General features: G+C 59.1%; 380 protein-coding genes, 6 tRNA genes and 2 pseudogenes (2 of these 388 running past the window's edge). 197 read left to right on the forward strand and 191 right to left on the reverse strand.

Annotated elements, in window-relative coordinates; translation table 11 throughout:
* Window positions 1–91: the 3' end of a dicarboxylate/amino acid:cation symporter gene (locus E4021_RS01250; protein WP_136456079.1), read on the forward strand. The gene continues 1,214 nt to the left of window position 1, outside the view; only the last 91 of its 1,305 coding nucleotides appear in the window; the start codon falls outside the window, past its left edge; the stop codon is at window positions 89–91.
* 5 nt (window positions 92–96) lie between these two features.
* Here the strand turns inward: E4021_RS01250 and E4021_RS01255 are convergent, their stop codons facing one another.
* Window positions 97–627 carry a hypothetical protein gene (locus E4021_RS01255; RefSeq protein ID WP_136456080.1) on the reverse strand — a complete coding sequence of 177 codons (531 nt, stop codon included), beginning with the start codon at window positions 625–627 and terminating at the stop codon, window positions 97–99.
* A 221-nt stretch (window positions 628–848) separates the two neighbouring features.
* Between E4021_RS01255 and E4021_RS01260 the strand changes: the two genes are divergently transcribed.
* Window positions 849–2,597 (forward strand): LysM peptidoglycan-binding domain-containing protein, encoded by a 1,749-nt coding sequence (locus E4021_RS01260; protein ID WP_136456081.1) that lies wholly within the window; start codon window positions 849–851, stop codon window positions 2,595–2,597.
* Window positions 2,598–2,643: 46 nt separating this feature from the next.
* Complete coding sequence (locus E4021_RS01265) at window positions 2,644–3,801, forward strand: CNNM domain-containing protein (RefSeq protein ID WP_136456082.1); 1,158 nt, start codon at window positions 2,644–2,646, stop codon at window positions 3,799–3,801.
* On the opposite strand, the gene E4021_RS01270 is transcribed toward E4021_RS01265, so the two are convergent.
* The 5 genes from E4021_RS01270 to fsa all read right to left on the reverse strand — a co-directional run bounded on the left by E4021_RS01270 (window position 3,749) and on the right by fsa (window position 7,471).
* The gene (locus E4021_RS01270) at window positions 3,749–4,276 is read right to left on the reverse strand and encodes a metallophosphoesterase family protein (RefSeq protein WP_136456083.1); all 528 of its coding nucleotides are present in this window, start codon (window positions 4,274–4,276) and stop codon (window positions 3,749–3,751) included. The two genes, E4021_RS01265 and E4021_RS01270, sit on opposite strands and share 53 nt — an antisense overlap.
* A complete protein-coding gene (locus E4021_RS01275; RefSeq protein ID WP_136456084.1) occupies window positions 4,273–5,835 on the reverse strand; it encodes a glycosyltransferase family 39 protein in 1,563 nt (520 codons plus the stop codon). Before E4021_RS01275 ends, E4021_RS01270 begins: the two co-directional genes overlap by 4 nt.
* Before the next feature lie 15 nt (window positions 5,836–5,850).
* A complete protein-coding gene (locus E4021_RS01280; RefSeq protein WP_168797412.1) occupies window positions 5,851–6,360 on the reverse strand; it encodes an NADPH-dependent FMN reductase in 510 nt (169 codons plus the stop codon).
* A 1-nt stretch (window position 6,361) separates the two neighbouring features.
* Window positions 6,362–6,718, reverse strand: a complete 357-nt coding sequence (locus tag E4021_RS01285; protein WP_136456086.1) for a hypothetical protein — start codon at window positions 6,716–6,718, stop codon at window positions 6,362–6,364.
* An 84-nt stretch (window positions 6,719–6,802) separates the two neighbouring features.
* Entirely contained in the window at window positions 6,803–7,471 is a 669-nt protein-coding gene (gene fsa, locus E4021_RS01290) for a fructose-6-phosphate aldolase (RefSeq protein ID WP_136456087.1), read from the reverse strand.
* A gap of 366 nt (window positions 7,472–7,837) precedes the next feature.
* On the opposite strand from fsa, the gene rpsP reads away from it, so the two are divergent.
* Window positions 7,838–8,485, forward strand: coding sequence for a 30S ribosomal protein S16 (gene rpsP, locus E4021_RS18525; RefSeq protein WP_136456088.1), 648 nt, complete (start codon window positions 7,838–7,840; stop codon window positions 8,483–8,485).
* A 59-nt stretch (window positions 8,486–8,544) separates the two neighbouring features.
* Here rpsP and E4021_RS01300 read toward each other — a convergent pair whose 3' ends face one another.
* Genes E4021_RS01300 through E4021_RS01310 form a run of 3 tightly spaced genes read right to left on the reverse strand, consistent with a single transcriptional unit; the run spans window position 8,545 to window position 10,416 of the window.
* Window positions 8,545–9,366: an aminotransferase class IV gene (locus E4021_RS01300; RefSeq protein ID WP_136456089.1), complete on the reverse strand. Its 822-nt coding sequence runs from the start codon at window positions 9,364–9,366 to the stop codon at window positions 8,545–8,547.
* 1 nt (window position 9,367) lies between these two features.
* Window positions 9,368–10,162, reverse strand: a complete 795-nt coding sequence (dapF, locus tag E4021_RS01305; RefSeq protein WP_136456090.1) for a diaminopimelate epimerase — start codon at window positions 10,160–10,162, stop codon at window positions 9,368–9,370.
* On the reverse strand, window positions 10,162–10,416 hold the full coding sequence (locus E4021_RS01310; protein WP_136456091.1) for a hypothetical protein: 255 nt from the start codon (window positions 10,414–10,416) through the stop codon (window positions 10,162–10,164). The genes dapF and E4021_RS01310 overlap by 1 nt, the downstream gene beginning before the upstream one ends.
* Window positions 10,417–10,479: 63 nt before the next feature.
* On the opposite strand from E4021_RS01310, the gene E4021_RS01315 reads away from it, so the two are divergent.
* A complete protein-coding gene (locus E4021_RS01315; RefSeq protein WP_136456092.1) occupies window positions 10,480–11,877 on the forward strand; it encodes a trypsin-like peptidase domain-containing protein in 1,398 nt (465 codons plus the stop codon).
* Between the two features lie 56 nt (window positions 11,878–11,933).
* Complete coding sequence (locus tag E4021_RS01320) at window positions 11,934–13,175, forward strand: pyridoxal phosphate-dependent aminotransferase (protein WP_136456093.1); 1,242 nt, start codon at window positions 11,934–11,936, stop codon at window positions 13,173–13,175.
* Here E4021_RS01320 and E4021_RS01325 read toward each other — a convergent pair.
* A complete protein-coding gene (locus tag E4021_RS01325) occupies window positions 13,172–13,897 on the reverse strand; it encodes an SGNH/GDSL hydrolase family protein (protein WP_136456094.1) in 726 nt (241 codons plus the stop codon). The two genes, E4021_RS01320 and E4021_RS01325, sit on opposite strands and share 4 nt — an antisense overlap.
* A gap of 34 nt (window positions 13,898–13,931) precedes the next feature.
* Window positions 13,932–14,960: a uroporphyrinogen decarboxylase gene (gene hemE, locus E4021_RS01330; RefSeq protein WP_136456095.1), complete on the reverse strand. Its 1,029-nt coding sequence runs from the start codon at window positions 14,958–14,960 to the stop codon at window positions 13,932–13,934.
* Between the two features lie 104 nt (window positions 14,961–15,064).
* On the opposite strand from hemE, the gene E4021_RS01335 reads away from it, so the two are divergent.
* Window positions 15,065–16,060 (forward strand): GRP family sugar transporter, encoded by a 996-nt coding sequence (locus E4021_RS01335; RefSeq protein WP_136456096.1) that lies wholly within the window; start codon window positions 15,065–15,067, stop codon window positions 16,058–16,060.
* 47 nt (window positions 16,061–16,107) lie between these two features.
* Window positions 16,108–16,998: a ribokinase gene (gene rbsK / locus E4021_RS01340; RefSeq protein ID WP_136456097.1), complete on the forward strand. Its 891-nt coding sequence runs from the start codon at window positions 16,108–16,110 to the stop codon at window positions 16,996–16,998.
* On the opposite strand, the gene E4021_RS01345 is transcribed toward rbsK, so the two are convergent.
* Window positions 16,995–18,623 carry an acyl-CoA carboxylase subunit beta gene (locus E4021_RS01345; protein WP_136456098.1) on the reverse strand — a complete coding sequence of 543 codons (1,629 nt, stop codon included), beginning with the start codon at window positions 18,621–18,623 and terminating at the stop codon, window positions 16,995–16,997. The two genes, rbsK and E4021_RS01345, sit on opposite strands and share 4 nt — an antisense overlap.
* A gap of 53 nt (window positions 18,624–18,676) precedes the next feature.
* On the opposite strand from E4021_RS01345, the gene E4021_RS01350 reads away from it, so the two are divergent.
* Window positions 18,677–18,913, forward strand: a complete 237-nt coding sequence (locus tag E4021_RS01350; protein ID WP_136456099.1) for a hypothetical protein — start codon at window positions 18,677–18,679, stop codon at window positions 18,911–18,913.
* A 41-nt stretch (window positions 18,914–18,954) separates the two neighbouring features.
* Here the strand turns inward: E4021_RS01350 and E4021_RS01355 are convergent.
* Window positions 18,955–19,040, reverse strand: a tRNA-Leu gene (locus E4021_RS01355).
* 128 nt (window positions 19,041–19,168) lie between these two features.
* Window positions 19,169–19,981: an META domain-containing protein gene (locus tag E4021_RS01360; RefSeq protein ID WP_136456100.1), complete on the reverse strand. Its 813-nt coding sequence runs from the start codon at window positions 19,979–19,981 to the stop codon at window positions 19,169–19,171.
* Between the two features lie 251 nt (window positions 19,982–20,232).
* Between E4021_RS01360 and E4021_RS01365 the strand changes: the two genes are divergently transcribed.
* Window positions 20,233–21,978, forward strand: coding sequence for a DEAD/DEAH box helicase (locus tag E4021_RS01365; RefSeq protein ID WP_136456101.1), 1,746 nt, complete (start codon window positions 20,233–20,235; stop codon window positions 21,976–21,978).
* A gap of 15 nt (window positions 21,979–21,993) precedes the next feature.
* Here the strand turns inward: E4021_RS01365 and E4021_RS01370 are convergent, their stop codons facing one another.
* From E4021_RS01370 to E4021_RS01380, 3 genes are read right to left on the reverse strand one after another with little or no spacing between them, the layout of a single operon-like run.
* A complete protein-coding gene (locus E4021_RS01370; protein ID WP_136456102.1) occupies window positions 21,994–22,698 on the reverse strand; it encodes a 3'-5' exonuclease in 705 nt (234 codons plus the stop codon).
* Window positions 22,698–24,635, reverse strand: coding sequence for a DUF294 nucleotidyltransferase-like domain-containing protein (locus E4021_RS01375; protein WP_136456103.1), 1,938 nt, complete (start codon window positions 24,633–24,635; stop codon window positions 22,698–22,700). The genes E4021_RS01370 and E4021_RS01375 overlap by 1 nt, the downstream gene beginning before the upstream one ends.
* A 19-nt stretch (window positions 24,636–24,654) precedes the next feature.
* A complete protein-coding gene (locus E4021_RS01380) occupies window positions 24,655–25,890 on the reverse strand; it encodes an ABC transporter permease (RefSeq protein WP_136456104.1) in 1,236 nt (411 codons plus the stop codon).
* Window positions 25,891–25,974: 84 nt separating this feature from the next.
* Between E4021_RS01380 and lipA the strand changes: the two genes are divergently transcribed.
* Window positions 25,975–26,847 (forward strand): lipoyl synthase, encoded by an 873-nt coding sequence (lipA, locus tag E4021_RS01385; RefSeq protein WP_136456105.1) that lies wholly within the window; start codon window positions 25,975–25,977, stop codon window positions 26,845–26,847.
* A 53-nt stretch (window positions 26,848–26,900) separates the two neighbouring features.
* On the forward strand, window positions 26,901–28,247 hold the full coding sequence (locus E4021_RS01390) for an HTTM domain-containing protein (protein ID WP_246050191.1): 1,347 nt from the start codon (window positions 26,901–26,903) through the stop codon (window positions 28,245–28,247).
* On the opposite strand, the gene cysM is transcribed toward E4021_RS01390, so the two are convergent.
* Genes cysM through E4021_RS01405 form a run of 3 tightly spaced genes read right to left on the reverse strand, consistent with a single transcriptional unit; the run spans window position 28,237 to window position 30,734 of the window.
* A complete protein-coding gene (gene cysM / locus E4021_RS01395; RefSeq protein WP_136456106.1) occupies window positions 28,237–29,109 on the reverse strand; it encodes a cysteine synthase CysM in 873 nt (290 codons plus the stop codon). The two genes, E4021_RS01390 and cysM, sit on opposite strands and share 11 nt — an antisense overlap.
* Window positions 29,106–30,212, reverse strand: coding sequence for a helix-hairpin-helix domain-containing protein (locus tag E4021_RS01400; RefSeq protein WP_136456107.1), 1,107 nt, complete (start codon window positions 30,210–30,212; stop codon window positions 29,106–29,108). Before E4021_RS01400 ends, cysM begins: the two co-directional genes overlap by 4 nt.
* Before the next feature lie 12 nt (window positions 30,213–30,224).
* Window positions 30,225–30,734, reverse strand: coding sequence for a DUF1761 domain-containing protein (locus E4021_RS01405; protein ID WP_136456108.1), 510 nt, complete (start codon window positions 30,732–30,734; stop codon window positions 30,225–30,227).
* A gap of 150 nt (window positions 30,735–30,884) precedes the next feature.
* Between E4021_RS01405 and recN the strand changes: the two genes are divergently transcribed.
* A complete protein-coding gene (gene recN, locus E4021_RS01410) occupies window positions 30,885–32,549 on the forward strand; it encodes a DNA repair protein RecN (protein WP_136456109.1) in 1,665 nt (554 codons plus the stop codon).
* A 15-nt stretch (window positions 32,550–32,564) separates the two neighbouring features.
* Here recN and E4021_RS01415 read toward each other — a convergent pair whose 3' ends face one another.
* Together E4021_RS01415 and E4021_RS01420 are read right to left on the reverse strand one after the other, a co-directional pair.
* The gene (locus tag E4021_RS01415; protein ID WP_136456110.1) at window positions 32,565–33,413 is read right to left on the reverse strand and encodes a methyltransferase domain-containing protein; all 849 of its coding nucleotides are present in this window, start codon (window positions 33,411–33,413) and stop codon (window positions 32,565–32,567) included.
* 5 nt (window positions 33,414–33,418) lie between these two features.
* On the reverse strand, window positions 33,419–34,351 hold the full coding sequence (locus E4021_RS01420) for a methyltransferase domain-containing protein (protein ID WP_168797413.1): 933 nt from the start codon (window positions 34,349–34,351) through the stop codon (window positions 33,419–33,421).
* A 129-nt stretch (window positions 34,352–34,480) separates the two neighbouring features.
* Between E4021_RS01420 and ppk1 the strand changes: the two genes are divergently transcribed.
* The 7 genes from ppk1 (at window position 34,481) to E4021_RS18530 (ending at window position 41,256) form a co-directional block, all read left to right on the forward strand.
* A complete protein-coding gene (gene ppk1, locus E4021_RS01425; RefSeq protein WP_136456112.1) occupies window positions 34,481–36,559 on the forward strand; it encodes a polyphosphate kinase 1 in 2,079 nt (692 codons plus the stop codon).
* Window positions 36,556–37,134, forward strand: a complete 579-nt coding sequence (locus E4021_RS01430) for an acyl carrier protein phosphodiesterase (RefSeq protein ID WP_136456113.1) — start codon at window positions 36,556–36,558, stop codon at window positions 37,132–37,134. The genes ppk1 and E4021_RS01430 overlap by 4 nt, the downstream gene beginning before the upstream one ends.
* On the forward strand, window positions 37,127–37,606 hold the full coding sequence (locus E4021_RS01435) for a type I restriction enzyme HsdR N-terminal domain-containing protein (protein WP_246050192.1): 480 nt from the start codon (window positions 37,127–37,129) through the stop codon (window positions 37,604–37,606). Before E4021_RS01430 ends, E4021_RS01435 begins: the two co-directional genes overlap by 8 nt.
* A gap of 9 nt (window positions 37,607–37,615) precedes the next feature.
* Window positions 37,616–39,133, forward strand: a complete 1,518-nt coding sequence (locus tag E4021_RS01440; RefSeq protein WP_136456114.1) for an ABC transporter ATP-binding protein — start codon at window positions 37,616–37,618, stop codon at window positions 39,131–39,133.
* Between the two features lie 43 nt (window positions 39,134–39,176).
* A complete protein-coding gene (locus E4021_RS01445; protein ID WP_136456115.1) occupies window positions 39,177–39,779 on the forward strand; it encodes a hypothetical protein in 603 nt (200 codons plus the stop codon).
* Between the two features lie 68 nt (window positions 39,780–39,847).
* Window positions 39,848–41,023, forward strand: coding sequence for a geranylgeranyl reductase family protein (locus E4021_RS01450; RefSeq protein ID WP_168797414.1), 1,176 nt, complete (start codon window positions 39,848–39,850; stop codon window positions 41,021–41,023).
* Window positions 41,020–41,256 (forward strand): 4Fe-4S binding protein, encoded by a 237-nt coding sequence (locus E4021_RS18530; RefSeq protein ID WP_136456117.1) that lies wholly within the window; start codon window positions 41,020–41,022, stop codon window positions 41,254–41,256. Before E4021_RS01450 ends, E4021_RS18530 begins: the two co-directional genes overlap by 4 nt.
* Here E4021_RS18530 and E4021_RS01460 read toward each other — a convergent pair.
* From E4021_RS01460 to E4021_RS01480, 5 genes are read right to left on the reverse strand one after another with little or no spacing between them, the layout of a single operon-like run.
* Complete coding sequence (locus E4021_RS01460) at window positions 41,201–42,247, reverse strand: threonine aldolase family protein (RefSeq protein ID WP_136456118.1); 1,047 nt, start codon at window positions 42,245–42,247, stop codon at window positions 41,201–41,203. The genes E4021_RS18530 and E4021_RS01460 overlap by 56 nt on opposite strands.
* 10 nt (window positions 42,248–42,257) lie before the next feature.
* The gene (locus E4021_RS01465) at window positions 42,258–43,484 is read right to left on the reverse strand and encodes an NAD(P)-dependent oxidoreductase (protein ID WP_136456119.1); all 1,227 of its coding nucleotides are present in this window, start codon (window positions 43,482–43,484) and stop codon (window positions 42,258–42,260) included.
* A 1-nt stretch (window position 43,485) separates the two neighbouring features.
* Window positions 43,486–44,235, reverse strand: coding sequence for a phosphatase PAP2 family protein (locus tag E4021_RS01470; RefSeq protein WP_136456120.1), 750 nt, complete (start codon window positions 44,233–44,235; stop codon window positions 43,486–43,488).
* An 18-nt stretch (window positions 44,236–44,253) separates the two neighbouring features.
* Window positions 44,254–45,957 (reverse strand): LptF/LptG family permease, encoded by a 1,704-nt coding sequence (locus E4021_RS01475; RefSeq protein ID WP_136456121.1) that lies wholly within the window; start codon window positions 45,955–45,957, stop codon window positions 44,254–44,256.
* Between the two features lie 35 nt (window positions 45,958–45,992).
* Window positions 45,993–46,319 (reverse strand): hypothetical protein, encoded by a 327-nt coding sequence (locus tag E4021_RS01480; RefSeq protein WP_136456122.1) that lies wholly within the window; start codon window positions 46,317–46,319, stop codon window positions 45,993–45,995.
* Window positions 46,320–46,407: 88 nt separating this feature from the next.
* Here E4021_RS01480 and lysA point away from each other — a divergent pair, with 88 nt between their 5' ends.
* Window positions 46,408–47,661, forward strand: a complete 1,254-nt coding sequence (gene lysA, locus E4021_RS01485) for a diaminopimelate decarboxylase (RefSeq protein ID WP_136456123.1) — start codon at window positions 46,408–46,410, stop codon at window positions 47,659–47,661.
* On the forward strand, window positions 47,661–48,476 hold the full coding sequence (locus E4021_RS01490) for an MOSC domain-containing protein (protein WP_136456124.1): 816 nt from the start codon (window positions 47,661–47,663) through the stop codon (window positions 48,474–48,476). Before lysA ends, E4021_RS01490 begins: the two co-directional genes overlap by 1 nt.
* 9 nt (window positions 48,477–48,485) lie before the next feature.
* On the opposite strand, the gene E4021_RS01495 is transcribed toward E4021_RS01490, so the two are convergent.
* The 6 genes from E4021_RS01495 to E4021_RS01520 all read right to left on the reverse strand — a co-directional run bounded on the left by E4021_RS01495 (window position 48,486) and on the right by E4021_RS01520 (window position 56,674).
* Window positions 48,486–49,739, reverse strand: coding sequence for a tetratricopeptide repeat protein (locus tag E4021_RS01495; RefSeq protein ID WP_246050193.1), 1,254 nt, complete (start codon window positions 49,737–49,739; stop codon window positions 48,486–48,488).
* A 90-nt stretch (window positions 49,740–49,829) separates the two neighbouring features.
* On the reverse strand, window positions 49,830–51,902 hold the full coding sequence (locus tag E4021_RS01500) for a T9SS type A sorting domain-containing protein (RefSeq protein WP_136456125.1): 2,073 nt from the start codon (window positions 51,900–51,902) through the stop codon (window positions 49,830–49,832).
* A 67-nt stretch (window positions 51,903–51,969) separates the two neighbouring features.
* The gene (locus E4021_RS01505) at window positions 51,970–53,724 is read right to left on the reverse strand and encodes a DUF4331 domain-containing protein (RefSeq protein ID WP_136456126.1); all 1,755 of its coding nucleotides are present in this window, start codon (window positions 53,722–53,724) and stop codon (window positions 51,970–51,972) included.
* 213 nt (window positions 53,725–53,937) lie between these two features.
* Complete coding sequence (locus E4021_RS01510; protein ID WP_136456127.1) at window positions 53,938–54,675, reverse strand: copper homeostasis protein CutC; 738 nt, start codon at window positions 54,673–54,675, stop codon at window positions 53,938–53,940.
* Window positions 54,668–55,672, reverse strand: a complete 1,005-nt coding sequence (locus tag E4021_RS01515) for a N(4)-(beta-N-acetylglucosaminyl)-L-asparaginase (RefSeq protein ID WP_136456128.1) — start codon at window positions 55,670–55,672, stop codon at window positions 54,668–54,670. The genes E4021_RS01510 and E4021_RS01515 overlap by 8 nt, the downstream gene beginning before the upstream one ends.
* Before the next feature lie 3 nt (window positions 55,673–55,675).
* Window positions 55,676–56,674 carry an agmatine deiminase family protein gene (locus tag E4021_RS01520; protein WP_168797415.1) on the reverse strand — a complete coding sequence of 333 codons (999 nt, stop codon included), beginning with the start codon at window positions 56,672–56,674 and terminating at the stop codon, window positions 55,676–55,678.
* 37 nt (window positions 56,675–56,711) lie between these two features.
* Here E4021_RS01520 and E4021_RS01525 point away from each other — a divergent pair, with 37 nt between their 5' ends.
* Window positions 56,712–57,497: an SUMF1/EgtB/PvdO family nonheme iron enzyme gene (locus E4021_RS01525; RefSeq protein ID WP_136456130.1), complete on the forward strand. Its 786-nt coding sequence runs from the start codon at window positions 56,712–56,714 to the stop codon at window positions 57,495–57,497.
* 504 nt (window positions 57,498–58,001) lie between these two features.
* Window positions 58,002–59,261 carry a putative DNA modification/repair radical SAM protein gene (locus tag E4021_RS01530; protein WP_136456131.1) on the forward strand — a complete coding sequence of 420 codons (1,260 nt, stop codon included), beginning with the start codon at window positions 58,002–58,004 and terminating at the stop codon, window positions 59,259–59,261.
* A gap of 108 nt (window positions 59,262–59,369) precedes the next feature.
* Here E4021_RS01530 and E4021_RS01535 read toward each other — a convergent pair whose 3' ends face one another.
* Together E4021_RS01535 and gyrA are read right to left on the reverse strand one after the other, a co-directional pair.
* On the reverse strand, window positions 59,370–60,692 hold the full coding sequence (locus E4021_RS01535; protein ID WP_136456132.1) for a tetratricopeptide repeat protein: 1,323 nt from the start codon (window positions 60,690–60,692) through the stop codon (window positions 59,370–59,372).
* Window positions 60,693–60,919: 227 nt separating this feature from the next.
* Window positions 60,920–63,487, reverse strand: coding sequence for a DNA gyrase subunit A (gene gyrA, locus E4021_RS01540; protein ID WP_136456133.1), 2,568 nt, complete (start codon window positions 63,485–63,487; stop codon window positions 60,920–60,922).
* Window positions 63,488–63,694: 207 nt separating this feature from the next.
* Between gyrA and ubiE the strand changes: the two genes are divergently transcribed.
* Entirely contained in the window at window positions 63,695–64,432 is a 738-nt protein-coding gene (ubiE, locus tag E4021_RS01545; RefSeq protein ID WP_136456134.1) for a bifunctional demethylmenaquinone methyltransferase/2-methoxy-6-polyprenyl-1,4-benzoquinol methylase UbiE, read from the forward strand.
* Window positions 64,381–65,127, forward strand: a complete 747-nt coding sequence (porT, locus tag E4021_RS01550; protein WP_136456135.1) for a type IX secretion/gliding motility protein PorT/SprT — start codon at window positions 64,381–64,383, stop codon at window positions 65,125–65,127. Before ubiE ends, porT begins: the two co-directional genes overlap by 52 nt.
* A 6-nt stretch (window positions 65,128–65,133) precedes the next feature.
* Here the strand turns inward: porT and tpiA are convergent, their stop codons facing one another.
* The 6 genes from tpiA to gldG all read right to left on the reverse strand — a co-directional run bounded on the left by tpiA (window position 65,134) and on the right by gldG (window position 72,429).
* The gene (tpiA, locus tag E4021_RS01555) at window positions 65,134–65,895 is read right to left on the reverse strand and encodes a triose-phosphate isomerase (protein ID WP_168797416.1); all 762 of its coding nucleotides are present in this window, start codon (window positions 65,893–65,895) and stop codon (window positions 65,134–65,136) included.
* Between the two features lie 30 nt (window positions 65,896–65,925).
* Complete coding sequence (gene bioB / locus E4021_RS01560; RefSeq protein WP_406603356.1) at window positions 65,926–66,933, reverse strand: biotin synthase BioB; 1,008 nt, start codon at window positions 66,931–66,933, stop codon at window positions 65,926–65,928.
* A 129-nt stretch (window positions 66,934–67,062) separates the two neighbouring features.
* Window positions 67,063–68,535 (reverse strand): glycosyltransferase family protein, encoded by a 1,473-nt coding sequence (locus tag E4021_RS01565; protein WP_136456137.1) that lies wholly within the window; start codon window positions 68,533–68,535, stop codon window positions 67,063–67,065.
* Window positions 68,528–69,736 (reverse strand): zinc dependent phospholipase C family protein, encoded by a 1,209-nt coding sequence (locus E4021_RS01570; RefSeq protein WP_136456138.1) that lies wholly within the window; start codon window positions 69,734–69,736, stop codon window positions 68,528–68,530. The genes E4021_RS01565 and E4021_RS01570 overlap by 8 nt, the downstream gene beginning before the upstream one ends.
* Window positions 69,723–70,700, reverse strand: coding sequence for a hypothetical protein (locus tag E4021_RS01575; protein ID WP_136456139.1), 978 nt, complete (start codon window positions 70,698–70,700; stop codon window positions 69,723–69,725). Before E4021_RS01575 ends, E4021_RS01570 begins: the two co-directional genes overlap by 14 nt.
* A gap of 4 nt (window positions 70,701–70,704) precedes the next feature.
* The gene (gene gldG, locus E4021_RS01580; protein WP_168797417.1) at window positions 70,705–72,429 is read right to left on the reverse strand and encodes a gliding motility-associated ABC transporter substrate-binding protein GldG; all 1,725 of its coding nucleotides are present in this window, start codon (window positions 72,427–72,429) and stop codon (window positions 70,705–70,707) included.
* Between the two features lie 101 nt (window positions 72,430–72,530).
* On the opposite strand from gldG, the gene E4021_RS01585 reads away from it, so the two are divergent.
* From E4021_RS01585 to E4021_RS01600, 4 genes are all read left to right on the forward strand, one after another.
* On the forward strand, window positions 72,531–73,466 hold the full coding sequence (locus E4021_RS01585) for an alpha/beta hydrolase (RefSeq protein WP_136456141.1): 936 nt from the start codon (window positions 72,531–72,533) through the stop codon (window positions 73,464–73,466).
* Between the two features lie 130 nt (window positions 73,467–73,596).
* Entirely contained in the window at window positions 73,597–74,958 is a 1,362-nt protein-coding gene (locus E4021_RS01590) for a vanadium-dependent haloperoxidase (protein ID WP_136456142.1), read from the forward strand.
* Window positions 74,955–75,215, forward strand: a complete 261-nt coding sequence (locus E4021_RS01595; protein WP_136456143.1) for a hypothetical protein — start codon at window positions 74,955–74,957, stop codon at window positions 75,213–75,215. The genes E4021_RS01590 and E4021_RS01595 overlap by 4 nt, the downstream gene beginning before the upstream one ends.
* A gap of 41 nt (window positions 75,216–75,256) precedes the next feature.
* Window positions 75,257–75,628 carry a diacylglycerol kinase family protein gene (locus E4021_RS01600; protein WP_136456144.1) on the forward strand — a complete coding sequence of 124 codons (372 nt, stop codon included), beginning with the start codon at window positions 75,257–75,259 and terminating at the stop codon, window positions 75,626–75,628.
* A gap of 13 nt (window positions 75,629–75,641) precedes the next feature.
* On the opposite strand, the gene E4021_RS01605 is transcribed toward E4021_RS01600, so the two are convergent.
* Together E4021_RS01605 and E4021_RS01610 are read right to left on the reverse strand one after the other, a co-directional pair.
* Window positions 75,642–76,493, reverse strand: a complete 852-nt coding sequence (locus E4021_RS01605) for a ChaN family lipoprotein (protein ID WP_136456145.1) — start codon at window positions 76,491–76,493, stop codon at window positions 75,642–75,644.
* 33 nt (window positions 76,494–76,526) lie between these two features.
* Window positions 76,527–77,438 carry an SDR family oxidoreductase gene (locus E4021_RS01610; RefSeq protein ID WP_136456146.1) on the reverse strand — a complete coding sequence of 304 codons (912 nt, stop codon included), beginning with the start codon at window positions 77,436–77,438 and terminating at the stop codon, window positions 76,527–76,529.
* 64 nt (window positions 77,439–77,502) lie between these two features.
* Between E4021_RS01610 and E4021_RS01615 the strand changes: the two genes are divergently transcribed.
* From E4021_RS01615 to E4021_RS01650, 8 genes are all read left to right on the forward strand, one after another.
* The gene (locus E4021_RS01615) at window positions 77,503–78,081 is read left to right on the forward strand and encodes a WbqC family protein (protein WP_168797418.1); all 579 of its coding nucleotides are present in this window, start codon (window positions 77,503–77,505) and stop codon (window positions 78,079–78,081) included.
* Window positions 78,082–78,084: 3 nt separating this feature from the next.
* Complete coding sequence (locus tag E4021_RS01620; RefSeq protein ID WP_136456148.1) at window positions 78,085–79,806, forward strand: dynamin family protein; 1,722 nt, start codon at window positions 78,085–78,087, stop codon at window positions 79,804–79,806.
* Between the two features lie 20 nt (window positions 79,807–79,826).
* Window positions 79,827–80,396 carry a pseudouridine synthase gene (locus tag E4021_RS01625; protein WP_246050194.1) on the forward strand — a complete coding sequence of 190 codons (570 nt, stop codon included), beginning with the start codon at window positions 79,827–79,829 and terminating at the stop codon, window positions 80,394–80,396.
* A 69-nt stretch (window positions 80,397–80,465) separates the two neighbouring features.
* Window positions 80,466–80,681 (forward strand): PspC domain-containing protein, encoded by a 216-nt coding sequence (locus E4021_RS01630; RefSeq protein ID WP_136456150.1) that lies wholly within the window; start codon window positions 80,466–80,468, stop codon window positions 80,679–80,681.
* Window positions 80,682–80,782: 101 nt separating this feature from the next.
* Window positions 80,783–82,027 carry an inositol-3-phosphate synthase gene (locus E4021_RS01635; protein ID WP_211096942.1) on the forward strand — a complete coding sequence of 415 codons (1,245 nt, stop codon included), beginning with the start codon at window positions 80,783–80,785 and terminating at the stop codon, window positions 82,025–82,027.
* A gap of 27 nt (window positions 82,028–82,054) precedes the next feature.
* Window positions 82,055–82,906, forward strand: coding sequence for a sugar phosphate isomerase/epimerase family protein (locus E4021_RS01640; protein WP_136456152.1), 852 nt, complete (start codon window positions 82,055–82,057; stop codon window positions 82,904–82,906).
* Between the two features lie 32 nt (window positions 82,907–82,938).
* Window positions 82,939–83,928: an aminodeoxychorismate synthase component I gene (locus tag E4021_RS01645; protein WP_136456153.1), complete on the forward strand. Its 990-nt coding sequence runs from the start codon at window positions 82,939–82,941 to the stop codon at window positions 83,926–83,928.
* A gap of 88 nt (window positions 83,929–84,016) precedes the next feature.
* On the forward strand, window positions 84,017–84,568 hold the full coding sequence (locus E4021_RS01650) for an aminotransferase class IV (RefSeq protein WP_211096943.1): 552 nt from the start codon (window positions 84,017–84,019) through the stop codon (window positions 84,566–84,568).
* Here E4021_RS01650 and E4021_RS01655 read toward each other — a convergent pair.
* Window positions 84,565–85,173, reverse strand: a complete 609-nt coding sequence (locus tag E4021_RS01655) for an SRPBCC family protein (RefSeq protein WP_136456155.1) — start codon at window positions 85,171–85,173, stop codon at window positions 84,565–84,567. The genes E4021_RS01650 and E4021_RS01655 overlap by 4 nt on opposite strands.
* A gap of 157 nt (window positions 85,174–85,330) precedes the next feature.
* On the opposite strand from E4021_RS01655, the gene E4021_RS01660 reads away from it, so the two are divergent.
* The 8 genes from E4021_RS01660 to E4021_RS01695 all read left to right on the forward strand — a co-directional run bounded on the left by E4021_RS01660 (window position 85,331) and on the right by E4021_RS01695 (window position 97,121).
* Window positions 85,331–86,692 carry a 3-keto-disaccharide hydrolase gene (locus E4021_RS01660; protein ID WP_136456156.1) on the forward strand — a complete coding sequence of 454 codons (1,362 nt, stop codon included), beginning with the start codon at window positions 85,331–85,333 and terminating at the stop codon, window positions 86,690–86,692.
* Window positions 86,693–86,703: 11 nt separating this feature from the next.
* Window positions 86,704–88,017 carry a Gfo/Idh/MocA family oxidoreductase gene (locus E4021_RS01665; RefSeq protein ID WP_136456157.1) on the forward strand — a complete coding sequence of 438 codons (1,314 nt, stop codon included), beginning with the start codon at window positions 86,704–86,706 and terminating at the stop codon, window positions 88,015–88,017.
* A gap of 109 nt (window positions 88,018–88,126) precedes the next feature.
* Complete coding sequence (locus tag E4021_RS01670; RefSeq protein ID WP_136456158.1) at window positions 88,127–90,163, forward strand: bifunctional riboflavin kinase/FAD synthetase; 2,037 nt, start codon at window positions 88,127–88,129, stop codon at window positions 90,161–90,163.
* 80 nt (window positions 90,164–90,243) lie between these two features.
* Window positions 90,244–91,293, forward strand: coding sequence for a ketol-acid reductoisomerase (ilvC, locus tag E4021_RS01675; protein ID WP_136456159.1), 1,050 nt, complete (start codon window positions 90,244–90,246; stop codon window positions 91,291–91,293).
* An 82-nt stretch (window positions 91,294–91,375) separates the two neighbouring features.
* On the forward strand, window positions 91,376–93,049 hold the full coding sequence (locus tag E4021_RS01680) for a glycerol-3-phosphate dehydrogenase/oxidase (RefSeq protein WP_136456160.1): 1,674 nt from the start codon (window positions 91,376–91,378) through the stop codon (window positions 93,047–93,049).
* A 46-nt stretch (window positions 93,050–93,095) separates the two neighbouring features.
* The gene (locus E4021_RS01685; protein WP_136456161.1) at window positions 93,096–93,560 is read left to right on the forward strand and encodes a hypothetical protein; all 465 of its coding nucleotides are present in this window, start codon (window positions 93,096–93,098) and stop codon (window positions 93,558–93,560) included.
* A gap of 52 nt (window positions 93,561–93,612) precedes the next feature.
* The gene (locus E4021_RS01690) at window positions 93,613–96,000 is read left to right on the forward strand and encodes an endonuclease MutS2 (RefSeq protein ID WP_136456162.1); all 2,388 of its coding nucleotides are present in this window, start codon (window positions 93,613–93,615) and stop codon (window positions 95,998–96,000) included.
* 5 nt (window positions 96,001–96,005) lie between these two features.
* The gene (locus tag E4021_RS01695; RefSeq protein ID WP_136456163.1) at window positions 96,006–97,121 is read left to right on the forward strand and encodes an Mrp/NBP35 family ATP-binding protein; all 1,116 of its coding nucleotides are present in this window, start codon (window positions 96,006–96,008) and stop codon (window positions 97,119–97,121) included.
* Window positions 97,122–97,131: 10 nt separating this feature from the next.
* On the opposite strand, the gene E4021_RS01700 is transcribed toward E4021_RS01695, so the two are convergent.
* The 3 genes from E4021_RS01700 to ilvA are packed head-to-tail and all read right to left on the reverse strand — an operon-like array spanning window position 97,132 to window position 102,349.
* Window positions 97,132–97,818 carry a phosphorylase family protein gene (locus tag E4021_RS01700; RefSeq protein ID WP_136456164.1) on the reverse strand — a complete coding sequence of 229 codons (687 nt, stop codon included), beginning with the start codon at window positions 97,816–97,818 and terminating at the stop codon, window positions 97,132–97,134.
* On the reverse strand, window positions 97,815–101,045 hold the full coding sequence (locus tag E4021_RS01705) for a UvrD-helicase domain-containing protein (RefSeq protein WP_136456165.1): 3,231 nt from the start codon (window positions 101,043–101,045) through the stop codon (window positions 97,815–97,817). Before E4021_RS01705 ends, E4021_RS01700 begins: the two co-directional genes overlap by 4 nt.
* 47 nt (window positions 101,046–101,092) lie before the next feature.
* Window positions 101,093–102,349, reverse strand: coding sequence for a threonine ammonia-lyase (ilvA, locus tag E4021_RS01710; protein WP_136456166.1), 1,257 nt, complete (start codon window positions 102,347–102,349; stop codon window positions 101,093–101,095).
* A 191-nt stretch (window positions 102,350–102,540) separates the two neighbouring features.
* Between ilvA and rimM the strand changes: the two genes are divergently transcribed.
* Window positions 102,541–103,041 carry a ribosome maturation factor RimM gene (rimM, locus tag E4021_RS01715; protein WP_136456167.1) on the forward strand — a complete coding sequence of 167 codons (501 nt, stop codon included), beginning with the start codon at window positions 102,541–102,543 and terminating at the stop codon, window positions 103,039–103,041.
* Between the two features lie 2 nt (window positions 103,042–103,043).
* Here the strand turns inward: rimM and E4021_RS01720 are convergent, their stop codons facing one another.
* From E4021_RS01720 to E4021_RS01735, 4 genes are all read right to left on the reverse strand, one after another.
* Window positions 103,044–104,045, reverse strand: a complete 1,002-nt coding sequence (locus E4021_RS01720; protein WP_168797419.1) for a T9SS type A sorting domain-containing protein — start codon at window positions 104,043–104,045, stop codon at window positions 103,044–103,046.
* 87 nt (window positions 104,046–104,132) lie between these two features.
* Entirely contained in the window at window positions 104,133–104,738 is a 606-nt protein-coding gene (locus E4021_RS01725; RefSeq protein WP_136456169.1) for a riboflavin synthase, read from the reverse strand.
* A 19-nt stretch (window positions 104,739–104,757) separates the two neighbouring features.
* Window positions 104,758–107,286 (reverse strand): glycoside hydrolase family 31 protein, encoded by a 2,529-nt coding sequence (locus E4021_RS01730; RefSeq protein WP_136456170.1) that lies wholly within the window; start codon window positions 107,284–107,286, stop codon window positions 104,758–104,760.
* Between the two features lie 19 nt (window positions 107,287–107,305).
* Window positions 107,306–108,250, reverse strand: a complete 945-nt coding sequence (locus tag E4021_RS01735) for a DUF547 domain-containing protein (protein WP_136456171.1) — start codon at window positions 108,248–108,250, stop codon at window positions 107,306–107,308.
* 1,119 nt (window positions 108,251–109,369) lie between these two features.
* Between E4021_RS01735 and E4021_RS01740 the strand changes: the two genes are divergently transcribed.
* Entirely contained in the window at window positions 109,370–109,882 is a 513-nt protein-coding gene (locus E4021_RS01740; RefSeq protein ID WP_136456172.1) for an O-acetyl-ADP-ribose deacetylase, read from the forward strand.
* A gap of 19 nt (window positions 109,883–109,901) precedes the next feature.
* Here the strand turns inward: E4021_RS01740 and E4021_RS01745 are convergent, their stop codons facing one another.
* Window positions 109,902–110,408 carry a thioredoxin family protein gene (locus tag E4021_RS01745; RefSeq protein WP_136456173.1) on the reverse strand — a complete coding sequence of 169 codons (507 nt, stop codon included), beginning with the start codon at window positions 110,406–110,408 and terminating at the stop codon, window positions 109,902–109,904.
* 55 nt (window positions 110,409–110,463) lie between these two features.
* A complete protein-coding gene (locus E4021_RS01750; protein WP_136456174.1) occupies window positions 110,464–111,531 on the reverse strand; it encodes a PorP/SprF family type IX secretion system membrane protein in 1,068 nt (355 codons plus the stop codon).
* Between the two features lie 59 nt (window positions 111,532–111,590).
* On the opposite strand from E4021_RS01750, the gene E4021_RS01755 reads away from it, so the two are divergent.
* The 3 genes from E4021_RS01755 to E4021_RS01765 all read left to right on the forward strand — a co-directional run bounded on the left by E4021_RS01755 (window position 111,591) and on the right by E4021_RS01765 (window position 115,517).
* Window positions 111,591–112,454 (forward strand): C40 family peptidase, encoded by an 864-nt coding sequence (locus tag E4021_RS01755; protein WP_136456175.1) that lies wholly within the window; start codon window positions 111,591–111,593, stop codon window positions 112,452–112,454.
* Between the two features lie 97 nt (window positions 112,455–112,551).
* Window positions 112,552–114,750 carry a bifunctional alpha,alpha-trehalose-phosphate synthase (UDP-forming)/trehalose-phosphatase gene (locus tag E4021_RS01760; protein ID WP_136456176.1) on the forward strand — a complete coding sequence of 733 codons (2,199 nt, stop codon included), beginning with the start codon at window positions 112,552–112,554 and terminating at the stop codon, window positions 114,748–114,750.
* Entirely contained in the window at window positions 114,747–115,517 is a 771-nt protein-coding gene (locus E4021_RS01765; protein ID WP_168797420.1) for an SDR family NAD(P)-dependent oxidoreductase, read from the forward strand. The genes E4021_RS01760 and E4021_RS01765 overlap by 4 nt, the downstream gene beginning before the upstream one ends.
* A gap of 12 nt (window positions 115,518–115,529) precedes the next feature.
* On the opposite strand, the gene E4021_RS01770 is transcribed toward E4021_RS01765, so the two are convergent.
* A complete protein-coding gene (locus E4021_RS01770) occupies window positions 115,530–116,927 on the reverse strand; it encodes a type III PLP-dependent enzyme domain-containing protein (RefSeq protein ID WP_136457223.1) in 1,398 nt (465 codons plus the stop codon).
* 74 nt (window positions 116,928–117,001) lie between these two features.
* Here E4021_RS01770 and E4021_RS01775 point away from each other — a divergent pair, with 74 nt between their 5' ends.
* The 4 genes from E4021_RS01775 (at window position 117,002) to E4021_RS01790 (ending at window position 122,359) form a co-directional block, all read left to right on the forward strand.
* Complete coding sequence (locus tag E4021_RS01775; RefSeq protein WP_136456178.1) at window positions 117,002–118,780, forward strand: acyl-CoA dehydrogenase; 1,779 nt, start codon at window positions 117,002–117,004, stop codon at window positions 118,778–118,780.
* 377 nt (window positions 118,781–119,157) lie between these two features.
* The gene (locus tag E4021_RS01780; RefSeq protein WP_136456179.1) at window positions 119,158–119,652 is read left to right on the forward strand and encodes a VOC family protein; all 495 of its coding nucleotides are present in this window, start codon (window positions 119,158–119,160) and stop codon (window positions 119,650–119,652) included.
* Window positions 119,652–120,089: an OsmC family protein gene (locus tag E4021_RS01785; RefSeq protein ID WP_136456180.1), complete on the forward strand. Its 438-nt coding sequence runs from the start codon at window positions 119,652–119,654 to the stop codon at window positions 120,087–120,089. The genes E4021_RS01780 and E4021_RS01785 overlap by 1 nt, the downstream gene beginning before the upstream one ends.
* A gap of 215 nt (window positions 120,090–120,304) precedes the next feature.
* Entirely contained in the window at window positions 120,305–122,359 is a 2,055-nt protein-coding gene (locus E4021_RS01790) for a T9SS type A sorting domain-containing protein (protein ID WP_136456181.1), read from the forward strand.
* A 55-nt stretch (window positions 122,360–122,414) separates the two neighbouring features.
* On the opposite strand, the gene E4021_RS01795 is transcribed toward E4021_RS01790, so the two are convergent.
* Window positions 122,415–123,257: a S24 family peptidase gene (locus E4021_RS01795; RefSeq protein WP_168797421.1), complete on the reverse strand. Its 843-nt coding sequence runs from the start codon at window positions 123,255–123,257 to the stop codon at window positions 122,415–122,417.
* 94 nt (window positions 123,258–123,351) lie between these two features.
* On the reverse strand, window positions 123,352–124,446 hold the full coding sequence (locus E4021_RS01800; protein ID WP_136456182.1) for an endonuclease/exonuclease/phosphatase family protein: 1,095 nt from the start codon (window positions 124,444–124,446) through the stop codon (window positions 123,352–123,354).
* Between the two features lie 137 nt (window positions 124,447–124,583).
* Between E4021_RS01800 and E4021_RS01805 the strand changes: the two genes are divergently transcribed.
* Entirely contained in the window at window positions 124,584–127,547 is a 2,964-nt protein-coding gene (locus E4021_RS01805) for a PEP/pyruvate-binding domain-containing protein (RefSeq protein ID WP_136456183.1), read from the forward strand.
* A gap of 18 nt (window positions 127,548–127,565) precedes the next feature.
* Here the strand turns inward: E4021_RS01805 and E4021_RS01810 are convergent, their stop codons facing one another.
* Together E4021_RS01810 and E4021_RS01815 are read right to left on the reverse strand one after the other, a co-directional pair.
* Complete coding sequence (locus E4021_RS01810; RefSeq protein ID WP_136456184.1) at window positions 127,566–128,207, reverse strand: deoxynucleoside kinase; 642 nt, start codon at window positions 128,205–128,207, stop codon at window positions 127,566–127,568.
* A 40-nt stretch (window positions 128,208–128,247) separates the two neighbouring features.
* Complete coding sequence (locus tag E4021_RS01815; protein ID WP_136456185.1) at window positions 128,248–128,919, reverse strand: hypothetical protein; 672 nt, start codon at window positions 128,917–128,919, stop codon at window positions 128,248–128,250.
* A 185-nt stretch (window positions 128,920–129,104) separates the two neighbouring features.
* Between E4021_RS01815 and E4021_RS01820 the strand changes: the two genes are divergently transcribed.
* Window positions 129,105–130,448, forward strand: a complete 1,344-nt coding sequence (locus tag E4021_RS01820; RefSeq protein ID WP_136456186.1) for a dihydroorotase — start codon at window positions 129,105–129,107, stop codon at window positions 130,446–130,448.
* A gap of 192 nt (window positions 130,449–130,640) precedes the next feature.
* Here E4021_RS01820 and E4021_RS01825 read toward each other — a convergent pair whose 3' ends face one another.
* Both E4021_RS01825 and E4021_RS01830 read right to left on the reverse strand, forming a co-directional pair.
* Window positions 130,641–132,044: a S8 family serine peptidase gene (locus tag E4021_RS01825; RefSeq protein ID WP_136456187.1), complete on the reverse strand. Its 1,404-nt coding sequence runs from the start codon at window positions 132,042–132,044 to the stop codon at window positions 130,641–130,643.
* 5 nt (window positions 132,045–132,049) lie between these two features.
* Window positions 132,050–132,565: a shikimate kinase gene (locus tag E4021_RS01830; RefSeq protein WP_136456188.1), complete on the reverse strand. Its 516-nt coding sequence runs from the start codon at window positions 132,563–132,565 to the stop codon at window positions 132,050–132,052.
* A 119-nt stretch (window positions 132,566–132,684) separates the two neighbouring features.
* Between E4021_RS01830 and E4021_RS01835 the strand changes: the two genes are divergently transcribed.
* The 3 genes from E4021_RS01835 to E4021_RS01845 are packed head-to-tail and all read left to right on the forward strand — an operon-like array spanning window position 132,685 to window position 134,432.
* Window positions 132,685–133,161, forward strand: coding sequence for a DUF1573 domain-containing protein (locus E4021_RS01835; RefSeq protein WP_211096944.1), 477 nt, complete (start codon window positions 132,685–132,687; stop codon window positions 133,159–133,161).
* A 13-nt stretch (window positions 133,162–133,174) separates the two neighbouring features.
* Window positions 133,175–133,486 carry a preprotein translocase subunit YajC gene (yajC, locus tag E4021_RS01840; RefSeq protein WP_136456189.1) on the forward strand — a complete coding sequence of 104 codons (312 nt, stop codon included), beginning with the start codon at window positions 133,175–133,177 and terminating at the stop codon, window positions 133,484–133,486.
* Between the two features lie 16 nt (window positions 133,487–133,502).
* The gene (locus tag E4021_RS01845; RefSeq protein WP_168797422.1) at window positions 133,503–134,432 is read left to right on the forward strand and encodes a CdaR family protein; all 930 of its coding nucleotides are present in this window, start codon (window positions 133,503–133,505) and stop codon (window positions 134,430–134,432) included.
* 85 nt (window positions 134,433–134,517) lie between these two features.
* Here the strand turns inward: E4021_RS01845 and E4021_RS01850 are convergent, their stop codons facing one another.
* Entirely contained in the window at window positions 134,518–136,158 is a 1,641-nt protein-coding gene (locus tag E4021_RS01850; protein WP_136456191.1) for a caspase family protein, read from the reverse strand.
* A 382-nt stretch (window positions 136,159–136,540) separates the two neighbouring features.
* Between E4021_RS01850 and E4021_RS01855 the strand changes: the two genes are divergently transcribed.
* Window positions 136,541–139,171, forward strand: coding sequence for a M14 family metallopeptidase (locus tag E4021_RS01855; RefSeq protein WP_136456192.1), 2,631 nt, complete (start codon window positions 136,541–136,543; stop codon window positions 139,169–139,171).
* Window positions 139,172–139,500: 329 nt separating this feature from the next.
* On the opposite strand, the gene E4021_RS01860 is transcribed toward E4021_RS01855, so the two are convergent.
* A complete protein-coding gene (locus E4021_RS01860) occupies window positions 139,501–140,208 on the reverse strand; it encodes a DUF2490 domain-containing protein (RefSeq protein WP_136456193.1) in 708 nt (235 codons plus the stop codon).
* 92 nt (window positions 140,209–140,300) lie between these two features.
* Between E4021_RS01860 and E4021_RS01865 the strand changes: the two genes are divergently transcribed.
* Complete coding sequence (locus tag E4021_RS01865; protein ID WP_136456194.1) at window positions 140,301–141,101, forward strand: MBL fold metallo-hydrolase; 801 nt, start codon at window positions 140,301–140,303, stop codon at window positions 141,099–141,101.
* Here the strand turns inward: E4021_RS01865 and E4021_RS01870 are convergent, their stop codons facing one another.
* Both E4021_RS01870 and E4021_RS01875 read right to left on the reverse strand, forming a co-directional pair.
* On the reverse strand, window positions 141,102–141,719 hold the full coding sequence (locus E4021_RS01870) for a hypothetical protein (RefSeq protein ID WP_136456195.1): 618 nt from the start codon (window positions 141,717–141,719) through the stop codon (window positions 141,102–141,104).
* 40 nt (window positions 141,720–141,759) lie between these two features.
* Complete coding sequence (locus tag E4021_RS01875; protein WP_136456196.1) at window positions 141,760–142,686, reverse strand: hydroxypyruvate isomerase family protein; 927 nt, start codon at window positions 142,684–142,686, stop codon at window positions 141,760–141,762.
* Between the two features lie 108 nt (window positions 142,687–142,794).
* On the opposite strand from E4021_RS01875, the gene E4021_RS01880 reads away from it, so the two are divergent.
* Both E4021_RS01880 and E4021_RS01885 read left to right on the forward strand, forming a co-directional pair.
* Window positions 142,795–144,513: a PA14 domain-containing protein gene (locus tag E4021_RS01880; RefSeq protein WP_136456197.1), complete on the forward strand. Its 1,719-nt coding sequence runs from the start codon at window positions 142,795–142,797 to the stop codon at window positions 144,511–144,513.
* A 46-nt stretch (window positions 144,514–144,559) separates the two neighbouring features.
* A complete protein-coding gene (locus E4021_RS01885) occupies window positions 144,560–146,482 on the forward strand; it encodes a plastocyanin/azurin family copper-binding protein (protein ID WP_136456198.1) in 1,923 nt (640 codons plus the stop codon).
* Window positions 146,483–146,491: 9 nt separating this feature from the next.
* Here the strand turns inward: E4021_RS01885 and E4021_RS01890 are convergent, their stop codons facing one another.
* From E4021_RS01890 to E4021_RS01905, 4 genes are read right to left on the reverse strand one after another with little or no spacing between them, the layout of a single operon-like run.
* A complete protein-coding gene (locus E4021_RS01890; RefSeq protein ID WP_136456199.1) occupies window positions 146,492–147,625 on the reverse strand; it encodes a beta-ketoacyl synthase N-terminal-like domain-containing protein in 1,134 nt (377 codons plus the stop codon).
* Window positions 147,622–148,749: an aminotransferase class I/II-fold pyridoxal phosphate-dependent enzyme gene (locus tag E4021_RS01895; protein ID WP_168797423.1), complete on the reverse strand. Its 1,128-nt coding sequence runs from the start codon at window positions 148,747–148,749 to the stop codon at window positions 147,622–147,624. The genes E4021_RS01890 and E4021_RS01895 overlap by 4 nt, the downstream gene beginning before the upstream one ends.
* Window positions 148,750–148,751: 2 nt before the next feature.
* The gene (locus tag E4021_RS01900) at window positions 148,752–150,356 is read right to left on the reverse strand and encodes a S26 family signal peptidase (RefSeq protein ID WP_136456201.1); all 1,605 of its coding nucleotides are present in this window, start codon (window positions 150,354–150,356) and stop codon (window positions 148,752–148,754) included.
* Window positions 150,357–150,401: 45 nt separating this feature from the next.
* Window positions 150,402–150,761, reverse strand: a complete 360-nt coding sequence (locus E4021_RS01905) for a DUF1573 domain-containing protein (RefSeq protein ID WP_136456202.1) — start codon at window positions 150,759–150,761, stop codon at window positions 150,402–150,404.
* A gap of 113 nt (window positions 150,762–150,874) precedes the next feature.
* Here E4021_RS01905 and E4021_RS01910 point away from each other — a divergent pair, with 113 nt between their 5' ends.
* On the forward strand, window positions 150,875–151,258 hold the full coding sequence (locus tag E4021_RS01910; RefSeq protein ID WP_136456203.1) for a hypothetical protein: 384 nt from the start codon (window positions 150,875–150,877) through the stop codon (window positions 151,256–151,258).
* An 8-nt stretch (window positions 151,259–151,266) separates the two neighbouring features.
* Here E4021_RS01910 and E4021_RS01915 read toward each other — a convergent pair whose 3' ends face one another.
* The gene (locus tag E4021_RS01915) at window positions 151,267–153,198 is read right to left on the reverse strand and encodes an alpha-1,4-glucan--maltose-1-phosphate maltosyltransferase (RefSeq protein ID WP_136456204.1); all 1,932 of its coding nucleotides are present in this window, start codon (window positions 153,196–153,198) and stop codon (window positions 151,267–151,269) included.
* A gap of 234 nt (window positions 153,199–153,432) precedes the next feature.
* Here E4021_RS01915 and lpdA point away from each other — a divergent pair, with 234 nt between their 5' ends.
* On the forward strand, window positions 153,433–154,830 hold the full coding sequence (gene lpdA / locus E4021_RS01920; RefSeq protein ID WP_136456205.1) for a dihydrolipoyl dehydrogenase: 1,398 nt from the start codon (window positions 153,433–153,435) through the stop codon (window positions 154,828–154,830).
* 79 nt (window positions 154,831–154,909) lie between these two features.
* Here lpdA and E4021_RS01925 read toward each other — a convergent pair whose 3' ends face one another.
* Window positions 154,910–155,221: a type B 50S ribosomal protein L31 gene (locus E4021_RS01925; protein ID WP_136456206.1), complete on the reverse strand. Its 312-nt coding sequence runs from the start codon at window positions 155,219–155,221 to the stop codon at window positions 154,910–154,912.
* A gap of 139 nt (window positions 155,222–155,360) precedes the next feature.
* Between E4021_RS01925 and E4021_RS01930 the strand changes: the two genes are divergently transcribed.
* From E4021_RS01930 to radA, 5 genes are read left to right on the forward strand one after another with little or no spacing between them, the layout of a single operon-like run.
* Window positions 155,361–157,019 (forward strand): lamin tail domain-containing protein, encoded by a 1,659-nt coding sequence (locus tag E4021_RS01930; protein ID WP_136456207.1) that lies wholly within the window; start codon window positions 155,361–155,363, stop codon window positions 157,017–157,019.
* The gene (locus tag E4021_RS01935) at window positions 157,016–157,570 is read left to right on the forward strand and encodes a phosphatase PAP2 family protein (RefSeq protein WP_136456208.1); all 555 of its coding nucleotides are present in this window, start codon (window positions 157,016–157,018) and stop codon (window positions 157,568–157,570) included. The genes E4021_RS01930 and E4021_RS01935 overlap by 4 nt, the downstream gene beginning before the upstream one ends.
* Window positions 157,571–157,616: 46 nt before the next feature.
* On the forward strand, window positions 157,617–158,348 hold the full coding sequence (locus E4021_RS01940; protein WP_136456209.1) for a ZIP family metal transporter: 732 nt from the start codon (window positions 157,617–157,619) through the stop codon (window positions 158,346–158,348).
* A gap of 37 nt (window positions 158,349–158,385) precedes the next feature.
* Entirely contained in the window at window positions 158,386–159,291 is a 906-nt protein-coding gene (locus E4021_RS01945) for a DMT family transporter (RefSeq protein ID WP_136456210.1), read from the forward strand.
* A gap of 51 nt (window positions 159,292–159,342) precedes the next feature.
* On the forward strand, window positions 159,343–160,752 hold the full coding sequence (gene radA, locus E4021_RS01950) for a DNA repair protein RadA (protein WP_136456211.1): 1,410 nt from the start codon (window positions 159,343–159,345) through the stop codon (window positions 160,750–160,752).
* Here the strand turns inward: radA and E4021_RS01955 are convergent.
* Complete coding sequence (locus tag E4021_RS01955) at window positions 160,749–162,008, reverse strand: HlyD family efflux transporter periplasmic adaptor subunit (protein ID WP_136456212.1); 1,260 nt, start codon at window positions 162,006–162,008, stop codon at window positions 160,749–160,751. The two genes, radA and E4021_RS01955, sit on opposite strands and share 4 nt — an antisense overlap.
* Window positions 162,009–162,011: 3 nt before the next feature.
* Window positions 162,012–164,210 (reverse strand): peptidase domain-containing ABC transporter, encoded by a 2,199-nt coding sequence (locus E4021_RS01960; RefSeq protein WP_136456213.1) that lies wholly within the window; start codon window positions 164,208–164,210, stop codon window positions 162,012–162,014.
* Between the two features lie 95 nt (window positions 164,211–164,305).
* On the opposite strand from E4021_RS01960, the gene mnmA reads away from it, so the two are divergent.
* Entirely contained in the window at window positions 164,306–165,409 is a 1,104-nt protein-coding gene (mnmA, locus tag E4021_RS01965; RefSeq protein ID WP_136456214.1) for a tRNA 2-thiouridine(34) synthase MnmA, read from the forward strand.
* Between the two features lie 2 nt (window positions 165,410–165,411).
* Here mnmA and E4021_RS01970 read toward each other — a convergent pair whose 3' ends face one another.
* From E4021_RS01970 to E4021_RS01980, 3 genes are all read right to left on the reverse strand, one after another.
* Window positions 165,412–166,848 carry an amidohydrolase gene (locus E4021_RS01970; protein WP_136456215.1) on the reverse strand — a complete coding sequence of 479 codons (1,437 nt, stop codon included), beginning with the start codon at window positions 166,846–166,848 and terminating at the stop codon, window positions 165,412–165,414.
* A gap of 84 nt (window positions 166,849–166,932) precedes the next feature.
* Window positions 166,933–168,084 (reverse strand): THUMP domain-containing class I SAM-dependent RNA methyltransferase, encoded by a 1,152-nt coding sequence (locus E4021_RS01975; protein ID WP_136456216.1) that lies wholly within the window; start codon window positions 168,082–168,084, stop codon window positions 166,933–166,935.
* 42 nt (window positions 168,085–168,126) lie between these two features.
* On the reverse strand, window positions 168,127–168,714 hold the full coding sequence (locus tag E4021_RS01980; protein ID WP_136456217.1) for a UbiX family flavin prenyltransferase: 588 nt from the start codon (window positions 168,712–168,714) through the stop codon (window positions 168,127–168,129).
* 128 nt (window positions 168,715–168,842) lie between these two features.
* Between E4021_RS01980 and E4021_RS01985 the strand changes: the two genes are divergently transcribed.
* On the forward strand, window positions 168,843–169,613 hold the full coding sequence (locus tag E4021_RS01985) for a hypothetical protein (protein ID WP_136456218.1): 771 nt from the start codon (window positions 168,843–168,845) through the stop codon (window positions 169,611–169,613).
* A gap of 5 nt (window positions 169,614–169,618) precedes the next feature.
* On the opposite strand, the gene E4021_RS01990 is transcribed toward E4021_RS01985, so the two are convergent.
* From E4021_RS01990 to E4021_RS02000, 3 genes are all read right to left on the reverse strand, one after another.
* The gene (locus tag E4021_RS01990) at window positions 169,619–170,119 is read right to left on the reverse strand and encodes a GbsR/MarR family transcriptional regulator (protein WP_136456219.1); all 501 of its coding nucleotides are present in this window, start codon (window positions 170,117–170,119) and stop codon (window positions 169,619–169,621) included.
* Between the two features lie 104 nt (window positions 170,120–170,223).
* Window positions 170,224–171,870 carry a chaperonin GroEL gene (gene groL / locus E4021_RS01995; RefSeq protein ID WP_136456220.1) on the reverse strand — a complete coding sequence of 549 codons (1,647 nt, stop codon included), beginning with the start codon at window positions 171,868–171,870 and terminating at the stop codon, window positions 170,224–170,226.
* Between the two features lie 50 nt (window positions 171,871–171,920).
* On the reverse strand, window positions 171,921–172,184 hold the full coding sequence (locus E4021_RS02000) for a co-chaperone GroES (protein ID WP_136456221.1): 264 nt from the start codon (window positions 172,182–172,184) through the stop codon (window positions 171,921–171,923).
* A gap of 216 nt (window positions 172,185–172,400) precedes the next feature.
* Here E4021_RS02000 and purL point away from each other — a divergent pair, with 216 nt between their 5' ends.
* Entirely contained in the window at window positions 172,401–174,641 is a 2,241-nt protein-coding gene (gene purL / locus E4021_RS02005) for a phosphoribosylformylglycinamidine synthase subunit PurL (RefSeq protein ID WP_211096945.1), read from the forward strand.
* Between the two features lie 46 nt (window positions 174,642–174,687).
* A complete protein-coding gene (locus E4021_RS02010; protein WP_246050196.1) occupies window positions 174,688–175,797 on the forward strand; it encodes a TlpA family protein disulfide reductase in 1,110 nt (369 codons plus the stop codon).
* On the opposite strand, the gene galK is transcribed toward E4021_RS02010, so the two are convergent.
* From galK to E4021_RS02040, 6 genes are all read right to left on the reverse strand, one after another.
* A complete protein-coding gene (galK, locus tag E4021_RS02015) occupies window positions 175,794–176,966 on the reverse strand; it encodes a galactokinase (protein ID WP_136456223.1) in 1,173 nt (390 codons plus the stop codon). The genes E4021_RS02010 and galK overlap by 4 nt on opposite strands.
* Complete coding sequence (locus tag E4021_RS02020; RefSeq protein WP_136456224.1) at window positions 176,963–177,688, reverse strand: YebC/PmpR family DNA-binding transcriptional regulator; 726 nt, start codon at window positions 177,686–177,688, stop codon at window positions 176,963–176,965. Before E4021_RS02020 ends, galK begins: the two co-directional genes overlap by 4 nt.
* Before the next feature lie 89 nt (window positions 177,689–177,777).
* On the reverse strand, window positions 177,778–178,953 hold the full coding sequence (ribB, locus tag E4021_RS02025; protein ID WP_136456225.1) for a 3,4-dihydroxy-2-butanone-4-phosphate synthase: 1,176 nt from the start codon (window positions 178,951–178,953) through the stop codon (window positions 177,778–177,780).
* The gene (locus E4021_RS02030; RefSeq protein WP_136456226.1) at window positions 178,907–180,073 is read right to left on the reverse strand and encodes a glycosyltransferase; all 1,167 of its coding nucleotides are present in this window, start codon (window positions 180,071–180,073) and stop codon (window positions 178,907–178,909) included. The genes ribB and E4021_RS02030 overlap by 47 nt, the downstream gene beginning before the upstream one ends.
* 180 nt (window positions 180,074–180,253) lie before the next feature.
* Complete coding sequence (gene fbaA, locus E4021_RS02035; RefSeq protein ID WP_136456227.1) at window positions 180,254–181,330, reverse strand: class II fructose-bisphosphate aldolase; 1,077 nt, start codon at window positions 181,328–181,330, stop codon at window positions 180,254–180,256.
* Between the two features lie 44 nt (window positions 181,331–181,374).
* Window positions 181,375–182,217 carry a menaquinone biosynthesis family protein gene (locus E4021_RS02040; protein WP_136456228.1) on the reverse strand — a complete coding sequence of 281 codons (843 nt, stop codon included), beginning with the start codon at window positions 182,215–182,217 and terminating at the stop codon, window positions 181,375–181,377.
* A gap of 82 nt (window positions 182,218–182,299) precedes the next feature.
* Here E4021_RS02040 and E4021_RS02045 point away from each other — a divergent pair, with 82 nt between their 5' ends.
* The gene (locus E4021_RS02045) at window positions 182,300–182,998 is read left to right on the forward strand and encodes an RluA family pseudouridine synthase (protein ID WP_136456229.1); all 699 of its coding nucleotides are present in this window, start codon (window positions 182,300–182,302) and stop codon (window positions 182,996–182,998) included.
* A 3-nt stretch (window positions 182,999–183,001) separates the two neighbouring features.
* Here the strand turns inward: E4021_RS02045 and E4021_RS02050 are convergent, their stop codons facing one another.
* Window positions 183,002–184,645, reverse strand: a complete 1,644-nt coding sequence (locus E4021_RS02050; RefSeq protein ID WP_136456230.1) for a S41 family peptidase — start codon at window positions 184,643–184,645, stop codon at window positions 183,002–183,004.
* 128 nt (window positions 184,646–184,773) lie between these two features.
* Here E4021_RS02050 and E4021_RS02055 point away from each other — a divergent pair, with 128 nt between their 5' ends.
* From E4021_RS02055 to E4021_RS02065, 3 genes are read left to right on the forward strand one after another with little or no spacing between them, the layout of a single operon-like run.
* Window positions 184,774–187,095 (forward strand): SDR family NAD(P)-dependent oxidoreductase, encoded by a 2,322-nt coding sequence (locus E4021_RS02055; protein WP_136456231.1) that lies wholly within the window; start codon window positions 184,774–184,776, stop codon window positions 187,093–187,095.
* A gap of 1 nt (window position 187,096) precedes the next feature.
* Window positions 187,097–187,717 (forward strand): dTMP kinase, encoded by a 621-nt coding sequence (gene tmk / locus E4021_RS02060; protein ID WP_136456232.1) that lies wholly within the window; start codon window positions 187,097–187,099, stop codon window positions 187,715–187,717.
* A gap of 24 nt (window positions 187,718–187,741) precedes the next feature.
* Complete coding sequence (locus tag E4021_RS02065) at window positions 187,742–188,644, forward strand: MBL fold metallo-hydrolase (protein WP_136456233.1); 903 nt, start codon at window positions 187,742–187,744, stop codon at window positions 188,642–188,644.
* Here E4021_RS02065 and miaE read toward each other — a convergent pair.
* The 3 genes from miaE to E4021_RS02080 all read right to left on the reverse strand — a co-directional run bounded on the left by miaE (window position 188,641) and on the right by E4021_RS02080 (window position 192,928).
* Window positions 188,641–189,243 (reverse strand): tRNA-(ms[2]io[6]A)-hydroxylase, encoded by a 603-nt coding sequence (miaE, locus tag E4021_RS02070; RefSeq protein ID WP_136456234.1) that lies wholly within the window; start codon window positions 189,241–189,243, stop codon window positions 188,641–188,643. The two genes, E4021_RS02065 and miaE, sit on opposite strands and share 4 nt — an antisense overlap.
* Window positions 189,243–191,801, reverse strand: a complete 2,559-nt coding sequence (gene glgP, locus E4021_RS02075; RefSeq protein ID WP_136456235.1) for an alpha-glucan family phosphorylase — start codon at window positions 191,799–191,801, stop codon at window positions 189,243–189,245. Before glgP ends, miaE begins: the two co-directional genes overlap by 1 nt.
* A 251-nt stretch (window positions 191,802–192,052) precedes the next feature.
* Window positions 192,053–192,928: a M57 family metalloprotease gene (locus tag E4021_RS02080; RefSeq protein ID WP_136456236.1), complete on the reverse strand. Its 876-nt coding sequence runs from the start codon at window positions 192,926–192,928 to the stop codon at window positions 192,053–192,055.
* 386 nt (window positions 192,929–193,314) lie between these two features.
* Between E4021_RS02080 and E4021_RS02085 the strand changes: the two genes are divergently transcribed.
* Together E4021_RS02085 and E4021_RS02090 are read left to right on the forward strand one after the other, a co-directional pair.
* The gene (locus tag E4021_RS02085; protein WP_136456237.1) at window positions 193,315–194,592 is read left to right on the forward strand and encodes a PQQ-dependent sugar dehydrogenase; all 1,278 of its coding nucleotides are present in this window, start codon (window positions 193,315–193,317) and stop codon (window positions 194,590–194,592) included.
* A gap of 45 nt (window positions 194,593–194,637) precedes the next feature.
* Complete coding sequence (locus tag E4021_RS02090) at window positions 194,638–194,889, forward strand: hypothetical protein (protein WP_136456238.1); 252 nt, start codon at window positions 194,638–194,640, stop codon at window positions 194,887–194,889.
* Window positions 194,890–194,939: 50 nt separating this feature from the next.
* Here E4021_RS02090 and E4021_RS02095 read toward each other — a convergent pair whose 3' ends face one another.
* Genes E4021_RS02095 through E4021_RS02110 form a run of 4 tightly spaced genes read right to left on the reverse strand, consistent with a single transcriptional unit; the run spans window position 194,940 to window position 199,258 of the window.
* Window positions 194,940–196,478 (reverse strand): acyl-CoA carboxylase subunit beta, encoded by a 1,539-nt coding sequence (locus E4021_RS02095; RefSeq protein ID WP_136456239.1) that lies wholly within the window; start codon window positions 196,476–196,478, stop codon window positions 194,940–194,942.
* Between the two features lie 18 nt (window positions 196,479–196,496).
* Window positions 196,497–197,963, reverse strand: coding sequence for an acetyl-CoA carboxylase biotin carboxylase subunit (locus E4021_RS02100; protein WP_136456240.1), 1,467 nt, complete (start codon window positions 197,961–197,963; stop codon window positions 196,497–196,499).
* Window positions 197,960–198,439: an acetyl-CoA carboxylase biotin carboxyl carrier protein subunit gene (locus E4021_RS02105; protein WP_136456241.1), complete on the reverse strand. Its 480-nt coding sequence runs from the start codon at window positions 198,437–198,439 to the stop codon at window positions 197,960–197,962. The genes E4021_RS02100 and E4021_RS02105 overlap by 4 nt, the downstream gene beginning before the upstream one ends.
* Window positions 198,440–198,487: 48 nt before the next feature.
* Entirely contained in the window at window positions 198,488–199,258 is a 771-nt protein-coding gene (locus E4021_RS02110) for an SDR family NAD(P)-dependent oxidoreductase (RefSeq protein WP_136456242.1), read from the reverse strand.
* Window positions 199,259–199,437: 179 nt separating this feature from the next.
* Between E4021_RS02110 and E4021_RS02115 the strand changes: the two genes are divergently transcribed.
* A complete protein-coding gene (locus tag E4021_RS02115; RefSeq protein WP_136456243.1) occupies window positions 199,438–200,148 on the forward strand; it encodes a ferritin-like domain-containing protein in 711 nt (236 codons plus the stop codon).
* Window positions 200,149–200,168: 20 nt separating this feature from the next.
* The gene (locus E4021_RS02120) at window positions 200,169–200,972 is read left to right on the forward strand and encodes a ferritin-like domain-containing protein (RefSeq protein WP_136456244.1); all 804 of its coding nucleotides are present in this window, start codon (window positions 200,169–200,171) and stop codon (window positions 200,970–200,972) included.
* A gap of 107 nt (window positions 200,973–201,079) precedes the next feature.
* Here E4021_RS02120 and E4021_RS02125 read toward each other — a convergent pair whose 3' ends face one another.
* Window positions 201,080–201,904 (reverse strand): ZIP family metal transporter, encoded by an 825-nt coding sequence (locus tag E4021_RS02125; protein ID WP_136456245.1) that lies wholly within the window; start codon window positions 201,902–201,904, stop codon window positions 201,080–201,082.
* Between the two features lie 132 nt (window positions 201,905–202,036).
* Between E4021_RS02125 and E4021_RS02130 the strand changes: the two genes are divergently transcribed.
* Window positions 202,037–202,840, forward strand: a complete 804-nt coding sequence (locus E4021_RS02130) for a hypothetical protein (RefSeq protein WP_136456246.1) — start codon at window positions 202,037–202,039, stop codon at window positions 202,838–202,840.
* 52 nt (window positions 202,841–202,892) lie between these two features.
* Here the strand turns inward: E4021_RS02130 and E4021_RS02135 are convergent, their stop codons facing one another.
* Both E4021_RS02135 and E4021_RS02140 read right to left on the reverse strand, forming a co-directional pair.
* Window positions 202,893–203,507, reverse strand: coding sequence for an MCP four helix bundle domain-containing protein (locus E4021_RS02135; RefSeq protein WP_136456247.1), 615 nt, complete (start codon window positions 203,505–203,507; stop codon window positions 202,893–202,895).
* 1,208 nt (window positions 203,508–204,715) lie between these two features.
* Window positions 204,716–205,051, reverse strand: coding sequence for a hypothetical protein (locus tag E4021_RS02140; protein WP_136456248.1), 336 nt, complete (start codon window positions 205,049–205,051; stop codon window positions 204,716–204,718).
* Between the two features lie 275 nt (window positions 205,052–205,326).
* Here E4021_RS02140 and E4021_RS02145 point away from each other — a divergent pair, with 275 nt between their 5' ends.
* Window positions 205,327–205,869, forward strand: a complete 543-nt coding sequence (locus E4021_RS02145) for a CIA30 family protein (RefSeq protein WP_136456249.1) — start codon at window positions 205,327–205,329, stop codon at window positions 205,867–205,869.
* Between the two features lie 27 nt (window positions 205,870–205,896).
* Here E4021_RS02145 and E4021_RS02150 read toward each other — a convergent pair whose 3' ends face one another.
* Together E4021_RS02150 and E4021_RS02155 are read right to left on the reverse strand one after the other, a co-directional pair.
* Window positions 205,897–206,769: a lipid A deacylase LpxR family protein gene (locus tag E4021_RS02150; protein ID WP_136456250.1), complete on the reverse strand. Its 873-nt coding sequence runs from the start codon at window positions 206,767–206,769 to the stop codon at window positions 205,897–205,899.
* A gap of 161 nt (window positions 206,770–206,930) precedes the next feature.
* Window positions 206,931–209,666, reverse strand: a complete 2,736-nt coding sequence (locus E4021_RS02155; RefSeq protein WP_136456251.1) for a TonB-dependent receptor — start codon at window positions 209,664–209,666, stop codon at window positions 206,931–206,933.
* A gap of 477 nt (window positions 209,667–210,143) precedes the next feature.
* On the opposite strand from E4021_RS02155, the gene E4021_RS02160 reads away from it, so the two are divergent.
* The 9 genes from E4021_RS02160 (at window position 210,144) to E4021_RS02200 (ending at window position 226,870) form a co-directional block, all read left to right on the forward strand.
* Window positions 210,144–211,007, forward strand: coding sequence for a 3-keto-disaccharide hydrolase (locus E4021_RS02160; protein WP_136456252.1), 864 nt, complete (start codon window positions 210,144–210,146; stop codon window positions 211,005–211,007).
* 7 nt (window positions 211,008–211,014) lie between these two features.
* Complete coding sequence (locus E4021_RS02165; protein ID WP_136456253.1) at window positions 211,015–212,493, forward strand: M14 family zinc carboxypeptidase; 1,479 nt, start codon at window positions 211,015–211,017, stop codon at window positions 212,491–212,493.
* A 318-nt stretch (window positions 212,494–212,811) separates the two neighbouring features.
* Window positions 212,812–215,997, forward strand: coding sequence for a SusC/RagA family TonB-linked outer membrane protein (locus E4021_RS02170; RefSeq protein WP_136456254.1), 3,186 nt, complete (start codon window positions 212,812–212,814; stop codon window positions 215,995–215,997).
* A gap of 20 nt (window positions 215,998–216,017) precedes the next feature.
* Window positions 216,018–217,910: a RagB/SusD family nutrient uptake outer membrane protein gene (locus E4021_RS02175; RefSeq protein WP_136456255.1), complete on the forward strand. Its 1,893-nt coding sequence runs from the start codon at window positions 216,018–216,020 to the stop codon at window positions 217,908–217,910.
* A 90-nt stretch (window positions 217,911–218,000) separates the two neighbouring features.
* Window positions 218,001–221,321, forward strand: coding sequence for a VCBS repeat-containing protein (locus E4021_RS02180; RefSeq protein ID WP_136456256.1), 3,321 nt, complete (start codon window positions 218,001–218,003; stop codon window positions 221,319–221,321).
* 2 nt (window positions 221,322–221,323) lie between these two features.
* Complete coding sequence (locus E4021_RS02185) at window positions 221,324–222,664, forward strand: vanadium-dependent haloperoxidase (protein WP_168797424.1); 1,341 nt, start codon at window positions 221,324–221,326, stop codon at window positions 222,662–222,664.
* Window positions 222,646–224,340: a CRTAC1 family protein gene (locus E4021_RS02190; protein WP_246050197.1), complete on the forward strand. Its 1,695-nt coding sequence runs from the start codon at window positions 222,646–222,648 to the stop codon at window positions 224,338–224,340. Before E4021_RS02185 ends, E4021_RS02190 begins: the two co-directional genes overlap by 19 nt.
* A 30-nt stretch (window positions 224,341–224,370) precedes the next feature.
* Window positions 224,371–226,065 carry an RluA family pseudouridine synthase gene (locus E4021_RS02195; protein ID WP_136456257.1) on the forward strand — a complete coding sequence of 565 codons (1,695 nt, stop codon included), beginning with the start codon at window positions 224,371–224,373 and terminating at the stop codon, window positions 226,063–226,065.
* Between the two features lie 253 nt (window positions 226,066–226,318).
* Entirely contained in the window at window positions 226,319–226,870 is a 552-nt protein-coding gene (locus E4021_RS02200; protein WP_136456258.1) for a hypothetical protein, read from the forward strand.
* A gap of 173 nt (window positions 226,871–227,043) precedes the next feature.
* Here E4021_RS02200 and E4021_RS02205 read toward each other — a convergent pair whose 3' ends face one another.
* Genes E4021_RS02205 through E4021_RS02215 form a run of 3 tightly spaced genes read right to left on the reverse strand, consistent with a single transcriptional unit; the run spans window position 227,044 to window position 230,220 of the window.
* Window positions 227,044–228,090, reverse strand: coding sequence for a mandelate racemase/muconate lactonizing enzyme family protein (locus E4021_RS02205; protein WP_136456259.1), 1,047 nt, complete (start codon window positions 228,088–228,090; stop codon window positions 227,044–227,046).
* On the reverse strand, window positions 228,071–229,159 hold the full coding sequence (locus tag E4021_RS02210; protein WP_136456261.1) for a DUF1611 domain-containing protein: 1,089 nt from the start codon (window positions 229,157–229,159) through the stop codon (window positions 228,071–228,073). Before E4021_RS02210 ends, E4021_RS02205 begins: the two co-directional genes overlap by 20 nt.
* Before the next feature lie 8 nt (window positions 229,160–229,167).
* The gene (locus tag E4021_RS02215; protein ID WP_136456262.1) at window positions 229,168–230,220 is read right to left on the reverse strand and encodes a pyridoxal-phosphate dependent enzyme; all 1,053 of its coding nucleotides are present in this window, start codon (window positions 230,218–230,220) and stop codon (window positions 229,168–229,170) included.
* Window positions 230,221–230,548: 328 nt separating this feature from the next.
* Here E4021_RS02215 and E4021_RS02220 point away from each other — a divergent pair, with 328 nt between their 5' ends.
* Entirely contained in the window at window positions 230,549–231,439 is an 891-nt protein-coding gene (locus E4021_RS02220) for a dienelactone hydrolase family protein (RefSeq protein ID WP_136456264.1), read from the forward strand.
* 49 nt (window positions 231,440–231,488) lie between these two features.
* Here the strand turns inward: E4021_RS02220 and E4021_RS02225 are convergent, their stop codons facing one another.
* Window positions 231,489–231,953: a sporulation protein gene (locus E4021_RS02225; protein ID WP_136456265.1), complete on the reverse strand. Its 465-nt coding sequence runs from the start codon at window positions 231,951–231,953 to the stop codon at window positions 231,489–231,491.
* A 75-nt stretch (window positions 231,954–232,028) separates the two neighbouring features.
* Between E4021_RS02225 and E4021_RS02230 the strand changes: the two genes are divergently transcribed.
* A complete protein-coding gene (locus E4021_RS02230; protein ID WP_136456266.1) occupies window positions 232,029–232,955 on the forward strand; it encodes a DUF58 domain-containing protein in 927 nt (308 codons plus the stop codon).
* Here E4021_RS02230 and E4021_RS02235 read toward each other — a convergent pair.
* Both E4021_RS02235 and prmA read right to left on the reverse strand, forming a co-directional pair.
* On the reverse strand, window positions 232,952–237,646 hold the full coding sequence (locus E4021_RS02235) for a hypothetical protein (RefSeq protein ID WP_136456268.1): 4,695 nt from the start codon (window positions 237,644–237,646) through the stop codon (window positions 232,952–232,954). The genes E4021_RS02230 and E4021_RS02235 overlap by 4 nt on opposite strands.
* An 11-nt stretch (window positions 237,647–237,657) precedes the next feature.
* Window positions 237,658–238,488: a 50S ribosomal protein L11 methyltransferase gene (gene prmA, locus E4021_RS02240; RefSeq protein WP_136456269.1), complete on the reverse strand. Its 831-nt coding sequence runs from the start codon at window positions 238,486–238,488 to the stop codon at window positions 237,658–237,660.
* Window positions 238,489–238,619: 131 nt separating this feature from the next.
* Between prmA and E4021_RS02245 the strand changes: the two genes are divergently transcribed.
* Window positions 238,620–239,093, forward strand: coding sequence for a 23S rRNA (pseudouridine(1915)-N(3))-methyltransferase RlmH (locus E4021_RS02245; protein ID WP_136456271.1), 474 nt, complete (start codon window positions 238,620–238,622; stop codon window positions 239,091–239,093).
* The gene (tilS, locus tag E4021_RS02250; RefSeq protein WP_136456272.1) at window positions 239,090–240,424 is read left to right on the forward strand and encodes a tRNA lysidine(34) synthetase TilS; all 1,335 of its coding nucleotides are present in this window, start codon (window positions 239,090–239,092) and stop codon (window positions 240,422–240,424) included. The genes E4021_RS02245 and tilS overlap by 4 nt, the downstream gene beginning before the upstream one ends.
* A 33-nt stretch (window positions 240,425–240,457) precedes the next feature.
* On the opposite strand, the gene E4021_RS02255 is transcribed toward tilS, so the two are convergent.
* The 3 genes from E4021_RS02255 to E4021_RS02265 form a co-directional block, all read right to left on the reverse strand.
* On the reverse strand, window positions 240,458–241,354 hold the full coding sequence (locus tag E4021_RS02255) for an OmpA/MotB family protein (RefSeq protein ID WP_136456273.1): 897 nt from the start codon (window positions 241,352–241,354) through the stop codon (window positions 240,458–240,460).
* Window positions 241,355–241,493: 139 nt separating this feature from the next.
* Window positions 241,494–242,891 (reverse strand): S8 family peptidase, encoded by a 1,398-nt coding sequence (locus tag E4021_RS02260; protein ID WP_168797425.1) that lies wholly within the window; start codon window positions 242,889–242,891, stop codon window positions 241,494–241,496.
* 179 nt (window positions 242,892–243,070) lie between these two features.
* Window positions 243,071–244,222: a cytochrome c biogenesis protein gene (locus tag E4021_RS02265; RefSeq protein WP_168797426.1), complete on the reverse strand. Its 1,152-nt coding sequence runs from the start codon at window positions 244,220–244,222 to the stop codon at window positions 243,071–243,073.
* A 150-nt stretch (window positions 244,223–244,372) separates the two neighbouring features.
* On the opposite strand from E4021_RS02265, the gene E4021_RS02270 reads away from it, so the two are divergent.
* Complete coding sequence (locus tag E4021_RS02270; RefSeq protein WP_136456276.1) at window positions 244,373–244,945, forward strand: YqgE/AlgH family protein; 573 nt, start codon at window positions 244,373–244,375, stop codon at window positions 244,943–244,945.
* 53 nt (window positions 244,946–244,998) lie between these two features.
* Window positions 244,999–246,021: a hypothetical protein gene (locus E4021_RS02275; protein WP_136456277.1), complete on the forward strand. Its 1,023-nt coding sequence runs from the start codon at window positions 244,999–245,001 to the stop codon at window positions 246,019–246,021.
* 52 nt (window positions 246,022–246,073) lie between these two features.
* Here the strand turns inward: E4021_RS02275 and E4021_RS02280 are convergent.
* From E4021_RS02280 to rimO, 3 genes are all read right to left on the reverse strand, one after another.
* Window positions 246,074–246,160 (reverse strand) — tRNA-Leu (locus tag E4021_RS02280).
* Between the two features lie 79 nt (window positions 246,161–246,239).
* Window positions 246,240–246,321 (reverse strand) — tRNA-Leu (locus E4021_RS02285).
* Between the two features lie 43 nt (window positions 246,322–246,364).
* Complete coding sequence (rimO, locus tag E4021_RS02290; protein WP_136456278.1) at window positions 246,365–247,678, reverse strand: 30S ribosomal protein S12 methylthiotransferase RimO; 1,314 nt, start codon at window positions 247,676–247,678, stop codon at window positions 246,365–246,367.
* Window positions 247,679–248,154: 476 nt separating this feature from the next.
* Here rimO and E4021_RS02295 point away from each other — a divergent pair, with 476 nt between their 5' ends.
* Window positions 248,155–251,274 (forward strand): SusC/RagA family TonB-linked outer membrane protein, encoded by a 3,120-nt coding sequence (locus tag E4021_RS02295; protein ID WP_136456279.1) that lies wholly within the window; start codon window positions 248,155–248,157, stop codon window positions 251,272–251,274.
* 12 nt (window positions 251,275–251,286) lie between these two features.
* Window positions 251,287–252,951 (forward strand): RagB/SusD family nutrient uptake outer membrane protein, encoded by a 1,665-nt coding sequence (locus tag E4021_RS02300; protein WP_136456280.1) that lies wholly within the window; start codon window positions 251,287–251,289, stop codon window positions 252,949–252,951.
* Window positions 252,952–253,190: 239 nt separating this feature from the next.
* On the opposite strand, the gene E4021_RS02305 is transcribed toward E4021_RS02300, so the two are convergent.
* On the reverse strand, window positions 253,191–254,384 hold the full coding sequence (locus E4021_RS02305) for a redoxin domain-containing protein (RefSeq protein ID WP_136456282.1): 1,194 nt from the start codon (window positions 254,382–254,384) through the stop codon (window positions 253,191–253,193).
* Between the two features lie 63 nt (window positions 254,385–254,447).
* Window positions 254,448–255,083 (reverse strand): bifunctional nicotinamidase/pyrazinamidase, encoded by a 636-nt coding sequence (gene pncA, locus E4021_RS02310; RefSeq protein WP_136456284.1) that lies wholly within the window; start codon window positions 255,081–255,083, stop codon window positions 254,448–254,450.
* A gap of 126 nt (window positions 255,084–255,209) precedes the next feature.
* On the opposite strand from pncA, the gene E4021_RS02315 reads away from it, so the two are divergent.
* Entirely contained in the window at window positions 255,210–256,439 is a 1,230-nt protein-coding gene (locus E4021_RS02315; RefSeq protein WP_136456285.1) for a DEAD/DEAH box helicase, read from the forward strand.
* A gap of 3 nt (window positions 256,440–256,442) precedes the next feature.
* Here the strand turns inward: E4021_RS02315 and E4021_RS02320 are convergent, their stop codons facing one another.
* The gene (locus tag E4021_RS02320; RefSeq protein WP_136456287.1) at window positions 256,443–257,354 is read right to left on the reverse strand and encodes a hypothetical protein; all 912 of its coding nucleotides are present in this window, start codon (window positions 257,352–257,354) and stop codon (window positions 256,443–256,445) included.
* Between the two features lie 271 nt (window positions 257,355–257,625).
* Here E4021_RS02320 and E4021_RS02325 point away from each other — a divergent pair, with 271 nt between their 5' ends.
* Window positions 257,626–257,841, forward strand: a complete 216-nt coding sequence (locus E4021_RS02325) for a hypothetical protein (protein WP_136456288.1) — start codon at window positions 257,626–257,628, stop codon at window positions 257,839–257,841.
* Window positions 257,842–257,854: 13 nt separating this feature from the next.
* Here the strand turns inward: E4021_RS02325 and E4021_RS02330 are convergent, their stop codons facing one another.
* From E4021_RS02330 to gltB, 3 genes are all read right to left on the reverse strand, one after another.
* Window positions 257,855–258,841 (reverse strand): aldo/keto reductase, encoded by a 987-nt coding sequence (locus E4021_RS02330; RefSeq protein ID WP_136456290.1) that lies wholly within the window; start codon window positions 258,839–258,841, stop codon window positions 257,855–257,857.
* A gap of 151 nt (window positions 258,842–258,992) precedes the next feature.
* Window positions 258,993–260,474, reverse strand: a complete 1,482-nt coding sequence (locus E4021_RS02335; protein ID WP_136456292.1) for a glutamate synthase subunit beta — start codon at window positions 260,472–260,474, stop codon at window positions 258,993–258,995.
* A 21-nt stretch (window positions 260,475–260,495) separates the two neighbouring features.
* Window positions 260,496–265,049 (reverse strand): glutamate synthase large subunit, encoded by a 4,554-nt coding sequence (gene gltB, locus E4021_RS02340; RefSeq protein ID WP_136456293.1) that lies wholly within the window; start codon window positions 265,047–265,049, stop codon window positions 260,496–260,498.
* 411 nt (window positions 265,050–265,460) lie between these two features.
* Here gltB and E4021_RS02345 point away from each other — a divergent pair, with 411 nt between their 5' ends.
* Window positions 265,461–265,925, forward strand: a complete 465-nt coding sequence (locus E4021_RS02345; RefSeq protein ID WP_136456295.1) for a pyrophosphohydrolase domain-containing protein — start codon at window positions 265,461–265,463, stop codon at window positions 265,923–265,925.
* Between the two features lies 1 nt (window position 265,926).
* Entirely contained in the window at window positions 265,927–266,577 is a 651-nt protein-coding gene (locus E4021_RS02350) for a protein-L-isoaspartate(D-aspartate) O-methyltransferase (protein WP_136456297.1), read from the forward strand.
* Here the strand turns inward: E4021_RS02350 and E4021_RS02355 are convergent.
* On the reverse strand, window positions 266,574–268,511 hold the full coding sequence (locus tag E4021_RS02355; protein WP_168797427.1) for a serine hydrolase domain-containing protein: 1,938 nt from the start codon (window positions 268,509–268,511) through the stop codon (window positions 266,574–266,576). The genes E4021_RS02350 and E4021_RS02355 overlap by 4 nt on opposite strands.
* Before the next feature lie 70 nt (window positions 268,512–268,581).
* On the opposite strand from E4021_RS02355, the gene E4021_RS02360 reads away from it, so the two are divergent.
* The 4 genes from E4021_RS02360 to kdsB all read left to right on the forward strand — a co-directional run bounded on the left by E4021_RS02360 (window position 268,582) and on the right by kdsB (window position 272,104).
* The gene (locus E4021_RS02360; RefSeq protein ID WP_168797428.1) at window positions 268,582–269,919 is read left to right on the forward strand and encodes a DNA recombination protein RmuC; all 1,338 of its coding nucleotides are present in this window, start codon (window positions 268,582–268,584) and stop codon (window positions 269,917–269,919) included.
* Between the two features lie 92 nt (window positions 269,920–270,011).
* Entirely contained in the window at window positions 270,012–270,701 is a 690-nt protein-coding gene (locus E4021_RS02365; RefSeq protein ID WP_211096947.1) for a CoA transferase subunit A, read from the forward strand.
* A 3-nt stretch (window positions 270,702–270,704) separates the two neighbouring features.
* Window positions 270,705–271,364: a 3-oxoacid CoA-transferase subunit B gene (locus tag E4021_RS02370; protein WP_136456302.1), complete on the forward strand. Its 660-nt coding sequence runs from the start codon at window positions 270,705–270,707 to the stop codon at window positions 271,362–271,364.
* Window positions 271,365–271,366: 2 nt separating this feature from the next.
* Entirely contained in the window at window positions 271,367–272,104 is a 738-nt protein-coding gene (kdsB, locus tag E4021_RS02375) for a 3-deoxy-manno-octulosonate cytidylyltransferase (RefSeq protein ID WP_136456304.1), read from the forward strand.
* A 203-nt stretch (window positions 272,105–272,307) separates the two neighbouring features.
* Here the strand turns inward: kdsB and E4021_RS18535 are convergent.
* The 3 genes and pseudogenes from E4021_RS18535 to E4021_RS02390 form a co-directional block, all read right to left on the reverse strand.
* A pseudogene (locus E4021_RS18535) lies at window positions 272,308–272,859 on the reverse strand (NUDIX hydrolase).
* Between the two features lie 93 nt (window positions 272,860–272,952).
* Window positions 272,953–274,527 carry a RagB/SusD family nutrient uptake outer membrane protein gene (locus tag E4021_RS02385; RefSeq protein ID WP_136456306.1) on the reverse strand — a complete coding sequence of 525 codons (1,575 nt, stop codon included), beginning with the start codon at window positions 274,525–274,527 and terminating at the stop codon, window positions 272,953–272,955.
* Between the two features lie 103 nt (window positions 274,528–274,630).
* Complete coding sequence (locus E4021_RS02390) at window positions 274,631–277,711, reverse strand: SusC/RagA family TonB-linked outer membrane protein (protein WP_136456308.1); 3,081 nt, start codon at window positions 277,709–277,711, stop codon at window positions 274,631–274,633.
* A 441-nt stretch (window positions 277,712–278,152) separates the two neighbouring features.
* Here E4021_RS02390 and E4021_RS02395 point away from each other — a divergent pair, with 441 nt between their 5' ends.
* From E4021_RS02395 to E4021_RS02405, 3 genes are read left to right on the forward strand one after another with little or no spacing between them, the layout of a single operon-like run.
* On the forward strand, window positions 278,153–279,334 hold the full coding sequence (locus E4021_RS02395; protein ID WP_136456310.1) for a PDZ domain-containing protein: 1,182 nt from the start codon (window positions 278,153–278,155) through the stop codon (window positions 279,332–279,334).
* 31 nt (window positions 279,335–279,365) lie between these two features.
* A complete protein-coding gene (locus E4021_RS18005) occupies window positions 279,366–280,229 on the forward strand; it encodes a septal ring lytic transglycosylase RlpA family protein (RefSeq protein ID WP_168797429.1) in 864 nt (287 codons plus the stop codon).
* Between the two features lie 15 nt (window positions 280,230–280,244).
* The gene (locus E4021_RS02405; RefSeq protein ID WP_168797430.1) at window positions 280,245–281,216 is read left to right on the forward strand and encodes a hypothetical protein; all 972 of its coding nucleotides are present in this window, start codon (window positions 280,245–280,247) and stop codon (window positions 281,214–281,216) included.
* Here E4021_RS02405 and E4021_RS02410 read toward each other — a convergent pair.
* The gene (locus E4021_RS02410) at window positions 281,200–282,273 is read right to left on the reverse strand and encodes a DUF3810 domain-containing protein (RefSeq protein WP_168797431.1); all 1,074 of its coding nucleotides are present in this window, start codon (window positions 282,271–282,273) and stop codon (window positions 281,200–281,202) included. The two genes, E4021_RS02405 and E4021_RS02410, sit on opposite strands and share 17 nt — an antisense overlap.
* A gap of 144 nt (window positions 282,274–282,417) precedes the next feature.
* Between E4021_RS02410 and trxA the strand changes: the two genes are divergently transcribed.
* The 4 genes from trxA (at window position 282,418) to E4021_RS02430 (ending at window position 286,490) form a co-directional block, all read left to right on the forward strand.
* Complete coding sequence (gene trxA / locus E4021_RS02415; protein WP_136456313.1) at window positions 282,418–282,744, forward strand: thioredoxin; 327 nt, start codon at window positions 282,418–282,420, stop codon at window positions 282,742–282,744.
* 212 nt (window positions 282,745–282,956) lie between these two features.
* A complete protein-coding gene (locus tag E4021_RS02420) occupies window positions 282,957–283,700 on the forward strand; it encodes a succinate dehydrogenase cytochrome b subunit (protein WP_136456314.1) in 744 nt (247 codons plus the stop codon).
* Window positions 283,701–283,721: 21 nt separating this feature from the next.
* On the forward strand, window positions 283,722–285,716 hold the full coding sequence (locus E4021_RS02425; protein WP_136456315.1) for a fumarate reductase/succinate dehydrogenase flavoprotein subunit: 1,995 nt from the start codon (window positions 283,722–283,724) through the stop codon (window positions 285,714–285,716).
* Window positions 285,717–285,731: 15 nt separating this feature from the next.
* Window positions 285,732–286,490 (forward strand): succinate dehydrogenase/fumarate reductase iron-sulfur subunit, encoded by a 759-nt coding sequence (locus E4021_RS02430; protein WP_136456316.1) that lies wholly within the window; start codon window positions 285,732–285,734, stop codon window positions 286,488–286,490.
* Between the two features lie 14 nt (window positions 286,491–286,504).
* Here E4021_RS02430 and E4021_RS02435 read toward each other — a convergent pair whose 3' ends face one another.
* From E4021_RS02435 to E4021_RS02460, 6 genes are all read right to left on the reverse strand, one after another.
* Window positions 286,505–287,071 (reverse strand): hypothetical protein, encoded by a 567-nt coding sequence (locus E4021_RS02435; protein WP_136456317.1) that lies wholly within the window; start codon window positions 287,069–287,071, stop codon window positions 286,505–286,507.
* A 261-nt stretch (window positions 287,072–287,332) separates the two neighbouring features.
* Window positions 287,333–288,304 (reverse strand): energy transducer TonB, encoded by a 972-nt coding sequence (locus E4021_RS02440; RefSeq protein WP_136456318.1) that lies wholly within the window; start codon window positions 288,302–288,304, stop codon window positions 287,333–287,335.
* A gap of 139 nt (window positions 288,305–288,443) precedes the next feature.
* The gene (locus E4021_RS02445; RefSeq protein ID WP_136456319.1) at window positions 288,444–288,794 is read right to left on the reverse strand and encodes a DoxX family protein; all 351 of its coding nucleotides are present in this window, start codon (window positions 288,792–288,794) and stop codon (window positions 288,444–288,446) included.
* A 6-nt stretch (window positions 288,795–288,800) separates the two neighbouring features.
* Window positions 288,801–289,733, reverse strand: coding sequence for a DUF4421 family protein (locus E4021_RS02450; RefSeq protein WP_168797432.1), 933 nt, complete (start codon window positions 289,731–289,733; stop codon window positions 288,801–288,803).
* Window positions 289,734–289,743: 10 nt separating this feature from the next.
* Entirely contained in the window at window positions 289,744–291,042 is a 1,299-nt protein-coding gene (locus tag E4021_RS02455) for an amidohydrolase (RefSeq protein WP_136456321.1), read from the reverse strand.
* Between the two features lie 46 nt (window positions 291,043–291,088).
* Window positions 291,089–291,559 carry a ribonuclease H-like YkuK family protein gene (locus tag E4021_RS02460; RefSeq protein ID WP_136457237.1) on the reverse strand — a complete coding sequence of 157 codons (471 nt, stop codon included), beginning with the start codon at window positions 291,557–291,559 and terminating at the stop codon, window positions 291,089–291,091.
* 162 nt (window positions 291,560–291,721) lie between these two features.
* Here E4021_RS02460 and E4021_RS02465 point away from each other — a divergent pair, with 162 nt between their 5' ends.
* Window positions 291,722–294,385, forward strand: a complete 2,664-nt coding sequence (locus E4021_RS02465) for an AAA family ATPase (RefSeq protein WP_136456322.1) — start codon at window positions 291,722–291,724, stop codon at window positions 294,383–294,385.
* Here E4021_RS02465 and E4021_RS02470 read toward each other — a convergent pair.
* Complete coding sequence (locus E4021_RS02470) at window positions 294,382–295,176, reverse strand: hypothetical protein (RefSeq protein ID WP_136456323.1); 795 nt, start codon at window positions 295,174–295,176, stop codon at window positions 294,382–294,384. The genes E4021_RS02465 and E4021_RS02470 overlap by 4 nt on opposite strands.
* A gap of 18 nt (window positions 295,177–295,194) precedes the next feature.
* A complete protein-coding gene (locus tag E4021_RS02475) occupies window positions 295,195–296,289 on the reverse strand; it encodes an endonuclease/exonuclease/phosphatase family protein (protein ID WP_136456324.1) in 1,095 nt (364 codons plus the stop codon).
* A gap of 70 nt (window positions 296,290–296,359) precedes the next feature.
* On the opposite strand from E4021_RS02475, the gene bshC reads away from it, so the two are divergent.
* On the forward strand, window positions 296,360–297,949 hold the full coding sequence (gene bshC, locus E4021_RS02480; RefSeq protein WP_136456325.1) for a bacillithiol biosynthesis cysteine-adding enzyme BshC: 1,590 nt from the start codon (window positions 296,360–296,362) through the stop codon (window positions 297,947–297,949).
* Here the strand turns inward: bshC and E4021_RS02485 are convergent.
* Window positions 297,946–301,047 (reverse strand): S41 family peptidase, encoded by a 3,102-nt coding sequence (locus E4021_RS02485; RefSeq protein ID WP_136456326.1) that lies wholly within the window; start codon window positions 301,045–301,047, stop codon window positions 297,946–297,948. The two genes, bshC and E4021_RS02485, sit on opposite strands and share 4 nt — an antisense overlap.
* Before the next feature lie 49 nt (window positions 301,048–301,096).
* Window positions 301,097–302,041, reverse strand: a complete 945-nt coding sequence (fmt, locus tag E4021_RS02490; RefSeq protein ID WP_246050201.1) for a methionyl-tRNA formyltransferase — start codon at window positions 302,039–302,041, stop codon at window positions 301,097–301,099.
* A gap of 124 nt (window positions 302,042–302,165) precedes the next feature.
* Between fmt and E4021_RS02495 the strand changes: the two genes are divergently transcribed.
* Entirely contained in the window at window positions 302,166–302,987 is an 822-nt protein-coding gene (locus tag E4021_RS02495; protein ID WP_136456327.1) for an alpha/beta hydrolase, read from the forward strand.
* A 369-nt stretch (window positions 302,988–303,356) separates the two neighbouring features.
* Window positions 303,357–304,880, forward strand: a complete 1,524-nt coding sequence (locus E4021_RS02500) for a hypothetical protein (protein WP_136456328.1) — start codon at window positions 303,357–303,359, stop codon at window positions 304,878–304,880.
* A gap of 121 nt (window positions 304,881–305,001) precedes the next feature.
* Here the strand turns inward: E4021_RS02500 and E4021_RS02505 are convergent.
* A tRNA-Ser gene (locus E4021_RS02505) sits at window positions 305,002–305,086 on the reverse strand.
* 234 nt (window positions 305,087–305,320) lie between these two features.
* Here E4021_RS02505 and carB point away from each other — a divergent pair.
* Window positions 305,321–308,155, forward strand: coding sequence for a carbamoyl-phosphate synthase large subunit (gene carB, locus E4021_RS02510; protein ID WP_136456329.1), 2,835 nt, complete (start codon window positions 305,321–305,323; stop codon window positions 308,153–308,155).
* Window positions 308,156–308,173: 18 nt separating this feature from the next.
* Here carB and ggt (E4021_RS02515) read toward each other — a convergent pair whose 3' ends face one another.
* The gene (gene ggt, locus E4021_RS02515) at window positions 308,174–309,868 is read right to left on the reverse strand and encodes a gamma-glutamyltransferase (RefSeq protein WP_136456330.1); all 1,695 of its coding nucleotides are present in this window, start codon (window positions 309,866–309,868) and stop codon (window positions 308,174–308,176) included.
* 126 nt (window positions 309,869–309,994) lie between these two features.
* Here ggt (E4021_RS02515) and E4021_RS02520 point away from each other — a divergent pair, with 126 nt between their 5' ends.
* A complete protein-coding gene (locus E4021_RS02520; protein ID WP_136456331.1) occupies window positions 309,995–311,569 on the forward strand; it encodes a carboxylesterase/lipase family protein in 1,575 nt (524 codons plus the stop codon).
* Between the two features lie 3 nt (window positions 311,570–311,572).
* Here E4021_RS02520 and E4021_RS02525 read toward each other — a convergent pair whose 3' ends face one another.
* Window positions 311,573–312,268: an L-type lectin-domain containing protein gene (locus tag E4021_RS02525; protein WP_136456332.1), complete on the reverse strand. Its 696-nt coding sequence runs from the start codon at window positions 312,266–312,268 to the stop codon at window positions 311,573–311,575.
* A gap of 213 nt (window positions 312,269–312,481) precedes the next feature.
* Between E4021_RS02525 and E4021_RS02530 the strand changes: the two genes are divergently transcribed.
* Together E4021_RS02530 and ccsA are read left to right on the forward strand one after the other, a co-directional pair.
* Window positions 312,482–312,880 (forward strand): cytochrome c maturation protein CcmE domain-containing protein, encoded by a 399-nt coding sequence (locus tag E4021_RS02530; protein ID WP_136456333.1) that lies wholly within the window; start codon window positions 312,482–312,484, stop codon window positions 312,878–312,880.
* A 25-nt stretch (window positions 312,881–312,905) separates the two neighbouring features.
* Window positions 312,906–315,755 (forward strand): cytochrome c biogenesis protein CcsA, encoded by a 2,850-nt coding sequence (gene ccsA / locus E4021_RS02535; RefSeq protein WP_246050202.1) that lies wholly within the window; start codon window positions 312,906–312,908, stop codon window positions 315,753–315,755.
* Here the strand turns inward: ccsA and E4021_RS02540 are convergent.
* The 3 genes from E4021_RS02540 to E4021_RS02550 all read right to left on the reverse strand — a co-directional run bounded on the left by E4021_RS02540 (window position 315,712) and on the right by E4021_RS02550 (window position 317,333).
* A complete protein-coding gene (locus E4021_RS02540; protein ID WP_136456335.1) occupies window positions 315,712–316,065 on the reverse strand; it encodes a single-stranded DNA-binding protein in 354 nt (117 codons plus the stop codon). The two genes, ccsA and E4021_RS02540, sit on opposite strands and share 44 nt — an antisense overlap.
* Before the next feature lie 12 nt (window positions 316,066–316,077).
* Window positions 316,078–316,434 carry a single-stranded DNA-binding protein gene (locus E4021_RS02545; RefSeq protein WP_136456336.1) on the reverse strand — a complete coding sequence of 119 codons (357 nt, stop codon included), beginning with the start codon at window positions 316,432–316,434 and terminating at the stop codon, window positions 316,078–316,080.
* Between the two features lie 413 nt (window positions 316,435–316,847).
* Window positions 316,848–317,333, reverse strand: a complete 486-nt coding sequence (locus E4021_RS02550; RefSeq protein ID WP_136456337.1) for a hypothetical protein — start codon at window positions 317,331–317,333, stop codon at window positions 316,848–316,850.
* Window positions 317,334–317,428: 95 nt separating this feature from the next.
* Between E4021_RS02550 and E4021_RS02555 the strand changes: the two genes are divergently transcribed.
* Window positions 317,429–318,112 carry a pseudouridine synthase gene (locus E4021_RS02555; RefSeq protein WP_136456338.1) on the forward strand — a complete coding sequence of 228 codons (684 nt, stop codon included), beginning with the start codon at window positions 317,429–317,431 and terminating at the stop codon, window positions 318,110–318,112.
* A gap of 122 nt (window positions 318,113–318,234) precedes the next feature.
* Entirely contained in the window at window positions 318,235–319,173 is a 939-nt protein-coding gene (trxB, locus tag E4021_RS02560; protein WP_136456339.1) for a thioredoxin-disulfide reductase, read from the forward strand.
* Here trxB and folD read toward each other — a convergent pair.
* Window positions 319,166–320,038 (reverse strand): bifunctional methylenetetrahydrofolate dehydrogenase/methenyltetrahydrofolate cyclohydrolase FolD, encoded by an 873-nt coding sequence (gene folD, locus E4021_RS02565; RefSeq protein WP_136456340.1) that lies wholly within the window; start codon window positions 320,036–320,038, stop codon window positions 319,166–319,168. The genes trxB and folD overlap by 8 nt on opposite strands.
* A 447-nt stretch (window positions 320,039–320,485) precedes the next feature.
* Between folD and E4021_RS02570 the strand changes: the two genes are divergently transcribed.
* The 3 genes from E4021_RS02570 to E4021_RS02580 all read left to right on the forward strand — a co-directional run bounded on the left by E4021_RS02570 (window position 320,486) and on the right by E4021_RS02580 (window position 321,703).
* Window positions 320,486–320,743: a KTSC domain-containing protein gene (locus E4021_RS02570; protein ID WP_136456341.1), complete on the forward strand. Its 258-nt coding sequence runs from the start codon at window positions 320,486–320,488 to the stop codon at window positions 320,741–320,743.
* Between the two features lie 34 nt (window positions 320,744–320,777).
* Window positions 320,778–321,578 carry an orotidine-5'-phosphate decarboxylase gene (gene pyrF / locus E4021_RS02575; RefSeq protein ID WP_136456342.1) on the forward strand — a complete coding sequence of 267 codons (801 nt, stop codon included), beginning with the start codon at window positions 320,778–320,780 and terminating at the stop codon, window positions 321,576–321,578.
* Between the two features lie 49 nt (window positions 321,579–321,627).
* A tRNA-His gene (locus E4021_RS02580) sits at window positions 321,628–321,703 on the forward strand.
* A 158-nt stretch (window positions 321,704–321,861) separates the two neighbouring features.
* Here the strand turns inward: E4021_RS02580 and E4021_RS02585 are convergent.
* Window positions 321,862–322,962, reverse strand: a complete 1,101-nt coding sequence (locus E4021_RS02585; RefSeq protein WP_136456343.1) for a putative type IX sorting system protein PorV2 — start codon at window positions 322,960–322,962, stop codon at window positions 321,862–321,864.
* A 188-nt stretch (window positions 322,963–323,150) separates the two neighbouring features.
* Between E4021_RS02585 and E4021_RS02590 the strand changes: the two genes are divergently transcribed.
* Window positions 323,151–324,218 (forward strand): AI-2E family transporter, encoded by a 1,068-nt coding sequence (locus tag E4021_RS02590; RefSeq protein ID WP_136456344.1) that lies wholly within the window; start codon window positions 323,151–323,153, stop codon window positions 324,216–324,218.
* A 7-nt stretch (window positions 324,219–324,225) separates the two neighbouring features.
* Here E4021_RS02590 and E4021_RS02595 read toward each other — a convergent pair whose 3' ends face one another.
* Together E4021_RS02595 and E4021_RS02600 are read right to left on the reverse strand one after the other, a co-directional pair.
* On the reverse strand, window positions 324,226–325,479 hold the full coding sequence (locus E4021_RS02595) for a proline dehydrogenase family protein (protein WP_136456345.1): 1,254 nt from the start codon (window positions 325,477–325,479) through the stop codon (window positions 324,226–324,228).
* A 53-nt stretch (window positions 325,480–325,532) separates the two neighbouring features.
* Complete coding sequence (locus tag E4021_RS02600; RefSeq protein ID WP_136456346.1) at window positions 325,533–326,342, reverse strand: hypothetical protein; 810 nt, start codon at window positions 326,340–326,342, stop codon at window positions 325,533–325,535.
* Between the two features lie 89 nt (window positions 326,343–326,431).
* Between E4021_RS02600 and mazG the strand changes: the two genes are divergently transcribed.
* Both mazG and E4021_RS02610 read left to right on the forward strand, forming a co-directional pair.
* Window positions 326,432–327,202, forward strand: coding sequence for a nucleoside triphosphate pyrophosphohydrolase (gene mazG, locus E4021_RS02605; protein ID WP_136456347.1), 771 nt, complete (start codon window positions 326,432–326,434; stop codon window positions 327,200–327,202).
* A 136-nt stretch (window positions 327,203–327,338) separates the two neighbouring features.
* Window positions 327,339–327,935: a bifunctional nuclease family protein gene (locus E4021_RS02610; RefSeq protein WP_136456348.1), complete on the forward strand. Its 597-nt coding sequence runs from the start codon at window positions 327,339–327,341 to the stop codon at window positions 327,933–327,935.
* Here the strand turns inward: E4021_RS02610 and fabD are convergent.
* The gene (gene fabD, locus E4021_RS02615; protein ID WP_136456349.1) at window positions 327,932–328,813 is read right to left on the reverse strand and encodes an ACP S-malonyltransferase; all 882 of its coding nucleotides are present in this window, start codon (window positions 328,811–328,813) and stop codon (window positions 327,932–327,934) included. The genes E4021_RS02610 and fabD overlap by 4 nt on opposite strands.
* Before the next feature lie 120 nt (window positions 328,814–328,933).
* On the opposite strand from fabD, the gene E4021_RS02620 reads away from it, so the two are divergent.
* The 12 genes from E4021_RS02620 (at window position 328,934) to E4021_RS02675 (ending at window position 341,510) form a co-directional block, all read left to right on the forward strand.
* Complete coding sequence (locus E4021_RS02620) at window positions 328,934–329,338, forward strand: DUF423 domain-containing protein (protein WP_136456350.1); 405 nt, start codon at window positions 328,934–328,936, stop codon at window positions 329,336–329,338.
* Window positions 329,331–330,095 (forward strand): 5'-nucleotidase C-terminal domain-containing protein, encoded by a 765-nt coding sequence (locus E4021_RS02625; RefSeq protein WP_136456351.1) that lies wholly within the window; start codon window positions 329,331–329,333, stop codon window positions 330,093–330,095. Before E4021_RS02620 ends, E4021_RS02625 begins: the two co-directional genes overlap by 8 nt.
* A complete protein-coding gene (locus E4021_RS02630) occupies window positions 330,092–331,003 on the forward strand; it encodes a bifunctional metallophosphatase/5'-nucleotidase (protein ID WP_136456352.1) in 912 nt (303 codons plus the stop codon). Before E4021_RS02625 ends, E4021_RS02630 begins: the two co-directional genes overlap by 4 nt.
* Before the next feature lie 336 nt (window positions 331,004–331,339).
* Entirely contained in the window at window positions 331,340–332,746 is a 1,407-nt protein-coding gene (gene dnaA / locus E4021_RS02635; protein ID WP_136456353.1) for a chromosomal replication initiator protein DnaA, read from the forward strand.
* Between the two features lie 28 nt (window positions 332,747–332,774).
* The gene (locus tag E4021_RS02640) at window positions 332,775–333,176 is read left to right on the forward strand and encodes a c-type cytochrome (protein ID WP_136456354.1); all 402 of its coding nucleotides are present in this window, start codon (window positions 332,775–332,777) and stop codon (window positions 333,174–333,176) included.
* A 90-nt stretch (window positions 333,177–333,266) separates the two neighbouring features.
* The gene (locus E4021_RS02645; RefSeq protein ID WP_168797433.1) at window positions 333,267–335,633 is read left to right on the forward strand and encodes a T9SS type B sorting domain-containing protein; all 2,367 of its coding nucleotides are present in this window, start codon (window positions 333,267–333,269) and stop codon (window positions 335,631–335,633) included.
* A gap of 5 nt (window positions 335,634–335,638) precedes the next feature.
* Entirely contained in the window at window positions 335,639–336,967 is a 1,329-nt protein-coding gene (locus E4021_RS02650) for a hypothetical protein (RefSeq protein WP_136456356.1), read from the forward strand.
* 107 nt (window positions 336,968–337,074) lie between these two features.
* Complete coding sequence (locus E4021_RS02655; RefSeq protein ID WP_168797434.1) at window positions 337,075–337,635, forward strand: YceD family protein; 561 nt, start codon at window positions 337,075–337,077, stop codon at window positions 337,633–337,635.
* A 20-nt stretch (window positions 337,636–337,655) separates the two neighbouring features.
* On the forward strand, window positions 337,656–337,886 hold the full coding sequence (rpmF, locus tag E4021_RS02660; protein ID WP_136456358.1) for a 50S ribosomal protein L32: 231 nt from the start codon (window positions 337,656–337,658) through the stop codon (window positions 337,884–337,886).
* Window positions 337,887–337,989: 103 nt separating this feature from the next.
* Window positions 337,990–338,376: a Rid family detoxifying hydrolase gene (locus tag E4021_RS02665; protein WP_136456359.1), complete on the forward strand. Its 387-nt coding sequence runs from the start codon at window positions 337,990–337,992 to the stop codon at window positions 338,374–338,376.
* Between the two features lie 10 nt (window positions 338,377–338,386).
* Window positions 338,387–339,247: a homogentisate phytyltransferase gene (locus E4021_RS02670; RefSeq protein WP_136456360.1), complete on the forward strand. Its 861-nt coding sequence runs from the start codon at window positions 338,387–338,389 to the stop codon at window positions 339,245–339,247.
* Window positions 339,248–339,479: 232 nt separating this feature from the next.
* On the forward strand, window positions 339,480–341,510 hold the full coding sequence (locus tag E4021_RS02675; protein WP_136456361.1) for a S9 family peptidase: 2,031 nt from the start codon (window positions 339,480–339,482) through the stop codon (window positions 341,508–341,510).
* A gap of 80 nt (window positions 341,511–341,590) precedes the next feature.
* Here the strand turns inward: E4021_RS02675 and E4021_RS02680 are convergent, their stop codons facing one another.
* A complete protein-coding gene (locus E4021_RS02680; RefSeq protein ID WP_246050203.1) occupies window positions 341,591–342,787 on the reverse strand; it encodes a hypothetical protein in 1,197 nt (398 codons plus the stop codon).
* Between the two features lie 68 nt (window positions 342,788–342,855).
* Entirely contained in the window at window positions 342,856–343,779 is a 924-nt protein-coding gene (ctlX, locus tag E4021_RS02685; protein WP_136456362.1) for a citrulline utilization hydrolase CtlX, read from the reverse strand.
* A gap of 95 nt (window positions 343,780–343,874) precedes the next feature.
* Here ctlX and ggt (E4021_RS02690) point away from each other — a divergent pair, with 95 nt between their 5' ends.
* Window positions 343,875–345,560: a gamma-glutamyltransferase gene (gene ggt, locus E4021_RS02690; RefSeq protein WP_136456363.1), complete on the forward strand. Its 1,686-nt coding sequence runs from the start codon at window positions 343,875–343,877 to the stop codon at window positions 345,558–345,560.
* On the opposite strand, the gene E4021_RS02695 is transcribed toward ggt (E4021_RS02690), so the two are convergent.
* Window positions 345,557–346,768: a pyridoxal phosphate-dependent aminotransferase gene (locus E4021_RS02695; RefSeq protein ID WP_136456364.1), complete on the reverse strand. Its 1,212-nt coding sequence runs from the start codon at window positions 346,766–346,768 to the stop codon at window positions 345,557–345,559. The two genes, ggt (E4021_RS02690) and E4021_RS02695, sit on opposite strands and share 4 nt — an antisense overlap.
* A 179-nt stretch (window positions 346,769–346,947) precedes the next feature.
* Between E4021_RS02695 and E4021_RS02700 the strand changes: the two genes are divergently transcribed.
* The gene (locus tag E4021_RS02700) at window positions 346,948–348,315 is read left to right on the forward strand and encodes an MFS transporter (protein WP_168797435.1); all 1,368 of its coding nucleotides are present in this window, start codon (window positions 346,948–346,950) and stop codon (window positions 348,313–348,315) included.
* A 4-nt stretch (window positions 348,316–348,319) separates the two neighbouring features.
* Here E4021_RS02700 and E4021_RS02705 read toward each other — a convergent pair whose 3' ends face one another.
* Genes E4021_RS02705 through mnmH form a run of 3 tightly spaced genes read right to left on the reverse strand, consistent with a single transcriptional unit; the run spans window position 348,320 to window position 351,131 of the window.
* Window positions 348,320–349,615 carry a TRAP transporter large permease gene (locus tag E4021_RS02705; protein ID WP_136456365.1) on the reverse strand — a complete coding sequence of 432 codons (1,296 nt, stop codon included), beginning with the start codon at window positions 349,613–349,615 and terminating at the stop codon, window positions 348,320–348,322.
* Window positions 349,612–350,118 (reverse strand): TRAP transporter small permease subunit, encoded by a 507-nt coding sequence (locus E4021_RS02710; protein ID WP_246050204.1) that lies wholly within the window; start codon window positions 350,116–350,118, stop codon window positions 349,612–349,614. Before E4021_RS02710 ends, E4021_RS02705 begins: the two co-directional genes overlap by 4 nt.
* Window positions 350,115–351,131 (reverse strand): tRNA 2-selenouridine(34) synthase MnmH, encoded by a 1,017-nt coding sequence (gene mnmH / locus E4021_RS02715; RefSeq protein ID WP_136456366.1) that lies wholly within the window; start codon window positions 351,129–351,131, stop codon window positions 350,115–350,117. The genes E4021_RS02710 and mnmH overlap by 4 nt, the downstream gene beginning before the upstream one ends.
* 357 nt (window positions 351,132–351,488) lie before the next feature.
* On the opposite strand from mnmH, the gene E4021_RS02720 reads away from it, so the two are divergent.
* The 5 genes from E4021_RS02720 to gldF all read left to right on the forward strand — a co-directional run bounded on the left by E4021_RS02720 (window position 351,489) and on the right by gldF (window position 355,949).
* Window positions 351,489–352,355 carry an ATP-grasp domain-containing protein gene (locus E4021_RS02720; RefSeq protein WP_168797436.1) on the forward strand — a complete coding sequence of 289 codons (867 nt, stop codon included), beginning with the start codon at window positions 351,489–351,491 and terminating at the stop codon, window positions 352,353–352,355.
* Window positions 352,352–353,314 (forward strand): succinylglutamate desuccinylase/aspartoacylase family protein, encoded by a 963-nt coding sequence (locus E4021_RS02725; RefSeq protein ID WP_136456368.1) that lies wholly within the window; start codon window positions 352,352–352,354, stop codon window positions 353,312–353,314. Before E4021_RS02720 ends, E4021_RS02725 begins: the two co-directional genes overlap by 4 nt.
* 319 nt (window positions 353,315–353,633) lie before the next feature.
* Window positions 353,634–354,548: a gliding motility-associated ABC transporter ATP-binding subunit GldA gene (gene gldA / locus E4021_RS02730; RefSeq protein WP_136456369.1), complete on the forward strand. Its 915-nt coding sequence runs from the start codon at window positions 353,634–353,636 to the stop codon at window positions 354,546–354,548.
* A 17-nt stretch (window positions 354,549–354,565) separates the two neighbouring features.
* A complete protein-coding gene (locus tag E4021_RS02735) occupies window positions 354,566–355,216 on the forward strand; it encodes a hypothetical protein (protein ID WP_136456370.1) in 651 nt (216 codons plus the stop codon).
* Between the two features lies 1 nt (window position 355,217).
* Complete coding sequence (gene gldF, locus E4021_RS02740; protein ID WP_136456371.1) at window positions 355,218–355,949, forward strand: gliding motility-associated ABC transporter permease subunit GldF; 732 nt, start codon at window positions 355,218–355,220, stop codon at window positions 355,947–355,949.
* A gap of 43 nt (window positions 355,950–355,992) precedes the next feature.
* On the opposite strand, the gene E4021_RS02745 is transcribed toward gldF, so the two are convergent.
* Window positions 355,993–357,420 carry a glycoside hydrolase family 30 protein gene (locus E4021_RS02745; RefSeq protein WP_136456372.1) on the reverse strand — a complete coding sequence of 476 codons (1,428 nt, stop codon included), beginning with the start codon at window positions 357,418–357,420 and terminating at the stop codon, window positions 355,993–355,995.
* Window positions 357,421–357,515: 95 nt separating this feature from the next.
* Here E4021_RS02745 and E4021_RS02750 point away from each other — a divergent pair, with 95 nt between their 5' ends.
* Both E4021_RS02750 and E4021_RS02755 read left to right on the forward strand, forming a co-directional pair.
* A complete protein-coding gene (locus E4021_RS02750; RefSeq protein WP_136456373.1) occupies window positions 357,516–359,414 on the forward strand; it encodes a RecQ family ATP-dependent DNA helicase in 1,899 nt (632 codons plus the stop codon).
* Window positions 359,411–360,502, forward strand: coding sequence for a glycosyltransferase family 4 protein (locus E4021_RS02755; protein WP_136456374.1), 1,092 nt, complete (start codon window positions 359,411–359,413; stop codon window positions 360,500–360,502). Before E4021_RS02750 ends, E4021_RS02755 begins: the two co-directional genes overlap by 4 nt.
* On the opposite strand, the gene E4021_RS02760 is transcribed toward E4021_RS02755, so the two are convergent.
* Entirely contained in the window at window positions 360,499–361,674 is a 1,176-nt protein-coding gene (locus E4021_RS02760; RefSeq protein WP_136456375.1) for a ribonuclease D, read from the reverse strand. The two genes, E4021_RS02755 and E4021_RS02760, sit on opposite strands and share 4 nt — an antisense overlap.
* 111 nt (window positions 361,675–361,785) lie before the next feature.
* Between E4021_RS02760 and E4021_RS02765 the strand changes: the two genes are divergently transcribed.
* Window positions 361,786–364,929: an AsmA-like C-terminal region-containing protein gene (locus E4021_RS02765; protein ID WP_136456376.1), complete on the forward strand. Its 3,144-nt coding sequence runs from the start codon at window positions 361,786–361,788 to the stop codon at window positions 364,927–364,929.
* Between the two features lie 149 nt (window positions 364,930–365,078).
* Here E4021_RS02765 and E4021_RS02770 read toward each other — a convergent pair.
* A tRNA-Met gene (locus tag E4021_RS02770) sits at window positions 365,079–365,151 on the reverse strand.
* Window positions 365,152–365,239: 88 nt separating this feature from the next.
* Window positions 365,240–365,575, reverse strand: coding sequence for a 2Fe-2S iron-sulfur cluster-binding protein (locus E4021_RS02775; protein ID WP_136456377.1), 336 nt, complete (start codon window positions 365,573–365,575; stop codon window positions 365,240–365,242).
* Between the two features lie 199 nt (window positions 365,576–365,774).
* Between E4021_RS02775 and E4021_RS02780 the strand changes: the two genes are divergently transcribed.
* The 4 genes from E4021_RS02780 to E4021_RS02795 are packed head-to-tail and all read left to right on the forward strand — an operon-like array spanning window position 365,775 to window position 370,968.
* Window positions 365,775–367,310, forward strand: a complete 1,536-nt coding sequence (locus E4021_RS02780; protein WP_136456378.1) for a SulP family inorganic anion transporter — start codon at window positions 365,775–365,777, stop codon at window positions 367,308–367,310.
* A 27-nt stretch (window positions 367,311–367,337) separates the two neighbouring features.
* Window positions 367,338–367,922, forward strand: a complete 585-nt coding sequence (gene coaE, locus E4021_RS02785; protein WP_136456379.1) for a dephospho-CoA kinase — start codon at window positions 367,338–367,340, stop codon at window positions 367,920–367,922.
* Window positions 367,923–367,973: 51 nt separating this feature from the next.
* Complete coding sequence (locus tag E4021_RS02790; RefSeq protein WP_136456380.1) at window positions 367,974–368,528, forward strand: hypothetical protein; 555 nt, start codon at window positions 367,974–367,976, stop codon at window positions 368,526–368,528.
* A 55-nt stretch (window positions 368,529–368,583) separates the two neighbouring features.
* Window positions 368,584–370,968 carry a choice-of-anchor B family protein gene (locus E4021_RS02795; protein WP_136456381.1) on the forward strand — a complete coding sequence of 795 codons (2,385 nt, stop codon included), beginning with the start codon at window positions 368,584–368,586 and terminating at the stop codon, window positions 370,966–370,968.
* A 9-nt stretch (window positions 370,969–370,977) separates the two neighbouring features.
* On the opposite strand, the gene E4021_RS02800 is transcribed toward E4021_RS02795, so the two are convergent.
* A complete protein-coding gene (locus E4021_RS02800; RefSeq protein ID WP_136456382.1) occupies window positions 370,978–373,674 on the reverse strand; it encodes a S9 family peptidase in 2,697 nt (898 codons plus the stop codon).
* Window positions 373,675–373,990: 316 nt separating this feature from the next.
* Entirely contained in the window at window positions 373,991–375,325 is a 1,335-nt protein-coding gene (locus tag E4021_RS02805) for a M24 family metallopeptidase (protein WP_136456383.1), read from the reverse strand.
* Window positions 375,326–375,389: 64 nt separating this feature from the next.
* Here E4021_RS02805 and E4021_RS02810 point away from each other — a divergent pair, with 64 nt between their 5' ends.
* Window positions 375,390–377,216 (forward strand): hypothetical protein, encoded by a 1,827-nt coding sequence (locus E4021_RS02810; RefSeq protein ID WP_136456384.1) that lies wholly within the window; start codon window positions 375,390–375,392, stop codon window positions 377,214–377,216.
* Here the strand turns inward: E4021_RS02810 and E4021_RS02815 are convergent.
* Window positions 377,203–378,180, reverse strand: a complete 978-nt coding sequence (locus E4021_RS02815) for a glycoside hydrolase family 113 (protein WP_406603357.1) — start codon at window positions 378,178–378,180, stop codon at window positions 377,203–377,205. The two genes, E4021_RS02810 and E4021_RS02815, sit on opposite strands and share 14 nt — an antisense overlap.
* Before the next feature lie 119 nt (window positions 378,181–378,299).
* Window positions 378,300–379,202 carry a glycerophosphodiester phosphodiesterase family protein gene (locus tag E4021_RS02820; RefSeq protein WP_168797437.1) on the reverse strand — a complete coding sequence of 301 codons (903 nt, stop codon included), beginning with the start codon at window positions 379,200–379,202 and terminating at the stop codon, window positions 378,300–378,302.
* Between the two features lie 234 nt (window positions 379,203–379,436).
* Here E4021_RS02820 and E4021_RS02825 point away from each other — a divergent pair, with 234 nt between their 5' ends.
* The gene (locus E4021_RS02825; RefSeq protein WP_168797438.1) at window positions 379,437–380,234 is read left to right on the forward strand and encodes a sterol desaturase family protein; all 798 of its coding nucleotides are present in this window, start codon (window positions 379,437–379,439) and stop codon (window positions 380,232–380,234) included.
* Here E4021_RS02825 and E4021_RS02830 read toward each other — a convergent pair.
* Window positions 380,183–380,854, reverse strand: a complete 672-nt coding sequence (locus tag E4021_RS02830) for a class I SAM-dependent methyltransferase (RefSeq protein ID WP_136456388.1) — start codon at window positions 380,852–380,854, stop codon at window positions 380,183–380,185. The two genes, E4021_RS02825 and E4021_RS02830, sit on opposite strands and share 52 nt — an antisense overlap.
* Before the next feature lie 134 nt (window positions 380,855–380,988).
* On the opposite strand from E4021_RS02830, the gene E4021_RS02835 reads away from it, so the two are divergent.
* Window positions 380,989–382,011, forward strand: coding sequence for a Smr/MutS family protein (locus E4021_RS02835; RefSeq protein ID WP_136456389.1), 1,023 nt, complete (start codon window positions 380,989–380,991; stop codon window positions 382,009–382,011).
* 59 nt (window positions 382,012–382,070) lie between these two features.
* Window positions 382,071–382,850, forward strand: a complete 780-nt coding sequence (locus tag E4021_RS02840) for an OmpA/MotB family protein (RefSeq protein WP_211096948.1) — start codon at window positions 382,071–382,073, stop codon at window positions 382,848–382,850.
* On the opposite strand, the gene E4021_RS02845 is transcribed toward E4021_RS02840, so the two are convergent.
* The 3 genes and pseudogenes from E4021_RS02845 to E4021_RS02855 all read right to left on the reverse strand — a co-directional run bounded on the left by E4021_RS02845 (window position 382,816) and on the right by E4021_RS02855 (window position 387,784).
* The gene (locus tag E4021_RS02845; RefSeq protein ID WP_136456391.1) at window positions 382,816–384,540 is read right to left on the reverse strand and encodes a hypothetical protein; all 1,725 of its coding nucleotides are present in this window, start codon (window positions 384,538–384,540) and stop codon (window positions 382,816–382,818) included. The two genes, E4021_RS02840 and E4021_RS02845, sit on opposite strands and share 35 nt — an antisense overlap.
* A 66-nt stretch (window positions 384,541–384,606) precedes the next feature.
* Window positions 384,607–385,620: pseudogene (locus tag E4021_RS02850) on the reverse strand (PA0069 family radical SAM protein); the annotation flags it as partial.
* 46 nt (window positions 385,621–385,666) lie between these two features.
* The gene (locus E4021_RS02855; RefSeq protein ID WP_136456393.1) at window positions 385,667–387,784 is read right to left on the reverse strand and encodes a heavy metal translocating P-type ATPase; all 2,118 of its coding nucleotides are present in this window, start codon (window positions 387,782–387,784) and stop codon (window positions 385,667–385,669) included.
* Between the two features lie 72 nt (window positions 387,785–387,856).
* Here E4021_RS02855 and E4021_RS02860 point away from each other — a divergent pair, with 72 nt between their 5' ends.
* Complete coding sequence (locus tag E4021_RS02860; RefSeq protein WP_136456394.1) at window positions 387,857–388,678, forward strand: phosphopeptide-binding protein; 822 nt, start codon at window positions 387,857–387,859, stop codon at window positions 388,676–388,678.
* Window positions 388,679–388,767: 89 nt separating this feature from the next.
* Here E4021_RS02860 and E4021_RS02865 read toward each other — a convergent pair whose 3' ends face one another.
* Window positions 388,768–390,348, reverse strand: coding sequence for an alanine/glycine:cation symporter family protein (locus E4021_RS02865; RefSeq protein ID WP_136456395.1), 1,581 nt, complete (start codon window positions 390,346–390,348; stop codon window positions 388,768–388,770).
* Between the two features lie 123 nt (window positions 390,349–390,471).
* Between E4021_RS02865 and E4021_RS02870 the strand changes: the two genes are divergently transcribed.
* The 4 genes from E4021_RS02870 to E4021_RS02885 all read left to right on the forward strand — a co-directional run bounded on the left by E4021_RS02870 (window position 390,472) and on the right by E4021_RS02885 (window position 395,697).
* Complete coding sequence (locus E4021_RS02870) at window positions 390,472–391,059, forward strand: RNA polymerase sigma-70 factor (protein WP_136456396.1); 588 nt, start codon at window positions 390,472–390,474, stop codon at window positions 391,057–391,059.
* Between the two features lie 112 nt (window positions 391,060–391,171).
* Complete coding sequence (locus E4021_RS02875) at window positions 391,172–392,032, forward strand: FecR family protein (RefSeq protein ID WP_136456397.1); 861 nt, start codon at window positions 391,172–391,174, stop codon at window positions 392,030–392,032.
* A 12-nt stretch (window positions 392,033–392,044) separates the two neighbouring features.
* Window positions 392,045–394,735, forward strand: a complete 2,691-nt coding sequence (locus E4021_RS02880) for a TonB-dependent receptor (RefSeq protein WP_136456398.1) — start codon at window positions 392,045–392,047, stop codon at window positions 394,733–394,735.
* 26 nt (window positions 394,736–394,761) lie between these two features.
* Window positions 394,762–395,697 carry a DUF4249 domain-containing protein gene (locus tag E4021_RS02885; protein ID WP_168797439.1) on the forward strand — a complete coding sequence of 312 codons (936 nt, stop codon included), beginning with the start codon at window positions 394,762–394,764 and terminating at the stop codon, window positions 395,695–395,697.
* 11 nt (window positions 395,698–395,708) lie between these two features.
* On the opposite strand, the gene E4021_RS02890 is transcribed toward E4021_RS02885, so the two are convergent.
* From E4021_RS02890 to E4021_RS02905, 4 genes are all read right to left on the reverse strand, one after another.
* Window positions 395,709–396,284, reverse strand: a complete 576-nt coding sequence (locus E4021_RS02890) for an RDD family protein (protein WP_136456400.1) — start codon at window positions 396,282–396,284, stop codon at window positions 395,709–395,711.
* A gap of 18 nt (window positions 396,285–396,302) precedes the next feature.
* Window positions 396,303–398,360 (reverse strand): DNA primase, encoded by a 2,058-nt coding sequence (dnaG, locus tag E4021_RS02895; protein ID WP_136456401.1) that lies wholly within the window; start codon window positions 398,358–398,360, stop codon window positions 396,303–396,305.
* 253 nt (window positions 398,361–398,613) lie between these two features.
* Window positions 398,614–399,420: an anti-sigma factor gene (locus E4021_RS02900; RefSeq protein ID WP_136456402.1), complete on the reverse strand. Its 807-nt coding sequence runs from the start codon at window positions 399,418–399,420 to the stop codon at window positions 398,614–398,616.
* A gap of 18 nt (window positions 399,421–399,438) precedes the next feature.
* Entirely contained in the window at window positions 399,439–400,026 is a 588-nt protein-coding gene (locus E4021_RS02905; RefSeq protein WP_168797440.1) for an RNA polymerase sigma factor, read from the reverse strand.
* A 178-nt stretch (window positions 400,027–400,204) separates the two neighbouring features.
* Here E4021_RS02905 and E4021_RS02910 point away from each other — a divergent pair, with 178 nt between their 5' ends.
* Genes E4021_RS02910 through E4021_RS02925 form a run of 4 tightly spaced genes read left to right on the forward strand, consistent with a single transcriptional unit; the run spans window position 400,205 to window position 407,381 of the window.
* Window positions 400,205–401,140, forward strand: a complete 936-nt coding sequence (locus E4021_RS02910) for a lytic transglycosylase domain-containing protein (protein WP_136456404.1) — start codon at window positions 400,205–400,207, stop codon at window positions 401,138–401,140.
* Between the two features lie 10 nt (window positions 401,141–401,150).
* Window positions 401,151–402,647, forward strand: a complete 1,497-nt coding sequence (locus E4021_RS02915) for a GH3 auxin-responsive promoter family protein (RefSeq protein ID WP_136456405.1) — start codon at window positions 401,151–401,153, stop codon at window positions 402,645–402,647.
* A 39-nt stretch (window positions 402,648–402,686) separates the two neighbouring features.
* The gene (locus E4021_RS02920; RefSeq protein WP_168797441.1) at window positions 402,687–404,927 is read left to right on the forward strand and encodes a glycoside hydrolase family 3 N-terminal domain-containing protein; all 2,241 of its coding nucleotides are present in this window, start codon (window positions 402,687–402,689) and stop codon (window positions 404,925–404,927) included.
* Window positions 404,928–404,936: 9 nt separating this feature from the next.
* Window positions 404,937–407,381 (forward strand): zinc-dependent metalloprotease, encoded by a 2,445-nt coding sequence (locus E4021_RS02925; protein ID WP_136456407.1) that lies wholly within the window; start codon window positions 404,937–404,939, stop codon window positions 407,379–407,381.
* 8 nt (window positions 407,382–407,389) lie between these two features.
* On the opposite strand, the gene E4021_RS02930 is transcribed toward E4021_RS02925, so the two are convergent.
* Window positions 407,390–408,940: an amidohydrolase family protein gene (locus tag E4021_RS02930; RefSeq protein WP_136456408.1), complete on the reverse strand. Its 1,551-nt coding sequence runs from the start codon at window positions 408,938–408,940 to the stop codon at window positions 407,390–407,392.
* A 144-nt stretch (window positions 408,941–409,084) separates the two neighbouring features.
* On the opposite strand from E4021_RS02930, the gene E4021_RS02935 reads away from it, so the two are divergent.
* From E4021_RS02935 to truB, 3 genes are read left to right on the forward strand one after another with little or no spacing between them, the layout of a single operon-like run.
* On the forward strand, window positions 409,085–409,423 hold the full coding sequence (locus tag E4021_RS02935; RefSeq protein WP_136456409.1) for a DUF3098 domain-containing protein: 339 nt from the start codon (window positions 409,085–409,087) through the stop codon (window positions 409,421–409,423).
* 3 nt (window positions 409,424–409,426) lie between these two features.
* Window positions 409,427–410,221: an undecaprenyl-diphosphate phosphatase gene (locus E4021_RS02940; RefSeq protein ID WP_136456410.1), complete on the forward strand. Its 795-nt coding sequence runs from the start codon at window positions 409,427–409,429 to the stop codon at window positions 410,219–410,221.
* A 9-nt stretch (window positions 410,222–410,230) separates the two neighbouring features.
* Window positions 410,231–410,944 (forward strand): tRNA pseudouridine(55) synthase TruB, encoded by a 714-nt coding sequence (truB, locus tag E4021_RS02945; RefSeq protein ID WP_136456411.1) that lies wholly within the window; start codon window positions 410,231–410,233, stop codon window positions 410,942–410,944.
* A gap of 6 nt (window positions 410,945–410,950) precedes the next feature.
* On the opposite strand, the gene glpK is transcribed toward truB, so the two are convergent.
* The 3 genes from glpK to E4021_RS02960 form a co-directional block, all read right to left on the reverse strand.
* Complete coding sequence (glpK, locus tag E4021_RS02950) at window positions 410,951–412,438, reverse strand: glycerol kinase GlpK (RefSeq protein WP_136457247.1); 1,488 nt, start codon at window positions 412,436–412,438, stop codon at window positions 410,951–410,953.
* A 54-nt stretch (window positions 412,439–412,492) separates the two neighbouring features.
* Entirely contained in the window at window positions 412,493–413,713 is a 1,221-nt protein-coding gene (locus E4021_RS02955; RefSeq protein WP_136456412.1) for a glycosyltransferase family 4 protein, read from the reverse strand.
* 130 nt (window positions 413,714–413,843) lie between these two features.
* Complete coding sequence (locus tag E4021_RS02960; RefSeq protein WP_136456413.1) at window positions 413,844–415,664, reverse strand: M1 family metallopeptidase; 1,821 nt, start codon at window positions 415,662–415,664, stop codon at window positions 413,844–413,846.
* Between the two features lie 196 nt (window positions 415,665–415,860).
* On the opposite strand from E4021_RS02960, the gene E4021_RS02965 reads away from it, so the two are divergent.
* On the forward strand, window positions 415,861–416,766 hold the full coding sequence (locus tag E4021_RS02965) for an NmrA family NAD(P)-binding protein (RefSeq protein WP_136456414.1): 906 nt from the start codon (window positions 415,861–415,863) through the stop codon (window positions 416,764–416,766).
* A 460-nt stretch (window positions 416,767–417,226) separates the two neighbouring features.
* Here the strand turns inward: E4021_RS02965 and E4021_RS02970 are convergent, their stop codons facing one another.
* Together E4021_RS02970 and E4021_RS02975 are read right to left on the reverse strand one after the other, a co-directional pair.
* Window positions 417,227–417,547 (reverse strand): winged helix-turn-helix domain-containing protein, encoded by a 321-nt coding sequence (locus E4021_RS02970; protein ID WP_136456415.1) that lies wholly within the window; start codon window positions 417,545–417,547, stop codon window positions 417,227–417,229.
* A complete protein-coding gene (locus E4021_RS02975) occupies window positions 417,540–418,193 on the reverse strand; it encodes a hypothetical protein (RefSeq protein ID WP_136456416.1) in 654 nt (217 codons plus the stop codon). The genes E4021_RS02970 and E4021_RS02975 overlap by 8 nt, the downstream gene beginning before the upstream one ends.
* A 131-nt stretch (window positions 418,194–418,324) precedes the next feature.
* Here E4021_RS02975 and E4021_RS02980 point away from each other — a divergent pair, with 131 nt between their 5' ends.
* The 4 genes from E4021_RS02980 (at window position 418,325) to E4021_RS02995 (ending at window position 423,595) form a co-directional block, all read left to right on the forward strand.
* On the forward strand, window positions 418,325–419,530 hold the full coding sequence (locus tag E4021_RS02980; protein ID WP_136456417.1) for an AAA family ATPase: 1,206 nt from the start codon (window positions 418,325–418,327) through the stop codon (window positions 419,528–419,530).
* On the forward strand, window positions 419,517–420,749 hold the full coding sequence (locus tag E4021_RS02985) for a vWA domain-containing protein (RefSeq protein ID WP_136456418.1): 1,233 nt from the start codon (window positions 419,517–419,519) through the stop codon (window positions 420,747–420,749). Before E4021_RS02980 ends, E4021_RS02985 begins: the two co-directional genes overlap by 14 nt.
* Window positions 420,750–420,774: 25 nt before the next feature.
* Window positions 420,775–422,301 (forward strand): hypothetical protein, encoded by a 1,527-nt coding sequence (locus tag E4021_RS02990; RefSeq protein ID WP_136456419.1) that lies wholly within the window; start codon window positions 420,775–420,777, stop codon window positions 422,299–422,301.
* A gap of 100 nt (window positions 422,302–422,401) precedes the next feature.
* On the forward strand, window positions 422,402–423,595 hold the full coding sequence (locus E4021_RS02995; protein ID WP_136456420.1) for an APC family permease: 1,194 nt from the start codon (window positions 422,402–422,404) through the stop codon (window positions 423,593–423,595).
* 9 nt (window positions 423,596–423,604) lie between these two features.
* Here the strand turns inward: E4021_RS02995 and smc are convergent, their stop codons facing one another.
* Together smc and E4021_RS03005 are read right to left on the reverse strand one after the other, a co-directional pair.
* A complete protein-coding gene (smc, locus tag E4021_RS03000) occupies window positions 423,605–427,156 on the reverse strand; it encodes a chromosome segregation protein SMC (protein ID WP_136456421.1) in 3,552 nt (1,183 codons plus the stop codon).
* Between the two features lie 54 nt (window positions 427,157–427,210).
* Window positions 427,211–428,074 (reverse strand): lytic transglycosylase, encoded by an 864-nt coding sequence (locus tag E4021_RS03005; RefSeq protein ID WP_136456422.1) that lies wholly within the window; start codon window positions 428,072–428,074, stop codon window positions 427,211–427,213.
* 389 nt (window positions 428,075–428,463) lie between these two features.
* On the opposite strand from E4021_RS03005, the gene E4021_RS03010 reads away from it, so the two are divergent.
* The 4 genes from E4021_RS03010 (at window position 428,464) to E4021_RS03025 (ending at window position 434,351) form a co-directional block, all read left to right on the forward strand.
* On the forward strand, window positions 428,464–431,028 hold the full coding sequence (locus E4021_RS03010; protein ID WP_136456423.1) for an ATP-dependent Clp protease ATP-binding subunit: 2,565 nt from the start codon (window positions 428,464–428,466) through the stop codon (window positions 431,026–431,028).
* Window positions 431,029–431,283: 255 nt separating this feature from the next.
* Window positions 431,284–431,853 carry a translation initiation factor IF-3 gene (gene infC, locus E4021_RS03015; RefSeq protein WP_246050206.1) on the forward strand — a complete coding sequence of 190 codons (570 nt, stop codon included), beginning with the start codon at window positions 431,284–431,286 and terminating at the stop codon, window positions 431,851–431,853.
* Between the two features lie 83 nt (window positions 431,854–431,936).
* Window positions 431,937–432,566, forward strand: a complete 630-nt coding sequence (gene yihA, locus E4021_RS03020) for a ribosome biogenesis GTP-binding protein YihA/YsxC (protein WP_136456425.1) — start codon at window positions 431,937–431,939, stop codon at window positions 432,564–432,566.
* Window positions 432,567–432,590: 24 nt separating this feature from the next.
* A complete protein-coding gene (locus E4021_RS03025) occupies window positions 432,591–434,351 on the forward strand; it encodes a 1-acyl-sn-glycerol-3-phosphate acyltransferase (RefSeq protein ID WP_136456426.1) in 1,761 nt (586 codons plus the stop codon).
* Here E4021_RS03025 and E4021_RS03030 read toward each other — a convergent pair.
* The gene (locus E4021_RS03030) at window positions 434,318–434,983 is read right to left on the reverse strand and encodes a deoxynucleoside kinase (protein ID WP_136456427.1); all 666 of its coding nucleotides are present in this window, start codon (window positions 434,981–434,983) and stop codon (window positions 434,318–434,320) included. The genes E4021_RS03025 and E4021_RS03030 overlap by 34 nt on opposite strands.
* 14 nt (window positions 434,984–434,997) lie before the next feature.
* Between E4021_RS03030 and folK the strand changes: the two genes are divergently transcribed.
* A complete protein-coding gene (gene folK / locus E4021_RS03035) occupies window positions 434,998–435,444 on the forward strand; it encodes a 2-amino-4-hydroxy-6-hydroxymethyldihydropteridine diphosphokinase (RefSeq protein WP_136456428.1) in 447 nt (148 codons plus the stop codon).
* Here folK and E4021_RS03040 read toward each other — a convergent pair.
* Window positions 435,392–436,222: a DUF6503 family protein gene (locus E4021_RS03040; protein WP_136456429.1), complete on the reverse strand. Its 831-nt coding sequence runs from the start codon at window positions 436,220–436,222 to the stop codon at window positions 435,392–435,394. The two genes, folK and E4021_RS03040, sit on opposite strands and share 53 nt — an antisense overlap.
* Before the next feature lie 34 nt (window positions 436,223–436,256).
* Here E4021_RS03040 and E4021_RS03045 point away from each other — a divergent pair, with 34 nt between their 5' ends.
* Window positions 436,257–436,676 carry a nuclear transport factor 2 family protein gene (locus E4021_RS03045; RefSeq protein ID WP_168797442.1) on the forward strand — a complete coding sequence of 140 codons (420 nt, stop codon included), beginning with the start codon at window positions 436,257–436,259 and terminating at the stop codon, window positions 436,674–436,676.
* 3 nt (window positions 436,677–436,679) lie between these two features.
* Window positions 436,680–437,159: a GNAT family N-acetyltransferase gene (locus E4021_RS03050; protein WP_136456431.1), complete on the forward strand. Its 480-nt coding sequence runs from the start codon at window positions 436,680–436,682 to the stop codon at window positions 437,157–437,159.
* Here E4021_RS03050 and E4021_RS03055 read toward each other — a convergent pair.
* On the reverse strand, window positions 437,148–439,487 hold the full coding sequence (locus E4021_RS03055) for a PKD domain-containing protein (protein ID WP_136456432.1): 2,340 nt from the start codon (window positions 439,485–439,487) through the stop codon (window positions 437,148–437,150). The two genes, E4021_RS03050 and E4021_RS03055, sit on opposite strands and share 12 nt — an antisense overlap.
* Before the next feature lie 227 nt (window positions 439,488–439,714).
* On the opposite strand from E4021_RS03055, the gene E4021_RS03060 reads away from it, so the two are divergent.
* The 4 genes from E4021_RS03060 to E4021_RS03075 are packed head-to-tail and all read left to right on the forward strand — an operon-like array spanning window position 439,715 to window position 443,100.
* Window positions 439,715–440,314: an L-threonylcarbamoyladenylate synthase gene (locus E4021_RS03060; protein WP_136456433.1), complete on the forward strand. Its 600-nt coding sequence runs from the start codon at window positions 439,715–439,717 to the stop codon at window positions 440,312–440,314.
* A 43-nt stretch (window positions 440,315–440,357) separates the two neighbouring features.
* Window positions 440,358–441,422: a peptide chain release factor 1 gene (gene prfA / locus E4021_RS03065; protein WP_136456434.1), complete on the forward strand. Its 1,065-nt coding sequence runs from the start codon at window positions 440,358–440,360 to the stop codon at window positions 441,420–441,422.
* A complete protein-coding gene (locus E4021_RS03070; RefSeq protein ID WP_136456435.1) occupies window positions 441,422–441,952 on the forward strand; it encodes a SixA phosphatase family protein in 531 nt (176 codons plus the stop codon). Before prfA ends, E4021_RS03070 begins: the two co-directional genes overlap by 1 nt.
* Entirely contained in the window at window positions 441,949–443,100 is a 1,152-nt protein-coding gene (locus E4021_RS03075; RefSeq protein ID WP_168797443.1) for a DUF819 family protein, read from the forward strand. Before E4021_RS03070 ends, E4021_RS03075 begins: the two co-directional genes overlap by 4 nt.
* Here E4021_RS03075 and E4021_RS03080 read toward each other — a convergent pair.
* From E4021_RS03080 to E4021_RS03115, 8 genes are all read right to left on the reverse strand, one after another.
* Entirely contained in the window at window positions 443,014–444,267 is a 1,254-nt protein-coding gene (locus E4021_RS03080; RefSeq protein ID WP_136456437.1) for an AI-2E family transporter, read from the reverse strand. The genes E4021_RS03075 and E4021_RS03080 overlap by 87 nt on opposite strands.
* Window positions 444,267–444,773 (reverse strand): hypothetical protein, encoded by a 507-nt coding sequence (locus E4021_RS03085; protein ID WP_136456438.1) that lies wholly within the window; start codon window positions 444,771–444,773, stop codon window positions 444,267–444,269. The genes E4021_RS03080 and E4021_RS03085 overlap by 1 nt, the downstream gene beginning before the upstream one ends.
* Window positions 444,774–444,854: 81 nt before the next feature.
* Window positions 444,855–445,361, reverse strand: a complete 507-nt coding sequence (locus tag E4021_RS03090) for a hypothetical protein (protein ID WP_136456439.1) — start codon at window positions 445,359–445,361, stop codon at window positions 444,855–444,857.
* A gap of 23 nt (window positions 445,362–445,384) precedes the next feature.
* Window positions 445,385–445,594 carry a hypervirulence associated TUDOR domain-containing protein gene (locus E4021_RS03095; protein WP_136456440.1) on the reverse strand — a complete coding sequence of 70 codons (210 nt, stop codon included), beginning with the start codon at window positions 445,592–445,594 and terminating at the stop codon, window positions 445,385–445,387.
* A gap of 95 nt (window positions 445,595–445,689) precedes the next feature.
* The gene (locus E4021_RS03100) at window positions 445,690–446,154 is read right to left on the reverse strand and encodes a hypothetical protein (protein WP_136456441.1); all 465 of its coding nucleotides are present in this window, start codon (window positions 446,152–446,154) and stop codon (window positions 445,690–445,692) included.
* Window positions 446,155–446,240: 86 nt separating this feature from the next.
* Window positions 446,241–447,197: a mechanosensitive ion channel family protein gene (locus E4021_RS03105; protein WP_136456442.1), complete on the reverse strand. Its 957-nt coding sequence runs from the start codon at window positions 447,195–447,197 to the stop codon at window positions 446,241–446,243.
* Window positions 447,198–447,255: 58 nt separating this feature from the next.
* The gene (locus E4021_RS03110; protein WP_136456443.1) at window positions 447,256–448,221 is read right to left on the reverse strand and encodes a bifunctional heptose 7-phosphate kinase/heptose 1-phosphate adenyltransferase; all 966 of its coding nucleotides are present in this window, start codon (window positions 448,219–448,221) and stop codon (window positions 447,256–447,258) included.
* A 14-nt stretch (window positions 448,222–448,235) separates the two neighbouring features.
* Window positions 448,236–448,658 carry a nucleoside-diphosphate kinase gene (locus E4021_RS03115; protein WP_136456444.1) on the reverse strand — a complete coding sequence of 141 codons (423 nt, stop codon included), beginning with the start codon at window positions 448,656–448,658 and terminating at the stop codon, window positions 448,236–448,238.
* Between the two features lie 91 nt (window positions 448,659–448,749).
* Here E4021_RS03115 and E4021_RS03120 point away from each other — a divergent pair, with 91 nt between their 5' ends.
* Window positions 448,750–449,781, forward strand: coding sequence for a DHH family phosphoesterase (locus E4021_RS03120; protein WP_136456445.1), 1,032 nt, complete (start codon window positions 448,750–448,752; stop codon window positions 449,779–449,781).
* A gap of 4 nt (window positions 449,782–449,785) precedes the next feature.
* A complete protein-coding gene (locus E4021_RS03125; protein WP_168797444.1) occupies window positions 449,786–450,703 on the forward strand; it encodes an FKBP-type peptidyl-prolyl cis-trans isomerase in 918 nt (305 codons plus the stop codon).
* Window positions 450,704–450,765: 62 nt separating this feature from the next.
* On the opposite strand, the gene E4021_RS03130 is transcribed toward E4021_RS03125, so the two are convergent.
* The 5 genes from E4021_RS03130 to E4021_RS03150 all read right to left on the reverse strand — a co-directional run bounded on the left by E4021_RS03130 (window position 450,766) and on the right by E4021_RS03150 (window position 456,387).
* Window positions 450,766–451,548, reverse strand: coding sequence for an enoyl-CoA hydratase/isomerase family protein (locus E4021_RS03130; protein ID WP_136456447.1), 783 nt, complete (start codon window positions 451,546–451,548; stop codon window positions 450,766–450,768).
* A 22-nt stretch (window positions 451,549–451,570) separates the two neighbouring features.
* A complete protein-coding gene (ilvN, locus tag E4021_RS03135; protein WP_246050207.1) occupies window positions 451,571–452,131 on the reverse strand; it encodes an acetolactate synthase small subunit in 561 nt (186 codons plus the stop codon).
* Window positions 452,131–453,900: a biosynthetic-type acetolactate synthase large subunit gene (gene ilvB / locus E4021_RS03140; RefSeq protein WP_136456448.1), complete on the reverse strand. Its 1,770-nt coding sequence runs from the start codon at window positions 453,898–453,900 to the stop codon at window positions 452,131–452,133. The genes ilvN and ilvB overlap by 1 nt, the downstream gene beginning before the upstream one ends.
* 19 nt (window positions 453,901–453,919) lie before the next feature.
* Window positions 453,920–455,602: a dihydroxy-acid dehydratase gene (ilvD, locus tag E4021_RS03145; protein WP_136456449.1), complete on the reverse strand. Its 1,683-nt coding sequence runs from the start codon at window positions 455,600–455,602 to the stop codon at window positions 453,920–453,922.
* 122 nt (window positions 455,603–455,724) lie between these two features.
* Window positions 455,725–456,387: an autotransporter domain-containing protein gene (locus E4021_RS03150; protein ID WP_136456450.1), complete on the reverse strand. Its 663-nt coding sequence runs from the start codon at window positions 456,385–456,387 to the stop codon at window positions 455,725–455,727.
* Window positions 456,388–456,541: 154 nt separating this feature from the next.
* Between E4021_RS03150 and E4021_RS03155 the strand changes: the two genes are divergently transcribed.
* A complete protein-coding gene (locus E4021_RS03155) occupies window positions 456,542–457,618 on the forward strand; it encodes a metallophosphoesterase (RefSeq protein ID WP_168797445.1) in 1,077 nt (358 codons plus the stop codon).
* Window position 457,619: 1 nt separating this feature from the next.
* Window positions 457,620–458,585, forward strand: coding sequence for a hypothetical protein (locus E4021_RS03160; protein WP_136456452.1), 966 nt, complete (start codon window positions 457,620–457,622; stop codon window positions 458,583–458,585).
* An 8-nt stretch (window positions 458,586–458,593) separates the two neighbouring features.
* Here the strand turns inward: E4021_RS03160 and E4021_RS03165 are convergent, their stop codons facing one another.
* From E4021_RS03165 to E4021_RS03175, 3 genes are read right to left on the reverse strand one after another with little or no spacing between them, the layout of a single operon-like run.
* Window positions 458,594–459,256 carry a DUF4159 domain-containing protein gene (locus E4021_RS03165; protein ID WP_136456453.1) on the reverse strand — a complete coding sequence of 221 codons (663 nt, stop codon included), beginning with the start codon at window positions 459,254–459,256 and terminating at the stop codon, window positions 458,594–458,596.
* A gap of 14 nt (window positions 459,257–459,270) precedes the next feature.
* A complete protein-coding gene (locus E4021_RS03170; protein WP_136456454.1) occupies window positions 459,271–459,996 on the reverse strand; it encodes an RsmE family RNA methyltransferase in 726 nt (241 codons plus the stop codon).
* 8 nt (window positions 459,997–460,004) lie between these two features.
* The gene (locus E4021_RS03175) at window positions 460,005–460,253 is read right to left on the reverse strand and encodes a NifU family protein (RefSeq protein ID WP_136456455.1); all 249 of its coding nucleotides are present in this window, start codon (window positions 460,251–460,253) and stop codon (window positions 460,005–460,007) included.
* Between the two features lie 308 nt (window positions 460,254–460,561).
* Between E4021_RS03175 and E4021_RS03180 the strand changes: the two genes are divergently transcribed.
* Together E4021_RS03180 and E4021_RS03185 are read left to right on the forward strand one after the other, a co-directional pair.
* Window positions 460,562–461,308, forward strand: a complete 747-nt coding sequence (locus E4021_RS03180; protein ID WP_136456456.1) for a GLPGLI family protein — start codon at window positions 460,562–460,564, stop codon at window positions 461,306–461,308.
* Window positions 461,309–461,338: 30 nt separating this feature from the next.
* Window positions 461,339–461,373, forward strand: partial view of an outer membrane beta-barrel protein gene (locus tag E4021_RS03185; RefSeq protein ID WP_136456457.1) — the start only. 2,668 nt of this gene lie beyond the right edge of the window; the window shows 35 of its 2,703 coding nt (coding positions 1–35); its start codon is at window positions 461,339–461,341; its stop codon lies beyond the right edge, outside the window.

A 461,373-nucleotide genomic window follows, 5' to 3' on the forward strand; every position in this document is an offset into this window, starting at 1 on the left:
CGCTACCGTGGCCATGCTGGTCGCCAAATCCGTAGACAAACTGGGTGATCCCAAAGAGCGGAAGTTGGACGACTACTACGTCGAAGCCTAGAACGGTTAGTTCTGCTGCTGCACCTCGATCTGGGCCAGGCGGTAGAAACCGTCGCCCATTTCCAGTTGCGACTGGTACCCCAGGGGTACCTCCTCGAAATCCCGGTTGGCGTTGCGAAGCCGTACCCCGAAGACATAATTGCCGGCGGGGAATTCCGACGGCACGTCAAAGTTGTAGCTCAGCCAGTTGGCCAGGTGCAGTTCACCGACCGTATTGGCCCCGGAGGGGATCGACCACACCTTGCGTTCCGGGCCTTCCAGTACCACGTCCATGGTGTAGCGCGCGTTGGGGTCCACGCTGCCGACCGTCCGCCATTCCATCTGTGCTTCGAAGGACTCGCCGGCACTAACCGTATGGGGCAGGTTGATGGCGTAGACGTAGTGGCCCACACCGTCGACCGGTTGCTCTACTACGGAGTCGCTCAGATCGATATCCTGACGATTCCCGCTGTCGCAGCCGAACAGGTACAAAGCCAGGGCGAGGGAGCAGCAAATGCCCCGAAAGGTGATGAAAAAGCGGGTAGGGGAGAGGGGCATGGGCTGGGTTTGTGATAAAATCCCTTTTTGCGGGGGAATGGTTCACCAGCGTTAGGAGGTAATGTGCTTTTGTCCCTACCTTGGCTGACAGATCCGGACCCGGGGCTAGCTTTTGTACGGGACGGTCAGTATTAGGAGTAGTGCTCGGACAAGTTTGTCGACTCACCGTCGTTCTTAACCCACATCGTCTGTTCCACTTACGACGCCAAACCACTTAGTTGATGAGATCACTTTTCGTATTGCTCTTGCTCTTTCTGTGGGGGCAGAGTTACGCCGAACAGATATTTCTGCTCTATGATGGGGCGTGCGGTGCCCAACTGCGCTACCAACGCACCGTGGCGGATAGTCCGCGGATGGACTACTATTCCTACAGCCTGCCCGCCGGCTTCGGCATGCGGATAATGCTGGAAACCGACGGCGAAGGAGCCGCCGTACAGCAACAACTCCCCGAAGGCTATTTGCAGTGCAGTGATGCACGATTGACGACCGAGCTGGCCGACCGGATCAACGAAGCCCAGGACCATTTCTTTATCGTACAGCCCCTGGCCGAGGGAGGCTACCGGATTGAACCGGTGGTCATGGCTGCGGTAATGGAAGAAATGGGCACCAGCATCCGCTACCGGTCTCCCTTTGCCGTTTTTGCGTTCGACACCGAGAACAGCGTGATCGGCATTAACCTGGACAACGGAAACGAAGGCGCTACCGTCACCTTTGAAGGAATGGAAGGTCAGGGCTGCCAGGCCAGCTACCTGCTGCGGCAGTACAACCCCGGTGCGGCCTACCCCTACATCGTTTACCGCCTCGTACCGGGTCTTGGCATCGTGGAACGGCAACTCACCGGCGACGGCAGGTCAAATCAGGATGAAACGATCGCCGCCAGCCAGGTGGACGATTTGCCCTTGGCCGACTACCTGGAGGCACAGTGCGCCAACAGACAACGGGAGGTATCTTTCGTACCCCTCTACATTGACGCCCAGGCGGAATCGGGCCAATCCGTCACCGAATCTTCAAAGCCGGTCATCAGCAGCCCGGCCGCCAAGGTGGTTCCGGTATCTACATCGACCGTCGAGACCGTCGATCTTTCCGAAACTCAATTGCCCGTAACTGAACACGAGGTAGCCCGGGGCGAAACCCTTTACGCCATTGCCCGCCGTTACGGCGTCAGCGTGGAAGACATCAAGCGTAACAATGGACTGCGCGACAACACCATCTTCGTCGGGCAGCGCTTGCGCATAGATTCCGATGCCGCGGTTGCCGAGCCGGTGGTTGCCGATCCGATCGTGGAGGAGCGCCCCCTGTACTCGCCCCCCGTGCGGGTTCCGGCAAACGAGCCGACGCCCGATCCCATCGTCGCGGTTCCGGGAATCAGTGCCTCTTCGGCGGACTATGCCGGTTCAGATTACCATATCGTACAACCGGGGGAAACCTTCGCCAGTCTGGCGCTGCGGTACGGCTATACGACCCAGCGGTTCAAGGCTTTTAACAATCTGAGCGATGCTCAGGTGGCCCGTGTCGGGCAGCGGCTGAAAACCACGGATTGTACCTGCCCCACTGTTTCTGAGGACCCAGTCCAGCCCGGCGGGGGCAATCCTATGCCGGAACCTCCGCGACCGAGCGATTACGTAACTGGTACGCCAACGCCGCCGGCCCCGGTCCGCAATGAAGCTGCCTACCCGTCTTACTATCCGCCCCCTCCGGTAGTAGCCCCTGCCCCCAACGTGATTGCCCCGGCTGCGACTCCGGTGGAGCATCGTCCGCAGGCCGGCACCTCCCCGGCCTACGCTTCGCCGCCCCCACCCGCTTACGGTGCGCCCGTGCAGCAAAACCGGGCCATTCATATCGTGCAGGAAGGGGATAGTCTGTATGGGATCGCTCGCCAGTACCGGCTTACGGTAGAGGAGCTTCGTACGCTGAATGCGCTGGAATCCGCCGACGTAATCGTACCCTACCAGAAGCTGTATGTAAACTAATCGGGTCCCGCCTACCTTCTAGGGTGAACTACCTTTCTCCCCCTCCATGGTTGCACTATTATTATTTGCCCTTATTTCGATCGCTTTCAGTTTCCTCTGTTCGATTTTTGAGGCCGTACTGCTTTCGATCACCCCCAGCTACGTTCAGCTCAAGGTCCAGGAAGGGGGGCGTACCGGGGAATTACTCCAGCAATTCAAGAGGGAGATCAACGAGCCGCTTACGGCCATCCTTTCCCTCAATACAGTTGCCCATACCGTAGGTGCCATTTTGGTAGGTGCCAGTACGGGAGCGGCCTTTGGCGAGGGTGGATTCGTTCTCCCCGTCATTGGATACGCTATATCGTACGAAGTGATCGTGAGTATCGTGATGACCCTGGCCATCCTGATCTTCTCGGAGATCATCCCCAAAAACCTTGGCGCAACGTACTGGAAACAGCTGGCCCCCTTTACCGTGAAATCACTGGATATCCTGGTGAAGATATTCAAGGCCCTCGGCATTGTCTGGGTTTCCAACAAGATCAACCAAAGCCTCGGCGGCCGCGATGCTCACACGACCGCCCTCACCCGAGTGGAGTTCGCCATGATGGCCGAAGCCCAGACCGAACAGGGAGAACTGAAGGAGGAAGAAGGCCGCATTCTGCGTAACCTGCTGAATTTCGAATCCCTGACCGTACACGACGTGATGACCCCCCGAACGGTGGTCGTCGGCGCATGGTCCACCCTGACCATTCGGGAGTTCTACGATAAGTTCGACAACAGCCCCTTTAGTCGCTACCCCATATTCGGCGAGACCCGTGATCAGGTATTGGGCTACGTCCTGAAAGATATGGTCTACAAGGCCATCATCGAGAAGCGGGACAACGAACCGGTCCTTTCACTCGTACGCGATTTGCTGACCGTTCCCCAAGACACCTCCCTGCATCACCTCATCGATCGGATGCTGGAGCGACGTGAGCCCGTTGCCCTGGTGGTGGATGAGTTTGGTGGCATGGAAGGATTGGTCACCATGGAAGATGCCATGGAGACCCTGCTAGGACTGGAAATAATGGACGAGATGGACAGCACTCAGGATATGCAGCGGCTCGCGCGGGAGCGATGGCGCGCCAGGGCCCGTGCCATGGGAATGGACATCCCCGAGTCGAACCCCGAAGTTAATCCGGAAGGAACTCCGGGGGAACAGCCCCGCGCAACCCCAGCTCAATAGCCTCGAGCTCCGATACGCGCCCTGCGCCGACGGTAAAGCGCAGCAGGGTCCGCATACGGTGAAATCCATGGCGACCGCAGGCCCCGGGGTTCATGTGAAGCAGGTTCCGTTTTTTATCCGGCATTACCTTTAAGATGTGACTGTGTCCGCAGATGTACAGGCCGGGCCGTTCGGTATCCAGCAACGTCCTCACCCGGGGCGTATAGCGACCGGGGTATCCGCCTATGTGGGTCATCATCACCCTAAGGCCCTCCACGGTAAAGATCAGATCAAGGGGCAGCCGTCGGCGCAGGGTACTGTCGTCGATATTGCCGTAGACCGCCCGCACCGGCCGGAAGGCCTCCAATTCATCGAGGATGGCTACATCACCCACGTCCCCGGCGTGCCATACTTCATCGCAGTCGGCAAAGTGGGTAAAGACCGCGGGGTCGAGATAGGAGTGGGTATCCGATAGCAGTCCGATGCGTACGCTCATTCTTTGAGTTTGTAGATTCCGACGATGAGGTTTCCACAGGGTCTCACCTCAACCATCGGTCGTGCAAAATGGCCGGTCCGCTGGCTTACTTCCCCGCGTTCTTCCGGGTACAGGAAATTGGTGGCAACATAATCGGCCCGCGTCCAGTCCGACTCGTTGATGATCTTGCCTTTGACCCCGGGCGGCAGGGCGCGGATATTGTCGATGCAGGGCCAGTTCTGGCACTTTATACGCCGGGATTCCCCTTCGGGAATCTCTTTCGCCAGTTCAAGGAACGCCTGCCGGTAGCCGGCACCCCAGTAGTCCATGTCGAACCGCTGCAATAGGTAATCCCCGCGGATCACGGCGTTAAAGTACACCTGCTGCTGAGGGTGCATGCGGACCATAGCGACGCTCGTAGCCAGCAGTCCGCCGCCCAGTACCACCGCCGACAGGATAGGCGCGGCGCGGCGGAGGCGCTCGTAGCCGAGCAGCATCAAATAGACCAGGCCCGGATACACAAAGTGCAGGTGCCGCCATCCGTTGTACAGGGTTGAGCCCAAGATGATGACGACCAGGATCGGTCCGATCGACAGTCCCAGGTGAACGAAGTCGACCTGCTGCGCGAAGTCATCCCAAAGCGACCAACGACGTAGTCCACCGAGCATCTGGCGAAGGGCCTGATATAGCCCAGTGAAAAGGAAGAGGAGATAGACGACCGGGGTGGTGATGACGATCCAGGCCGGAATGTAGTAGGCCGGTAAGTCGATGGCCGGCAGGTATTCCGCGAAGAGCAGATTCACGCTGTCCCAGGTGTAGGCGCTCATATGACTGATGGCCCCGGTCAGACGGGATCCGGTGTCGACCCATAAGTAGGGGAAGAACGGTAGCATAAGCAGGAAGGTCCCCGGCAGGTAGAGTGCGGTCTGCCACAGCCGCCGGAAGTCGCGCGGTCGCTGCGTAAGCTGTTCCCACACCAGCAAAGCTACCGTAGCCGCCACCAGGATGAGGGCCGGAAAACGGGTGTTCAGGGCCAGGGCGGAGGCCGCGACGTGCCACAGCAGGGCGGACCAACTCCGCACCTTCAGGAATCGTACGAGGGTGAAAGTGGCGATCAGGTAAAAGACCAACAGGATGTGGTCCTTCGGATTGAAAAAGGCGTGGGCAAAGATGCGGGGGGAAAGAACGAGGATGGCGGTACCCAACAGTGGGTACCAGCGCTGAATCGGCCACCGTAATCGGAGCGTTCGGTAAAAGAAGGCCAGGGCAATACCGAACAGCAGGAATCCCAGCACGTGACGCAATCGGTAATATGCATACGGATCGTCAATCACCCCCAAATGGATCTCGGCCACGGTGCCCACGATCTGAAAAATCATGCCGTATTCGCTGAAGGACTTTCCTTCGGTGGCAAGCGGCGGATGGTCAACGCCCAGGCGATCGGCGATGTACTCTACGGTCACGTGCCCGTGCCTGCGTTGCACTGCCTCGTCGTAGGTTATCCCGTAGTCGTCGACGATATAGAATCCCGTTGCCAGGAACGCCAGAAAAAAGAGTCCGACAAAGATCCGGTGATTCACGTAGGGATACTTCCGTTAAGGCAGGAGACGCAGGGCTTCCGTTAGTATCTCTCTTTCGGGGCCGGCTTCAATATCGCCATTCTTGTCGAAGCTCACCTCGTTCTGGTAACAGGGGAGCTGGGCGACGACCCGCGTTCCCAGTGCCTGCAGCGACCACAGAAGGGATTCCATGGCGTGGGCCCCGCGGGGCGCATGCGGACAAAAGGTGAGTGCCAGCACGGGTTTATCCTGGGCTACCCCCGGAGTGGTGAGCCAGTCGAGGGCATTCTTGAGTACGCCGGGCAGGTTGTCCAGGTAGGCCGGCGTGGAGATCACTACCGCCCGTGCCAGTTCCCAGTCCCGCCGCCATTCGATCACGGAGGGGGAAAGGGGTGACTGATCCAGCGAGGGCTGGAACAGGGGTAGGTGATCGACCGGAAAGGATGATTTGGTAGCGACGGGGGAGAGGGCGGCCAGGGCGGCCAGGAGTCGGGAGTTGGCACTGTCCGGATGGGGGGAACCCGAAACGGTCAGATAATACTCCACCTTAATCCTCTTCCTCGGTGTCTACGTCTTCGTCGCTGAGTTCGTCGAGGTCGATGTCGGCCTCTTCAATATCGTCGTCGTACTTGTCTCCGTATTCTTCGCGGGCCTCATCGGTCAGGATGCCGTCGTCATCGTAGTCGTCATCGTCTTCGATGATGAGCTGGGCTTCGGACTTGGTCATCCGGATGAGGTAGTATTTCTCGGTGGTTTCGAAAGGGAGCGCACTGGCGATCTTTCCGTTCACGTCGGTGAAGCGGATAAGGTGACGTTCGAAGCCGTTGGGGTAGTTGAGCTTGATCTGCTCGAGCAACTCATCGTCGAGCTTATCGTAGTTCTTTATTACACGTGGCTTGCTCATATATGGATTTAACGACGGGGTAAGGTATTCGATAAGGGAGAAGAAGGCCCGGAGCGGTAAAGTGCTCCGGGCCGTCAAAAAGTCTTAGGAGGCGGCTACGCTCTGTGCCTTCTTGTGGTCGGCGAGGAATTTCTCCAGGCCAATGTCGGTAAGCGGGTGCTTGAACAGGCTGTCGTAGCTGCTGAGCGGGCAGGTGACCACGTCGGCACCGGCCTTGGCGGCTTCCACAATGTGCTTTCCGCTGCGGATCGAAGCGGCCAGAATCTGGGTCTCGAAACCTTGAATGGCGTAGATCTCAGCAATGTCGGCGATCAGGGTCATGCCCTCCCAGCCGATGTCGTCGATGCGGCCGATGAAGGGGCTGACGTAGGTGGCGCCGGCCTTGGCGGCCAGGATGGCCTGCCCGGGGCTGAACACCAGCGTGCAGTTGGTACGGATGCCGTTCTCGGTGCACCAGGCCAGGGCCTTTACACCTTCCCGGATCATGGGGATCTTTACCACGATGTTGTCGGCGATCTTAACCAGCTCGCTGGCCTCACGCTTCATACCCTCAAGGTCGGTGCTGATGACCTCGGCGCTGACGTCGCCGTCGGTGATTTGACAGATTTTTGCGTAGTGGTCCCGCACGTTTTCCTCGCCGCTGATGTTCTCTTTGGCCATCAGGCTCGGATTGGTAGTTACGCCGTCCAGGATGCCAAGGCTTTCGGCTTCGCGGATGTCGTCAAGGTTAGCGGTGTCGATAAAGAATTTCATGCGCGGGTAATTTGTAGCTTTACTGCCGCTAACATACCACCGCCCCGGATGTTTCCAAGCATTCCCGGTATTATATGTGCGTGGGTGGCTGCGCGGTCGCGTTCGTCGCGACCTGTCCGCAGCCTGGCGATTGCGCCGTTGCTTGATCCGCTGGCGGAGGTAGATTGGTACGGCCTATATAATACAAGGTAGGCACCTGAGCTTACTTCACCAACTCGATTAGGCCTTCTCTTTCGCAACCCTGTCACAAAAGATCGGTTAAGTTTTTGCATTAGGAGGTTTCGGCTTACCTTTGCGCCCCGGCAAAACCGGCTGCCCCCTGGAGGGAGTAGGTCGGTCCTATCTAACAAACGACAAGTTGTCACCATGCCAGTTAAAATTCGCCTTCAGCGTAAGGGTCGCCGCAAGCGCCCGTTCTACCACATCGTCATCGCGGACGCCCGTGCTCCCCGCGACGGTAAGTTTATCGAGAAGATCGGTACCTACAACCCGATGACGGTCCCCGCTACTATTGACCTAGACCGTACCGCCGCTTACGAGTGGCTCGTCAAGGGTGCCCAGCCCACGGACACCGTACGTGCCATCCTCCGCTTCAAGGGCGTGCTCTACCGCAAGCACCTCATGCGGGGTGTCGCCAAAGGTGCCCTGAGCCAGGAAGAGGCAGACAAGAAATACCAGGAGTGGATCGATGCCAAGGAAGGCACCGCCGCCGAGCGCCGCGCCGCCCAGGAGCAGAAGGAAGCCGAGTTCCGGGCCGCCGTATCCGGTACCCCGCCGCCCGCTCCCGAGCCCGAGCCCGAAGCTGCTCCGGAAGTTGAAGCCACCGAAGAAAGCGCCGCTGAGGATGCTACCGCTGATGCCGGTTCAACCGAGGAAAGCCGCGAGGAAGCCGCCGACGTACTGGGCGAAGCCAAGGCTGAAGCCGACGCTGCCGAGGCCGCCGGAGAAGCCCTGGCCGAGGCCAACGAAGGCGAAAACGACGCCGCTACCGGTAACATCGACAAGGAAGTCTAAACCAGACGTCCATTTAATTTTAATGAAAAGCCCCGTCAGCCCCCGCTGTCGGGGCTTTCTCATGCATACTCCACCCAGGCCCGCATCAACCGACGGGTTATCGGACCTGCGCCTCCGCCGCCCACGGTACGACCGTCAACGCGCGAAATGGGCATGGCACCCTTGATGGAACTGCAAATGATTGCCTCATCGGCCGACAGCAATTCGTCCGCGCTTACGCATCGCTCCTCCACGGGAATGCCCAGTTGCGCCGCCACCACGAGAAGGTGCTTCCGCGTGATACCCAACAGCACGTCCTCCACTGGCGTGATCAGCCGCCCCTCGCGCACGATCATGAAATTCGAGCGGTCGCTTTCTCGCACGTTGCGGTCGCGATCCACGAAGAGGGGGTAATCCGCGCCCTGTTCCCGGAGCAAGGGCTGGATGCGAATGCCCTCCAAGTAATCGATTGATTTCACCCGGGGAAGCTGGCGCTCGTAGAGGTGCAACATGGCCGAGCAACCCTCTGTATAGCGCTGCGCCGGTGGGGGCGTGAAGGCGTAGGGAAGGATGAGCAGGTTGGGATCGATGGGCGTGTAACCGTCTTCGGCGTACCCCCCGGTCAGAACAGCGCGGATGCCTCCCTCGCCTCCGCCGTTGCGGTCGATCATGTCCAGAATGACCGCCGCAAGTTCCGAACGGCCAAAGGGTAATTCCATCCCCAGCCCCAGCGCACTCAGGCGGAAGCGGTCGAGGTGGTCGTCCAGGAAGCGCGGCTCGCCATCTACGTAACGGAAATAATCGAAGACTCCATAGCCCCGCAAAATGCTCAGATCGGAAACGTGCAGGCGGGCTTCCGCTGCGGGCAAAATCTCTCCGTTGAGGTAAACCTGGTCAAGCATATCAGCAGTTTATCGTGCCGGAAAAGACAAAGGTCGCGGGCCCGATCAGCTGCAGATCCGTGAACCGGTCGCCGCGCCGTTCACCGGTCACGGAGAGTGCCCCGCCCCTGGCCCGTACCGGTATGTGGAAGGGGCCATCCCCGGCTTGCGCATCGCGCAGGAGCGAACCGATGGCGGCGGCCGTGACACCCGTCCCGCAGGCCAGCGTTTCGTCTTCTACTCCGCGCTCGTAGGTGGCGATCTCCAATCCGTCGGCCGTCTGCCGCACGAAATTTACGTTGATGCCCCGTTCCCGGTAGGGGGCCGAGCGGCGCAGGGCGCGACCCTGGCCGACCACGTCCACCGCGTCGAGGGAGTCGACGAAGCGCAGGTAGTGGGGCGAACCGGTATTAAGCTCGTAATCGTCGCCGACGCGGTGCACCTGGTCCACATCCTGCATTCCGAGCGCAATATCGCCGGCGGGCGTGACGACGGCTTCGTGTGGCCCGTCGGACGCCAGGAAACGGTAGACCCGACGCTCGATCCCGAGGTCGGCGGCAAAGCGGACGATGCACCTTCCTCCGTTCCCGCACAGGGTACTGCCACTGCCGTCGGCATTGTAGTAGACCATTTCAAAATCGTATCCTTCCGGCGCCGAGCGCAGGAGCATGAGTCCGTCGGCGCCGATGCCGAAATGGCGGTGGCACAGGCCGGCCACGATGGTTGGCGTGAGGAAATCTAGCAGCTGCCCTTCCCGATCATCGAGAAGGATGAAGTCGTTGCCCGCGCCGTGGTACTTGTGGAAGTCAAGTTTCATCAGTCGTTGCGTTGCTGGCGGCGGAGTGAATCCAGCTCGGCGGCTTCCCGTTCGGCCTTCTCGCGGTAGTAGTTTTTCGACTCGGGTTGCTTGAGGGGGTCCTCAAAGCCAATGGGCACGTCGAGCACGTAGGTGCGGTAGGCAGCCACAGCCGAGAGAATAACGATAACGGCCAGGCCGATCAGGGATACGCGCCAGCCGAAGATGTTGCTGGAGGGCGGATTGTCGGGGTCGTAGTTGGGTTTGCGGATCACGGCGTAAAGGTAGGGTGTGCAAGGAGAGTAACAATCTCGGGTGCCCGGACGTTGATTGACACAATGAGCCTACGCACGCTGCTTGTTTTCGCCGTAGCCTGCTTCGCGTCCGCCATCCTGGGCGTAGCGGCGGGTCGCTATTTCGTTCCGGTGACGAGCGCGGCCCCGCCCGTGGTCAATCCCAGTCGCGAAGACCTGCGACTCCGGACCTTCGCCAGTACTACCCCCACTAATTTCATTACCGCCGCCGAGCGGGTTATTCCCGCCGTGGTTTCCGTCCGCTCCTACATGCGCGATGCGCTGGTGTCCGGTGCCGGCGGCAGCAGCGTTACAACGGGCTCGGCGGTGATTATTTCTTCCGACGGACTGGTGGCCACCAATAACCACGTTATCGAAGGGGCCCGCCGCGTGAGGGTTACCCTGCAGGACCGCCGGGAGTTCAACGCCCGTGTTATCGGGGTGGACGAAAGTACCGACCTGGCCCTGCTAAAAATCAACGCCACCGACCTACCGGCCGTCTTCTTCGGTAACAGCGACAGCCTGCGAGTGGGGGAGTGGGTGCTGGCCGTAGGCAATCCCTACAGCCTGAACAGCACCGTAACGACGGGAATCGTCTCCGCCAAGGGCCGAAGCATCGACGTGCTGCGCCCCGACGACCGCATCGAAAGCTTTATCCAGACCGACGCCGCCGTGAATCCGGGCAACAGCGGAGGGGCCCTCGTGAATACGGCCGGCGAACTCATCGGCATCAATACCGCCATCATCACCAATAGCGGCCGGCACGAAGGCTATGCCTTCGCCATTCCTGGCAACCTGGCCCGCCGCGTACTGAACGACCTGCGCGACTATGGGGAGGTACAACGGGCGGTACTGGGCGTGTGGATCCAGGGGATCAACGATGCTCAGGCCAAGCGCCTGCAACTGCCCACGGCCAGCGGGGCGCTGATCACCGACCTTACGCCGGACGGGCCGGCGGCGCGAGCCGGACTGCAAATGGGCGACGTGATGACCGCCATTAACGGGGTGGCCATCAACTCCAGTCCGGAAATGCAGGAGCAACTTAGTCGGTACCGGCCGGGCCAGCGCGTACGGGTGACCTTCATCCGGCAAGGACGCAGCCGCAGTAAAACGGTGCTGCTCCGGGACAAAAGTAACCGGCCGGGTCAACTCGTCAGCGAACGTTCCGACGACCGCCTCCACCTACTCGGTTTCGAACTGCGCGACCTCAACGTGGGTGAGTGGAACACCTTCCCACACGGCGGCGTGCGGGTGGTATCGATCTTCCGCGACAGCCCGATCGCCGCTACCCAGATGAACGCGGGCTTCGTAATCACCTCCCTGAACGGGCAGCCGGTGGTCGGACTGGACGATCTGGTGCGCCGGATCAAGCAAGTGGAACGGCCGCTGTTCGGCGGCATTTACGAAGGCTACGAGGGCGAGTATTACTACCGACCGGAGTAGACCGGATCGGTTTACCCGGGGGTGGGGTTATCTTCGCACTACTTAAACCGGCCCCTATGCCAGCTGTCTCGCGCCGCTCCCAGTCCGTTCCCCTTTCCCCCTTTCGGAAACTGATCCCCCTGGCCGACCGGGCCAAAGCGGCGGGCAAGCACATTTACCACCTGAACATCGGTCAGCCCGATATCCTGACCCACCCCCTTGCCGTGGAGAAGTTCAGGAAACTGCCGTGGCAGATACTCGACTACAGTCCGAGCAATGGCATCGCGAGCTACCGCGAGGCGCTGTGCGGCTATTACGCCCGCTTCGGGGTGTCGGTCTCCGCGGACGAGATAATGGTCACCACCGGTGGCTCCGAAGCCATCCTTTTCTTCATGCTGGCGTGCCTGGACCCGGGCGATGAGATCATTATCCCCGAACCTTTCTACGCGAATTACAACGGCTACGCCCACATGGCCGGGGTCGACGTGGTGCCGATCACCTGCGACATCGCCGACGGGTTCAGCATTCCGAGCGTGGAAGCCTTTGCCGAAAAGATTACTCCCCGCACCCGCGCCATCGTCATCACCAACCCCAATAATCCGACGGGGGCCTGTTACTCCCAAGATGAGTTGGAGCGCCTGTCGGGTATCGTGCGCGAGCATGATCTTTTCCTCTGTGTTGACGAGGTGTACCGCGAATTCAGTTACGACTCGCCCCTGCAATCCATTCTGCAACTGCCGGGACTGGACGCCCACGCCGTAGTTATTGACTCCGTTTCCAAGCGTTACAGCGCCACCGGAGCCCGCGTCGGTGCGCTGGTGTGCCGTAACCTCGCGGTGCGGGAATCGGTAGACCGCTACGCCAAACTGCGTCTGAGCCCCCCGGGACTCGGTCAGCGGTTGAGCGAAGTGATGCTGGAGGACGACGGACAGTACCTGCAGGGCGTCAAGGAAGACTACCGCCGCCGGCGCGACATCGTCTACGAACGCCTGCAACAGATGCCCGGCGTATTCTCTTACGAACCCGGCGGAGCCTTTTATTGCTTCGCGCGCTTTCCCATCGCGGACAGTGAGGACTTCTGCCGCTGGCTGCTGGAAGACTTCTCCCACGAAGGCGCTACCGTGATGCTGAGTCCGGGACCCGGTTTCTACGCCACTCCCGGATTAGGACTGGACGAATGCCGGATCGCCTATGTACTGAACACCGACGACCTTGGAAAGGCAATGGATTGTCTGGAGGCCGCCCTCGCCGTTTACCCCGGCAGTACGCTCAGCGGAGCGGATGCCGGTAGCGACGTGGCGTCGTCGGCGCGGCGCTAGTTGCCCCCCGCCCGGATAAGATCCGCCACCTGTTTCAGTAGCACCTCCTCCACCCAAAGGCCGTACTGTTTGCCGCTGGGGTGAAGATCGTCGCCCGCTACCAGATCGGGTTGCTGCAGGCCGCGGCGTGAGATGGGCGTGATGTTATAGAAGGGTATATCGTACCGGGTCGTCACCTGCCGGGCAGCCGCATTAAACTGATCGATTTCCCGGCTGATGAATTCCCGTCCCCCGCCAAAGGGCGTGTAGGCATAATCCGGAATGGTTACAACGAAAACGCGCGAGGTATCCCCACCCGCGTACCCGATGGCCGCCTGCAGCAATTGCTCGAAGCGCCGCTGGTAGCCGTCGACGGCAAAACCCTGAAACTGGTCGTTGACGCCGATCAGCAGGCTCACCAGGTCAAAATCATCGCCGGGGTCAGCGGCCGCCAGCGCGTTGGCCAGGTTATCGGTGCGCCAGCCATTGCGGGCCACGATTTCCAGGGGTTCAACCGCGATGCGTTCCCGCTCGAGCAATTGGCGGGCGAGTTGCTCCGGCCAGCGCTGCTCGGCCGGCACGCTGGTACCAATGGTGTAACTGTCGCCCAGCGCAAGGTAGGAGATGGTGGTGTCGGGTTCTGCGGTCGGGGGCGGTGATCCGGATGGGCCCATAATGGTAGCGTCTTCCTTGGAGCAGGTGAGGAATAGAAAGAGAAAGAGGGTCAGGAAGATATGCCGCATACTGAACGTACGCAGTACATCCAGCCACGGTTCTCTACGCCCCGTAGCGATAGGCCTTAACGGTATTGACGAAGGCTTTCACGCCGTCGAGTGGGGTGTCCGGATAGACCCCGTGCCCGAGGTTGGCGATATGGCCCCGCCCAAAACGGTCCAGCATCGCCCGGGTAGCCTTGGCGACCTGTTCGGTGTCCGCGTAGAGTTGTGCCGGATCCATATTGCCCTGCAGTACCTTGCCCTGCACCTGCGCCCGCGCCTTATCGACGTCGGCGATCCAGTCGAGCTGCACCACTTGGCAGCTCAGCTGCCCGATCCCGGAAAGGGCATGACGGGCGTCCTTGGCAAATACGGTGACGGGGGTACCCGTGAGTTCGCGGCAGATGAGGTCGATGTACCGCAACGAGAACTCGCGGTAGTGATCCGGCGGCAGTACCCCGGCCCAGCTGTCAAAGAGCTGGATGAGGTCGGCGCCGTGGCGCACTTTCTTCTTGAGGTAGACTGCGGTGGCCAGGGCGATGCGCTCTAGGAGCTGATGACTGAGCTGAGGGTCCTGGTAGAGCATCCGGCGGGCCTTGCTGAAGGTCTTGCTGCCGCCACCCTCCACCATGTAGGCGAAGATCGTCCAGGGTGCACCGGCGAAGCCGATCAGAGGGACGCGGTCGGCCAGGCGCTGCTTCGTGGCGTCCAGCGCGTCGTATACATACCCCAGGTGCCCGGGGGCATCGGCGGCGGGTCGAAGCGCGTCAACGTCGGCCTTGGACCGGATAACCTTCGGGAAGCGAGGGCCCACCTTTTCCACCATGGTGTAGTCGAGGCCGAGCGCCTCCGGAATTACCAGGATGTCGCTGAAAATGATGGCGGCGTCAACGCCGAGTTCGTCCACGGGCTGTACCGTTACTTCGGCGGCGAGGTCGGGGGTGGAGACGAGCTCCTTGAAGCCACTCAGACTGGCGCGCAGGGCCCGGTACTGGGGAAGGATGCGGCCCGCCTGTCGCATAAGCCACACCGGCGGGCGTTCTACGCGTTCACCGCGGGCGGCGCGCAGGAAAAGATCGTTGGTGTACATGGCGGCAAAAGTAGCAAGGTCGGCGGCGGTAGTCGTGCTCCGTGGCGGCAACGGATGTAATTTGACTTGATAATTACTACATTCATTGCCTACACCCACTCTCCATGTTCATCATCGGAAGTTATTCCCTGGCCGTGCTGTGTTGCTTCATCACCATGCTGTGCTGGGGCAGCTGGGCCAATACCCAGAAACTGGCTTCCGAGCGCTGGCGGTTTGAGCTCTTTTACTGGGACTACGTATTCGGTATCGTGCTTTTTGCGCTGCTTTTCGGTTTTACGGCGGGATCCGCGGGTGCCGTGGGCCGGGCAATGCCGGCGGATCTGGCACAGGCCGATGCGGTCAATCTGGCCTCAGCCCTGCTCGGCGGCGTATTGTTCAACGCGGCCAATATCCTGCTGGTGGCCAGCATCGCGATCGCGGGAATGAGCGTAGCCTTTCCAACGGGGATCGGACTGGCGCTCGTCATCGGGGTGGTGGTCAACTACCTGGACCGGCCGGAGGGGAATGCCACCTTGCTTTTCGGAGGCACCCTGCTGGTGGCGGTGGCCATCCTGCTGAATGCCTGGGCCTACCGAAGGGCGGCGGTAAATCGACGCAAGACGCCCACCAAAGGCTTGGTACTCGCCATCGTCGCCGGTGGTTTGATGGGGCTCTTCTACAAGTACGTGGCCAATTCCATGTTCCCCGACTTTGAAGTGCCCCTGCCGGGGAAGCTGAGCCCCTATTCTGCCGTGCTGGTATTTTCCCTGGGTATCCTCGCAAGTAACTGCCTGTTCAATACCCTTCTGATGCGCTTTCCCTTTGAGGGCCAACGGGTGCGGTACAGGGACTACCTGCGGGGCGGTTCCCGCGATCACCTGATGGGAATACTCGGAGGGGCGATCTGGTGCCTGGGCATGTCGTTCAGCATCCTGGCCAGCGACGAGGCGGGACCGGCCATCAGCTACGGACTCGGGCAGGGAGCCACCATCGTGGCGGCCGTCTGGGGCATTTACGTTTGGCGGGAGTTTGCCGGCGCGCCCGGAGGCACCCGGGCAATCCTCAACGTGATGCTGGTGTGCTATCTCATCGGACTCGGCCTTATCGTAGCGGCGGGGTAGGGGGCGCAGGCTCTTCGACCGACGCCAACAAGTGAAACAACAACAGCATGAATAGAATTACCGTCGTCGGCAGCACCAACACCGATATGGTCGTAATGGCCGAGCGCTTCCCCGCACCGGGTGAGACTATACTCGGCGGACAATTCTTTCTCTTCGCCGGAGGCAAAGGGGCCAATCAGGCGGTGGCGGCGGCGCGACTGGGCGGCCAGGTCCGCTTCGTGACCCGGGTGGGGGAGGACTCTTTCGGCCGGCAGGCCGTCGAAGGGTTTTTGCGGGAGGGCATCGACTGCTCGGCCGTATCAATTGACGACCGGCGCGCCTCGGGCACCGCCCTCATAACCGTTAACGCTGCCGGTGAAAACACCATAGTAGTGGCACCCGGGGCCAATGAGGCACTCACGCCGGAACGGCTCCAGTATCTCGACTTGGCACCGGATGAATTTGTCCTGACCCAGTTGGAGACCCCGTTGGAGACGGTACAGGCACTCGCTCGACGGACCGACCACCTTATCCTGAACCCGGCACCCGCCCGAGATTTACCTGACAGTTTACTCCGTCGACTTTTCCTGATTACGCCAAATGAAACGGAGCTTCACCTCCTTACCGGATTGCCAGTTACCGAGGAAGGGAATAGCGTTGTTGCGGCGGCGCAGGCGTTACTGGCAAAGGGGGTCCAGCAGGTGATCGTAACGCTGGGTCGCGCGGGGGCTTGTTACGTGGGGCATGATCAGACATTCTTCGTCCCGGCTCCATCGGTAAGGGCCGTAGACACTACCGCCGCCGGTGATGTATTTAACGGAGGTCTGGTGGTGGCGCTGGCGGAGGGGCAGTCCATACGTGACGCGGTCGCGTTTGCGGTCCGGGCAGCCTCAATTTCGGTCACGCGCATGGGGGCGCAGGCGTCGGCCCCGCTGCGGAGTGAACTCAATTCCGCCTAGGTCTGTACCGCTCCGATGTTGAAGCGCTCCACGGGTGCATGGGTAGCCGCCTCGATGCCCGCCGAAATGTAGGCACGGGTATCGCGGGGGTCGATAAGTTCGTCGACCCACAAGCGGGCCGCGGCGTAGTAGGGGCTGGTCTGGTGGTCGTACCGTTCGGTAATGCGCTTGAGAAGTTCCTGTTCCTCCTGTTCGGTTACCTCCTGACCGCGCGACTTCTGGCTGCTGACCTGAATTTGCAGCAGCACCTTAGCCGCCTGTTCGCCACCCATAACGGCGATACGGGCAGTGGGCCACGCCAGCATGAGGCGGGGATCGTAGGCCCGGCCGCACATGGCGTAGTTACCGGCACCGTAGCTGTTACCAACCACGATAGAGAATTTGGGCACCGTGCTGTTGCTCACGGCACTTACCATTTTGGCGCCGTCTTTGATGATGCCGCCCTGTTCGCTGCGGCTGCCAACCATGAAGCCCGACACGTCATGGAGAAAGACCAAAGGGATGTTTTTCTGGTTACAGACCATGATGAAGCGCGCGGCCTTGTCGGCTGAATCGCTGTAAATGACGCCACCAAACTGCATTTCCCCCTTACCGCTGCGGACTACCAGCCGGTTATTCGCCACGATGCCAACCGACCATCCGTCGATCCGGGCGTAGCCGCACAGTACCGTCTGACCGTATTCCTCCTTGTACTCGGTGAACTTGCCATCGTCAACCAGGGCACGAATCAGTTCGCGGCCGTCGTAGGGCTTTGACCGTTCCTCGGGTAACACACCCAGGACAGCGGCTGTATCCGCCTTGCCTGGCTCACTGCGGTCGAAGGGCGTGAGTACCTTTTCCGGCACCCGACTCATCAGGTCCCGAATGGTCTCGAGGCATTCGTGGTCATCGGTACACTTGTAGTCGATGACCCCACTCACGGCGGCGTGCATGTCCGCCCCTCCGAGGTCTTCCTTGTCTACTTTTTCCCCGATGGCGGCGCGCACGAGATAGGGCCCCGCCAGGAAGATGCTGCCGGTGTCTTGCACGATGAGGCTCTCGTCGGACATGATGGGCAGGTACGCTCCGCCGGCCACGCAACTGCCCATTACGGCGGCGATCTGGGTGATGCCCAGGGCACTCATGCGGGCGTTATTGCGGAAGATACGGCCGAAGTGTCGTTCGTCGGGAAAGATCTCATTCTGCAAGGGCAGGAAGACGCCCGCACTGTCGACCAGATAGATGATGGGTACCCGGTTTTCCATGGCAATCTCCTGGGCCCGGAGGTTCTTTTTGCCGGTGATCGGAAACCAGGCGCCTGCCTTGACCGTGGCGTCGTTGGCTACGATCACGCACAGGCGACCGGCTACGCGACCGTAGCCGGCGATCACGCCGCCGGCGGGGCATCCGCCGTATTCCTCGTACATCTCGTATCCGGCGAAGGCACCGAACTCCAGAAACTTCGATCCGGGATCAATCAACTTAGTTATGCGTTCTCGGGCGGTCAGTTTTCCCTGTTGGTGTTGCTTGGCAACCCGTTTGGCGCCGCCGCCTTCCAGTATCTTCTCTCGGCGGTGGTTCAGGCGGGAAACTTGCAGCAACATGCCGTCCTCATTCTCGGCGGCGGTTAGTTCTTGTTTGGTCATGATCGGTGGTTAGGCGGCCGAAAAGTACGATATTCGCCCCAACCACCCCCGCCATGACCATAAGCCTCGTCGGACTCCTTATCGAACTCCTGCTCCTGGCCGTCGGAGTGTATCTCTACCTGTTTGCCCGCGGATTGATCAGTTTCGGCAGTCCGGAATCCCGCGCCCGCGCCGAGGCCTTCCGTGCCGACAACGCCACCTGGATGCGCCTCCTGGGGCTGGCCCTGGCCGCGCTCATGCTCGTCAATGTGGTCCTGCACGTGCGCGATCTCGTGCAGGGAATAGGGTAAATACAAAGCGGCGAACGACCCCGAAGGCCATCCGCCGCTTGTACCCGGAACGGGAATCGAACCCGTACTCTCAGTACTGAGAACTGGATTTTAAGTCCAGCGCGTCTACCAATTCCGCCATCCGGGCGGGTGGCCGCAAAGATAGTAAAAAGGGCGGGCGGGGCGGCCTCGATTCTCTTCCAATTTATTGAAGCAATTGTTCACACCTGGGTCGCAAACGGAACAACCACCTTGGTCAGGAAAGGCAAAGGGGCATTACCGTTGCCGCATGTTGCGGGCCTCTGCAGCTCTTAGGGTGGCTAATTCTTCCTGCCGGTTGTCGAGCAGGACCAGCATGCCGTCCTCCATGCGGTAATTCATCGTCAGGCGCAGCGCGTTCAGAAAGTGCTGTTCCAGATCCAGGTCCTCGCACGCCATTTTCGTGGCCATCATGGGGGGGAAAGACAACCCCTGACGCTCGAGCGTATAGGTGCCCCGGTAAGTGTTGCAGCCGGCGAAGCCGCTGGCCCGGTTGCCGTTGGCCTCCAGATACAGGGAAGGTGGGCGTTTCATGGCTTTCACTTCCTCACCGGCCACCCTGACGAGTTCCCAACGCTGTTCCATCAGGCCGGACACGTCCTTGTTCAGGTAGTACAATTGCGATAGTGAGCCTTCAATGGGCACATTGATCATGTCCATTTGTCGCAGGTAGTTCTTGCCCACCTTGTAGTAGATCGGCCGATCGGTAGAGTCGATGTCCAGCAGTTTAAGACTTTGGCCACCCGGTTCCCAACTGAAACGACCCGTGTAGGTCTCCGGCTCGGCGGAAGCCTCTACGCGCCGGGTGGTAAGGGTATAGGTGGTGTCCGGAAGAAGCCGCAGGGCAGTTTCCACGCCCGCTTTCTCCTCTCCGTCGGGTACGATGCCCGCGTATACACCTACCCAGTCCGAGGCGGTCGGGCGGGCCGGGGTGGTTTCCTCCTCCATGGTTGGGGCAGGAGAACCAGTGACTTCAGGGGGCGCTTGTCGGCTGCAAGCCGCCAGCGTGCCAACGAACACTGCCAATAGATAACCCGCATTGATTTTCATAGTGTGTCTAAGGTTTGAGATGAAACGCGGTCGGCGGCGAATAGTGCTGCCCCGCTAGCCCCGGTGGCGGGAGGGTGGGCAAGATGCAGCGCCTTCATTTTCTGTGAATTACAAGTAAATAGAAATAATGCGGAAATTAATGCGTACCTTTGCGCCTTCTTACAATCACACGGGTGGTTTAGAGGGTTTACGCTGGGGCGCTTTCGAGGCGTATTGTAGTAGACCGTTTCACCCGTTTAAATACAGGTGAAATGGAAAATTTCAATGAAACGTCGCTACGCGACGACGTCAAACAAGCCGTTGCGCAACTCGGCTTCACTACCCCCACGCCCGTTCAGGCCAAGACCATCCCCGCGATCCTCGGGTCCGACCGCGACCTCATCGCCCTGGCCCGCACCGGCACTGGTAAAACCGCTGGATTCGGACTTCCCGTAGTCGATGGCATCGACACCGAAGTCGACGCCGTGCAGGCCCTCATCCTTTGTCCCACCCGCGAGCTCTGTCTGCAGATCACCCGCGACCTTACCGACTACGCCCGCTACCGCAAGGGAGTCAACGTAGTGGCCGTGTACGGTGGCGCCAGCGCCGGCGACCAGATCCGTGCCATCCGCAACGGAGCCAATATCATCGTTGGCACCCCGGGCCGCACGCTCGACCTCATCAACCGCAAGAAACTGGTCGTCGACCAGCTGAAGCGGGTGGTACTGGACGAGGCCGACGAAATGCTCAACATGGGTTTCCAGGAAGAGCTGAACGGCATTCTTGACGCCACGCCCCGCGAAAAGCAGACCCTGCTCTTCTCGGCCACCATGCCCAAGGAGGCGCGGAAGATTTCCACGGATTACATGAACGATCCCCAGGAGATCAGCATCGACCACACCGATGCCGGCAACTCCAACATCACCCACCTTTACTACAAGGTTAAGGGTGCCCACCGCTTCAGCCTGCTGAAACTGCTGGTGGAGCTGGACCCCGACATGTACGCCGTGATCTTCTGCCGTACCCGCCGTGAGGTGGACGGTGTCGCGGAAGATCTGCGCTTCGCCGGTCACGCGGCCGACGCGCTGCACGGTGATATGAGCCAGGCCCAGCGCGACGACGTAATGAAGCGCTTCCGCAAAGGGCGCATCAAGCTCCTGGTTGCTACCGACGTAGCGGCTCGCGGACTGGACGTTTCCGACCTTACCCACGTCATCAACTACAACCTGCCCGACGCCCCCGAAGTCTACGTACACCGCAGCGGCCGTACCGGTCGTGCCGGTAAGGAAGGCGTCGCCGTGTCCATCGTTACCGGACGTGAAGTACGCAAACTGCGCGACATCGAGCGCTACGGCAAGATTGAGTTCACCGAGGCTCCTATCCCGAGCCAGGATGAAGTTTACCGCCAGCGTGCCGTGCGCTTCGTCGATTCGGTCAAGGAAGCCAATCTCTCCGACCAGAAGCTTTCTGCCCTCATTCCCGAGATCGTTGACGGTTTGGCGGATCTGGACCGCGAGGCCCTCATCCAGCAGTTCGTCGCCTTCTCCCTGGCCGATTTCAGTCAGCAGGTCGGCAGCAGCCGCCCGGTGGAAGCCGCTACCGAAGACAAGCGTGACCGTCCGGCGCGTGAACGCAGGTCCAATGTCAGCTACACCAGGCTGTGCATGTCGGCAGGGCGTCGGCAGGGCTACACCGTTCCCCAGGTCATCGGCATGCTGAACAAGAATGTACCCGGTCGCAAGGTCGACCTCGGTAAGATCGACCTGCAGAACAACCTGACCTTTATCGACGTCGACAGCACCGAAGCCGGTCGCATCGTCGCCGCACTGGCCGGCAAACAGGATAAGGGGACTGAAGTCAACCTGCGCATCTACGATGGCCAGGGTGGCAACGAAGGCTCTGACGACTCGCCCCGCGGCAAGCGCCCCCGCAACAAGTACAAGACGGTCGCGGGTGGCACCCCGGGCAGTTTCGCCAAGCGCGACAAGAAGAAGCACCGCAAGGGCCAGGGGAAGTAAACTCTCCTGATTGGGTCAAAGATCCTGCACCCGCAGGTCGTGACCTACCCGCACGGCCAGCCGCGACAGCAATTTCAGCCACAGTACGCCGGTGATGTAACAGTCGCCCAACGACGTATGCCGGTCGGAAAGGGGTATCCGGTAGCGGCGTGCCAGCGCATCCAGACTGAAGTCGTGGTCGGGAGTCCAGTACCCGGAGGGTCGAAGCCGCCTGGCCAGATCCGCCGTGTCGATCACCCGGTTGCGGAGGGGGCCCGCCCCGTGGCGTTGCAGGGTTTGATTGAGCATCGCTACGTCAAACCCGATGTGGTGACCCACGATCAGTGATCCACCAAGGTAAGTGAGCAAATCCGACAACAGCGTAGGTTCGTCCACGTAGCTGTACCGCAGTGAGTTGGGTATGATGCCGTGGATGGCCACCGCCTCCGAGTGCTCGAAGCCGGGCGGGGTGGGGAGGTAGGCCTCAAACTTCTCCCCGAGGTTGATGCTGTTGCCGTAAACCTTCAGGGCACCCAGGCTCAGGATGCGGTCCTGCCGGACGTCCAGCCCCGTAGTTTCCGTATCAAGGATGACCACCGGTACCTCACGCAGCAGGCGGTCCGGGGGAAACTCATGCTGCACTTCCGAATCGTAGCGGCGGTAATATTCCGGCCACGCGGCTTTTTCTTGCTTAGCGCCCCGCTCCGTCAGCGTATCCCACCACCTGCGTAGGCGTTCCATCAGCGCAAAAAGGTTAGCTGGAAACGGATTTCGAGCAGCTGCTGAATCTCCTTTACGGGATTGAAGCTGTTGCGGAGCAGCAGACGTTGCACCTGCGTTAACTCCTCCGGACGCACGAAACGTCCATTGTCGCCCCGCTTCAGGCCCAGTTCGGCGCGCAGGCGGATCAGCAGTTCATACGCCTCGGCCGCCTCCTCGTATACGCGTGCATTTTGGGGTTCCAGCTTTGCCAGGGCCTCGTAGCGGCGCAGGGTATTATTGATGTTGCCCTGTTGGGCCTGCAGAATCAGCACCCGCGCCGCGTCGGTCAGGGGCCGCATGGCCCGGGCCTTCAGGTCAAACTGGTCTTTGTGCTCACCCGATCGCTCCACAACGAAATTACGGAAGAAGGTAAGCGGACTGGGGTTCTGTAAGGCCGCCATGGCCAGGGAGGCCTGAAAGCGGGTGCTTTGCCCCCCCATCTCGCTGAAGATGTGGGTGGTAAGCTTATCGGGCAGGGTGCCGTCGCCCCACACACCGCGATAATCGAAGAAGATGGAAGTATTCAGCAGATTTTCGGCCGTGTTCTCGTGCATCCACTCGCTGAACTGATCCTTCCACCGGCTCACGCTCAGGCACCACTTGGGATTGCTGGCCATCATGTCGCCGTCGCAGTAGTGATAGCCTACCTCGTTCAGAAATTCCGTTACGTAATCGGCCAGTTTCAGAAAGTAATCCTTGGTGGAATTGTACCGGGAAGGGCTCACGTCTTCAAAGATCAAGGCGTTGTCCTGATCCGTCCGCAGCAGTTGTTCGCCCCGTCCCTGGCTGCCCAGGGTGAGCCAGTCGAACAATGCCGGGGGGTTGCCGTGACCGTCGGCCTGCATCCGGGCCAGACCCAACTTGATGCATTTGCGGATAATCTCGTCGTTGATTTGGGTCATCACCGCGGTGATGTAGCCGATCGCGACTTCCTTCTCGAGGTAGCCGCTGAGGAGGCGTTCGGCGCGGTCGCGGAGTTCGCGCAGGTAGCCCGCCGAACGTGCCGAACCGATTTCCTGAATGACCACCGCGGGGTTGTTTCCCTGCAGCAGTAACAGATCGTGCTCGCTCACTATTCCGGTTACCCGTGATTTGTCAGTACCGTCCTCGGTCTGCACCAGGTGATGGTAGCCGGTCTTCAACATCCGGATCTGCACGTCGGCCACGGTGGCGTCCACGGGGATACAGGCGACGGGACTGGACATTATGGTGAGTACCGGCAGCTTTCGGCTGACCACGCCCGTGGCTACGCACCGCCGTAGGTCACGGTCGGTTACGATGCCGATGGGGTGGTGCTCTTCGTTGACCACGAGAATGGACCCGATGCCGTGGTCCGTCATGCGACGGGCAGCTTCCATGATTGTTTCATTGGCCTGACAGACTACGGGTTCCCGCGAGCGGTGCAGTGATTGCAGTGGCAGGAGGTCGGGCTCTAGTTGTCCGTTATCGTCATCCGTTTTCTGCCGGCGTGCCGCCCGGTATTCCAGGTTGTAGCGACTGCTTCCCGCCATGCTGGTGGCCAGGTATTCCAGCACCCGCGGATGGTGGGGGATGATGTCACGAAACCCTTCGCTGTTGATGGCGTAAAGCAGTGATTCCTCCACCGCCCGCGCGAGGAAGACGTAGGTGTCTTCCGCCAGCAAGGGACGAATGCCGAAGATGTCCCGTTCGCCGCAACGCTCAACGAGCATTTCCTGTCCGTCGGCATCTTCGCTATACAATTCGATAATGCCTTCCTTGACCACGAAAAATCGGTCGCGCGGCGGCTCACCGGGTCGGAATACTACAGTGCCCGGTGGCTGATAACGCACTTCTACCCGGGAGGCTACCCGCAGCAAGGATTCCTGGTCGAGGTAACTGAAAGGGGCGATATCCTTCAGAAAGTCATAGACCCGGTAAGTGATCTGGTTCGGCATCGCCGATAATGTACAGCACTTATTCGTACCGCAACGACTCAATGGGGTCGAGGGCGGCCGCGCGCAGGGCAGGGTAGAGTCCGGACAGCAGGCCGACGACTGTACACACGATTAATGCCAGGCCGATCCAGAGCCAGGGCACGAGGAAACTTCCCCCGGTGAATATCACCACAACGTTGCCCGCGGCTACCCCGAGCAGGATACCGAACAGTCCGCCCAGTTGACATATCACCACGGCCTCGATCAGGAACTGTAGCAAAATGTTCTGCCGCGTTGCGCCAAGCGCCTTGCGCACGCCGATCTCCCGCGTACGCTCCGTGACCGAAACGAGCATAATATTCATCAGGCCAATGGCCGCCCCCAGCAGGGTCATTAGCCCGATACTGATGGCCGCCAGCCGCAGCATTACGGTATTGTCCTTGATGATCGATACCAGGTCGGAGCTATTGGATACCTCGAAGTCATTATCCTGTCCGGCACGCAGGCGTCGGACCTTGCGCATCGTAAGGGTGGCCTCGGCCATGGCCGCGTCGATTCCTGTCGGGTCCCGGACCGCGATCAATATGTCGTAGTTGGTATTGTTGTTAGCATAAAAGCGCTTGGCTTCCTGCAGGGGGATGAGCACGCGCTTGTCGTTGCTCGTCATGCTGGCCCCCTTGCTCTTTAGCGTGCCGACCACGGTGAAGCGGTTTCCACCGGCGGTGATTTCCTTGCCAATGGCGAAGGCGTCGTTGCCGTTGAAAAGGTCATCCACGATCTCCGAACCGAGAATGGCGATGTTGCCCCCCTCGCGTACTTCCCGACGGGTAAAATTTCTTCCGGTAGCGATCTCGAACCCCTTGCTGTTCAGGTAATTGGTGGTCATTCCGTAGAGGGATACGTTGGGGTTGGTTTCCCGGGCCTCGTAGCTGACCGCCGTGGCGCCGCGGGCGGGGAAACTGACGCTTACGTCCGCGGGGTATTCATAGGTCTCCATGAATTCCATAGCCTGGCTGTAGGTAAAGGGCTCGGAGCGCTTGCCTTCGTTGCGGCCGCCGCGGGAGCGTACCGTTTCGCGCTTACGGTCGATCTCGAAAGTGTTGGCGCCCAGACTGGAGAGGTTGGAGGAAAGGGAATAGATGGCCGCATCGATGGCCGTAAGGATGCCCACCAGCGCCATGATTCCTACCGCGATGATCAGGGTGGTCAGCAGGGCCCGTAGCCAGTTGGTGCTTACGCTGCTCAGGGCCACTCGAATATTCTCGATTAAATCCATAGACCCCAAATGTAGCGGGGGCTTGTCGAAGGGGGAATGTTTTTCGACGAACAACCAATTTGGGGTACCTTTGTACCTATAGTTATGATTGATCTCCCAGTAGCTCCCGCCCGCGCCGAACGTCAACGTAAACCCGACTGGTTGCGCGTCAAACTGCCCATTGGCCCCGATTACAAGCGGGTGCGCAAGCTCGTCGACGAGTACCAGCTGCACACCATATGCCAGAGCGGCAACTGTCCGAATATGGGCGAGTGCTGGGGAGCCGGCACGGCGACTTTCATGATCCTGGGCAATGTTTGCACCCGATCCTGCAGCTTCTGCGCCGTCAAGACCGGCCGTCCCACCGAATACGACGAGGACGAACCCCGCCGCGTAGCCGAAGCCATCGACCTGATGCAGGTCAAGCACGCCGTCCTGACATCCGTCAATCGCGACGAACTGAAAGACCGCGGTGCCGAGATCTGGTACCAGACCGTCCGGCAGATCAAGGAACGCACCCCCCAGGTGACCATCGAAACCCTGATCCCCGACGTACGCGGCAACTGGGATGCCCTGTATCGCATGATCGACGGCGGCCAGGAGGTGGTGAGCCACAACATGGAAACGGTGGAGGAGCTTTACCGCAAGGTTCGCCCCCAGGGCCGGTACCACCGCAGCCTCGAAGAACTGAAGCGCATCAAGGACGCCGGCAAGCGCACCAAGACCGGCTTTATGGTCGGTCTCGGCGAAACGGAAGAGCAGGTGGAGCGAATCCTGGACGACCTGGCCGAATGCGGTGTTGACGTGGTGACCATCGGTCAGTACCTACAACCCACGGCCATGCACCTGGCGGTCGACAGCTTCGTGACTCCCGATACCTTCGCCCATTACAAGGCGCTCGGTATGTCCAAGGGTTTCGACTTTGTCGAGAGCGGTCCCCTGGTGCGGAGCAGTTACCACGCCGAACGGCACCTGTAAGCTCTAGCCGGACGGTTCCGGCGCCCCGAACCCCTTAAATTTTCCCCGTAGCGTTGCCGAACCGCACCGATTCTCCGGCCGTCGTCCCCATGTATACCCTGGTATGGCTGCGGGTCGCGCTGGGATTGCTCGGTGCCGGCGATATCCTGGGCAACGGCATCTATTACCACTGGCTGCGCGATGCTTACTCCGGTTTCACGTTTCGCTACTTCGGTTTTGAGTGGGTACACTCCCTGCCGGAACCCTGGATGGGTCTGTTCTTCGTCGTCGGCTTCCTTTCCGGCCTGGCGGTGGCCGCGGGCTGGCGCTTTGGGATCACGGCGCCGCTTTTCGCCCTTAGCTTCACCTATCTGTTCCTGCTGGAAAAGGCCCACTACCTCAACCACGCCTACCTGTTCGTCTGGCTGGCGTGGTTGCTGGTTTTTACCCCCGCCTGGCGCGAGTGGTCAATGGATGTCCGTCGTGACCCCACGCAGTGGTCGCCGGTTGCCCCCCGGTGGAGTGTGTACGTCTTTCCGCTACTGATGGGGCTGGTGTACTTCTTCGGCGGCATCAACAAGATCAGTTACGATTGGCTCATCGAGGCCTTGCCCCTGCACCTCTGGCTGGCGGCACGGGCCGAAATGCCCGTCCTGGGGCCCCTCTTCGCCCTGAAAGAAACCGCCTACGTGATGGCCTGGGGCGGCATGTTGCTCGACCTGCTTGCCCCCTTTATGCTGCTGCACCGCCGGCTGCGCTGGGTGGCGCTTGGGCTGCTGCTGCTGTTTCACGCCACCAACCACCTGATCTTCAATATCGGTATCTTCCCCTACCTCTCCCTGGTGTTGACGAGCCTGTTCTTCGCGCCCGACTGGCCGCTGCAGGTGGTGAACCGACTTGCCCGGCGATTTGCGATGATCGGTAAGTGGCAGCGGGACTGGCGTGCGCGACTCACCAAGCCGGTTTCCCCGGACAAATTATGGCACCCGCGCCCCGCCGCCCTGATCCTGTTGGTGGCCGTGCATGTACTATTGCCCTTGCGCAATCACCTGTTTGGTTCGGACGTGGACTGGACCGAGGAGGGACACCGCTACAGCTGGCGCATGATGCTGCGCACGAAACAGGGCAGTGGATTCTACCGGGTAGTGAATGGGCAAGGGGAAGTGCGGAATGTGTTTCCGTCCGACAGTCTGGACGAGCGGCAGTACAACAAGTTGGTGACGCACCCCGACATGATCCTGCAGTACGCCCACCACTTGCGCGACATGGCGGCCGGGCCGGTAAAAGTGTACGGAGAATTCAAGGTACGGCTCAACGGGCGGCGGCGTCAGGCCTTTATCGATCCTTCCGTTGATCTGGCCCGGATCGAATGGCACTGGTTCGCCACCAAGCCGTGGGTGCTGCCGGAAGTCAGAGAGTAGAGAGGTAGCGGTCGCCCCGATCGCAGATGATGCAGACGATCAAGGCCTGGTCCAGACCTTCGGCCAACCGAAGGGCCGCGGCCGTGGCACCACCGGAACTGGTCCCGGCGAAAACACCGCACTCCCGTGCCAGACGCGCGCTCATGGCTACGGCCTCATCCTCGCTTACGTCGATCTTCTGGTCTACCTGCCGCTCGTCGTAGATTGCGGGAACGAATTCGGGGCTCCACCGGCGGATGCCGGGGATACTGCTGCCGTCGGTGGGCTGTACACCGACGATCTGGACGCCTGGCGACTGTTCGTGCAAATACCGACCGGTGCCGGTGATCGTGCCAGTGGTGCCCATACTGCTCACGAAGTGCGTAATTTTTCCTTCCGTATCGCGCCAGATTTCCGGGCCCGTGGTGCGGTAGTGGGCCTTCCAGTTGTCTTCGTTGGAGAACTGGTTGACTTGCACGTAGCCGCCGCCGTCTTCCATTTCCTGGGCCAGTTCACGGCTGTACTCGATGGTGCGGTCGGCCGGCGTCAGGATCACTTCCGCCCCGTAGGCCTGCATGGTTTTGACGCGTTCTCCGGTGCTGTTGTCGGGCATGATCAAAGTCACTGGCAGGTGCAGGCTGGCGGCGATCATGGCGATGGCGATCCCGGTGTTGCCGCTGGTGGCTTCCAGCAGCCGTTTGCCCTCCGTGAGTTCCCCCCGGGAAAGCATACCCTGGATCATGCTGAAGGCCGCCCGGTCCTTGACGGAGCCGCCGGGATTCTGTCCTTCTAGTTTCCCGAGCAGCTTGATCTTGGGGTTGGATTGCAAACTGGACAAGTCGACCAGGGGGGTGTTGCCGATCAACGAAAAGAGGTGGTTCATAGCTGGAAGTTCAGGTAGGGCAACAGCGCGTGAAGGGTTTCGGTGGAGAGCGCCCGCACTTTTTTCAGGTCTTCAGCGCTGCGGAAAGGTCCGTGATTTTCCCGGTAGCGCACCAGCACGGTCGCGGTACTGCGCTTCAGCAAGGGGTGGTGGGCTAGTTCCTCGGCACTCAGCCGGTTGATGTACAGCGGCCGTACGATCGGACTGGCGCGGAGGAGTGGCAAGATTTCCCGGTACACGGAATCCGGTATACCGTAGGTAGTTGCGACCTGGTCCACCGTGGCGAAACCGCCTAGCCGCTCGCGGTACTCCAGGATGCGTCGGGCGCGGGAGGGGCCGATGCCGGGAAGGCGCGTCCATTCGTCCAGCCCCGCCTGGTTGATGTCGACAACGGAAATGGTGTCAATTGCCGCCACCTGTTTATTCGGGGCGAGGTCTGCGGGTGCCGTATCCTCGGGTAAGGCAATGCGTACGAGGTCCATCACCTCGTTCAAGCGACCGGTATCCAGGGCCCGCACGCGCCGCAGATCGTCCGGTTTTTGGAAGGTCAGGGGGCGGTAGCTGCGGTAACGCATTAGCGCCGCCGTTTCCCGCTCATTGAAGCCCAGTCGCCGCAGGCTGTCGGCCGACACGGTATTGGGATCGAAGAAAAATCGTTCGGGCGGAGAGGCCTGCCCTGCCGCTACGGTTTTGGTCTTTCGATCGGGGGGAGGGAAGCGGGCGAGCTCCTGCAGACGAATGGCCTGCTCGGGCTGCAGGACCCGCAGCCGACCGATGTCGGCCGCCGAGCGCAAGGGCCGCTTGTCGCGGTAGCGGATCCAGGCGGTGGCTTGCCGCTCACTCAGTCCCAACCGCTGCAGATCGTCAGCGGGCACGGTATTGGGATCGAAGGGAAAGGATGCGGCGGGGCGTGGGCCGGTCGCAGGAGCCGATGTGCGCATGCGGTCTGCCGCAGCGAACAGGGTGGAATCAGCGGTCGAATAGTCGACCCCTGCCGGCCCGGGCCAGTGGTGCGTCAGATAATAAGTAGAGGCAAGCAGCAGCAGGAGAATGATCAGGCCGCTTCGTTGATTTCGGGTGTAGGACCAGGGAGAAGAAGACAAAACAGGGGTTAATCAGGCACGATTTAGAAATTCACAGATCACCCCGCCCATAAGACCGAGGGTGATCGTCCAGTATCCGACGTGGATGAGTACGTAGTTCCACCGCCGCCGTTCGAAGAGGGCATTGATGCCCAGAATGCTTCCGACAAACACGACGGCCATGAGTGCACCGTGAAAAAATCCGTGACCGAAGCTCCGGTGCAGGTGATGAAGATCGGTGGACTCGGCGAAGGCCTCAACTTCCCGGGTAAGGGCGCTGCCGGCTTCCCCGAAGCCTTCCTGCATCATGAACAGGCTGTCCAAGGCAGTTTGGTGAATAACCAGGAAGGGCATCACCAGGGCAATCAGCACGCTGAAAAGGTAGGCCATACCAAAGATGACCGCCATGTTACCCCCTTGCAGCTTTTCGGCATCAAGACCGGTAGCGCGCATCCAAATTCCACCGACGACCCGTTCATTGTAATAAACGGCGCCGACCAAAAGGGGAATCAGGGCGGTAAGGGGATATACCCACCAATTCATACCGGATAATTACGTTGGGTGAGTGTGTGAGTGAAGCTAACCATAAATTTCGGGAAGCAATAATTCCGTTCGGGAAACAGAATACGGGCAATCGCGTTTCGGTGCCCGTGGTTTACGTTGTAAATTTGACCTTTTCCAACAAATACGTCTATGATCAAACGGCTGCACATCCGCAATTACGCCATCATCGAGGAGTTGACGCTGGAGTTCGCCACGGGACTCAGCATCATCACCGGCGAAACCGGGGCGGGCAAGTCCATCGTCCTGGGTGCCCTGAACCTTATCCTCGGCGGCCGTGCGGACACCAAAACGCTGTTCGATGATAGCCGCAAGTGCGTAATCGAAGGTCGTTTTGACATCGCAGCCTACGATCTGCGCCCCTTTTTCGCCGATAACGACCTGGACTACGACGCAGAACTGATCATCCGCCGGGAGATCACCCCCTCAGGTAAGAGCCGAGCTTTCGTCAACGATACGCCGGTCAATCTGAAGGTGTTGCAGGAGCTCGGAAGCACCCTTATCGACCTGCACCAGCAGTTTGATACCCTGTACATTAACAACAGCGACTTCCAGCTGGAATTGCTGGATGCGCTGGCCGGACAGCGGGAAGCGGTACGCGCCTACCGGCAGGAATACCAGCAGCTACAACAGGTCAAGCGCCGCCTGCACCAGTTGCGTGAAGAACAGGCCCAGGCCCGCCGCGAGCAGGAGTTTCTGGAATTCCAGGTCAATGAACTGGAAGAGGCCAATCTGCGCGAGAACGAGCAGGAGAGTCTGGAGGCGGAGCGCCACCGCCTGAGCAACGCCGATGAAATCAAGCAACTTACCTCCGGGGTATTTCACTACCTGACGGAAGCCGACGAGTCGGTAACCGATCGCCTGTTAGCGATCTCGGTAAAACTTACCCCCCTGGCGGCGGGCGACCCACAACTGCAGTCCATCTCCGAGCGATTCGAAAGCATCCGACTGGAACTTGAGGAGGTAGCCTCGGACCTGGAAGCCTTCGGTGAGGATACCGACGTTAGTCCCGAGCGCCTGGAAGAGATTGAGGAGCGGCTGAACCTGCTCTACCGGTTACAGACCAAGCACTCCGTGAAGACGAACGGGGAATTGCTGGAAATCTTTCGCGAGCTGTCGGCCTGCCTGGACCACTTTTCCGACCTGGGCGGCAGCATCACCAAACTGGAGAAAGAACAGGAAAAGCTTCAGGCCCGGCTGGTGGAGCAGGGAAAGGCCCTGCGTAAGGAACGCCAGCGCGTGGCCCCCGATTTTGCCGGTAAGGTGCAACGCCAACTTGGCGAACTGAGCATGGCCAACGCCCGGTTGCAGGTCGACTTCACCCCCCTGGCCCAGCCCGGGGCGCAGGGGCTGGACGAGGTGCGATTCCTGTTCAGCGCCAACAAGGGCGGAAAACTGCAAGCCATCAAGGACGCGGCGTCCGGAGGCGAAATGTCGCGCCTGGCTCTGGTCACCAAAAGCCTGGTGGCTTCCGCCATGGAACTGCCAACCCTGATCTTCGACGAGATCGACGCCGGGGTGAGTGGCGACGTGGCCCAGCGCATGGGCCGTATCCTCACGGACCTGAGTCGTCACCACCAGGTGGTGGTCATCACCCACTCGCCGCAGGTGGCCAGCCGGGCGCATCGGCACTACTTCGTTTACAAAACCGATAAATCGGACGCCGACCGTACCATCACACAGGTACGCGAACTCAACGGCGACGAACGGGTCACGGCCATCGCTACCATGCTGAGCCAGAACCCGCCCAGCGAGTCGGCATTGAAGAACGCCCGAGAACTTATCGAGGCGGTTTAGCGGATACCCCGAGACCTATCGGCCGGCGGCCAGTACCCCGTAGCGGATGGCACCGGTGGCGAAGCCCTTGCGCATATACTTCATGGCCCAGGCTCCGCTGAGGGTGCCCTGTCCGGCGCGCAACAAACCGGGCCAGTTGCGCGGATCCAAACCGCTGCGGATCACCGCGCCCCAGAATGGTTCCACGGCCTGCGACCAGTCGTCCATCCGTACCTGGTTCAGGCCGGCTGAGGTTGCCGCCCGTTCCAACTCGCTCAGGCTTACCAGCGGGGGGAGGTGGTACAGTTCGCAGATACGCTGCAGGGTGTACTGATCGGTGGGGGAGAGGTAGGGCGGTTCGTCGCGGTGGCACCATGTGGCCATCAGCAACCGACCGCCCGGCCGCAATAAGCTGCGAAACAGTCGAAAGAGACCCTCCTTGTCTTCCATATGTTCGGCCGACTCCATGCTCCAGATCAGGTCGAAGCGACCGCTGGTCTCCGGGGTTAGTTCGTATACGTCCTTGGCGATGAGGTTTACCCGGCCGGAAAGCTCTTCCTGTCGGTTAAGGGCATTGCCGCGGTGGGCCTGTACGGGACTGAGGGTAACGCCGAGTCCCTGCGCGCGTGGGTACTTGCGGGCCAGGTAGCGACTGCTTCCCCCCACGCCGCAGCCGGCATCCAGGAAGCGCTCTACCTCGCGGTCGGGCGCGAGGCCCCATTCCAGCAGGGCTTCGATCATGTCGATCTGTGCCTGCTGATGAGCCACTTTGCGTTTACCGTCGGGACCGTAGTACCCATGGTGCATCTGTTCGCCCCAGGTGTCGAGCCACAAAGGCGTGGACTGGTCGTAAAAGTCGCGGATCCGTTCGTTCAGTGGGTCCATAAAGCTTAGCGCCGACGCAGGATGGCCCGGCCGACGAATATGGCGGCTATCACGCCGAGTCCGTACAGTACGGCCTTTTGTTCCTTGTTCAGGGGTTGGCGCTCTCCTTCCACCCCGCGGATCGGAGCGGTGACGTGGGCGAGCAGGGCCATGGGAATGAACAGGAATCCGGCGGTGGAGCCCAGAATCAGGCGTCCGGTCAGTAGCAGGTTGCGGCCCAGCCAGCCGCCCTCCGGTTCGGCCTCCACCAGCGAGCGGGCACTGCGGCGCGGGCGGGCGTTGGGGCTGGCTCCCGGTTTGGTCTTCGTACCGACGATGGCGATGCCGTAGCGTTCGTTCTCTTGCCAGTGCGGGCGTACGTATACCCAGTCGATGTCCGTAAAGCCGGCCTGGTGGAAGTAGAGGTGGTAGTCATTTTCCGGCGGGAACAGCATCCAGGCGTTGGCGATGAACCGACTTACCGGGTTTTTCGGTTCGATGGGACCTACCAGCAGGGCCTGACCTCCGGGTTTGATCACTCGGTAGGCTTCCTCGATGCCGCGTTTAGGATCGGGCCAGTACTCGATGGAACCGGCCGAAACGTAGCGGTCGAAAGTATCGTCCTCGAAGGGAAGGTTTTCGGCGTCGCCGAGTCGGAAGCGGCAGTCGACCAGGGCGGGTTTGACCATGGCGCGCTCCATTTGCTGGGGGCTCTGGTCGAGGCAGATCACATTCTTCGCCGGCACGCGACGCACAATGCCTTCCGTGGTAAAGCCGGTACCAGACCCCACGTCCAGTACCTTCAGTGCGTCGCCCTCCGACCAGTCGACGATGGAGAGGGCTTTTTCGCGCATCGGTTCGGTCCAAAACAGGGGGTTGACCAGCTTGTCGTAGAAGTTGGACAGGTAGCGGTAGAACCAAAAGGCTTCCCGCTTGTGCTGCATTAGTCTCATGGGCATATCAGTTGCTCGTTTAATACCTGGCGGGCCGGATTGTTCGCGAAGCCACGATACGCTGATCATACAAGGCCTACCTTGCACCTGCGTACCCGCCCCTGTTATACCTTTAAGCAGTTAACCCATCCTACCTTGGCACGAGAATTAGTCAAACGCGATACCTCCTGGCTTGAGTTCAATGCGCGGGTATTGCAGGAAGCCGCCGACCCGCGTGTTCCGCTCTACGAACGGATCCGGTTCCTGGCTATATATAGCTCCAACCTGGATGAATTTTACCGGGTTCGCGTCTCCTCGATGCGGCAGTTTAAAAAATTGCCGAAAACGGAACGCAAGGAACTATTCGACTTCAAGCCTAAACGCGAGTTGAAGGCCATCCGGAGCAAGGTGTACCGGCAGCAGGAGGAATTCGGTCGCATCTTCCGCGATGAGATCCTGCCCCAGCTTCGCGACGAGAATATTCACCTTATCCACTCCGATCAGATGAATCCGGAGCAACGCGCTTTCGCGGCGCGCCACTTCGAGAAGAACATCCAGCCGCACCTGGAACTACACTGGCTGCCTACAGACGATGATAATAACGCCGCACGGGAACTGCCCTGGCTGGACGATGGACAGCTCTGTCTGGCCGTAAGCCTGAACGAACCGGAAGCCGAGGAAACCGGCGAAGTAGCCCTGGTGCCACTGCCCATCGACAAAACGGGTCGCTTCCTGGTTCTGCCCAGTCCGGCCGACGACCCGGATGGCTACTACGTAATTTTTACCGACAGCGTCGTGCGCGCCAACCTGACGCGCTGGATGGACCGTCGCGTCGATTTCGGATACAGTTTCAAGCTCAGCCGCGATGCCGAGTTGTACATCGACAACGAATTCGACGGTGACCTCCTGCGGAAGATCGAGCACAGTCTGACCACCCGCGACCTGGGGCTGCCGACCCGCTTCCTCTACGACGGCGACATGCCCAGCTGGATGCTAGCACGCCTCAAAAAGGCACTGAACCTGTCGAAATACGACATGATCCCGGGGGCACGCTACCACAACTTCAACGACTTTTTCACTTTTCCCCAACCGCCCGGCCGCGAGTACTTGGCCTACGAACCCATGCCGCCGCTGCCACACCCCAAACTCGACGGCGCGGCCAGCATCATGGAGGTCATCCAGGCCACGGATATCCTGCTCAGTTTTCCCTACCAGAAGTACGATTACATCCCGGATCTGATCCGCGAGGCGGCCGATCACCCCGAAGTGCGCAAGATCCGCATCACCCTGTACCGCGTGGCGAAGAACTCGCGGGTGGTAGCCAACCTGCTTTACGCCCTCCGGCAGGGCAAACAGGTAGAGGCCTTTGTGGAGGCCAAGGCCCGCTTCGATGAGGCCAGCAACCTCTACTGGGGCAAAGAGATGACGGAGGCGGGAGCCTACGTACGGTATAGCTATCCGGCGGTAAAGGTCCACACCAAATTGCTGCACATCGAGCGGCGCACGGAAGAAGACGAGGTCATCCACTACAGCTACATCGGAACCGGCAACTTCAACGAGAAAACGGCCAAACTGTACACCGACCACGCGCTGCTCACCTGTCGCCCCGCGCTGGGCAAGGACGTGGAGCGGGTCTTCGACCTGCTGCGGGGCAAGTTGATACTCCCGCGCTGCAAACACCTCCTGGTGGCCCCCTTTAACCTCGAGACGGAATTCCTGAACCTTATCGACCGGGAGATCGCGATCGCGAAGCAGGGTGGGCATGCCTACCTCTTCCTGAAAATGAACAGCCTGGAAGAAGATACCATGATCACCAAGCTCCGGGAAGCGGCCCGGGCCGGCGTGGAGGTACGCCTGATCGTGCGCGGCATCTGCCGGCTGGTACCCCGGAAGGGAGAAAATATCAAGATCATCAGCATCATCGACCGGTTCCTGGAGCACGCCCGCATCTTCATTTTCGGCAACAACGGACAGGAGAAGATTTTCATGGGCTCGGCCGACTGGATGAACCGGAACCTGTACCGGCGCGTGGAGGTAGTCACGCCCATATACGACCACCTGATCAAGTTGGAACTGCGCCGTATGATGGACATGCAGTGGCGCGACAACCAGCGCGCGCGTATCATCTCCACCACGAAGCTCAATCAGTACCGCGAGGTGCTCCCCGACGGCGGGAATTTCCGCGCCCAGGTCGATATCTACAACTACTTCAAGCATCAATTGGAACACGTTTGAATTTCCTGGCCCACCTGGCATTGTCTTACTACTCGGCCGACCTGCAGGTGGGCAACTTCATCGGCGACCTCGTGCGGGGGCGGGAGGTGGCGGTTCTTCCGCTCGGTATTCGCCAGGGGGTGGAGATGCATCGCCGCATCGACCGGTTGACCGATGCGGACCCAGACGTTCGCCGGCTCAACCGTTCGCTGCGGGCCCGACACGGCCGGTATGCCCCGGTCATCAGCGACGTGGCCTTCGACTACTTCCTGTTTCTTAACTGGGATACTCTCGGGCCGGCTCCATTTCACGACTTTACGGAGAAGGCCTACCGTCGCCTTGCTGCGGCCCGTGCTGACCTTCCGCCGCGGATCCACCCGCAGATCGACGGGCTCGTCCGGCATCGCTGGCTTTCGGTGTACACCAGCGTCGGGGGCATGCAGGAAGTCTTTCAGCGGATGCTCCCTCGGCTTAGCCGCCCGGAGATGCTCGACGGCGTCTCGGAAAGTCTGTACGACCGCCACGCCGACTTCAACCGCACCCTGTTGCTGCTGTTTCCACGCTTACAAGCCCTCGCCAATACCTACCGTGACTGATCCCTCCTCTCCCAATCGCTTCGCCCTCGATCTCCGCCTGCAGCGATTCTCCCCCTACCTTTCGATCAAGCTGAGCGGCAACCAGCGCATGGTGCGGTGTGAGATTCGCAAGAAATGGCTGGTGCTGCAGCCCGAGGAGTTTGTCCGACAGCTCCTGCTTCACTTTCTGATCAAGGACATGAAGTACAACCGCAACCGCATTACCGTCGAGCGGGGCGTAGCGGTGAACGGCGAGCCCCGGCGCACCGACATCCTGGTCTTCGACCAGCAGATGCGACCCTTCCTGCTGATTGAATGCAAGGCCCCGAAGGTCCCGCTTACGACCGACGTATTTCGCCAGGCGGCCCACTATAATGGTCCCTTGCGCGTACCTTACCTCATGATTTCCAACGGCCGGGAATCTTACGTCGCGGCCATTGACTACGAAGCCCAGGATTACCAGTTACTGCTGCAAATCCCAGAGTGGATATAAGTTACCCCCGTGAGCGAGCTTCTGCACGTTGAAGATTTTTGTCTTTCCTTCCCGGATCTGCCTCCGGTGGTAGAAGGGTTGTCTTTCTCCGTCGCTCCGGGCGAAGCGGTGGGCTTGGTGGGGCCCTCCGGCTCCGGCAAGAGCCTGACCGCCTATGCCCTGCTTGGTCTGCTGCCCGGTACGGCAAGTATCGACCGCGGGCGGGCGGCTTACCACCGCAAGGACGGCACGGCGGTGGACCTCCTGAACCTGTCGGAGGCCGAGCGGGTCAGGGTACGGGGCCGGGAAATCGGGTACGTGTTCCAGGAGCCGCAATCGGCGCTGAATCCCGTCCTGAGTTGTGGCCGACAATTGCGGGAAGCCGTCCACCACCTTGGCGATCCCGGACAGGATGCCGAGGTAACATTGACGCAGTTGCTAGAAAAGGTAGGACTGGCATCCATCCGGGAACGGGTGCTGGTGGCCCTGCCGCGGGAGCTCAGCGGGGGGCAGTTGCAACGGGTGCTCATCGCCATGGCACTGGCCGGTCGGCCGCGGTTGCTGGTGGCCGACGAACCCACCACCGCCCTGGACTCCCTGGCGGAAGCGGGCATCGTACGGCTACTGGACAAGCTGCGGCGGGAAAATGATATGGGACTCTTATTTATCGCCCACGACGAAGCGTTGCTCACGCGTGTGACCGATCGCCTAGTACAGATTCGTCCGTCCAGCGGCGCGGCGGCCCCCATTTCGAAAGCTTCCAGTGGGGCGCCGGGCGCGGGTGCCGCAGTTTCCCGGGCCCAAAGGGCGCAAGGGGAGGTGGTCGTGGAAGTTTCGGAGCTTATGATCCAGTATACGCCTGAAGCGGCGGCGGCCGTATCCAACTGTTCATTCGCCATCCGGAGCGGACAGTGGGTGGGCTTGATCGGGCCCAGTGGATGCGGTAAGAGCACCATTGCCGGTTGGCTGGTTGGCCTCGTTTCGGCTCAGCGGGGCTCGGTGACGGTGGCTGAGGGCCGGTTGCCGGCCTCGGCCGACGGCAGCAGTATACGGCGACTGGTGGGCGGGCAGCTGATCTTTCAGGACGTGATGGGTTCATTGAATCCACTACTCACGGTCGGCGAGGCACTGGAGGAGATCGCGCAGTGCCACGGTAACGATTCGGTGGAGGAACTGCTGCAGAGCGTGGACCTGCCCCCCGAACGGTTTCGCCAGAAGTATCCCAACGAACTGAGTGGCGGACAACGGCAGCGGGTAGCCATCGCCCGGGCACTGGCCGCCCGCCCGCGGATTTTGATTTGCGATGAGGCCCTTTCCGGGCTCGATATCCCTTTGCGGCACGAAGTGGTCAGGGTGCTGCAGCGCGTCTGCCGGCGCAGGGGGGTAGGGGTGCTCTTCATTACCCACAATCTGAGATTGGCCCTTACGTACACCGATAGCGTACTGCTGATGGACGACGGGCGAATCGTAGAGCGGGGACTCCCGGAGGAGATCTTGCACCACCCGAAAAGCGAACTCGGACGCCGGCTCACGGAAGCCCTGATCTGAAGCGGCTGCAAACCAAAGGGTTTGGTGGCGGCGTTATAGCCGCATGAAACAAGGCTTCCTGCTTCTTTTTATCCTGGCACCCCTGCTGGTCACCGCTCAGGCTTACGATGCCGCCCTGGGCATCCGGGTTGGTACGGAATGGGGGGCCACCGCCCAACTCCGGCTGCCGCAAATTCACAAGAACTTTGTACTGGAGGGCATCGTGCTATCTTCCCTGCAAAAAGATGAAGGAACGCTCACCCTGCTCGGTAAGCAGCACCAGCCCCTGCTCAGTCGCCGGCTCAACCTGTTCTACGGCGCCGGACTGCACGCGGGCTGGAGCGACGAAATAGACCAGGAGACCGGTTCCGCCTTCAACGGTCCGAAAGGAGTGACCGGCATCGTGGGCCTCGAAGCCACCTTCGCAAGGATCAACGTGAGCTACGATTTCAAGCCGGCACTCAACGTTACCGGTGGAGCTTCCATCCTGGATACGCACACGGCGGTGAGCGTGCGCTACGTGGTGGGGAAGCGGTACAGCATCTGGAATCGCGACAAGGAAAAGGAGATCCGCAAGCGCCGCCGGGACAAGGACCGGGAGCGGAGGCGTGAAGACCGCGAGCGGGCCGGAAAGCGCTGGTTCCAGTTCTGGAAGCCGGTTAATTAGGCAGCACGCCCGGTACCGGGTTGAACACCCGTACCGGGATGGGGTTTGGCAGTAGACAAATGCGCTCTATGCCCCCAACAGATTACGACGTAGTCATCATCGGTGCCGGACCGGCCGGTTCCACGACCGCCCGATTTGCCGCCGCTTCCGGGCTGCGGGTATTATTGGTAGACAAACGACAAGAGCTTGGCGCGCCCATTCAATGTTCAGGGGCCATCAGCCGGCATGCGCTCGAGCAGGTAGGCATCGCTCCGGAAGCGGAATTCATTCACGAAGCGATCTATGGCTTCGCTATTTACGACCAGCACGGCGACCGCGAGGTACACGATTACCGCCGCCTCAAGCCCGACGAATACGGGTCGGAACCCGGCAAAAAGCCCCTGGGTTACGTCGTCGACCGCCGTCGCTTCGATCGCTACCTCATGACGCAGGCCGAGCGGGCGGGAGCGGAAGTCTGGTTGAAAACGGAGGGACTGGGATATCGCCCCGAGGCAGACGGATACTGTACGGTGTCCCTGCGCAGGTATAATCAAGCTATAGATATTCGCACCCGCATCCTGGTGGGTGCCGACGGACTACAATCGCAGGTAGGTCGGTGGGCCGGCCTGCAGACCCACATCAAGATCACGGAGTTAGCCGGCTGCCTGCAGTTTATCGTCGACCGGGTCGAAACCGAAGGCCTGTTGGAGATCGTCACCGGTCATGAGTGGGCGCCCGGAGGGTATGCCTGGGTATTTCCGAAGGGGCACGGCTACGCGGAGATTGGTCTTGGCGTCATTGCTACCATGACCGACCGGCCAGCCCGGTGGCATCTGGACAAGTTTATCACCCAAAGCTTTTTCCGGGAGCGGTTTGCCGACTGCCGGATTCTCGAAGTACAGGGTGGGGGAGTGCCGTTGGCCGCCCCGCTACGCACGCAGTACGCCGACAACCTCATCCTGGTCGGTGATGCCGCACGCCACGTTAATCCGATTACTGGGGGAGGACTGCACACCGCCGTGGCCGGAGGAAAGATTGCGGCCGACTACATAATTGGTCACCTTGCGGACGGGCTGCCCCTCCAGGATGGTGCGCTGGAAGGATACCAGCGCCTTTGGCTGGAGGAACTGGGTGACAAGATGTGGAAACTGTACGGCATCAAGACCGATATCTTCCACAATATGAATATCCCCGAACGCGACCGGCAGCTGTACGCGACGATGGCCGACTATTTCAGCCCAACTTCAGAATTCAAGAAAATATGAGCAAACAGCAACCTGTACTTTTCAGCATAGGTTGGAATGCCTGCATCAACTGCGGTGCCTGCGTTGCCATCTGTCCGCAGGAAGCGGGCTTCGTGAGTCCTTTCGACACGATCGCGGTGGACCGTCCCTGTGACATCGCCTGCCTCTTGTGCGAGCAGATCTGTCCGGTCGACACCATCACCCACCAGCCGGTGCCGCGCCCTGGCGGGCATAACGGTGTAAACGGTCAATGACGTAATCAACCTGTTCGTCGGTAACACCCAAATGGGTCGTGAACCGGATGGTTTGCGGACCGAAGGGTACGGCCAGGATCCCCTCCTTTTCCAACTCCACAAGAAACCGGGCTGCGGTAAGCCCTTCTGCCAGATCAAAAATGCAGATGTTGGTTTCGGTAGTGGATACCGAAGCTACGAAGGGTAAACCCTCGAGCGACTCCGCCAACCGCCGGGCCCGGGCATTGTCATCGGCCAGCCGGTCAATGTTATGCTGCAGGGCGTACAGACCGGCCGCGGCCAGGTAACCGGCCTGTCGCATGCCGCCACCCAGTACTTTGCGGTACCGACGGGCCTCGTCGATCAGGTCTGTCGGCCCCAGCAGCAGGCTACCCACCGGTGCGCCCAGTCCCTTACTTAGGCAGATGGAGATGGTGTCGAAGGTCGTACCCCACGCTTGCGGGCTTTCGCCGGTTTCGACGAGGGCGTTGAATAGCCGGGCGCCATCGAGGTGTACCGCCAGTCCGTGTTCGCGGGACTCGGCAACCAGAGCAGCGGCTTCGCCCAGGGTGTAGATGCTGCCCCCGCCCTTATTGCAGGTATTTTCCAATACTACCAACCGGGTGCGGGGTAGCCAGTCGTAGTGGGGCTTTACCGCATTCGCGATCTGCCCGGGCAGCACCTTGCCGCGCTCCCCCCGCAGGAGATTCATGCTGACACTGGAGAGCATACTGTACACTCCGCCTTCGTACTGGTAAATGTGGCTTTTCTCTTCACAGATGATCTCGTCCAGGGCCCGGGTATGGCACTTGATGGCCAGCTGGTTGGTCATGGTACCCGAGGGGCAGAACAGCGCGGCCTCCATTCCGAAAAGATCGGCGGCGTAGGCTTCCAGTTCATTTACGGTCGGGTCTTGTCGGAAAACATCGTCGCCCACCCGTGCGGCGAACATGGCTTCCAGCATCGGGGCAGTGGGCTGGGTGGCGGTATCGGAAATCAGGTTTACGGTCATGACCGGGGTCTTAGGATTGCGGAAGGCCGGCGGCGAAGTCGGCCAGGTACTTAAAGGAAGGTCCCAGGTGCCCACCCTCGGTAATGGTGGCGCGCCGCAGGATCTTGCTTTCTTTATTGGTGAACTCTGGAAGAATCTTTTCCACGAAGGTTTCCCCAAAGGATTTGCTGGCGTCGCGGGGCAGTTCACTCGGCAGGTTGTCTACTGACATCACGTCCACCACGTCACCCTGAAAGGGGGAGGCTTCCTGGCCCGTACGCGGCTGGTAACCGAAAACGGGATCGGCAATGGTGGTTGCCCGCAGGGTGGAGGGTACGCTGGCCGCCGGTGCGATATCGCAGGTCACGTCGGCAATCGTTTTGATCCGGAAGTCGGCCTGTTTCATATCCTCTGCGGTAAAGAAGGCCGGAGCCTTTCCATCCCAGAAAATGCCGTTAACGAAAATATCCGCCACCGCGCAGTAGGGGCCGAAACGGCTCCGGTATTCATCCGCGTGTGCGTAAAAATGGCTGCGCTTTACGGACTTTCCGCCGGGGTGCTGAACGTAGTCCTCTACGGACAACTGGGTGAAAACGGCCCCTTCGGGATTCGCGAGAAATTCAGCGGGAGAAACCTTGCGGAATCCCATATCCCTCAGCACCCGCGCAGCGCCCGCCCCCACACGACCGGTTCCGGTAAGCACGACCTTGATCGGGGGGAGACTGAGGGCCTTGTACACCTTTTTGGCGGCGGCGTAATCGTGCAGGTCCTTCAGCCGGGGCAGCTTCAGCGTACCGGTACGGTGCCCGAAGGCCCAAACCCCGTTGTGGGCGCCGACCATTCCTGCCCAGTAGCCGAAAGCGATGAGGCGCCGACCGCGCTCGTCGGTCAGGTACTCGTAATCGATGTGCCGGATATTCTTGTCCAGCAAGGCACGCAGCAGCTTCTGGTTATAGGGCTGAAACTTGGCTACGTGGGCAAAATTGCAATAGGTTTTTCCGGGGATGAGCCGGTCGATCGGCACCTCCTTGATGCCGAGGAATACTTCCTGTCCGCTGATGTCCTCCCGCACGGGTACCCCCAGTGCTTCGTACTCGCGATCGGGGAAGCAGCGGTGCCCGCTGGACTGTACTACCACGTCGTAGCCTTTGGAGATGAGGTCGGCGGTCTGCCGTGGCGTGAGAGGCACGCGGGCGTCGGGTGGAACCTTGTCTTCACGGACGACGGCAAGGGTGGGTAACTTCGGTTTGGGGGTCATGTTAATCGGGCGTGACGCTGTCGTCTACGGGAGGGACTTTTGGGCTCCGGGTCCACCAGATGCCGTCGTTGAGCAGCTTGTTATCGGGGAAAACTTTCCACTGCAGGAAAAACATCAGCACCGCGATGAGCAGACCAATGAAGGCACCGGCGGTTACGTCGCGGAGAAAGTGGTACAGCAGGTACATTCGGCTGAAGGCCACCTCGATGGCCAGCAGGAAGCAGAGAATGCTAATAAGGATCTTGGGGCGCCGGACGTTAAAACAGATGAAGCTGTACAGGGCGAAAGCGGAAGCCGAATGGCCGCTGGGAAAGCTGGTGTCGCCCCAGTTGCGCATCGTCTCATCGAAGAGGTTCAGGTCGTTCCAGGTAGATTCAAAGTTGTCGAAGAAGTAGCGCATCGGCCGCGCCTGGGCGAAATAGAGCTTGAGCAGGCCGGTAAAGATGCCCACGGCGGCCCCGGTGGCGGCGGCGAAAATAGCCGTCCGTAGCCGGAAGGTGAGGGCTACCAGAATAACCACGACGTAGGCAATGGGCTCACCCAGTCGCGTACCGTTGATGAAGAAGAGGTCGAGTTCCGGCGTGCGCAGTTGATTGATGGCGATGAGCGCCTCACCTTGCTGCCGCGTCAGGACGAGGTACAGGTTGGCCAGAATAAGCAGCAACACCCCCAGCAGAAAAAAGCGGTTGGCCCGGATGAAGGTCCGCGGTCGCAGGCTGGGCGGCGTGAAGTGACGTCTGGTAAACGGCATGTGGCGAAGGTAGCGAAATTAGGACTTCGCCATGCGCCGACGCAGGGCTTCCACCCGCTTGCTGTCGCGGGCCCGGCGCAGGGCCTCCTTCGCCCGGTCGGTATCCACCAGTTTGGCGTCGTTCATGGCGCTGAAGGTGATCCACAGGCTGATGGGGAAAAGGATCAGACAGGGCAGCCAGCCGGCAAACACACCGCTGACGACGAAGCTTTCGGCCAGCTTGCGACAGAAGATGGTCAGGATGATAAATATCACGAAGAAAATGATGCTGACCAGGATCGGGTAGCCGAAGCCACCCTTGCGCACGATAGCCCCCATGGGCGCACCGATGAAGATGAAGATGATACACACCACGGCCATGCTGTATTTCATGTGCATATCATAGATGTGCTTGACCCGCGATTCCTGGATGCCCGGCAGCAGACGCAATGTCGACTGAGCCTGGGCGGTAACGGAGCGGATACTCGAACGCGCCCGGTTGTAGATGCGGGAATGGTCCTCACGGGGTACACTGTCGAGCAGGCTCCGGATGCCGGGCCAGGGCGAAGCCCCCTCCACCAACGGATGGTGGGCCGCTTCCGCCATCCGCGCCGCCCGACGGGTTTCAAGTTCCCGCTGCCGTTCCAGGATGAAGCGCTGTCGAACACTGTCCGGCGTTTGAGCGCGCTCTTCCGGCCGGGGTGCCGCATGGAGAGGGCGGTAGGCGGCTTCCAGCTTTTCAATGCTGTCCAGGGGGCTCGGCTCCGCTTCAGCCAGCAAGGAATCGGTGGAAATGAACTCATTACCGGATGTCCCCTGTATGCGATAGGTATTCGTATCGCGGGGAAGTTGGGGAAGGTAGGCCAACAGGTGATTGCTGAGGCCCTGCTTCCGTACGGCAATGTCGGTATCGATGGAATCCACCCCTTCCCGCAATTGCCAGGTGGAGAGCATGCTGCGGTTGGTGCTGAAAAGGGAGGTGGCGTGCTTCTCCAGTTTGAATTCGCTCAGGTCGAAGACCTTGGTGTAGGCGTCAAAGCTGGTCCGCATGAAGGGCGTACTTCGACCTTCCCTTCCGCTGGGCCGCTGCTCTACGTACTGGTGCCCGTTGAAAAGCCGCATAATGAAGAAATCCCCGCCGTCGGAGGTGTACATCTCGCCGTCCTCAGCGGTGATTTGGCTCAGTTCGCCCACGTTGGCTTTCGTATGGTCGTAGATGAGGACGTCTTCAATCCTGCGGCCATCGTCTCCGCGATCACCCAGGCGGATGGTAAATTGGTTAAAGTCTTCGTTGAATACCCCCGGCTCCATGTTCAGGGTAGGCTTTTTCTGCTGGATGTCGTACATCCGGGCACCAAACTGGAGGTTGGCGGCCGGGATGATGTAGTCGCTGCACAAGTAGGAAACGCCGGCGCTGATGGCCCCGAATATGATCAGCATCCGGATGACTCGCAACAGGGATACGCCCGCCGACTTGAAGCTGGAAAGCTCATAATGCTCGGCCAGGTTCCCCAACACCATCACGGAAGAAATGAGCAGGGCAAGGGGAAGGGCCAACGGTACCAATCCGACGCACTTATAGGCCAGCAATTCCATGATGAGGAAAAAGCTGAGACCTTTCCCGGCGATGTCGTCGAGATAGAGCCAGAGGATCTGCATCAGCAGAACGAAAAGCGCAATGGCGAAGGTGACGATGAAGGGCCCCACGAAGGACTTCGCCATCAATTTATCCAGCTGCTTCATTGCGGTAAAGACGCCCTGCCGCCGGGATTGTTGCCTTAGCGGTCCTTCTTCGTGTCGTCCTTCAGGTCGTGGTATTCCTCATCGCTCGGAATGCGTCCGCCATCTTTCATATTCTCGGTGGTGCGTTGGGCCTGCTCGGCGGTCAGGTCATCCGACCGGTGGCCATCGATGCCCTCCTGATTAATGTTGTAGCTGGTATCGTTCACTACCTCCTGGTACGGATCGCTGTTCTTGAGGTGCTTGGCCCGCTGCGTATATTGGGCCCGCTTGGTGAGGTAAAAGACAATACCCAATACGATGAGGGCACCCAGTATCCACCAAAGTTCACCGGTATAACCCTCGGCTTGCAGGAAAATTGACATTTGCATTTCTTCATGAAACCTGTGACCCACCTGTATATGTTCATACCTTCTCTACCTTCAGGCTAAAGCCCCCGCAATCCCCATAATTATGCAGTTTAAGAATGGACGCTTTACGGTTTCAGGTGTCGACCTTCTGAACCTTACGGAAGAATACGGCGCACCACTTTACGTGTACGACGCCAACAAGATGAAACAGCAGTATGAGCGCATCCATCGGGCGTTTTCCGGCGTCAAGCGGCTGCGCATCAACTACGCCTGCAAGGCCCTGACCAACCTCAACGTTCTGCGGCTGTTCCGGCAGTTGGGCAGCGGCCTCGATACGGTATCTATGCAGGAAGTCGAACTGGGCCTCATGGCCGGCTTCGATCCCCACGATATCCTTTTCACCCCCAACTGCGTAAGCCTGGAGGAAGTCAATGAGGCCGTGACCAAGGGCGTCCGGATCAACATCGACAATATTTCCATCCTCGAGCAGTTCGGCGACCAGCACAGGGGCGTCCCCGTTTGCATCCGGCTGAATCCCCACATCATGGCGGGGGGAAACAGCAAGATCAGCGTGGGACATATCGACTCCAAGTTCGGCATCAGCATCCACCAGGTACCCCACGTACTAAAAGTGGTCAATGCGCTCGATCTCAAGGTCGAAGGACTGCACATGCATACCGGCTCCGACATTCTTGACGCGCAGGTTTTCCTGCAGGCGGTGGAGATCCTGCTGCGCGCCGCCGGCGATTTTCCCGATCTGGATTACCTCGATTTCGGCTCCGGCTTCAAGGTGCCGTACAAAGAAGGCGGCATCGCCACCGATATCGAAGACCTGGGCCAGCAGCTCAGCGAGCGGTTCAATGAATTCTGCGCGGGCTACGGCCGCGAGCTGGAACTGATGTTCGAGCCCGGCAAATTTCTCGTGAGTGAGGCAGGTACGTTTCTCGTACGCACCAACGTGGTCAAGACCACTCCCGCTACGGTCTTTGCGGGAGTCGACAGCGGTCTGAATCACTTTATCCGCCCCATGTTCTACGACGCCTACCACCACATCACCAACATCAGCAACCCGCAGGGCAAACCCCGGATTTACACCGTGGTCGGCTACATCTGCGAAACGGATACCTTCGGCATCAACCGTCAACTCGGGGAAGTACGCGAAGGGGATATCCTGGCGATGGCCAATGCCGGTGCCTACTGCTTCATGATGGCCAGCAACTACAACAGCCGCTACCGGCCCGCGGAGGTCATGATCCTGGACGGTAAGGTGCACCTGATCCGACGCCGGGAGACCATGCAGGACCTGCTGGGCACCCAGGTGGAGGTGCCGGAACTGGTCGAACCCGTGCAGGCCTGATGAAGGTCGTAGCGCTTTACCGTTATCCGATCAAAAGCCTCGGTGGCCAGTCGGTAGCCGCCCTGGAGCCCCGCGAAAGGGGATTTACCGGCGACCGCCGCTGGATGCTGATCGACACCCACGGGCGCTTCGTGTCCCAAAGGGAATATCCGCAGTTGGCCCGCTTCACGGCCGAGATATTGCCCGATAATGGACTCGGCATCCGCGAGCGGAGCTCCGCCGAATGGATGTGGAAAACCCAGGAGGCCCAACCCACGGGAGCACCCCAGATCATGGTCACGGTATGGGACGATACCTTCACCGCGACACTCGTGGAAACGCCTGCCGATTTCGGCGACCGCCTGGGACTTTCGGGGGTGCGCCTGGTGTATATGGATGCTGATTCCCGTCGCCCCGTTGATCAGCGTTACGCTGGCCCGGACGAGACCGTTAGTTTTGCCGACGGCTTTCCATACCTCATTGCCAGTACTGGCAGTCTGGCCGAACTTGGCCGCCGCTACGGCGAGGCCCTCGATATGCTGCGGTTTCGACCCAACGTGGTAGTCAACAGTAGCGAAGCCTTCGCCGAAGACAACTGGGCTTCACTGTCCATCGGCGATCACAAATTTGACTTACCGAAACCGTGCGCCCGTTGCATCATGGTCACCAATGAACCGACGACCGGAGATCGCGATCCCCGCGTGCTGGCCAGTCTTGCCGCCTTCCGCAAGCGGGGCAATAAGGTGCTTTTTGGTGAGAACGCCCTGTGGAGAGGCGGTGTGGGTCCCGTCCGGCTCGGAGACACGGTGACGGTCACGGCCCGGAGATCGGACTGATCGCTACGCCTACTTGGTAGCTTCTGCGGTGGTCGCTTGTAATTCCGCCAGTTTCGGGTGCTTGCTGTCGGTCACGGCGGCTTTAACGAGGTGCTCCTGTGCCTTGCCAAATTCCCCCCGCTGTACGTATAGGTCGGCCAGCAAACGGTTCACGTCGATGTTGTTTGGGCGTCGCTCGTACTCTTCTTCCAGGTATTCCAGGGCCTTGTCGTAGTCCTCGTAAATATCCTGGTAGACTGTCGCGTATTCCAGATCCATATTGTGGCCGCTGTCTACGTCGTCCTGCAACATGGCCATAATTTCCTTTTTGGTGGCGGTCAGTTCTTCCTCCCGGCCTTGGATCTTGTACAGCTTGGCCAGGTCGACGTAGAAACCTACTTCCGGAATAATGGACCGGGCTTCCTCCAGCAGTCGTTCGGCCTCTTCGTAGTTTTTCTCATCCATTGCCAGTTCCGCTTGGGCGGCCACGGCGAAGGGGTAGTTCGGGCGTTCACGGAGAATGATGGCGTATTCCTGGGCGGCGTTTTCGGGTTGCCCGTACCGGTGGTAGAGTTGACCCAGGGTCAGTCTGGCCCAGGCGGTGGATTCGTAACCGGGGGCTCCGGCCCGCACGGCCCGCTTCATGGCATCGATGGCGCCTTCCACGTCGCCGTGGATTTCCCGCAGGTAAGAGGCGCGGCTGTACGACCGCAGGTCGGGGCGAATCTCGTTCATCTTGTCCGCCGCCTTTACGGCCGCTTCGTAGTTGCCCAGTTCAACGTTGGCGTCCACGATTGCGCCGTAAACCTGCGCATTGTAGGGGTTAATGCTCACGGCGGACCTGGCCACGGCCAGGGCTTCCGAGAATTCGTGCTGCGACAACAGGACGCCGGCCTTGGTCGACAGGGCATCAAATTCCAGGTTCGGATCTTTTGGTCCCTTGTGGTTAAGCTCAAGGGCTTCATCCAGCAACTTCAGCGCGGCGGGGTAGTAGTGTCCGTGCTCACCGGTCACGCGGGCCTCGTTGATGAAAATTTTGGCGATGGTGATTCTCGGCTCGATCGCGTCGGGGTCTTCCAGCCGGAGTTTTCCCACCATTTGGGAATACCCACTTTGCGTCTGGTCCCATTCCGCCGTGGTTTGCAGGGCGTCGGGGCGCGGGAGCAATGCCGGGATGTCAAGCTGGTCCTCCGGTGCATCAGCGGTTTCCGTCGAAGACGAATCGCAGGCGGTAAAGAGGAGGAACAGGACCGCAATAGGGGCCAACAGCATAGGCTTTATCATAGTGGAATATTATAAAATTTAAAATAATAAAGCGCGGCACCAGGTCAAAAACCCGAGTGCCACGCTTCAGTAAAATACGGTCAAATGATCCTAGTTGGTTTTAACCATGCGCAGGGTCTGCAGAATCTTACCGCTGCCATTGCTGACTACGGCGAAGTACAGTCCTTCGGGGAGTTGGTTCAGGCGAACGTCGATCTGGTGTTCTCCGGCGGGAAGTACTTCCTTGGCCAGGTTCTCCAGTTTCCGGCCGTTCACGTCGTAGAGGTCTACACTGACTGCGGCGGCTTCACGAACGTGGAGTTTAATGGTCGTCTGGTTCCGGAAGGGGTTGGGGAAGTTGACGCCAACCACGTTGGGGGCGTTCATACCAATTCCTTCTTCGGGCAGGGCACCGGCCGTAGAGTTCGGACGAAGGGCTCCGCTGCACTCCCCTTTGCCGCTGTGGGGCAGGGCGAGGTAAGGGAATTCAGACCGGAAGGGTTCGTCGTTCATTTCTACCCCGGTGGTGTAGCTGAGAACACTCACCAGATCCGCGGTAACCGGACTGTCGTCTTCCGACGGATCGTAGTCGTCGTAGAAGAGGCCTACTGCGGCCAGTACTACACCCGACACGGCTTGCAGTTCGATGCGGGTCACGTCATCCTCCAGGCGGCGTCCATTGGGGAAGCCATCCATGTTGGGGATCAGTTGCAGGGAGTCGCTACCGTTGAATCGGGGGTCGGTCAGACCAAGAACCGCGGCCTGTACCAGGCCCAGGGAACTGAAGTCGTCGGACTCACGCGGGGTGACGGGCACAGCCATGTTCAGCCGCAGCATATCTCCGCCGCTCGGCAGGAAGTTGTTGATGAACGGTTTGCCGGTTGCCAGCGGGTTGCCGGCGGGTTTGCCGGTAGCCAGTTGGTAGGGCGGGAAGTTGGGTACTCCGGTATGGAAGATGGGCCAAAGGTCCACCGAGCGCGGCTTATTGGCGCCAGGTAGCAACAGGTTGCCAAAGATTTCATCATCCAGTGCGGTGCCGTCGAGGACCTCGTTTCCTTTGAGGATAAAGAGTCCGTCGGCTCCGTTCGTGAAGTCAACCGGTCCGAGCACCGTGTAGCTCGCCTCCTGAATACGCAGGGGTGCGAAGGCCGGTACGGCGCCCCCGAACAGGTCGTCGTCCATATAGAGGGCGAGTTCCGGATTGTAGAAGTACCGATCAAAGATGGTATCCCGTGCTTCGTCGTAGGGGGTGCAGGCATTCCAGAAGTCCTTCATACCTATCGGAATGATGGCTTCGTTGGTCAGGGGCATACCCAGACGGCTCACCTGGATGTACTGGCTGTCGACCACTTCAGCTTTGGTGCCGTCGGTCTGCAGGATGCGGACGCGCGGGCGGCTGGCGGAAGCCCATACGCCGATCACGAAGTCGCCGTCCAGGATGTTGTCCGGCGTACCGTCTACACCATCCTTGAGCAGTTCGGTGATGGGTACGTTCAGTACCAACGCATTGGTGTTGAAGCAGGCAAGGCCGTCGATGGGGTCCTCCTCCTGGCGGGGGGCATTGCCCAGGTCAAAGATGCCGCCCAGGTCAACGAAGAAGGGGTCATCCACCGGTCCGGCGAATACCTCAATTCCGTTGCTGGTGGTCTGGATCGTCGAGTTGGAGTAGGAGGCGTAGCTCTCCTCACCTAATCCTACAGGCGATTCGATGGAGCGGGGGCCAATGTTGGGCGCCGGCACATCACCGTTTGCGACCAGTACCGTGCTGTTACCGTCGTTGTCGATCTGCTCGAGGGTGTAGGTCGTCTTCAGGTTTTGTTTTCCGAGGCGGATGTTGAAGAAGGTGGTAGGATCTTCGTTCGTGCGACGGAAGGTAAACCGATAGATGATGTCGTCACCGGTAGTAGCCACATCGTTATCCACGTGGATCTCGTAGCGGATGTCTTCCCCGAAATGGTACCAGTTGGGTCCGCCGTGGGGAAGTTGCATGGGGATGTAGGTGGCGATCAGCGTGACCATGTCCGGATTGTCCGGAGACCGGAAGGCGTAAACGTCGACGTTGTCGGCCAGGGGGTCATCCGCGATCAGCGGGGCTTCGCGGTGTGAAGAGGCGTAGGCCGCCGACGCCAGCAGCAGGGCCAGCAGTAGCAGTACGCCACGATTGATTGATTGAATGGATGTCATGATTGTTTATGATAGGCTCCGGCACCGAAGTGCCGGAGAGGCCAGTTAGATGGATTCCCGATTGTGCTTACTCAGCAAAATTGGTGTGGTCTACTTCCGTGCCGCGCCACGGAATGGCTACGTAAGGGAAGGTAGTGCGGAAGGGTACGTCGTTTGACTCTACTTCCGTGGTGTAGCCCAGCACGTTGAGCAGGGCGGGGGTTACGGGGCTTCCGCCGCCGTCCAGGTCGTAGTCGTCGTAGAACAGTCCCACCGCGGCAAGCACGATTCCGGAAACGGCCTGCAGTTCGATGCGGGTCACGTCATCCTCCAGGCGGCGTCCGTTAGGGAAACCGTCCATGTTGGGGATCATCTGCAGTGAATCACTGCTGAAGGCTGCATCCGTCAGGCCGAGAACGGCTGCCTGCACCAATCCCAGCGAACTGAAGTTGTCGCTGTTGCGGGGTGTAGGGGGCACGGCCATATTCAGGCGCAGCATGTCACCACCGTTGGGCAGGAAGTTGTTGATGAAGGGTTTGCCGGGAGCCAGGGGATTTCCCGCGGGTTTTCCGGTGGCCAGTTGGTAGGGCGGGAAGTTGGGTACTCCCGTGTGGAAGATGGGCCAAAGGTCGACCGACCGGGGCTGTCCGGGGCCGGGCAGCAACAGGGTTCCAAAAACGTCGTCATCCAGGGCGGTGCCATCCAATACGGCATTTCCTTTAAGGATGAAGAGTCCGTCGGCACCATTGGAGAAATCCACGTTACCGAGCAGGGTAGGACTCTGTTCCTGGATACGCAGGGGTGCGAAAGCGGGAACGGCGGCGGCAAAGAATGCCGTGTCCATGTAAAGGGCAAGCTCCGGGTTGTAGAAGTACTTGTCCAGCACAGTGTCGCGCAGTTCGTCGTAGGGCGTAATGGCGTTCCAGTAGTCCTTCATTCCGATAGGAATGACGGCCTCATTGGTGAGGGGCATGCCCAGGCGGCTTACCTGTACGAAACGGCCGTCGTCGACTACATCACCGTCGCGGTACAGGGTACGTACCGAGCGGCGGCTGGCCGAAGCCCACACGCCAATGACGAAATCGCCGTCCAGTATGCTGGAGGGCCGGGCGGCGGAACCCGCTTTTTTCAGGGTGCTGATCGGCACCTTGATGGCGAGGGTATGCACGTTGAATTGGGCCAGACCGTCGCGGCTGATGTCGTCTTCTCCTTGCCGGGGGCTGTCGCCCAGGTCGAAGATGCCGCCAAGGTCAACAAAGAAAGGATCGTCGGAGGGGCCGGCGAACACCATCTCGCCGGTGGTGGCTTGGGTGATGGCGTTTTCCCACAAATTCTCGTAGTCGGCATTCAGACCCACGCCACTTTCGATCGAGCGTGGCCCGATGTTATAGGGTGGGACAATACCGTTCTCCACGATCGTTATGAAAGTCTCTCCGCCGTCCATGCTGCGTTCCAGCGTATAGGTGGCTTTGATGTTCTCGGCGCCGAGGCGGATGTTGAAGAAGGTAGTGGGGTCTTCGTTCACCCGGGTGAAGGTGAAGCGGTAGGTGATTTCGTCGCCGGGTACGGAGGCGTCGTTGTCGACGTGGATCTCGTAGCGGATGTCTTCCCCGAACGTATAGTAGTTGGGGCCGCCCTGGGGCAGTTGCATCGGAATGTAGCTGGCGATAAGGGTCACCGTGGAGGGGTCGTCGGGACTGACGAACGCGTAAACGTCGGTGTTGTCGGCCAAGGGATCGTCGGCAATCAGGGGAGCCTCACGGTGCGAGGAGGCGATGCTTACCTGAGTAACGGCGAAAAACATGATCAGACAACCCACCCAGCGAAGTAATAATGTACTCATATGTGCTGTTGTTGGTTTGTGAAAATAAAGGGCACGAGCGCGTACCCTCTGTTGTAGGTACGTCGATCTATACCGCTACGGATTTAGGAAAAGACTTGTTCGTGAAAATATTTTAAATCGAAAAATATTTTGCTAACAAAACCGTTAACCAAATTATCCTTCGCTAAAATGATGGTATAACCGGCGCAGGCGATTGGCCTAATTGGCAGGGGGCTAATCGAATTGCCGCAGGAATCGCCGCACGGCGGCGGGCGTAACGGCCTCCCGTTCGTATTCCGGCAAACCCGGAATGCCCATGTAAACTTCCTGATTGCGGTGGATCATCCGGCTTTCCATTCGGTCAAAAGCCGTGGCGTGGAACTCACGGGCATCGGTCAGATCAATGATCTGTTTGACGTTCTCCGGGGTAATGCCGCACCCCGGCATGATCGTGATCCGGTCGCCCGCCCGTTCGATGAGTTCCCGGATCAGGGCAATGCCCTCCGGCACCGTGCTACGTTGTCCGGAAGTAAGGATTCGGTCCACCCCCAGGGCGGCCAGCTCTTCCAGCGTTTCCAGGGGGTCCAAACAAACATCGAAGGCCCGGTGGAAGGTCGTCTGCATCGGTCCGGCGGCCTTGACCATGCGTTGCACCTGCGCGCGCGCCACATGCCCTTCCGGCGTAAGCATACCGAAAACCACTCCCGTTATCCCGAGGTCGCGAAAGGCGTGAATGTCGCGTTCCATCGCATCCAGCTCCCGCGAACTGTAGTCAAAATCTCCCCCTCGTGGGCGGATCATGGCCATAATTTCGATGCCGGCCTCCAGGCTCGCGGCCACCGTTCCATAGCTGGGTGTGAGGCCGCCCTCGATCAGTGCGGCACATAATTCCACCCGGTCGGCCCCGCCGGCCTGCGCGGCGAAAACGTCGTCAACACCCTGGAGGCATACCTCAAAGAGGGGTCTATCCATTGCGCGGAATTTTGCTGTCCGGCACCACCATGCGGTTGCCCGCGTCGGCGGTGTAAACTGCGTAATCAAAATCGGGGTGGATGCAGTAGCCACCGGTTGTCCCATCCTTGGCCAGGGCGATGAAACCTACCTGAATTTCCCGGTAATCGGGATTTTTGGCGATCACCCGTTCCACGGCCAGGCGGCAGGCTTCGGTGGGGGAGTGTCCCTGCCGCATCAGTTCTACCACCAGAAAGGAGCCGCACGCCCTCACTACCGCTTCGCCCCAGCCGGTAGCCGTGGCGGCTCCGACTTCGTTGTCTGCGTATAGCCCGGCACCCACGATCGGCGAATCGCCCACGCGCCCGTGGTATTTATAGGCCGCACCGCTGGTGGTGCAAGCGGCCGCAAGATGACCGTCCTGGTCCAGGGTCAGCAGTCCGATCGTATCGTGGTTCTCCACGTTGATCGGGGGACGGTATCCGGGGTTCTCCGCTTTCCATTTTTTCCATTCCCGTTCGCTCTCCTCGGTAAGAAGATTGGTGGTAGTAAAGCCTTCCGCGAGGGCAAACTGCCGCGCGCCTTCCCCGGCCAACATCACGTGGGGTGTATTTTCCATCACGCGCCGCGCCACCGAAATCGGATGCAGAATATCCTGTAAGGCCATCACGCTACCGCAGTCGCCGGCCCCGTCCATGATGGCCGCATCGAGGGTGACGATGCCATCGCGGTCAGGCCGGCCACCAATGCCTACGGTGCTGACCTCAGGATCGGCTTCAGTGATCTTTACGCCCGTCTCGGCCGCGTCGAGTGCATTGCCCCCCGCCTGCAGCACCTTCCAGGCGGCTTCGTTGGCGGCCAGACCGTGTTGCCAGGTAGAAATCACGACAGGTCCTCCGGGTCCGGACACGGCGCTTGGCGCATCGGGGTCGGAATCGGCACAGGCCGTTACCACCGCGGCGGCTGAGAGGGCGACGGGCACGCGGTGGAGGAAATTGCGGCGGGTAACCGGTTTCATGGCTCAGGATTTGGTCAGCTGTTTCCAGTCTGGTATATGCATGGTAAGGCAATGGAGGGCACCGTGCTGCTCTACGAAAGGTAAGCAGTTTACCCCCACCACCCGGTAGGAGCCGTGATCGGCAAGAATGTCAAGCGCCGACTGATCCGCTTCGGTTCCGTACGTGGGCACGAAGATGGTACCGTTGCTAATGAGAAAATTGGCGTAGGAAGCCGGCAAGCGGTGACCGTCCAGGCGGCTGCTGACCTGTCCGGCCCACGGCAGTTCCACCAGTTGGTAATCGTTGGCCTGGCTTTCCAGCTGCCGCTTCATAGCGGAAAAATCCGCGTGCTGCGGGTCGCTGGTCGGGGGTGGACCAACGTAAGCGATGGTGCGGGGGTCAAGGAAGCGCGCCACGGTATCTATGTGTGCATCCGTGTCGTCGCCCAGCAATTCCCCGTAGTCCAGCCAAATTACCCGTTCGGCTCCCAGGTTGCGCTGGAGCATGTCCGCTGCCTCAGCCTTGTCCTTATAATCGTTGCGTCCGTCGGAGAGCAGGCACCGTGAGGTGGTGAGCAAGGTCCCCCGGCCGTCGCTTTCGATTGACCCGCCTTCCAGCACGGCGGCAATCCGTTCGTACCCGGCCGTGGGGAACAGTTCGCGGTGGAGACGTTCGGGCAGCTCGTTGTCGCGCCGGGCGTCGAATTTTCCACCCCAACCGTTGAAGGTGAAATCCAGCAGGGTAGGGGTGCCGTTGACCACCGTGATCGGCCCGGAGTCCCGGATCCAGCAGTCGTCGGTGGGCAGGAAGCTGACCGACCCCGCGTAGCGATCGGCGTAGCGTGTGTAATGTTCCCGGTCGCCGACGACCATTTGGGTCGGACACACCTGCTGAACGGCGTTGGCGGCCTCGATCATCGCTTCGGAGGCGGCGTCCAGTACTTCCCCCCAATCGCCCGCTCGGCGCGGGAAGGAGAACAGTACCATTTGTTGCGGCTCCCATTCTGCCGGCAAACGTCTCATCATTCGTATTTTGGGGCAATATCGTTTTTATCCCCTTATGTCCCTGTTGCAACTCCTCTTTTTGGGCGCGTTCGCCGGTGCCGTATACTCCTGCGAAAGCAAGGTAGCTTCGGTTTCCCGCCCGGAATCCGGTCCGCCCACCCCGGATATGGTCTGGATCGACGAGCCGGAAGGCGGTTTTTACATCGACCCCACGGAGGTCACTACCGCGCAGTTTGCCGAATTCGTGGCGGCTACCGGATACACTACGGAAGCGGACGACTATGGCTGGTCAGGGGTGTTTGACCTGGAGCAATTGTCGTGGCAGCCGGTCACGGGGGCCAACTGGCAATACCCCCAGGGACCAGATGCGCCGCCGGCCGAACCCCAACATCCCGTTACCCAGGTGAGTATCCGCGACGCGCGCGCCTACGCCGAATGGGCCGGCAAGCGACTTCCTACCGAAGCGGAATGGATGTACGCGGCCACCGGTGGTGAAACAGAACGGCCATTTCCCTGGGGAGACGAAATGCTCCCGCAGGGGGCTTACCTCGGCAACTGGTGGCAAGGTCCCTTCCCCTACGAGAACCGGTTGGAAGATGGCTTCGCGGGCCTGGCAGCCGTCAAGCAATTCCCGCCGAACGAAAAGGGGCTCTACGATCTCGCCGGTAACGTCTGGGAATGGACGGCCTCCGAAAAACCCGCGACCGGGGAGTTTATCATCAAGGGCGGATCATTCCTTTGCAGCACCAGCTACTGCACCGGATTCAACCTCCAACAACGGCAGTTCACCGCGGCCGACAGCGGATTGAATCACTTGGGATTTCGTTGCGTAGCGGGATAAAAAAGAGCGGCCCCCTACTCGGAAGGCCGCTCTGAATAAAGCTTAAAGTCGATCATGCCACTTTAGAGAACCGGGGGGCGAAAGGGGTCGTACGCTTTGGGTATTATCGACTTACCTGCGCGGTGCTCCCGGTTGACCCTACAAAGATATGTTGTACCAACAGTCAATTTCAGGCGGGTATGTTATGGGAACGTTACGTCAAAATTTAGGCAAGGCATAGCATTAATTGCAACAATAGAATAATTGTCATATTTTAGATAGTACTAAAATATTATATAGTGTAAGATAGCCCCTTTTACAAAAGATATTAGGATTCAGCTTTCAACCTGAACAACAAAAATGTTATATCCGGCCTTTTTTCTGTACCTCGAAATTATTGCGAAAAATCGCTAATGTGGTTTGTGACCCGTAGTCGCGGTGGCAAATCCGCCGGCTGCAACAATAGCTGGTGGCTGACGTTTTAAGCCTACATTTTGTTGTATATTTGTAGCCACCCCGAGAACGATGAACGAAAGAACTGCCGAGAAACTTACTATCCTGGCCGATGCCGCCAAGTACGATGTCTCGTGCAGCAGCAGTGGCAGCAAGCGCAAGAATACCGTGGATGGCCTTGGTAATGCGACGGGCATGGGCATATGCCATACCTATACCCAGGACGGGCGCTGCGTTTCCCTCCTCAAAATCCTGCTCACCAATCACTGCATTTTCGACTGCGCCTACTGCGTGAGCCGGCGAAGCAACGACGTAAAGCGCGCTGCCTTCACCGTGGAGGAGGTGGTGGACATTACCCTCAATTTCTACCGGCGCAATTATATCGAAGGACTTTTCCTGTCGTCCGGCATTTTCAAGAGTGCGGACTACACGATGGAACGCCTGGTCCGCATCGCCCGGACCCTGCGTAACGAACACAAGTTCAACGGCTACATCCACCTGAAGGCCATTCCCGGAGCCAGTGACGATCTAATCCATGAGGCCGGTCTGTACGCCGATCGCCTGAGTGTCAATCTGGAAATGCCCAGTGAAGTCAGTCTGAAGAAGGTGGCACCGGAGAAGAATTACGCCGAGGTGTACAAACCCATGATTTTCCTGAAGTCTTCTATTACCGGCTACCGGGAGGAAAAGCGGTCCCTAATGAAAACGCCGAACTTCGCGCCAGCCGGCCAGTCTACCCAGATGGTTATCGGCGCCAGTCCGGAAAGCGACAAGGATATTTTGTCGCTGGCATCCACCCTATACCGTGACCAACAACTCAAACGGGTGTACTACAGCGGCTACGTCCCCATCAGCAATGATAGTCGGCTGCCCACCCTTGCCGCCCCCCCGCTTCGGCGCGAAAATCGGCTGTACCAGGCCGATTGGCTGATGCGGTTCTACGGCTTCCGGGCCGATGAGATCGTAGATGAGGACAATCCAAATCTCGATCCCGACCTCGATCCCAAGCTGGCGTACGCCCTGCGTAACCCGGCCCTGTTTCCCGTCGATGTCAACGCCGCACCCTACGAGATGATTTTGCGCATTCCCGGAGTAGGCGTCAAGTCGGCCCGCAAAATCGTCGATGCGCGCCGTTTCCGTCCCTTGCGCCGGGAGCACCTGCAGAAAATCGGAGTGGTGTGGAAACGGGCTCAATATTTTCTGCTGTCCGCCGACCGGGATTTCCGGCAACTGGGTTTCGACCCTTCGGCCATCCGTCAGCAGGTGCTCTACACCGGTGCCCGCACCGGGCGGCACGCGACGGACAACGGGCAGCTCGCCTTATTTGGCTGATCGCAGGTTTAGGACTCAGGTCCGACTTAGCCTAGCAAACAAAAAGCCCCGTCGGATTACGATCCGACGGGGCTTACTGTTTTGACTTACCGTGGGGTAAGCGGCTACCTAGTTCTGGAAGTAGCTCGACTCGATTTTCTCACCGGCCTGTACGCGCTCGATACGAGCCTTCATTTCATTGGAGGCATCATAGTCGTCGCGGCGCGCGAAGATCTCCTTGAGGGCGATGAGGGTATTGAGGTTGTTGGGGTCGGTCTGCTCGGCTTTCTTGAAGTAGGGGAATGCCTGGTCAAACTCGGAGTTGATCTGCTTCTCCATCGCTTCGTACTTGGCCTGACCATCTTTGGTCAGGTCGTTTCCGAGCTCAACAAGCTTTTCGGTCATCTTGGCGGCACGGTTGAAGTAGAGAGCACCAAGGCTGTAAATGAGCGAAGCGTTCTCGGGCTGCTTCTCCAAACCGGCTTCGTAATTAGCCTTGGCCTGCTGGAAGTATTCTTCCGCTTTCTCGGGGTTTTCATCCCGCTGCGACTGGTACAGCTGGTCGTAAACCTGACCGAGCGTAGCGTAGAGGCTCACGTTTTCGGGCTCGGCGGCGATGGCTTCCTTCAGTTTGTCGGTCAGCTCGTCCAGTTTGCCCTGGGCAAGATAGTAGTTGATCTCGGTGAAGAGCAGCTGGGTTTCCTGGGGGTACTTTTCACGACCCTCGGTCAGGTACTGTCCGGCTTTTTCCATATCACCTTTACCGCTGTAGACCTTGTAAAGGCCGTCGTACAGACCGGCGTCTTCGTAGCCGGATTCGTAGAGAGCAATGAAGAGGGGCTCGGCTGCATCGTACTGCTCATTGAGTACGGCGGAGAGGGCGGCGTAGTAACGCTCGTCGTTGAGCTTGGTATCATCTTCCGCGAAGGCACTGTCACCACCTTTCTCGGTGATGAAGTCATGGACGGTCACGCTGGTGTTAAAGGCTTCGTAGCTGTCCTGGTAGTTTTTGTCCTGAATGGCAAAAATACCCTCGTTCGAAATGTTCCCCTGCAGCGCCTCGAGACCGCGGAGAGCGGTTTTTTGGTCGCGGCTCTTCTCGGCGATATTGTAAGCCTTCATATAGGCCTGGGCGGCGCGGGAAGCGGCCTTGGCAACGATGGGCTCGATCGGTTCTTCACCGGCCAGGGTGCGGTCCTGAACGTAGCGCTGGATGGCGGCAGAGTAAATGTCACCTGCGGTCAGGTAGGCATCGACGTCGGACTGAATAGTGGCATCGTCCATAGCAACCTGAATGGCGTCTACGGCGGCCTGCAGCTCTACCACGTCGTTACCCGACTGGTAGCTTTTGTAAGATTTGGAGGCGTTCTTGAGCGCGTCCTCTCCACTCTGCGCGAAGGCGGCAGTGATGGCAAAGACGGCAAAAAGAGCGCTGAGCATAAATTTACGCATGGGTAAAGTTTGTTGGTTTCAGAATGGTTTGTGTGTTGTCCTGTAGACGATTTTCAGCGCCAAAGGATAATTGCAAAACGTTAATTGAAGGGGCAAGTATCGTTAATACCTTCCTAAAATTTATGAAACACCCCGTGTAAGCGGGTGTTCATGCGGGTCTACGCAATGTAAAAGCCGTCAGTAGTGGTTGCTACTGACGGCTTTGTAAATCGTGGGCGGTGAGAAATTTATTCTTCCTCGCCAGTGACCAGGTCATCTTCCTCAATGCTTACCACGGCCACATCGGCAATGGCGTCATCGCCGTCAAGTTTGATCAGGCGTACGCCCTGGGTGGACCGGCCCATCACCCGCAAGTCCTCCATCGAGGTGCGGATCAGGATACCGGAGCGGTTGGTGATCATCAGGTCGTCGTCGTCGCTGACGGCCTTGATCGTGACCAGTTCGCCGGTTTTCTTGCTGATCTTCATGGTGGCGACTCCCTTTCCGCCGCGGTTCGTGATCCGGTATTCCGACCATTCGGAACGCTTGCCCATGCCCTTCTCGCTAACTACGAGAATGGATTTGTCGGCGTCGGTTTCGTGGTCGATGGTTACCATTCCTACCACCGCGTCGTCGTCACCATTCAAGGTGATACCCCGGACACCGGCGGCGTTCCGACCCATATTGCGCACCTTCTCTTCCTCGAAGTGGATGGCCTGTCCCTTGCGGGTGGCCAGAAATACGTGGGAGCTTCCGTTCGTCAGCCGGGCCTCCAGCAGTTCATCGCCTTCGTTGATGGTGATGGCGTTCACGCCATTGGTGCGGGGGCGGCTGTACTCTTCCAGGCTGGTCTTTTTCACCTGACCGCGCCGGGTAGCAAAGATCACCGAGTGCTGCTGCAGGAATTCCTCATCGGTAAGGTCTGCTACGCTGATGTAAGCGCGTACCGAGTCCTCCTTGGGCATCGCCAGGATGTTCTGAATGACCCGTCCGCTGCTGTTCTTGCCCGCTTCGGGAATTTCGTAGATCCGCAGCCAGAAGCACCGTCCCTGCTCGGTGAAGAGCAGCAGGTAGTTGTGGTTGCTGGCGATGAAGATGTGCTCGATAAAGTCAGCATCGCGCGTCTTCGAACCCCGGCTACCCCGGCCGCCCCGGCCCTGGGCGCGGTATTCGGCCACGGGGGTACGCTTGATGTAGCCCAGGTGGGATATGGTGACCACGACGTCTTCGTCGGCGATCATGTCGGTAATGGAGATGTCGGCGGTATCGAGGCTGATCTCCGAGCGGCGTTCGTCGCCGAAGCGGGCCCGAACGTCCTGTAGCTCCTCCTTGATTATCCCACGCTGCAGCTCTTCCGATTCCAGAATGGCACGCAGGCGGTCGATGAGGTCCCGGATCTCGGCGTACTCGTCGCGGATCTTGTCGATCTCCAGACCGGTAAGCTTCTGCAAGCGCATGTCGAGGATGGCGCGGGCCTGTTCCTCGCTCATCACGTTGCCGTCGAGAACGATGAGCTCGTTGGTCTGCACTTCCTTGACCAGGCTTCCGAATTTGTTCCAGAAAGCGGTCTTGTCCTCGACAAAGTCACCCGCCATGAGGCCTTCTTTGGCTTCCTCGGGACTGGAACTGGCGCGGATAAGACGGATCACCTCATCCAGGTAATCCAGCGCGATCAGCAGGCCGATGAGGATGTGGGCGCGGGCCAGTGCCTTGTTCAGTTCGAACAGGGTCCGGCGCTGGATCACCTCCAGTCGGAAGGCCACAAACTCGCGGATGAGGTCCTTGAGGTTAAGCGTCATCGGACGCCCGCCCACCAGGGCCACGTTGTTCACGCCGTAGCTGCTCTGCAGGGGCGTATACTTGTAGAGGTAGCTCAATACGATGGAGGCCATCGCGTCGCGCTTGATTTCGATCACAATGCGCAGGCCGTCGCGGTCGGATTCGTCGCGCACCGCACTTACGCCGGTGATCTTGCCGTCGTTCACCAGCTCGGCGATCTTGGCCACCAGAGTAGCCTTGTTGACTTGGTAGGGGATCTCGCTGATGATGATGGTCTCCCGGTCGTTGTTGTCGACCTTGATGTCGGCGCGTCCGCGCACGACCACGCGCCCGCGGCCGGTACGGAAAGCCTCCCGCACGCCGTCCATACCGAAAATTATGCCGCCGGTCGGGAAGTCAGGGGCCTTGACGAACTCCATCAGCTCGTCGACCGTAATGTCCGGATTATCAACCAGGGCGATTACGCCGTCAACAACTTCGTTGAGGTTGTGGGGCAGCATATTGGTGGCCATACCTACCGCGATGCCGGAGGCACCGTTGACCAGCAGGTTCGGGATGCGGGTGGGCATCACCGTTGGCTCCTTCAGGGTATCGTCGAAATTGAGTTGGAAGTCAACCGTGTCTTTGTCCAGGTCGCCGAGGATGCTGTCGGAAATGCGCTGCAGACGAGCTTCCGTGTAGCGCATGGCCGCCGGGCTGTCGCCGTCCATGGACCCGAAGTTACCCTGACCGTCCACCAGCGGGTATCGAAGGGACCAGTCCTGGGCCATCCGGACCATGGTGTCATAAACGGAGGAGTCGCCGTGGGGGTGGTACTTACCGAGTACTTCACCTACGATACGGGCAGATTTCTTGTGCGATCCGCGGTAGCTAAGGCCGAGTTCCGACATTCCGAATAGTACACGCCGGTGAACGGGCTTCAGGCCGTCGCGGACGTCGGGCAGCGCGCGACTGACAATGACCGACATCGAATAGTCGATGTAGGCCGATTTCATCTGGTCCTCAATGTTGACCGGGATGATGCGTTGATTTGGCATATTAGAGCTAATAGTTATGGAGTGGTGAGACCGCAGCGGGCCACCCGCCTAAGGGGTGTCGCGCGAAAGGTTCAAACCGTGTAAAACTGGCAAAAACCGTTACCAATCCTCCTGATTACGGGCGCATTCGCCTACGCGCGAAGGTACAAAAATCGTGCCGGAAAACATAGGTAAACCAAAGGCAATATCAGGGGTTAAGTACTCCATATGTTAGGCAAGGAATCAGTGATCAAGCCCTACGGGGAAGGTGAGTCGAAAAAAGAGGAAGTGGGGCGGATGTTCGACGCTATTGCCCCGACCTACGACCTGCTCAACCGAGGCACCTCCCTGGGCGTGGATACCCTCTGGCGCCGCAAGATGATCGCCGAACTTGACCCCGTGGCTCACCGCCGCATCCTGGACGTCGCAACCGGTACCGCCGACGTGGCCATTCAGACCGTCCGGCGCACCGGCGCCGAGCACGTTACCGGCATCGATTTGAGTGAAGGCATGCTATCCTACGGCCGCACCAAGGTTCAACAGGCGGGCCTGCAAGACCGCATCCTGCTCGAGCAGGGCGATAGTGAGAACCTGCCCTACGCCGACGGCAGTTTCGACGCGGTGACCGTAGCGTTCGGCGTGCGCAACTTCGAAAACCTGGAGAAAGGGCTGGCGGAGATGCACCGCGTACTGCGCCCGGGCGGCAAACTGGTCATCCTCGAATTCAGTCGGATCCGTTACGCGCCGATTCGTTGGGGCTTTAATCTGTACTTCGGTAAAATTATGCCGCTCATCGGCCGTTTACAGAGCAAAGATCCCCGCGCCTACGCCTACCTGTTCGAGAGCGTGCAGGCCTTTCCCAGCGGGGAGGACTTTCTGACCATCCTTAACCGGGTCGGCTATAACAACACGGAATGCCAAGCACTAACTTTCGGAATTGCTTCGATCTACACCGCCACCCGCTGATCCTTGCTTTGCTGCTGGTGGCCGGCCTCAGCACCTGCGCGCGCGCCCAGTTTACCGGCGGCAATAATTACAACTTCTACGATTTTCAGAATAAGGACTACTACTTCGGTATCACGCTGGGCTTCAACTCAAGTCGTTACACGCCCTACCGCAGCGAGGAATTCCTCTACACCGATTCCATTGTCGGGGTGGAAAGCCTGAATGGGCCGGGTTTCAATCTCAACCTGATCGGTAACCTCAAGCTCGGGCGCTACTTCGATTTTCGCTTCACGCCGGGGTTCAGTTTCGCCGAACGCAGCCTGAACTACACGCAAAGCACCGAGCGGCAGGCCGTAAACCAGGAGAAGATCGAGTCGGTCTTCATCGAGATGCCGTTTTACTTCCGGTACAAATCGGCACCTTACCGCGACAAGCGCCTGTTCCTGATCGCGGGTATGAAGTACAGTTTCGACGTGGCGAGCGAATCGCGCACGCGACAGGCTGAAGAACTGGTGCGCATCAGCCCCCACGACTATTCTATCGAGTACGGGGCGGGCATTCAGATCTTCTTTCCCTACTTCATCCTATCACCGGAGTTCAAGATCAGCCACGGGATCGGAAATACCTTGCTGTTTAACCCCAGCCTGCCGGAAAGCCGGGTACTGGAGAAGGTCACGAGCCGCACCTTCACCCTTTCGTTCCACATCGAGGGCTAACCCAACCTAGGCGGGCCGCACCGCTTCTATAATTGCCGCAAAGCTGTCGGCTTCAAGGCTGGCTCCACCTACGAGTCCGCCGTCGACATCCGGCTCCGCGAACAGTTCCCGGGCATTGTTGGGCTTAACGGAACCGCCATACAGGATGGTGATGTTATTGCCTACTTCCGAGCCGAACTGGTTGGAGATCATCTTGCGGATGTAAGCGTGCATCTGCTGGGCCTGCTCGTTGGAGGCGGTCATGCCTGTACCGATGGCCCAGACGGGCTCGTAAGCGATGACAACCCGGGAAATTTGCTCGGGGTCGAGTGAAGACAGCGCCTGTTCGATCTGATGGCCCACGACGATCTCCTGGTTGCCGGCCTGCCGGATGTCGAGCTTTTCGCCGCAGCAGTATATGGGTTTGAGCCCATGCTTGAGCGCGCGATTGATCTTCAGGTTGATGAGGTCATCGTCCTCACCGGCGTAGTCCCGCCGTTCGCTATGGCCGAGAATCACGTATTCAATGCCGGCGTCGACGAGCATGGCGGCACTCAATTCTCCGGTATAGGCACCACTTTCTTCCTGGTGCATATTCTGTGCGGCGACGGCGTAGTTGGGGTGCCCCTTTACGAGCTCCTGAATGCCCAACAACTGAATGGCGGGAACGCCAAACACCACCCGGGTGGCCGGATTCGGAACTTTTTCCATCACGGCGCGGACGAGCGCCTTGCCCTCGGAGGGCGTAGTATTCATTTTCCAGTTTCCGGCGACCATCGTGCGGCTCATAGTGAGGTAGTTATTAAGTGTGCTAAGGGGTTACTTTCTTTTGGCTTCGTTGCGCTCGATCTTGTGTCCGGGGCGACTCCAGCGGATGGGCCGCTTTTGCTCGGGCGGACCGGGGTCGGCGGTGGGTACCGGACGCTCACCCTTGGCGTAGGCCTGGGTGGGGCGCAGGCCAAGCGCGTCGAAGAGTTCCATATCGGCGAAGGCCTCCGGATTGGGCGTAGTAAGTAGCTTGTCGCCGGCGAAGATGGATCCAGCCCCGGCAAAGAAGCACAGAGCCTGTCCCTCAGGCGTCATGTCGGTGCGGCCCGCGCTGAGGCGTACCGTCGTGGTGGGCAGAACGATACGGGTTACGGCGATCATGCGCACCATTTCGAAGATGTCCACGGGCCGCTGATCCTCCAGGGGAGTGCCGGGTACGGCTACCAGGGCGTTGATGGGGACGGATTCCGGTACCGGGCGCAGACTGCCCAGGGTGAGGAGCATTTTCAAACGGTCTTCCACCGATTCGCCCATGCCGATGATGCCGCCGGAGCAGACGGTCAGTCCAGCCTTGCGGGCATTGCCGATGGTCTCCAGGCGGTCTTCGTACCCCCGGGTGGAGATAACCTCCTTGTAGAAGTCCTCACTGCTGTCCAGGTTGTGGTTGTAGGCGTACAGCCCGGCCGCGGCCAGCCGTTCGGCCTGATTGGGGGTGAGCATACCTAGCGTGGCGCATACTTCCATGTCCAGGCCGTTGACCGTGCGGACCAGTTCCAAAACCTGCTCGAATTCGGCGTCGTCGCGCACGTTCCGCCAGGCGGCACCCATACACAGGCGGCTGCTGCCCAGGCCCTTGGCCCTTTCGGCGGCGGTCTTGACCTGTTCCACCGATAACAGGGCATTCTCCTCGATGTCGGTGTGGTAGCGCGCGGCTTGTGGACAGTACCCGCAGTCCTCGGGGCATCCACCCGTTTTAATGCTCACCAGGCTGGAAACCTGTACTTCGTTCGGGTCGTGAAATTCACGGTGCACGGAAGCGGCACGAAAGAGTAACTCCATCAGGGGCTGATCGTGCAACGCCTTGAGTTCTTCGAGCGACCAGGTGGTCGGGGTGTCGGTAGAGTAAGCGGTCATAGGGCGCAAATATAGAAAGCCGGACGGGGACTAGGGGCAGTGGGTAGAACAGATCTAGTTCGCGACTTTTTCCCTGCCGTGCGGGTACACGGCATAGAGGTAATACCACTTCTGTCCCAGGTCCACGTCCAGGGCATCCAGCCATTTGGGTCGATCGGTGTACACCAGCTTGCTGCCGGCCGGGGGCTGCGGCAGGTCGCGCGTTCGGTCAACCCATATCAGGGGGCGGGGACCGACTGGCATTAAGGCGGAATTGGAGGCCGGTAGCCCCGTCGTATCCACTACGGTTGCCGGGCGGTGATAATAGCGGGCGATCGCGCCCTCCGCCTTGACAATCCGCGACTGCGGCCCGGTGAGCACTACTCCCTCAGGGTAAGTTTCATAGAGGTCTTTCAGCGGGGCAATTTCCGCTGCCGCCGGCCGACTGATCACGTAGATCAGCAACAGTATATTGATAATGGCCATCAGCGAGGCCGCTACCCGCCACCATTTGCGGTGCCACCGGTCCGCGACCCACGGCAGGAAAGCAGCCAGGGCGCCTACCAGGTAAACGGGTAACAGCGGAGTCAGGGGGTAAAGAAAGCGGATATCTTTCCGGGCCAGCAGCGAATGAGCCACTACGAAGGCCAGACCCATCCACGCCACCGGATCCCGCCGGTAGGAATAACAGAAGGTACCAAATCCGGCCAGATAAAGAAGGCTCAGCGGCGGTATACCCCGCAGGAAAACCAGCTCCACGTAGGCGTACCAGGGGCGGGTACCGTAGGTGGCCGCCTTGCCTTCGATCAGGTTGGCTGCGAAGTAATTCCAGGCCGGCAGGGACCACTCTCCGTATAGCCAGTAGGAGAGGGGGTAGCAAACGGCCAGTGTACCCAAGCCGCCCGCCACTAGCAAGAGGAGGTTGCGTAATTTCTCCCGGTGCACGACCAGCAGCCACAGCCCAAACCCCACTACCAGCAAAGCGATCTGGTAGCGGATCAGAAAGGCCAGGCCAAACCACATTCCCGCAATCAGGGCGCTGCGGCCGCCGTCGGGAGTCAGTGTGGCCTCCCGGCGGGTCAAGTAGAGGGGGTAGGAAAGGAAACCGGCCACGGCCGCCAGCCCCGACCAGTTCTCGCTGGAGAACCGCACCCCGTTGTAGTAGGCAAACCAATGGAAGAGAACGGTAAGGCCGAATATCCAACCCAGGGGCGGCGGGAAGGCTGTTTGGTAACGGCGAAACACGGCGAAGGCAACGGCCAGGGTGAAGGCGGCCGAGAGCAGTCGCAGGAGCAGGGCCACGGTGAAGGGGTTGGCGTGGTCCCCCCATCCGACCAGTAGGTAGGCCAGGTAGGCCAAAAAGGGCTGCAGGGCCGGCCGCATCCGGTCATGCCATTCCCAAGGCAGGTCCTGCGCGTCCGCGAGCCCCAGTTTGTAAGCCGCATATTCCAGGATCTGGAAGTGCTCGTCTGCCTGGTGGTAGCCCACCGAGAAGTTGGCGGTCAGCAGCAGGAGCACGGCGGCTGCAAGCCAGTAGCCCCTATTCATGGTGCCGATGATTGGCCTGATCTACCTGAACCGGAAGGCTATCGATGAGCACGGTGGCGATGGGCAATTCGACGGCGTCCGGCAATACCGGCTGACCGGCATCCACCCAGCAGGAGTACCAGACCGAACCCACCGCCCGAACGGCCGCCCGGAACCGTTCCTCTACCATGCCGTTCATGGCCCTGGACCAGGCCCTTGCGTATTCGGTACAAGGGGTGCGTACCACCTGGCCGAGCCTTTCCTCGTGGCACAGTTGCCGGTCCTCCGGGTAGGTTGCCCTCAACCGCCGTTCGGTTTGCAGTATGCTGTCGACCAGCCGGTGACTGTCCAGTACGATGTCCCAATAAAAGGTTTCCGGATCGGCGATGTAATCTGCCGGGCCCACGAAATAGTCGTACTCGGCATCCGCAAAAAGTTCCGGTAATCGGCTCTCCCAGAAGGCATGGATGCCCGTCTGACCCGTCAGTTGTCCGTTGTAGTTCTCCGTCGTGTGCAGCGGAACGTGCGCATCACCCACGTAATGCCCCATCTCGGCGGCCAGTTGCAGGATTCGGTCGGCCTGCCCGTCCACGAAGGCCTCCGTCAACCGGCGGTGAAAACGCACCAAATGGTAGGGAAGGATGCCGTAGGGCGATAGGCCATCCTCCAGCACGACCCGGTCTCCGGTAAGGGGCACGCCGGCCGTCAGTACGGAATCGCGACTTACGCTCTCCAGATCCCCGTACCACAGCCGCCGGTAGTCGGAATACTTCAGATCGACGGTCCGGGCGGCGGTGCGCAGGAGCAAAATATCGTCGTTTGGCAGCAAGGTATCCAGGTACCACACGGTGGTGTCGCCCGGGGAGTCGATGTCCAGCAGGCGTCCCTGCCACACGCGGGCGTCGGCGTACTTCCTGGGCAGTTCGGCAAAGGGGTACTGCCCCCAGTGGTCCAGATCAATGTAGTGGCGCACGGCCTCGTAATCGTTGGCGTACCGGCGCTTGTCGGGATCTACGGCGTGCTCGGCCAGGTAGTCTACATTGGCCCGGAAAAAGGGCATCATCTCGACCGGGAGGGTGAAGACGGCCAGCCGATTGATGCGCCGGTGCCCGAAGAATCCCCACGGTGGACCGGCCCCGGCAACGGAGGCCGCTCCGATCACGGAGCCGCCCAGAATCAGGACGGCAGAGAGGGCGATCAGGGCATGCCTAAAACGAATCATAGCCGATCAGCAGGGGTTGGGTTGTTTCCACGGCTAGCAGGGCCCAGTCGCGGTCGTCGTTGATCAGCGCCGTATAGGCCTCCAGGGTTTGGTCCGGGGAATCGGGGAAGCGGTAGCGGGGGAAAACCTTCACGGTCTGTTCGGACTTGCCCGCCTCCTTGAGGCGGATGATGGCAAACGGTAGCCGGCTGTGGGCCGCGGCAATGCTGGCGGTGTCGCTGTTCTCGTAACGCGAGATGTAATAGTTTTCGTACCGGCTCAGGACGCCCTCGGCGATGCCCGCGGCCACCGGGCGCGGTGCCTGCCGGCTGGCCTGATGGGGATAAAGTTGAAATTCATCGTCGGGGCCCCGCTGCAGCCGGAAGCCTTTGTCCTGCTGCCGGGGGTATTCGATGCTGAGATATTCCACCCGGTCGGGGTCCACGGCGTACAGTACTTTCGAGCGCCATTCGTCACCGCGCAGGTTAAAGCGGTGACGTAAGTTGCCGCTCCACATGGGCAGGTGCACGACGTAGGGATTGTCGCTGCCTTCGGTGATTGCGGCGGTACCCAGTTCGCCGTTGGTGCCGCCGCCGACGTAGTAGCCCCGCAGCTTATTACCATCCTGGTCGAAGAGCTGAACCAGGATGCCCCCGCCGGCGAGGTTGCGAATGAGGTTCGGAATTTCCTTGCTGGTGGGCAGCCGCTGCACCGACACCTGGCCTACCGCCTGCAGCAGGTTCTTCATGGCATTTTCGTTGGCGGGATGGCCATTATAGCGCCAACCGGTCGGGCCGCCGCGCTCCAGGGTAGCCTGATTGCCCTCCCGATCGGCGATGAAGATCCGGTGGATCCGATCGGTGTCTGGATAGCCGAATGTCCGCTCGGCGGAACCATCAACTGGCGTGGCCGACGAACGGGTAGCGAACCAGGCCACGCCCCCCAGGAGCAGCACCAAAGCAAGCAGCAGCAGGGTACGGTTCATTTTGTCAGCTTGTGGTGTAGCGCCGGCGGCGGAGGTAGTTGAATACCCAACCGAAAAGGGCCAGGGCGATTAGCGGCAGGAAGAGGTTGATGGCGCGCCAGTACCCGGCGCGGGCAACGGCCTCCTCGCGGTCCAGGAGCCGTAGTTTTACCTGCTTGCCGCGACTGGTTATGACGCCATCGGGATTGAGCAGGTACTCTACGGCGTTGAGCATGAAGGTCTTGTTGGCGTAGGGGATCTTGGTGAAGGGGTTTACCCCCAGATAGCCCACCTCGCCGCGACTGTTGACGCTGTTGGCCAGTACGTCCCCGTCGCTGATCACGATCATGCCGGTGGGCACGGATTCCGCGCGGTAGTCGAGACCGCTGGAGCGCAGCAACTGTTCGTTGTCCCGACTCAGGCGGTTTGCGTAGGGGCTTTCAAAGGTGCCTTCCAGGAGCACGGCCAGGGGAAGGTCCTCCTCGTTGAAGCGGTCCAAATCGACGCTGAACTTCTGCGCGTCCAGATCAATAGGGGAGGGAAGCCGCTGGCGCCGACTGCGGTCGCTGCTCGCCAGCAATACCGTTTCGCGCACGCGGTCGTTGTCGCCCACCAGTTCGATAAGGGTGGGGTAGCGCATGTCGACGGCGTCGATGTTCTGGACGATGGGGTTGTCCGCCTCCGGGAGCGCCAGCACATGGTAGGGGAAGGGGACCAGCGTAAATTTCGGGCCGCTCTGACCCTGGTTTGTAGCAATGGGTATGGGGGTGTTGACCAGGTCCAGCACCAGTTGGTTGCCCAGCCGGAAGCCGTATTTAAAAAAGAGGTCCTCCAACCCCGTCGTGCGACTTTCGGGATACGCCTCGCCGGTGGCGCGCAGGCTGTCGTAGTCCATCGCGACGGCGTCGATCGCCCAGATCACCTTGCCGCCGTTCATGACGTACTGGTCGAGCTTGAAGGCCTGGAAGTCGGTGAATGGGACTGTAGGCTTGGCTATGATAAGCAGGTCGATATCCGCCGGCAGGGTGGCGAAACTGTCCAGGTAGACCGGGCCGACCTCGTAATCCTTCCGCAGTTCCGCCACGAGGTCGGCAAACTGCAGGGCGCCCAGCTCTCCGTTGCCGAGCGTAAACCCGATTACGGGCTTGTCATCGTCCGTGAGGCTTTCAATGGCCGAGGTAAAGTTGTATTCCAGAAGGCTCTCCGCCTGATTCAGTTGTTGCTCGATCGCCACGTCCGGCCGCGCCGTTTCCAGGAGGGGGACGATCCGCTGCCGGTCTCCGTAGTAGATGAGTGCGTACGGGTAAATGGCCCGGGTGGTGCGTTCTCCGGCCGACTGCTGATAGTCGGTCATGGGCACTATGCCGTCCTTCAACATATCCTCCTGACGCTGGCGGACTTCCTCGGGGTCTCCGACCAGGGGGTCCACGAATTCGTACTCCAACCGGTCGGTGTATGCCGTGAAGTCTTCCAGCGTTTCGGCCACCGCGGTACGCAGCCGCTGGTAGCTGGCCGGCAGGTCACCTTCCAACAGGATGCGGACGTAGACCGGCTCCGGGAGGGCAGACAACTGTTCGCGGGTAGACTCCGTGAGGGTGAACCGCTTGTCCTCCGTAAGGTCGATCGCGCCATACAGCCGCATACCGCCCAGACGGGCATTAGCTAGCACATTGATTACCACCAGCAGCGCGACGGCCAGCACCAGCTGGATAATCGACTGAAGGCGATGTTTCTGTTCGAGTGTAGGCATGGGGCGATTGAGCGGCGAAGATAACATCTGTCCGGTGAGCGGGGGCGGACCTTCGGTTGGGTCCACGGCTAACGTGGGGCTTCGTAATTTCGGTGCCAGGTATGAAGAAAGTCCTTGTCGCCCTCGCTGCGCTATTGCTGGTTTACCTCGTGATCACTTACCTCATAAGCGAGCGTGTACTCGACACCCCCAACCGGAGCCTGGAAGAATCGTACCGCATCGGTACCGAGCGCTGGGGGCTCAACCTGGACAGCCTGCGCGCCGCCCTGCCCCCGCCGGAGGAGGTCAACATCACCAGTCCGGTAGGCGGACTCACGCAGCGGGGCTGGTTGTACCGGCAGGACAGCAGTAGGTGTGGGATAATTATGGCCCACGGTTACAACGACAACCGCATGAGCATGATCAAATACACGCCCTACTTCGACCGCTGCGGTTGTGATCTACTACTATACGACCACCGCGGTTTCGGGGAGAGCGACGAGGCCTACGCCAGTGGCGGGGTCAACGAGGCGAAGGACCTGCTGGCCGCCCACGCCTGGTTCGGTGCGGAGACGGGCTTGCCCGGCGACCGCATCGCGTGGCTCGGCGAGAGCTGGGGCGCGGCCACCGTACTACTGGCCGCCGCGGAAGGGACCACGAATCTCGCCTTCGTGGTGGCGGAAAGCCCTTTTGCCGACTGGCATTCGGCGATTACGGAACGCGGGGTGCGTGAATATGGCCCCATCCTCTCCGTCCTCTCACCTGGTACCTTCCAGTGGGTCAATTTCCGAGGCGGCGTACCCTACGCTTCCGCGAGTCCGGTGGAAGCGGCCGATAAGATCGCGGTGCCTGTATTACTCTTCCACTCCCGGGCCGATACCCTGACCGCCCCCGAGCAATCCGACCGTATTGCCGAACGCATTCGTTCGGACCTGCTAACCTACCACGCGCTCGAATGGGGAGCCTGGCACGCCCACAACGTCGTTTGGCGTCCGCAAGCCTACGTGGCCCTTTTGGAGAATTTTGTCCAACAAAAAGCACCCGGGTTTTGCCCCTAGCTTGGTCGGGCAGGTGCCCAGCCGCGGGAAGGAAGCGAAAGTTTGGCCAAAAACGTTGTAATTTTGTTTTGCCCAACGAACAGACGTGCCACCCACGCTTACCTCCAAAACCGTGCACGCAATGCAATTTATGTCCCGATTTTTCTGCCTTTTGACCCTCTGCGGGCTGCTGACTGCCTGCGGGGAAGATGTTAATCCCAACTACCAGGAGGAGGTTGCCAACCCCGAATACTTTCACCGCTCGGTAAAGCAACTCACGGACGTGATCGTCCACGATATCTTTTCACCACCGGTAGCGAGTAGAATATATTCGTATTCCAGCATCGCCGGCTACGAAGCGCTGGCCGCCGGTGATCCCAACCTGCGCAGCCTGGCCGGCCAGATTCCCCACCTGGAACCCGCGCCCGCGCCCCCCGCCAATACGGAAATTTCCTACCCTTTGGCCTCCATATCGGCCCAGCTCAAGGTGGGCAAAAGCCTGATCTTCAGCGAAGATCGCATGGATGAATTCAAGACACAGTTGATGGCCGAAATCCGCGAGATCGGTATGCCCGCGGAAGTGTTTGACGCATCGGTTGCTTACGGAGAAGAAGTAGCTGATCACGTGATCGCCTGGTACGACGGCGACATGTACAAGCAGACGCGCACCTTCCCCAAGTATTCCATCACCGACGACGAGAGCAAGTGGCAGCCCACGCCGCCCGATTACATGGACGGTATTGAGCCCAGCTGGATGAAGATCCGGCCCTTCGCCCTAGATAGCGCCAATCAGTTTCAGCCCCCGCCGCCTACGGCCTACAGTCTGGAGCCCGGCAGCCAGTGGATGAAAGAGGTGATGGAAGTCTACAAGGTCTATACCGGGGTAGACAAGCAGGAATCGGCCGAGCGCCAGGCGATTGCCCAATTCTGGGATTGCAATCCCTACGTGAGCCACACCGTAGGCCACCTCATGTTTGCCACCAAGAAGATCACGCCCGGCGGTCATTGGATCAATATTGCCGGTATCGCGGCCCGCAAGGCCGACGCCGACTTCGCGCGGACGGTGGAAACCTACGCCCTGACGAGCATGGCCATGTTTGACGCCTTCATCAGCTGCTGGGACGAAAAGTACCGCAGCAAGCTCGTACGCCCGGAAACCTTTATCAACCGTCACGTGGACCAGGAATGGCGCCCCCTGCTGCAAACGCCGCCCTTCCCCGAACACACCAGCGGACACTCCGTGGTCAGCCGCGCGTGCGCGGTGGTGCTGACCGATCTGTACGGCGACAACTTCGCCTTTGACGACGACAGTGAGGAAGAGTATGACCTGCCAACCCGGAGCTACCCCAGCTTTCTGGCTGCGAGTGAAGAGGCGGCCCTGAGCCGACTGTATGGTGGCATCCACTACCGCCCGGCCATCGAATACGGCGTCGACCAGGGGGAAGCAGTAGGCAATCACCTGCTGCAGCAAGTTGCCACCCGGGCTATGATCACGGAGGAGCGGCCGCGGTGAATTACGCCCTGGCGCTCCTGGGACAGTTGATCGCCTACCTGCTCCTGATGCTTGTTAACGAATATTTCGGCACGCTGCTGGCGCTGCTCATTGGTTCCATCGCCCTGGCGGTGTGGTGCCTGAGCTACGTAGTGGAGTGGGTGCAGGCCAGCCGCGTCTCCCCGGCCTATTACCGCTATGTACTGACCGTATGGGTTGCCCCGCTGGTTGCCCTGCTCGGCTTTATTCTGCTGCGCGGCGGTATTGGCTGGCTGTAGTCCTGAACACCGGACGCGGCAACCTACTTTGAGTAAGGCGTATGAAACGATTGATCATTTATTCCCGCGGACGGCTTTCTGCTTTTGGCTACGCCTTTCGTGGTGCATATGACCTGTTGGTCAACCACGCACCCTCCAAGATCCATATTCTCGCCTTCCTAGGGATGATGCTGATCTGTTGGGTCCTCGACTTTCCGCTCTGGAAATGGGTGGCGGTGTTGATGTGCTCGGGTATGGTGTTGGCGGCCGAGGCGCTTAACACGGCGGTGGAATACGTGGTCGACCTTGTGAGCCCTGATTACCACGTGCTGGCTGGCAAGGCGAAGGACGTGGCGGCGGGCGCCGTACTGTTTACCGCCGTGTTCTCCGGCATTGTGGCCCTGTTGCTGATTGGCGATGCCCTGTTCAACTGACCGGCGTCCTCGATCAATAGGTCTTCGTCATATTTGAGGGCACGAGCAGGGTGTAATTGGCGCGGCCCACAAACTCCGGACGAAGCTCGTCCACTTCCGGCTGCTCGAGGGTGGTGATGGTTACCACCTTGAGTTGCGGCTTGTACTGCCGCAAGTACCAGCCGATCCCTTCAAAATTATCGCTGTGGTAGCTTCCGTTGAGGTGTACGAAGGGTACGCCGGGCTGCACGTTCTTGACGATGAACCAGGCCATGGTGGCATCCTTGATGGCCTGGGCTTTGGGGAAATTCTCGCCGCTCGGTCCGGAGCCATGACCCTGTACGCGCATGGATTTGTAGCCCGGCAGTTCTGGGTCGTAGGGTGGTAGCAGGGGCGGCAGGAAGGCCTGTTCGTCATCATCCAGTGACCGTAACACCACGAAGCCCCGCTGGAACACCATTCGGGCGAACCGGCGGGGCGTATTGGTGGCGAATACCCGACTGCTATCGGCGCGGGCGGCTTCAAGCAAGGGCAGGTAATCGGTTTTGAAGTTGGGCCACACTCCGCCGGTCAGGCTGTCCAGTTCCTCCAGGGTGATCTTCTCGGCCATAAAGTCGTCGAGGTAGGCCTGTTCATCCGTCTCGAACATCTCCATGCCAAGGCTGTACCGTCCCAGGTCCTCCAAAATTTCCTGTTCCATCCAGTGGGCGATGGGGTTGTCGTGGTATTCCCCGAACAGGATGATATCGGCTTCCTGCAGGTCCTTCATCATCTTGCCGAACTTCACCTTTCGCCCGGACTCGTTGAAGAGTTGGTAGGCGGGGTTGTCCTGGCCGTAGACAAAGGCGGAAAGGAAAGCGAGGAGGAGGCTGACTCGAAAACGCATTGGCGGGATTTAACTGCCCCGCCAAGGTAAGGCTTAATAGGGCATCTCTCCACCGGTAGCGCCCATCACCTCGCCGGTGATGTAGCTGGCCTCCTGCGAGGCGAGGAGTACGTAGATCGGGGCCAGTTCCACCGGCTGGCCGGGCCGCTTCAGCAGGGTAGTGGAGCCAAACTTCTCGATCTTGTCCTGGGGTTGCCCGCCCGACGATTGCAGTGGCGTCCAGAAGGGACCGGGGGCTACGGCGTTGACGCGGATGCCCTTCTCCGCCACCTGGGCCGCCAGGGCCTTGGTGAAGGCTACGTTGCAAGCTTTGGTCTGGGCGTAATCGAGTAGACTGGCCGAGGGGTCGAAGGATTGTACTGAGGCGGTGTTAATGATCGACGAGCCGGCATCCATATGTTTCAGGGCGGCTTTCGTGATCCAGAAGGGCGCGTAGACATTCACCTTGAAGGTGTTGTCGAACTGCTCCGTAGTCAGGTCGTCGATGCTCGACTGGGCGGTCTGCCGGCCGGCGTTGTTGACCAGAATATCGAGCCCACCCAGTTTCTTCACGGCCGTGGCCACGAGTTCCTGGCAAAATTCCTCGGACACGATATCGCCGGGAATAGCCACGGCGGTGCGGCCTTCGGCTTCGATCAGTTTGATTACTTCCTGGGCGTTCTGTTCTTCGCTGGGCAGGTAGCAGATGGCTACGTCGGCTCCTTCGCGGGCGAAAGCAATTGCGGCTGCGCGACCGATGCCGGAGTCGCCTCCGGTGATCAGGGCCTTGCGATCTTTCAGTCGTCCGAAACCGACGTAGCTTTCCTCGCCGTGGTCGGGCTCGGGTTCCATCTTGTTGACGGAGCCCGGACGCTCTTGGGGCTGGCGCGGAAATGGCGGCTGCGGGTACTGGGTCAGGGGATTTTGCTTTTTGTAGCGGTCGGTTAGTTTATCTGATGTACTCATGCCCGCCTAACCGAGCGGAAATGCCATATGTTTGGCCGTCCGATCATTCCAGCCGCCTAACAGTTTGTTCACTTCCCCGACTGCTTACTTCCCCCCGCTCTCCTGGTTCCTGGCTGCTCTAAGTCACGCAGACTGGCGCTGGGAAGCCCACGAAAACTATCAGAAGGGGGGGTGGCGCAACCGGTGCCGCATCGCCGGGCCCAACGGACCGCTGCTGCTTTCCATTCCCCTGGCCGGCGGCAAGCACCGGCAAATGCCCGTGCGCGAGGTGCGCGTGAGCCACCATTCCGACTGGCAGCGGCAGCACGCCCAGGCCATCCGCTCCGCCTACGGGCGGGCTCCTTATTTCGAGCACTACGGCGAACCGCTCCTCGAAACTGCCGCGCAGCATGCCGTCTACCTGTTCGATTACAACCTGGCCCTTACCGATCGCATCCTCCAGCTCCTTGGCACCTCCCTTCGGGTTGGTACCACCGATACTTTTTTGGGCGCGGACGCGGGTGCCGTGCCCAACCCGGAAGCCGTGCCCCCCTACCGGCAGGTCTTTGAGGATCGCCACGGCTTCCAGCCGGGGCTATCCGTTCTGGACGGCCTTTTTTGTCTGGGCCCCGAACTGCTGCTTCTCCCAAACGATTACCTTTAATCCATGGCTAACCTAATCGACGCCGGCCTGCAGGCCGACCGTGCCCGTCTTGAGGAGATCATCAAGCGGCTGCACGAACTCACCATCCGGATCGGCCACGATGAGATGGCCCAGACCGTCAGCGACCTGCGCAACCGCATTTTCGAGCCATTCATGTTCGTGATCGTCGGGGAGGTCAAGGCCGGAAAGTCGAGTTTCGTCAATGCCCTCCTGGATACCGGCGAGGAGATTGCCAAAGCCGCTCCGCAACCCATGACCGATACCATTCAGCAGATTCTGTACGGCGAGGAGCGCCGGGAAGTAACGGTGAATCCCTACCTGAAAAAGATCTTCCTCCCCGTTGAGATCCTGCGCGAAATCGCCATTGTTGATACGCCGGGCACCAACACCATCGTGGAGCACCACCAGGAGATCACCGAGCAGTTCATTCCGGCCAGCGACCTGATCGTTTTCGTGTTTGAGGCCAAGAACCCCTACCGGCAATCGGCCTGGGACTTCTTTCAGTATATCCACGGCGACTGGCGCAAGAAAACCATCTTCGTCCTGCAGCAACGTGACCTGGCCACCGAGCGCGAACTCGAAGTCAACCTAGAGGGCGTAGCGGAAAAAGCCCGTCGGGAAGGAATCGCCGAGCCCCAGGTCTTCGCCGTAAGTGCCCGGGACGAGCAGCTCGGCCAGGAGGATACCGGCTTCTCGGAACTGCGGCGCTACATCGCCAACAACATCACCGGCGGACGGGCACCTCGCCTGAAGTTGAACAACAGCATCCTTACCGCCCAGACCATCAACGAGAAAATTGCCAACGGCCTCCTGACCCGACGCCGGCAGTTTGAGGCGGATACCGCCTTCCGCGGCGATATCCAGAACACCCTCGACGAGCAGGTGGCCCAAAGCAACAAACAGGTTGACCTGATGGTGGAAAACCTATTGCTTACCTACGATGGCATCACTCGCAACAAACTTGAGGAACTGCGCGGCGGACTGAGTATGTTCGGACTGGTCAAACGCAGCCTGGCCTCCACCTTTGGCAGCACCCCCAGTGCAAAGACGTGGCTGGAAAATCTGGCGCGCGACCTGGAAACCGATCTGAACGACAAACTTCGGGCGCGGCTCAACGAAAACGTGGTGGACCTTGCGGAAACCATCCAGCAAATGGTCAAGACCATCGATCTGAAGATCCGCGGCAGCCAAACCATTCTCAGCAACGACCACGAAATTTTCAGCAGCATCGCCGAACGGCGCGAGAACGTGCTGCGCGACCTGCAGGACCAGTTCAATCGCTTTGTTGGCAAGACCGAGAACTTTACCGACGAGTCGCTCTTTGCCGACCGCGACAACATCGCGCCCAACCTGGCAGCCGGCGGGGGCATCGCGGCCCTGGGCGTGATCCTGATGGCGTTGAGCACCCTGCCCGTGATCGACGTGACGGGCGGCGTCCTGACGGCCGTGGGCGTGATTTTTGCCGGATTCAGCACCCGCGGTAAGCGCCGTCGCATCGTAGAGGGCTTCGAGCAGGAGGTCCGGACGGGGCGGGTACGCCTGGCTGAGGAGCTAGATGAAAAGCTCAAGGCATACATCGCTACCCTGCGCCGGCGCATCGAGGCCAACTTCGGGCGCTTCGACGAGATGCTCGACCGCGAGGAAAAGAACTTGCTGATCCTGGAAGGTACCCACCGTGAGGTGCGGGAGGAATTGGAGCGGCTGGCGGGCGACTTAAGCGAGTAGTCGTGGCGCACCGATACTTTTTGATCAACAAGCCTTACGGCGTCCTTTCCCAGTTCACGCGGGAACTGCCCGACCACCGCACCCTGGCCGACCTTTACGACTTTCCGCCCGACGTTTACCCGGTAGGACGGCTGGATCGGGACAGCGAGGGCCTGCTCCTGCTCACCGACGACGGTGCCCTGAACCACCGCCTTCTGAACCCCGCCCACCGGCATCCGCGCACGTACTGGGTACAGGTAGAGGGTATTCCGACGCCGGATGCCCTGTCCGCCCTGGCTGCCGGACCTACCATCCGCATCAAGGGGAAGAACCACGCCTCCTTGCCTCTGTTGGTGGAAACCATTGCACCCGCGGTAGCGCCCCGCACTCCCCCGATCCGGTACCGGAAGAACGTGGCCGACAGCTGGCTGAGCCTTACGCTCACCGAAGGAAAGAACCGACAGGTGCGCCGCGTATGTGCGGCCGTCGGGTACCCGGTGTTGCGCCTGATCCGGCACGCCATTGTCGAGGTAACGCTGGAAGATCTGGCCGGCCAGAGCGTGCGGGAAGTGGACCGCGATTGGCTCTATGCGCGGCTTGAACTTCGCTAAGGGATTTTACGATTCTAGAGAAAAGGCCGACATTAGGCAAGGCATCGATCCAACTTAAAGCACCGCTGCATGGAATGGCTTCGCAGGACACTTGAACACTCCGCCTTTGGCGTCTGTGCCTGGCTGGGAGACCAGATGGGCATCCGGCGTACCCGCGTGCGGTTGTATTTCATCTACCTCTCCTGTCTCTCGCTCGGTTCGTCGTTGCCCTTTTACTTTTTCGCGGCCTTCTGGCTGAATATCCGCGATTATATCCGGGAGGGACGGCGGCAGGTCGGCCTGTAAATTGGCTGCAGCAGCACCGGAGAGCAACCGAGTGCATGGCCGCGGTCCTCGACCGCAAAACTCATTACCTTGGCGGGCCATTCGAAAAAGATAACCCCACCTTGAGCAGCACCCTTCCCCCTACTAACCAATCGAATCTGGGCATCGCCATTATCGGCCTGGGCGGCGCCGTGGGCACCACGGCGGCGGCGGGGATCGAGCTCATCCGGCGGGGCCTGCAGCCGACTACCGGCCTGCCACTGGCGGAATTCGCTGACCTGGACCTGGTACCCTACACCAACCTGAAGATTCACGGCTGGGACCTCTTCGACCACGACCTGCTGACCGCGGCGCGCGTGCACCGGGTACTCGACCGGGAAGAACTCGACGTGCTGGCCAATGACCTGAGCGGTCGCCGGCCCTGGACGGCCGTCAGCAACCGGAACTACTGCCGTGGCGTAGTGGGCGATCAGGACAGTACCGGCACGCACCGGGAACTGATCTCCGGCATTCAGCAGCAACTCGACGCCTTCGCTACTGACATCGACGGCAGGGTGGTGGTCATCAACCTGGCGAGCACCGAGCACGCCATCGAGGTGGCAGATGAGATCTACCAGCGCACCGAAGCATTCGAACGGGCCCTGGACGAAAACCATACGGGCATCAGTCCGGCCATGCTCTACGCCTACGCCTGTATCACCCACGGTGTGCCGTACGGCAATTTTACGCCGAGCCGCGCCGCCGAAATTCCCGCCCTGCGGTCACTGGCCGCCCGCCGGGGTGTACCCGTGGCGGGCAAGGACGGTAAAACCGGACAGACCTTCCTCAAGACGGTGATCGCCCCCGCGCTGCGCGCCCGTGCCCTGCACGTCGACGGCTGGTTCAGCACGAACATCCTGGGCAACCGCGACGGCGAAGCCTTGCGGCACCCGGAATCGCTCCAGAACAAGCTCGGCACCAAGGGCGACGTACTCACCAACTGCCTCGGCTACCCGGTGGAAGACCACTTGGTGAAGATCAATTACTACCGCCCCCGCGGCGACGACAAGGAGGCCTGGGACAACATCGATGTCTCGGGGTTCCTGGGCCACCGCATGCAGATCAAGATCGACTTTCTCTGTAAGGACAGCATCTTGGCAGCCCCCCTGGCCATCGAGATTGCCCGTTGCCTGGATTTGGCTGCGCGTCGCGGACAGGGTGGGGTATTGGAGTCACTGGGCGTCTTCTTCAAAGCCCCCATGACCACCGACGGCCGCGAGCCCATACACAGCTTCGGGGAGCAGCAGACCGAACTGCTGCGCTGGCTGCGGGAATCCTCCGAAATGCCAACCGCGGTGGCCGGAAAATTCATCCCACGTCCGGATTAGTGCCCCATCATTCATTGACCCTGTTGCATGTCACTGCGCTACGCCTACAATACCAACGGTTGTGCCCACCACCGACTCCCGGATGCCCTGCGGCTTATTGCGGCTGCGGGTTACGATGGCGTGGCGCTTACCCTGGACTGGCAGCACCTCGACCCGTTGGCTCAGGACTGGCGCGCCAAGACTGAGGGCGTCAGGGGGTGGCTGGAAGAATTGGGGCTCGACTGCGTAATCGAGACCGGCGCGCGCTACCTGCTGGACCCTACGGAAAAGCACGAACCCACTCTCATTAACCCCTCCGCGGGGGGCCGGGCGAGGCGGGTGGAATTTCTTAAGCGGGCGGTCGACATCGGAAAGATCCTCGGGGCGGAAACCGTCTCGTTCTGGGCGGGCGTCCGGCAGCCTTCCGTATCCCCCGAAGACGCGATGGCGTACCTGGTCGACGGCGTCGTACGGGTTACTGAATACGCCGTGGAGCAGGGGATGAGCATCAGTCTGGAACCGGAACCCGGCATGCTCATTGAAACCAATGCGGACTATCAAAAACTCCTGGCGGCCAATCCCCGCCTGGAATGCGACCTGTCACTGGCACTCGACCTAGGACACGTCTGGGTCACCGGGGAAGAACCCCCCGCCCGGGCGGTGGAGCGGTTCGCCGACCGCCTGGGTACCGTCTCGATCGAGGGCATGAACCGGGGTGTGCACCTGCACCTGCCACCCGATGAGGGCGACATGGACCTCAGCCCCCTGCTACGGGCGTTACGCGACATTGACTTTCGGCGCCTCGTATGTCTGGAACTAAGTAGGGAGAGTCCGCGCGCCCACCGCGCCATCCCCGACGGGCTGGCCTTCCTGAAGCAGCTGGAAGCCCAACTGGTCTAACTTTTTGCCGACTGCCGCGTCTATTCCAGACCATGCCGGACACAATTTCTCCCCAGCTCCGATCTTGGGCCGAACGCCTGAACGGTTTCGGTCGCCTGGGGCAGCCCTGCTTCTTCCTGGTGGATTTCGAATTGGAGCGACCCCAACTCTGGAGCCTGGATGAGCTGGGGCCGGCGGGGGTGCGGTTCAGCTTTCCGGCTCATGCAGACCACCGGATCACCTCCGCGGAACCTCCGCCACTGGTGCCCCGCCACATCAGTCCCCGGCGTTACGAACAAGCGTTTTCGATCGTCCGCGCGGGAATCCAGCGGGGCGACAGCTTCCTCGTCAACCTCACCTTTCCGACGCCCGTCGCGTATGCCGGCAGCCTGACCTCACTTTTTGAGCACAGCCAGGCGAAGTACCGCATTTTGTACCCCGGTAACTTTGTCTGCTTCAGTCCGGAAACTTTCGTTACCGTCGACGCCCGTGGCTACATTGAAACCCGGCCCATGAAGGGTACGGCACCCAACACCCCGGCCGGCCGCGCCTACCTCCTCGGCAGCCAGAAGGAAGTGGCGGAACACGCCACCATCGTCGACCTGATGCGCAATGACCTAAGCCGCATCGCCCGGCAGGTCAATGTGACGGAGTACCGCTACCTGCGACCCATCGAATCGGGTGGGGGAGGGCTGTTGCAGACGAGCACGCGACTGGGCGGGCAGCTGCCCGGCGACTGGAGGAGCCGGCTGGGCGATTTGCTGATCGAATTGCTGCCGGCCGGCTCGGTCAGCGGAGCCCCGAAATCCGCTACGCTCGATCTGATCCGCCGCGCCGAGATCGACCGCCGCGGGTACTACTGCGGCATTGGGGGCTACTATGATGGTAATACCCTGGACAGTTGCGTCATCATCCGCTACGTGGAGCAAGTCGGGGGTGCCTTTAACTTCCGGTCGGGTGGGGGAGTGACCGCCCGCAGCACTCCCACCGAAGAATACGCCGAACTGCGCGCGAAGATCCGCGTCCCCCGACGGGAAAAGTAGCGGCCCGTATATTCGCGGCCCCATGAAAAAACCAAGCGCGCCTCTCCTCCTCGAAAGTATCCGGCTGGTCGATGGGCAAGCACCGTTATTGCACCGACACCAAGAACGGGTGGATCGGTCGCGTCACCATTACTACGGTAAGGGGCCCAGCCTTAAGCTGGCGGAAGTTCTGGAGACACTGGACCTGCCCAGCAGTGGTACGTTCAAACTGCGCTTGCTCTATGGTGCCCGCGTGGAAAAGTGGGAAGTGTTACCGTACAGCGTCCGTGAGGTGACCTCCCTGCGGGTGGTGGCCGCCGACGATTTGCGGTACGGCCGCAAGTACGCCGACCGCAGCGGAATCGACAAACTGTTCAACCAGCGACAGGACAGCGACGACATTCTAATGGTGCAGCGCGAGCACCTTACCGACAGCAGCTACGCCAACCTCGCCCTCTACGACGGCAGCAAGTGGTATACCCCCGCCTGGCCCCTGCTGCGCGGTACCCGCCGCGCCCAGTTGATCGACGAGGGAATCCTGCAGCCGACCATAATTCGTTTGCGCGACCTCTTCCATTTTGAGCAGGTGAGACTGATCAACGCGATGATGGATTGGACGGAAGGCCCTACCATACCCATTTCCCGCATTGCGGGCGTCTAGGGCCTGGTTTCCAGCCGGTCGCGCAGGTTAGCCACGGTCTTGGCCGGCCCGTTGGTAAGGATCTCGCGGCGTAGCCACGATGGCAGGCCGGCTCCGGCGTTGGTGCGTACCGTACACTGCAATTCCACCTCGCCCCGTTCGAGCGGACTGATTACCCACTCACCGGAATAAACCTCCAGGCGGTCGCGACCCTCCGTCGGAGGAACCGCTCCTGGTTCTGCCCTTATGGTGCGCGTCAGTACGGACCGCGGCCCCATGGTCTGCCGCACCCGCGCCACTACTTCCTTGTCGCGAAAGGGAAAGGGCAGGTCGATGCCGGAAACGTACACAAAGTTGTTTGGGGTGCCGCCGGGAATGATATAGGCGTCGTCACAGCGATGTACCCATTCCGGGTAGTTTTCCGCATCATCCAGGATGGCTCGAACCCGCTGCATTCCGGCGGTGGCCCGCGTAACGACCCGGACCGACATTTCTTCGTTCGCTTCGTCGCGGACGTACACGCTCACCCCGCCGGACTCCGTCTGCAGTTCAAAGCCGTCCGAGGTTTGGGCGCGGACGCAGGTGCAAAGCAGCAGCAGGGGAAAAGCAAGGAGCAGTGGATACATAAACGGAGCTTCAGTTGGCCGGTCGTAAAACGCCGGGAGAAAAAGTTGCAATCGGTTTATAACACCCGATGCGTATCAAATATTTTATATCTTGTCGAGTAGACAACATTAACCAAGCGTGGATGGCCCGATGCCTTCCCGATTATAACATTTCGACATGCAAAAACGGCAGTACGCTGTATTCCTGTTTTCCTGTTTCCTTCTACCGTTGGCCGCGCAGGATGGCTTTGTATCCCTGACTAACGGCAAGGATCTGAGCAACTGGGAGTCCTACGGAGGGAAAGCACCCTATTCCATCGAAGGGAACACCATCACGGGCACCGCCGTGGTCAACACGCCCAACACCTTCTTGTGTACCGACCGCCCCTATGGTGATTTCGTGCTGGAGCTGGAGTTCAAAGATGAGGCGCCGCTGAATAGCGGGGTCATGGCGCGGGGGCAGTGGCGGCAGCAGGACGACCTGCGGCGTATATACGGTTACCAGGTTGAAATTGACCCCAGTGCCCGTGGGTACACCGGCGGCATATACGACGAGGCCCGGCGCGGTTGGATTTACCCCGTCCACTATAACGACCCGGCGCGCTCGGCCTACAAGCAGGGCGAATGGAACAGTATGCGCGTGGAGGCCATCGGCAATAACCTGCGCACCTTCATCAACGGGCAGTCGGTGGCCAATCTGGTCGACGATACGGACGCCTCCGGTTTGATTTGTCTGCAAGTCCACTCCGTGGCCGACGAACTGGCCGGGAAGCAGGTACAGTGGCGCAACATCCGGGTGAAAGACAACGCTACGCCCGACGACCACCTCGAAGCCGTGCTGGCTCCCCAGGAAAACATGCTCGTCAATACCTTGACGGAAGAAGAAAAACGGAAGGGCTGGCGCCTGCTCTTCGACGGCACGTCCACCGACGGGTGGCGGGGTGCCAAACTCGACCAATTTCCCGCCAGCGGATGGGAAGTGGTAGACGGCGAATTGCGCGTACTGGCCGGTAACGGCGGCGAGAGCACCAATGGCGGCGACATCGTCACCGAAGATAACTTCAGCGACTTCGAACTCGTCTTCGAATTCAAGCCCACCGAAGGGGCCAACAGCGGCGTCAAATACTTCGTGGATCCCGAACTGAACAAGGGTCGTGGTTCCGCCATCGGCCTCGAATACCAAATCCTGGACGATGAGCGTCATCCCGACGCCAAGGCCGGAGTGATGGGCAACCGTACCATGGCCTCCCTTTACGACCTGATTCCGGCCAACCCCATCGACGTCAACCGCCGCAAGGACTACAACATCAACGACTGGAACCGCGGCCGCATCAAGGTGCAGGGCGGTAAGGTGGAGCACTGGCTCAACGGCTACAAAGTGGTGGAGTACGACCGCTTCAGCCAAATGTTTGACGCGCTGGTCAACTACAGCAAATACAAGGACTGGGAAAACTTCGGACAGTGGCCGCAAGGACCCATCCTCCTCCAGGATCACGGCGACGCAGTTGCCTTCCGCACCATCAAAATTCGTGAGCTTTAAATCCAACGATCATGGCAAACCGCCGCACCTTTCTTAAGACTTCCGCCCTCACCACCGCCGGCCTCAGTATGGGACTGCCGTTGCACAGTCAGGTCATGGGGGCCAATGATACCGTCAACGTGGCGGTCTTCGGCACCAACAGCCGCGGCGCCTACCTGGCCCGCACCTTCGCCGGCGCCCAGAACTGCAAAGTGATCGGCATCGGCGACGTGGATACCCGCGCCATCGAAAAAGGTCAGAAGGCCGTGATGGATGGCGGCGGCGACAAGCCCATGGGGCACCAGGATTTCCGCACCTTTCTGGAAAATCCCGACGTCGACGCAGTAGTAATCGCCACGCCCGACCACTGGCATACCCCCATGGCGATCATGGCCCTGGATGCCGGCAAGCACGTCTACGTAGAAAAGCCCTGTAGCCACAATCCGGCGGAAGGTGAAATGCTCATCGCGAAACAGAAAAGCAGCGGCCTGAAGGTGCAAATGGGCAACCAGACGCGCAGCAGCATCTCCCTGAACCGCATTGTCGGGGAAATCCACGACGGCCTCATCGGCAACGCCTACGCCGCCAAGGCCTGGTACGCCAACAACCGGGGCCCCATTGGCGAGCACGAGCCAGCCCCCGTACCGGAGTGGTTGAACTGGGAGCTCTGGCAGGGGCCCGCTCCGCGTCAGGATTTCGACGCCCTGCTGGTCCACTACAACTGGCACTGGTTCTGGAAGTACGGTACCGGTGAATTGCTCAACAACGGTACCCACGAAGTTGATATGTGCCGCTGGGCCCTCGACGTCGACTTTCCCGAACGCGTGACCTCCAGCGGCGGAAGATTCGCCTATGACGACGCCTGGGAAGCCTACGATACCCAGCTGGCCTCCTTCAACTTCCCCGGCGACAAGCACATTCACTGGGACGGCCGCAGCTGCAACGCCTTGCCCCTTTGGGAGCGCGGCCGCGGTGCCATGATCTACGGTACCGAAGGCAGTGTGCTCATGGACCGCAGCGGATACATCGTGTACGACTCACAAGGAAAGGAGATCCGGCACGAGGAAGAAACCGGCAAATCCATAAGCATGGACACCACCGGCGGCGGCAACCTCGACGAACTCCACATCGCCAACTTCATTAACGGCGTGAACTCCGACGAACCGCTCAACTCCGAAGTGGCCGACGCCAACACCAGCGTAACGATCTGCCACCTCGGAAATATGGCGCAGCGTACCCAGTCGGTGCTCATGACGGACACCGAAACCGGGAAGCCGCAACAGAATTCCGACGCCATGGCCCTGTGGTCGCGCGACTACGAAGATGGCTGGAAACCGAACGTATAGACGTTAACCGGCTGATTCATCCGGCCTTGGAGCATAGCAGGCACCGGCGGAGTATGGTGAGGTCCATTTGACTACCTACTCCGCCGCCGCCTCGCTACCTTTGTCCGCGATGCAGACTCATTTTCGACTGGCCGATCTCCCCCGGTTCCGGCGTGCCGTTATCACCATCGGCAGTTTCGACGGTGTCCATCGCGGGCACCAGCAACTGCTCACGCGCATCAGCCGTATGGCGGAGCGGCGCGATGGAGAAAGCGTGGTCATCACCTTTGACCCCCACCCACGTACCGTGCTCCGCCCGGACGACAACAGCCTGCGCCTGCTCACCACGACCCGGGAAAAGATTAACTTTTGTGCGGAGCAGGGAATCGACCACCTGGTGGTGATCCCCTTCGACCGGGGCTTCAGCCAGCAGTCGCCCACCGAATACATCGAAAACTTCCTGATTAAAAACTTCACCCCCGACCGCATCGTCATCGGCTACGACCATCGTTTTGGTAAGGACCGGGCCGGTGGGGTGGATTTGCTGCAATACTACGCCCCGACCTACGGGTATGAGGTGGTAGAGATAGCCGCCCAGGAAGTTGATGAAATTACCGTCAGTTCGACCAAAATCCGTCGGGCCCTGCAGGCCGGGCAAGTGCAGAAAGCGGCCAACTTGATGGGTCGCGCCTACGAGCTAACCGGCACCGTGGTCCGGGGCCAACAGATCGGACGAACCCTCGACTATCCTACCGCGAACCTCCAGCCCGACCACCCCCTGAAACTGGTGCCCGCGCCCGGCATCTACGCCGTCCGCGCGGCCTTCGAAGGCTGTATTTACGACGGGATGCTTTACATCGGTGACCGACCGGTGATCGGCGACGGACGCGGTACCACTATCGAGCTCCACCTTTTTGATTATTCTGGCGACCTATATGGGGAGACGCTTACCGTTTCCTTCATTCGTTACCTGCGCGGTGAGATGGCCCTGGGTGGCATGGATGCCCTCCGCGACCAGCTCGTGGTCGACGAAGCCGACGCGCGCCGCGCCCTGGAAGAAGAACGACTGGCCAGCGCGGTTCCGGATCACGATCTGCCCGATACCGCAATCGTCATCCTAAATTACAACGGCCGGGACTACCTGGAGCGTTACCTCAGCTCTGTAGCGGACAACCTGACACCGACCAGCCGGCTCATCGTGGCCGACAACGCGAGTACCGACGATTCGGTCGCCTACTTGCGCAGTAACCACCCCGCAGTGGAGGTAATCGAATTGACCGAAAACCTCGGCTACGCGGCCGGCTACAATGTCGCCCTGCAAAAAGTGCGCGCCGAAGTCTACGTACTGTTGAACAGCGATGTACGGGTCACCCCCGGCTGGCTGGAGGCCGTGCTTCCTAAATTCGTGGATCCGACTGTCGGAGCCGTCCAACCCAAGGTGCTCGCCGAGCACGAGCCAGGCTGTTTTGAGTACGCGGGCGCGAGCGGCGGCTACCTCGACTTTTTGGGGTACCCTTTTTGCCGGGGGCGGGTCTTCGGGCACATGGAGCGTGATGAGGGGCAGTACGACTGTCCGGCCGAGATCTTCTGGGCCACCGGGGCGGCCTTTTTTGTCCGCGCCTCCGCCTTTCACGATCTCCAGGGCTTCGAGCCGGAATACTTCGCGCACGCCGAGGAGATCGATCTGTGCTGGCGCCTGAAGCGGGCGGGCTACCGCATCCTCGTCGAACCGGCCGCCACGGTTTACCACGTCGGTGGGGGCACCCTGGCCTATGACACCCCACGGAAAGCCTACCTGAACTTTCGCAACACTCTCGTGACCAGTTTCAAGAACGAGCACACCTTCCGCCTCATCTGGTGGTTGCCCGTCCGGCTGCTGCTCGACGGTGCCGCGGCCCTGCTCTTTCTTTTCCAGGGCAAGCTCGAGCACATCTATTCGATCCTGCGTGCCCACCTGGATTTTTACCGCAACCTCCCCCGTTGGATCAGGCGGCGCGTCCGCAGGAGCCAGGAGATAGAAGCGTGCCGGGTGGGTCCGGCGCGGACCGACGCGGGGCGGGTGGCCGACAGCATCGCCCTGCATTACTTTCTGCTCGGGCACAAGCGATTTTCCCAGGTCGTCATCCCGCAGGTAGAAGTGGAGCCGAGGACGGCCCCGACAAATTAGCCGTCGTAATTGGCCGGGAGTTTGACCCCGGGGCTTCGGCCACGCTTTTGCATATTTGCCCAGCACAAAAAGCGAACAATATGGCAATGTTAAACTTTGGCGGCACGGAAGAAAAGGTCGTCACAAGAGAAGAATTCCCCCTGGAGAAGGCCCGGGATGTCCTGAAGGATGAAACCATTGCCGTAATCGGCTACGGGGTACAGGGCCCTGGCCAGAGCCTCAACCTGCGCGACAACGGCTTCAACGTGATCGTAGGCCAGCGCAAGGGTGGATCTTCCTGGGACAAGGCCGTGAAGGACGGTTGGGTACCCGGTGAAACCCTGTTCGAAATTGAGGAGGCCGCCGACCGCGGTACCATCATTCAGTATTTACTGTCCGACGCCGCCCAGATCGAAGTTTGGCCACGCATCAAGCCGTACCTCACGCCGGGCAAGGCCTTATACTTCAGCCATGGCTTCGGCATTACCTACAACGACCGCACCAATATCATTGCCCCCGAGGGGGTCGACGTCATCCTGGTGGCCCCCAAGGGTTCGGGCACGAGTCTGCGTCGTCTATTCCTGGAGGGGCGGGGACTGAACTCCAGCTTCGCCATCGATCAGGATGCCACCGGCCGTGCCTTCGACCGCGTTGTGGCCCTTGGGATCGGGGTGGGATCGGGCTACCTGTTTGAGACTGATTTCAAGCGCGAGGTGTACTCCGACCTCACCGGGGAGCGCGGCACCCTGATGGGTGCCATCCAGGGCATTTTCGAGGCGCAGTACGACGTGCTGCGGGCCAACGGCCACAGTCCTTCAGAAGCCTTCAACGAAACGGTAGAAGAGCTTACGCAAAGCCTGATGCCACTGGTAGCCGAAAACGGCATGGATTGGATGTACGCCAACTGCTCTACCACCGCCCAGCGGGGAGCGCTCGACTGGAAGGACAAATTCCGCGACGCCGTCAAGCCCGTCTTCGAAGATCTCTACCAAAGCGTAGCCAGCGGGGAAGAAGCCCAGCGCAGCATCGACTCCAACAGCCAAAAAGACTACCGCGTCAAACTGGAGGAAGAGCTCAAGGAACTCAGCGAAAGCGAGATGTGGCAAGCCGGCCGCACGGTGAGAAAGTTGCGCCCGGAGAACGCGGGGTAGTTAACCAATCTACACGGATGGCGTTGTAAGCGCATTGCACCCGCGGTCGCGCCAGCAACCGCAACAACTCAATGTATCCGCTATGCACGCCACCCCCCAACGCCGCCAAAACCTGGAAAGGCTCGACAATGAACCTTTCGATCTGGTCGTGATCGGCGGTGGCATCACCGGGGCCGGCGTGGCACTCGACGCCGCCAGTCGCGGATTGTCGGTAGCGCTGATCGAGCGGAACGACTTCGCTTCGGGCACCAGCTCCAAGTCAACTAAGCTGATCCACGGCGGACTGCGCTACCTTAAAAATCTCGAGATCAGCCTGGTCCGGGAAGTAGGACAGGAAAGGGCGGTGGTGCACAAACTGGCCCCCCACCTGGTGCGCCCGGAAAAGATGCTTTTGCCCCTGATCGAGGGAGGTTCGCTGGGCAAGCTGTCGACCAGCATGGCCCTGTGGGTGTACGACTTCCTGGCCGACGTGGAGGGCGACGACAAGCGTGTCATGCTCACCAAGGAGGAAACTTTGGAGATGGAGCCCCTACTTCGTGAGGACATTCTCAAGGGGGGAGGCTTTTACGCGGAATACCGCACGGATGATGCCCGCCTGACCCTGGAGAACGTCAAGACGGCCGTCAAGCACGGTGCCGTTGCCGTCAACTACGTGGAGGCCACCGGCTTCGTGTACGACGAAGAGAAAAAGATCAGCGCCGTCCAATGCCGCGACCGCTTCGAGGGCCGTGACTTCGAGATCAGCTGTGACCACGTTATCAGCTCGGCCGGTCCGTGGGTGGACGATCTGCGCAAGATCGACCACAGTATGAACAACAAACGCTTGTTCCTCTCCAAGGGCGTGCATATTGTAGTAGCCCGCGAACGGCTGCCTCTGGCCCATGCTTGCTACTTTGATGTAGCCGACGGACGGATGCTCTTTGCCATACCCCGCCTGCGCTGCACCTACATCGGCACTACGGACACGCCCTACAAGGGGGATCCGAATGCAGTGCCCGTCTACGTGGAAGACGTCGAATACCTGCTCAGGGCCACCAATGAAATCTTCCCCACGGTAAACCTCAAGATGGAAGACGTGGAGTCGAGTTGGGCGGGCGTGCGACCCCTCATTTTCGAGGAAGGAAAGGAAGCCGGAGAGATGTCGCGCAAGGATGAGATCTTCGAAAGCGAATCCGGGCTGCTCAGTATCGCGGGTGGCAAACTTACCGGTTACCGCAAGATGGCCGAACGCGTGGTGGACCGCCTGGGCAAGCAGCTGCATACTGAAGGGGAGGACCTGGGGCGCAACAGCACACGAAATATCGTCCTGACGGGCGGCCCTTTCCGCAACTTCGCCGAAGTGTTAAGCTATGAAAAGGAGATCGCGGAGCAGTTGGCCGCCGCCAGTCTCGCACCCGATCGGGCACCGTACCTCGTGGCAAACTACGGTCGACAGACCCCAGAGATCATCGATTTGGCCCGAAGCCGGCCGGAGGAGACCGACGTGGCCCGTTTGGCCGCCGCCGAGGCCAAGTGGTGCATCGAGCATGAATCGGCGCTTTATCCCATCGACTGGGTGGAGCGGCGCAGTGGCCGACTGTATTTCGATATGCCCAGCATCCTGCCCGTGCTGGATGACGTACTCGGCGTCTTCGCCAGGACCTACGGATATACGGAAAAAGACCGCGAGCAGGAGCGGCAAAGGGTGCTCGATGCGATCCAGTGGGTGAGTGAATTCGGGCACGAAAAAAAGGAGGGCGACGTACAGGTCGATTGACCATAACTATTGCGCTCAGAAGCTGTTAGGCGGTAAACGAGTGCGCATGACCTCCGACCAATCCATATTCGAAAGACGCGTAGATCCAGTACTGCAGGCCGGGGGTGTCCTCGCTATGGTATTCATCGTGGACCTTTTCGGACTGATCATCACTGGTGCCAACGCCGAGAACGTCAGCAGCCGGTTTCCCTGGTTGTGCGCAGCCAGTTTCATGCTGTTCTTCGCCCTGTTCAATGCCGTCCTGAGCGCCGCCGCGGCCAATCCCGCCAAGTACTGGGGACGCAGCATCTACAGCTTCATGGGCCTGGCCGTGGGGGCAGGTTTGCTGGCCTGGGCCTTTAGCGGTCTTACCATTTCGGAGGCCGGCTCCTATCGGTGGATTTATCTGGTCGTATCGGTCGGTTACCTGGTGTTTCTGGGGATGATCGCCCTGATCAAGAACGTCGTCAATTTCGCCCAGCGGGAGGAGTGGACGCGGCCCCGCCTAAAAAACCGGCAACGGGAGGATTGAACCAACCATCCGAAGGGGCCGTCCGTTTACCTGCTACACTTGGTGTTATTTTATGCAGCTACTCCCCCCGGATACCTTAGAAAAACTAGAATTCGACAAAGTGCTGGCCCTGCTCGAACGGCAGTGCCAAGGGGAGTTGGGGCGCCACTCGGCCCGGCAGCTTACGCCTTCCACGAATGTTGAAGAGATCGCAAAGGGGCTTGACCAGGTTGCGGAATTCAGACAGGGTACCGAAGAGCGGAATATGTTCAGCATCTCCGCCTACGACGACGTAGATGAGGAGCTGCGCGCCCTGCGGGTGGAAGGCTATGCCCTCGTCGAATCGGGCCTGGCCAAGCTGAACGTCCTGCTGCTGCAGGCCAAGCAACTGTTCACTTTCTTCGGTACGGCTTCCCGTCAGTCGAGCTACCCACAGTTGTACGCAGTCGTACGGGAAGTGGAGTATATGCCGGAGCTTTCCGCTTCGATCGAGGCGGTGATTGACGCCGAGGGCAACATCCGTTCCGACGCTTCGCCCGAGCTGAGCCGCATCCGACGGCTGGTGGGCAGCAAACAGCGGGAAGTAGAACGTGCCTTTCGTGGCGTTATCGAAAAGTACCGTAGGGCAGGCTACCTGAGCGACACGGTCGAAAGCTTCCGCAACGGACGTCGGGTACTATCCGTACCCAGTGAGTATAAACGCCAGATCCGCGGCATCATTCACGACGAATCGGCCACCGGGAAAACCGCCTACATCGAGCCCGATGAGGTAATCAGCATCAACAACGATATTTTCGACCTGCAACAGGAGGAGCGCCGCGAGATCTTCCGCATCCTGCGTGAGGTATCCGCGACCTTGCGCCCCTACGTCGATCACATGGCCGCCTACCGCGACCTGATTGCGCACTTCGACCTGGTACAGGCCAAGGCCGATCTGGCCCGCCAGATGAAGGCCGCCCGACCCAAGGTGGACCCCCGCCCCTCGGTCGGCATCCGGGAAGGACGTCACCCCTTGCTGTACCTGAAGAACAAGAACTTCGGACGAAAGACCGTGCCATTTGACCTGAAGTTGCGGGGCAAGAACCGCCTGCTTATGCTCTCGGGGCCCAATGCGGGCGGGAAGTCGATCGCCATGAAATCCGTAGGATTGCTACAGTTGATGGTGCAGAGCGGGATGCTGGTACCCGTTGATGCAGAGTCGGAAATGGGTGTTTTTGAGCGCATCTTCACCGACATCGGTGACCAGCAGAGTATCGAGGATGACCTGTCCACCTACAGCAGCCGGCTGAAGAATGCCCGGGATTTCCTCCGCGCGGCGGATGAGCGGACGCTTGTCCTGATCGATGAATTCGGCTCCGGTACGGATCCCGCGCTCGGCGGCGCCATCGCGGAAGGGATTCTGGAAGGACTCAACGCACGGCAGGTGGTGGGGGTGATCACCACGCACTACAGTAACCTGAAGATGTACGCTTACAAAACCTCCGGTATCGTGAACGGGGGTATGAACTTCGACAAGGATACCCTGAGCCCCACCTACGAACTGAACGTCGGCCGCCCGGGCTCCAGCTACGCCTTTGAGATTGCGCAGAAATCTGGCCTCCCCTCCGACACCCTGGCCTACGCGCGCAAACGGGCCGGCAAGAATGAACGGGCGGTCGACCAGCTGCTCGTCGACCTCCAACGCGAAAAACAGGAACTGGAGCAGCAACTGGCCGGACTGGAGCAAAAGCAGAAAACGCTGGATGCCCTCACCCGGACCTATGAGGAACTCCATCGCGACATTGAGGTGCGCCGCAAACGCCTGAAATTGGAGGCCAAGGAGCAGTCGCTGGCCGAAACCGCGAAGTACAATAAGGAGATGGAAAACCTGATCCGGACCCTGCGGGAAGAAAAGAAGATCGATGAGGCCAAGGAGAAGGCCCGTGAGCTCCGCGAGAAACGCGAGAAGATCAGCGAGCAGGTCACGGACCTCCGGGAAACGATCTACTACCAGCGCAAAAGCGGCAAATCCGGCAAGCGCAGTTTCCAGGAAGGGGACTACGTGAAGCTGAGGACGGGCGGGGCCGCGGGTACCATAGAGTCGATCGACAAGAAGCGGGCCATCGTGATCGTAGGAGACTTGCGCCTGACGGCCAACCTGCGCGATCTCGAGCACACCGACAATCCCTTGCCGATGCGCAAGGAACGGAGCGTTTCCAGCGATATCGCGGGGGTAGCCAGCTTCAGCAACAAACTCGACGTGCGCGGTATGCGGTACGAGGAAGTGCTGCACACGACGCAGGCGTTCATCGACCAGGCGCTTATGGCGAACGCCAGTCAACTGCGCATCGTCCACGGAAAGGGCAGCGGAGCCCTGCGCCGCGCGGTTCGGCAGAAACTGAAAGAATACAACCAGGACTTTAGCCTGAGTACCCCGCCCCGTGAACAAGGTGGCGATGGGGTGACCATTGTAGATCTATAACCTTTATGGAACTTAGCAAAATTGCCGAGGCGCTCGCCTCGGTCACCGATCCGAAGACCGGACAGGATATCATTACCGCGAATATGGTATTGCATCTGAAAGTGGAGGCTCCCGTAGTGTCCTTCACGCTTCAGTTGCCAAAACTGGACGACAACTACAAGCAGCAACTCAACTTCGCCTGCCAGGAGGCCATTCTGTCGGTGTACCCGGAAGCCCAGGTGCACGTACATATGCAGAACCCCGCCGTCGGCGGTCAGGCGGGTCCCTCCACTGGTGGCCCGCAGCGCGAGAATCCGCTGCCCCACGTTAAGAACATCATCGCCGTGGCCAGCGGCAAGGGTGGGGTGGGCAAGAGTACCGTCGCGGTGAACCTGGCACTCGGATTACAGGAGCTGGGCGCACGGGTCGGATTGCTCGATGCTGATGTATACGGTCCTTCCGCACCAACTATGTTAGGCCTGCAAGGGCAGCGGCCCCAGGTCGAGAAGGTTTATGGAAAGCCCAAGATCAAGCCCCTCTACGCGTACGGTCTGCCAGTCATGAGTACGGGCTTTGTAGTTGAGCCTGAGCAGGCCGTAGTGCTGCGGGGGCCCCGCCTGGCCGGAATCGTACGGCAATTCATCGAGGAGACGATTTGGCCACCGCTGGATTTCCTGATCGTCGATCTACCCCCCGGCACGGGTGACGTACAACTTACTCTAGTACAAACAGTGAGCGTAACGGGGGCCGTGATGGTAACCACCCCGCAGGAGGTCGCCCTGGCCGATGCAATCAAAGCGATGAATATGTTTTTCCTGCCGGACGTGCAAGTGCCCGTGCTTGGTGTGGTAGAGAATATGTCCTACTTCACCCCGGCGGAATTACCCGACAACAAGTACTACATTTTCGGGCAGGGTGGCGGAAAGACCCTCGCGAAGAAGAGCAACAGTATGCTGCTCGGACAGATCCCGCTGGTACAGTCCATCCGGGAGGGAGGAGACAGCGGAGAACCCGCCATTTTGAACAAAAACGAAGAGATCACCCGCCAGGCCTGGCTAGACACCGCCCGAAACGTAGCACGGCAAACGGCCCTCCGTAATGAGATGATGGGACCGACGGAAAAAGTCACTATGAAGGAGTAAGAGGTTACCCTCACGCCGTCGCCAGCACGAAGGGCGACAGTACTTTGCGCAGGGCCTCGTTGAGGTTAATAATGGCGGGTCCGATTTGCCAGGCGGCGCGGTTACGCCTCTCCACGTAATTGCTGATTGCCCTGAGCTGTAGTCCGGGTATGCCCAGCGACCGGATCGCAAAGAAGAAGGCGGCTCCTTCCATGGTTTCTATCTGTACATCGGGGAATTGCTGACGGGTCCGTTCGATACTTTCTTGGTTCCCACTGGCCTTGGTGGCCGTTCCGGCAGCCACGCTGGGGAAGGGGAGCGGGGGTCCCGAGACCGGGACGTGCAGGACACCGTCGGGATCGAAAGGTGCGCCGAATGGAAATCCCAGGGCGGGCGGGGGAAGTAATTTGCCATCGATATCCTCGGCCCCTTGATCCAGCAGCCGCTCACTGATTACCTGAACGACAGTGCCCAGTGGGAGCGATCGATCCAATGCACCCGCCAATCCGGCCTGAATGGTCAACTGAGGCAAGGGCGGCTGCAGCGACTGACCCAAGGCAAAAGCAGTGGTCATCGGGCCCATGCCGGTAAGGAGCAATTCAACCGTGCAGGCGGGAAAGGCGAGGATATTTCGCTTGCTCTCAATGGCTGTTTCCCGCAACCATTCAATGGTAGGCAGGATTTCCTCGGGCGTGGCGGCTATCAGGAGAATTTTCAAAGTTTGACCTCATTTACGCACCCCTGCGCCGGAAAGTGCAGGTACGCGGCCAGGATTTGCGCACCGAGTACTTGCTTCGCCACTTCGGCTTGCAGGCGGAGTTCTGCCATTTTCAATCCGGCCTGTTGCTGATACTGTTTGGGCGGCAGGCAAACATCGTACATGAGGATGTATTCCGCATTGCCTAGGCCCAGCAGCCAATCGACGCATTTATCGTATCGGCGGTGGCTTACCCTTCCCCGCAGGGGGTACTGGCAATGCAGTTCGGCCCCCGGCCAATTCGTGCGGTGAAAATCATGGAACGCCACGGAAAGGTCAAGCAAATGCTCTGCGTCGGCAGGCTGACCGGGCAGGAAGTCGGTGATCAATGACTCGGCGAGTTCCCGGCGGTACTCGGGATCAAGCCCTTCACCGCTGTCCCCGGCCATAAAGGCGCTGACGCAACGACCGAATAGCCGATGGTCGACAGCGGGGTCTACATCCGGGGTGCCGGCATAATGTACTGCTTCACTGCAGGTCGAACTTCCGTAGCGGTCTAGCAAAAAGGTTTCATCCACGCCCAAGGGTGCATAAGGCTTGCGGCCCGGCCGTTCCCGGTCGATAAAGGGGATGCTGCGGTAGGTCATGGGGTAGGCCGGTTGCTGCCTGGGTTCTACCCAATGCTGGTAGCGTTTATCGACATCCACGCCGTTCCAGGTGAAAGGAGTTTCAGTAGTGTCCGGGGCCAGCACGTCCGTCTCCTTTCCCCCCCGACCGTAGGCTCGGTTAACCCAGGAGGCTCCTCCCTTCCCGGTCGGAAGGATCAGGTAATCCCGGGCCCGGGTCATGCCCACGTAGAGGAGTCTGGCTTCTTCCGCCAGGGCCTGCTCCGTGGCCTGCAGTTGAAAATCACTCTCCGCCAGGGCGTCGACCCAGGGGATGCCGCCTGAGATTCGGTCATACGGGTTGACCCAGTACCGGAGCCACCGATTGGCGAGGGGCCGATCGAGGTCAACCGGTGCTGCCGGGTCATCGGGTACCACGGCGCGGCCCCATACGTCCGCGCGCAGTGATTGGTCCAAGTTGTAGCAGATCACCGTCGGCCATTCGAGGCCTTTGCTGCGGTGGTAGGTCAGGACATTGACCGCGTCGGGACGTTCACTTGCCCCCTGCTTGTCATTTTTTTCGCGGATGAGTTGATCCAGGTACAGCAGGTAACCGCCCAGGGACGCGGCCGTGTGTTGCCGGTGACAGCTGTCTTCGTAGGCCACCGCAAGCCGGCGCAGTTCATCCAGGTTGCTTAGCCGTTGCTCACCGTCGCCCCAGGCCACGGCGATTCGACGCAGGTCAAGGCGTTCCAGCACGATATTCAGCATTTCGCTGGTGGAATGCTCCGAAGTGACCTTTCGCAGTTCGTCCAACCTGCCAATCAGTCCTTCGCACGATCCCCAGCTGCCATTTTCCTTTTCCCTGGCCATGAATTCCAGGCGATGGTCAATGATATTCGGCAGGTCGTGCCGACAGCCGAGGAGCATGATTTCGGCTACCGAAAGGGTGTCGCCGGGATTGAGCATATACTTCAGGCAGGCCATCAACAGGGTAGCTTCGGCGGTGACCAACAATCCGGTGCGCGCGATGGCGGCCGGGATTCCCTGGTCGGCCAGCGACTCGGCCACGGCGGTGCAACCGAAGTTGGACCGGCACAGGATGGCGATATCACCGGCTCGCAAGCGCCGCTCGGTCTTTTCTCCTTTGGGTAGTACCAGCGGTGGATTTGCCAGTAATTCCCTGACTGCCTTCGCGAGGGTCGACTGCATGAATACGGCGCTGTGGCGGGTCTTTCCCTCGGGTTCGAAATGCCAGTGGACCAAGCCCGAGTGAGCCGCCATTTCCGGACTTTCCGGCGGGCTGAAACGACTCCCCTCCCGCAAGCGAACGGGATCAAGGCTCACCTCCTCGGCCGGAATATCGGGAAAAGCGGAGACGAAAAGGCTGTTGCAGGCGTATACCAGGTCTTCCCGGCTACGCCAGCTCTGTCGCTGGATATTGGCCGGATCGATGGGGCCGTTGGCCTGCATTACGGCAGCCATGAGTCGGGGCTCGGCGCCACGAAATCCGTAAATGGATTGCTTCGGGTCACCCACCCAAATGCTCTGCCGGGCCAACTGGCTCAGTCGCAGAAATATGGCCAACTGGATGGGGGAGGTATCCTGGAACTCGTCGACCATCAGCAGATCGATTTCGTCGCGCAGGGTATCCTGCACCTTCGGATGGTCGAGCAGGTCGAGTACCAGCACTTCCATGTCGGTGTAATCGATGCGCCCGCGTTTCTTTTTGTACTGGTCGTACTCGGCGATCGCGTCCCTGGCGACATCGAACAGCAGATCCTGATAGGCCCGGATGTCGTGCTGGAAAGCGGTGGTGCCCGGGTGTCGCTGGGCCAGTTCCTCCAGGTCAGATACCAGGTCGCGGCTTTTGGCACCGACTTCCTGGGTGAAGCGACCCAGCTTGGCGTATTCCAGCCAGGGGAGGTGGTCGCGTTCCTTGAGTTGGGACAGGAGGTTGCGCAGGTATAGTGCGGCGGATTCGGTCTTCTTCGTGCCGTCCGCCTCGTTGGCGAACAGGGCCTCGTAGGTCTCCTTCAAGACCCTTCCGATGCGCACGTTGTACTGCTGCAGGGTGAGGTCTTCTAGAACGGGGGGCAGGAACTGCTGCAAACTTTCCCAGCTGAGTCGCTTGCTGCGCTCGATGTCCTCGCGGGAGAAATTATTGCCGCGGATGATCTCCACCAGACCAAGGACGTCCTTGCGCCAATTGTACTTTTCACCGTTGCGGCTCAGCCCTAGGGTGGTGCAGAGATGCTCGATCTTCCGGATCTGGTCGAGGCTGATCACGGCGGCCATGCTCAGGTTAAACAGCCGCTGATCGTCGCCGTCGGCAATGATGTCGACCTTGGGGCTTACTCCGGCCTCGTAAGCAAAGCGACGCAGCAATTTGACGCCCAGACCATGTACCGTACCGATCAGCGCATTGGTCAATTCGTTGGCTTCGCGGCTCATTCCCTGGCGCAGCAGGGCTACCCGAACCCGTTCCTTGAGTTCAGCGGCCGCGCGCTTGGTGAAAGTGGTGGCGATGATGCCCGTGGGGCGGACCGTTCCCGAAGTGAGCAGGTCGGCCATTTCCCGTGTCAGACGGTAAGTTTTTCCGCTGCCGGCGCCGGCGGAGATGAGTTTCAGGTTGTTGAGCAAGGGGTCGGTTCTGGTGGTGCGGTTAAAGTAAACGAAATGTTTTTAATCTAAATCAACATCTCAAACAAAATCGGCTGGTCGTTAAGGTGCTCATACCGCAACTTGCGGGAATCCATTCTGGCGATGAGTGACTTGAAGCCATCGCGGCTCCCGAGTTGAATGCCCACCAGCGCCGGCCCCATGGCGCGGTTGTGCTTCTTGGTGTATTCAAAGTGGGTGATGTCGTCGTCGGCGCCCAGTACATCGAGGAATTCGCGCAGGGCACCCGACCGCTGGGGGAATTCGACGATAAAATAATGCTTGAGACCCGCGTACATGAGTGCCCTTTCTTGAATTTCGGGGGTGCGGGTGATGTCATTGTTCCCTCCGCTCACCACGCATACGATGTGCTTGCCACTGATGTCGCCAAGCTGATCCAGTACCGCGATGGACAGGGCACCGGCGGGTTCCACTACCAGTCCGTCCTCATTGTACAGGTCGAGCATCACGCCGCAGACCTTCCCTTCGTCGACCAACTCGATCCGCGAAATGGTCTCGCGCACGATGGGGAAGTTGTGCTTACCCACCCGCCGGACGGCGGCACCGTCCACGAAGCTGTCAATGGTGTCGAGGGTTACCACCTCCCCGGCCCGGATGCTCTTGTACATGGCGGGTGCTCCCGAGGGCTCCGCGCCTACGAGTTCCGTGCCCGGACTGAGCTGGCGAAATACACTGCCGATCCCCGCGCTGAGCCCGCCGCCCCCGATGGCCATGACCACCATGTCGATGGGTTTGGTCGCGGCGTCCAGGATCTCCAGCCCTACGGTACCCTGCCCGGCAATGGTTTTTGGGTCGTCGAAGGGATGCACGTAAGTTAGTCCGCGTGTCTCGGAGACGCGCAGTGACTCACTGTAAGCGTCGTCGTAGGTATCACCGATCAGCACTACTTCTACGAACTCGCCCCCAAACAGCCGGACCTTGCGCACTTTCTGCGAAGGGGTGACCACGGGCATGTAAATGATCCCTTTAACCTGCATCGCATTGCAGGCGTAGGCCAGGCCCTGGGCGTGATTACCGGCACTGGCGCACACCACACCGCGCTCGCGCTCCTCCTGGCTCAGGGAAGCCATCTTGTTGTAGCTGCCGCGGATCTTGTAGCTTCTTACTTCCTGCAGGTCTTCCCGCTTGAGGTAGATTTCGGCATTGTACATGGCACTTAACCGTGTACTACGCATCAGTGGCGTTTCCAGCGCTATGCCCCGCAACCGGTGGCGCGCCATGATCACTTCCTCCACGGAAATTAGCTTTACCTCGCTATCAGTCATAGGGTAAAGGTAATGGTCCGGTTCCGTCCGCACGGCCCTATCGAACCACCAGTTTGCGGGAGACGAGCCAGGAGGCGGTTGCCTAACCGATTGTTGAGGCTACAGATTTCCCCCCCCGCGTTGCCGGCGCCGGCGCAGGCGGCCACCACAATTCCCGGCACCTGCGACAGCGCCTCCTTACCTTTGACGGCATGGAACTGGTACAGATTGGAACGACCGGGCGGCCCCACGGGGTCCGCGGCGAATTGAGCTTGTTCGTTGAGGAAGTTTTCGAAGACGACCTGCTGCTGGCGCGGGCGGTATTGATTGGCGATCAACCGGTGCCCTACTTTGTCGAGCGGTTCCGGCAGGGCGGAAAAATGACCGTAAAATTCGAGCGCTTCGATACGCGCGAGCAGGTGAGTTTACTGGCCAATAAACCCCTCTGGCTGCCGGCCAACGAAGTAAGCGCCGCGCCGCCGGAGGAGGAGACGCCCTGGGACGGCGTCATGGGTTACACGATCGAGGCAGAGGGATACCCGGAATTGGGCCCCATCGAAGACATCCTGGACCTGCCGGAGCACTATCTGGCTGAAATTACCTATAACGAAAAGACCGTCTACATTCCCCTCCACGACGATTTGGTGCGTGAGGTAAGGAATGAAGACGGTCGATTGATCATGGAGCTGCCCGCGGGGCTGCTGGATCTGTAAGCTTACTGTACCATCAATTTGCCGGATTGACGCCCGGACGGGCCATCTACGTGGTAAAGGTACAGTCCGGCCGGGAGGTCGCTTACCTGCCATTCGACGCGGGCGGTAGTGCCGTTGCGTTGTACGCGGCTTTCGCGCACTTGTCGCCCGGTAAGGTCGGTGAGGGTAGCGGTATAGGAGCCCTGGTCCGTCGTGTTGAAGGTCAATACGGCTTGCCGACTGGTAGGATTGGGACTGATGGAGGTCGCGTAATCGGTCAGGCGCGCGCGGGTGGAGGTGTTTATGTCGGTGTCGATTACTGCGGTGACGATCATCTCGATGTTCAGTCCGCCCCAGTTATCAAAGAGGGTACCGAAGGCAAGTCCACCGGTTTGGGTGGGGAAAAACTCGAATACATTGCGGCCGTCGCCACAGTCCTGGCGGGTGTGGTAGATGCCTACGTATCCTTCTTCGGCGGTATCGTAAGTGCCCCCGAAGTCGATGCCGACCAGGAAAGAGTCGTTCTCGACAATAACCGGTTCGGGGAAGGTGAAGTAGGTGAATTCCAGCCGGGTCGTAGGGAGCAAGATATCGCTGACGCGCAGGGAGTCACTCTCGCCGAGGAAGGCACCGAAGGAACTGTCCGCCTGCAGATCGTCAAACACGAAAGCCCGCAGGAAGGTATTGGCGATCGTGCTGTCAAATCCGGCAAATGCCACGCCCACGGCGGTGATGGCGTAAGGCTCATCCGAATTGTATTCCAGGCGCTGCAGTTTGGCAATGTCGCCGTAGCCATTCGAGCCGGTCACAAAGCCATCGACATCCGTGATACCGAAGGCCGCTACACGACGGGCGCAGGTGTCTAGCAGGATGTCCGGAATAATGGTATCGACCACGGCCTTGGCGGGGGAGCGCAGTGGCTGGTCGAGCTTCAGGACCGGACCCAGAGTCGGATCGGCGGTTTTTTGGCCGCTGAGCACCACGGGAAGCAGGCAGATCAAAAAGAAAGGGAGTAGCCTTTTCATCATAAAATGGGTTGTTGGATGGTAGTTGTAATAAAGGTCGGACCGGGGTCACTACCGGAATAGCTGCAATTGCCTTTTGTGCAAACTTTAAGACTTCGGCAGCTGCAAATGGCGATACGCCGACATTTGGCGTGCGATGTACTTTCCGATGATGTCGAACTCCAGGTTCACCCGGTCGCCGGCGCGGAGGTCTTTAAAGTTCGTGTGCGCATAGGTGTACGGTATGATGGCCACCCGGAAAGTGTCGGCGGTGGGCTCCACTACGGTCAAACTCACCCCATTGACGCAAATGCTGCCCTTGTCGACCAGCAGGTCGTCGGTAGCGTAGCGGAAGGTGTAGTACCAGCTGCCACCGGAATCCTCTACCGCGAGGCACTCGCCGACGGTGTCGACATGGCCCTGTACGATGTGTCCGTCCAGGCGCGCACCGGCCTGCATGGCCCGTTCCAGGTTCACCGTCGCGCCCACCTGCCATTCTCCGAGGCGGGTACGGTCGAGGGTCTCCTGCACGGCCGTAACGGTGTGCCGGTCGCCATCCAATGCAACTACGGTGAGACAGACGCCGTCGTGGGCGAGGCTCTGGTCGATCTTGAGTTCCGGGCCGAGGGGGCTGGCGACGGTGAAGTGTACGTTCTGACGGTCGCGTTCTACGGCAACGATGGTGCCGGGGGTTTCGATGATGCCTGTAAACATGGGTAGAATGGGGTTGCCGCTAGGAGATGGTAATTTTTCGGAAGTCGAAGGGGACCACCAGGTTGGCCGTCTGCCGGTGGACCTGTACGGCGCCGGGCTGGCGCTCGCCGTCGACCTCCACCTGCGAGGGAACGGAATCAAACCCGACCAGCCGGATTCTGGCCCGCTGTATCCGGCTGGTGTAGGCACCTTCACCGGACTGTTCGAGGGTAATGGTTTTCCCCTCGCGGCGCAACACGTAACTCCGCCTCAGGTATTGGTCGTTCTGGTAACCGTAACCCTCACCGGCATCCCAGTAGAAGCTGCCCGAACCGGAGTCGTCGAGGTAGGCGGTGAGGTGAAGGGAATCCAATTGGGTGGCCTCGCCGGTATGCTGCACGGCGTTGATTGTGGGGATCACCGCTCCGGCGCGGACGAAGATCGGCAGGCGGTCGGGACGGATGCGTACGCGCAGCGTCCGGCCGCCGGTGAATGTCTTGCCGGTCCAGAAACTGTACCACCGGCCACGGGGCAGATAGACGGTAAGCGATTTCAGGTTGGGTTCCGTGACCGGGCACACCAGCAGGTCTTCACCGGCCATGAACTGGTCGCCGTACTTGCGGCATTGCGGGTCCTGCTGGTCGTAAAAGAACAGATTGCGCAAGACCGGAATACCCGTGGCAATGTGGCGGTCAAATGCCGTATAGAGGTAAGGAAGCAATCGGTACCGCAGCTCAATGGCGCGGCGGTTGTGGTCCGTATGCTGTCCCCCGTGCACCCACGGCTCCTGGTCCTGGCGGTTGGTGGCTTCGGCCTCCTGTACCTGGGCAGCTTCGGCTTCGGCCGCCCCGTCGGTGTTGTTGCCCATGCTGTGGACGCGCATCAGGGGGTGGAATACGGCCAGTTGCAGCCAGCGGGTCAGGAGTTCCGGAGTAGGGTCGTCGACGAAGCCTCCGATATCGGTACCTACAAAACTGTATCCGCTGATCGCCAGGCGCAGGCACTGCCGGTTGGCCAGGGCGAGGTGCTCCCAACTGGCGATGTTGTCACCGGTCCAGAGCGAAGCATAGCGCTGCCCTCCGCTGAAGTTGGCGCGCGCAAGCAGGAAGGGCCGTTTTTCGGGCTGCAGTTTACGCAAGCCCTCGTGGGTGGCCCGGGCCATTTGCATGCCGTAGATGTTGTGGGCCTTCCTGTGGTCGCCCGTCAGGCCGTCGTAGTCGTGGCGCACGTCAGGGGGGAAGGTCAGGGCGTTGACCTTAAACATTGCCGGCTCGTTCATGTCGTTCCAGAATCCGCTGACGCCGTGCTCGACGTAAAGCTCCTGGTAGAGCTGACCCCACCAGTCGCGGACCCGCGGATTGGTATAGTCCGGCCACACGCACTCCGGCGGCCACACCGGGCCCACCATTTGCTCACCCGTACTGCGCCGGCAGAACACATCCTTACTGGCACCGTCGACGTAGACCGGATAGTCTTCGTCCACGCGGATGCCCGGGTCGATCATCACCACGGTGTGAAATCCGTCGGCTTTGAGTTCGGATATCATGCCCTTCGGATCGGGGAAATGCTCCTTGTCCCACGTGAAGCAACGGTATTCGTCCATGTAGTCGATGTCCAGATACAGGGCATCGCAGGGGATTTTTTTCTTGCGGAAGGTATCGGCGACCTCTTTAACGCGTGCTTCCGGGAAGTAACTCCACCGGCACTGATGGTAGCCCAGCGCCCAGAGTGGGGGTAGTTCGGGCAGTCCGGTCAGTCGGGCATAGCGACTAGCCACCTGGTCCAGTTGCGGTCCGTTGATGAAGTAGTAGTCGAACTGCCCGCCGTCGGACCACAGGGTGGTTATCCCGTCACCGCTGCTGTTGAAGTCAAAATGGGTACGGTAGGTATTGTCGAGAAAGATTCCGTAAGCGTGGTCCTCCCGCAATCCATAGTAAAAGGGTACGGTCCGGTAGAGCGCATCACGTTCCCGGCCGTAGGCGAAGGAATCGCTGTTCCAGTTTTCAAAGCAGCGGCCCCGCAGGTCAGTGTCCCAGGCCTTGTCGCCCAGGCCGTAAAAGCTTTCTTCCGCGGCGGTCTTTACCTGCAGGCGCATCTGGTCCAGACCCTTCATCAGGGTGGTCCGGGCGTAAAAGGGCGTAGCGTAGCGGTGGATTTCCTTCCCCGATGCCCGATCGCTTATGGAAACCGCGGCGTCGACCATATCGACCCGTACGGACACGGAGGCGGTATCAATAAAGTAGCCTTCCGCTTCCTGGTGGCAGGTCACGTGGGCCGATTGGGGCTGGGCCTCCGGGTCGCGTGCGTAGCTGAAGTCGGCCACGTCGCGACCGTAGGTATAAAAGAAACGGATCAGGTTATCACCCCAGACTTCAATTTGTAGCCTTACGTCGCCGTCGGTCAGGAAGCGGAAGCGGTAGTTGCTCTGTCGCACCACTTCCTTTACGCGGCCGACGTGGTGAATGTGGTACACGTCGTCGTATCGCAGCGTACTCAGGGTATTTTCCGCGTGTACGACACCAGGCTCGGTTTCGTAGGGGAGCCGGGCTGTTTTCTTGATCTTCGCCATGGGTGCAAGGTACCCCTGCTTAGTCATTCAGGTCCCAGTCGTACTCCAGAAAGTGCAGTTCCTTCTCGGCGGGGATCTCCGTAGTGAGGTAGCGGTTCAGGAAGGCTTTGGGGTTTCCGAAATCCTGGGCGTACCAGTCGAAGAGGGGTGAGACCCGCACGACAGCTTCCTGCGTGACGTTAAATTTCTCGTTGTTTACGAAACTCCGGGTTTGTTGCTCCAGCATCCGGTCGAGGTTCTGCGGGGTATAGGCCTGGTTAGCGAGCGGCGGACAGCTGATGGCCGCGCACACCAGGGCGAAGTGGATCCGCGGTTCGCGGAAGGTGGGCCGGATGATCTCGTGCTCGATCTGGTTCAGGCTGTATGCTTTTCCCTCCAGGGTGATGAATTTTCGGTCCCACGGCTCATCAATGTCCCGAATGCTCTTCACCGGCCAGTTGTCGAGGATCAGTTGAATGGTAAAGGCGTTATAGGCATTGATCCAGTAAGCCAGGCGCTCTTCGCGCGTCCAGGCGGCATCCGGCGCGTCCCTTGCCAGCAGATCCAGATAGGCGTCGAGCGACTGGCGGTTCTGGCGCAATCCGGCATAATCTACCCGACCGGCAGGAGAGACGTAGCGTTGCAACAATTGATTCCACTGGGCGTGACTCGGGTCCAGGCTGCTTGTCGCCACTGGCTTGGGTTTGGGGGGCGCGGTCGCGGGTGCCGTATTCGTGGGCGGGGGCGGCGGTACCGGTTTGGCTTTTGGTTTTGACGGCGCAGCTGCCAGGGGTGGGGGCGGCGGGGCCTTTTCCGGCACGGCATCCGTATTTGCTGCCAGCGTGGTCGCGATCTGGTCGCGGGCCACTGTATCAGGTACTTCGGCTTGTACCGTCAGACTTTCCGATGTTTCGGTATCGGGTGGGCCGTCCGCACAGGCCGGGAGGCAGAAGCCGGAAATGAAAAACGCGAAAATTCTTAGCATAGAGTGGGAACTGTCTGGCATGCAAACAGTGGGGTAGGGTAGAAGGGTTCACCCGCCAGCTGGGCCAATAAAAAAGGCCCGCGCATATGCGCGGGCCTAAAAAAGCTTTCTAACTACCATAATAACAAAAAGTCACGGCGCATAATGCCGTTAAAAAACTTTCCTAAGTATTATTAAGACCTAATAAGGCCGAATAATATAGTCTTTGACCTTTCCCATCGGATACCGGTCGTGGCACAAGCCGTTGTTTTACATTATCCACTCCTAGAACGAAGGTGGTGGGCCGGCATGACCCCATCTAAATGGGGTCTGGGCAGAAAATAATGCCCCCGTCCAAAGACGGGGGCACCATATACACTTTCTGACTACCGTAAAACTAAAAAGGATAGTGGTGTCGCCAATTGACGACCACCACTGGATTGCGGAATTACCCATAGGTAATAGCCGCGAAAATGTTATTTGAAATATAGGCTTAACTGAGAGACACATTGAACAGGGAAATATCCCTAATAATCTGGATCAAAGATATTGGGGCAGAAACGACCCGCCCCCCCACAAACGTGGGGTTAATCGCAATTTTCCCAAATTATATCCAATTATTTTTCCGTAACCCGCCGGCTGGCCTCTGTGCGGATATAACTGGTCGAAAGCATCGGCCGAGATTGGGTTGGCCCACCTTTTGGGTCACCTACACCTCTCACTCGCCGCGTCTGACGACGACGGTGAACACCACCAGGGGCGGCCAATTGGCGGTGTTTAGCATCCGATAACTAATGCGATTGGGGCATAAAAAAGGTCCGCACGTTGCACCGTACGGACCTAAGTCTTAAATCGTCTACTGGTAACTGTCCAGTGGGCCGTAGGCCCGGAAATACTTCTAGGAAAAAGGTGCAGGAGGTTAAAAGGACTCCCTACTCCCGTGAGTAAATAGGTTTATAAATGAGAGACAAAATGGGGAAGAAACAGATCCTTCCGTTGTTAGGACAAATTTAGAATGCCTGGGGGGGGGTGGCACCCCATGATGATGGGGTCATAATGACATTTGTTAAAGTTTTTTGGTTTTCGGGCCCGGGCCGCACCTAACTGCTCACCCTGGGTTCGCTCTGAAAATGCTGGTCTATGCGCATTTCCCTGCACCGAGGCGACATCACCACCCTCAAGGTCGATGCGATTGTTAACGCGGCCAATAGCTCTTTATTGGGGGGCGGGGGAGTGGATGGGGCAATCCACCGCGCGGGTGGCCCGGAAATACTTAAGGCCTGTCAGGAGATACGAGCCCGGCAGGGGGGATGTCCTACCGGTGAGGCGGTGGTGACCACGGCCGGACAATTACCCGCCAAATACGTTATTCATACGGTTGGTCCCGTGTGGGCGGGCGGCACCGCCGACGAAGCCGAATTGTTAGCCTCCTGCTACCGAAACAGCCTCCAACGGGCCGAAGAGATCGGATGCCGCACCGTAGCATTTCCCAACATCAGCACCGGAGTTTACGGGTATCCCCGCCGGGCGGCGGCGGAGGTGGCGCTGGCGGCGGTTCGAAAATTTCCGGCCCGGACCGTGGAAGAAGTCATATTCGTCTGCTTCGACGGGGAAAACTACAGTCTTTACGACCGGTTGCTCAAGGTGTCCTGAGGCATCCGGACGCGCACGCCTATTTGCTCAGCGAGTCAACGTAATCCTGGTAGGTCTGCCGCTTGAAGTGGTCGCCGCCCACGTAGGTGAGCTCCCGTAGCAGCGCTGCGGGCTCCTTAAATCCCGGACTGATGGTGATGCGCTTTTGCTCGTCGTCCAGATAAACGATGCTGGGATAGCTCATGCGCCCGTCCAGGAGGGCAACGGCGAGGGTGTGGACACCGCGCCGGCTCAGCGTGGCATCGTAGGTGAACTCGTGGCCATCGAAGGTAATTGGATCGCGTTGCTCGGCGTCGAGCTTGACGGGGTAGAAATGCTCGTTCACGTAGGCGACCACCTCGGGATCAACGAAAGCGGTCTTATCCATCCGCTTGCACCACCCGCACCAGTCGGTGTACACGTCCACCATCATCTTACGGGGTTCCTTTTGGCTGCGGGCTACGGCTTCTTCCCACGATAGCCACTCGATCTGGGCTGTGGCCGGGACCGATAACAGCAGGAGAAAAAGGGGAAGAAGAAGTTTCATGATCTGATCTTTGGTAGGTAGTAGCGGTGGAGCGCATCCTTATAGTATACCCTTACTAGAATTTCGGACAAGGAACCGCGGCATCGTCATCGGAAAGACCGGTAAAGGTGGCACTCAATTCAAACGCGGAGCGGTTCCGGTCGGTTGCGGTGAAGTCCCGCACGCTGGCGTCGTAGCTGAAGCCAAAGAGAAAGTCGGCTACCTCAAGGCCCATAAATCCGATTAGGGTTTCCGGGGCGAAACCATCCACACTGCGCGCCCCGCGCAGGTGGGCCCCGACGTGGAAGGCGGTACCGTCGCTGTCGTTGACGAGGAGGCGCAGGTTCGTACCCAGCAGGACCATGGCGTGAGGGCCCTGCGTCACGGCGTAGGCCCGGGGCGACAGTTGGGTGGTGAGGGAAAGGGGGATACGGAAGTTGACGTAGGCTCCATAGCGGGAGTACAGGGTATTGGTCACTTCAATATCTTCTCCCGCGGTGGCCAGGGCGTAGAAACTTTGTTCGGGCTGGCTCAGGTGATGAAGGCTCACGCCGGCGAACACGGCCGTGCGGCTCTGCGGGGTAAGGCTATAGTTGATGCCGATCTGATAGTCTCCGAAGGACACACTGTTCTCCGGTAAAACCTCCCCCCCGGCGCCGATCAGGTATCCGTCCAGGCCGTTGAATTCGTCCTCGAAGGTCAGGTCTCCGTAGCCGATGGTGCGCTGTACTACGCCGGCCTGGAATCCCGCACTTAAGGTTTCGGTACCGCGGGCGTCAAGCCGTTTGTGGTAGGCGCCTCCGACCATTACCTGATTGACCGAAAATCCGGCATCGGCCATCCGGTCGTTGTGGAACAGCACGCCGGCACCGAAACCGTCGCTGGTGCGGCGCTTGGGGTGAAAGTCGTAGTGGAAGTCGGCTGCGAAACTGGAGGTGCTGAACGGCGTCGCCATCGCCTGGCCCCACTGGCTGCGGTGATTCACCGCTACCCGGTAGCGCCCCGGAAACAGTCCGGCCAGGGCAGGGCTGAGCGTCAGGGGCGAAGCGAAGGTTTGAGAAAATAGGGCATCCTGAGCGGCCGCCCCCGCCGGCGCAAGCAGGCAACTCAGACAAATCAATACCGGAGCAAGGCTGAATCTCATCTGCCAAAGGTAAGCAGCCGGGGTGTCTTGACGGGTCGTTTGACCTATCTTGGCGGCCGATGCAGATCACCTACGCTACCGGCAAATACACCGCGGCCACGCTTCACAAACGACCCAGCGCCGGAGCGCCCTGGGTCAGCCAGTTATTGCTCGGCGAGGTGGTGCAGGTCCTGGAACCCGGGGAGCGATACAGTCGAGTGGTTACCCCGGAAGAAGAACTGGAAGGCTACGTCCTCACCGATCAACTGGTGACCGTGGACGAGGCTACCTACCGGCGACAACTGGATTGCCCGGCATTTGCCCTGGAACTGTTCTGTCCGGTGTTCAGCGACAATTTCGGCATGCCGGTGACCTTCGGTGCGCGGCTGCCCGCTTACGACGGCATTCAATTGTTGCACGCCGGGCAGCGGTTCCGCTACAGCGGGCAGGCACTTTTGAGCGAAAACCTGACTGCGGATGCGGACATGATGCTCCGCCTCGCGCGGAAGTGGCTTTTCACCCCGGAACTACGGGGCGGACGTACCCCCACGGGAATAGGATCTTCGGAGTTGGTCCAACTCGTGGCTCGGCTGGTCGGGCTGCGGCTACCCCGGGCGGCCGCCGACATGAGCAGCATGGGTCGGCCGGTCGACTTCGTGGTACAGTGTCAACCCGCGGATCTGGCCTTTTTTGATGACGGCCGCGGCCGCATCGAGCACGTAGGCCTCATCTTGCCCGACAGTCAGGTGCTCCACGTGAGTGGTCGCGTGAGGGTCGACCCGCTCGATCATTTCGGCATTTTCGATCGCGAGGGGCGGCGCTACAGTCACCGCCTGCGAATCGTGCGCCGCTTCCTCCCCGACGCCCGGCCCACCGTACCGGTGAAGCTGGACGAGAAGCCGGCGGATCTCCCGTATGAAAGCCAGCAGATACTGATTTTTTAGTACCTTCCTCGCACCTGCGTCCGCGCCTGCTGTACTAATTGATGGAGGGTGGCGGCCCCGTTTATGTATCTGTATTCTGTTAAACACTACCCAGCACATGTCAAGACTTGTCATCATATCTAACCGTCTTCCCATCACGGTAAACCGTACCGACGGAGAGTTGCACTATCACCCCAGCGCGGGAGGTCTGGCTACCGGCCTAAACTCCCTGGATGACAGCTACAACAAGATATGGATCGGGTGGCCCGGCGAAGACATCACCAACGAATGGGAGCGTGAAGCCATCCGCAGCGACCTGATGAAGCGCAGTCTCGTACCCGTTTTCCTCACCGAACGCGAGATTGACCTGTACTACGAGGGTTTCAGCAACAAGACGATCTGGCCCCACTTTCACTACTTCACCGAGTACACCGTGTACAACGATGAAATGTGGAGCGCCTACCAGGAAGTGAATTTCAAATTCTTCCAGGCGGTGGAGGATGTACTGCGGGAAGACGATATGGTCTGGGTGCACGATTACCAGCTGATGCTGCTGCCGGCCATGATCCGGGAAAAATTCCCCAAGATCAGCATGGGTTTCTTCCTGCACATTCCCTTTCCCAGCTACGAGGTGTTTCGCATCCTGCCGTGGCGCAAGGAGATCCTGGACGGCATCCTGGGCAGTGACCAGGTGGGCTTCCACACCTTCGGCTACATGCGGCACTTTCTATCGGCGGCCTACCGGATCACCGGTTACGAGCACGAGTTCGGCCGCCTGACGATCGGCGAGCGGCAGGTCAACGTGGACGTGTTCCCCATGGGGATCGAATACGACAAGTACGCCAACCCCAACGTGGATGCGCAGAACGACCAGAGCAGCGGTGAAATCCGCAAGCTGCACGCCAGCCGCAAGATCATCCTTAGCGTAGATCGCCTCGACTATACCAAAGGCATCCCGCACCGCATCCGCGCATTCGGGCAGTTCATCCGCAAAAACCCCGAATACATCGGCAAGGTCAACCTGATCATGATCGTGGTGCCCAGCCGCGCGAACGTTGACCAGTACCAAAGCCTGAAAACGGAGGTGGACATCCTGGTCAGCCAAATCAATAGTGAGTACGGCACCTTCGACTGGATGCCGATCCATTACTACTACCGTTCCCTCAATTTCGCTGCCCTCACCACCCTTTACAAGGAGGCGGATATCGCCCTCATCACCCCCCTGCGCGACGGGATGAACCTCGTGGCCAAAGAATACATCGCGGCCAAAGACGATACCAAGCGCGGCGTGCTGATCCTCAGTGAAATGGCCGGGGCGGTGTACGAACTCAACGATGGTGCCATCACGGTAAATCCCCAAAGTGCTAATGAGATCGAGGCCGCCCTCATCGAAGCGCTGGAGATGGACGTGGACGAACAGCGCCGGCGCATGGAGGAAATGCAGGAAAAACTTAAGCAGTACGACGTCAAGCACTGGGCGGCTACTTTCATTCGCGAGCAACAAAAATTAAAAGAGAAGAATAAGATGCACCACACCACCCACCTCAGCGCCGAAGCCCTCGACGTCGTCGCCGAAAGCTACGAGCAGGCCGCCCACCGCCTGCTGTTCATCGACTACGATGGCACCCTGATGTCATTTGATCCCGATCCCCAGGCCGTCAAGCCGGATCAGGAAGTACTCGACGTGCTGGTGAAACTGGCTTCCGACCCCAAGAATACCGTGGTCATCAATAGCGGCCGCGACAAGACCACCCTGGAAAAGTGGCTCGGCCACCTCAATGTGGAAATGGCCGCCGAGCACGGTGTGTGGATGAAGGAAAAGCAGAACTGGCAATTGAATTCCAACGTCGTGGACGGCTGGAAACCCAAGGTGCGGGAACTCCTGGAAAACCTGGTGTCGCGCACGCCGGGCTCCTTCATCGAAGAGAAAGACTACAGTCTGGCCTGGCACTACCGCAATATCGACCGTGACCTGGGCAACAAGCGCGTGCGGGAATTCCGCGACATGCTCACCTACCTCATCCAGAACCAGGACCTGCAGGTGCTGGAAGGCAACAAGGTGGTCGAGATCAAGAATTCCGGCGTCAATAAGGGCAAAGCCACCCAGCACTGGGTCAACAAGCAGAAGTGGGACTTCGTACTCGGCATTGGCGACGACAGCACGGATGAGGATATCTTCCGCGCGCTGCCCGACTGGGGCGTCAGCATCAAGGTAGGACCGGGCCGTACCGCCGCCCGCTACAGTTTGACTGGGGTCAGCGAAGTACGGCGCTTCTTCACCCAACTGGGAGAGATCGCAGAGAAAGCAAAAGCTTGAGCGGCCTCGGAATCGTCACGGGCGCAAGTTCGGGCATCGGACGGGCCCTGGCGCGCGAGCACGCCCGCCGGGAGCGCGACCTTATTCTCGTCGCCCGCCGGGAACCGGAACTGAACGCCCTCGCCGCGGAACTGCGCACCCGCTACGGAGTTACCGTGGATGTGCTGGCGCGCGACCTGACCGATGCCGGTTCGCGAGAGGAACTCTCGGATTACGTCAATAAGCAAGGACTGACGGTAGATTACCTGTTCAACAACGCGGGATTCGGCGGTACCGGCGATTTCGCCGGGCAGGACTGGGGCCGGTTGTCGGATATGATCCAGCTGAACGTGGTGGCCGTCACCGAATTCATGCACCTTTTCCTGCCGGGCATGATCGAGCGGGGATACGGCAGGATACTGAACACCTCCAGCACGGCTGCCTTCATGCCGGGGCCGGGCCAGGCGGTCTACTTCGCCACCAAGGCCTTCGTCAACTCGGTGAGCAAGGCAGTTGCCGCGGAGGTATCCGGTAGCGGCGTGACCGTCACGGCCCTCTGTCCCGGGGCGGTGGATACGGGCTTCGCGGAAACGGCGGACATGGCGGACAGCCTGCTCTTTAAAACGGCCGGTACTCCGGAGTCGACCGCACGGCAGGGCTATACGGCCATGGAAGCGGGGCGGCTGGAAGTGATCACCGAAGTCGGAATGGGCATGATGATCAAGGGCGTGTTACCCTTCACCCCCGAGCGCCTTTCGATGGCCATCATCAAAAAATTGCAGTCTTAGCGCCGGACGACGCTAGTAGCCCAGTATCTGGAGCATGCTTTCGGCCGATTGCTTGCCGGCCAGTACGCGGTCGGTGAGGTTACCCTCTTCGTCGATGTCGATAATGATGTGCTGCGGACTCGGGATCATGCAGTGCTTGATGCCGCCGTAGCCGCTGATGCTATCTTGGTACGCGCCAGTGTGGAAAAAGCCCAGGTAAAGGGGTTCCTCATCGGTTTCCCGATCCACGGGCAGGTAGACCTGGCTTTCGTGGATCTCGGAGTTGTAGTAGTCGGAGTTATCGCAGCTCAACCCACCTATGTTAACACGGCGGTAATCGCGGTCCCACTTGTTAATGGGCAAAAGGATGAAGCGCTCACCGATGCCCCAGGCATCCGGCAGCGTGGTCATGAGCGAATTGTCGATCATGTACCACATCTCGCTGTCGTTCTGCTGCTTGCGCGCCAGCACGCTGAAGATGGTGGCACCGCTTTCCCCTACGGTATACTTGCCGAATTCGGTAAAGATGTCTGGCTCCGGTACGCCGTCTTCCTCACAGGCGTCGAGGATGTTTTTAACGATCTCCCGCACCATGTACTTGTAGTCGAACTCGAAGCCCAGACTGTTGCGGATCGGCATTCCACCGCCGATGTTGAGCGCGTGGAGTTTGTCGCTTTCCTGCTTCAGTTGCCCGTACAGGCGCACGGCCTTCTTCAGTTCGCCCCAGTAGTAGAGCGTATCCTTTATGCCGGTGTCGACGAAGAAGTGAAGCATGTGCAGCTCCAGTTTCTTGCTGTCTTTGATGCGCTCGCGGAAGAGGGGAAGCACGTCGCCATAGCGCAGTCCGAGCCGGCTGGTATAGAATTCGAAATTTGGCTCCTCTTCGGTGGCCATGCGGATGCCGATCTTGGCTACTCCCTCCACGTGGGTTTCGTAGTAGTCCAGCTCGTGGCTGTTGTCGACGACCGCGATTACATTTTCAAAACCGTCGTTCATCAGCCCTACGATTCCCGCCAGGTAGTTTTCCGGCTTGAAACCGTTGCAGACGATCTGGATCTTCTTGTCCAGTTTCTTGCGGGCGTACAGCCGCCGGATCAGGTCAACGTCATAGGCGGAGCTGATCTCCAGTTGAACGTCGTGGTCGAGGGCTTCCTCCACCACGTGGGCGAAGTGGCTGCTTTTCGTACAGTAGCAATACTGGTACTGTCCGGCGTATCCCTGGGCGCGCATGGCGCGGCGGAACAGATTGCGGGCTTCCTTGATCTTGCGGCCGATACTGGGCAGGTACGTCAGCTTGAGCGGCGTACCGTACTTCCTGATCAGATGAATAAGGGGGATGCGGTTGAAGGTCAGATACCCGTTGTCCATGTCAAATCCTTCCTGGGGGAAGTAGAAGGTCTGGTCAATCAGGTCGAAGTACTTATTTGCCACTCGCAGGTCATTTGGGGGGGCAAAGATACACAGGTGGCGCGGACGCAGGTGCAATGAATTCATATCTTTACCGTATGCAGTACATTTCCCTCCGCAACCTCCGCTTTATCCTCCACGAAGTACTCGATCTGGAAGAGGTGCGCGGTAACGAGCGGTTCGGGGATTTCGACCGCGAGGCCATTGATTTCAGCCTCGACGCGGCCGGGCAGTTGGCTGACCAGTACCTGCACCCGGTCTATACGAAAATGGACCGCGAGAAAGCCTATTTCGCCGACGGTGAGGTACATGTCCTCCCCGAAGTAGGGGAGGGGCTGCGCGCGCTCGGGTCCAGTGGATGGCTCAGCGCAGCATGGGAACCCGAGTACGACGGGCAGTTGATGCCCCTTACGGTTTTGAATGCGGGAACCCTCATCTTCCAGGCCGCGAATGGCAACCTGGCAGCCTATGGTCTGCTGACCAAGGGAGCCGCGAACCTGATTCTGGAGTTTGGCTCCGATGAGCTTAAAAACACCTACCTGAGTAAAATGGCCGCCGGAGATTGGCAGGGGACCATGGCCCTTACCGAACCCCAGGCGGGCAGCTCCCTGAGCGATATTACCTCCTATTACGAGGAACAGGAGGACGGCAGCTATCACATCTACGGACAAAAAATCTACATCAGCGGCGGCGACCATACCGAGGCGGAAAACGTGGTTCACCTCATGCTTGCCCGCAAGAAGGACGGACCGAAGGGCGTGAAGGGCGTCAGCCTGTTCGTGGTCCCCAAATACCTCCCTGGCCCCGGTGGCCTGACCGAAAACCACGTAACGACGGCCGGCATCTACGGCAAGATGGGGCAGAAGGGCTACGTCGCGGCCCACCTCATGTTTGGCGAACAGGGCATCACCCGGGGCTTCCTGGTGGGCGAGGAGTTAAGAGGTCTGAATCACATGTTCCTGATGATGAACGAGGCACGGATCGGGACAGGCATCATGGCTACGGGCGCGGCTTCGGCGGCCTACTACGCCAGCCTGCAATACGCCCGCGAACGCCCGCAGGGCCGACATCCGGGCAATAAAGACGTGAACGCGCCCCAGGTACCCATTATTGAGCACGCCGACGTACGTCGGATGTTGCTCTTCCAGAAGGCAGTAGTGGAGGGTAGCATTGCCCTGTTGCTGCAGTGCAGCCTCTACCAGGACCAGTACACCGCCCGCGGGGACGATCGCAGTCGTCTGTTACTGGAACTGCTCACGCCCATCGCCAAGAGCTTCCCCAGCGAATACGGCAACGAATCCGTAAGCCTCGCCATGCAGGTCATGGGCGGTGCCGGCTATACCGATGATCACCCCGTAGAGCAGCTGTTCCGCGATATCCGGGTCAATGCCATCTACGAAGGCACCACCACGATCCACGGCCTTGACCTGCTGGGGCGCAAGGTCATGCTTGAGCAGGGCAAAGCCGTAACCTACCTGGCTGAGGAAGCGCAATCCGAGATCGGCGCCGCCACCGGAAGTACCGCCAGTCTGGGAAGTGCCCTGGGCAAAGGCCTGGCCGAATTGCAGCAGGTACTGACGCAACTCCTTCAGCTGGCCAAGCGGGAAGACCCCCGCGTTTTCCTGGCCGATGCGACCATCTTCCTGGAATATTTCGGCCTCCACGTGATCGGGTGGATGTGGCTCAAGCAAGCGAACGCGGCGGAGCGCGCTTTGGACGCCGTCGAGGCAGATGGCGACCGGGACTTCTACCGCTCTAAACTGCAAACGGCCCGCTTCTTTTTCCAGTACGTGTTTCCTCGTACCGCGGGCCTGAAAAAAACCCTGCTTTCGGCCGACCGCGTTACCCTGGACACGGACCCCGAACTGCTGATGTGATATCGCGCTCTTACCCAGCTGACTTCCATATCGCTGTGGTTGCGACTGCGGGGGTCATTGGACATTTTGATTAGCGCTTCGACATCGGTAATCGGAATACGGTCTGCGGGTTATTCATGAGAACGAAATAAAACTCGCCGGAGGATTCATCTATGGTGGCCAATTCCATGGTTCCCCTGATTTCCTTTAAGGTGCGAAAGTGTTTTCCGCCCCCATTGGCGTAGGCGTCAATCGCAAATGGACCGTCTAAACTTAGGGCAGCTTACCGAAGCCTGTTCGATTTGGGGGAGGGGGTGCACCCTTATTACCGACTTGGTCGAGGCGGTGGTCCTGAAAGTAGCTGAGGGCGCGTATCTTGCCACACTAAACGAAGTCGCATGCGATACCTCACACTCCTGGTCTGCTGTTCGGCCATTTTTTCGTGTACCCCCCAACTGGCTCCCTTTGGTGAGGGCAACGGACCCTTCCGGGCCAGTTTCGACCATTACGCCATCAACGTGGACGACCTCCAGGAGAGCGCCGATTTTTACCAGACGGTCTTCCAGCTGGATACCATCTTCAACGGTACCGGGAAAGACCGCCGCGTATGGTTCTCCCTGGGCAATGGCATGGCCTTGCACATCATTGAAACGGACGTAGCCGACGTGAAGACGACCAAGGGAGTACACCTGTGTATGGCCGTTGCGGATTTTGATGGATTCGTACAGCACCTTCGCGACAAGAATATCCCGTTCGAAACCTGGCTTGGAGAGGCGATGAAAAGCAATACCCGCCCCGATGGCGTAAATCAGGTGTATATCCAGGATCCCGATGGGTACTGGGTGGAGGTGAACGACAACCGGACCCTGTGGGAAAAGAACCGTAGCAAGTAATGAAAGTAGAACTGAACCGACTCGACGATGCCTTCCTTTTTCAAACCACCAACGATGAGGGGCTGACGGTCACTACCGATGGGAGCCCCGACATAGGGGGGCAGGGCAAGGGCATGCGCCCCATGCAACTGGTACTGGCTGCCGTGGCCAGTTGCTCCAGCATCGACATCGTCTTGCTGCTCAAAAAGCAAAGGCAGGATTTGCAGGACATAAAGGTATCCGTAGAGGCGGACCGTAAGGAGTCCGAGCCCCGGACCTTCACGGATATTCACGTTCATTATCACCTGTTTGGTGAACTCGACAGGCGAAAGGTGGAACGGGCCTGCCGACTCAGTATGGAAAAGATGTGCAGCGTTTCCCTGATGCTGAAGGCCGGTGGCGTAAATATCACGTGGGCCTACTCTATCCAGCCGGGGGCAAGTCGGCTCATGGAGTAATGAAGGCCTGATTTCCGTATTAAATTTGGTCGGCGATATATTAATTTGCCTGGTTCGGGCATTTATTTCGTGCAATCATCGGAATCGGGCCGCTACTGCCCACCATTCCGGCAATACTATTGACGGTTGGCAGGATGGCGGTGGAACCGGTTCCGCTTACATCACCCCTATTTAATTTTCCCGCTTTTGCGGCCGATTAAAACTGTCGATTTCTCATGAATTTGCTTTCCGGAACTCCGACTTGTCGGGTCCTGCTCCGTGCATCGCTCATCATCCTCTTTTTTCCCTTCTCTCTTTATTCACAGACCTTCACGGGTAACGTCACCCTCACCACCCAGGCGGAGCTTGACGGGTTCACCAGTGGAGGCAGTCCGTATACCCAAGTCGAGGGTAACCTCACACTTGACGCCACCGGAACTATCACCGACCTGACCAATCTTGCTTCCCTCACTTCCATTACGGGTACCCTGACCATCACCAACTGGGGAGCCGACGATACGGCACCCGACTCCAACCCCCTCGGCGCCTTTTCCGCCCTTACTACAGTTGGGAACCTGCAAGTCGGCACGTCCGCCGTAGCCGGTGGATTGGGGCTAACCAACATTGGCTCCGATGGCCTGGCGCAGGTCGCCGGTCACCTCGTAGTAGAGAACTGCCCGGCGCTTGCCACGGCACGTTTTCCCTCGCTCACCCAGACCGGCGGCGATCTCAACCTGTCGGAGCTGCCGCAGTTGGACTACTTCAGCGGTCCGGTGCTCGGCACCGTCGGCGGACAACTCCGACTCAATGAACTGGATGACCTGATCAACCTCGACAGCCTGCCTAGCCTGTCCTCGATCGGCACGCGCCTCATCATTCGCGGCAACGATAACCTTACGACCCTCGATGGCCTTTCGGCCGGCGTCAGCGGGGGAGCCACTTTTATTCTGGAAGAGTTGTCGATCGAGTTTAATCCGTACTTATCAACAATTGAAGCGCTTGACGCTGAAGTCACTGATCGGTTCACACTCGGTTACAATAACAACCTGTTTCTATTAAGCGATCGGATAGCATTCGGCAATACTATGTCTTCAATAAAAATATATAACAATCTGGCAATAGAAGACTTGTCGGTAATATTTGATGGTTTGTCAACCGTCAATATATCCGACTTCGAAGTCTACAATAATGCTTCGCTTATTCAAATAGGAGACCAAGACTTCAATGTCACAAATAGTATCCTGTTTTCGGGTAATTACTCGGTTCCTAGTCTGCCGAATTTTTCGTCCACAACAGCTATTACAGGGGACCTGACCATTACAAATAACCTTCAACTCACGGAAACCAACTCATTGAGAAACCTCACCACAGTAGGTGGCGGCGTCACTCTGAAGGACAACGATTCGTTTACCACCACCTCGGCCATGATAAATACCCAGCCCGCCAGTGCGCTCACCGGCTTCGGTAGTCTGGAAAGGGCGGCGTTTCTGGTATTTGAGGGGAACGACGGAATGGAGAACCTGGATGATTTTACCTCGCTTACCGTCCTCGACAATTCTCTCCGAATCGCCAATAATGGATCCCTCGGCGACTGTTGTCAGCTGCCCTGCCAGGTCGTGGTGAACGGTACAAGCTTTGACACTTACAATGATGCGGTAACGGTCATCAACAATACGGGCATTTGCGCCGACAAGCCGGCCATCCGCAACAACTGCGCGGGTATGGGCTGCGCGTCGGCTGCTCCCGTCCGCTGGCTCAGCTTTACCGTCCGGCCAGGCAAAACGGGAATGGATCTGGTATGGACCACCACCGCGGAATGGGACCACGACCGCTTCATCGTGGAACGCTCGGCCGATGGCGTCGCTTTCCGTTCAATCGCGGAAGTCCGGCACGGGCAAGTCACGCCAGAGGGCACCACGTATCGTTTCCGCGACGAGCAATTCATCCCCGGCTATAATTACTACCGTATCCGGCAGGTAGACACCGACGGCTCCTTCAGCTACTCAGAGGTGGTAGAGTTGATGTCGGAGTCTTCGGACGGCACTCCACATATCTATCCTAATCCGGTCAGATCGGGTCAACCACTTATCGTTACGGTTCCAGCCGGCTGGTCTGGCGCTACCGTGATGCTGGAGATGAGATCAGCATCAGGACAACCGGTGGTTATCCGGCGGCTCATCCGGCCGGGGTCGAAAATTGAGATGGAAACGGATGGTCTGGTCCCGGGACTTTACCTGGTGCGGATATCCGATCGCGGGCACTGGGTATCGAAAAGAGTAGTGGTGCGCTGAACAAGTTAGCCGGCGTCCGTGGCTGTAATGGCACCTGCGCGCCGCCGCACTGTTGCTAGCCGCGGTTCTGGTTGTTTAGCGCCTTTTCTACCGATACGCCGAGGCGGTCGATCAGTTTGCCCTGCTGGGCGATGGTGGCCTTGAGCTCGGTCATTTCCTGGTGGACGTACCGTTGGATGTTCTGGGGGGAGGGCAGGAAGGGCGTAATGCGCGCGCGCACGTACCAGATCTCGCGCAAGTCGGCCAGGGGAATGCGGTAGGTTTCGTAGAAACTGTTGTCGGAGATGACCTCCAGTTCTTTAGTAGTGCCGAGATAGTTGCGGACCCTTTTCACTACCACATCGCTGCGGGTGACGATCACGTAGGCGTAATTGTCTTTGATGCCGCTTTCCCAGAGGGTAGGTTCCAGGAAGGCGCACACCACCTTGTCGCCTTCGAAGAGGGTAGGCTCCATGCTGTTGCCGGGTACGTCGAAACTGCGGTGGGTGCCCACTTTGTATTTGTAGTCGGGCAGACTGTAGGTGGGGAGGCTCTCGACGAAGGATGGGTCGCCCAACTCTCCGGCGTAGACCGACTGGGCCGGCAGGGGAACGTGGACGATCAGTTCGTCCTCGTCAGGCGTGGTGATCGTGGTCAGGACGCGGAAGTTCTGGTTGCTTTCCTCGGTCATGAACATCGGCCCGTCGCCGGTAAAGAGGTAGACGGGATTCAGCTTGTACTTCGTGATGGCCTGACGCAGCAATTCGATGGTCACATCTCGCCGACCCTTCAGAATTTCGCTCAGGGATTGGGGCAGGTAGTCCAGCGACAGCGCAAAAGCCCGGCTGGATCGGATGCGTTTCTCGGCTTTGAGCTTATCGTGACACTTGATAAAGCGCTGAGAAACAACATTTTTCATAGGGCGGTCGGTTGAGGGCGGGGGTCAAAGATAGTTCACACCGGCATAGCTACAGCAGTGACGGAAAGATTTAATGACACCTTTTTGCTAACAGCTATTCCTTCAGCACGGCATCGTCCTCGTGCCGTTTTCCCTTGGATATGGTTTCCTTGGCTTCTTCCATATCGTCGCCTTCGGGGGTCTCTCCCTGGTTTTCGTCCTGTTGGGGTTCGTAGCTCAGTTTTATCAAGACGGGGAAGTGATCGGAACCAACATAAGGCAGGCGCTCCAGGTCAAGCACGGCCAGGTCGCTGCTGTGGAAGACGTGGTCCAGCGGCCAGCGCAGCAGGCGGTGCTCGGCGTGGAAGGTGGAGAAGAGTCCGCGCCCGCGCCGGGGGTCCAGCAGGCCGCTCAGGCGCTGGAACAGGCGGGAGGAGTGCGACCAGGCAACATCATTCATATCGCCTGCTACGATGACGGTCCGGTTGGGTTTTTCCTTTATTTCCAGGCCGACCAGGGCCAGTTCCGCGTCGCGCCCCGTACTGGCGTAGGCTTCCGTGGGGCTGGGCGGCATCGGGTGCAGGAAATACAGGTCGATGCGCTGCCCGTTCTCAAGCACGACGGCCGTCTCAATACTGGGTATATCGTCCTTGATCCGGTACATCACCTTGGGGTCGATCAGCTCGAGCTTGCTCCACAGGTGCATGCCGTAGAGATTTTCGATGGGCACGAGGACGCGGTGGGGGTATTGGTCCTGCAGGCCTTCCATCAGTTTTTCCTCCCACCACTTGTTGGTCTCCACCGTCAGCAGGATGTCCGGGTTCACCTCTTTGACCAAATTGATTACCAGGTCGGTGCGTTTGTTGGTCTGCAGCACGTTGCTCATCATCAGGCTCAGGTGGCCTTCGGGTCGGTCAACGATCTCGGCATCCTTGGCGTCCTTGCCGTGCAGCGTCGTGTAGGGATAGATACGGTACGCCTGATACAGAGCGGACAGCACCAGGATGACGCTGACCGTAATGTTGAGGGCCGTGTTTTGCGGGTTCGACAGGATCCAGCAAATGGCCGCCAGGAACAGAAGGAAGGCCAGTTGCTGCCGGGGATAATCGAAGCCACGGATCCACCAGTCGTCGTACTTCAGAAAGGGCATGAGGGTGCCCAGCACGCCAATGGTCCCAAGTACGTATGCTAAGATTCTGAGTGCTATCACTTAAAAGGCGAGATTTGGTTTAGAAGCAAGCTAAACCTCACTATGTTCACGTTTGTCGCCTACATATCAGACTTACCTTTGAACGCGGTCCGGACACCCGGTGTATTAGCTAAAGCCCGCCTTATAAATCCCCTCTCATGTTTCCTTTCCACCGGTCGTTCCACCGGGTTCTTCCCCTGCTGCTATTCTCGCTGACGGCTTTCTTATCGCCCCTGGCCGCCCAGCCGTCCTCAGCCGAGGAAGTAGCCGCCCTGATTGATTCCTACCGAAAGGACCGGCGTGGACCCTACCGCGGCATCTTCTGGTTCTGCTCCGATGGCAGCCAGCGCGCGGCGCGCGACCCCTGTCCGAACGACGACAAGGCCCACCAGCACGCCGATTACCGTCCGGAAGTGAAGCGACTCATGCGGGAAGACCATCTTTTTCTGGGCCAGGTCCTGGCCGACACCGATAAAGCAGCCTTCTGGGACGCGGAGCACGACCACAGCCGGCTCAAGCAGTACCAGCTCAACAACTACCTCGTGGCCGTCGACAACGGCTGGATTCTCGAGCAGGCACGCTATTACCGCGGCGCTTTCCAGATCGAGGACGAGGAGGAGTGGGGCCGGGCCTTTTTCCGCTGGCTGCTGGCCAAGGACGAGGTGCTGCAAAAAGATTTCTACCTCATCGTTCAGGCGGCCCGCGACATTCCCCACCGTGGCGATACGGACCTCAACCAGCGCATTCGGGCGGTGAGCAAGGAGATTGCCGATAAGTACGAGGCTTTCATGGACCTGAGGATCAAGATCCACGGCCGTCCGGAGGGCGGGGACGCGGGTGCCGTGGAACGCTTCATCGAGCAACATGAGTCGGCACTGCAACAGCGCAACCTGCTCACCAAGGCCCGCCAACTTGTGGCCGACATCCGCTCGGCCTACGCGGGTAGCGATTTGGCCAATATTCGCGACTTGGTCAAGGAATTGCCCGCCGACGACTCCCTGCGTACCCGACTGACTACATTCGTGGAACGGCAGCAGCGGGTGGAAGACGGCGGCAACGACATTAGCCGCATTACCGCGGCGGCGGACCTCACGCTGGAGATTCGGCGCAGTCTGATCGGTACCCCCCGCAAGGCGCTGGATCGGCTGCGGCTTATTGACATCCTGAACGAGCTGAGCGACCTGATTTTCCGCTCCGCCGCCAACTGGGAGCCGGCCACGGCCCGCGACCAGATGGAGAAGATCTGCTACCTGGGGGTGGCAGCCACGGGGACCGGATTCATCGAACTGTGGGAGTACGAGGTGGCCCTGGGCAACATTGCCGACCCCGGCTACCAGTACATCTGGCCCGAAATGCTCACGGCCTATCTCGACAACGCCCGCCGCTTCGTGGAATGGGGAACGGCGACCAACCGAGTGACCTATGGCGACGTGGTCGAACGCTATGCTGAATTTGAACCCAAAGCCCTGGGTTTCCTCGACGACCAGATCCGCTCGTCGGTCCTCCTGCCGCTCGGTCAGGCCGTAGGTGAACTTGGCGACTGGCTGGCCCGCAACAGCGACAGCGGTAACCGATTGATGGACATCGAGTCGCAGGCGCAAGCGCGTGGCCTCAATCCTGGTTACGCCCGCGGCATCCTCCACCTGATCGAGGGAGCCCCCGACGGCGTGGAGGTTAACAACCGCGACATCTTCGCCTTCAGCCGGCCCCCGGCCGACCTTAAGCCCGTGGGGGGTATCCTTACCGTAAGCGAAGGCAATATGGTCAGCCACGTACAGTTGCTGGCCCGCAACCTCGGTATCCCCAATGCCGTGCTTACCGACCGCCAATTTGAGCAACTCAAGCCCTACGATGGTCAGGAAGTCTTCTACGCCGTTTCCAGCGCCGGATCGGTGGTGATGAAGCCCGTCGACGAAATGAGCGAGACGGAACGCGACCTGTTTGCCGTCAAGGAGCGCAGCCAGCAAAAAATAACGGTACCCGTGGACCGCATCGACCTGTCTACCCGCGACGTACTCAAATTAAGCGAAGTAGACAGTGAGGACAGCGGCGTGCGCTCCGGACCGAAAGCCGCCAACCTCGGTCAATTGAAGCAACTGTTCCCGGATAACGTGGTGAACGGATTGGTAATCCCCTTCGGCATCTTCCGCGAGCACCTCGATCAACAGATGCCTGGCCAGCCCGACGAGGTGAGCTACTGGGAGTTCCTAAACAATCGATTTGCTCGGGCGGCCCAGATGGAAAAGGACGGTGCCGCTCCGGAAGAGATCGAACGTTACACCCTGGAACAACTCGCCACCTTGCGCGAGGCAATCAACCAGATTAAGATCCAGGGCAAACTGATCGCGCAGCTGCGCGAGGGCTTTCAGGAGCAGTTTGGCGGTGCGTTTGGCAGCGTACCCGTATTCCTGCGCTCCGACACCAATATGGAAGACCTGGAAGAGTTTACCGGTGCCGGACTTAATAAAACCGTGTTCAACGTGGTCGACCAAACGGCCATCCTGAACGGCATCAAGGAAGTATGGGCCAGCCCCTACACGGAACGGAGTTACCGCTGGCGGCAACGCTACCTGCTCAACCCCGAAAACGTATTCCCGAGCATCCTGATCATCCCCAGCGTGGACGTGGACAACTCCGGCGTCATGATCACCAAGGGGGTGACCACCGGCAACGACGATGATATTACCGTAGCGTTCAGCCGCGGCGCCGGAGGTGCCGTAGATGGGCAGGCGGCCGAAGCCTATCTGCTGGAGCATACCGGCCGATTCATCCTGCAAGCACCGGCTCGCGAGCGCATGCACCGCCGACTGCCCGTAACGGGTGGCAGTGTGATGGTCGCTTCGGCCTTCGACGAACGCATTCTCAACCGGAAGAACTTGGAGGAACTGTACGTGCTGGGGCAGCGGGTGGAGGAAATCATGCCGAAGGCCCCAGGCGTTCGTACCGAGGGCCCCTTCGACGTGGAACTGGGCTTCAAGGATGATAAGATCTGGCTCTTCCAGATCCGTCCGTTCGTGGAAAACGACAACGCCCAGCGTTCGGAGTACCTGCAGAGCATCTCGCCACCCAAGCGCGAGGGCGTGTACATCGACCTGTCGTCGAAATTACGGGAGGAGGACTAAAGAAAGACCGGAGCCGGTTCAAGCATCCTTGAACAGTCCGTGCAGCTTTCCGTCGACCATATTGATCACCTTGCCGAGGTCTTCTTTCTTGTTTACGAAATCGACTTCATCGACGTTGATGATAAGGATATTGCCTTCCCGGTATTCCCGGATCCAGTCTTCGTACCGGCGGTTCAATTGCTTAAGGTAGTCCAGGCTCATGGTGCCCTCGTAGTCGCGGCCCCGGTTCTCGATGTGGGCTACCAGTGTGCCAATGCCGGCGCGCAGGTAGATCAGCAGATCGGGTGGCTTGATGCGACTCGTCATCGTGTGGAATAACTGCGTATAGCTGTCAAAGTCCCGCTCCGTCATCAGACCCATACCGTGCAGGTTGGGTGCGAAGATGTGGGCGTCTTCGTAGATGGTTCGGTCCTGAATGACCGGGTGATCGCCGGTCTGGATATCGATGATCTGCTTGTACCGGTTGTGCAAAAAGTAAACCTGCAGGTTAAAGCTCCAGCGCTTCATATCGTTGTAGAAGTCGCTCAGGTAGGGGTTGTTGTCCGCACTCTCGTAGTGGACTTCCCAACCAAAGTGCTGGCCGAGTTGACGGCAAAGGGTGGTCTTGCCGGCACCGATATTTCCGGCAATGGCTATGTGCTTGAAGGGCGATTTTTCCATAGACCCGCAAAGGTAGAAAAGCCGCCGGCTAAAAGGGGCATTACCAGCTCCAACCGAAGCGGGCTTCGATCTGTACGACGGCTCCGCTTACGTCCTTGGCCGTCACGACGTCGGAATCCACGCCGCTGGCAAAGCGGTACCCGCCTTCGATGCCGAGCCGGAACCACTGAAAGAGGTTAAGTTCGGCACCGCCCATCACCTGGCCGACCAGCATGCGGTCGCGGCCCTCGTTCTGAACGTCGATCCGCCCCGGGCCCACGATGGCGGTGAAGCGCGGATGGATCACGTTATCGGCGCCGGGCATGAGGCCGATGATGAATCCTCCGTGGCGGAATTCGTATTCTGGCCGACTGCCGATCAGGGGCGCTTCATCCGTGGTAAAGGGTTCACGGGCTTTCCAGCCGCCGTAGCCGAGAAAAACGTTCTCTCCGAATTCAAGCCCGCCGAATCCGCCCCGCACCAGCGACCAGTCGTCGCCTGTCGCGGAATAGTTGTAGGTGGGACCGCCCCAGGCCCCGCTCAGATCCAGGTCGCCCAGCAAGGTTTTTTCCCGCCGGGTGGAGTAGTCGGCGGAGGAGGAAGTGGAAGGGCTGTAGCTCGTCCGGTAGGCAGGGACCCTGGTAGAGGGCACCGGGCCCTCGTGGTAAGCGAGTTCCTGGGCCGAGGCACCGGCGGCAAAAAGGCAAAGGATGAGTAAATACAAGGTCTTCATGGGTATTGCGATTGTGGGTTAATGCGGCACCCGCGCGCCCGCCCTAAACGGAAACACAGGTTGGACGAAAGGCGTTTGCCGATCCCCAAAGGTTGCAGCAGGAGGTCTTAAAAACTGTGAGCATTCTATTAAGGTGGTCCTAAAATCGATTGACGGTACCTTACATTGCCGCAAAAGCAAGCAAAATGGGAAAAGGAAGCATTCTGATCAAGGGAGGTACCGTCGTGAACCGTGGCCAACGCCGCGTGGCTGATCTGCTGATCGAAGACGGGTTCATCACCCGCGTGGAGGGGTCCATTGATACGGCGGCCGACCGGGAAATCAACGCGGAAGGATGTCTGGTTCTGCCGGGCATCATCGACGACCAGGTCCACTTCCGCGAACCCGGCCTTACGCATAAGGCTACCATCGGATCGGAGGCCCGCGCAGCCGTAGCCGGCGGGACAACCTCCTTCATGGAAATGCCGAACACCAAGCCATCGACACTGACGCAGATGCTGCTCGAGGAGAAGTACCGCATCGGGGCCAATACCAGCGTGGCGAACTACAGTTTTTACATGGGGGCTTCCAACGACAATCTGGATGAAGCCCTGCGCACCGATCCCGCCTCCGTCTGCGGACTAAAGATCTTCATGGGGAGCAGTACCGGCAATATGCTGGTGGACAACGAGCGGACCCTGGATACCCTTTTTTCCCAGATTCCCCTGCTGATCGCTACGCACTGCGAAGACGAGGAAACCATTCGCCGCAATGCCGCCGCGGCCCGCGAGCGCTACGGTGAGGACATCCCGGTGCAGGAACACCCGAACATTCGGTCGGCCGCCGGCTGTCTGAAAAGCAGCAGTCTGGCTATTGAGTTGGCGCAGCGTCACAACACCCGGCTGCACATCCTGCACATCAGTACGGCCGACGAGGTGGGGCTTTTCCGGAACGACATTCCCTTGGAGCAGAAGCGCATTACGGCGGAGGTTTGCGTACACCACTTGACCTTCAATGCTGCGGACTACGATCGGCTAGGCAACCGCATCAAATGTAACCCGGCCATCAAGGCGGAACACCACCGCGCCGCCCTGCTGCCGGCCCTGCTCGACGATCACTTTGACGTAGTGGCAACCGACCACGCGCCCCATACTGCGGAGGAAAAAGCGCAGGACGACTACTTCAAGGCGCCGGGCGGGCTGCCGCTGGTGCAGCACAGCCTGGACATGATGATGCGCCTGGAACAGCAGGGGCACATCAGCGTGGAAAAGATCGTAGAGAAAATGTGCCATGCGCCCGCCATATGCTTTCAGATCGACCGGCGCGGGTACCTAGATGAGGGTATGTGGGCCGACGTGGTGATCTACGACCCGAAGACGACCTGGACGGTGGCTCCAGATAACATACTATACCACGTGGGCTGGTCTCCATTGGAGGGCATGACCTTCCGGGGGCGGGTACGCGAAACCATCGTGAGCGGACGTCTGGCTTTCGCCGATGGCAAGGTGCGTGACGAAGTGAGGGGGGAGCGGTTGGCCTTCCGCCGATAAAGAACCCCGGTCATCCAGGGGATGCCGGGGCTCGTTCCAACTTACTGATACCAAATAAAAAAATCGGTGACGGGGCGATGCCCGGCTGTTCCTTGGTCTCAACAGCACAATGCCTGTGTGGTTGGCTGCGGGATTCTCAAAAATAACTAACGCGACCGGCCGGTACAAGCAACTTACCAAAAAAGCCGCGGTTTAGGGCTGCTGCCGGCGGTCTAGCAAGTACCGGTAGGCGGCGGCAAAATCCGGTTTTCCGTAGCCCAGCGTACTGTCGGGAGCCTCGGCCTGGGAGGCCGTGCTGCGGATGGCAACCAGGATTTCCTGGTTGGTTGCGTCGGGTACCGCTTGCAGCAGACAGGCCACCAGACCGGTGACCAGTGGAGCACTCAGGCTGGTGCCGTTGGCTCCGGTGAGTCCCTTGCCATTGGCGGCTACGGCGGCGACCATCACCCCTGGACCACTGACGTCCGGCTTGATTCTTCCATCGGCGGTGGGGCCGAAACTGCTAAAATAGGCGCGTTCGTCGCTGGCATCGAGGGCACCGATGCTGAAGGCCTTTTCCGCGTCGGCGGGAATCCCGATGTGTTTCCATTCTCCCGCGCCGCTGTTACCGGCGCTCGTCACTACGATTATTCCACGGTCGAAGGCGCGGCCTATGGCTACCGAAGCGGGTGACGTCAGTCCGTTGAGGTCCGCATAGGTGTAATCCATACTGGCGTCCGTGAAGGTGGTATATCCCAGGCTGCTGTTCACCACGTCGACGCCGGCACTGTCGGCCATTTCCAGGGCGATGGCGTAGTTGATTTCTTCCAGCCGATGCTCTCCCCGGCTGTTTTCTGTTTTGAACAGGAGGTAGCGCGCCTCGGGTGCCGTACCGATAAAGAAGAAGGGGTGGTGGGCCGCCATGGTGCTCAGTACCGTTGCGCCGTGCGTTGACCCGTCGAGCGCGGTGCTGTCCTGCTCCACGAGGTCGTAATTCCCGGGCACTGCTTCCACCTGGTCGTAACCCAGGAAGTCCTTGTACTGCACGCTGGGAAAGCCGCCGTCAAAGACCGCCACCAGCACGCCGCGGCCGCGGAAACCGAGTCGGTGGAGACTGTCGCCGTTCATCCGGGCCAGGTCGGGGTAGCCGTACCCGTAGAAGGTTTCGTTAACCGGCACGCTGCCCACCACTGGGGCGGGTTGATCGAAACGGGCGGGGCGGGGTAGGGCGGTTGTCCGATCGTACTGTTTGGGAGCGGCGTAGAAGATGGTGTCGACGAAAGGCAGGCGCTGGATGCGGTCGATTTGCCGCGCGTCGGCCACGACCACGACTCCGTTCATCCACCGGCTGCGGAGCCAGATCACCGCGCCCTGGCCAACCACCTTGGCTTCGTAGTCCGGGTTGATGGGCAGATCCAATTCGGTAACGGCGGTGCCAAGCTTTTCCCGCCGCGCCAGTGCCCGCGCACTCAGAAATTCGGTAGGCTCATCCAGTCGATAGGGCGAATCAGCCTTGTCGGAAAACCCGACAAAATACATGCCCGGCTCGGAGGTGTCCTGGGCGTAGGAAGCGGTAGCTGCCATTACGCACAACAGCAGGAAAAATAGACGAGGCATAGGGTTTAATTGGAAGGGTAAGCGGTGATCCGTTTTTCCAGCAAACGCGGAATGTCCTGCTTTGGGTTATGCTGTACGACGTGTATGTGCGCCTGTTCGTAGATCTTCCGGCGTTGTGTCATTTTGCGGTCGATCAGTTCGGCCAGGTCGTCCGTCCCGTGCAGCAGGGGGCGCTTGGCCCGTTCGTTGGTCAAACGCCGAATCAGAATGGCCGGATCGGGATCCAGGAAAACGGTCCGGCCGTGGGTATTCATCCACTTCATATTGTCGTGGCAACAGGGCGTTCCGCCTCCGGTGGCGAGGACAAACATGGGCAGGGCCAGAAATTCACGGAGCATGCTCGTTTCCAGGTCGCGGAAACTTGCTTCACCAATCTGGGCGAAAAGTTCGGCGATGGACATACCGGCGCGCTGCTCAATGTACTGGTCCAGGTCGATGAAGGGTAGCCCGAGTCGCCGGGAGAGGCGGGAGCCGACGTAGCTTTTACCCGAGCCCATGAAGCCGGTGAGGAAGATGCGCATTGACGGTGGTGAATGATCTGATCTGGTAAATATAGCTTCGCCCGTGCGTCATTCCATTCGGCGGGCCGTTTTAGCCGGTTGGCTACGGCAATGTATCTTTGCCGGCTAACCGGGACGCTATGCTTCGATTCAGCTTTTACATACTCTTGCTTGCCGGCATCTGGTCCTGCGCCGACGCTCCGGAGCCCGATCCGGTGATGGAAGTGAAACCCACCGGAAACGCCAGTTTGATCCGTAATCCGGTAGCCGATGCCTCCGCGGCACCGGCCGACACCAGTGCGGTGGCCAGAATGACGTTCGAAGAGAATGAATTCCAGTTCGGGGAGGTAAAAGAAGGCGCGATTGTGCGTCACACCTTCCGCTTCACCAACACGGGGCGTACGCCGCTGCTCATCACCGACGCCCGGTCGACCTGCGGCTGTACCGTGCCGAGTTATCCCGAACAGCCCATCGCGCCAGGTGCTTCCGGCACCGTAGAGGTCGTATTTAATACGGCACACAAATACGGACGGCAGCGGAAGCCCGTTACCCTTACCGCCAACACTTATCCGTCAATGACCACGATCTACGTGGACGGGACGGTCATCAACGAATAAAGGATTTACGATTATGACACTTTTACTTCAAGCGGGCGGAGACCTGTTTACCAACGGATTTTTTATGATCGCCATGCTGGTGGTCCTGGTATTTACCATGATTATCCCGCAGCGCCGCCGTAGCAAACAGCAGAAGAACTTCATGTCCGAACTCAAAAAAGGACAACGGGTAGTGACCGCAAGCGGAATACTTGGCATCATCGACAAGGTGGAAGACCAGATCGTCACCCTGAACGTAGGCAATAAGACCTACCTTCAAGTCACCAAAAACGCGATCTCGAAGGAACTTACCGATGCCATCTACCCTGCAAAGACTGAAGGATAGTATCCCGCTGCGGAACATGGCCACCACGGACCGGCAGATGCTGCTGATCTGTATCGGGCTGGCGTTCGTTTTCTGGCTGATCCTCAACCTTTCGCAGGACTACGAAATCAACAAGACGGTGATGCTACAGTATTCGGTCAGTAACGACCGTGCGTTGGCCGGCACGCCGCCACGTAGTGTACCTGTGCAGATCCGCGGACGCGGCTGGAACCTGATCTGGGAGAGCATGCGCGGCAGCGAGATGAGCGTGCAGCTGGACGTCGGTGCCGATGAGGACTACCTGCTAAGCCGGAACGTACTCGAGCAGGAAATCCGCCGGCAACTGACCAGCGGCGATCTGGAGATCGACAACATCGGTTACGACCCCCAACGGATCCTGACTACTCCCCGTGACGGAAAACGGGTGCCCATCATCTCCAACGTAAAAGCCAGTTTCGGACCAGGATATGCAGCCGTGAACGGGGTAACCTTGCAGCCCGACAGCGTAACGGTGAGCGGCGCCATTGATGAACTGGAAGAAATCACTTCCTGGCCCACTGAGCCACTAATCCTCGAAGGCCTGGAGGAAAGCATTCGAACCAGCGTAGCCCTGAAACCTCCCCCGGAAGGCCTGAAGTTGAATTACGATGAAATACGCCTGGCGGTTGACGTAGAGGCCTTTATCGAGCAACAGTTCCGAATACCAGTGACGCTTTATAATGCTCCCCCCTCGGATTCATCCCGGGTGTTTCCGCCCTACGTCACGGTCACCGCCACGGTGCCTCAACGCGCCTTTGGCACCATTCGGGAGACCGACTTCCGAGTGGAAGCCGACCTGAGCCGCATGAAGACGAACGACCCCTATAATACCGTTCCGTTGACCCTGACCCGCGTGCCGGAGAACATCAGTCGCGTGGACTTCACGCCCCGGGCGGTAGAGTACTATATCTACAACCGCCCGCAGTAGCGAAGGGTAGTGCCTTAAAGATTTACCGCAGGGATAATCGCGTAGCCGATCGAGCCAGTCTAGACTGGCCATGGCACGACGTTCACTACCGCGCCCGCATGACCGAGATGGGCATCTGCTCGTCGTAGTTTCCGGTAAGCGTAGGCGTCTGGACGTTGCCGGTGTAGCCCCGAACTTCACGGTGCACATAGTTGAACAGTTCCTGGATGGATACCATGCCGTCCTGGTTGACGTCGGCTTCTCCTTTCATGCCGCGAATGAGGTAGTGACTGAATACGCCGGAACGGAGTCCGCCGTCCTCGAGACTGATTTCTTCTCCGCGGCTGGACATCATCAGGGCGGTGGAAGCCTTGGCATTCGTCAGGGCCGAGTAGTAACCCGTCAAAGCGGCCTGGTTACTGCCAACCCCGCGGGCCACCAGACTGCCGCTGTGGCAGGCATCGGCGATCACCAGTTTATGGCGTGAGCGACTGTTTTGCAGAATCTCGTGTACGTCCTCGTGCGCCAGGGCCTGGGCTTGACCGTCGTAGTCGACCGGCAGAAAGGAACCTGGCAGACCATGGCCGCTGAAATAAAAAAGAATGACGTCGTTTTCATCGGCCTGGCGGTAAGTGTCGCGCATAGCAGCCAAGATATTATCGTGGGTGGCGTCCTCATCAATGAGCACCTTCACCTGATCGTCGGACAAGGCCCCGCCTTCAATGCTTTTCAGGAAGGCGTAGAACTGGTACGCATCGTCATCGGTGTACCGCAGGGTCTTCATGTGCTGGTAGTAGGCGCAGCCGACCACTACGGCCCAGACCTTTACTTCCGGATCGAATTCGCTGGAGGCTACGGCCGCTGCGGGTTGACCCGTGGCCGAATACATGCGGCGGTACAGCTGACCGTCGCGCCAGATGCCACCTTCAATTTCCCCGCCGGCATATTGCATTACGCCCAGGCCGTTGGGACGGTGGTTGTGGAACTGCCCGTGGTAGCTGTTTCCGTTGGGGAAGATGACGGTGCCCTTGCCGTTGGGGGTGCCGTTGCGCGTCTCGCCGAAGAAGGTAGTGCCGTCGGCGTAGGTGTAGCGGGAGTCGCCGTCGGGACATCCCTCGTTACAATTGACTAGTTGTGCTGTATTGCCGATGAAGCCCAGGGTGGCCCAGTCGACTTTCGGCACACCGTTTTCCCATTCCCCGTTGTATTCCGTGCCGTCGGCGTAGATCATGCGTCCGTTGCCGTTGCGTTGGTTCTGCTTCCATTCACCCCGGTACACGTCACCGTTGGCGAATTCCATGGTGCCGTAGCCTTCCATGACATTGTTGACCATATTCCCCACGTAATAGTCCCGGTTGGCAAAGGCGAAAGCGGCTTCGCCCTGCAGGCGATCGTCCACCCAGGTGCCGATGATCTCTCCGCCCGCAGCGTAGACCACCTTCCCGCGACCGTGGCGGCGGCCGTCGCGCCACATTCCATCGTACAGGTTCCCGTTCGCGTCCTGCAGGGTGCCGTACCCGCTTTGTAGTTGGTTGCGGAAGTTGCCGCTGAAGACCGACCCGTCGGGGTAGGTGAGGGTGCCCTGTCCCTCGAATTTTCCTTTTTTAAAGTTACCGGTATAGAGTGCTCCGTCGGCGAACCGCAGAATACCTTCTCCCTCATAACAATTGCCGCGTTGGCAGCGCCCCTGGGCGCTAAGTACCGCGGTGCAGAAAAGCAGCAGCGGTAGAATGAAAGATTTTAACATGTTTGACGTGTAAGAATGTGTACGGTATCAGTTTCAATCCCAGGTACCCTTCCCCCTAACGGGAAGCGTCCACCACTACCGGGCGGCAAGTCTAGCCTCGACTGCCTGGCCAGTGGTAACTACTAAAGCAAAAACGTTAGGTTCGTTCTGAGAGAGACGCTGATCGCCGAATTACTAAGGGTGAGTTGCCTAAATAGCTTAATGTTCACTCTTAAAATTGCGCCTATAAACCGTAATAACAAGGCCCTTTGACGGAACGGTAGCCCTTGCGGCGGGAACGGTACAAGATCAACGGATCACGGGGCAAAATTTATATAATACGGCTGCGGAAACTCAGGCCCGTTCCGCTTTTCCTATTTTGGGCACTCACTTAAGCTAAGCCATGCGATTTTACTCAGTTATAATTTCCCTGATTTGGTCAATCAGTCTCTCGGCCCAGACCGATATCTACGAGCGCCTGACCTTCCCCGAGAATCTGTCGAACTCCGAGATTCTCAGTCCGCGGCAGTTCCTCGGTTACCGGCTGGGTGAGCGATTCACCGAATACGCCCGGTCGGTAGCCTACTTCGAATACCTGGCGGAGCAGAGTCCCCGCATCAAGCTGGACCGTTACGGCAGCACCTACGAAGGACGTCCGCTGATTCTCCTGACCGTCAGCGACAGTAGCAACATGAACCGCCTCGAAGAGATCCGGCGGAACCAACTGCAGTTGGTGGAAGCGTCGCGGGGGGCGGGTACGCAGGTGCAAGATCTTCTGGCAGACCATCCGGTGATCAACAGCTACAGCTACAACATCCACGGTAATGAGGCCAGCAGCACCGAGGCCGCCATGCAGTTTGCCTACGAGCTGGCGACCACCGAGGACACTGAAACCCTTGCCGCACTGGAGAAAACGGTCAATTTGCTCTTCGTCTGCATCAACCCCGACGGTCGCGACCGTTACGTATACTGGTATAATGGCATGGCCCGGGCCACGGGCGGGGAGGAACCGCGCGACCTGGAACACTACGCACCCTTCCCCAACGGTCGGACCAACCACTACTGGTTTGACCTGAACCGCGACTGGGTATGGGGAGTACACCCCGAAAGCCGTGGGCATACACGAGCCTACCAGCGCTGGATGCCCAACGTGCACACCGATTACCACGAGCAGGGGTACGACGCCAACTACTTCACCACTCCCGGCACCACCCCCCGCAACCTCCTGCTGCCCGACGCCTACGAAAGCTGGGCGGATACCTTCGGGCGGGCCAACATCGCGCGATTCGACGAGCAGGGCATCAGTTACTTTACCCGAGATCGATTCGATTTTTACTACCCCAGCTACGGCAGCAGCTACCCCTCCGTGATGGGGGCGGTCGGCATGCTGGTCGAGCAGGGTGGTATCGGGGCCGGCCGCGCCGTCGAGACCGAGGATGGCTACGTATTGACACTGCGCCAGCGCGTCTGGGACCACTACACCACCAGCCTGGCCCAGGTCAAGACCGCGGCCGAGAACCGGGAAGCCCTGCTGCAATTTAGCCTGGACGCCTGGAACCCGCTCACCAGCAAAGAAGAGACAACCGCCTACCTTATTGAGGACGACGGCAGCGATTACTTCAATGACTTCCTGGAAATGATGCTCATGAACGGCGTGGAAGTAGAACGGACGCTTGAGCCGCTGGACGCGAAAAGTACGGGCTACCGGGGCAAGCGCGAGAACCTGGATCGTACCCACCCGGAGGGTAGCCTCATCATCTCCACCGAGCAACCCCGCCACCTGTTCATCAATAGCATCCTGAGCAACCAACTGGAAATTGAGGACAGCGTCATGTACGATATGAGTACCTGGTCCGCTCCGCTGGCCTACAACCTGGAGGCTTATCAGCTTGCCGGACCAGTACGGGTTGACACCGAGTTTGTTACCCTGATCGAGCGGGAGGGTAGGGTGAGCGGTCCGTCGGAAGCACCCATCTACGCCTATGTGATCGACTGGAGCCAACGCAACGCACCGCAAGCCCTGGCCGAGCTCTGGAAGGCGGGAATCCGCGTCCGGACGGCACTGGAGCCTTTTACGGCAGACTCGGGCGCAGAATTTTCGGCCGGAAGTCTTGTCGTACTGCGCGGCAGAAACCTGGAGAAGGAAAGTGAGCTGTCGGATCTGATGCAGCAACTGGCCGATGACCACGGACTGCAGATCGAGCGGTTCACCACTGGCAGGATGCGGTTGGGCAACGACCTGGCCAGCACCCGCAACTATCCGGTTAAACAGCCGGAAGTTGCCATGCTGGTTGATGAGCCCTTCGATACCTACACCAGCGGGCAGATCTATTTTCTCTTCGATTGGGAAACCCGGCTGCCCGTTACCCGCATCCGCACTTCGATACTCCGGCAAACCGCGGTACCAAAGTTCGGCTCCCGCTACGGCTACGCCGACCTGAACGACTACGACGTCCTGATCCTACCAGATGCGGATAACCTCGAGGAAGTATTCGGAAAAGAGGAACGTGCTACCCTCCGGGACTGGATCAGCGCCGGGGGGACCCTCATCACCGTCGGCAGCACCGCAGAATTCTTTACCGCCCAACGCGACTTCACCGACCAGCGGCTGATCGAGCCAGGAAAAGATACCTCTGAGACCGCGGCCCAACTGACCTTCGCCGAGCGGACCGACTACTATGGCAAGAAGAACATCCCGGGTTCGGCCCTCAACGCTACGCTTGACATCACCCACCCACTGGCCTACGGGTTGAAGCCGGAGGTATACACCCTCAAATTCGGTAGTACTGCGCTGGCCCCTGCCGCCGGTCTGCAATCGGTAGGGCGCTACGTTGCCGACTCTACGCAGCTGCTCGCGGCGGGCTACGCCCCCGGAGAAAGCCTCAACCTCTTGGCTGGAAACACCTGGGCCGGCGTGCGGACTATAGGGCGCGGTAAGCTCGTGTACCTGCTCGACAACCCCCACTACCGGATGTTCTGGCGCGGACCCAGTCGCCTCATGCAAAATGCGGTGATGATCGTGCCTGGCATGTAATCACGAGTCTATTCGACCTTGGTTGGTGGAGGCACCTTCGCTTTGAGCTGTCGCGTGAGCCTCCACCCCGCCGGGTGGAGAACATTGCCCGTTGAGTACGTCGGATGTATTTCCCACGCGGCGCGTGGGTGGTCCGGCCTGTAGCCCCACCGGAACCTCCACCCGCCGGGTGGAGCAGACTGCCTCCTGAGGACGTCGGATGTGTATACCACGCGACGCGTGGGTGGTCCGGCCCGGGGCTCAGCGGAAGCCTCCACCCACCGGGTGGAGCAACCACACATGATAGCCACACAAGCGGCACAGCAAACCCTGGCCCCAAGCCAGCCCTACTACCAAAGCAAACTACGTCCGAAAGGCGAGCGGTAGCGCCAGTCGCGGTGCCGTTCGTCGGGTAAAACGTAAACAATGTAAAGTCCGACAGTAGGCTCAGTGTCCGGTGCCGGCTGGTTGATGTCCCGCTCGAGCCGGAAAAAAGCATCGATACTAATTCGCGTAGACAATCGTTGCTCGACACCGAAGGTGTAGCGATGTCGCGTCCACTCATCCCGCGTATCAAACCTATACCGGGCTTCATATTCGGCGATCAAATAGGTTGTTTCCAGCATCTGGTAAACCAGGCTCACTCGAGGGCGTAAGGCAACTTCCGGATTCACGGGGCCGCTGCCCAGCGAGCGGTCGTATTGGGAGCGTAACCGGGCTTCGAGGACCAGTGGGCTTTCGCCAAGCGGATAGGCATAGTTGAGGTCGGCAAACAACCTGACGGTAGTGGGATCGACGTCGTATTTAGGGGTAACCCGAATGCCTGGAGTTACGTCCAGTCGATCGGTGAGGAGCCGGTTTATAGCCCCGAGAAGCAACACGCGATTGTCGCGCCCGGTGTTGACTACCTGCCGGTGCTCCACCTCAAACTGATAGCCCCACTGCGGCGTGACCTCGTGCTCAAATGAGGGCCCGGTAAAAAAATTGAGCTGCGCCTCCAGCGGGGCGAGGGGGACCAACAAAAAGAGCACTATCCACACGCGTTCGATCGGAAACATAGCTGCAATAGTAAAGCATCAAGGGGAAAGCAAATGCCGACAAACCTGCGGTCACGATTTCCGTTGTACCGGCACATATCAAGCCCCCAACCATGAGATACTGCCTGTTTGTTCTGCTCTGCACCTGCGTCCTCGCCGCCTGCAGCAACAATATTGACGCCACGTCAGAAAATACAACGCCCACCACCGAGACCACGGATGCTGATGAGATGCCGACGGAAGAAGTAGTCGTACACCCCGTCTACCACGGTTCGCTGGTGCTGACTCAGGGCGACCGCACGATCTACGTCGACCCCTACGGCGGCGCGAGCCTCTACAGCGCCTTCGCGGCCCCGGACCTCGTACTGATCACCCACACGCACCCCGATCACCTCGACACGGCTACGCTCAGCGGACTCGACTTGAGCAATGCCACCCTGGTAGCTCCGGCCGCCGTTATGGAAGCCGACCCCAACACGACCTTCGCCGAACGGCACACGCTGGCCAATGGGGAAAGCTGGGACTGGAACGGGATCAACATCGAAGCCATTCCGGCCTACAATCCCCCGCCAAAGGAAAATTTTCATCCCGAAGGTAAATTCAACGGCTACGTGCTGGACTTCGACGACGACAACGAGCGAATCTACATCAGCGGCGATACGGAAGGCGTGCCGGCTATGCGCGGCCTGCAGGATATTGATATTGCCTTCGTAGCCATGAACCTGCCGTATACCATGGACATCAACCAGGCCGCCGAATCGGTACTGGCATTCGCCCCGGACGTGGTCTATCCTTACCACTACCGAAACCAGGACCAAACCAAGAGCGACGTGCAGGCCTTTCGCGAAAAGATCACCCAGTCGAACCCCAACATTACCGTACGGCTGGAAGATTGGTACCCCATCGCCCAGTAATTACGGACAAGCGTAAGTATTGCTGCGCTGCACCGCCCGCACCGCATCGGGGCCGAGGGTATTATCGACTCCCTCCCCGGTATCCCGATCGGGGATATTCTCCGGTGGAGGCCCCGGCGTGCGCGCGTCAATGACATAATCCTTGAACCGCCGGTCTACCAAGTCGCCATTGCTGTAATAGCGCATTTCTTCGTGCACCTCGTCGATGGTCGCCGGCTCACCTGGCGTCTCGGTCTGCCCGTCAGCAGGACTGGCAAAGTGCCAAGCCCCGGAAGCCAGTTTCGCCACGTACATATCGTCGCCGTCGTAGTAATAGCTTTCGGATACGGAAGCGTGATCTCCCAGGGTAGCTTCGTGCGCCGCCCTGACGAGATCGCCCCCCGCGTAGCAGAAAATGAAGCGGCCGGCTGCGGCATCATCCGGACAGTCGTAGACCACCGTGTCGCAGCGCAACTGCCCGTTTCTTTCCATTTCCAGGGTGCGATCGTAGCGTTTACGGCTCCAGTCCAGGCCCGCGACGGAGTTGGTCGTGCGAACATCGGCCGGCGTCTCACCCGGAGTCTGTACAGCTGCGGGAGGGGGATCGTCAGCGCATGCGGTAAGGCCGAGTAGGGCCACTAAAATAAGCAGGAATTTAGATTTCCTAAATTGCATGGGATCAGACGGGTACGTCCACCTTACGGTAGGCTTCCACGACGGCCAGTTCACCGGCTTCCCCTTCCATGCTGTTGCCGTGCTCCATGCCGTAGACGCCACGAAAGCCTTTGTTGTGGATATGCGCCAGAACCTTTTCGTAGTTAATTTCCCCGGTGGTGGGTTCCTTGCGACCGGGGTTGTCACCGATCTGGAAGTATCCAATTTCATCCCACGCGGCATCGATGTTGGGGATCAGGTTCCCTTCCTGGATCTGCTGGTGGTAGATGTCGTAGAGGATCTTGCAGGAGGGGCTGCCGACGGCCTGGCAGATCGCGTAGCCCTGAGCGGCCTTGGTCAGGAAAAGTCCGGGATGGTCGCGGTAATTTAGCGGCTCCAGCACCATGACCAGCCCGTGCGGTTCCAGGATGGCTGCTCCCTGCTTCAGGGTTTCCACCACATTGGCCATCTGGTAGAAGGGTTCCAGTCTCATCTGCACGAAGCCGGGCACCACCGTCATCCATTTGGCGTTGCAGCGCTTGGCCACTTCGACGGATTTCCGGATATCTTCCAAAAAGGCATCCCGATGTTCGCCCGCGCCGTTAGTCAGGGTTGGTTCGCGCCAGTTGATCTGGTTGGCTACGAACACCCCCATTTGCATGCCTTTGGCGGCCAGCAGCTCACCGATTTTCGACTGCATGGCGGGTTCTCGGCCGCCCATCCCGTTGTCTTCCCAGGCGTGGAAGCCCATATCGGCGGCCCAGCGCACCTGGTCCAGATAATCTTCTCCCGCCAGGTTGCGGAACATCCCCGCATGGGGGGCGAAGGCCAGGTTAAAGGGTGTTCCGGCGGGCGCGGCCGCGGGTGCCGGGGTACGTGGCCGGGCCGCGGCGGCCAGTGGTGAAAGCCCAAGGGCGGCGGTGGTAAGCTTGATGGCGTGGCGGCGGTGCATGAAAGATGTCTTCGGTTCGGGTTAAACATACAATGTCGGACCGACAATGGGAAACAAAGCCGCCTCGCGCAATCGATTTACTTTCGGTCGATCTAATTATCTTGCGTCATGCTTAAGTACATCCTTTTTGTTGCGGTACTCGGCCTGGCGGCCTGTACCTCCGACCCCCTCGAGGTGGAAACCATTGACACTACTGAAAGCGCTCCCTCCGACGGGCTCGACGAACTGGAATTGGCGAGAGATCCCGCCGGGTGGACCATGGAAGACGGCGTGTTGACTGCTACCGCCCCTGCGGAGTTGGAACTGTTACCCGAGCATAAGGCGCTTACCCTGGCCTTCAGTTTCCGGCTGGACGAGGCGGGTGAAGCCGATCTGCTGCTCGGCGGCCAACATGCCCTTCACCTGCCCTCCCTGGACCTTGACCTGGACAGCACGGTAAGCAAGCGCAGCGAGGTGAAAATCACCCCCGGGGTATGGCAAAACCTGGAAGTGGCCTACCTGCCCGCCGAAGGGGAGGACCCGGCTTTGCTGGTGGCGACCTACCTCAACGGAAATCTTATTTACTATCAGCAGCCCCTGCCGGCGGGCAATGCTGAGTCCGGAAGTCTTTCGCTCAAGCTTACCGCCGGCACCCTGTCGCTGACCAACCTGCGTACATCCGCCAGCGCCGGGCGCGCTTCCGCACTGGCCAGTAATGGAGAAGTGGAACTGAACTTGCCGCTCATCCGGTACGCCTACTATGATATCGAGGGCAACCCCGAGGACATTACCGATTACGAGAGCCGCAGCCCGGCCAAGGAAGGTTACATCTCACGCTTCGATTTGGACGGGATCCGGGAGAAGGGTAGTGGATATGCTTTGCGCTTTACCTCGGACCTTGAAATCCCTAAGGCTGGGGAGTACACCTTTCGGATCAATTCCCCCTCCTCCACCCGCCTGTACATCGACGACGAGTTGGTGGTCGACATGTGTGGCCGCGGTGGTGGAAATGAGGGGGAAGGCACCGTTTCGCTCGGCGAGGGAAGTCACCGCGTGCGTCTCGACCACTACCAGTTCGGGGGTTGGAACCACCTGAAGATTAAATACGCCTACGAGGACCAGGAACCGGCCAGCTTCAACGATATGCCGGAAGACCGCGCCGTAGCCACGCCCCGGAGTGGTGATGCGGTCGAAATCGCCGCCGACGACCGTCCGTACCTGCTGCGCAGTTTCCTGAATTTTCCTCCCGCCAGGGTTTACGACTTTACCGATAAACGGACCCACGTGGTGAACGTAGGGGAAGCAGACGGCCCGCATTACAGCTACGACCTGCGCAACGGCAGCCTGTTGCAGGCATGGCGCGGGAAATTTCTCGACGTCAGCGAGATGTGGGTGGAACGCGGAGAGCCGCAGGTCGCCCGCGCCCTCGGTCCGGTGGTGGCCTTTGACGGACGACCGCAATGGAGTACCGAGGTCGAGCAGTGGCCCGAGCGGGGAGAGGACTTCCGCCACCTCCGCTACGAACTTGATGCGGAGGGGCGTCCGACCTTCTACTTCAGCACGCCAGCAGGGGGAGAATTATCGGACGAAATCGTACCGACCGACCGGGGCCTGCAGCGTACGCTTACCAACCGCAGTTCCAGCGAGACCCTGCTGACCAGCCTGGCCGCCGGCACCTCCATTCGGGAGACCGGCAAGGGCACCTTTGAACTCGTCGATCCGGGACTGAACGTCCAGGTGACCGAGCTGGCTGCCGGCGGACTACGGCTGCTCCGTGGGCAGGGCAACCAGCGCCTCGTCGCAGAAATTCCCCCCGGCGAACACATTACCTATTCCCTGGATTGGTAACCCCTTTATCCGCACCGCCCCGATTACCGTAATAATTTATTTCACTATGCGCCTCGTCTGTGTCCTTCTGCTCCTCTCATTCACCTGTCTACTTACCGCTCAGGATGAAGCCGACTTCTATACCCTGGAAAAAGTGACTATACCCGAGGACATTAAGCTCGAGGTCGGGGGCATGGATTTCCTTCCCGACGGTACCCTGGCCGTGACCACGCGTCGCGGGGAGGTCTGGATGATTGCCGATCCAACGGGTGAACCATCCTATTCCCTCTTCGCGCGCGGATTGCACGAGCCCCTGGGCCTGAGCGCCCACGACGGTGCGATCTACGTGGCCCAGCGGGGGGAAGTAACGAAGCTAACGGATCGCGACGGTGACGGCACCGCAGACGTTTACGAGACGGTCTACGATATGCCCCTCACGGGCAACTACCACGAGTACCACTACGGGCCGCTCTTTCAGCCCGACGGGACCTTCCTTACCACCCGGAACGTGGGCTGGGAAGGCAGGGGAGTGAGCAAGTCACCATTCCGGGGTTGGATGATGCAGTATGATCCCGACAGCAAAGTCCTTACCCCCTACGCGGCGGGTATGCGGAGTCCGGCCGGCTTCGGCACCAACCTGGAGGGGGATGTTTTTGTGGCCGAAAACCAGGGCGACTGGATAGGGTCCGGGCGAATCACCCATCTGAAGAAAGGGGACTTTGCCGGCCACCCCGCCAGTTTGCGGTGGGCCACGGAAAAGGGATCGGAAGTGAACCTCAAAGAGAACGACCTGAACGACGACTTCAAGACCATGTACCAGGCCCGCAAGGACCTGGGCAACGTCAAACTGCCCGCGGTGTGGTTCCCCCACGGCATCCTGGGCATTTCCACGGCGGGTATACTGGCCGACCGCACGGAGGGGGCCTTCGGCCCATTTGCCGGTCAGCTGCTGGTAAGCGACCAGGGGCAGAGCAAGATCATGCGCGTGGCTTTGGAAAAGGTCGATGGCGAGTACCAGGGCGTGGTGTTTCCTTTCCGCGAGGGATTCAGTTCCGGTTTGCTGCGGCTGAACTTCGGTCCGGACAACGCCCTCTACGCCGGCCAGACCGCCCGCGGCTGGGCCGCTACCGGGGGTGAGGAATTTGCCCTCGAACGATTGAAGTGGACCGGTAAGGTTCCCTTCGAAATGTACGCGGTGCGGGCTACGGAGGATGGTTTTGCGATTGAGTTCACCAAGCCCCTCACCCCGGGCAGCGTGCGTCCTTCGAGTTTCAATATTCAGAATTTCACCTATTTGTACCACCACAATTACGGCAGCCCGGTAGTCGATATCCAGGAGAACGCCGTAACCAGCGCCGAACTCCAGCCCGACGGTAAAACGGTCCGGGTACGGGTGGAAGGGTTCCGGCCCGGCTACATTTACGAGATAAAACTGGCCGGACTGCGCAGCGCGGCGGGCGACAATCTGCTGCATGACTTCGGCTACTACACGCTCAATGCCATACCGGGTGGTGGCGCCGTGGCCGCATCTACCGACCAAAACCTGGCGGCGGAAGAGGGCTCCGCCAAGCGCACCACCGAAATGCCCGCCGACTGGAACGGCACTTTTGATGAGGAGATCGTGCTGGAATCGGCGCTAGGCATGAAATTCAAGCAGCAGTACCTGACCGCGGCCCCCGGAGCAAAAATCAAATTCACCTTCCGCAACCCGGACGATATGGAGCACAATTTCGTCCTGACCAGCGGTAAGATGGGCGACCGGGTAGGATTGGCGGCCCTGGACCTCGGACTTAAGGGCCCCGCTATGGACTACATTCCGGACATGCCTGAGGTCCTGGTGCACACCGAACTGGTGGCCCCCGAAACGGAAGACACGATCTACTTCACCGCTCCCACCAAGCCCGGCACCTACGAATACGTCTGTACCGTGCCGGGGCACTACAAGGTGATGCGGGGCGTACTCGTCGTGAAAGGATCACCGTCGAAATAGTTCCTCCACCTAATTCCTGCCCACCAGGACGCTGACGGCATTGCCACCAAAGCCGGTAGCATTGACCAGGAATCGATTCGGGCCGGGGAGGGATGCGATGTTTTCGGCGAGATGGGGCAGCGGAAGGTATTCCTGCCCCTCCAACAGTGCCAAACCCGCTACAAGCGCCAGGGGCCCGCTCGCACCGAAGGTGTGTCCGGTAGCCCACTTGAACGAGGTTACGGGTGGCGTCGAATCAGGGAACACCTGGTTGATGGCTTCCCGTTCGGCGGCGTCGCCCCGGGCGGTACCGGGGGCGTGGGCGATCACAAAATCCGGCATCGCGTCTTGTCCACCGACGGCCTGACGCATAGCTTGCTGCAGGGCGAGCCCTTCCCGACTGATGCCGGTGGAACTGCCGGCGCGTTCCCGCGCAGCACCTAGTCCAGTTATCGCGTACCGGTGTCGGGGGACCAATCTTTCCAGCGCCAGAAAAGCCGCGCCCTCACCGACCACCATCCCGGAAGGCGGACTGTCGAAGGGCCGGCAGGCAGCTTGGGTAGTCCGACCGGGGACAGGAGCATATACCCTCAGAGCCTCCATCTGGCGAAGCGTGAAGGGCGTAAGTGGAGCTTCGGTGCCGCCCACCAGCACCCGGTCCGCGAGCCCGGCGCCCAACAGTCCGATACCATGCAGGAGGGCGTGGAAGCCACTCGAGCAGGTTACGCTTACCCCACTACTGAGGCTTCCGGTACCGAAATACTCCGCCACCGCGAAGGCAATGCTGCCCAGGGTGGTTTGTGGGGAGGTGCGGACGGGGGGCTTACCGTCGGCCGCGAAATTTGCGTAGGAGGCTTCCCAGGTTTCGGTCGGTCCGCGCGAGCACCCCACAATGACGGCAAAATCCTTACCCTGCCACCCGGCTTCCCGTACCGCCTGATCCGCGGCGTGTAATCCCAGTAAACTGCTCCGGTCCAGATAATGGGCTTCACCAAAGGATTCAATCTCCGGGTGTGGAGGCAGGATAGGAACGGCGTAGACAGGCAGACCGGTGGTCTCGTCTATTTGCCAGGAGGGGATCCCCGAACGCAATGTCAGGGCCTGTGCACCGGCATCAGTCCCGGCCGCCGAGATTGTCCCGGTTCCTGCAATGGCGTACCTCATACGGAATGCATTTCCATTCCCCCCCGGAGGGCAGTGGTCAGTTGATCGATCTCCGCTTCCGTATTGTACGCGTGGAGGCAGATGCGCAGTCGCTCCGTACCCCGGGGCACGGATGGGGAGCGGATTCCCTTGACCAAAAGGCCACGTTCGAGCAATTGCTTTTCTAAAGCCATCACCCGGTCGTTGCCGGGCAGATGCATGATCTGAATGGGGCCGTCCATCACCGGAATGGATGATCCGAGTTCGGAACCAATGCGCGTGCAGTAATGATCGATGACGTGCTGGAGCTGCTGGCGCAGGGTACTTTGCTCCAAATCCAGCAGACGGTACACTTCCGCAAGTCCGGCCAGTTGAGCGGGGCGCGGCGCGGTGGTAAAAATGAAGGGCCGACTGAAATTGATGAGGTAATCCCGCAGCGACCGGCTACCCACCACGGCCGCGCCGTGAAAGCCCGGTGCCTTGCCGTAAGTGACTACGCTCGCAAATATCCGGTCCTGGAGTTGCTGATCGGCAACACACCCGGCACCTTTGGGGCCGTCGATCCCGATGGCGTGGGCTTCGTCCACGATGAGGTGGGCCCCAGCCTGATCGCACGCTTGGGCCAGTTCGGTAAGCGGGGCCTGGTCGCCGTCCATGCTGAATCGGCTTTCGGTGACGAAGAAGCTTTGTCCTTCCCCGTCGCGCGCCGCGTCGAGTAACCGCCGGGCCTGGCTTACGGAATTGTGCCGGCACCGGCGCGCCGCCGCCCCGCTGAGACGGATGCCGTCACGCAGACTGGCGTGGATAAGCTCGTCGTAGACGATGGTGTCGGTGCGACGGGCGATGCAGCTGAGCAACCCGAGATTGGCGGTGTACCCGCTGCCAAAGAGCAGGGCCGCCGGAAAGCCATGAAAGGCAGCGATGTCGGACTCAAGGGCTGAAATACCGCCGTGGTCGCCCGAAATTAAACGGCTACCGGGGGCGGTGTGGAAGGCGGGCCGGGACAGGGATTCGAGCCGACGGGCCAGACCCAGGTAATCGTTGGACCAGAAGTCGGCACCCACGCGCGTACCGGGCAGTTCGCGGTAATTGCCCGCCGCGCGGAGGGCATCAAGGCGTGATTCGAGAAAGTCCGGCCCGGCCAAGGCTAGTCGCCCTGTTTGGTGGCCGACCGGAAGATGCGGTCCCAGTTGACGCCATTGAAGAGGCTGCCTTCCTTGACGGAGAACCAGATAAAGAGGGGCTTGCCAAGGATATGGTCTTCGGGCACGAAACCCCAGACGCGGCTGTCCTCCGAGTTGTGGCGGTTGTCGCCCATCATCCAGTAGTAGTCCTGCCGGAAGGTGTATTCCGCGATCTCGGCGCCGTTGAGGTAGAACTTGCCGCCCCGCATTTCGAACGATTCGTTACCTTCATAGACCTTGATGGGGCGCCAGTACAACTGGTAATTGCGCTCGTCGAGGGCGATGGTCATGCCGCGGGCGGGGATGACGATGGGGCCGTAATTATCAACCGTCCAGTCGCCGAAGTATTTGGCGCTGTGGGGGTAGAGGCGCACGCCGTTCGGTACCGTTTGATCGTAGAATTCAACTTGTAGTCCGGGGTCGCCGGCCTGGAGTGCGGCCAGCTGGTCGGCATCCAGGAACATGACAAAGCTGGTGGCGTTGCGCGCCTGCACGTCGTCGGCACTGATGCCCATATCGCTCCACTGCGAGCGGTTGGGTGGTCCGGTGAAGGTCAGGTCGTAAAGGAACTGGATATTTTCAGGGTCCGGTACCCGTTCGCCGTTGATGTACAATTCACGGTTGCGGAGCTCGAGCGTCTCGCCGGGCAGGCCTACGGCCCGCTTTACGTAGTGGTCCTTTTTGTCGCGGGGGCGGGTCACGAGTTCCGCCCGACCACTGGCGATTGCCGCGGCGGCATTGGCGTCGATGTTGCCCATCTCGTAGTCGTTGGCCGAGTAGGTGCGGTAGGGAAAGATGTATACGCTGTCGCCGGAGGGCACATTGAACACCACGGGATCGTAGCGGTCGATCTCTTCAAGTGCGGGCAGCCGCCGGTAGGGTAGGCCGGCTCCATCGATGTAACTTTCGCCACCCACTACCGGAGCGCGGTTGTGGACGAGGGGGAGCATCAGAATAGTCTCCGGCAGCCGAAGACCGTAGTTGACCTTCGACACGAACAGGAAATCGCCTACGTTGAGGTTGCCCTCCATCGAAGGCGTGGGGATAATGTAGCTTTCGATTAGCAGCAGTCGGATGAGGGCGGCGGCAAAAATGGCAAATATGGCTGCCTCGGCCCAGTCGCGCAGCACGGGCTTGGCGAAGGGGGCCTGATTACGCAGTTTGCGGATCTCGCGCTGGTCCTGGGCCTTTTCGGCGGCGGCCAGGCGGGACTGCCATTCGCGTTCCTCGACGAGGATAGGGCCGCGATATACTGGGTCCTGGGTGCCGAGCCATCCGAAGTATCCCCAGCTGGCGACTACCGCCAGGACATGCTCGAAAAAGTTGAAGCGATTGAAGGACCGGGCCAGGTCGACCATGAGGCCCGCGAACCAGATCATGTTGAAGTAGGGGATGAGCAACAGCAGGCTGTAGCTGCCCTTGCGACCGACGAGTTCCGATACCACCCACATATTGTAGCCGGGGATAAGGGCGTGGACGGCGGGCCGTCCGGCACGGGGAAATAGTCGGTAGAGCGCCAAGCTGAGGCCGAGGTAGCCCAACAGCAGGACCCAAGTCAACCAAGTCATAGTAGATCTTTATTGAGGCGGCGAAGGTACGCCTTTGCGCAGGGTCTAGGGTTCGTTTTCGACGAATCCCTCGATCCAGAGCTTGTGTGCCCCGCGGTGGCCGCGGAAAAATACCTTCACGTACTTGCGGTAAAAACCCGCCGTGTCAGCGTCGAAGGTTACGGTCAACTGGCCTTCCTGGCCGGGAGCAACGGGTTGTTCTTCCCATTCGGTGGCCGTGCAGCCGCATCCCACCCGTACATTGTCTATGACCACGGGTGCATCCGTCTCATTGCGGAAACGGAAGGTGTAGGTCACGGGCTGGTCCACGAAGGTATCTTCCAGGGTAACGGTGAGCGGTTGCAGCCATTCCACGGGCCCGTCGGGCGGTGCGAGGAACGGCAGCAGGAGAATCAGGATAAGCATAGTGTGGTAAACGTCGGCACGCGGCCTCTATTTCGTTAAGGAACTCCTATACTTGCCTTGCCGGGTATCCGGGGGACACCTTTAAGCATTGTATGCGCAGACAAATCACTCCAATGAAAAAGCTTTTTCTGAGCCTGACCTTCGTTTTCGGCTTCGCCCTCACCGCCTTCTCGCAAGTCGTGGTCGACGGCGTCAACATCAACAACCTGCAGGAAGTACAGATGGTACGCATGATCGCCCAGGAACGCTTCCTGTCCAATAAGGTGACGATCTTCATCGATTACGGGCAGAGCATCAACGGCGGTTCGCGCAATCGCATGGAAGTGATCGATCCGAACATTGGCGAGCGCATCAAATTCAACAGTGTAATGCATGCCGTAAATTACCTCATCGCCAACGGCTGGCGCTACGTCGAAGCCATGGTGCTGCCCAGTGAAGGCAACGCCAGCAGCACGGGCGGCAGCACCCAGTACCTGTTCGTACGCGAGCCGGCCTAGTTGTCCTATTACTGCAACCTGACCTCCAGGACGTGGGCGGGCCAGAAGCCCGGATCCAGCCGTACGTAGTTTGCCCCGGTGTTCCACCAGTAGGTCGCGCCGGTCAGTAGATCCTGCACCTGGAAGTTGCGGTGGCCGACGATCTCGGTAGGCACGCCGCAGTACCCGTCCTGGGGATTGTGGGGGTCGAAGTTGACGATACACCAGACAATGCTTGATCGGTCGTCGGAGTACTTGACGTAGCTCAGCAGGTTCGGGTTGTTGCTGTCGGTAAAGACGATGTTGTTCGTCTGCTGCAGGGCCGCGTGTTCCTTCCGGATTCGGTTGATGCGCCGGTACGTATCGGTAATGCGGTTGCGGTACGACCAGTCGTAGTGCCGCGCCATGTATTTCTCGCTGTCGTAGTACTCTTCCTTTCCGTTGGTGTTTCCGCGGTTCTCCATCAGTTCGTAGCTGGGACCGTACACGCCGTAACTGCTTGATAGGGTGGCGGCGAGCAGGAGTCGCTTCACGAACTGGTTTTCGTTGGCGCCCATCATTTCGTAGGCCAGGATATCCGGTGTGTTTGGCCAGAAATTGGGTTGCATGTATTCGGAAAGTTCCGTGGTGGTGAGCTCCTCCAGGTATTCCCGCATCTCGGCCGCTGATGTGCGCCAGGTGAAGTAGGTATAGCTTTGCTGGAATCCGCGCTTGGCCAGTTCGGCCATAATGGCCGGACGCGTGAAGGCTTCGGCGAGGAAGATCACGTCGGGGTAGCGTTCGTTCGTTTCCCGAATGATGTACTCCCAGAAGCGGTAGGGTTTGGTGTGGGGGTTGTCGACCCGAAAGATGCGCACGCCGGCTTCACACCAGTACAGGGTCACCTCCAGTAACTCCTTCCACAATGCTTTCCAGTCCTCGGTTTCGAAGTTGATCGGCACGATGTCCTGGTACTTCTTCGGAGGGTTTTCGGCGTACATAATAGATCCGTCGGGCCGCCAGATGAACCATTCCGGATGCTCCTTGATGTAGGGGTGGTCCGGGGCGCACTGGAAGGCCAGGTCCAGGGCGATCTCCATCCCGAATTCCTTGGCGCGTCCCATCAGGTGCTGGTAATCTTCCAGGGTGCCCAGTTCGGACAAAATGCTTTTGTGCCCGCCTTCTTCGGAGCCGATGGCCCAGGGGCTGCCGGGTTCGCCCTCCATGGCTTCCACGGCGTTGTTGCGCCCCTTGCGGTTACGGAATCCAATGGGGTGAATAGGGGGGAAGTAAAGCACGTCGAAGCCAAATTCCTGAATGCGCGGCAGCAGTTCCTCCACATCCTTGAACGTACCGTTGCGGTTGATGTCGGGCGACGTCGAACGGGGAAATATCTCGTACCAGCTGCTGAAACGCTCCCGCTTGCGGCCCACCTTTACTTTCAGCCCGCGGTCGTACACCGTGGTCATGCGCCGCAGGGGATAGTCGTGCAGCAATTCGGCGAAGTGATCACTCAGCACGTATTCCACGGCCTCGGACTCGTTGTCCCCACCGAGCCGTTGGATGGCCTCCGTGACGCGGTGCTGGTCTTCGCCTTCCAGGCCCTCGGCCTTTTCGCTCAGGAAGTTGGCACCAATCTGTAATTCCACGCCCATTTCCTGTCCGTCGGCCTGTTTCTTTTTAAAACCCCGGTACCAGGTCTTCAGGTGGTCGACCCAGGCTACCAGGCGGTATTCGTAAAAACCCTGTTCGTCAACCGGGAAGCTGCCGGTCCAGATGTCATTCTTGCCCTCTTCCATCTCCGTGATGTGCCAGACGTCGGCATCGGCCTTGCGGTATTCAATCAGTGCCCGCAGGTAATCGTGGCTGTCGCCGAAAATGGTGGCGGTAACCTTAACCTGCTCGCCGACCACGCGCTTAATGGGAAATCTTCCGTTATTGATTTGGGGAGTGACGTGGTCGATTACGGTGCGGTTCTGCATGGGGAAATTTCTGGTTATACTAAAGGCATAGAAAGGATAGCGTGGCACTACGTTCACTGTGGCTGGCGGTATTTCTTCACTGTGCTGCGAAAGCCCCTCCACACGGCAACCAGTGGAGGGGAAGCGTTGGGCGGCTTTCGGGACGACGGACGCCGTCGGGCACCTTATCTTCGCGACCCAAACAGAACCAAGGAGGCCCTCCAATGCGGCTTCCACCTAAAAATCACCATATATATGGTTTACGATCTTATCGTTGTCGGAAGCGGCCCCGGCGGTTACGTGGCCGCCATCCGGGCTGCCCAACTGGGCATGAAAGTGGCCGTCGTTGAGCGGGAAAGCCTTGGCGGCATCTGCCTCAACTGGGGTTGTATCCCCACCAAGGCGCTGTTGAAGAGCGCCCAGGTATTCGAGTACATCAATCACGCCGCCGACTACGGCATCGAAGTGGAGGCACCCAAAGCCGACTTCGACAAGATGATCGGTCGCAGCCGCGGCGTGGCCGACGGAATGAGCAAAGGCATCAATTTTCTTTTCCGCAAAAACAAGATCGACGTCCTGTCCGGGACGGGTAAACTGATCCGCGGCAAGAAGGTCGAAGTGACCGACGAGAGCGGCAAAGCCACTACTTACGACGCCGAGCACATTATCGTGGCCACCGGTACGCGGGCCAAGCAGCTGCCCAACCTGCCCATCGACGGCAAACAGATCATCGGCTATCGGGAAGCCATGACGCTGCCCGAACAGCCCAAGCGCATGGTGGTCGTGGGCGCCGGCGCCATCGGCGTGGAGTTCGCCTATTTCTACAGCAGCATCGGCACGGAAGTCACCATCGTGGAATTCCTGGAGCAGGGCCTCGTCCCCCGGGAAGACGCGGACATTTCCAAGGAGCTGACCAAGATTTACAAGAAAAAGGGCATCAAGACCCTGGCCAATACCAGCGTGGAGACAGTCGATACCTCGGGCAGTTCCCTGAAGGTCACCACCAAAAACCGGAAGACGGGCACGGAGGAAATAATCGAGTGCGACGTAGTCCTCTCCGCCGCCGGCGTTACCCCCAATACGGAGAATATCGGGCTGGAAGATCTCGGCGTGGAAACCGACCGTGGCATCATTCAGGTCGATGATATGTACCGCACCAACGTACCGGGCATCTACGCCATCGGCGACGTGGTCCCCGGTCCGGCTCTCGCCCACGTGGCCAGCGCCGAAGGCATCATTTGCGTCGAGCATATCTCCGGCATGAAGCCCGAGCCCCTGGACTACAACAACATTCCCGGCTGTACCTACTGCTCACCGGAGGTTGCCAGTGTCGGTTACACCGAAGCGGCCGCCCGCGAGGCTGGCTATGAGATCAAGGTCGGCAAGTTCCCCTTCTCCGCTTCGGGCAAGGCCAGCGCCGCCGGGGCCAAGGAAGGTTTCGTGAAGGTCATCTTCGACGCCAAGTACGGCGAATGGCTCGGTGCCCATATGATCGGCAGCAACGTCACCGAAATGATAGCCGAGGTCGTCGCCAGCCGCAAGCTGGAGACCACCGGCCACGAAATTATCAAGACCGTACACCCGCATCCCACCATGAGCGAAGCGGTAATGGAAGCAACGGCCGCGGCCTACGACGAGGTGATTCACCTCTGATCCACCAACCCGGCACCAACGAAAAAGCCCCGACGAATCGCAATTCGTCGGGGCTTTATTATGCGGGGTAAGGAAGGAACTACGCTTCCTCGGAAGTGGTGGCTTCGGCCTCGGCCTCGGCTTCCTCGATCTTCTTGGCGAAGCGGCTCTTGCCGAATTTCTTGTTGAACTTGTCGATCCGACCGGCGGTATCCACGTACTGCATCTTGCCGGTGAAGAAGGGGTGGCTCTCGCTGGAGATCTCCAGTTTGATCAGGGGGTACTCCTTGCCGTCTTCGAAGGTGTCCGTGTCGCGCGTTTTGGCGCAGGATTTGCCCAGCCAGCTTACGTTCGCGTTAATGTCACGGAAAATTACCGTGCGGTAGGATTCGGGGTGCAGCTCCTTTTGCATCGCTATCTATTTTTTGGAGCGCAAAGGTAAGGAATTTCCGGGAAAACCAAGCATTTGTTCCCCGTTGACTTACCGCGGGGCGCGCTTCCTCGTCAGCCGACCGGCCAGATGGCTCCGGTGACCTTGCTATATTCGCCCCGTGAAGGTACCCGTTCTCGCCCTAATCTTACTCATCGCTTGCGCGCCTTGCGTGGTGGCGCAGTCGGTACTGGTGACGGAAATCATGGTAGATCCCACACCCCAGATCGGTTTACCCAACGCTGAATACGTCGAGTTATTCAACCCTGGTAACCAGCCCATTACGTTAGATGATCTCTCAATTTCAACGGGGGGGCGGGCGGTCACCGCGGGTGCCGGGTATCCCCCCCTGGAGAGCGGGGAATACGTGGTGTTGGTACGTCAAGCCTTCACGGCTGAATTTCGCGCGCTCGGGGCGCGGGTACTTCCTCTACAGTTGCCCGCTTTGGTAAACGGCGGCGACGAAATTATTCTGCTCCTCGGCGCAGACACCATCCAGCATCTCCGGTACACACCCGACTGGTATCACGATATCGACCGAGATGGTGGTGGGTACAGCCTGGCCTACACCGGCAGCGGGGCCACCGATTGTTCCGGCCACTGGCGGGCAAGTACCGAGGCGGCCGGCGGTTCACCCGGGCGGGCCAACGCCGTATACGGTCAGCCGGCCGACCGGCAACCACCGGCTCTGGTCTCTGCATCCCTGACCCCATCAGGCGTCGATGTTTCTTTTGATGAGCCGGTTGCCGGGTCCATATTCTTCACGGTTGACGGGTTGCCGGTACCATCCGCGACCAGTGACGGCCAGAACCACCATTTGCCCCTCGCCTCGGTAGAACGCGGCCGGTTATACGAACTGGTGATCCTACCTGATTACGCCGACTGCGCCGGCAACTACGCGGACCGTGAACAGCGAATACCCCTGTTGCTGGCCGACGACCCCGCAGCCGGTGAATTGGTCATCAATGAAATTCTGTTCAACCCCGTAGTGGGGGGGCACGATTACGTCGAACTCCTCAATACCTCCTCTTCCGCCTTTAACCTGGCGGGCCTGCAACTGTACAACCGCAATTCGGCCAGCCGCCCCAAGCGGGTGGATACCGCTTTTCTGCTTCCCCCCGGCGGATACGTGGTACTTACCGCCGACGGTGAAGACCTGTCCGCGCGATTTGCCAATGTTGACACCGCTCAGGTTGTGGAGATGCGCCTGCCCTCGCTGCCGAACGAAAGCGGTAACCTTTCGCTGCGCCTACCCGACGGTGCGGTACTGGATGCCGTTGATTACCATGAGGACTTCCACGCGGAGTGGCTCTCGTCCGTTGAAGGGGTCAGCCTCGAACGGATTGACCCCCGATCGGTCCTTGCCGGTCGCGACAATTGGGCCAGTGCCGCAACGGCCTCCGGCTACGGTACCCCGACGCGGCCCAACTCGCAGAATCGTTCCGCTACCCTGGCAGCTGGAGAATTACGGATCGAGGCGGAGTCCACCACCTTCAGTCCGGACGGCGATGGTTATGAGGACCGCTTTATCCTGCACTACGAATCACCCGATCCCGGCTATTTGGCCAACCTACAGGTATTTGATCTGGAGGGCCGTCGAGTCGTTGCCCCGCTGCGGTCAAATTTATTGGGTACGACGGGTTCGCTCAGCTGGGATGGTCGTAGGGACGATGGCGGTCTGGCCCCTCCCGGCCCCTACATCGTGGTCGTGGAGACGTTCGCCGCCGACGGTGCCCGGCAAACGCACAAAATGGTCGCCGTCGTGGCCGGGAGCCGATGATGTCCCTCGACCACAGCCTGTTCCAATTTATCAACCAGGAACTGGCCAATCCCTTTCTGGATGCCGCCCTGCCCGTTTACCGCGATAAGCTGACGTGGATACCACTTTACGCGGCTATCCTTTGGGTGATGTACCGCACCTGCGGTGCCCGGCAAACGCTTTACCTGTTGTTGTGTATTGGACTGGTAATCACCGTGGCCGACCAGCTGGCCGCTACCGTTATCAAGCCCTGGGCGGGTCGCTTGCGACCCTGTGCCGACCCGGTGCTGTCGGAAAAGGTGAGGGTGCTGGTGTCCTGTGGAGGGCAGTACAGCTTTCCGTCAAATCATGCTACCAATCACTTCGCCCTGGCCACCGTGCTGTCCCTTACGCTGGTACGGCAGTGGCAATGGCGTCTGCTGCTGTGGCTGTGGGCGGCGACGATTGCCCTGGCGCAAGTGTACGTCGGCAAGCATTTTCCGGGGGACATCCTGGCCGGGGCGGTGCTCGGGATGGTGATCGGTGCGCTGGGGGTTTACCTGCTTCGCAACCTTACCCGACGGCGACCGTAACCTAAAGCAGGGCCGCGGCGTTTGCGTAGCTCGGACCCCCACCACTATGGCCTTTTGGCAATACATCCTGCTCTTTTCCACCGCCCTGATTGGAGGGGGGGCATCGCAACTGGGCGATGACCGCCTGCGCAAGTTTCTTCCCACCTTGCTGTCCTTCAGCGGGGCGTACCTGCTCGGCATCGCCGCCCTGGAACTCATTCCTGATGTCTTCGGCCGGGGGTCAAGCTCCGCCGGCCTCTGGCTGTTGCTGGGATTCTTTATTCAATTATTACTCGAGGGGTTTAGCCAAGGCGTAGAGCACGGGCACGTGCACGTCCACCGCGGGCAGGGTGTTGGCTTTGCCATTGGCATCATGTTCGGCCTGGGGGTTCACGCGCTGCTGGAGGGGCTACCCCTGGGGGCGGGGAGTAGTGCGTACGTGGATGCAGCGGGGCACTTTCACGACGACCACCTGCTCTACGGCATCGCCATGCACAAACTGCCGGCGGCCTTTGCCCTCGGATTGTTGCTGCGGGGATCGGGATTTTCCAGTGCCTTCATCTGGACCTGCCTGACCATTTTCGGGATGCTGTCGCCGATTGGGGTGGCCCTCGGGGAGATACTCAGCATCGATCCGGAGTGGCGACTGCGCATACTGGCGCTGGTGGTGGGTAGTTTCCTGCACATTTCCACTACCATTCTCTTCGAGGCCGACGGTAGTCACCGGCACGGCATCTCAGTTACCAAATTCCTCATCATCATCGCGGGCATGGCCGTGGCTTACCTCACCGTCCATTAGGAGGTTGCCCCTTACTACCGGCTAGTCCCGTACCCGCATGGCCTACTCCCGCACCTACAGTTCGCGCAACATCGGGATCGCCTGCCTTCTGGCGGGGGCGGTGCTATTCAGTTCCAAGGGGGTGGTGATCAAACTGGCCTACGCCTACGACGTGAGCAGCATCAGTTTGCTGGGGCTTCGGATGATCTTCTCCTTACCGCTCTTTCTGCTGATCGGATACTTTCGCGGGCAGCGGGGCAGGCAGCACGGTACGATCACCCCGCGGGACCTGGGCGCTATCCTGCTGCTTGGTGTGATCGGGTATTACCTCGCCAGCTATACCGATTTCCTGGGACTGCAGTACATCACGGCGGGCATGGAGCGGGTCATCCTGTTTACTTACCCAACCCTGGTGCTCTTGATCCAGCGGGTCACCTTCGGCACGCGGATCCGGCCGGTGCAGTGGGTAGCTACGGGGATCTGTTACCTCGGCATTTTTATTGCCTTCAGCGGCTCGGACCTGACTTCCGGCAGCAATTTCCTGAAGGGCGCCGGCTTGGTGTTTCTGAGCGCTTTGTTCTACGCCTGCTACATCATCGGTAGCGGCCGGATGGCCCCCCGGCTGGGTAATATTCGCTTTACCAGTCTGGCACTGATCACTTCTTCCCTTGCCGTCATCACACACGTGAGCCTGAGCACGCAACCTTTGCTTGGATTGCCGATACCGGTGTATGCCTACGGGGCCGGGATGGCGGTATTCTGCACGGTCATTCCGAGCTATCTGGTCACGGAAGGCGTCAAGCGCCTCGGGGCGGGTGATGCCGCCATCGTCGGGGCAGTGGGCCCCATGGCAACCATTTTACTCGAATATCTGCTGCTGCAGGAGCACATCAACCTCCTGCAGGGGGTAGGAGCGGTATTTATAATCTCGGGTGTGGTAGTAATCGGTAGAAGCAAGGGTTGACCCAACAATTTGTGGTATCTTGCGGGCCGAACCGCTTATTGAAATTCCCTTATGGCCAAAGTTAAAGTCGCCTTCTTCTGTACCAACTGCGGTGCCGAAAGTCCGAAATGGATGGGGCAGTGCCCGTCCTGCAAAGCATGGAATACGCTCGTTGAGGAGAAAGTGGTACAGTCCAAGAACGACCGCATAACCCAGCAACCGGACTGGCGGTCGGTGGGCAACGGTGCCGCCGCAGCTGCGGCCGGGCCGATCGGCAAGGGCCCGCGACCCGTTCGTCTGGACGAGGTGACGGCCGGAGAAGTGCAACGCCTGGTAGGTCCGGACCGGGAGCTCAACCGCGTGCTCGGCGGAGGCATCGTGCCTGGAAGCATCGTGCTGTTTGGTGGTCAGCCGGGCATTGGTAAATCCACCCTCCTCCTGCAATTGGCCCTCCGCCTGGGCAAACGGGTGCTCTACGTCAGCGGAGAAGAAAGCGAGGAGCAAATCAAGATGCGGGCCGACCGGCTCGGAGGCTCCATGGACAACTGTTACCTGCTCACCGAAACCAATACGGATAAGCTCCTCCAGCACGCCGCGAATCTCAAACCTGATCTAGTCATCGCGGATTCGATCCAGACCCTGGCCAGCCCGCACGTCGACAGTATGGCGGGAACGGTTAGCCAGGTTCGCGAATGCGCCGCCGAGCTGCAGCGTTTCGCCAAGGAAAGCGGCATACCGGTATTCCTGATCGGGCACATTACCAAGGAGGGAAGCATCGCCGGACCCAAGTTGCTGGAACACATCGTGGATGCGGTACTCCAGTTCGAGGGCGACCGCAACTATACCTACCGCATCCTGCGGACGCTCAAGAACCGCTTCGGCTCCACCGACGAACTCGGCATCTACCAGATGGATTCCGAAGGATTGCGGGAGGTGTCCAACCCCAGTGAGCTGCTGCTGAGTGAACGTGATGAGAACCTTTCCGGATCGGCCGTTTGCGCTACGCTGGAGGGCATGCGTCCGATGCTCATCGAGGTGCAGGCCCTGGTTAGCGCCGCCGTCTACGGTACCCCGCAGCGCTCCGCTACCGGCTTTGACCTGCGGCGGCTGTCCATGTTGCTGGCCGTACTGGAAAAGCGGGCCGGGTTGTCGCTGGGTAATCAGGACGTATTCCTCAATATCGCTGGCGGGCTGCGCGTCGACGATCCGGCTATCGACCTGTCCATCATCGCGGCCCTGTTGTCTTCGGCGCAGGACGTGATGATCTCGCCCGACCTCTGTTTCGCCGGCGAGGTCGGCTTGAGTGGCGAGATCCGGGCTGTGACCCGCATTGAGCAACGCATCCAGGAGGCGGACCGCCTCGGCTTCCGGGGTATCTACGTCAGCAAATACAACGTAAAGGGTATTGATCCCGAGCGGTACAGCATCCGCATTCACACGGTGGCCACCGTACGGGAAATTTACGAAGAGCTCTTCGCCTAAAAGACGGAGAGCAGTCGGTTAAGCAGACGGCGCTGGTCAACAATGACCGTGGCCTCTCCCTGCAGAAAAGGATCGGGAGTGATGTTGTGCCCCGTGCTGGTAACCAGCCCTTCGGGGAAGGCCACCTGCACTGGTAATTTTCCCGCTACGGGCACCAGGCCAACCGAAGCAATCTCCCCCGTGACCGATCCGTATTCCAGGGCCGGCCACTTTGGAAAGTCCACTACCACCCGTTGTCCCTCTTCGATGCGGCCGCTGCCGCGCACGTCCAGTTCCATCCGGCCCACCGTACCACCGGCATTGAGGGGCAATACGGTAGCCAGCAACTTCCCCTCCGCGAGGTAGTTGCCTTCCTGTACTTCGGGACTGAGAATGACCTTGCCGGCCACCGGGCTGACGGTAGTGTAATCTCGTTTCCAGCGGGTAACCGCACTTTGCAGGGCGTCGAAAGCTTCGCGCAGGTCGATGCCCGCCTGCTGCGTGCTTCCCTGCTGGCCGGAGCGGTAGGATTCAATTTGATTGCGCATCAGTTCGATGGCGAAGCTGGTGGACCGCAGCTTGCTCGTGTTGCGCTGCAGGTCTTCCTCCGCACGCTCAAGCTTTTGCTGAGCCGTCGTCAATCGTTCAGTAAACTGCACGCCGTTGGTGGACAGTTCTTGTTCCCGCGCCAGCGCTACCCGGGCGTTAATGACTTCGTCCTTCAGCCTTTCCTCGCGGTCGCGCAGCACCCTCACTTCCCTTTCCTCACGGGCGATCATGGCGTCTAGTTCGCGCGAGGTATAGGCATCCAGTTGCCGGGCGGCGAGGTTACGGTACAGGGCCTGTTTTTCCTGGAACTGGTACACGGCATCCTGCATGTCGCCCAAAACCAGGGTGGGGGGGATATCCAGCAAGAGTAAGGCCTTGGGTTCGAGGCTTTTCTGGTTCAGGAGTTGATCTTCCAGATAAAGCACGTGCTCGAAGCGGGCCTCGCCGCGCCGGGCAACCAGCAGGGTTTGGCCGGCCTCCACCGTATCACCGTTGGCCACCAGCAGGCGTTGCACGTCGAAGCCCTGCTTGGCGGTGAGTTGCCTGGGTGGGTCGACCGTCGTCAGAACCAGCTCGCCACGCAGGGTGGTGGGGTACTGGTAGAAGGAAGCCAATACCACCAGAGCACCGATCAGCGTACCGAGCAGAAGGGTACCGTTGCGCATCAGCCAGCTTGCGGGCGTACCGATGATTTCATTCACTTCGTGAGAGCGGTCGGCGGGTTCCATAGCTTAGCTGCCGAGCAGGGTTTGGTTCTTGACGAGGCGGTAGTAGTTACTGCGTTCGGCCATCAGGTCGTGGTGGCTGCCGCGTTCTACCACCCTGCCGTCCTCTACGACGATGATGTGGTCGGCCTGTTCGAAGGTGGCGTAGCGGTGGGCTACGATTACGACCGTCGACCCCCGGAGGTACTCAAACAGGTTGTCCATGATGGTCACTTCCGTAAAGGCATCCAATCCGCTGGTGGGCTCGTCGAGGAATACGAAAGGCGGCTGGTGGTAAATGGCCCGCGCGATGAGCAGGCGCTGCTGTTCGCCCTTGCTGAGGCTTACGCCACTGGCTCCGATGCGCGTGTGGTAGCCTTCCGGGAGGCGCTCGATGAAGCGCTCGGCCTGGGCAATCTTGACAGCCCGCAGCAGGCGGTGCTCGTCGATCACGCCTTCTCCCATCACTATATTGCGGGCTACCGTATCGCTGAAAATATAGCCGTCCTGACTGACCACGCCCATATTCTTGCGCCAGAAGGAAGGGTCGATGCTGCTGAGCTTGGTGCCGTCAAGAAGTACTTCCCCTTCCTGGGGTTGGTAAAAGCCGATCAGCAATTTAAGCAGGGTGGATTTTCCGCTGCCGGAGGAGCCTACGATAGCCGTAATCTTGCCGGCGGGAAAGTCGGCGTTGACCTGATTGAGCACCAGCGCGGCACCGGGTGAATTGTACCGAAAGGAAACGTTGTTGAGCGACAGGTGCCCCTCTCCCGGGATCACGCTCAGTCGGTGGCTGTCGCCCGAGTGTTCGTCCTCCTTATTGTAGATCTCGTTCATCCGCTCCAGGCTGATGGCGCTCTCCTGGTAACCACGGAAAAATTCGCTCAGGTCCTCGATCGGACTGTTCAGCTGTGCCAGGATGTAGTGAATGGCTACGAGGGCACCAATGGTGAGCGAACCATCTACTACGGCCAGGGCGGCTACCAGGGTGATGGCCAGGTTCTTGACCGTATCGATCAGGTTACCTGCGGTACGCTGGTACTGATCCAGCTTGTTCAACTTTAACCGGGTCTGGTACAGACCGGCCCGGCGGCGTTCCCACGCCCACCGCTTGTGCCGGGCCGCGTCGTTCTGCTTGATCTCTTCGATTCCCTCGATGATCTCCATCAGCTGCTCCTTGTTGCGGGCCGATTGCTCGAAGTAGCGGAAATCCAATTCGCGCCGGTTGCGTTGCAGGTAGCCCACCCACAGGAAATTGAAGAGGGTGCCGACCAGGAAGATGGCGAAGATGGTCAGGTTCCAAATCGCCAGTACGAGGGCGAAAACAACGAAGTTGAGGAGATTGAACACCCGCAACAGGGTGGTGCCGGTCATGAATTCCTGCAGGCGCTCGTGGTCGCTGAGTCGCTGGAAGATGTCGCCCCGGCTGCGGCTGTCGAAAAACGCCATCGGCAATCGCGTCAGCTTGCTTATGTAATCGCTGACCAGGCTTACGTCGACCCGCCCCCCGATGTGGGTCAGGATGTATTGTCGCAGTGCTCCAAGCAGGATCATGGTTAGCAGCAGTACACCCTGGGCCACCACCACCAATGCGATGAAGTGCGGGTCGTTGAGCACGATGCCGAAGTCGACCATGCTCTTAAGCAGGAAGGGCATGGCGAGCTGTAGCAGGAGGGCCAACAGCAGGCCCCCGCCCAGGTTGGTCAGCAGCTTGCTGTAGTTGAGGACGTACTGCAGCACGTAGCGGATGCTGCTTTCGTCGTTGCCCACCGGCTGGCGCTGGCGGAAGGCCGGGGTGGGCTCCAGCACCAGCACGTTCCCGAGGTATTCGTTGCTGTCGCTTACGCCGTGCGACCAGCCGTCGATGACGGCCACGCGATCGAGTTCCACGCGCTGCACGGCGGGATCCGGATCAGCCACGAAAAATCGTCCGTCCTTGACGGCGTAGAGGACCACGAAGTGATCGCCCTTCCAGGGCAGGATGCAGGGTAGAGGGATTTCCTCCTCGAGTTGCTGGAGGCTGGCCGGCAGCGCCAGAGTTTGCAGTCCTATGCTTTCGGCACCCTCACTGATGCCCAAGAGGCTTACGCCTTCCCGACTGATGCGGGTGCGCTCCCGCAGTTCTTCCAGCCCGTATTCCTGCCCGTGCGCCCTGGCTACCATCCTCAGGCAGGCGGCGCCGCAGTCCATTTCCTCAAACTGCTGGTAATAGGTGAATGCGGGCATGATTGGTAAAGATAGCAACTTCCCCCCGCCCCAAACCGTTACCTTTGCTCTCCGTTTTGGCCGGGCCCTTGAACCCGTGCGAAAATCAATTCAGTATGAGCAAATTAGGACGCGTGCTGGTCGCCATGAGCGGCGGTATCGACAGCACGGTTACGGCCATGGTCCTGCACGAGCAGGGCTACGAGGTTGTAGGCATAACGATGAAAACCTGGGATTATGCCAATTCCGGGGGGTCAAAAAAGGAAACCGGCTGCTGCAGCCTCGATTCCATCAACGACGCCCGCTCCGTGGCCGTCGACATGGGCTTCCCCCACTTCATTATCGACATCCGCGACGAGTTCGGCGACCACGTGATCGACAACTTCGTGGATGAGTACATGGCCGGCCGGACGCCCAATCCCTGCGTGCTCTGTAATACCCATATCAAGTGGAGCGCCCTGCTGAAGCGGGCCGACGCTATGGACTGCGAGTTCATCGCCACAGGGCACTACGCCCAACTCAACCAAACCGACGCCGGCCGCTGGCATGTGCGCAAGAGCGCCGACGACCGCAAGGACCAGAGCTATGTCCTTTGGGGCCTCAGCCAGGAATGCATGGCCCGCAGCCGCTTCCCCCTCGGTCACATGACCAAACCGGAAGTGCGCCAACTGGCCTACGATTTCGGCTACGAGGAACTGAGCAAAAAAGCCGAAAGCTTTGAAATCTGCTTCGTTCCCGACAACGACTACCGCGGCTTCCTCAAACGCCGGCTGCCCGAACTCGAAGGACAGGTCGCCGGTGGAAAGTTCATCAACACCGCTGGGGAGGTGATCGGCACCCACGACGGCTACCCCTTCTATACCATCGGCCAACGTAAGGGGCTCGGACAGGCCTTCGGGCAGCCCATGTACGTAACCAAGATCGATGCTGAAAGCAATACCGTAACCCTGGGTCCGGTAGACGCCCTGGTGAAAAACGGAATGCTGGTCGGCGGCATCACCCTTCAGAAGTATGCCACCCTCCCGGACGACGGTCTGGAACTCGTGACCAAGGTGCGGTATAAGGATGCCGGTACCCTAAGTCAGGTATCTCAACTGTCGCCCAGCCAAGTGGCGGTAGATTTCTTCGCCGACGTACGCGGAGTAGCCCCCGGCCAGAGCGCGGTATTTTACGAAGGAGATGACGTAGTGGGCGGCGGTCTGATCCACGCCGCCCGCTAGGCCTACTTCTTGGTGGGGATCGGGGGAGGTCCCGCCGGCAGGATGGCCTCGTACACGGCCTCACCCTTACGCTCCCGGAATTCCGCTTTCATCGCCGCTACCGTTTCGGGTGACTTATACAGGTCATATGCCGTAAGTGCCAGGGCTTTGGCCGCCTGCATCAACCCCTTGTGCCCGATACTCATGCCACCGCAGGCTACTACCGCCCAGCTGTGCCAGGGGGTGCCGATCGGGGCGGTGGTCACACCGAGGCGTACCTCGGGTACCAGCCAGCTCACATCGCCTACGTCGGTACTTCCGCCGCCGGGATGCTCTTTGGTTTCTTTCAGTTCGTGTATCGCGCCGTCCAGTCCCTTTTTCTCTTTACCGGTAGCCTCCTGGATTCCGTGGGCAAAGTCGATCTCCTCCTGGGTATACGTGATGTCCCCCAGCAGTTCCAGGTTCTTTTGCATCACTTCGCCACCGGTTCGGTTGACCAGCACCTCGTGCAGTCCGCTGACCAGGCTGATCTCGTGGTCCACGTCGGCCATCATGGCCGCTCCCTCCGCGATTTGCTTGACGCGTTCGTAGGTGGCCAACATGCCTTCGCGCTTGCTGTCGCGGACGCGTACCCAGAACTTGGCGTAGTCCGGCACCACGTTTACCACGTCGCCCGCCTGCTGCATGTGGGTGTGGATGCGTACGGTGGGCCGCACGTGCTCACGGTAGGCATTTATGCCGGCCGACATCAGTTCCATAGCGTCCGAGGCACTGCGGCCGTTCCAAGGATCGCCCGAGGCGTGAGCAGCCTGCCCGCGGAACTCCACTATGAAGTCCACCAGCGCCAGGGAGCTCTGCACGTCCGCTTCCGTCTCGTCGGCTGGGTGCCAGTCCATGCATACGTCGAGGTCGTCGAAGAAGCCCTCCCGCGCCAGGTACAGTTTGCCGAAGAATTTCTCCTCCGCGGGGGTGCCGTAGTACCGGATGGTGCCGCTGACCTCGCCGCGGTCCATGGCCTCCTTGATCGCTACGGCCGCCGCCAGGCTGCCGACGCCGAAGAGGTTGTGACCACAGCCATGACCGGCAGCGCCGGCTTTCAGGGGGTCTTTCGTGGGACTGGCTTTCTGGCTGATCCCCGGCAGGGCATCGAACTCTCCCAGGATACCGATGATGGGCTGCCCCGATCCGTACTCGGCCGTGAAGGCAGTGGGCATACCCGCCAGATTACGCGCTACGCGGAAGCCCTGTTGCTCGGCGTAGTCGGCCAGGATCTTTGCCGATCCCTCTTCCTCGAAGGCGGTTTCGGCCAGGGCCCAGATGGCGTCGGACATTTCGGTGAGCTTCCCTTCGCGGGAGGTGATTGATTCAATCATTCGCGCCTTTTCCTGTGGCATATCCTGGGCACGGGCCAGGGGGCTGATTGAAAAAACCAGTAGCAGTAGGAGTAATTGTCGTTGCATAGCTTGTACTTGAGGGCATTAAAGTACAACCTATGTTAGAACCGTTCTTCGGTGAAAAAACCCAGGAACGGGAGAGTCCGTAAATCAGGAGGCCGTTCCCGCGTAGAGTTCGTAGCGGCAGAATCGGGCTTCCACCGGGCCATTCATCAGCGGCACTTTCTGGCTGGTGCGTAGGCCCACGCTCTTTACCGCCGACGGGTTGGCCGAAATGAGCCATGCAGTATAGCCGGCCCAGTGTTGCTTGAAGGTGTCGCCGATCTCGCGGTAAAAGCCCTCGATGTCGCCGGTCTGCATGCGCAGTTCGTAAGGCGGGTTGGTGACCAACAGGCCTCCGCCTTTCCCATCCGGCGGTTGAAGTTCGGCGAAAGCCGACTGGCGTAAAGTCACCTGGGGCAGTACCCCGGCCCGATCGAGGGTTGCCCGACTGATGGCGATCGCTACGCCGTCGATATCCGCCCCGAGGATGGCAAAGGGCGCGGTCCGAATGCGGTTGAGCGCTTCCTGACGAATTGACGACCAGGTGGCCTGGTCGAAGTCGGGCCAGCGTTCAAAACCGAAGGAACGCAGCAATCCCGGTGCCCGGTGCGTAGCGTTCATGGCGGCTTCGGCCAGGATGGTGCCCGATCCGCACATCGGATCTACGAAGGGTTGTTCCCCCCGGTACCCGGCGATGGCGAGCATGCCGGCGGCCAGCACCTCATTAATGGGAGCCTCCCCGGTCCGTCTCCGGTAGCCCCGTCGGTGCAAGCCGTCGCCGGAGCTGTCGAGGCTCAGGGTTACCTCCCCCTCGCCCGCGATGCGCAGGTGAATGCGCAGGTCGGGCTGTCCCTTGTCAACCGACGGTCGGGTGCCGTACTTGTCGCGGAACTGGTCCACGATCGCGTCCTTGGTCAGCTGGGCAATAAAGTGGGTGTTGCGGAACCAGCGGCCAGGGTCAACCACGTCGATCAGCAGACTGCCTTCCGGAGCAAGATAGGGCCGCCAATTGGTGGCCCGCAGCCGGTCGTAAAGCGACTGCTCGTAGGTGACGCGGAAGGTGTCCAGCGTGACCAGGACGCGGACGGCAGTCCGCAGCTCCAGGTTGGCCCGGTAGACCAGGTCCATGTTCCCCTTTGCCGTCACTACCCGCCGGCCGGTCTCTACCTCGGTCAGGCCTAGCGCTCGGGCTTCTTCGGCCAGTACATCCTCCAGTCCCATGAGGGTAGGGAGGGCCAAGGTGAGATCGTGTTGCGGCATAATATTCTAGGTAATCAAATAAGGTAATGGCGGTACGCGAAGCTACCCCAGGACGTCGTCTTCCTTGCTGCCCCAGCGAAAGGTGTCCGGCACGTCGAAGCCCGCCAAATCCAGCACGCGGTCGACGACAGTGCGGACGATGTCTTCCGGGGTGTCGGATTTGCCGTAGAAAGAAGGTACCGCCGGGCAAATGATTCCCCCGGCCTCCGTAATCGAGGTCATGTTGCGGAGGTGGATCAGGCTGTAGGGTGCTTCCCGCGGTACCAGGATCAGCCGCCGTCGTTCCTTCATGATGACGTCGGCCGCGCGGGTGATCAGGTCCGTGCTGATCCCGGAGGCAATTCTCGCCATCAACCCCATGCTGCACGGGCACACGATCATGGTGCCGTACTGTGCGGAACCGGAGGCGAATGGAGCCGTAAAATCCCGCTGCCCGTAGTAGTCGAAGCCATAATTCCGCCACTCCTCGTCGCCCAACTCGAATTTCCAGTTGTACTTGCCGTTCTCAGTGATTACTACTCCAACATTATCCCAATTTGAATTCAGTTCCAGTAAACGGTCAAAAAGGACCTTGGCATAAAGCGAGCCACTGCTACCGCCTACGGCAACGACAATTTTCCTTCGGGACATGCAAGAATACTTTACGCGCTAACGTCGGGAAAGGAGAGAGGTTGTGGATGGGCACCGATCCTTCCCGTTTTCGTGTTTTGGTCGGTTCCACGCGGGTGCCGTATCGGTAAGCGGCTCTACATTTGCGGGTGCGCCATTTCTTCGTAACCATCCTTTCTTGCTGTTGTCTGCTGATGAATTGCACCAGCGACCCGCCGCCCCAGGGTGCTGTAGCATTACAGCTATCCGACATCGCCTTTACCGCGGATGGCCGCTTCCTAGATGATGCCGCGGGGCCGGAACTGCTTATCGGGGTCGATGCTTACAGCGTAGACTATACCGCAGAGGAGTTGTTGCAGCTGGTGGAACGACTGCAGGTAAACGGTGGCAACTACTTGCGCCTCAATCCGGTATACCTTGACAGTTCAAAGGTAATAACGGGTCTGGCCAAAGCTGTGACCAGGGGGTTGATCGTCGATACCCTTAAGGCTGATGCTATGGCGGTGACTGTACAATCGGTAGCCAGCTTCAACCGAGAGCTGCTCGACGGTAACGGGCGGGTGGCATATCCATCTTTCAGTCAGCGTGCGCTAAACGGACTGCGGGCAGTTCGCACCGTGGAACAAAAAGTATCGTTCAGCGCATTGCGGCGGAGCAACGACATTCTCGGACCTGACAATCCGACCGGTGCTACTGCGGCGGCGGATACCTCTGGAAATTTCCTGATCTACGTGCCGACCGCGGGGCGGGTGACGTTCAGTCTTCCCGACGGCCGCCAACAGCCGGTCCGGCGCGTTACCGTGGTCGGTCACCTGGGAACCCAACGTTCGGAAATCCTACGGCCACCCTATGATCGCCGCTTCACCCTGACGTCCAACGAAGCGAAGGGCGGGTGGATGGTCATCGAGCGCCTCGAGTAGACCGGTTACTTGATCATGGTCAGGAAAGTGGAGAAGAACCAGTTGCTGTCGACCTTGACCAGGGCAGCGAGGGCGGAGTCCGCCTTGTGACTGTACAGTTTTAAGTCCTTGATCACTTCCCGGAATTCCCGGGCATCGGGGCCGTCACCGTGCACACCCGTCAGGTCGTCGAGCAACCGCAGCATCGGTTCCAGCTCGCGTTTTTTGCGGGCTATGATGATGTTCTTAACCACCTTGGACATATCCTTTTCTCCGACGAAAAATTCCTTGCGCTCGCCCGGAATCAGCTTTTTGTGCGCCAGTCCCCAATCCAGCAACATGCGGGTATTGATGTTGACATTACCGCGGCTGATCTGCAGTTCGTCCATTATATCGTCCGTACTCAACGGATCACTGGCCACCAGCAACAGGGCGTGGATCTGGGCCATGGTACGGGTGACGCCCCAGGAGCTGCCCAGTGCGCCCCAGGCTTCGATGAATTTTTCCTTACCCTCTTCGAGTTCCATGTGCGGTGAAATTACTGTACCAAGCGTACAGGCACTGACATAATAGGAAAACCCCGGCGGCGGTTGCCGACCGGGGTCTTCCAAATGTAATTTGGGGCGAATGATTACATCATACCACCCATGCCGCCGGGCATACCGCCGCCGTGGGAGTGTCCTCCTCCGGCACCGTCAGCGTCGGGCATGTCGTTGATCACACATTCGGTGGTAAGTACCATTCCGGCGATCGACGAAGCGTTCTCCAGGGCAATACGGGTCACCTTGGTGGGGTCGATGACACCTGCTGCCTTCAGGTCCTCGTACTCACCGGTACGGGCGTTGTAGCCGTAGCTTCCGGTGTTGGTCCGGACGGCTTGCAGCACTACGCTGCCTTCCACACCGGCGTTGTCGACGATGGTACGCAGGGGAGCTTCCAGCGCCTTGCGGACGATTTGGATACCAATTTTCTGGTCTTCGTTCTCGCCGGTCAGTCCTTCCAGGCTGTCGATGGCGCGCACCAGGGCGACACCGCCACCGGCTACGATACCTTCCTCAACGGCGGCACGGGTTGCGTGCAGCGCATCGTCGACGCGGTCCTTCTTCTCCTTCATTTCCACTTCGGTAGCGGCTCCGACGTAGAGTACGGCAACACCGCCGGCCAGCTTGGCCAGGCGCTCCTGCAGTTTCTCACGATCGTAGTCGGACGTGGTGGTTTCGATCTGCTGCTTGATCTGGTTGACGCGGCCGGTGATCTGGCTTTCGTCGCCGCCACCGTTCACGATGGTGGTGTTGTCCTTGTCAACGGTGATCTTCTCGGCGCTGCCGAGCAGGTCGAGGGTGGTCTGGTCGAGCTTGTAGCCCTTCTCCTCGCTGATGACGGTGCCTCCGGTCAGGACGGCGATGTCTTCCAGCATGGCCTTGCGACGGTCACCGAAGCCGGGAGCCTTGACGGCTACGACCTTCAGCTGGGCGCGCAGGCGGTTTACGACGAGGACGCCAAGGGCCTGGCTCTCAATGTCTTCGGCGATGATGAGGAGGGGACGGCCGCTCTGGATGACCTGCTCCAGGATGGGCACGATATCCTGCATATTGCTGATCTTCTTGTCGTGGATCAGCAGGTAGGGGTTCTCGTACTCAGTGGTCATGCTCTCCGTGTCGGTCACGAAGTAGGGGCTCAGGTAGCCACGGTCAAACTGCATACCCATCACCTCTTCTACGTAGGTGTCGGTACCCTTGGCCTCCTCGACGGTGATAACGCCATCCTTGCTGACGCGCTTCATGGCGTCGGCGATGAGGCTGCCGATCTCGTTGTCATTGTTGGCGGAGATGGCGGCAACCTGCTGGATTTTGCTGTAGTCGTTACCTACTACTTCGCTCTGGGTCTTGAGGTGCTCGATCACCTTTTTGGTGGCGAGGTCGATGCCGCGCTTGAGGTCCATGGGGTTGGCTCCGGCGGTTACGTTCTTCAGGCCGGCCTGGATCATGGCTTGGGCCAGCACGGTGGCGGTAGTGGTACCGTCTCCGGCGATATCGGCCGTTTTGCTGGCGACCTCCTTTACCATTTGGGCGCCCATGTTGGCGACCGGGTCTTCAAGCTCTACTTCCTTGGCGACGGTTACACCGTCTTTGGTAATCTGCGGAGCTCCGAATGATTTTTGAATGACGACGTTGCGACCTTTGGGGCCGAGCGTCACTTTTACGGCGTTTGCCAGGGCGTCAACGCCGGCACGCAGTTTTTCGCGGGCTACGCGATCAAAGCTAATGTCCTTAGCCATAGTGATATATAGTTTTAGTTATGGTTGTAATAATGGGGTAGGGGGGTGTCCTACAGGATGACGAGGATGTCATCTTCGCGCATGATGAGCAGATCCTGCCCTTCGTGCTTGAGCTCCTGACCGGAGTATTTGCCGTAGAGGACGATATCGCCTACGCTTACGGTCATGGCATTACCTTCCTTTCCGGGGCCTACGGCAATGACTTCACCACGCTGGGGCTTCTCCTTGGCGGTGTCGGGGACAATAATGCCACCACTGGTCTTTTCTTCGGCGGGGGCGGGTTTTACCACTACTCGATCGTTGATCGGCTTCATGTATAGGATGTTTTGGTTTTACAATCGGATTGTTCTCAGCTGCAAGGATACCCTTACGGCTGCCCATGGGGTACGAAGACTGTGCCAGTACGCCGCGACCGTCAAAATGTCAGACGCCTGACGGCAGCCCGTCAGGTCGCCACTTCAGAACCGGTCCACTTGCGTGGGGTGGGTCACTACTTTTCCCTACTTTTGGGCCCTTATAAAACCCCGCCCATGGCCGCAGATAATAATATTAACGTAGACGTCGAGGTCGCCAAGAATCTCGGACTCACCAGCGATGAATTCCACCGGATCGTGGAGATCATGGGGCGCACGCCCAACTTCAATGAGTTGAGCATCTTTTCGGTCATGTGGTCCGAGCATTGCAGCTACAAGAACTCCATCATGTGGCTGAAGACGCTGCCCCGCGACGGCGAGCGGCTGCTGGTCGGGGCCGGAGAAGAGAACGCCGGACTCGTCGACATCGGGGAAGGCCTCGCCTGTGCCTTCAAGATTGAGAGCCACAACCACCCTTCGGCCATCGAACCCTACCAGGGTGCCGCCACCGGTGTCGGCGGAATCCACCGCGACATCTTTACCATGGGGGCCCGGCCCATTGCTTCCCTTAACAGCCTGCGCTTTGGCGACCCCCAGCTGGCCCACACCAAGCACCTGGTGGCCGGCGTGGTCAAGGGCATCGGCGATTACGGCAACTGCTTCGGCGTGCCAGTGGTGGGTGGGGAAGTCTACTTCCACCCCAGCTACAATCAGAATATCCTGGTGAATGCCATGTCTGTGGGCGTAGTACGCGTCGGGGAAACCGTCTCGGCCGCGGCCGACGGACCGGGCAACCCGGTCTTCATCGTGGGCTCAGCCACCGGAAAGGACGGCATCCACGGAGCCACTTTCGCCTCCGCTGACCTTACGGAAGACAGCGCCGAGGACCTCCCCGCCGTGCAGGTGGGCGATCCTTTCCAGGAAAAACTTCTGCTCGAGGCCAGCCTCGAAGTCATTGCCACCGGCGCGGTAGTCGGGATGCAGGATATGGGGGCTGCGGGCATCACCTGCTCCACCTCGGAAATGAGTGCCAAATCCGGCACGGGAATGAAAATCGACCTCGACAAGGTGCCAACTCGTCAGGCCGACATGAAGCCCTGGGAAATTCTGCTCAGCGAAAGTCAGGAGCGTATGCTCATCGTCTGCCACAAGGGGCGCGAAAAGGAACTGCTGGCCGTCTTCGACAAGTGGGACCTGGAGTGCGAACAGATTGGCGAGGTGACCGATACCGGTCGGTTGGAATTCTACGCCGGCGGCGAGATCGTGGCCGACGTTCCCGCAGAACCCCTGGTCCTGGGCGGCGGTGCCCCGGTCTATGAGCGCGAAACGCGTCGCCCTGCCTACCTGGACAAGGTGGATAAGTTCCACATCGACCAGGTGCCCGAGCCGAATGACCTGCGTGAGGTGGCCGAGCGATTGTTCAAGGCGCCCAGCCTGGTGTCCAAGCACTGGATCACCGACCAGTACGACGGGACCGTCCGCACCAACAGCATCACCGAAAACGAACCCTCGGACGCGGCCCTGGTGCGCGTCAAGGGCACGGGCAAGGCCCTGGCGGTGACCACGGATTGCAACTCGGCCTACGTATACGCCGATCCCTACGTCGGTACCATGATCGCCGTCGCCGAAGCCGCCCGCAACATCGCCTGCTCCGGCGGGGAGCCGGTGGCCATCACCAACTGCCTGAACTTTGGCAATCCCTACAATCCCGAAGCCTTCTACCAGTTCGTGAACGCGATCAAGGGGATGGGCGAAGCGTGCCGCGCCTTCAACACACCGGTAACCGGCGGCAACGTCAGTTTCTACAACCAGTCGCAGTACGAAGGCGGCCGCATCGAGCCGGTCTATCCGACGCCGACCATCGGCATGCTGGGCATCGTCGATAACCTGAAGCGCACCATGTCGCTCTCCTTCAAGGAGCAGGACGACGTCATCTACCTGATCGGCGACCTGGTCGAGGACCTCGGCTCGTCGGAGTACCTGCGGACTATCCACGGCATTGAATTCAGTTCCGTGCCGCACTTCGACCTGGAGCAGGAACAAAAAGTACACCGTGCCATATTGGCGGCTATTCGGGGAAAGCACGTCAAAAGCGCGCACGACGTCAGCGACGGTGGTCTTTTCCAGGCACTCTGCGAAAGCGCAATTGCAGGTGGCCACGGCTTCTCGATTGAAACCTCGAACGAGATCCGCAAGGACGCCTTTCTCTTTGGGGAAGCGCAGGGTCGGATCGTCGCCACGGCGGATGAATCGCAGACCGGTGATCTGGAGGACCTGCTCCACGAGCACGGTATCGGCTTCCAGGTGATCGGACGCGTGCAGGGCGACGACGTCACCGTGGACGGACAGGACTGGGGAAAACTGCTCGCCTGGGAGATGCGACACAACGATACCCTGGCGGTAATCCTGGAAAGCTGATTCAACCAAAAGCGCGCCAATTTCCTTCCTTACTAAAACCATGCTGATGACCCGTTCGCTTCTGCCGCTTCTCGGTCTGTTGGCCGTATTGCTGTCCGCCTGCGACTCCGCGGGTAACGCCGACGGTACTACCATCAACGTTCACCTGGAGAATGCCAATGGCCTGTCGGCCAACCTGGACCGTATCACCATTGCCGGGGAACAGGAAATGCTGCGCAACACGCCTATCGACGACGGCGGCCATTTCTCCTTTTCGTTCGCCGAGCCGCTGTCGGACGGCCTGTATCAAATCCGGGTAGGGGCACAGAAAGCCACCCTGGCCCTGGATGACGCTGACGGTACGGTCGAGATCGAGGGGAAACTGTCCACCTTTGGCAATTACGACTTCTCCGTCACCGGATCGGCCGATGCCGCGGAAACGGTGACCACCATGAACCGAATTCAGGAAGTAGCCGGTTTGGATGAATTTCAGGAGATGATCGGCGCCGTAAACAACGACTATACCGCCGCCTACGTGGCCTTCCGCGCGCTGCAACGCGCGGGGGAAGCCGGCCTACCCGTACACGAGGCTGTGGTGCAACGGCTGCCCGAGGGCGACCCCAGCCGGGATAACTACAACCGTTACCTGGAGCAGCTCAAGCAGCAGATCGCCTTCGCTAAAAGCCAGGAACTGATCCAGCCCGGCCAGCCCGCCCCGGACCTGGTACTGCAAAATCCGGAGGGTGAAAAAGTGGTCCTGTCCGACCTCCGCGGCCAGGTCGTGCTTCTGGATTTCTGGGCTGCGTGGTGCGGACCGTGCCGCCGGGAAAACCCCAATGTTGTTAAGGTCTACAATAAGTATAAGGACCAGGGATTCACGATCTACAGCGTGAGCCTGGACGGTATCGACGATAACCAGGCCGCGCGGCTTACGCCCGAGCAACTCGAAGTGGCACGCGACAACCAGCGGCAAAAATGGGTAGCCGCCATCGAGCAGGACGGCCTCATCTGGGAAAACCACGGCAGCGAACTAAAGCGCTGGAGCGGCGAAGCCTCGGCCAAGTACGGCGTGCGGGGCATTCCGGCCACCTTCCTCATCGACCGCGAAGGCAAGATCGCCGAGATCGGACTACGCGGCGCCGCCTCCATCGAACGCGCCCTACAACGGGTACTCTAGACGAAGCGGGTGCCTGCCGTGATGTGTACGGGGTAGAACTCCGGGGTGAGCCCGTAGGCCGACCGATACGCTTCCGTCAGTTCCTGCTTGAATGCTGCAATGCGGTCGTCGCGAACCAGGTTGATGGTACAGCCCCCGAATCCGCCTCCCATCATACGGGAACCGGCTACGCCTTCGATGCCCAGGGCGCGCTCCTGCAGAAAATCAATTTCCGGACAGCTTACTTCGTACAGGTCGCGCAGCCCGGCGTGGGTGGCGTTGAGCAGTTCACCGAATTCCGCTGCGTTACCCGCTTCGAGCGCAATGACGGCCCGACTGACCCGCGTGTTTTCATCGACAACATAATGGGCCCGCTTGCGGGGCGTCTCCTCCATTTCTTCCGCCACGACCTGCAACTGATCGGGTAAGGTGGCGCTCAAATGGTTGATTCGCGGAAAAGTAGCGTGCACCACCTCCAGGGCTTCCTGGCACTCGGCCACCCGAATGCCGTAGGCACCGTCGCTCAGGTCGTGCAATACCTTGCTGTTAACCAACAGGAACGTGTACCCTTCTATGTCATTCTTGACCGGCTCGCTGGTAAGCGTGTGGCAATTGAGGATTATGGGTCCGGACGGTGAGCCGTTCAGGCTGGCAAACTGGTCCATCACCCCACACGGGATGCCGAGGAAAGTGTTGCTTGACCGTTGGCAAAGCGCGGCCAGCAAGGGGCGGCTCATCTTAGCTTGCAACAACTCATTCAACACGAAGGCCATCCCACCCTCCAGGGCGGCGGAACTGCTCATCCCGGCACCACTCGGCAGGTTACCGCCAAAGACGATCTCCATTCCGGGAAGCAGGTGCCCCTGGTCCTGAAATTGTACCCCAATGCCGACCAGGTAATTGGCCCAGAGGTGTTCTGTACGGCCGGTGAGGGGCAGCGCGACTTCCAGTTGTTGGCCAAGGTCGACGGCGTGTAGCTTCCACATGGGCTCGTCCAGCGTCCGCACCGCGAAGTACAGGCTGTAATCAATGGCCGCCGGCAGTACCAGTCCCCCGGTATAGTCGATGTGCTCACCGATCAGGTTGACGCGGCCGGGAGAACAGACGCGGTACGGCCATTCTTCCCAGGCGGGTAATTCAGCAGCGGTCAGGTATTCGGAAAGGTGGGTAGGGGGGACGGTATCGTTCATTCTTCGCTTTCGTCCATGGTATGGAAGACGTTGGCGACATCGTCATCCTCTTCCAGCATGTCGATGAGTTTGATCACGGCTTCGGCTTCGGTATCGCTCAGCGTTTTGGTATGGTTGGGCAGGTAGATCAGTTCGGCGTTGTCGACCGCGATGCCCCGCTCCTCCAGCTCGTGCTGGAAACTGCCGAAATCCTCGAAGGCGGTGTAGAATACGATCTCCTCGTCTTCCACGACCAGACTGTCAAGACCGGCGTCGATCAGTTCAAGCTCGATCTCTTCCAGGTCGTGCTTGAAGTTATCCTTCTTCACCCGGAATTGGCCCTTACGCTCAAACATGTAGTCGACCGAGCCGTTGACGCCCATGCTTCCTCCGTATTTGGAGAACACGTGGCGGATGTTGGCCACGGTGCGGTTATTGTTGTCGGTAGTGGCCTGCACGAGAATGGCGATTCCGTGGGGTCCGTAACCTTCAAAAGTTACCTCGTCGTAGTTGGCCGAGTCCTTGTCGGTAGCGCGCTTGATGGCGGCGTCGACGTTGGCCTTGGGCATGTTGACCGCCTTGGCGTTGGCAATGGCCAGGCGCAGGCGGGGGTTGTAATCGGGATCGGGGCCACCTTCCTTGATAGCGATGTTGATCTCACGTCCGACCTTGGTGAAGGCCTTGGCCATGCCGGCCCAGCGCTTCATCTTCCGCGCCTTGCGGTATTCAAATGCACGTCCCATAGGGTACTGTCAATTTTGCGCAAATATACATTCTTTCGTTACCCGTGGTGACCGACTGAGCGGGCGACGAAAATCTTCCGGTGGGGCGCCTACATGGATACGAACTCGACAATCTCCAGCCCGTAGCCCTCCAGGCCCACCCGCTGTTTGGGCGAGTTGCTGAGTACCCGCAACTTGGTTACCCGCAGGTCCCGCAGGATCTGGGCGCCGATGCCGAAGTCACGCTGCTCCTCGCTGCGCGGCTCGGGCGGGTTGACGGATTTGCCGTCCTGCATCCGTGACTTCAGCAGACGCAAGCCGGCAATGATGTCGTTCGCGTCTTGGTGAGGGCGCATGAACAACAGGATTCCCTTGCCCGCGGCGGTGATCTTCTCCAGGGGGCCGCGCAAGCCCGTGCTGTAGCCACTCAGGAGGCTGTGCAGCAGGTCGCGACTGCTGGTGCTGCTGTGGACGCGCGTCAGGACCGGCTCGTCGATCTGCCACTGACCGTGGGTCAGGGCCAGGTGTACGTCCTCGTTGGTGGTCTGCCGATAAGCGTGCAGCCGGAAGGGTCCGTAGCGGGTCTCCAGGTCCATGCTGAATTCACATTCCACCAGACGCTCGGTGCGCAGCCGGTAAGCCACCAGGTCTTCAATGGTGACGATCTTGAGATCGTGCTGGGCGGCCAGTTGGATAAGTTCCGGGAGGCGGGCCATGGTGCCGTCCGGCTTCAGGATCTCGACCACCACGCCGGCCGGAAAGAGGTTGGCCATCCGGGCCAGGTCGACGGCCGCTTCGGTGTGGCCCGTACGGCGCAGCACGCCGCCCTTGACCGCCCGCAAGGGGAAGACGTGGCCGGGCCGCGCGAAGTCAGATGGCCGGGCGCTCCGCTCCGTGAGGCGGCGCATGCAGGTGGCGCGGTCGTAACTGCTGATGCCCGTGGTACAGCCGTGGCCGATCAGGTCGATGCTGACCGTGAAGGCCGTTTCGTGGATGTCGGTATTGGTGTTGACCATACGGGGTAGGTCCAGTTCCTCGGCCAGTGATTCCTCGATCGGAGTGCATATCAGGCCTCGGCCGTGGGTAGCCATAAAGGTGATGATCTCGGGCGTCACCCGTTCGGCGGCGCAGACGAAGTCGCCCTCATTCTCCCGATCCTCGTCGTCGACGACAATGACGACCTTTCCCGCCCGGATATCCGCTACGGCTTCCTCAATGGTATTGAGTTTCGCGCGGATTTCAGCGTGTTCCATCTTCGTGGCTTCGGTGAGAAGGTTGCCAGACATTCGTTCGTATTCCATTTGCATAATCAATCAAACCCAGCAGCAGTGCCGCATTCATGGCCATAAAGTACCGGAGTGCGCGGACGCGGGTGCAGAGCAGGGCCAACAGCAGCAGAAACGCCAGGGTACCCCAATAGTTGCCCGTCAGGAACCCCAGCCCGACCACGCAGGCCAGGCCGGTAAGTAAAAAAAGCGGCGTAAGCCAGCGCAAGACCTTGTGACTGAAAAAGGCGAACGCCAGCCCCGACCCGAAGGGCGGCCACCAGAGGCGGCGAAAATAGACCAGATTCTGCCAGTTGCCGGCACCGATGCGGCGCTTTCTGCGGAATTCATCCCGGAGCCGTTGACCAACGCCTTCCTCCACCCCGGCCCGCGGACTGCTTACGCCCCGCCAACCCCGGGCGTATGCCCCCATGCAGAGAAAGAAGTCGTCGACCAAAAAGCTCGGTGGCACCGGCGTATAGAGCTCCCGGCGCAGGCCCCAGCATCCGCCGAACGGCCCGATGAACCGGCCGAAGACACAGCTCTCGGCCTCCTTCAGTGCCACCTCCCCCCGTATGTAGCGGTCCTCAAGGTCACTGATGTCCCCGCTATCGGTTCCGGTATGACGCACCCGGGCATCGGTGACGCCCACGCGTGCATCTTCAACCATGGGGCGGATCAGTTCGGTAATGGTATCCGGGTAGAGGATTACGCTGGCGTCGGTCAATATCAGCACTTCCGGTTCCGACGGCAACTGCCGGTACAATTCATTCACGGTCGCGGGTTTACCCAGGCGACGGGGGTTGCGTACCACCTGACAGCTCCCCGCCGGTTGCGCGGCGGCGAATTGCCGCAGCAATTCATCCGAGCCGTCGGTGCTCAGGTCGGAAGCGAAGTAAAATTGCAACCGCCCCCGGTAATCCTGCCGTTCCAGTGAACGCAGCTTGCGGGGCAGAATGCGCGCCTCGTTATGGACGGCCATCAGGACGGCAACCGACGGCCACCGCTCCACCGTTTTCGGTGGCGGCTGAACATGGCACCGGCGCGCCGCCGCCCACTGTACGGCTACCGGATAGAGGACGTAGGTATGAATAACGCCCACTGCGCACGCCGACAGCAGGATAAGAAGTAGCCAAAGCACGGCCAAAGATAATCCGTACCCGGTACCCACCGGGCGCGGTCACCTACAATGAGCAGCGACACCTCCGCTCCGCTGGCCGGGGTGTCGCTGCACTACAAAGTATGGTGGTTGGGATCTGCCGTTGCCGCCTTCAGCCGTATTCTAAGGCAAAGTCTAAAGGTATTATAGGCGGTTGGCCGACTAGCTCTTCAGAACGTCAACGCAGTTCAGGTCTTCAAAGGCTTGCTTGAGGCGTTCGTTGAAGGACTGCTCGGCTTTGCGGATCCAGTTGCGGGGGTCGTAGTATTTCTTGTTGGGCTTTCCGTCGCCTTCGGGGTTGCCGATCTGGCCCTGGAGGAAGTCGCGGTTGGCGGCTTCGAATTTGCGCACGCCATCCCAGTACGCCCACTGCAGGTCGGTGTCGATGTTCATCTTGACCGCGCCGTAGCTGATGGCCTCCCGGATCTCCTCCTGGCTGGAACCCGATCCGCCGTGGAATACGAAGTGGATGGGGTCTTCCTTCAGGCTGAGCTTTTCCTTGACGAACTCCTGGCTATTCTTGAGGATGATGGGCCGCAGTTCCACGTTGCCGGGCTTGTACACGCCGTGTACGTTGCCGAAAGCGGCGGCGATGGTAAAGCGGTTGCTGACCGCGCTGAGTGTCTGGTAGCTCTGGAAGACTTCTTCGGGCTGGGTGTACAGGCGGCTGCTGTCGACGCCGGTGTTGTCGACGCCGTCTTCCTCTCCGCCGGTGACGCCGAGCTCGATCTCGATGGTCATGCCGATCTTCGACATCCGCTCGAAGTAGCGCTTGCTGGTTTCCAGGTTCACGTCGATGTGCTCCTCGCTCAGGTCAAGCATGTGGCTGGAGTAGAGGGGGAAGCCGCGCTTGGCGTAAAACTTCTCCCCGGCGTCGAGCAGTCCGTCGATCCAAGGCAGGAGTTTGTGAGCACAGTGGTCGGTATGCAGGATGACCGGTACGCCGTAGGCTTCGGCCATGGTGTGTACGTGCATGGCTCCGCTGAGTCCGCCGGCGATGGCCGCCTTTTCGTTCTCGTTGCTAAGTCCTTTGCCGGCGAAGAACTGCGCCCCACCGTTGCTGAACTGGATGATGACGGGGCTGTTGACGTCGCGGGCCGTTTCGAGGACGGCGTTGACGGTGCTGCTGCTGGTCACGTTGACGGCCGGCAGGGCGAACTGGTTCGCCTGAGCGTAATTAAATACTTCGGTTACTTCGTCACCGTGGAGGACGCCGGAGCGGAAAGATTGCTTGACCATGCTGGACTCACTTTTTTTGGGTACGTCGGCAAAGAAACGGAAAACTAGAGAATGTAGTCGTCCAGTCCCGGGGGTATCACGCCCTTGACGCGGCCGTCGTTGAGGAAGTGACGCACCGCCGCCCGACCTTCCTCGCCCAGATCAACCGTAAAATCGTTCACGTAGAGTTCAATGTGGGCCCGCATCACGGCGGGGTCCATGGCCTGGGCGTAACGGCGCACGTAAGCCTGGCTTTCGGCGGGATGGTCCAGGGCAAACTGCACGGAGCGCCGCATGACGCGGTCCATGCGCGCCTGTACGTCCGGCGGCAGCGACCGTGACACGGCGATGCCGCCCAGTGGGATGGGCAGTTGGGTACGTTCTTCCCACACCTCTCCCAAGTCGGCGATTTTCTGCAAACCGCGCTCGGCGTAGGTGAATCGGTTTTCGTGGATCAAGAGTCCGGCCTCGTAGGTGCCCGCCAGCACCGCGTCTTCAATCTCGCTGAACAGTACTTCGGTTTTATCCAGCAGGGTGGGGTAGAGCAGGTCCAAAAGGTAGTTTGCCGTGGTATAATGGCCGGGGATGGCCACGGTAGCGGGTACAAAGCCCTCCGGCACATCCCCCTTGCCGCCCGCGCGCACGAGCAGTGGCCCCACGCCGCGCCCCAGGGCCGAACCGGCGTTCAACAGCCGGTAGGCCGCCGTGACATGTCCGAAAGCGTTAAAGCTGAGCTTTGTTACGTCCAGTTCCCGGCGCAGTGCGCGCTGGTTTAGGGCTTCCACATCCTCAAGTACGGGCTCGAAGCGTAAGCCTTCGGTATCAATTTTTCCGTGCACCAGCGCATCAAAAATGAAGGTGTCGTTGGGGCAGGGACTGAATCCGAGAGTGAGGGTGTGATCTTCCAAAGGGAGAATATTTAGGGGCGGGGTCTAACGTTCCGCTCCGCCCGGCGTTACTTCGCCGAACCGGCAAGAAAAAGACACCTACATGCAACTGCAAGTTTTATACGAAGACAATCACCTCATTGCGGTCAATAAACCCGCCGGTTACCTCAGCCAGAGCGACGCTACGGGCGACGTGACGGTGATGGACCTGGTACGGGAATACATTAAGGTGCGCTACGGTAAACCGGGCGACGTCTTCCTGGGCTCCATCCACCGGCTCGACCGACCGGTTTCCGGAGTGATCCTCTTCGCCCGTACCTCCAAGGGCCTTTCCCGCATGACGGAGCTGTTCCGCGACCGCAAGGTCACCAAAACCTACTGGGCCATCGTGGCCGAACAACCCAGTCCGATCGAGGGCCGGCTGGAGGGTTACATTTACAAGGACGCCAAGAAGAACGTGAGCAAGGTGCTGCCCAAGGCCAATTCCAACCGCCACCAGGGAGCCAAAAAGGCCGTGCTGGATTACCGACTGCTCGGACGGGTGGGCTCCAACGTCCTGCTGGAAGTCAAGCCTGAAACGGGTCGGCCGCACCAGATTCGCGTGCAGCTGGCCCAGCAACTGGAGAGTCCGATTCGGGGCGACCTGAAGTACGGTTTCCGCCAGGCCAACGAGGACGGCAACATCAACCTGCACAGCCGCAGCCTCGAATTCCTGCACCCCGTCAAGAAGGAACAAGTCCGCATCGTGGCCGAGCCACCGCGGCAGGACCAGCTGTGGCAACTCTTTGCCGGAATCGAGTAGACGCTATTTGTTGCCGCGGGCCGCGGCCAGTGGGTCGGTGTTGCGCAGCAAGCGCAACGCTTCCTGCACTGTCTCGTCCTCCTGGTTGTAGATCTGGTAGTAGGCCCCGGGCCCGAACAGGTGCCGTCCTAAGCGGGCGGTGAACTGTCGCTCGAGTTCCGACCTCAGGTGGCGCGGCAGATCCGTGCTGACGCCCTCGTAGTCGCGGGCCGCCAGGGTGGCCAGGGAATCGATAACGGCGTCCATATTCGGCCGGAAACTCCGCTGCAGTTCACTCACGTCGGCGTAATCCCGCACCTCAGGGTGGGCCCGCAGGTAGGTGAACATGTACGGCGCGATCTGCTGCCGCAGCCGCAGGAAGTTCTCGTTGTTGAGGCTGCTGTCTAGCGGCACGTAATAATCGGGCGTGATGCCGCCACCGCCGTACACCGGGTAGCCGTTGTCGGTGTAATAAACCAGACTGCTGTCGACCTGCACGTGGGTCCGCCCGGTAAGCTCCCCACTTTCGAAGCGGCGGTTGAGGTCGCCGCGGTAGTCGTCGTCGCCTTCGTAGCTGCGCTGGATGCTGCGGTCACTCGGCGTATAGTAGCGGGCTACGGTAAGTCGAAGTGCCGAGCTGTCGGCCAGGGGATACTGTTCCTGCACCAATCCCTTGCCGAAGGTGCGCCGGCCGACGATGATGCCGCGGTCGTGGTCCTGAACGGCACCGGCCACGATCTCGCTCGCACTGGCCGATCCACCGTCCACCAAGATGGCCACTTTTTGGATGTTGTAGCGGGCACGTCCGCTGGACTTGTAGGGCTGGCGGCTGCTGTTGCGACCCTCGGTGTAGACGAGTAGGGTTCCGCGCTGAACGAACAACTCGCTCAGCATTTTCGTGGCTTCCTGCAGGTAGCCGCCGGGGTTGCCCCGCAGATCGATGATCAGATTCTTGGCACCGGGCTTTTCCAGGTGCTCTTCCAGCGCCTGCATGAACTCCGAATAGGTGTTCTGGCTGAAACGGTTGATCTTGACGTAGGCGGTCTCTTTGTTGATGGTGTAGGCGGCGTCCACGCTATACACGGGAATGGGGGCCCGCGTGATGGTGAAGGGCATCAGTTTTCTCTGTCCGGGCCGGCGAATGCGGATGGTGACGTCCGTACCTCCTTCGCCCCGCATGAGTGCGGCGGGGTCTATGCCCCTTTCCTCGACGGCGGTAACCAGGCTGTCTTCGACGTAAATGATCTGGTCGCCTGGCAATAATCCGGCTTCGGCGGAGGGCCCTTCGGGCAGGGCACTCACCACGGTGATCGTATCGTCCACCACCAGGTATTCAATGCCGATCCCTTCAAAGTTGCCTTCCATGGATTCGGTGAGGGCTTGCAGTTCTTCTTTGGGGATGTAGCTGCTGTGGGGGTCCAGTTCTTCCAGCACGGCGTTGATTGCCGCCTCGTAGAGTTTTTCCTGGTCGGGCTCATCGACATAACGGGCTTCGATATAGCCCATCAATTGCTCGACCCGGCCGCCGGAATTTCCGGTGGTTCCACCGCCGCCAATGGAAACCAGGGGGGCTTCGGTGCGCAGGAGAAATCCGGTCAGTAATCCGATCCCCAGCATCAGGCTGTAGGTCAGGGGAGTCCAGATGTTTGTCTTCGTGTTGTTGTGCATAACCCAAACTGAAAGGGCAAAGGTAAATATTAGTTTCGCCGTCACTCAATTTGTTTGACGCTGCTGTCGGCCGGCCCCTTTCCGACTGGGGGCTTTTTCCTATTTTGCCGCTCACCCGTCTCCGCTTTATGTCCTTATTGGCTATCGCCTACAGTCACGAAGATCTCTCCACCGCCCAGCGCCTCGCCGGGGCCGTTGAGCCGCAGGTCGAGTTCGAACACTACTCCGCCGGCCGGGCCAACGAGGGCGAACTGCTTGTAGACTTGCTGCGCAAAAACCAGCTGCCGCTCGTCGTGCTGGTGAGCCACAATTTCCTGACCAACCCAAACTGCATGCTGCGCGCGGCCGAGTGGCTGCAGACCGACCGCACCATCCTGCCCATCGTGGTGGACGGCCATCGCTATGATCCGGACCAGGACGAGGTTATCACCGAAACCACCACCCTGGCCGACCGCTCCGACATCACCCGCTACCTGAGCCTCTGGCAGGACCGCTACATCGAACTGCGGCGCGGTGGGGAGCACTACACGGACGCCGTCGGACAGCACGCCTTCAAAAATTACCTCCGCAAGATCCGCGACACCAGCATCGGCGTGGAAGAGGTTATGGAACTGATCCTGGCGCGCCAGCCCATTGAAGATGCGGAACTGCGGGCCACCGACTACGCACCCCTCTACCAAATGGCCGGCCAGCGCAAGCCCCTTCCCCAGGAATCTTCGGGGGCGGCAAGCGCGGGTGCCACACCTGAACCCCAAGTGCCGGCTTCCCCGGCACCACAACCCGCTCCCGCCCCCCAACCCGAACCCGAAGAAATGACCGATACCCTGCTCGAAGAATCCATCGAGGAACAACTCCAGGAGTGGATCTCCCGCGCCTGGAGAATGTCCGACGCCGGCGATACCGCCGGTGGACTGGAACTGCTGCACCTCTCCCTGGAAAACCACCCGGAGGAACTCGAACTGCACTACCAGTACGCGCTCATGCTCGCCCTGGCCGCTAACCGGCTGGCGGATGCGCGGGAGGAACTCGACGCCCTGCTGGACAACGACCCGCACTATCCCGATGCCCTGTTTCTCAGCGGCGAACTCTACAGCGCAGCGGGTGACCACCAGCGCGCGCGCGACGACTGGGAGCGGCTCGTGGACGTGCAGCCCGCCTACCCGGAAGTAAATCAGCGCCTGGGCTACTTGCTTGCCGATCATTTTCCGGGAGAGATTACCGAGGCCGTCGCCTACCTGCGTCGGGCCACCCACGAGAGCAGCGCCAGTGGAGAGCTGTTTTTCCGCTACGCCGAAGCGCTGGCCCAGATCCCCGGTAAGGAAAGAAAAGTGGTCAAAATGCTGGAGAAGGCCATTCAGCGCGATCCCGAACACGCCCCCGCCCACTACCGTCTGGCGGTAGCGCAATTCGACCAGGGTGATTTTCAGCAGGCCCGGAAGAACTACCTCCTTGCGGTCAGCCTGGAGCCGGCCTTCGACACCCCCGCCAATCGCCGCGCCTTCCAGGCCGCCGGTCGCCCAACTCCCGCTACCACCGGAAATTCCGGCGTTGCTAATGAAGCCCTGGTGGCCCTGAAACAAAATATCGCCGACCTCGAAGCCATGCTCCTGGAGCAGAGCCGCCCGGCACCCGCGCCCGCCGCCCCGGAAAAACCCGGTTCCGGCAAAACGGTCTTTCTATCGGGAGCTACCTCCGGCATCGGATTGGCTACCGCGCGCCGCCTGGCCCGGGAAGGGTACCGCATCATCATTGCCGCCCGACGCACCGAAAGGTTGGATAAACTTGCCAGCGAACTACGCGATACGCACGGCACGGAGGTTCACCCCATTACGCTTGACGTGTCCCGCCGCGACCGGGTAGGGGAGACCGTAGAGGGGCTGCCCCCGGAGTGGGAAAACATTGATATCCTGATCAACAACGCCGGCAAGGCCAAGGGCTTCGACCCAATCCACGCCGGAGACCTCGACCACTGGGACGAGATGATCGACGTGAATTTGCGGGGACTCCTTTACGTCACCCGTGCCATCACCCCCGGCATGGTGGCCCGGGGCCGGGGCATGGTCATTAACGTGGCCAGCACCGCCGGCAAGGAAGTGTACCCCAACGGCAACGTGTACTGCGCCACGAAGCACGCCGTCGACGCCCTGACCTACTCCATGCGTCTGGACCTGGTGAAGCACGGCATTCGGGTTGGACAAATTTGCCCCGCCCACGTGGAGGAGACCGAATTCGCCGTGGTACGCTTCGACGGCGACCGCGAGCGCGCCCGGATCTACGACGATTTTCAACCACTGCGGTCGGTTGACGTGGCCGAAGCGATCCACTTCATGGTCAGCCAGCCGCCCCACGTAAACATTATGGACGTGGTGCTGCAGGGCACCCAGCAGGCCAGTTCTACGGTCGTGGACCGTAGTGGTCGCGCCAAATTCGCCCCGGCGGAAGAAGAATAGTATGTCACGTCCCCTGTTCATCGTAATTGAAGGTCTGGACGGCAGCGGCAAGACCACCCAGCTCGAAATGCTCCGCGACTACCTGCAGTCCCGCGGCGAGTCATGTCGCCTCACCGCCGAACCGACGGACCTGCCCACCGGTCGGCTCATCCGCAGCATCCTGCAAAAGGAGATCTCCGTCGACCCCCGAACGCTGGCTGCGCTTTTTGCGGCCGACCGCGTCGAGCACATTTTCCACCCGGAATCCGGCATACTGGATCTACTGGCCGCCGGTCACCACGTGATCGCTAGCCGGTATTACTTCAGCAGCCTGGCGTACCAAAGTGAGTTTGTCGATCCCGGCTGGATCGCCGCGCTGAACCGGCAGGCCAAGACCGCCTTGCCCGCCGACCTGACCATCTTCCTCGATCTGGAACCCACCGAAAGTATGCAGCGTATTGCCGGGCGCAACGGTGAGGACGAACTTTACGAAACCCTGGAAAAGCTGACGCACGTCCGAGAAAGCTTTCTTGCCGCCTTCTCCGTATTCGGGGAAGGGGAGAACATCCAATACGTAGACGCCGGCCAGCCAGTGGTGGCCGTAGCCGATGCCATTATCGAGCACGTGGAAGCGTTGCGTTAATTACTCATCCAGAATTTTCTTTTTATGGTAATTATAATTGACCTTCACTTTCTGGATAAACCCAAATCTATTGCCGCATTCGCGGTGCCCGATGATGCAGGGTACACGCTGGTAGAATGCGGACCCTACTCCACGCACGAAGCGCTTATTGAGGGATTAGCAAACGCTGACATCCGGCCCGAACAGGTGCACACACTGCTGCTCAGCCACATTCATTTCGATCACGCGGGTGCTGCGTGGTGGTGGGCGCAGCAGGGGACGCAAGTGCACGTTCACCCGCGCGGGTACAAGCATATGCTCGACCCGACCCGACTGTATAATTCAGCCCGCCAGATTTACGGTGGCCGCATGGAAGAACTGTGGGGTAAGATGGAAGCCATCTCTCCCGATCGGCTCACCGCCGTAGAGGACCGACAGGAACTCACGATCGGAGGTCGGCGATGGACGGCCCACCACACACCCGGGCACGCCAGCCACCACATCGCGTGGCAGGTGGACGTTTCGGTATTCACGGGGGATGTCGGGGGTTGCCGCATTAACGCAGGTCCGGTGGTTCCACCCTGCCCGCCGCCGGATATTGACGCGGAGGCCTGGTATGCTTCCATCGATCGGTTACGCAGCTTGCAAGCGCAGCGGTTCTACCTCACGCACTACGGAGAAATAAGCGACGTCGATCGTCATCTGACGGAACTCGCAGAACGACTGGATGAATTTGTCCGCTGGATAGAACCCTACTACCGGGACGGTACCAGCGCCGAAACGGTCGAGCCGCTCTTCAAACGGTTCTACAGCGACGGTCTGGTGGAAGCCGGCGTTTCCCCCGTTGATCTGGAATCTTACCTGGCGGCCAATCCGCCGTACATGAGCGTGACGGGCCTCTTGCGGTACCTGCGGATCCGCGATGAGCGGGCCGCGCAGCACGGCTAGTGCATCCGGTCGCCCCGTACTTCCAGTTTTTGCATCAATTCGGCCTCGAAGGTCAGGTATTCCTTCCAGCGCTGGTCGACCACATCCCGCGGAAAATACTTTCTCGCCAATTCGATGAATAGTACGTAGTGGCCTGCTTCGGCCACCATGAACTTGTGGTACCACCTGCGTAGGTCTTCGTCGGAGACGTACAGGCTCATCAGCCGGAAGCGCTCGCAGCTGCGCGCCTCGATGAGGGCGAAGATCAGCAGGCGTTCGAGTAGGGCGGCGTCGCGTCCGCCGCCCTTTTTCGAAAAGTCCAGCAGTGCGTTCACGTACTCGTCCTTGCGCTGCCGACCTAGCTTCAGTCCCCGCCGGTCGAGTTCGGCGAGGACCGCCCGGAAGTGGCCCCACTCCTCAGTGACGATGGGGGCCAACTCCCGGACGAGCTCGTCGCGCTCCGGATATCCCTGAATCAAAGAGATGCAACTGGTGGCGGCCTTCTGCTCGCAGTAGGCGTGATCCGTCAGTATCTCTTCCAGGTCCATCTCCGCCAGGTTCACCCACCGCGGGTCGGTGGGCAAGCGCAGGTTCAGCATTTGGACGGTTGCCGGTTCCATCAGATCCAGTATACCAGATTAAGGTCCTGGGCGTGCGGCATCAATTCGTGCGTCGGACGCAGGCGGAAGCCATACTCGTACACACCGGCAAGGCTCGGGTCGAGCTGAATGCGGAAAGTAGCTGTGCCCTCGGTGCTTGCTATCCGTTCGAAGGGTTGGCTGCGCCGCAGTACGATCTTTTCCTCGTCGATGCGCTGGTAAAAGAGCGCTTCCAGTACCAGGTGATCCGCGTCGATGCCGTTGGTGGCGATCACCACCTCAGCGGTGAAAGATTCTCCGACGGGCAGGGCGTGGTTCATGGTATCGAAACTGTTGTTCTCCACGGTTTCGATACCCTCCCAGCGGGCGGCGGTGTCCTCCTTCCAGGCGGCGTAATCCCTTGCCGGCTGCATACCGTCCTGGCGTATCGCGGCGGCACTCTTGCCCAGGGGCAGGTAGTATCGCTCGTAGTAGTCGTCCATCATCCGCTTCATTGTAAAGGTGGGAGCCACCTCGGCGATGATCTGCTTCACGTAGCCCATCCATTCCGGACTGATGCCCCGCTCATCGCGCTTGTAGAAGGTCGGGATGATCTCTTCCTCGAGGATGCGGTACATGGTCTCGGCGTCAAGCTCATTCTGCAGGTACTGATCGTCGTAGGTGCGCTCCAGCGGCAGGGCCCAGCCCGCGTCGGGGCGGTAGCCCTCGGCCCACCAGCCGTCGAGGACAGAGAAGTTGACCGATCCGTTCAGGGCGGCTTTCATGCCTGAGGTGCCGGAGGCTTCCAACGGTCGGGTTGGGGTATTCAGCCAGATGTCGACGCCCTGCGTAAGCAGTTTGGCCATCTCCATATTGTAGTCCTCCAGGAAGATTATCTTGCCGGCGAACTCCGGATCCTTGCTGATGTGGACGATCTGCCGGATGAGGTCCTGTCCGCCCTGGTCGGCCGGGTGCGCCTTTCCGGCGAAGAGAAAGATGACGGGCTGGTCTTTGCGGTTGACCAGTTCCCGCAGTCGGTCGCGGTTGGTGAACAGCAGGGTAGCGCGCTTGTAGGTGGCAAAGCGGCGGGCGAAACCGAGCACGAGGGCCTTGTCGTTGATCTTGCTGAGGATGTCGAAGGTGGTCCGGGGGCTCTCGCCGCGGCGGCGCATATCGACTTCAAGCTTCTTCTTCACGTAGTTGAGCAACCGCACCTTGAGGGCATGGCGCGTCTTGAAGAGGGTCTCGTCGTCGATCTGGTGGACTTTCCGCCAGATCTCCTTGTTGCTCTGGTCCCGCACCCAATCGTTGCCGAACTTGGTCGTGAACAGGTCATGTATGCTCTCCGCGATCCAGGTAGGGTAGTGGACGGAGTTGGTGACGTAGCCGATGTGCACTTCCTCGGCCGTGTAGCCCGGGAAGAGACTGGTGAACATTTCCTGGCTCACCTGTCCGTGCAGGCGGGATACCCCATTGACGCGCTGGCTCAGACGGATGCTCAGTTTGGACATATTGAAGTCCTCGTGCTCATCCTCGGGGTTCAGACGGCCCAGGGCCATGAAGTCGGACCATTCGATCCCCAGTTCGGACGCGTAGTTGTAGAGGTACGACCGCATCAGGTGCTCCGAGAAGTGATCGTGGCCGGCCGGCACCGGCGTGTGGGTGGTGTATAGACTGGAGGCGCGCACTACTTCGCGGGCTTCGGGGAAGGTAAGACCACCGTCAACGTAGTTCTTCAGGCGCTCAATGGAAAGGAAACCGGCGTGCCCCTCGTTGAGGTGGTAGATGTCCGGTAGTAGGTTCATTTCCTCGATAGCGCGTACGCCTCCGATACCGAGCAGGATCTCCTGCTTCAGGCGGTGCTCGTTGTCGCCCCCGTAGAGTTGGTGCGTCAGGGCGCGGTCTTCTGGGCTGTTGTCTTCGTGGTCGGTATCGAGCAGGTAAAGCTTGATGCGGCCAATGGCCAGGCTCCAAACCTTGACCTGCACGATCCGGCCCTGGATGCCTACCGTGATTTTCAACCAGTTTCCGTCTTCGCGGCGGACGGGCTCCACCGGCAGTTGGGTAAATTTCTGGGCGGGATAGTGGTGTACCTGATCGCCGTTGAGACTCAGTCCCTGGTTGAAGTACCCGTAACGGTACAGCAATCCTACGCCGAAGAGGTCGACGTTGCTGTCGCTGGCTTCCTTCAGGTAATCGCCGGCCAGTACGCCCAGGCCCCCGCTGTAGAGTTTCAGGCTGATGTGCAGTCCGTACTCCATGCTGAAGTAGGCCACCCGCGGCAGATTCGGCTTTTGCGGCTCGGCCAGGTAGGCATCAAAGGCCTTCTCGGCGGCGTTGACGCGTTGTAGGAAATCCTTGTCTTGAGCCAGCTCGTTGAGGCGGGCGGGTGCCAGGTTCTCCAGCAGGGCGACCGGGTTATAATTTAGTTCTACGAACTGCTGCGGATCGATGCTCATAAAGAGTTCCGAAACCTGGGGCATCCACGACCACAAAATATTGTGGCTCATCCGGTGCAGGGGGGTGAGGGCTTCGGGCAGCTGGTTCTGGATAAAGATGCGCTTTAGCTTCATCTCCGTGTTCGTTGGGGTGATAGTCATATCTATACTTGTCGGTTGGTGGAAATTGCGCACCATCAGGCGGGGACGCCGGTGCAGCGAGTAAGCGAAACGGCGTTGGGGCGTGGTTTAGAATGGAAGCACAACTCGGTACCACTTTAATGGTCCGGTTGCCTAGTGCAGACTGAAAAGCGTTTCGCAGCGGGGCCAAAAATGCGACTTATTATGCTAATAACAAAAAAGACCCGCTTTCCTTTGGCGAAAAGCGGGTCTCGTATGGCATCTGTATTAGGCTAGTATAGGTACTCGAGCGCAACGCGATCGTAGTAGCCGAACTCACCGTCCTCACCGCTGCTGAAGCAGGAGAGCATGACGGAATTAGCATCAAAGCCGGTTGGCGTACCCGGAATGTGTACTGCACCGTCGGAACCGGCCGACTCGCCCGACTGTCCGCAGGATTCCCGGCTGAACCAGTCGGTGTGCCGCAGGCCCATAGCGTGGCCGATCTCGTGGGTCATCACGTGCTCGTTCACGTTGGTGTCATAGTTTTCCATACCGTTGTAGATCTCCACCCACTTGTAGGGCTGACCGCCGCTGGGGAAGCCAGCCACGCCGCCGGCGCCGTTGTTCGACTCGTTGCGGTAAACTACGATGTCGGCGTTGGTGGTTGCGCCAAAGGTGAGGGTGAACTGTTTGGTGGTGTTTAATGCGTTGTAGTTGGCTACCGCCCACTGCAGGGCCGTACGCATCTTGGCCGTCAGGGCAAAGCCGCTGCCGGTGTATCCGACCACACTGATGGCATTGTCGCTGACCAGGTTGTTGGTACGGTACTGCTTTTCCAGGGTAGCATCCATGGCGCGCAGTTCCCGCAGTTGGTCCTTGGTCAGGGCAATGTCGCCGTCAACCAGGTAACGGTTGGCGGTGGTGCCGTCGGGCCGCACCTCCGTGTAGGGTACCGCTTCGCCGTAGTGGGCCGAGTGCCCGTCAACGTGCTGCATGATCGGAGCTTCCAATCCGAGGTCGGCTACCTGGACGTGGCCGTCCTCGTTGTGGTCTACCAGAAAAGTGGTGGTGGGGGAGAGTGCCTCGGCGTCCAGCGTGCTGTCTTCGGTGCAGGAGGTCAACAGGGCAAAAAAGAGAAAGGGAAAAAGGTGTAATACAGGTTTCATAGGTAAAAACGGGTTGGTGTGGTCAGGGCATGACGGTACAGTGGGCACGGGAGCGCCGGTAGGATCCGGACAACCGGACCACGGGTTAGAGGACTTGGAATTGAAACGGCTATTGCCGCGGCACGACGGTCAGGGAAACCAGGAGGGCCAAAGGGCCGGACCGCGGGAAGAGTGTTTTAGGTTGTCGCAAGTTAAACCCCCAAAATAAAAATCCAAGCTTCCACACAATAAATTTTCAATTCTACTTTACCTGGGTAAAGACGTGGCAACTGCGGCAGTACATATGGTCATTTATACAATAAGCCGCCCCCTGAGCCACCTGCCCGGCCCCACCTAATTTCACCGCACCCGCGAACCCGCCACCCTTGCCTACCTGTTTGAGCAGTATGAAATTACTATCCCTGACCGCGGTGGCATTGCTAACGGTCACCTCCTGTGCCTCCCAGGTTAGCAACGATCAAAAGGCCGCCCTTGCCGAGCAAGGTCCCGTAACCGTAGCTACAGCCATCGGTCCACTCCAGCTTCCCAGCCCCTACAGCAGCGAGTCGGCCGTAAAGCTGAGCGAGATCACCGACTGGCCCGCCGATCGCACCCCCCGGGCCCCCGAAGGCTTTACGGTTAACCGCTTTGCCGACGGACTGCAGCACCCGCGCAGCACCTACATCTCGCCCGAGGGGGAGATCTTTGTCGTTGAAAGCAACACGCGCAACAGCGCCGATCGCATCCAGAAACTGGTGGACGCCGACGGTGATGGCAGGGCAGAAGAGCGCATTGTCTTCGCCACCGGGCTTAACCAACCTTTTGGGATGCTCATCCTCGACGACTATTTCTACGTGGCCAATACCGACGCCACTTACCGGTACCCCTACACGACCGGGCAGCGTGAACTTGATCTCAGCAAAGGCGAAAAGGTAGTTTCCACGCCACCCCAGGGCTACAACAATCACTGGACGCGCAACCTGCTGGCCGCCCCCGACGACAGCAAGATCTACGTGTCCGTAGGTTCCGGCAGCAACGTCGGTGAAAACGGCATGGAGGCCGAAAGGAACCGGGCCACCATCCTGGAGGCGAATCCCGACGGCAGCGCGGTGCGGGAGTACGCTACCGGACTGCGCAACCCGGTAGGCATGGACTGGAACCCGATTACCGGAGAGTTGTGGACGGCCGTCAACGAACGCGACAAACTAGGCGACGAGCTGGTACCCGATTACATTACCAGCGTGCAGGAGGGCGGCTTTTACGGATGGCCCTACAGCTATTTTGGACATATCAACGACCCCCGGTGGGCCGACGACCCGCACCAGGAGCTGGTGGACGAGGCCATAGTTCCCGATGTACCCCTGGGAGCCCACACGGCTTCGCTCGGCCTGGTATTCTACACCGCCGAACAGTTTCCCGATCGTTACCGGAACGGGGCTTTTGTGGGACAGCACGGCAGTTGGAACCGCTCCAACTTCAGCGGCTATAAAGTTGTCTTCGTGCCCTTCGATGCCCAGGGCAATCCACAGCCGCCGGAGGACTTCCTGACGGGCTTTATCGCGGACGCCTCCGCGGGTAAGGTCTGGGGTCGGCCAGTAGGCGTATCGGTCCTGCCCGACGGCAGCCTGCTGGTGGCCGACGACGATGCCGGTATTCTTTGGCGGGTGGCCCATCCCAGATCGTAATCACTTACCCGCAGGGCGTGGCCCCGCGGTTCACTCCCTTCCACTATGCCACTACTCATTCTTCTGCTGGGGTTCTTCTTCCCCCGCCTCGTGATCGTGCTCCTGTACTTTTTCACGGGCTGGTTCCGCGCGGCTTTCGACGGCTTCCTCATTCCCTTGCTGGGATTCATCTTTCTGCCGCTCACGACGCTGTGGTACGGCATTTCGGAGACCTACTTCGAAAGCGTGCAGACCGTCGGCCTGATCATTGCCGTCCTCCTCGACCTGGGGATCGTTGGCAGTAAGTTGCGGGATTAAGGTCTAGGCCCGGCAAGCCGAGACAATAGCTCTACCAAAAACGTCCCAACCTAAAGCGGAATATTCCCGTGCTTCTTCTTGGGTAGTACGGTGACCTTGCCTTCCAGGGAGGCGAAAGCGCGAATGAGTTTGCGCCGCGTATCCTGTGGGTAGATGACCTCGTCGATAAACCCGCGTTGGGCCGCCCGGTAGGGGTTGGCAAACTTTTCCGCGTACTCGGCTTCTTTTTCCGCGAGTTTGGCGGCTGGATCGTCGGCCGACTTGATCTCGCGGCGGAAGATGATCTCGCTGGCCCCCTTGGCACCCATTACGGCGATCTCGGCACCCGGCCAGGCGTAGTTGAAGTCGGCCCCAATGTGCTTGCTGTTCATCACATCGTAGGCCCCACCATAGGCCTTGCGGGTGATCACGGTGACCCGCGGCACGGTAGCTTCGCTCAGGGCGTAGAGCAGTTTGGCGCCATTGGTGATGATGCCGTTCCACTCCTGGTCCGTGCCGGGCAGGAAGCCGGGTACGTCGACCAGCACCAGCAGGGGCACGTTGAAACAGTCGCAGGTACGGGTGAAGCGGGCCGCCTTCTTGGAGCTGTCCACGTCGAGCACCCCGGCCAGACTATAGGGCTGGTTGGCAATGATGCCGATACTCTTGCCTCCAAGGCGGGCGAAACCCACGACAATATTCTCCGCGTAGCGTTCGTGGATTTCCAGGAAGCTGTCCTCATCGATGATGCCCCGAATCACCTCGCGCATGTCGTAGGGTTGGTTCGGACTGTCTGGTACGATCCCGTTCAATTGCTCCCGGATTTCCGAACCGAGGGAGTAGGGGTACTCGATGGGTTTTTCTTCGCAGTTCTGTGGCAGATAACTTAGCAGACGGCGCAGTTGCTTCAGGCACAGCACGTCGTTGGCGGCGGTGAGGTGGGTGACACCCGATTTGGTGGAGTGGGTGGACGCCCCGCCGAGTTCCTCACTGGTCACCGATTCGTTGGTCACGGTTTTTACCACGTTAGGCCCCGTCACGAACATGTAGCTGGTGTGCTCTACCATGATCGTGAAGTCGGTCATGGCCGGCGAGTAGACCGCCCCGCCTGCGCAGGGCCCCATAATGGCAGACAGTTGCGGGATCACCCCCGAGGCCTGGACATTGCGGTAGAAGATGTCCGCATAGCCCCCAAGGGAGCGCACGCCCTCCTGGATGCGCGCGCCGCCGCTGTCGTTGAGTCCGATCAGGGGCGCGCCCGTCTTGACCGCCATATCCATGATCTTGCAGATCTTCTCGGCGTGGGTTTCGGAGAGCGAGCCCCCGAACACCGTAAAGTCTTGCGCAAATACGTAGACCAGGCGGCCGTCGACCGTGCCGTAGCCGGTGATCACGCCGTCGCCGTAGAAGACCTGCTCCTGCATGTCGAAGTCGGTGGTCCGGTGGGTCACCAGCGCGCCTACTTCCTCGAAGGTTCCGGGGTCAAGGAGCAGGTTGACGCGTTCGCGCGCCGTCAGCTTCCCCTTCTGGTGCTGCTTGGCGATGCGGTCGGCACCGCCGCCCAGTTGAGCCTTGCTCAGTTTATCGTTGAGGGTCTGTAGTTTATCCATTTGGTCGGGGCGGGTTGGTTAGTGGCGGCTAAGCCACTCGATGGAGCTTGACCGGGGGACGGTCAGGCAGGCGGAATTCTGTTGGTAAAGGTAGGCGGCGAACAGGGCGGCGGCCCGGTTGGCGCTCTCATCCGCTTCGGCAATGGCCTCGGGGCGGAAGTGGGCCTTCACGAAGTTGGTATCGAAATCGCCCGAGCGGAACGCCTCATGGGTGAAGACGAACCGACCGAAGGGCAGGGTAGTCTCGATTCCTTCGATGCGAAATTCGGCGATGGCGGTTAGCATCTTTTCGATTGCCTCACCACGGGTAGCGCCGTGAGTGATCAGCTTGGCGATCATGGGGTCGTAGTGGATGGGGATGTCCATACCTTCCTCGAAACCGTCGTCAACGCGCGCACCGGAAGTGGGCGGGCGGTAGGTGGTCAGCCGCCCGATGCTGGGCAGGAAGTTGTTGGTGGGGTCTTCGGCGTACACCCGGAGTTCGAGGGCGTGGCCGTTAATCTTCAGGTCCTCCTGCCGGAACGCCAGGGGTTCCCCCTCCGCGACGCGAATTTGCTGTTCCACAAGGTCGATGCCGGTGATCAGTTCCGTAACGGGGTGTTCGACTTGGAGCCGGGTATTCATTTCCAGGAAGTAGAAATTGTGGTCAGCGTCGAGCAGAAATTCTACGGTTCCGGCGCCCACGTAGTCGCACGACTGGGCGACCCGTACCGCCGCTTCTCCCATTTGGCGGCGGAGCGCGGGTTCCAGGACGGCCGAAGGGGCTTCCTCAACTACTTTTTGATGCCGTCGCTGAATGCTGCAGTCGCGCTCAAAGAGGTGCACACAGTTGCCGTGCGTATCGGCGAGCACCTGGATCTCGATGTGGCGGGGCGAGGCGATGTACTTCTCGATGAAGACGCTGCCGTCGCCGAAGGCATTTCGCGCCTCACTGATGGCGCGGTTCATCTGGTCTTCCAGTTCATCGGCCGATTCCACCACGCGCATGCCCTTGCCGCCGCCGCCAGCAGCGGCTTTGATCAGGATGGGGAAGCCGATCTCGCGGGCTACGGCCCGCGCGCGCTCGGGATCGTCTACGGCCTCGTCCAGGCCTGGCACCATCGGGATGTCGTAGGCACTTACCGTGTCCTTGGCTGCGAGCTTGTTCCCCATCACCTCGATGGCGTGCGGCCGGGGCCCGATGAATATCAGTTCCGCGGCGGCCACGCGGCGCGCGAACTCCGCATTCTCGCTCAGGAAGCCGTAGCCCGGGTGGATGGCGTCGGAACCCGTATCGCGGGCCGCGGCGATCACTTTGTCCATATCCAGGTACGACTGGTTCGAGGGCGGCGGCCCCAGGTGTACGGCCTCGTCTGCGAAGCGGACGTGTGGCGATTCCCGGTCGGCGTCCGAATAGACGGCTACCGTAGTGATGCCCAGGCGGCGGGCGGTGCGCATGATGCGCAGCGCGATCTCGCCTCGGTTGGCAACGAGTATTTTCTTCATTCCATTTCGATTAGCAACTGTCGTTTGTCGACCGCCTCGCCCACCTTGACCTTTACCGCCTTTACGGTGCCAGCGCCTTCGGCCTTGATTACATTTTCCATCTTCATGGCTTCCAGCACCAGCAGGGGCGTGCCGGCCTCCACTTCCGTACCGGCTTCCACCATAACCTGCAAGATCAGGCCGGGCATCGGGGCGGTCACTTCGTTGGTCGTAGTGGCTACGGTGGTGGCGAGGCCCAGTTCCTGCACGATACGGTCGTAGGAATCGGCCAACGCTACGGTGAAGCGACGGCGATCGATCGCGACCGTAAGCCGCTTGCCAAAAGAGTCGGCCTCGATCAATTCGCAGGCGAAGCTTTCGCCGTCCACAATGAGGTGATATTTACCGTGGTAGGGCCCGACGATGTTCAGGTCGGACAAGGTCTCGGCGCTAATGTCAAACGATTGGTCCGCAACGGTGGCGGTTAAATTCTCCATGAGGGGTAACCTAGCTGTTTTACCTGATACGTACAAATAGGGTAGGGCCTAGCGGGGCTGCATGCGGATACCGGCGTCCATTCGTACCACCGTACCATTCATGTAGTCGTTTTCGACGATGTGACGGGCCAGACGGGCCACTTCCTCGGCCTGACCGAGCCGGACCGGGAACAGGGGCTGGCGCGAGAGGGAATCGTACACCTCCTGCGGGAAGGCATCAAACATGGGCGTGTGGATCAGGCCGGGCGCAATGGCGTTGACCCGGATGCCGTTGCGGGCCAGGTCGCGCGCCATGGTCAGCGTCATGCTGGCCACCCCGCCCTTGGAGGCGCTGTAGGCGGCCTGGCCGATCTGTCCTTCGTAAGCCGCTACGGAGGCGGTGTGGAGGATCACCCCTCGGCTCCCGTCTCTGTCCAGGGGTTGGTTCTGCGCCATCGCATAAGCGACAATACTGGAGACATTGAAAGTCCCAATCAAATTAATGTTGATCACCTTAGCGAATAGGGCGGCATCTCCCGGCCCGTCGCGGCCGATGGTCTTCACGGCCGGGGCTATACCCGCGTAGTTGCAGCATACGTGCAAGTCGCCAAAGCGTTCGCGCACCTCCCCGACGGCCCGCGTAACTGCGGCGTGGTCGGTGACATCGACTTCGTGGTAGCTGGCATTCTCGCCCAGTTCGCCTACCAGGGCTTCACCCCGCTCGCGATTCAGGTCAAACAGGGCCACACGGGCGCCGGCCCCGTGGAACAGGCGGGCAGTAGCTTCTCCCAGTCCGGAAGCCCCCCCGGTAATGATGGCGGTACTATTCTCAATTTTCATGCCGCAACCTACAAAATTTGCGCGCCAGTATCCGATCGTGGGGGCATGTTCACTAATACATGCAAATATATCGCATTCATCGACGCTTTGTCCCGCAGACAACCTTTGGGAAATGATTTCACCTTTCAGCAATCCTTTGGTACCCAACTTACGTACGTACCAGTAAACCAAATGACCTTATGAAGTTACCCAAGTTCACCGAGTCGCGCGTCGTTGCCGACCGGAACCCCCACAATCGCCGGTCGTTCCTGCGCAAGTCCGGTCTCGGACTGGCCGCCGCCGGACTATTCCTAGCCGGATGCGAAGACGACGACGACCCCATCATGATCGATGAAACCGTTAATCTCGGCAGCGGCGACGTTGGCGTTCTCAACTACGCCTACGCCCTCGAGCAACTGGAAGCCGCCTTCTACGCTCAGGTGCTGCAGGGTGGATACTTCGCCAGCGCCAGCGCTGAGGAGAAACAGATCATGACCGACCTGGAGGCCCACGAGCGTGCCCACGCCGAATTCTTCGAGGCCGCCATCAGTTCCGTGGCCACCGCCATTCCAGCCCTGGGGGTTGACTTCAGCAGCATCGACTTCGACAGCCGCAGCAGCGTACTGGGTACCGCCCAGGCTTTTGAAGACCTTGGTGTATCGGCCTACAACGGCGCCGGTCGTCTGTTGCAGAATCCCGACTTTCTGGTGATCGCCGGCAAGATCGTGAGCGTCGAAGCACGCCACGCCGCCGCCATCCGCAGCATCAACAGCGCTTCGCCCCGCGCCTTCGCCAGCAGTGAAGTAGTCGACTCGAACGGTCTCGACTTGGCCCGCACCCCTTCCCAGGTGCTCAACATCGCCAAGACCTTCATCACCACCAATATTGACGCAAGCGGTCTGCCCCAGTAGTCCACCCCAAAAGAAACAACATGAAATTCCTACATCTCTTTAATGAATTTGAACGGGGGGCGAACGGTTCCACCCCCCAGCTGACCACGCGCCGCGAGGCCTTCGGTCAGATCGGCCGCACGGTCGGTAAAGCCGCCACTGTGGCCCTGCCGCTGGCCGCCTTCCTGAAATCTAACCCAATAGCCGCCCAAAGCAGCGGCGATAGCATCGTTGACGTCCTCAACTTCGCCCTCACCCTGGAGTACCTCGAAGCCGAGTACTACGCCATGGGACTGGACTCCGACGGACTACTCACGGGCGATCTCCGTGAAACGATCTCTCTTATCGGCGACCACGAGGCTGCCCACGTGGAGTTCCTCAAGTCTGCCATCAGCGGTGCCGGCGGCGACCCCGTCGACAAGCCCGATTTTGACTTTACGGCCGGTGGAAACTTCAACAACGTCTTTTCCAACCAGACCATCTTCCTGGCCCTTGCCCAGGCCTTCGAAGATACCGGAGTGCGCGCCTACAAAGGCCAGGCCGCAAACCTGATGGGTAACGGTGCCGTACTTACCGCCGCCCTCCAGATCCACTCCGTGGAAGCGCGCCACGCCTCCGAGATCCGCCGTATTCGCGGGTCCAAGGGCTGGATCACCAACGCTGAGAACACCACGGGTGCCGGTGCCGCTGATGCAGTCTACATGGGTGAGGATAACGTAATGCAGTTAGGCTTCAACGTCACTACCCTGACCAGCGTAAGCCGTAACCACATCACCGAGGCCTGGGATGAGCCCCTGAGCAAGCAAGCCGTGCTCGACATCGCTTCGCTGTTCATCGCCGACTAGCGGGCTACCTGACAAACACATGAACTGAGCGCGCAGTACCACCCGGTATTGCGCGCTTTTTTTATGCCCGGCACCCGCGGCCGCGCCCAAAGAAATGATAGTAGTCTTTAACTCAGACCAACGTCAAGCGTCATCATAACTATGAAGCCGACTACGAAGCCCAGCGTGGCGATATCCGTGTTGCTCTCCAGTTGGGTCTCCGGCACAACCTCCTCGATCACGACGAAGATCATGGCCCCGGCGGCGAAGGCCAGTGCGTAGGGGAGGATGGGGGTAAAGAAGGTAACGGCCAGCGCCCCGGTTACTGCGGCAATTGGCTCTACGGCCGCGGACAGCTGACCATACCACCAGCACTTGAAGCGGCTCACGCCCTGGCGACGCAGCGGCATGGACACCGCTAGCCCCTCGGGGAAGTTTTGGATGCCAATGCCCAGGGCCAGGGCCACCGCCCCACCGATCGACGCGCCGGGCATATCTGCGGCCACCCCACCGAAGAGGACACCGACGGCCAGGCCCTCGGGGATATTGTGTAAGGTGATGGCCAGAACCAGCAGGGTAGTGCGGTGCCAGGGCGATTTCAGTCCCTCCTTTTCACTCTCCTTGAAATTGATGTGCAGGTGGGGAAGGATCTTGTCCAGGCCGAAGATGAACAGGGCACCCGTAGCGAAGCCCACCGCGGCGGGAATCACCCGCACGAATCCGTCGCCCGGACTCATCTCAATGCCAGGCGCCAGCAGGCTCCAGAAAGAGGCGGCCACCATTACACCCCCGGTGAAGCCCAGCGCCCCGTCAAGCAGGGTACGGTTCATACCTTTAAAGAAGAACACCAGCGCCGCCCCCGCTGCGGTGAGGATCCAGGTGAACAGGGAAGCGTAGAGCGCCGCCAGGATGGGGTCGATGGATTCGAGGTAAGCAATGGCACTGGATAGCATGGCAGCAAAGTAAACGCGAATTCTCCATACCGCCGGTAGAAGTACTACGGCGAAGCCGCACGCAAGCCCACCCTCCATCCCCGGAAGCTGAATGTTAAGGTCGTGCGCGGTACACGTAGGTACATTAAATTTATGTTTTGTTTTGAGAACCCCAACGACACTACTATCAAACACCCTTATTACCACAACCTGCTGCGCACCCTGCGCGGCAACCTACCGGCATTGCTGGTGGGTATCGCGATCTGCAGCATCCTGCTGCTCGCCGCCATCCTGGCTCATTCGAGCCTGCCGACGACTTATGGCCTGCTATTTCGGGACATGGGGTCGGAGGTTGATCTGCCGGTTTCGCACGGCCTGTTTTCCCAGCTAGGGATAATGCTCTGGTCCCTCGGACTCGGTTCGTTGCTGTTGATGCTGCTTAGCTATCCCTCGCCTTCTCACCGCGTACGCGCTTACATCCTGTATTCCCTGGTGGTGACGCTCACCTTGGCCATCGACGATGCCTTCCGGATGCACGAAACCTTTTTCGACGAGGTTCTCGGACTGGGCGAGTCGGTTGCCTTCCTGATCTATTTCTGTCTTTTGCTGGGCTATTTCGTGCTGTTTCTCCACCAAATCCTCGCCTCGCCCTTTCCCCTGTTGCTGATCGCCCTGGGATTGTTTGCCTGCTCGATGCTAGTAGACCAGACGCCAGGACTGGCGAATTATGTCGGACTCGACGAGACTTTCCTGCTCGAGGACGGCGCCAAGTTGGCCGGGATCGTTTTCTGGACCCTGTACCAGTTGCTGATGTGCCGGTCGTGGTTCCAAGAGGCACTGGCAATTGATAGTCGGAAGGGGCAGCAATTCAGGCAAACCGTATACAGCCGGGGCGCGGACGCGGGTGCTGATATAGGCAGGCACGCCGAGAGGCGTGGAAGCCGGGCGGAAGTCTGAAGAGTGGCCTTATGGTGGCCGGCAACCCCAGCGTGTGCTTACTGTACCAGCGTTACAGATAGCTGTCTTTCTCGTCGCGCAGGCTTGCGGGGTAGAGAATGATGAACTGGACGATGATGGCAAGGACGATGAGTGCCACAATTTCCAGTTGAGTAAAAAGGTGTACGCTGCCCAGCGCTTTGCGGCCCATGGAAAGCTGGCGTTGTCCCTCCGTAAGCTGGATATCCGATAATTCGCGCAGGGTTTGGCGGACTTCGGTCACTGGTTGCCGCAGTAATGCGCCGTCGGCATCTTCGGCCAGGAATTTATCCTCCTTTTCCTCCAGGTGCTGGACGCTCTCGCGCAGTCGCTCAAATACCAGGCTTTCCCGTTCGGTCAGTTTTGTATCCGCGAAGCGGTCGATCGCTGCCCGTATCGTCTGTTGGTTTGCGGCGGTCGCGGAAGCCAAATCCGGGCCGGAAAGTCGGGCGTAAGCCATCTCCTTCTCGCGTAGCAACTCAGACAGGTCAAAAATAATGCTGTGGGCCACGAGCCGGTCGGCGTAGATCGTTTCGAGGGTCTCTTCCACGGCACCGAAGTTGTGTCGGTCGACCAGGTTGGTCGTCAGGATCAGTAGAAAAACCAGGGCAATACCGAGTGCCCATTTGATTTTGTTAAGGGAGGTCATAGTGGATGAGGTTTGGAGAACAGGAAGGTAATGATAGTAAAGCTATTAAATACTGGCATACCGCGCAATAGTAGTCGTGCGCGTTACCCGGTGGCAGGTTAAGAACCGTGGGCAATGCGGATGAGATCGTCAACCTTTTCTAAGTGCTGACTTCCGGCGTCGTAGCCAGTGGGCATCTGGGTGCGCCTACACCGCTGGAGGGTGGGGGAGAGGTGCCCGAATTTACATCCCTTGTATAAAAGCAGTGTGGCGTGATTGCCTTACCGAAAGGCATTAATGGGTGGCGATCCGGATATGCGGATCACCTAAATGAGAAGTACCAATAACCCGGCCATTTGTCTACACCAGCATGGTCTTGAATCGACTGGGCAGAGGCCTGGAGTAACAGGCTGTGCCAACTGTCTTCTAACGCTGACTATTTATCCTTGATATTCGTCGTTTGCAACGGAGGCTCGTTGCGTCTTGGAGCCATAACCCTCCACATGGTAGCCGAGTGAATTTTACTCGCAAACAGTTAGGTTCTACTACAAAAGAGGTATTCTTTTCATCGGTATCTGAGCACGGTTGGACGGTTGGATAAGGCAATAGCGGGCAGTTGGATTAATTCTAATTAACATAATATAAATTATGGGCTTTCATCCAAACTGAAAATGTAGTCTGTAATCGAAGCCGGTTTATGGTATTGGACTCCAGTCCAATTACAAACAAGTTGACCTATCCGTCCTATAAACTTCGTGGCACTACCTTGGTGAGTACACCGACTCCTCACCAGCAGCTCGATAATCTTGCTCATCAATTCCTACGTCCCTTTAGTGTTGTACTCTGAGCTTAGATGGTTCGTCGGGTGAGGAGAATCGATAGCTCCGAATTGGTCCAAGTCAGGCTGCAGCCAAGGATATAAATCTGGGAATCAGGTCAATGCATTTTGATAGTCAGCAACTGAAGAGGTTTCAAAAGAGGCTCCAGTTTAATAAGCTGGTAGTTGTAAACTGAATTTCCCCTACCCTTCCAATTTCTAATATTTCGACAAACTTTTCGAAAAAAGAAAACTTTGGATGAGTAACGATAAATAACTTTATTCACGCACATCGGCAACCGGTTAATTATCAACCGTTTATCAAATAATTTCGCCACACGCAAAGTCTAAATCTAATACGCGTTATACCGACCAATCGGTTACCACAACCGAATTCATTCACCGATTGGCACTATTCATCCACGCGCCGATATCCGGCCACCAGGCCTGTACCCATCAGAATGCCGATGCCACGGTAGGCGATGCCAGTTGGCGACCGCCAGGTGAGTTGATAAGCGTCTCCCTGTTGGGTGATTTCAAGATCGTAGTTACCCAACTCCGTGCCGTCTGCGAGATGATAGGTGATGTGGTAGATTCCGGGAAATCCGTCGTCGGTCGGCCCAATAGCCACGCCGGTTCCGATCTCTCCCGAGTCCAGCTCATTGGAGTACCACTTCGCGATCAAACGATCCTTGTGCTGGGGACGGTAGGTGACTATGCCTACGTGGGGAATGGTTTGGTCGTTCATCTTTGTCGAATATTTAGAAGGTTAAGTGGCTGGGAACGCGGTTGCCTCGCTCATTTCCTTAAAGTACGCAGGAAGTGGTTGGAAACCAATCGCCGGCAGTGGGTACATCGGATGTTTGTCGCGCAAACCTGTGTTTGTAACCGGGTCTCGGGTTGTATTAAGTGTCGGGCCGCAAGGCCCTCAGCCCAACATGGTAGCGGGCCTTGGCGCTCGGCCTGTAAGGCCTCGACCTAAAATGTCCGAACATCCCCCCAACGCGCGCCCTTACAGTATTTATGTTGCACCTATTATTCATCCTCGCATCCCTGCTGCCCATGTCTACGCATACCGACACTATTTGGTACCAATTTTCAACCAGCTCGGATGCTTCCGAATGGGAAGTCCAGGACGATACCGTCATGGGTGGCAGATCCAAAGGGAACTTCGAAGTGAGCCGCCAAGGCGTCGGCCGTTTCCACGGTCACGTGAGCCTGGAAAACGACGGCGGCTTCTCCTCCATCAACCATACCCTTGACCAGCCCATTGAGCCCGAGGGTACTGACCGTTTTGTACTACGCGTGAAGGGCGACGGAAAAGTCTACCAGTTCAGGGTCATGGCCGACGAGGATCAAGAGTTCACCCACTACGGTGAGTTCAAGACGACCGGGGAATGGCAAACCGTGGAAATGTCCTTTGACGAAATGACCGCCATCCACCACGGCGAACCGGTCGACGTTCCCAACTACGAAGGTGATCGCGTCGCCGTGATCGATTTCCTCATTGCCAACGGGGAAGAACAGGACTTCGAGCTCCTCATACAAAGTGTCGGAGTGAAGTAGGAGGTAACACGCGAACTGTCCGAAAACTCACCAGTCGTACTGCAGCACCACCGTCCCCCAGGCGTGCCCCCTACCCTGCCGGAATTCTTGCGTCAGATAGGTGTGGGAAAATTCTAGTTGCACGCCACCTAGCTTTACCTCTATTCCCGCGGTTGCCTGCCCAACGATCCGCGACACATCGCTTGCGGATAGGGTATGCGGACTCTGCCGATTGAACAGTCCGCCCTGCAGACTCGCGTCATAACCCACCAGGCGGGCGGCGGGGCGCAGGTGCAACACAATTCCCGAACGGCGAGCACCGGTGGGCAGCAAGCCAAAGCGTATCTCGGAGGCAAGTCCCAATCGGGTACGGTAAGTTCCCACCCGACCCTTCACTTCGCTGTACACCTGCAACCACCTGTAGCTCAATATTTTATAACTTGCCATCAATTGGTAATCGAGCAGTACATCCGTAGCGATCTGGTACTCCCACCCCATTGGAGCTACGTTGCCGGTCCGCCGGTGAATCCACTTCTGTTCGGCCGCCGCGAGTGAGGGCGGACCGATCACTCCGGCCAGCACCTCCGAATAGTATTGCCGTTTCCGCTCGGTGTGGAACCCGCGCGCCGCCGCCCGCTGGTTGCCGTAAATGAAGTACAGTGCACCCGCGTATGGCCGGTCGTCGCGCAAGATCTGGTCGGCCCGGATGCTCGTGGGGGTGTACCCCTCCTGCCCCATACCGAAAACATGCCGGCCGCTGCCGTACTCCAGCCGGATGCCCTGCGTGAAGTAGTAATCGGTGGCCGTAAAGTAGTCGTTGGCGTAGGTGAGCCGGAAGAAGTGAGCCTGCTCCTTTTGCGCGGACAGAGAGCTACCGTACGACAGTAAAAGCAGTATGGCAAATGCGCGGAAGAGGGGCATTTACAAGTTTACGTGAAGTCGCCCCCATCCGGTTCCCGGCAACGGTCCGTCGCGTGGTGGTGTGGGGACCTTAACTCACGAGAGGGGGAGTTAAGGGACCAAAAAAATGTCCGGCCCCGCGACAAGGCGCGAGACCGGACATTATGAATCGGCAAGCGAGGCTAGAAGCGCAGGCTACCGGACAGCGTCAGGATGGTACCCAACTGGCTGAAGTGGAAACCGTCGTAGGTCATCTGCGAATAGCGCTGGTTGAAGGTGATGAGGTTCGACTGGTTCTCCAGGGCCGCGGGATTGTTCAGCAGGGCGTCACCGGCCGGACTTTCCGATTTGAAGTTCCACTCAGGCAGGACGTTAAAAATATTGTTGGCGTTGAACTGCAGGGTGAACTTCTCGGTGAGGCGGTAAAAGATGCTGAGGTCGGTGACCACCTTGGTCTCGAACTCGGTGTACAGGCCCGTGGCCAGGCCCTGCTGCCGGAACTCGGTGGGACCGAAGAGGGTATTGTTGAGGCTGAAACCCACCTTTTCCAGGTCGTAATCGATACCCAGGATGGCTTTGTACTTCGGACGGGAAGTGAAGAAAAGCGCCTCCTGGGTGGGGTTGGCCACCGACTGGCCGGCACCAGCTACAATTTCCGGGTTCTTCACCGCGCCGATCCGTTCGTTCTGCAGGGTGTAGTTGCCCGACAGGTTCACGACCAAACTGCGGTCGCCGAAGCGCAGGCCGCGGTAGCTGGACACGAAGTCGATGCCGGAGGTCCGCGTATCCAGTCCGTTGACAAAGAAGCTCAGGTCGCTGAGGTTGTTTTGCGCCAGGAGGTTATCCAGGGGCGTGTTCCCGGCGTCGGTGGAGCCGATCTCCGTGGAGAGGATGATGCGGTCCTCCACCTTGATGTTGTAGTAGTCAAGGGTGATGCTGAGGTCGGAGTTTGGACGCAGACCTACGCCGACCGTGAAGTTGGTCGACTTTTCAGGATCCAGGGCGGGCAGTCCGAGCAGACGGGCCTCACGGCTGACGTTGCTGATCAATCCGCCTACCTGGATACCCGAGCCGGGTACGAAGCTGTACTGCGCCTTCTGGGTATAGATCTGGTGCAGGGAGGGGGCTTTGAAGCCGGTGCTGAAGGAAGCACGCAGGGTCACCTTGTCCTCGGAGAATTTGTAGCGTGAACTCACCTTGTACACGAAGGCGTTGCCGAAGTCGCTGTAGTTCTCCAGGCGCACGGTGGCGTTGATGAGAAAGTCCTCGGTGAAGTCGAAGGCCGCATCGGCGTATCCACCGAAGTTGTAGCGGTCAAAGGTGCCGGAGTTGCGAGGGTCGTTGCCGGAAAAGGAGTCGGCGCCGCCGTCCTCATAGGAAGCCAGGTCGCCCTCGATAACGGTGAAGCTTTCGTTGCGGAACTCCGCGCCGAAGGCGATGCCGACCATATCCGAAAGCCGGCGCGTGATGTCGATGTTACCCACGTTGTGCGTGAAGCGGGTGCCGCCCGGATCGAAGGTGATCGGACTGTTCTCGCGGTACTTGAAGGTGCCGTCGGGGTTGAGGGTGCTGTTCCGGTTGTGGGAGTTGGAGACAGTGTAGGTCTGCTCGTTTCCGCCGGTGGTGAAGCTCACGTCGGCGATCCAATCGTCCTTGCGCGTAAGGAATCCGACCGTACCGTGGTAGTCGTTCAGATTGCCCTCGAAAGTAGGCACGTAGCCGATGTACTCGCCGTTGGGCCCGTTGGGAAAGAAGTCGGCCAGGTAGGGGAAGTCATCCAGCGTCCGCCAGTAAGGCGTGCGGTAGTTGGCGAAGCTGTTCACCTTCTTATATACGTAGGCTGCGTTACCGTAGAATTCGGTGTTGTCGGACACGTCGCTGCCGAAGTTGACCACGAATTTCGAGGCAGTCGTTTCCGGCGAGGCGTTGATGTTGCGGGCGTCGGGGTAACGGCTGAGGAATGAGCGGACGTCCTCAATGCTGGCCCCGAAGTCGGCGGCTTCTCCGGCGGCGTCGACGGTGCCCGGGCGGTTGGCCTGACCGATCTTGGACAGGTCGATGGTGTAGTTGATGAAGCCGCTTTCGCCGATGTTGGTGCCGTTGTTGAGCGCGATACCGAACTGCTCGCCGTCGCCTTCGGTGGTGATACCGGTACGGAGGGTCACGCTGCCGTCTTCGTCGTTATCTTTCAAAACGATGTTCATTACACCGGCGATGGCGTCGGACCCATACTGGGCCGAGGCGCCGTCCCGCAGGATCTCCACCCGCTTGATGGCGTCCGTGGGGATGGCGGAAATGTCCGCGCCGGTCTCTCCCCTACCCGGTGAGGTCTGGGTGTAGAGCAGGGCGCTCATATTCTTGCGCTTGCCGTTGATGAGGATCAGGGTGCGGCTGGGCCCCATGTTGCGGATCTCGTAGGGGTCGAGCAGCGAGGTGGCGTCGTTGACGGGGGTTTGCACCGTATTGAAGGAGGGAACCCTATACTGCAGGGCCTTGTCGAAGGTCTGCTGCCCGGTAGCGGTCAGGTCATCCGAGGTAAATACGTCCACGGGAAGCGGGGAGGTCGTCGAGGAGCGCGGCGCGGTGCGCGAGCCTACTACTACCAGTTCTTCGAGGTTGGTGGCCCCGCCCTCCATGGATACGTCCCAGGTAGCGGTCTCTCCCGCGGCCAGCGTGAACTCACGGCTCTGCGATCCGTAGCCGATGTAGCTGACCGTAAGGGTGTAAGTACCGGCGTTGCGCAGGTTGAGCTCGTAGGTACCGTCTACGTCCGTGACCGTGCCGGTGGACCCGGCGGAGATCGTGGCCCCCACTATGGGTAGTCCGGATTCCGTGACGGTACCGACGACGGTTTGGGCAGTGAGCAGGCCCGGCAGAATGGCGCAGACGAAGACTGCTAGGGTAAAGTAATGCCTCATACAGTTGATGGGATATGGTCCGGGTGATGGATATTCCACCGGACCGGTTAAGGAATGGCTTTGGATGTAAGGTAGCACGGAATTTTAACCGGTAATACACTGGACTTCTATCCCTTACACGTTGCGGTTTATTGCAATCGGTGGTATTTCGGTTGATCGGTTGGGGGATAATTACTCTGTTACTTTTGGAGATCCAACTGATTGTGCACCTTGGCACTTGGACTGTGAGGCCTTGAGCTGAATGGTTTGTGTACCTTCTTTTCTCTGGTTACCTAAGGAATCGGACCGGAAGGCGATCAGCCGGCATGGTAGGGAATTCTAGTACTCCGCCTGTGAGGCCTCGACCTGAGTCATCTGTGCACCTCCACTCCCCTGGGGTTACCCAAAAGTCGGACCGGAAGGCCCTCAGCCCGGCATGGTAGCGGACCTTAGCACTCGGCCTGGAAGGCCTCGACCTAATAGTCTATATTCACCGCTATGAAAGCACACCACCACCTGAGCCTGGCGCTCCTGTTGCTCTGCCTGGCCGCCTGCGCTCCGGCGCCCGAATCCGACAACGTGGCGAATACTTCTCCGGCACCGGATGAGAACTGGGTAAGTTTGTTCAACGGCAAAGACCTTACCGGCTGGGACATCAAGATGGCCGGCCGACCACTGAACGAGAACTTCCGCAATACGTGGCGGGTAGAGGACAGCATGCTGCGCGTGAGCTACGAAGACTACGAGAACTTCGACGATGCCTACGGTCACCTGTACTACCAGCAGCCCTATAGCCACTACAAACTGCGGTTCGAATACCGCTTCACGGGAGAACAAACGCCCGGTGGAGCCAACTGGAACGTGCGCAACAGCGGCGTAATGCTGCACAGCCAATCGGCCGCCAGCAACGATATGGGGCAGCATTTCCCGGTATCCGTTGAGCTGCAACTGCTTGGCGGACTCGGCGAAGGGGAACGCAACACCGGCAACGTCTGCACGCCGGGCACGGCCGTGGTGATGGGCGACACGATCAATTACAATCACTGTATCAGTTCCAATTCGGCCACCTACCACGGCGACGACTGGGTAAAGGCCGAGGCCATCGTGCTGGGCGGGGAGGCCATGCACTTCCTGATCGAGGGCGATACCGTGCTCAGTTTCCAAAAACCGCAGATCGGGGGCGGCTTCACCTCGCGCAACGACGATGCGGCCGCCTGGAAACGCTTCGGCGTCGAGGACAGCTACCAGCGTTGGCTGGACCGGGAGGGGGAGATCCTGACCGAAGGCTACATTGCCCTGCAGGCGGAAAGCCACCCCATCGACTTCCGCAACATCGAGCTGCTGGAACTACCCCAAGAATAGACCATTTATGACCCATATATCGGCCCTGCGCCTGCTGCCCCTACTCCTTTGCCTCCTGTGGCAATCCGCCTGCAGCCAAACCGTGGGCGAGCCCGCGGGTGCCGTATCCTATCCCGAATATCCGGCCGAAGCGGTGGAAGCATCCCTGGAAAGCTATCGGGAGTCGGCGCTAACGACCCGCCGTTTCAAGCAGTCGGACCTGCAACCACTGCTGCATGAGCTGGGCAACGCCTTCCGGGTCGATACAGCTGGCACTTCGGTGGAAGGCCGTCCGCTTTACCGGGTGGAATGGGGCCGTGGGCCTACGGAGGTACTGCTCTGGTCACAGATGCACGGCGACGAGCCCACGGCTACGGCGGCGCTCTTTGACCTGTTCAACTGGTTGGAAGGAAGCGGTGACGGACTGGACAGCCTGCGGCAATTGCTCGACCGCGAACTTCACCTCACCTTTCTGCCGATGCTGAACCCCGACGGCGCAGAACGCTTCGAGCGTCGCAACGCTCTGGGCATTGACCTGAACCGCGACGCGCTGCACCTTACCAGTCCGGAAGCCCGCGTACTCAAAGCGGAGCGCGACCGCCTGGATGCCGAGTGGGGCTTCAACCTCCACGATCAGGGAGTCTACTATTCGGTGGGATTCCCCAAAGGCCCTGGAGCCGTATTATCAATTCTGGCGCCCGCCTTCGATTGGGAAAAGAGCATGAGTGACAAGCGCGAGGATGCCGCCCAGCTGATCGCGCTGCTCAACGCCCGCTGGCAGGGCTACGTACCGGGCCGCATCGGACGATATAACGACGACTTTGAGCCCCGGGCCTTCGGCGACAACCTGCAGAAGTGGGGTACCCGTACCGTGCTTATCGAATCCGGCGGTTATCCCGGTGACCCCGAAAAGCAGGAGATTCGTCGGCTTAACGTACTGGCCTTGATCGATGGGCTGCACGCCATAGCGACGGGGCGTTACGAACAGTACGGCGTGGCGGATTACCTAGCCATCCCCGAGAATGAATCCAACGGCGTCCACGCCCTCATTCTCGAGAACGCCCGCGTCGACCGCCCGGAAGGCAGCTACGTAATGGATATCGGCTTCCGCCGCAGCGAGCGTGCTGTGGGGCAGGACGGCCGGTCCTACACCTCATCGGCTTACGTCAGTGATCTGGGTGACCTGTCTACTTTCGGCGCCTTCGAAAGAGTGGACCTCGACAGTATGCGCGTGGTTCCGGGAAAAATCCACCCGGACCAGCACTCCGCCTCCGAAATCTCCCGATTGAATCCGCGGGAATTCTACCGGCAGGGGTATACAGCCGTACGGGCTACCGCTACCCTACCCGATCCGCCACCTAATATGGGCCTAAGGATATTGGGACCTAAGGACCGACTGGCCGGCGCGGTCGATATCGGCGTTACGCTGGACCTGCTGGTTTACGATACCGCAGGCAGGTTGAAGTACGTGGTCGCGGATGGAGCAGTGATAGAAACGCAGGATTGATAGCAAGGCTATTGAATTTCGCACTCGCAATTGGACGGAAATACAACCTACTAAATAAAGAAAACTTAGGATGAGTAATGAAACGACCCTTAAATTTGGTGTCCCCGACTCGAGTATTGTCATTTGGACAAAAATAATTGAGGTCAGGAGCAAATAATCGGTAAGACATAGCCCAGCTTTCCCAACTCTCTCTATATTTACAGTCAAACAGCGGCTTTTTCTTTGTTTTCGCCCCGGACGTTGTGTAGCGTCCACCATTTGAAACCGCAAGAATTGCTCCTCACTACGGGGGCCATCGATCATGTTAACTAGTAGATTATGAAACAGCATTACGTTCTGTTGAGGTACTGCCTCAGCGTATTCGTTTTCCTGCTCACCTTATCGGTGAGCGCCCAACAGCGAACCGTGACCGGTACGTTGACGGATGAAGGCACTGGAGACCCGCTTATCGGCGCCAGTGTCTTGGTGAAAGGAACCACGCGGGGTACCGTCACCGACCTCGACGGCAACTACGCCATCCAGGCAGCTCCCAATGAGACGCTCGTGATCTCCTATACCGGCTACGCTACCCGCGAAGTGGAGGTAGGTGACAACGAAACGATTTCACTAAGCCTGACCAGTGGTGAATTGCTGGACGAGGTAGTCGTAGTAGCCTACGGCAAACAGAAGAAAGCGACCGTCACCGGTGCGGTGGTCGGCGTCGAAGGCGGTGCGCTGGAACAGTCCCCCGCCGCCAACCTCGGCGTCTCCCTGGCCGGTCGACTACCGGGCGTTGTGGTCATTCAGACCAGTGGCGAGCCGGGTGTCGACGACGCCCGCATCAACATCCGCGGTCAGAACACCCTCGGCAACAGCAGCCCCCTGGTGGTAATTGACGGAGTGCCCGACCGGAACGGTGGACTTTCCCGTCTTAACCCGCAGGACATCGAGTCGATTTCCGTGCTCAAGGACGCCTCCGCCGCCATCTACGGTGCACGGGCCGCGAACGGTGCCATCCTGATCACCACCAAGCGGGGAACCACCGGCAAGCCGTCCATTTCCTACGACTTCAACCAGGGATTCGCGCAGCCTACGGTGTTGCCCGAAATGTCCAACGCAGTTGAGTACGCTACGATCATGAATGAGCTGGCCATCTACCAGAACATCCCGGTCAGTGAGTGGGACGCCGCCTGGGAGGCCATCCAGACCAAAGGAACCTACGACTCCCCCACCCCGGACGTCGGTACCATTAATGCCAACTACAGCCCGGAGACCGTAGCCCGCCACGCGGCCGGCGACGACCCCTGGGGATACCCCGACACCGACTGGTTCGACGATGCTTTCAACACCTGGGCACCCCAGGGTCGGCACAACCTGCAGATCAACGGCGGTAGCGACAACCTGCGTTATTTGGCTTCGCTCGGCTACTTTACCCAGGATGCCTTCTACAAGAACACGGCTACCAAGTACAAGCAATACAGCTTCCGCGTCAACCTCGACGCCGACGTCAACGACTATATCACCACCAGCCTGGGCATCCTGGCCCGCCGTGAGGACCGTCGCTTCCCCACCGAAAGCGCTGGATCCATCTTCCGCATGCTGATGCGCGGCCGCCCCACCGAGCCCGAAGTCTGGCCCAACGGACTGCCCGGTCCCGACATCGAAAACGGCCAGAACCCCTACGTGATCACCACCAACGCCACGGGCTACGTCGAGAACCCATCCGACTTCGTCCAGACCAACGGTGCCATTAACATCACCAACCCCTGGGTGGAAGGCCTGGCCATCAACCTATCTGCGGCCGTCGACCAGAACACCAACCGTTCGAAGACCTGGCAAACGCCCTGGCAACTTTACTACTGGGACCGCGTGAGCTACGAAGCCGACGGCGAAACGCCCCTGCTGGAGGCCGCTACCCGCTCCAACTTCACCGATCCCCGCCTGCGGCAGTCGACCAACACGGTACTTAACACCAACCTGTCGGCCCGCATCAACTACGACGCCGAGATCGGCAGCGATCACACCCTGGGCCTGATGGCCGGTGTAACCCGCGAAACCTTCGAAGGTGAGGGCTACTTTGCCTACCGCCGCAACTACATCTCGACGGCCGTCGACCAGCTTTTCGCCGGCGGTTCGCTGAACCAGGACACCGGCGGATCCGGCTACAACCGTGCCCGCCTCGGCTACTACGGCCGTGCCCAGTACGACTTCCGCGAGAAGTACCTGCTGGAGTTCATCTTCCGCTACGACGGATCCTACATCTTCCCCGAGCAGGACCGCTTCGGCTTCTTCCCCGGAGTACTGGCCGGCTGGAACGTGACCAACGAAGATTTCTTCAACGTATCCGGCATCGACTTCCTGAAACTGCGCGGCAGCTACGGACAGATGGGTAACGACCAGGTCTTCTTCCAGGGACAACTGCAGGAGTACGCCTTCCTTTCCACCTACGGATTCGGCAGCTACCCCATCAACCGCGTCGTGGAAACCACCCTCCGCGAACAACTGCTGGCCAACCCCAGCTTCACCTGGGAGCGTGCCAACAACTTCAACTTCGGTGTCGACGCTATTCTGTTCGGCAACCGGATCGACGTAACCCTCGAATACTTCAATAACCTGCGGACGCAAATCCTGATTCAGAAGACGGGTTCTACTCCGGCCAGCTCGGGTATCAACTCGCTCCTACCCCCGGTCAACGCCGGCGAAGTGGAAAACCGCGGCTTCGAATTTAACGTAGGTTATAATGGTAACGCCAGCAACGCCTTCCAGTACCGCTTTGGCGTGAACGGCGGCTATGCCAAAAACAAGGTCATTTTCATGGACGAGATCCCCGGTGCCCCCGAGTACCAGCTGCAAGAAGGAAAGCCCATCGGCGCCTACCTCGTGTACGAGGCCGACGGTGTATTCCTCAACCAGCAGGAGATCGACAACAACGAACTCGACTACAGTGCCGTAACCGGACGCCTGCTGCCGGGTGACCTGAAGTTCAAGGACATCAACGGCGACGGCATCATTGACGGCGAAGACCGCATCCGTATCGATGACAATGGTACGCCGACCTTCAACTTCGGCGCCAACTTCTCGGCCAGCTACGGTCCCTTCGATATGTCGCTGCTTCTCCAGGGAGCCACCGGAGCTTCCCTGCGCGTGCAGACCGAATCGGGCGACATCGGCAACTACCTGAAGTACAGCTACGACAACCGCTGGAGCATCGACAACCCCAGCAGCACCCACCCCCGCCTGGCCAGCCGCGGCGACACCTACTACACGGGGGGCAACTACGGCAACAACACCTACTGGCTGTTCAGCAAGAACTACATGCGTCTCAAGAACGCGGAGATCGGTTACCGGCTCCCCGCCAACCTGACGGAGAAGTTCCACCTGCGCGGCCTGCGGGCCTACGTGAACGGGCTTAACCTGATCACCTTTGATTCGCTGAACTTCTTCGATCCCGAGTCTACCACCGGCAGCGGCGTGTACTACCCACAGTCGCGCGTGATCAACTTCGGCCTCAACATTACCCTTTAATCATGCAACCACAACCGATCATGAAATCACTACAACGCGGCGTATATCGCCTATTGTCGGCTGTTGGGATAGGAGCAGTCCTGCTCGTTTCGGCCTGCGATACCGACTTCCTGAATACGGAGCCGCTCGACAGTATCTCGAGCGATGCGACCTGGGCCGACGGACCACTTTCGGAGGCCTTCATCTACAACGTTTACTCCTTCCTCGGCTACGGGGGCTTTGAGGAGCAAATGCTGGCCTCCATCACCGACGAGGCCATGTTCACCCACGCGGGCCGGAACATCAATACCTTTACCGAAGGCACGGAATCACCCGCCAACCTCGGCTGGATGAGCCCCACCTACTACTGGGACAATATGTACCTGGCTATCCGTCAGGCCAATATCGCCCTGCAGGAGCTGCCGAATTCGACCTTTGACAACGATGATCTCCGCGACCGCCTGATGGGGGAAGCCCACTTCTTGCGGGCCTATTACTACCACCAACTGGCCCGCTTCTACGGCGGTGTCCCGCTCGTCGAGAAACCCTATGGTCTGAACGAGGACTACGAGGTGCCCCGCGCTACCTGGGAAGAGACCGTAAACTTCATCGTCGCCGACCTCGACAAGGCCGCCGAACTCCTAGCCGGCAAGCCGGAAACCGACGGACGCGCCTCTCGCCTCAGCGCCCTGGCCCTGAAGTCGCGGATCCTGCTCTACGCCGCCAGCGACCTGCACTACGCGCCCGCCGCCGGTGCGGTATCTTCCACCCTGGCCAGCTACCCGCACCTCGACCTGTTGGCTTACTCCGGTGGTGACCGCGAAGCCCGCTGGCGCGCCGCCCGCGATGCCGCCCGTATGGCTCTCGAGGAAGGCACCGGCTACAAGCTGGGCTTGACCGAGCCCGTCTCCCCCGAGGAAGGCCGGCAAAACTACATCTCACTCTCTATGGGAGGGGGCAGCAGTGTCGGCGACGCCGCAGCCGCGGAAGAATTGATTCTCCAGCGTACCGTAACCCCGCTCTACACCCAGGAAAGTAACTGGCCCCTGGGCCCGATTCACTTCGGCATCAATAACGGCCCGAACGGCTACCACAACTGGGCCGGAAACACTCCGATCCAGCAGTTGGTCGACGACTACGAAATGATGGACGGTTCCACCTTCGACTGGGATAACCCCGATCACGCTGCCAACCCCTACGAAGACCGCGACCCCCGCTTCTACGCTACCGTGATGTACGACGGATCCGGCTGGAAGCCCCGGCCCTCGGACGTAGCGCCCATCGATCCATACGATGAGATCCAGACCGGCTACTACGACGACGGAAAAGGCGGATTTATCCCCGGCGTCGATACCCGTGAGTCGTCCGTGGAAAACTGGAACGGCAGCCGCACCCACTACTACGTGCGCAAGTTCATCGATCCGGACCCCGCCCTGAAGGACAACCAGTCCAACGCCCAGGTCATCCCCTGGCCCTTCATCCGCTACACCGAAGTGGTGCTGAACTACGTGGAAACCTGTCTGGAACTAGGCAATGAGGCCGAGGCACGCGACTGGCTCAACCAAGTTCGCTTCCGAGTAGGTATGCCGGCCGTTCAAGATAGTGGTGAAGACCTGATGTACCGCTACCGCAACGAACGCCGGATTGAATTGGCCTACGAGGAGCACCGCTACCACGATGCCCGCCGCTGGCTCATCGCCGAGGAAACCCAGGGCCGGCCCATCGAGATCATCGACGTGCGTGCCACCCTCAAACCCGGCAAACAGCCCCGTGTCCCATACAAGTATGACCCCAGTGTTTACGACTACGAGTACACCGTGGCAACGAACACCGAGAATGAATCGCGTTCCTGGTCCGACAAAATGTACTTCCGCGCCATCTCCCGCGACGAGATCAGTCGTAACCCCCAGCTGGTACAGAATCCGGGTTTCTAAGCCTCCTGACTAGCCTGAAGATCCGTCACCGTCCTGTCACGGTGACGGATCTTTTTTTTCGTAGCTGCGCCATCCGTTAACTTGCCCTTGATGTACCGACTGTTTTGGATAATTTGTATAGCCGCCGGCGCCCTCCTGCTGGCCGGCTGCGAAGCCGGGGAGCCAGCTACCCCGGCTCAGGAACCCGCGGAAGCGCCCCGCTTCACCCTGCTGGACGCAGCCACCACGGGCGTCGACTTCCGCAACGACCTGACCGAAGGCCCGAACACCAACATCCTGATGTATGAGTACTTCTACAATGGGGGTGGCGTAGCGGCCGCGGATTTCAATCAGGACGGCCTTACCGATCTGTACTTCACGGCCAATATGGCCGACAATAAATTGTATGTGAACGAGGGGGATTTTCACTTTCGCGACGTCACCGCCCAAAGTCGCGCGGGCGGACGACCCGGCCCCTGGAAAACCGGCATCGCGGTGGCCGACGTTAACGGCGACGGACTCCCTGACCTATACCTTTCCTACTCCGGCATGCTGCCCCCGGATAAGCGGCGCAATCAGCTATTCATAAATGCGGGCAGCGACGCTGAAGGAATACCCACCTTTACCGAATCGGCGGCGGAGTACGGATTGGACCTGGCCGCCTTCACCAACCAGGCCTACTTTTTTGATTATGACGGCGATGGTGATCTGGATGCGCTGATGCTCAATCACAATCCAAAATCCCTCCCCATCCTGAACGTGGAGAAGACGGAGCAACTCCTGCAAATCCCCGACCCCGAACGCGGGCTTCGCCTCTACCGCAACGATGGTAACCGCTTTACCGACGTAACCGAGGCGGCGGGGATCAACGGCTCGGCCCTTAGCTACGGTCTGGGGGTAGCCTTGAGTGACCTGGACGACGACGGCGATACCGACATCTACGTATCCAACGACTATGAGGTACCGGATTACCTCTACCTTAACAATGGAGACGGCACCTTCACCGATAAACTCGGTGACCGCCTGGGCCACACCAGCCACTTCTCGATGGGCAGCGACATTGCGGACGTCAATAACGATGGGCACCCCGATATCTACACGCTGGATATGCTGCCCGCCGACAACCAGCGCCGGAAACTGCTCGCCGCCGACGACAACCGCTCGAAGCACGACCTCAACCTGGCCAGCGGTTTCCACCACCAGAATATGCGCAACATGCTGCAGCTCAACCGAGGCAATGGCACCTTCGCCGAGATCGGCCAGCTGGCCGGCGTGGCGGCCACGGACTGGAGCTGGTCGGCGCTCCTGGCGGATCTCGACAACGATGGACTGAAGGACCTGCACGTCACCAACGGCTACGTGCGTGACTACACCAACCTCGACTTCATCAAGTACATGGAAGACTTCGTCGCCACCCGCGGTCGCCTCCAGCGCAGCGACGTACTGGAACTGCTGAAGGAAATGCCCGCCTCCGATGTCTCCAACTACGCTTTCCGAAACGACGGCGATCTCACCTTCTCCGACGTCACCGCCGACTGGGGACTGCAGCGGCCCTCCAACAGCAACGGAGCAGTCACCGTCGACCTCGATAACGACGGAGACCTGGACCTGGTAGTAAATAACCTCAATCAGCCCGCCTTCCTGTACCGCAACAATACCGGCGGCACCCACTATTTGCAGATCGCGTTAGAAGGGGAAGGCCAGAACACGCGCGGCATCGGCGCCCGGGTTAGCTTTGAGCTGGACAGCATCACGCAAGTGCAGGAGTATTACCCCAACCGCGGCTACCTTTCCTCGGGGCCCGAAGTGCTGCATTTCGGCCTGGGGGCGCGCACGCGGGTGCCACGTTTGACCGTTAGATGGCCGAGCGGGCGGGTTCAGACCTTAGAGCAAGTGACGGCTGATCAACGGCTTACGCTCCGGGAAACCGAAGCCGGCGATTCATCCGCCGATCCTGTGGAGTACCAAGCCCTTTTTTCGCCGGTTCCCTCGCCGGTAGCGTACCGCGCTTCGATCTCAACGTACCGCGACTTCGACCGGCAGCCGCTGATGCCCCGCCAGCTATCCAATGACGGTCCGGTTTTCGCCGTCGGAGACGTGAACGGTGACGGCCGGGAAGATATGCTCATTGCCGGATCGGGCCGGGGGGAAATTCGCCAGTTTACGCAGCGACCTAATGGTGGGTTCAGTCAAGGGGCCCCGGTGCAGTTGAAAACGGGGAGTGATCTGAGCATCACCGCGCTGGAAATGGCCGATTTGAACGGAGACGGTCATCTCGACGTGTACGTCGGCCGGGGCGGTTACCATGCGCTACAGGAAAACAGCCCCGATCTCCAGGATGAGATCTTTTTGAACGACGGGGATGGGAAATTCCGGTCGGGCCCGTCGCTACCCAATCACCTAGCCGCCACCGGAGCCGTGGCCATCCGGTCATCCGAGCAAGGTCCTCCCGTGATATTCGTCGGAGGGCACGCCGTGCCGGGGCGCTACCCGCTTTCTTCCGGCAGTTATCTGCTGCAAGATGATGGAGTGGGTAACTTTACTTCCCTCGCGTCCGGACAATCCAGTGTATTGGAAGAAATGGGTCTGGTCACCGACGCCGTCTGGCACGACCTCGATGGCGACGCAGATGAAGAACTTGTGGTGGTAGGGGAATGGATGCCCATCAAGGTACTGGGTATCCGAAACGGGGTGCTGGAGGATCGCACGGACCGCTACTTTACCGACTCGCCCACCGGTTGGTGGAACACCCTACACGTTGATGACTTAAACGGGGACGGTCGCCCCGATCTGGTGGTCGGCAACGAAGGCAGCAATAATCTGTTTGGCGTTAGCAAAGAGCGCCCTGCGGTGCTGTCATATGCGGACCGCGACCGTAACGGAAGCGTAGATCCCTTGCTGAGCTACTACATCGACGACGTGCTATACCCGGACCTCACGCGGGACGAGCTATTGAACCAATTGTCCAGCCAGCGCTCGCGCTACCCCAGCTACCGCAGCTATGCCGCGGTAACTACTTCTGAACTGGAGGAGGGGCTGCCCGGTGAAGCGCAGAACCTGCGCGCCGACCGCCTGCAAACGAGTTTGTTCCTTCAGTCGGAATCCGGGAGGTTCGACCCCGCCCCTCTGCCCATTGAAGCACAGTTTGCCCCCGTGCACGTTATCGTTGGCCTGGATGCGGACCGGGATGGCAATCAAGATCTGCTGCTCCTGGGCAACGAGACGCAGGCACGGGTCAGGTATGGCCCCTCCGATGCCAACGCCGGCGTACTGCTGCTGGGAAAGGGCGACGGCACCTTCACTTACGTGCCCCAATCGCGGTCGGGACTGAATATCCGAGGGGCGGTCCGGGCTGCGACGACTTTGAACGGTACTTTACTGTTAGGAGTCAGCAAAAGTGACGTTATTGCGTATCAACTCACTACTTCCTGAGCATGAAATTCTACCGGGCACTCGGAAGCTGGATCCTCATTTCTTTACTTTTCTTCGGTTGCGGCGACCGACCCTCCTTTACGGATTCGGAAGTTGCTACTTCCTGGGCTGAACTAAGCCTCGACCTGACCAAGGGAACGCCGGGAAATACGCCCACCTACGCATCCCGCTGTCTTGGCTATTTCGGGCTGACGATGTACGAGTCCGTCGTACCGGGTGACCCAGATTACCGGACCCTGGCCGGTCAGCTCAGCGGTCTGCCTACCCTCCCCTCGCCCGATCCCGGAGTGGAATATCACTGGCCGCTCTCGCTCTCGGCCGGTCAGGCTACCATCCTTCGCGCTCTTTACAACCATACCTCCGACGCGAATAAAGCCCGTATCGACAGCCTGGAAGCAGCAGTAGCCGATTACTACAGCCGTGAAGGGGTGACGGAAGAGGTAGCTGCCCGCTCCGGTGATTTCGGGCGAAGCGTGGCCAAGGCCATTTTCCATTGGTCGCAGTCCGACGGCGGCCACCGGGCTTACCTCCGCAATTTTGAAAAGGACATGGTTCACCCGGATTTTCCGGGCGCCTGGAAGCCCCCGCTTTTTGCCCAGTCCTTCAGTCACCACCCATTGCATCCGCGCTGGGGTACCAACCGGCCCTTTGTCCCCGCCAACTACCAAATGGATCCACCGGACTTTATCCCCTACGATACGGTACCGGGTTCGCCCTACTACGAACAGTTCCGGCGCGTCTACGAAAAAGACTTGACGCTCACCGAGGCGGAAAAGGAAGCGGCGCTTTGGTGGGGGGACGACCCGGATGAGACCTTTACGCCGCCGGGGCATTCCTACTATCTCGCTACCGAAGTGCTCAAGAGCCAAAACCCCTCCCTGATGGTTTGCGCCGAAACCTACGCGCGCACCGGAATGGCGGTAGCCGATGCCTTTATCAACTGCTGGAAGTGGAAGTTTGCCTTCTTCAGCGAGCGACCGAACACCTTCATTCCGCAATTCATTGATCCAGAGTGGGAGTCCTTTTGGCCCGACCCGCCCTTCCCCGCCTTCCCGTCCGGACACGCTATACAAGCGGCCGCCGCCTCCACGGTACTGCAGGACCTGTACGGCAACAATGTGCCCGTGACCGATCGGGCCCACGAAGGCCGCGAGCGCGACCACATCCGCGACGTGGGCTTTCCGGTGCGCCAATTTGAACGCCTAAGTGATATTGCCCGGGAAACGGCCGACTCCCGTTTTTACGGGGGCATCCATACCCCCCAGGACAACGACCAGGGGTTGAAGAAGGGAGCAGAAATCGGCCAGAACATCAACGCCCTGCAGTGGAAAAACTCAAAATAGTCCTCACGCTCGGGGGCTGGTTACTTACCTGGTGCGTGGGCAGTCAGGCCCTGTTCAGCGATGCTACGCAATCCGCGGGCGTAAACCACCAGTTTATAGTACACGAGGGACTTTTCGGAGGAGGGGCTTGCGTGCTGGATTTTAATCAGGACGGGTTTGAGGACATCTACGTCACCGGCGGGCTAAACCCGGACCAACTCCTGCGAAACAACGGCGACGGCACTTTGACCGACGTCCTGGAAGGGTCAGGGTTGGAACTGACCGGGCACTTCGTAACCCAGGGCGCGGTAACGGCCGACGTCAACCGGGACGGCTACGATGACCTCTTTATCACGACAATCACCTCCAGCGACAGCTTGCAAATCATCCCCCGCGCCCGTAACCTGCTTTTTTTGGGGCAGCCGGGGGGAAGCTTTCGGGACGCTACCGAGGAATTTGGACTGGTGCCGCTGTACTCTTTCAGTACGGGAGCAAGCTTTGGCGACTTCAACAACGACGGTTGGCCTGACCTTTACGTGGGCAACTACTTCGTGGAGTACGCCGAAACCCTGGACCACATCAGCGACGCCACCATTGTGGGGGCTAATCAAACCGCTCATGGCTATCTGCTGCTAAACGAGGAGGGAAAGCGGTTCGTAAACGTTTACGAGGATTACGGGCTCAGCCACCGCGGATTCGGATTCGGGGGGGTGTTTACGGATTTCGACAACGACGGCGATCAGGACCTGTTCGTCAACCACGATTTCGGTTACAAGGCCACGCCCAACCTGCTGCTCGAAAACCAGTACCCGCGGGAGCAGTTTCGCGACGTCGCGGAGGATATGGGCCTGGACCTGCGCATCAATGCCATGGGATCGACGGTGGGTGACTGGAACCAGGATGGCTTATTGGACTATTACGTAACCAATATCAAGTTCAATCACTTTCTGGTGGGCCAGGGTGCGGGCAAGCCCTTTGAGAACCGCGCCAAAGAGCTGGGAATGAACTACATCTCCATCAGCTGGGGAGCCAATTTTGCGGATTTCGATCACGACGGGGACCTGGATCTGTTCGTCTCCAACGGCGACCTGAATCCCAACTGCGTGCCCATGGCGAACTTCTACTTCGAGAACCTCGGCGACCGCTTTCAGGAAAGTGGCCGCGCGGTCGGCGTAGCCGACTATGGAATAGGGCGTGGCTCGGTGACCTTCGATCTGGAAAACGATGGCGACCTGGACATCTTCGCGATCTGCCAGGGTCCGGTGCTCGATGGCTACCCGGTGGAATCCATCACGCGGCTGTTCCGCAACGACGGGGCGGACGGCAACTGGCTAAAGATCGATCTGGTGGGCACTACCGGGGAGTTGCGCGGACTCGGGGCGCGGGCCACCGTATACGCCGGGGGGCGCCTCTTGATGCGGGAGGTCGACGGCGGGGGGTCGAGCCATATCAGTCAGAATACCCGCACGCTCCATTACGGGCTGGGCACGGCGGAGCGCATTGATTCAGTGGTAGTAACCTGGAACGGCGGCGAGACGCAGGTGCTGCGTGACCAGGTGGCGAACCAAACGTTAACCATCACGCAGGCACCTTCCCCAGTGAAGGCCGGAATACCCTGGATGCTACTTGGGGGTATTCTCTTGCTTGCGCTCACCGTGGGTGCCATAATTCAAAACCGTCGGGGCAGGACCGGTTAAGGCCCCGGAGCTGCTTACCTTTGCGGCCGCATGACGGCAACCGACTCCTACCTGCATTCCCTTCCCGAGACCGCGCGGTCGATCGCCGCGCCGCGCCGCTTCACCTTTCCCTTTTATTACCGCCCGCATCCCCTGGCCGTGGCCGCGGCACAGGACCTGCAGAAACAACTTCAGCAGCCCCGTTCCTGGGAACACGACTTTGGCCTGGACGAGGATTTTACCGGCCGGCAAGGCAAAATGTTCGGAGTTTTGGTCGTCCGCGACCCTGCAGGGGAGCTAGCATATCTCGCAGCCTACTCCGGGAAGCTCGCGGACAGCAATCACCTGCCGGGATTCGTCCCACCCGTTTACGATCTGCTGGACGAAGCCGGATTTTACCGCGGTGGAGAAAGAGAGATCAACGCCATAACGCAGAAGATTGAGGAACTCGAACGTGCCCCCGACTTTCGTGCGGCCCGGCACGACCTGGAGCGCATCCGGCGTGAAGCGGACGCCGAACTCGCCGCAGAGAAAGCAGCGGCTAAACAGTCCAAAGCGGAACGCAAGCAGCAACGTAGTGCCGCCGTACCCGGCGCATCAGCCGAAGAACTGGCCGCCCTGGAAGAGCGTCTGGCAGCGGAAAGCATCCGCATCAGCTATGGACTGAAAGACCTAACGCGGGCGCTGCGCCACCGGGTGGCTCTGGCCGAGTCCGCCTTGCATGTGTTTGAGGCCCAAATCGAAGCCTTGCGTGACCGCCGGAAGGTAATGTCCAATGACTTGCAGCAGCGGATTTTTCGGGAGTATACCTTTCTGGATGCCCGGGGGCGGGTGCGGGGACTTGGAAGTTTATTTGCCGCCACGGTCCTCGGCGTACCCCCGGCCGGTGCCGGCGAGTGCGCCGCACCGAAACTGCTGCAGTTTGCCTATGCCAATGACTTGCAGCCGATAGCGCTGGCGGAGTTTTGGTGGGGCCAGGCTCCACCTTCCGAAATTCGTCAACACGGGCAGTACTATCCCGCCTGCCGGGGCAAGTGCGAGCCCATCCTAGCGCACATGCTGCAGGGTCTGGAAGTTGACCCCAATCCGCTGCTGGTAAACCCCGCCCAGGGCAAGGAAATGGGAATCGTTTATGAGGACGATGACCTGCTGGTCGTGGACAAGCCCCACGAGTTTCTGTCCGTTCCGGGCAAACACATCCAGGATTCGGTATGGCACCGGATACGACAACGTTACCCCATGGCAACCGGCCCGTTGGTCGTGCACCGCCTCGATATGTCTACAAGCGGACTGCTACTGGTGACTAAGCGAAAGGAGGTACACAAGCTCATACAAAGGCAATTCTTTCGCCGCTCGGTGGAAAAGCGGTACCTCGCCCTCGTTGAAGGTCCGGTAGTCGATGACCAAGGTACTATTGATCTTCCCCTCCGGGGTGACCTCATCGACCGGCCACGGCAGATCGTCTGTGACCAGCACGGAAAAGCCGCGCGCACTCACTGGGCCGTGCGGCAGCGTAATGCGGACAGCACGTTGGTGGACCTGTGGCCGCTGACCGGCCGGACCCATCAGCTAAGAGTACACTGCGCCCACCCCGGGGGACTCGGCGCGCCCATCGTAGGTGACGATTTGTATGGTAACCCTGCGGAACGCTTATATCTGCACGCCGCCTGGATCTCCTTCGTGCATCCCACGACCAAGGAGCGAGTTGAATTCACTTCCCAGTTACCCTTTCCTACCGACCGGTAGCTAACCATAACGGCGCAAGAGTCAAACCGTTTGCCACATTTGCATTTCCCCTTTCCGGAGACGGAAATCATATTTCTTCGTACCACATGCATTGGCGGATCAGGTAGTGTGTCCTGCAACCGGAATGCATACCCTGCATTTGGCCCGATCAAACTTTGATTATAGTAAAGTAATTTCCGGAAAAGGGGGATAAACTGTTGCGCGACAATGCTTTAAACCAGTAAATTAAGAGTAAATCACTCAATCCTTCACTATGAGCAACAGCACACACATTATCCTGGCCCTCTGCATGGGTGTATTAATTGGTCTTACTTCCTGCACCAAGGAAGACGACCTGACAATACCCAACAACCAGTCGCAAGAGATAGGGAAATACGAAACCAAGGCAGGCAAAAGCAACATCAACAAATTGGTAGCCCAGGTACGGCAAGCAACTGTACAATACCACGATTACCAAGCTGCGCTTGACGACGGGTTTTTCAACACAGAGGACTGCGTATCAAATCCCGATGGAGAAGGTGCGATGGGAGTTCACTTTGTGCGGTTCGACCGCTTAGACGACGTGCACAATCCACTTGAGCCAGAGGTGTTGGTTTACGAACTCAGGAATAACGGTACCTACAAACTGGTGGCCGTCGAATACCTGCACGTAGGTGATACAGCGCCGATGTTTGGTGGAGAGGTGGAATTTCACCCCTTCTCCCTGCCGTTTGCAGACTATGAACTGCATTTGTGGCTTTGGAAAGCAAATCCCGACGGGCAGTTCACAGATTGGAATCCGAACGTCAGTTGCCCCACGGAGTAAAACCCGACCGGCAAAAGCAGGGTGTCTCATTTATGAGGCACCCTTTTTTATTCACGTCGGGCGTGGCCCCCTTTCATTGATAGCGGGTAAATTTGCTGCCGGAGAGGTCAAACCACCGCTTCAGTCCGTAGCCCTTTCACGTGTATTGATCTGGTGCTCTATTGGGGCAACCCCTAGGTACCCAGCCCCGGTCGGCCGTTGGGGATAAGCACGCCACGGTCAAGCTGAAACAACTGACTGAAGGGATCAACCTTGAAATCAAGATGACCGTCCAGGTCCGCATAGGCGATGTTGGGTCGGCTCAGGGCGAAATGAAGACCGGCGGCAATACCAAGACCACATTCGTCCAGGCAGCCCACCATCACGTCGTTAGCCGCGGATTTCGCTACGCTGTTGATGTGCAGGGCGGGCCAGATTCCGCCTACCTTTTGCAACTTGATGTTGATCATGTCGGTGAGTTCGTGCTGCGTCAGTCGGAAGGCGTCGGCCAGGGTTTTCAGGCTTTCGTCGGCCATTACCGCAATCGGGGAATCGCGGGTCAGGGTTCCCATAACGGCTTCTTCCTTGATGCTGGTGGGCTGCTCCAGGATATCCACGCCGACCAACTGGGCGGCGCTGATGAAGTGCAGGGCCTGATCCAGGGTGTAACCCTGGTTCCCATCGAAGCGCAGTTTGATGTCGGGAAACTCCTTTCTGACCCTCCGGACGCGGGCGATGTCTTCCTCGACGTCCAACCCGCCCTTGATTTTGATGATACCAAATCCTTGCGAAACGAATTCCTTTGCCTTGACCATCGTTTCCGCCACCGGCAGAATTCCGATCGTAATACTGGTGGCAATCCGATTGCGGTATCCCCCCAGGAATTGATAGAGCGGTACACCGGCCGCTTTGGCAACGAGATCGTAGAGCGCGCTGTCGACCATGGCCAAGGCCGAGCTCCGCAGTTGGCCTCGTAGATCCTCGACAATGCGGGCGTAGTGAAACGGCTTGGCGTTGAGGAGGGCTGGTACGATGATCTCACCGATCGCTCGTTCGACCTCCTCCGCCCGTTCGTTGGTTACTGCCATGTCCGGGGCGGCACAACCGAAGCCAATGAGGCCGGAATCCGTGACCAGGCGAAGGGCAAAGTTGGTCGCCTTTCCGATCGTTTCGTAAGCGATGGTATAGGGTTCGATCAACTCAAGATCGTAGCGCTCGTATTCAACGTGGGTAATCCGCATGGCGGCGAAGGTACCGCGAAATCAGCTGCACGAGTTCACCGCTGCCGTGGGCCAGCACATCAAAACACGGCAAACCGGTTTCCTGGGTCACCTTGCGGCAGGCATTCTCGATTTCACCGGGAGCCAGTCCTTCGTGGTTTAGGGTTACGGCCAGCACCTCCCGTCCGGACACCACCTTGATGGCGTTGATCTGCTCCTGCAGAGGATGCAGTTTGTAGCCGGGAAAGCCATCGTATTCTTCCCGCGTGGGGGCGTGTTGCAGGATCACGTAGTCCGGACGTCCGGCGGCCAGGATCTCGAAACCGCCCGGGTAGGCGGGGTTCATCAGCGAACCCTGTCCCTCAATCACGATCGCATCGGGCTTCTCGTTGCGGTAGGCGCTGACCACGGCGTGCTCGATCTCTCCTGAGACGAAATCGTTGATGCAGCTGTCCATGATCATGGAATACTTCGCCCCCTGCATCCAGCCCGTCTGTCCCGTCCCGATCATTTCGGCGCGGTAGCCGGCGTCTTGGAGTCCATGGACAATGAGCCAGGCGGTGGTCCGCTTGCCGATCGCCGAATCGGTGCCCAGCACGGCCAATTTTAGGCAATCTACGGTCTCAATATCTCCGGTGAAGAAGTGAAGGTCGTCGCGGTCGGGAGTTTTTCTGACGTCGCGCACCTGCACCCCGTACCGCCGGGCGGCCTCCATCAGATTGGGGTCGTTGGAGATGAAATCGTGGAGTCCACTGTCGATATTCAGGCCAGCTTCGATGGCTTCCCTTACGGCCGTGCGACCGGCCTCGGGCAGGCGTCCGCCGTCCGGAGCCAGGCCGATTACGAAGTAACGGGGCTGCTCGGCAGACTGAGTGAGGGCATCCTGCAGGCAGGCAAATACCGGAATACCATTGGGTTTGCCATCGAGAACGGCTCCGCTATCCTGACCGGCGTAGCGCCGGTCAATAATGCCCAGTACGCGGTAGCGCTTCGTGAAGCGCGCCAGTCCGTGGGCAGTTTTTCCGTTTGGGGTATTGAATGCGCCATCCGCGTATACGATGGCATTTCCGTCAAGGGGTTCGGGTTGCATAAATGAATCTATCGTTTGGCGGTGAGTACCGCAACGCGCAAGGAATGTTCGGCTTCCGGTTGTTCGGAAAGTGCAATTAGGCCGGCGGTAGAGGCGGGCAGGACCTGTAGCGCTTCTTTCTGGCTCAGGTAAGTGGACATCCGCTTCATCTTCTGGTCTGACACGTGGTAGGCGTGACCCTTGCTGGCGTAGAGGGCATCCAGCGCTTCTTGTCCATCAAAGCTGTGCCAATTGATGAGCGGTTCGTTGATTTTCGTCTCGCGAATTTGCTCGGGCTTAAGGTCGATACAGCGCTTGCTTCCCGATAAGAAGGAGGTGATGATCGGATTCTTATCGGTTGAGGAAGCGGCGATCATACGCGGCAGTCCTTTGATGTGCCCTTTGTCGTACAGGCGTTCGAATCCCTGAAAGATACCCGCAAGCAGGGTGCCGTTAGAAACCGGTACCGCCACCGTGGAGGGCAGTTGTCCCAAGCGGCCCACGATCTCGTCGGCTATGGACGAATAGGCACGCAGTTGCAGGTCGGTATTGCCGTTGCCCGGGTTGGCGTTGTACCATCCCAGGCGCTCGGCTTCATCGTTGCTGAAGCTTACGATGTCTTCGTAGGTGCCGGAGGGGCGGTGTATGCGGGCACCCAGACGCTCCATTTCCGCCAGGCGGTGCGTATGGTAACTGGCCGGCACGTAGATCTCGCAGTCGAGGCCGGCCAGCTGGGCGGCCAGGGCCACGGCAACGCCGTAGTTTCCGCAGGTAGCCAGGGCGACCGTATCGTGTCCCTCGATCAGGGCATCCTCAACGTGCGCGAAGGCGATCCGGTCCTTTTGGGTGCCAGTCGGGTTATCGCCTTCGAATTTCAGGTAAAGATGACGGTGGTTGAAGTCGCGCTCCAGACCCCGCGACCGCCGCAGCCAGGTATCGCCAATTTCGGAGGCAATGAGTTCCGAAAAGGCAGCGATCCGGTCCAGTTGCGGGGCGCTGCGGTCACTACTGATTTCTGCCAGGTTGCGGGCGTGTTGGGATACGGTGTTACTGGCCGTTCGCACGGCGTCTCTTAAGGTCATAGGGGGTATGGATCTGGCAGTTGAAACGGTACGGCAACGGGAGGGTTGGACCATCGGACGGGAATGTGGCCTCGTTCGCCACGAATGGGCCATCGGCGGGCACCAAAGGGGTGCTGAACGGGTAGATTGCGCAACGCCGGGGGAAGATCCACTACGGTTTAAAGCTTTTCACGTAAGGAAAACATCGGGCGGGCCCTCAGGTTCTGGCGCGCGTAATGTTATGCGGGCACAGGTTAAGGGTGTTGCCAGGGACCGTCATACAGGGTATACAGCGCCCTGGACTTACAAAATGGAGGAGATCGGCTATCTTACCTGAAATGAATCCCGTATGGCCAAGATCGACAAAAAATCCCTCGACCCTGAAGTGTATCGCCTCTTCGACCGCTACGTGCACAGTCATCTCGAGCGGCGCGAATTTATGGAGCGCCTGGGTGCTTTCGCCGTGGGCGGACTCACGGTGAAGGGCATCCTGGATTTTCTCCAGCCGAAATACACCACCGCCGTGCAGGTAAGCGCGGCCGATCCGCGTATTGAAGGGGAGTACATCACCTACCCTTCCCCTAAGGGAGGGGGAGGGATCCGCGCCCTGCTCGTCCGGCCGGCTGCAGGTCAGGAAACGCGCCCCGGCGGCGTACTGGTGGTACACGAAAACCGGGGCCTCAACCCCTACATTGAGGACGTGGCTCGCCGTGCGGCTTTGGCCGGATTCGTTACCCTGGCCCCCGATGCGCTGAGCCCACTGGGGGGTTATCCGGGAAACGACGACGATGGGCGTGAACTGCAGCGGCAGCGAGACCGCGACGAAATGCTCGAAGACTTCATCGCCGGCTATGAATACCTGCGGTCCCTGCCAGACAGCAACGGAAAGGTAGGCGTGGTAGGTTTCTGCTTCGGCGGCAGCATTGCCAATCATATGGCAGTACGGTTACCCGAGCTGGCCGCCTCCGTTCCCTTTTACGGCGGACAGCCACCCCTGGAAGAGGTCCCCAAAATTGTGACACCACTTATGCTGCAGTACGCCGCTCTCGACGAGCGGGTGAATGCCGGATGGCCCGATTACGCGCGGGCATTATTGGAACACGGGAAGCAACATTCCGCTCACGTATACGCCGACGTCCAGCACGGTTTTCACAACGACACTACCCCGAGGTACGACGAGTCAGCCGCCAAGCTGGCCTGGGAGCGCACGGTAGATTTCTTCACCCATTATCTGAGTTGAACCACCGGGACGGCCGCTGCGGCTTTTCACGGCACCTGCGACCGCGGCCTTACTGATTCAGGATCTGCTTGTCGAAAGGATTGAGGCCCACGCCCTGGACCTGCGCCTCGGCCTCAATGCGGTACTCGCTGTTGACGTTGCGCAGTTTCTTGGCCGCCCAGGCGAGGCCGCCAAAAATGGGATTGCGGCTGCCGAATTCGTCGACCGGGGAAGCCACAGGCTGAAAAAAGAGCCGGAAATTGATCTCCACGGGCACCCCCTCGGCGGGCACCTCGACCAGGTCGGTAATGACCTGCCGCCCAAGCTCGTATTCGTCTACCAGTTGCGAATCTTCCCGCCCCCGGGAGTATTTCTCGACCATGACGATCTTGATGGCCGTAACCGTCTGTGCGTGCTTGCTGGTCAGACGGACGCGTCCGGACAGGCTCCCCATCCGCGGATCGAAGTCTGGCGACAACACCAGTTCCAGCTTTACGCCTTCGATCCCCAACCATTGTTTTACTTTACCTAGCATACGCCGAAGTTAGTACGATAACCGATTCGCTTCCGTTGTATTCGACAAACGCCGCCCGGCCCGATAAGTTAGACTATGCAGCTCATTACCAACGAACAGGTCCGCAACCTTGGCAACCTCGAACTTCTGGCCCGGCAGGTGGTGGAAGGTTTTATCATCGGGCTGCACAAAAGCCCCTTCCACGGTTTCAGCGTTGAATTCGCCGAGCACCGGATCTACAATCAGGGCGAGCCTACCCGAAACATCGACTGGAAGGTGTTCGCGCGCACCGACAAGATGTACACCAAGCGGTACGAGGAAGAGACCAACCTGCGGTGCCAGATCGTGGTCGACAGCAGCTCCAGCATGTACTTCCCGGAAGTGAGCGACCGCAGTGCCGACCACGTGAATAAGATTCGCTTTTCCGCCCTCGCCGCCGCCAGTCTTATGAACCTGCTGATGAAGCAACGCGACGCCTTTGGGCTCACCTTCTTCAACGAAGGCGTCGACCTGCACACGCGCCCTAAATCGAGCACCACGCATTACCGGTTGATGCTCACTTATCTGCAGCAACTGATCGACCGGCCTACCCACGACATCCGCACCAGCACCGCCGCGGCCCTACACCAGATTGCCGACAGCATTCACCGCCGCTCTTTGGTCATCTTGTTCAGCGATATGTTCGACGAGACCGAGCGGGAGGATGAGGTTTTCGCCGCCCTGCAACACCTCAAGCACGCCAAGCATGAGGTCGTACTCTTCCACACGGTCGACACCAGTAAGGAGATCAATTTCGAGTTCGAAAACCGCCCCTACGAGTTTATCGACATGGAGAGCGGCGAACGCATCAAACTGCAGCCGCAGCAGGTGCGGGAATACTACGTAGAACAGGTGGCCGCGTACCAGGAGCGCCTGCGCCTGAAGTGCCTGCAGTACCGCATCGACTACGTGGAGGCCGACATTCAGGCCGGCTTCCGGCCTATCCTGCAGCAATATCTCGTGAAACGGGCCCGGATGCGCTAGTTATCTGACCCGAAGGCCGCCTGCACACGCCGAAGGAAGGTCTGGGCCGTGCCGGGGGTCACTTCCAGGATCTCGTAGGTCAGTCCGTCCTCCATTTCCAGGACCAGATCTTTGGGCTTGGTTTCGCGCAAGGCGTTCATGAAGGCGTTGTTGTTGCTCACCACGTTCAGGATCCCGTCCTTGAAGCCGAAAAAGTAGTAGGTTTCACTCGGCGATTTGATGAACAGGTAGAGTCGGTCGTCGCCGCCGGTAGTCATCTTCACTTCCAGGTAGGACTCAAATCGGCGGCTGATCGGTTTCCCGGCTACGGAGGCCAGTCCGTTCAGCGGCTGTGTACTCACAAATGACTGGTAGTCGGTATTCCACCGAAGCTTCATGTCACTGAACAGGAAGGTATGGCGGTTCACCGCGGGTGCCAGGTCCATGGCGTCGGCCGAAAGGCCGGCAATGGCGCGCTCCCGGTCGGGTCCGGCCGGAAAGAGGTTCGCGATGCCGGCGGTGGCAAAGGGTATCCGCTGGTTGATGCCCAGCTGGGGCGCGCTGTAGGCACCGGATACGAGATCATTGGTCATGATGGCTACGAGCGGCGCGGGCAAGATCAGGTCAATGGCCGCCATGACTTCTGCGTTGGTCTCCGGATAACGCTCCTCCTCGGGCGCGGCCACGCTCAGCTTCAGTTCGGTGACGTCGGTGGCAGGGGCCTCCTCGGTTTCTTCTTCCAGGAGGAACATGTTGTCGGTCAGCGTGCCGCCCTCGCCTTCCGCCGCCGTTGAATCAGAGGTTTCGGTCGTAGTCTCGTTGATGGCTACTTCCGGCTCGGCTTCGGGTTGAAACTGTTCGGGAAGTTGCATCGAAATCGTGCCGTAGGTTTTCATGGCGATGTACTTCAGCCGTCCGCCAATTCCGAGCAGGCCGTCGCCGCTGACGGTACCCGTGGCGTGATCAAAAACCATCAGGTTACCTTCCACCGAAGCCGGATCGTTGATCCGCACGGAATCGCCGAAGAGGAAGGCATCCCGGTCTTCGTCGTAAGTGAAGACGCCCGCGGCATCCAAGATGGGGTGATCGACGCGACGGTCGGGTGTGCGGATCATTGCCGGGTAGACGTGCCGGTCCGGCTTACTGAGGTAGAAGCCCGTGTAAAGCGGTTTGCCGCTCGGATCCAGGACACCTTCGGTCTTGAGCACGAGATTGTTCTTGTCGCCCTCACTCTGGACGACGAACCACTCGGCGGCGGGAAGTTTCTCAGCCTCAATGCGAGCGAAACCGTCGAAAGCCAGTTCCTTGCTGCCGGCATCCAGTTCTATGGTACCGTAGAATCGGGTCTTGTCGTCGATATAAAATTCCGTTTCCTCCGGGATCTCCCCCTTTGCGCGGGTAGCAGTAGCTTTCTCGGATCGTAGGCCCATACCTACGCGGGTGCCGACGATATCCTGCAGTTCCACTTCCTGCTCGTGGTCCCCGACGTTGTACTGGTAGAAGCCGGAGGCCGTGTATTCCTTCCGTCCGGCGATGTCGACGGTGGCGCGGTTGATGACGTGGTACTGATTCAGGGTGTCGGCGATGATGCGCGCGTTGGTCAGCTGCGCCACCTTGCCCCCCGAGCGCACTACAATCGCGCTGTCACCGGGGATGATGCGTGCGTCGGCGCTCACGATGTAGGGTACCCCTCCCACCTCCAGTTGCCCCTCGAGGGTGTTGTAGACGGCTGTATTGCCGGTGAATGTGAGGGTGTCCTGATCGGGATTGATACTTGTGAAGCGATCCTTTCCCTCCCCGGTATTGAACTTGATCTCTCCCCCTGCCATGTCCCAGGCGAAACGGTCGCTGCTCGTCTTGAACTGGATATAGGGCATTTCCGTGCTCTGCTCCGTGCCGTTGTTGCGAAACTCCGCCGTACTCCGATCAAAATCAAAGGCTCCGGACACATTCGTAGTGGTCAGGGCGATGCCACCCTCCCCGTCGAGGCTCTTGATGTTTACGGTGGCCGTATCGACGTTGACGGTCTTGGTCCCAAAGCGAAAATCGGCGCTGGCCACTTCAGCCTGCGACCATTCCAGGGTACCGCCTCCCCGCAGTGCCTTTGGCTGTAGTACCAGTGAACCGTCAAAACGGTGGTCACCCGTACCAAACAGATTAAAAGTACCGCCGTCCCGGGGCGTAACTACCAGGGAATCGCCGTAGGGCCTGAAGGTCACATTGACTTCCTGCCCCACCACTTGGGGGACGGGGCGGGCGGGGTCGGTGCTTTCCTGCAGCACGAAGGACTGGGCTACGGTGGTGGCGCTGTCCACTCCGAAGACAATTTCCGGACTGGTAATTTCCGCCTCCAGGTAGCGGAAGGTACCGTTTCCGACCAGACCGCTGTTGTTGAGGGTGACCTCACCGGTGTACGTGCCGCGATCGCCGTAGGCCATTTGTCCGACCGAGTCGGTAGAGGTGACGAAGCCCAGGCTACCGTCTTCCTGTACGCTAAGCGTGCGCGCCATGCGCGGAAAGATGCCTCCGCTTACCAGTTCGCCCTTTAGTCCCAGACCGGATTCGGTAAGACTGTCCAGGTTATTCAGGCTGAACGGTACCAATTCGAAATAAAAGCTGTCGCGCGAATACAGGGAGGCGGTGTCGGCCTGGTCGTAATAGATGTACGAGGGTCCCCGAGTCTGAATGCTGGGGAAATATCCGATATTTTCGGAACCGCTTTTGTTCTTTGGGGCATCCAGGAGTACGTAGCCGCTGACGTTTTCAATTCGGCTGGCGGTGGAAAGACGTTGCACCCCATCCTTGATCTCCCCCCCCTCGGGAAGGAAGAGGTCGATGTACTTAACCGAATCGAACTGAATGTAATACGGCTCGTACTTAAAGTGAAAGTCGCTCCCACTCAGGATCGCCCCGCCGGCGTAAACCTGTCCGCCAAAATCAAGGTTACGGTCCCCGACGATGGCCACCTGTTCGGCAAAGGGCCGGATGGCGACCTGTTTGCGCGCGTTCAACTGGATCGGGCGTACGCCTTCCACCAGGATCGTCCCGGCCTTCAAATCCAGAAAGGCATTGAGCTCTTCGGTACTGCTGACGATCTTGAGCTTATCGTAGTCTTTTGCCTCGCGTTCTGACTCTACGTAGTGGGCGAGTTTGGGCTTCAGGATGACCTGGGCCTTTTCCGGATCGTAGGATAGGAAGCCGCGGGACTGCAGGTCGAAGAGGGCGGATTCAATGCTTTTGGCCGTAAGACCCTCCTGAAAATAGTCGGCTAGGGAGTTGGCGGACAGGGTATCCGTAGGGTAAGCCAGTTGGGCGCGGTACCGATAGATCAGTTCCAGGGGGTGAAAACCGGCCAGAGCCTTTATCTGAAGGTAATCCCGGTGGTCGAAGTAGTTTTCACTTTCCAGCACCACGTCGCCTTTTTCCTGAAAACTAACGGTCTTGCGGCCCACTACGGCGCTGTCGCCGCGCAGGTATACGTTGATGTTATCCGCGTCGATATTGAAGCGGTTCATGCTGTGGTAAAAGGGCGCGGCGTCGGAGCTGCTCTCGGTACGTTTCAGTTTTACGAGGGCCTCCTTGATGTCAACGTCGATGCTTGCGCTCGGGTGCACGAGGCTGTCCTGGCCGAAGTATAGGGCCAGCTTGACCTTCTGGCCGGTCAGTCGCTCTCCGGGAACGACGACGAACTGCGTGGCCTGCGCCTGCATTTTGCGGCTGCCGTCCTCTCCGGTGACGTCGAAGTATACCACGCCGTCCGTACCCTCTTCCGTGGTGGCGTACGCGCGGCCGCCGTGCAGCTCGAAGCGCCCCCGCATACGCATGCCTTCACCGATGTTGTCCACCACCAACATGGGGTTATCGCTCACGAACTCGGGGACGTCGCCGGCCGCCCGCGGACCCCCGGATTGAAGCCGATCTTCAAAGGACCCATAGATGATCCGATCGCCGAAGTAGGTCGGGTACTGCAGATGAGCGGAATCCGACGTAAGATGATTTAGTCGCGGATCCACCTGGTAATCCACCAGCCGCACGAAGATGTCCGAGGGCAGCCCGACACGCTGCCAGTCGGTACGTCCTCCCTTGCCCATGAAGCGGTTGTTAGTCAGGTCGATGATGATCTTCGTTTCCTGGATCGCGAAACTGTCCGTCTTCATACTGGCCAGCAACTGCTGCACCTTATCGACCACAAGCAAGGGAACCGCATCGTAAGTAAAACTTGGTGTGCCACCGGCTACTTTCCAGCCGTAAGGCCCGCTGTCGCGGTCGAGGCGCCCCCGACTGAGGTAGTTAAGGCTATTCTCGAGCAGGTTCGTCAAGCCCGCGGGGGTGAGGGCAGGATCGGCCAGGGTGCGTTCCAGCACGTCATGAAAACCGGCAAACAGTTCCTGCTTCTCTTTTTCCTTTCCCGACAGGTAGGCTAATATTTCCAGGTAATCGGCCATGCCGAATTCTGCACGCACGTTGGCCCGGGCGAGCGCCACGGTTGCAGATTTGACGCGTTGCTGTTGCTCGGCAGTGAGTCCGCCGCCATACAGGGTGCCGGTAAAGTTGGCGTAGGCAGTGCGGGCCCGGTCGTTGCGGGTGGCCGTCATGTAGGTTTCAAGCTGTTCCTCGAAGGCCGGAAGCTCCGCATCCGCCGCCAAATCGGCAAGTTGCGCTCCGGCGGAAAGCGACAGGCACAGGAGTACACTCAGTAGGTAAAACCGCATATTGGCGTTGTTCATTCGCGCTTGAATTCTAAAGCCCGCCATCCCTCCCGACCCTCGCGCCGCTGAAGGGTAAACCCGAGGGACGAAAAGTGTTGCAGGATACGGTCTTCATCCTGTTCCAGAATACCACTGAGGAAGGCGGTGGCCCCGCTGCGCAGGCGCAGTTTCAACGCCTCCCCGGTGTCCAATAGTACGTTCCGATTGATGTTTGCCAGCACCAGGTCGTACGGCTGTCTTTCCGGTACGTCGGCAAGCGTACCCTCCACGATTTCATCGAGTTGTACGTCGTTGGCCGCAGCATTATCGATGGTATTTTCTACCGCTGCGGGCTCAATGTCCACCGCGTCCACACGCCGGGCCCCGAGTCGTTTGGCCAGGATGGCCAGCACCCCGGTGCCGCACCCGTAGTCGAGCACCGACTCCCCCACCCCGCCCCGGGCGTAGTAGTCCATGAGCAGCTCGCACATCATGTAGGTGGTGGCGTGGTGACCGGTACCGAATGCCATCCGCGGATCGATCACCAATTCGTGGGACACCAAGGGGTCGGCAGGGTGAAAACTGGCGCGGATGAGCAATCGGTCCCCAACCCGAATAGGGGCAAAGCCGCTTTCCCACACCTCATTCCAGTTGCGTTCCTCGACCGCTTCGTGGCTGTAGTTGAAGGTATACTCTGCTTTTAGTTCCTCAATGACTTTAACCCAGCGCGCGTGGTCATTGCTGAGGGCGTACGCCAGAACACCGTATGTCTCCTCCAGAAAGGAATCGAACCCGGCATCGGCCAGGTGGGCAATCAGAATCTCGGTCAGCTCGGGAGCACACTCGATACGGTAAGCAGTATACATAATTACGGGAGGGTATGGGGGACATGAGATCGGCGCAAGGTAGGCCAGTATGGGTTACCCGGGCACCCGGGTTGAGCAAATTTGCCCTTGCACCGCTTACCTTACCTTACACCCGAAGAAAGCAGGATAACGTGAAGGTACAGGTATACTACACCGGAAAAACATCGGAGCAATACCTCCGTACGGGGGAAGAGATTTACATTCGACGGCTCGGACACTACCTACCCATCACCTTTACCGTTCTGCCTGATATTAAGCAGGGAGGAAAGCTGACCCCGGAGCAACTCATTGACCGTGAAGGTCAGGCCCTACTCGACAAGATAAATCCGGATGACCGCCTGGTGTTGCTCGACGAAGGGGGCAGTACGTACGGGAGCGTGGCTTTCGCCGAATGGCTGGAACGGGAACTGCACCGCCCCGCCCGCCGGCTGGTGTTCGCCGTGGGGGGTGCCTTTGGCTTTTCGCGGCAGGTATACGACCGCGCCGACCACACCATCAGTCTGAGCGCCATGACCTTTAGTCACCAGATGGTCCGCCTGTTTTTCGCGGAGCAGCTGTACCGTGCCATGACCATCATCCGCAACGAAAAGTATCACAATTCGTGAGTACGGATCACGAGCTCACGCAGCGCCTCCGGGACTTCGTGGCGCGGGAGCAACTGTTCTCCCGAACCGACCGACTGCTCGTGGCAGTAAGCGGAGGCCTTGACAGCACGGCTCTGGCTCACCTGCTGCTGCAAGCGGGGTACGCTATCGGACTGGTGCACTGCAACTATCAATTACGGGGCAAGGCCTCCGAGCAGGATGCCGTAATGGTACAACAACTGGCGACGGAATGGCAGGTCCCCTTACATTCAACGGTAATGACCCTCACTCGCAAAGAGTCCGGCAAATCAATCCAATTAGAGGCAAGGGATAAACGTTACTTATATTTTCGGAAAACATTGGATGAGTACAATTACTCCATTCTGTGTACCGGCCACCATCTCGACGATTCCCTGGAAACGACACTTATCAATCTGATCCGGGGCACGGGGTTGGCCGGTCTGCGCGGGATCCCACCCAAGACCAGCTTCCCGGTAGCAAGGCCCCTGCTGGAATTTACGCGGCAGGAAATTCTGGAATACGCCAGGGAGAAGCAGTTGACATGGCGCGAAGACGAGAGTAACCGCGAAGAAAAGTACCTGCGCAACGCCCTGCGACACCGCGTGGTGCCGGGGCTCCGCGCCCTGGGCATGCAGGATGCCGGACTCCGCACTACCCTCGCCCACCTCCGTTCGGCGGAACGCTTCATGGAGCATGGAATGCTTGCCGTGCCCGGTGTTTCCGCGAAGGGGGGGATCGTGACCGTACGGCGGGAACTGACCGGGCTGTCACGTGAAGACACCCTCACCCTGCTGCATCACCTCACGCGGACGATGGGCTTCACCGACGAGCAGTTGCAGCAGTTGGTGGATGCCAGGAGAAACATCACGGTCTTTTCAGCCGCTCACCGGGGGGATGCGGACACGCGGCGGATTCGCTGCGCTCCGCAGGTCCCTGCTTGGGAGTCCGTAACCATTGAGGATTTGCCGTATACTGCTGCGCTCCCCGGTGGGCAAATACGCCTTGAGAAAGTGAACCAACCGAGCCGAGTGGACCGACCCGGTTACCAGTACTGCCGGCTTCCCGACCTACCCTTGCACCTGCGACCCCGGCAGCCCGGTGATCGTTTTCTGCCCTTTGGCATGGCGGGCCGATCCAAGAAAGTGCAGGACCTGCTGACGGATGACAAGGTCCCGGCCTGGGAAAAGGATCACGTGCCGATGCTCTGTGACCAGGACGGAGCAATCATCGCCGTGGTGGGCTACCGCATCAGCCATCCACACGCCGTGCGCGGTGACGAGACGGAGGTCCTGCAGATCCGGTGGGAAAAGGAAAGCCCCGATCCGTCGTGACGAATCGGGGCTTCACCCATAAAGTTTAACCGTTTATTCCGGGACCTTCGAGGGGTCGAGCAGGTCGTAGAACTGATCCAGCTTGGGCAGCAGGATGATACGGGTGCGGCGGTTGATCGAGCGGTTTTCGGCGGTCGAGTTGTCAACCAGTTGGTTGTATTCTCCGCGACCGGCGGCGACCAGACGGTTGGGATCGATGTTGTACTTGTTCTGCAGGGCTTTTACCACGGCCGTGGCGCGCAGAACGGAGAGGTCCCAGTTGTCCTTCACACAGGCAGAATTGATGGGCACGTTATCGGTGTAGCCTTCGACCATGATCTCCAGCGTGGGGCGATCCTTGGCGATGCTGGCGATCTTGGCGAGTACTTCGCTGGCGCGCTCGGTGATCTGGTAGCTCCCGCTCTTGTAGAGCATCTTGTCGGAGAGGTTGATGTAGACGACGGTCTTGTCGACCTGGATGTTGACGTCCTCGTCCTCAATGCCTTCCTTCAGGGCGCTCTTCAGGTTTACGGCCAGGGCCAGGTTGATGGAGTCGGCCTTGGACTTGGCGGCCTGGAGCAGGCGGATGTAGCGGTCCTTGCCCTGCAGCTGCTCGAGGGTCTTGCCGATGTTCTGGTTGGCACCCTGGCTCAGTACGGTGAGGTCACCTACCTGTTCCAGTTGGGCGTCGCGCTGCTTGCGCAGGTCAGCGATCTGCTCTTCGCGCAGCGTGGCCTGGGCCTGGGCGGTTTCCAGACGGTTCTGGACCTGGATTTCCCGACGTTCGCACTCCGCAAGCTGCTGGGCGTAGCGGTTAATTTCCTGGTTGCGCTGGGCGAGAAGTTCGTCTCTCGAAGCCAGGTCGGTCTGCAGCGACTCGTACTTCTTTTTGCTTACGCAGGACGAAAGTCCCATCAGCATGACGAGGAGTAAAACGGGTATTTTGTACATAATAATTAATTGAAAAAGGCTCCTTGCCCTCCACCGAAGCGGTGGCGTAAGGCCGAAAAGCCAAGGCATGTTCGTGATTAGGTTTCCGGGATAAAGATTCGGAAAATTTGGCAAACCCGCGTGGAGATTTGCAAAAAGACTAGAAGACCACGGCGGAAAATACGCCCCTTTTTCCATCGTCCGAGATCTCGAGCAGGTAATAGCCGGCCGGCAGGGTGTGGAGGTCCACTGCTAAACGCGCCGGCGATCCGGCTAGTGTTTCAATCCGCGGAATTAATACCAGTCTGCCCAGGGCGTCGTACACCCGCAACCGCACCGCGGGCGACAAGGCCGGTGCGGAAGTGGTCAGGATGATTTCTCCCCCGGTCGGGTTGGGGTGCCCGCTGCGTATGGTGAAGTCGTCTTGATCCCCGTCGCATTCGTCAAGCAATGCCAGTTGGGCCGCCCCGACGTCAAGTATTCCCCCGGTGCGGGTTCGGGAGACCAGAGCTTCCCGTGGCTGGACCGAGGCCAGGATTACCTCCTTTACCATTCGGGCGGCGCGCGCGGGTTCCGTAAATGATCGGTTGAGCAAGGCCGGGCAGGGCGAGGCATACAGCAGGGCCACCGCCCCCGTGACGTAGGGCGCCGCCGCGCTCGTACTCCCAAATCCTGCGTAAGTGCCCCCCGATCGAGTCGTGAAACTTCCCTCCCCCGGGGCGGCCAGATCAATATTCCCCCTTCCGTAGCCGGCGGAAGTCTGTAGGCGGTCATCAGCATCGACGTTGGTTACGCCAATGATAAAATCACTGGGGCAATCGGTGGGCATATCCCCGATGATGTCCACGTCCTCCGGCACGTTCGCTACGCTGGCGGCGGTTAGCACGCCGACGGCTCCCAGGCGATCGTACATGCCGCCCCAGACGGGAAAATCCGCGCAGGTGGCCCCTTCAATTCCGAAGCTGGCGTTCGTGGCGACGACGAAAGCGCCCCCTCCCCCCCTACTCTCGTTGAAGACCTGTCGCTGTCGGATGACGTACTCATAGGCGGCGATGATATCCGCCACCGTCGCGATCTGGAGCAGCATCAGGTTTATGTCCCAGTTGGTCCCGGCCACCCCTACCCGGTTGTCGCCCGCCGCACCAAGCAGGCCGGCTACGGCGGTGCCGTGATTGTCGGCGTCGTACCGCGAAGTGGATGTGGTAAAATTCCAGCCGTTGGTGTCGTCTACTAATCCGTTACCGTCGTTATCCAGGTTGTCGCCGGGTGTTTCAGCCGGGTTGCGCCACAGGTTGCCGACGAGATCTTCGTGGTCGGCATCGAATCCGGCATCCAGGACGGCGACCACGATGGGCGTACCGTTCTGCGTCGTGCCACCCGTAGTCAAGTTCCAGGCATTTTCGAAGCCAGCCCGGGCCAGGTTGTCCTGTTGGGGATAGAGGGGATCACCGGGCTGTCTGCGGGACTTAACCCGGTAATTATAGTGCACGTGCCGGACCCCCGGGGTACTGCGCAGCCGGAAAAGTTCCTTTGTGGCGGTGATGGAATCGGGAAACACCAAGAGATCAATGGTCGGCCCCAGGCGGCGCACCGGTTGCCCGTTTGCGGCGTGTTTGGATACGCCACCAGCGTCTTGCCACTCGCATATAAGTTCCGTCGGTATGCGCTGCGCCGCCACCTTGGCGGTGAAACCGATCAAGCCCAGTAAAAGCCAGCAGTAGCGCAGGGCGACCACGGCTAGTGGACCTCCTGGCTGCGCAACAGTCGTTCTCCCAGGAGTCTGGCCCGGTAGGCCACCCCGGCCATCCAGCCACCGAAGAGCGTCCATCCGATGATGGTGGGGTAAAAGATCATTCGCATGGTATTGTCGAGATCCTCGCCGCCCATCGCCGGGTTACCCTCCGCACCAGGGTGCAGGCTGGTGGCGGACATGCGCGGTAGGATATAGATAAGGGGGATGAGGCAGGCAAAAGCGAAAATGTTGTACACCGCCCCCAGTCGTGCCCGCCGCTCGGGGTCGGGAAAGGCCGCACGCAGTACGAAGTATCCCGCGTAGATGAGCAAGGCGATCAGGGTGGTAAACTGCTTGATGTCCCAGTTCCAGAAACTGCCCCAGGTGTACTTGGCCCACACCGCGCCCGTCAGCAATCCCAGTATGCCGAAGAGCATGCCCACACCGGTAAAAACTACCGACCAGTGGTCGGCGCGCTCCAGGGAATTCACATTATTGAGATCCGCATGGTTGCTCACCCCCCCGGCTTCGAGCTTCGACTTCCGCCGGAGGTACTTGACGGCGTAAACTACCGCCGCAATGAAGAGAAACATCATGGCGAACCAGAGGCTGACGTGGAAGTAGGTATTGCGGATCGTCTCTCCCAACAAGCTCCGGTACGGAAAGGTCATGCCGGGGTGGGCAGTCAGTTCTCCAGGCTGCATAACGCCCTGGCGCCAATCGGCTTCTACCGCGGCTAGGTCGGCGGGTGCGGATTCTTGACGCATGACCACAACGTCGGGCGCTACAAACGCACCGCTTTCCGATCCGCTCACAATGAGCGACAGACGCTTGTTCTCTGGGCGGTCAGTGGGCAGGCCGTCGGGAAAGTTAAAGGTTACCGTGGCTCGGCGGTCGTCCAGCACCGTGACTTCAACAGCGCGCAGGGCGTAGCCCTCACCGTAATTCAACCAGGCCATAAGACCGTCCCGGTCGTCGGTGAACTGGGTGTTATAGCCCAGCAACTGAAACGATTGGGTGGCTCCGGCCTGCGCCGCGTTGGGGCTTACGTCGAGCAGGTTGGGCTTGAGGGGGACAAGCAGCCCCGCCACCAGGGCGTAAACGAGGATAATGACCGAGAGGGCTTTCCACCAGTGCTGCCGCATGAGCTTTTCCATAGGGCAAAGGTAAGTTAGGCCGGCGGCCAGGGGAAGCAGCGGACGCGACCGTAAGTCGTTTACTACAGTAAGGTGATGAAACGGTAAGTTTTGGATAACAAACCAAGCGTGCCGGACCATCGTTTCCTTGTTGAAAAGAACCCGCCCGCTATGTCCCAGGAAATCAAGAACGGAACGATACTGCTTGCTGAGCCCTTCATGCTCGACCAGAATTTCAAGCGCACCACCGTGCTGCTGGTCGAGCACAACGCAGAGGGAAGCATGGGCTTTATCATCAACCGGCCCGTCAGTCGCAAGCGCAGCAGTCCGATGCGGATCGACGAACTGGTCAAGGATTTTCCGGAATTCAATGCCCCGGTTTATTTCGGTGGACCGGTGGGTACAGATACCGTGCACTATCTGCACCGGAAAGGTGACCTGCTGGAGGGAAGCGAGGAGGTCATCAAGGGAATATACTGGGGCGGCAACTTCGAACAGCTCAAGGTTCTCATCGACCAGGGCGTCATCACGCCCCGCGACATTCGGTTCTTTGTAGGTTATAGCGGCTGGTCGGACCAGCAATTGCAGGAGGAGATCGACGGGGGCAGTTGGGTGACCGCAAAAATGTACCCCAACTACTTATTCAAAAGCGAGCCGGATGAATTGTGGGCTCAGGTCATGCAGAATAAGGGGAACACGTTCAGCGTCATCGCGGGCATGAGCGAGGAGGCCAATTACAACTGATCGGGGCGGCCGGCCCCTAGCGCGGAAGGCCCTACGGTGCTTACCTTTACCCCATGCACTCCCCCGTTACCACCGCTCTCCGTTCGATTTTGATGGAGGAGGGTCGCGTTTGCCTTCCCGGCATCGGCACCCTGCTCGTTGTTCAGCAACCTGCCCTGGTGAGCCTTATTGAAGGCCGTGCATCCGCCCCCGCGGCCCGGGTGAGCTTCAACGCCAATCTGGTAATCGACGACGGAAGGCTGGCCCGCCACTTGGCAGACCCCGACCAGCTTACCCAGTTTCTGCAGCAGACCCGCCAGAGCCTCGACGCCGGGCGCACCGTAGTCCTGGAAGGGGTGGGCAAGTTATTCCGTCATCCAGACGGTGAGGTCCGCTTCACCCCCGGCGGAGACAATTTCAGTAAGGAAAGCTTTGGTTTGCCGACCCTGGATGTGCGGCCCATCGTTCGCCAGGATAAACCGGTAGAGGAGCCCCCGCAACGCCGTTCCCGGCCCGTCCGCCAACTACAACGCTCCGAGTTCGGTCGCCGCTACGGCAGCGCGGCATGGTACGCCGCCGTCCTGGCAGGTATTCTTACCGTAATATTCCTCTTGTTCCGTCTGGCCGGTACTGTCAGTGAAGAGTTCGGTACCCGGAACAGCAGACCGGACACGCGCAATCGTCTGAACGTCCCGCCGCAGCCCGATCGCGCACCCGCCCCGGTTATCGACGCCAATCAGATTCAGCCGGAAGCCGCGCCGCGCATCAACGAATCTCCGGTGGCCGCGGACAAAGTCCAGGTGGAAGAGGAAACGCCGTCCGCGCCCCCAACCCCGGCGGTGGCGCCCCGCAACGTGGCGATCATTGCCATCGGCCTGTTCGGGCGGCAGCGTAACGTAGACAAAACGACCCGAAGGTTGTCGGAAGCCGGCTACACGCCCTATACCGATCAGGAAGGGCGCAATACCCGCGTGGGGGTTCGGGTGGAATATCGGGAAGCAGCGGAACTGGATCGTATCCTGCGGGAGGTGCAGGCCCGCTATACCGAGGATGCCTTCGTGATGCGCGTTAACGGCGAGGAGCGCCGGCCACGATAAAAAAAGCCCCGATCTGGTTAAAGATCGGGGCCAGGCAGAACTTAGGAAGCTCTGGTGCCGGAGGGGGGAGTCGAACCCCCACGCTCGTAAAAGCACACGCCTCTGAAACGTGCGTGTCTACCAGTTTCACCACTCCGGCGGTTAACGGGCCGCAAAGATATACGACCCATTTTTATTTGCAACTATCCGGGCAAACTTTTTTGCCCGCGATGGGAAGGTACCGCCAGTGGGAATCGAACCCACACTCCCGAAGGAACTGGATTTTGAATCCAGCGCGTCTACCAATTCCGCCATAGCGGCAAGGTACGATCCCGTAGCGATGGCAAAAGTAATCGATGCCCTCCTACTCCACAACCAGTTCGACGATTAAATCGTATTCCGTGGCCGAAACCACCCGGCCGGTCACCATGTCTCCCGTGCGCAGGTAGGCGGCGTCGGCCGGAAGGTGTACTTCGTTGTCCACGTCCGGACTGTCGTACTGACTGCGGCCTACGTAATGGTCACCGTCCTTGCGGTCTACCAGGACCTGGATGACCTCGCCGATCCGCGACTGGTTCAGTTCGTAACTGATTTCCCGCTGGATCTCCATAAGCCGTTCGGCGCGATCGGCCTTCACCTCGGCGGGCACGTCATCTTCTACGTCGTAGGCGCGGGTATCCTCTTCGTGGGAATACTGAAACACGCCCAGGCGCTCGAAGCGCATTTCCCGGACGAAGTCGCAAAGCTCTTCAAACTCCTCCTCGGTCTCCCCCGGATAGCCCACCAGGAAGGTCGTTCGGATGGCGATACCGGGTACTGCCTCGCGTGCGTAGTTGATCAGATCGGTGGTATCGCGGCGCGTAACTTGCCGGCGCATGCGCTGCAGAACCGCATCGGAGCCGTGCTGCAGCGGTATGTCCAGGTAGTTGCACACCTTGGGCTGCGCGGCCATGACCTCAAAGACTTCCCGCGGAAATTTGGACGGATAGGCGTAGTGCAGGCGGATCCACTCGATGCTCTCCACCGCGGCCAACGCTTCCAGCAATTCGGGAAGCATCCTTTTCTTGTACAGGTCCAGGCCGTAATAGGTCAGTTCCTGGGCGATGAGCATGAGCTCCTTGACGCCGGTCTTGGCGAAGTGGGTGGCCTGGCGGACGAGTTCCTCAAGGGGGCGGCTCACGTGGTCGCCTCGCATAAGCGGGATGGCGCAGAAGGAGCAAGTGCGATTGCAGCCTTCGCTGATCTTGAGGTAGGCGTAGTGCTCGGGGGTGGTGATGAAGCGCTCCCCGATCAGGTCGTGCCGGTAGTCGGCTTCCAGCCGTGCCAGCAGTCCGGGAAGTTCCATGGTTCCGAAGAAATCATCAACTTCAGGAATCTCCGTCTCCAGGTTATCCTTGTAGCGCTGGCTGAGGCAACCGGTGACGTACAGGCGGTCGATCTCACCCCGGGTCTTGCGATCGGCGTAATCCAAAATGGTGTTCACGCTTTCCTCCTTGGCCAGATCGATAAAACCGCAGGTGTTGACGATGACAATGTTGGCCGGGTCGTTGCTGTCGTGCCCGACCTCGTAGTCGTTGGCCTGCAACTGGGTGATGAGGTTCTCGGAGTCCACCAGGTTTTTGGAGCACCCGAGAGTAATAACGTTGACCTTATCCGGCCGTAGCGTTCTGGTTTTCATGCGCTTGCGCTTAGGGGGCGCAAAGGTAGGCATTTATGTTTCGGCGGTCACCAAACTTTGACTGACCGTACCTCAACGTGCCAAGACCAGAGGGGGTCGCTGGGCGCACGGGCGGGTACGAGGAATTGGTACCGCCAAAAATTCAAGCCAGACTGATAATCAACAAAATATTTACCGCTGCTATTTTTTTAGCATTTTAAAATTATACGCCAATTACATTATACGATTTTCGACACATTCCACATATCGATTGATGACCCGCAATAATTATTCAATATAATTTTGATAATGCCAATAATTAATCTGTTGGTAATCTACATTAACTCGAACATACACCCCTAGTAATCAATCACATACCTCGGCTAGGCATATCTATTGATAATTTATAATATCAGCCATAAGGTTAAAATTATCGCAAAAGTTGCCTATTTTCGGCCGCTTACCTTGAAACTTTTTCAACTAAACCTAAACAAAGCATGAGACGACTGTTATTAGTCTTCGGGCTAACGCTATTTGCCATTGGTATTACTATGGCGCAAAATACCGTTAGCGGAACAGTAACCGACGAGGACGGCGAGAGCCTGATCGGGGTTAGCATCCTCGCCGCAGGAACCAGCACGGGTACCGTCACGGACCTGGACGGCAACTACAACCTGACCGTACCTGAGAATGGCGAAGCATTGATCTTCAGCTATACCGGTTTCACTACCCAACGGGTAGAAATTAACAACCGTTCTACCATTGATATTACCATGGAGCCGGCCTCCGAAATTCTGGAAGAGGTAATCGTCACGGCCTACGGTATTACTAAAAAGGAAGCTTTCTCCGGTTCAGCGGATGTAGTCGGTTCCGAGGAGCTGGAAACCAGGAACGTAACTTCCCCAATCGCCGCCATTGAGGGCAATGCGACGGGCGTGCAATTTACTTCCGCTTCCGGCCAACCGGGTTCTTCGCCGGGCATTGTGATCCGTGGTGTAGGTACCCTGAATGGCGACACCGACCCGCTGTTCATCGTAGACGGTATTCAGTTCGAAGGCGACCTGACGAGCATCAACCAGGAAGACATTGAGTCAATCACCGTACTTAAGGACGCTTCCTCCACTTCCCTTTATGGCTCCCGCGCTGCCAATGGTGTGGTGCTGATTACGACCAAGCGGGGCAACGACGGCGGAACTCAGGTTTCGGCTTCCGTACAGCACGGCTTTGTATCGCGGGCCATTCCCCTTTACGATGAAGTTACCCCAGGACAGTACTACGAGGCGATGTGGGAAGCCCTGAAAAACTCGGGTGCCGCGGACGGGGACCCCGCTTTTGCTTCCGATAACATCTTCAATAGTCTGGGTTACAATCCCTTTGACGTTGCGAATGACGAAATTGTTGGCACGGACGGTAAACTCAATCCGAACGCCAATACCATCTACCAAAGTCTCGACTGGTACGATGTGATGGAACAGAGCAGTACCCGGACCAACTACAACGTAAACCTGTCAACCGGCGGCGACGACCACCGGGTGTACTTCTCGTCTTCCTATCTGGAGGAAGGTGGTTACGTGGTGACCACTGAGTACGACCGGCTCACCAGCCGGCTGAACGCCGACTTTGATGCGACGAACTGGCTCACCATGGGCGGTAGCGCCAACGTCACCGTTTCCAATTCCAGGGGGCCCTCCTCGGCCGGTTCTGGCAGTATCGTAAACCCTTTCGGCTTTGCCAAGGGTATCGGATCGATTTACCCCGTATACGTGAATGACCGGAATGGCAACCTCGTCCTGGACCAAGCCGGCAACCCCATCTTCGACTCTGGGGAAGGATATTCCGAGTACGGTATCGGCTCCCGCCCCATCAACCAGGGTCGGCACGCCCTGCAGGAACTGCTGCTGAACGACGAACGGACCCGGAACAACCTTTACGGCTTTCGGTTTTTCGCCGACTTTGAAGTGGTAGAAGGACTCAACTTCCGGTTGAATTACGGCCGGGATATCCAGGAAGGGATCTCGAAAGAGTACGAGAACAACATCATCGGAGACGCCCAGCCTACCGGCCGCTACGGTGAGGTACGGTATAGAAGACAGGTTGAAAACTTCAACCAGTTGCTGACCTACAATAAAAGTTTCAACGACAATCATAACCTCGACCTGACCCTGGGTCACGAAAGCTTTGACCGCCACTACAGCCAAAACAGCGCCTCAGCCATTGACCAGACCGCGGAAGGAATCTTTGAATTTGCCAACTTCGCCACTCCAGTCAGACTCGGCGGGTACACTTCGGTGAAGCGGATCGAGGGATACTTCGCCAGAGCGAACTACAACTTTGATACCAAGTACTACCTGAGCCTCTCCGCGCGCCGCGACGGATCCTCGGTATTCGCTGACGCCTCTCGCTGGGGTACCTTCTACTCCGCTGGGGTTTCTTGGCGCCTTGACCAGGAACCGTTCATCCAGAATATTTCCTTTATCGACCGCCTGAAGCTGCGGGCGTCCTACGGGGAAGTCGGCAATGATGACCTGCAGGATTTCTTCCTGTCGCAGCCCCGGTACAGCCTGACCTCCAACGCCGGTAACCCGGCAATCTGGTGGTCGGACATCGGCAACAACAACCTGCAGTGGGAGACGATTGAGAGTTTCGACGTCGCCCTGGAGTTTACCCTCTTCAACAACTTCCTCGACGGATCCTTGGAGTACTACAAGCGGAACTCCTCGGACCTCCTCTACGATTTGCCAATCGCGCTCAGCAACGGTCATAATTCCTTCCCCTCCAACGTCGGCGACATGTACAACGAAGGGGTGGAGCTCGGCCTGACGGGTAACCTGATCAGCAAGCGGGACTTCCGTTGGAGCGTACGGGCAACCGCTTCAACCTTCAACAACGAGATCACCAGCCTGCCGGACCCCTTCATCAACGGATCCAAGCGCTGGGACGTCGGTCGGTCGCGGTTCGACTTCTATCTGCTGCATACCGCAAACGTGGACCCCGCTACGGGAGACCAGCTGTTCTACATGTACGAGTTTGACGAGGATGGCAACAGCGTTCCCGTCATTGAAAACGGAGTACACCAGACCACCAACGACTGGCAGGAAACCGAGCGGGCTTATACCGGCGCCAGCTCCATCCCCGATTTCCTTGGATCGGTTTCCAATAATCTCTTCTACAAGGGCTTCTCCTTGAATATCCTCGTTACCTATGGCATCGGAGGAGAGATTCTGGACAACGGTTACTCCGCCATGATGCACAGCGGTTCTTACGGACGTTCCCTTCACCCTGACATCATGAACGCCTGGCGTCAACCCGGAGACATCACCGACGTGCCCAGGCTGGAGAACGGCAATATCGACCTGGTACGGACGCAATCCACCCGCTTCCTCACCGACGCTTCCTTCCTCTCACTCAGGAACGTGAACCTGTCGTATGTCTTCAACAGCAGATTCGTCAAGAGCATCGGTATGAACAACCTCAAACTCTCCCTGACCGGAGAGAACCTGTATCTGATGACCGAAAGGGACGGACTTGATCCCCAGTACAACCTGGCGGGAACTTCACCCGGTAACGACTTCAACCCTGCGCGGCTGATCACCTTCGGCCTCAACACCAACTTCTAAATAAACCTATCCATGCTACAAAACATGAAATATGTCCTCATCGTGGCAACCGCCCTGCTTGCGGTGGGCTGCGAGGAAGACTTCCTAGATACCAAGCCAACGGACGCGATTTCGGCGTCCGACGCCCTGGCCACCGAGGCCAATATGGAACTTATTCTCGCCGGAATGCACCGGGGAATGTATTCTCAGTCCCAAACGATCATGCCCGGTGGTTCCGCGATCGCGAGCACCCAAAGAGCAAATGAGCACTACTGGGTACCCATGGGCGACAACCTGGCCGGCGGGCTGATCCACAGCGCGAATGCCAATAACCTGGGCTGGCGCAGCGAGGCCCAGTGGAATTCCCACACCCAGGAAACCTCACTGACGGTGAGAATTCTCTGGTACCACCGCTACAACATCATCGCCAATGCCAACTCAATCATTAACCGGGTGGAGGAAGGTGACCTGGCGGATACCCCCGTCTTGCGGAACATCCTCGGACAGGCCTACGCCTACCGGGCCTATGCATATATGTCCCTGGTACAGCATTACGCCAAAGGTTACCTCATCGGCAGCCCCTCCTCGGATCCGGGGGTACCGCTGCTGTACGCCACCGAGGCCCCCTTCACCAGCGCGGCCCGTTCGACCGTACAGGAGGTTTACGACCAGATTGCATCGGACCTTGAGTCTGCCATTGACAACTTCAAGGAAGGAGCGCCCCGGCCAACGGGTAGTGCCTACGACAAAGCCAACCTGAATATAGACGTAGCCTACGGGCTACGGGCCCGGATGGCACTGGCGACGGGCAACTGGCAACTGGCCGCGGAATCCGCCGCCCTTGCCCGCGAGGGTTACGAAATCATGGACGAATCGGCCTGGAAGGCAGGATTCAATTCTACCCTGCTTCCCGGTGTGATCTGGGGAAGCAACGTAATCACCACGGAAACTACCTACTTCCGTTCCTACTTCTACCTGGCCTCCAACACCTTCAACGGCAGCCAGGTCCGGAATAACCCCAAGATTGCCGACAGAAGGTTGATCGACGCCATTCCGGATACCGATTTCCGTAAGGACATGTTCCTGGTCGACGCGCCCAATTCCAACCTCTCGGCCGCCAACGGACAAGGTGGGTGGGAGAACAACACCAACCCGCTGTACGAGACCGAAGAGGAGTTTGAAGCGGAAATCGACCGGCTGGCCAGCAAGTGGGGTTGGACCTCGCGGCACAATACCCACCCCTACATGCACGTGAAACTGCGGCAGGCCGTACCCGGTGGTATCGAGCCCGACGACATCATCTACATGCGCGCCGAGGAAATGCTGCTGATCGAAGCCGAAGCCCTCACCATGATGGGAGACATCGACGCCGCCCAGGAGGTACTCCAGGAACTCGGTGAGAGCCGGGATAGCGCATACGACGTTTCCGAATACGACAGCCAGGAAAGCCTGATGGAGCACATCAAGTTCCAGCGTGGCGTTGAGTTATGGGGCGAAGGCTTTTTGTTCCAAGACAAAATCCGCTGGGACGAAGGCATCGACCACTCAGCCGACGGCGGTTCCGGCGCTTCCCAGGTCCTCTACCAGGATGCCTACATCGTCGAAAAGCCTTCCGTCAATCCCGACTGGATCTTTAAGATTCCCCAAGCAGAGATTGATGCCAACCCCAACCTCAGCCCCGCCGACCAGAATCCCTAATGGGAACCTACACATTCTGACAATGGCCCCCGGGCCGGGATTAGAATAGTTTACAGCAGCCCGAATTTCGACTGAGTCGAAGTTCGGGCTGTTTTTATAGGAATACATGACACCAAGACAGCGCCTGGCCCCCGGCTCACACAGAAGGTGGGCTTGGCGGAACCCCCCAAATCGAAGGTGTTTATTCGAAGCGTGGGGTCATCAACCCATGTTACTCGCGGGTTAGTTCAACCGGGTGGTCAGTATACCCTTCCCATCATCTCGTGTTCCACGATGGCTCGCTTGAGCTCCAGAAAATCGACCTCGGCCTGGTGGCTATACACGATCTCGCCACCGGGCTCTACCAGGAGGGTGTAAGGAAGGGCACCGTTCCAGTCGGGATCCAGGGCCTCTACAAGCTTGTAGATATTTTCGCCAACGAAGTGGTAATTGTCGACACCGGAATGCACCTGCTCCAGGAATTTGAGTGCCCGCGCGCCCTGATCGGGCTTGTCGGCGGAGATAGACACGAACTCGAAATCCCGGGCGCCGTACATCCGTTGAAGCACCAAAAACTGCGGATACTCCATCACGCAGGGGCCGCACCAGGTGGCCCAGACGTTGATCAGCCGCAGTTTGTCGCTGTCATTGGCGACGATCTCCTTTACCTTTTCCACATCGGCTTCCTCAAGGGTGACGGGACGGGCTAACCACTTGGCTTCCGACTGCTCGTTGTACTCCGTTTTCCAGGCCCATTTCGTGGAGCAGCCGAACGTGGGCGTGGTCGGATTGGGCACCTCTTCGCCGGCCAGCAGCGCGTCGGTGGCAGCGCGGAGATCTTCGGCATTGGCGGTTCCGGGGCGTTCGCTCTCGTCGAGGCGGCCCGTATAGCGCAGGACGCGATCCTTATCCAGTATGAACATATGGGGCGTGGCCACCGGTCCGTACTGCAGTGATACGGCGTGATCGTCGCCGTCGTAGAGGTAGGGGAAGTTAAACTTGGCGTATTCTGCGCGGACGGCCATTTGATCGTAGTCGTCGTTTAGGTCCGTGTACCCCAGTTCCTCGTAAAGCAGCCCCAGCGGACTGTTGGGACTGATCGCTATTACCTGCACGCCCTTGTCGGCGTAGTCATTCTGAAAATCGATCAGCCGCTGTTCGTAGGCCTGGGCGGTGGGACAGTGGTTGGCGGTAAAGGCGAGTACAATTACTTCCCCGTCGCTGTAGTCGGCCAGTGAGTGCATTTCTCCGTCGGCGCCCGGCAGATTGAAGTCCGGTGCCTGACTGCCCACCACGAGGGTGGCCACCTCCTGCTTGGGTACTGGCTGCGGGTCGGCCTCAAAGGAGGGTGCGGCGGTGGCGTCCTGGGTGACGGCCACTTCGGGTTCCGGTTGATCGGATCCGCAACCGAGCAAGGCACAGGCGAGAATGAGCGAAAAGGTAGTGCGAAGCATTTTTAATTGGATTTGCGGTCAGCAAAATAGTCATTCTCCGGCCTTTCGGGTATACCTCCGGTCTTACGGCCCTACCCGAAGTTGGTCGGCGGTAACCACCCGAGCGCCCGCGGCGCGCATTTCTTCTATTGCTTTAAGGCCATCCCCATCCTGTAATTCCACGCTGCGGGTTCCGTCTTCAATCAGGCTGACGTTAAAGCCCTCCCCCAGCCCATCGAGGACGGTATACTTTACACAATAGTCTAGCGCCAGGCCCATCACATGGAGTTCCGTAATCCCGCGCTCCTTTAGCCAGTCGGCAAGCCCGGTGGACTTGCGGTGTCCGTTGTCGAAGAAGCCGGAGTAGCTGTCGATCATCGGATCGGTACCCTTGCGGAAAATACGATCGATATTTTCCGTACGCAGATCGGCAGCAAATTCCGAACCCCATGTTTCCTGTACGCAGTGGATCGGCCAAAGCACCTGCTGGAGCCCGTGCAGATCGATTACCTGCCCCGGCTTACGCCACATGTGATTGGCTGCAAAGGACCCGTGGTTGGCGGGGTGCCAGTCCTGGGTCGCCACCACCGTGCCGTAGTGCGGCATGAGCCGGTTGGCCAGGGGAATGACCCGGTCGCCTTCCGGTACGGGCAGCATGCCGGTGGGCAGAAAATCGACCTGCAGGTCGACGAGAAGCAAAGCGGTGGTAGCGGGTGCCATAAGCAAGGTATCGGGGTAAAGATAGCGGCGCGAGGATAGGAAAGCGTAACCAACCGCCCCGGCACCGCGTTAGTTGCACGGCACCCGCGCCCCGACGCCCGCGGAAACGATACCAAGATTCGCAGTATGAAATTTACCGACTACCCCCTTTCGCCAGAATTGAAGCGCAGCATTGCCAAACAGGGGTGGAAACGCCCCACCGATATACAGTACCGGGCCATCCGACCCATTCTGGAAGGGGAAGACGTGCTGGCCATTGCACAAACGGGCACCGGAAAAACGGCGGCCTTCGCAATCCCGATCCTGCAAAAACTGCACGAACGTAAGCAAACCCAGTGGCGGGAAACGGGCATCAGTTGCTTGGTAATGGTGCCAACGCGCGAACTGGCCCTGCAGCTGACCGAGGTCTTCACAGCCTTGGCTAAAGGTACCGGAGTTAAGGTCCTGGGCCTGACGGGCGGCGTGGAGATCGAACCCCAGATCACCCAACTGACCAAGGAACTTGACCTGCTGATCACGACGCCGGGACGGATGTACGACCTGCTGGGTCGGAAACTGTTGCGGCTCGATCGGGTGGACATCCTGGTGCTCGACGAGGCTGACCTGATGCTCGACCTGGGCTTCATCGACGACATCCGCGGCGTGATCGGGCACCTGCAGCGCAAGCACCAGACCCTGTTCTTCTCGGCCACCATCAACGAGCAAATTAAAAAGCTCGCCTACTCGCTGGTGCGCAACCCCATCCGCATCCGCATCTCCCCCAAGGACCCGGTGAGCAAGAACGTGGACCACTCGGTGGTATTCATCGAGATGGACGACAAGCGATTTTTCCTGGAGCGCTTCATCAAGGAAAATCCAGACGCCAAATTGCTGGTGTTCGCCCGCACGCGGGTGCGCTGTGAGCGTATCGCGAAGGCCATGGCGCGGGTCGACATTCCCACGATCACCCTGCACGGCGATATGCCCCAGCCGGAGCGGGAAACGGCGCTGGAAGCCTTCCGTGCCGGCGAGCAACGCGTGATGATCGCTACCGACGTGAGCGCCCGCGGCATAGATATCCCCGACGTCACGCACGTGATCAATTATGACTTGCCCGAGCAGCCCGACAACTATGTGCACCGCGTGGGCCGGACGGGCCGGGGAAAGCACCGTGGCGTAGCCTATTCTTTCTGCGCGCCGGAGGAACACGAACTGCTGCGCGCCGTGGAAGCCTACACCGGCAACGACATCAAGGTGGTGGACTTGGACCGCGGTCAGTACCGAGAAACCCTTACGCTCACGAAACAGGACCGTATGGGACTGGCCGAACTGATGGAAGAGGCCGAACGGGTGACCAAGAAGAAAAAGCGCAAATAGACGCTACAGGGGCCGGGCTTCGCGGAACCGCCCGGCGGATCGCAGGTAATAGCGTGAGAGGGTAATGCTGGCCAACACGCCGGTAATGATGGCCAAACCGCCATCGTAGATGTACCGCTGCCGCAAGTCCGAAGTGTACCACCAGGCCTCGGACCAGTTGCGGCCTTCGCCCAGCAACTGCACCCAAAAGCTGCCGTAGGTAGTTACCAGGATCCACAACAGACTCAGTACGAGCATGGCCGGTGTAGTGCGCGAGCCCACCGCCCCGTTAAATTGCCGGTATCCGTAGTAGCAGAGATAGGAGACCCCGATGCCGCCGACGACGGGCAGTGGCTCCATCAAATACGCCGCCAGTACGGTGGGTACTACCCCGACCAGTGCGTAAAGCGAACCGCCCGCTACCCCGTAGACGTAGGACGAGCTAGGTGGGAGGTGATTGCCGCAGCGGTCGCGATGATTGTCGCGCAAACGCTTGAATGCCGCGTTGTCAAGTACCATCACCTTCCCCCGGTACAGACAGAAATGCAGTCCTCCGTTGTCGGGATCGGCCGGAACGGCGGGATCCAGACCGTACGCTTCCGCCACATCGATGATGGCGTCGATGACTTTCCGCACCTCGTGGCGATCGTGGGCCGTAAACAGCCTTCGGTAGTGAAGACACAGGGTCGACCCAGTCACTTCGGGCCGGGCAAAACGCATAGGCAGCGGCGTATCGGCCAGGGTTTTGCTGATATCCACCTGCTGCTCGGGCGTCAGGGGCTGCGTCTCAACGCGAATGGTTTCCTTCCGCGGTACGCCGAAGGAGAGTTGTTGCTGGATCGATACCAGGTATCCCCGATAGAGACCGAACACACCGTCGGGGCCCCGGTACCAGCCCATTCGCCGGCCAAATCGCGCGAGGGTACGGCCGATCATTGGCCAACAGTCTTGAGTGACGGCAAGCTGGTGAAGGGAGTAATCATGGTGTAAAAAACGGGTGAGCGTAAATAAGCGCGTATCAATTGTGGATACACCTTATCAAACGGAGAAGGAAGCGTGGAAGTCTACCTTAAGATCGGAATTTAATTCGTCTCACGGTTTGTGAAACGGGGAGACACCGAATATACTTTTGTTTACCAGTTGCACGGGGTTGGAAATAGTCCGATCTTTGCGGCCGTTTTTACACAACCCCGGAAAAAAGACTGAAATGAACCCTAATCAAACTCCGAAACCGACCGGCAGTATCCTTCAGAACAGTCGCCTGTACCGCGCCGCCCGCGTGGCCCGACTGGACAATCCCGAGGGGCTCCGTCTGGCCGGTCGCCGCTCCGCCCTACCCCCCGCCCGCCGGACAGAAGTGATGATGGCCATCACCGGTAGCCTGCTGATTTTCTTCCTCCTAATGCTGCTCACCATCGGCTAGCCGGGTCGCTTGCCTACCACCTTTGGTGAACCTCCGGCTTAATCGACGCCTCGTAGATCTGGTTCATTCGCTCGAGTTGCTCCTCGGTGAGCGGCTCGCGGTCCTCGACCGACAGGTTAGAGGTAAGGTGTTCCAGCCGGGAGGCGCCGGGAATGATGCAACTCACTTCCGGGTGGGCCAGTATCCACTGCAGGGCAATGGGGGCCAGGTTGTCTTCCTTCGGGAATAGGGCCTTCAGTTCGGCCACGGCCCGCAGCCCGTTCTCGAATTCAACCCCGCTGAAGGTCTCTCCCTGGTCGAAGGCTTCGCCGTTGCGGTTGAAGTGCCGGTGGTCCTCTTCACCAAAGGTGGTGGCGCTGCTGAATTTACCCGTCAGCAGTCCGCTCGCCAGGGGTACCCGGGCGATCACGCCCACGTTCTTCTCCCGCGCGAGATCGAAGAATAATTCGGCCGGCCGTTGCCGGAATACGTTGAAGATGATCTGCACCGACGCCACGTCGGGGTACTCCATGGCCTTGATGGCCTCTTCCACTTTCTCCACGCTCACGCCCAGGTGCTGGATCTTGCCCTCTTCCTTCAGTCGAGCGAACAGGTCAAAGATCTCGGGGCGATAGTACACTTCGGTCGGCGGACAGTGGAGCTGAATCAGGTCGATACGGTCGATCTTCATCCGGCGCAAACTGTCTTCCACGTAACCGCGCAACGCATTGAGCGTATAATTTTCGTTGGTGTGCGGGTTGATCTGGCGGCCGCACTTCGTGGCCACGTAGATGTACTCGGAGCGGCTGCGGACCACGCGCCCCACGGCTTCCTCGCTTTTTCCGTCGCTGTACACATCGGCGGTATCGATGAAGTTGACGCCGCGGTCGATCGCCTCGTTCAATATTTGATCGGCCGTCGCGTCGTCGAAGGGCTCTCCCCATTTACCTCCCACCTGCCACGTGCCGAGGCTGATTTCGCTTACGTCAAAGTTCGTTTTACCCAGTTTCCGGTATCGCATGATGATTTCTTTTGCCACTGCAACAGGGCGGCGGCGCGCAGGTGCAAAGAAGCACAAAAATTGCCGACCGGGAGGGGCACCCGGATAAATACCCACATTGGACTACCGCTATTATTATGTAATCATCTCAAATACAGACCAGTGGCGTTGTTCATGCATAATCCAGTTCAAGTCGGCCCTCATCGCGTCCTTCCAGCACGGATTCCCCACTCCGCAGGAATCCGTCGACCGCACGGGCACATTCCCGCCCTTCGGCAATCGCCCAGACCACCAGGCTCTGGCCGCGGCGCATGTCCCCGGCGGCAAACACCTTGGGCACTGAGGTTTGGTAGTTGTGTTCCGGACTGGCGGCCACGTTCTTCCGGGGATCCAGGCCAACGCCCAGCGTATCCAGCAGACCCTCGTGCTGGGGGTGCAGGAAGCCGGCCGCGATCAAAAGCAGCTGGCAGGGAAGTTCGCGTTCCGTACCGGGAATTTTTACGAAGGTGTTGCGACCGGTGGGGTCCTTTCCCCAGCGGATGTTGACGGTCCTGACTCCCTTCAGCTTCCCTTCCTCGTCCTTGACGAATTCTTCGGTGAGTACCGCCCACTCGCGCTCGCAGCCCTCTTCGTGGCTGGTGGAGGTGCGCAGGATCATGGGCCAGTTGGGCCAGGAGTCCGGACTCCGCTCCGTGGGTGGCATAGGCATGATCTCAATCTGGGTCACCGAGCGGGCGCCGTGGCGGTTGCTGGTACCTACGCAATCGGCACCGGTATCGCCGCCCCCGATCACGATGACGTCCTTGTCGCGGGCGTGAATTTCGTAGGTGTCCGACAGGTCGTCGCCCGCCACCCGCTTGTTGTTCTGCTCCAGGAATTCCATCGCGAAGTGTACGCCCTGGGCCTCGCGGCCCTGGCTCGGGATGTCCCGCGGGATGGTAGAGCCACCGGCCAGGACTACGGCGTGGTTTTCGCGCACGAGTTGCCGGGCGTCTACGTTACCGCCCACGTTGGCGTTCGTACGAAACTTCACGCCCTCGGCTTCCATGAGTTCGATGCGCCGGTCGATCACCCACTTTTCCAGTTTAAAGTCGGGGATGCCGTAGCGCAGCAGCCCGCCTATGCGGCTGTTGCGTTCGTACACCGTTACCGTGTGTCCCGCCTTGTTGAGTTGGGCGGCGGCGGCCAGACCCGCGGGGCCGGAGCCTACCACCGCTACCGATTTTCCGGTACGACTGGCGGGTGGATTCGGGCGGGCGTAACCCCGCTGAAAAGCCTCCTCAGCAATCGATTTTTCGATGAATTCTATAGCCACCGGCGGTTGGTTGATGCCGAGCACGCAGGCCGATTCACAGGGGGCCGGACAGATCCGGCCGGTAAATTCCGGGAAGTTGTTCGTCGAACTCAGGATCTCAAAGGCCTCGCGCCAGTCTTCGTCGTATACGGCATCGTTAAACTCCGGAATGATGTTGCCCAGTGGGCACCCACTGTGGCAAAAGGGCACGCCGCAGTCCATACACCGGCTGGCCTGGGTGATGGTCTTCTCTTCCGGCATGGGAACGTAGAGCTCCTGCCAGTCGGTTTTCCGCACGTCAACCGGACGTTTTTCGGGTAGCTCGCGGGTATATTTCAGGAATCCGTTGGGATCTGCCATGGTATTCTTTTTCTTGAGTGATTAAACCAGTTCGGCGACCTTGACCTGCACGTCGGGCTGTTGGTCCCGCTGTTCGAGGACTGCCTTGTAATCGCGCGGCATGACCTTCACGAAGTGGTGCTCCTGATCCTCCCAGGCGTTAAGCATATCCAGGGCCCGCTTGGAACTGGTGTAGGCAAAGTGGTTGCGGACCATTTGCTTCAGCAGCTTGCGGTCAAAATCATTGAGGTCTTCGAGGTCCACCATTTCGGTATTGAGCCGCTTCTTAAAGGTGCGGGACGGATCGTAGACGTAGGCCATACCGCCGGACATTCCGGCGCCAAAGTTCTTGCCCGTTTCACCGAGGACTACCACTACCCCGCCGGTCATGTATTCACAACCGTGATCGCCCAGTCCCTCCACGACGGCCTTAACGCCGGAGTTGCGCACGGCGAAACGTTCGCCCGCCATGCCCTTGATGTACGCCTCACCGGAGGTCGCACCGTAGAAGGCTACGTTCCCGATGATGATATTCTCGTGGGGGTCGAAGGTGGAAACGCGGTCCGGCACCACGATGAGGCGGGCGCCGGACAGGCCCTTACCGAAGTAGTCGTTGGCCTCGCCCTCCAGCAGGAATTCAATCCCCTTGGCCGAGAAGGCCCCGAAACTTTGCCCGGCGGAACCGCGGAAGCGGAAGCGGATGGTTCCGTCCGGCAGACCTTCGCCGTGGAAGCGGCGGCTGATCTCATTGGACAGCATGGCCCCGACGCTGCGGTCGGTATTCTTGATGTCGAAGGATCCCGTGACCGACTCCAGTTCTTCCAGGGCCAGCTTCGCGGAGGTGATGAGGCGGCGGTCCAGCACGTCGCTGATGCCGTGATCCTGTTCCACGCGCTTGTACAGGCCTACAGATTCGTCGGCAACCTCCTTGTACAGTATCGGACTCAGGTCCAGGCTGCGGTATTTCCAGTGCTCGACTTCGCTGTTCATCTTGAGGTGCTCTACACGGCCCACCATCTCGTTGACGGTGCGGAAACCCAGTTCGGCCATGATGGAGCGCATATCCTCCGCCAGAAAGCGGAAGAAGTTGATGACGTGCTCCGGATCACCCGTGAATCGTTTCCGAAGTTCGGCATTCTGGGTAGCGATGCCTACCGGACAGGTATTGACGTGGCACTTACGCATCATGATGCAGCCTTCCACGATCAGGGCGGCGGTGGCCACGCCGTATTCCTCGGCGCCAAGGAGGGTGGCGATGACCAGGTCGCGGCCCGTACGCAGTTGTCCGTCCGTCTGCAGCGTCACCCGGTCGCGCAGCCGGTTACGGACCAGGGTTTGGTGGCTTTCGGCCAGGCCCAGTTCCCAGGGCAGGCCCGCGTGGCGGATCGAACTGAGGGGGCTGGCACCGGTACCGCCGTCGTGGCCGCTGATGAGGATGGCATCGGCGTGAGCCTTGGCCACCCCGGAGGCGATGATGCCTACCCCCGCTTTGGATACCAGTTTTACGTTGATGCGGGCCCGGCGATTGGCGTTCTTCAGGTCAAAGATGAGCTGCGCGAGGTCCTCGATGCTGTATATGTCGTGGTGTGGGGGCGGGGAGATAAGCCCTACCCCCGGCGTGGATTTTCGCACCCGACCGATCCAGTCGTCTACCTTATGGCCGGGCAGTTGACCGCCCTCACCGGGTTTGGCGCCTTGAGCCATTTTGATCTGCAGTTCGTCGGCGTTGGTCAGGTAGTGACTGGTCACACCGAACCGGCCGGAGGCAACCTGTTTGATGGCGGAGCGCATGTTGCGGCCCTTTTCGTCGAGTTCAAAGCGGATCTCGTCCTCACCTCCCTCACCGGAGTTGGAGCGGGCACCGATCTTGTTCATGGCGATGGCCAAGGTGGTGTGCGCCTCCCAACTGATGGAACCGAACGACATGGCTCCCGTCGCGAAGCGCTTCATGATGGCCTCGGCGGGTTCCACCTCCTCGATCGGAATGGGATCGCCCTTGCGGAATGTGAGTAGACCACGGAGCGTAAGCGCCTTTTCGGTTTGCTCATTGATGGCGTCGCGATATTTCGCGTAGGCATCGGCGTCGTTCTTGCGGGCGGCTACCTGCAGGAAGTGGATGCTCTTGGGGTTGAAGGTATGGGCCTCTCCTCGGCGCTTCCACTGGTACACACCGCCGACTTCCAGTTTGGGGTTGGGAATGTATTCCTTCGGGTAAGCCAGGCGGTGGCGGACCAGCACCTCGCTGGCCAGGCCATCGTAGCCTATACCTTCAATTCTACTGATTGACCCGCGGAAGCATTCGTCCACGACTTTGTGGTTAAGTCCCAGTATCTCAAATATTTGGGCACCCTGGTATGACTGAAGGGTTGAGATGCCGATCTTGGACATGATCTTCAGTATGCCTTTGCCCACCGCCTTGCGGTAGATCTTGATGACGTCCTTCAGTTCGTAGCCTTCCTCTTCAAAAACGTTGCGGGCGTGCAGGTCGGCCAAGGCCGCGTAGGCCAGGTAGGGGTTGACGGCACTGGCCCCGTATCCGATGAGGGTGGCCACGTGGTGCGTTTCCCGGATGTCGCCACTCTCCACCACGATGCTCGTCTTCGCCCGGAGTCCGAGTTCGACCAGGTGGTGGTGCACGGCCCCGAGCGCCAGCAGGCTGGGAACCGGTGCGCTGTGACTGTCGGCGTCGCGATCGCTGAGGATCAATATGTTGTAGCCACTGCGGACCATAGACTGCGCTTGTGCGCGGATGTGCTCCACTGCGGCCTGTAACCTTCCTTCCTGTCCATCAGCCGGAAAGACCATGCTGATGACACCGGCCCGGAAATCCCGATGGTGCAGCTCCCGCAACTTGGCTACCTCATCGTTGGTCAGGATGGGCGTTTCCAGGTGAATGTAGGTGGCGTTCGCGGCCGTCGGCTCGATGACGTTGCTTGAACTGCCAAGCATGGCGTACAGGGACATCACGCTGCGCTCCCGTATGGGGTCGATCGGCGGATTGGTCACCTGAGCAAACAGCTGCTTGAAGTAGTTCGCGATGTGTTGGCTGTGCAGGGAGAGTACTGCTAGCGGGGTGTCGCTGCCCATGGAGCCGATGGGATCCGTGCCCTCCTTGATCATGGGTTCCAGCAGCACGCTCAGGTCTTCCTTGGTGTAGCCGAACAGCTGGAGGCGGCGAAACAGCGTCTGCTGATCCATGGTTATCTCCGCTTTCCGCGACAGCGGCAGGTTGTTGATGTCCTGCCGGTATTCATCGAGCCAGTCGCGGTAGGGCAGTCGCTTGCAGATGATTTCCTTGAGTTCCTCGTCACCGATGACGCGGTGCTCCTGCAGGTCGGCCACCAAAATCCGGCCGGGCTGCAGCCGACCCTTTTTGACCACCTTGCGCTGATCGACCTTGAGGGCACCGGCTTCGGAGGCTACGATCAGGGTATTATCGTTCAACAGGCAGTAGCGGCTGGGACGCAGTCCGTTGCGGTCAAGCGTAGCTCCTACCAGGATGCCGTCGGTGAAGCAGATGGAGGCGGGACCGTCCCAGGGTTCCATCAGGGCTTTACTGTACTCGTAGAAGGCCTTCTTGAAGTCGGGCATGGCTTCGTCGTGCTGCCAGGCCTCGGGAATCATCATCATGAGGGCGTGCGGAATGCTGATGCCATTCATCGTGAGGAACTCCAGCAGGTTGTCGAAGTTGGCCGAGTCGGACAAGCTGCTGCCGCAGACCGGAAAGATCATATTTAGTTCGTCCTCGGTAAACTTGAACGTTTTGCGGATCAGGCTCTCCTTGGACCGCCACCAGTTGACGTTCCCCTGTACAGTGTTGATCTCTCCGTTGTGGGCGATCATGCGGAAGGGCTGCGCGAGCTTCCACTTGGGCACCGTATTGGTTGAGAAGCGACTGTGCACCAGCGCGATGGCCGATTTGTAGCTCAGGTCCTGCAGGTCGTTGTAGAACCCAGGCAATTGCCAGGTCGTGAGTTGACCTTTATATACAATGGTCTTGTAGCTGAAGGAACAGAGGTAAAACTGGTCGCGCGTTTCCGGGTACGTATCGTGGATTCGGTGAGTAGCAAACTTGCGGAGCACGTAAAGCTTGCGTTCCAGATCGGCGGGTGGCAGGTCGGTGCGGGGTTTCACGAAGATTTGCTCCATTCGGGGCTGCGCGCCTACGCTGGTGGGGCCCACTTCATCGGCGTCGTGGGGATTTTTCCGGTAGGCAATTACGTCAAAACCCAGTTCGTCGCAGTAATCCTCAAAGAGGAAGCGGCACCGGCGGCTCAGTTCCTTTTCGGCGGGCAGGAAGAGTTGTCCCACACCGTACTTGCCAAACTCGGGCAGTTCCTTCCCGAGCGCGGAGAGCTTGCGGCGGAAAAACTCGTCGGGAACTTGTGTAAGGATACCGGCGCCGTCCCCCGAGTTGGGTTCACAGCCACAGGCTCCCCGGTGCTCCATGTTGGCCAGCATGCGAAGGGCGTCCTTAACGATGCTGTGTTTGGCTTCTCCGTTCAGGTTGGCTATAAATCCGGTGCCACAGGCGTCCGACTCCAGGTGCGGGGTGTAGAGGCCAGATTCGCGAGGAGTAGTAGATTGGTACTGCATAGACGGTTGGGGTAGCTGAAGAAGAAGGCGAGGGCCGGGTGCTTACCCTTAGCTCGGATCCCGAAGATATCCCTCCACCCCCGCCCCAGCAATGTTCCACGAGTTTAAAACCTGGGTATTTACGCCAGCAAACGTCCCGCAGAACAATCGTTGTGCACACAAACATCTTTTATAGTTTTGCAATTGCGTAATAAGCGTAATTTTAATTCTACGATTACACTAGTTAGCAAAATATGTATTGATCAGCTTCGACACCTCTGCTTTACGATGCAGATTGCCAATGGGTAATAGCCGACCGGTACGTAGCGCCGCGCCCTAATTTCTGAAATGTTCCACGCAACTATTCCGTGGGTCGAACGTTCGTTTCTCCGCGCTCTTGTTGCTATATTTGCCCAAATCCAAACAAGCTGTATGAAAAGCCCTGACGCGCTGTCCGCGGTAGCCGAATTTCACCGCACGTTTCGCGTACCCGTTTGTACGGCACCCGCGATCCCGCCCCCCGATCGGTGCCAGTTGCGCGTCAACCTTCTGCAGGAGGAGCTGAATGAGCTGCAAGCGGCCATCGAGGCCGGTGACATAGTAGAGGTGGCCGATGCACTGGCCGATCTGCAGTACGTGCTGAGCGGCGCGGTGCTGGAATTCGGCCTGGGCGATAAATTCAAGGCCCTCTTCGATGAAGTACACCGCTCAAACATGAGCAAGACCTGCGCCACGGAGGCCGAAGCGGAGGCCACAATAGAACATTATCGGCAGCTGGAACAGGAAGGGCGCGTGGAACAAAGTGGGGCCCACTACCTCGTGTACCGCAATGCGGACAACAAGGTTCTCAAGAACATAAACTACTCTCCCGCCGACCTGGCCGGTCAACTACGCTAAAATGGAAGATGGTTTCCGACACCGCGGGCAGCGTAAACGGCTGATCGAGAAGCTCCGCAAAAAGGGCGAATTCGACGATCGGGTGCTCGATGTCATGGCCAATATCCCCCGCCACGCATTTCTGGAAAGCAGCTTCAGCGACTGGGCGTACCGCGACGAGCCCTTTCCAATCGACTGCGAGCAAACCATCTCACAACCCTCGACGGTAGCCTGGCAGACCACTGCCCTGCAACTGCTGCCGCGCCAACGCGTCCTCGAGATCGGCACCGGGTCAGGGTATCAGGCAGCCGTACTTTCGCTGTTGGGCGGGCGGGTTTTTACCGTTGAGCGGCATAAACCCCTGTATAAGAAGGCGAAACTCACGCTGAAAAAATTGCGGCTGGACCGCGGTATCCGCTTTTTCCTCCGTGACGGCAATCGGGGATTGCCCGAAATGGCGCCCTACGACCGCGTTCTGGTGACTGCGGGAGCTACGGAAGTGCCGAAGCCGCTGCTGGAGCAACTGACCATCGGGGGAATTCTGGTTATACCCGTAGGACCGGAAAATGAAATTCAGCAATTGCTGCGAATCACCCGCCGCTCGGCGGATGCTTACGAGGAAGAAAAACTTGGATTGTGCCGCTTCGTACCCTTCCGGAGCGGATTGGCTTAAACGGGTTGGTAGGACTCAAAAGAGTGCAGCGCCCGGTATACGTCCCGGTGCACGCGCGAGCGTACGCCGGTTTGCATAAATTTCTTGTTCTCGGGATCGGGGTAGGTGCGATTCGTCAGAAGTACGAATACCAGGTCCGTATCGGGGTCCGCCCAAACGCAAGTGCCCGTAAAACCGGTGTGCCCAAAAGTGCGGGCAGAGGCCCCCGCGTCGGTGATGCTTCCGTAACCCCGCTCCAGTCGGTCGAACCCCAGCGCGCGGTAGTTGTAGGGCCCCTGTTCGGTGAACAGCTGTACGGTCTTTTCCGACACCAGCTGTTGCCCCCCGTAGGAGCCACCGTCGATCAGAAGCTGAAAGAGGCGGGCCAAATCGGTAGCGTTACCGAAAAGTCCGGCGTGACCGGCGACCCCACCCAGTAGAGCGGCTCCTTCATCGTGGACATATCCCCGTACTTCACCGCGGTTAATCCACCGGTCTACGATAGTAGGCACCAGTTGCCGGGGGGCAAAGCGCTCCAGTGGACGAAAGGCGAGGTGGCGCAAACCCATCGGCTCGAAGAACTCCTGGTTTACGTATTCATCCAGCCCAAGCCCGGTAACCGACTCAACGACAAACTGTAAGAGTACGTAGTTGATGTCGCTGTAGCGGTGAATGGGTGTGCGAGTGTAGGGCACTTTCGCCAGATCCTGCCGTAGGCGCCGGGGGACATCACCATCCAGCCACCGGGACTCACTGAGGCGTAAGGGGTGGCGCTCATCGGCGGTATCGGCGACGTAGGGGGCGTGGATGTAGGTGTAAAGGGGCAGACTCGGATCGAGCCCGGTATGGTGCGTAAGTAGTTGGTCGATGCGGTAGCGGCCGGGTACCTGACGCTTGTATTCCGGGAGATAGTCGCTCACCCGGGCCTGCAAATCAAGGCGGCCTTCATCGTAGAGCTTCATCACCGCCAGTGTAGTGGCGGCGGCCTTGGTGACCGAAGCCAGGTCGTAAAGGTCGCTTACCCTTACCGCCTCGCCGCCCCGGTATTTGTGGTTGCCGTAGGCGCGTTCGTAGACCACGTGACCGTCCTTCAGTACCGTCAGCTGGGCACCCGGCGTGGCCTGGTAACGTACGGCACGGTTGAGGGTATGGTCGACGCTGGCCAGCTCAGACCGGTCGATGCCCAAAACCTCGGGCTCGCGGAATCCCTGCCGCGTCTCCGGGAGATCCACACCCGCACCACCTGGTAGGCGACCAAAGAGTGCTTGCGCCCCGAACAGGGACTGCGCCACGAAGGCTTCGCTTTCCTTACTTCGCAGCGGGGTATTGATCAAACCCCAATCGTCAGGTACCGTATCCAGCAACTCAGCGTCGCCGAAATGGACCAGGGTGTAATCGCCAATGGTGTAGAGTGACTCGTACCAGTCGTCGTTGGACAACCCGCCGGGTGGGTCGGTGGCCACTACTACGGTCGGAAGTGCGGGTGCGGCGGCGAGCGCGGGAGCAAGCCGATCGGAGAAGGCAATCTCCTGTACGTCGGTAAACCGGCGGGCCATGCGGAGAAAACGGTCCGGACGCTGACCGGCGGGATAGATCACCCGAACGGGATGATCGGTGGCCAGGGGTAGTTTCCGACCGGGGTTACCGACGAGTACCGTCTGCGCCAGGAGGCGGGAGCGGCGATCCACGTCGCCGGCAACGTTCAGGCTCTCGTAGGGCCAGCCCTCGGTAAGGGTAAGGGTGTCCGATCCGGGAATCGTGTGGAGGGTGGACAATGTCGCCTCATCCACCTTTGGCTCAATGCGTATCTCCTTTGTATCCTCCTTTTGAACTTCGGGTGAGAAGAGGCTCGTTACCCATTCAATGACCCACTCTCCCCAGCCGGCGGACGATTCCGAAGCGGCTGCGGAAAACAATGAGAGGCAGGCAATGGCAGTAAGTAACAAGGATTTCATCGGGTATAGGAACGTCGGGTAATTCAACAGTATTGCAGCCGGATCGCAGACGAGGTGGTACCTTGCCGTCATGGAAGCATCCGCCGCCCTACCCTACTTCTATGCTACCGGCCTTGGTATTATAATGGGGTCGGCCCTGGCTTGGTTTTATGTCCGCTACACCATGAGCCGCACCCACCTTGCCCTGGATGAGGTAAAGCGCGATTATGTCGGCCGCGAGCTGTACGAGCAGGTACGCAGCGATGCGGACCTGAGTTACGAGAACCTGCAGGAGCGCATCGCCTCGGAATCCGAGCTCCGCTCCCGCCTGGCTACCCTCTCAGCTCACCACGAAAACCTGCAGGGTAAGCTCGACCACCAGCAGGAAGAAATGAAGCGCTTGCAGGAGGTGTCGGTGGCCCAGTTCGAGCGCACCGCCGACCGGTTGCTCGAAGAGAAAAGCGTGCGGTTCTCTCAACAGAACGTCCAGCAACTCAATGGTCTACTTACGCCCCTAAAGGAGCGCATTAAGGGATTCGAGGACCAGATCGAAAAGCGGTTCCTGGAGGAAACCCGCGACCGCGTAAGCTTGCGGACCGAGATCCAGAACCTCCAGCAGCTCAACCAAAAGATCAGCGCAGAGGCCAACAACCTCGCTGGCGCCCTGCGGGGCAGCAACAAGACCCAGGGCGACTGGGGTGAATGGCAACTTCTCACCCTGTTGGAGGCCAGCGGACTGCAGGCCGGGGTACATTTCGTGGCACAGGCCAGTTACCAAGACGAGGACGGACGGCAGAAAAGGCCAGATTTCGTGATCAACCTGCCGGAGAACAAGCACCTCGTGGTAGACTGCAAGGTGTCCCTGAACGCTTACGAACGCTACTGCAGCTGTGCGGAAGACGATGTCCAGCAGCGCCGTACCGAGGCCGCCGCCCACCTGCGCAGCCTGCGCCAGCACGTAGCGGATCTGGCCTCCAAGAATTACACCCGCCTTTATCAGATCAACTCGCCGGACTACCTTCTCCTCTTCGTCCCCATCGAACCGGCCCTCGGTCTGGCGCTGAATACGGATCAGGACCTCTTCCTGGAAGCCCTCAACCGCAACATTGTGCTGGTCACGCCCTCGACGCTGCTGGCCACCCTCCGCACCGTAAGCTACATCTGGAAGCAGGAAAACCAGAAGAAGAACGTACTGGAGATCGCCCGACAGAGCGGGTTGCTTTACGACAGCTTTGTGGCCTTTACTGATGACCTGCAGAAGGTAGGTCACCGCCTCGATCAGGCCCACGCCTCTTACCAGGCGGCCTTCAACAAGCTCAGCTCCGGTGGTAAATACGGTGCCACCCTCATCGGGCGGGCGGAAAAACTGCGGCGCCTGGGTGCGAAAACCAAAAAACGGCTCGACAACCACCTGCTCGAGGAGGAATGATGATATTGTGGTCGATTGGCCCGGGAAGGTTTCCGCCACGTATTGTATACTGTCCCGGTCTTGCCTTATTGACCTAACCGAAACTAACGATCATGCAAAAACGCGTATCCGACGCACGCGCCGCCATCGCGGGAATCACCGATGGCATGACCCTCATGCTGGGGGGCTTTGGCCTCTGCGGCATTCCCGAAAAATGTATTGCTGCCCTCGCTGAAAGCGGGATCAAGAATCTGACCTGTATATCCAACAATGCTGGGGTTGACGACTTCGGACTTGGCTTGCTGCTCCAGAGCCGTCAGATCCGCAAGATGATCGCCAGCTACGTGGGGGAAAATGCCGAGTTTGAACGTCAGATGCTTAGCGGTGATCTGGAAGTGGACCTTATCCCCCAGGGTAGCCTGGCCGAACGCTGTCGCGCAGGCGGTGCCGGCATTCCCGCCTTTTTCACTCCCGCCGGTTACGGCACCGAAGTCGGGGAAGGCAAAGAAGTCCGGGAGTTCAACGGCAAACCCCACATCCTGGAAATGGCCCTGACCGCCGACTTCGCCATCGTCAAGGCGTGGAAAGGCGATACCGACGGCAACCTGATCTACAAGGGCACGGCCCGCAACTTCAACCCCGTCATGGCCACCGCCGGCCGCATCACCATCGCCGAAGTAGAGGAACTGGTGGAACCCGGTGAACTGGACCCCAATCAGATTCACACCCCCGGCGTGTTCGTCCAGCGCATCTTCCAGGGCGAGAATTATGAAAAACGCATCGAAAAACGTACAACCCGCTAAGCCATGCTAGATAAAACCGGAATCGCTAAAAGAATTTCCCGTGAGCTCCACGATGGCTGGTACGTCAACCTGGGCATCGGCATCCCCACCCTGGTAGCCAACTTCGTGCCCGAGGGCATTGACGTCACCTTCCAGTCCGAAAACGGCATCCTCGGCATGGGCCCCTTCCCCACGGAGGAGGAGGTCGACGCCGACCTCATCAACGCCGGCAAGCAGACCATCACCGCCCTGCCCGGCGCGGCCATTTTCGACAGTGCCACCAGCTTCGCCATGATCCGCGGACAGCACATCCAGCTCACGGTTCTCGGGGCCATGGAAGTATCGGATACCGGCGACATCGCCAACTGGAAAATCCCCGGCAAGCTCGTCAAGGGCATGGGAGGCGCCATGGACCTCGTAGCCTCGGCCGAGAACATCATCGTGGCCATGATGCACACCAACCGCGCCGGGGAGTCAAAGCTACTACCCGAATGTTCCCTACCCCTCACCGGCGTTAACTGCGTCAAGAAGATTGTCACCAACTTGGCGGTACTCGACGTTACCCCCGACCGCGGTTTCCGCTTGTTGGAGCGCGCCCCCGGCGTCAGCGTACAACAAATCAAGGACGCTACCGCCGGTCGGCTCGTTGTTGAGGGTGAAGTGCCGGAAATGCAATTGGACTAAGGATGGTCCTGGCCGTCATTCCCGCCCGCTTCGCCAGCACCCGGCTGCCCGGCAAACCCCTGGTAGATGTGGGCGGTGAAACGCTGGTGCAGCGCGTTTACGGTGCGGTGCGCCGGGCGGGCGTGGCGGACGAGGTGGTGGTCGCCACCGATGACCAGCGCATCTTCGATCACGTGATGGAATTCGGGGGGCGGGCCGTTATGACCTCCCCCGACCACCTTTCCGGAACCGACCGGGTAGCCGAAGCCGCCCGGCAGTTTCCGGAAGCCACTATCGTCATCAACGTGCAGGGCGACGAACCCTTCCTCACTGCCGATCAGCTCGCGGCTGTGATCGATCCATTTGCCGACCCCAAAGTATCGGTTGCCACCCTCGCCACGCCGATCCGCGATGAGCATGCCCTGCTCTCCCCGAACGTGGTTAAGGTCGTCCGCGGCGATGACGGGCAGGCCCTCTATTTCAGTCGCCACGCCATCCCTTACCTCCGCGATGTGCCCATCGGGCGGTGGATTGATGCTGGCAAGCACTTTCAGCATATCGGTCTCTACGCCTTCCGCGCGGCATTACTGCAGGAATTGACGGCCCTACCCCCGGCCCCGCTTGAGCGGGAGGAATCGTTGGAGCAACTGCGGTGGCTGGCGGGGGGATACCGCATCCACGTGGCCCTGACCGACACACCCAGCCTGGGCATCGATACCCCGGCGGATCTGGAGGAGGCTATTCGCCGGTTACAGGGATAGCTACTTTGGGCATGACACGTCCGACGTAGTACTTCTGCCGGAATGACAGACGTCGGACGTATGCCATATTGTCACCAATGGATTTATTGATATGAACCTCTAACATCGAATGTATTTTGGCTGAAAGCGAGCAAATACACATGGCAGACGTCCGACGTATGACAATTTGACGCACCACGCACATCCGACGTCTAACGTCCGAATTACCGCAGCCCCTCCCCCACGTCCGGGAAGCTGCTTCGGTGGAGTTGCGTGGAATTCTGACGCCGGTTATGGAAGTACGCCCGCAGGGTAAAGGCGGAGGAGGTAAAGGCGATATCGTCCCAGGGAATTTCCGCTTCCGTGAAAAGCCGGGACTCCAGGCTCTCGGGACCCACGCCGTAGACACCGTCGATAAGCTCCCCCACAAACTGGAGGTAGAGCTGATTGATGCGTTCGATATTGTACAGGCTGATCAGTTAGTCTACCCTTACGCCCGCTTCGGCTTCCTCGCGCACTTCCCGCAAGGCACCGTCGACTACTGATTCACCATTCTCCAGGTAGCCGCTCGGGATATTCCACCGGCCGTAGGCAGGTTCGATGGCTCTGCGGCAAAGGAGCACCCGGTCTTCCCACACGGGCAAACACCCCGTCACCACCTTGGGATTCTGGTAGTGGACCGTGTGACAGTTACCACAAACGTACCGGTGGTGGGTATCGCCCGGCGGGACGATCTTCTTCAGATCGGCTGAGCCACAATGGGAGCAGAAATTCATGGGTGGTGAAGGTAAGACAAGGGTAAAACAAAGCGCCCCGCTTCCTGGTGGAGGCGGGGCGCTTGATGTCGCAGATGCTACGAATACTAAATTCTAGTATCCGGGGTTCTGCTGCAGGTTGCGGTTGGCGTTCAACTGCGGCGACGGGATGGGGAAGATCTCATACTGATCGGTGCTTCTAGCGGGCTTGAAATCCCAAGCATCGTTCCAGGCGTCAAAGCGGATAAGGTCCTGACGGCGGGTGCCTTCGTAGAAGAACTCCCGGCCGCGCTCGGCCAGCATTTCGTCCATGCTGAAGCTGTCGTCCACGTCGTCGAGACCGGCACGCTCACGAATCATGTTCACGTACATCGAGAAACCGCCCTTGTTCTGACGCATCATGGCCTCGGCCTTGTTCATCAGGACCTCCGCGTAGCGGATGATCGGGAAGTCGTTTTTCATGCTGTTGGGCGATCCAATCTCGAAGCCGTATTTCCAGATTCGGGCTCCCGCCTGGCGGTAGGCATTGGGCTCCAGAGCGTTCAGTTCGGGGGTGTAGACCAGTTCCAGTCCACCGGGATCATCAGCAGTACCGTCTATGAGGGGCGTCTCACCATCCGGTGCGTACTGGGGACCGGCGAGGAAGTTGCCGCGAACCTCCTGGTTGCCGTATTCACCTTTGCGAAGGTCCTCGTCATCGTAGCTGTCGTAGAACTCCTGCAGGGTACAGTAACCGTTCCAGGGTTGGTCCTGGAGGGCGAAAGTTTCCTGGCTGGCGTAGTGCAGCGTCATCTGGACCAGGTTGAATCCACCGAACACGGCGGGAGCGTCGTAGGGAATAACCCACATGTTCTCGACGCCTCCGGTAAGACCGGCATCGTTGTTGGGGTCAAAGTTGGCGAAGTAGTTATCGCTCAGCATGTAAGCTCCACCATTGATAACCTCGTCAGCAGCGGCCTCGGCCTCAGCCCAGCGGGCGGTTCCGGTGATCACTTCGCTGTTGAGCAGAATACGGCTAAGCAGTGCACGGTTGGCCCAGAAGTTGATCTTGGCGTAGGTTTCGGAACCGGTTTCGCGACTCAGGTCCGGAGCAGCGGCGTTCAGTTCGCTAATGACGAAGTTGTAAACCTCGGCGCGGGGCGTGGCCATCGGCTCCAGGTCCGCAACGTCGCTCTCTTCAGTGATCAAAGGCACATCACCGAATGCGTCGAGCAACAACCAATAGTAGTAAGCGCGCAGCGAACGAAGCTCAGCCAGGAAGCCGGCTTTCATGTCGTCCGAAACCGCATCGGTGTTTTTTATGACACTGATCACGGAGTTGGCCTGCAGGGCACCCCGGTAAAGATTGATCCAGGCGTTGTTGTAGGGCTGGTCGCTCGGCAGGAATTCGTGCCGGTGGTTGCGCAGCCAGTTGCCACCGTCGAACCAGTCGGAACCGCGGTGCGGGATGACGGCTTCGTCAGAGGAAACCTCGTTAATGCTCAGGTAGGTATTATGACTACCCATGAAGTTGAGCGTGGTGTAGACCGAGAGGTAGCTGGATACGATGTCCGATGGACTGGCTGGAAAGTTCGCCGGCGTCAGATCCGAGAAAACTTCCGGTTCCAGATCGGTACAGGAATTGAAAGGCACGATCAGCAAGCCCGCAAGGACGGCACTGAACAGCCTTAATTTTGTGTTGGTAAACATATAATTGATATAGTTTCGTTGCACCCGGGACGCGGGACGGGAAAGATAGGAAAGACCTCACCGCGGCCCCGTCATCCCGGTTGCAATTGGTTATGATTGGAGGTTAGAATCCTACGTTTACGCCAAAGGTGTAGCTCCGCGTACGGAAGAACGTGGAGCGGCGGTCGATACCCGGGGTCAGCGCGTTCTCACCGTTGTCGATGATACCGTTGGAGTTCTGATCATCGAAGAAGCGGACGTTGGGGTCAACGCCACTGTAGCCGGTGATGTAGAAGAGGTTCTGTCCAGCGACGTAGACGCGCAGGTCGTTAAAGCCGGAATTTCCTCCGAGATCGAAAGTGTAACCGATCTGGGCATTATCCAAAGCCACGAAGCTGGCATCCTCCACGAAGTAGTCGGATACTTTCGGAGCGCTGGTTACACCACGGAGAAAGAGGTCGTTCACGATGACGTTCTCGATGGTCCGGGTAGCCAGGTTGCCCTGCTGACCGTAGAAGTTCCGGGGCATGTTGACCAGGTCGTGGCCAAAGTCGCCGCGCAGGAAGATGTTCAAGTCGAGCGGGCCGTAACGGAACGTGTTGGAGAGGCTGGCGCTGAAGTCAGGCAAACCATTACCAACAAGCACCTTGTCGGCTTCACCGTCGCCCAGGAAAACGTACTCACCGGCTGCCAGAGAGGCATCAACGTCGAGACGGCGCGTATAGATGCCACCGAAAGCTTCACCAATGACGACGCGGCTAACGGGGTCGAGGTTCTGTCCGGGCGAACCGGGGGAAGAACTTTCAAATTCCTGCACACCACCGGATCCAAAGTTGAAGTCGGGGTTCTCACCGTTATCCTCCAGGGTAGTGGAGAAGGTAGAGAAAGTTAGACGGGGCTCGTAGCTGAACCCTTCACCGCCAATGTCACCGAATCCATAGCCTAGTGCCAGTTCCACCCCGGTATTGATCAGGTCGACGTTGTTGAGGTTGGCCTCAACGGACGGGAACAGGAAGGGGGGTGAGGGAACGATAACAGAAGTAATGAGGTCACCGGTGTTGCGGATGTAGAAATCCAGCGAGCCAGTCAGGCGGTAATCAGCAAAGGCAAAGTCCAAACCGGCGTTAAACTCCTGCTTCTTCTCGAAGCGCAGGTTGGGGTTAGGGTTGCTGGAAGGACTGATCGTGGGCACGTAGGCTCCGTTCTGCGGAAACTGGGGGCCGGTACCGAAGGTCTGCAGGTAGCCGTAGTTACCATTCGGGAGTGATCCGGTAATACCGTATCCGACGCGGAACTTAAGTTGATCCGGTCCTTCGAGGCTCAAGGCATCGACCAGGTCAGCACTGGCGGAAAGCGCGGGGAAGAAATCCCACTTGTTTTCCGGTCCGTTGCGGCTGGTACCATCCCGACGGATAGAAGCGGTAACGTTGTAGGCGCTGCCGATACTGAAGCGTGCCCGACCGAAGAAGCCGATTACGCGGTAACTGGCCTGGTAGCTGCCAACTCCAATCTGCCCTGCGGCAATGTCACTGAGCGTATTCAGGTTGTTGAAGCCAAAAGCATCGGAAGGAAGTCCAAATCCTCCGGCATTGAAGCCCTGGAACTGGTACTCCTGCCAGCTGTAACCGGCCAGCAGTTCGAGTCCATTGCTGCCCAGTTCAGTATTGTAAGTGGCTGTCACCTCAAAGAGGTCGTTACGGTTGTCATTGAAGGAGCGGGAAGCATTACCCAAACGCGTGGCCGTGGGGGCGGCATTTCCGCCGAAACGGCTGGAGCGGCTGGAGAAGTTTCCGTTGACGCCGTCTTCGCGGTTCCGCGAATAGCTGGCACTGACGCTCACGTCATCCAGGATGTCGTACGTGGCGCGCAGGTTATACAGAATGTTGGTCTGCTGCCGTTCGGCCTGCACCTGTTGCGCGATGGACAAGGGGTTGAAGTAATCGAAGTTGTCGATTTCAAAGTAACCACCGTAGGTATTCAATCCATTTCCGACGATCACGTCAGACACGTTGTAGCCCGGATCGGTTACGCGGGCGGGAGCGGTGGGGTTATACGTGATTGCGTAGCGGAATGCGTTGCTGTTGAAGATATCCGCGTCGCGGTCGGTGGCGGTCACGTCTACGCTCAAATTGAGGCGGTCGTTCAGGGCCGTCTGATTAATATTGAGGCGTCCGTTAAGCTGGCGGAACCCGTCATTGGAAACGCCGATGCCCTGGATGTCGCGGTAGTTTACCGAGGCCCGGTAGGTCATTCCCCCGGTTCCACCCGAGTAGCTGAGGTTGTGGACGTGGCTGATGCCCGTGCGGGTCACCTGGTCGATCCAGTCGGTTTCGCCACCGTAGTCGACGTTATTTACAAAGTTGTTGACGTCGTCAACTCCGATCAGATTACCGGTTTCGCGGACGAGTTCCAGGTACAGATCACGGCCTGCGATATCGGGGCGCTTGGCGATGTCTTCAGCCGTCACGTAGCCGCGGTAGCTGAATTGGGCATCCCCGGCGGCGCCGCGCTTGGTGGTGATCAGGATTACCCCGGCGGAAGCCTGGATACCGTAGATGGCGGCGGCGGAACCGTCCTTCAGTACGTTGATCGACTCGATGTCGGCCGGGTCAACGGTGTTCAGGTTGGCACCCACTACCCCGTCGATGATGATCAGGGGGCTCTGGTTACCACCAAAGGAGGACAGACCCCGCAGACGAATGACGGAGTTTCCGTTGGCGTTACCACCTACTTTGGAGATCGTGAGGCCCGCTACCTTGCCCTGGATGAGCTGGCTGGGGTCGTTGATGTTACCGGCGTTAAAGTCTTCGGAGTCGATTGAGGTTACCGCACTGGTCACCTGCTTTTGGGTAACGGTACCGTAACCTACGACCACGACTTCGTCAAGAAGCTCACCGGAGGTGAGGGCGATGTTCAGTTCCGTTTGCCCGTCGAGCGGGATGGTCTGGGTCGCGTATCCCGTGTAGGAAACAGTAAGAGATTCGGCGCCGGCGGGAACGTTGAGGGAGAAATTTCCATCAAAATCCGTGACCGTACCGGTGGAAGTACCGGTGACCAGCACGCTGGCCCCGATCAGGGGATCGCCGTTGTCCGCATCCGTTATCGTACCGCTTACCGTCGTCTGCGCCAGAGCGGCCGAGGACGTAAAGAGTACGAGCAACAGGAAAAGACAACCACGATGGACATGGTTAAAGTTGAGCTTCATACGATTGATTGAGTTTGTGAAGAGTTACCGCCGTGAAAAGGCAATCCCCCGGACCACGCAGGGGCGCAAGGCGGGGGGCGTCCTGGACAACGACTTGTGTTCTATATTCAGCAGTGTGCGGAGTGTCCGACAAAGTGATGGATGGATTTACATGATCTTGCTAACGCTGCCGGCAGAAGCGGATAATTGTGGATACGTTGCATAGCTTGGGCAAAGGTAAGTTCGCCGGCCATTGAATTTACAAAGCAAATTCCGTTTTAGTGTACACACATCAACCGCTGAACCGTCAGGATAGTAACGGTGACAAACTCCGATCGCTGCCTAATGTTTAAGAGATAGTTACGGCTCCATCAATTGTCAATTCAACCTTTGTATAAAACAAAATTCTTCTGCCTGCGAATCGCTGCCCCGGTAATCCTGGGTTTGGCACTATCGTGGGTGATGAACGCGCAACGGTTGGACATGAAGGTGCTCGGCAACCGTTCGCTCATCGAAATCCCCTTCGACCTGGAGAACGACTTTATCGTTATTCCCGTCCTGCTCAACAATGCCGTTCCGCTACGATTCATCGTCGACACCGGCGCAGAAAACACCGTCATTCTCGACAAAACCGTAACGGATCTGCTCAATATCAGCTACCGCCGCACTTTCCAGGTACGCGGCGCTGACCTGGAATCGGAACTGACCGCTTATCTCGCCACGGGAGTCAGCCTGCGGCTGGCCGACCGGCTCTTGGCCCGCAACCGCACGGTGTTGGTCTTACAGGAGAACTACTTCAATTTCGAGCGGGTGACCGGCACCAATATTCACGGCATCCTAGGGGCGGATTTCCTGATGCGATTCGTGGTGGAAATTGATTACCGCAAACAGATTCTGATCCTTCACGACCCTTCGCGCTACCGGCACCGCCGTAGCTACGTGGAGGTGGATTCGGATTTTGTACGCAATCGCCCCTACCTCATCCTGGGTGTTGGTATCCTGCGTGACAGTGCCACCGACCGCCGGTTATTGTTGGATACCGGGGCCGGCCTCAGCCTGTTGATCCACACTTACCCGGAGAACGCTGGCCGGGACCTTCCGGAGCAAACCATCCCGGCCTACATCGCCAACGGCCTGGGGGGCACGTTGAGCGGCAGCGTAGGGCGAAGCCGGATCCTGCACCTCGCGGACCGTCAACTGACGAATGTGATTACCTATTTCCAGGAGGTGGATACGGTCGGAGTGGCGTTTATGAACGAACGGGAAGGGATCATTGGCAACCGGATCCTGAAGCGTTTCCGCGTCGTCATCGACTACCCCCACGACAAAGTCTACCTCAAGCCTGAGGGCCGCCGCTGGAAGCAAAAGTTCCGCTACGACCGCTCGGGACTCGGATTGCTGGCCGGGGGCGATAACCTGCGCAAGTACAGCGTGAGTTACGTGGTACCCGGCAGTCCGGCCGACCGCGCGGGCATACAGGTACGCGACAGGATCCGTGCCATCAACGGGATCCCCACCACCCTGCTCAGCCTAGAAGCCGTCATTCGAAAATTGCAGGGGCGGGTCGGCAAGAAAATCAAAATGCGAATCTACCGGAGTGGGCGTCTGCAGGACGTTACTTTCGTCCTGGAAGAACTCATATAAAACAACTGCGGACCGCAGACCTTAAAGCTCCATGATGATACTCCTGACCCTACTACTGACGATCTGGACGGCCGGCCTATCCGCCCAACTGGTGGGAGACAAACAGAGCGGCCTGGCCAGTTACTACTCCGCCGAATACAACGGCGCCGAAACGGCCTACGGGACCATCTATAATAAGGACGAACTGGTAGCCGCGCACAAAGCCTATCCTTTCAACAGCAGCGTGCGCGTGACGAACGAGGAAAACGGCAAGTCGGTGGTGGTGCGCATCATCGACAAGGGGCCCTTCATCCGGGGGCGGATCATCGAATTGAGCGAACGAGCGGCCGCGGAACTCGGCATGCTCGGACAGCGGACCGTCCCGGTGGAACTCACGCTGCTTTCCACCCCCGATCAGCAGGCCATGCGCCCATCCGAACCCGCACCGGCCCGCGCCATACCCGAAAACAATCCAACCCGGGACACACGGCCACCGGCCTCTCCCCCACCCCCCGCCACACGCGCGGTAGAACCCGAACCCCAGACTTCTGCCCCACCTCCGGCCCCGGCAGTTTCCGCGAAACGCACGGCTGCTCCGCCCCGCCGCCCCGCCAAGGTCAAAACCTTTGCAGCGGGCCTCTACCAAATCGCGCTGGATGAACCTGAATCCGGCAAGTTTGGGGTGCAGGTGGGTAGATACAGCTCTCTGGAAAGCGCCATGGATAAGGTGGCCGAGCTTCAAGGACGGTACTTCGACGACATTCTGCTGCAGAAAGTGCCGGAAAATCCGAAGGGGTTTTCTTACAAAATCATCCTCGGCCCGTTCAACGATCAGCCGAGCGCCCAGAACTATGCTTCTGACCTGAAAAGTCGCTACGGCATTCAGGGCTTCACCGTCGAGCTCGATCAGCGCTAGCCTAAAATGAACGTTATGAAATCCTGCCTTGCCTTACTGCTGCTGCTTCCCCTGCTGGTGACCTCCTGCGTGCCCAAATCGCAGTTCGACGCCCTGGTGTTGGAGCGCAACCTTTACCGCAGCCAGGCCGTGCACGCCGACAGCGTGGCCGACGCCCGATTACGCGCGGAAGCGGACAGCCTCCGTCAATTGTCCTACGCCCGAGAACAGCAAGTGCGCGAGATCGAAAATCTGAAGGCCACCAACCGTTCCCTGAGCGATCAGGTAAACGATCTTCGCGGCCGCTACGAGTCACTCCTGGAACAGAACCGGGAAATGGTTGCCGGCTCGGGATCCGAAGCCGTCTCCCTGCAGCAGGAACTAACCGAACGCCGGGCGGAACTCAACCGCCGGGAGAGCGCCTTGCGGCAAGCTGAGCTGAACTTGCAAGCACGGGAGCAACGCCTGTCCAGCGTAGCCGAGATGCGGCAGGGGCAACCCGGACCTGCGATCTATAACCGGGAAGCGGAGGCACGCGGCACTACGCCACTGGACCCCACCTCCGGAGCCGTCGTTGACGCCGGCATACTCTTCGACGAGTTGAAGCAGTTGATGGTGGCCGTCACGGACAGCGGTTATGTGATCGACCGGCCGGCACCCGATCAAATTCACCTGGAGCTTTCCGCCGGCCTCCTTTTTGCCGACAGCAGCGCCGTCAGCCTCAGCGGTCAACGGCTGCTGCGCCGCCTGGGGGGCACCCTGCGCAATTATCCGCAGGCACAGTATACCGTAGTCGGCCACGCCGAATCCATTGACGGGGACCCTCAGCGGGCCTACGCGGCCAGTACCGGACGGGCCGCGCAGGTTGCCGTTGAACTGGCCCGTTACGGCGTTGACCCGGGACGCGTAGTGGCGGGCGGCAAGGGATTCTACGGGGCCGACACTTCCGCTTTCACCGGTTTGGCGGGCAGCCGACGGGTGGAGATCGCGATTACAATTCCGGAGTAGGCTTCCATTTCCGGTACCCCTCCACCAGTTGCACTACCCGGCCGTAATTCAGCAGCCCCTCGTGGATGCCCTGCGCCTTTAGGTAGGCAGTGTAGGTAGCGTCGCGCAGCGCCGGGGCGATATCCTGATATTTTTCTCCGTTGTCGTATATAGCCTGCAAGTCGTTGCGGATGCCCGGATCCAGCTCGGCGGACCGCCACTTCAGGTAATTTTCCGGATCGGCGTACCGCAGTAGTCCGGCCAGGTGTCGCCAGTACGCCAGTTCCAGAGCGTAGCGGAGCAAAGGGTCCTGGCTTTCGCGGGCGGTGAGGTAGGCCCAGAACGAACAGCTGCCCTCATCCCCGAATCCGTATGCGTGGGCCAGTTCGTGGGCCATCACGGCGGGTTTTTGCAGGGGGTGTAGTCCGGCGTCGATATTCCCTTGTGCGGCCCAGGGCCAGTATACTCCGGCGGTGCTCAGCCGTAGCAATATTCCCCGCGGCAGCAATTCCCAGCCGCGCGGTCGGCCGGGTGCCGGATACCCGTGTCGGAGCAGGGCGGAGGCCAGCAGTGGGCGGATGCTGGATTCCAGGTCGGCGGGAAAAAGGTCCCGTCGCAGTGCCGTGGTATCGGTGGTCACTTGCCCGCGCAGGTCGGCCAGTTCCGCCGCCGTACGGTACACCCGCGTGCGCAGCTGGTCCACATCGGGCTCGTAGGTAGCGAAGCCGATCCTGTCCTCAACAGCTACCCGTCCATAATTGAAACCCCAAAGCCATAAAAAGGCCAGCACCAGTACGGTCAGGATACACGACAACCGGTAGCCCATACCGGACAGTGCGTAGCGTTTGCCGCGTTCGGGATCCCGTAGGCGCACGCGGCGAAACCGCATGAACTCCAAAATAGTAAGCGCGACGACCACCGCCCAAAAAGCATAGAACAGGGGAAAGGGGAGCTGTCCCAAGGTAGCATCCCAGCCGGCGCGGACCCACGGAAAGAGGCCCCGGCTGTACAGGTTTTCGAGCGTATCGGCCGGCAGGAAAATCCGCAGCAGGATACTCACAAAGGCGGCAATCAGCAAGGGAATCAGGGCGACAGGGCGCGGGTGCAGGGCTTTCCCGGGATGCCGGGCTCCGGGACTACGGACCCGGTCGAACTCAACTATGACTGTCTTCCTGCGTTTGATGATCGTGTGATTTGCACAATAAACGTAAACTTAAGCAAGATGGCTTTTGAATTAACCGACAGCAATTTCAAACAGGAAGTGCTGGAAAAGAAAGGAATTGCCCTGGTAGACTTTTGGGCAGAATGGTGTGGCCCCTGTAAAATGATCGGCCCCGTCGTTGAAGAACTTTCTAAAGAGTACGACGGCAAGGCGCTTATCGCCAAAGTCGACGTCGACGAAAACGCAGAATTGACCCAGCGCTACGGCGTGCGCAACATCCCCACGATCCTGATCCTTAAGGACGGTGAAGTGGTGGACAAGCACGTAGGCTTCGCCACGAAGGAAGCCCTGGCACAGAAGATCGAGGCTCAGCTCCAAACTGCCTAGCCCGAAATCAATATATTGGCTAAGCCCCTGCGGTCCCCGGACCGCAGGGGCTTTTTTACGATCGCTACGCCGGGACCTGGCTACATCTTATGAAGTTTTGTTTGGAATTAATCTAAACAATACCCTTGTGGTAGCAGACCGCCCAACTAAAGTAGGCCATCTTTCATTTCCTGTTAACTTTGGCGCCCAAGGCTAAAATCTGGCATTTTCCTATGGCTACACGCACCGCGAATCGTACTTCCTCAAGTGTCGGCTGGTTCGGCAAATTTCTTTCCTCCAGTATTGGACAGAAGGTAATCATGTCGTTGACCGGCCTGTTCCTCATCATCTTTCTTGTCGTTCACCTCATCGGCAACCTGCAGCTGATCCTCCCCGGTGATGAAGGCTACGCTTTTAACAGCTACGCTTACTTCATGACGAACAATCCCGTCATAAAGACGACTTCTTTCCTGCTCTACGCATTCATCCTGCTGCACGCCATCCAGGGCATCTACCTGTGGAACGTGAACCGCAAGGCACGCGGCGCCCAGGGATACGCTACCAAGGTCGACCGGACTGCGGGGGCAAGTAAGTCCTCCATCTATATGGGCTCACTGGGTATGGTGATTTTCGCCTTCATCGTGGTGCACATGGTCCAGTTCTGGGGTCAAATGCATTTTACGGACAACGTAGGTCCCTTCACCGCGGAGGGATACGAGGGTGCCAAGGACCTGTACGCGCTGGTAAGCCAGACCTACGAGAACCTGGGCATCGTGATCTTCTACGTGGTGGCCATGATCTTCATTGCCTTTCACCTCTGGCACGGATTCCAGTCGGCCTTTCAGACGCTCGGGTTGAACCACAAGAAGTACACCCCGCTGATCAAGGCGGTGGGCTATACCTACAGTGTTTTGGTACCACTGGGCTTCGCGGCCATCCCCGTGATCATGTACCTGCGTTCCCGCGGCATCCTTTAACCTTACCTGAAGCATCGAGCTATGCCCTTCCAATCCAATGTCCCCCCCGGAGAATTATCCGAAAAGTGGAAACAATACCGGTCATCCATGCCGCTGGTTGCCCCGAACAACAAGCGACGGCTGGAGGTCATCATCGTAGGTACCGGCCTGGCCGGTGGGGCCGCAGCGGCTACTTTCGGTGAGCTGGGTTACAAGGTGAAGGTGTTCACCTTCCACGACAGCCCCCGGCGCGCGCACTCCATCGCCGCCCAGGGTGGAATCAACGCCGCCAAGAACTACCAGAACGACGGAGACAGTGTCTTCCGCTTGTTCTACGACACCATCAAGGGAGGTGATTACCGCAGCCGCGAAGCCAACGTGCACCGGCTGGCGGAGGTCAGCGTCAACATCATTGACCAGGCGGTAGCTCAAGGAGTTCCCTTTGCCCGGGAATACGGCGGCCTGCTGTCCAATCGGTCCTTCGGAGGTGTGCAGGTATCCAGGACGTTCTACGCCCGCGGACAAACCGGTCAGCAACTCCTACTGGGTGCCTACCAGTCACTAAGCCGCCAAATCAGTCTCGGCAACGTGGAATTGTTCAACCGCCACGAGATGATCGATCTGGTGATGGAGGACGGAAAGGCCCGGGGCATCATCGCCCGCAACCTCCTCACCGGGGAAACGGAGCGTCACGGTGCCCACGCCGTGGTGCTGGGTACCGGCGGTTACGGTAACGTGTTTTACCTGTCGACCAACGCCATGAACTCGAACGGCTCCGCCGCCTGGCGCGCCGTCAAGCAGGGAGCTTATATGGCTAACCCCTGTTTTACCCAGATTCACCCGACCTGTATCCCCGTTTCCGGTGAATACCAGTCGAAGCTGACCCTGATGTCCGAGTCGCTGCGCAACGACGGCCGCGTGTGGGTGCCCCGTAAAATGGAGGACGCCGCCGCAATCCGCGAGGGCCGCAAGACCGGACTGGACATTCCCGAAGCAGACCGCGACTACTACCTCGAGCGCCGTTACCCGGCCTTCGGAAACCTGGTGCCACGCGACGTAGCCAGTCGGGCCGCCAAGACGGCCTGCGACGAAGGACTGGGCGTGAGCCCCACCGGCCTGGCCGTTTACCTTGACTTCGACGCAGCCATCAATCGCTACGGCAAGTCCAAAGCCCACAGCCAGAACGAACACAACGCCAGTGAAGCCCGCATCCGGGAGCTCGGCGTGGGCGTCATTGAGGAGAAATACGGCAACCTCTTCGAGATGTATGAGAAGATCACCGGCGAGGATCCCTACGTCATGCCGATGAAGATCTACCCGGCGGTGCACTACACGATGGGCGGGCTTTGGGTGGACTACAATCTGCAGACAAACATCCCGGGGCTATTCGCCATTGGTGAGGCCAACTTCAGCGACCACGGCGCCAACCGTCTGGGTGCCTCCGCGCTTATGCAGGGACTGGCCGACGGCTATTTCGTGCTGCCCTACACCATCGGCACCTACCTATCCCAGGAGATCCGCAACCCGATGGTCGATCCCGACGGTCCCGCCTTCAAGGAAGCCGAGGCCCAGTCGCAAGCCCGCATCGACCGCCTGATGAGCATCAACGGCAACAAGTCGCCGGAAACCTTCCATCGGGAACTCGGCAAGATCATGTGGGAATACTGCGGTATGGCCCGCAACGCCGAAGGCCTGCAAAAGGGGCGGCGGATGATCCGCGAACTGCGCGAGGAATTCTGGCGTGACGTTTACGTACCGGGTCGCATCAAGGAGTACAATCCGGAACTGGAAAAGGCCCTGCGGGTGGCCGACTTCCTGGAATTGGGCGAATTGATGATGCTCGACGCCCTCGACCGCAACGAAAGCTGCGGGGGTCACTTCCGCGAGGAGTACCAGACCGAAGACGGAGAGGCGCTGCGCCGCGACGACGAATACGCCTACGTGAGCGCCTGGGAATGGGACGACGTGGATCCCATCCTGCACAAGGAAGAATTGATTTTCGAGAACGTGGAACTGAAAACCAGATCCTACAAATAACTGGCCTTGGAAAATATGAAACTCAAGCTCAAGATCTGGAGAGAGGGGGGAAAGTACCCCAAAGGCCAGTTTGTAAGCTATGACATTGCCGGCGTCAACGACCACATGTCCTTTCTGGAGATGCTTGACGTCCTCAACGAACGCCTTATCAGCGAAAAGGAGGATCCCATCGCTTTCGAGCATGACTGCCGCGAAGGCATTTGCGGTACCTGCTCGCTGGTGATCAATGGATACCCCCACGGACCGATGCAGCAGACCACCGCCTGTCAGCTGCACATGCGCAATTTCCGTGATGGAGAAACCATCACCATCGAACCCTGGCGTTCACGCGCTTTCCCGATTGTGAAAGATCTGGTGGTTAACCGCGACGCCTTCGACCGCATCATCCAGGCCGGCGGCTACATCAGTGTCGACACTGGGCAGGCCCAGGACGGCAACGCCATTCCCATCGAAAAGGACCAGGCCAGCCATGCCTTCGACGCCGCCACCTGTATCGGATGCGGTGCCTGCGTGGCCGCCTGCCCGAATGCTTCGGCCATGCTGTTCGTCGGCGCGAAAGTGAGCCACCTGGCACAGATGCCCCAGGGCAAAATCGAGGCCGCTACCCGCGCCCAGCGCATGGTGGCTCAGCACGATGCCGAAGGCTTTGGCCGTTGCTCCAACATCACGGCCTGCGAGGCGGAGTGCCCGAAGGGCATCAGCGTGGAGCACATCGCGCGCCTCAACCGCCAGTACATCGCCTCCACATTGGGCAGCGAGAAGGTAGTAGAGTGATTACTGTTGCCCCCTTACCGCGCGCGGAACGTATATGTCACCGTGTAGGAAAACGGGGGCAGTATGAGGTTGTTCTCTACCGTACGGTCTTGTCGAAGAACCAGCAATTCTTCGGATACTTCCACCACTTCATACTCCGTGCTTTCGGTATTTGCCTGGTCAGAAAGGGTCAGGCGGGTTACGGAAAGATCACTGGAATACCGCTTCAGATCAAAAACGTCCAATACATGGGGCGGGCTGTTCTCCGGGCAGTCCGCCCCGTCTTTTACCAGCACCACCAATCCACCGTCGAAGAAAAGCACGTCGTCTCGCTCACAATCCTCGATGGCGGTAACCGCGGCGATGCGGTCGTCGTAATTGCCGCGTATCTCCTCGCGGGTCAAGCCTGAGCTATCCACCGTGCTGTCCGGCAATGCCATCACCGCTTCGTCAACGCGGGCGGCGAAGTCACTTTCCACCGAAACGATCTGCCAGCCGTCGAAGCGGGAAAGTTGATTAATGGGGAGAAGCGGGGCATCATCCTCACCGCAGGCGGCAAGGAGGACCAATAAAATCAGGCCGGTCAAGAAAAAGTTTTTCATGCTGCTTTGTGCTGGTAACGTAGTGGTAAAGTATAGTGATGTCTTCCGTGTTGGAAATAGGGGTTGATCCTCAACTACAAAGACCGATGGGCTAGTTGAGTCGGTGCGTGCCCTACGTGCCATTGTTCGCCCCATCCCACGTCACACTGGTACCATTGGACTTAACGGGATAACGCACACACCCACGGCATGGCGGGGTATAGTGCAGGATTTAGGGTGTCCTTATGGACACCAGCCAGGAGCAACTAACCACAAAAGCTGCTACTGCACCTTGAAATTGTAGCTGATCCGGCCGCACTGCTCGGCCGGGGCCATCGGGTTGGCGGCGAAGCGCCAGCGTCGGGCGTTCTTGGTAGCCGCGGCTACCAGGGTCGGGTCGGCGGTACTGCTACCGTTCTGCGTGTAGTTCGCCTTGGTGATCTCACCATCGGGGTTCACGCAAACCTCAATTACTACGGTGCCGGAAACCTGACTGTTTTCCTGGACGGGTGGACTGGCCAGCACCCCGCGTCCGCCCAGTCCGCCACTCACGCGCCCGCTGCCGGTGGATATGCCACTCAGCCGGTCGGCATTGGGATCCCCGTCGTCGACGCCCTGGTTGCCGGACTGTCCGGTGTTTCCGTTACCGCTGCCCTGTCCGAATGCCCCACCGAGTTGTCCTTTGAGTGCATCGGCTTCGGCCTGGCGGCGACGTTCGGCTTCTTCCGCGGCGCGTTTGGCGGCGGCGGCGGCTTCCTGTTGCCGACGGCGCTCGGCGGCTTCTTCTTGCTGGCGCCGGCGTTCGGCATCCGCTTCCTGCTGGCGGCGGCGCTCATCGGCGGCCTCTTCCTGTCGGCGGCGGCGGTCCTCAGCTTGTCTTGCGGCTTCTTCACGGGCCTTCTGCTTGCGCAGGGCCACTTCTGACGGGTCTTCCGTGACGATTACGTCGCGCTGTTGTGGGGCAGGCTTTGGATCGGCGGCAGGGGGTGGTGGAGGGGGCGGGTCCGCAGGTGCCGGGGGCGTCGGTTCTACTTCCGTAACCTGTGGTTGCACGGGCGCGGCGGCGTTCTCGTCGCCCTGTCCCACGTCAACAAAACCTAGGTTCACCAGAATGCCCGGCTGCCCCGGCGGCGGGTTCTGGAAAAAGAAGATCGGCCAAATCAGCAGCAGCAAAATGAGCACCGTGCCGATGCCCGCGGTGATCTTGCCGGTACGGTCTCCCCGGATTTCGCTTTCACTGAGTGTGGTATTCATATTCTTGGTTTCTACGCCTTGGATGCAAAACTGCGTTCGAATGCATAATAGTGTAGCGAAATGGGAATTTCGCTACCTCCCCCACCCCGTCGGCTTATCGAGCCACTTTACTGATTGGTCAGGGAGCCAGCCGGTTAAATTAGCTCCTTTGCGCTTCCCAATACAGCCACCCAATGAGCAGGAACTGGATGAGCAATCTGCCGAATGCTATGGCTTTCGATCCGATCACCGGTCGGGTGCGCTGGAGGTCCACCACGTGTATGGGCAGAAAGAGGATCATGAGTGCGGCCGCTCCGTACAACCCAAAAGTGCGGGTGGCGGGCACCAACATGGCTACGCCGAGCACTACTTCCGCTACCCCTCCTGCGGCGTTGGCCGCGGCCTTGGGCATCCAGGATGGGATGATGGCATAATAGAACTGGGGGTTCACGAAGTGATACACGCCCGCGGCGATGAGGACAACGGCAAAGATATAGGCAAACAGGGTCATGGGCGATTAGTCTGGTACGTTAAACCGGTGGCCGATCGTAAGTTCAATCCGGGTTTCGAACACGCGGGTGTCCAGGTTTTCGGTATTGTCGATACTGGGAAGGTAGGCCGCCGTGACTGCGGTGTAGTTGTGTCGCCCGTTGTAGCCGAAGGCAATCCGGCCACGGACCCTGATACTGACGCGATTGCGCTCGATCTCACGATCGGCCGCCAGGGGGTCGTAGGTTATGAATCGAATTTCCGGTCCGGCCACGGCCAGCGGAGTAAAGAAAAAGCTGCGGGCGAAAATGAAAGTGTGGGCATAGCCCAATCCCGCCGTCACCTTCGTTTGCGCGTACCGGTCAATTACCACTTCCCCCATTTGGTTGAAGGGCAGCGTCAAGCTGTCGGTCAGCAGCACTTGCCGGTTGATCGCCCCACCCAGCAGGAGCGATCCCGTGCTTTTTAATTGCCGACTATGCTGCCTAAAGGAGGAGCCCAGACTGAAGTGTTTGGAATTGAGTACCCGGAATCCGAAGACCAGCACATTGGTGAAGCGAATGTCTTCGCGGAAGGTGATCTCTTCATTCAGTCGCTGCTGCTCGAAACCGGTTGTCCGGCGCGCGTTGGCGTTCAGGTAAAACTTGTCGCGGTAGAACTGCAGGTTCAGTCCGAGCGACTGGGCGTTGCCGAACTCGCTGTCCGTACCCAGGTCGCTCACGGGTATACTGAAGGTGTAGCCGATCCACTTGTACCGCCCGCCGAGCCGTAGCGCGAGCCCCCTGTTAGACAAATTCAGGGTCTCCTGCTCTCCGACGAGAAAGGAGGCCGAGTTGTCGCGATACCGCAATCCGCCGTTCACGCGTGTCCTGCTGGTGAAGGTCTCTACAAAAGTAGAATCAAACTGTGCGTGCACTACCGGACCCGCGAGCAGAAGCAGCAGGAAGGCCCCGATTCGCAAGCCAGCAGTGTTATTTGCCATTCTTACCCTGCAAATAATCCATTGCGAGGTTAGCATACAATTGCACTCCGTAGGTGAGTCCCCGCTCGTCGATCACGAAGTCCGGGGTGTGGTGGCCCGGGGCCGCGCTGCGATCCATACTGGGCGACATACCGCCGAGGAACAGAAAGAGGGAGGGAACCTCGTTGGCGAAAAAGGAGAAATCCTCCGCGCCGGTGACGGGGTTCACGAGGTGTACGTTATCCTTGCCGACGGTGGCTTGTACGGTAGGGAGCATGCGCTCGGTCATTTCCGGATCGTTGTAAGTCACTGGATAGCCTTCGTCAATGGTTACCTGGGCCTCCGCGCCCGAGCTGGCCGCGATATTGGTGGCCGTACGCCGAATCTTATCGAAGATATCCTTCTTCATATCCTCATCGAGGGTCCGGATGGTTCCAATCATGGTTACTTCCTCGGGGATGATGTTGCTGCGTACCCCTCCCTGAATTTTCCCGACGCTTATCACGGCGGCTTCCTTGGTCAGTTCCGTTTGCCGCGACACGATCAGCTGCAGGCCGGTCACGATTTGGGCCGCGGCCGTGATCGGGTCGACTCCCGACCAGGGGGAAGATCCGTGCGCCTGCTTTCCCTTCACCACGATAGTAAATGAGTTGCTGGCCGCCATGGCACCGCCGGGTTTGTAGTTGACGTGCCCGACGGGCGTCTGGGAGTTGATGTGTATCCCGAAAGCGGCCTCCACGCCGTAATCGCTCAGGACTCCTTCCTTGACCATAAGCTGAGCTCCACCTTCCTCTCCCTCGGGTGCCCCTTCTTCGGCCGGCTGAAAGAGGAAGACCACCGTTCCGGGGATATCCTCACGTTGCTTGGTCAGAAGCTCCGCTGCCCCCATGAGCATCGCAACGTGGGTGTCGTGACCGCAGGCGTGCATCACCCCTACCGTTTCACCCCGGTATTCACCGGTTGCTTTGCTCGCGAAGGGAAGGTCGGCCCGCTCGGTCACCGGCAGCGCGTCAATGTCGGCGCGCAGGGCAACCACGCCGCCCGGTTTTCCGCCTTTAAGCACGCCCACCACGCCGGTATGGGCTACGTTCGTACGAACTTCGAGACCCAGCGACCGCAGGTGTTCAGCGATGTATTTCCCGGTCTCAAATTCCCGGTTGCTCAGCTCAGGGTACTGATGTACGTGGCGACGCCATTCGATGACCCGGTCTTCGATCTCCCCAGCGGCAGCTTTGGTCTGGGAATAATCGGTCTGAGCGGTCAGGCCGGAACAGGCGACAAGAAAAATACAGGTTAGGAGCTTTTGCATCGACGGGATAATTTGCCGGGGAAGATACACTTTTCCGCAAGCGCCATCAGCATACCTTATCGGCGCAGGCCGATGAGGCGAAGGCGTCGGGCTTGGCCTTGAACACGAAGCCCATCCCGAGAATGTAGCCCATGGCTTCCTTCAGGGCCACGTTGCTCTGGAAGTGGGGGTCGGTGTTGATGTCGGCGTGTACTTCCAGCTCCACGTTGTACTTATCCAGGATTCCGCAGAGGGCATAGGCAATCTCGACGGATCGACCGACTTCCAGGATCATGCGTTCGCGCAGACCGATACCCATCTTGCTCTTGTAGTTGGCGATGAACATGAAGCCTCCCCGCTTCTCCCGCAGAAATACGATCACGGTAGCAAACTCAATATTTTGTCCCCTTACCTGGCTGTCGGTTCCGATGCATACCTTAAGCCGGTGCCCCTCGGCGGTTTCGCGGACGATCGTTTCCTCGACCGCTTTTTCTATGGGCTGGGTGATCCTCCGGCCGTCGTAGCGGCGCCATTGCATTTCCGTCAGGGCCTTTGTATTCATGGGGTTAGAAGTTTATTGGGTCATCGTGAAGATACACTTCCCCCACCAGCCTTAGGATGCCGGCACGCGACCAAGGCTTAACATTATTACCCCAAGATTGTCTGCCCGGTTATCGGATATAACACTTACTTTACCATTATGCGCGAGACTAAGGAGAAGGAGGCCGTTATTCCCACCTTCAAGTTCAAGGAGCTAAAGGTCTATAACTCAACCGAGTACCTTTGGGACAACCTAAAGAGATACCGGCAGGTATTCGACCGTCACGCCACGGCCTACGTATACACCGAGCTCTCGCTGTTCAACAAGCGATTTGATATCGAAGACTGGACCCTCCGGGTGACCCTCAAGTGCTTCAGTACGGATGATTCCGGCCGCCAGGAGTTGTGTAGCCTGTCGATCGAGAAGGAAGTCAGCCGGTTCGATCATTTGATCTACGTACGCGAAGGCTGGGGCAACCAGAAGAAGGGTACGATCTGGAAGGCGGGTACCTACTGCTGGGAGGCTTACGTGGACGGGCAACGCATCGGCAGCAAGTACTTCTACATCATCGAGCCGGACCGGAACGGCTTGCACGATCCGGATGCCGAATTTGACCCGCCCGCCCGCATCGCCGACAAGTACCTGAAGCTGAGTTCGGTGCGCCTGTACGAGGGCCCCTACGACGACCTCTCCGCCGAAGACCGCGTCTACCTCAAGGAATTTGCCAGCCAGGAGACCCGGTACGTTTACCTGGAAGTGGAATTCCGCAACCTGCAGCCTGGCCGCGACTGGTACCTCGAGCTCTTCACCAAGTTTCATAACCAGGCGCGGGACCTGAAGGGACAGGTCAGCCGGCTCACCCACGTAAAGAAAGGGGAAGAGACCATCCGCGTAGCCGCGGGCTGGGGTTCGGCTACTCCGAGTCTGTGGCAGCAGGACCACTACACCGCTGATATCGTTTTTCTGGACTGCCTGGTCGCCACCATTCCCTTCACCGTTGGTGATGAAGCGCAGGTAGGCACGCCACCCGTATACCTCCCTGATTCGCCCCGCCCGGTGACGCTGGCCCCCGATGAGGACGGCAACGAAACCTTCGAGCACATCATGAGCGGGTTGGATGACCTTATTGGACTGGAGGAGGTAAAGCAGCAGGTACGCGACCATGCGGTCTATATCCGCTTTCTGCAACTCCGACAGAAACGGGGTTTCGAAATGGATACGGGCATCGATGTCCACGCCGTATTCAGTGGTAACCCCGGTACGGGCAAAACCACCGTGGCCCGCATGATGGGCAAGCTCTACAAGAAAATGGGGTTGCTGACCAGTGGCCACACGGTCATTGCCGACCGGGTGGATCTCGTCGGAGAATACATCGGTCAAACCGCGCCCAAAACCCGTGAGGTGATCGAAAGCGCCCGCGGGGGCGTGCTGTTCATCGACGAGGCTTACTCGCTGGCGCGCAGCAACGACGACGGCAAGGATTTCGGCCGGGAGGTGATCGAGATACTGGTCAAGGAAATGTCTAACGGCCCCGGCGATATGGCCGTGATCGTTGCGGGTTACACCGAAGAGATGAACCGATTCCTGGACAGCAACACCGGCCTTAAATCGCGCTTCAAACACTATTACGAATTCCGCAATTTTCTGCCGCAGGAACTAAGCCTGATTGCCGACTACGCCGCCAAGCGCCTGGGTGTAAGCTTTACCCTGGAGGCCAAGGCCCGCGTAGACGAAACGATCACCAAGGCCTTCCGCAGCCGCGACCGTACTTTCGGTAACGCCCGCTATGTCCACGACCTGGTCGAGAAAGCGAAGGTGCAAATGGCCCTCCGCATCATGCAGAAAGATAATACCGGGGAAAGCCTGTCCGATGAGTACCTGAGCACCATAGAACTCGGCGACGTGATCGGCATCCATTCCCTGGTGGAACGCGCCCGTCCGCTCATTCCCGTCAACGAATCCCTGCTTGCGGCTACGCTCGACGAGCTCGACGCGCTGGTGGGCATGGAAAACATCAAAGCCCAGTTGCACGAATTGGTCAGCCTGGTACGGTATTACCGGCAAACCGGGCAGGATGTCCTGAATGCCTTTCACCTGCACACGGTGCTGGTCGGTAATCCCGGCACGGGTAAGACCACCATTGCAAGGATTCTCGCAACTCTATACAACGCCCTGGGCGTCCTGGAGCGAGGCCACATTGTGGAAACCGACCGCCAAGGCCTGGTCGCAGGCTACGTGGGGCAAACCGCGGAGAAGACCGCCAAGGTGATCGAGGATGCCATCGGGGGTGTACTCTTCATCGATGAGGCCTATGCGCTCACCCAAAACAGTACGGGACAGCGGGGCGACTTTGGCGACGAAGCGATCCAGACCCTGCTGAAGCGGATGGAAGACCAGCGTGGACAATTTTTCGTGTGCGTGGCAGGGTATCCCGAAAACATGCAAAGCTTCCTGAAGGCCAACCCCGGACTGAGCAGTCGCTTCGACAAGATCTTACGCTTTGAGGATTACAGTCCGGCCCAACTCATTGAGATAGCCGACCGGATGTTCCGGCAGCGCAAGGCGCAGGTATCTGCTCCCGCCCGGCTCCATCTCACGAACTACCTCACCTTCCTGCACAAGTACCGCGACGCCTACTTTGGCAATGCGCGTACCGTACGGCAACTGGTTGATGACGTAGTGCGCCGGCACGATCTCCGACAGGCCGCGGAGACCGGACGCACGAAGCGGTCCTCGAAACCCCGGATCGCGAAGGCCGATGTGGAGCACTTGAAACTGGACACCAAGGCGCTGTCGATTCAGCGCAAGGGGATCGGCTTCTAGAATTCCGTAAATACCCTATCGTCCAGGGTATCGCGCACCGCTATGTCGTCTAGTTGAAAGCGACCGCCGCGGTCGCCCGAAAGCATAATACCGTTGTAGTCCTTGTACCCGTTGAAGGGTGTTTCGAGGGCGGGGACCGTGTCGGCGGCGTTTCGGTAGAACTGCCAGGTATTCACCAGGTAGTTGTCCTGGTCAACGTAGAGCCGGTAACGGTTGCCCGGAGTGTCGCCCACTTCATCGAAGGTCAACTCGATCACCTCGGAGGGGCGAGCTTTTTGGGGATCGGTTTCCTGACCAATGTACTTCAGCGTCACGCCGCTGTCCTTTAGCTTGAAGGGCTGTACCAGCCAGTAGCTGTCGTTGATGAACATGGAATTGGCAGACTGCAGATAGATATCGAGGCTATCGGGGTCGGTCATTTCCTGACCCATTTTCTGCACGGCCCCCGTGAGTCGATCTTCGTCGCTGTAGTCGAGCAGGTAGATTATGCTGTCCTGCGGGACTTCGATGCGCACCCTGTCTTCCGCTTTATCCCATACCAGGTCCCGCGCCCCGAAGAAGTTCCAGCTGATGTAACGGGCCTGGTCGTACGCGCGCCTGCCACCGTGGTGGACCACGACGCTGTCCGCGATAGCAATGGCTTGCGGGTCGGAGCCGGCTTCATCGAAGCCCTCGGCGGGGGGATTACTGTCGACGTCCGCGGCCGGAGCGGCGGTGGTGTCCGGATCCGTGGGACCACAGGCGCAAAAGAGGACAAGGGGGAGGAAAAGCAGGGTAAGTCTTGTTTTCATACGGGGCATAACGGGAAACTACCTGAGCAGTTCGGCCGAAAGATAGACGGGTTGGTGGTCGCTGAACCGGAAATCCTGGTTAATGGCTTTGATCTGCCGGAGCCGTACGTTCGGGCTTGTGAGGTAGTAGTCAATTACGCTGCGTTCCGAGCGGTGGGCGTTGTAGGCCTCATCCGATTTGCGAACCGTGGCAACCGCGGGATCGTAAGCCCAAGCCCAACCTTCGGGCATAAAATCGAAGGCAACGGCCGCGGGCAAGATCGTCTCTTCTACGGTGGGGTTCAGACTGAACCAGTTGAATCCGGGCGGCACCTGGTTCCAGTCTCCCCCCACAATCACGTAACTCCCCGCCGCGTAGTCCTCGAGTACCCGCTCGCGCAGGAAATTCATCTGCTGACGCCGGAGGCTTCCGTCCGAGTCGTAGGCTGAGAGGTGTACGTTGTAAATGACCAAGGGAACATCCCAGGAGGTCTGGAACACCTGGCGCAGGGCACAGCGGTCCAACTGAAAGAGGCGAGTAGGCCAGCCAAATTCTCCCGGGAGTTGAATTCGCTCGGAGATCGACGGGAGATACCGGCTCATCGTCACCAACCCGCTCCGTACGCGACCGTAATGGTCCCAGGGTTGAAACAGCGGTATGGGTACCCGCTCGCTCTGGAAATTGGGAGCGTAAGTGGCTGCGTAATCTGGGCGCGCTAGGCGTGCGGTGTCCAGTTGATTGGTGAAGTAGCTGCGGCGGCTCGCCGTATCGATCTCCTGCAGGAGGAAGAAGTCGCTCAGGGTATTGGCCAGCGTCAGCCGCTGTCCGGCTACGTATCGGTCCACGTTCTCTTGCGGACTGCGGGCCCGCCCCAGGTCCGTCCAGAAGAAATCACCGCGGTTGTAAAAGAAGTAATCCTCCGATCCCAGGCCGCCGTAGCCGACATTCCAGGTTACGAACGTCAGCAGTGAATCCTCGATAACCGCAGGCGTAGCACCGGAAGGTTCAATTGGGGATAATGTAACCGTTCCTTCGGGCCGCCAGTCGGTCAGCGTACCGTAGATCAGGACGCCGCCCAGGTAGATCAACACAAGGAAAACAGGGTACCGAAGTACCCGCCAGATCGTATGCATGCTCAAAGGTACTGGTCCGGCGGGGTAAGGCCCCGGCAAACCTTTGCCGACAAAAGTTGTACCCTAAGCCATGCAAATAGATCGTCTACCCTTTTCCGAAGTACCCCAGTTTTCGAAGCGTGATGTGGCCTACGCAACCGGTAGCGCCGATCTGGCCCCCTTCAGTAAGTACCCCGTTTCCCTGGATGCCTTTGCACAGGTAATGCAGGACAAGGACCGCGATCCTATTGACCGCGACCTGTTGGCCAATGAATTGGGGCAGCAGTTCGCCAACCTGCCCCAGGAGCCGGCCGTCACCGAAGCGATACAGCACCTGCGTTCGCGGCAAACCTATACCGTTATTACGGCCCACCAGCCCTCGCTCTTCTTCGGCCCGCTGTACTTTGTACTGAAGATCTGCTCGGCGATAAACCTCGCGCGGCAATTGCAAGAACGTTACCCCGACCGAAGGTTTGTCGCGGTGTTCATCAGCGGTGGGGAAGACCACGATTTTGCCGAGGTCAATCACACTTACGTCTACGGAAATCGCATCACCTGGGATAATGAACTCGGTGGACCCGTCGCTGCCTACCCCACCGATAGTCTGGCACCCGTGCTGGAACAACTAAAGGAGGTGCTTGGAGACCGGGAAACGGCTCGTGAGATTTACGAGAAAATAGAAAAAGCCTACACCGGCTATGACCGCTACGGTACGGCTACCCTGGCCCTGGTACATGAGCTGTTCGGTCGCTACGGCCTGGTGGTGGCGGACATGAGCCGGCCGGCGTTCAAGAATGCCTTCCGCCCCATTATGGAAAGGGAGCTGTTTGATTCGGTCAGCCAGCCCCTGATCGAAGCCGCCCAGCAGAAACTTGAACGCCTGGGCTACAGCGGTCAGGCCCACGCCCGCGAGATCAACCTGTTCTACCTCACGCCGCGCCGCCGCGACCGCATCGTGCGGCAGGACGGCGGTTTTCGCGTACTGGACACCGACCTCCGGTTCAGTGAAACGGAACTCCGACAGGAACTGCAGGACCACCCCGAACGGTTCAGTCCGAACGTGGTCATGCGTCCCCTCTTCGAGGAAATGATCTTTCCCAATCTGGCCTACATTGGCGGGGGTGGAGAACTGGCCTACTGGCTGGAACGCAAGGAACAATTCGCTGCGTTCGGAGTCAACTTCCCGATGTTGATCCGGCGCAATTCCGTACTGTGGATCGACAAGGGTAATCAGAAAAAGCTGGACAAACTGGCACTCGACTACCGCGAGTTGTTCCGGGATGCCGACCTGATCATCCGTGACTACGTGGCCGAGCAGTCGGAGAACGAACTCAGTCTGGCCGAAGAACTCGCCCAACTGGAGGCGCTGTTCCAGAGCATCGCCCGCAAGGCCGAGGAGATCGACCCGACCCTGGCGAAGGCCGTCATGAGTGAGCACGCCAGACAGGCCAAGGCGGTAGAAAACCTGGAAGGCCGTCTGCGCCGTACCGAAAAGCAACGGTTCGAAACAGCCATGAACCAGATCCGGGGCCTGCGCGACAAGCTCTTCCCCGAGAACGGCATGCAGGAACGCTACGACAGCTTCCTCAACTTTTACCTGCAGGAGGGAGACCGCTTCTTCGACGTCCTCGTAGAAAACCTGGACCCGCTGCAAGAAGGGCTGGTGGTGATCCGCCCCTAGCGCTTTCCATTTTGCCTGACGATCTCGATGGCGCGGTCGAGCTGCGGGTCGGTCCCGTGCAGGCGATCGTGCATGGTATTGTCGACGCGAACATCGGGCTCGACGCCTGTCTTTTCCAGGTTCTCCCCGTCAAGCGTGTAGCACCCCCAACTGGGTAGGCGGTAAAACGAGCCGTCCACGAGCCCCTGCCCGCTCGTAAAGATGATCCAGCGGTAGGTGGGCATTCCGACCACCGTTCCCAGTTTCAATTGCTTGAAACCCTCGGCGGTCATCTCGGCGTCGCTCAGACTCTGTTCGTTAGTCAGCAGGACAATGGGTTTTGCCGCCGGGATGAAATTGGGCTGAAGGGTGGTCTCACCCTCGCGATAACCCCAGCGCAGGTAGGGCCGTTGGCTTAAAAACTGCAGTACGTCGTTGTGCACATTGCCCCCGGTGTTGTACCGCAGGTCCAGGATTAAGCCGTCGCGTTGGTGCCCCTCGGAGATCATCTCGTTGAGGAAATTATCCAGTTCGTCGGCGCCCATATTTTTCATGTGGACGTATGCGACGGTGCGATCGGTCTGCTCGTCCACCCGCTGCTGGTTGTCTCGCACCCACTCGTCGTAGCGTAAGTCGCGGGCTTCGGTATAGGGCATGGGGTGAAGCCGTACCTGAAATTTTTTCCCGTCCCGGTCCAGGGTAGCCAACACTTCCCGGTCGATGCTGGGCCGGGTGAAGTAGGATTCCCGGTTGCGAGCGGGGTCGATCGTTTCCCCGTCCAGCGCCACCAGTCGGTCGCCGGGCCGCACGTCAACCGTGTAATGATCTGCCGGTCCGTCGGTTATCACGCCGGTGATGCGCAGGGGGTCATCGAAAGCGAACACCAGGCCCAGGTCAAAAGTCTTCGTTCCAAAGGTGGTCTCCTCCTCCTCTCCCGTTGAGTAGAATCCGAAGTGGGAGGTATTCAGTTCACCCAGCATATCGTTGATGAGCCGGCGCAGGTCAGCCCGGGCGGTGACGTAGGGCAGGAAGGTGGCATAATGGTCGCGCACCTCCTGCCAGTTCACGCCGTGGAAGTCCTTGTCGTAAAAGTTTTCCTCGAGGTTGGCCCAGGTTTCGTAGTACATCTGCTCGAACTCCGGGCGCAGTGTCCGGCGGAACGTATGGTCCAGGTCGATGGCTTCGGTGGTGTTTTTGTCCAGGTCCAGCGTAAGCACCTTGCCGTCTCCCAGTAAGTAGTGTTTGCCTGCCACCGACACCAGATCCGCCGCGCCGCCAATTCCCTTTCCTTCGATGGACTCTGTTTTCGGCTCCTCGAAGGGGCTCAGGACGGTCTTGAAGAGCTTCGTTTTACCGGCTTCCTGGTTGCCGCCGTAGAGCACGATCTGTTCTTCGCCATCTTGTATGACCGCTACGCTACCCTGGTCACCAAATGAGGTACCGACTTGCTCAATGCGTTCGAGTATGTTTTCGGGCTCGATGATGGTCACGGAATCCTTCCGTAGCGTATCGTCGGTAAACAGGCGGGCCAGTCGCTCGGCCCGGAAGGGCTCCTGAAACCGGCGGAGCGGCAGGCGATATACGTTGGCGTCTCCCCCACCCCGGGGATAGCCGGGTTGGTGGCGGGCGGAGTGAAAGTAGAGGTAGCGGGCATCCGGTGACCAGTAAGGTGCCCATTCGGAAACGCCCGTCTGGGTCAGATTGTAGTGATCACCCGTGGCCAGTTCGTAGACCAGTATGTCCATCTCAAAGTTGCGGCGCACGTTGGCGGCCAGGTAGGCGTCGTCGGGTGACCAGCGCGGGGGGGTGTTCTGGATGGCCCAAAATTCATCGGTCAGCAGGGTGCGGGTGCCAAAATCGGTGAGGTCGAGCAGGCGGAGTTGGTCACGTCCGCTGAGGTAAGCCGCTTGCGTGGAGTCGTGACTGATCACGAGAATCCGGTTGTTGCGGCGATCATCGGTGTGTTGCCGCATTTCTCCGGTACCGTCGGCGGGCAGGGTGAACCAGTTCAAATACCCTTCGACGGTCTGGTTGAAAAGCAGGGTCCGATCGTCCTTCAGCCAGTGGACCTCCCGAACCCGCCCGGTGCCGGTAGACAGTTGTTGGATAAACTTTCCTTCAATGTCCGAAACGAAGAGTTCTCCCCGGGAAACGAATGCCAGCTTCTTCCCATCGTTGGAAACGGCAAAGTCGGAAATTTTCCCTTCGGTGGAGAAGTCCTGCTGCTGGGCCAGCGCTTCGAAATCGGTAATGGTGATGGGTACTTTTCGCTCCTCCCCCGTTGCCGGGTTCAGGGTATAGAGCTGATAGCCCTTAACGTACGCCAGCAGGCTGCCGTCGGCACTAACCGTTGGGGCATAGGCGGAAACCGGGCTGTCCATGAGGCGAGTCGTCGCGCCGTCGGTGCCCAGGCGGTACAGGTTATACTCATTATTGTCGCGGTCGGAGAGGAAATAGACCGTCCCGGAACGATCGATCACGGGCATCATATCCTTGCCCTCCCATTCGGTCAGTCGGGTGTAGGTGTCGGTGGCCGGATCGTAGCGCTTAATGTCGGGATTGAAGGGTCCGCGGTACCGCTTGCGGTGCGCAAAGAGGCTGCTTTCCCAGCTTTCGTTGAAGTAGACACTTCCGTCGGGGTGCTCGACGGCGTTGTGGACGTTGTTGAAGTAATGCTCGCCGAAGAGCCGTCGTGGGGTCCCTCCGCCGGTCGGCACGATGTAGGTGGCCATTCGATTTTCCCGGCCGGAAGTAAAGTAAATATGCTGTGCGTCCCAGGACCACCCTTCGACCTTATCGTCCGCTTCGTGGTACGTGAGCTGGGTGATGCGGCCCCCGCCCAGTGGCATCAGCATCACATCCTGATTGCCGTACTGACTGGAAGTGAAGGCGAGATAGCGGCCGTCGGGACTGATCGATGGATTCGATTCAATTCCTTCCAGGGCGGTGAGCCGTACGGCGTGGCCGCCGGTGGCCGGCACGCTCCAAAGGTCCTGATGATAGCTGAAGACGATGAGCTCCCCATCCGGACTAAGGGCGGGTTCGTTCACGAAATACAGTTCGTCCTGAGCCTGAAGGACCAGGCCAGGTAAAAGCAGCAGCCAGGTAATCAATCGCATAGTCGCCGGGTTTGGTGGGTAAGTTACACATCCCCCCGGGTGACGAAAACTACTGTCCCAGAACCGTATGCGCGGGTAGCTCGGTACCCCGCAGAAACTCCTGGGTTTCCATGCGTCTACGGCCGGCCAGTTGCAGGGACTCAACCACCAGGAACCCGTCCTGGCAGGCCACCCGCAGAGAATCCTTGTCGTAGGTCGTTACAGTTCCGGGGAGCAGCGCGTGATCTCCCGCTTCCACCCGCGTACGGATGATCTTCAGCTGCTGGCCTTCGAGGGTAGTCCAGGCCGCCGGCCAGGGACTCAGTCCGCGCACGAAGTTGTGTACCTCCGGTACGGGACGATTGAAGTCAATCCGGGCCATATCCCGGTTCAGCTTGGGGGCGGGAGTCGCCGCGGTATCGTCTTGCTTCCGTAACTGGTAATCGCCACCTTCGATCAGGCGTACGGTTTCCAGGACCAGGTCCGCCCCCTCCACCATCATCCGATCGTGGACGTCTCCGGCCGTCTCGTTTTCGCCGATTGGCATGCGGTGCTGGAGCAGTACGTCGCCGGCATCGATCTCGTGGCGGATGAAAAAGGTAGTTGCCCCCGTCTCGCGGTCTCCGTTCATCACCGCCCAGTTGATCGGTGCCGCGCCTCGGTAGCGGGGCAACAGTGATCCGTGGAGGTTGAAGGTGCCCAGTGGTGGCATATTCCACACCGCCTCCGGGAGCATGCGAAAGGCCACCACGATCTGCAAGTCGGCCCGAAGGCGCTTCAGATCGTTTTGGAAATCCGGTGCCTTGAGGTTTTTTGGTTGCAGGACGGGAATACCCAGCCGGACGGCGGCCCGCTTTACGGGTGATTCCAGCAACTGCTTGCCGCCGCGACCGCCCATCTTGTCGGTGGCGGTGATCACACCGACCACCGGATAACCGTGGTCGACCAGCTTTTCCAGGCTGGGGACGGCAAATTCGGGTGTACCCATGAATACGATGCGCGGGTGTTCTTTCATGCCGACAAAGGTAGGGAATGGGGGAAGGCCCGTGTAAGCTTACGGGGCTTCCTTCGGGGGTTTGCCGGGCCTGACCGGCGGACGGAATGAACATAGGTCCGCCAACGCTTACCTTGCCCATACGATGGAAGAATTCAGCTGGAAGAACGAGCAGGGCCTCAAGATTTACGCCGTGGACTGGAAAACGGACCAGCCCCAGGCCGTGGTGGGCATTATTCACGGATTGGGTGAGCACTGCCGCCGCTACGACGCCCTGGCCGCCTTTTTTAACGCCAACGGTATTGCGGTGGTAGGCTACGACCGGCAGGGATTTGGGCGCAGCGAAGGCCCGCGCGGCTACACCTCCCACTACCGCAACTACCTGGATGGCGTGGCCCAACTGCGGGTGCAGTGCGAGCGGCGGTACCCGCGCCTGCCGATCTTTCTGTTCGGACAGAGTATGGGCGGGCAGTTGTTGCTCCATTACCTGATTCATCGTAAACCCTCCCTTCACGGCGCGATCGTGTCCTCCCCGCACATTGCCGAGGCCTTCACTCCGAATCCGGTAATCGTCGGACTGGGGAAGTTCATGCGACAGGTGTACCCGGCACTTACGTTGAGTAACCAGCTTAATCCGGACGACCTGAGCAGGGACGCCAAGGTGGTGGCCGATTACCGCAACGATCCCCAGAACCACGACCGGCTGAGCTGCGGCGTAGGTATCGCCTTGTTGGAACGGGGTAAATTTCTCCAGGAATACAGCGGGGGGCTGACCGTCCCTACCCTCTTGTTGCACGGGACGGCCGACCGCATTACATCCCATGCCGCTTCGGAAGCCTTTGCCAGCCGGAATCCGGACCAACTGACCTTCGAAAGTGTCCCGGGGGGCTACCATGAATTGCACCACGAACCGGATAAAGAGGACTACCGCAACCGCATTCTTGCCTGGCTGAACGCCCGACTGTAGCGAATTTGCGAAGCAGCTTTTTTGCCCATAAATGAGAAAAATGACGGTTTAACCTTTGTTGCATCTGTCCACTTTTGGCTAGGCACTGGTGGTCGGTATTATCGGTGGCCGTTGACAAAATTGACGTCACAGTCCACAAGGTTAACTGCTGCGTAAACACCGGTGACACGGTCAAGGGTATGCACATCGGTAGGGCGTTCTGGCGGAAGTGTGCTATTACTTTCAAATACTTGTTGATTGTATTTTGGTCCCATCCCATATTCAAATCCTCACGAGGAACCGTTATCGGTTGCCTCGCCGGTTTTCTCCATTCGTTGGTACTGGAGGCGGATGTGGCTAGATTGTCGCCCCAGTGTTGGTTTTTGACTTATGAAACACCTGTCCGAGCTGGTGAGGCTGCTGGGAAAGGACGCTTACTTATGTTTTGAAAATTACCGGGATGAAGACTCGCTGCGGGCCTTGTACCACTACCTGCAGCAGACGGACCACCCCAATGACGAAGAGGCGGCAACCCAACTGGGTCTGGTGCCGGGCGGATCGAATTTCCGCAAACTCAAGCACCACCTCAAGCTTGAACTGTTGAATGCGGCTTCCGCCCTGGCGCCGGTCGGCAAGTCATCCGACCGGGATCAACGCACCTTCGGCTACGTATGGAAACTTATCGCCATCGGCAAGCAGCTTCGCACCTCTTTGGGATCTGAAGTATTGCTGACGTACCTGGAAGAGGCTTTTCGCCTGGCGGAGCAGTTTGGCATGCTCGACGCAGCGTATCAGTCGGCAGTGATGTTGCGGCGGCAGTACGTCAACCGAAGATTCGACCGCACGAAATATCAGTTGTACGCCGAGCGGGCGAGGTGGTACAAAGAGCGGTTGCGGAGCTACGAGGATGCGGTGGCGGATTTCAACTATGTCATATTCCTCCGCAATTCGCGGCAGCCGGCCGCCAAGGTACAGGCCGCGGCGTACCGGGCCTTCGAAAAACACGCTCACCTCATAACCAGGTACGATCTGCCGATCATCACCTATATCGTATTCCTGACTGAGTTAAACATCTACCTGGCGGTCAACGACTACGAGGGGGTGATCCGGGTAGCGGAAAAGGCCGTTGAGTATCTCGACGCAAAAACCGGTACCCAGCCTACCATGTACCAGGTGTTTGAGGTCAATCTCTGTCTGGCCTATACCCAACTGAACGACTACGAACGCGGTACCGCATTTGCCCGTCGATTGCTCAATAAGACGAAGCCCTCCGAACATAACTACATCAAGGTTTATGAACTCCTGCTCATCCTGTCGCTAAGGGCGGGCAAGTTTCAGGGTGCCTACGACAGCTACCTGGCCCTAAAGCCTAAAGTGGTAAATGCCAAAATGCAGCCCTTTTTCCGGGATACGTTCCGCATTATCGAGGCCTACTTGTACCTGTTGATCCGTCTGGGACAGGTCGAACCTCACGCGGACGACATGACTTTCCGGCGCTACCGGATCAGCCGTCTCATCAACTCCTTCGATCAGGTGCCCGGTGAGAAAAGTCACCGCAATATCCACCTGCTCATAATCGAGATCGTTGACAACATTATCAGTCGAAAGCACGGCAAGGTGACCTATAGCATTGAAGCGATAACTAAATATGCGAACCGTCACCTACGAGGCAGCGAATACCGGCGGGTGCGCTACTTCCTGAAGGCGCTGGCCCAGCTGTCCACCCAGCAATACCACCGTGAGGCCGTCGAACGGCACACCCGTCGCTACCTAAATCTGATGGCGGAACACCCCCTGAACGAAAGCCGGCTGCAATACTACATGGAATTGATCCCTTACGATGTACTGTGGGGTCTTATCCTGCAGGAACTGGGGTACAAGAGAGTCCGACTGACAAAAGGAAAAAATCCCTGAGGCACTGTCCCATACACCCCATCAATGGTTACTCCCTTAAAAAGGAACCCCATACGGCGGGGTCGGCATTGACCTGTCCGTACGGGGTGAGTCCGCTGCAACACTTGGCAACGGGGAGAAGCGGAGGAAGAGGGATTCGAACCCCCGGTACCTTGCGGTACGTCGGTTTTCAAGACCGGTGCATTCAACCACTCTGCCATTCCTCCGGAGCGGGTGATCGCTTCGGGCGGCAAAGGTAGCACAGGGAAAAGTAAGATGCAAGGCGTCAGCAGAGCAGGTATTGATGCCTGATGCGTGGTGGATCTGATTCATTTAGCAGGTTATACGGTCGGAAGCCAGCGCGCCTGGCATCCTTCGGGGAAAATCGGACCTGCGCTCCGGCGCCCGGAATGCGTTTGGCCGACTTATCTTTGCCCGAATTTTGACCTACCCACTCCCCCATGCCAAAGGATACTAGCATTACCTCCGTACTGATCATCGGCTCCGGACCCATCATCATAGGCCAGGCCTGCGAATTTGACTACTCCGGAACCCAGGCCAGCAGGAGCCTGCAGGAGGAAGGGATCGAGGTGACCATCCTGAATCCCAACCCGGCCACCATCATGACCGATCCGATGACGGCCGACAACGTCTACCTGCTGCCGCTGACGATCGAAAGCGTGGAGCAGATCCTGAAGGAGCGCAAGATCGACGCGGTACTGCCCACCATGGGCGGTCAATCAGCTCTGAACCTGGCCATCGAATGCGGTGAGGTGGGGCTGTGGGAAAAGTACAAGACGCGCCTGATCGGCGTAGACCTGGAGGCCATTGAACTGGCCGAGAACCGGGAACTCTTCCGCAAGCACATGGAGGCGATCGGACTGAAGTGCGCGCCGGCCATGATCGCCAACTCCTTTCTGGAAGGCATGGAAGCCGCACAGGAGATCGGATTCCCTCTGGTGATTCGGCCCAGCTACACCCTGGGCGGATTCGGAGGCGGCTTTTGCTTCAACGAAGACGAGTACCCGGAAATGCTGCGGCGCGGCCTTGACGCCAGTCCGACCCACGAGGTGCTCATCGACAAGGCGGTGCTGGGCTGGAAGGAATTCGAGCTCGAACTGCTGCGCGACTCGGCCGACAACGTGGTGATCATCTGTACCGTGGAGAATTTCGACCCCATGGGCATCCACACCGGCGACTCCATCACGGTGGCACCGGCCATGACGCTTTCCGACACCGCCTACCAGGATATGCGCAACCAGGCCATCCTGGCAATGCGCTCGATGGGCAACTTCGCCGGCGGCTGCAACATCCAGTTCAGCCAGAACCCGGAGACCGAAGAGCTGATCGTCATCGAGATCAACCCCCGCGTGAGCCGCTCTTCAGCCTTGGCCTCGAAGGCTACCGGCTATCCGATCGCCAAAATTGCGGCCAAATTGGCCCTGGGCTACCGGCTGGACGAGTTGAAGAACCAGATCACGAAAACCACCTCCGCCTTTTTCGAGCCTACCCTCGATTACGTGATCGTGAAGATCCCGCGGTGGAACTTCAACAAGTTTCCGGGAGCGGATCACCGCCTTGGCTTGCAGATGAAGTCGGTAGGCGAAGTCATGGGCATCGGCCGCAACTTCCTCGAGGCGCTGCAGAAAGCCTGCCAGTCGCTGGAGAACGGCCGCGCTGGACTGGGCTCCGACATCAAGGAGTGGATCAAGACCGACGACATCCTCGACCGACTCGAAAACGTTAGCGAAGACCGCATCTTCCGCTTAAAGGATGCCCTGCGTCTGGGTGTACCCCGCAAGACGATCCAGAAACTCACGAAGATCGACCCCTGGTTCATCAACCAGATCAAGCGGCTCGTCGACTACGACGCCGAAGTGCTGAAGTACAACGTACCGGAAGACCTGCCCGAAGAGCTATTCCGGGAGCTAAAGCAAGTGGGATACTCCGACATCCAGATCGCCTACCTCCTGCGCGTGGACCCGGAGGCGGTTACCAAACAGCGGTACAAACTGGGGATTCGCCGTGTTTACAAGATGGTCGATACCTGCGCCGCGGAATTTGAATCCAACACCCCCTATTTCTACTCCACCTTCGACGGAGAAAACGAGAGCGAGGTATCGGACCGCAAGAAAATCATCGTCCTCGGTTCCGGTCCAAACCGAATCGGCCAGGGTATTGAGTTTGACTACTGTTGCGTCCACGGACTTAAAGCGGTGCAGGAAGCCGGCTACGAGGCCATCATGGTCAACTGCAATCCGGAAACGGTGTCGACCGACTTCGATACGGCCGACAAGCTTTACTTCGAACCCGTATTCTGGGAGCACCTCTGGGAGATCATCGAAATGGAAAAGCCGGAGGGCATCATCGTCCAGCTGGGCGGTCAGACGGCCCTGAAACTGGCCGGCGAACTCACCCGGCGTGGCATCAAGATCGTGGGTTCCAGCTACGATGCGCTGGATCTCGCCGAGGATCGTGGCCGCTTCTCCCAGCTGCTCGCCGACCTGGACATCCCCTACCCCGACTTCGGCACGGCCATCGACGCCGACCAGGCGCTGGAGGTTGCCAACCGGGTCAAGTACCCCGTCCTGGTACGCCCCAGCTACGTGCTCGGTGGCCAGGATATGCGCATCGTGATCAACGACGCCGAACTTGAGCGCCACGTCTTGTCGATCTTTAAGAAGGCCCCGGACGACCAGGTGCTGGTCGATCACTTCCTGGACCGCGCCAAGGAAGCGGAGATCGACGCCATCTGCGACGGCGAGGAGGTACACATTATGGGCATCATGGAGCACATCGAGCCGGCCGGCATTCACTCCGGTGATTCTTCGGCGGTGCTGCCCACCTATTCCCTGAGCGTTTCGGCGGTGAACAAGATGCGGGAGTACGCCGAGAAACTGGCCTACGCCCTAAAGATCAAAGGGCTGCTCAACGTGCAGTTCGCCATCAAGACCGACAAAGAGACCGGCGAGGAACGGGTGTACGTGATCGAGGCGAACCCGCGCGCTTCGCGTACAACCCCCTTCATCGCCAAGGCATACAAGGTGCCCTACCTGAATATCGCCACCAAGGTGATGCTGGGCTCCCACAAGCTGAAGGACTTTGAGATCAACCCCCAGCCGAGCGGCTACGCCATCAAGGTGCCGGTGTTCAGCTTCAACAAGTTCCCGAATGTGGACAAGCAGCTTGGACCGGAAATGAAGTCGACCGGCGAGGCAATCCGCTTCGTAAAGGACATGACCGATCCCTTCTTTCGCGAATTGGACCGCAACCGCAGTCAGTACCTGACCCGGTAAAATTGCCGTGGGGCTGAATCAGTACCCCACCGCCTGACCGTCCTTCCGACTTTCGGAGGCACCGTGGTACACGCCGTTCTCCAGGTCGCGCAGAATAGCCTGGTACCCGCCGTAGCTGCCGCGTGTGAAGCCTACGGAGTGCCCACGATCCATCAGTCCGCGTATGGTACTGTAGGGTATGCCGCTTTCTACCCGCACCTCTCCTTCGTTGCGTTCCGCGCCCATTGGGGAGGATCCGCCGGTGTGGTCCCACCGTGCGGCGTCACCCGCTTCCTGGAGATTCATGCCAAAGTCGATGAGGTTCATTACGATCTGGGTGTGACCCTGCGGCTGGAAGTCGCCACCCATGACGCCGAAGCTTACCCAGGGCTTACCGTCCTTCGTGATGAATGCGGGAATGATGGTATGGAAGGGCCGTTTGCCCGGTTCGTAGGTATTGGCCTGCCCGGGCGTGAGCGAGAAAAGTTCCCCGCGATCCTGCAGCATGAAACCCAGTCCGGGAGGTACCATACCCGACCCCATGCCGCGGTAATTGCTCTGGATCAGGGAAACCATATTGCCTTCCTTGTCGGCCGTGGTGAGGTAAATTGTCTCGCCGGCGCTGATCTCTCCGGCCTGATATACGGTGGCGCGTTCTCCCATCAGGCTCCGCCGATCGGCAGCGTACTCCTCACTGATGAGCCATTCTACCGGCACTTCGGCGAAGTCCATATCCGCGTAGTAGCGGGCGCGATCTTCGAAGGCCAGTTTTTTGGCTTCGGTGAAGAGGTGAAGGTGTTCGGCGCTGCCAAATTCAATGTCGGAAAAGTCGTAGCCTTCCAGGATGGCCAGCATCTGCAGGGCGGCGATGCCCTGTCCGTTGGGCGGCAGCTCCCAGACGTCATAGCCCCGGTAGTTTACCGAAACCGGCTCCACCCATTCAGAGCGGTGCTCGGCCAGGTCCTCCTCCGACAGGTAGCCACCCTGCTCCTGGATGAACTCGGCGATGGTAGCCGCAATTTCCCCGCGATAGAAGGCATCGCGACCTCCCGTCGCGATCCGCCGGTAGGTTTCGGCCAGGTAGGGATTGCGGTAGATATCCCCCTCATCGGGCAGCGTACCGCCATTTTGTTCCAGGTAAGTTTCCCGGATGTTGGGGAAGCCCTTCGCCAGGAAATTGGGGACCGAGCGGTGCATGTACCAGACAATGAGCTGGGTAAGGGGAAAGCCATTCTCGGCGTAAGAAATGGCCGGGGCAAGCAGGTCGGTCATGGGAACGGAACCGAAGCGTTCGTGCAGACTGAACCAGCCGTCCACGGCACCCGGTACGCTCACCGGAAGTGGACCCAGAGCAGGAATCTTATCCAGTTTCTTCTCCAGCAGGTTATCGAGGGTCATGCCCCTGGGTGAACGACCACTGGCGTTCAGGGCGTAAAGCTGTTGCGTTTCCGCGTCCCAGACGATGGCGAACAAGTCGCCGCCCACGCCGCAGCCGGTAGGCTCCATCAATCCCAGTGCGGCATTGGCGGCAATGGCCGCGTCGATGGCGTTGCCGCCGTCTTTAAGGACCTGCAGACCGATCTGACTCGCCAGGGGATGACTGGTGGCCACCATGCCGTTGGTAGCCAGCACTTCCGAGCGGGTCGCTTCGAGCGAGCCGTTAATGCGGTCCTGGGCCAGTAGGGGAAACAGCAGGAGGGTGAGTAATGAAACGAGGAGGATTTGACTGCGCATAAGTGAATCGGTTGTCTGGAAAGGTAAGGAAGGCTGCAGAGAATGCCCAAGCGGTACCACATGAGGAAAAGCTGCCCTGGGCGAAGATGCTAAAATCGGTATATTGGCCTAAAGTCAATATTAACCATGCACACCAACCGCAACCTACTATTACTGCTGCTCGCCGCGGTCCTCTGCACCGGCGCTCGCGCCCAGGACCTCAAGTTCGGCTTTGCCGTTCAGACCGAGGTTGCGAATGGAAAGCTCGAGGGCAATTACAGCACGCGGACCGGCGTCCAAAGCTACCTGGGCATCCCTTTCGCCGCGCCTCCGGTAGGTGAATTGCGGTGGCAGCCCCCGCAGCCGGCGGAAGACTGGGAAGGTGTGCGTATGACCAAGACTTTCGGCCCCCGGCCGGTGCAACGCTATATCTACGACGACATGCGCTTCCGATCGCCCGAGGTAAGCGAGGACTGCCTGTACCTGAACGTTTGGACGCCCGCCAAAAGAGACCAACAGGGCCTGCCTGTGTTGGTCTACTTCTACGGCGGCGGCTTCAGCGCCGGAGCCGGCGACGAGCGCCGCTACGACGGTGAACGACTGGCACAGGAGGGAGTGGTAGTGGTTACCCCAAACTATCGGCTCAATATATTTGGCTTTCTGGCGCACCCTGAACTGACAGCAGAGTCCGATTACGGGGGATCAGGCAATTACGGACTGATGGACCAGGCCGCCGCTATACAGTGGGTTAGGGATAACATCGCCGCCTTCGGGGGCGATCCGGAGCGCATCACCATTGCCGGGGAAAGCGCCGGCTCGATGTCGGTAAGTCTGCAAATGGTCTCTCCCCTCTCGCGCGACCTGCTGGCGGGCGCCGTTGGACAGAGCGGCGGGGCGGTGAATCCGCAGCGGCCCGTTCCACCCCTGGCGGAAGGAGAAGCCTGGGGCAGCCAATTTTTGAAAAGCGCCGGCTACAGTTCGATCGCCGAACTGCGTTCAGCGTCCACCCGCGACATCTATGAGGCCTACAATAGCGGCGATATGGGCAGCCCTCCTATCGTAGTCGACGGCCGGTTCATCACGGAGGAGCCCACGGTGACATTCACGAACGAACGGCAAGCGCAGGTGCCCCTGATGGTTGGCTGGACGAGTACGGAACGCCCGTGGGGCCGTTTTCCCGATTCCCCGGAAGCTTACCGCAAGATGCTGTCGGAGCAGTACTCCGACCACGCCACGGAACTACTCGAGCATTATCCCGACAACACCCCCACGCGTTCGGCCATCGAGCTGGCCTCGGACACCTGGATCGTGCTCGGCACCTGGAACTGGGCCGACTTGCACCGGCGCAATAGCGAAGCACCCGTATTCCGCTACCGCTTTGATCAAATTCGGCCCCCGTTGAAGGGGGAAACCCGTGAGCAGGAGCCTCCCGGGGCCGCCCACGCTACCGACATCGAGTACTTACTCAATTCCCTGGACGTATCGGACGGCTACGCCTGGGGCGCGGACGACCGCCAGGCGGCCACGACCATGGTACGCTTCCTCGCCAATTTCATCAAAACTGGTAACCCCAACGGAGATGACTTGCCCGAATGGCCGGCACTCGAAGATGGAGAAAAGCCGCAGGTAATGATATTGGACGCCGACAGCCGGGCCGAACCCTTCGAGGCCGAGCCGCGCTACCGTTTTCTGAAGAAAATGTACGGGGAGGCGCGCCGCTAGGGGCTAGTCCACCAAGGCGTAGACCAACTTGCGGATGCAAACGTCCTGGAAATTGATCTTGCGTCCCGTAGCCGCAGTGGCGCCCCAGTAAACTTTGCTATTGCCCCCGAAAATAGTGCTGACGATGTCCCCGGTATAAGTGGCAACCAACTCGTCATCCAGCTTCACCTCAAGTTTTTGTTTGCCCGGGTGCCAGCTGATGGTAAGTGGGTGGCGTGCTCCGTTTTCCAGGTTGGGAATCTCTACCGGCCCAACCATACTGCGGGCGTGGTGAGCTTGTCCGTGGGGCATGATGGCCACGTGGTCATTAGCGGGGTCACCGAGGTGAAAATTCTGGTAAGTATCGAACTCAATACCCAGGGAGGGGTAAAGTCCGGCGAAGCCCATGCCCTCGCCCCGGTATCCCGTTTGCATGGTCGGGTGAAATACGAATACAATACCGTCCGCGCCGAGCTCATTGTTGTTGCCCAGGACGAGATCAACGGTCAGTTCGAAGGGATAATTCAGGTCCATCGGGTTCTGGAACCAGGCCGATCCGGAGACGTAGGGTGTCTCGGGCGTCAGGCGGATACATTCCTCATTCAGGATCTTGGCGCTCCCCCCCAGCCGGAATTCCTGTACACTGCTTTGGGCGCCCAGCGCGGGTGCAAGGGATACCAGGCAGACAGCCAGGAAAAGCGGTAGGGCACGCGCGGTCATAGGGCCTTAGTTTACAGTGACTTGTAACAAAATACGGAAAGCGGGGAAATGTTTTGCCCGGGCAGGGGCCACCGGGCAGCGGGCGGGGTACCGAAAATCAGGATTTGAGCGACCGTAACTGCCATTTTACCGTGTGCTGACCCAGCCCGACAACGCTCCGGCTACCTTAGCGTTTGCTCCATATCAACCCTTCCGAAACTGTAGCTTCCAATAATGAAAAAGTCCTATTTACTGGCCGTACTTCTCGTGGTGATTGCCGTGGTGTTGCTGCTGCAAACGGGCAGTGCCACCTCTGAGTACGCCAACTTTGCCAAGGCCGCCGAATCCGGCGACAAAGTGCAGTTGGTGGGAACCTACGTCAAGGATAAGCCGACGATCTATGATCCCCTTACCGATCCCAATTACTTCAGTTTTTTCCTGGAGGACCTGGCCGGCACCGAACGGGAGGTCATTCTGCTGATGGGCAAACCGCAGGATTTCGAAATGAGCGAGAGCATCGTGCTCACGGGTCGGATGCAGGACGAACGCTTCATCGCCAGTGACATCCAGATGAAGTGCCCGAGTAAGTACAAGGACGAGGAGGAGATGATCAAGAACCTCACCGAGAGCTAGCCCCTGCATGGAAGAAATTCAATATTTGAACGAGCACCTCGGTCCCCGCTACATCGGCCATTTCGCGATCGTGGTGGCCTTCTTTGCCGCCCTGCTCAGTATGGTCAGCTATTTCCTGGCCACCCAGTACCGGAGCGAGGTACTGCGCAGCCGGGGTTGGCAGCGGCTCGGCCAACTCAGCTTTCTGGCCCACGGCGCGGCGGTATTCACGGTGATTGGTTGCATCTTTTTCGCGATGCTTAATCAGTACTACGAGTATCAGTACGTGACCGCCCACGTCGACGGCCAGTTGCAGCAACGCTACATCTTCTCCGCGTTCTGGGAAGGGCAGGAAGGAAGTTTCCTTTTGTGGACCTTCTGGCACGTCATCCTCGGTTATGTGCTGATGGTGACGGCCCGCAGCTGGGAAAAGCCGGTGATGGCGGTGGTCTGTTCCGTGCAGGTGATCATCGTTTCGATGCTGCTCGGCGTGCACTTTGGCTTCGGTGACTTCCTGATCAAATTGGGTTCCAATCCCATGCTGCTCCTGCGCGAGACGGTAAACGCTCCCATCTTTCAGCAGGCCGATTACGTCGATTTGCTGCGGGGTAACGGACTTAACCCCAGCTTACAGAACTACTGGATGACCATTCACCCCCCGACGCTCTTCCTGGGCTTCGCTAGCACGGTCGTTCCCTTCGCTTACGCGGTGGCGGGGCTGTGGACCGGCCGGCACAAGGAATGGCTCACGCCGGGACTGAAGTGGAGTCTGTTTAGCGCGGGTATTCTCGGCATCGGCATCTTAATGGGGGCCGCCTGGGCCTACGAAGCGCTCAACTTTGGCGGGTACTGGGCCTGGGACCCCGTGGAAAACACCAGTCTGGTACCCTGGCTCATGCTCGTGGCCGGCATCCATACCAACCTCATCAGTCGCGCTACCGGACAGGGTATCCGCGCAACCTACCTTTTCTACCTGTTCACATTCGTGCTGATCGTGTACAGTACCTTCCTTACCCGATCTGGTGTGCTGGGCGATACCAGCGTACACGCCTTTACGGAGATGGGCCTGGAAGCCCAACTGCTTTTCTTCCTTGGGTTCTACTTCGTACTGAGCCTTGGCCTGGTGGTCTGGCGCTGGAAGCACATTCCCGTGCCGGAAAAGGAGGAATCCACCAGCAGCCGGGAGTTCTGGATGTTCATCGGCAGCCTGACACTGTTCATGTCGGCGGTCCTCATCACGGGTTCGACCAGTTTGCCCGTGTACAACGAGATTCGGCAAGCCTTCGACCCCGTATTTGATGGACTGACCCTTACCGACCCTGAAGCCCACCACAACCGCTTCCAGATCTGGATCGGCATTTTCATCGGATTGTTGAGCGGCGTGGCCCAGTACCTGCGGTGGCGGGAGAAAAAATTCAGCAAGCACGTCCGGTGGTTTGCCCTGCACACGGGACTTGCCCTGGTGGGTGCGGCCCTGTTGACCTTCCTTACCCTGCAGTGGATCGAAGCTCCTACCCTGCCCTACAAGGCCATGGTATTCGCCGGATGGTTTGCAGTGTGGGCGAACGTAGATTACCTATTCTTTTTCGTGCGCAAGGATCCGAAGGTAGCCGGCAGTGTAGTCAGTCACCTCGGCTTCGGCATCATGCTGATCGGCATTATGGCCAGTTCCGGCAACAAGCGGATTATCAGCCAGAATCAGTTCCTCATGGAGGGTCTCACGGAGGACGAGCAGTTGGCCCGCAGTACGGTGCGTCTTTACGAGGGCATTCCGCTGGGCATGGAAGACTATATCGTCACCTATACCGGCGACACCATCGAGGGGATGAACCGGCGGTACTTTATGGATTACAAAAGAGTAAACGCGGCCGGAGAGGTGATCGAAGAGTTCCAGCTCGACCCCAACGTGCTGTACGACAAGGGATTCGACAAGATCGCGATTACGAACCCCAGCACGAAGCACTACTGGAATCGGGATGTTTTTACCGTCATTATGGGACTTCCCCCGGAAGAACAGAGCGTATCCGTTCGCCAGGCCACGGAAGACAGCCTGAAATACCGCGTCACACCGTTGTCCCGGGGCGAGGAAACCAGCTTCCGCGATACCGTTGCCATTCCGCAGCGCGACCGGTCGATCATTTACACTTACACCGTCGGACTGGAGGATTTCTCCCGCCATCCCTCCCACCCGGAATACACCCCGGAGCCGGGAGATATCGGCCTCGGGGCTAAAGTCCGGGCGTCCCGCACCGGTGGTATCGCCAATCACGATACCATTGCCGACGTGGCGATCGTACTGCGAGAAGGTTTGCTGTATCATTACCCGGCCCAGTTGAACGATATGTCGCTGCGCGTGAAGATCGACGAAAGCATCTTCGAGCAACTGCTGGTAAAGGATGCGGATCTTCAGTACCGCGAATTCGTGGTAAAACCCGGATCACGTTTCCGCATCGGTGGAAGGGAGGTAACCTTCCAGCGGTTCATTTCCCAGCCGGAGGTCGACCATTTCCAGCCCCAGGATGGCGACATCTACGTCAGTGCCCTGCTGGAGTCGGAAGGTCAGACCATGCAGCCGGTGTTCCTCATTCGCGGTAACCAGCCCAGCGGCATCCGCGACGAGATTACGGAGCAGGGACTTTACGCCCACCTGCTGAGTCTCAATCCGGAAACCAACGAAGCCACCCTCCGGGTTGCAAGTTCGCGTCCGACGTCCGCCCCCACCATTCCCCTGGCGGTGGCCCCCCGCAGTTACCGTACCGATTACATTACCCTGCAGGCCATTGAGTTCCCCGGTATTTCCTTGTTCTGGTTCGGAGCTACCTCCATGATGCTCGGCTTGCTGATCAGTATGGTCACTCGAGCCCGGGCACGACGGAAAGATTTCGTGCGGGCCTAAGGGCCTGGTCATCACTAACCGCATCCAGGAAACTGTACTGCCGGATGAGCACATACGGCCGGTCGACCACGCGATCACCACGGCGGTGCTCGCGGTACAGTAGTTCCCCGCGGATTAGGAGGAGGTTGTCGGTTTCCAGGTGTGTATGCAGCGTGAGGGCTGCTGGTCCGTAGGCCAGGCAATGGTGGTGGTGCGCCCGGCCGCGGCGGTCGTGGGTGAGCAATTGTATGCGAGTCAGATCCATTCCTCGCGGGGTACAATAGTAGACGGGGGGCCGGGTTATCCGGCCGATTAAGCTTACCTGATTCATTAGGTGGTTAGGTTAGTGGATAAGATATTGGGTCTGCTCCTCAATCGGCTCGGCAGATTTGAGCGGGGCAAAGTAGGAAATGTGCACCTCGGTTTGCCAGATTGTCTGGCTTTGGTGCTTTCGTTTGCGGTTAATAAGCTTGCCGTGCACGAGAAGGCGGTCCCCCCGACGTACAAGGGCGTGCATTTTCCGCGCGACATCGTTCCAGGCGATCAACTGGTGCACCTGTGGCTCCCGAGCGGTATCGGCGCGTCCCGGATTCTGGTATAGGCGTAGCCGAAGCAGAGGGGATCCGTCACTCAGAATTTTGAGCTCCGGGTCGTGGCCAATGCGTCCGACCAGCTGCAGATGATTGTGAAATGCGTACATGCAGTATCATTTGGTGATGCTGCGAAAGTCAGGACGACTCCAACGAAGAATCGTCAACTATCCGAATATAATCGAATATATACGTTTAAATACGTTTAAATCCAGCTAGTGGCCTGCTGGTTTGCCATGTTAGATAGAAATCAGGGGGTCGTGACCGACGTTATCATACCATTATAAATAGGAAATAAAGGCATGTCTACCAAACGGTTATGCTTCCTCATTCAAACCGATGAAGCATCATAATCATCACCCTTAGGGAACTGGCAAGACTTCGATCTTTCGCTTCGGTGCGGCGAAAGTGATTCGTCAACAAGGATTTGTTCCACGGGGGGTCCCATCCGAGATAAACTAGAATTGGCAGTCGATGCAGTTATGAGCCAAAAAACAGCTACCTCACGAACCAGGGAAATTGCTTATACCATTCGGCTGTGCCAACTGTCTTCCAGGGGCCGCTCGAAGATTTGGCGAAGTTCGCCCAGTTCCTTTACCAACGGATCGAAGACAATGGTTTCGTTGGTGAGTTGTCCTTGGGAATACAGCAACTTAAATTCTTCCCGGCCCACGGTGTGGATTTTTCCGGCATCATCGCGGTAACTGAAGCGCATACGGTTGAAGAAATCGACTCCGATTTCGGCTCCCAATTCCTTTACGAAATGGACGCTGCCGTCGATGGAGCATCCACTTGCTTCGGCCTCCGACTCATCGACTGCCAGTACCAGGAAGCGGTTGTGGAGGACATCAGCTGCTGCTGCCAACGACCGGTTGTGACTTACCCACTGCGCGACGAAGGCCTGAGCCCGGCTCCGTACCTGGTCGGTTTCCGCTTTGGTCAGGGCACGTTCGGCGCCATAAATCCAGATGCGGCTTTCTGACGCTAGAGTATCAAGGGGTGAGGACATACAGTTGTGGCTTTTACGGGCGCAAAGATAGTGCGTGGGCGGTCACCTTTGTCGCCCGGCGGCCGGTATTCGTTTAAGGGACTACTTTCGCGGATATGGCGGACTCCATTTCACTTAACAAGTTTGTCGCGGGAACGGGAATTTGTTCCCGCCGGGAAGCCGATCGCTGGATCGAGGCCGGGCGACTGTCGATCAACGGCACCGTAGCGGTAAAGGGTAACCGCGTCGAGCCCGGGGACCACGTGACGCTGGACGGTCGGCCGATCGGCGAACAGCCCCCACCCGTTTACCTGGCCTTCCACAAGCCCGCAGGGGTAACCAGCACCACGGATCCGAAGGACCCGGATAACCTCATCGACTTCCTCAACTACCCGCAGCGCATCTTCCCCGTGGGCCGACTCGACAAGGCCTCTACCGGATTACTGTTGCTGACCAACGATGGGGATATTGTTAATGAGGTGCTGCGGGTAGAGAACAACCACGAGAAGGAATACATCGTGACGGTTGACAAGCCTATCACCGATCGGTTCATCCAGCGAATGGCGGGCGGACTGCCCATACTCGGTACGCGCACCCGATCCTGCGAAGTGGAACGACTAGCCACGCGCACGTTCCGGATCGTCCTGACCCAGGGCCTCAACCGCCAGATCCGCCGGATGTGTGAATTTCTCGGTTATCGTGTGCTGACCCTCAAGCGGATCCGTATCATGAAAATTGAACTGGGGGACCTGCCCGTCGGTCACTACCGGGAGATGGACACTTTCCTGAATCATTTCTAGCAGGCTGTCACTAATTCATTCCAGAGCGAGCCTTGTACAATCGTGGGGGTGGCCATGCAACCCCCACGAATGCGGAGTGTTAGGTTAATCCCTTACTTTTGCACCCCAAAAAAACCACCACGATGGGTACTGAACCCCTGAAAACCGTCATTATTGGCTCCGGACCGGCCGGATATACCGCTGCCATTTACGCCGCCCGTGCCAACCTGAGCCCCGTCCTGTATACGGGTAAGGAGCCGGGGGGACAGCTGATGATCACCACCGACGTTGAGAACTTTCCCGGCTACCCGGACGGGGTGATGGGCCCCCAGATGATGGAGGACCTTAAGAAGCAGGCGGAGCGTTTCGGGACCACCGTCAAATACGAACTCATCGATCGCGTGGACCTGCTCGGAGACGTCAAGAAAATCTATACCGAAAGCGGGGAGGAAATCGCCGCGCACTCGGTCATCATTTCCACCGGCGCAAGTGCACGCTGGCTAGGTCTCGAAAGCGAGCAGCGCCTCGCTAATCAGGGGGTGAGCGCTTGCGCCGTGTGCGACGGCTTTTTCTACCGTGGCCGGGAGGTAGCCATCGTCGGAGCCGGTGACTCCGCTTGCGAGGAAGCCCTCTACTTGAGTAATCTCTGTCCGACCGTCCATATGCTGGTCCGACGCGACGAGATGCGGGCCTCCAAGATTATGCAGGACCGCGTTCTGAAGCAGAAGAACATCAAGGTTTACTGGAATACTGAAACCGAAGAAATCCTCGGCGAAACCGAGGTTACGGGAGTGCGCGTGCGTAACAACGTCACCGGCGAAGTATTGGAGATCCCCATCGCGGGCTTCTTCGTAGCCATCGGGCATATCCCGAACACCAAGATGTTCAAGGGAATCCTGGACATGGAAGAAACCGGGTACCTGCGGCACCGCCCCAATTCAACCCACACCAACGTGGAAGGGGTATTCGTAAGCGGCGACGCGGCCGACCACGTCTACCGGCAGGCCATTACCGCCGCCGGCACGGGTTGTATGGCCGCACTGGACGCAGAACGTTACCTCGGCGAGAAAGGCATCATTTAGCCTGACTTGCTTTCAGCGTATTCATCATCAGGCTGACGATGGTCATCGGCCCTACCCCACCCGGCACCGGGGTGATGGCACTGGCTTTGGCCTTAACGGATTCGAAATCGACGTCGCCAGCCAGGCGATACCCCCGCTTGCGACTGCTGTCGTCGACCCGGTTGATGCCAACGTCAATAATTACGGCACCTTCCTTCACCATATCGGCCGTTACCATTTCGGGTATTCCGATGGCGGCGATGAGGATATCCGCCCGCCGGCAGTGAGCGGCCAGGTCGCGGGTGCGGCTGTGACAGAGGGTAACCGTAGCGTTTCCGGGTTGGCGTTTGCGGCTGAGCAAGATCGTCATGGGGGTACCGACGATATTGGAGCGCCCCAAAACCACTACCTCCTTACCGCTGGTTTCAATACCGTAGCGTTCCAGCAGGACCATGATCCCATTGGGGGTTGCCGGCAGGTAGGCCTCCAGTCCCAGGGTCATCCGGCCGATATTGACGGGGGTGAAGCCGTCTACATCCTTTTGTGGGCTGATGGCCAGATTGATCGCGTCTTCGTCGAGGTGCGCGGGTAGGGGTAGCTGGACAATAAATCCGTCCACGTCAGGATCATCATTCAAGGTCTCCACGACTTCCAGCAATTCCTCCTGACTAATGGTGGCGGGCCGGCGGATGAGTGAGCTACGGAAACCCACCTCCTCACAACTGCGCACCTTGTTGCGGACGTATACCTGACTGGCCGGATCGTCTCCCACCAATACGGCGGCCAAATGCGGAATCTTTCCTGCTGCCTGCCGGATGGCATCCACTTCCGTTTTCAATTCCTCCTTGATGGTCTGGGAGAGCGACTTGCCGTCTAATAATTGCATTACTGGATCATTTGCGGCCAAAGATAGCCGACGCTACCGGCATCAGTCATCCGCGGAAGTACTACACCGAGAATTCGCCCCACAGTTGCCCGGCGCATGGCACTTCGGTATAGAAGCCCCGCTCCGCCGCCCCAAAAGACTATGGGGGGGATAAGTCAAAAGTAGTTCCACCAAAGCAGTCTTCTACAAAACGTGTATTGAGAATCTGGATCTCTTATAGCAGATGTTGAGTATATTGTTGACAATAACCACTGTAATAGCAGACATTAAAACTGACTAATTAGCTACACTCACCACAATTCCGTAAAATAAAATTCTACATTAGTTGTATTAACACCTTTTTGTACTTTTAATTGACTTAATTTAGAATTTTATTTTGTAATTTGTGTTTTCACTGAACGTTCTCCAGTCTCTCTGTGTTACACTTTCACGCCTAACTTTCAGATCATGCAACAACACACATTTGGGAACACCAGTGAAATGGTGTCCCACGCAGGATACGACCGGGAAAAACAAGTGCTTTACCTGACTTATCACAGTGGACCGACCACCATTGCGTACAGCAATGTTTCCCCCGCACTTTACGAGGAACTGCTCAAGTCCGCGTACCCGGACGTGTGCATCAGGTTCAAGATACAGGCCCATCACCCCTTCCGCCGGGTGGAACCGGCCTTTCGCCCCCTCCACTACTCCTTCGTCAAGTAGATTCGCTAGCTTCGTGGCCGGTTAATCCACGAAGATGACAAGACACGAACTGGTCAATACCATACGGGAAAAGCAAAGCCTGCTGTGCGTCGGGTTGGACCCCGACCTTAACCGAATACCAGCCCGGTACGACGGTAATGTCCTGCAATTTAACCGGGACGTGATCGACGCCACGCGGCGGTACTGCGTTGCCTATAAGCCCAATACGGCCTTTTACGAGGCAATGGGTCTGGAAGGCCTTTCCATATTGCAGCAGACCATAACCTACATTGGCCAGGACCACTTCATTATCGCCGATGCCAAGCGGGGCGATATCGGGAATACCAGCCGGTACTACGCCCGATTTGCGTTTGAGACACTGGGTGCCGACGCCATCACCGTTGCTCCGTACATGGGTACCGATTCCGTAGAGCCGTTCCTGGAGTACGACGGAAAGTGGTCCGTCCTGCTTGCCCTGACTAGCAATGCGGGCAGCGACGATTTTCAGCATACCCCCCAGGAAGGTGGCGAGCCGCTTTACGAAAAAGTGATGCGGCGCGCCCAGCTATGGGGCTCGGCTGACCAGCTGATGTTCGTATGCGGGGCAACCCAAGCCGAACGCTTCGCCGACCTGCGCCGAATCGCTCCCGACCATTTCTTTCTGGTGCCCGGAATCGGGGCACAGGGCGGCGACCTCGAGGCCGTGTGCCGCTACGGACTGAATGAGGAGGGCGGATTATTGATCAACAGCAGTCGAGGAATACTTTACGCAGACGATCCCGGGCAAGCCGCCCACGATCTCCAGCGGCAAATGGCCGTCTACCTTAATAAATTTGCCCCGGGACTTTCCCAATAAAGATCAACGCTTTACCTTTGCGTCGCTTTGATAAAAAGCAGACCCATCTGGTGGTTGTAGCTCAGTTGGTTAGAGCGCTGGATTGTGATTCCAGAGGTCGCCGGTTCGAACCCGGTCTTCCACCCCTCCCAAGCCGCACCCTCATCCCTTACGGATGATCGTGCGGCTTTTTCGTTTGGCTTATACCCGAATTTGGAACGGATCCCAGGGACGGGAAGTGAGCAAGTCTCCAGGTTTTACAGATGATTCACCTGGGGCCACGGGCCGTTGTCCCGCATTTTGTCTACTCTATCGTACGCGGCTTGATGCCCAGCCTCAGACTTACGATGTGGCTGTACGTAGAGCGTCCGGAATCGTCGCCAAGGTTGGTATAGGCGTAGTCCACGAACAGCTGACCCACCTTCAGGCCGAGACCCAAAGCGGGACGGGAATTGATGGCCTCGGTGTCGCCAAAATCCCGGATTCGCTGCAACTGGCTGACCCCCGCGCGCAAGAATACGAAGTCTCCGTAATCGGCCTCCAAGCCGAAGGCGGGGTCGAGACTCACCGGGTCGGCACTGACCAATGTATTGCGCTTCCCGTCGGTGGTGGCGATCAGGTCGAGTTCAGCGGCCAGACCGATCTGCGGGGTAAGTTGAAAATTGCGGGCCACACCGAGGATGACCGTAGGGTTGGTAGTTTCCACGCTGTTGATGGGCACCAGGTTATCGGTTAACTCCAGTTGTTCCCGCTCCGCCTCGGTGAAGGAGAAGGACCAAGCATTGAAGGTCGTGGTGACGTCCCGTGCCAGCAAGGCAAAGGTCCAGTCCTGGCGCTGTAGCTGCGCACCGATGTCCAGTCCGAAACCCCAGCTGCTGGCGAAGGTGCCAATGTTGCGGTGAATGACCTTGACGTTACCTCCGATGCGTACTACATCCTTGTCCCGGATGAAGGCCCGGGAATAGGTACCCAGAAAAGCGTAATCGGCGGCAGAAAATTCCGTGACGTTGTCGAAGTTGATTGTCCCGTCGGCCTCGTACAGCGACAGGGTATTCGGGATCTGATCGATACCAAAACGAATGAGGCTCAACCCCAGGCGTTGGTTCTTGCTCGACAGCGGCAGGGTCACGCCGAGGTAATCGAAGTTGCCCACGCCACCGAACCACTCGGCGTGCATGGCACCCACCTCCAATCCGGCTTCGGGGGCCAGTCCGGACAACCCGGCCGGATTCCAGGCCGCGGCGTAGACGTCCTGCTGCGTAGCGATCACGGCGGTGCCCATTCCGTGGGCGCGGGCACTTACTCCGATCGACAGGAATTCGTTACTGTATTTTTGGGCGGCCAGCGAGAGGGTGCTTACCAAAAACAGGGAAAGGGCGGTGTAGCGGAGTAAACAGTGGGACATAGGCGGAGAAAGGTAAACACGGAAGTAACGAAAAAACCCGTGGCTCCGTCTTTACCAGGGGCAATTTCGTGTTATTGACTGGCAATCTCTATCCCATGGGTCGCCAACCGAACACTACAGCCGCGAAAAGGTACTATGCCAGGGAGCAGGGCAGTGTAGTTTTGCTCCTTGGCATGTAATCTCAGCGAATGGAAAGGGACCGTAGTATAATCAGCCAGGTCAACAGCAACCTGTTCTTTATCGTAGTTGCACTAACCACCCTTGCCTTTTTCAAGCTCATCGCGCCATTCTTGTTGACTTGCTTTTGGGCAGCGGTGTTGGCGATCATCTTCTTCAATGTCTATCGCCGGTACCGCATCCAGTTACGGGGCCGCGACTCATTGGCCGCAGCAATCACGACGCTGATTGTAGTACTCTTTGTAATTGTCCCAGTCGCTTTACTCGGGGTTGCTTTGGTCAATCAGATCATCAATTTCTACGGAAACATTGAAGCGGGCACCATCAATCCTAACATGATATTTGATTACATCGACAGTAATCATCCACAAATGGTCATTTGGCTAAGCGACTTTGGTATCAGTCTGACCGAACTCCGGGAAAGCCTGAACACAGCCGTCACCGAAGCGGGGCAGTATGCCGCCAACTGGGCCATTGGATTCGGGGGGAGCCTGCTAAACACCTTCATCCAATTCACCCTGGTCATTTACCTGCTCTACTTCTTCCTGGTCGACGGCTGGAAGATCGAACGCGCCCTGGTCAATACCATCCCGATGGGCGACATCCGGGAGCGGGTACTCTTTCGCCGCTTCGCCCAGGTGGCCCGGGCTACCTTAAAGGGCACCCTGATCGTTGCCTTCGTCCAGGGCGCTATCGGTGGGGTACTGTTCGCGGTGCTTGGCATTCCGGCCGCCCTGCTCTGGGCCGTGGCCATGATGCTGCTGGCCCTCCTACCCATAGGCGGCAGTGCGATTGTGTGGGTCCCGGCGGCCATAATCATGTTCATCCAGGGTAATGTGGCCAGCGGGATCATCATCGTGGTGGTGGGTACCCTAATCATCGGACTGGTAGACAACCTACTGCGGCCGCTGTTGGTGGGCCGCGATACGCAAATGCCCGATTACGTGGTGCTTATTTCTACCCTCGGCGGCATCGCCATGTTCGGACTCAGCGGGTTCGTAATCGGCCCTACGGTAGCCGCACTCTTCATTACCGTATGGGAAATGATGGGGCGTGACTACGGCGGTCGCACTCGCTAACATTGCCTTACAATCCCCGGCGTTGCACCTCCTCGTCGAGCATGCGAAGTTCGCGGCCGGCTTCTCCCGTCACCGAGGTGTTCTCCTGCGCCCGACGCACCAGGTACGGCAGCACTTCCTTTACCGGGCCGTACACCATGTACTTGCTCACGTTGTAGCCGCCCTCGGCCAAATTGAAGGTCAGGTTATCGCTCATCCCCAGTAGCTGGCTGAACCGGATATTGGGGTGATTGCGCGGCACACCCAGGCGCTTCATCTCGGTAATGTGCTTCACCGTACTTGCTTCGTTGTGGCTGGCAAGGCAGTGCGCGATCTCGTCGCGGTGCTCCAGGCAGTAGGCCGCCGCAGCATTGAAATCGCGGTGGGTGGCCTCAATGTTGGGCTGGATGGGTGACGGCACCCCGGTTTTCGCGGAGCGTTTGCGTTCCTTGGTCATATAAGCTCCGCGAACCAATTTCAGCGCCAGTTTGAAGTTTTTTTGGCGCGCGCGCAGGTGCAGGGCTTTCATGTACTGCAGGCGATCGTGGCGGTAGAACTGGCAGGTCGTAAAGACGATTGGCTTTTCCTGGTTGTAGCGCGCCATCATTTCCTCCGCAAACTGATCGATAGCCGACTGGATCCAACTTTCCTCGGCATCCAGGTAGATCTCGCACCCGCGTTCCCGCCCTAAACGGCATACGCGGTCCAGACGCTCGAAGCCCCGCTTCAGATCAGGGTCATCGAGCCGCTCAAAATCTATGGGCCGGTCGTTATATTTTTCCAGGACGGCGAAGGGAAACAGACTGGTGAGTTTGACCACCGATCCGATGACGGCTTCCGTTGTACCGGCAAAGGCGGTACCGCGCAGGGCTTCCGCCAGGGATTCATCCATCCCCTCCTGGGTGGCCTTTCCTTCGGCGCCAAAATCGAGGATACTATACACGCCACGCTCCGCCAATTGGGCTACCGTAGTAAGGGTGTCTTCCAGGTTGGTGCCGCCTACAAATTGCTTGTATACGGTATTGCGGACCATCCATTCCGCCCCCGGCAGCGACCAGCCAACCGCCTTTACGCCCAAAGAACCCATGAGGCGCGTGAGGTACCGGTTGCCCATCAGACGGAACAACCGTCGGGTGCCGAGCAGTCGATCGTCGGATAGGTGACTGAACGTCAATTGGGTGTTCGAGAAGTCCGGCAACGGCGGGGCGGTGAGATGATTAAAGTCCTGTACCGCCTTATCAGCAACGGGAAATTCCCTGACCGGACCTCCGGTGTTCTTCATTTCGATCAATTTACCTGCAAGGATGCAGTATATTTAGTCAAACGGCCAAGTGGTCACTCAGGTTTTCCGCTCCCACCCGCGTCGGCGGGCACGAACTGCAAGCCGAATGCCGGGCTGACCCCCAACTGCTGATGTACACCCGCCGCGAAGGTGGCCCGCCAGTGACCGCTCAACCGCCACCCCACCCCGAAGGTGAATTCCGGGTTTGCCATGATCAGCCCGAGGTACAGTTGTACCATTTCGGCCGGTCGATACTGCAGTCCGATGCGGGTGCCCCACCCTTCCCCCTGCCTAGGCACATCTGCCTCAACGGCCAGGTGGGCCGCCCCACTCAGTCGGCACGACGCCCCCGCCCGTGCCCGCAGCGTACTGCCGGCGGCAGAATAGATCCCGGATCCGGTTAACCCAAACGTAAGCCAGGAAGAGGCTACATATTGGAAACCGATCCCGGCCACTGGGTTGGTCATGCGCACATAGGACCGCGTGAACCGATCGAACAACCCAAAGAGCGCGCCGGCGCGCAAGCGGCGGGAGAGGGTCCGTCCGTAAGCGACCTGGGCCAGGGTCTCCCGGTAGCCGTCGAGGGATAATGAAGCCAGCTGAAATCCGACGTTGTGGTACACCAGTCCCGCGGAAGCCACGCCAAGGTCACGCAGTCCGTATGGCTGTGCGTAATCGGCTCGCACTTGCCAGCCCGGGGTGCCCGCCAATCCGGCCGGATTGATACCAAGTGCCAACAGGCCGTTAGCGGCCACGCCGGTACCCCCAGCGGCCACGCTGCGGGCGTCGCGGGGCGAGAACAGGTAGGTTTGGGCGGAGAGCAAGGCCGGAAGCAATAGCAACGGCAAAGCAAACAATCGCAAAAGCGCAGTTTTTCTCAAACATACAAAGTGAGACGCAAAAATGCCAGCGGCGATCAAGCCCGCCCCCACCGTTCATTTACCTTTGCAGCATGACACGCCAACTAACCGCCTTTGAGCGCCTGCTCACCATCATGGACGAACTCCGCGAGCAGTGCCCCTGGGACCGCAAGCAAACCTTTCTGAGCCTGCGCAAACTCACGATCGAGGAAACCTACGAGCTGGCGGATGAGCTCCTGTCCGAAAACCTGGAAGGCATCAAGGAAGAGGTGGGCGACCTGCTGTTGCATATGGTCTTCTACGCACGGATCGCTTCCGAGCAGGGAGCCTGGGACATTGCCGACGCCCTGAACTCGGTTTGCGACAAACTAGTGGAGCGCCACCCGCATATCTACGGCGACGTGGTCGCGGAAGACGAGGATGCCGTCAAACGCAACTGGGAACAGATCAAATTGGCCCGCGGGGGCGGTAAGAAGACCGTGCTGTCCGGCGTACCCCTGGCCCTGCCGGCCATGGTAAAGGCCATGCGGATGCAGGAAAAGACGGCCCAGTTCGGGTTCGATTGGGACAACGTGGACCAGGTGTGGGATAAGGTGCGCGAAGAGATGGAGGAGTTCAGGGCGGCCGATAACCCGCAGGACGCCGAGGAGGAGTTCGGGGACTTACTTTTCAGCCTCATTAACTACGCCCGCTGGAAAGGGATCGATCCCGAAACGGCCCTGGAACGGACCAACCAGAAATTTCGCCGGCGCTTCGAGCACGTGGAATCCAGCGCGGGTAGCGAAGGACTTGCCGCAATGCCCCTCGCGGAAATGGAAAAACGGTGGCAGGAAGCCAAATCACTGCCGCCAAACGGAAAGTAATATCGGTAGCGGCCAGCCGTGCGAACCTATGGCGGGAATTATTATCTTCGCCCCCCCTTAGGCGAGCCGGTCCGTGGATAAACCTTGGCACGTCCTCGTTCGTTAGGAAATATCTGAACGATTCACCGCAGTTAGAATGGATAAGATCGAGCTAAGAGTCATGGCCATCAGCCGCAGCGTCACCCAGTCGCTGAATTACGCCGTCGTGCTGGGTGAACTGAACGGTCCGCGGCGCCTGCCTGTAATCATCGGTAGTACTGAGGCCCAGGCCATCGCCATTGCCATCGAAGGCATGAGCGGCCCCCGCCCCATGACCCATGACTTATTCAAGAATACCCTGGAGACCTTGCGTACCGACCTGCGCGAGATTATCATTAGCGACATCAAGGAAGGCATTTTCTTTGCCCGCCTGGTGCTGGACCGCGACGGAGAGATTATCGAGGTGGACAGCCGCACCAGCGACGCGCTCGCCCTGGCCACTCGCTTCGATTGCCCGATTTACACCTACGAGCTGATCCTGCAGAATGCCGGCATCGTGCTCGAAGGCGAAGGCGAAGAGGAGGATCTGCAGATGCAGGACGTATCCGATGGCCCCGGAGGCAACCGTGGCGACAACCTCTCCAGCTACACCGTAGGGGAACTGACCACCATGCTCGAGGACGTCCTGAGTGAGGAAAACTACGAGCGTGCCGCCCAGATCCGCGACGAAATCAAGCAGCGCAAGGCCAGCTAGCTCAGTTGTCCCACCTGGAGGCTGCGATCTACTTTCTTGATCAGGCCCGCCAGCACCTTGCCTTTGCCCCCTACTTCCACGAAGTTCTGTATTCCCGCCGCTTGCATGGCCTGGATGGTCTGTGTCCAGCGGACCGGAGCGGTAAGCTGATCGATCAATTTGCGTTTTATCTCTTCCGGGGCCACGCTGGGTCGCGCATCCACGTTCTGGTACACCTCGCAACCGGGGGGACGGATGTGGGTCTGTTCGATTGCCTCGCGCAAAGCCTCCCGGGCCGGTTCCATCAGCGGGCTGTGGAATGCACCACCCACGACCAGAGGAACCACCCTGCGGGCACCCAGGTCGGTAAGGATTTTTGACGCCCGTTCAACGCCCTCTTCAGTGCCTGAGATGACCAACTGCCCGGGGCTGTTGTAATTGGCCGGCACCACCACCTCTTTCAATTCGGCGCAGACGTCCTCGATTACGTCGTCGGAGAGTCCCAGGACGGCGGCCATCGTACCGGGCCGGCTGTCGGCCGCCTCCTGCATAGCCTGCGCGCGCTTGCTCACCAGGCGCAAGGCGTCGGGAAAGGCCATAGCCCCCGCCGCCACCAGGGCGGAAAATTCTCCGAGACTGTGTCCGGCAACGGCGTCGGGCTGCGGCTCGTCCTCAGCGGTCAGGTAAGCAATAGTAGAGTGTACGAAGATGGCGGGCTGCGTGATTCGGGTCTGGCGCAATTCCTCTTCCGATCCTCCAAACATGACGCTTGACAGTGAATAGCCCAGTACATCATCGGCTTGTTTGTACAGTGACTTGGCCAGCTCGCTCAGGTCGAACGAGTCCTTGCCCATGCCGGTGAACTGGGCCCCTTGTCCGGGAAATACGTAAGCGGTCATGCGATCAGATTTTTCGGGTTGCTTTATTGTGGGCGACAATCTACAGTACAGACTGCCATAATCAGGTCAGATTGGTCAATTTGTAAGTTCAGGCTACCGGGCGGACGGTAGCTTTGCCGCATGAATCAATCACTGTTGATCCGCCTCACCGCCATCCTGGGCCTGCTATCCGTGGCACTCGGTGCCTTCGGGGCGCACGGCCTACGACAACTGGTAGCGGTCGATCAGCTGGCGGTATTCGAAACGGGTGTCCGCTATCAGTTCTACCACACCTTTGCCCTGGCGTTGGCCGCAGTGCTACTGGACCGCTCCGGGGTCCGACCGGAGCGCATCCGGTTGGCCGTATGGCTGTGGCTGGCTGGGTTGGTTCTGTTTTCCGGTTCACTGTACCTCTTGAGCCTCCGGGAAGTTCACGGGTGGCCGGTTGCTTTTCTGGGTCCGATCACCCCCGTGGGTGGCCTGCTCCTGATGGGTGGCTGGTTGGCTCTGTTGCTGTCGCCCCAAAATTCACACCCCCATGCCTGACCGCATACTTGCTCTCCTGCTGGCTATCATCAGTGTACTCACGCTGGCCTGCGGTCGTCCACTAACGGATCCCGTGACCAGTCCGCGACTGTACGAAATCACCCCGGATGTCGAACGCGACAGCAGTGCCGAAATCCAACGAATGGCCGCTACCATTGCCCCCTACTCCGCCCGCCTGGAGACGGTTATGAACCGGATCCTGGCCGAAGTAGCCGTACCCCTCACGAAGGCCCAACCGGAAAGCAGCCTGGGCAACTGGACGGCCGACCTAACGCTGGCCGCGGCCCGGGATCTGTTCCCCGAGGTTGACATCGCCTTCGCGGTGCAGAACTACGGCGGTTTACGGGTGAACGAGATCGGTACGGGTCCGCTTCTGGTGTCTGAGATGTACGAGCTGATGCCCTTCGACAACGAGCTCGTAGTGGTGGAAGTCACAGGAGCCGAGTTGGAGGAGTTCGTTGCGCATACTTTGTCCGACGGCGGCTGGCCGGTATCGGAGGGCCTGTCCGCCGTTCGGAACGGTGGAATGGTGACCGTCCGGGTGAATGGTCAGCCGGTCGATCCCGGCGCGATTTACCACATCGCTATGCCCGATTACGTAGCTAATGGCGGTAGTGACTCCGCGATGTTGGTCGGAAAGCGGCAGATGGCCAGCGGCCGATTGGTCCGTGACCTCCTTATTGAATACGCCGGGCGGCATCAGACGCCCATCCACGTCGTTCCCGACGGCAGCCGCATCAAAATCGAACAGCCATGAACCGACGATTCTTCATCCGCCGTGCGGCTGTAGGCGGTGGCCTGCTGGTGCTTCCTCAATTGGCCACGGCCGCCGCATCGGTACGCTCGACCCGCCAACTGACCATCCTGCACACCAACGACTGGCACAGTCAGATCGACCCCTTTCCCGACAACGGGGGTCGCAATGCCAACCAGGGGGGCGTGCTGCGCAGGGCTTCCCTGATCCGGCAAATTCGCCGGGAACAACCCAACGTTCTATTATTCGACAGCGGCGATATCTTCCAAGGGACACCGTACTTCAACTTTTTCCTGGGCGAGCTGGAGATGAAACTGATGTCGCAGATGGGCTACGATGCCGGCACGATCGGCAACCACGACTTCGACGGCGGCATCGAAAATCTGGCCACCCAACTGGGTCACGCCACCTTCCCGCTGCTAAGTGCCAACTACGATTTCACCAACACGGTCCTGGCCGATCGCATTGAGCCGTACCGGGTATTCGAGCGGGGCGGGGTCCGGGTGGGCGTGTTCGGGTTGGGCATTGAATTGAAAGGTTTGGTGCCCGAGGAATTGTACGGGAACACAAACTACCAGAACCCCCTGGACCGCGGCAACGAAACCGCCCGGCACCTGCGGACCCGCCTGAAATGCGACCTCGTGGTGTGCCTCAGCCACCTGGGCTACCGTTACCGCAACGAAAAGGTCGACGACGTCAAGCTCGCCAGGGCCAGCCGGCACATCGACCTGATCCTGGGTGGGCATACCCATACCTTCATGGACCAGCCCGCCGAGGTGCCCAACGCGGAGGGCCTACCGGTGGTCATTAACCAGGTTGGCTTTGCCGGTCTGCGGCTGGGCCGGCTGGACGTCACGTTCGGCAGTAAGGGTGAACGGGCTTGCGTGTCTTGCACCAATTTGCGGGTATGAACGGGGCGATACACCCAGTCTGCTTATGACAAAATTGCCGCTTTCGGACAGAATCTGCGCCAAAGAAGATTTTGTGAGAAAAGTCCGGCAATCTTTTGTGGAACTGCCCGGTGAAGCCTCATATTTGCTTTCCACCCGGATGGTACCGGGGCACACGCTACCACCTGAAATTGACCCGAATCGGGTCGCCCCAGAACGTGCAGGACACTTTGTGACCTAGTCATCGTAGCACCCATTTTTACCATCGCTTACTGATATTCAACACGCTTACCTAACCACCCGCGGTGCACTTACCCACCGCCGGGCAGAACGTATACTGTGCAACTGGCAACACAAATGGATCACACCGTCGTCTGGGATAACTGCCTGCAAACCATCCGTCATAGCGTTGACCCGCAGAGTTACCAGACCTGGTTCGTACCGATTCGTCCCGTAGCACTCAACAGCAACGAGCTGACCATACAGGTCCCCCACCGCCTTTTCTACGAGTTCCTCGAGGAGCATTACATCGACGTGCTCAAGCTGAGCCTTAACCAGGCCCTGGGTACCGCCGGACGGCTGCAGTACCGGATCAAGCCCTCGCGGCAGGAGCCCGGTGCCTTCCCCCACGCCCCGAAGTCGCCGGCCGGCAAGCCGGCCCCTACCCCTTCCAACCCCTTCGTGATCCCCGGCATGACGCGCCCGCGGATCGAGAGCAATCTGGACGGCAAGTACACCTTCGATAACTTCATCGAGGGCGACTGCAACAGCCTGGCCCGCAACGCCGCCAAAGCCGTAGCCGACAACCCAGCCAATACCGCCTTCAACCCGCTGGTCATCCACGGCCCTGTAGGGCTCGGCAAGACCCACCTCCTCAAGGCGGTCGGCAACCGGATCGCCGAGAAGTTTCCCAATAAGTCGGTGCTCTATGTCACCACCGACACCTTCACCAACCAACTGGTGTCGAGCATCGGCAACAATTCCACGAACGACCTGGTCAACTGGTACCAGAACGTAGACGTCCTGCTGGTGGACGACATTCAGCAGCTGATCAACCGCAAGAAGACCCAGGACGTCTTTTTTAACCTCTTCAACGTACTGCGGCAGAACAACAAGGCGATCGTGATGACCTGCGACCGCCCCATCATCGAGCTCGACATCGAGGAGCGACTGCGCAGTCGCTTCCAGTGGGGACTTACCGCCGACCTGAGCGCGCCAGCCCTGGAAACGCGCATGGCGATCCTGGCGGCCAAGGCAAGCGCCAACGAGGTGAACATCCCGCCGCAGGTCATGGAATTCATCTGCTACCACATCCAGAATAACATCCGCCAGCTGGAGGGCGTACTCAACAACCTGGTGCTGCACAGCGGCGTGAACCAGGGCAAGGAGATCGACCTCGAACTGGCCCGTCAGGTGCTGAAAAACTTCGTTACGGAGATCAACCGGGAAGTAACGCCGGAAGTCATCCAGCGTACCGTAGCCGAGTACTACAACCTGGACGTGGAAAAGCTCGCCAGTTCCACGCGCCGCCGTCACGTCGTGCTCGCCCGGCAGATCAGCATGTTCTTGGTTAAGCAGTTTACCGACCAGAGCCTCAAGGCCATCGGGCGCATGTTCGGCGGGCGCGACCACGCCACCGTGATCTATTCCATCCGCACCGTCCGCGACCTGATGGAAACCAACGACGACATCAAGAAGGCCCTGGAAGAGCTCGAGCGCAAGATTCGGGCCGGCCACGGAGAGCACCCCTCAACCAAGTGGTAAGGGGCCCGTTAGAAGGTAAACACATCGAATGCTACGGCCCCTGCTGGCTTTGCTTACCCTGTTCGTGCTTACCCTCGGCCTGACCACCGCCTGTGGCCAGACCGAACACCTCCAGGGCCGCAATCTTTACCTCGAACACTGCGCGAACTGCCACCTCGACGAGGGGCAGGGGCTGCGGCGACTCATCCCGCCGTTGGCCGGATCGGATTACCTGCGGGACCAACCAGCGGCGGCGGTGCGCGGGATTCGTTACGGTATGGAAGGCCCCATGACGGTCAACGGAGTCACCTACGACCAGCCGATGCCCGGCAACATTGAGCTCTCGGAATTCCAGATCGTCAACATCATGAACTATATCAACCAGGCCTGGGGCAATGACTTCGGGACCGTCACGGTGGAAGAAGCCCGCGGCTGGCTGGCCGCGGAATAGCGCATGGCGGACGAAGCACCGGACGGAAGCGCCGGCTACGTTGGTAAAATTTGTACTTTGCCAACCCCTTCTATCACCTGCCGCCGCGCTATGATCCCACGTTTACTGACGACCCTGCTGGCCTTCATCCTGACGGTCTGTTCCGTCAATGCCCAGACCAACCCCTGTGGATCGGTCAAAATCTCCAACTCGGATTCGCTCAGCATCTGCCTGGGTGACGAGGTTGCCCTGCGGCAGACGAACACCCTCACCGGGGCCATCTTCCGGTGGTCGCCCGTCGATGGACTGATCGACCTGCCGACCGACCCGACGCCCCGCATCCGCCCGCAGTTCAGCGGCTACTATAAGGTGACGGCTACGGGGACGGACGGATGTACCTCGAGCGACAGCATCTACATCGACGTGGACGTACTGGTGGTTCCGGAGATCATCCGCGACACCACCGTCTGTCAGGGTTCTGATCTTTCCCTCGTCCAAAATCCGGTGGACGACGCCGGCAACACGATCTACACCGTACTGGCCGGCAACGTTACCCTGACCACGCCCTCACCCGAAAACGATTTCACGGTTACGGTACAGAAAGAAACCACTTACACCATCGTGGCGCGTTCCGAGAACGGAGCGTGCGAAGAACGACAGCGCGTGCGGGTGCGCGTGATCGACGGTTACCTGGATATCCCCCAGGATACGGTCTTCGCTTGTCTCGGGGTTGACTCCATCGTCCTGACCGCCATCGACACCCCCTTCGCCGCTAACCGGGAGATCGTCTGGTCGCCCGTCCGCTTCAACCTGAGCCCACCGCGGGGGCGCACTTACACCGTTCGCCCCGTGGCGGACATCACCTACTACGCCGAAACTACCATCAACGGATGCCGCCGCATCGATTCGGTGGCCGTGCGCCTCGACAGCCTGCCCACCGACCTAAGCCTGCGCCTCGAACCGGAGAAGGATCCGTACTGTCAGGGGGATACCTTTTACGTGCTCTCGCCGGTTTACGATGCGGGCGATTTCCCGCTCATCGAGCATAACTGGATCAGTTCGCCGGGACTGCAGAGTCCGCGGGAACTGTACAACGCCGTCTTTGTCGGGCAGGACACGGCCCTGCTGCAGCGGGTGACCCGCAACGGCGCCTGCACCGACACCAGCAGCATTCAGGTCAACGTAGTGGAGCCGCCCATCGTAACCTTCGACCCGCCCAATCCGATCATTTGTCCGGACGACCCCTTGCAGATCACCGCCACTTTCCAGACTGGCGCGGGCAGCCTTAAATGGATCGATCCCACGGGGACACTCAGTTGCACCGACTGTCTGGATCCCGTGGCCACGGTGAGCAACTCCACTACCTACACGGTCGAGCTCGTCACGGATGGCAACGACTGTACCACGGATCTTTCGTACACCATACAGGTCGTTCCAAACCTGGAACCTACCCTTACCACCGCTACCCTGCTTTGTCCGGGCGATACCCGGCAACTGATCGTGGACAACGTGGTGCCAAGCTACACCTACCGCATCACGGGCGGCGGGATCGATTCCAGCGACCCGTCGGTACAGGTCACGCCCACCGAGACCACAACCTATACCATCGAGACCACGGGCGACTGCGGTACCACCACCCAAACGATCCAACTTGTGCTGGCGGATGACTATACCGTTACAGCGAGTGGCGCCTCAACCGTCTGCGCGGGCGAACCGCTCACCCTGCGGGCCGATGTATCGCTTTCCGGCATCAACGGCACCTTCACCTGGTCCCTGCCGAACGGCATCAGCCGCACCGGTCAGGAGATCACGGTCACCAATCCCGTAACGGGTACCTATACGGTGGTCTTCCGCGATGAGCTGGGCTGCACCTCGGCCACCGGCCAGACTACCGTCGAGGTACTTGGCGAAGATATAGACCCAATCATCATCGCTACCCTGCCTGACGGAACCACCATTGGCAGTGGAGACTCCTTCTTCGCCGGTAACGAACTTCAACTGGCCGTAACGAACCTGCCCGGCGGTCAGCAATTCACCTACTCCTGGGTGGGTAGTTACAGCGCCGGCACCCTTACCGGTCAGACCATCACCGTCGGGGTGCCCCGGAGTGACGATGCTCCGCAGCCCCTGGTGTACACGGTTACGGTGACCAGCGAAGACGGTCAGTGCACTTTTGACGCCACGATCTTCCTGGAAGTACAGCAGTCGCGGGTAGAAATTCCCGACTTCTTCAGTCCCAACGCCGACGGCCGCAACGACAGGTTCCGAATGTTCTTCAACGGGAACGTTACGGATTATACGATGCTGGTCTACGATCGTTGGGGCCAAAAGGTGTTCACCAGCGATGACCCCCTGGAGGGTTGGGACGGCACCAAGAACGGAACGCCGCAGCCCGCGGACGTGTACCTCTACCTCGCGCGCTTCCGGCAGGACGGCGTCGAGCTGCAGGAGGAAGGACAGGTAAGCCTGGTACGGTAGGCGGGATGGAGCAACAAGTCACCGACAACACGGTCACCCGGAAGCCGAAGTGGCTGCGCAAGCTGGAGCGTGAAAGCTGGCAGCCGGAACTGATTATATCCGGTGCCGCCATTTTCGGCAGCCTGCAGTTGCCCGATCTCATCACCCAGATGGAGCATTACTTTTTGCTCAACTACGATCGCGATACTCTTTTTATCTGCTACATCGCCAGTATGTACTGGCGCATTCTGACCAACGGTCTTATCGTGACCTTCATCTTCCACTTTATCGTGCGCGCGCTGTGGATTGGCCTGGCCGGCCTGAACTCGGTATTTCCGGGAGGATTCCGGACCAACCAGCGTTTCAGCGCGCATTTTCAGAAAAATATGCGGGAAGAGTACGGCGACGTGGACGGACTAATCGCACGCCTGGACCGACTGGGCAGCGGCATCTTTGGGGTGGCTTTCGCCGTTTCGGGGGTATTCCTCAACTTCGGTCTGATCGGGCTACTCCTGATCGTGCTGCATTCTTGGCTGGTAGGCCAGGGAGTACCCGCTGACCGGGTACTGCTGATCATCGGTCTCTGTCTTGCCCCGCTGCTGTTACTTTCCTTGATCTCCATGGTCGGTCATGCCGAACGCTTCCGGGATACCGCAATCGTGCGCCGCTTTCAGTGGCCAGTAACCAAAGTCATTTCCCGAGCTACCTACCCGCTGGGCCGGCACTTCATAGTGACCTCCACGAACCTGGTCACCTCGTTCTACGCCGACCGAAAGACGTTTACCTGGTACTACCTGGTTGGATTTGTGGGCCTGATGGTCATTGCCTTGAGCAGCGTCCTCCTGAACGATAACACCCGCCTGTTCATCGACCGGGTGTACCACCGCAATGGTGCCGATTCCCTGTTATTGTCGACGAGCTATTCAGCGGACGAATCCTATGAAGGCATTTATTACAGGCCAGTGCTGGACCACACGCAAGGTCTTTCGGAAGCGGGAATGATGGTGTGGATTCCGCTACCCGAAAGGGAGATGGCCTACTTGTTGGGCGATTGCTCAATTCCGGAGGTCGACGATGAGCTGCCCAGGGAGGAACGCCAGCAGCTGAGGTGGCAGCGGATTGTGGATTGCGGCAAGGAATACATCAAAATTGCCCTCAATGGCCGGCCGCAGCTCGATTTCAAGCTGGAACGACAGTATCGAGAGAACGCAGCAGGGAGTCAGTACGGCATGCGGGCCTTTCTGCCAGATCCACCCCTGGCGGCGGGCAAAAACCTGCTGGAGGTTACTACCGCTTACCCGCACGAGAAAACCGGGGCACCTCGAACGGCGTATCTACCCTTTTACCATTATTAACGGGACAAACGTTTTGTTTTATCCGGCCCAACTACTTACCTTTGCGCCCACTTTGAAACGTCCCTAGGGTACCAATGGGTACCCATCCGGTTCAAAACGATTACCTTATGTCTACTCCATCAGCTTTTGTCTTACCCCTCAAGGGGCTCGGGAAGGGGTTTTACGAGTACGACCTTAAGGTGGACGATTCCTTCTTTGCTGCCTTCCCCGAATCTCCGATCCGGCGGGCGGACGTTGACCTTCAGCTGATGGTCGACAAGCAAAGCCGGGAATTGGTGATTGCCTTCAATTTCGCCGGCACCATTGCCACGGCCTGCGACCGCTGCCTGGCAGATATCGATCTCCCGATCGAGGATCGTCGGCAGCTGATCGTCAAGTTCTCTCAGGAGGCCGACGAGCAGCAGGACGAAGGCGACATCGTTTACTTACACCCGGACACCAACGACTTTAACCTGGCCCCCTTCGTCTACGAAATGGTGGTGCTGGCCGTTCCGATGATTCGTACCTACGACTGTCGAGCCGGAGAGCCCCCCTACCCCTGCGACGAAGACCTGCTGGAACGGATCGATGCCTCCTACGACACCGCGTCGGATGCCCCGCCCCCAGCCGGCGGTGAAGGTGAGAAGTCCAGTCCCTGGGACGTACTCAAGGACTTGAATAAAAATTAAGCTTAAAACAGTTTTACGCCATGGCACATCCCAAGTCCCGGATTTCGAAGCAGCGCAAGCGCAAGCGTCGGACCCACTATAAGGCTTCAGCTCCTACCCTCACCACCTGCCAGACCACCGGCGAGCTGCACCAGCCCCACCGTGCCTACAAGGACAGCGAGGGCAATCTCTACTACAACGGCAACCTGATCGTGAAGGCGCCGGAAGTGATCGTAGAGGACACAACCGAAGATACCGAGGAAGACAACTAGGCGAACCGTTCGCCAAATCAGCTCCCTCAGTAGCCCGCCGGCCCCGCCGGCGGGCTACTCGTGTTTTAATAAGTCCGGCTATCTTGCGGGCAAAACCAATTAGATGCCCAAGCAGATCATCACCACCGGAAACGCCCCCGCCCCGGTTGGTGCGTACAACCAGGCCACCCTGTTCAACGGAACGCTTTTCGTAAGTGGCCAGATCGCCCTCGACCCCGCTACCGGTGAGCTCATCACTTCCGACATCGAGACCGAAACCCGGCAGGTAATGGAAAACCTGAAGGCCATCGTCGAAGCTGCCGGCAGCAGCATGGACCAGATCCTCAAGTGTGAGGTCTTTGTCAGTGATATGGAAAACTTCGGCCGCATCAACACCGTCTACGCCCGCTACTTCGACGAGGAGACCGCGCCCGCCCGCGCCCTGGTGCAGGTGGCCAACCTGCCCAAATACGTCAACGTGGAGATCAGCTGTATCGCGGTGGTCGAATAAGGCTCCGCCCATGCTCACCTTTCTCCGCTTCGCCCGCGCGCACACCATCGTCGGTACCACCGCCTCGCTGTTGGCGCTGTACCTGATGGCCAGCCGCCACCTGCACACGTCCGACTGGGGCATGTTCGCCATCAGCCTGCTGAGTTGTCTGGCCGCCAACGTTTACATCACCGGCCTCAACCAGCTCACCGACGTAGAGATCGACCGGATCAACAAACCCTATTTGCCCTTGGCCAGCGGCGCGTATTCGCTCACCACGGGATACCTGATCGTGGGCCTGGCCGGCATCCTGTCGTTGGTGACCTGCTTCATCTACCCCCCCTTTCTGCCGGCCACCGTGATCGCCAGCTTAGTTATCGGAACGGCCTACAGCGTGCCGCCCGTGCGCCTTAAACGCTTTCACTTCTGGGCCGCCTTTTGCATCATTGTGGTCCGCGGCCTCATCGTTAATCTGCTGCTTTACCTGCATTTCCGCTGGTGGCTGGGCGAAAATCCGGTCATCCCCGATACCGTCTGGTTGCTCACCGCGGCCGTTTTCACCTTCGGCATTGTCATCGCCTGGTTCAAGGATTTGCCGGACACCGAAGGCGACGCGGCCCACGGCATCCGGACGCTTTCACTGGTCAAGAACCGCGACTGGGTCTTCCGCGTAGGGGCCTGGATCTTCCGGCTCACCCTGCTGGGAGTGGCCTTTTTTGCTTACCGGATCGATAATTTCGGACTCCTTATCGGACAGCTCCTACTACTGGCCGGCTTCGAATGGCTAAGCCGTCGGCTTGACCTCACGGAGCAGTCCTCCATCGCCCGCTTCTACCAGGGCGTATGGGTGCTTTTTTTCGTGGAGTACGGCATCTTTGCCTTGTTCGGGTAAGGTTTCAATGAGAACATCCGTCGGCGTAAGACCATAATCGGGGCGCGGCCGCGGGTGCCGTGTAAACCCCTTCCGCCGGGCAAATGGGTACCCATCGGGGGCGAGGGTAAGGCATTTTGTGCGCTCCCCGTTCCTGAACCATTCCCGCCTTGCGATCCTTCCCTATTACCTTGCACCCGCGCTCCGCCGCCGTAGATTACGGATCGCGGTGCCACCTTTATAACTCAGCCCTATGTTTCCTCCAAAACCGAAGAAAGTCCCCCACGAACTAACCCTTCACGGCGACACCCGCCGCGACGACTACTACTGGATGAACCAGCGGGAAGACCCGGAAGTTATCGCCCACCTGCAGGCAGAAAACGCCTACTTCGAGGCCCGCACGGCCCACCTGAAGGAGGCACAGGAAGCGCTCTTCCAGGAGATCAAGAGTCGGATCAAGGAAGACGACAGCAGTGTACCCTACGCCCTGCGTGGCTACGTCTACCAAACGCGCTTCGAAACCGGCGACCAGTACCCGCGCTATTTCCGGCGCCCCCTGAATGCGGAGCAGGAGGAACTGATGTTTGACGTGAATGAGATGGCCACCCCCTTCGACTATTACCACGTAGGCGGCATGGCGGTGAGCGACGACAATCGCTACGTGAGCTACGGTGAGGACACCATCAGTCGGCGCATCTACACCATTCACATCAAGGACCTGCTGACCGGTCAGAACCTCCCCGACCAAATCCCGAACACCACCGGCGGAAGCGTCTGGAGCGCAGACGGAAAGTACCTATTCTACTCGGTCAAGGATGAAGCCCTGCGGCCATACAAGATCATGCGCCATGAGATCGGCACCGCCCCGCAGGACGACGTGGTGGTTTTCGAGGAGAAGGACGAAACCTTCCGCGCCTACGTCTTCCGGAGCAAGTCGCGCAAGTACATCGTCATCGGGTCGGCGCAGACCGTGAGTACGGAGTACCGCCTGCTGCCCGCCGACGACCCCACGGGCACGCCCCGACTGTTTCAGGCCCGCGAAAGGAACCTGGAGTACGCCATCGAGCACATAGACGACCGCTTTTACGTGCTGACGAACTACCACGCCCGCAACTTCCAGCTGATGGTCACCCCGGAGGACCGTACCGGAAAGGAAAACTGGGAGACGGTCATCCCCAATCGCGACGACGTCCTGCTGGAAGGTCTGGATATCTTCCGCAACTTCCTGGTACTGAGCGAGCGGCAGAATGGACTTACCCGGATCAGGGTACGCCCCTTCGACGGAGCCGAACACTACATCTACTTCCAGGATGCGGCCTACATGGCCTACACGACCTCCAACCCGGAAATCGAGACCGACGTGCTCCGCTACGGCTACCAAAGTATGACGACGCCGCCGAGTACCTACGATTACGATATGCGTACCCGGGAGCAAGTGCTGCTCAAACAGCAACCCGTCCTCGGAGATTTCGACCCCGCCAACTACGAAAGCGAACGGGTGTTTTCGGAGTCTCGCGACGGTACCCGGGTACCCCTCAGTATTGTGTACCGCAAGGGTACGCCGAAGGACGGTACATCCCCGCTGCTGCTCTACGCTTACGGCAGTTACGGGCACAGCCTTGATCCCAGCTTCAGCATCACCCGCCTCAGCCTGCTTAACCGCGGCATGATCTTCGTGATCGCCCACATCCGCGGCGGCGAAGAGATGGGTCGGCACTGGTACGAGGACGGCAAGTTGCTGAAGAAGAAAAACACCTTCCACGACTTTATCGACGCCGCCGAGTGGCTGGTGAAGCACCGCTACACCGCTACCGACCGCCTGTACGCCATGGGCGGCAGCGCGGGCGGCCTGCTCATGGGTGCCGTGGCGAACCTGCGCCCGGACCTTTTCGCCGGTCTTGTATCGCAGGTACCCTTCGTGGATGTGGTGACCACTATGCTCGACGACTCCATTCCCCTGACCACCGGCGAGTACGACGAGTGGGGCAACCCCAATGACCCGGAATACTACCACTACATCAAGAGCTACAGTCCGCTGGACCAGGTCACGGCCCGGGATTATCCGCCGATGCTGGTCACGACGGGTCTGCACGATTCCCAGGTCCAGTACTGGGAGCCGGCCAAGTGGGTCGCCAAACTGCGGGAATTGAAGACCGACGATAACGACATCCTCTTCCACATCAATATGGAGGCCGGTCACGGGGGCGCTTCCGGCCGCTTCGAGCAGATCCGGGAGGTCGCGCGCGACTACGCCTGGGTGCTGGACCGGGCCGGACTGCTCTGACGAAAAAACCCCGCAGCCGGACGAAATTTTCCGGTGCGGGGGCATTAAATACGGGAAACGACAAAGATTAGTTTTCGGGATTATATCAGTCGGTGACTGTCGGCAAGGCGGTTCTGCAATTGAGGTTTAAGGACCGCCACGGCATCAAGGATCAGGTCGGCATCGGTGGGAAAACGTTGGGGCTGGTTTCCAATACGACGGCGTGAATCCGGACTAAGGGCCCGGGGATCGCCCCGGTAGGTGCTGGCGTAGTTCTCGAAAACGGCTTCCGCCGTCAGATCGTCGGCGTCCACGAGACGGTTCTGCCGCAGATCGTACAGCTCCACGGACCCGGTCACCAGGGCCGACTTTTGCTGCAGTACCTCAAGCACTTCGGCCCGTACGAGGACTTCGCGGGGGCGGGTAATGTCGTTGCCCAGCGAATCCTTGGCCACGTTTCCGTTGCCATCGAGTACGTATTCCTGTCCGTCTACGATCTTGCGTTCGTCGAGGTAACTGCGCTCGCTGATGCGCTCCGGACTGACACGGATGTCGCGAATGACGATCCTTGCCCGGTAATCGTAGGCCTCCTGCGAGCGACGGGAACCCAAGTCATAGATGCGCCAGCGGTCGTCCATTTCCGCCGTCCGCAGCCGCAGCAATTCGTCTTCAAAGCCGGCGGGAAGGAAGGTGTGGCTCTCATTTACTACCTCCACGGTGATGTAGACGCGGCCCAGCGCCTCGGCTTCCCGTGTGAGTCGTTCGGTATCGCGGTAGTTGCGGGCGTAGCGGTCGATGCGGCCCAGAGTATGGTAAGCTTCCCGGGCCGCGGCTTTGTCTCCCCGACGGCCGGCCGAAAGCTCGCTGAGGGCCTGTTCGTACAACTGCGCCGCGGCGCGGTGTTGGCTTTCCACCACGAGGTCTTCGACGTGAACGAACCGGAAAGTGGCCTTTCGGCCATTCTTGTCGAAAAGGGGCAGGAGGGGTCGCAGGGCGTCCTGCCGGCGCTTAAGGTTATCGTAGATGCCGTGAATGCGGACCCAATCCGGATCGGCGGCCTCGCGCAGGAAAGCGGCGCGGTTCACGTCCTCTTCGTTGGCGCGGTTGACAGCCGTCTCCAGGGCGGCCACCAGCTTGGGGTTCTTTTTCTGCTTGCCCGTAAGTCGTCGCTGGGCCAGTTCGATCGTGGCTTCGTAATCACCGGATTCGACCAGCGACTGTACGGAGGTACACGAGGGAGCCGCCAGGACAAGCATTCCCAGCAGCAGTAGCATCAGAGGGGGAAGCGGGCGTTTCATGTCGTTTCGTTTACGACAAAACTAGTCCCGCGCCCCCTGCCATATTTCTATGGATCGGTTAAACTCGCTTAAGGTTTGTTAAGGAATACTTCGGCCAGCATACAGCGGGCGCTACCGCCGCCGTAGTGCTCGATGGTGCTGAGGTCGGCGTGGACGATGCGCATTCCGGTGGGTTCCAGCAGGGCGTCTCGCTGTTCGTCGGACAGCGAATGGAAGGCGGCCGAGGACATGATCCAGACCGGCCCCTGCGGTGTCTGGGCCTCCAGGGCGTTGCCGGCGAACTGGTCCACTTGCTCGAGGGAAAGACCGACGATGCGCTTTCCGGAAAGCACAATGCTTTCGGTGAGTTTCGACTTTTCCGCCGGATCGCGAACGGCGTCGAGGCATACCAGTACGTCGTAGGTACCAATCGCCATCATGACATTGGTGTGGTAGATCACTTCCCCGCGCAGGTCGTATCCGTGGAAGGTGATCGGCTGATAATCCATCAATTCGCACCACTGGTGTACGGCCTCCAGGCTGCAGCGCTGCGAAAGACAGGCGTAGGCAATACGAGCCTTGCGGTCGAGCAGGAGGCAGCCGGTGCTTTCGAGGTAGAGTTCCTGGTCTTCCCAAACCGACAGGTCCAGCTTCCGGTCCACCACGAAATTGTCGCTGAGGTAGTCAATAATATCGTCGCGTCGCTCCATCCGGCGTTGCGGCCAGAAGGTCGGATAGGTAATCAGTGTCCCGTCTTCGTGGGTAGAAAACCAGTTATTTGGGAAGACGGCATCCGGTTTGACCGGGGCCGGGGTATCCTCGATCACGTGGACGGTGACCCCGGCGCGCCGCAGCAGGTCGGTAAAGTGGTCAAACTCCTCCACGGCCCGCCGGCCAATGGCCGTAAAGCTTTCATTAGAGACTACCTGTTGGAATGAGTTGTCGGCGACCGTTTCGCTGGCGCGGGCAAAATTGGCCGGGCGGACGAGCAGCAGGTGGTTGGTGGTTTGCATGATTTACTGGTTGGGCCCCGTGAAGGTGCAACGAATTCCGTCAATCTGGAAATAGGCCGGGCGGGCATTATGTACATTGCGCTAAAACGCCCTGCATGAAGTATTTGCCCCTGCTCGCCTTACTCATTCTTGGTTGCCGGGAGTCGCCCCGCGTCGATTACACCGCCGAAAAATCAGCGACCTATTCCACCGTCGCCATCGCCGGTCCGCATCCCCTGGCTACCCAAACCGCGGAAGCGGTACTCCGGCGCGGCGGCAACGCCATCGACGCCGCGGTTGCGATGCAACTCGCCATGGCAGTGGTTTACCCCCGCGCGGGCAACATCGGCGGCGGCGGCTTCCTGGTGTACCGCCCGGCGGATGGCCCCGCTATTGCCCTTGACTACCGCGAAGTAGCTCCCGCAGCCGCCCACCGTGATATGTACCTCGACAGTGCCGGTAACGTCACCGAGGGGCTCAGTACGCTCGGCCACCTGGCGGTTGGCGTACCGGGGACGGTAGCCGGCATCGCGGCCATGCACGAGCGTTTCGGCAGCCTGCCGTGGGCGGAACTGGTTCAGCCTGCGATCGACCTGGCCGACGGGGGCTACCGCCTCAGCGAAGCGGAGATCGAGCGCCTGAAGCGCTACCACGATGATTTTGCCGCCCTGAACGAAGAAACACCCTTCAACGACAGCTCCCGCGTGGCGGGGACGCTGGTGCAACAACCGGACCTGGCCGCCACGCTGATCCGGATCCGCGACGAGGGTGCGGCCGGCTTTTACGAGGGAGCCACCGCCGACCTGATCGTGGCGGAGATGGAATCCGGCGGCGGACTCATCACCCGGGAAGACCTGCGGCAGTACGCGCCGAAATGGAAGGCCCCGATCACCAAGGAGTACAAGGAATTCCGTTTGATCTCCATGCCTCCCAGCAGCAGCGGCGGGGTGGCCCTGAGCCAGATGGCGGAAATGATTGAGCCATTCCCCCTTTCGGAGTACGGTTTTCAGAGCGTTCGCTCGGTGCAGGTGATTGCCGAGGCCATGCGCCGGGCGTACGCCGACCGGGCCGAATATCTGGGGGATGCCGACTTCTACCCCGTGCCGGTGGATTCCCTGCTGCGGGATGAATACCTGCTGAACCGGATGGCCGATTTCTCCTTCGATACCGCCGGGACCAGTGCCGCAATCGCCGCCGGGAACCTGCCGATGAAGGAAACCTTCGAGACTACCCACATCAGCATCGTGGACAGCCTCGGCAACGCGGTATCCATCACCACTACCCTCAACGGCAACTTCGGCAGTAAGGTGATGGTCGACGGCGGCGGTTTCTTCCTCAACAACGAAATGGACGATTTCAGCGCCAAGCCCGGCGTCCCCAACATGTTCGGGCTGGTCGGCAAGGAGGCCAACGCCATTCAACCCGGCAAACGGATGCTGTCGAGCATGACGCCCACTATCGTCGAGCGGAACGGAGAACTTTTCCTTGTTCTGGGCGCACCCGGTGGTTCCACCATCATCACCGCGGTATTGCAGACCTTTCTTAACGTCACCGAGTATGGCATGGACCTACCCGCCGCCGTAGCGGCACCACGGTTTCACCACCAATGGCTGCCCGACGAAATTCTCTATGAATCGGACGCACTGAGCGGTGGCGTGCTCGACAGTCTGAAGACCCTCGGCTATCGCTTCCGGGAAGTGAACAGCATGGCTGTCATCAAAGCCATCCGGGTGCTGCACGACGGTCGGCTGCAAGCCGCGGCCGACCCCCGCAATCCGGACGACGACGTGGCCGGCTACTAACGCAGCTGACCTAGCGCCTGGGCGATGCGGTCGACTGCCGTCCGCAGTTGTTCCTCACTGGCCGCGTAGCTGATCCGCAGGCAGTCGGGGGCGCCGAAGGCGCCGCCGGTGACGGTGGCCACGTGGGCCTTGACGAGCAGGTACTCGGCCAGGTCATCGGCATCGCGGATAGTGGTTTCTCCATCGGACTTACCGAAGAATGCACTCACGTCGGGGAAGAGGTAGAACGCGCCCTGGGGGCGGTTCACCTTCATTCCCTCGATCTTCTCGAGGCCTTCGATGATCAGTTCGCGGCGGCGGGCAAAGGCCTCCTTCATGGCGATGGTCGGACCCAGGTCGCTGTTCAGCGCGTGCGCACCCGCGTGTTGGGCAATGCTGTTGGCACCGCTGGTGCTCTGGCCCTGCAGTTTGTTACAGGCATCCGCCACCTCTTGGGGGGCTCCGAGGTAGCCGAGGCGCCAGCCGGTCATGGCAAAACCCTTGCTGAAGCCGTTCACGGTGATGGTGCGGTCGCTTACCTCGGGAAAGGTACCGATACTGGCGTGCTCGCCGGTGAAGTTGATGTGCTCGTAGATTTCGTCCGACACTACGAATACATTCGGGAAGTCGGCCAGCATCCGGCTGATGGCGGCCAGTTCGGTGGAGGTATAGACCGACCCTGTGGGATTGCAGGGCGAGGAAAAGAGAATGAACTTGGTGCGGTCAGTGATGGCCGCGGCGATGGCTTCGGGAGTGACCTTATAATCGTCGTCGATGCCGGCACCGACGATCACGGGCTTGCCGCCGGCTACCTCTACCATAGCCGAGTAGCTCACCCAGAAGGGTGCCAGGATCACTACCTCATCCCCTTCGTTGAGCAGCGCGAAGCATACGTTGGCGATGCTCTGCTTGGCACCGGTGCTCACCACGATCTGGGAGGGTGAGTAGGCGAGGCCGTTTTCCCGCTTGAACTTGTCGGAGATGGCCTTGCGCAGTTCGGCGGTGCCGGGTACGGGGGTGTACTTCGTCTGCCCTTCGTCGAGGGCGCGCTTGGCCGCTTCCTTGATGTGGTCCGGGGTATCGAAATCCGGTTCGCCGAGGCTCAGGCTGATGACGTCGTGACCCTGGGCCATCACTTCGCGGCCCAGCTGGGCCATGCGCAGGGTGGCGGATTCTTCCATGGTGCGTACGCGGTCGGAGAGCAGGGAGGTAGCGGTAGTTGAAGCCATGCTGGTAATCTGTTTTTTGGGAAGGCGAAGATAAGGGCAGCCGGCCGGGGCCGGTGTCAAAAATACGGAACCGCCCGACCAAAATTGCCGCATAGTGGAACCCCCAACTGTATCTTGGCATCTTTTACGCGGGTCGGTGCAACGCTCCTACCCCTGATTCTCTTCCATACCCCTCGATCATGTCTACCCTGTCCATCAGCTCCTTCAAGCCCCGGTTGAGCTTCTGGGAGATCTGGAACATGAGCTTCGGATTCCTCGGGATCCAGTTCGGTTTCGCCCTTCAGAACGCCAACGTCAGCCGCATCTTCGAAACCCTGGGAGCCTCCCCGGATGAGCTACCGATACTGTGGCTGGCCGCACCGGTCACCGGACTGCTGGTGCAGCCCATCATCGGGTATTACAGCGACCGCACCTGGAGCGAACGCTGGGGCCGCCGCCGCCCGTTCTTCGCGGTAGGCGCCATCCTGGCTACCGTGGCCCTGTTCCTCATGCCCAACTCCACGGCCCTCTGGATGGCCGTGCTGATGCTGTGGGTCCTGGACGCGTCGATCAATATCAGCATGGAACCCTTCCGTGCCTTTGTGGGGGATATGCTGCCCAACGAGCAACGCACCCGCGGCTTTGCCATGCAGAGCTTTTTCATCGGCACCGGAGCGGTCATCGCCTCCGCCCTGCCCTACGTATTTACCAACTGGTTCGGACTTACCAACACCGCCCCCGAGGGTGCCATTCCCGACTCCGTGCGCTGGTCGTTCTACCTGGGCGGTATCGCCTATTTCTCGGCGGTAATGTGGACCGTCTTCAACACCAAGGAATACCCGCCGGACGATCTGGAAGAACTGCGGAGGGAAAACGCCGCGAAAGGGATTTACGACGGCATCAAGGAATCCTTCCTCGGTATTTTCCGCATGCCGAAGACCATGGTGCAGCTTTCGGCCGTGCAGTTCTTCTCGTGGTTCGCCCTGTTTGCCATGTGGATCTACATGACCTCCGCCGTCACCAGCCATATCTACGGCACCACGGACACCAATTCCGAAGCCTACAATGAAGGTGCCGACTGGGTCGGCATCTGCTTCGCCATCTACAACGGTGTGGCGGCCCTGGCTGCTTTTATACTGCCGGTAATCGCCCGGATGCTCAACCGTCGGCTTACCCACCTGCTCGCCCTGTTCTGCGGGGCGCTCGGACTGGGCAGTGTGTACTTCATGCAGGATCCAAATATGCTGCTGCTCTCCATGGTGGGGGTCGGGATCGCCTGGGCCAGCATCTTATCGATGCCCTACGCCATCATCAGCAGCATCCTGCCGGCTAATAAGATGGGTTACTACATGGGGGTGTTCAACTTCTTCATCGTCATTCCACAGATCGTGGCCGCCGGCCTGCTGGGTTTCATTCTGAGCACGTTCTTCGGTAATGTGGCCATTTATGCGCTGCTCATCGGCGCGGCTTCCTTTGCCCTTTCCGGACTCCTTTGCCTGATCGTGGAAGACAACGACGTTGAGGTCGACTTCGCCCTGCCGAAAAGCCCCATCGAACCCATTACGTAGGGAACTACCGGACCCCAAGCCATTCGGGGAAAAAGACGACCACCGTAAGCAGAATCACCTGAATAATCAGGAAGGGTACGATTCCGCGGTACAGGTGTCCCGTGGTGACCTCCGGTGGGGCCACACCCTTGAGGTAAAAGAGGGCAAAACCGAAGGGCGGCGAGAGGAAGCTCGTCTGCAGGTTGATGCCCAGCAGAATCCCCAACCAGATCAAATCGGTACCGTAAGCCACGAATACCGGCGTCACCACCGGCACGATGATGAACACAATCTCAATAAAGTCGATGAAGAATCCGGCCACGAAAACGACCACCATCACCAGTGCCAGAAACTGATACTCCGGTAGGTCGCTCCGCTCGATCAGCTGCACCAGGAAGCGATCACCCCCTAATTCCCGGAACACCAGCGAAAAGGTGGTCGCCCCAAGCAGAATCATGAAGACCATACTGGTCAGGTGGGTAGTATCGCGACACACCGTGCGCGTTACGTCCCAATCCAGTCGACCCTGCGTCCAGGTGAGCAGCACGGCACCCGCGGCCCCGACCCCCGCTGCTTCCGTCGGACTGGCCAGCCCGATCAAAATACTCCCCAGCACCGCCACGATCAATAGAAGTGGAAGGAACAGGCTCTGAAGGACCTTCACCAGGAGGGTCCGGTCCCACGCGGGCCCCTCTACCGCTACCGGGAACAGTCGCGGACGCAGTGCGCCCAACCCTAAAATGTACACGATGTAAGCGGCAACCAACAGCAAACTGGGATACAGCGCGGCGCGAAACAGTCCGCCAACACTCACCTGCAATACGCTGCCCAGGAGCACGAGTACAACGGAAGGGGGAATGATTTGACCCAGCGTTCCCGAAGCCGCAATCACACCGGTAGCCACCGTAGGCGGATACCCCTTGCGCAACATCGGCGGCAGGCTGATCAGACCCATGGTGATTACGGTGGCCCCCACGATGCCCGTCGATGCGGCCAGCAAGGCCCCCACGATCACGACGGAGACGGCCATTCCACCGCGCACCCGTCCGAAAAGACTCGCCATGCTGTTGAGCATTCGTTCGGCCAGACCGCTTTTCTCCAGCATGATGCCCATGAAAACAAATAGGGGTACGGCCAGCAAAACGGAGTTGTCCATAACTCCCATGATCCGATTAGGGAGAAGACTCAATACCGCAAAATCAAGGAAGCAGAGCGCATAGATCAGGCTGAGCCCTCCCAGGGTGAAAGCCACGGGGTAGCCATACAGCACCAGCAGGAAAATGCTGACGAAGAGGATGAGGGCGAGGACGGCCAGACTCATGCTTCCTCGCTTTGTGGAGCACCCGTGGCCGCCCGGTAACACTCGGCAATCCCCTGCAGGATGAGCAGGCCGGCCGCGAACGGCACTACGGCCTTGATCGGAAAGTAATAGGGGATGCCGTTGGGATTAGGACTGCCCTCGCTCGACACCCACGACTCATAGGCGTACAGCGTACTGAAGTACAACAGCACCACCGCCCACGGCAGCAGGAAAAGGATGCCCCCTATCAGATTGACCAGGCGCTTGTCCGCCGGCTGGAAGTTCTCGTAAAACAGATCAACCCGCACGTGGCGATCCTGCTGCAGGGCGTACGGGATGCCCAGCAGGAAAATCAACGAAAAGAGGTGCCACTCCAGCTCAATAACCCAGGCGGCGGTGAGCGAGAAGAACCAACGCAGCAATACATCGACCACCACCAGTACGATCAGCAAGAGGTTCAGCAGGCCCGCCGCCCGCCCGATGGCCGCTATCACGCGATCAATAAGGTGGACGAGTTGCTTCATTGGTGGGACAGAATTTGGCGGGCCGTCGCGCGGGGATCGGGATCGCTAAGCGTGATGCGCGTATGCTTGCCCACGGGTTTGCGGGCGGCGTAGTGGGCGTATGCCTTGTCGTAGTACACCAGCGCGATACGGGCGGCGGTTTCAAAATCACCACCTTCCAGGGCCGCCAGAGCGTCCTGTAGGCGTTGGCCACCCAGTTTTTTGCGCAGGCGCGTAAAGGCCGCGGCCAGGGCGTCGGGGGGATAGCCGGCGTAGTCCCGCACGAGGTTATTGACGCGCCATTCTTCGGGTTGGACGAGTTCGGTCACCGGTGCACTTACCAGTCGGTCGTAGAAAACGTCAGGCTGGCACACGGTACCGATCATACGGCTTTCGTCTTCCACCCATACCGTTTCCCCGACGGGGATACCGCGCAAGGCTTCAAACAACAAATTCTCAAAGGCTTCGGTGGTCGGCTGAGCAGCCTCGCCCAACGCTCCGAAGGAGGACCCCTTGTGGTTGGCCAGTCCTTCGAGATCAACGATGCGGGCACCTTCCGCGGCCAGGGCGTGGAGTACGTGGGTCTTGCCGGATCCGGTAGGACCGCTCAGTACCCGCAGGGGGTGGTGGGCCTCCCCCAACCACCGGCGCACGTAGGCCCGGTAAGCCTTGTAGCCGCCTTCCAATTGTCGTACATCCATTCCGGCGCGTTCCAGCAGCCAGGCCACGCTGGCGCTTCTTTGGCCGCCGCGCCAGCACTGAACCGCTACCCTACCCTCCGGCGCTGCGACGCGGGCCCGTTCGACGAGTTGACGCATCTTGCCTCCGGCTATCTCCAGTCCGCGCAGCAGGGCGGCATCCGGATTCTCCTGTTTGTACAAGGTGCCCACCTCGGCCCGCTCGGCGTCGGAGAACAGCGGCAGGGAAACCGCTCCGGGTGCGTGTCCTTCGGCGTACTCTCCCGGACTGCGCACGTCCAGCAGGACACGGTCCGGTTCACCGGCAAAGTACGTTTCCGCGGTCAGGGTCTGCATGCTCAGTTCTTTCGTCCGGTGCCGCCCTTCACCCTGGATGCGGGGCGGCGCGCGCGGGTGCAAGGTAAGTAGCCTTTGCCGGCTTATCTGGTTCCGGACCGGTCAACTGTTGCCAGTGAATTTTATTTCGAAAACGGGTTGGGGATCAGAAGGGACGGTCAGGCATTACCGTTATAAGTGGAGAGGAGCGGCCTGCGCAGTCCACAACCACCGGTCGGAGCCGTATGGGAAGACAGGGTACCCGCGCTTGCCGCCCAGGGAATGAGCTAACGACGGCCACGGGAATGGCAACCCGGTCCTACCCGATCAAAGCCCTCATAGGAAGAATCAAAGGCATCTTACCTTTGGCGGATGCGGATGACCGTTTTTTCCCGGGGCCCCAGCCTGTACAGTACCCGCCGCCTGGTGGAAGCCGCCGAGGCGCGCGGCCACGACGTGGAGGTGGTGGACCATGCCCTGTGCAGTCCGTACCTGGCGGGCAAGAAGACGAGCATCCTCCACAACGGAAGTGCCCTTCGCCTGCCGGAGGTGGCTATCCCGCGCATCGGCGCAAACATCACGGCCCGGGGCGTCTCGCTCATCCGGCAACTGGATGCGCTGAAGGTGCCCCATACGCTTTCGGCCGACGGACTGCTGCTGGCCCGCGACAAGATGAGCTGCCTGCAGCAGTTGGTGGGGGCGGGCATTGACGTGCCGCGTACCGTATTGTGCTTCTCGACCTGGGAAGCGCGGCGGATCGCTTCCAAGCTCGGCCCCTTCCCGATTGTAGTTAAACTGCTGGAGAGCACGCACGGCGTGGGCGTCGCCCTGGCCCACCACCTGCACCAGCTGGACCGTCTGGTCGAAGGTTTTTTACAGTTGCAGGACCGGGTAGTGCTGCAGGAATACATTCGCGAGAGTAAGGGTGCCGACCAGCGCGCCTTCGTGGTGGGCGATACGATCGTCGCCGCCATGGAACGCCGGGCCGCCCCCGGTGAATTCCGTGCAAACATCCACCGGGGCGCCACCGCCGAACGAATCGACCTGAGTGAGGAAGACCAGGCCCTGGTGCTACGTACCGCGCGAACGATCGGCGTGGAGATTGCGGGCGTGGATCTGATCCGCAGCAGCCGCGGTCCGCTGGTCATGGAGGTAAACGCTAGTCCCGGTCTGGAAGGCATCGAAGGTGCCACTGAAGTGGACATCGCCGGGGCGATAATCCGGTATGCAGAACAAAAAGTATGAGCAGTATTTCTCCCCTATCCCTGGCCAACGGTGAATTTTATCCCGGACAATCCGGTACCGTTGAACTGGTGGCGGGACAGTTGCCCAGCGGCAACCCCGTTTCGATACGGGCCCATGTATTCCGCAGTTTCCGGCCTGGCCCAACAATTCTGTTCCTTGCCGGCGTGCACGGCGACGAGATCAACGGCGTCGAGATCTTGCGGCGCAGCCTGCGGGTCAAGCTCTTCGAAAAACTGATTGCGGGCACGGTGGTGGTGGTGCCCCTACTGAACGTGTATGGTTTCAACAACTTCAGCCGGGACGTGCCGGACGGCAAGGACGTCAACCGCAGTTTCCCGGGCACCAGTTCGGGGTCACTGGCGAGCCGGATTGCGGCCGGACTGAGCAAGAACCTGTTGGCCCACTGCGACCTCGCCGTCGACTTCCATACCGGAGGCCGCGGCCTGTTCAACTACCCCCAGATCCGGTATTCGCCCGACGATCCGGAAGCGTCCAAAGCGGCGCGGCAGTTTAATCCACCCGTCATGCTATCCGCCAAGCCACCCTCAAAATCGCTGCGGCGTTCGGCCTTCAAATCACTCGGCCTGAGCGTATTGACCTTCGAGGGCGGAGAAAACCTTCGCTACGACGGCCCCAGCATTCAGGAAGGCATTTCCGGCATCAAAAGACTCCTGTACGCCCGCGACATGCTGAATCGTCCCGCCACCGGACTGACGGAGCGCGAGCCGGTCGAACTCTTTGCCAGCAGCTGGGTCCGCGCCGGTCGCGCCGGGCTTTTCCAGTGGAGTAAGCGAAGCGGCTACCCCGTCCGCAAGGGAGAACCCATCGGCGTCATCCACGATCCGCACGGTATCCGCCCCAATAAACGTATCCTCTCCCCGCGTTCGGGCTTCATTATCGGACATACAAATTCCGCGGTCGTAAGTCAGGGGGACGCTTTGTTTCACATTGGGTTTTAGCTGTTGGATTGTTGAGACGGTCCGTTCCCTGGATTACCGCCTGTTAGTTTTACAGGGTATTTCTTTACGTTGTTTCAGTTGTAAATGGTCTGCCTGGGGAGATTCAAGGATAAGACGGTAATTTGTCCCATCCGAAATACCGGCTTTGGACGTTGGTGATGCGCTTGTTCCTTAGCCAACGTATAAGCATTTCTTGGGCGGGCCCACCATCGACCCGTCATGAGGGGGTCAACCAAATTGCAAACCTCCACAAATACGCAAAACAACGCAGGAGACGCGAAGACTCAACAACGCTAAGACCCAATAACCCACCCCCACCATGTCAGTAACCGTAACCAACCTAACCAAGCTATACGGGGAGCAACGTGCTGTAGACGACATCTCCTTCACGGCGCGCAGCGGCGAAGTACTGGGGTTCCTGGGTCCGAACGGAGCGGGTAAGACAACCACCATGAAGATCCTCACCTGCTATCTGAGTCAGAGCAGTGGGACGGCAGAGGTATGCGGTCATAGCGTGGAAACGGATAGTCTGGCGGTCAGAAAGCTCGTCGGATACTTACCCGAACACAATCCGCTCTATCCGGATATGTACGTCCGCGAATACCTGCAGTTCGCGGCCTCGACCCACGGGATCCGGCAGCCGCGGACGCGCATGGCGGAACTCATCGATCTGACCGGACTGGGCCGGGAGGCCAACAAGCCGATCGGTGCGCTATCCAAGGGATACCGGCAGCGCGTTGGGCTTGCCCAGGCTTTGTTGCACGACCCGGAGGTACTCATACTGGACGAACCCACCAGCGGCCTCGACCCAAACCAGCTGGCGGAGATTAGAAGCCTCATCCAGCAACTTGGCAAGGAGAAGACCGTCATCTTCAGCACCCATATCATGCAGGAAGTCCAGGCGATCTGCGACCGGGTTATCATCATCGACCGCGGTAAAGTGGTGGCCGACGACCCCATCGAGCGCCTACAGCGCAGACTGAGTGGCAGCAGCTCCCTGCTGGTGCAATTCGATCGCGAAGTAGACAGCAATAAATTACTGCGGATCAGCGGCGTGGATAAAGTCACCTCCGGCAAAGCGAAGAACACGTATCGTCTGCTCCTAAAGCCCGGTACCGATCCCCGCGCCGAAGTTTTTCGTTTCGCGGTGGCGAACGACCTGGTCCTGCTCGGTCTCAGCATGGAGTCGCTCAGCGTGGAGGAGGTCTTCCGCGCGCTGACCGCCGCCGGATAAACTACCTTTACCCGGTGATGAGATGGATACTCCTTGTGTTTCCCTGTTTCCTGGTCGCCCAATCCCAGGTGCCCCTCGACGCCGCGTACCGCTTTACCGACGGTGTGTACCTCACACACGCGGCCCTGCTGGCCAACCGGCCGGAGGTGGATTGGTCCGATATTCGGGGGGAAATGGTGCAGCTGGCACAAGACAACCGCCTGCAAATCGAAGACTTCGGGTATAAATCCGGAGACCGGACCGACACCCCCTACGCGGTAGCCCTCGATGGTACACTGTACTTTTTCGTGCAGGCGGACCCGCGGCGAGGGTTTCATGAGTTCAGTGGCTTGCAGGTAGTGGGACGGTACAGTACCATGACCTACGATACCACCGTACAGATGCGTCGCTTGATGAAGGCCTACAACCCCGCTACCGGTAGGGCCTTCCGCGAGGCGTGGGTGGAGCGCGACCAGCGGAAATCGGTCACGCGTATCATCGACATGACCACGGGGGAACGCCAGGCCCTGGACCAGTCTACCGTGGCGCGCCTCGTTGTCGGCGAGTCTGACTTGGCGGGGGCCCTCGATCGGGTATCGCCCGACGCCACCGCCAAGTTGCTGCGCGCCCTGGAAATTTACAATGACCGACGGCCGTTGTTACTCCCCCCTCGCCAAGCCAACCGATAAGATGACCGCCATTTTCCGCAAGGAGATCAATGCCTTTTTTTCCAGCCTGATCGGCTACGTGGTAATCGCCGTGTTTCTGATTGTGATGGGGCTGTTCCTTTTTGTTTTCCCCGATACGAGCTTGCTCAATTACGGCTACGCCACACTCGGGCCCTTCTTTACTCTTGCGCCCAATATCCTCCTCTTCCTCATCCCGGCTGTCTGTATGCGGGCCTTCGCCGAGGAGCGGCAGACCGGCGCCATTGAACTGCTGGTGACCCGTCCCCTGCGCGACATCGAGATCGTGATGGGCAAGTTTCTCGCCTGTCTCACTCTGGTAGTGATCGCACTGCTGCCGACGGCCCTGTACTATTACACGATCTATCAGCTGGGGGCCCCCGTTGGAAACATCGACGCCGGGGGAACGCTGGGCAGCTATCTCGGACTACTCTTTCTGAGTATGGCCTTCGTGGCTATTGGACTCCTCGCCAGCTCCCTTACCCGCAACCAGATCGTCGCTTTTTTGCTGGCCCTGGCTATCACTTTCTGGTGCTATTTTGGCTTCGATTACCTGGCTTCTCTGCCCATATTTTACGGTAACGGCGACGTCTTCATCGCCAGTCTGGGCATGCAGGAGCACTTTCGCAGCCTGGGTCGCGGGCTCATCGACAGTCGCGACGTTGTTTATTTCCTCAGCCTTACGGCATTTTTCATCCTCCTCACCGTCCTGAGCCTGGAGCGCCGAAAATGGTAGGGGCGGCGGCGCGCGGGTGCCGAGTGGTGACTAAATCGCGGGCTTAACCGGCATTGCCCGGCAAAACCACGGTGGCCGCCGACCCAGCCGGCAGGCGGCTTCCGTGCGTCCTGGTTCCCAACCGGAAGTGCATATCGCGATCCGCGGCCGTATCGTTCAGTACGATGACCACTACAGCCCCGTCGGGTCGCTCATAGGCCACATTGGGCAATCCTGCCGGCACGTTGGAGCCGATCCTAACCGATCCTGGCGGTACGAACCGGCTGGCGTGCGCGATGATATAATAGGCCGTATTCCGCTGGATACGGTCGCCGTCGATCGTAAGCGCCCCCAGGCAACGGGTGCAGCCCCCTTCGGTATGCGGGTCCTGGTTCTCGTCGGCGGCCAGGTTCCACTCCAGGACCGTCTCACTCCAGTGCCGCGGTGCCTTTACGATTAGTTCCCTGACGTGCCATTTCAGGTCTTCGGCAAAGTTACCCGGTGCGCCGATCCACTGCTCGGTGAAGTAAAGGTGCTTGTCCGGAAAGGCGTCGTGAACCTGCGCGATGTCCTCGATCACACCCCCATAGAGGTGGAAGGCTGCCCCGTCCACGTAGGGTCGGGCCCGCTCGTCGTTCAGTACGGTTATCGGATAATCCGGGCGGTCGGCATTGTGGTCGTAAACAACAATGCGGGTATCCAAACCGGCCGCGGCGAAGGCCGGGCCAAGGTGTTCCCCCACGAAGGTGGCCTGGTCTTCGGCCAGCATCAGCAAACTCGGGTTGTTGCCGGGATGCAGGGGTTCGTTCTGGACGGTAACGGCGTCGATCGGAATGCCTTCGGCAGCCATACCCTCGATGTACCGCACGAAATACTGCGCGTACACCGGGTAATATTCCGGGAGCAGACTACCCCCCTTCGAACTCCCGTTGTCCTTCATCCACACGGGGGGCGACCAGGGGGAGGCCATCAGTTTGATTTCGGGGTTGATCCCCAGTATTTCCTTCAGAACCGGGATTAGGTGGTCCCGATCGGGGTCCAGAGAAAACCGCTCCAGCTTGGGGTCTTGCTGACCCGCGGGAAGGTCATTGTAGGAAAACACTTCCGCGTCAAGGTCCGAAGCCCCGAGGCTCAGCCGCAGGTAACTGATTCCGATGGATTCGCCCTCTTGGCCGAACAGTTCGTTCAGCAGATCACCCCGCTGGTCGTCGGGCAGTACGTGGATCAACTCGGCGCTTCCCCCCGTCAGCGTAAACCCGAAACCTTGCATGGTCTGGTACCTTTCGGTGGGTTTGATGGTGATCAGTACGGAATCAATCGGATCGCCTGCTGATTCAGGTAGTTCCTGCCGCGCCAGCCGTTGGGTGCTATCGGCCGTAGTCAGGTACATAGTTGCGGTCACTTGCTCACCCGGTGACTCCATCGGGAGGGCCGACCGGGGCCCGCAAGAGAAAATCAGGGCGGCAAGGATTACCAGGAGCGAATTCTTCATGCGCCCAAGGTAGCGGTTAGGGAAATGTCGCGCCGGCCCGGCATTTGCTATTTTTACCACCCCCGGTGTCCGCGCAGTGGGGTTTGCCACCGAAGATGTCCACACCCAAAGAAATTCTCAAACGGTACTGGGGTTACCCCGCTTTCCGGCCCCTGCAGGCGGAAATCATCGACAGCGTACTGAAAGGTCAGGATACCCTGGCACTCCTACCCACCGGCGGCGGGAAGAGTATCTGCTTTCAGGTGCCGGGCCTGGTACTGGAGGGCGTGACGCTGGTGGTCTCCCCCCTCATTGCCCTGATGAAGGACCAGGTGCGGCAGCTCCGGGACCGGGGCATTGTCGCGGACGCCGTGTACAGCGGCATGCGGAACTCCGACATCGACCGTATCCTCGACAACGCGGTGTACGGCAACACCAAATTCCTTTACCTCAGTCCGGAGCGCCTGCTTACTGACCTGGCCCGGGAACGCATCCGTCGCATGCCCGTTGGCCTGGTCGCCGTGGACGAGGCCCACTGTATCAGCCAGTGGGGATATGACTTTCGCCCACCCTACCTGCGCATCGCAGAACTGCGGGAGCTGCACCCGGACGTGCCCTTTATTGCCGTGACCGCTACGGCGACCCCCGCCGTGGTCGACGACATCCGGGAAAAACTCGAATTCGGACCAAAGAGCGACGTCTTCCAACAAAGTTTCGCTCGCGAGAATCTCGCCTACGTCGTCCGTCGCCCCCCCGGCAAGGAGCAACAGTTGGTTGAGGTGTTGCGGGGCGTGGCCGGCACAAGTATAGTGTACGTACGGAGCCGAGGACTCACTAAGGAGATCGCCCATAAACTGAGCCGCCGCGGTATCCCGGCCGCAGCCTACCACGCCGGACTGGAATCGGAAGAAAAGGACCAGCGCCAGCAGCAGTGGATCGACGGCCAACTGCGGGTAATCGTGGCCACCAATGCCTTCGGTATGGGGATCGACAAGCCGGACGTCAGAACGGTCATTCACTACGGTCCGCCCGACAGCCCGGAAGCCTACTTCCAGGAGGCCGGCCGCGGGGGGCGCGACGGTCAGCCAGCCTTCGGGGTGATGCTTTATCACTCATCCGACGGGGAGCGCCTGATTCGGAACTGGGAAGCGAGCTATCCGCCGATCCCTGAGATAAAGCGGATGTACCGGGCCCTGGGCAGTTACCTCCAGCTGGCGGTGGGCGGCGGACAGGGTGAGGCTTACCAATTTGATTTGGCCAGCTTTGCCCAACGATTCGGGTTTGATGTCCGTCAGGCCTACAGCGGCATCAAGGCACTAGAGCAGGCGGGTTACATCCTGCTCACCGACGACCTCCACCAACCCGCCCAGCTCCAGTTCATGGTGAGCAAGGAGCGACTGTACGACTACCAGATCAAGCACCCCCAAACCCACAAGCTGGTCAAGGCCATCCTACGCACCAGCCAGGGTGCATTCCTCAATCCGGTACAACTGCGCGAAGGGTCACTGGCCAATTTTCTGAACGTAACCCTTGAAGAACTGCACCGTATCCTGCTCAAAATGAAGGGGGAAGGCGTGGTAGACTATATCCCGGAGCGCTCGGGTCCGCAGCTGGTCTTCGTCGAAGAACGGATCGATCCGGACAACCTTCGCATCGATGAACGCCAGTACAATTTTCTGAAAGAGCGGGCCCGCAACCGCATCGATACGATGGTTGCTTACTGTGAGTCGGACGACCTGTGCCGCTCGCAACGATTGCTACACTATTTTGGTGAGTCAGAGGCACCGGAGTGTGGCGTGTGCGACGTATGCCGCCGCCGCAAGGTCCCTCTACCGGATCGCCGGCAGGTTTACGCTGAAGTCCGGGCAATGCTTACCAGGTCTTCCACCCTGACGGTATCCGAGTTGCTGCGGGCCTATCCCACCCTGACGGGACCGGAAGTGGCGGCTATCCTCCAGGATCTGGTCAATGAGGGCCTGCTCATCAAGCAGGCCGATACCCTACGCCTGCCGTGAGAATCATCTGTACCGTCACCAACGACCTGTCGCACGACCAACGCATGCACCGCATCTGCGGCAGTTTGCAGGGCGCGGGCCATTCCGTCACATTGGTTGGCCGGGAGCTGCCCGATAGTCCCGCCCTACCCGACCGTCCCTACCACCAACATCGCCTGAAATGCCGGTATTTACGCGGCAAGCGGTTCTACGCCGAGTATAACCTGCGCCTTTGGCGGCTACTGCGCGGTTGGGAGTTTGACGTGATCTGCGCCGCGGACCTGGATACCTTACCTGCCGGAAGCTGGTTGACCCGAGCGCGGGGCAAGTTGGTCTACGACGCCCACGAGTGGTTCAGCGAAACGCCGGAAGTATTTGCGCGTCCGCTGGTGCGGGGCTTGTGGCGGGGCCTCGGGAAGGCCTTGGTTCCGCACACCGATGCCCGGTACACCGTAGGCCCTGAACTGGCCCGGCAACTGGAGGTCGAATACCGAATGCCATTCGCGGTAGTTCGTAATCTGCCCAGCCGGGTGGAATTCCCAAAACACGAAAATACTGGAGGAGTAATTCTTTATCAAGGGATGTTGAACCCCGGACGTGGTTTGGAGGTAGCCATGGCAGCCCTTTCCGACCTTCCGGGTTGTAAACTCTGGATCGTGGGTTCAGGGCCGGAGCGGCAAGCGCTCGAGGCATTGGCGCAGCGAACAGGGGTTGCGGACCGGGTCTGGTTCGCGGGATTTCGTCCACCTCATGAATTACCCGAGATCACGCGCAATGCCTGGCTGGGCATCAATTTGTTGGAGGCATCCAGCCCCAGTTATTATTTCAGCCTGGCCAATAAGTCTCTCGACTACGTACAGGCCGGGCTACCCAGCGTGCAAATGGACTTTCCGGAGTACAGGAACCTTCAGGAACGATACCACTGTTTCTCGCTGCTCCCGGAACTTACGGCACCCGCGCTCGCCGCCGTGATCCAGGGATTACGGGATAACAAACCGGCTTATGATCGCTTGCGCCATAACTGTGAACTGGCCGCGGAGGAGTTGTGCTGGGAGCGGGAGGAGCCGCGCCTGCTCGAAATTTACGAGGGGCTGGAGCGGGAACGCTAGTGGGTAAGGCTGATCTTGCCGCCCTCGATGCGCAGTTGAAGGTTGTCGAAATTCTTGAGCCATTCTACAAAGTCTTCCCCGAGGAGTTCGCGGCGCCAACCGGATCCGAGGATGGATTTCCGGACGGTCTCATCCTGCTTCATACGTCGGATGGCGTTGCGGGGCATGACGAGGGCGTGACTGATGTCGGCTTCATTGGCCCGGTACTTCATGAGCAGGTAGAGCAGTTCGACGATCATATCGTCCTCCTCATCGTCCTGGCTGGACCGCTGAATGCTCTTCACGATCTTCAGTTCTTCCGGAGTGGGGGGCTCCTGGTACATCTCGACGAAGAGGTCGCCGTAGCGGCTCACCGTTTTGCCCGGCAGCCGGCGGTTCTCCTGCATGCTTTGCTTGCCGCCGCGTACACCGCGGACGAGCTGACCGATGATCTTGCTCGACAGGATCATCTCCTTGCTGTAGTTGCGCTTCTCCGCTTGGGCGCGCCGCCATTCGAAGAGGCGCAGCAGGAATACGCGTTCTTGGGTGCGACTTGAGCGGGCAATGTTGCTGTTGAGCAGTTCGTGGTTGGGATCGCGGTAGTAGTAGTCCTCTTCGGTCATGAGGGCGCATTCCTCCAATGCCCACTCGAGGCGGCCGTTGGCCTTCAGTTTTCCCGTGATGGTATCGTACAACTCGCGGAGGTAGAGTACGTCGGTGAGGGCGTACTTGATTTGCTTTTCGCTCATCGGGCGTTTGGACCAGTCGGTGACGGCGTAGCCCTTTCCTACCTTTTCGCCTACCTCGGCCTCTACCAGCTTGGCGAAGCTCGTTGGGTAGCGATGACCACAGAAGGCCGCGGCTACCTGGGTATCGAAGACGTTGGCGGGAATCATACCGTAGGCGCGGTACAGCAGTCGGTAGTCGTTGTCGCCCGCGTGGGTGATCTTGACGATGTCCGGATCCTGGAGCAGTTTCAGGAAGGGGGTCAGGTCGGTCACCGTGATGGGATCCAGCAGAAAGTAGCCGTCGCGGGTACTGATCTGGATCAGACAGAGAAGGGTCTGGTAACGCTTTTCCCCGATAAACTCGGTGTCAAAGCCCATCCATTGGATGCCTTCGCACTGGTGGTAAAAATTCTCGAGGCCTTCGGGGGTGTCGATAAGGGTGTAGTCAATGCCGGCAACGGTCATGGGTGTTATGGCGTATTTTCTGAACAAAAAAGGTGCCGTAAGGTAACGCATTACGCCAACAGCGCGCCAACCCGTATTGCCGTGGGGCGTTTTGGTATAAACTCGCCTTGTATGACACTCGCCAAACGCCTGCTTATCGGTCTCAGTCTTGTTCTTGTCCTCGTGGTCGGTGCACTCCTGCTGGCACCCATTATTTTTAAGGACAAGATCGTAGCCAACGTCAAGTCGGCCCTCAATGAATCACTCGAGGCAGAAGTGGATTTTGCGGATGCTGAGGTAAGTTTTTTGCGGAGTTTTCCGGACATCGCCCTAACGGTAGACCGGTACTCCGTAGTCGGGATAGACACCTTCGCCGGGCTACCCCTGATTCGTGGCGAGCAGGCACGCATTGACCTGGGCTTCTGGTCGGTGCTGGCCGGCAATGGTAATTATAATATCGATGCCGTAGTCCTGGACCGCCCGGATGTCAATCTCCTCGTGCTGAGTCCCGAGCTGGCCAATTACCTAATTGTTCCCGAGACGGATGAATCGGACGTTTCAACAGATTCCCAGGAAAATTCGGCCCAGATTACCCTTGACTACTTCGAGATCAACGGTGGAAAACTGATTTACGACGACCGCACCACGGAGACCTACGTAAAACTGGCCGGGCTGGACGCTACGGGGCAGGGTGACTTCACCGCCTCCGTATTCGACGTGGTCACGAACGCCCGGGCCGATGCCTTCACATTGGTACAAGGGGGGCTCACCTACCTCGACGAAGTAAATATGACGGCCGAGGGCACCGTCAACGTCAACGCCGATGAACTGCGCTACACCTTTACGGACGCCGACGTGACCCTGAACGAACTGGCACTGGTCGTTGACGGAAGCATCGACCTGGAAGAAAACGACGATATCCAATTTGATCTGGCGTACGAAGCCCCGGCTAATGATTTCCGGCAGCTGTGGAGCCTCATTCCGAGTGCGTACACCGAGGGTTTCGAACGGGTACAGACGGGCGGTACCTTTACTCTGAACGGCACCGTTTCCGGAATCTATAACGGGGAAACGGAAACCTACCCGGCCTTCACAGTCAATAGCGAGGTGAACGACGGCAGCGTACAGTACCCGGGCCGCCCGGTAGGCATCACCGGTATCGATGCTGCCCTATCCGTGGAGAGCCCGGCATCCGACCTCGACCGGCTGGTGGTTAACCTGCCGCGCTTCAATTTCACGCTGGGTGGCGATCCCTTTCGGGGCAGTTTCCGCCTGGCTACACCACTTTCAGACCCCGCCGTTGATGCCCGGCTGGACGGCACCCTTGATCTGGGCAAGTGGGCCTCCGCCATCCCCCTGGAGGGCGTAAGTGAGCTTGCCGGACGGATCGTCGCCGACATCACCGCCGATGGCGTACGGCAAAGTGCTTTGGAAGCGGGGCGTTACGCCGACGTCAATCTGAGCGGCAACGTGCTGGTGAGCAATCTCGTTTACGCTGCGGAAGGCACCCCGCCGGTGCGGATCGCCCAGGCCCGGGCGGATTTCAGTCCGCAATTCGTAGAACTGCAGCAATTTACGGCCAACCTTGGCCGCAGCGACCTGTCCGCCACCGGCCGGATTGATAACATCCTGGCCTACTTCAGCCCCGAGCAAACCATGCGCGGATCCCTTACCCTGCGTTCCAACTTTTTTGACGCGGACGAGTGGGCTCCGGCCGAGGCCGATACTACCCTATCTACTCCGGCCGAACTGAACGCCGGGCAGGCGGCTGCGGATACCGAGGTTTTCGACCGCTTCGATTTCGACATTGACGCGGAGGTAGAGGAACTCACGTACGGAGAGTACCGCCCAACCGGCTTACGGGTGGTCGGCAACGTAAAACCGAACCGGCTGGTCATCAACTCGGCGGCCGCCACCCTTGACGAAAGCAGCTTTACCGGAATGGGCACGGTTAGCAACCTGTTCGACTACACCTTCGGCGACGGCATTCTCACCGGGCAGTTGAACCTCCGTTCGGGCTTCTTTAACGTAAATGATTTCATGGCCGAGGAAAGCCCGTCCAGCGCCTCTTCGCCTTCTAATGCCACCGCTGCCGAGTCTTCTGCGGTGATTCCGGTGCCGCGTAATATCAATCTCGCGGTGGACGTACAGGCCGACCGGGTGCAGTACACCGACATCACGATGAATAATGTGGCCGGCCAGCTGGTGGTACGCGACGGAGCCATCCTCTTCCAGGACGGACGGGCGAATCTCCTCGGCGGGGCCATGGGTTTCAATGGCGCCTACGATACCGCGGAGGGGGACGAGCCGGTCTTTCGGTTCTCTTACGATATGGACAACCTGGATTTCAGCCAGGCTTTCAGCGCCTTGAATACCTTCTCTATTCTCGCGCCGGTAGGTAAATTCATCTCCGGCAACTTCAGTTCCGAGATGGTCATGGAAGGACGTCTGGGTCCTGACCTGCTCCCCCAGTTGAACAGCATCGACGCTAAGGGCCTGCTGCGCACCGCCGAAGCCCGCATTGCCTCGTTCAAGCCCCTGCAGGTCATCGGCAGCGCACTAAACGTGAAGGAGCTGCGGGGAAATGCGATGCTGCGCGACATCATCGCGGCCTTCGCGGTCAACGATGGTACGGTAACGGTAGACCCTTTTGATTTTAAACTGGCGGGGATAACCATGACTATGGGGGGTACCCACGGTTTGAACACCGACATGGACTACCGCATCCGGGCTGCGGTCCCCCGAGCCATGATCGAAGGCAATCTGGTAGCCGGTGCCGCCCTCGGTGCCCTGGACAAACTCGCCGGTCAGGCGGGTAAGCTGGGCCTTAACCTGACGCCGGGTGATACATTAAATTTAAATATCACGCTCACGGGGTCTATGTCCGATCCCCGCGCGGGCGTCGACCTGCTCGGGAAATCCGGCAGTGGCGGCAACACCTCAGTGGCCGGAACGGTTACTGATGCGGTTCGCGATCGGTTGACGGAAGAGGTGACTTCCCGTACAGACTCCCTGCGTGGCATCGCCGAAAACCGCGCGAATACCTTCCGAGATAGCCTGGCCGCCCAGGCCAATAATCAGGCCCGCCAACTCGAAGAACAGGCGGCGAACCGCTTAAAGGACGCATTGGGGGTCAAGCGGGATTCCGCGGGAACGGCAGCGGACAGTTTGAAACTGCCAAACGTTGGGCGCGATGCCGTAGAAGACGTGAAAAAGGAACTGGAGAAATTCAACCCCTTCAAACGAAAGAAATCGGGCGGAGGCGGCGGTAGCTAGTGAATAACTTAAGCAGTGGAGGTGTCCCGGATTTGCCGGGGCACCTGAAACTGTGCAACACCACCGGGGTCGGGCACCCATCGGGATTTCGACCAAGCCGGACATAAAAAAAGCCGTCACAGACCAGGTCTGTAACGGCTTTCACCTTGTAGCGGGGGCAAGACTCGAACTTGCGACCTTCGGGTTATGAGCCCGACGAGCTACCAACTGCTCCACCCCGCGATGTTAATTTTTACCACGTTACCATCGTAACGGGCTGCAAATATACATACACTTTTGACATTCCAAAAGTTCGGCCAAAGTTTTTGAATTATTCCTCCGTTTCCGGGGCCAACTGGATGCGCAGCCCGTTGATCTCGTCGGTGATGCGCAGTTGGCATCCGAGCCGCGAATTTTCCTCCACGAAGAAGGCCTGATCCAGCATATCCTCCTCGTCGTCCTTCATTTCGGGCAGATCGGTATCGGAGAGAATGTAGCAATGACAGGTACTGCACAGGGCCATGCCGCCGCAAGTCCCCTTAACGGGTAGTTCGTAGGCTTTGCAGACTTCCATTACGTTCATGTTCATGTCCGTGGGCGCCTCCAGTTCGTGTGCTTCGCCGTGGCGGTCGATGACGGTAATGGTAATATTTCCGGATTCGGACATGGTGAAAGCTTTTGCGGCGCGAAGATAACAACGTGACGGGTGGAACGAACAGCTGGTGGACGACTTCCTATGATCCTACATACGGGGGCGGGTGAATTTGGCGTACCTTTGCGGCTTATTTCCGGGGGGGTCGTCGATCGCACACCGTATTTCCACTACTACACGACCTGGGGTCGTGGGTTAAGCCATTGCCAGACACATGGAAAAGTATATCAATCTCTTTGATTTCAACCAAAAGGTGAATTACCGGATCGAGATCCTTTCCGGTCTGACCGTGGCCCTGGCCCTGGTACCGGAGGCGGTAGCCTTTGCCTTCCTGGCTGGGCTGCCCCCGCTTACGGGTCTGTACGCCGCCTTCGTAATGGGTATCGTAACCGCCATTTTCGGTGGTCGCCCGGGAATGATCAGCGGGGCGACTGGGGCCGTGGCGGTGGTAATCGTTTCGCTGGCGCAGTCGCACGGCATCGAGTACATTTTCGCCACGGTGGTCCTGGCCGGCATTTTTCAGATTGCTGCCGGCGTGTTACGGTTAGGCAAACTGATGCGTCTGGTGCCGCACCCCGCCATCTTCGGTTTTGTCAACGGTCTGGCGATCATCATCTTCATGTCGCAGCTCGACCAGTTCCGCAACAGCGCCACCGGTGAGTGGCTGTCGGGGCCACCCCTGTACCTGTTCGGCGGCCTGGTCCTGCTGACCATGCTAATCATCTGGGGCCTACCCAAGCTGACCAAAACGGTACCCGCTTCGCTAGTGGCCATCCTGACGGTTTTCGGTATCGTGGCTGCCCTGGGCATCGATACGCGTACGGTGGGTGACCTGGCGAGCATCTCAGGTGGATTCCCCCCTTTCCACGTGCCGCAAGTGCCGATCTCGTTTGAGACGCTGCAAATCATCACGCCCTACGCACTGATCGTGGCCGGTGTGGGATTGATAGAAAGTCTATTGACCCTCAACATCATCGACGAGATCACGGAGACCCGGGGTCGGGGCAACAAGGAAGCCGTAGCCCAAGGCGCGGCCAATATCCTTTCCGGTTTTTTCTCGGGCATGGGCGGATGTGCGATGCTCGGCCAGAGCCTGATCAACATCAGCGCCGGGGCGCGGGCGCGCCTTTCGGGGATTGTAGCGGCCGTTATGCTGCTCATTTTCATCATGTTTGGCAGCAGCCTGATCGAACTCGTGCCTATGGCGGCCCTGACCGGTCTGATGATCATGGTAGCGGTAGGCACCTTCGAATGGGCCAGTCTGCGCACCTTCGGAAAAATGCCCAAGTCGGACCTGCTGGTCATGGTGCTGGTTACGCTGGTGACCATCTTCCTCCACAACCTCGCCCTGGCGGTAATCGTAGGCGTCATCATCGCCGCGCTGCGATTTGCCTGGGAAAGTGCCAAGCGAATCCGGGCGCGCAAGCGGATCGACGAAAACGGGGTCAAGCATTACGAAATTTACGGCCCCCTCTTTTTCGGATCGGTCGCTGTATTCAGCGAAAAATTTGACGTGCTCGGGGACCCGCAGGAGATCGTCATTGATTTTGAGGAAAGCCGCATCGTAGATATGTCGGCCATTGAGGCCCTCAATAAACTTACCGAACGGTACCACAAGGTGGGCAAGACCGTCCACCTGAAACACCTGAGCCCCGACTGCCGCCGTCTGCTGAATAAAGCGGAGGCCATCATCGAAGTTAACGTACTGGACGACCCTACCTACAAGGTAGCGGTCGACCGTCCGTTCTAATCGCGTACTTTGCCGCAAACCTGCACTATGGGCAAGCGGATAGGAATAACTGGCAACATCGGAGCGGGAAAGACCACCGTTTGCCGAGAATTTGAGCGATTGGGGATACCGGTATACTACGCCGACGAACGCGCCAAACAGCTGATGGTGAGCCACGCTGACCTCCGGGCCAGTGTTGCCGCACGATTTGGTACGGAAAGCTACCATCCGGGGGGAAACGTCAACCGGCCCTACCTGGCCGAGCGCGTCTTCAATGACCCCGCCGCCCTCGCGGAACTGAACGCCCTGGTACACCCCGTGGTGGCCGCGGATGCGGCGCAGTGGCACCTGGCCCAAGACTGCCCCTATACCCTGCACGAAGCGGCCATCCTGTTGGAAATCGGAGCCGCAGCGGAATACGCCGCGATGATTGTAGTGGACTGCCCCTACCCCACCCGACTGGCCCGCGTGACGGTCCGGGACGGCATATCCGCCGAGGCTTTCGCGGCCCGGGCCGCCCGGCAGTGGTCAGACGAGCGCAAGCGCGCAGCGGCCGATCACCTCATCGTAAATGACGGTAAGGCGCTTATCCTGCCACAGGTGCTGCGCGTGGACCGAATCTTAGCCGGCTGAGCCGCACCAAAATCGGCCGCTCAGCGTTAAAGCGAAACCTAAGTATCCCCCATGCGCATCTTTTCCGCCCTGTTTCTCGGACTTTTCCTGACCGCCTGTGCGGCCGATATGCCGCTGGAAAACTCCGGCGTGGATACCACCTATTCCAGCCCTGTCGCGCGGGATACCCAGCCCAGCCCGCCACAGTCCGCGGACCAGGCCGCCGCACCGACGCCTTACGGAATGGTGATTGAGCCCGATGCCACCAGCCCGGCCGGTGCCAAGGGCACCGCTTCGGCAACTGAATCTGCACCCGCGCTCGCCGCCCAACGCCTGCTGACGGGACGCTGGGTCAACTCCGCCGATGACCAGGAGACCGTGCAGTTTACACCTACCCACTACAAGACCTTTTACGAGGATAAGCTCCTAGTAGAGGAAGATATGACCTTCTACGGCCAGTGCCCTGCGGCCTGTAGCGGTGGCACGTCCACCGGAGAACCCTGCTTTACCATCAGCGGACCGGCCCAGACCGACTGCTACGGCATCGTGCGGCTGACCGACGATTTGCTGGAGTTACAGCTACTGGGCATCAGCACCGAAACCGTGGTGTATCGGCGGGCAGACTGAGCGGCGATACCAAACCTTATTTGGGCGCGGTTATAGCGTCTACAGCACCCTCTCCATGAAACTAACTTTACTCCTATTCTCCTTTCTGGCGTGTCTGTCCAGCCTGGACGCCCAGCTTAACGCCACCCTTCGCTCAAACGTGGATTTTGGTGTGAACGTCAACGACATCTGGGGATACGTAGCACCCGACGGCACGGAGTACGCCCTGATGGGTTTGGATACGGGTATCGCCGTCATTTCCCTGGCCGAGCCGGACGCCCCGGTGGTGATCGACGTGACCAGCCAGCCGACCAGCATCTGGCGGGACATCAAGTCTTACCGCGGATTCGCCTACGCAACCGCCGATCAGGGTTCGTACGGGCTGACGGTCATCGATTTGCGTGAGTTGCCAGAAAAGATAAGTTACCAACCGTACACTTATGAGGTACCCGGCTACCCCGGCACCTTCTCCCGCGCCCATAACCTTTACATTGACACCCTTTCCGGCCTGCTGTTCACTGCCGGCGGCGACCGCAACATCAACGACGGGGGGGTATTGATTTTTGACTTGAAAGAAAATCCAGCCGAACCCCGGCTGATCGCGCAAGGGCCGCCCGTGTACGCCCACGACGTGTACGTACAGGACGATATTATGTACGCTTCGGAAATCTACCTAGGCGAACTTGGCATCTACAATATCAGTGACCTCGCCAACATCACCAAGCTGGGATCAACGCAAACACCCTACCGCTTTACCCATAATGCCTGGAGCAACCAGGACGGAACGGTGGTCTATACCACGGATGAGGTGGCCAACGCCAGCGTGGCGGCCTTCGACCTTACCGATTACAACGACATCGAATTACTGGATGAGTACCGGCCACTGACCAGTCTCAACACCCGGACCATCCCGCACAACGTGCACTTCATCAACGACTATTTGTCTATCAGCTACTATACCGACGGACTGCGGGTAGTGGACGCCAGCGACCCGACCAACCTGATCGAAGTGGCGAATTACGATACCTACGACGGTCCAGATGGAGGATTCAACGGCGACTGGGGAGCCTACCCTTTCCTGCCGAGTGGTCTTACCCTGGTCTCCGACCGGCAGAGTGGTCTGTTCGTGGTGGACGTAAACTACGTAAGGGCGGCGCGCCTGCGGGGCACCGTTAACGACGGCGACGCAGATGTACCGCTGAACGGGGCCCGGGTGGAAATACTAACCGAGCAGGCCAATCTGACCAACACCGATGCCACCGGAAATTACGCCACGGGCATCGCCGGCGAAGGAAGCTATCAGGTGGTGGCTTCGGCGGAAGGTTTTTACCCGGACACGGTTACGGTTACGCTGACGCGGGGAGAAGAAGTGATGCAGGACTTTACCTTAACCAACCGGCAGACCACTGCATTCGCTTTCGTTGTGGCTGACGGTCAGACCGGAGCACCGGTAGTGGATGTACGGGTAGATCTGCTGAACCCGGATGGCACCTATACCGCGCTGTCCGATAGTGCGGGGGCGGTCCGCTTTGCAGAAATTTTTGATTACGACTATACCGTGGTAGCGACGGCCTGGGGATACCAACTTGAGATTCTTGAAGAAGTACACCCCATGCAGACCGCACTTGACACCTTCTTTTTGGATCGGGGGTACGAGGATTCCTTCGTCACGGATCTGGGTTGGACAGTGAGTGGCAATGCTACCCGCGGCAAGTGGGAGCGCGGAGTACCAACCGCTACTTATAATATTGAGGGCCCCGGGCAACCCGGAGAGGATTCTCCCTGGGACTTCGGTGACCAGGGATACTTTACCGATCCTGCCGGTGGCAACTCCAACTCCCGCGACGTCGACCGTGGTGAAACGCAACTCCGTTCACCGCTCTTCGACCTTACAGACTACGGCAGTGGAGTAATGCTGACGTACGACTACTGGTTTAGCAATCTATCCGGCAACTTGCCACCCAACGACAGTCTGACGGTGGCCTTGTCGAACGGTGATTCAACGCTGACGCTTGCCGTCTACCGTGGTGCAGTAACGGAATGGCAACGCGACACTATCCTGCTGGACGGACTCCTACCCTTTACCGGTGAGATGCAATTAATCGTGACCACTGCGGACGAGAACAGCAGTGATAATCTGGTGGAAGCCGCTTTCGACAACTTCCGCGTACTGGATTCCCTGATGCTCTCCCCAACCCCCTCCCTACCCCAAAATGTCACGCGGGTGGAAGTGTATCCCAACCCTACCTCAGACGTTTTCCAGTTGGCTTACGACCTGGAAACGGCCATTACGGCGGAGGTGGAGATCTTCTCCGTCACGGGGCAGCGGATGTTTCAGCAACGCATCACCGGCCGGCGGGGTAACCTGACCTTCGGTGAAGGCTGGGCACCGGGACTGTACCTCGTTCGCATCACTTCCGGCGGCCGGTTGCTGCAGGTGGGTAAGGCCATCAAGCGGTAATCTGCCCTCCTACTTTACCGGCTCACTGACGACTCGGAGCCCTACGTGCTTATCGTTTTCCGGAGCCGCTTCCGAAGCCGGATCAACGAAGTCGTAGGCACTGTAGCCATACTGCCCATCTTCCGCGTACTCCGCCAGGTTCCCGCCGATGTCGTAGATCATCCGACCGCTGATCTTGACCGGTGCGAAGGTCCCAACCGGTTTGACCAGACTGGTGGTAAGCTCGTCCACTTTCTTTCTCAGGTCGTCTACCTCGTCTCGGGTGATGTCATAGCCGGCCCAGTAATTAAGGGTGTTCTCCTTGGCTCCGCTGTCGTGCGCCTTTTCCTGTAGAGACTTCGCTTCTTTCCGGCTCGGGAAGCGGGCAGGGTCACCCAGCTTTCCGGACAACCACTGAAGATAACTCTGTGCGTCCTCACGACTCAATACTACCGGATCGTTTGCCGCCCCGTCGGGAATGACAAACTCCGGCTGAAAGGCCGCGTACTGGGCGTTGGTGAGTTCAAACCGCGCAATGGAGATGGTGTCGTCACCCAAACTAACCATTTCCGGCAGCAGCACCCCATCGGTGAATACGCCGTAGAGCGTGCCGTGACGGGCCACCGTATCCTTGGTCAGCATCTGGGCCAGCGGGCTATCGTCCTTCAGCGCCGGATTGTCCTTCCGTTCCTTGCCGAAGAGGTAGGTATCGATCCAGGCCAGTTCCTCTTCCATCTTTCGCTTCTGGTGGGTGATTTTTTGCAGACCGTGCGGCTGGCCCGGGAACCACAGGAAGCGGACCGGTGCCTGGGCAATTTGCTGAAGGGCACGGTAGTATTCCCAGCCCTGGTCGCGGGGAACGGCCCGGTCTTCGCTGCCGTGAAAAATGATGGTGGGCGTACGCACCTTTTCCATATCGAACAGAGGAGATTTGATCAGGTAGGCTTCATTGTAGTTCTTCCCGTTCGTATCGTCCCAGGGTGCGCCGCCGAAGTAGCTCTGGTCGAAGCTTACCCCAAATTGGCAAGTGCCGAAATCACTTGTCCAGTTGACGTCACCGGCACCCGGACAGGCCACCTTGAATCGCTCGGGGTATCGCACGGTCAGCATCGTAGTGAGGATGGCACCATTGCTCCAACCCATACTGCCGATACTGTCGGGGTGTACCTTGCCTTCTTCAATCAGCTTGTCGATGCCGGCGGTAATGTCTTCCATCTCCGGCTCGTAGTAGTTTTCCTTGATGCTCTCCACGTAGGCCAGCCCGTGATTGGCCGAACCATGGTAGTTCGGTTTAAGTACGAAAGCCCCACGTTGGCTCAGGATCTGTGGATAGGTACTCCACCGCTCACTCCAGCGGTCCAGGTCCATGCTTGACGGACCACCATGAATGCTCAGCATCAGAGGGTACTGCCGACCGGGCTGGTAATCCTCCGGGTAGTACAGGATCCCCGATACCATCTCTCCCTGATAACCTTTCCACTCAATGACTTCGCTGCGGGCGATGTCTTTCTTGCGCAGTTTCTCGTTCAGCGCCACGATTTCCCGCACGTTTGCGATTTTGGTACCCGCGAACTCCGCCACATAATAGCGCGGCAGTTTGCTGGCCGTGGAATGTTCCAACACCACCTGCTTACCATCTTCGGAAAAGGCCAGGAAGTTTACGTGATCTTTCAGGCTGTCCAGCTTGATCTCCTGACCCTTCCCGCCGCGCGGGTAGAAGGCTTCGCGCATGGTGGCGCGGTTGGAAAGGTCGGCCACGACGTCGTTGCCGACTACGTGAATCCCGCCGACGCCGTTCTCCCAGTCCAGTTCCACTTTCCGGTAGTTCCCTTCGATGGGTAGGTAGTACAATTCCCCGATACCCGCACCGTTCCAGATCGGGTCGCTGCTCAGTTCGGCGGTAAAGTAGAGCCCATTGCCGTCGCGCGTGAAGGCCAGCTCCCGTGGCGTCTGCAAACCTTCCAGAATGCGTCGTTGGGTTTTGCCGGCAACGTCCATCAGGTAGTATGCGCTCTTCGGTTGGGCATCCGCACCCTGGTGCGGACTTCCGGCCAGGACGTAAGCCAGATATTTTCCGTCAAAACTTACCGCATATCCCTCTACGGGCTTGTCGTTCTCGGTCAGGCGCCGCGACTCCTTGTCCTTCAGCGAGAAGGTATACAGGCGTTCCGCCTTCCAGGTGCTGGTATCTTCCACGACTACTACGTCGTCCTTTATTTCCTCAAGCTCCTGCTCCTGCAGGCTTTTGCCCTCATTGCTCAGATAGACCAGCGTGGAGTCGTTCAGCCATTCCAGGTTACTGATCCCGTTCTTGAATTCCTTTACTTCCTGGGGTTCACCGCCGTAGACACTCATTTTCCAGAGTTTCTTTCCCCCGTCGCGACCGCTGAGGAAATAGATTTCCTCCCCGTCGCGGGAGAACAGGGCCGAGTGGTCGCTATCGTCGCCCGTGGTCAGGCGAACGGTGCGGAATCCGTCCTTGGTGCGGTCGTTGAGGCGGGTGAGGTAAAGATCGCGTACGAACTTGTCCTTCTTTTTGTCCTTGGCCGCCCGGCTTTTGCTCCACAGGACCATTTTGCCGTCGGGCGAAAACTCCACGTTCGACATTGATGCAGTATGAATGACATCGTCGATGGTCCACTCGCTCTCGTCCGTCTGACCCATTACGGGCCGCCAGGCGCAGGTGCAAAGTAAAAGCCAGAAAAGAGCCGGGTAGCGCAGGTTCATAGTCTAATGATTTGTGGTAAAAGTAGCAAGCACGGATGACCCCACGACACAGGAATTCATCCAAGCATCTGTAAAATTATTTGTTTTTAGTTTATATTTTCAAAAACAGTTTGTAGTTTTACCTCACAATCGAGACTACCATGCAGCGCACCACCCCGAGTTTTACGACGGCCCATTTACTACAGCGCCTGTCCGGAAATTCCACCTCTCACACCCTTATTCGTTTCGCAACGGATCGCCAAGCCAGCCTGGACAGGCTATCCAATAGCGTACCCACCCGATCCTAGCTGACCACTTCTGCTAAGCAGTTATTACCCTATTCGGATGCTTGGCGAGGTACGAGATAAAGTTCCTCTTGTCGGCCGTTGATGTACCGGAACGCCTCTCCGTCCCAGAATCCGTCTTCTTCCAGCATGATGCGTACGTCCTTGTTCCATTCTGGCAGAAATACGCGGTTATTCAGTTCAATGCTGTAGGCCGTATGGGGGAAAACCGGATAATCCCCCCGGATGGGTACCCCTTCTTGTTGGTCCCACAGTCCAATGGTCGGTCCGGCCCCGTGACCGTGGTAGCCGATCGGGTGGCTGTAAATGCTGGGTCGTAATCCTTCCTTCTCCGCGGTGCGGATCGTATTGAGCAGCAACTCGTTGCCGGACCTGCCGTTGGCGTAGTCATCCGTCAGGATATCCATCAGTCTCAGCCCTTTGCGGTGCGCTTGCACCAAATAGGCGGGAGCCTCGGTTTCTCCTGGCTTCAGGATGTAGGCGTTTTCCTGTGTATCGGTATTCAGACCGCAGTAGGTAATGCCGAAATCGCAGTGGATCAGGTCTCCGGGCAGGATTACGTCTGAGTCAGGGCGGCCACCAAAGCCGTACAGTTGCTGATCCGCGGCCCGCTGCACGTCCACGGTAGGGTGAAACCAGGTCTGCAGGCCAAGTTCCCGCACCCGCTCACGCAGGTACCACACCACGTCCTCCGTGGTCGTCACCCCTGGTTGAATGACCTGTTCACTGAAGGCCTCGCGAATAATTTCGTGGGCCACCTGCATCACCTGCCGATAGACGATCATTTCCGAAGGTGTACGGGTTTCCAGCCACCGGATCGCCAGGCGTTCTCCGCTGACTACCCGTTTGGCCAGGTCTTCCGGCAACTCCTCCATCAGGCGGTCGTAATGGAAGCTGCTGATTCCGTCCGCCAATCCGAATTCTTCGCTGCGGTTTACGGCGATCTTCTCAGGGTTCCGGCCACGGATGATTTCTACCAACCGCTTCCACTGGTCGGGCTGCTGTTCCGGATCCCAGGCTTCTTTGAAGACGTCGCCCACGTCATACCGCGCAATGGCGAGCGTTTCCAGAGGCTGTCCATCCCCCGGGTCGAAGGCAACCAGCATGGTGGTGCGCCGGGCACCCATCCACGTACTGGGCAGCATCGTTTTCACCACGGCATCCTCGTTGTACTCCCGGGTGATCATCACCCACATATCTATACCCTCCTCCCGCATGATGGCCGGCACCACGGTCTCAAAGCGCTCCTTCAGCCAGCGATCCTGCAACTCACCCTGCTGGCGCAGCGAAAGGATGACGGGCATGCGGGACTGGGCCACCGCGGTGGCCGAAAGAATGAGCAAAAGAAGCAATGAGAGGTAGCGCATAAGAAGGCGATGGTTGATGGTTGGGCTAATGTAATACCCCGGTGCCTTGCTTACCTTCGTTAGCGTGAAGCTTTCCGCAACGGTTGCCCTCCTCGTTTGCTACCTGATGCTGGTAGTGGCGCACCTGTACTACCCCAAGTGGCAACAGGGGGGTACTGAGGCCACCCTCAGTTACGATGTATCCGGCTATTACCTTTACCTGCCCGCCGTGTTTATCTACGATGACCTCCGGGAAGTTAAGTTCCTGCCCCAGATCATCGAGCAATATCGGCCCACCGCAACCCCTTATCAGGCATATCCGCACGCCAATGGCAACGCGGTAATGAAGTACAGCCTTGGTCAAGCCGTGTTGTATACCCCGGCATTTCTGCTCGCCCACGCCTATGCCTCCGCCAGCGACGAATACCCGGCCGACGGATTCTCCCGGCCCTACCAATTGGCAATTTCTCTATGGAGCCTGCTGATCAGTTTTCTGGGACTGTTCGTTCTGATGCGCGTCTTGCTGAAGTATTTTACCGAATCCACGGTAGCCCTCACCCTACTCCTCATCACGCTGGCCACCAACTACTTCAATTATGCAGCCATCGACGGTGCCCTCACGCATAATTATGAGTTCAGCCTGTATGCCCTTTTGATTTTGGCCTGCACCCGGCTGTATCAGTCGGGAAGAGAGGGAAGCGCGGCAACGGCCCCGTGGCAGTTGTTCGCCGGCATCGGCTTGCTCATCGGGCTAATGGCACTCACCCGACCAACCGAGATCATCGCTTGCCTGCTCCCGTTGCTCTGGAATATGCCCCCCACCCGAGCGGGACTGCAGAACCGGTGGAGCTTTCTTATGCACCAACCGGGAAAGATCGCGCTGGCCGTGGCAACCTGCTTGCTAATCGGATCGATGCAACTGTTCTATTGGAAGTACGTAACCGGCGACTGGATTGAGTACAGTTACCAGGACCAGGGATTTGACTGGTGGGAACCTCACCTTGTCGATGGTCTGTTCAGTTACAAAGCGGGCTGGCTGACGTACACGCCGGTAATGTGGTTTGCCTTGATTGGTTTTATCCCGCTGTACCGCAGCCGCACGAAGATCTTCGCGGCCACTTTCCTCCACAGCCTGCTTTTCATCTACGTGGCCTTTTCCTGGAGTGTATGGTGGTACGGCGGAAGCCTGGGTCAGCGTACCATGGTTCAAGCCTACCCCATACTGGCCTTCCCGCTCGCCGCCACGGTGGAATGGGTAGCCCGAGGTCGACGAAAATGGCTGACCTACCTGTTCGGAGGGATATGTCTGATACTGGTGGCCCACAACCTGTGGTTCACCCACCAGGCCCACCGGGGCGGGCTGCTGGTGGCAGAGTGGATGAACCGGTCCTACTACTGGCGCACCCTGTTCACCTTCGATGTCAATGAGGACGACAAGCTATTGCTCGATAACCCCGAATTCTTTCGCCGCACCCCAAAGCAACTGGACACGCTGTTGACGAACGACTTCGAGAACCAGTCTACCAAGGCCTGCAACCTCCCCCCAATTTCGGGTCAAGGTTCCTACTGTCTGATTGGTCAACAGCAGAATACCGAGGAGATTTGGGTTCACGGGCCTTTCGCCGAAGGCCATTGGCTACGGGCCTCTGCGGATTTCCAGATTGATCGTACCCGCGGCGACGTTCATTCCTACACCCAGTTGGTCCTGCGTTTCTACCGGGACGGTGAGCGCGTCAAGGAGCGGGTGATCCGGCTTCAGCGGGTACTGAATCACGACTTTACCCGACAGGTTTATATAGAGGCCCGCGCCCCGGAAGGTGGAGCCGATGCCGCCAGCGTGATGGTGTGGAACGGCGGCATCGACCAACCTGCCGTGCTGATTGACAATCTGGTGGTTACTACGGTGGAGTGACGTCGGGCGCCAGGGGAGGATATGCGTACAAGCCGGAAAGTACGGAAGCAGCCGGCTTGCCCCCGGGCACGAATCCCGTGTTGCGTGTGTTCCCACGTCCTTCGGTATGCCCCAGATAGGAGGGCCATTTCCAGACAAACATCCCCTGCAGTCGGGCGGATTCCCGCACCGCCCCAGCCAGTGCTGTATAGCAGCGTGCCTGAGCCTCAAGGCTTTCCTCCCGGTCCCCCGCCTCGGCGTGCGGATTTTGCCAGGCATCCGCTACGGAGCGGTAACCGACCTCCGTGAGCCATAGCGGTCGGTCGTGCGCCTCACTTATACTGTCCGCCATCTGCATCCACCGATGCGCTCCGGCCTGCAATTCAGCATCGGTAGGTTGTTTTTCACTGGACAGGGGGTAATAGCTATTCAGGCCCATCACGTCCAGGTCTGCCCAAAAGGAAAGGTTTTCGAACTCTTCGCCCCAGTTGGCAGCGTAAGTCAGTTGGCCGTCGTACACCTCCCGTAGGGCCGCGATGATCTTCCGCCACCGATCGGGGTGCTTGAGAGTGGTGTGCACCAACTCGGTACCAATGCAGAGGGCGGCAACATCTTCCGCCTGCGCCATTTTCCCGTAGTGAAGGATCCAGTCCTCGTAAGCGGAAAAGAATTGCTCCCATCCAGCTTCGTCCGCGAAGTCAATTTCGCCGGGCCACGACCCCCGGATCCAGATCTGCGGTTTCAGGAGCACCGTCAGCCCACGATCGTGCGCGGCACGGATACACGTGCGCACGGCAGGGTCGGTTTCCGATCCCGGACGATCAGGAATGGGTAATTCAGTGATCTCCCGGGGGTTTCGCGAAAAGGTATAGGGCACAATAGCTACGGCGTTGACATTCAGTCTTACAAGACTATCCATTGAAGGTCCGGTAGTGGTACCTCCGTACCCATTATGGCCCCGGTATCCTTCGTGGGCGAACGTCATCCCGCGCAGAAATTCATCCGGGAGGTGACGCACCGCATGACCGGCATCGGTATTCGGATTACGATTACAACCCACGATTAGCGAGAGGGCAACAAGGCTAGAGACGATGCGCATGAATTTCATTTGTCGGCTTCGGCTTCGGCGATTCGGTTGGGATAGTCGGTGATGATGCCGTCGACCCCCTGGGCCATTAATTCGCGCATCCGCGGCACCTCATTTACCGTCCAGGGCACCACGCGCATTCCCAGGGCGTGCGCTTCCTCGATGATTTCGGGGGTCAATTTGCGCTCCCAGGGACTGTAAATGGCCGGCTGAAAACCGAGCTCCACCATTTTGGACTGCACTTCACCGGGCGATTCGTCCAGGTAGGCCAGGGTAAGCCGTGGGTTCTGTCGGTGAATTACGGCCAGCGTCGGGGGATCAAAACACTGCAGAGTAACCAACTCGGGCTTTCCCCAGGCTGCGACATCGTCGAGCACCAAGCGGACGAAGGTTTCCCGATCGGGCACCAAATATGGTTCCCACTCCGGCTGATATTTCAACTCAATATTGTAGCGGGGTGAGAGGCGCCCCTGCTGGACGCAGAACCGGTCGACCGCCGCGAAAACTGCTGAGAGCGTAGGCTTGTGCACCGGCCGGCGGGCCTGCTCTGGAAAGCGCGGGTGTGGCAGTTGACCACAATCGTAATTCTCGATTTCCCGGGCGGTAAGTTGGCGTAGACTTACAGTATCCGTAATAGATCCACCACCAGGCAACTGACAGATCGCGGGCTCCATGTAGGGGTCGTGACTCACAATCACCCGGTCGTCGGCGGAAATAACGACGTCAAGTTCAAGGGTCGTGACTTCAGGATAGCTCAGCGCCCGCAGAAAGGCCGGCACAGTATTCTCGGGCAGCAAGCCGCGGGCACCGCGGTGGCCCTGCCAGTCAAAGGTTGGAAGATTATTGTTCACCATACGCGAAGTTCCGCAGGTCGTCAGCAGCGGCAAGAAGATAATGAGCAAACGGGGCAATCGGGTCACGCTGCGGGTTTGAGGTTTGAAGGGCCGGAATGAAGTCCTCCGAAGAGGAAAGATAATGTGCAGGGAGCGGCTCTGCCCCTTTCTCCACCAATTTGCCTGAAACGCTTCTTGCCGATCGCCGGCCACTTTGACCGGCATATGGTTAACTCCCCGCAACCTCTTTATCCAATCGCTGTATTGATTGGTGTTACACCCTTACTTTTCACCTACCATCGGTCGCCATACCTTTCCGCTATGCTTACCCACTGGTTATTCTGGATCGGGGCTCTGTTCGTGGTCATCTTTCTCAGATATTTGGCATTCAGCGGGCTGTACCACTACATGCTGCGGCTGCGGCTGCGCGACCGCCTGCGCCACCGTATTTTCCATTACGAGGTAGGTGCAGGCGCGCAGGTGCAACGTGAGATCCGCCGGTCGGCGGTAGTATCCCTGATTTTCGCCGTCTTTGGCATCCTGGTACTCTACCTCTGGCAGAACGGATCTACGCGATTGTATACGAAACTGGCCACGGCATCCGACTGGATCTGGCTGGTCGCTGGGACCCTCCTCTTTCTACTGGCGCAGGAGACATACTATTACTGGATCCACCGCTGGATGCACCGGCCCGGGGTGTATGAGCGGGTACATCAATGGCACCACGAAAGCATCGAGACCACGGCCTGGACCGCCTTCAGCTTTCACCCCCTGGAAGCCGTATTGCAGGCGGCTTTTCTTCCGGTCAGCGTCCTGATTATCCCCATGCACGCATTCGCATTCCTGACCCTGCTCGCCGTAATGACCCTATCGGCAACCATAAACCACGCCGGCATTGAAGTTTTTCCGACGCGCTGGGCCAACCTTCCACTGCTCCGCGGACTGATCGGCGCCACGCACCACGACGTACATCACAAGCAGGCCCGCTACAATTTCGGTCTCTACTTCACCTTTTGGGACAAATGGATGGGCACCGAAAGTCCGCGGTTTACCGAGCGCTTTCAACGCTACTCCTCCCGGCATGCGAGGGAGTCAAAAACGCAAACCCAGGCCCGGTAATCAAAGATAGCCGTCCGGCGCAGACACGCTTCCCGCTCGATTGTCCAGCCCCGCTTAGATAACGCCCCACGGTACGCAGCAGCATCGTGCTGCTGGGGGTGGAGCGCATCTCCTGGCAACGCCCGGAAGAGCGGCAACAGCCAGACGTGACGGTGCACGTCGCTGCTCAGGATCATCCGCGTACCAGGCCGCGCCATAGCCGTCAACTGGTCGAGGCTGCGGTGCCAGTCGTCTACGTGATTGATTGCATTGAAGCAGTAAATGCAGTCGAACGGATACAGCCCTTCCAGGGATTCCAGGGGCTTGGGCACGAACCTGACCTGGGGGTAATGGACCCGCGCGAAGACGGGCAGGGTCTCATACTCTCGCAGGAGCGGATCGACCGCCGTGATGCGCTGGCGATCGTGCAAAAGGGTAAAGATCCCGGCCGGCCCGCAACCGGCGTCCAACACCCGGGCGTTCGGTTTTACTTCCCATTCCAAGGTGTCGAGCACGCGCTGCCAATAGGTACGCTTGGCACTCAGGTAGTCTTGCGGCGACTGCTTGCTGAGATAGCGCCGCCACCACCTCAGTTCCAGATACTGAGCCACCCGCCAGCGTAGAGAGTTCGCTCCTGCCATCGCCGAAAGGTACCACGGGTGGCAGGACTTCAGACCTTACCTACCCTCCCCGACTTCGGACAAGCCTAAAACCCTCGCGGTGCACAACTTCGCACGCCCGCATTCCTTTCTATCTGCAACCCAAATTTATAGTCATGACTTTCAAGATAGGCGACCGCGTCACCATGCTCCGCACCGGAAAAACCGGAACCATATCCGCATTGCTTAAAGGTGACATGTACCAGGTCCGACTCGATGGTGGCCTTGGTCACCTTCCGGCGCCGGGTCACGCCATCGCGCCGCTGGGGGCTGCCGGCTCGTCCGCGCAACCCGCGCCTAACCCGCCGAGCGAACGCGAAGCCCCAACCCAACGCGACCGTCACGATACTGGCATCCAGCTGGCCTTCGACCCGATCTATGGGGGGGAGGGCGAGCCGGAAAGTTATCAGTTGTACCTCATAAATGGTACCGGGAGCCAGATCCTTTACGAAATCAAGGTCAAAACCGCCGACCACCAACGCAGCTCCAAATTTGGGCCGCTGGAAGCCTACGGTAAAAAGCGACTGGACGTGATTCCCTACGGATGGCTGAACGAGCGGCTAACCGTCGATCTAGATGTACGTGCCAAGGTGGAAACCGGTACTGGGCCCCGTCATTACCACCAGGTGAAAGTCCGCCCCAAGCAATTTTTCGGCAGTTTCCGGGAAGTACCCGAACTCAGCAGGGGTGCTCACCTCTTCACGGTTTTTCCCCGGCTGGAAGCTACCTCCGTGGCCGATCGGGAAAGCAGCGGCCCAAGCCTTCGGGAGCTCACCCGCGCACAACTGAAGAAGCAACCCGACAAAACCGCCCCCGCGGCCCGGCCCACCTCCTCGCTGCAGGCGCGCACCGACTTCAACCCCGTCCTAGATCTACACCTGGAAGCCCTCGTCGAAGACCCCGCCGCCGTCCCGAAGGATAAGGTGCTGTCCACCCAAATGGAACACTTCGACCACTTCATCGATCAGGCCCTGCGGCTCGACATCGAGCGGGTTTACATTATCCACGGCCTGGGCAACGGCATCCTTAAAACAGAGATCCACACCAAACTGCAGCACGTACCCTTCGTGCAGAAGTTTTCCAATGATTACCACCCCAAGTATGGCTACGGCGCCACCGAAGTAGTCTTTGAAGCATGATGCAATCGCAGACGCTACCGGAATTACTACCGTTATTGCAACTCCAAAACGTATACCGAATGAAAATCCTCGCCCCCGCCCTCCTGCTTTTGATGCTTTTCAGTTGTAACAAAGGCAAGATCACCGAACTGGAAACCAAACTCGCCAGCGCCCAAAGCGAGAACCAGCTGCTAAAGGGTCAGCTGGAAACCGTCCAACGCACCAACGGCGACCTGCTCAATCGCATGGAAGACCTCTCGGTCATCAGTAAAGAAGGGGCCACCAGTATCCGAGAAAGCCTGCAGTCCATCAGCGGTCAGACCTCCCGCATAAATGAATTGAACCGCAGCATTCAGCGTAAGGATAGCCTTAACCTGGCGCTGGTCATGAACCTGAAACGCAGCCTGAGCAACATCAACGACGAGGACGTCAAGGTAGAAGTGCGCGGCGGCAAGGTGCACGTCAGCATCAGCGACAACCTGCTATTCGCGAGTGGTTCGGCCCGCCTCAATCCCGCCTCCGATCGGGTCCTCGACAAGGTAAGTCAGGTACTCAATGATCACAACGACCTCAGCATCATCGTGGAGGGCCATACCGACAACGTACCCATTCGTAGCAGCACCATCAAGGACAACTGGGAACTCAGCACCATGCGCGCCGCGGCGGTGGTACGTGAATTGGTACAGGATTTCGGCGTTGACCCCTACCGCCTTACCGCCGCCGGGCGGGCAGACAATGATCCCCGGGGCGATAACAGCACCGCCACTGGCCGCGCGCGCAACCGCCGCACCGAAATCGTGATCACACCCAACCTCGACGAGTTCCTTAACCTGGCCCGGGACCCGGGAATGGAGGGCTAACGGGCAGGGGCGCGGTCGCCGGTGCAACAATCCGTGGAACGGCCAAGCTGGCCGTCAGGGGCCGGTGGCACACCCCGAAACCATCCCCCACGGGAAGGCTTAACTCGGCTCGGACGGGAAAGGTCCGCATGGTACGATCGTCGATCATCTTGAGCGGCCAACTGCGGTCGCTCTCCAGGGTTACGCTTAACACTGCTCTGCGCGCATCGTAGGTGGTGGCTACCACGCGTGCATGCAAGGTGTCTTCCGCTCCGCCAACCAGCAGATTCGTAGTTTCGAACTGCCCGCGGGAGGCCAGGGGATTCTCACCGTCTTCCACATTTACCGTCAGATGCCACTGGAAGGCGTACTGGCCGGAATTGCGACGGTGCAATTCGAAACGGGTACTGGCGAGATCCACCAGGGGGTGCGCCGAAGTGGCAATCGTTTTAGTGACGGGGATCAACAAATCGGGCACCCCGTTTCGCCCCGGCAGAACCAATGTAAAGCTGGCCGGTACCGGCTCCACTTGCCGCGTATGGAAGACCGCGTCTGCGGGTCGGCCACTCAGGGTGAAGGACAGCCCCTCCTTGGTTGGGCCTACTTCCAGCGTCGGGTTTCCAACGTACACCCCTTCCGTGATCGACCGCACACCCCAGCCGGCACCAGCTAATTCAGCGGGAAGGCCGGCCACCGACACGGAAATCTCGTGCACCGCCCCTTCGCGAAGGACAGCCGGCGCTACCGTTATCGGTACGAGCCGGTGAAAATAGTCAGCAACCTCTGACGGCGTCGGCAGGGCCTGGTACAGACTGGCACGGGAATAGGGTCCATCAAAATCGGTGTAAACGATAGTCTCCCAGTCACTCCCGCTGAATGTATTCTCGCGATTGCTGCCGTGCATCAGTTCAGCGTTCAACTTGGCGGAAAAGGGAAGGGCTACGTTCAGTCCGACCGACTGCTCGGCGGCCACCACTTCTTTACTGTCGGCCAGGTGTTTGATAACAATCCCGTCGAATTGCCGGAGATAATAAGCTTCGCCCCCGTATTGCGGGTTCGCCTGGTAGAACTGCCACAATTGGGACATCAGCTCGGCAGTGCGGTGGTCATTGGCGGCCAGAATCTCGGACAAAGGGCTTTCAAAACTACCGGCCATGGCCAGTACACTGCTGCTTCGTCGCGCGTCCGTGTCCAGGGCGGCTGCAAAAGCCGCGTAGGGTGGTTTCCAGCCCGCGTCGAGGGAAGCCTTCAGGTAGCCACCGCAATTTTCGGTGAGGATGAATGAATCAAAGCCGTCGCGCGGCAGCGGCAGGAGATCTATTCCGTCCGTCGGATTATACAAGAGCCGTTCCGGGCGGTAATGGATACGGTCGAGCGGAGCAGCGACCTCCGCGGCCGTGAAGACGTAGCTGAGCAGGTTGCCGCCGTTGATGTTGGCTTTCTCCACCCGGGTGCGTAAGGAACGCTTACCTAGAAACCGCTCTAGCGTCGGTGGCGTATAGTCGCGTTGGCCTTCCTGACGCGTGAATCCGCAAAAGTCGTAGTGGAGTTCGAAAACGTCCTGCAGCGCCCCACCCAGAAAGAGTCGGCTGTAGGCCTTCTCAGGCGGCCAGGGTTCCACCGCCTGATTGCGGCGTCGCTGGGCATCGGCCGGTCCGGAAAACAAGATCAGCGTGGCCAGGAAGGCCAGCGGGAAGCGGGGAAAGTACATGCGCGGGCGGGATAGATTTCGGCTGTTATAAGAATGCTGATCCTGCCGGCTTATTGTCCGCCAGCTTTACCATAAGCTAAGCTGGGGCGGCCGGCGACGCAATTCAAAAGGCGCAAAATTATAGGCCGGTACCGCCGGGGCGTCCGCAAAGTACTTCCGCTTGGCAAGCCGAAATTGCTGTTCCACCAAATCGGCCAGGTGGCCTTCGCCCCGGTGCCGGTGTCCAAAGCGTTTTTCCCCGAGTGTGCCGTCGTGCGTGTCGCGAATGCGGTTCAATACCCGCTCGGCGCGGTCCGGAAAGCTTTGGTGTATCCAGTTGGTGAATATATCCGCTACCTGGTCGTTCAGCCGCACCAGGCTGTACCCGATTTTCCTGGCACCGGATTCGGCGGCCCGCTGCGCAATGGCGAACAACTCGTGGTCCGTAAGTCCCGGAATGACGGGAGCGATGTTAACCATGGTCGGTATCCCCGCCGCGCTCAGCTGCGAAAGGGCCCGAAAGCGCTGGGCGATGGTGGCGGTACGTGGCTCCAGCGCCCGCCGCACATCCTCATCCAGTGTGGTGATGCTGAAACACACATGCACCAGATCGTCGGCGGCAAGCTCCCGGAGCAGGTCCAGATCGCGCTCGATCAGGCTATTCTTGGTGATCAGTCCTACCGGATGACGGAGCTCATTCAGTACTTCCAGACACTGACGCGTTAGCCTGAACTTCCGCTCGGCGGGTTGGTAGCTGTCGGTGTTGCCGGACATCATCACCGGCATCGGCTGGTAGGAAGGCTTCAAAAGGGCCTGGCGCAGCAGGGCCGGGGCCTCGGCTTTGTAAAGGACCTTGGTTTCAAAGTCCATGCCGGCGCTGTACCCCCAGTAGGTATGGGTAGTGCGGGCAAAGCAGTAAACGCACCCGTGTTCGCAACCCTGGTAGGCGTTAAGTCCGTATCCCTGCCCCAGGTCGGGACTCGTTATCTTGTTCAGGATGGTCTTTGGGTGGGTGGGAATATACTCGGTGGGCAGCGCGTCGTCCGGATCGGGCAATTCATCGTACTGCAGCCGATGGTAGGGATTGCCGGGGTTGATCTGGGCACCTCGACCGGCGCGGGGGGGACGCTTCTGCTCTTCCTCCCCGCTACCGGCGTTTAAGTCGTATGGCGTTACCGATGACTACCACATCGGAGAAGGCCATGAAGAGTGCCGCCCACATGGGGTTAAGATAGCCCAGGGCAGCCAGGGGGATCGCGACAATGTTGTAGCTGAACGCCCAGAACAAACTCTCCTTGATCGTACGTACGGTGAGGTCGGCAATGCGTTTGCCCTCGATCAATACAGACAGGTCATCGCGCATCAGGACCACCTGGGCGGCGTCCAGTGCCACGGCACTTGCGCCGCCCAGACTGATGCCGAGGTCCGCCCGACTGAGCGCCGCGGCGTCATTAATCCCGTCCCCCACCATGGCGGTGGGTTGCTCTCCGCTCAGGCGGCTGATCCGTTCGAGTTTCTGGTCGGGAAGTTGCCCGGCAAACACCTCATCTATTCCCACCTGTTCGGCTACCCGTTCTGCCTTCGAAGGTCGATCTCCGGTAAGCAGTACGGTCTTGACACCGCGGTCGTGCAACTGGCGAATCATCGCCGCGGTACCTGGTCGAACGGTATCGATCAGGGTCAGAGAAGCCAGCACTTGGTTGTCCTTGCGCAGGACCACGTCCGCGTCGAGGGATTCATCCTTCGCGGCACCCAGGTAAAATGGCCCGGCGGAAAGCCCAAGGCCGGGCGTTTCCGCTACCGAAAATTCACCCCTCCAATTTTGGTAGTCGACATCATCCGCCTCGACCATGGACTGACGGGCAAGGTACTCCCGCACCGCGCCGGCGATGGGATGACTGCTGTACCCTTCCAGGTCGTAAATCAAACGGTGAATCCAGGCAGGATTCTGGTTTGGGGCGATGCGGAAATCACCCACCTCAAGTTCACCCGTAGTCAGCGTTCCGGTCTTGTCGAAAACCATCTGGCGGATGCCGGCGAAGGTTTCCACCGTGCTCCCCCCGCGGATCAGCAGTCCGGTGCGCGCCAGTCTGCCTACACCGACCATCACCGCCGTAGGGGTAGCCAAACCCATGGCGCACGGACAGGATATAAGTAACACCGCTACGGCGTTCATGAAAGCTTGCGTGGCGGAGGCGTAGCCGGTCCCCCAACCTATCAGGAAGGTCAGTATACTGATTACAATGACCACCGGCACGAATACCGCGCTGATGCGGTCGGCCAGCCGTTGAAGTTGGGGTTTATCGCTCTGGGCGGTTTTTACCAACTCGATAATCCTGGCCAGTGTGCCGTCCCGGTAGGTTTCCGTGACCTCCACCGTAGTCTGACCGGAAACCACCACGCTACCGCCCAGCACTTGATCACCGACGGCCTTTTCCACCGGCAGGCTTTCGCCCGTCAACATGGCTTCGTTAACCGTTAGCTGACCCTGGCGTACGATTCCATCGAGGGGGATGCGGTCTCCGGTATTCACGCGCACCTGCGCACCCGGCTGGACTTCATCAACTGGCAGGCTTACGAGCGTACCGCTGGGCATCAGAACCTGGGCGCGGTCTTCCTTGAGGGCAGTCAGTGCCCCAATGGCGGTGGTGGTCTTTTCGACGGCCCGGGCTTCCAGCCAGTTGCCTACCAATACCAGGGTAATGATCGTAGCCGCCGTCTCGAAAAAGTAATACTGGGGGTTCTGCCAGTAGAGGCCGATAAGACTATAGATAAAAGCCGCGGTGGCGCCCAGAAAGATCAGGACGTCCATGTTGAGCATACGGGCACGCAGGCCGGACAGCGCGGATCGCCCGAAGTAAAGTCCGCCAATCCAGTATACAGGAGCCGTCAGCGCGAGTTGGATCCAGCCATTATCCAGGGGTGAGTGTACCCCGGCCATCATCAGGAAGTGATTCAGCAGTAAGGGAAGGGTGAGCGCCGCACAAATCACCAACCGCTGGCGGGCCGTCAACCCCGAGGAAAGACCGGTAGTCGTTTCGTCATTATCGTCCACAACCGTATAACCCAGCTTCTCGATCCCAGCTTTTACGGCACCCGCGTCCAGCGCCCCATCGTCACGGCGGTAACGGACCTCTCGGGTCTGGAAATTGACCATCACATCCTGGAGACCCTTACGCTCGAGGAAGCGGCTAATCGACATGGCGCAGTTGTTGCAGTCCATGCCTTCCACCCGTAATTCTATGATGTCTGACCGTTTTGTCACGAACTAAATGTTGATATAAAACTTCTAGGTTTAACGCCCGAATGGGCCAAACAGTTAACCAAACCATAGCATATGAAGATCTTAAATACCTTCCTTCTCATCAGTCTGCTCGGCATTTTCGCCTGCGGTGGCGACACCCAGGAGGACAACATGGACCAGGGTGGAGTGACCGAGGAGGGTTCCGACATGATCGGCGACGGTAACCCCGGCAACGAAAACATTCAATTGACGGATATGCCCCCCACGGAGGGCTTCCCGAACGCCAGCATCGACGACTGGAAGTACGAGAAGGGCACCTTCAACTACCAGGTCAGTGGCTACACCTTCGGCAAGATCACCGACGACGCGGAACAACTGATGTGCGCCAACTCCGACCAGGGACAGCACGTGCACCTCATCATCGATAACGAGCCCTACATCGCCAAGTACGAACCCACCTTCGACCAGCCGATTGCCGACGGAGAACACTACATCCTGACCTTCCTGAGCCGCAGCTACCACGAGTCGATCAAGACGCCCGCCGCCCACCGCGTCGTAAAGGCGAATGTATCCGACGGAAGCTTTACCAGTTCCCAGGAAGTAACCGAGCCGATGCTGTTCTACAGTCGCCCCAAAGGCACCTACGTCGGGCGCGCCGAAACCGAAAACGTTATGCTCGATTTCTACCCCGTCAACGTTACCCTCGGTGGGGAATACACCGTAATGGCGAATGTCAACGGCAAGGAATTCACCATTGACGAGTGGAAACCTTACTACCTGCATAACCTGCCGATGGGTGAAAACACCGTGACGCTTACCCTGATGCGCGGCGACAGCATCGTCGACGCTCCCCTGAACCCCGTGCGCAGAACCTTTACGTTGGAGGCCAACCCGGCCGAGGAAGCCAGCCGCTAACCAAATCCCCAACGGGATACCCAGGAGTGAGAAAGCCCCGGTTGCGCACGGCAATCGGGGCTTTCTCTTGCTAGATGGTCGATAACAACCTACTCGAAGCGGGTGATCTCACCGCTTGCCACCCGGTCGCGGTAACTGCGCAGGGCACGCTTCACGTTGGGCATCAGGATGTACAGGCCCAACACGTTGGGGAAGGCCATGGCGAAGATCATGGCGTCTCCAAAATCGAATACGGCGGAAGCCGAGATGGCCGATCCGATGACCACGAAGATGCAGAAGATGATCTTGTAAATGGCTTCGTTGGTCTTAGATTCGCCGAAGAGGTAGGTCCACGACTTCAGTCCATAGTACGACCAGCTGATCATGGTGGACAAGGCGAAGAGGATAACGGCGATGGACAGGACCACCGGAAACCAGCTGATGACCGTTTCGAAGGCCGCGGAAGTCAGGGTAATGTCGCCGACCGTTCCCTCGACCTTATTGGCGAATGCCGCTTCGGCACCGTACCCGCCGTAGTTGGTGATGATGATTACCAGGGCGGTCATCGTACAGATCACCACGGTATCGATGAAGGGTTCCAGCAGGGCCACCACGCCTTCGCTGACGGGTTCGTCGGTCTTGGCCGCGGAGTGGGCGATGGAGGCGGAGCCTACACCGGCTTCGTTACTGAAGGCCGCACGCCGGAAACCCTGAATGAGGACGCCTATGATTCCGCCATAGAGGGCGTCGGCGTTAAAGGCACCGTTGAAGATAGTCGCGAAGGCGGCGGGGATGTCCGCGATGTGGTAGCCTAGTACCACCAGCGCGCCAAGCACGTAGATGCCCACCATAAAGGGCACTACTTTATCGGTAACCTTGGCGATACTCTTGATGCCCCCGATGATGATGAGTCCGACGGTAAGCGACATCGCCACTCCGAAGATCCAGCCGCGGCCGTAGAAGAAGCTGTCTACCCCGCCGGTCACTTCGGTGAGCTGCTGGGTAGCCTGGTTGATCTGCACCATATTGCCGCCGCCGAAGCTGCCGCCGATACAGGCGATGGAGAACATGACCGCAAGCACTTTGCCCAGCACGCCCCAGCCCGGACCCTTTTCCTTAAGGCCTTTGTCCAGGTAGTACATCGGACCGCCGGACACCGAGCCGTCGGCGTGAACGTCGCGGTACATCAGGCCCAGGGTACACTCAACGAATTTCGAAGTCATGCCTAACAGGCCCGCAATGATCATCCAGAAAGTAGCGCCGGGGCCACCGAGGGCCACCGCGAAGGCGACACCGGCGATGTTGCCTACGCCTACCGTGCCCGAAAGGGCGGCCGTAAGGGCCTGAAAGTGGGAAACTTCGCCTTCATCGTCGGGATCGTCAAACTTGCCGCGCACGACATCCAGCGCGTGTTTGAAGGCGGTAATGTTGATGAAGCCCATGTAAACCGTAAAGACCGTAGCGCCTACGATAAGCCAGGGTAAAACGAAGGGAATCTCAAAACCACCGATGGCGATGGGATAAAAGACAACGGATTCCACCGCCCGGGTAATGGGCTCGAAAACAGCTTGAATTTTTTCGTCGATGGTGGGTCCAGTCGTCTCCCGCCCCTCATCAACGAGCGGGTCCTGGGCGAATGCCAGCACCGGCAAAAGAAGGGAAGATAGAAAAAAGTAAAAGCGTTTGGCCATTGGGGTAAGTGTAAATTAGTAAAGGCGTAAGGTAGGAACTTTTTAAAAGCTTATTTCCGACACCGAAAGGAGTCAACCCATCGGGGGGGCTTTTCCGTACATATACTACCTTACCTCCAGAACATGGCCACAACAACCCCTGCGACCGATACCGAACTCTTTGACGCCCTGCGGGGTGGCAAGTCGGCCGCCCTGGATGAGTTGTTCCGCCGCTACTACGTCGACCTCTGCCGCACCGCCGTCCGATTCGTCATGGATGAAACGACGGCCGAAGACATCGTACAGGAAGTGTTTACCGGCCTCTGGACGAAGCGCGCCAAGCTGCCTTCCGACACCCAGGCCGTGGGCCCATACCTGCGCCGCGCCGTGCGCAACCGTAGCCTGAATTACCTGCGGGACCGCAAACGGATTCCCGTCGACGACGGAGAAATGCCGGATATCACGGCCGATGCCGCCCAGGAACCGGGAATGGGCATGGAACGGGCGGAAACCCAGCAGCGCATCACGCGCGCCATCGACCGGCTGCCGGAGCGGTGTCGACTGGTCTTCGTTATGAGTAAAGTGGAGAATATGAGCAACCGCGAGATCGCGGAGGGGCTGGACATCTCCGTCAAAACGGTGGAAAATCAGATGACCCGCGCCTATAAATTTCTACGGGAGTGGCTGGCCCTGTTATTGCCCTTTATCTTTTGCTGCCTATGCTTAATTTAGACCCACCCAGTCAGCTAACGGACCAAAACCACCAAAAGGGGAACGACAGCTTAGGGGGTGGAACCTACCTTTGGGGTCTTCCCGACGAAGCTACCACTCACGCAACGTCCTAATGAGCTTAGAACAAAATGACATCGACCAGTTGGTTACCATGTATCGGGAGGATTTTACCCCCGATGTCGACCGCGGTCTACGTCAGCTCCATGGTCGCCTGAAGCCCTCCGCCGGCCGGATCCGCCGCCTTCCACGCCGCCGCCTCCTGGCCGTTGCCGCCGTGGCACTGCTGGTCATTGCCGCCGCCGTGGTGTTGTTGACCCGCGACCAACAAACTTACCTGATAAACGATTCGGACGCCCTTGCGGAGTACCAATTGCCCGACGGTACGTCCCTGACCCTGCAGGGGGGCAGCCAGGTGAGATACGACCCGAATACTTACAATCTTGACGCCCGCCGTCTCAGCCTGGATGGGCAAGCCTACTTTGAAGTTGTTCCGGATCAGGGTCGGCCCTTCATCGTCAGCAATGGGACGGCCGCCCTCCACGTTACGGGGACCGCCTTTAACCTTCGCTCGCGCAACGAAGAGATGGAAGTTGAGGTTTCCGAAGGCTCCGTCATCCTTCAAAAAGGAACTGAAAAACTTAGCGTAGCCGCCATGGAGTGTGCCATGGCCAAGCCGGGTGCCCCCATGATCCACCAGCCGGCCCCCAATCTGAACCATCACGCCTGGCGCACCGGGGTCCTGAAGTTCAACCACACCCCCCTTGAGGAGGTCCTCTCGTACTTGTCCGACAACTGGGGTATTAAGTGCGAGTGGAAGGACGGCAAGGTCTGTTCCTATACCGTCAGCGGCAGTTACCGGGGCGGGGACGCGGGTTCCGTGTTAATGGATATCGCAGAACTAGGTGGGGTCAAGGTCCGTTCCACCGGTACCGATGGCAAACACTTCCTGCTCGAAGGCTCCTGCAGCCAGTAAACCCGGCCACCCATGACGTGGCCGCGCTGCTCCTTTGCTGTCTTCCTTGCGGTCTGCGTGCCCTTCTTGCTTTTTGCCCAAACCGACAGTCTGTCCCAGCGATATACCCTCGCCGCAGGCGAGAAATTGCTGGAAGATGCACTGATCGCCCTTACCGAGGCCGGCGCGGAACTTAGTTACCGGCCAGACCAACTCCCCGACATCGTGGTACAGGTACCTGCCGACTCCTATACGGTCGCAGGATGGCTGGATTTGCTCCTGCGGGATACTGAACTGACGTACGTCAGAGGAGCAGCCGGCTACCTGATCCTTTTGGATCGTGAGTTGACGGATCAGCGGTTCACTCTATTTGGTATGGTTTCCGACGGGCAGTCCGGCGAGCGCCTGATCGGCGCTACGGTGCAGTTGCTGGACGAACAACTGGGTACCTACACCAACGAATACGGTTTCTATACCATCGCCACCCCCGGGGGACGCCGGCGCCTGCGCGTCACCTATATAGGATACCGTCCATTGGAGACCGAGTTGATTCTGCGGTCCGACAGCCTGCTAAATCTTAATCTTCAACCCAATCGGGAGTTGCCGCAAGTCATCGTCACCTCCACCCACGGGCGGGAGGGTGAGGCACGGTACTTCGAGACCGGCACCCGGATCGGTCGGGCAGAGGTGGATCAACTGGGTGGTCCCGGAGGGGAGGACGATCCCCTCCAACTGGCGCGGTTGCTGCCTGGGGTTACCAGCGGTGCCGACGGCATCGGGGGCATACTCATCCGCGGCAGCGAAGCCGGGCACAATCTCATCCTGCTCGACGGGGTACCGGTCTACGGCCTGAGCCACGCGGGTGGCCTGTTCAGTATTTTCAGTAACCAGGCGATCCGGCGAATCGATTTATACAAGGATGCGTTGCCAGCCCGCTTCGGGGGCAGGATCGGGGGCGTGCTTGACGTACACACCCGCGACGGGAACCAATACGAAAATGAGCTCACGGTGGGCAGCAGTCTGCTGTCCGCCCAATTGGCAGCGGAGGGGCCCATCCGGACCGGAGAGAGCTCGTTCCTGCTCACCGGCCGGTACTTTTGGGCCAGCAGCCTTTTGCGGCAGTACAGCGAAGTGTATAAAGAAAAGCGGGGCCGCAAGGGGTCAACCGACTACGACGTATACGACGTCAACCTCAAGCTGAATCAGAAAGCGGGCGACCGCGGCAGGATCTACTTCAGCCTGTATTCCGGGGTAGACGACTACCATAACAACAGCTGGCAATCCCGTACACTGGTACCGCCCAGTGATGCGGGCACGGTGTTCGTTTACAACACCCCTACGTTCCGGTCCGAGCGCGTACGCTGGGGTAACACCGTGGGTGCCCTGCGGTACAACCACGTGTTCAGCGATCGGACGTTCGGCAATTTTCGGCTCTCGTATTCCGATCTACAGACCCAATCTGCATTCGAACGATACGACAGCATCCTGGAGGTGACCAACCACATCTTCGAAGGCCAACTTTTCAGCGGGCGATACTATTCCCAAATCCGGCAACTCGGGGCTGCTTTTGACGGGCAGCACGGCATGGGTCATGCTACTACCCTACGGTTCGGCCTGGAAGCCAACGCACACCGTTTTCTGCCCCAGCTCATGACCGGGGAAAGCCGACTGACCAGTTTCCCTACCCTGGACGCTGCGGACATTCACCGGCCGGTTGAGTTCAACAATTACCTCTCCTACGAAAGTAAATGGCGCCGACTCTACTACCGGCTGGGGCTCCGCGGCAGTTACTGGCGCAACGGCGGTGTGGATTACGTCAATCTTTCGCCCCGGCTCCTTTTGGCAGGCCCCCTTAGTGAGTCCCTGGATTGGCAACTGAGCTACGATCGCACCGTCCAACCGGTTCACCTGCTCAACAGTTTCGTTATTGGGCTTCCCTCCGACCTCTGGGTGCCCTCTGCGGCGGGGATCGCTCCAGCCAGTTCGCCGCGATTCAGTGGTAAATTAGTCTGGTCGCCGAAGTCCGAATGGACCCTGACCTCTTCACTCTACTACAAGCGGATGCGCGGGCTCATTGCCTACTCCGAGGGTAGGCAGTCATCTCTTACCTGGATGGAGAACCTGAGCCGGGGTTCCGGCGAGGCATACGGTTGGGAGATGGTCGCTCAGCGAAGCCGGGGCCGCTTTCGGGGTTGGATGAGCTATACGCTGGCGCGCAGCGACCGCACGTTCGACCGTAGCATCAACCAGGGAATGACCTTTCCCTTCCGCTACGATCGCCGTCATGCGGTTAATCTTCTGTTAATTTATCAATTAGGGGAACGCACCACGCTGACCGGCAGCTGGCGATTCGAAACGGGTCTGGCCTACAGTCTTAGCCTCGCTACCCGTACCAATCCTACCGATGATGGTCCCGAAAATATTCCCGTCGTGCTGGAGCGGAACGGATTCCGGATGCCGCCCAATCACCGCTTCGACGTCAACCTGCACACCACCCTGAGCGGGCCGGACAGCCGCGTTACCCACTCGATCGACGTGGGGCTTTACAATGTCTACAACCGGCACAACCCAGTATACTACGAGATACGGCCCGAGTATTCGGTGGGTGAAGAAGGCTTGGTGAGCCGTGAACAGTTTTACAAGATTTTTGTCGCACCAGTACTCCCTTCGTTGAGTTATCAGGTTACCATTGGCAAGCCCGTTCGGCCAGAATTTGGCAAATGATTGACAAAGGGTTATTTTTACTGACCATGCGGTACGTCCCCCTTACCACATTGCTCAGGCAGTCCGGAGTACTGTTTCTCAGCTTTTTTGTCTTCGTCGCTTGTGAAGAAGCCGTGGACCTGGAGTTCGACGTGCCCAAAAGCAAGCTTGTCCTTTCCTCCAGCTTCTACCCGGCTGAGCCAGTGATCCTGCGCGTCAGCGCCACCCGCCCGCGTGGAAACGCCCCCGCCCAAGAAATATCGGATGCGCAAGTATCCCTTTTCGAGGGTAATAAACTGGCCGAAGTGCTTACCTACTATCCAGGTACCGAAACCGCTGCCGGTGGCTCGTACCGAACCGTACATTTCAGGCCCGAGGTAGGACACGAATACACCATTCACGTTTCAGCCCCCGGATACGATCCGGTTACGGCCATTTCATCCATTCCGGAACCGGTGGCGATCAACTCTCTCGCGGTCAAGAACCTGACGGTGATGGAGGAGGAGGGCGAGTTCGTTTACGACTACTATTTGCAGATAGACTACGCTGACCCTGCCACCGAGACCAACTATTACGATCTGCGGATCAGTCAACTCGTGGTTCCCTTCAAGATTACCGCCCGCGGCGATACCCTCCGACTCGATCCCGTACCCAAAGCCGTCAGTACGCCTACCCAGGCAGCCATGGAAGGCAATACGGTGAGCTTACTCTTACAGGACAAGCAAGCAGAATCCATCCTGGAGGTCCACCTTCAAAGCCGCCTGAATCCGGAGAATGAGCTCCTGGATCGTATCGTTGCCGAACTGCGGACGGTGAGTCCCGAATACTACTTCTACCAGCGCAGCCTGGCGCTGCCCAACGACCTGGGCGGAACGGGCCTCGATGAACCCGTCATTTATTTCAACAACGTGGAAAGTGGCCTGGGGGTGTTTGCCGGCTACAACTCCGTGCAGCGCGATTACTTTCCCTCCTACCACGACTAACCAGGAGAAACTTACTCCTCCACGGGAGGTACTACGACAATTACGAAGGTCTGCGCCCACCGGTCATGCAGCGCCCGGTTCCACGGGTCCATGAACATCCACACCGCGGAGAAGGTCGGGAAGTTGTTGCCCAGGCTCACCAGAAAGTTATCGGTGAGGGGGAAGCTATTGAGGAAATCACTGTACTCCCAAACGTCGTTGACTTCCGAAAATCCGGGCGACTGAAATATCCGGATGTAGACGAACAGGGTAATGAATCCGGAAACCGCCCAGGGGAGATAGCGGATCAGACTCTGGTTCAATGACATGTTTTGGTTGGTGCCCTGATTGACCACGCGCAGGCGCATTAGCGCCTTGCCGGCAGTCGCTCCGAAGTAGGCTTCGGTCAGGGGCTTGTACACGAACTGAAGGAGCCACATGATCACTATACCCGCCAGGAACGGCCGTTCTACCATAAAATAGTAGATGCCGTACAGCAACGGAGAAAGCACGAAAAAATCGACAATAGCCGCGGCCAGCCGGGGCAAGAAGCCGGCGGTCGGAACGGTGGTCGGATCGGGAAGGTCCTGGAGGGCTTGAGACGTCACACGGTAGCGGGTTAGGTTTTACCGGCTCAAAACTACGGTACCCAACTCCTTTGCCAGAGCCAAACGCATTTCGTCGAGCTTCATTTGCACTTTTAGATGGGTGCGCAGCTTTTCAAAGTTGCCTTCTTGCTCGTATTGGGCGATGAGACGCGAGTTCTCCCGCCCCTTTCGCTCGATCTTTTCCATTCGGAAAATGCGCAGAAAAATTTCCGCGGCCAGGCGATGATTGTCTTCGGGCATCTTCTGACTTAGGCGCAGACCATACTTTTCTTTCCAGTTCGGACTGTAGGTGTAAGGGGTGGTAAGGGCCTCCACGGCGAGTTTGCGGATGGATTCGTCGGCGTGCCGAGTATACCAGTCGGAAGGTGGCGGCGTGGAATTGGATTGCAGGTATTGCATGACTTGCTGCACAATGTCGCGGTAGCGTTCAACGTCAAAATCCGCCAGGACATCGGCCACGTTGGCCGTCAAATACTGTGCAACACTGGTACCTGAGGCTTCGTCGTACAATTTATGACCGTCCCGCACCAGCAACTGGACGATATATTTTTCCTGGAAACTGTGCCCTACTGCAATGGTTTGCGGATCGACGTCGAGGGGAGGCGTTGGCGCTAAACCTATACCGGTTTCTGGGGGCAACTCCGGGTTTTCCACGGCGGAAAGCCAGGCAGGTTCCTCCATCCCCTCCCACTCATCCGCGTCGGGCCGGGGGGCGGATCGATCGCTGGGTTGTTCCCGGGCCCGACGCCTGTCGTCCCGTTCCCGCGTTTTCCGCGCCTCCGTGCGGCGATCGGCGATGGCCTTATTGACCAGTTGCACGAGTAGTCCTTCTTCCAGTCCGAGTTTGCTGCTGAACTGCTGCAAATAACCCGCCCGCTTAAGTGGGTCGCTTACCAATGCCAGGGTCGAACCGATATCGCGTATGGCGGCGCTGCGGGCCGCCACGTCCTGCCCGGCTTCCTCAAGCAAAATATCGGCCTTGAAAAAGAGAAAATCCTGCCGCGTCTCCTCCAGGTATTTTTCGAATACCGTTGTACCAACCTCCTGCATGTAACCGTCGGGGTCTTGCCCATCCGGGAGCACGACCACTCTTACGTTCAGGTCCGCGGCCAGCAGGACGTCTACTCCGCGTAAGGCGGCTTTCACGCCGGCTTTGTCACCATCATAAAGTAGGGTGACATTTTCGGTGAACCGCTTGACGAGTTTGGCCTGGCCAGGGGTGAGGCTGGTTCCGGAGGTAGCCACCACGTTGCGGATGCCCGACTGGTACAGGCTGATAACGTCAGTGTAGCCTTCTACCAGATATACGTTATCCAGTTTACGGATGGCCTGCCGGGCCTGAAACATGCCGTAGAGGACGTCCGATTTATGGTATATCTCCGTCTCCGGGCTGTTGATGTACTTGGGGGCCTTGGCGTCTTTTCGCAGGATCCGACCGGCGAAGGCAATGGGCTTCCCCCCCAGGTTGTGGATGGTGAACATGACCCGATCGCGAAAAAAGTCGCGGCCGTTGCGGATCAGGCCGAGTTTTTCCAGTTGCTCTTCCTTGTAGCCCGCTTTCAGGGCAGCTTGGTACAGACCATCGGTCGAAGAAGGAGCATACCCGAGTCCGAACGTTTTCAGTGTTTCCTTGCGAAAACCCCGGCTGCGGAAGTAGCCCAAGCCTACGCTTTTTCCGATCTCCGTCTGGTGGAGCTGGTCTTCGTAGTACTGCCGTGCGAAGTCATTGGCAATGATCAGGCTATCCCGTTCCTGAATTTCCGCCCTTACCTCCTCGCTGATTTCGGTTTCCTCGAGTTTTATGTTGTATTTTTGTGCAATCCATCGGATGGCATCCGGAAAGCTGAGCTGCTCCAGTTCCATCAGGAACTTCACGGGGTCGCCCCCTACCCCACATCCGAAGCACTTATAGATGTTTCGGGCGGGGTTGACGTTGAAGGACGGGGTTTTCTCGTTGTGGAAGGGGCACAATCCGGTGAAGTTATTGCCACGCCGGCGCAGATTAACGAAGTCACCTACGACGTCTTCTACCCGCGCCGTGTCGATAACTTCCCGTACGCTCTCCTCGGTTATCATGCCGTAAAGGTACGCAAATTATTAGTCGGCCATTTGTCAGTAACTGGCAAAGCTGCCCGGCTAAAACATTGATTTACAAGGCATTTAAGAACTTTTTAACCATTTCAGACATTTCTAAGCACATACTTAGCGTGTCTTCGGTTGTCTATATATACAAAGAGCGGAGCGGCCCGCCATCGCCGCAAGATTTAATGGGTGTTCTCATAGTGTGTGGACTGTCCCGGTAGCCTTTAGGTTATTCGGGGCAGTTTTTTTATGAGCCCACCTCTCCGATCACCTGAAGTTGTGTCAGATCGGGGGTCGGCTTGCCGCCCTCGTCTTCCAGGGTGATGGCAAAAGCCGCGGCGTTTGGCACGAAGGGTACGTTAAGCAAGGCCTCCTGTGAAAGGTCACGGTCCAGCACACCGAGATCCTGCGGGCCCTGGGCATCGATGGCCCAGAGTTGATATTGTTTGCCGGCGGGCGGCGGGGGCAGGTTAGCCGCGGAGAAGAGCACGGTACCGTCGGTCTCATTATAAAAAACGAGGGCGCGGCTCTCAGGGGCATTATCGGAACCGGACAGCAGGATGCCACGGGTATCTACGTCGGTGAGTACCGCAAGTTGCTCTCGATCCGCCTCATATTCGCTAGCGATTTGCGCGCAGCTGGCCTGCATAATGGACAATTCCTCGCGGGCGTCCTGCAGTTCATCCTGACGTTCGCGGTGTTCCAGGTAGAAATAGGCCAGGGCGGCCAGGGTAAGGGCAAGTAAAGCCAGCATCAGCCAGGTCACCCACCCGCTGCCCCCGGATGTAACCTCGGAGGTGGCCGGCGCAGCGGGGCTAGATGTAGTCGGGCGAATGCGGCTGAGCACGGAGGTAAGTACTTCCGGCGGCGGGGGCGTGGCCTGCCCCTGCAGCAACGCGTATTCTTCCAGACCGATCTCGATCTGCTCGATCTCCTCCCTGACCTCCGGATACTGCTCCGCATACGCCTCCACCCGCCGACGTTCGTCGGGGGAAAGACGATCGAGAACGTAGAGTTCCAGAACGCCGGAGTTTATGTATGCTGTGAGGTCCACTGAGGTGAATGGCGAAGGTTAAGTGATGAAATTAAACAGGCAAACAAAGAGGATTATCAGTTCACTTTTCAGGATTTCCCTCAGTTTCTGCAGGGCACGCCGTGAGCGGGTCTTCACCGTACCCAGGGGCAGGTCAAGTTCCTCGGCAGCTTCCGCCTGAGTGTAATCCTTGAAGTAGAGCAGGTCGATGATCGACCGGTAGTTGGCGTCGAGCCGCGTAAGCAGGTTGGACAGCCCAATGTGCTCCACGGACATTGTCTCGCTGTTGCTGCGATTAATTACGACAACATCAAGCTCATCGGTTTTCCCAGCCTTGCGGTAAGATTTGGATCGGACGCGGTCAATGGCGGCGTTTCTCGCGATGCGGGCCATCCAGGTGAACAGCCTGCTCTTGGCCGGGTCGTACTGACCGACATTGTCCCAAATCCGCATGAGTACATCCTGCAGGACTTCCTCGGCTATCCGCTGTTCGGTGACGATCTGGCCGATAATGTTGTTCAAGGCCCCGCCGTAGTGTTCAAACAGGTATCGCATGCCGGCCTCGTCCCGCTTGCGCAGCAGCTCCAGCAGAACGTCTTGTCTGTCTTTACCGGCCGTGGCGGACATTAATTCATAAGAATTTAGCGGCCCCGAATTAGATCGGGAGGGGAATTGGGGGTAAATAATTCGCCGTTGGAGACGGTAAATTATTTGATTGAGCAAGCGGTTTAGGTACGGCAGCCGACACGTTAATACCTTTGGGCGAAGAGCGAACCGGTGCCTACCGGCCACAAAGTAACAAATTATGAAAGCATTGATCAGTGGAATCGGAGTTGGGGCGGTTTTTCTGCTGGGATGGCTCATCCTGCTCAGCACGGGGGACGGCCGGCAGCACCCGGCCACAGGGGAGCAGGATACGAACGACACTATCCCAGCCGGCCACCTGGCCCAGGTAGTGCGCCCCATGGACCTGAGCGGTCCATTTTCCTTCGCCGGAGAGGAACTGCCCCTCGACAATTTCGACGTGCGCGAGCGACTCGATCTGGAACTGATGCGCAACGCCTACTTCCACCGCAACACACTGCTACTGCTCAAGCGTCAGGGACGCTATTTCCCTACCCTGGAGAAAATCCTGCGCGAGGAAGGCGTGCCGGACGACCTGAAGTACCTGGCCGCCGCCGAAAGCACCCTCGACGAGGTAGTGAGTCCGGCGGGGGCCCGCGGCGTGTGGCAAATGATGGCCCCTACGGCCCGGGCCTATGGCCTGGAGGTAAACGAGGAAGTGGACGAGCGGTATCACCTGGAAAAAGCTACCCGGGCCGCCGCCAGCTACCTGAAGGATTATTACCGGCAGTTCGGCGACTGGAGCAAGGTAGCCGCCGCATACAACATGGGTGGACCCAACCTGAAAAAATGGATGGACCGCCAACGTGCCGAGGAAGTTTTCGATCTCGACATCAACAACGAAACGATGCAATACCTTTTCCGCATCGTTGCGCTCAAGTACATTATGGAGTACCCCGAGAAGTTCGGCTACCACGTGCCGGAAGCGGCTCGTTATCCGGTGCTCGACAACTACCGTACGGTCACCGTCACCGAATCCCAATCCAACCTTGGTGAGTTTGCCCGGGCCCACGGAACCACCTACCGGATGCTGAAACTGTATAATCCCTGGCTGGTGTCCGGCAGCCTTACGGTGCGCAACGGCCGCACGTACACCATCCGAATCCCCAACGTCTGATTCCCGGTCCATGAAGTCCAAGCTGATCCGTCCCTACGCCTATTACGTCCGTCGCCGCCTGAAATTCCGGGCCAGGATGGCCGTAGCGTTACAGGAAGAGATCCGCCGGGACCTCGTCCGTACCGCCCGCGATACCCGATTTGGTCAGGACCACGATTTTGCGGCCATCCAGAATTACCAAGACTTTACCGAACGGGTACCCATCGGCGATTACGAGGCCTTTCGGCCTTACGCCGACCGCATCAAGGCAGGTGACCGCGATGTAAGCTGGCCCGGCCGCCCCCGCTACCTGGCCAAGACGAGCGGCACGACCAGCGGCGTCAAATACATCCCCCTGACCCGTGACAGCCTGCCCAACCACTTTGGATCGGCCCGCAACGCACTCTTCAACTACGTGGGCGAAACCGGTCACGCCCGCTGGCTGGACGGGAAAATGATCTTCCTCAGCGGAAGTCCGGAAATGGACGACACCAACGGTATCCCCACCGGGCGCCTTTCCGGCATTGTCAACCACGAGGTACCGGCCTGGCTGCGCACTAACCAGTTGCCCAGCTACGCAACCAACTGCATCGAGGATTGGGAGACCAAGCTCGAGGCAATAGTTGATGAGACCATAGCAGCCGACATGCGCCTGATCAGTGGAATCCCCCCCTGGGTGCAGATGTATTATGAGCGACTACTGGCTCGCAGCGGAAAATCGACGGTCAAGGAATTGTTTCCAAACCTGGAGATGTTTGTCTACGGTGGGGTCAACTTCGAGCCCTACCGGGAAAGCCTGGAGCGCCTCGTGGGTGCCCGTATCCCCAGCGTCGAAACCTACCCCGCCAGTGAAGGATTTATCGCTTTCCAGGATAGCCAGACCGAGCCGGGCCTGCTGCTGAACACCAACAGCGGCATCTTTTTCGAATTTGTGCCCACCGAAGAAATGGGTTCGGACGCTCCCCGGCGGTTGTCGCTGGGAGAAGTTGAGCTTGGAGTCAACTACGCCCTGGTTCTTTCGTCGACGGCCGGACTGTGGGCCTACGACATCGGCGATACCGTTGAGTTCGTCAGCCTTACGCCCCATCGAATCCGCGTGACCGGGCGCACCAAGCATTACATCTCTGCCTTCGGCGAACACGTGATCGGCAAGGAGGTAGAAGCAGCACTCCGGGAAGTGGCCGCGCGCCACCGCGTGGAGGTTACCGAATTCACCGTTGCCCCCCAGGTGTCGCCCCCTTCGGGCCTACCCTATCACGAATGGCTGGTTGAGTTCGGCCGCCCGCCGGAAGACGCCGCCCGCTTCGCCGAGGAACTCGATCGGGCCATGGTTGAACAGAACGTATACTACCGTGATCTGATTGAAGGCAAGGTCCTGCGCCCCCTGGTGCTGACTTCCCTACCGCCCGGAGCATTCCGCCGGTACATGAAGGAATCGGGCAAACTTGGCGGTCAAAACAAGGTGCCGCGCCTCTCCAACGACCGCGGTATTGCCGATCGCCTCGGAGGAGGTAAAGGTGATCATTAGTGTTGAATGCTTAGCTTAGCGCCGAACCATTTTCCCGCTATGCGTAACCAGTTGACCCTGCTCCTTGTACTAATCGCTTGCACCTGCGTACGCGCCCAACCTGCCTTTTCCTTTCTCACGGAAGACGAGAACGCCTTTGTCCGGTCTGAATTGCAACGCCTGACGCTGCGCCAGAAAGCGGGCCAGATGACCCAGGTGGCCGTCGACCTGGTCTTTGAAGGACCAACCTACGTACTGACCGTACCTCCGGTAATGAGCGAGGAACGGGTGAATCGGATTATTGGTGAACTGGAGATCGGTTCCGTCCTGAACGTGCCCAGCCGCTCCATCCCAACCGTGGAAGAATACCACGACTACATCGGCCGACTGCAGGCCAAAGCCATGGAGACCACCGGTATCCCTATCCTTTACGGGCAGGACGCCGTCCACGGTGTCAACTACGTACGGGGTTCTACGCTTTTTGCCCAGCCCCTCGGGGTAGCGGCCTCCTTCAATACGGAGCTGGCCCGTGAACTGGCCCGTATCACCGCTTACGAAATGAAGGCCGCCAGCATTCCCTGGAACTTCAGTCCGGCGATGGACGTAGGTCGCCACCCCGCCTGGCCCCGTAACTGGGAAAGCTTCGGGGAAGACCCGTACGTGAATCAGAAATTCGGACTGGCCATGGTGCAGGGGTACCAGGGTGACGACGTGAGCGATAAAACCAGCGTGGTGGCGTGCCTGAAGCACTTCACTGGTTACGGCTCACCCCGCACCGGCCGCGACCGCACGCCCTCCTACCTACCCGAACGACAACTGCGCGAATACTACCTGCCGCAGTTTCAGGCCGCGATCGACTCCGGCGCGCTCACCGTTATGATCAATTCCGGAGAAATCAACGGCATCCCGGTACACACCAGCAAGGAATTGCTCACGGACGTGCTGCGGGGGGAAATGGGCTTCGAAGGACTGCTGGTATCAGACTGGCAGGACGTACGCTACCTCTACGAGCGGCACCAGGTGGCCCGCAACCTGAAGGAGGCCGTGAAAATGGCCATTGACGCCGGTATGGATATGAGCATGACGGCCGTGACTACCGAATTCCCCGAGGTGGTAGTCGAACTGGTGCAGGAGGGAGCGCTCACTGAGAGCCGCATCGACACATCGGTCGCCCGTATCCTGGCGGTGAAGGTGGCCCTCGGGTTGTACGAGAAGCACCTGTGGGACCCGGCCGAGTTTCCGGATTTTGGCAGTGAGCGGTTTGCCCGCAAGGCCCTGCAGTCGGCGGAGGAAGCCATTGTCCTGCTGAAGAACGACGGGTTACCGCTTCCCATCGGTGCCGATCAACGCGTCCTGTTGGTAGGACCCACGGCCGATAACATGCGTAGCCTGAACGGGGGTTGGACCTACAGCTGGCAGGGCGACAAGGCCGATGAATATTTGCAGGAGTACAACACCATTCGCGAAGCGCTGGAAAAGGAATTCCCCGATCGGCTGACGTACGTGGAAGGGGCCAGTTTCGATACCCTCAAGAACGTGGAGGCGGCCGTAACCGCCGCCGTTGAGGCCGACATTCTAGTGGTATGTCTGGGCGAATTGTCCTATACGGAGGATCCGGGCAACATCAACAGCCTTATCCTGCCCGAAGCGCAGCGCCGGTTGTTTAACGAATTACACGCAACGGGCAAGCCCATCGTACTCATCATGGCCGCCGGCCGGCCCCGCCTGATGTCGTCCATGGCCAACCGTTCCCGCGCGGTACTCTTTGCTCCCTACCCCGGCCCCCGCGGCGGGGATGCCCTGGCGGCCATTCTATCGGGCCGGGTCAATCCCAGCGGCAGGCTCCCCCTCACCTACCCTCGCCATCCCAATGCGTTGGAAACCTACGATCACAAGGCTACCGAAGCGCGTAACGGCAGCTTCAATCCCCTGTTCGAGTTTGGTGCCGGACTGAGCTACACCGATTTCAAATACAGTGAACTGTCGCTGAGCAGCCGCGTCATGAACCCCGGCGATAGCCTGGAAGTGAGTCTGCGGGTCACCAACGAAGGCGACCAGGCAGGTAAGCACGCAGTGCTGCTTTTCACATCGGACCTTGTAGCCAGCGTTACGCCCAGCGTGCGCCGTCTGCGGCGCTTCACCAAACTACACCTGGAGCCCGGCGAGTACCGCGACATCACCTTTATCCTGACGCCGCAAGACCTGGCCTTCATTGGCCGTGACCAGCGGGCCGTGACCGAGGCGGGCACCTTTCGGGTTTCCGTGGGCAACCTTACCAAAGAATTCGATTACGAAGATTAAAAACTGACCATGCGATACCTCTCGCTGCTGCTCTTTCTGGGCCTGACTGCCTGTTTCACCCCCCGGGAAACCGTCCAGACGGAACCCGACATCCCATCCGTGCAAACACAAGCACCGGATGCCACGGCCAAAATCGAGAAGAAGCCCAAGTTCAAAGCCTACGGGGAGGTAATCACGCCGGAGGCCGAAACGGATGAGGGGCTCTTTACCGTACACCACGTTGGTGAAGAGTACTACTTCGAGATACCCTTCAGTTTGCTGAACCGCGACCTTTTGCTGGTTACCCGCATTGCCAAAATCCCCGCCGAACTGGGCGGCGGCTACCTTAACGCCGGGTCCAAAACCAACGAGCAGCTCGTCCGCTGGAACCGCGTGGGCGACGCTGTACATCTCACCTCCGTCTCGTACAGCAGCGTGGCTGATACCTCGTTGCCCATCAATATGTCGGTGCAGGATAACAACTATGCGCCAGTGGTCATGGCCTTCAAGATCGCCACTTTTAACCCCGATTCCACCGCCGCCGTCATTCCGGTGAAGGAGTTGTTCGTCAGCGACGTGCAGGCCATCTCCGGCCTGAGTAAGCGGCTGCGCAAGGAATACGAGGTCCGCAGTCTGGACAAGGATCGCAGTTTCATCAGCCGCATGGCCAGTTATCCGGAAAACGTCGAGGTGCGGCACGACATGACCTACGCGGCCAACGATCCGCCCTCGAATGCCCGTACCGGCACGATCAGTATGCAACTCAGCCAGTCGATGTACCTGCTGCCGGAGCAGCCCATGCAGCCGCGCCTCTACGATGAGCGCGTGGGCTGGTTCACGGTGCGCCAGGTGGACTACGGCTCGGAGGCCCTGAAGGCCGACGAAAAACGCTATATCAAACGCTGGAAACTGGTGCCCAAGGATCCCGAGGCCTACGCGCGCGGCGAATTGGTGGAACCCGAAGAACCGATCGTATACTACCTCGACCCCGCTACTCCTGAGAAATTCCGGACCTTCTTCCGGCAAGGTATCGAGGATTGGCAGGAAGCCTTCGAAGCCGCGGGCTTCAAGAACGCCATCGTGGCCCGCGACGCCCCCTCCCGGGCCGAAGATCCCGACTGGAGTCCGGAGGATGCCCGCTACTCGGTGGTCCGCTACGTAGCCTCCACCACCCGCAACGCCATCGGCCCGAGTGTCGTCGACCCCCGGTCAGGGCAGATCATCGAAAGCGACATCATCTGGTACCACAATCACCTGCGCAGTTACCGAAACCGGTACATGCTGGAAACCGGTGCCGCCAACCCCTCGGCCCGGACCCTGGATACCCCCGATGCCGAGATCGGCGAAATGATGCGCCGCGTCATCAGCCACGAAGTAGGGCACGCCCTCGGCCTTCCCCACAATATGAAGGCGAGCTACGCCTACCCGACCGACAGCCTGCGGTCCGCCACCTTCACTAACACCTGGGGACTTGCGTCGACGATCATGGACTATACCCGCTATAATTACGTTGCCCAACCCGGTGACGATGGCGTCCGGTGGGTAAGGATGCTCGGCCCGTACGACATATACGCCATTAACTGGGGCTACCGCTACCTGCCCGAGGCCCGGAGCGCGGCGGCAGAGAAGGACAGTCTCAACGCCTGGATCGCGGAAAAACAGGGCGACCCGGTATACCTCTTCGGTGGTTACAGTTCCTCCGACCCCAGCGCCCAAACCGAAGCGGTGGGCGACGATCCCGTTAAAGCCAGCCGTTACGGAATGAAGAACCTACGGATCGTGGCCGCCAACCTGGCCGACTGGACCACCCGCGACGGTGAGGACTACGCGGACCTGGAAGAGCTCTACGGAGAACTCCTGAGCGTGTGGTCGCGCTACGCCGCGCACGTTACGGCTAACATCGGTGGCGTGTACGAGCAGCTCAAGACTACGGATGAAGAAGGCAATGTTTACTCTCACCTCTCCGAAAAGGAGCAAGCGGAAGCCGTAGACTTCCTCAACGAAGAGGTATTTTCTACGCTGGAATGGCTGATGCCCGAACGCATCGTGGCCAATATCGGACCTTCCGGCATCGTGCAACGCATGCGCCGCCTGCAGTCCCGCCAGCTCAACAACCTTTTGGACGCGGACCGCCTGCTCCGCATGGTCGAAAACCAGGCCCTCAACGGATCGGCGGCCTACACTGCCCCCGAGATGCTGGAGCAACTGCGCCGTGGTCTGTGGGCCGACGCAATGGAAGGCAGGTCCATCGACGGCTTCCGTCGCAACCTGCAGCGGGCCCACGTCGAGCGATTGACGGAATTGCTTAACGAGGATGCGGAAGACGCGACCGACATTGGGGCGCTGGCCCGGGCCGAACTGTCAGCTATTGCCCGCCTGGCCCGTAGCGCTGCCTCCCGTTACCGCGAGGGTATCGTCAAGTATCACCTCCAGGAGGTCGAGGCCGACATCGAGGCCACCCTTACCGCCAAGTAGCGGTCCAGCTATTCGGCCTTGGCTTCCCGGACCATGGCCTTGACCGCCTCGCGGAGTTTGACGGCATCATATACGATGCCGTCCTTGATCGTGTACCGGATCCCTTCGGTGGTGGTTACCTCATTGTCCTCCGTGAGACGGGTGGTACCGGTGCCGTACAGGACCTTCAGGTCGGCCAGTGGGTTATCCCCCACGATGACCAGGTCGGCCAGTTTGCCCGCCTCCACGGTGCCGATCCGGTCTTCCATGCCGAGCGCTTCTGCTCCGTTCAGGGTAGCGGCTTGCACCACCTCCAGAGGGTGGAATCCGGCCTCGCGCAGCAGTTCCAGTTCGCGGATGTAGCCGAAGCCATACAATTGATAAATGTATCCTGAGTCGGAGCCGGCCGTGACCCGGCCGCCCCGGTTCTTGTACTCGTTGACAAAGGTCATCCACAGCCGGTAGTTCTCCTTCCAGTTTACCTCCTGCTCCGTTCCCCAGTGGTGCCAGTAGCTGCCGTGGCTCACGCGGCTGGGGGCGTAGAATTTCATCAGGCTCGGCAGGGTGTATTCCGCGTGCCAGTCGGCGTTGCGGGCCCGCATTACGTCGCGGTTCGCGTCGTAGATGTTAAAGGTCGGATTCAGGGTGAAGTCCAGTTCCAGCAGTTCGTTCATCACCGCGTTCCAGTGCTCGCTGTAGGGGGCGGCGGCCTGTTGCCAGAGGTTTCCGGCCTCCCCGAAGCGGTGCTCCTCGTTCTGGTAGTTGTAGTCAACCGGGTAATCCTGTACCCGGCGGTCCTCGAAAAGAGCTTCGGGTAAGCCGTACCAGTGTTCCATCGTCGTCAGGCCGGCCCGGGCGGAATGCAGCACGTTCCAGCGACCTACATCCATCTGCGCGTGGTGCATGGCGCTGCGCAGGCCCAATTTCTTGTTCTCCTCCAGGGCCGCCTGCATCAGGTCGGGGCGGGCTCCAAAGAATTTGATGCCATCGCTACCCTTTTCCTGATTCGCGCGCACCCAAAGCCGTACCTCCTCTGCGGTAGTGAACGGTTCCTTACGGCCCATTCCGAATCCGGTGTAGGCCAGGATGCGGGGAGCGGCGATTTCGTTGGTAGCCGAGCGGCGGCGGTGGTCCAGCGTCCATTCCAGACCGTTGAAGCTGCCCGGTTCGCGTACGGTGGTGATGCCGTGGCCCAGCCACAGTTTATATACGTAGTCGGGCGTCGTACCCTGGGCGTTGCCGCCGGTGTGGCCGTGCATGTCTACGAACCCCGGCAACACATACATACCCGAGGCGTCGATTTCCCGTCCGCCCGGCCGGAGCGGGGGCCGGCCCGCGGAATCAATAGGTACGCCGGGGAAACCGACGGTCTGCACCGAAACGATCCGGTTGCCTTCGACCACGATATCAACCGGGCCGGTGGGCGGGGCCAGGTTACCGTTGATCAGGATCGCCCCCCGGATGATCAGCTGCTCAAACGGACCGCTTCCGTAGTCGTCGCCGCGCGGTTTCGCGTCGGACATTTGGGCGCGTACGCTGGTGCAAAGGAGTAGCAGAAAGAGCAGAGGGAGGTGGCGCATCATATAGATTACTGTGTGGTGGCGGGAATATTGTCGTGTCGCAAGAAGGAACACGGGCGCTGCTAAAGTACATTGCCCGGCCTTACGGGACCTAGTAGCCCACGAATTCCATTACCTTCGCGGTGCCTAACGAATGAGCAGACCATGAGTAAACGGAAGAAGCAGAAAAGCCGTCCGACCGGCACCCCAGAGCCGGAGGCCGAATCCGTTCGGGTAGTGGCCAAACCAAAAACCAGTGCCGTACCCCGCAGTGCGGCGCGTACCGATCAACAGCCGCTGGTGTTTGGGAAGGACACCTACCTCTGGCTTGGCGGAGGCTTTCTCCTGATCGTAGTGGGCTTCCTGCTCATGACTGGCGGCCGGGGCGATGATCCCAATGTCTTCGACGAAAGCGTCATTTACAGCTGGCGCAAAATCACCCTGGCGCCCATCATCATCCTCTCCGGACTTGGGGTAGTGACGTACGCGATCTTCAAAAAATAGCAAGTGCTAGAATTGTTCCGCGCCATCGTCCTGGGTATCGTCCAGGGGCTCACTGAATTTTTGCCCGTCAGCAGCAGCGGCCATCTCGAACTTACGAAGTGGATGTTCGGCGACACCAGCCTGGCCGCCGAGAGCATGCTCATGACGGTAACCCTCCACGCCGCCACGGCCCTGGCGACCGTCGTAGTGTTCCGCAAGGACATCGGAGAAATCCTAACCGACCTCTTCCGCTTTGAATGGAACGGCGGTACGAAATTCGCCGCCCTCATCATCGTAAGTATGGTTCCCGCGGCTATCGTGGGAATACTCTACGACGACCTGCTTACTACCCTCTTCGACCGACAGATCGTGCTGGTCGCGCTCATGCTGGTCGTGACCGGACTCCTGCTGTTTCTGGCCGACCGGGCGCAGCGTACCGACAAGGCCGTGGGGTGGCGCGACGCCATTCTCATCGGCCTGTCGCAGGCGGTAGCCATCCTGCCTGGCATCAGCCGGTCTGGGGCCACGATTTCCACCAGCGTGCTGCTGGGCATCGACCGCGAGAAATCAGCAAGGTTTTCTTTCCTTATGGTCGTCCCCCTCATACTAGGTAAAATGGCCAAGGACCTGATCGACGGGGAGTTCACCGCTACTACCTCCACACCCGAGCTCGTCGCCGGCTTTCTGGCCGCCTTTTTCACCGGGATTCTTGCCTGCGTGTGGATGATCAAACTGGTCAAGCGGGCCAAGCTCAAGTACTTCGCCTACTACTGTTTCACCGTGGCGCTGGTCGTACTGCTCATCAAGTTTATCGCCTAAACCACCGCTATGTTACCCGCCGCCACCACTCCCCCGTTTTCGTTTGCGGAGGGTGCCCTTTTCCTGATTGATAAACCGGAAGGCTGGACCAGTTTTGACGTAGTCAACAAGCTACGGTGGAAGATCCGCAAGCGCCTAGGCGTGAAGAAATTCAAAGTGGGTCACGCCGGCACCCTCGACCCCATGGCTACCGGACTGCTCAGCCTTTGCGTGGGTAAGTGGACCAAGCGGCTGCAGGAACTCGAAGGCATGGACAAGGAATACACGGGCACCATCCGACTCGGCGCCACCACGCCCTCGTACGACGCGGAAACCGAGATCGACGAAACCTACCCTACCGGGCATCTTGACCTGCCCCTGCTCCAGCGCGCCGCCGCCCAATTTATCGGTCCGATTGAGCAACTGCCGCCGGTCTACTCGGCGATCAAGGTGGATGGGCAACCCCTGTATAAACGGGCCCGGCGCGGCGAGAAAGTGACCGTACAGCCGCGGGCGGTACGCGTGGACCGCTTCGATCTGCACAATTTCACCGGCGAAACGGTAGACTTTACCGTCACCTGCGGCAAAGGCACCTACATTCGGTCCCTGGCCTATGATTTGGGGCAAGCCGTAGATAGTGGTGGCCACCTGGTGGCCCTGCGGCGCACGGCGGTCGGCCCCTACCGGATCGAGGATGCGTGGCAACTGGACGACCTCCTGGATGCTATTGGTGACCCGGCCTGACGCCGATCAGTGGTCTTCCCAGGCCATGGTACGCTTGATCGCCTTCTGCCAACCGGCGTAGCGGCGATCGCGGTCATCCGACTCCATCTTCGGCTCAAAGGCCGCATCGAGTTGCCAGGTGGCGGCGAGGTCTTCCCGCTTCCAGAAACCCACGGCCAGGCCGGCCAGCATAGCCGCTCCCAGCGCCGTCGTTTCCACGATCTTGGGTCGCTCGACCGCAGCCCCCAGGATATCGGCCTGAAATTGCATCAGGAAATTGTTGGCGCTTGCTCCCCCGTCTACCCGCAGGGTTGATAGCGGCATTCCGGCGTCCTTTTGCATGGCTTCCAGCACGTCCTTTACCTGGTACGCCAGGCTCTGCAGGGTGGCACGTACGATGTGCGCCTTGGAGGTGCCGCGCGTCAGCCCGAAGATGGCCCCGCGTGCGTACATGTCCCAATACGGCGCACCCAGACCGGCAAAGGCCGGCACCACGTATACGCCATCCGTATCCTTCACCTTGTTGGCGTAGTATTCGCTGTCGGGCGCCTCGTCGATCAGTTTCAGACCGTCGCGTAACCATTGAATAGCGGCACCGGCGATAAATACGCTGCCCTCAAGGGCGTACTCCGTGTGGCCGTCGATCTCCCAGGCGATGGTGGTCAACAGGCCGTGCTTGCTTGGGACGGCTTCGGAGCCGGTGTTCAGCAGCATGAAGCAACCCGTACCGTAGGTATTCTTCGCCTGCCCGGGCTCGAAGCAGGCCTGTCCGAACAGGGCCGCGTGCTGGTCGCCGGCCATTCCGGCGATGGGTACCGCGGCGCCGAAGAGTTCGGTGTGTCCGTAGACTTCACTGCTGGATTTCACCTCGGGAAGCAGGGAGCGGGGCACCTCGAGTACCTCAAGCAATTTCTCGTCCCAGTCCCGCTTCCGAATATCGAACAGCATGGTCCGGCCGGCATTGGTGACGTCCGTAACGTGCACCTTTCCCCCGGTCAGCTGGTACACCAGCCAACTGTCCATAGTGCCGAAGCAGAGTTGGCCGGCTTCGGCTTTCTGCCGGGCACCGGGCACGTTGTCCAGTAACCACTTGATCTTCGTACCGCTGAAGTAGGCGTCGATGACCAGACCGGTGGTGGACCGAACGTGGTCCTCCAGTCCCTGGTCCTTGAGCTGGTCGCACAGCCCGGCCGTCCGGCGGTCCTGCCACACGATGGCGTTGTGGATCGGTCTGCCGATGGTGCGGTCCCAAATGAGGGTGGTTTCCCGTTGGTTGGTAATGCCGATAGCGGCCAGGTCGCTGGCCGGCACCCCCGTGCGGTCGAGCAGTTCCCGGACCACGGTAACCTGGGCGGTCCAGATTTCGTCGGCGTCGTGCTCTACCCAGGCGGGCTGGGGGTAATATTGAGTGAATTCCTTCTGGGCGGTAGCCACGATGGTGCCTTCGTGGCTGAAAAGGATGGCCCGCGAAGAGGTGGTGCCCTGGTCGAGGGCGAGAATATATTTCGGCATGATCACGTAGTGTGTGCCGCAATATATCAATTTAGGCTCTTGCGCTCACCGGGGGAGTCAGGGGGCCACGACGGCGGATTCCAGGATCTCGTGGTAGGTCTCCATGAGCTCCCGGGCCAGTACGCGGCGGTCGTAGTGTCGGTTGAAAGCGGCGTGGGCGTTGCGTCCGATGGCTTCCAACTTGCGGCCCCTGCGGCAGCATTCCTCGATCACCTCGGCAAACTGCTCGGGCGTATCGGCAATGAAGAGGTCGCGACGGTTACGCGCCTTGATGCCTTCCAATCCGACGGTAGTGGTGACCACCACCCGGCCCAACGACATGGCCTCCAGGATCTTGGCCCGCATGCCGCCGCCGCTCAACAGGGGGACAATGCTGATGCTGTGGGACGCTACGAAGGCGCAACTGCTTTCGACCTCGCCATGGATCACGACGTTCGTCATTTCCAGCTGCTGAATGCTGTGCGGCATGTTCCGGCCGGCAATGTGGAACTTCACCTCCGGGCAGCGCCGGTGGATGAGGGGCCACACGTTGTTGAGGAACCATTGCAAGCCTTCCAGATTGGGCAGCCAATCCAGTGAGCCGATGAAGTGCAGGTGGGGCGGCTCGGAGAAACTGTCGTAGCGCGGAGGTCCGCAGAGGGTTTCCAGTCCAATCGGCAGCACGTAGGTGCGCCCGCGACTGCCGAGCCGCTCGAAGTTCTTCTTGTCGCGCTGCGTGATCGGAAGCAGCAGGTCGTACTGGTTGAGCTGGCTTTGTTCGTACTCCCGCAGTTGGCGGGTTATGTGACGCAGGTACCAACGCTTGGGCGCGAAGGAAATATTCTGGCAGCAACGCTCCCAGATCTCGTGTTCCACGTTGTGGGAACGCATTACCACCTGGGCGTCCGAATTTAACCGTATGGTGCGGATGTAGGGGGCCAGGTAGAGGGTTTCGAGTTGCACGATGTCGAAGCGCTCCTCGCGCAGCCAGCGCTCCAGTGCTTCGTGGTAACTAGCCTGGTGGAACCGGCTGATGTGATAGGAAGTGCCCCGTACCAGATTGGAGAAGGCATCGATGGGACTGATCTGATTGTCGACGGCCACCGTGCGCACCTCGCGGTAGTGACCCATTTCGGCCGGCAGGGCAGCGCCGGCGAAGAAATGCTTGGTCGTATTCATGGCCAGCAGGCTCACTTCGCACCCCAGCTCGCTGAGGCTCTTCGTCAGACCGTGAATGGCCAGGCTCTCGCCGTCCTTCAGCGGATACGGAAACTTCTTGGTTAAGACGAGTAACTTCATGTGAATAGGGCTGGGTGGGGCATTCTCTGCTCAGGGGATACCGCCACCCCGGTCTTTCGTGGCCTGGCCGGCAAATTTCTTCCCGAAAGTAATGCGGGAAGGACACCCTGGCCCTTCCCGCAGTCCCGGTTTATTCCCAGACGTTGTTGTCCAGATCGTCCTCAAACATCCGGTGCCGGGCGTTGAGTTCCACTTTCTGGATCAATTGCTTGTCAAAATCCAGCTCCAGGCTGTAGGCGGGATTGGTCCACCCCCAGTCGGGCAGCACCGTCCAATCGGCGGCGTACTCTGGCTGGGGCTTCTCGCCGCGCAGTATTTCGGGTGCGATGTAGTAGTACTTCTCACTGCCGTCCTTCAGGGTTACGGTCAGTTCCAGGGGCATGGGCATACGTCCCACGCGCTGCAGGTCGACGCGGGTCTTTCCGGTACCGTCCAGGTCCTCGACGTCGGTCACCGCGTAGTCGGGGTAGTCGGTACCGTTGACCCAGTATTCCCGGTACCAGTCGAGCTCCAGGCCAGAGCACTTCTCGGCCACCCGGATGAAATCGTTGTCGTTCGGGTGCTTGAACCGCCAATCGTGGTAGTACCGCTTGAGGGTACAGTTAAAAGCTTCCTCCCCTACGATGTAGCGCAGTTGCTCCAGGAACACCGCTCCGTTCACGTAGCTGGCTACGCTGTAGGCGGAGTTGGTCGCGAAGTGATCGGAGTGGACGGTGAGGGGTTCCTGCAGTCCCGACTGCCGGAACCCGCGCAGGCTGGCGTAGGTGCGTTCGTGGGGGTTGTCGGTGGCCTCACCGGCAATTAGGCCTTTCGTCCGCAGGTGGTTCATCACTTCATTGGAGGCCCAGCTGGTGAAGCCTTCGTCCATCCACGCATATAGGGCTTCGTTGGTGCCCATCAGCATCTGGTACCAGGTGTGCATGAGTTCGTGTACGCTTACGCCCACCAGACTGCTCATGGTGCGCTCCCCTGTGATCAGGGTAGCCATGGGGTATTCCATGCCGCCGTCGCCGCCCTGGATGAAGCTGTACTGCTCGTAGGGGTAGGGTCCGTAATGCGCGTTGATGTAGTTGAATGCCTCGTCCATGATCTTGGGCAGTGCTTCCCAGTTGTCGGTGGTGGCCTCCCCGGGCTGGTAGTAGAAGTTCAGGGTGGTACCATCATCGCGCTTCAGATCCGTATGGGTATAGTCGGGGTCTGCCGCCCAAACAAAGTCGTGCACGTTGGGCGCGACGAAGTGGTAACTCACCTTGCCGTTGCCGGTCGGGGCGGGCGTTCCCTGGAGGTAGCCGGTCGCGGCCACCACGTAGTCCTCGTCGATATTGATCGTGACGTCGAAGTCACCCCACACCCCGTAGAATTCGCGACCGATATAAGGGTTAGCGTGCCATCCCTGATAGTCGTACTCGGCCAGCTTAGGGTACCACTGGGCCATGCTGAACCGGATGCCCTCGGCGTTATCACGCCCGCTGCGGCGGATCTGCAGGGGTACCTGGGCGTCCCACTCCATGGTGAAGGTGGTGCTGTCGCCGGGCAGGATGGGTTCGTCCAGGGTCACTTCCAGGATGGTCCCCACGGTTTCGTAAGAAAGGCTGCCGCCCTCGCGTTCCAGGCTGTTCACCTTGATGTAACCGATCTCATCGGGCTGCAAATTACTGATGCGGTCGGCCACCCGTTCGTCGGCGTCCGGCAGGTTCAGGTTGCGCAGGTCCATTTGACTACCCGGCTGGAAGGCGTTGAAGTACAGGTGGTAAAAGACCTTGGTCAGGGTATCCGGCGACTGGTTGTAGTACTTCAGCACCTGGGTACCGGTGTACTGGTTGGCGTCGGCGTCCATTTCAATGTCCATATCGTAGGCCGCACGTTGCTGCCAGCGGTCGGGCTGGGCTAACAGGAGGGCGGGAACGCAGGTGCAGAGCAAGAGGTAAAAGCGAAGCGCGGGGGTTGACATCTGGTTTATTTGGGGTTAACGGGGTAGGTACGACCCTCACGCAACGTTCGCGGGCCGCAATGTGCTGACCGGGGCGGCCATTTTCACGCAATGGTAACAGATTTGTTGGGAAAGGACCGGGTTCCCAGGTGAATTTCTGCCCTGGCTCGACCCGAACGTAGTTCCCCCGGGCCGGGTTATTTGTAAAAATCATTCCATGACCGATTCACCGCCCCTGATCGTCGTGGCCGGCGCATCTGGCGACCTGGGCGCCCGTATCGCCCGCGAAATTATGAATCGCGGTGGACGCCTCCGGGCCCTCGTGCGACAGAGCACTCCCCGATCCAAAACGCGGCCCTTGCGCGACCAGGGTGCCGAGATCCGGGTGACCAATTTTGACGACGTGGTCGAGTTGACCGATGCCTGCCGGGGTGCAACCTGCGTACTATCTGCCCTGTCGGGACTGGAGGACGTAATCGTGGGGGTACAAACACGCTTGCTGGAAGCGGCGGAGGCAGCTGGCGCACCCCGCTTCATCCCTTCCGACTTCGCCCTGGACTTTACGCAATTGCCGCGCGGCACCAACCGTAACCTGGATTTTCGCAAGACCTTTCAGGAGCGCCTGGAGCAGTCACCGCTCGCCGTGACCTCCATCCTGAACGGGATGTTCGCCGACCTGCTCAACGGGCAGGCCCCTTTCATCGTCGACCGCATTCACCGGGTGCTCTACTATGGCGACGACCACCAGCAAATGGACTTCACTACAATGGACGATACGGCGCGCTACACCGCCCTGGCCGCGATGGACGCCGACACTCCGCGGTACCTTCGCATCGCTGGCGACGTGCTCGACGCCCACGGCCTGGCCAGGGCGGCCGAAGCGGCCCGCGGTGGAAAATACCGTCCGCTGCGGATCGGAGGGATTGGTGTACTGACTACCCTCATCGGCGTCACCCGTCTGTTCGTCCCCGGCAGGGACGATACCTACCCCGCCTGGCAGGGCATGCAGTACATGCGCAATATGATGAGCGGGCGGGGCAAGCTGTCTCCACTCGACAACCATCGTTACCCCGACTTTAAGTGGACGCCGGTTCGGGAAGTGCTCGCCCGTGCCACGGAATAAAGTGGGACCTATGCGCCACGATGGTATCGAGCTCCCAACCACCACCCCGGCAGGTATGGTGGCACTGGCACCCGCGCGTGTCGTCAACATCTTCAGCGGAACGAGAGGTAAGCGGTTGGACGGTACCCCCAGCGTCCAACGGGTAAGCGGTTGGACGGTACCCCAGCGTCCTACGGGTAAGCGGTTGGACGGTCCCCCTAGCGTCTAACGGGTAAGCGGTTGGACGGTCCCCCTAGCGTCTACGGGTAAGCGGTTGGACGGTCCCCCTAGCGTCCAACGGGTAAGCGGTTGGACGGTCCCCCAGCGTCCAACGGGTAAGCGGTTGGACGGTCCCCCCAGCGTCCAACGGGTAAGCGGTTGGACGGTCCCCCCAGCGTCCAACGGGTAAGCGGTTGGACGGTCCCCCAGCGTCCAACGGTTACGGAGTCCAAACAACTTTCAGAGCCGCAGCCCCACGGAACTAGTTCTCCATTATTTTCAAAAACTCCTCCAATTCTTCCAGGTGCCGCTCGAACGCCTCCCGGCCGGCCGGTGTAGCGCGGTAGCTGGTGCGGGGCTTATCGTCTACGAAGCGCTTCTCCGTCTCGATCTGCCCGGCCTTGTGCAATGCCTTTATGTGCCCGGCCAGGCTGCCGTCACTTAGTTTCAGGGCATTGCGCAGGGTGACAAAATCGACCCAGTCGTTGACCAACAGGATACCCATCAGTCCGAGACGGGTTCGGTGATTGTACAGCTTGCTGAGGCCCGCTACCGTTGATTTGACCGCTTCGACCTTATTCATGGGCATCGTATTTGAGGTACAGCCAGTAGCCGTAAGCAATGTGCAGCAGCCCGAAACCCAGGGCCCAGCAGTACAGACCGTACGCCGGAAATGCAAGCGCCAGCAGGCCGATACCGATCTCCAGGTACGCCAACACCCGGAGGTCCTCCGTAGTGAAGTTGCTGCCGTTCAGCAGCGCAAGTCCATAGAACACCAGGGTAGCCGGAGCAACCAGTTCCGCCTCGCCGTGGTAGATTAGGCCCAAACAGAAGGCACCCCCTGCCGCCAGGGGTACTGCCAGGTTGAGCAGTAGTTTATAGGTTCTTCGATCGGCGATCGTATAGCCCAATCGCGCTACCCGCCGGTGGGTAAAGTAGACTGCCGTGCTTACCGCAGCGGCCACCACCATCGCCGCTACGGCTAACAGGAATGGCAGGGGCTCCACGCCCCAGGGGTGTAGTCCGGCTCCCGATTCGGCAGCTGCAAGGTAAAGCGGAGGATGGCCCGCCACCACCCGGTAGGCCGCCACCAGCGCTACACCAACGAGCGCGCAGCAGCCCGCCCCTACCCCGGACAGGCCGCTCAGGCCGATGAAGTAACGGGACCGCTCCATCAACTGCCGGATATGGCGCAGATCAGAAATAGGCGTAGAAACGTGAAGGGCCATAAAGCACTTTGTAAGCCAAAGTTAAGACATTTCTTTTCACTTCGTCAGCAAGGGCCATAAAAACTTTCCGGGCCCAAACAAACGTTTCCCCCCGGCCCTTTACCCACCACCAAGGCAAGTGTACTAAACATATGGTCAACTCCTCCGACACCCAGCTCCCCGATGGTGCCGCCGCCCTGCTGGTGGCCCTGGCCACCCCCTCCCCGCAGGGCGAGATCGGCATTCCGGTGTTGTTGTGGGGCCGTCCCGGGGTGGGAAAGTCGAGTTTTATCGAAGGACTTGCCACGCCCGACCTCCGGGTCACGACCCTGATCGCTTCCATTCACGACCCCACCGACTTCAGTGGACTTCCCTTTCTGGAGAACGGCCGGGTAAAGTATGCCACGCCGGAATGGGTCGAGGACTTCCGTTCCAGCCCCGCCGGCATTCTGTTCCTCGACGAACTGAGCACGGCTCCGCCGTCTGTCCAGGCGGCCCTGTTGCGGGTGGTTTTTGAGCGCAAGGTGGGCTTCACCCCCCTCCCCCCGGGCGTACGTATCGTGGCGGCCGCTAACCCTCCAGACCTCATGGTAGGCGGCTGGGAGCTCTCCCCGCCCCTGCGTAACCGCTTCGTGCACCTGCAGTGGGACATACCCCAATCGCTTTACGTCCGCTCGTTGACTCACGGTTGGGACCGTGGACAGTTGCCGCACATCGACGCTGCCCGGCACCGTCGATTGCTCCCCGAGTGGAAAATTCGCATCGGCGGCTTCCTGCAGCTGCGGCCCGACGCCCTCCACGGCAATCCGGAAGACAACCCCTTCGGATTCGCTAGCCCGCGCAGTTGGGACTTCGCCGCCGCACTTCTGTGCTCGTGCGAACTCCTGGGTTACCGACTCGACGATCGCGATGGTTATGGTCAAACGGTAGTGCTCAATCTGGTCGCCGGTTGTCTGGGAGAAGCCACCGCCCTGCAGCTCGTAGAACACCTGAGTAAACTGCGACTGCCCGATCCGCGTAAAGTGCTGCACGGCGAGGCTTCCATCACGGTCAGCGAACTGGACGACGCCGAGCTGTTCGTACTTTTTTACGGAATGAACGCACTATTGTTGCCTGAATTGGAGTCCGACGAACTACTCGGTCAATCCCGCCGGTACCTGGAATTGGCGCAGGCGGTCTTCGACGATAGTCGACGCGACGTAATCTTCGTCCACCTCAAGGAACTGGCACGCGCGGGATGGTTGGCCCACCTCACCGCCGGTGGTACCAACGACCCGGAGCTTCAGGAGGTGATGGAACTCATCGGTACGGTTTTCAGCGATGAGGCCTTCAACGAATTCGTAAATGTCCTCGGGTGACCGGCAGCAAACGGCCGAGCGGATCCGTTTCGCCCGGGCCTACGCCGCCGAGCACCTGCCCTGGTTCGCTCCGGCACTTTTCCGGTGCCGCATCGTACTGTCTGAGGCCGTGCGCGTTGCCGCCGTAGACCGGCACTACAACGTGTACTGGAACCCAGACGTCGTGAACAAGCTGTACAGCGACCCTGATCGTTCCCATGCCCTGAGTGAGCTGGCGTTCCTTTGGGTGCACGAGATCAGTCACCGACTGCGACAGCACGGTGAGCGGGCGGAGGCCACTGGGGTAAGGGGCCAGGCGGCCAGTCGTCGCTGGAACGTAGCCTGTGATCTGGAGATCAACGATTCCGAATGGAAGGGCCTCCGTATGCCGAAGGCCTATCCCGGTCACCACGCGCGTGCTCTAGGGTGGCCGGAGGGAGAATTGGCAGAAACCTACTACCGGCGACTCACGGAAGAGGCCGCCCCCCCGCCTGATATTCCCGACGAGGGCAGCGGAGTACACGGGCAGGCCCGCCCGTGGGAGGACGGAGACCATCAGCGAATGACCCCGCTGGACGAGGAAATTTTGCGCCGCGAAGTGGCCCGCCTGACGCGCGAAGCCGCGGACCAGACAGTGCCGGTAAGCTGGCGGGAGTGGGCCGCCGACGTGCTCCGCAGCGGCGTCAACTGGCAGCAACGCCTGGGGCACCGATTGAGCATTGCCCTCCAACGTGGCCGCGGCATGCGAACGGATTACGCCTTTGGGCGACCCAATCGACGGCAGTCCGTCTACCACCCCGTGCTTCCACCCAGTCTTTCCGGCGCGCGTACCGCCAGCGTAGCAATCGTGGTCGACACCTCGGCCTCCATGAAAGGCGCTGACTTACAGCGTGCGTTAGCCGAGGTGGCCGCCATCATTCGGCAACTGGAAGCGCCGGTGACCATCATTCCCTGCGACCTGCGCGCCCACGAGCCAGTACGCATCGTGTCGGAGCGAGAGGCCTTCCAGGTCAGCCACCTTCCTGGCGGCGGCGGTACCGATATGCGGGCGGGCCTGAGCGCAGCCTTGGACCTCCAACCCCAGCCCGATTCCGTTCTGGTGATTACCGACGGCATGACGGCTTACCCGGAGAAGCCCTACCGCCTCCCCCTTATTTTCGCCATCCTCGGCCGCAGCGAGGACAAGCGGCTCCCCCCCCAGCCACCCTTTCGGCCGGACCAGGTGGTGGAAATCCGTTAGGGCATTGGTGCGTTTATCCTAGTCTATGGCTTCTGTTGATTACCGTTGGACGATTCCCACCCGCTACGGTCCGGCTACCTACGGGCTTTCTTTCGCCACCAGTGGCAAAGTGGAGGTAGCAGCTCTGCCCTTCGCCGCCCTCCCGGAAAGTGTACTCAAACTTACCTACGGCAGCAATTGGGAGGCTGTACACACCTATCTGGGAGCGCTGGCCCCTACCCTTCCCCATCGCATCCGGGCGGCCATCTTGCTAAAGGATGCTCCCCCGCCCTTCGGTGCGGTGGTCGCTGCGTATCGTGAGTCGATTCTCCAAATGGGAAAGGACGGTTCTCGGCCCACCCGCACCGGGGGCATGGGAATTTATGCTTTCGGCGAGGACGAAGTCAACGACGCGCTGAAACGGTTGGCTGACAGTGAGGCAATCGCACATCTGGAACATACCGACGACCGGCTGCTGGATTACCTGCAAACCCTGCTCCCGGTAGCCTCGGAAAAAACCTCCCGCCTGGTCTATGGCGTACTGAGGGCGCTCGGCACCCCGAAAGCCAGAGAAATTCTGCTGCGTTGCCTGGAATCGGAAGGGCGGCACCCGTACACTCCGGAAATTTTGCAGAGTCTGGCGTCCTACACCAGTCGGGAAACCCTGCAGCGCCTCAGAGCCGTGTATGATGCGGGCAAATTTGCCGAGGATGATTTGGAGGAGTACCTGCGTTTGCTGAGCCGTTTTCCCGGCTTCGGACTTCGTGATCACCTCACAGAGCTGCTGGACCGGCATCCCGATCAGGTGGAATTGATCGTCCAGGCCATGCGCAGTCTATCAATGCCCGATGCGTCAGTAGCCGGAACCATAAGGGAGAAGTTCGACGCGGAAAACCATTACCCGGTGTTGGACCGACTGCTGCGGGCAATTAACACGCTTAACGTCCCTCCCTTTACAGTGGACCTGGCGGCGATGAACCGCAAGGTGGACGCACCCGCCTTCACCGAGGTGCCGCCCGTAAACTGGCCGCAGCAGCTGGAGCCAGGCTGGAGAGAACTCGTGCGTCGGACCTCACTGGCGGCGGCAATAGCGGTAGTGACAGAATACCTGGAACGGCCCGAGCCCCGCCTGCAGCGGAATGCCCTGTTGCAACTTAAGGTAGTCCTGTCGGAACATGAGCTATCCGACCCCTTACCGGGGCCGCTTGAGTCCCGCCTTCGACAATTACTGGCCTCCCGGTACGATAAGGTCTACGTAGAAGTACTGAACGTGCTGGGTCAGCGTAACGTACCGCTCGCCGACCCTGCCGCTATGCTACAGGCCGTGCTGGAAATCGCCATCGGTAACCGTTACCGCTTCGTGGTACTCACCGCCCTGCGTCGCATCGGTGATACCGAACCGCTCCGCCATCTTACCCGATCGTTCCTGCACCGGCAGGTGGTCGCGGCCATCGATTCCGACCGCCTCGAACAGATCGCCGCCTTCCTGCCTTTCGTAGAAAAATACCTGGGCGAAACCGCCGGTTTACGACGGAGCCTGCAGGAGCGTCTGGCGAAATCCGCCGAGCGGTAAGACCGTTCCCGCCCTACCCTTTTCGCCCCTAAACTTATTACTCACCCTCCAAACCCATACGATCAGTTTGGCCGACCCACAGTTGAAACGTAACCTTGGATTGCTCGATATTTTAATGTTTGGCATTGGCGGCATTGTCGGTGCCGGGATATACGCCATCGTAGGCGAAGCGGCCGGCATCAGCGGCCATTTGCTCTGGGCCAGTTTTCTCGTTGCGGCCGTAGTAGCCTTGCTCACGGCCACCACCTACGCCGAGTTCGTGAGCCGATTTCCCGACGCCGGCGGCAGCTTTGAGTATGTTAAACAGGGCTTCGGTCGCACCACGGCCCTGTGGTTCAGCATCATGATGCTCTTTACGGGTGTGGTGGCCGCGGCGGCCATCGCCATCAGTTTCGGTCAGTACCTCGGTCGCTTGCTCGAAGTACCGCTGTGGGTGACCACCGCGGGCGTCATTATCCTCATGGGCCTCATCAATGCCGTAGGCGTGCAGCAGGCCAGCTGGTTCAATACCCTGGCAACGGTCGTTACCCTGGCCGGACTGGCTGCCGTGGTTTTCTTTGCCGTCCCCGAGTGGGGCTCCGTGCCGCTACTCAGTTCTGAGGGCGTGGGCTGGACCGGTATCGCATCAGGAGGTGCACTCATTTTCTTCAGTTTTATTGGCTACGAAGACCTGGTAAAGATGGCCGAGGAAACCCGCGATCCGCGCAAGACCATGCCGCGGGGCATTCTGATCTCCGGGGTGGTCGTGCTACTGATTTACCTGTTGATCGCGGTAAGCGCCGTATCCGTAATTCCGCCCGACGACCTGGCACGTGAATCTGGCCCCCTGGCCGCCGTTTTGCGGCGGAGCGCGGGTGCCGGGTGGGCAACGGCAATCGTGGTAGTGGCATTGTTCGCGACCAGTAAGACCATCCTTTCCAATATCCTCGGAACCAGCCGGTTGCTGTACGACGTGGCCCGCGACGGGGGAATGCCCTGGCTCCAGCGACTTACCCAGGTCAACGAATCCACCGGCACACCCCTATTGGCTACCTTGCTGATCACCCTGCTGGCGCTTGGGTTTGGGCTCATCGGCAATCTGAAGGTGGTGGCCAGCATCAGCAACATCTTTATTATGCTGGTTTTTCTCGCCGTAAACGCCGCCCTGCTGAACTACCGGCGGTTGCATGCCGACGAGCAGGATCCCCCCTTTCGGGTTCCCCTTTCCGTGGGGCGGTATCCCCTACCCACCATTTTGGCCTTCGCGGGCGTACTGATCCTGCTCGGCTTTAACGTGGCCAACATTGTCGGGTAATGCCGTCTGCTAGCGTGCCGAAAATGCCGTGCTACCCTCCAGATCCGTGAATTGGACCGGAACTACGCCGGAGCCCCCCTGCTCGGTGGTATAAACCCCGTAAATTGAGTCGACGGCCTCCATCGTAAGTTTGTTGTGGGTGACGATGATGAACTGGCTGTCGCGGCTGAATTTCTTCACAATGCGGTTGAATTTCGCAATGTTGGCATCGTCCAGTGGAGCGTCCACCTCGTCGAAGATGCAGAAAGGGGCGGGTTTCAGCAGGTATAACGCGAACAACAGGGCGGTGGCGGTGAGGGTCTTTTCCCCACCGGAGAGCTGGCTGATCGTCTGCGGTCGCTTGCCCTTGGGTTTGGCCACGATCTCGATGGCCGACTCCAGGGGATCCTCGGGATCTAACAGAATGAGGTCGCAATTGTCGTCCTCGGTAAAGAGGCTCCGGAACACATCGATGAAGTAGACCCTTACGCGCTCGAAGGCATCCAGAAACTGTACGGTGGCGGTGTTCTCGATCTCCTTGATGGTTTTCAGCAGCGTGCTCTTGGCCGCGATAATGTCATCGCGTTGCCCGGTGATGGTTTCGTGACGCTCCTTCATTTCGTCGTATGCCTCTACCGCCATCGGGTTGATCTCCCCGTAGTTGCCGATCCGGCTGCGGAGCCGCTCAACCCGCATTTCCAGTTCCGTCACCGTGCCCGTCCATTCATCCACCTCTACGGCGGCGAGCTGTTCGAGATCCAGGTCGAATTCGATTTTGAGCCGCTCCTCTACTCCGTTCAGCTTGAAGCGTACGTCGGTGAATTTCTCCCGCAGTTGATTGACGCGCACTTGGGCGTCCTGCCGTAGCCGGTTCTCCTTCCGCAATTCATCCTCCCGGGCTGAAATGAGTGAGCGCGCCTCGTAGTATGCCTTTTCCGCCGTTCCGAGCGTGGCCTGGTACGCTTCCTTTTCCTGCCGCATCTGCACGATGTTGCGGTCGAGCGTGCCCTCCTGCTGTGCGATCTGCTCACCCTCACGGGTCAGTGACTTCAGTTGTTCCCGGTTGTTGATTTCCTGACGTTGCAATTCCTGCCGACGGTGATTGCGGAAATTGAGTTCCCGTTCCAGGCTTTCCACCCGGTTCTGCTGTTGGATAAAGAGGATGTTTTCCTGGTTGTACGCGGCACTGGCGGCGGACAATTCTTCGCTGAGGCGGCGGTAGTCTTCATCGGTACCGGCTACATTGTCCCGCAGCCGATCGATACGGGCGCGCAACTCGATCAGTTCCTGGTCGATCTCCCGGTTCACCTGTACCAGTTTCTCCGCTTCGGCCTGAAGTTGGGTATTCTTCGATTGGGTGTCGCGGAAATAAGATTGGAATCCTTCGGCCCGGGCCTGCAGACCAGCCGCCCGCTGTTGCAGTTTGTTTAGGTCACGCTGCTTCTCGTTGATCTGCCGGTCAAGGCGCCGCCCGCGCAGTTCGGTTAGGGCAGACCGGTGCGCTTCAAGCTCGGCACTCAGGCCAGCGGACCGGCTTTCGGCCGTCCGAATTTCCTTTTCCAACAGCTCCAGGTTCTTCTTCCGGCCGATTTTTTTGCCCTCGAAAAGCCCAACGGATCCCCCCGTAATGGAAAACGAGCGACGAATGAATTGTCCGCCGCGGGAAAGTACCGTTATGCCCTCATCCGGCGCGGGGGGCAGCTGGTCTTCCGCGGTCACGTACACTTCCCGGAGCAGCCGGTCGGTTAATTTCCGGTAGGGTTCATCGACCGTGACCACTTCCCGGGCCGGGCGGGTTCCGTCGGGAGCCACGGCCGGCGCTGCCGACGCTTCGGAGATGGCTTCCAGCACGAAGAAATGGGCCTTGCCCTTCTGCTTGTCGGCAAGCAGGCGGATGGCGTCGCGGGCCTCTTCGGCCGATTGCACGACGTAATGATTCAGGTAGGGCTCCAGGAAATTTTCGATCGCGGCCCGGTACTCAGGTTCCACCAGCAGCAAATCGGAAAGCAGTTGGGGGTCAGCCGTCCAGCTCTTGTTCTTACTCAGATAGCGGATCGATTCCGGGAATCCCTCCAGGCTGTCGATCATGCTTTTGGTCAGCTTGAATTCGTTGCGCCGGGCGTCGAGCCCCCGGTTGATGCGCCCCAGTTCGGCCTGAATGCGCTCCGATTCCGCTACCGCGTGCTCGATGGCCGTCTGCCGTTTGGCCTCGCGGTCCTCCAGCTCAGCCAGGTCTGCGGAGACCTTTTTTTCCTCCTGACTCAGCTGTTCGATTTCCGTTTCCAGCGTAGCGCGTTCACCGGTACGGGACTCCATTTCCTCCAGGTTACGGTCAACCTGGAAGCGGAAGTTGTCGATCTGATTGGCGTTGATGGCGCGCCGCTTTTCGAACTCGAATACCTTGCGTTCCTCCTGCTGTTGCTCACGCAGTCCCGTATCGAGCTGCGACTTTAGCCCGGCGTGCCCTTCGCGGACCCGTTTGAGGGCTTGCTCGGCTTCACTCCGAGACGTTTGGCTTACCGAAAGTTTTTCCCGTTCCGTACCGAGCTGGTCGGACATCTGGGCGATTTGGGTAGAGAATTCCTCTAACTGGCCACTCGCGGAATCTATATCCGCGGCCAATTTCCGCGTCTGCTGTTCGATGAAGGTTTTGCGCTGTTGGAGCAGGCGCTGTTCATTTTCCAGCCCCCGGAGTTCCCCGACGAGTGCATTGAGCTTCCGCTGTCGCTCACCCACCAGTCGCTCCTTGTCCTCGTGCTGCTGTCGCTCCCGGTCCACCTGCGTTTCCAGCTCAGTGATCCGGGCCTCGGTTTGCCGGTAGGCGTTTTCGGCCTGGTCGGTCTCCTCCTTCAGGCGAGCATGATCAAGCCGCAGCTTTTCCACGCGGATTCCGGTGAGCAGCAGGCTGAGGTCGCGGTACTGTCCCTTCAGGTCGCGGTACTTGCGCGCACGCTTGGCCTGCTTTTCGAGGCTGGTCAGGTTGTTGGTGATCTCGTGTAGTACGTCCTCGATCCGGTCAAGGTCCTCCTCTGTACTCTTCAGCTTGCGCAGCGACTCCTTTTTGCGGTTCTTGTACTTGCTGATCCCCGCGGCCTGTTCGAACATGCGCCGACGGCTGTTGTCCTTGTCGGCCAGGATATCATCCACCATGCCCAGGGCAATGATGGCGTAGGAGTTGGAGCCGATGCCGGTGTCGAGGAAGAGGTTGCGGATATCCTTCAGGCGGCACTGCACGCCATTCAGGCGGTATTCCGAATCTCCGCTGCGGTAGAGCATGCGAGTCACCGTCACGGTGGAGTAATCGGTGGCCAGCAGTGCCTTGTCGTTCTCGAAGGTGAGGCTCACCGAGGCCAGGTTGCCGGGCTTCTTCTTACGGGTGCCGTTGAAGATGACCGAGGCCATTTTGTCGAGGCGCAATTCCGAACCTTTCTGCTCGCCCAGCACCCACCGGATGGCATCTACGATATTACTCTTGCCGGAGCCGTTCGGGCCCACGATTCCGATCACGTCGGCGTCGAAGTTCACCACCGTCTGGCTGGCGAAACTCTTGAATCCCTTTATCTCCAGTTGCTTCAGTCGCATTCGGCCCGCGAAGGTAGTAAGTAGCGGTCGGTTTACGTCATCCGCCGGAGTATTCTAAAGGTGCCGGGTACGGACGTAAAATTCCTTGTCCCGGACGCCAAAGGCCTTTACGAGTAGCGGACTGACTACGAGGATGACGCGGCTGTCGTACACCTGTTCGGGGATGCGGCCAACCACCTGGGCGTAGATTGTCTTGCGGCTGCGGGGTTCCTCGATCTCGACGAGGCTGCCTATCGGGGCAGTGCGGTGGAGCACCATCCATTTGGACCGGTCGCCGCTGTTGGTCCAGGCCGCCTTGCCGTTCGTGAGCCGGAGCCTCTTGTCCGCCATAACCGTATCCCACTGGACGTGGAGCGGGCGGTTGCGCAGCAGGTAGGGATCTTCCACCTTTACCTGTGATTCGGGCCGGATGCCGTCGATTCGCAGGTAGCCGATCTTGATCACCTGGCCCGGGGTCAGTTTGTCGGCGGATAGGCCCGGATTGAGGGCCCGGAGCAAACTGTCGTTCGGCAATCCCAGGGTACGCCGCGTAAGGCCGTAAAGGGTTTCCCCGGGTGCCATACGGTACCGGATCGGCACGAACCAGGCTACGCTGTCGCGGGAAAAGGACGGCCGGATGACGGAACGTGGGATGGCCACGGTCACCTTGGTGCCGGGAGTATAACCTTTCCTTAACGCGGGGTTCAGTCGGTAGAGTTCGTCCAGACTGAAGCCGTAAAAGCGCGCGGCACCGTAGAGCGTCTGCTTGGGGGCCAGGTAATGGTTGAAGAGGAGATGCCCGGACACCGGATCGGCCTGGACGACCACCGTATCGGAGGGGAGGAGGAAGTAAAGGCTGTCACCCGTTGCTCCCAGGGAAGGCAGCAGGCAAGCGACACTTACGACTAAGCTAAGGAGGAACTTTGGTGGGAAAAACATGTATGGTAGCAGTAATGCACAAGGACCCGGGAGAGCCGCCCCCTGGAGGCCTTCGTAAAGGTACGCAGAAGTGATCGGAGGTCGGTGCGGACGCCCTTTTCTTAGGAATTTCTTAAGTCGTTCACCAATTATTTGAGCCGCGGCACGGCGGCGGCGAGCAAAATAAACCAACTATTGAGAACTAGCTTTGTTTGTATACTGAAACCAAAGAAGCATGCCGAATTATGTTGGCACGCTCGGGCGAGTTGTCAGGATATTTTGTCAGTCCATACGAGGTGGCACAGTTCTTTCAATTAGCCCTTACCTTTAAGGCAGGGCCTGCTTTGTTGTAGTGTTCATTGCACCTGCGTCCCCGCCAGCTTATTTATTACCCCTCCAAAGTTTATTGAATGAATCCTCCACAGCGGGAATTTAACCCCGAAATTAAACAGGCGATGGCCCGTGGCAAACAGGAGGCCGAGAAGATGGGCCACACCTATGTAGGCCCAGAACACCTGTTGCTCGGCGTCCTGAGCATGGGCAACACACTGGCCACCCGGGTGCTGCGCAACCTGGCCGTGGACATCAATGCCCTGACCGATACGCTGCGCGAAAACATTCAGCGCAACGGCGGCCAGTCGAGCAGCCACACCCTATCCAAGCTCCCCCTGAACGACAAGGCCGACCGCGTCCTGAAGGTTACTTTTCTGGAAGCCAAGGCCCTCAAGACTTCGCAGGTTAGTCCCGAACACCTGATCCTGTCGATTCTGCGCAACAAGGAACTGCCCGCTACCAAGATCCTGCGGCAGTTCGAAGTGGAATACGAAATCTATAAAGCTGAACTTGACTACGTGAAAGACGAAAAAGACTTTACCGAAGACATTTCCTTACCCCTGAACCAGGCTCCCGGAAGCGGCGACGAAAGCTTCGAGGACGACGACGCCGGCCGTGGTGGTCAGGGTCGAGGTGGTCGCGGTCAAGGCAGCACCAAATCGCGTACCCCTGTTTTGGACAACTTCGGCCGGGATATCACCGCCCTGGCAGACGAAGATCGCCTGGACCCGATCATTGGTCGCGAAACGGAAATAGAGCGCGTCTCTCAAATTCTGAGCCGACGCAAGAAGAACAACCCGATCCTGATCGGTGAACCCGGCGTGGGTAAGACGGCCATCGTAGAAGGTCTCGCCCTGCGGATTCGTGACCGGAAGGTCAGCCGCACGCTGTTTGATAAGCGTATCGTCATGCTGGACCTGGCTGCCCTGGTAGCGGGTACCAAATACCGCGGTCAGTTCGAGGAACGCATGAAGGCGATCATGACCGAGCTTGAGAAGAGCCGCGACGTGATCCTGTTCATCGACGAGATCCACACCATCGTCGGTGCCGGCGGTGCCACCGGATCGCTGGACGCCAGCAACATCTTCAAGCCTGCTCTCGCCCGAGGCGAACTGCAGTGCATCGGTGCCTCCACCCTGGACGAATACCGCCAGCACATCGAAAAGGACGGTGCCTTGGACCGCCGTTTCCAGAAAGTGCTCGTCAACCCGCCCAGTGCCGAGGAAGCCGTGCACATCCTCAACAACATCAAGCCGAAATACGAAGACTTCCACAACGTCAACTACTCCGACGACGCCATCGAAGCCTGTGTAAAGCTCAGCGACCGGTACATCACGGACCGCTTCCTGCCGGACAAGGCCATCGACGTGCTCGATGAAGTAGGTGCCCGCACCCACCTCAAGAACATCACCGTTCCCAAGCACATCGAGGAGGTCGAGAAGAAGATTGAGGAGGTCAAGGAGCAAAAGAACTCCGCGGTCAAGAACCAGCAGTACGAACGGGCCGCCGACCTGCGCGACCAGGAAAGTAAACTGCAGCGCAACCTCGAGGACGCCAAAAAGCAGTGGGAGGAGGAATCCAAAACGAAGCGCTACCCCGTCAACGAGGAAGACATCGCCGAAGTAGTGAGCATGATGACCGGCATCCCCGTACGTCGCGTCGCCCAGAACGAGAGCAAGAAGCTCGTCGGCATGGAAGGTGACCTGCAATCGGTGATCATCGGGCAGGACGACGCCATTACAAAAGTGACCAAGGCCATTCAGCGCAACCGCGTAGGACTCAAGGATCCCAGCAAGCCCATTGGTACCTTCATCTTCCTCGGCCCCACCGGGGTTGGTAAGACGGAGTTGGCCAAGGCCTTGGCCAAGTACATCTTCGACAGCGAAGAAAGCCTGATCCGCATCGACATGTCGGAATACATGGAGAAATTCAGCGTAAGCCGTTTGATCGGTGCGCCTCCCGGCTACGTCGGTTACGAAGAGGGTGGTCAGCTCACTGAGAAGGTGCGGCGCAAGCCTTACAGCGTGATCCTCCTCGATGAGATCGAAAAGGCTCATCCCGACGTTTACAACATCCTGCTGCAGGTGCTGGACGACGGACAGCTTACCGACGGTATGGGACGCAAGGTGGACTTCAAGAACACCATGATCATCATGACCTCCAACATTGGTGTACGCCAGTTGAAAGACTTTGGCCAGGGGGTAGGTTTCGCTACGAAGGCCCGCACGGAAAACGCCGAGTCTAACAGCAAATCGGTCATCAACAATGCCCTGAAGCGCACCTTCTCGCCCGAATTCCTGAACCGGATCGACGACGTGGTGATCTTCAACAGCCTCGGTCAGGAGGAGATCTTCCGCATCATCGACATCGCCCTATCCGACCTGTACAAGCGACTCAGTGGTATGGAATTCAAACTTGAACTCGCCGAGGATGCCAAGAAGTTCGTGGCCGAGAAAGGCTTCGATCCACAGTTTGGCGCGCGTCCGCTCCACCGGGCAATCCAGAAGTACATCGAGGATCCGCTGGCCGAGTACATACTGAATAACAATCCCGAAAGTGGTACCTCCCTGGTCGCCAAGCTTAACGAAAGCGGCGACGGTCTGGTCATTGCCCAGCAGGAGGCGGTTACTTCCGAGGAATAAATTTGATTTAACGCCGGCCGGTACTCAATGGAGTGACCGGCCGGCTTACTTTTATCCTCTACCCCGGACCCTTGCCGAATAAGGCAAATAATTTACTGAACTGGGGGATGCGAGGGCAGTAGGATGAACTTTACTATCCTGCGTACTTTTACATTTTATAACATAACCCAACATCTATTGGCTAAGAGAAGAGGCGGCGGCCGTAACCGTTATACACGTAGAGAAGAAACTACTCCCCAATTTCGGATCAATGATATGATCCGCGTACCTGAGGTGCGTCTGGTCGGCGATAACCTGGAAGAGATCTCCGGCGAAATCGGCACCAAACTCGAAAGCGGAACCGTTTTCGATACCCGCCAGGTAAAAGGATGGGGTCGCGACCTCGGTCTCGACCTGGTGGAGATCAGTCCGAATGCCTCCCCCCCGGTTGTACGGCTGACCGACTACAAGAAGTTCCTCTACGAGAAAAAGCGGAAAGAAAAAGAAATACGCAACAAGGCCGTCAAGACGGTCATCAAGGAAGTGCGCTTCGGCCCCAATACCGACGATCACGACTTTGAGTTCAAAACCCGCCACGCCCGGGGCTTCCTCGAGGATGGGGCCAAGGTTAAGGCCTACGTTCATTTCCGCGGGCGCTCGATCGTCTTCAAGGACCGTGGCGAACTACTGCTGCTCCGCTTCATGAAGGAGCTGGAAGACCTGGGTGCCGCCGAAGCCATGCCGAAAATGGAAGGCCGACGCATGAACGTCATCATCAGTCCGAAGAAGAGTTCCAAAAAGTCCTCCAAGTCCAAATCGGACTCCGATGACGACTCCAACGACTAATCACCGTCAACTTACCATCGGGGCGTCCGCTTACTCTAGTAGGCGGACGCCCTTTATTTTACCGCCTCCCAAACCAGCACCCCGTGGCCCAGATCAAGACCTCCCGTTTTCAATCCTCCCACGCCCGGGTCGACCAGGCCCCGAAGGACGGGCGACCGGAATTTGCCTTTATCGGCCGGAGCAACGTAGGCAAAAGCAGCCTCATCAATATGCTCACCCAGCGCAAGGAACTGGCCCACACCAGCGGCAAACCGGGTAAGACCCAACTCCTTAACTATTACCTGATCAACGACAGCTGGTACCTCACCGACCTGCCCGGCTACGGCTACGCCAAACAGAGCAAGAAGACGCGGTCCAAGTGGGAAACCCGGATGGAAAACTACTTCCTGAAAAGACAGTCCCTGGTCAGCGCATTCGTACTCATCGACAGCAACGTTCCCCCACAGGATATCGACCTGGAGTTTGTCAATTGGTTGGGTGAGCACGGAATTCCCTTCGTGCTGGCCTTCACCAAAACGGATCGACGCAAGGCCCGCGACGGAGAACACGTGACCGCCTTTCAGGAGCGTCTGGCGGAGTACTGGGAAGAGCTTCCGCCCGTCTTCCTCACCAGTGCCAACAAGGAGATCGGACGGGAGGAGATCCTGGAGTATATGGAAACCGCCCTAAATACGGTAAATTGGGCCTTCTACGCTGATACCGCCACCTCCTGATCCGGGGTGGTAAACACCGACTAAATGAGTGCTACACCGGAAACCCCCCGACCCATTCCTGCCCACTTCGAGTGGGAAGGACAGCGGTACACCCATACGGTTCCCGATGTGCACGACTGGGAGATTTACAAGCTGAGCGAAGACCGCGAAGCCTTCGTAAAGCAACTGGAGTCGTCGAGTGTCAACCGCATCATGCAGGAACACGGCGATTCGCTGACGGACTTGCTGAGCAAAACGATTTTCAGTGAGCAGGAACGCACCCGCAATGAACCGTGGAAAGTAGACCCGCCCCAGGAACGCAGCTATTGGAAACGGCAAGCCAAACTCCTGGCGACCCACAGCCTCGACGAAGACGAACCCGCCACCGCCGAAGAGGCCGCGCAATCCATCCTGCGCCGTATCGTGCACCGCTACGCCGAGGAGATCGTGGGCACCTTCAAGATTCCCACCTTCCGGTTTGCCCGCCGGTTTCTCACGTTTTTCTTCGGACGCCTGCTGAATGCCGCCACCGGCCGGACGTTCACCAGCCTCTTCTCCAAGAAGATTCTGCTGGAACAGAAACTTCAAGTGCGCGGCTACGTCGACCAGGTTCGCGAGCTCAGTCAGAAGGGAACCGTGGTGATGGTACCTACCCACTTCAGCAATCTCGACAGTATCCTGATTGGTTACGCACTGGATCAGGTTGCGGGACTTGAGGCCATGTCTTTCGGTGCGGGGCTGAACCTCTACAATACCGGATATACGGCCTACTTTATGAACCGCCTCGGCGCCTACCGCGTCGACCGGCGGAAGCAAAACCCGGTGTACATGACGACTCTGAAGATGATGAGCAAACTGCTCATTCAGCGGGGCGTCCCTTCGTTATTCTTCCCTGGCGGCACGCGATCACGGTCGGGCTCCCTGGAGACCAAACTGAAGCTTGGTTTGCTGGGCACCGCCGTTGAGGCCCAGCGCGCCCGTTACCAGGAAGGGCGGGACGACAAGGTGTACATCGTACCCGTAATTCTCAGCTACCCCTTCGTGCTCGAGGCCCAGTTCCTCATCGAGCAACACCTGCGGCGGGAGGGGCAGGACCGCTACATCAAGGCCAAGGACAGCTTTCACTCCCTGCGCAGCATCCTTAAGTTCGTTTGGGGCGTCTTCAGCAAGGGAAATGAAATTACGATTAGCCTCGGCCAGCCCCTCGACGTGCTCGGCAACCGCGTGGAAGCCAGCGGAAGGAGCTATGCTATGAGCGGCCGTCACGTATCTACGCGGGAATATTTTCGCGACCAGCACGGTCGCATCAACCAGGATCTCCAACGCGAAAGCGAGTATACGCGCTTACTGGCCAACAAAATTGTGGACCGGTACCACGTCGACGGGATCGTATTACCCAGTCACCTCGTGAGCTACGCTGCTTTTGCCATGCTCGAGCGCAGTTTCCCAAAAGACGATCTGTACGCCCTCCTGCGATTGCCCGCGGAAGATTTCTACTTCCACGAAACGGCGGTGGCCACGGTAGTCGAACAACTGCGTGACCAGCTACTGGCCATGGAGCGGGAAGACCGGGCCAAACTCAGCCAGGAATTGCGCGGCACGGGCCGCGACATCATTCGCCACGGTATAGACAGCATCGGCAATTATCACATCGACAAGCCCCTCCGCTACGACAGTGCGGGCCGTATCGTCAGTGACAATTTCTCCATGCTCTACTATTACCACAACCGCCTTTCCACCTACCGGCTGAAGACTAAGGTCCGTCGGTGGCCTCAGGAAATGATGGGCGACGAACGCAAGGAATGAAGATCGACCCGGTGGATACCCGGCTCGTAAGTCTGGATGATGGCTTCCACCATTCGATCGTACAGCGACGCATCTTCCGTGAAATCCTGGTCGTCCAAATCCAGGATGAGCACCGGGGTATCCTGCAGGGTTCGGAAATAATCGAGGTAGGTTGATTGAACCGACTGCAGATAGTCGTCCTGAATTTGGGTCTCGAAGTCGCGTCCCCGCTTGCGTATGTTGGCTTGCAGCGCACTGACGGGGCGGTGGAGATATACAATAAGGTCCGGCTTGGGAAATCCGGAATCCATGACCCGGTAGATGCGGTTGAAGAGGCGAAATTCCTGCTCGCTCAGGCTGTTGCGGGCGAAAAGCAGGGTCTTGATGAACAGGTAATCGGCAACAGTACCGCCGGTAAAGAGCTCATTGCGCGACAACTCCCCGTGCAATTGCTTGTGTCGCTCCGCCATAAAAAACAGTTCCACGGGAAAGGCATAGCGGTCGGGCTCCCGGTAGAAAAGGGGGAGAAAAGGATTGTCGCTGAATTCTTCGAGAATAAGCCGGTGGTTGAACTGCTCGGCCAGGCGGCGCGCCAGGGTGGTTTTGCCGGCACCGATATTACCTTCCACGATCACGAACGGATGTAAAGTCATAACTACATTTAGGGGTGGCAAAACTAACCCTATCCATCGGATCCAACCTCGGCAACCGGGAGGAAATCCTCGCGCGCGCCCGCAAGGCGCTAACCGCCGTCCTCGGACCGATCCGCTACGCCAGCCCCGTACTCGAAACCCCACCCTGGGGCAAGGAGGACCAACCTTCTTTCCTCAATCAACTTCTCGTCGTCGAAACCGCAGCGAACCTATCGGGAAAGGGCATACGCGATGAGCTTCACCGCTTGCTGTCCAGCACACAGGAAATTGAAAACAAACTGGGCCGGCAACGCGACCTCCACTGGGGGCCGCGCACGATCGATATCGATCTGATTTTCGTGGACGATCTCCTGTACGAAGACGAGCGCATCAGCCTCCCCCACCCCTGGTGGAAGCAGCGAAGCTTTGTCACCGACCTGCTGCCGGACGACCATCAATACGCACCGCGGTATTTTCAATGACGGATAACTCCGGCAGTTCGCCAGCCGCAAAGCGGGCACCAATCGCGTCAATGTCCCGATCATCACCGTCCAGGCCGTAATTGATGTAGTCCTGCACCAGTACGCCCCCTACCTTTCTTTTGTTGATGGCCTTGCGAAACCGGATACCCCCGTCGTCCGCTTCGAAGGTGTACGCCAGATAGTCCAGTTCCCCGGTATCCCGGTTAAAAAAGTAATGGTAGACGTCGTCGTGGTCGGTACCGCCACCCTCCGCGTCAAAGGTTACGCGCACCCGGTCGTAGAGCTTGCCTTCGAGCGTGACCGTTTCCAGCAATTCAATATTCACGGCCGGATCGTACAAACCATACGGCAACATGAAAAAGTAGCGCACGGAATTCACCGAGGCCGCGTATGCGGTACTGTCCTTGGCCGTCAACTGTAGTAAACTGTCGTTGCGGAACCGTTCCAATCCCTCGTTGGTCAGCACGTCGCGCACGGCGTTACCCAGGCTATCGGTAAAACTACGTGTATAGGTAAAGCGCCCGCGATCGGTCTGAATACCGTATTTCCGCTCCCGGAACGTAAAACTGATCTGGGTAGAATCAAAACCCGACATTCCGTGGGCTTCAACGGCGCGCTCCAGTACATCCTTCGCGTCGGCAGGTGCATATTCCTTAGAACCCGGGGCGCGGTCGCAGGTGCAAAAAATCAGCAACAGGAGCCATGCGAGCAGGTTGGCAAGATTAGCCGGGCGGTCGCTTCGCTCACTTTTTGCCGGTCGTGGCGTTAGGGTAGTCATGAAATCGGTTTGCTGTTTGCTGGTGGGGATCATATTGGCTTGCTCCTGCGGGCCCGCCCAAGATACAACCACGGGTAAGGATGGCGCAGACCAGGTCGCCCGTCGGGAAGCGATCTATAATGGAGCATACCAGAACCTCGATGCCGCCGTGATGCAGCGACTGTTGTCCGACTCCTATGTAATCACCTACACCGGGCAGGCGGCGGGCAAAACGAAAGCACAGTTCGTGGATGAATTAGGGCAGCTGCGCCTGGTGTTTCCGGAACTGCGGATCATCGTCGACAGCAGTAAGGTGATCCCCTACCAGGATCTGTACATTGTGCAGGGCATCCGGACATTTAATTGGCGGGCCAACGGCGAACCGGGCACCTACCGGGAGCGATTCACCAACCGCTGGAGCCGGGAAGAGGGGGATTGGGTGATGTTGGCCACTAAGATTGACCCCGTCCGCTAGATCATGATTCGTCTCCTCCAACCCGCGCCGAATGAATACAGGCATTTGCTGCGCACCCGATCCCTGGATGGTTGCAGGGTTATACCCGACGCACTTCCCGAATGGGTAATTGTCGACCAGGGTTTGCGCGGGGTAACCGACCACCCCCTGAGCTATCGCTACAGCATCCCATTTCTGATCCTGTGCACCGACCGCAACACCATCGTAGGGAACATTGGTGGCAAGGGTTGGTTGCCGGAGGAGGAGGAAGTCGAACTTGGGTACCACATGGCTGCCGCGTTTCGGGGGCGGGGATACATGACGGCGGCCATTGCGGCGGTACAGCACCTGGCCAGACAAGATCGGATATCCCTCCTGGCCCACCTGGAAACAGACAACGAAGCCAGCCGTGCCGTGCTGCGGCGCAATGGATTTACCCGTGAAGCCCTGGTTGAACTGCCGGACAGCTTGCTGTTGGAACGGTGGAGCTGGTCACCGGATTAAGACCACCCCACCCTTGAGCGCCTCGGGGTCGCCTTCGGCGTTGGTGAAGGTGACGTCCCATAGATATCCCCCGGCCGGACTGTTGCTGCCCTGGTAGGTACCGTCCCAGCCGGCCTCGAAATTATCGGTCTCGAAAATCTTTTCCCCCCACCGGTTCCAGATCCGCAAGCGGTAGCCGGTGGCCCCTTCCCAGATCCCCTTCGGGCGCCAGTCGTCATTGAGTCCATCGCCGTTGGGAGTGAAGGCATTCGGCGCGTGAAATGTATTCTTGAGGTACATCCGGATGTCCTTGGTAATGGTATCCAGGCAGCCACTCGGGTGGCTAACGTACTGCGTGACGGACAGCGTGGAGGTGTCCCGCAGTCGGTAGGTAAAATCAGGACCGGGTATGCTGAATATTGCCTCCCCCGTGGGATCGGAAATGACGTAACGTTGGCTGTTCGCGCCGATGCTGCGGTCGAGGATATTGACGTCGGGGAAGATGTTGGAGGGTTGCTCGGGAGAAAATTCAAAATTGGCAACGGGAGCTTCCCGGACGTCCACCAGTTGTCGGAAGGTGGTATCCACGAAGCACCCCAGCGGTGAGGTAATGCTGAGGTATACGTCGTAGATGCCCGTATTCTCATAGGTATGTACGGGATCGCGATCCCCTGAAGTGTTGCCGTCGCCAAAGCGCCATTCGAAGAGGTAGGTATCGTCGATCGGATTGGAGCGATTGAGGAATCCGTTGGTGAAGGGGGCACAGCCAAAGGCGTCCTGCGGCTCCAATATAATGGTCCGGGGTGCCGGGAAGTAAGCAACGTTACGCACGGCCAGATCCTCGCAACCGTTCTCGTCGGTTATGGTCAATTGGGCTGGAAAGTCCCCCGGCACCATGTACTGATGTATGGGACTGCGTTGGGGGTTGACGGTGGTCTGGTCACCAAATTCCCAGGCGTAGTCGGTAATGGCCTGTCCACCCGCCGTGGTCGACAGGTTAGTAAAGACGATGGGTTCGGGTTCGCACAGTACCTCGGTGCTGGTAAATTCCGCGGTCAGGTCGGGATAGACACCGAGCAGGAACTTGGCGGTGTCCTTGCAATTGTCCGCAAACGACTCCCGGTTCAGGAGCATGACGCCTTCGTAGATGCCCACCTCCTTGATGTCGGTAAAGAAATCCCGGTCGCGGCCAGTGAGGAGTTCCCCTCCCGGTCCGATCAGTTCCCAGTCGTAGCTGGTAATGGAGGTAATGCGCGTGCTTTCGTTCAGGATGACATTGGGCCCGGGTCCGCATTGCCGGATAAAGAAGCGACCCTGCTCGTCCATCTCGGTTTCCAACAAATCGGCGGTTACGGTATTGCCGCAACGGCTGACGCTAAGCTGAAATTCACGCTTTGTTTCGCTGAGGAGCACGGGGTTGGGTCCGCGCGTCCACTCCTCGACGCAGATGCCCAGTACGTGCGTTCCCGGGTAGATGGGAACGCCCGACAGTTCCCCGGTGTCGGCATCGATCTCGAGGGTACTGCCTACGCCCAACTGGTTGTCCACCGAATAAGTGGGGGCCACCCAGGGAACGGAGGTGTACGGATAGGGGCTTTCCTCCTTGGGTACGATATCGTCGAAGTAGGTAGCGGTTTGCTGCCGCTCTCCCTCTCCGGGGTCCGTTCCGCCTCCAAGTTTGGGATCGCAGAACTTGTAGGAAAGGCTGTCGCCATCGGCATCCGTGGCTCCCAGGTCAATGCGGAATACCTCGTTAATGCAAATGGCGATGGGCGGGTCAATGTTGAAGTCAGGGCTGGTGTTGCATCGCTGCTGGGCCTCCGGGGTGAGTTGGATGAAGTAGGTGGCGCCGATTTGGCGGGGGTTGATCAGGTTGCGAATGGATTCGTTGCGGCAGCAGCGCTGATAGACGAAGGTGTAGGTCTGGTCCGATACCGGCAACTCCTCAATAAAGGTATAGACGCCGATCTCTTGACAGATCGGTTCGTTTATCACCAGACAGGGGTTGCCAAGGTTGATCGAAACCGGATCGAAACGGGACAGGGTGATCACCCGGGTCGGGTTGTAGTAGCGGTCACCCTCGTAGATGCTAATGTTGGCCTCTGCACTCGGTTCGGTCGGCGTTTGTCGGGGGTCGTTGCCGTCGAAGAGCGCCCCTTCGCCGATACAGTCGCGGTACATATTTATGGTGATCCGGTACCGCATGATACCGGTCGAGGGATCATCGTTGAGGAAGCCCAGGCACTCGTATTGGAATTCTCCACCTACGATATGGTCGGCCCGTAAGCCGGCAGGCAGCAAGCCGACCAGAAGCAGCAACAGGCAAAACATTCGATGGATGGCGTCCAAAGCGGGGAGGTTTATCTTGGCTTACGTACAATCTTAGGGACAAAATACAGTTTCCTTAGCGGAACGATTATCCGCAAATGCAGCGGCAGTTGTCGGATAGCCGTCCCGAGCCTTCATTGTACTCTTTTCCAACTTACATGAGGCCGCGCAGGCTATATAGTCTGGCCTTTCGAATCCCTAATCCACGCTTTCAACTTCTATTGAAGTGAAAGTATCACAGTTAATTAATGAATTTACGGACTAACTATACCCCCAGTGTTCAACATCAACATCCGGTCCGCGGCACCGAAGCCCTAACTACCCTGAGCGCGGGCGGCCTGGTGCTGTTGCCCACGGCCAATCTCTGGCAGGTAGTGGCCGATGCCTCCCGCCGGACAGCCGTTTCTTCCCTGCTGGAAACCTGCCCCATGACCCGGCGCAATCATCCGGAACTAATTTTCGCCGACCGCGAAGCCCTGCTGGATTGGTTTCCCAACCTGCACCCCAAGATCGATACCCTGCTCATCTACCACGGTCGGGCCCTGACGGTAAGTCTTCCCGCCAGTCAGAAGGTACCGATGGCCATGGTCGACCACCGCGATGAGGTTAACATCCGCCTAGCCATGGACAGCTTCTGCTACCGCCTGTGTGAAGACCTCGAAGGACCGCTTGCGGCCGCTTTCGCCATGGGCCACGGGCAAACGCTGCTGCCTACCCGATTCGGACAAATCAACTCGGATGTGCTTTACCGGGTCGACTACACGGTGACGCGCCGGCAAAAGGAAACCCTGGGCAGCCGACCGGCGGTACACGTCCGAATGGACGGGGAGGAATTACAGTTTCTCTAGCCTCCCGCCGTATCTTGGCCCGCCCCAGTTAACGGCGCGTGCTATGATCGACCAGCTTGAAGCAATTTATCACCGGTTCAAAGACCTTGAGGTCCAGCTTTCCGACCCTGAAATTATCACCGACCAGGATCGCTTTACCCGCGTCAACAAGGAATACGGTAAGCTCAAGCCCATTGCCGATACCTACCTGGTCTACAAGGACCTGACCGACAACCTGAAAAGTACCGAAACCATGCGGCGCGATCCCGACCCGGAGATGCGCGAAATGGCTCAATTGGAATACGAGGAACTCCGGCAACAGAAGGAGACCCTCGACGAGAAGGTCAAGGTCATGCTCATACCCAAGGATCCGGAAGATGAGCGCGACATCATCATGGAAATCCGCAGCGGCACGGGAGGCGACGAAGCCGCCCTCTTTGCCGGCGACCTCTTCGATATGTACAAGCGCTACGTGGAATCCATGGGCTGGAAGATCGAGGTCATCGACGAGAACGAAGGTACCGCCGGCGGCTACTCCAAGGTGGTTTTCGAGGTCCACGGCGACGACGTGTACAGCAGCCTGAAGTTTGAATCCGGCGTACACCGGGTGCAGCGCGTCCCCAAGACCGAAAGCCAGGGCCGGGTGCATACCTCTGCCGCCACGGTTGCCGTCCTGGCCAAGGTGGAAGAGGCGGACATCAACATCAACAAGGCCGACCTAAAGATCGACACCTTCCGGGCTTCCGGGGCCGGCGGACAGCACGTCAACAAGACGGAGTCGGCCATCCGCATCACCCACCTGCCTACGGGCATCGTGAGCGAAAGCCAGGATGGGCGCAGCCAGCACAAGAACAAGGAAATTGCCATGGCCCAGCTCTATCGCCGGATCAAGGACGCACAGGATACGGCCGCGGCAAACGAACTGGCCAGTGCCCGCAAGTCGCTCGTCGGCAGCGGAGACCGCAGCGAAAAGATCCGGACCTACAACTACCCGCAAAACCGGGTGACCGACCACCGCATCAACCTTACCCTGCACAGCCTCGACAAGGTTATGGGCGGCAACCTTGAGCCGGTGATCGAAGGCCTGCAGGTAGCGGAAAACGCCGCAAAAATGAAAGAGGGCATCTGATGAATACCAGAAAATCTTTGCTCCTTTCCTGCCTGCTGCTCATATTCCTATCGGCCTGCAACCCAGCTCGCCAACAGGCCAAGGCCGAATACGGCGACCAGGCCGTCAGCACCCTCATCCTGGTCCGCCACGCGGAAAAGCAGTTCGGCCACGATCCGGAGCTGACCGAAGAAGGTACACTCCGCGCCCAGCGCCTGGCGGACATGTTGCGGACCGTTGAACTGGACGCGGTGTACAGCAGCGACACCAAACGTACACGCCTCACCGCCGCCCCCGCGGCGCAGCAGGCGCAGCTCAAGGCCCGACTCTACGATCCGAACGCCCTGAACTACTTTGCTCGCCAGCTCCGGAACCGGCACCCGGGCGAAACCGTACTCGTGGTCGGCCACAGCAATACCACCCCGGAACTGGCCAACCTCCTCGCAGGCACCGACAGTATACCGCGCTTTAGCGAACTGGATTACGGCAACCTCCTGATCGTTTCCCTGCCCCCCATCGGCAAGGCCCGCATCCTTAAATTGCGCTATTGACCTTGGCCGTACCCGACCTGCTCAGCCTAGCCCTCGCGGTCTTTTTTCCAGTGCTGGCCATTCTGGCGGGAAGGCGAAAATGGCTGCCCGACTGGAGCAGCAGCATCATCCTTTGCTACGGTATAGGAATCGTGGTCAGCAACCTTCGCCTTTGGCCGGTCAACTCCGTGCTCATGGAAAGCCTGGCGGGGGGAAGTATGCTCCTGGGCCTCCCCCTTCTGCTTTTTGCCGTTCGCCTGCGCGACAGCTACCGGCACGCCGGCAAGATGCTCTTCTCCTTCGCCCTTTGCTGTCTGACCGGCATCCTTTGCACCTGCGGAACCGCCCTGTACTTCGCCGATCAGTTCGAGAACAGTTGGCAGGTGGCGGCTATGCTTACCGGACTGTACACGGGCGGCACCCCCAACGTTCAGGCCATCGGGGTAGCCCTGTCGGCACCCCCGGAATATCTCGTGCTCATCCAGGCAGCTGACGTGCTTCTGGGTGGAGCCTATCTGCTGGGACTGGTTACCTTCCTGCCGGCCCTGTACGCGCGCATCTTCCCGCCAACGCCCTTGCAAGGGGGCGCGGACGCGGGTGCTATATCCTCAGACGATAGCGGCGGACTCTGGCTTGGCGGCCTGCAACTAAGTGCGGCGGCTACGGTGCTGGTGGCGAGTGCCTTGCTGTGTCGGGTGTTGACCGGGATCTGGTTTGATCCCACGGTACTGATTCTCTTAATCACCACCCTCAGTCTGGCGCTGACCCTGCACTCGGGAGTGGAGTCGCTGGGTAACACCTATCCTCTGGGCGAATATTTCGTCCTCATTTTCTGTGTGGCGCTGGGTCTACTGGCCGACTTCCGTGATCTGGCTGATCACGGGCTGGAACTGCTCTACTTCTCGGCCGTGGCGTTGGCCGCCACTACCCTGCTGCACCTGGTGCTGGCACGTCTTTTCCGGCTCGACCGGGATACGGTCATCTTGAGTTCCGTGGCCGCATTCTATGGACCGGTCTTTGTGGTTCAGGTGGCGGCCGCGATCCGCAACCGGCAACTGCTGGCGGCGGGGATAGCCGTTAGTCTAATCGGATTCGGGATCGGCAACTACCTGGGGATCGGCGTGGCCTACGCGCTTCGGTGGCTTGGTAGTGGTGCGGCGGCGGGGTAACAGACTCAGGCTGCTCCGGCCAGAGAAGATATTGGATAGGCGGTAACGGGGTTCATTGAACTCCTTCAGGAACTTGCCCGACTCCTTGTACAAGTCATCGCTCAACAACAGGGCAACCGGCCGCAGCGGCTCGATGTGGGTGAGGATGATCCGGACCATAGCGAGCAGGGGTATGGCCAGAATTACGCCAGCGATACCCCAAAATATACTGCCGATCAATACCGAGATAATAGCCGCCAATGCGTTGATCTTCACACTGTTGCCCAGCACCTTCGGCGTTATGAAATTGCCTTCGATGAACTGCACCGTGATGTAGAGCACGATCACGGCCAGGGGTTGCCAGATGGTTTCCGTGGTGGCGATGGCGAAAATGAACGGCAGCAGTCCCCCTATCGCTGTTCCGATGTAAGGAATGACGCCCAGTATGGCGGCAAGGAAGCCCCAGATCAGGTAGTAATCGATGCCGATGGCGAAGAGCCCGATGCTATTTAAAGTGCCGAGAATAAGCATCACCAGACCCATACCACCCAAGTAATTTTTGGCTACCTGCTGGACTTCCGTAAGCGTTTGCAGGCCCTCTTCCTGGTTCTCCCGTTGCAGTTGACCTAGCAGAAAATTCTTGATCGGCGTGCGGTACAGCAGGAAGAAAAAGGTGTAGATCATCACCAGTGAGAAATTGGCCAGGAGTACGCCGCTCGTGGACAGTCCGGTCGACAGGATGCCGAGTGGCCGATCGCTAACGCTGGTTATTGCCTCATCGATGTATTGCTCTACGTCCCTGCCGGACAGGCCGAAGCGATGACCTCCATATTCGGCCCACTCGTAAACGGTTTCCTGCAGACCGGCAAAGATGTCATCGGCTTCCGTAAGGATCTCCCGAATCTGGTTGATAAAAAATACCAGGACGCCAAATACAACCATGCCCGCCGTGATCAGCGTGAGCACCACGGAAATAATCCTGCTGGAAAGGTTGCACTCGAACTGGTGGCACACGGGCTTGAGCATCAGGGAGAAAAAGAGTCCGAATGCAATAGGGATAAAAAAAGAACTGCCTGCGTACAGCGCGAAGAGCACTATAGACAGACAGATCATGAAATGGGCCAGCCGTTCGAAGCTTACGGAGCCGGACGAGGACGGCGGGCGAATTTTTTTGGTGCTTTTGGCCATTAATCTTCGGGAGAACCGCCTCGCTTGTAGTATTGCATGAAGACGAAGCCAATAATCACCACAAACACAAGGGTTTCCATGGCGACGAAGAAGCTGTTCATCATGGCATCACCGAAGGTGTTGTTGTCGTTGAGGAACTGCTCGAAACCGAGTTCAGGACTGATAGCGGAAAGCATGATGTTCAAGGTGGCAATGAGGCCGGTGGCCCATACGCCAATGCGGAACATCAGTCCGATCTCCGCTTTAAAAACGTCGTTCCCACTGTAGATCGCCTCCGCATACTGCTTGGTAGCATACCAGGCGATGGGGATAATGAGCAAGTGCTTGGCGAACCGCACACTCATGGGCAGGTCGACAAAGAGCTGGTTGACGATCAGCAGGTATATGCTCACCGCGGCACCCAGAATCAGTCCGTATTTCCGCCCTTCCTTATCGACGTTGAAATTGGCGGCGGGGGTATCTAGGTGCGGGGGATTTTCTCGGGTTGCTGGGCTGGTCTGAGCCATTGATACTGGTGAATTTGTGAAGCGCAAAGGTATGAAACTACCACTTTAAAAGTGCCGACGCGACGGTCGGGTTCCGTATTGTTAACGCGTTTCCGGGTCGTAATGCTCGTTGAAGTCCTGGGGTACGGTCTTGTACCGGTCAGCGCGGTTGACCCAGATCAGGACTTTTTCGTGCTGCTTCTGCAGCAGTTCGCGGGCAAAATCGATCAGATTGGGGTTGCCGAGAGCGTGTTGGTAAGCGTCGCTTACTCCCTTTTCATTTTCGTGGGCCAGTTCACTCAGCTCGACCGTGTTCTTGCTTTGCACTGCCCGATTGAGGGCCTGCTCCCGCTTTTTCAGCACGGTTTCACCCGTCCGCGAAGGCGTGTGTACGCCTCCGGCCATGTCGGCAAGAATGCGGTTTACCTCTTCCATCATCTCTTTATGGTAGTCGGCCAGCGCGCGGAAGTAACCGGCGGCCGTTTCGTCCGAAGACTCGATACCCGAAGCCATCCCCCGGTAGTATCCCGCGGACTGCCGGTGGAGGATAGCAATCTCGTTCAGGGTGGCATCGGTGCCTTCCGGTCTAACCTCGTAGGGTGTTTTCATATCAGATTCGTTGTCCATGTCGCTTAGGCTTTTTCAACTTCGGATTCCAGTTTAAGTACCCGATCTCCGTTGTCCTGTTTAATCAGAAGGGCTTTATTCCCGGATTCTCCCTTACGGGTGACCTCGCTTCCTTTAAGGGTGCGAGTTACCTCCTTGGTAAAGGTTTCCTCTACGGTTCCGGTAGCGGTGCCGTTGCCCCACTTCCACTTGACTTTGCTGCCTTCTCGGATCATTGTTGCTGGATTGGTAATAATAAAAAAGCCCGATGGAGTGGGTTATTACCTTACTCCACCGGGCTTGGGTTGTTCAGATGCAGGTCTCGAAAGACTTACTCAAGGTCGCCTTCGGGATCAAAGGTGCGCTCGATGTTGGTGAGCAGCTCATCAGACTCACGACGGAAGTCGTTCCAGCCTTGGTTGATGTCACCTTCGAAGTCGTTCCAGCCGGCTTCCCAGTTGGCACCTACACGTTCCATACGCATGTCGATGTCATTGCGGTAAGCTTCGAGTTGGTTGTACTCTTCTTCCATTTCCATGCGGGCTTCTTCAGAAGCACCTTCCATGTCGCGCTCGAGTTCCGTCATACGGGCATCGATATTGGTGCGGGCGTCCTGGAACTCACGCTCGAGTTCGTCGCTTTGGGCGCGGACTTCAGCACCTACGTTAGACAGGGCGTTTTCGGTCTCGTACTCGATCTCATCTGCGGCGTTGTCAGCGGGACTGTTTTCAGCGCAGCTATAGAACAGGCCACTGAAGGTGAGAAGCAGGGCGAGGGATAAAATGCGAATTTTCATAGTTATGATTTTTTGTTCAGGTTACCGGGAGTGCACCGGCTGTATCAATAGTGTTGGTTTGCACTCTTCTCCTTTAAAACAGGTATCTACTGGCCATGTTCGCTGGGGTGTTCCCTACGGTCCGCTCCATTTTTGTTAAAAGCGGCCATATTCTCCGACAGTTTCTCGCCTCCCTTGATTCCGAAGTCGAGGGTACGAATGGGGAATGGAATCATGATATCGTTGTCGTCGTAGACGCGCTTGATGGCCATAATTGCCTCACTTTGAGCATGGAGGTAGTCGGCCTGTCCGCTTTTCCCCATATCCAGCCAGAACCTCAGGGTGTAGTTGATGGAGCTGTCGCCAAACTCGTTGAAGAAAAGTTGCACGTCTTTGGTGTCGTCGTGGGGCACCTTTTCCTTTATCGCGCGGATGGTCAGGTCGCGCACCTTTTCCAGATCGTCCCCGTAACTCACGCCACATGACAGGTCGACGCGCCGCATCCGCAGTTTGGAGTAATTTTTGATGGGTTCCTGGACCACAGTCTTGTTCGGGATCATTACGTCCTGACCTTGCAGCGTGACCAGGGTGGTATGGCGCAGGGTCACCTCATGCACCTTTCCGAAGTAACCGGCAACCTCGATGAGGTCACCTTCGCGGAAGATATTGCGCACCGATAGCATAATGCCGCTGAAAAGGTTGAGGATGGGATCCTGAAAGGCGAGGCCGATGGCCAGACCGACAACGCCGGCACCGGCGAGTACGCTTTTCACCACCCCAGTGAGGTCGAGTACCGATAGAGTGAGAAACAAAAAGGCCAGAACCAGCAATACGGTCAGGAAGGAACTGATCAAGCTCGCCACCGTGGAGTCGGAGACCAGCCGGTAGCTCAGCCGGTTAAAATACTTTTTGGTAAAGCGAGTAACTATGGCCCCGATGACGACCACGATGATGGCCAGCAAGATGTTTGGCAGGTGCCGCAACAGGCTTGCCCACCAACGCTGGAGTTCATCAAATAGCGGCTGGAAGTCAAGTTCCAGTCCGAAAAGTTCAAATAACAGCATGCGTGTAGGGGTATACGTTGAGTTAGACCCCGGTATAACTCTGAATGGAGAATCGTGTTCAAGTGTGGGATTCCCAGGCCGCCCGCAAGGCCGGCAAGTCGACCGACACAACTCCCGGCAGCGCGATTACCTGGGCTCCGGCCAGATTGGCCAGCCGGGCTGAATCACTCAAGGACATACCGGCAGCCAGACCGCAGGCCGCCACGCTAATTACAGTGTCACCGGCACCGCTCACGTCCGCAATCCGACGGGCGTGCGTGGGGTGGATCGCGGATCGCGTGCCGTCGTGGGCATAGATGCCGTGTTCCGAGAGGGTGATCATGACCGATCTGCATTCCAGCCGCTGGAAAAGCTGCGCTGCGGCGCGGTCCAGATCCTCTAATACCGGTCGTACGGCAAAGTCGCACTGCTGCTGGATCTCCCGCAGATTGGGCTTGAAGAGCCCGACACCCCGATAGGACCAGAAATGCCGCTCCTTGGGATCGACGGCCGTTAGAATGTCATGGTTGGCCGCCATTTCCAGTACGCGGCGAATCACCTCGGCCGTCAGGACGCCCTTATTGTAGTCCTGGAGTATGATCAAATCGCAGGGGTTGTCCGTCAGGTGCGCCCCAATGCATTCCAGCAGGCGGTCGGCCGTATCCTGCCGCAGATCTTCAGTGGTTTCCCGGTCCACGCGCAGCAGTTGCTGGCTCTGGGAAATGACGCGGGTTTTCAGGGTAGTGACCCGGTCTGCGTCGCGCTGCAGAAGAGAGGTATCTACCGACCGTTCACGCAAGAGGCAACCGAGTACGCCGGCGCCTTCGTCCTCCCCCACGGCACCGGCGACCCCCGCCCGGACGCCCAAGGCAGCCAAATTCAGGGCTACGTTGGCGGCACCACCGGGGCGGTCTTCCTGCTTCAGGTAGCGCACGACGGGAACCGGTGCTTCGGGACTGATGCGGGTAACCGACCCGTACAGGTAGCGGTCGACCATCAGGTCGCCCACTACCAGTACGCGGAGGTGTGAAAAATCGGGGAACATTATCCGTGGTGGAACTAGGAGAAGATCTCCGTTCCGGCGAAGTGGAAGCTGCCCTCTATGGCCGCGTTCTCGTCGCTGTCGCTGCCGTGTACGGCATTTTCACCGATGCTGGTGGCGTACTTGGCACGGATGGTGCCTTCGGCGGCCTCGTCGGGATTGGTGGCACCAATAAGGGTGCGGAAATCGGCTACGGCGTTCTCCTTTTCCAGGATAGCGGCAACAATGGGGCCGCTGCTCATGAAGGTGACCAGCTCGTCGTAGAAGGGGCGTCCCTTGTGGACGGCGTAGAACTCACCGGCCTTTTCCGCGCTGAGCCAGGTGTACTTCATGGCGACGATGCGGAAGCCGGCCTCGTTAATCTGAGCGAGAATGGCACCGATGTGACCGTTTTTGACGGCATCGGGCTTGATCATGGTAAAGGTGCGGTTGGTAGCCATGGGTGGGTATGTTATTGTTTGAGCGGGCAAAAGTAGGAAGTTTTGGCCACCCCAGCATTTTTTCGGAACTTTGCGCGTCTTTTTGCACCTTATGGACGATCGAATAGAAAAAGCCAGACGGCTGCTGGCCCAACGCCAGGAGATCGTTATCTTCAGCCACCGCAACCCGGACGGTGACGCCGTGGGTTCCAGCCTGGGCCTACAGCACTACCTCGAAAGCCAGGGGCATAGCTGCCAGATTCTGCTGCCCTCGGACTATCCGGAGTTCCTGACCTTTCTGCCCGGTATCCAGTCTATCGTCATCTACGATAACGATCCGGAGCTGGCGCAGGACATCATCAAGAATGCCACCCTGTTCTTCATCCTGGATTTCAACGCCTTCGACCGCATCGACCGCATGGCGGACGGTCTGGCGGACGATCCCCGGCCGCGGATCATGATCGATCACCACCTATACCCGGACGAAATCGCCGATCCGATCTTCAGCGACCCAACGGCCAGCTCTACCTGTGAGCTGATCTACCGCTTCATCGACGACCTCGGACACCGTTGCCACGTCGGCAAGGAGATATCCGACAGCCTGTATACCGGAATCCTGACCGATACCGGAGGCTTTAAATACAGTACCTCCCCTGCCCTGCTCCGTACGGCTGCCGAACTGCTGGAGGCCGGTACCGACGCCTACAAGATCGCCGATCACGTCTGGAACAACCAGTCTGAAAAACAACTTCGCCTCCTTGGCCATTGTCTGGCCAACCGGATGGAACTCATTCCCGAATACCGTACCGGACTTATATACCTGAACAAGAAGGACTACGAGGATTTTGACATCCAGCGTGGCGATACCGAAGGGATCGTCAATTACGTGCTCAGGATGCCACAAATTATGATCGCCGCCTTCATTCACGAGCAACCGACAATCGTCAAGCTCAGCCTGCGGTCCAAGGGCACCATGGACGTGCAACAAATCGCCAAAGCCCACTTCAGAGGGGGCGGGCACCGCAATGCCGCAGGGGGTGCTAGCTTTGCCCCCCTTGGCGCCACAATCAATCGCTTCAAACGCCAACTGCCCAAATACGCGGCGGAAATTGAGGCCGCTTATTTGGAATTCAACAATCAATAATTTTATGCAAACCAGAATTTTCCTCCTCTTCGCAGGATTATCGCTTTTTGCTGCCTGTGGAGACTCGGGCAAGGAAGGCATGATCACCACCGACCTGGGCAACCGCTACAGCTACGTCACCACCAACGACGACGGCCAACTGGCGAACGCCGGCGACTATATCTACTTCCACGCCCAGCTTAAGACGGAGGGCGACAGCGTAGTGATCGATACCCGCGAGGGCGGCGGCGACCAACCAGTGATCCAGGCGCTTTCGGACAGCATCGTCAACGAAAACACCGGCCCCGTAGAGGACATCGTCCGCAAACTGCGCGTCGGAGAACGCGCCATCATCCGCACCAACATCAGCGAGTACCCGCCCCAGGCCAAGCCCCAGGGCATGGAAAACGATAGCATCCTGCTGTACGACATCGAGGTAACCGAAGTGGTGAACCAGGAAGAATTTAACACCCGCCAGGAAGCACTTCGCGCCGAAGCCATGGCCAAGGCCGAAGAGATTCGCGCCCGGGAACCCCAGGTGATGGAGTTCACCGATCAGGTGTACCAGGACTACAAGTCGGGCACGCTGGAGAGCGAGCTGCAGACTACGCCAAGCGGAGTGAAGTACATCATCCACGAAGAAGGAAGCGGCAAGGAAGCCGAAGCCGGACGCGGCGTAGTGGTGCAGTACATAGGACGTCTGACCTCAAACGGTGAGGTATTCGACCAGAGCTTCGAGCGCGGACAGGGCATCCCCTTCCCCCTCGGAACCGGACGGGTGATTCCCGGTTGGGACGAAGGCATCGACCTCCTGCAGGAAGGCGACCGCGCTACCCTGATCATCCCCGCCGAAATGGGTTACGGTGCCCAGGGCACCCCTGACGGCAGCATTCCGCCGAACAGCGAACTGATGTTCTACGTCGAATTGGAACAGGTACAATAGCCTGCCGGAAACTGATCTTAAGTACAGCGGCCCCTTCCTTCCCGGAAGGGGCCGCTGTCGTTTTATTTTCCGCGGAAGTTGGCGATGCGCTTTTCTACGAACGCCGAGGCGCCCTCGCGAAAATCCTCGGTTTTCGTCACCGCCCCGAAGGCCGCCGCTTCGGCCGCGTAGCCCTCCTTGCCGTCGTAGTAGGCATTGATCGCGCGGATACTCTGCTGTATCGCAATGGGCCCCTTGCTGCCGATCACGCGCAGCAGCTCTACGGCCTTTTCCCGCGCTTCCTCCTGGGGCAGCACGTAATTAACCAGTCCGAGACGGTGAGCTTCCTGCGCGTCGATACGGTCTCCGGTCAGGATCAGTTCGGTCGCTTTGCCCTTACCGATGTATTGATTCAGGCGCTGCGTCCCTCCGTAACCGGGGATGATTCCCAGGTTGACTTCGGGTTGCCCGAAACTGGCATTTTCTGTCGCCACGCGCAGGTGGCAGGCCATTGCCAATTCGCAGCCGCCACCGAGGGCAAACCCGTTCACCAGGGCGATCACCGGGCGGTGGAACCGCTCAATGAGAAAGAATATTTCGTGGCCCCGTTGCGCCATGGTTTCGCCGTTGCCGTCTTCGGCTACCGCCAGAAATTCCTTGATGTCTGCACCGGCCACGAAAGCGCGATCTCCGGCCCCGGTCAGAATGACGCCGTGGAAATCATCGTGATCCTGGTAGCCCGCGGAAAAGAAATGGCGGATCTCAGTGAGGGTCTGTACGTTGAGGGCGTTTAGCGCCTTGGGTCGGTTGATGGTGAGGAAGATTATGCGATCTTTCACTTCCACCAGAAGGTTTTCGTAGGTCATGGGGGTTAATATACCCTCCTTTTCAGTTTCCTACGCCGGCCTCGATTTCCTGCAGGTAACTGTTCAGTCGCTCCATGGGCTTTACGATAGCCACGCGGCCAGAGCGAACGAATTCATAGAGGCCTACCTGCCGAAGTTCCGTCAGCAGGGCCTCGGTTTCGTATTCGTGGCCGGTCTTTTCTATGACGACGTATTCCGGTTCGATAAGGAGGACCCGGGCGTTGTGGCGCCGTATGAGCATCTCCACCTCGTTGCCGTTGTTGAATACCTCGATCGGGACCTTGTAGAGGGCTATTTCCTGGTAGACGATGTCCTTGTCCTCGTAGTAAAAGGCTTTGAGGACGTCGACCTGCTTGTCCAATTGGGCTACCAATTTAATGACCATCTCCTCCGTGACTTCGACTACGATGGTGAAGCGGTGGATGGACTCGTCGCTGCTCGCGCTGGTGGTCAGGCTGCTGATATTCAGGTTGCGGCGGTTAAAGATGCCGACTACGCGGGACAGCAAGCCGGTCTGATCTTCAGTGAATACCGTGATGGTGAAGGAACGCTTCATGCGGCGGGGATTGAGGAGAAGGGACATTAGCGTTGTGGATTCAGGTCTTCAGGACCGAGGATGACCTCACTGATGGATTTTCCGCTCGGTACCATCGGGAAAACGTTGTCTTCCTTCACCGTATGGAGGTGTAGCAGGTACGGGCCGGTGTGGGCCAGCATTTCCCGGATCGCGTCGTTTACCTCCGCCGGATCCTTTACGGAACGGCCCGCTACGCCAAAGCCGCGGGCTATGGTCACGAAATCAGGATTCTGCAATTCCACGGAGCTGTAGCGTCGCTTGTGAAACAATTCCTGCCACTGGCGGACCATGCCCAGGTAATTGTTGTCAAGCAGGACAATCTTTACCCCGACGTTCCACTGGGCGCAGAGACCGAGCTCTTGCAGGGTCATCTGGAACCCACCGTCTCCGATGAAGGCCACGACTTCCCGGGAGGGGTCGGCGTATTTGGCTCCGAACGCGGCTGGCAAACCATAGCCCATGGTACCCGCGCCTCCGGAGCTGACCCACTGGTCGTGCCCCTTGTATTCGTAGTAGCGGGCGGCCATCATCTGGTGCTGGCCGACGTCGGTGGCCACAATGGCCCGACCGTCGGTTTGCCGGCTGACTTCGCGGATCACCTGACCCATACGAATCTGGCCATCGGTAGTTGGCTTAATTGCTTCGCTGATGACGCGTTGCTGTTCAATTTCCGCGCATTGGCGAAAACGCGCCACCCAATCGGGATAGGTCTTTTCGTCGAGCAGCGGGAGCAACTGTTCGAGCACTTCGCGGGCGTCGCCCAGGACGGGGGCTACGGCCCGGACGTTCTTGTTAAGTTCGGCGGGGTCTACTTCGATGTGGACCACCTTGGCGTCGGGAAGGTATTGATCCAGCCGGCCCGTTACCCGATCGTCAAACCGCATCCCGATGGCGATGACTACATCGGCCTCGTTCTGGAGAAAGTTGGGGCCGTAATTGCCGTGCATGCCCAGCATCCCGGTGAAGAGCGGATGATCATTCGGCAGCGTCGACAAACCGTGGCAGGTTACTCCTACGGGGATGCCCGTGTGGTCTACGAACTGGCGAAATATTTCCTGGGCGTGGGCGATGTGTATACCGTGGCCGGCGAGGATCATGGGCCGCGAAGCACCGTTGATCAACTCAGCGGCAGCCCTCAGTTCACGTCCCTTGGGCTTGTTGTGCGGTACGTAGCTGCGGATAGACAGTTCCTCCGGATAGGCGAAATCAACCATGGCCAGCTGGGCGTCCTTGGTGATGTCGACCACCACCGGCCCGGGCCGACCACTGTTGGCGATAAAAAAAGCTTTCTTGAATACCCAACCAATCTCTTCCGGTTTGGTGATCTGGTAGTTCCATTTGGTGACCGGAATGGTGCTGTTGACCACGTCCACTTCCTGAAAGGCGTCGCTGCCCAGCAAAAAGCTTGGTACCTGACCCGTAATGGCGACAATGGGAAGACTATCGAGTTGGGCATCGCAGAGTCCGGTAATCAGGTTGGTAGCCCCCGGTCCGGAGGTGGCCATGCAAACGCCGGTGCTGCGCTTGATACGGGCGTAGCCCTCAGCGGCGTGGATGGCGCCCTGCTCGTGGCGGGGCAGGATATGGGTGATCTGGTCTTCGAAATCGATCAGCGCGTCGTAAACGGGCATAATGGCCCCGCCGGGGTACCCGAAGATGGTGTCTACACCCTCATTGACGAGGCACTGCAGCAGTGCGTGGGCCCCACTAATGCGCTGGGTACGGGGGGTCCCGTTTTGCCGGGTGGGTGACAGGGTTTTGGACAATTGGGCCATGGAAAAATAATTTACTCGGCTAGCGATCGGTTACGCAGCCTTCTGATGCACTACTTACGGAACGGGCGTACTTGCGGAGCACGCCGAAGGTGGCTTTCTCCGCCGGGGCTCGCCAGGCGGCGCGGCGCCGCCGCAGGGTTTCTTCGTCTACCTCCACATTGAGGACGTTAGTGTCGGCGTCAATGTTGATGATGTCTCCCTCCTCCACCAATGCCAGTGGGCCGCCGACCTGGGCTTCGGGGCTGATGTGACCCACCACGAAGCCGTGGGTACCTCCGCTGAAACGGCCGTCGGTAATGAGGGCAACCTGTTTGCCCAGGCCCTGCCCCATGATTTCACTGGTGGGTTTGAGCATTTCCGGCATTCCGGGCCCGCCCTTGGGTCCACAGTACCGGATCACCACCACGTCACCCGCCTTGATCTGCCGTTGACGGATGGCGGTATTGGCGGCGGCTTCGGAATCAAAGACGCGGGCCGGACCCATGAAATGCGTTCCTTCCTTACCGGTGATCTTGGCCACACTGCCCTCCGTGGCAAGATTGCCGTACAGTATCTGGAGGTGGCCGGTGGCCTTGACCGGACGATCAAGAGGGTGAATGATGTGCTGGCCTTCGCGCAGGCTTTCCACCTCGATGAGGTTCTCGGCCAGCGTTTTACCGGTCACGGTGAGGCAATCGCCGTGCAGCATACCTTGTTTCAGCAGTTCCTTCATCACGGCTGGCACGCCGCCGACGTAGTAGAGATCCTCCATGACGTACTTGCCGCTCGGCTTCAGGTCAGCCAGGAAAGGCGTGCGGTCGCTGATACGCTGGAAGTCGTCGATGGTGATGTTGATACCGGCACTGCGGGCAATGGCCAGCAGGTGCAGTACGGCGTTCGTGCTGCCGCCAAGTACGGTCAGCGTGACGATGGCATTCTCGAAAGACTCGCGCGTCAGGATGTCCAAGGGCTTGATATCCCGCTGCAGCAGTTCAAGCATATGGCCGCCCACCCTGGCGGTGTCGGCCCGTTTATCGGGGTGATTTGCCGGGATACTGCTGTTGTAGGGCAAGGCCATACCCATAGCCTCGATAGCGGTCGCCATGGTGTTTGCGGTGTACATACCCCCGCAGGCCCCGGAGCCGGGGCAGGCGTGCCGGATCACGCCTTCGTACTGGGTTTGGTTGACTTCTCCGGTGCGGTACTTGCCCAGCACCTCGAAGGCGGAAACGACGTCCAGCTTTTCCTCCTTATAGCAGCCGGGGCTGATGGTGCCACCGTACACCAGAATGGCGGGCCGATTAAGCCGGCAAAGCGCTATCATGGCTCCGGGCATATTCTTGTCGCAGCCTACGACGGTTACCAGGGCGTCATACCACTGCGCGCCCGCCACCGTCTCAATACTGTCGGCGATCACGTCGCGGCTCGGCAGGCTATAGCGCATGCCGTCGGTACCCATGCTCATTCCGTCACTGACGCCGATCGTATGGTAAATCAGGCCCAGCAAATCATTCTCCGCGTTGACCCCGGACTTGACCTCCCGCGCCAGGTCATTGAGGTGCATGTTGCAGGGATTGCCCTCCCACCCCGTGCTGACGATACCCACCTGTGCCTTGTCCATGTCTGCGTCGGTCAGACCGATGCCGTAGAGCATGGCCCGGGCGGCGGGCTGTTCGGGGTTGTTGGTAACGTTGCGGCTGTAATGGTTCAGTGGTCGGATCATAGATAGCGAATAGTAAATAGCCGCCCTCCGTTGATGGAGAGCGGCTATATCGCTACAAGATACCGTAGGGTACTGCGCGATCTGAAATCGCTATTTTGGAGAATTACGACGTCCGGCCAGGACTAATACCGACGCTTGTCCAACCGAAACGTAGCCTGGATTCCCAGCTGGTAGGTCAGCAGTCGGCTCTCGGAAGTTGCCGCCCCCCCTTCCGCGTCGGGGATATCGACGCCGTCGAAGTCGGAAAAATGATATCGCACGCCGGCAAGGGGCGTAATGGTCAGCAAATTGCTGAGTCCGAAGTCGAGACCGATGCCGCCCGCCAGACTCGCCGTGGTGGAACTGCCAGAGTAGGCGCCATCGAGGGTGGCCAACGTGTGGCGCGATATCCCGGGGGCTACCTGCAGGAAAAATCCCTTCTCTAGTTGCGGACCTTGCTTGCCGAAGGTCGGACAGTCGCAATCGGTAGCCAGGTCAAAGACGTAGATGTTTGTTTTGAACTGAAACCCGTAAGTTTTCCAATCCTGCGTACTTTCATTCAGGGCATAGTACACAGTTGGCAGAAATTCAATTCGTTGCTTAGGTAGCCTGAACCAATAGTTCAAGGCTACTTCCGTTCCATCTGCATAATCCAGTGGATGCTCGAGTGCAGGTCCGTTATCGTAAGAAAGCGTAGCCTGATTGAAGTTGCGGAAGACGCTCAACCCTACCTGAGCCGACAGTGAGGAGGTAAGCAGGACGGCCGGCAACAAGAGGATGAGGAAGCGAAAAGTAGCGTTGGTCATTGTGTGCGAACGCCCGGTGCCGCACCAAAATTGCACCGCGGCCGGGGCAGGGTGCGGCACCCGCGGCAGCGCCTGATTAGTAGCCCCTTAACAGAAGGCAGGCAACCTAGTGTCAAGTGGGGGGGTTAACTTTGATGTAACTCAACTAAACTTTTTGCTCCCGCTCCTCCTCTCATCCCTCCTGGCTGTGTCCGCGGATTCCCTCCCCCCCGACGGACCCTACCTCTTTTACGAGAGCGATTCTCTGGTGGCCCACTGGGCCGATACCGAAGAGCGGACGACCGGGAAAGTGGTCTTTAGCCCCGATAATTTTGCGGCGCTTCCCGAGTTTGCCTCCTTCGATCCGGGTTACGTAGACCCCGACCGGAGTTTTATTCCGGAAACCACCGCCCATTATTCCGGCGTGAGCAAGGTCGCGGCCATCAGCGACATCCACGGACAATTTGAAACCGGTCGCGAACTCCTGCGGGCCAACGGCATCATCGACAGTGCCTCCAACTGGGCGTACGGCGACGGGCACCTCGTCATCGTCGGTGACATTTTCGACCGCGGTGACCAGGTGACCGAATTGCTTTGGTTGGTCTACAAGCTCGAACAGCAAGCCGACCGGGCGGGTGGCCGCGTGCATTTCTTGCTGGGCAACCATGAGACAATGATCCTGGAGGGCGACGAACGCTACCTTAATGCCCGCTACCGTACCACCAGTGGACTGATCGGGGAATTTTACAAGGACCTGTACGGACCGAACACCTACCTGGGGCGGTGGCTGCGGAGTCTGCCCTTGGCCGTGGAAATTAACGATATCGTATTCATCCACGGTGGACTGAGCCGAAGCGTAGTGCGGGAAGTGCGCAGCATCGACCAGATCAATCAGCTCTACCGCGATTATCTCATTGACGCCGAGGACCTATCCTCCGTAACTGATAAGAGCGCCCGCCTTGAGTTGCTTTACGGCCGCACGGGCCCCCTATGGTACCGGGGCTACTTTAGCCGGGAAGGATTCTCGGAGCAGGACCTGAAGTTTGTGCTGCGCAAGATCGATGCGAAAGGTATCGTGGTCGGCCATACCAGCTTCACAGCCGTGAGCAGTTACTTCGATAATCGGGTGATCGCGGTCGACTCAAGCATCAAATTTGGCAGTGTCGGGGAGATTTTAATTATCGAAGATGGGTCGTATTTTAGGGGAACCATCAGTGGGAAGCGAATCCCACTGAAGGGTTCGACTAAATGACATGCGACTCACTACTCTCCTACTCCTCTTTTCGGCCGCGCTGACGGCCCAACCGTCACTCTTCGATGCCCTGTACACCCAGGGTGATACGGCGGTAATCAGCCTGTCAACCGAATGGAAGCCCCTCGTCCGCAAGAAAAAGGACAAAGAATACCAACCGCTGACCCTCACCGTAAACGGGTACACCCTTCCGGGAGAGGTACGCACCCGCGGCCATATGCGCCTGGAAGTCTGTCGTTTGCCTTCTCTAAAGGTCAAACTTGACAAGGAGATGCTGACCGGTCTTGGCTATAGCGCACTCAATGATCTGAAAGTGGTGTTGCAATGCACCAACAGCTCAACGGGTGAATCTTACCTGCGGCGCGAGAAGTTGATGTACGATCTGTACGCGCTGGTCAGCGATTTTCACCACCGTACGGTGCCCATTCGACTTATCAACTCCGAAGGCGATACGCTACAGGGTTTTCTGGTGGAAAGCGAGGAGCAACTCGAGCAACGGTACCAGGCACGTATCGTAGAGAGTGATCGCGTGAGCACAGGTTCCCTTGACAAGCAGACATACATCAGCATGTGCCTGTTCAATTACCTGATTCTGAATACGGACTGGAGCGTGTACAACCGGCATAATGTCGAATGCCTGCGCCCGGACGAGGGAGTGGCCTATCTACCCATCCCCTACGATTTTGACTACAGCGGCCTGGTGGGCACCCACTACGCGGTGCCCCACGAATCGATGGAGATCCTTTCCGTGAACCATCCCAAATTCCTGGGTCGGGGCATAACCCTCCCAGAACTGACTACGGCCGCCAAATTGTTTTTGAGTCGGGAGGCGGAGATGCGGCGCCTGATTGAAAGTTACCCCGAACTCGATCGCCGTCGCCGGAAATTCATGTTGGAGCGGCTGGATGATTTCCTCGAGGAGCTTTCCGACGAAAAGGCCCTCACCGACCTGGTGGATGCCCGCTGAGGATCGTCCTACTGCTTGAAAGCAAATTCAATTACGTTGGCCCCCATCTGCAGGGCGGCGGCCCGTACCTCGGGCGGGTCGTTGTGGACCGATTCGTCCTCCCAACCGTCGCCCAGGTCGGAACTGAAGGTGTAAAAACACACCAGCCGGTCTTCCCAGAATAGGCCAAAGCCCTGCGCGGGTTGCCCGTCGTGCTCGTGTATTTTGGGAAGGCCACCCGTAAACGTATAGGTCTGACGGTATATGGGATGGTCGAACGGCAGTTCGATGAAGGAGAGTTCCGGAAAGACCTTTTCCATAGCTACCCTTACGTAGGGGTCCATGCCGTAATTATCGTCGATGTGCAGGAAGCCCCCGCCGATCAGGTAGTTCCGGAGGTTTTCGGCCTCGGCGGAGGAAAAGACCACGTTGCCGTGACCGGTCATGTGAACCCACGGATAGTTAAACAGCTCGGCACTGCCTACGTCTACCGTACCGTAATCGAGCGCGAAATTGGTCCCCAGCGCCCGGTTGCAGAACGCGGCCAGGTTAGGCAGCGCGGTTGGGTTGGCGTACCAGTCGCCGCCCCCATTGTACTTCAGCAGGGCCAACTGCAGGCGGGCGCCGCTCTCGGTGACCGGAGCGGAAGAGGATAGAAAAGCCAGGGCAATCAGCAGGACAAGGGTTCGCATGTAGGGGTAACGCATCAGCCGGGGGGCTGGATTATGCCCCAATTGGCGGATTCTATCGTATGTACGGCAGTAAGCGCCGCGGTTTCGGTACGCAACCGGTGAGGCCCAAGACTTACGAACCGAAAATCGCGGGTGCGTGCCGCTTCGGCTTCCGACGGACTGAAGCCCCCTTCGGGACCGATCGCGACGACCGTGTCGCGTCCGGGGCGCAGAGCGTGGGACAGCAAAGGGACTTCCTCCTCCCCGAGGTAGGCCAGGAAGCGGTCTCCCCCTTCAGGAATAGCATCAAGGGCATCCTGCCAGGAGACCAAATCTCCCAGCGTGGGCAACCAGGCTCGCAGACTTTGCTTCATGGCGGATTGGAGGACGCGCTCCAATCGGTCGGCCCGCAGGCGTTGGCGCTCGGAGTGTTCGGTAATCATGGGCTGGATGTGGTCTACGCCTATTTCCGTAGCCTTTTCCAGGACCCACTCGAAGCGATCAATATTCTTCGTCGGGGCGACCAATAGCGTCAGGGAATGTGGTGTCCGGTAGGGTTCCCGGCGGAGCAGCACGACGTCGAGTACACATGCGCGTTTGCTGATCTCCAGTACGCGGCCGCGGTACCAGCCGCCTCGACCATCGACCAGGTCGAGTTCGTCGCCGACCCGCTTGCGCAGCACGCGAATGGCGTGGCGGGCTTCTTCTTCGGCAAGGTGATGCACCCCTTCACTAAGGTCGGAATCGTAAAAAAGCTGCAAGGGATGCTTTAATTAACGGCCACTACCCCATTGATCTGGGGAAGTTTACTCTTAATGGCTTGTTCGACCCCTGCCTTCATGGTCATGGCGGTCATAGAGCAGCCGTGGCAAGCACCGAGCCACTTGATCTCGACGATTCGGCTGTCGCTGACGTTCACCACTTCGATGTTGCCGCCGTCGATGGCCAGGTGGGGGCGGACCTCATTAAGGGCAGCATCCACACGCGTGATCAGGCTACTTCTTTCCTCAGGCGTCATCGGGTAGGGGTTTGGCACGGAAGGTAAACAATGCGAAGCTAGGTTTTAGTTGTCTCTCCGGGTCTTACCCGCTGCAGAAGTCGTTCAGGCACCCTGGCCTGGGCGTGTGAAAGCCGAAAGATCCCCCGCCACCCGATTCAGGTATTGGTGGACAGCACCGATAGGAAGCAGGCTTATCCGCTACGCGCGAACCGTAGATGTAAAGACCCCGGTAATCCGCTCCCAGGGCAGAATGGTAGAAATGACGTCCGCCCAGCCGGAGATATTTGGCCCTGCAAACTATTTTACGGGATACCACTACTTTACGTATGCTTCGTTTCCTCCTGCTCCTCTTTGCATTTGCCACCGTATACGGCACCCGCGCCCGCGCCCAGATCACCCACGGAACGATCGACTACCGCGAGCACCGTGAATTTCCGGTATGGGACGGGATGTCAATCGATCAACAGAAACGCATGGAGGAGATGAAAGCGGAGGGTGCCTTTGACCAGACGGGGCGCCTGACCTTCAACCAGGATGCATTTTCCTACCAGCAACTCGAGAAAGACAATCCGACGGAAGGCCGCAGGGGGTGGTGGGGCTCACGGACCGAAAACCCAGACGTATACTACACCAGTCTGCTCGACAGCACGGTCACCGACAAGCGGCAGATCATGGACCGCTCCTTCATCATGCAGGACCGCTGGTTGGTACCGGAGTGGGAGATCCCGGCCAACCAACGCGCCAATATGGCCTATACCCTACCCAGCAAGGTGGCCTACGCCATCTCACCCGAGGGAGATACCCTGACGGCCTACTTCACCGAATCCATTCCGCTGGGCATCGGTCCGCGCGGATACGGCGGCCTGCCCGGGGCGATCGTATACCTGAAGGTGGAGAACGAGGGCGTCTTTACCGAGTACACCATGCAAACCATGCAACCCAACCCTACGGATCTGGTACTGAAAAAGCCCGAAGACGGCGACATCATCACCCGAGAAAAGTTCCAGGAGGTAGCCGAAAAACGCCGCGAGGTGATGGAACGCCGCCGGCGGGGCTGGGAACGCCGCTATTAACCCTATCACACTACCCAAGAACACCCCACTATGAAAATCCTTTCCCTCCTGTGCCTCTGCTTCGT

Source organism: Neolewinella litorea (assembly GCF_004803465.1).
GTDB lineage: Bacteria > Bacteroidota > Bacteroidia > Chitinophagales > Saprospiraceae > Neolewinella > Neolewinella litorea.

Excerpts from the sequence above, each read along its gene's own strand:
- E4021_RS01255 (WP_136456080.1), bottom strand. The coding sequence starts at position 627 with ATGCCCCTCTCCCCTACCCGCTTTTTCATCACCTTTCGGGGCATTTGC.
- E4021_RS01260 (WP_136456081.1), top strand. The coding sequence starts at position 849 with ATGAGATCACTTTTCGTATTGCTCTTGCTCTTTCTGTGGGGGCAGAGT.
- E4021_RS01265 (WP_136456082.1), top strand. The coding sequence starts at position 2,644 with ATGGTTGCACTATTATTATTTGCCCTTATTTCGATCGCTTTCAGTTTC.
- E4021_RS01270 (WP_136456083.1), bottom strand. The coding sequence starts at position 4,276 with ATGAGCGTACGCATCGGACTGCTATCGGATACCCACTCCTATCTCGAC.
- E4021_RS01285 (WP_136456086.1), bottom strand. The coding sequence starts at position 6,718 with ATGAGCAAGCCACGTGTAATAAAGAACTACGATAAGCTCGACGATGAG.
- fsa (WP_136456087.1), bottom strand. The coding sequence starts at position 7,471 with ATGAAATTCTTTATCGACACCGCTAACCTTGACGACATCCGCGAAGCC.
- rpsP (WP_136456088.1), top strand. The coding sequence starts at position 7,838 with ATGCCAGTTAAAATTCGCCTTCAGCGTAAGGGTCGCCGCAAGCGCCCG.
- E4021_RS01300 (WP_136456089.1), bottom strand. The coding sequence starts at position 9,366 with ATGCTTGACCAGGTTTACCTCAACGGAGAGATTTTGCCCGCAGCGGAA.
- dapF (WP_136456090.1), bottom strand. The coding sequence starts at position 10,162 with ATGAAACTTGACTTCCACAAGTACCACGGCGCGGGCAACGACTTCATC.
- E4021_RS01315 (WP_136456092.1), top strand. The coding sequence starts at position 10,480 with ATGAGCCTACGCACGCTGCTTGTTTTCGCCGTAGCCTGCTTCGCGTCC.
- E4021_RS01320 (WP_136456093.1), top strand. The coding sequence starts at position 11,934 with ATGCCAGCTGTCTCGCGCCGCTCCCAGTCCGTTCCCCTTTCCCCCTTT.
- E4021_RS01325 (WP_136456094.1), bottom strand. The coding sequence starts at position 13,897 with ATGCGGCATATCTTCCTGACCCTCTTTCTCTTTCTATTCCTCACCTGC.
- hemE (WP_136456095.1), bottom strand. The coding sequence starts at position 14,960 with ATGTACACCAACGATCTTTTCCTGCGCGCCGCCCGCGGTGAACGCGTA.
- E4021_RS01335 (WP_136456096.1), top strand. The coding sequence starts at position 15,065 with ATGTTCATCATCGGAAGTTATTCCCTGGCCGTGCTGTGTTGCTTCATC.
- rbsK (WP_136456097.1), top strand. The coding sequence starts at position 16,108 with ATGAATAGAATTACCGTCGTCGGCAGCACCAACACCGATATGGTCGTA.
- E4021_RS01345 (WP_136456098.1), bottom strand. The coding sequence starts at position 18,623 with ATGACCAAACAAGAACTAACCGCCGCCGAGAATGAGGACGGCATGTTG.
- E4021_RS01350 (WP_136456099.1), top strand. The coding sequence starts at position 18,677 with ATGACCATAAGCCTCGTCGGACTCCTTATCGAACTCCTGCTCCTGGCC.
- E4021_RS01360 (WP_136456100.1), bottom strand. The coding sequence starts at position 19,981 with ATGAAAATCAATGCGGGTTATCTATTGGCAGTGTTCGTTGGCACGCTG.
- E4021_RS01365 (WP_136456101.1), top strand. The coding sequence starts at position 20,233 with ATGGAAAATTTCAATGAAACGTCGCTACGCGACGACGTCAAACAAGCC.
- E4021_RS01370 (WP_136456102.1), bottom strand. The coding sequence starts at position 22,698 with ATGGAACGCCTACGCAGGTGGTGGGATACGCTGACGGAGCGGGGCGCT.
- E4021_RS01375 (WP_136456103.1), bottom strand. The coding sequence starts at position 24,635 with ATGCCGAACCAGATCACTTACCGGGTCTATGACTTTCTGAAGGATATC.
- E4021_RS01380 (WP_136456104.1), bottom strand. The coding sequence starts at position 25,890 with ATGGATTTAATCGAGAATATTCGAGTGGCCCTGAGCAGCGTAAGCACC.
- lipA (WP_136456105.1), top strand. The coding sequence starts at position 25,975 with ATGATTGATCTCCCAGTAGCTCCCGCCCGCGCCGAACGTCAACGTAAA.
- cysM (WP_136456106.1), bottom strand. The coding sequence starts at position 29,109 with ATGAACCACCTCTTTTCGTTGATCGGCAACACCCCCCTGGTCGACTTG.
- E4021_RS01405 (WP_136456108.1), bottom strand. The coding sequence starts at position 30,734 with ATGAATTGGTGGGTATATCCCCTTACCGCCCTGATTCCCCTTTTGGTC.
- recN (WP_136456109.1), top strand. The coding sequence starts at position 30,885 with ATGATCAAACGGCTGCACATCCGCAATTACGCCATCATCGAGGAGTTG.
- E4021_RS01415 (WP_136456110.1), bottom strand. The coding sequence starts at position 33,413 with ATGGACCCACTGAACGAACGGATCCGCGACTTTTACGACCAGTCCACG.
- E4021_RS01420 (WP_168797413.1), bottom strand. The coding sequence starts at position 34,351 with ATGCCCATGAGACTAATGCAGCACAAGCGGGAAGCCTTTTGGTTCTAC.
- E4021_RS01445 (WP_136456115.1), top strand. The coding sequence starts at position 39,177 with ATGAAACAAGGCTTCCTGCTTCTTTTTATCCTGGCACCCCTGCTGGTC.
- E4021_RS01450 (WP_168797414.1), top strand. The coding sequence starts at position 39,848 with ATGCCCCCAACAGATTACGACGTAGTCATCATCGGTGCCGGACCGGCC.
- E4021_RS18530 (WP_136456117.1), top strand. The coding sequence starts at position 41,020 with ATGAGCAAACAGCAACCTGTACTTTTCAGCATAGGTTGGAATGCCTGC.
- E4021_RS01460 (WP_136456118.1), bottom strand. The coding sequence starts at position 42,247 with ATGACCGTAAACCTGATTTCCGATACCGCCACCCAGCCCACTGCCCCG.
- E4021_RS01465 (WP_136456119.1), bottom strand. The coding sequence starts at position 43,484 with ATGACCCCCAAACCGAAGTTACCCACCCTTGCCGTCGTCCGTGAAGAC.
- E4021_RS01470 (WP_136456120.1), bottom strand. The coding sequence starts at position 44,235 with ATGCCGTTTACCAGACGTCACTTCACGCCGCCCAGCCTGCGACCGCGG.
- E4021_RS01475 (WP_136456121.1), bottom strand. The coding sequence starts at position 45,957 with ATGAAGCAGCTGGATAAATTGATGGCGAAGTCCTTCGTGGGGCCCTTC.
- E4021_RS01480 (WP_136456122.1), bottom strand. The coding sequence starts at position 46,319 with ATGTCAATTTTCCTGCAAGCCGAGGGTTATACCGGTGAACTTTGGTGG.
- lysA (WP_136456123.1), top strand. The coding sequence starts at position 46,408 with ATGCAGTTTAAGAATGGACGCTTTACGGTTTCAGGTGTCGACCTTCTG.
- E4021_RS01490 (WP_136456124.1), top strand. The coding sequence starts at position 47,661 with ATGAAGGTCGTAGCGCTTTACCGTTATCCGATCAAAAGCCTCGGTGGC.
- E4021_RS01495 (WP_246050193.1), bottom strand. The coding sequence starts at position 49,739 with ATGATAAAGCCTATGCTGTTGGCCCCTATTGCGGTCCTGTTCCTCCTC.
- E4021_RS01500 (WP_136456125.1), bottom strand. The coding sequence starts at position 51,902 with ATGACATCCATTCAATCAATCAATCGTGGCGTACTGCTACTGCTGGCC.
- E4021_RS01505 (WP_136456126.1), bottom strand. The coding sequence starts at position 53,724 with ATGAGTACATTATTACTTCGCTGGGTGGGTTGTCTGATCATGTTTTTC.
- E4021_RS01510 (WP_136456127.1), bottom strand. The coding sequence starts at position 54,675 with ATGGATAGACCCCTCTTTGAGGTATGCCTCCAGGGTGTTGACGACGTT.
- E4021_RS01515 (WP_136456128.1), bottom strand. The coding sequence starts at position 55,672 with ATGAAACCGGTTACCCGCCGCAATTTCCTCCACCGCGTGCCCGTCGCC.
- E4021_RS01520 (WP_168797415.1), bottom strand. The coding sequence starts at position 56,674 with ATGAGACGTTTGCCGGCAGAATGGGAGCCGCAACAAATGGTACTGTTC.
- E4021_RS01525 (WP_136456130.1), top strand. The coding sequence starts at position 56,712 with ATGTCCCTGTTGCAACTCCTCTTTTTGGGCGCGTTCGCCGGTGCCGTA.
- E4021_RS01530 (WP_136456131.1), top strand. The coding sequence starts at position 58,002 with ATGAACGAAAGAACTGCCGAGAAACTTACTATCCTGGCCGATGCCGCC.
- E4021_RS01535 (WP_136456132.1), bottom strand. The coding sequence starts at position 60,692 with ATGCGTAAATTTATGCTCAGCGCTCTTTTTGCCGTCTTTGCCATCACT.
- gyrA (WP_136456133.1), bottom strand. The coding sequence starts at position 63,487 with ATGCCAAATCAACGCATCATCCCGGTCAACATTGAGGACCAGATGAAA.
- ubiE (WP_136456134.1), top strand. The coding sequence starts at position 63,695 with ATGTTAGGCAAGGAATCAGTGATCAAGCCCTACGGGGAAGGTGAGTCG.
- porT (WP_136456135.1), top strand. The coding sequence starts at position 64,381 with ATGCCAAGCACTAACTTTCGGAATTGCTTCGATCTACACCGCCACCCG.
- tpiA (WP_168797416.1), bottom strand. The coding sequence starts at position 65,895 with ATGAGCCGCACGATGGTCGCCGGAAACTGGAAAATGAATACTACGCCC.
- bioB (WP_406603356.1), bottom strand. The coding sequence starts at position 66,933 with ATGGAGTTACTCTTTCGTGCCGCTTCCGTGCACCGTGAATTTCACGAC.
- E4021_RS01565 (WP_136456137.1), bottom strand. The coding sequence starts at position 68,535 with ATGAATAGGGGCTACTGGCTTGCAGCCGCCGTGCTCCTGCTGCTGACC.
- E4021_RS01570 (WP_136456138.1), bottom strand. The coding sequence starts at position 69,736 with ATGATTCGTTTTAGGCATGCCCTGATCGCCCTCTCTGCCGTCCTGATT.
- E4021_RS01575 (WP_136456139.1), bottom strand. The coding sequence starts at position 70,700 with ATGAACCGTACCCTGCTGCTGCTTGCTTTGGTGCTGCTCCTGGGGGGC.
- gldG (WP_168797417.1), bottom strand. The coding sequence starts at position 72,429 with ATGCCTACACTCGAACAGAAACATCGCCTTCAGTCGATTATCCAGCTG.
- E4021_RS01585 (WP_136456141.1), top strand. The coding sequence starts at position 72,531 with ATGAAGAAAGTCCTTGTCGCCCTCGCTGCGCTATTGCTGGTTTACCTC.
- E4021_RS01590 (WP_136456142.1), top strand. The coding sequence starts at position 73,597 with ATGTCCCGATTTTTCTGCCTTTTGACCCTCTGCGGGCTGCTGACTGCC.
- E4021_RS01600 (WP_136456144.1), top strand. The coding sequence starts at position 75,257 with ATGAAACGATTGATCATTTATTCCCGCGGACGGCTTTCTGCTTTTGGC.
- E4021_RS01605 (WP_136456145.1), bottom strand. The coding sequence starts at position 76,493 with ATGCGTTTTCGAGTCAGCCTCCTCCTCGCTTTCCTTTCCGCCTTTGTC.
- E4021_RS01610 (WP_136456146.1), bottom strand. The coding sequence starts at position 77,438 with ATGAGTACATCAGATAAACTAACCGACCGCTACAAAAAGCAAAATCCC.
- E4021_RS01620 (WP_136456148.1), top strand. The coding sequence starts at position 78,085 with ATGGCTAACCTAATCGACGCCGGCCTGCAGGCCGACCGTGCCCGTCTT.
- E4021_RS01630 (WP_136456150.1), top strand. The coding sequence starts at position 80,466 with ATGGAATGGCTTCGCAGGACACTTGAACACTCCGCCTTTGGCGTCTGT.
- E4021_RS01640 (WP_136456152.1), top strand. The coding sequence starts at position 82,055 with ATGTCACTGCGCTACGCCTACAATACCAACGGTTGTGCCCACCACCGA.
- E4021_RS01645 (WP_136456153.1), top strand. The coding sequence starts at position 82,939 with ATGCCGGACACAATTTCTCCCCAGCTCCGATCTTGGGCCGAACGCCTG.
- E4021_RS01655 (WP_136456155.1), bottom strand. The coding sequence starts at position 85,173 with ATGTATCCACTGCTCCTTGCTTTTCCCCTGCTGCTGCTTTGCACCTGC.
- E4021_RS01660 (WP_136456156.1), top strand. The coding sequence starts at position 85,331 with ATGCAAAAACGGCAGTACGCTGTATTCCTGTTTTCCTGTTTCCTTCTA.
- E4021_RS01665 (WP_136456157.1), top strand. The coding sequence starts at position 86,704 with ATGGCAAACCGCCGCACCTTTCTTAAGACTTCCGCCCTCACCACCGCC.
- E4021_RS01670 (WP_136456158.1), top strand. The coding sequence starts at position 88,127 with ATGCAGACTCATTTTCGACTGGCCGATCTCCCCCGGTTCCGGCGTGCC.
- ilvC (WP_136456159.1), top strand. The coding sequence starts at position 90,244 with ATGGCAATGTTAAACTTTGGCGGCACGGAAGAAAAGGTCGTCACAAGA.
- E4021_RS01680 (WP_136456160.1), top strand. The coding sequence starts at position 91,376 with ATGCACGCCACCCCCCAACGCCGCCAAAACCTGGAAAGGCTCGACAAT.
- E4021_RS01685 (WP_136456161.1), top strand. The coding sequence starts at position 93,096 with ATGACCTCCGACCAATCCATATTCGAAAGACGCGTAGATCCAGTACTG.
- E4021_RS01690 (WP_136456162.1), top strand. The coding sequence starts at position 93,613 with ATGCAGCTACTCCCCCCGGATACCTTAGAAAAACTAGAATTCGACAAA.
- E4021_RS01695 (WP_136456163.1), top strand. The coding sequence starts at position 96,006 with ATGGAACTTAGCAAAATTGCCGAGGCGCTCGCCTCGGTCACCGATCCG.
- ilvA (WP_136456166.1), bottom strand. The coding sequence starts at position 102,349 with ATGACTGATAGCGAGGTAAAGCTAATTTCCGTGGAGGAAGTGATCATG.
- rimM (WP_136456167.1), top strand. The coding sequence starts at position 102,541 with ATGGAACTGGTACAGATTGGAACGACCGGGCGGCCCCACGGGGTCCGC.
- E4021_RS01720 (WP_168797419.1), bottom strand. The coding sequence starts at position 104,045 with ATGAAAAGGCTACTCCCTTTCTTTTTGATCTGCCTGCTTCCCGTGGTG.
- E4021_RS01725 (WP_136456169.1), bottom strand. The coding sequence starts at position 104,738 with ATGTTTACAGGCATCATCGAAACCCCCGGCACCATCGTTGCCGTAGAA.
- E4021_RS01730 (WP_136456170.1), bottom strand. The coding sequence starts at position 107,286 with ATGGCGAAGATCAAGAAAACAGCCCGGCTCCCCTACGAAACCGAGCCT.
- E4021_RS01735 (WP_136456171.1), bottom strand. The coding sequence starts at position 108,250 with ATGCTAAGAATTTTCGCGTTTTTCATTTCCGGCTTCTGCCTCCCGGCC.
- E4021_RS01740 (WP_136456172.1), top strand. The coding sequence starts at position 109,370 with ATGCGCATTTCCCTGCACCGAGGCGACATCACCACCCTCAAGGTCGAT.
- E4021_RS01745 (WP_136456173.1), bottom strand. The coding sequence starts at position 110,408 with ATGAAACTTCTTCTTCCCCTTTTTCTCCTGCTGTTATCGGTCCCGGCC.
- E4021_RS01750 (WP_136456174.1), bottom strand. The coding sequence starts at position 111,531 with ATGAGATTCAGCCTTGCTCCGGTATTGATTTGTCTGAGTTGCCTGCTT.
- E4021_RS01755 (WP_136456175.1), top strand. The coding sequence starts at position 111,591 with ATGCAGATCACCTACGCTACCGGCAAATACACCGCGGCCACGCTTCAC.
- E4021_RS01760 (WP_136456176.1), top strand. The coding sequence starts at position 112,552 with ATGTCAAGACTTGTCATCATATCTAACCGTCTTCCCATCACGGTAAAC.
- E4021_RS01775 (WP_136456178.1), top strand. The coding sequence starts at position 117,002 with ATGCAGTACATTTCCCTCCGCAACCTCCGCTTTATCCTCCACGAAGTA.
- E4021_RS01780 (WP_136456179.1), top strand. The coding sequence starts at position 119,158 with ATGCGATACCTCACACTCCTGGTCTGCTGTTCGGCCATTTTTTCGTGT.
- E4021_RS01785 (WP_136456180.1), top strand. The coding sequence starts at position 119,652 with ATGAAAGTAGAACTGAACCGACTCGACGATGCCTTCCTTTTTCAAACC.
- E4021_RS01790 (WP_136456181.1), top strand. The coding sequence starts at position 120,305 with ATGAATTTGCTTTCCGGAACTCCGACTTGTCGGGTCCTGCTCCGTGCA.
- E4021_RS01795 (WP_168797421.1), bottom strand. The coding sequence starts at position 123,257 with ATGAAAAATGTTGTTTCTCAGCGCTTTATCAAGTGTCACGATAAGCTC.
- E4021_RS01805 (WP_136456183.1), top strand. The coding sequence starts at position 124,584 with ATGTTTCCTTTCCACCGGTCGTTCCACCGGGTTCTTCCCCTGCTGCTA.
- E4021_RS01810 (WP_136456184.1), bottom strand. The coding sequence starts at position 128,207 with ATGGAAAAATCGCCCTTCAAGCACATAGCCATTGCCGGAAATATCGGT.
- E4021_RS01815 (WP_136456185.1), bottom strand. The coding sequence starts at position 128,919 with ATGAAGACCTTGTATTTACTCATCCTTTGCCTTTTTGCCGCCGGTGCC.
- E4021_RS01820 (WP_136456186.1), top strand. The coding sequence starts at position 129,105 with ATGGGAAAAGGAAGCATTCTGATCAAGGGAGGTACCGTCGTGAACCGT.
- E4021_RS01825 (WP_136456187.1), bottom strand. The coding sequence starts at position 132,044 with ATGCCTCGTCTATTTTTCCTGCTGTTGTGCGTAATGGCAGCTACCGCT.
- E4021_RS01830 (WP_136456188.1), bottom strand. The coding sequence starts at position 132,565 with ATGCGCATCTTCCTCACCGGCTTCATGGGCTCGGGTAAAAGCTACGTC.
- E4021_RS01835 (WP_211096944.1), top strand. The coding sequence starts at position 132,685 with ATGCTTCGATTCAGCTTTTACATACTCTTGCTTGCCGGCATCTGGTCC.
- yajC (WP_136456189.1), top strand. The coding sequence starts at position 133,175 with ATGACACTTTTACTTCAAGCGGGCGGAGACCTGTTTACCAACGGATTT.
- E4021_RS01845 (WP_168797422.1), top strand. The coding sequence starts at position 133,503 with ATGGCCACCACGGACCGGCAGATGCTGCTGATCTGTATCGGGCTGGCG.
- E4021_RS01850 (WP_136456191.1), bottom strand. The coding sequence starts at position 136,158 with ATGTTAAAATCTTTCATTCTACCGCTGCTGCTTTTCTGCACCGCGGTA.
- E4021_RS01855 (WP_136456192.1), top strand. The coding sequence starts at position 136,541 with ATGCGATTTTACTCAGTTATAATTTCCCTGATTTGGTCAATCAGTCTC.
- E4021_RS01860 (WP_136456193.1), bottom strand. The coding sequence starts at position 140,208 with ATGTTTCCGATCGAACGCGTGTGGATAGTGCTCTTTTTGTTGGTCCCC.
- E4021_RS01865 (WP_136456194.1), top strand. The coding sequence starts at position 140,301 with ATGAGATACTGCCTGTTTGTTCTGCTCTGCACCTGCGTCCTCGCCGCC.
- E4021_RS01875 (WP_136456196.1), bottom strand. The coding sequence starts at position 142,686 with ATGCACCGCCGCCACGCCATCAAGCTTACCACCGCCGCCCTTGGGCTT.
- E4021_RS01880 (WP_136456197.1), top strand. The coding sequence starts at position 142,795 with ATGCTTAAGTACATCCTTTTTGTTGCGGTACTCGGCCTGGCGGCCTGT.
- E4021_RS01885 (WP_136456198.1), top strand. The coding sequence starts at position 144,560 with ATGCGCCTCGTCTGTGTCCTTCTGCTCCTCTCATTCACCTGTCTACTT.
- E4021_RS01890 (WP_136456199.1), bottom strand. The coding sequence starts at position 147,625 with ATGAGGTACGCCATTGCAGGAACCGGGACAATCTCGGCGGCCGGGACT.
- E4021_RS01900 (WP_136456201.1), bottom strand. The coding sequence starts at position 150,356 with ATGACTTGGTTGACTTGGGTCCTGCTGTTGGGCTACCTCGGCCTCAGC.
- E4021_RS01905 (WP_136456202.1), bottom strand. The coding sequence starts at position 150,761 with ATGCTTATCCTGATTCTCCTGCTGCCGTTCCTCGCACCGCCCGACGGG.
- E4021_RS01910 (WP_136456203.1), top strand. The coding sequence starts at position 150,875 with ATGAAAAAGCTTTTTCTGAGCCTGACCTTCGTTTTCGGCTTCGCCCTC.
- E4021_RS01915 (WP_136456204.1), bottom strand. The coding sequence starts at position 153,198 with ATGCAGAACCGCACCGTAATCGACCACGTCACTCCCCAAATCAATAAC.
- lpdA (WP_136456205.1), top strand. The coding sequence starts at position 153,433 with ATGGTTTACGATCTTATCGTTGTCGGAAGCGGCCCCGGCGGTTACGTG.
- E4021_RS01925 (WP_136456206.1), bottom strand. The coding sequence starts at position 155,221 with ATGCAAAAGGAGCTGCACCCCGAATCCTACCGCACGGTAATTTTCCGT.
- E4021_RS01935 (WP_136456208.1), top strand. The coding sequence starts at position 157,016 with ATGATGTCCCTCGACCACAGCCTGTTCCAATTTATCAACCAGGAACTG.
- E4021_RS01940 (WP_136456209.1), top strand. The coding sequence starts at position 157,617 with ATGGCCTTTTGGCAATACATCCTGCTCTTTTCCACCGCCCTGATTGGA.
- E4021_RS01945 (WP_136456210.1), top strand. The coding sequence starts at position 158,386 with ATGGCCTACTCCCGCACCTACAGTTCGCGCAACATCGGGATCGCCTGC.
- radA (WP_136456211.1), top strand. The coding sequence starts at position 159,343 with ATGGCCAAAGTTAAAGTCGCCTTCTTCTGTACCAACTGCGGTGCCGAA.
- E4021_RS01955 (WP_136456212.1), bottom strand. The coding sequence starts at position 162,008 with ATGGAACCCGCCGACCGCTCTCACGAAGTGAATGAAATCATCGGTACG.
- E4021_RS01960 (WP_136456213.1), bottom strand. The coding sequence starts at position 164,210 with ATGCCCGCATTCACCTATTACCAGCAGTTTGAGGAAATGGACTGCGGC.
- mnmA (WP_136456214.1), top strand. The coding sequence starts at position 164,306 with ATGAGCAAATTAGGACGCGTGCTGGTCGCCATGAGCGGCGGTATCGAC.
- E4021_RS01970 (WP_136456215.1), bottom strand. The coding sequence starts at position 166,848 with ATGCAACGACAATTACTCCTACTGCTACTGGTTTTTTCAATCAGCCCC.
- E4021_RS01975 (WP_136456216.1), bottom strand. The coding sequence starts at position 168,084 with ATGCCGCAACACGATCTCACCTTGGCCCTCCCTACCCTCATGGGACTG.
- E4021_RS01980 (WP_136456217.1), bottom strand. The coding sequence starts at position 168,714 with ATGTCCCGAAGGAAAATTGTCGTTGCCGTAGGCGGTAGCAGTGGCTCG.
- E4021_RS01990 (WP_136456219.1), bottom strand. The coding sequence starts at position 170,119 with ATGGAACTCGAAGAGGGTAAGGAAAAATTCATCGAAGCCTGGGGCGCA.
- groL (WP_136456220.1), bottom strand. The coding sequence starts at position 171,870 with ATGGCTAAGGACATTAGCTTTGATCGCGTAGCCCGCGAAAAACTGCGT.
- E4021_RS02000 (WP_136456221.1), bottom strand. The coding sequence starts at position 172,184 with ATGAAGCCGATCAACGATCGAGTAGTGGTAAAACCCGCCCCCGCCGAA.
- purL (WP_211096945.1), top strand. The coding sequence starts at position 172,401 with ATGGCCGCAGATAATAATATTAACGTAGACGTCGAGGTCGCCAAGAAT.
- E4021_RS02010 (WP_246050196.1), top strand. The coding sequence starts at position 174,688 with ATGACCCGTTCGCTTCTGCCGCTTCTCGGTCTGTTGGCCGTATTGCTG.
- galK (WP_136456223.1), bottom strand. The coding sequence starts at position 176,966 with ATGAACGATACCGTCCCCCCTACCCACCTTTCCGAATACCTGACCGCT.
- E4021_RS02020 (WP_136456224.1), bottom strand. The coding sequence starts at position 177,688 with ATGGGACGTGCATTTGAATACCGCAAGGCGCGGAAGATGAAGCGCTGG.
- ribB (WP_136456225.1), bottom strand. The coding sequence starts at position 178,953 with ATGTCTGGCAACCTTCTCACCGAAGCCACGAAGATGGAACACGCTGAA.
- fbaA (WP_136456227.1), bottom strand. The coding sequence starts at position 181,330 with ATGGTCAAGCAATCTTTCCGCTCCGGCGTCCTCCACGGTGACGAAGTA.
- E4021_RS02045 (WP_136456229.1), top strand. The coding sequence starts at position 182,300 with ATGCAACTGCAAGTTTTATACGAAGACAATCACCTCATTGCGGTCAAT.
- E4021_RS02050 (WP_136456230.1), bottom strand. The coding sequence starts at position 184,645 with ATGCACAACAACACGAAGACAAACATCTGGACTCCCCTGACCTACAGC.
- E4021_RS02055 (WP_136456231.1), top strand. The coding sequence starts at position 184,774 with ATGTCCTTATTGGCTATCGCCTACAGTCACGAAGATCTCTCCACCGCC.
- tmk (WP_136456232.1), top strand. The coding sequence starts at position 187,097 with ATGTCACGTCCCCTGTTCATCGTAATTGAAGGTCTGGACGGCAGCGGC.
- E4021_RS02065 (WP_136456233.1), top strand. The coding sequence starts at position 187,742 with ATGGTAATTATAATTGACCTTCACTTTCTGGATAAACCCAAATCTATT.
- miaE (WP_136456234.1), bottom strand. The coding sequence starts at position 189,243 with ATGGAACCGGCAACCGTCCAAATGCTGAACCTGCGCTTGCCCACCGAC.
- glgP (WP_136456235.1), bottom strand. The coding sequence starts at position 191,801 with ATGACTATCACCCCAACGAACACGGAGATGAAGCTAAAGCGCATCTTT.
- E4021_RS02080 (WP_136456236.1), bottom strand. The coding sequence starts at position 192,928 with ATGAAACCTGTATTACACCTTTTTCCCTTTCTCTTTTTTGCCCTGTTG.
- E4021_RS02085 (WP_136456237.1), top strand. The coding sequence starts at position 193,315 with ATGAAATTACTATCCCTGACCGCGGTGGCATTGCTAACGGTCACCTCC.
- E4021_RS02090 (WP_136456238.1), top strand. The coding sequence starts at position 194,638 with ATGCCACTACTCATTCTTCTGCTGGGGTTCTTCTTCCCCCGCCTCGTG.
- E4021_RS02095 (WP_136456239.1), bottom strand. The coding sequence starts at position 196,478 with ATGGATAAACTACAGACCCTCAACGATAAACTGAGCAAGGCTCAACTG.
- E4021_RS02100 (WP_136456240.1), bottom strand. The coding sequence starts at position 197,963 with ATGAAGAAAATACTCGTTGCCAACCGAGGCGAGATCGCGCTGCGCATC.
- E4021_RS02105 (WP_136456241.1), bottom strand. The coding sequence starts at position 198,439 with ATGGAGAATTTAACCGCCACCGTTGCGGACCAATCGTTTGACATTAGC.
- E4021_RS02110 (WP_136456242.1), bottom strand. The coding sequence starts at position 199,258 with ATGAAAATTGAGAATAGTACCGCCATCATTACCGGGGGGGCTTCCGGA.
- E4021_RS02115 (WP_136456243.1), top strand. The coding sequence starts at position 199,438 with ATGAAGTTACCCAAGTTCACCGAGTCGCGCGTCGTTGCCGACCGGAAC.
- E4021_RS02120 (WP_136456244.1), top strand. The coding sequence starts at position 200,169 with ATGAAATTCCTACATCTCTTTAATGAATTTGAACGGGGGGCGAACGGT.
- E4021_RS02125 (WP_136456245.1), bottom strand. The coding sequence starts at position 201,904 with ATGCTATCCAGTGCCATTGCTTACCTCGAATCCATCGACCCCATCCTG.
- E4021_RS02130 (WP_136456246.1), top strand. The coding sequence starts at position 202,037 with ATGTTTTGTTTTGAGAACCCCAACGACACTACTATCAAACACCCTTAT.
- E4021_RS02135 (WP_136456247.1), bottom strand. The coding sequence starts at position 203,507 with ATGACCTCCCTTAACAAAATCAAATGGGCACTCGGTATTGCCCTGGTT.
- E4021_RS02140 (WP_136456248.1), bottom strand. The coding sequence starts at position 205,051 with ATGAACGACCAAACCATTCCCCACGTAGGCATAGTCACCTACCGTCCC.
- E4021_RS02145 (WP_136456249.1), top strand. The coding sequence starts at position 205,327 with ATGTTGCACCTATTATTCATCCTCGCATCCCTGCTGCCCATGTCTACG.
- E4021_RS02150 (WP_136456250.1), bottom strand. The coding sequence starts at position 206,769 with ATGCCCCTCTTCCGCGCATTTGCCATACTGCTTTTACTGTCGTACGGT.
- E4021_RS02155 (WP_136456251.1), bottom strand. The coding sequence starts at position 209,666 with ATGAGGCATTACTTTACCCTAGCAGTCTTCGTCTGCGCCATTCTGCCG.
- E4021_RS02160 (WP_136456252.1), top strand. The coding sequence starts at position 210,144 with ATGAAAGCACACCACCACCTGAGCCTGGCGCTCCTGTTGCTCTGCCTG.
- E4021_RS02165 (WP_136456253.1), top strand. The coding sequence starts at position 211,015 with ATGACCCATATATCGGCCCTGCGCCTGCTGCCCCTACTCCTTTGCCTC.
- E4021_RS02170 (WP_136456254.1), top strand. The coding sequence starts at position 212,812 with ATGAAACAGCATTACGTTCTGTTGAGGTACTGCCTCAGCGTATTCGTT.
- E4021_RS02175 (WP_136456255.1), top strand. The coding sequence starts at position 216,018 with ATGAAATCACTACAACGCGGCGTATATCGCCTATTGTCGGCTGTTGGG.
- E4021_RS02180 (WP_136456256.1), top strand. The coding sequence starts at position 218,001 with ATGTACCGACTGTTTTGGATAATTTGTATAGCCGCCGGCGCCCTCCTG.
- E4021_RS02185 (WP_168797424.1), top strand. The coding sequence starts at position 221,324 with ATGAAATTCTACCGGGCACTCGGAAGCTGGATCCTCATTTCTTTACTT.
- E4021_RS02195 (WP_136456257.1), top strand. The coding sequence starts at position 224,371 with ATGACGGCAACCGACTCCTACCTGCATTCCCTTCCCGAGACCGCGCGG.
- E4021_RS02200 (WP_136456258.1), top strand. The coding sequence starts at position 226,319 with ATGAGCAACAGCACACACATTATCCTGGCCCTCTGCATGGGTGTATTA.
- E4021_RS02205 (WP_136456259.1), bottom strand. The coding sequence starts at position 228,090 with ATGCGGATTACCCACGTTGAATACGAGCGCTACGATCTTGAGTTGATC.
- E4021_RS02210 (WP_136456261.1), bottom strand. The coding sequence starts at position 229,159 with ATGCAACCCGAACCCCTTGACGGAAATGCCATCGTATACGCGGATGGC.
- E4021_RS02215 (WP_136456262.1), bottom strand. The coding sequence starts at position 230,220 with ATGACCTTAAGAGACGCCGTGCGAACGGCCAGTAACACCGTATCCCAA.
- E4021_RS02220 (WP_136456264.1), top strand. The coding sequence starts at position 230,549 with ATGGCCAAGATCGACAAAAAATCCCTCGACCCTGAAGTGTATCGCCTC.
- E4021_RS02225 (WP_136456265.1), bottom strand. The coding sequence starts at position 231,953 with ATGCTAGGTAAAGTAAAACAATGGTTGGGGATCGAAGGCGTAAAGCTG.
- E4021_RS02230 (WP_136456266.1), top strand. The coding sequence starts at position 232,029 with ATGCAGCTCATTACCAACGAACAGGTCCGCAACCTTGGCAACCTCGAA.
- E4021_RS02235 (WP_136456268.1), bottom strand. The coding sequence starts at position 237,646 with ATGCGGTTTTACCTACTGAGTGTACTCCTGTGCCTGTCGCTTTCCGCC.
- prmA (WP_136456269.1), bottom strand. The coding sequence starts at position 238,488 with ATGTATACTGCTTACCGTATCGAGTGTGCTCCCGAGCTGACCGAGATT.
- E4021_RS02255 (WP_136456273.1), bottom strand. The coding sequence starts at position 241,354 with ATGTACAAAATACCCGTTTTACTCCTCGTCATGCTGATGGGACTTTCG.
- E4021_RS02265 (WP_168797426.1), bottom strand. The coding sequence starts at position 244,222 with ATGGAAAAGCTCATGCGGCAGCACTGGTGGAAAGCCCTCTCGGTCATT.
- E4021_RS02270 (WP_136456276.1), top strand. The coding sequence starts at position 244,373 with ATGTCCCAGGAAATCAAGAACGGAACGATACTGCTTGCTGAGCCCTTC.
- E4021_RS02275 (WP_136456277.1), top strand. The coding sequence starts at position 244,999 with ATGCACTCCCCCGTTACCACCGCTCTCCGTTCGATTTTGATGGAGGAG.
- rimO (WP_136456278.1), bottom strand. The coding sequence starts at position 247,678 with ATGAAAACCAGAACGCTACGGCCGGATAAGGTCAACGTTATTACTCTC.
- E4021_RS02295 (WP_136456279.1), top strand. The coding sequence starts at position 248,155 with ATGAGACGACTGTTATTAGTCTTCGGGCTAACGCTATTTGCCATTGGT.
- E4021_RS02300 (WP_136456280.1), top strand. The coding sequence starts at position 251,287 with ATGCTACAAAACATGAAATATGTCCTCATCGTGGCAACCGCCCTGCTT.
- E4021_RS02305 (WP_136456282.1), bottom strand. The coding sequence starts at position 254,384 with ATGCTTCGCACTACCTTTTCGCTCATTCTCGCCTGTGCCTTGCTCGGT.
- pncA (WP_136456284.1), bottom strand. The coding sequence starts at position 255,083 with ATGGCACCCGCTACCACCGCTTTGCTTCTCGTCGACCTGCAGGTCGAT.
- E4021_RS02315 (WP_136456285.1), top strand. The coding sequence starts at position 255,210 with ATGAAATTTACCGACTACCCCCTTTCGCCAGAATTGAAGCGCAGCATT.
- E4021_RS02320 (WP_136456287.1), bottom strand. The coding sequence starts at position 257,354 with ATGATCGGCCGTACCCTCGCGCGATTTGGCCGGCGAATGGGCTGGTAC.
- E4021_RS02325 (WP_136456288.1), top strand. The coding sequence starts at position 257,626 with ATGAACCCTAATCAAACTCCGAAACCGACCGGCAGTATCCTTCAGAAC.
- E4021_RS02330 (WP_136456290.1), bottom strand. The coding sequence starts at position 258,841 with ATGCGATACCGGAAACTGGGTAAAACGAACTTTGACGTAAGCGAAATC.
- E4021_RS02335 (WP_136456292.1), bottom strand. The coding sequence starts at position 260,474 with ATGGCAGATCCCAACGGATTCCTGAAATATACCCGCGAGCTACCCGAA.
- gltB (WP_136456293.1), bottom strand. The coding sequence starts at position 265,049 with ATGCAGTACCAATCTACTACTCCTCGCGAATCTGGCCTCTACACCCCG.
- E4021_RS02345 (WP_136456295.1), top strand. The coding sequence starts at position 265,461 with ATGAAAAGCCCTGACGCGCTGTCCGCGGTAGCCGAATTTCACCGCACG.
- E4021_RS02350 (WP_136456297.1), top strand. The coding sequence starts at position 265,927 with ATGGAAGATGGTTTCCGACACCGCGGGCAGCGTAAACGGCTGATCGAG.
- E4021_RS02355 (WP_168797427.1), bottom strand. The coding sequence starts at position 268,511 with ATGAAATCCTTGTTACTTACTGCCATTGCCTGCCTCTCATTGTTTTCC.
- E4021_RS02360 (WP_168797428.1), top strand. The coding sequence starts at position 268,582 with ATGGAAGCATCCGCCGCCCTACCCTACTTCTATGCTACCGGCCTTGGT.
- E4021_RS02365 (WP_211096947.1), top strand. The coding sequence starts at position 270,012 with ATGCAAAAACGCGTATCCGACGCACGCGCCGCCATCGCGGGAATCACC.
- E4021_RS02370 (WP_136456302.1), top strand. The coding sequence starts at position 270,705 with ATGCTAGATAAAACCGGAATCGCTAAAAGAATTTCCCGTGAGCTCCAC.
- kdsB (WP_136456304.1), top strand. The coding sequence starts at position 271,367 with ATGGTCCTGGCCGTCATTCCCGCCCGCTTCGCCAGCACCCGGCTGCCC.
- E4021_RS02385 (WP_136456306.1), bottom strand. The coding sequence starts at position 274,527 with ATGTTTACCAACACAAAATTAAGGCTGTTCAGTGCCGTCCTTGCGGGC.
- E4021_RS02390 (WP_136456308.1), bottom strand. The coding sequence starts at position 277,711 with ATGAAGCTCAACTTTAACCATGTCCATCGTGGTTGTCTTTTCCTGTTG.
- E4021_RS02395 (WP_136456310.1), top strand. The coding sequence starts at position 278,153 with ATGAACGCGCAACGGTTGGACATGAAGGTGCTCGGCAACCGTTCGCTC.
- E4021_RS18005 (WP_168797429.1), top strand. The coding sequence starts at position 279,366 with ATGATGATACTCCTGACCCTACTACTGACGATCTGGACGGCCGGCCTA.
- E4021_RS02405 (WP_168797430.1), top strand. The coding sequence starts at position 280,245 with ATGAAATCCTGCCTTGCCTTACTGCTGCTGCTTCCCCTGCTGGTGACC.
- trxA (WP_136456313.1), top strand. The coding sequence starts at position 282,418 with ATGGCTTTTGAATTAACCGACAGCAATTTCAAACAGGAAGTGCTGGAA.
- E4021_RS02420 (WP_136456314.1), top strand. The coding sequence starts at position 282,957 with ATGGCTACACGCACCGCGAATCGTACTTCCTCAAGTGTCGGCTGGTTC.
- E4021_RS02425 (WP_136456315.1), top strand. The coding sequence starts at position 283,722 with ATGCCCTTCCAATCCAATGTCCCCCCCGGAGAATTATCCGAAAAGTGG.
- E4021_RS02430 (WP_136456316.1), top strand. The coding sequence starts at position 285,732 with ATGAAACTCAAGCTCAAGATCTGGAGAGAGGGGGGAAAGTACCCCAAA.
- E4021_RS02435 (WP_136456317.1), bottom strand. The coding sequence starts at position 287,071 with ATGAAAAACTTTTTCTTGACCGGCCTGATTTTATTGGTCCTCCTTGCC.
- E4021_RS02440 (WP_136456318.1), bottom strand. The coding sequence starts at position 288,304 with ATGAATACCACACTCAGTGAAAGCGAAATCCGGGGAGACCGTACCGGC.
- E4021_RS02445 (WP_136456319.1), bottom strand. The coding sequence starts at position 288,794 with ATGACCCTGTTTGCCTATATCTTTGCCGTTGTCCTCATCGCCGCGGGC.
- E4021_RS02455 (WP_136456321.1), bottom strand. The coding sequence starts at position 291,042 with ATGCAAAAGCTCCTAACCTGTATTTTTCTTGTCGCCTGTTCCGGCCTG.
- E4021_RS02460 (WP_136457237.1), bottom strand. The coding sequence starts at position 291,559 with ATGCAATGGCGCCGCTACGACGGCCGGAGGATCACCCAGCCCATAGAA.
- E4021_RS02465 (WP_136456322.1), top strand. The coding sequence starts at position 291,722 with ATGCGCGAGACTAAGGAGAAGGAGGCCGTTATTCCCACCTTCAAGTTC.
- E4021_RS02470 (WP_136456323.1), bottom strand. The coding sequence starts at position 295,176 with ATGAAAACAAGACTTACCCTGCTTTTCCTCCCCCTTGTCCTCTTTTGC.
- E4021_RS02475 (WP_136456324.1), bottom strand. The coding sequence starts at position 296,289 with ATGCATACGATCTGGCGGGTACTTCGGTACCCTGTTTTCCTTGTGTTG.
- bshC (WP_136456325.1), top strand. The coding sequence starts at position 296,360 with ATGCAAATAGATCGTCTACCCTTTTCCGAAGTACCCCAGTTTTCGAAG.
- E4021_RS02485 (WP_136456326.1), bottom strand. The coding sequence starts at position 301,047 with ATGCGATTGATTACCTGGCTGCTGCTTTTACCTGGCCTGGTCCTTCAG.
- fmt (WP_246050201.1), bottom strand. The coding sequence starts at position 302,041 with ATGAAAGAACACCCGCGCATCGTATTCATGGGTACACCCGAATTTGCC.
- E4021_RS02495 (WP_136456327.1), top strand. The coding sequence starts at position 302,166 with ATGGAAGAATTCAGCTGGAAGAACGAGCAGGGCCTCAAGATTTACGCC.
- E4021_RS02500 (WP_136456328.1), top strand. The coding sequence starts at position 303,357 with ATGAAACACCTGTCCGAGCTGGTGAGGCTGCTGGGAAAGGACGCTTAC.
- carB (WP_136456329.1), top strand. The coding sequence starts at position 305,321 with ATGCCAAAGGATACTAGCATTACCTCCGTACTGATCATCGGCTCCGGA.
- ggt (WP_136456330.1), bottom strand. The coding sequence starts at position 309,868 with ATGCGCAGTCAAATCCTCCTCGTTTCATTACTCACCCTCCTGCTGTTT.
- E4021_RS02520 (WP_136456331.1), top strand. The coding sequence starts at position 309,995 with ATGCACACCAACCGCAACCTACTATTACTGCTGCTCGCCGCGGTCCTC.
- E4021_RS02525 (WP_136456332.1), bottom strand. The coding sequence starts at position 312,268 with ATGACCGCGCGTGCCCTACCGCTTTTCCTGGCTGTCTGCCTGGTATCC.
- E4021_RS02530 (WP_136456333.1), top strand. The coding sequence starts at position 312,482 with ATGAAAAAGTCCTATTTACTGGCCGTACTTCTCGTGGTGATTGCCGTG.
- E4021_RS02540 (WP_136456335.1), bottom strand. The coding sequence starts at position 316,065 with ATGAATCAGGTAAGCTTAATCGGCCGGATAACCCGGCCCCCCGTCTAC.
- E4021_RS02545 (WP_136456336.1), bottom strand. The coding sequence starts at position 316,434 with ATGTACGCATTTCACAATCATCTGCAGCTGGTCGGACGCATTGGCCAC.
- E4021_RS02550 (WP_136456337.1), bottom strand. The coding sequence starts at position 317,333 with ATGTCCTCACCCCTTGATACTCTAGCGTCAGAAAGCCGCATCTGGATT.
- E4021_RS02555 (WP_136456338.1), top strand. The coding sequence starts at position 317,429 with ATGGCGGACTCCATTTCACTTAACAAGTTTGTCGCGGGAACGGGAATT.
- trxB (WP_136456339.1), top strand. The coding sequence starts at position 318,235 with ATGGGTACTGAACCCCTGAAAACCGTCATTATTGGCTCCGGACCGGCC.
- folD (WP_136456340.1), bottom strand. The coding sequence starts at position 320,038 with ATGCAATTATTAGACGGCAAGTCGCTCTCCCAGACCATCAAGGAGGAA.
- E4021_RS02570 (WP_136456341.1), top strand. The coding sequence starts at position 320,486 with ATGCAACAACACACATTTGGGAACACCAGTGAAATGGTGTCCCACGCA.
- pyrF (WP_136456342.1), top strand. The coding sequence starts at position 320,778 with ATGACAAGACACGAACTGGTCAATACCATACGGGAAAAGCAAAGCCTG.
- E4021_RS02585 (WP_136456343.1), bottom strand. The coding sequence starts at position 322,962 with ATGTCCCACTGTTTACTCCGCTACACCGCCCTTTCCCTGTTTTTGGTA.
- E4021_RS02590 (WP_136456344.1), top strand. The coding sequence starts at position 323,151 with ATGGAAAGGGACCGTAGTATAATCAGCCAGGTCAACAGCAACCTGTTC.
- E4021_RS02595 (WP_136456345.1), bottom strand. The coding sequence starts at position 325,479 with ATGAAGAACACCGGAGGTCCGGTCAGGGAATTTCCCGTTGCTGATAAG.
- mazG (WP_136456347.1), top strand. The coding sequence starts at position 326,432 with ATGACACGCCAACTAACCGCCTTTGAGCGCCTGCTCACCATCATGGAC.
- E4021_RS02610 (WP_136456348.1), top strand. The coding sequence starts at position 327,339 with ATGGATAAGATCGAGCTAAGAGTCATGGCCATCAGCCGCAGCGTCACC.
- fabD (WP_136456349.1), bottom strand. The coding sequence starts at position 328,813 with ATGACCGCTTACGTATTTCCCGGACAAGGGGCCCAGTTCACCGGCATG.
- E4021_RS02620 (WP_136456350.1), top strand. The coding sequence starts at position 328,934 with ATGAATCAATCACTGTTGATCCGCCTCACCGCCATCCTGGGCCTGCTA.
- E4021_RS02625 (WP_136456351.1), top strand. The coding sequence starts at position 329,331 with ATGCCTGACCGCATACTTGCTCTCCTGCTGGCTATCATCAGTGTACTC.
- E4021_RS02630 (WP_136456352.1), top strand. The coding sequence starts at position 330,092 with ATGAACCGACGATTCTTCATCCGCCGTGCGGCTGTAGGCGGTGGCCTG.
- dnaA (WP_136456353.1), top strand. The coding sequence starts at position 331,340 with ATGGATCACACCGTCGTCTGGGATAACTGCCTGCAAACCATCCGTCAT.
- E4021_RS02640 (WP_136456354.1), top strand. The coding sequence starts at position 332,775 with ATGCTACGGCCCCTGCTGGCTTTGCTTACCCTGTTCGTGCTTACCCTC.
- E4021_RS02645 (WP_168797433.1), top strand. The coding sequence starts at position 333,267 with ATGATCCCACGTTTACTGACGACCCTGCTGGCCTTCATCCTGACGGTC.
- E4021_RS02650 (WP_136456356.1), top strand. The coding sequence starts at position 335,639 with ATGGAGCAACAAGTCACCGACAACACGGTCACCCGGAAGCCGAAGTGG.
- E4021_RS02655 (WP_168797434.1), top strand. The coding sequence starts at position 337,075 with ATGTCTACTCCATCAGCTTTTGTCTTACCCCTCAAGGGGCTCGGGAAG.
- rpmF (WP_136456358.1), top strand. The coding sequence starts at position 337,656 with ATGGCACATCCCAAGTCCCGGATTTCGAAGCAGCGCAAGCGCAAGCGT.
- E4021_RS02665 (WP_136456359.1), top strand. The coding sequence starts at position 337,990 with ATGCCCAAGCAGATCATCACCACCGGAAACGCCCCCGCCCCGGTTGGT.
- E4021_RS02670 (WP_136456360.1), top strand. The coding sequence starts at position 338,387 with ATGCTCACCTTTCTCCGCTTCGCCCGCGCGCACACCATCGTCGGTACC.
- E4021_RS02675 (WP_136456361.1), top strand. The coding sequence starts at position 339,480 with ATGTTTCCTCCAAAACCGAAGAAAGTCCCCCACGAACTAACCCTTCAC.
- E4021_RS02680 (WP_246050203.1), bottom strand. The coding sequence starts at position 342,787 with ATGAAACGCCCGCTTCCCCCTCTGATGCTACTGCTGCTGGGAATGCTT.
- ctlX (WP_136456362.1), bottom strand. The coding sequence starts at position 343,779 with ATGCAAACCACCAACCACCTGCTGCTCGTCCGCCCGGCCAATTTTGCC.
- ggt (WP_136456363.1), top strand. The coding sequence starts at position 343,875 with ATGAAGTATTTGCCCCTGCTCGCCTTACTCATTCTTGGTTGCCGGGAG.
- E4021_RS02695 (WP_136456364.1), bottom strand. The coding sequence starts at position 346,768 with ATGGCTTCAACTACCGCTACCTCCCTGCTCTCCGACCGCGTACGCACC.
- E4021_RS02700 (WP_168797435.1), top strand. The coding sequence starts at position 346,948 with ATGTCTACCCTGTCCATCAGCTCCTTCAAGCCCCGGTTGAGCTTCTGG.
- E4021_RS02705 (WP_136456365.1), bottom strand. The coding sequence starts at position 349,615 with ATGAGTCTGGCCGTCCTCGCCCTCATCCTCTTCGTCAGCATTTTCCTG.
- E4021_RS02710 (WP_246050204.1), bottom strand. The coding sequence starts at position 350,118 with ATGAAGCAACTCGTCCACCTTATTGATCGCGTGATAGCGGCCATCGGG.
- mnmH (WP_136456366.1), bottom strand. The coding sequence starts at position 351,131 with ATGCAGACCCTGACCGCGGAAACGTACTTTGCCGGTGAACCGGACCGT.
- E4021_RS02720 (WP_168797436.1), top strand. The coding sequence starts at position 351,489 with ATGACCGTTTTTTCCCGGGGCCCCAGCCTGTACAGTACCCGCCGCCTG.
- E4021_RS02725 (WP_136456368.1), top strand. The coding sequence starts at position 352,352 with ATGAGCAGTATTTCTCCCCTATCCCTGGCCAACGGTGAATTTTATCCC.
- gldA (WP_136456369.1), top strand. The coding sequence starts at position 353,634 with ATGTCAGTAACCGTAACCAACCTAACCAAGCTATACGGGGAGCAACGT.
- E4021_RS02735 (WP_136456370.1), top strand. The coding sequence starts at position 354,566 with ATGAGATGGATACTCCTTGTGTTTCCCTGTTTCCTGGTCGCCCAATCC.
- gldF (WP_136456371.1), top strand. The coding sequence starts at position 355,218 with ATGACCGCCATTTTCCGCAAGGAGATCAATGCCTTTTTTTCCAGCCTG.
- E4021_RS02745 (WP_136456372.1), bottom strand. The coding sequence starts at position 357,420 with ATGAAGAATTCGCTCCTGGTAATCCTTGCCGCCCTGATTTTCTCTTGC.
- E4021_RS02750 (WP_136456373.1), top strand. The coding sequence starts at position 357,516 with ATGTCCACACCCAAAGAAATTCTCAAACGGTACTGGGGTTACCCCGCT.
- E4021_RS02760 (WP_136456375.1), bottom strand. The coding sequence starts at position 361,674 with ATGACCGTTGCCGGCATTGACTACACCCTTATCGACACCCCCGAAGGC.
- E4021_RS02765 (WP_136456376.1), top strand. The coding sequence starts at position 361,786 with ATGACACTCGCCAAACGCCTGCTTATCGGTCTCAGTCTTGTTCTTGTC.
- E4021_RS02775 (WP_136456377.1), bottom strand. The coding sequence starts at position 365,575 with ATGTCCGAATCCGGAAATATTACCATTACCGTCATCGACCGCCACGGC.
- E4021_RS02780 (WP_136456378.1), top strand. The coding sequence starts at position 365,775 with ATGGAAAAGTATATCAATCTCTTTGATTTCAACCAAAAGGTGAATTAC.
- coaE (WP_136456379.1), top strand. The coding sequence starts at position 367,338 with ATGGGCAAGCGGATAGGAATAACTGGCAACATCGGAGCGGGAAAGACC.
- E4021_RS02790 (WP_136456380.1), top strand. The coding sequence starts at position 367,974 with ATGCGCATCTTTTCCGCCCTGTTTCTCGGACTTTTCCTGACCGCCTGT.
- E4021_RS02795 (WP_136456381.1), top strand. The coding sequence starts at position 368,584 with ATGAAACTAACTTTACTCCTATTCTCCTTTCTGGCGTGTCTGTCCAGC.
- E4021_RS02800 (WP_136456382.1), bottom strand. The coding sequence starts at position 373,674 with ATGAACCTGCGCTACCCGGCTCTTTTCTGGCTTTTACTTTGCACCTGC.
- E4021_RS02805 (WP_136456383.1), bottom strand. The coding sequence starts at position 375,325 with ATGCGCTACCTCTCATTGCTTCTTTTGCTCATTCTTTCGGCCACCGCG.
- E4021_RS02815 (WP_406603357.1), bottom strand. The coding sequence starts at position 378,180 with ATGACGTTCGCCCACGAAGGATACCGGGGCCATAATGGGTACGGAGGT.
- E4021_RS02825 (WP_168797438.1), top strand. The coding sequence starts at position 379,437 with ATGCTTACCCACTGGTTATTCTGGATCGGGGCTCTGTTCGTGGTCATC.
- E4021_RS02830 (WP_136456388.1), bottom strand. The coding sequence starts at position 380,854 with ATGGCAGGAGCGAACTCTCTACGCTGGCGGGTGGCTCAGTATCTGGAA.
- E4021_RS02835 (WP_136456389.1), top strand. The coding sequence starts at position 380,989 with ATGACTTTCAAGATAGGCGACCGCGTCACCATGCTCCGCACCGGAAAA.
- E4021_RS02840 (WP_211096948.1), top strand. The coding sequence starts at position 382,071 with ATGAAAATCCTCGCCCCCGCCCTCCTGCTTTTGATGCTTTTCAGTTGT.
- E4021_RS02845 (WP_136456391.1), bottom strand. The coding sequence starts at position 384,540 with ATGTACTTTCCCCGCTTCCCGCTGGCCTTCCTGGCCACGCTGATCTTG.
- E4021_RS02860 (WP_136456394.1), top strand. The coding sequence starts at position 387,857 with ATGAAGATCTTAAATACCTTCCTTCTCATCAGTCTGCTCGGCATTTTC.
- E4021_RS02865 (WP_136456395.1), bottom strand. The coding sequence starts at position 390,348 with ATGGCCAAACGCTTTTACTTTTTTCTATCTTCCCTTCTTTTGCCGGTG.
- E4021_RS02870 (WP_136456396.1), top strand. The coding sequence starts at position 390,472 with ATGGCCACAACAACCCCTGCGACCGATACCGAACTCTTTGACGCCCTG.
- E4021_RS02875 (WP_136456397.1), top strand. The coding sequence starts at position 391,172 with ATGAGCTTAGAACAAAATGACATCGACCAGTTGGTTACCATGTATCGG.
- E4021_RS02880 (WP_136456398.1), top strand. The coding sequence starts at position 392,045 with ATGACGTGGCCGCGCTGCTCCTTTGCTGTCTTCCTTGCGGTCTGCGTG.
- E4021_RS02885 (WP_168797439.1), top strand. The coding sequence starts at position 394,762 with ATGCGGTACGTCCCCCTTACCACATTGCTCAGGCAGTCCGGAGTACTG.
- dnaG (WP_136456401.1), bottom strand. The coding sequence starts at position 398,360 with ATGATAACCGAGGAGAGCGTACGGGAAGTTATCGACACGGCGCGGGTA.
- E4021_RS02905 (WP_168797440.1), bottom strand. The coding sequence starts at position 400,026 with ATGTCCGCCACGGCCGGTAAAGACAGACAAGACGTTCTGCTGGAGCTG.
- E4021_RS02910 (WP_136456404.1), top strand. The coding sequence starts at position 400,205 with ATGAAAGCATTGATCAGTGGAATCGGAGTTGGGGCGGTTTTTCTGCTG.
- E4021_RS02915 (WP_136456405.1), top strand. The coding sequence starts at position 401,151 with ATGAAGTCCAAGCTGATCCGTCCCTACGCCTATTACGTCCGTCGCCGC.
- E4021_RS02920 (WP_168797441.1), top strand. The coding sequence starts at position 402,687 with ATGCGTAACCAGTTGACCCTGCTCCTTGTACTAATCGCTTGCACCTGC.
- E4021_RS02925 (WP_136456407.1), top strand. The coding sequence starts at position 404,937 with ATGCGATACCTCTCGCTGCTGCTCTTTCTGGGCCTGACTGCCTGTTTC.
- E4021_RS02930 (WP_136456408.1), bottom strand. The coding sequence starts at position 408,940 with ATGCGCCACCTCCCTCTGCTCTTTCTGCTACTCCTTTGCACCAGCGTA.
- E4021_RS02935 (WP_136456409.1), top strand. The coding sequence starts at position 409,085 with ATGAGTAAACGGAAGAAGCAGAAAAGCCGTCCGACCGGCACCCCAGAG.
- truB (WP_136456411.1), top strand. The coding sequence starts at position 410,231 with ATGTTACCCGCCGCCACCACTCCCCCGTTTTCGTTTGCGGAGGGTGCC.
- E4021_RS02955 (WP_136456412.1), bottom strand. The coding sequence starts at position 413,713 with ATGAAGTTACTCGTCTTAACCAAGAAGTTTCCGTATCCGCTGAAGGAC.
- E4021_RS02960 (WP_136456413.1), bottom strand. The coding sequence starts at position 415,664 with ATGTCAACCCCCGCGCTTCGCTTTTACCTCTTGCTCTGCACCTGCGTT.
- E4021_RS02965 (WP_136456414.1), top strand. The coding sequence starts at position 415,861 with ATGACCGATTCACCGCCCCTGATCGTCGTGGCCGGCGCATCTGGCGAC.
- E4021_RS02970 (WP_136456415.1), bottom strand. The coding sequence starts at position 417,547 with ATGAATAAGGTCGAAGCGGTCAAATCAACGGTAGCGGGCCTCAGCAAG.
- E4021_RS02975 (WP_136456416.1), bottom strand. The coding sequence starts at position 418,193 with ATGGCCCTTCACGTTTCTACGCCTATTTCTGATCTGCGCCATATCCGG.
- E4021_RS02980 (WP_136456417.1), top strand. The coding sequence starts at position 418,325 with ATGGTCAACTCCTCCGACACCCAGCTCCCCGATGGTGCCGCCGCCCTG.
- E4021_RS02985 (WP_136456418.1), top strand. The coding sequence starts at position 419,517 with ATGTCCTCGGGTGACCGGCAGCAAACGGCCGAGCGGATCCGTTTCGCC.
- E4021_RS02990 (WP_136456419.1), top strand. The coding sequence starts at position 420,775 with ATGGCTTCTGTTGATTACCGTTGGACGATTCCCACCCGCTACGGTCCG.
- smc (WP_136456421.1), bottom strand. The coding sequence starts at position 427,156 with ATGCGACTGAAGCAACTGGAGATAAAGGGATTCAAGAGTTTCGCCAGC.
- E4021_RS03005 (WP_136456422.1), bottom strand. The coding sequence starts at position 428,074 with ATGTTTTTCCCACCAAAGTTCCTCCTTAGCTTAGTCGTAAGTGTCGCT.
- E4021_RS03010 (WP_136456423.1), top strand. The coding sequence starts at position 428,464 with ATGAATCCTCCACAGCGGGAATTTAACCCCGAAATTAAACAGGCGATG.
- infC (WP_246050206.1), top strand. The coding sequence starts at position 431,284 with ATGATCCGCGTACCTGAGGTGCGTCTGGTCGGCGATAACCTGGAAGAG.
- E4021_RS03025 (WP_136456426.1), top strand. The coding sequence starts at position 432,591 with ATGAGTGCTACACCGGAAACCCCCCGACCCATTCCTGCCCACTTCGAG.
- E4021_RS03030 (WP_136456427.1), bottom strand. The coding sequence starts at position 434,983 with ATGACTTTACATCCGTTCGTGATCGTGGAAGGTAATATCGGTGCCGGC.
- E4021_RS03040 (WP_136456429.1), bottom strand. The coding sequence starts at position 436,222 with ATGACTACCCTAACGCCACGACCGGCAAAAAGTGAGCGAAGCGACCGC.
- E4021_RS03050 (WP_136456431.1), top strand. The coding sequence starts at position 436,680 with ATGATTCGTCTCCTCCAACCCGCGCCGAATGAATACAGGCATTTGCTG.
- E4021_RS03060 (WP_136456433.1), top strand. The coding sequence starts at position 439,715 with ATGAATTTACGGACTAACTATACCCCCAGTGTTCAACATCAACATCCG.
- prfA (WP_136456434.1), top strand. The coding sequence starts at position 440,358 with ATGATCGACCAGCTTGAAGCAATTTATCACCGGTTCAAAGACCTTGAG.
- E4021_RS03070 (WP_136456435.1), top strand. The coding sequence starts at position 441,422 with ATGAATACCAGAAAATCTTTGCTCCTTTCCTGCCTGCTGCTCATATTC.
- E4021_RS03080 (WP_136456437.1), bottom strand. The coding sequence starts at position 444,267 with ATGGCCAAAAGCACCAAAAAAATTCGCCCGCCGTCCTCGTCCGGCTCC.
- E4021_RS03085 (WP_136456438.1), bottom strand. The coding sequence starts at position 444,773 with ATGGCTCAGACCAGCCCAGCAACCCGAGAAAATCCCCCGCACCTAGAT.
- E4021_RS03090 (WP_136456439.1), bottom strand. The coding sequence starts at position 445,361 with ATGAAAACACCCTACGAGGTTAGACCGGAAGGCACCGATGCCACCCTG.
- E4021_RS03095 (WP_136456440.1), bottom strand. The coding sequence starts at position 445,594 with ATGATCCGAGAAGGCAGCAAAGTCAAGTGGAAGTGGGGCAACGGCACC.
- E4021_RS03100 (WP_136456441.1), bottom strand. The coding sequence starts at position 446,154 with ATGAAAATTCGCATTTTATCCCTCGCCCTGCTTCTCACCTTCAGTGGC.
- E4021_RS03105 (WP_136456442.1), bottom strand. The coding sequence starts at position 447,197 with ATGCTGTTATTTGAACTTTTCGGACTGGAACTTGACTTCCAGCCGCTA.
- E4021_RS03110 (WP_136456443.1), bottom strand. The coding sequence starts at position 448,221 with ATGTTCCCCGATTTTTCACACCTCCGCGTACTGGTAGTGGGCGACCTG.
- E4021_RS03115 (WP_136456444.1), bottom strand. The coding sequence starts at position 448,658 with ATGGCTACCAACCGCACCTTTACCATGATCAAGCCCGATGCCGTCAAA.
- E4021_RS03120 (WP_136456445.1), top strand. The coding sequence starts at position 448,750 with ATGGACGATCGAATAGAAAAAGCCAGACGGCTGCTGGCCCAACGCCAG.
- E4021_RS03125 (WP_168797444.1), top strand. The coding sequence starts at position 449,786 with ATGCAAACCAGAATTTTCCTCCTCTTCGCAGGATTATCGCTTTTTGCT.
- E4021_RS03130 (WP_136456447.1), bottom strand. The coding sequence starts at position 451,548 with ATGACCTACGAAAACCTTCTGGTGGAAGTGAAAGATCGCATAATCTTC.
- ilvN (WP_246050207.1), bottom strand. The coding sequence starts at position 452,131 with ATGTCCCTTCTCCTCAATCCCCGCCGCATGAAGCGTTCCTTCACCATC.
- ilvB (WP_136456448.1), bottom strand. The coding sequence starts at position 453,900 with ATGGCCCAATTGTCCAAAACCCTGTCACCCACCCGGCAAAACGGGACC.
- ilvD (WP_136456449.1), bottom strand. The coding sequence starts at position 455,602 with ATGATCCGACCACTGAACCATTACAGCCGCAACGTTACCAACAACCCC.
- E4021_RS03150 (WP_136456450.1), bottom strand. The coding sequence starts at position 456,387 with ATGACCAACGCTACTTTTCGCTTCCTCATCCTCTTGTTGCCGGCCGTC.
- E4021_RS03160 (WP_136456452.1), top strand. The coding sequence starts at position 457,620 with ATGCGACTCACTACTCTCCTACTCCTCTTTTCGGCCGCGCTGACGGCC.
- E4021_RS03165 (WP_136456453.1), bottom strand. The coding sequence starts at position 459,256 with ATGCGAACCCTTGTCCTGCTGATTGCCCTGGCTTTTCTATCCTCTTCC.
- E4021_RS03175 (WP_136456455.1), bottom strand. The coding sequence starts at position 460,253 with ATGACGCCTGAGGAAAGAAGTAGCCTGATCACGCGTGTGGATGCTGCC.
- E4021_RS03180 (WP_136456456.1), top strand. The coding sequence starts at position 460,562 with ATGCTTCGTTTCCTCCTGCTCCTCTTTGCATTTGCCACCGTATACGGC.